The organism is Flavobacterium sp. 270 (assembly GCF_004368785.1).
Taxonomy (GTDB): Bacteria; Bacteroidota; Bacteroidia; order Flavobacteriales; family Flavobacteriaceae; genus Flavobacterium.
This window is the reverse complement of record NZ_SODM01000005.1, coordinates 114,984-455,452: the sequence shown is the minus strand read 5'-3', so window position 1 is coordinate 455,452 and position 340,469 is coordinate 114,984. Positions and strand designations below refer to the sequence as shown.

Genomic DNA, 340,469 nt, shown 5'->3' with positions numbered 1-340,469 from the left:
CTATTACTCTTATTCTTTTTGTCTCAATCTTTCGATTAAGACGGCTGTCAATTCAATATGTCTACGAACGTGTATTTCTTTTTGTTTTCGCTTGTGTTTCAAAGCGGGTGCAAAACTAAAACTTCTTTTTTAAATCTGCAAGAAAAATTTAAAGTTTTTTTTGAGAATATTTTCATCTCTTTTCACTTATCTTTCCTGCCAGTTTCTCAATGAACTTTCCGCGTTTTGCGGGGTGCAAATGTAACATCTGTTTTCAAATCCCACAAGCTTTTTTGAATCTTTTTTTGAAAATAATTTTTCGTTTTAATTCTTAAAGCTTTTCATGTTTTCTGTGAACGTCTGCGTTTCTGCGGGTGCAAAACTACAACCTTTATTTACATTTTAAAGCCTTTATTTTATATTTTTTCCATCTTTTTTTAATTCTTTCCTTAACACTCTGATAACAGCCCCTTTACAAAATTACTTTTTTTTATCCTTTCTGGGAATATAATGCAGTTTTCTTTGTTTTAGACCTGTTTTACTAGAGTTTCGTTGTAAGGTTAGAATAAAAAAGGGTTGTTTTCTTTGGATTATTTAGTCTCGCAAAGGCGCAGAGACGCAAAAGTTATTTTTGAAATGATGTTTCTTTTAAGTTTCATCTCTCTCCTTTCTTTAAATAAAAGACAAATGACTCTCTTGAAAACCTATGCCCTAGCCCTGATGGGAGGGAAAATCCTTTTGGGGCGGGGTTCGCCCCAAAAGATTTGGAAGGACAGCAGGATCAAGCTCCTTATCTTTCTTAAATTCCAATTGTTTAAATTACAAATTCCAATAATTTACTCTTTTATATATAAGGTCCTAAAAAAAATAAACCCGACAGGTTTGAACTGTCGGGTTGTAGATGAAATTACTGCTATATATAGGATGGTAAAATTACTCTTTTATTCACTAACCACATTCTTCTTTATTATTAAGTATAAACTTCTACATATATATTGTATGTATTTTAGTAATGCGCTATATTTGCATTCACAAAATTATAAACAATGATTAAGATTACTTTACCCGACGGGTCAATTAGAGAGTTTGCTTCTGGCGTAACTCCGATGGAGGTTGCTAAGAGCATTAGTGAAGGATTTGCAAGAAACGTGATTTCTGCTTCTTTTAATGGTACAACAATTGAAACCGAAACTCCATTGACGACCGACGGTAGTCTTATTTTATATACTTGGAATGATGCGGAAGGCAAAAAAGCTTTTTGGCATTCGACTTCGCACGTAATGGCGCAAGCTCTTGAGGAACTTTATCCTGGAATTAAACTGACTCTTGGGCCAGCGATTTCGAATGGTTTCTATTATGATGTTGATTTTGAAGATCAAAAAATTACTGACGCTGATTTTAAAAAGATCGAAGATCGTGTTCTTGAAATTTCGAGAGGTAAACATGAGTTTAAAATGCGTCCAGTTAGTAAAGCTGATGCTTTAGAGATGTATAAAGACAATGTATACAAGACTGAATTGATTTCGAATCTTGAAGACGGAACTATTACTTTTTGTGATCATGCTACTTTTACTGATTTGTGTCGTGGTGGACATATTCCGAATACTGGAATTATCAAGGCGTTTAAAATTATGAGTGTTGCCGGTGCTTACTGGCGTGGTGATGAAAAAAACAAACAGTTAACTCGTGTTTATGGAACTTCTTTTCCTAAACAAAAAGATTTAACTGAATATCTTGAATTGCTTGAAGAGGCTAAACGTCGTGACCATCGTAAGCTAGGTAAGGAACTTGAATTGTTTGCTTTCTCTCAGAAAGTTGGACAAGGTTTGCCTTTATGGTTACCAAAAGGTGCAGCACTTAGAGATCGTTTGGAGCAATTTTTAAAGAAGGCTCAGAAGAAAGCTGGTTACGAACAAGTAGTTACTCCACATATTGGACAGAAAGAACTTTATGTTACTTCTGGTCACTATGCAAAATATGGTGCCGATAGTTTTCAGCCAATTAATACTCCAGCTGAAGGTGAAGAGTTTTTATTGAAACCGATGAACTGTCCTCATCACTGTGAAATCTACAATGTAAGACCTTGGTCTTACAAAGATTTACCTAAGCGTTATGCTGAATTTGGTACTGTTTATAGATATGAGCAATCTGGTGAATTACATGGTTTAACTCGTGTAAGAGGTTTTACTCAGGATGACGCTCACATTTTCTGTACTCCGGAACAATTGGATGAGGAGTTTAAAAAAGTAATTGACTTGGTTCTTTATGTATTTGGTTCTTTAGGCTTTGAAAACTTTACTGCTCAGATTTCGTTGAGAGATCAGGAAAATAGAGAAAAATATATTGGTTCTGATGAAAATTGGGAGAAAGCTGAAAATGCCATCATCAACGCTGCTGCGGATAAAGGATTGAATACTGTTGTTGAATATGGAGAGGCTGCTTTTTATGGTCCGAAACTAGACTTTATGGTGAAGGATGCTTTAGGAAGACAATGGCAATTAGGAACTATTCAGGTAGATTACAATCTTCCTGAGCGTTTCGACTTAACTTACAAAGGTGCTGATAACGAATTACATAGACCTGTTATGATCCACAGAGCTCCTTTTGGATCTATGGAACGCTTTATTGCAATTTTATTAGAGCATACAGCAGGAAATTTCCCACTTTGGCTTATGCCTGAGCAAGCTATTATCTTGTCTTTGAGCGAGAAATATGAAATATATGCTAAAAAAGTTTTAGATTTGCTAGAAAATCACGAAATTCGCGCCCTAATTGATAACCGAAGCGAAACTATAGGTAAGAAAATTAGAGATGCAGAAATGCAGAAAATACCGTTTATGCTGATCGTTGGTGAGGAAGAAGAGAAGAACGGAACGATTTCTATTCGTCGTCATGGACAAGAAGGAAAAGGGAATATCACAGTTACAATTGAAGAATTTGTCAGAATTGTAAACGAAGAAATAAATAAAACATTAAAAGTTTTTACAGTTTAACTTAAATTATAAAGTCATAGCAATAAGAAGCAACAGAGGTTTTCAACCTCGAGTAGAAAAAAAAGATGCACACAGAATAAACAACAATATTCGTGGTGTACAAGAAGTGAGACTAGTGGGTGAAAACATCGAACCTGGTGTTTTTAAACTAGCAGAGGCTCTACGTTTAGCAGATCAATTTGAATTGGATCTGGTTGAAATTTCGCCAAACGCTGAACCGCCGGTTTGCAAAATCATGGATTACAAGAAGTTTGTTTACGAACAAAAGAAGCGTGATAAGGTATTAAAAGCTAAATCATCTCAGGTTGTCGTTAAAGAAATTAGATTTGGTCCTCAGACTGACGAGCATGATTATGAATTTAAAAGAAAGAATGCTGAGAAATTCCTAAAAGAGGGTTCTAAGTTAAAAGCTTTCGTTTTCTTTAAAGGACGTTCTATCATCTATAAAGATCAAGGACAAATTTTATTACTACGTCTTGCTACTGATTTAGAAGAACACGGAAAAGTTGAGGCAATGCCAGTTTTAGAAGGAAAGAGAATGATTATGTTCATTGCTCCGAAGAAGAAGAAATAGTTCGCAGTTGTAAGTTTCAATTTTAAACTTGAAACTTCAAAGCTGAAACTAAAGATATAAGTAAGTAAGAATAAATTAAAACACTAGGAAAAATGCCTAAAATGAAAACCAAATCTAGCGCCAAGAAACGTTTTAAAGTTACTGGTTCTGGAAAGATTAAAAGAAAGCATGCTTTTAAAAGTCACATCTTGACTAAGAAATCTAAAAAACGTAAATTAGCTTTGACACACTCAGCGCTAGTTCACCAAACAGATATGAAAAGCATTAAACAACAATTAAGAATTATCTAATAATTCTTTAGGTTAAAAATTATTTATATAACCTTGGAGTATGGCTTTTAAGTTCTCTTGATTTAATTCGGGACGCCTGCTACAAAAACACATTAAAATTATGCCAAGATCGGTAAATTCAGTTGCTAAAAGAGCAAGAAGAAAAAAAATAATGAAGCAAGCCAAAGGTTTCTTTGGTAGACGTAAAAACGTTTGGACAGTTGCTAAGAATGCGGTAGAGAAAGCGATGAGCTACGCTTACCGTGACAGAAAACAGAATAAAAGAAATTTCCGTGCTTTATGGATTCAACGTATCAACGCTGGAGCTAGATTAGAAGGAATGTCTTATTCTCAATTCATGGGGAAAGTTAAAGCTAACGGAATCGAATTGAACCGTAAAGTTCTTGCAGATTTAGCTATGAACCACCCTGAAGCTTTTAAAGCTATTCTTAATAAAGTAAAATAAACGTTTTATAAACTCAATTTAAGATTACTTACTTATCATAGAAAACCCAGTCATTGACTGGGTTTTTGTTTTTCTAAAGGTCCTTAAAATTCTATATTGAATAATTGAATTTTAAAAGTAAATTTGTATAAACCTAAATTATATGTATAGTGCGCTTTTTCAACATATAGAAAGATATATAAAATTAGATCCCTCAGATATTGATATTTTAGAATCTTGTCTGAGTCTTTCTACCATTAAAAGAAAAGAACATGTTCTTAAAGAAGGACAAGTCTGCAATACTATATATTTTATCGTTAAAGGCTGTATCCGTCAATATATCATAAATTCTAAAGGAACAGAACAAACATTGCAATTTGGAATTGAGAACTGGTGGATAACCGATTATTTGAGCTATCATAATCATATTCCATCTCACTTTTATATTCAGGCTGTAGAAACTTCTGATGTTATTGCGATAGACAAATCGACTCTTGAAACTTTATTAATAGAAATCCCAAAATTGGAACGTTACTTTAGGATTGTTTCGCAAAAGTCTTTTGGTGCAGCGCAAATGCGAATTAAGTTTTTATTTACGATGTCTGCAGAAGAGCGATATCATCATATTAATAATTTGTTTCCCGAATTTGTACAGCGTGTTCCTCAATATATGCTTGCCTCCTATTTAGATTTTTCTGCCGAATTTATGAGTAAGATTAGAGCGGGAAAAGTCTGATTTTGCATTTCTTGAAGTAGTTCAAGTTTTTTAAAGAAGCTATACATGACCTTTGTATCAAACTTTAAAAGATAAATAAAAATGAAACAAGAATCGTTATCCCGAAAGCAGCCCCAGAAGCTTATCAAGCAATGTTAGGTTTAGAAAAATACATCGCTTCTACATCTTTAGACCCAGTTCATAAAGAGCTGATAAAAATCAGAGCGTCACAAGTAAATGGCTGTGCGTATTGTATTAATATGCATACAGCAGATGCAAGAAAATTAGGTGTTACAGAACAACGTATTTATTTATTAAGTGCTTGGCGCGAATCTGATGTTTATACTGAAGAAGAAAAAGCAATTTTTGCTTTAACTGAAGAAATCACATTAATTAGTCAGCATGTTTCTGAAGAAACTTATGAGAATGCTGCTAAGTTTTTTGACGAAAAATATTTAGCCGAAATCATAATGATGATCATTACTATTAATGCATGGAACAGAATTGGAATTGCTACTGGTATGAGAGCTGTATAATAAAAAGAAATATTCTATTTTAACTTAAACCCTCTTTAATAGAGGGTTTCTTAATTTATAGTGGTAATTGAATTACACTAGCAACTTTTTAAAAATTAAACAAAAAACCATACGCAGACCGTTTTTTAAGAACTTAAAATCTTTATTTTTGGAGCATGATACCACACAGAATGCAAAGATTGCTCTTATTTATAACTTTCATGATTATATGCTCTTGTCAAAAGAGAACCCAATGTAATATTAAAGATCAAAATAATAAAGCTAAGTTCGACAAATTAATTGTTCAGGCCCATTTATACTCCAAAAAAACTATTAATTCCGACAGTGCTTTTTATTTTTTCAATGAGGCTAAACTGCTCTGTAATCCAAAAAGCGATACTGAAAACTATATTCGAATTTTAAATTCTATGGCTAGTTTACAACTTAGTCACGGTGATTATATCGGAAGTGAAACTACTCTGACTGAGGCTATGCCTTATTTGAAATATATAAAGAAACCATTACTTGTATGGGATACTTATATGACGTTAGGAAGTAATTACTTTAATACTTTTGATTTTAAAAATGCTCTTTTATATTATAATAAAGCTCTAAATCTAAAAATTAACGAATCAAAACAATTTAGCACTAAAACTAAAATCGGAAATGTTTTGGCAGAAGAAAAAAAATATCTTGAAGCTCTAAATGTTTTTTTATCTCTGGCCGATGAAATTGGTGTTCTTAAAACATCTGAGGAGTATGCTTATTTATTGAATAATATTGGATTTTGTTACTTTAAACTTGATAACCCTGAAGGCTTAACTTATATTAATGAAGCCTTAAAAATAAGGACGAATTTAAAAAACCATACGGGAATTGCTTTAAGCAATTTGACTCTTGCAAGGTATTATGACGAAAACAATAATTCGTCTGCTGCTAAAAAATTTGGATTAATTGCTTATAGCAATTTAAATGATCTTCAAAATATAGAGGATAAACAATCTGCATTGAAACTTTTAATTAAAAACAGTAATGAAGACGAATTAAAAAAATATTCCATGCAATATATTGATTTAATTGAACACCTTTTTCAAATAAGACAGGAGGCAAAAAATCAATTTGCAAGAATTAAATATAATTCAAAACGTGAAAAGGAAGAGAATTTAAAATTAAAAACGCACAAATCAGAAAATGATTTAAAATTGGAGAAACAAAAAAACAAAAATATTGTCTCTTACATCATCATTATTTTAAGTTTGTTCCTGGTTATAATCTTATATTTTTACTTGACTTCTAAAGCGAACAAAGAAAAAATAGAGGCAGCATACAATAGTGAAACCAGAATTTCTAAAAAACTTCACGATGAATTAGCCAACGATATTTACCATACAATGGCTTTTGCCGAAAATAAAAATCTTTCTTTAGAAGAGAATAAAGAGCAATTACTAAATAACCTTGATGTTATTTATTCTAGGACAAGAGATATTTCTAAAGAAAATTATGTAATTACAACAGATGAAAATTATATTTCTTCGCTTAAAGAAATGATTTATGGTTTAAGCACCTCAAACATTAGTATTATTTTGAATGGTTTGGATATCATTTCCTGGAATGAAATTAATAAAAACAAAAAAATCACAGTTTACCGGGTTATACAGGAATTATTGGTAAACATGAGAAAGTATAGTGATGCTTCTGTTGTTGGCATTGACTTTAAGATCGTTAACAAAAACCTTCACGTGAATTATACTGATAACGGAAAAGGGATAGATACCGATAAAATGGTCTTTAAAAACGGACTCTATAATGTTAAAAACCGAATTCAAAAAATAAAAGGACAGATCGAAATTTCTTCTGCTATTAATCAGGGATTTAAAGTTTTTTTTAAATTTCCGTTATAGTATGGGATTCATTGACTGTTACTGTTTTATTCAAAAAAAATCATTTGTACGCAATTACTTTGGTTTACTAGTTTTAGGGATTCTTTTTTTCTTTGCATCCTGCGAGAAAAAACATCAACCTATTGTAAAAAAAACATATCATACTGCCGAAGTTAAAAGACTAACTTTAATTGCTGATGATCAATTTGAAAAAACTGAATATGAAAGTGCTATTATCAATTACATCAAAATAGTACAATTGGCTGATGTAGTTAAAGATCGGGCTGACTATGCCGATGCACTAATTTCTCTAGGTTTTATCTACAATTATCAAAGTGATTATTTTAAAAGCGAAACCGTTATCACGCAAGTTTTGCCTTTGTTAAAATATATGAAAAAACCACGCTATGCGTGGAATACTTATACGATTCTTGGCACTAACTATTTACGAACTGGCGACCTTGAAAAAGCGCTTTTTTTCTATAAAAAAGCTCAAAACTTAAAAAATTCAGAGTTTAGAAAATTATGTTCTATAAATAACATTGGCCTAATTTATCTGAAAAAGAAAAAATACAATAAGGCACTCCAATTGTTTTTGCAGGTTGCAAATGATAAATATTATGCAGATACAAAAATCCCAGGAGATAAGGTTGATCTGGCAATAACCTTAAACAATGTTGGTTTATGCTATAATTATTTGAAAAACCAGAAAGCATTATATTATTATCAAAAAGCACTTACTGTAAGCTTAAAAGTAAAAAACAGGGAATGCTTGGCAAAAAGTTATGAAGGTCTTTCCTATTATTACTCCGAAAGAAATATCAAACTTTCTAAGCATTATGCACTTTTATGTTATAAAAATGCGTGCGAAATAAACTTTCCTACTTTAAAAATTAACGCTTTATATGCTTTAATTCATAGTAGTAAAGGAGAAGATCTAAAAAAATATTCAGAGCTGTCGGTTAATTTAAGTGACAGCATTAGCAAAGTTCGAAAGACAGCCAAAACTCAGTTTAGCCACATTAAATATGATTTCAAAATTGACAAACAACAAAATCATGAATTAAAATCTCAAAAATTACAAAGTGAAATTCTTCTTGAAAGACAAAAAAACAGAAATCTGATTTCTTATATTATTATCGCTTCTGTACTTTTAGTTATTACCTTTCTTACATTATATATGAGTCGCTTAAATAAAAAAGAAAAAAGGGAAACGATTTACCAAAGTGAAATCCGTATTTCAAACAAGCTTCAAAGAGAACTCTCCAATGTTGTATATAACATAATATCTTACTGTCAGAATACAAATCTAGAAGTTAAAGAGCGCAAAGAAGATTTATTACTGAAATTAGATAATATATACCAACAGACCCGAAATATTTCCAGAGATAACAGTTTTATTATAACTGATGAAAATTATATTTTTGAATTGGAAGAGATGATTGCACAATTTAAAACTCCAAAAAAAAATATATTTACATATGGGCTAGAAACTATTTCGTGGAATAAAATTGATAAAAATAAAAAAATAATAGTTTATCGCGTTATTCAGGAGTTATTCTCTAATATAAGAAAGGATAGTGAGGCCACTTTGGCAAGTATTACTTTTAAAGTTAGCAACAAAGAATTTGTTATTACTTATATTGATAATGGCAACCGAATAGAAGATAAGAACATTGTTTTTAGAAACGGACTGCAAAATATGGAGAATCGAGTAAATACGATTAAAGGAAAAATCGAAATTAAGTCTAATAAAAATGAAAGTTTCAAAGTTTTTATTAAATTCCCAATATGATGCTGAACAATTTTCATTCTAAAAACAAACAATTTCTAAAATATAGTTACTGCTTGTTTTTTGCAATCGCCGCAACAATTTTACTGCAATCATGTAATAAAAAGAAAGCAGAGAATCGCGAAAAACACAATAATAATAAAAAGCTTGAGCAACTCATCCAAAAGGGTGACAGTTTATATGATATATCAAACACTAAGGGCGCTATAGTTTATTTAAAAAAGGCAGTAGAATTATTTGACTCAAAAACAGATAAACCGGAGCACTATGTTAGAGCACTTACACTATTATCTAATATTCAGCAAAACTATGGGGATTATTATGGAAGCGAAGAAACTATAACTAAGACTTTTCCTTACCTAAAAAAAATAAAAGACACAAAATATCAATCTACTGTATATTCAATAATTGCATCTAATTATTATTTTAATTACGATTCCAAAAACTCATTATTGTATCACAAGAAAGCATTAAAGATTTCTAAAAGGCCTTTTAAAAAATATATGGTAAAATGTTCTCTTGCATTTCTTAAAATACAGGAAAACAAATATGAAGAAGCAGTAACAATTTTAATTCCTTTAGCTGCTAAAAAAATTAAACATGAAACAAATGCTTTATTAACTGAAGCCCAATACTCTATGGTATTAGGCAATCTTGGATATTGTTACATCCAGCTAAAAAATCCAAATGCATTAAAATATTTAGAAAGAAGTTTAGAAATTGATCTTAAACTAAAAGATGAGTATGCATTAATTTCTACTTATCTTTCATTTTCTTTATATTATGAGAAAATAAATCCTGAATTATCAAAAAAATATAAGTTAAAAGCCTACCATAGCGCATGTAAAGCCAACAATGCTTCTGCAAAATCAAATACTCTGGCCGAATTAATGAAAGTGAGTAAAGGAAAAGACTTAAGAAAATTTTCAGACGCTTATATTACGATTATAGATAGTATTATAGCTGGAAGAAAAAAAGCAAAAAACCAATCTTTTGCAATTAAATATAATTTTAACAATGATAAAGAAGAAAATCTGGACCTTAAATCACATCAAACACATAATAAACTTCTTTTAGAAAGGCAAAAAAACAGAAGTATTGTCTCGTACGTAATTATAACATTTACTGTATGTACCATTTTATTTCTTTCTTTTTATTTAACCTTAAAAGGAAAAAAAGAAAGGAATGAAGCTATTTATAAAAGTGAAGTAAGAATTTCGAAAAAACTAGATAACGAGTTAGCCAATGATGTTTACCATACTATACTTTTTACTAATAAAGCAGATCTTGAACAAGGTGAAAATAAAGAAAAACTATTAAACAATCTCGAAGCAATATATTCACGAACAAGGAATATTTCAAAAGAAAACAGCCATATCGTTACTGATAAAAATTATGTTTTTTATCTTAAAGAAATGATAGCAAGCTTTAAAACTCATGATGTTAATATTTTATCTAATGGCCTAGATAATATTGCCTGGAATAAAATTGACAGAAACAAAAAAATAATAGTTTATCGCGTTATTCAGGAGTTATTTTCTAACATGAAAAAGCACAGCAATGCAACATTGGCCAGTATAACTTTCAAAATAATTGAAAAAAATATTCTTGTTAATTACAGCGATAATGGGAACGGAATTGAAGATGGACGAATAATTTTAAAAAAAGGACTACAAAATGTGGAAAACCGTATTAAAACTATAAATGGAACTGTTAATTTTGACATCAATTCTGAGAAAGGTTTTAAAATAAGTTTCACCTTCCCTTTATAAACAAGTATTATGTTCAAAAAAGTATTAGTTGCCGAAGATTTAGACAGCATTAGTATTGCTGTTATTCAAGTATTAGAAGAACTGGAAGTTCCTACAATTCATCATGTAAAGTATTGTGATGATGGATTGTTAAAAATAAAAAAAGGATTAAATGACAACGAGCCTTATGACTTATTGATAAGTGATTTGTCTTTTAAATCAGATCATCGTAAAACAAATCTTAATAGTGGGGAAGAACTTATTGCTGCAGTAAATGAGGTGCAGACTGATTTGAAAAAGATTGTATTTTCTATTGAAGATAAATCATACCGAATTAAGACTCTTTTTAATGAATTGGGTATTAATGCCTATGTTTCTAAAGGACGTAATAGTATAAATGAGTTACGAAATGCTATTGAAGGAACCTTTAAAAATGAAGAAAAGATTCTTTCCTCAGATTTATCGTTTAGTTTTAATGATAAAAGTTTAATTGAAATTGAATCTTATGATATCTCGATCTTAAAACTTTTATCTCAAGGTCATATTTTAGAAAGTATTTCAAATGAATTTAAGACTTTGGATATAACTCCTAACGGAACAAGTAGTATTGAAAAACGTATTAATAAATTAAAGATTTATTTTAAAGCCAATAACAATGTGCATTTAATTGCTATCGCAAAAGATTTTGGCTTAGTTTAAATTAATTAAGCCTTTACGGTTTCCCGTAAGGAAATGTCTTTACATAAGTTTAAGTTTGTGTTAATTCTAGCAAATGATTGAATGAAAAAGAAAAACACATTTAATTTTATCTCAAAAATTAATACCACTAAAAACAAAATTATTATGAAGACAATGCTGCTTTGTTTGTTCCTTTCTGTAAGTTTTGCTTTTGTTTCTGATAGAACTGGGTGGCTGGAAATTGATTGGAAAATCATTTTTATTCCTGCATTACTTGTTTTACAAATCATAATTATTAGTACTGCTTTAAAAAACAGGTATAAAAAACATTAAACTTTCTTCAAATCCTTTTCATTAAAGCATAAATAAAGGCTTAATTAAGAAAAATTAGCCTTTCAATATTTTGCTTTTAATTTATTAAGCAACGAATTTAAAAATCAGCATAAAGAATAATCCCCAAATTCTGAAATGCTTATATTTGATTTTTTAAATACTGCATGAAAAATATCCTATATTTTGTTCTCTTCTTATTTACCATTCTATCTTTTTCTCAAACCAAGGTTGTGTCTTGGAATCTGGAAAATTTTGGAAAATCTAAATCTCAATCTGACTTAGATTTTATTGCTAAAACTATTGCTAATTACGACATTGTCACTATTCAGGAAGTTGTTGCCGGATATGGCGGTGCTCAAGCTATTGCTAAACTTGCAGCAATATTAAATGAAAAAGGATCTAAATGGGATTATAGAGTAAGTGATCCTACTTCTAGCAGTAGTTATAAAACAGAGCGCTATGCTTTTCTTTGGAAAACAAGCAAGGTGAAACTAATAGGAAATCCCTGGCTTGAAAAAAAATACCATCTGGAAATTGACCGCGAACCTTATTTTGCGACTTTTGAAATTGATAAAAAAACAATTACACTTTCAAGCTTTCACGCTATTACCAAAAACAAACAGCCTGAAACTGAAATTAAGTATTTTAAATTTTTGCCTGCAGAATATCCTAATTTGAATTTAGTTTTTATTGGAGACTTTAATTGCCCGGAAACTCATACAGTCTTTTTTCCATTAAAAAAAATGGGCTATTCTTCTATTTTAAAAAATGAAAAAACAACTTTAAAACAAAAATGCAAAGGAGATATCTGTCTCGCATCAGAATTTGATAATATGTTTTACAAAACAAGTGCTTTTAAACGCACCAATTCTGGAACAATTCATTTTTATCAGCAATTTAATTCTTTACAAGAAGCACGAAAAATATCCGATCATATTCCCGTTTGGTTCGAATTTTCTTTAAACTAAACTATGTTTTAAGCTTTTTCTTTTTTGCTGCAGGAAATAAAACGTTATTTAAAATCAAACGATAACCCGGAGAATTTGGATGTAAATCTAAAACCGTAGGCGGATCTCCTACCTGATGCTGAAAATCTTCTGGATCGTGGCCTGAATAAAAGGTAAACATTCCTTTTCCTTTTTCTCCATGAATATATCTTGATTCGCCGTTAAGCTCACAAGTTCCCATTATTAAAACATTCGATTTTATTAATGCAGTATCAAATGCAGTCGTTTGTCCCATAAAACCTTTTACTAATTGTGTATGATTTTGACACAACATACTCGGAATTGGGTCCCATTTTGCAGAAAATTCCATTAATGTAAAATAATCTTTTTCCATAGGCACTCTACGTTTTGTAGTCATATCAATATCTGAAAACTCATATACTTCTGGTTTTCTTTCTAAAGTAAAATTTTTAAAGGCAAATGAATTGCTATAATTTAATTTAGATTGATAATTGGATTCGCTTGGATCTCCATCAAACATGGTTTCGCAAATATCAACTCCATCTGCAGAAAGTGCAATATCAAAACTATCTGTTGCAGAACACATGGCAAACATAAAACCGCCACCAATAACAAAATCTCTAATTTTTTTTGCTACAGCGCCTTTTTCTTGTGAAACTTTATCATATCCAAGTTTTGCCGCCAAAGCTTCTGCATCTTTCTTTTGATCGATATACCAAGGTGTATTTTTGTAAGCTGCATAAAATTTACCATATTGCCCTGTAAAATCTTCGTGATGCAAATGCAGCCAATCGTAAAGCAATAATTGATCGCTTAGAACTTCTTCATCATAAATTGGCGTAAACGGAATTTCTGCGTATGTTAATACTAAAGTTACGGCATCATCCCAAGGCTGTTTCCCTTTTGGAGTGTAAACGGCAATTTTAGGCGCTTTTTCCAGAACAACAGATTCCATATTTTGCGAAGGGCTTGAAATTTCGTTTAAAATAGAAGCTTCTTCACTATCTGAAATTATTTCAAAACTTACGCCTCTAATTTTACATTCTTTACGAATTTCATCTGCATCGGGAAGCAGAAACGAACCTCCTCGATAATTAAGCAACCAGCTTGCTTTGTAATCTTTACTTAAACACCAATAGGTTATCCCGTAAGCTTTTAGATGGTTTTGCTGTGTTGTTTCGTCCATCGGAAGTAAGATAAACGAAGCTTTTGCGCTAAACGAAAGCAGTAAAATAAAAATACAAGCTAAACTCTTATTCATTAGAAAAATTATTTTAGTAAAGATATAAAGGAAGCTTCAAATAATACAATAGATAGCTGAGTTTTATAAGAAAGCAAAACGTTAAATAAAGTTTCAAAGCTCTAAATTACATTTACTTTAAAAAAACACGTAAAAACACGTGGACTGTGATTACATTTTCTAACTAAATTTGTTCTCCCAAGTTAAACTAATCAATGAAAAAAAATCAGCGACATGAAGTTTAATGACAGTAATAAGGAACCAAAGGGGTTAAATATGATAAAAAAAATAGGTTTATGCGTCTTAGTGCTCACAATAATTGTTTACTATGTATTGTCGATTCAGTTTTTAACAAGTTAAAATCTTAAATAGTCAATACTGCGATTTCGTTTTGAATTGCATATACTACTAAACCAGCAATATTCCTTGATTCTGTTTTAAGTAATAAATTATTACGATGACCTTCTACAGTTCTAGGGCTCAAATAAAGATGTTCTGCAATTTCTGAGGTGGTTTTTTGCAGACAAATGAGCTGTAGAATTTCAATCTCACGCGGTGAAAGAAAGCTAGTTTCTAAATTACCTTTTACGTTTTTAGACGAAACAATTGTATCCTGAATTGTTTTTAAAACATTTTCATTGTAATAAAACCCTTTTAGAAAAACTTCATTAATGGTTTTAATCAAATCTTTGGGAGTTGTATTTTTTATTAAATAAGCCACAGCACCAACTTGAATCATATTAGCTATGAAAGATTTTGAATCGTAACTTGTCAGGGCTATAATCTTAATGTCTGGAAATGATTTTCGGATAATTTTTGTAGCTTCAACACCATTTAAAATTGGCATTTTCAAATCCATAATAATAATATCCGGCTTTGTTTCATTTTCAGACAATTGAGAAATAAGTTCTTCTCCATTCGAAGCTTCAAAAAGAATTTCAATATTATCTTCTCTCTGCAGTAAAAAAGCTATTCCTTTCCGAAATAAAACTTCATCATCAACTAAAGCAATTTTAATAGTGGCACTCATTTTATTTGGTTTTTGGTCGTTAGTCTGCCGAAATTACAAAATAAGCATTAAAAAAAGCCAAACAACCTAGTTTTATTGAGTAAAAAGAGACATAATTTTGTGATTTTTATCTTAAAAAGTAAAAATCACTTCAATTCCTTTATTAATTTCTGAACTAATTTGAATTGTTCCATCCAAAAAAGAAATTCTACTGTCAATATTTTTCATTCCAAGTCCTTTTTGGTTTTCAGCATTTTTGCTATCAAAACCTGTCCCGTTATCTTCATAATTACAGACATTCACTCCGTTTTGATTATTAAAGGCGATCCAGATTTCAGTTGCTTTACCATGTCGAAGAGAATTATTCATTAATTCCTGCAAAATCCTAAAAACATGAAGATGACGATCCATTTCTTTATCATCAAAATCAATATGATTTTTGTAATACGTCTTTAAAGTTTTGCTGCTTTCAAATTCCTCACACAATTCTTCAACTGCGGCATTAAGTCCAAATTTTTCAAAAACAGGAGGTAATAAATTATGAGCGATTTTTCGGGAATTATCTAATGCTCTTGTGGTAAGGCTGATTATATTTTCGGTAATTTCCCTTGTTTCGTTTTCTGTAAGGTTTGGAGCAGTGAGCAGATGACTGTTTAAGGATACAATGTTAAGCTTAGAACTAATGTCGTCATGCAGATCCTGAGCAATCCTTTTGCGTTCTTCTTCCTGAGTAATAATTATAGCATGAAGCTGCTCTTTTTGATACTGTAGAACTAAATCTTTTTTTTCTAATTCCTTTTGAATAATTTTTTTTCTGGACAGATAAAAAAATAAGATTAAAAAAGCGGCAACAATCATGAAAAAACATGATGTATACAGAATTATGGCTACAATTTCTTTTTCGTAAGCAGGAACTGCAGTCATATATTAATTATTTTTAATTTCTTTTTTAGGATTAAAACTTTCCTTCCATTCAAATAAAATAAAAAGATAATAAATAAAAACCAAAAGAGCATTTAATCTCCAGCTTAAAAGCCCAAACTCCTGTGCCAATCCAATAGTTAAATTACCTACTAAAAACAAAACAGTGCTTGTTAATAGATAAAAAACTGCTCCAATTGTAAAATAATAATACTCTTTTTTTTCACTAAGCATATTATAAAGATGCAATAATCCGAAAATTACAACTATTAGAGACGTTAGAGTTATCTCGAATAAATTAAATTTGAGAAATTGAGTAGAGTCAAAAACATATTGAATTACCAGTGCTAATAAAGCAACAGAAAGACTCGATAACACAAATATTTTCTGGCTTTTGGATTTTAGAATAGCATGATAAAATAACCCTAATAAAACCATTTGACCAATAAAATAAACATTTGTTAGAAACAGATTATTTTTTCCTAAATGAAAAATCAACTCCATACTAAACTGCACTAAGACTAAAAATGCTAAGTAACACATAAAGAAAATATTAGCTTTTCTCTTTCGAGAAAAGCTAAATGAATATAAAACCAAGTTAAGTAATATTATTAAATATCCTGGGTATATTAAAAGATCATCCATTTATAGAGGACTTTCTGGATCACCATAAGGCGGGCATGGACGAGATGCATCATAAAGTACGGCACCATCACCTTCGCTGCCTCCTAAAGATGATGTCTTGAATACATCTTTATAGATACCCGTTTTAGGATCTAATTTAGTACCCACAAACATCAAAACCTGCTCTCCGGCATTATTGATACCTTTGTATGCTCTAACAGCATCAATGTCCTGATCTAGAACTAGTTTTAAAGTTTCTAAAGGAATTAGATAAGCGTTTATCTTCTTTTTACCGTCTTCGTCAAGACCTGGAGCCTTTTTGTATTTGTCTGCCCATACAATGCCTTCGGATAATGAAATCTCTACACTTCCAAAATTTTCTTTTTCTGCCATAATGTAATTTTGTTTTTGGTTATAAGTTAATGGGTGCAAATGTTCAAACAATTGCTTTGCTAAGCTATGAAATTTATTAGGAATTTTAACATTAAGGCATAAAAAAAAGCCTATGAAAAGGCTTTTTAAATTTTGTGTTAAAACGGGACGTCACTATCGTCATCGTCGTCATTTAGATTGCTGCCGAAAGCTTCATTGGCAGATGGTAGATTTTTTGTTATAAACGGATTATCATCATGATTCATTTTTGATGGTAAGTCATCATAATTACCTGAAAAATCATCAAGATTATCAAATTTTCCAAGGTGTCCGATAAATTTTAAACGAACGTTTTCAATACCACCATTACGGTGTTTGGCGATCATAATCTCAGCCTGTCCAGCAGTTGGCGAAGCTTCATCATCATCCCATTCGTCAATTTTATAATATTCTGGTCGGTATAAGAACGAAACAATATCAGCATCCTGCTCAATCGCTCCAGATTCACGAAGATCCGATAGTAAAGGTCGTTTACTTGATCCACGCGTTTCTACGGCACGCGATAACTGAGAAAGTGCAATTACCGGAACGTTAAGCTCTTTTGCTAAAGCTTTTAAGTTTCGGGAAATTGTCGAGATTTCCTGCTCACGATTTCCTCCTCCTTTAGAATTTCCTCCTGCAGTCATTAACTGCAAATAATCTACAATAATAATTTTGATCCCGTGCTGCGAAGCCAAACGACGACATTTTGCTCTTAAATCGAAAATTGAAAGTGATGGAGTATCATCAATAAATAATGGAGCTTTTTCTAAGTCCTTTACTTTGGTACTCAACATCGTCCATTCGTGAGGTTCTAGTTTACCGGTACGCAATTTTTCTGATGACAATCCTGTTTCAGAAGAAATTAACCTGGTAATTAACTGAACAGATGCCATCTCCAGAGAGAACAAAGCTACCGCGTGTCCGAATTGAATCGCGATATTTCTGGCCATAGAAAGTACAAACGCTGTTTTTCCCATCGCAGGTCTTGCCGCGATAATAATTAAATCACTTGGCTGCCATCCAGAAGTCAGTTTATCTAAATTAGTAAAACCGGTTTCTACACCACTTAAACCTTCTTTTTTAGAAATTTCTTCAATTTTCTTTTTAGCTTGTAAAACTAAACTTTGAGCAGTTTCAGAACTACGCTTGATATTTCCCTGTGTTACTTCGTATAGTTTAGATTCGGCTTGATCTAATAAATCAAAAACGTCTGTCGTTTCATCATAGGATGCTTCGATAATTTCAGATGAAATTCTAATTAAACTTCGTTGAATAAACTTTTGAAGAATAATACGCGAGTGAAATTCGATATGCGCCGAAGACGCAATTTTTTGTGTAAGCTGTATTAAATAAAAATCACCGCCAGCTAATTCTAATTTCCCATTCTTTTTTAACTGACTTGAAACGGTAAGTAAGTCAATTGGCTGCGTTTCTGTAAAAAGCTGAATAATGGCTTCAAAAATATGCTTATGTCCTTCTTTATAAAATGCATCTGGTTGTAAAATATCAATTACGTCATCAACCCCTTTTTTATCAATCATCATTGCACCAAGCACAGCTTCCTCTAAATCAAGAACTTGCGGAGGCAACTTTCCTTTTTCTAAGTTAATAATAGTGGTTTTATCAACCTTTATTGGGTTTACATTTTTGAAATTTTCCATATAGCGAAAGTAGCAAAATTTAAAAAAAACTATGCTATCGAATTATAACTAATAATTGTTTATAAATATGATCTCGTTGTTCATAACCAAAAAAAAATCCGAAACTATAAGGCTTCGGATTTTAATTCATTTTGTAAGAATTTACTCCTTGTACTCACCCATATTGCTGTATTTGTCCATTCTTTGAGCAATTAAGTCAGCTGTTGATAAGTCTTTCAATTCGTTATAACCTTTTGTAATGTATTCGGCTACTGTTTTAAAAGTAGTTTCGCGGTCGTAGTGCGCCCCGCCTAATGGTTCCGGAATTACATCATCTACTAATTTTTGTTTTTTCATGTCAGAAGAAGTCAATTTTAATGCATCTGCTGCACGCTCTTTGTACTCCCAGCTTTTCCATAAAATAGAAGAACATGATTCTGGCGAAATTACCGAGTACCAAGTGTTTTCTAACATATATACTTTATCTCCAACACCTATTCCTAAAGCTCCTCCAGAAGCGCCTTCACCCACAATAATGGTAATAATTGGCACTTTTAAACGAACCATTTCGAAAATGTTTCTGGCGATTGCCTCACCTTGACCTCTTTCTTCTGCTTCAAGCCCTGGATATGCACCCGGAGTATCTACAAGAGTTAAAACCGGAATTCCGAATTTCTCTGCCATTTTCATTAAACGCAAAGCTTTACGGTATCCTTCTGGATTTGCCATACCAAAATTACGGTACTGACGTGTTTTTGTATTAAAACCTTTTTGCTGACCTACGATCATAAACGACTGCCCGTTTACTTTTCCTAGTCCGCCAACCATCGCTTTATCATCTTTAAACCCTCTGTCTCCATGAAGTTCTAAAAAAGTATCGCCGCAAATTGCTCTGATATAATCTAAAGTGTAAGGCCTGTTTGGGTGTCTAGAAAGCTGTACTCTCTGCCAAGCCGTAAGGTTTTTATATATTTCTTTTTTAGTTTCTACTAATTTCTTGTTGATTTCTTTGCAAGTAGGTGTTACATCAACGTCAGATTCTTTTCCAATTATAACACACTTTTCTAACTGCTCTTCAAGTTCTTTTATTGGAAGCTCAAAATCTAAATATTCCATGGATTTTTGAATTTTGTTTTTAAATCGAACCGCAAATATAAAAATATTATATCATTGGTGTAAATAATTTATACTAAAGTACGAATATGAATTTTTTATATGAAGAAAAATATTACACTTCTTTTTTATTTTGATAGTGTTTAAAAACCCCGTTTAAAATCACTGTAATTACAATTATTACAGCTCCTATATAAAATTCTGTACTCATTTTTTCTTTTCCGCCTAATATAAAATAAGCCAGTATAATTCCGTAAACCGGCTCTAAATTAGTGGTTAACATTACGGTATAAGGCGTTAATCGCTGCATTACTTTTACAGAAGCAGTAAAGGCATAAGCCGTACATACTGATGCTAAAATTAAAAGTAAAATCCAGTTATTCATTGACAGGGTAAAAAAATCTGCATTGAATTTTCCTTGAAATAAAAAATAAATCGAGATAAAGAAAACGCCAGCACCAAATTCGTAAAAAGTGATAACCGATGGTTCGTGATCTGCAATTAATTTTCCGTTCATCAAGGTAAATAATACGCCTAAAATAATAGATGCCAACGCATAATAAACACCATGCAGGTATTTAATTTCTACTTGTAAAATCAATGCCAAACCTCCGATAATAATAAGTCCAAAGAATACTTCGTACCACAATACTTTTCGCCCAAAAAATATGGGTTCTAATAAGGAAGCAAAAAAAGCGCCAAGTGAAAATATCGAAAGTGTTATGGATACATTAGAAATATGAATGGCTTTAAAAAAGAAAATCCAATGTAAAGCAATCAGCAAACCAACAAAGATCAGTTTGAAAAATTCTTTTACAGGAACCTGAAAAGATTGTTTTTTAAAAGCAATAAAACTTCCTAGAAAAATGCCCGCAAAAAGCATTCTAAACCAAACCAAATTTTCGGCATCAATAGTTATTAAAGCGCCTAATATGGCAGTAAATCCCCAGATAAAAACAATTAGATGAAGATTTAAATAACTTTTTAAATTATCGTTTCGCATTACGTAATAGGTAAACTGCTAAAATCCCGAAAACAATATTCGGGAACCAAACAGCTAAAAAAGGTGAGAAAGTAGATTTTTCGGCAAGAGTACCAAATATTTTATCGAAAAACACAAAAGAGAAAGCAATTGCAATTCCTATCGCCAAATTTGTTCCCATACCACCGCGGCGTTTCATAGCAGAAACTGCAACAGCAATAATGGTAAGAATAAAAGCAGAAACGGGAACACTGTACTTTTTGTAAAGCACAACTAAATAAGTATTAATATTACCTGATCCTCTTTTTCTTTCTTTATCAATAAAATCAATTAATTTTCCTAACGGAAGTGTTTCTGCAATATACACTACAGGAGTTAAATCTGCCAATTCAAATTTGAACTTAATTTTTTTCTCCGGATCTTTTTCTATAACATCATTCAGATCTCCAACCGTTCTTTTGGTATAATCGTACAGAATGTAGGTTTTTGCTTTTGGATCCCATTTAATACGGCTTGCCGTAATTTTATAGGTTAGTTTTTCCTTTTCAAAATGTTCTAAAGAAAAATTAAAAGCCGTTTTAGATTCTTCATTAAAGCTGTTTACAAAAATAAAATCGTTATCATTTATCTGTCTGTAAACATTGGTATTTTCGCCCCGCATCAACTCTTTGCCGTTTCCTTTTAGATAGGTATATCTAAAATTATTGAAACCTTCGCTGGCGGCCGGAACAATAAAAAATCCCATTAATAATACAAAAACCGAAACTATACTTGCTCCGATAATATAAGGTCTTAAAAATCTTGTAAATGAAATTCCCGAACTTAAAATGGCAATAATCTCGGTATTGTTTGCCAGTTTTGAGGTAAACCAAATTACCGATAAAAACAAAAATATCGGAAACAATGAGTTCGCAAAATATATCGTAAAATTGTAATAATAGATGGCAATATCCAGAAACGGAATCTTGTTTTCCAGCATTTTATTTACTTTCTCAGAAACGTCAATTACAATTCCAATCGGAATAAATAAAAGTATCATAACCGAAAAAGTGGCCAAATAGCGTTTTAAAATATACTTATCAATTATTGTCAGCATACATTTTTTGTTTTTTTTGTTTCAGGTTTAAAGTTTCAGGTTCTCTACAGAACTTGAAACTTGAAACTTAAAACTTGAAACTTTTTTTTTAAAGTCTTTGACTCATGTTTTTAACCATCATTTCTTTCCAAGGTCTAAAATCTCCTGCTAAGATATGTTTTCTAGCTTCTCTAACCAACCACATATAGAAACCAAGGTTATGTATTGTCGCAATTTGTTTTCCTAAATATTCGTTTGCAGCAAACAAATGGCGTAAATAGGCTTTTGTGTATTCTGTATCAACGTAGGTAATTCCCATTTCGTCGATAGGAGAAAAATCAGCTTCCCATTTTTTATTTTTGATATTGATCGTTCCGTTTGCTGTAAACAACATTCCGTTTCTTGCATTACGCGTTGGCATAACACAGTCAAACATATCAATTCCTAAAGCAATATTTTCTAAAATATTAATCGGAGTACCTACTCCCATTAAATAACGAGGTTTATCTTCTGGAAGAATTTCGCAGACAACTTCCGTCATAGCGTACATTTCTTCTGCCGGCTCCCCTACTGATAAGCCGCCAATTGCGTTTCCTTGTTGCCCAGCGTTTGCAATATATTCTGCAGACTGCTGACGTAAATCTTTATATGTACTTCCCTGAACGATTGGAAAAAAAGTTTGTTCGTAACCGTATTTATAAGGAACTTTATCCAAATGATTGATACAACGGTCTAACCAACGGTGCGTCATGTGCATAGAACGCTGCGCATATCGGTAATCGCAAGGATAAGGCGTACATTCATCAAAAGCCATAATAATATCGGCCCCAATGGTACGCTGAATTTCCATTACATTTTCTGGCGTAAAAAAGTGATACGAACCGTCAATGTGCGATTTAAACTTTACTCCTTCTTCTTTAATTTTTCTATTATTAGAAAGCGAATACACCTGATATCCACCAGAATCGGTCAAAATATTACGATCCCAGTTCATAAATTTATGCAAACCTCCCGCTTTTTCAAGAATTTCGGTCTGCGGACGCAAATATAAATGGTAAGTGTTTCCTAGAATAATATCCGGATTAATATCTTCTTTTAGCTCTCTTTGGTGCACACCTTTTACAGATGCAACGGTACCAACAGGCATAAAAATAGGAGTTTCTATAACTCCGTGATCTGTAGTAATACTTCCCGCTCTTGCTTTAGACTGCGGATCTTTTTGTAATAAATCAAACTTCATATACGCGTTTTTCTCCCGATTGTTCGGGACGGCAAAGATAGGCTAATTTGAGGAAAAAATTAATTAGAAAATCAGGGCAATGTGAGAATTAGATAATTTTAAAAAATGATTAACATTTTTTGATCCGTAAACTTTGAAAATCACTATAAATAATGACTGCAAATTCTCTGATTTATTAGACTTTTGAAAATTTCAAAAACCTTAATTTACATTCGCGTAAAGCAAAAGAATATTCACAAAACCGAAATGAAAAATATCCGCCTATTGCTATTTGTTCTTTTGCTTTACGCGAATGTTCATTCACAAAACAAAAACATGAACCCTTATATTGAAGATTTAAAACTAAAAGGAAAAGCCAATGCCATAAAATTAGCCTATACTTTAATCGAAGAAAAACAACCGGCAATAATTATTAATCCTAAAGATTTTGAAATAAAGGTTTTAGCAAATTCCAAAGAAATCGTAGTACAATTTAGGAGAATTATACGGTATGTACCGCTAAGATTTCAAACCAAAAACCAAATAAAATATGACATTACCGTTAATCTAATTCAAAATATGATTTCTCCTTTTGATGATGTTTTAGACAGCACTTTCTACATTCCTACCGATAAAGATCTGGAAGCTATAGCATTTGTACAGAAAAATTTTGGTATTTTCAGTCCGGATTTTGAAACTACGGTTTACGAAGAAGACGATTATTATGCTATTCATATGGAAAATCAATATTCTTACGGACGGTATAAAATCAATAAAAAAACCGGCGAAGAAGAACCGTCAATTCAGGGTTCTTATTTGCCTATTCCCAAAACACTATTTTCACCAGAAGCCGATGTCTTATTAGAAATCAACCATTAAAAAATGAAAAATCATAAGCCTTACAAAGAAATCAAGCCCGTTTATTTTAATTTAAATGAATTTCTGGTTTTTCCGATTTTTGCCACTATTATTCCTTCTTTAATTTCTTATGGACTGCTTTTTATAGGAGGCGTTTCGTTTGTTGTTGTATTCAATTTAGTGATTTCATTTATCGGATATTTCTATTTTCATTATTATGGAAAAAGCTCTCAAAATATTTCTGCTGAATTTGTTTTCGGATGGATGCTTGTTTGCGGGTATTTTCTTTTTGTAGATTATGGTTTGTATCTCCTTTTTCAATATCAGCACACGAATTATTTCAACAAACTTCATTTTTATATTTGGGCTTTTATTGTATTCGGACTGCCTGTACTTTATTTTGTTTTTAATGATATTCGATACAATTTTATCCGATGGCGTTTAGCGGTAAATTATATCAAAACCCGAATTAGTATTTTTCATGATCCTGAACTTCTTATTTATATTGACAAAATAGAATTTGTAAATACGAATACTAATAGAATTTCTAACATTAAAATAGAAAGAGATCAATATCAGGCCTTAACAGCGCAAATTCCCGTAAATTCAAATTTATTTAGAGTTTCATGGTATTCTTTTATTGAAGATAAATATTATGATGCCGAATTAGAGTTTCCGTATGATAAACTCATTTTAACCGCTGTAAAATATCCAACAAATGAGCCGGCGGTCTTTCGAGGAATCGAAACAAAATCGCTTTATCTTCATATTTCCTTAAATGGCGAAATCGAACTGCTTAATAAGGAAACACATTTGCTAAAACCTTCAAATACCAAATCAATTATTATTACAGAAGAACAAAAAGAGAGCAGAATCAATAATTATATTTATACTTCTAGCGTACGGAATAAGGAAGAATTCAGCACTTTAATTGAAGAAATCAAGAAGTCGAAACGTCTTGAAGAAAAAATAGAGACACAGCAAAAACAATTTGTCTGGGATATTTCTTTTGAAGGTTTACACGAAGGAAATAAACTCGAAATCTACGATGCGTTACCGATTCATCACGAAATCGCGAGCGATATAAATATTTTAAATCTTAAATATCTTCCCAGAAAAATTGACATTTATTATCGACCTTACACGTGGGCAAATATTCAAATTGATATTATCAAACTTTGCAAACTTCTTGAAAGTGTTTTAGAACATAAAGACGCACCAATATCTTTCTTGCTTGTTTTTGAAAATAACGAAACGGAATTGAAATTTTTCATCAAAACCGGAGATCAGAAAATTGAATTTAAAGACTGGACTTTTGATATTAATGAATATCATAAAAAAAGTGTTGACGAAAAAATAAACGAATCCAAACAACATCAATTAAAAAATGATTTATATCAAAGTGCATGGCCTTTAATTTATGCTAAAGATTATCCTGCGGCGCAAAAAATATGCGATCAGTTAATCTCAGAAAATCCAGAATTTGGCATTGCTTATTTTCTTGAAGCGCGATTGCTTTGGTATACTCAGGGTTCACAGGCTTGCTACGACAAACTCGATTATTTTATAGAGAAAACAAAACATGATTCTTTTGCTTTGGCTCACATGTATAATAATTTTGGATGTCTTCTTGATCTGGATCATCGTCTTGAAGAAGCGTTAGAATATTTTAAAAAAGCAACTGCAATAAATCCGAACGAAGGAACGTATCAATGTAATATTGCCGAGATGTACTGCAAATTAAAAGAACCCGAAAAAGCAATGTTTTACGCATTGGAATCTCAGGAAAAAGGACATAAATCTGATATTCTCAATGAGATTTTAGAAAGCAAAGGCCATAAAGTTTTTTAACTATTGAATTTCTATCTGCGAAAACAAAATCATTAGAAATAGTGATGCAGGACAAAAACAGCACGGCTAATTTAGCACCATAATTTTATAAACCTTAAACAAATAAAAAAATGGGATTAGCAGAAAAACGTTTGGCAGAATCAATTAAAACAGAAAAACTTCCGGCTTTTGAAGAGAAATTAAAAGAACGTGCTGGTTATGATATTAAAGTAAATATTGACTGGAATACTTTTACGGCTTATGACGAATATCCGCTTTCGAGATTGGATATTGTTTTTGATGATCTTGAATCGTTTGTAAAAAAGATCTGTTCTGATGATATGGGAAAAGAAGCGCTTCAAGAAAGTATGACAACTATTGATATTACAAATACTGACGACAGCAGCGCTGTAAAAATGGAATTGAAGGATGAAACTTTGTTTTTAAATTTTCAACTTGCCGGCTCAACTTTCAGTTCTTACACCGATTCGCAGATTGCAAGTTATGTAGAAGGAAAATTGTAGATTTTAGATTGTAAATTTTAGATTTTTGGAATTTGGGATTTGGGATTTGATATTGATTTTTGATATTGATTTTAAAGTAGGTGTGAATACTGCAGCAACTTTTAAAAAAGATATAATATTCTAAAGAGCAGAAGTGGGTAATTTTACAAAGAATCAAAAAATTAGCTGCATCACACGAAATGCTGTTTTTAAAGATTCTTTAAAGTATCCTTAAATATAGATATTATGAAAAATTTTGAAGATGAAGCTAGTGAAGAGCAAATAGAAAAAAATCTAGAAGAATTAAATTATCCTGCTCAAGACGACATTTACAATCAAGAAGAAAAATTGAAAGACATTAATCCAGAAAACATCAATACAGAAAAAACTATTGATGAAAAAGAAGGAGAATGGAATGAAAATACCTTTAATATTGATAAAGAAGACTTAACAGGAGAAGATTTAGATGTTCCTGGTTCTGAACTTGATGATGCCCAGGAAAATATTGGCTCGGAAGATGAGGAAAATAACTATTACAGCGAAAGTGATAACTAACGCTGGCATATACGCCTTAAAAAATAATTGTATAGAAAAGTCCTGCTTGAGCAGGACTTTTTTATTTATAATAGTGTAACAATTTGTAACCTCAGCAAAAAAGTTACATTTTTATGTGCGAAATGAGCAGTAAAATTAGATCAAATGCCACCTAGAATTAATAATCACCAGAAAAATTGCTTATTTTTTTAATATATATAAAAACCCTACCAGAATTTAACAATTGTCATAAACTAAAGCAAAAAATCATTTGTCTCCCCGCAAAATAACCTTTACTTTTGCAACAGTTTAACTTTTACATATAAAATGAAGCCTAACACACAACAATTAAGCGATTTAACTATCCAAGTAAGAAGAGATATTCTTCGTATGGTACATGCAGTCAATTCAGGTCACCCAGGTGGTTCACTTGGTTGTACAGAATTTTTGGTGACTTTATACCAAAATATTATGGACCGTAAGGAAGGTTTTGACATGGACGGAATTGGTGAAGATATTTTCTTCCTTTCTAATGGACATATTTCTCCAGTTTTTTATAGCGTTTTAGCACGCAGCGGATATTTCCCTGTTTCAGAACTTGCAACTTTTAGATTATTAAATTCTCGTTTACAAGGACACCCTACAACTCACGAAGGTTTACCTGGAGTTCGTATTGCGTCTGGTTCGTTAGGACAAGGTTTATCTGTAGCTCTTGGTGCAGCGCAGGCTAAAAAATTAAACGGAGATAAACATTTAGTTTTTACTCTTCACGGAGATGGTGAATTACAAGAAGGTCAAAACTGGGAAGCTATCATGTATGCTTCTGCTAAAAAAGTAGACAACATTATTTCAACTATTGACCTTAACGGTAAACAAATTGACGGAACTACCGACGAAGTTTTACCAATGGGAAGTATTCGCGCTAAATTTGAAGCTTTTGACTGGGACGTTCTTGAAATTAAAGAAGGTAACAATATCGATGCTATTCTTGCTGGTCTGAATGATGCAAAATCAAGAACTGGAAAAGGAAAACCAGTTTGTATTTTATTACACACTGAAATGGGTAATGGAGTTGATTTTATGATGCACACTCACGCATGGCACGGTAAAGCGCCAAACAACGATCAGTTGGCAAGTGCTTTAGCTCAAAACATCTCAACAGAAGCAGATTATTAAAAAATAGCTTTAAGCTTTAAGCAGTACGCTTTATGCCTATTGCCCACAAGCCTATTGCGTATAGCAAAAAAACAAATGAAAAAATATACAAATACAGGAAGTAAAGATACTCGTTCAGGTTTTGGAGCGGGAATGACTGAATTAGGTCAAAAAAACGAAAATGTTGTTGCATTATGTGCAGATTTAATTGGTTCATTAAAATTTGATGAATTCAAAAAAAATCACCCAGAACGTTTTTTCCAAATTGGAATTGCAGAAGCTAACATGATTGGTATTGCTGCAGGTTTAACAATTGGAGGAAAAATTCCATTTACAGGAACATTCGCTAACTTTTCTACAGGAAGAGTTTACGATCAAATTCGTCAATCTGTTGCTTACTCTGATAAAAACGTAAAAATCTGTGCTTCTCACGCTGGTTTAACACTAGGAGAAGACGGAGCAACACACCAAATCCTAGAAGATATTGGTTTAATGAAAATGTTACCAGGAATGACTGTAATCAATACTTGTGATTACAATCAGACTAAAGCTGCAACGCTTGCATTAGCAGATCACCATGGTCCTGCTTATTTACGTTTCGGACGTCCGGTAGTAGCAAACTTCACTCCTGCTGATGAACCATTCGTAATTGGAAAAGCAATCATGTTAAACGAAGGAACTGATGTAACAATTATTGCAACAGGTCATTTAGTTTGGGAAGCTCTTATCGCAGCAGAAGCTTTAGAAGCAAAAGGAATATCTGCTGAAGTAATCAATATTCATACAATTAAGCCACTTGATGAAGAAGCTATTTTAAAATCTGTGGCTAAAACTAAATGTGTGGTTACAGCAGAAGAACACAACTACCTTGGAGGTCTTGGAGAAAGCGTATCAGGAGTATTAGCACTAAACCAACCTACTCCACAAGAATTTGTAGCAGTAAAAGATAGTTTTGGTGAATCTGGAACTCCAGAGCAATTAATGGAAAAATACAAACTAAACAATCAAGCAATTGTTGAAGCAGTAGAAAGAGTTATCAAAAGAAAATAATTTTTTATTTCTTACTTATAAAAAAACCTCGAAAGTGATTTCGAGGTTTTTGTTTTTCAGCATTATTGAATACCTTAAGATGATTTCAGGAATTAATATCATTTTACTTTACCAGAGATTCAAACAAAAAATGCTTTGATATATTTAATACAAAGCATAAAAAAACCTCGAAATCACTTTCGAGGTTTTCTTTATTTTCAACTAAAACTTAATTCTTTTGAAGAGGATAAGTTTTATCTAAATATATTCTTAATCTTGTTGGATCCGTATAATCTTCAGGAACATATTTTTTTGGATTTGTTACAGACTCTGGTTTCGTAGGATCTGTAAGTGCTCCTGTAGGTCTTCTAGGCACACCCCAAATTTCAGATTCATCATAATTTGGTGTATTAGGATTATCTAAGACAGGATTGTAAGGATAATATTTACTTAAACCAGAAAAAGGAGCATCTGTAGGTTTAGTAACTTCAAAAAGAGTCGAATAACCGTCTCCATCATCATCAAAATCAACAAAATCAGCAATACCATCTCCATCTGAATCATCGATTAAACTAGCTGGCGGGCTTGGGTATTTTGTTACATCTCTAAAATCATATAAGAAACCATCATGATTAATATCTTCTAAATAATCTGGAATACCATCTCCAACAAAAACTCTTTGTCCTGTTGTAGACGAAACTGTGTATTCATTATCTGCTCTCTGAAGATTAAATAATTTAAAACTAAACACTATAGGGCTGTAAGCTGGAATTGATCCTTGCGTCTGACTATAATAACCTAAACCAGATGGTAAAAACATAACACCTGCTCCGTAATCAGTATATGTAATAACACCGTCACCTGTCGGCGCAGAAGGAGTACCTGTTTTGAACATTGGGAAAATCTCAGACCAGCCTTGTATTACAGTCGAATCAGTAGCGTATGGAAACAAGTTATAAGTACCCGCAGTACCATATGAACTATCAAATTGAGTTCCGTTTAATAAAGTACCAGTGTAAGATGCGAAAATTTTATCTGTATTTGTCGGCGAAACACCAGATCCCTGTCTTAATGTTAAATAATAAACTTTATAAGTAATACCATCACTATAAACATCTCTAGATGCTAATTTATAAGTACTCTGATCCCAGATAGAAGTTTGAGCTCCTCCAGCAGGAATTTTAGATATCTTTATATCCAAATCAGCCGTTACACTTTCAATATAATTAGTCTTTAAATATTTTTCAATCGAATCATTATCTGCTTTATATTGTTCTGCATAATCCCTTAAAGGAACTATAACCGTATCATCATCATTACTTTTATTACAAGAAACGATCGCAATACCTGCAATTAGTAAAACAAAATAATATTTAAATTTATTCATTATTGTTAATTTTTTAGGTGCGCAAGATACAATATTGATTTATTTTTGTAAAGAATTTAACTTCGATTTTGGAAAAATTATGAGAATAGATAAATACTTATGGTGCGTACGCTATTACAAAACCAGAAACATGGTTACCGAGGCCTGTAAAAAGAACCATATTACTGTAAATGGACAAGTTGCAAAACCATCGAAAGAGGTTTTTCCTACCGATAGAATTACCTTTAGAAAAGACCAGATTACACAGATTATTACTGTTCTGGATATTCCTGAAAGTCGTGTGGGCGCTAAACTTGTAGATATATACCGAAAAAACGAAACGCCGGCAGAAGCCTATGCCCATTTAGAATTACTAAAACTTTCTAAAGAACATTATCGTAAAAGCGGTACCGGAAGACCAACCAAGAAAGACAGAAGGGATATTGATGAATATGGAAACGATATTATCGATGAAGAAGAAGAGAATTAAATTCCTTTTTTTTTAATTCCAAATTCCAATAATGAATAAAAAATCCCAATATTGAAATTCCAAATTCTAATTTAAGCCTTATCTTTTGGAATTTGGAATTTTTAAAATTGGAATTTAAAATTATGTATTTTAGCAAAAAAATAAATTATGAGCAAGAACATCATCTTAACGAATCAGGAAATTGAGCACAAAATAAAACGTATCGCATATCAAATTTACGAGACTTTTGTTGACGAAGAAGAAGTTGTGATTGCAGGAATCGCTTCAAACGGTTCTATTTTTGCTCAGAAAATTGCTTTAGCCTTAAATACGATCTCCACTCTTAAAGTTTCACTTTGTGAGGTTATAGTTGACAAACAAAATCCGCAGCTGCCAATACAAACGTCATTAAGTATAGCAGAATACGAAAACAAAGGTTTAGTTCTGGTAGACGATGTACTAAATTCGGGTACGACATTAATTTATGCAGTTCGTCATTTTTTAGATGTTCCGCTTAAAAAATTCAAGACAGCGGTGCTTGTAGATAGAAACCATAAAAAATACCCTGTAAAAGCAGATTTTAAGGGTATTTCTTTATCGACATCTCTATTAGAGCATGTTCAGGTAGTTTTTGATGCAGAAGGCGGCGATTACGCTTCTTTAAGCTAGAATCTTTAATATATCTTCAACCGTTTCTTCGACAGTTCTATTATCTACTACCACTTTATGCTGCGCATGGTTGTAGTAGAAACTTCTGTCGAATAAATGTTTTGCAATAAACTCTCTCATTTCCTCTTCTTCCATATTAGCGATTAACGGGCGTTTGCTTTTGTTGAACACTAATCTATCATATAAAGTATCAATCGAAGCTTTTAAATAAATCGAAGTAACGTCATCTTTTTGCAGTAATTCATGATTATTGGCATAACATGGCGTTCCTCCTCCCAAACCAATTATGTTGTTTTCTGTAGAATTTAATAATTCTACGAACATTTCATGCTCTAATTTTCTAAAATAAATCTCTCCATACTGCTCGAAAATCTCATTTATAGATAAATTTGATTTTTTTTCGATGCATTTATCTAAATCGAGAAACGGAATATTTGTAATTTTTGACAAATTTTGGGCAATTGTTGACTTTCCGCAACCCATATAACCTAATAACACTATTTTTTTCATATTAATAAAACCTTATAAACTAACACGTTGGAAATTTTTCGTAAAAAAAGACAAATTTATAATAAAAATGCTTGGAAACTTCGAAAAAAACTCCTTATATTTGCACCCGCATTCAAGGAAAGAATATGACTCGATAGCTCAGTCGGTAGAGCACATCACTTTTAATGATGGGGTCCTGGGTTCGAGCCCCAGTCGGGTCACAAATTTAGTGATCAACACATAATTTCCTTGATAGCATTGACTCGATAGCTCAGTCGGTAGAGCACATCACTTTTAATGATGGGGTCCTGGGTTCGAGCCCCAGTCGGGTCACAAAAGGTCGAGTAATTTATTTTACTTGACCTTTTTTCATTTACGGCCACGTGGAGAAACGGTAGACTTGCCATCTTGAGGGGGTGGTGCTCGTAAGGGCGTGTGGGTTCAAATCCCACCGTGGTCACTTAAAAAAGCAAAAAGCCTGAGAATTTAGATTCTCAGGCTTTTTTTATGGCTGAAAAATTTCTTTCCGATTTATTTCTCCGACTTGAAAAAAATTTTCCCATAGAATAAAACACCAAAATATATCAATATACACAAAAATATCCAAGACCTAAACCCAATACGGCATCCAGCAGCAAAACCTTGCACAGATACGAGCAAAACCAAATATCCTATAAATCCAATTCCAAATTTTAAAATTCGCTCGACAGCTCCTATTTTTTGCGTGAAATAAACAATACAAAACGGAATGAAAAAACTCAACAGAGATGCGCCAATTTTGCTATTTAAATTTGCTTCCGAAGGCAAAGTGAGATAACCAATCGTAAGCATTAAAAATAAATTTAAAAGAATTAAAAAAAATCCATCAATCATAAAAGATGTAATTGTTTTATTTTGAGACATTTTATTTAATTCATGCAAATCTTCTTTATTAATTTGAAGAACATCACAAACCAGACTCAACGTTTTTCCACGTGGTTCATTTTTGTTATTTTCTATTCTTTGAATTGTTCTTAAATTCACTTTTGACAACTCAGCAAGTTCTTCTTGAGTAAACCCTTTTAACTTTCTTGTTTCACTAATTTTTTCCCCTATAGAATTCATATCAATTATAATTTATTTTATTCCAAAATTATTTTAAATAGCGCAATCTATTAACGACTAAACCATGACATTTTTACGACATTTGGCGCAATTACAAATTAAAACTTGTATTAATTGTAAATAAGTCTATTAATCCAGCATTAGAAAAAATGAAGTGTTTTTTTTCCTCAAATAATGTCTATTAAAGATTCTTAATAATCTAGAAAATTAAAATAATTATTTTAACTATTTATAAAAAAGAACTTCCGCTGCAAAAGAATCTTTCTTAAATTCGTCTCCAATTAATTAACCTACTAATCCCAAATTAGTTTTATGAAACACTTATTATTGCTATCATTTATTATGATAACGTTCTCGGGTTTTGCACAATCTGCAACCGGATATTTTGACAAAGCCATGAAAAAAGCCGAAGCAGGAAACACAAAAGGTGCCATTGCAGATTACACCAAAGCGATCAGCATGAATTCAAAATTTGTCGAGGCTTACCAAAACCGAGGCGTAGCAAAACTCAAACTAAACGACCTAAAAGGAGCTTTGGCCGATTTTAGCAAAACAATCGAATTGGACAGCATGAATGCAGATGCTTTTACCGGAAGAGCAAATGTAAACTACAAATTATTAAACTATCAGGGAACTATAGAAGACTGTACTTCTTCTCTTGGTTTAAATCCTAAAGATTATATCGCTTACAATCTTAGAGGTTTGGCTTATAATAAAATTGGCGATAAAAAGAATTCCTGCAAAGACTTTTCTAAAGCTATAGAATTAGGAAGCCAGAGCGCCATAAAAAACAAAGCTACATTTTGTAGATAATATTCAAAAAATATTTTTCAATATCACACTAAGCAATCTGCAGAAATCCATGCTGCAGATTGCTTTTTCATTTTATAATCACGTTAATTTCATAAAAAGTTATCCTTACATTTGCTGCAAAACAAAGATAAATGTCAATTCTTAAAAGAGAATACAACAAAGCTAAAACAGATAAAAATTCTGGTTTCGGAACTAATGCAAACAGTTACGGCGGAAGGTTTGTAAACAAAGACGGAACTGCAAATGTAGAAAAAAGAGGTATGCATTTTCTGCACCGCATTAGCTGGTACCATACCATGATTAATATGCCAAACTGGAAATTTATGTTTATCCTGTTTGCTTTCTATATCATAATCAATTTTATTTTTGCCATTATCTACCACGCTATCGGAATAGAACATCTGGATGGAGTTGCCGCGACTGGCAGCGTTTTAAATCAATTTGGACAGGCTTATTTTTTCAGTGCGCAAACTTTTACTACTGTAGGATACGGACACATTAGTCCCACAGGTTTTTTAACAAGCGCTTTGTCTGCTGCAGAAGCTTTAATTGGTTTATTAAGTTTTGCTATTGCAACGGGTTTATTCTTTGGAAGATTTAGCAAACCGACTGCTTATATAAAATTTTCAGACAATGCATTAATTTCGCCTTATGGAGAAAACAAAGGTTTAATGATACGTCTTGTTCCTTTTAAAAATACCAATTTTACAGATGCAAATGCAAAAATAACTTTAGCAATGAGCATTGAAGAAGACGGAGAAATGACCAATAAATTTTATTCGTTAGAATTAGAATTAGATCATATCAATGCACTTTCGCTAAGCTGGACTTTAGTACATCCTATAACAGAAGAAAGTCCTTTTTATAATTTCACAGCAGAGGATTTCAAAAAAACACATGGAGAAATTTTAGTTTTCATTACCACTTTTGACGATATGTTTAGTAATACGGTAGCAGCGAGAACCTCTTATACTTTTAACGAAATTATTTACGGAGCAAAATTCGAAACCATGTACGAAAAAAGCAGGGATAACTCTAAAACAATCTTATATCTAGACAAACTAAATAAAATTAATCCTATAAACTTTAACTAATTTGTCATTTTAGAAAGGCTTTTTGGCAGTATCTCAGATTTTATTTTACATTTGTTTACTTAATCCCCTAAAATGGTAAACAACATAAAAACGGTTTTTAGCATAAAAGACCTTGAAAATTTATCCGGAATAAAAGCCCATACAATACGTATCTGGGAAAAGAGATACAACATTCTTGAACCAATGCGTACTGATACTAATATCAGGCTTTACAATCTTCAAAACCTGCAGAAACTTTTAAATATAACCTTGCTTCACGAATACGGTTATAAGATTTCTAAAATTGCTACCTATTCTGAAGAAAAAATTCCGCAGTTAGTACGCGAAATTATCTCCAGAAAAAATGCTCAGAATTATGCTATTACTTCCTTCAAAATGGCAATGATGAATTTTGACCAGGAATTGTTCTTCAATACTTTTGACTGGCTGATTTCTGAAAAAACATTTAAAGAAGTTTTTAAAGAGCACTTCCTGCCTCTTCTTAAAGAATTGGGATTATTATGGCAGTCTGAAACCATTACTCCTGCAAATGAACACTTTATGAGTCATTTGATCAAACAAAAAATATTAATTTATACCGAAAGTCTTCAAATTAAAAAGCCAACAATAACCGATAGGGTGTTTGTGCTTTCACTTCCGTTAAATGAGATTCACCAGATTGGATTGCTTTATCTGCAATATGAATTATTATCTAAAGGATACAAAACAATTTATTTAGGCGAAAGTATGCCTATCGAAAACCTGCAGGATTTAACCAAGCATTTTGAAAATATTACGTTTGTTTCTTTTATGACGATTCAGCCTGACAGAAGTGTAATTAATCAATACGTAAAATCGATGGCTAACAAACTGCTTCAAAAAAACAATGAAATCTGGCTTATGGGCAAAATGGTAGAACATATCGACAGACAAAACTTATCCGAAAGAGTAAAGATTTACGATTGCATGGAAGAAACAATCAACTGTATATAATTATTTTGTTTAAAGTTTTTGTACATTTGTTAAACAAATGAAAAAAACTATCGCAATAATCGGATCGGGCTTTTCTGCATTAGCCGCCGCCTGTTACCTGGCTCAACAAGGAAACAGCGTAACTGTTTATGAAAAAAACGAATCTATTGGCGGCAGGGCAAGACAGTTTAAAAAAGAAGGCTTTACATTTGATATGGGGCCAAGCTGGTACTGGATGCCCGATGTTTTTGAACGTTTTTTTAATGATTTCAACAAAAAAACATCCGATTATTATGAACTTATCAAACTAAATCCCGCTTACAGGGTTTATTTTGGTGTCGAAGATTTTATAAGTATCTGCGACAATTTAGAAGAAATAAAAACCACTTTTGAAAACATAGAAACGGGAAGTGGTCAAAAACTTCAAAAATTTATCGATGAAGCAAAAAGCAATTATGATATTGCCATCAAAGATTTGGTTTATCGACCGGGAATTTCTCCACTCGAATTAATCACAGTACAGACAACTTTAAAACTAAATCAGTTTTTCAGTACCGTAAGCCGGGATATCAGAAAAGTTTTCAAGGACGAAAGACTGATTCAGATTCTCGAATTTCCCGTTTTATTTCTGGGTGCAAAACCCGATAAAACACCATCGTTTTATAATTTTATGAATTATGCCGATTTTGGCTTAGGAACCTGGCATCCGAAAACAGGAATGTTTGATGTCATTAAAGGAATTGAAAAACTCGCTCTCGAATTGGGAGTTACTATAAAAACCAATTCCCCAATAGACAAAATAGTTGTCGAAAACAAAACCGCTGTCGGAATTACGATTAAGGATCAATTTATCAAAGCCGATATTATTTTAAGCGGTGCCGATTATCATCATACAGAAACTTTATTAAATAAAGAAGACCGAAAATACTCCGAAGAATATTGGAAAAGCAGGGTTTTTGCCCCTTCTTCACTCCTGTTTTTTATAGGTTTTAATAAAAAGATAGCCAATATCTCGCATCATGCTTTATTTTTTGATGCTGATTTTAAGGAGCACGCCGCTGCTATTTACGATAATCCAAAATGGCCGGAGTCACCATTATTCTATGCCAATTTTCCATCAAAAACAGATTTATCTGCCGCTCCGGAAGGTATGGAAAGTGGTTTTTTCTTAATTCCCCTTGCACCCGGAATCACAGATACAGCAGCACTTCGGGAAGAATATTTTGAAAAAATAATAACACGTTTTGAAAAACTTACACAGCAAGAAGTAAAACAAAACATTATCTTTAAGAAATCGTATTGCAAAAACGACTTTATAACAGATTACAATGCCTATAAAGGAAATGCGTACGGAATGGCAAATACACTGCTTCAGACCGCATTTTTAAGGCCAAAACTAAAAAGTCCTAAAGTTCGTAATTTATATTTTACGGGACAGCTGACCGTTCCTGGCCCGGGCGTTCCTCCCGCTTTAATTTCTGGAAAACTAGCCGCCGAGTTAATTCAAAAATCCATTAGATCGAAAAAAGATGAAATCACTATTTGACACCGTTTCTTTCAAGTGCAGTAAATTGATTACCAAAAACTACAGCACTTCGTTCTCGCTTGCCGTAAACATGCTTTCACCAAGCATTAGAGAAGGCATTTACAGCATCTACGGATTTGTTCGTTTTGCTGATGAAATTGTCGATTCTTTTCACGATTACGACAAAGAATACCTTATCAACGATTTCGAAAAAGAATATTACAAAGCAATGGAAATGGGAATCAGCCTAAATCCGATTTTAAATTCTTTCCAGCATACCGTAAAGCAATACAACATTACAGATGATCTCATTCAGGCTTTTCTAAAAAGCATGAAACTCGATCTTGTAAAATCAACTTACAATACACAAACCGAATACGAAGATTACATTTACGGCTCTGCAGATGTTGTCGGCTTAATGTGTCTTAAAGTATTTGTTGCCGGAAAAGACCACAAATACGAACAACTTAAAGAAGAAGCCATGCATTTAGGATCTGCTTTTCAGAAAGTAAATTTCTTAAGAGATTTAAAAGATGATAATTTGGTTTTAAACCGAAATTATTTTCCAGGCGTAGATTTAAAATCTTTCGATGAAAATGCAAAAAATACGATTATAAAAGAAATCGAAGAAGATTTTAGAATCGCGCTTCAAGGCATTATCAAATTACCGCTTGAAGCCAAATTTGGTGTTTACACCGCATATATCTATTATAAAAAACTGCTTCAAAAACTAAAAAACACACCATATCATGAAATCGGAAACTCAAGAATTCGGGTTTCTAATTATACCAAAGCCGGGCTTTTAGCGCAAAGTTTTGTTACTTATAAGCTGAAGTTGGTCTAATATTTTAAGCCATTCAGCCGAAATAATTTAAATTATACTTTTAATATATAAAACATAAAAATGATTTCTTTTTTAATCTTTCTCAGTGTTTTCCTCTTCATGGAATGTGTAACCTGGTTAACACATAAATACATTATGCATGGATTAATGTGGTATTTTCACGCAGATCATCACAAGCCAAAATACGAACATACTTTTGAGCGCAACGACATTTTCTTTGTCATATTTGCTACGCCAAGTATCATTCTTTTTTATTTTGGAGTACAAGGCGGATTCAATTATTTATTTTTTATCGCTTGTGGCGTTACACTTTATGGCATTTGCTATTTTTTAATTCATGATGTTTTAATTCACCAGCGTTTTAAATGGTTCAAAAACACCAAAAACAAATACCTCATCGGATTAAGAAAAGCGCATAAAATGCATCATAAACATCTTGGCAAAGAACACGGAGAATGTTTCGGAATGTTATTTGTCCCTTTTAAATACTATAAAATGTAAAATAAATTATGCCGTGTTTCCCGCAGATTTGATTGATTTAGCAGATTTAAATTAGTGTAATTGGTGCAATTCGTGGCAAAAAAGTTTCACGCAGATCTGGCAGATTGAGCAGATTTAAATTGGTGTAATTCGTGACAAGAAATTTTACACTGACAAACAAATTTTAGCAGATTTAAAAATGGTGTAATTTATGCAATTCGTGGCAAAAAAAGTTTCACGCAGATCTAGCAGATTGAGCAGATTTAAATTGATAAAATTCGTGACAAGAAATTTTACACTGACAAACAGATTTTAGCAGATTTAAAAATTGGTGTAATTCGTGCAATTCGTGGCAAAAAAGTTTCACGCAGATCTGGCAGATTGAGCAGATTTAAAAATTGGTGTAATCCGTGCAATTCGTGGCAAAAATACATTTGGAATTTGAAATTTAAATAATTGGAATTTAAATCATTATGAAAGTATATAAAATAGAAACCGTACAACACGTAAACACCAGCATCGAAGAATGTTGGGATTTTTTCTCCAGTCCGAAAAACCTTCAAACAATAACGTTAGACAATATGAGTTTTGAAATTCAGGATTTCGACGGAAAACGAATGTATCCCGGACAAATTATTACTTATACCCTAAAACCTCTTTTGGGAATTAAAGTTTCATGGGTAACCGAAATTACAGTTGCAAAAGAAAATGATTATTTTATCGATATTCAGCTTTTTGGTCCCTACAAATTATGGCACCACAAGCATTTTTTTGAAACTACAGAAACTGGTGTAAAAATGACTGATATTGTTCACTACGCTTTGCCTTTTGGTTTTTTAGGACGTATTATGAATAAATTAGTTGTCGAAAATAAACTGAAAGCAATCTTTGATTACCGACGCAACAAAATCGAAGAACTATTTAATAAAACTGTTTAAGTTTTTGCAACAGATTTGTTTGCCACAAATTACACGAATTGCACTAATTTATAAGTGTAAATTGATTCGTGAAATTAGTGTAATTCGTGGCAAAAAAAAAATCCTTTCAATCCTTGTAATCTGTGGCAAAAACATTAAGCAAACCTCTCAACAATGACAAAACAAAAGATTTCTTTTTTCTGGTTCAGACGCGATTTGCGTTTAGATGATAATTTCGGATTGTTTAATGCCCTGCAATCTGATTTCCCTATAATTCCGTTATTTATTTTTGATGACGATATTTTGGACAATCTTCCAAAAAATGACGCCAGAGTTACCTTTATATATGACTCACTCGAAAAAATAAATGCCGAATTAAACAAAAGCAACTCCTCCATTCTAATTAAAAAAGGAAAAACAAAAGAAGTCTGGAAATCACTTGTTGAAGAATTTGACGTTCAAAGCGTTTTCTTCAATAAAGATTACGAACCTTACGCCATAAAACGCGATCAGGAAATTTCGGCTTTATTAAAAGAAAATAATACCGAAGTTTCATTCTTTAAAGACCACGTAATTTTCGAAGAAAAAGAAATCACAAAAGCCGACGGACTTCCATATACCGTTTATACACCCTATAAAAACAAATGGCTCGAAAAATACCATCTTTCAGGACAAGCTCCGGAATACGACACAAAACCTTTGTTTTCTAATTTTACCAAAACCGAATTTCAGTTCCCGCAATTAGCTGCAATTGGTTTTGAGAGAAGTGCCATAAAAGTACTTCCCCACAATTTATCTCAAATTGCCAATTATAAAGACATACGTGATTTTCCAGCTATAGACGGTACTTCTTACCTTTCGCCGCATTTGCGTTTTGGAACCGTGAGCATAAGAAAATTAGTAAATTGGGCCAATCATAAAAACCAGACTTTTTTAAGCGAATTAATCTGGAGAGAATTTTTTATTCAGATTCTTTTTAGTTTCCCGAACTGTGTCAATCATAATTTTAAATCGGCTTATGATGGCATTCAATGGCGTAATAACGAAGACGATTTTAAACGCTGGTGTTCTGGAACAACCGGCTACCCAATGGTCGATGCCGGAATGCGTCAGCTTAATGAAACCGGTTATATGCACAATCGTGTGCGAATGGTTGTTGCAAGTTTTTTATGCAAACATTTACTCATAAACTGGCAATGGGGCGAAGCTTATTTTGCCGAAAAATTATTAGATTTTGAATTAGCATCCAACGTTGGCAACTGGCAGTGGGCTGCAGGAACAGGCTGCGATGCCGCGCCGTATTTTAGGGTTTTTAATCCCGAAATTCAGCAAAAGAAATTTGACGAAAAAGGAATCTACATTCGCAAATGGATTCCCGAATTTGATTTAGGTTATAATGAACCAATGGTAGATCATGCTTTTGCCAGAGATCGTGCGATTGCAACTTATAAAGCGGGGATTTTAAAGTAGATTTGGTATGATACTGCTTCTCAATTAACGGTTGAAGCCTGAAACGAATTATTGTTCCTGTCCTTTTTTATTTGCAGTAATTTTTTCTTCAAGATAAACAATCATTTTCTTTAAAGTATCAATTGTCTCTTTTCTTGCTTCAGCAAGATCTTTATAGTTTATTTCATTTTCTGAAAAATCTTGATTTAAATTATCTTCCACGATCATTGGTCCTTTACCTTTTACCAACCAATCGCAGCTATAACGGGGATAATTTTCAACCAATTTCAGCAGCCATTTAGACTGAATATCACTATTATTAACCAAAGCACGTGACAAAACACCCTTACTAGCACCAATTCTATGCTCGAGTCCGGTTATTGTTATCCCCTCATTTTCAGCCAATTGCTTAAACCTTTCTACTATATTATTCATCAATGTAGGAAATTATCTTCGAAATAATTTGTAAGTTGAAAATTATCTTCTACCTTTGTCCCAATTTTTAAAACCAACAGAACAATGGACAAAAGTAAAACAAAAATTTACAAATCCTATGATTCAAACATTTTAGAAGCTTTGTTTTTAAAGTATGGTGTTTCTAAATATTATCTCCGAAAATGCATTGCTGGCAACGTTCAGGGTATTAAGCCGGATAATATAAAAAAGGATTATGTAATAATGGAAAAAGCCAGTAAGGATATTGTCTCCATACTGCTTAAAAAAACGAACTAAGAAACCAACAATTATTTAAATGAAGAGGAAAAATGAAGAAAAAAATCAACTCGCTGTTTGAAAGATGTAATATCGCAACAGCGGAGACAAAAAAAATCAAAATCAGGCAGGTAAGAATATAAGCTGCGGCAATACCACAACAGCCGCCAAAAATCTGCAAACCATTTATACATCTATACAGAATACCCAACATTCATTTAGATCTATTTTATATGCCATTAAGACAAAAGTAAAATCCAAACTTTTGTAATCTTTCCAAAAACAGTTTTAAACAATTTGCATTTTATCTGGATCTTTCTCCAGATAACTATATGCACATAAAACAATATATGATTCGCAAAATTAACAAGTTTTTTACGACTAATTTATTTGTTTTTCCATCTTCCAATTGTATTGAACATTATGTGTATCGACTATAGTATAGTGACTGATTCACATTTAGTTGATAATACAAGACGGTTATTTTAATTGTAATAAAAATTTCAAATTTAAAACAACTTAATAATTAGATTATGAATAAAAATCTATTCTTAACGTGGCTCATGCTTCTTACCGTATTATTTTCGGTTAGCACGAATGCACAAATGACGATTGGAGGCAAAAAAGAGCCCGAAGCTTTTTCTGTTTTGGAACTGCTTAATAAAGGCGGACTTCGACTGCCTCAAATGACTACTGCAGAGCGTAATGCTTTTGCTGTACGAGGAAATACAAAAGGTGAAGGCCTTACAATCTACAATATCGATACCAAATGTGTGGAGTATTGGAATAAAACACGCTGGGTAAGTTTGTGTGAGGGTGATTCTCAAGCTGCAATCAGTCCGCAGCCTTGTATAGGTGTACCTGCTGACGGCAGCGGATGCAATAGTACATTTGCAATAACAGATCCGGATTGTCCTAATGGGCCATTTACAATCTCTATTTCAGCAGGAAGTGATTATGCACAATTAACAGATGTTGACAATGTAAACGGAACATTTAAACTTGCATTTAACACCAACGAAACGGTAAACATACATACTGTATTGGTACGTGTTACCAGCAGCTGTACCAGTTTATACAAAGAATTTTTATTCTCTCAAAATGGAGTAGATTGTACTTCAATGTCATACGCTGTACCAACTGTATCGCCTGCGTCACCATCGCTGACTTTGTGTACAGGCGGGGCAGTATATTTATCAGTTCCTGCCAATACAGCAAATCTTGATAAATTAATCTGGACGCGTAATGGAATTCAAGTAGCGCGCGGTGTATCTTATTATATTGCTTCGCAAAAAGGAAAATACAATGTTTCTATGGGTGCAGTAGGCTGTAATACCAATACAGCAAACGAGCGTACTGTAACAGAATCAGGTACAGTTGCGCCAACCAATATTACAATATTAGCTTCCAACAATGGTGTAATGTGCGGTACAAATGCTGTTACACTTACAGCATCTGGAACTACAGGAACAGTAGCCTGGTTTCATAATGGTGTAGAAGAAAAAACAGGAACAACGGTAAGTGTAAGCGGAGACAGTAATGTTGGCGAATGGTTTGCTGCCGTAAAAGACGGAAGCTGTTATTCTAAGCCTTCAAATACCGTGACCATTACAAAAAGCGCAGCGACAGGACAAGTAAATGTTCCAAATGCTGACGTTCTGGTAAATGGAGTTCCGTTAAATACTTTTACAACTTTTTGTGCTGGTGGAACTTTAAATTTAAGTGTTGCCAATAAGCAAAATGGTATTACTTATACCTGGTATAATGGTAATGATCTTATTACTGTAAATCCTTATATAGTACCTACAACACAGACCACAATGTCACTTCGTATGGTAGCGACAGACAACAGCGGCGTTCAGTGTCCTGCTGAAGCTGCAGTAATCGAAAAAAATGTAGTGAGCGGCAGTACACCTGAACAGCCGAATATTGTAGGTAACGCAACAATCTGTGACGGAAGTACCGATTTAACAATCGTTCCTGCGGTAGCGGGTACATATACCTATACCTGGTATAAAGATGGTGTAAAAATGGCCGATACTACGCCAGCTATTACAGTTAAAACACCAGATGTTACGTACAGTGCTACTGTAACTAATGCTACAGGATGTGCCAGTACATTGGCTGTGAAAAAAATAGCTGCAAATGTTTCTAGTTTACCTGTTCTTTCATGGGTTGCTAATCCTACTACTGCTAATTTTGCTGCAGTTGTTACTTTACAGACTGCCATTCAGTTTGGACCTGCAGATTCTTATACATGGACAGCAGACAAAGGTGCTACAGTTACAGGATCAGGAGCAAGTGTTACAATTAATCTTCCTGCAAGCGGAACTGATGGTACTGTGGTAAAAGTAACGGTAACAGCTCAAACAAGCTGTGGAAAATCAGTTGAGCTGGTTAATAATATTACTTTAAATAATGCCTGTCCTACACCAACACTTTCAGCACAGTCTGACTTGACTCAAAATGGAATAGCAGGAAAAGGAACAACAGTAAAAGTATCGATAGCAAACGGGGTAAGCCCTGCATACCAATGGTACTCTAATACAACAGCAAGTACAACAGGCGGTACAGCTATCAGCGGTGCAACAACAGCATCTTATGTATACACACCTGCTTCGGCTGGTACTTACTACTTATATTGTATCGCAACTAACGGATGTACAGGCAGTCCTACTGGAACTTCAGCTGTCTTTACAGTGACAGCGGCGGCTAATCCGGAAAATTTACAAGTTGGTACAGGCCAGTTTATAGGCAAAACCTGTTTCGATATAGCCAAGGGCAACGATAATGCCTACAGTTGTGGAACACTTTCAACACGTTTGTCACAAAGAACAGATTTTACACTAACAACATCTCAGGATCAGGCTGCCGGTACATCTGTAGCTGTTTATACAGGCACTCAGGTATATACCTTTATTGGTACCGGTTCTATCAGCAATGTACAGTTTATAAAAATAGATACGAATAATATTATCACCAGCCTTACCCCTGCTGCAAGTTATAGTGGTAGCTATCCAAGCGGTGGTACATTTAAAGCAACGGCGGTGTATGATAATACGCTGAACACAAGAGCAGCGGGCCTTACTACTGCCAATCCGCTTACAGCAGATATTTATGTAGTGTACAATAATGGTGCTGCTAATGTAGCGTTGAAACTGACAGCCAGCGTAAAAGACTGCGCTTGTTGCGGTGCGCCTACTACCACCGGTGGGTGGGTGAGCTTTATGTGCCACAACCTGGGTGCAGATGTGAGCGTAGATCCGTTCACTCCATCCCGTGCCCTTAACGGCACCTACTACCAGTGGGGTGCTAATGTGCCTATGAGTGGCCGAGCTTATACACCGCCTACTGCTTCGGCAGATGACAATGCGGGTGCAATTACCGGTTGGAATAGCAGTTGGACAGCGGCGGCTACAGCCTGGAACAGCAATACTGAAGCGACACCTAAAAAATCGGCTAATGATCCTTGCCCTACCGGCTGGAGAGTACCTACCCGTAATGAGTGGAAGAGCATTTATGTTACTGCCAATTGGGTGAATGTAGGACCGTTTACCTCAGGTTACAACAATTATAATAGCGGTAAAAAAGTTGGTCAGGGTTTATACCTGCCTGCGGCGGGCTTCCGCATCAACGGTAGTGGCGACTTGAGCAGTCGCGGCAACTACAGTATCTACTGGAGTAGTACGCAGAGCAATAGCTCCCTCGCCTACGACCTGACCTACGACAGTAGCACTGTGTACCCTGATCACCTCGACTACATAAGCTACGGCTGTAGTGTTCGTTGCGTGGCAGAATAATAAAAATAAAAAAATGAGATTTTTATCAAATTAATTGTATATCAATCCTTTCTCCCACAGGTCATTTGGTTGGTCTGTGGGAGTATTTTTAAAAGACTTATGTTTTAGGTACCTTTTACAATATGAAAAAAATGACATTGAAATATTACTGGGTTCTTTTAGCCTTATTTCTTCCTCTTAGCCTTTTGGCCGGTAAGCTGGAAGGTGATTATGGAGATTACACTGTGCGTAAATATTATATCGGCTTTTACCATGCCGGCAACTGGCAGTTGCTGGATAGCACGGAAGTAAATGTGTCGGGTCGTTTTTCCATCAGCCTGCCCGATAGTTTGCGTGGCAGCATCGTGGTGGTAGCCGCAGATGACCGAACGCCTAATAATGCTTTTAAAGACCTGCACGGTGACATTTCTGTTCAGTTTGTGTATGAGGGGCAGGATATCAGCTATACTACAAGCTGGCGCAACAATAGCGGTTATTTAAAATACGGCAAAGGCTGCGAGGCCACTACCGCATTAAAACAGCTGAATGAGACACTTGCCAAAGTGCAGGAGCGCATTTATTACATACAAAAGCTACAGGAGGGCATATCGCCCAAGGACGCTTTCTACACTGACCTGCACAATCAGTATGTAACAGAAGTAAAAAAGTTCAACAGCCTGTGTGATAGTGTGGCTGGTAATTTTCCCAAAGACAGTTATATGGCAATATATGCCGCCATGTTTAAGCAGGTATGCCCGCCAAAAGGCTTAACACTTGCCGACACGAACAAATGGATAAGCGAACATATGTTTGACTATACCAGTCTGCACAACCCGTTTACCGCGGATATTCCTTTGTTCAAAGGTATGCTGCAATATTATTTTTATATAAATCAGCCAGTGGGTGTTGTGCCGCAGGAAGAAATAGAGCAAAGCAAGGCAAACGCCAAAGAAAAGTTACTTGCCAAAAGCAGCGGTGCAGTGAGGGAAGTGGTGAATAGCCAATAGCTATCAAAGGTCAGAAACAGAAAAAGCGATGAGCAATAAGTCCTCAGCTATTGGCTTATAGAATGGATAAATCAAAACTATTAGCAGATCACAATAAACAGTAGTTGAGTAATGAATTGTAACAATAAGCTAATGACTAAAAATTAATTATGAAGACACGCCTTTTATTTTTTTGCTTTTTGTTTGCAGGAGCAGTACAGGCACAATCTGTAACCCTTCATTTTGCAGACCAGCCTAATGCGCCTGTGCATATAGACGCTCATATGGGATTGCAAACCGACATCCTGGTAAAAGCCACACTGGATGGCAGCGGCAGCTATACCTTTAAACCCGGTGCCCAATATGCGCCGGGCATGTGGGTAGTTTCCGTGGGCAAACAAGAAGGGGTAGAATTTATATGGAACGGCTCGGAAAACCTTACCATTGACGGCGACAGCAAAGGCATAAAAATCATTAACTCACCTGAAAATGACAACCTACGCACCTGGGGGCAACAACAGATGAAGCTTGCAGACAAGCTGCGTTTGTGCGAAACCGGTATGCAGGTGTATGCAGGTGAAAAAAGCAAACAACAATTTTTTATTACAGAAAATAAAATCCTGCAACAGCAGGCTGCCAAGTTCAACGGCACGCTGAGTAAATCCAAACTCTACGCCGCAAGCTTTATACGTTACATCGCAATGGAGCAATTTGGGCAGGCCATAGCAGCGCCGGTGCAGGACAAAAAATTGTGCGAACCGTTTTACAATTCTTTTAAAGACAGTACAGACCTGACAAAGCTCTACACAAGCGGCCACTGGTTCAACGTGATTAATACGGCTCTGGGTCTTTACCGCAAAGCGGGCAATGGCCTTGGGGAAGGCTTGCACCGCAAGGATTTTCCCATGGACATGATCTACATGCTGGCCAGTACCCGCAATGACGAAACCTTTAAAGTCTTTGGCAACGATATATTAATGATTTGTGAGCAGTTTGGCTGGGACGCTGAGCGCGACCATATACTGAATTATATAGTAGCATCCGAGCGTGTAAAACAACCCACGCCTTTTATGCAAAAGCTTTATGATGCCCAGGTGTACAAAATAGGATCGCCGGCGTCGGATATTGCGCTTAACGATGGCAGTTCTTTTTTTAGCCAGCCGGCCAGTCAATATTTGCTGCTATTTTTTAAGTCTGACTGCGATCATTGCCAACACGAAATAGCCGCATTAAAAGAACAGTACGAGACCCTAAAATCAAAAGGTGTGGCTGTACTGACAGTTTCCGCCGATACGGATGATATGGTAAATAAAACGTATTCCAATGCCTTTCCCTGGCAGCATGTATGCGACCTGAAAGGAATGTCGGGGCCTGACTTTGGCAACTATGGGGTAGTAGGCACTCCCACCATATTTATAATAGACAAGGATAAAAAAATAGCAGGCCGTTATGCAGGCATAGCAGAAATAATGGCAAAGCTGCAATAAACGGTATAAAGTTGTACGACGGTACAGAATGGGCATTTTGGAAATAACAAAAGCCATTATAAAACCAATCTAAAAAAAGAGCCCGATATATTATATCGGGCTCTTTTTTTAGATTAGTTTTATTCTATAACAGTGTTGCAAAATCTGAAATTTCCTTGAAATGTCCTCCTGAGCGAAGTCGGAGCAACGCATAGTTTTGCTTAATTCAGATTCTCTTTGCGTGGGCTTCGACTTCGCTCAGCCAGACAAAACAACTGTCCTCCTGAGCGAAGTCGAAGGAACGCATAGTTTTTCATCAATCAACTTATGCAATCTTGCCTAAAATTGGAATTTGGAATTTAAAAAGTTGAAAATTTCCTTCCTTAATATTTCAGATAATTATCAACCACGATTTTGGCTTTCAAATCAAACATTAAATTGTAAAGACCAAAGAAAGTTCGGTTCATATAAATAAAGTGCTTAGAACCGCGGTTTCCGTTCATTTTTCTAAGAGCGGTGTCGTTAGAGAAACGTTCTCCTAATTTAGCAATGCTCTCGAAGAAAGTTTCGTCTGAAAAATCGAAAGTTTCATGTTGAAAAGGTTTTGTAAAAAGCGACAATAAATCATGAAACATTTCGGTAAAATATTCGATTTCTGCCGGAGTATCGTCGTGGCGAAGAATTTCTAACTCAAACAATTTTTCATTGAAAAGCTTTTCATCCGTAATCACATTTTTATTGATTAACTCAAAATACGGAACATAAAAATCATTCGGAATTATTTTCATACATCCAAAATCAAGCGCGATTAACTGATTGTGTTCATCAACCAAAAAATTTCCCGGATGCGGATCTGCGTGTACTTTTTTCAAAACATGAATTTGGTACATATAAAAATCCCAAAGCGCCTGCCCTATTTTGTCGCCCACTTCCTGATCTTTATTGACTGCGGTAAATTCAGAAAGATGAATTCCCGTCATCCAGTCCATCGTGATGATTTTCTCTGAAGAAAACTCTGGGTAATAATTCGGAAAAGTTATGTTTTCTATTTTGTTGCAGGCCGCCACAACTTCTTTGCTTTGTTCTAGTTCTAATAAATAATTGGTTTCTTCGATCAGTTTATCTTCAACTTCTTTAAAATATTTATCAGAATCTTTTCCTTGCAGATTAAACATTCTGATCGCGATAGGTTTTACCAAAGCCAAATCTGACGAAATGCTATTGGCAACACCCGGATACTGAATTTTTACAGCCAGTTTTTTATTGTCTTTTACAGCCAAATGCACTTGACCAATACTGGCCGCGTTTACAGAATTGGCATTAAATTCATCAAAAATTTCGTAAGGTGTTTTTCCGAAATTGTTTTTAAACGTTTTTAAAACCAAAGGCGCTGATAATGGCGGAACAGAAAATTGCGACAAAGAAAATTTTTCTACATACGCCTGCGGCAGAAAATTCTTGTCCATACTCAACATTTGCGCTACTTTTAGCGCACTTCCTTTTAGGCTTTTAAGTCCGTCGTAAATATCTTCGGCGTTATTTTCGTTCAGTTTATCGCGCGTTAAATCCGGATTAACTATTTTTTCGGCATAATGCTTTACATAATTTACTCCGATTTTGGCGCCCGTCTGAACCAGTTTTCCGGCTCTTTCTATTTTTGAGGTAGGGATATAATCTATGGTTTTCATTGTTTGCTGTACATTTTTTCTTTAAAAAGAAATTTCCCCAAATCGATAAGATGATTCATGGGCGCCACATTCATTAATTCGAATGAAGCATTAACTGATTTTTCGATAAAAATATCGGTTTTCTCAAAAGCCGGAGAAGCATCTTCCATCCAGAATTTTATGGTTAGCATTAATTGTAACCAGGCAGATTCCTGAATTGTTTTTTCCTGAAATTTCTGCAATTTCTCTACTTCTAATCTGTAATCGTCGGTAAGGATTTCTGAAACGTATTCTTTAAAGCTTTCGCGAAGTGAAGTTAACTGTACCAGATTTTTAAGCGGATTTCTGTCCATTTTTAAAACTTCGATCACATAACTTCTGTTGGCTGTGAGTACTTCGAAGAAAGTAAAATAAAAGCTCAGCATTTTATTTTTCATGTCATATTGCTGATACTCTTCGTTTTTATGAAGAAGACTAACTGTGTTTTCAAAAAACAGTCTGAAAATTTCTTTTTCCAGACCTTCTAATGTTCCGAAAAAAGCATAAAATTCAGCTTCTGTAAAATCATTTTCTTTAGCAAAAAGATAAACCGATTTTGGTTTTTGTCCCTTTTCTAAAATGGTATTCATATATATTGAAACAATATCTTCTTTGCTGATACTCTTCTTTTTAGTTGTCATTTTGTAAAATTTTAAATTTGCCTTAAAGGTAAGCAATGTTTAATTATCTTTACTGATCCCTAAACAGAATCTATTGTTAAATAATATATAAACTATGATGACCAAAAACGTTTTATTAACGGGTGGAACCGGGTTTATTGGCAAACATTTAACCGACCTCCTACTTCACAACGGCTTTTCTGTATCTGTACTAAGCCGCTCAACACACACAAGCAACTCTCCTATTGATTACTACAAATGGGATTTGAAACACAATTACATTGACGAACAGGCAATCTTAAACGCAGATTATATTGTACATCTCGCAGGCGAAGGAATTGTGGAGAAAAGATGGACAAAAAGGCGAAAGAATGTAATAGTAGAAAGTCGTGTAAAACCTATTGAAATGATACATGCTGTTCTTGAAAAAAACCAAAAATCACTCAATGCCTTTGTCTCTGCTTCTGGTGTTGGCATTTATGGCGCCATAACCAATCATAAAATCTGTAACGAAAGTACGCATCCTGCAAATGATTTTTTGGGCAAAACCTGCCAAAAATGGGAAGGTGCCGCCGATCGTATTTCTGCATTAGGTATTAGAACTGTAAAAATCAGAACCGGAATTGTTTTTGGCAAAGACGAAGGCTTTCTAAAAAAAATGGCTCCTAGTTTTAAATCCGGATTTGGCACCATTTTAGGAACCGGAAGACAATACCTGCCCTGGATACATATTGATGATTTATGTCAAATCTATCTCAAAGCAATTGTCTCTGACGAATTAGCTGGTCCATACAATGCTTGTGTTACAGACACTACAACAAACTCAAGATTTGCTAAAACACTTGCCAGTATTTATGGTTATAGAATCTGGCTGCCTAAAGTACCTTCTTTTGTACTCAGAATTGTTTTGGGTGAAATGAGTAAAGCAGTACTAAAAGGACGCAGGGCTTCTTCTGAAAAAATCCAGAGAACGGGTTTCGAGTTTCAATTTACAGACTTAGAGCGCGCTTTGGTCAATTGCATCAAGTAAATTTATTTTAAAGTCAGATATACAAGCTCGTCACTGTAAACGGTACCTGTTAATTCTGTGTTTGCAGTTGTAGCAATTTTTGAAGCTATCGCCTTTGGAAATTGAATATTAAAGTCGGAAACCTTTATCGGAAAATCAGATAGGATCTGAATACCGTCAGCCACTTTTTTTATCAATGCCGTAACCGTAATTTCTCTTGATTTGCCGCGCAATACAAGTTTTCCTTTAATTTGATATTCCTTTTCGACTTCATTGATGTCTTTTAAATCAAATTTTTGAATTTTACCTTTAAAAACAGCTTTAGGATAACGACTGCTTTCCATATAATTTTCATTAAAATGCTGTTGCATCATATCGAGTTTAAAGCGAAAATCTTTGATGAGAACGGTGCAGATAAACATACTGCTTTTGGGTTCTAAAATTATGGCAACTTGTCGGTTGACAGCTTTTACTTCTTCAAAAAAAGGAACTGAAGCTTCAAAATTTATAGTGCCGGTTGTGGTAAAAAATTTTTCCTGGGCAATAACGGAAAAAGCAGTAAATAATAGTAATAAGGTAAATGTTTTCATAATCGTCTGCATTTAAACAATTATGTCATCCGGATTTTTTTAATTAATAATGAAGGCGAAAAAAAACTGAATGGCAGTACTCCGTGAAAAAAACAAGAATCTAGATCCTTGTACTTAAAGTTACGAAATTTTCTGCCTTTCAGCCTTGTATTTACTGCTAAATATTTGTGAAAAATTTTAACATTATAAAGCGCAGGATTTTTTGCTGCAAAGTACTTTTTTTATTGTTGAACTTCGGTGCAGATTTCTATTAAAAATCCGTCTAAATCCCTGATATAGGCAACAACTTGTCCCCACGGTTTTTCTTTTGGTTCTGATACCAGCACGGCGCCAAAAGTAGTTGCTTTTTGTACAATTCCCGGAACATCGTCTGTTATAAATCCTATTTCTATTGCAAAAGGTTTATCGGCCAGATTACTTTCTACAAAACCTTCTTTTAAATTTGAAGCTGCCAATTCTTTTGAAGCAAATGAGATCGTAGTTTCTCCGGTGCTTAATTCACCATACGTATTATCCGGCGTTATAAATTTTCTTGAAAATCCAAAAGCGTTTTCATAGAATTCAATTGAAGCTTCTACATTTTCTACATATAAAATTGTGTATCCAAATTTTACCATTTTTGTTTGTTTTTTGAATTTATAAATTGTTTGTATTTCACTTTCACAATCTTGTCATCCCGAGGAACGAGGGATCTCCGCTAGAAGCTCGACAAAGATTGGAGAATAGCTTTACGGAGCTTCTTGTGGAGATCCCTCGTTCCTCGGGATGACAAGATTATGTTAATCATGCAGACTCAATAATATTGCGTTAAAAAGAACACAAAAAATTATCCTATTTCCAGCAATACATTGTACTTATTTAAACTTGCCAAATCTTCAATAGAATTGATCGTCGTAATTTTAGAATGTTCTTCGAGTTCTTTTTTTCCTTCAATCTGTTTAATACATTTTCTAAAGCGACGCACTTCGTCTAAATTAGACAAAATAAGACCTGGAACAGAAACACTTTTTCCTTCTTTATCTTTGGCAACCATCGTAAAATAAGACGAATTACAATGCTTTACTACGCCTGTCTGAATATTTTCTGATTCAACACGAATCCCAACAATCATAGAACTTCTGCCCACATAGTTTACAGAGGCTTTCATGGTTACTAATTCACCAACTTCAATTGGTTTTAGGAAATTCACGGTATCAACAGAAGCGGTTACACAATAATTTCCTGAGAATTTGGATGCGCAGGCAAAAGCAATCTGATCTAATAATAGCAATATATAGCCTCCGTGAATTTTACCGCTAAAATTGGTATGCGAAGGCAGCATAAGTTCTGAAATACTTACTTTGGAAGAGGAAACGGGTTTAAAATCTGCAGTCATGTTTTTGGTTGTTTATTATGGTATTTAGTACTTAGTCATTTAGTCCTTAGTTTTTTAGTCTTTTAGTCATTAGTACTTAGTTAATAGTCTTTAATTCTGAATTCTTAGCTCTAAGGACTAAAAGACTAAAAAACTAAGGACTAATCTAATAATTCAGTCTCATCAGAAACCGAAGCTCTTGAGATAATATTTTCTGGAAGCGATTTCTTGGCCTTTGCTCCCATTTTCTTTAATTTTTCTACGCTTGTAATTAAGTTACCTTTACCGTCGACCAATTTGTTCATGGCGTTTTCGTATTCGGTTTTGGTATCTTTAATTTTATTTCCAATTCTAACTAAATCAGAAACAAAGCCTTCAAATTTATCATATAATGCTCCGGCTTGTCTGGCAATTTCAAAAGCGTTTTCCTGTTGTTTTTGGTTGGCCCACATACTGTCAATTGTACGTAAAGTTGCCAGAAGCGTACTTGGCGTAACAATTACAATATTACGTTCGAATGCTCTATTGTATAATGCGGCATCTTCGTTTAATGCAATAGCAAAAGCGGGCTCTATGGGAATAAAAAGCAATACAAAATCCGGACTTTCGATTTGATATAAATCGTGGTAATTTTTACTGCCAAGTTGTTCAACATGTCTTTTTATAGAACTAACATGTTCCTTTAGAAAATCAATTTTCAGGATTTCAGATTCTTCATTGATCCATTTTTCGTAGGCAACCAAAGACACTTTAGAATCTACAATCATTTTCTTTCCGTCCGGAAGATTAATCACAACATCCGGAAAAACACGATTTCCGTTAGTATTCGTAAAACTTTGCTGTACTTCGTATTCACGTCCTTTTTCTAAACCTGACTTTTCTAAAACGCGCTCCAAAACCAATTCACCCCAATTTCCCTGCATTTTGCTGTCGCCTTTTAATGCTTTGGTCAGGTTTAAGGTTTCTTTACTCATTTGAGCATTCATTTCGCTAAGCCCGACAATCTGCTGGCGCAGTGCGGCATGATAATCTATACTTTCTTTATGTGTTTGTTCTACTTTTTGTTCAAATCCCTGAATTTTATCTTGCAGCGGCAATAGAATATTTTTCATGTTTTCGCTGTTCTGCTCGGTAAATTTAGCCGACTTTTCTTCGAGGATTTTATTGGCTAAATTTTCAAATTCTTTGGTGAATTTTTCCTGCAGCTCGGTGATTTCGTTTTTTTGTTCTTTATGACGTTCCCACAAATTTTCAAAATCTACTTCTTTTTTAGAAAGCTGAATTGCCAGACTGTCCTTTTCGGTTCTAATGTTTTCTTTGTCTGCATTTGTAAACTGCAATTGCTTCTGAAAATTATTTCTTTCGGTTTCAAACTGCTCTTTCTGCAATTGCAATTGATTGGTATTGGCATTAAGTCTTTCTTCTAAGCTTACTTTTTCGGCCTGAAATCTTGCCGAAAACAACAATTTCCCTAAGTAAACACCTAAGATGAGGGCAATAACAAAAGTCAATAAAACCGGAAGAAAATCAACCATAACTTAATTTATTTTTAAGTAAAAGTACGCAATTATACGTAGTACGTAGTTTTTAAAATCAAAATTTCACGAATTAGTACTGATTCTAAATTAAATCAACATCACGAAAAAAAATAAAAAAAAAATAAAATCCATTACGCAACCATTTCAACAGAAGCACATCTACTAAATATAACCTATTAAAAATTTATCATGAAAAAATTAATGTTAAGCTTGTTTATAGCTTTAGGAATTAGCGGATGCTCACTGAATAATGACGATATGAATGTTGATTGCGGTGCATATACAGATTTAGCTTTTACGGGATTTCCTCTTCCATGCAATTACACTGTTAAAACTTTACCTACCAATCCTACTGCAATTGTTGTAGCTTCTCAGGAAAAACTGGATCAATATTTTGACAAACACAGTAACTCTTGTTCTGTTGCTGCAGATCCAACCATCGATTTTACAAAATACTATCTTGTGGGTATTTTTGCAGGAATTAAATCTACAGACGGATATGCTATAAAAATTACTACAGTTGTAGAAAATAAATGTCAGGTTGTAATTAATTTTTATGAGAAATCGCCTTTGTCAGGAGAAAATATCACTGCAGCTCCTTCTTATCCTTCAGATTATATTTTGATTCCAAAAACTACAAAACAAATCTTGTTTAATAAAACAACTGAGAGTTCTGACAATGCTGTAATAGGAACTTACGGTACTGCAAATACTTTTTATCAGATCAATGATTTCAACTACTTGAAATTTCTTAATGTAGTTACCGGAAAATTCAATTTTAATGAATACCAATATAATGTTACTCCTAAAAGAGGAGAATATACTGCATTCTTAAAAACAGTGCCAACAGAAATTTTAAACCTAAAAGGACAAACTAAAACATATGGTACGCCAGATCCTGCAAACGCTGGAAATGTATATTTTGAACTACGTCAGGGATCTTCTGTTACTAAAATTTATATTGATGCTAATGATACGCCAGATCAAAATACTGAAATAAAAATTTTCAAGAAAGCTATCAAAGATAAATTTTCAGCTGCAACTCCAAACTAATTAATATGAAAAAGTACTTATTGATTTTTGCAATTTGCCTGTTTTCATCGGCATACTCACTAGAAGCTACTCATGTAGATTCGGGATCGATTGTGAATACCTGGACTTGGGAAAAATCTTTGGGAGGAAGTGACAATCCTTATACCTCAACTCCAAAAACTATAGGGTTTTCTAAAAAAATAATTTTTACTTCAAACGGAAAAGTTATTACGTATAAAAATGATGTAGAAATTAGAAACAGTACTTATGTAGTAGAAAAAGGAACGGGTTATTTTGATCATGCAGAACATGACTTAGTTACTTTTGAAGGTAAAACTTATGTTATAGAAAAGCTTGACAATCAAAACCTAACACTTGTAAGCAACAATTCAGACGGAGCGCGTACTATTTACAAAAGATAGTTTTGTAAGCTTATATAAACTATTTTTGCAAAAATAAATTTGACCATTTTCTTGAAAGACGATTTAGAAAAATATATCAAACTGTGCATTAAAAATGACAGAGAGGGACAACTGAAAATTTATCAGTTGTTCTCTCCTGTTTTATATGGTATCTGTTTGAAATATATGAAAAATGAAGATGATGCCAAAGATGTATTTCAGGAAGCATTTGTTATTGTTTTTCAGAAAATAGGCCAATACAAATTTGAAGGAAGTTTTGAAGGATGGCTAAAGCGGATTTTTATTAATAAGCTCATCGAAACTTTAAACAAGAAGAAAAAAGAGAGTTTCTTTCTGGATGTTTTTGATCCCGATACCGATTTTGTCGAGGAAGAAGAATTAGACATCGTTCCCATAGAACAAGAAAAGTTACTAGAATACATTCGGGATTTACCCGATCAATACCGGACGGTTTTTAACTTGTATGTTTTTGAAAAAATGAAACACAAAGAAATCGCCGAATTATTGAAAATTTCAGAAGGAACATCAAAATCAAATTTAAACAGAGCCAAGCACATCTTGCAAAAAAAGATTTTGAGTATAAAAAATTTTAAAATAGCATGAAAAAGCAAAATATAGAAGATATTTTTTCATCAATGGAAGACTTTTCGAGTGTTCCGCCACCAGAACTATGGGGGCTTATTGAAGAAAAACTAGATAAACCTAAAAAGAAAAAAAGAGCCATTCTTTGGTGGTCTGCTGCTGCATGCTTATTGTTAGGCTTAGGGCTTACCTCTATTTTACATTTTAACTCAACTTCTGGAATCAACAATCTAAACAACGGCTCTCTCGATAATAATAAAGTAGTTTTTGAAAACAAAAAACAAGACACGAATAAAAATACAACTGTTTCACCTGAAAATACTATTGTTGAAAAATCTAATGCAGACAAAACTAATTCGCCAGTAAAAAATGAATTAGATCCTGCTCAAAAAAATCAAAACAAAGCAGTACAAACTGCAAATGCAACATTAAAAAATAAAAACAACAACAATAATTTAGATTTAAAATCTGATGTTCAGAGCGCAAATACAAATCAGGCGGTTGCAGAACAGCCATTGACTCCTGCGAAAGCAAACAATTTGAATGCTGTTTCAAAAAATCAGGTTTTAAATAATAAACAGAAAACCGCAAATCAAGCTGTAGTAGAGCAATCTTATGTTCCTGCTAAAGAAAATACGTTTAACAATGCTTCTAAGAATCAGACTTTAAACAATAAAGAGAAAACCGCAAATCAAGCTGTGGCTCAAAAGTCTGATGTTCCTGCTAAAGAAAACACGTTTAATAATGCTTCTAAAAATCAGATTTTAAACAATAAAGAGAAAACAACAAATCAAGCTGTGGCTCAAAAGTCTGATGTTCCTGCTAAAGAAAACACATTTAATAATGCTTCTAAAAATCAGATTTTAAACAATAAAGAGAAAACAACAAATCAAGCTGTGGCTCAAAAGTCTGATGTTCCTGCTAAACAAAATACGTTTAATAATGCTTCTAAAAATCAGATTTTAAACAATAAAGAGAAAACTGCAAATCAAGCTGTGGCTCAACAATCTTATATTCCTGCTAAAGAAAATACGTTTAATAATACTTCTAAAAATCAGATTTTAAACAATAAAGAGAAAACCGCAAATCAAGCTGTGGCTCAACAATCTTATGTTCCTGCCAAAGACAATGTGTTTAACAATGCTTCGAAAAATCAAATTGTAAGCAATAAAAAAAGAACAGCTAATCAAGGTATTGCGGAGCAAAAAGTTGTTTTTGGAAAAGAAAGCAAATTCAATTCTGTTCCAAAAAATCAAGTTTCAAATTCGATTTTTGAGGATAAATTAGTTGCTAAGAAAAGTAATAATATTGCTTTTAATCCAATTTCAAACGGAAATCAAAATACGGTTAACGAAAGTATCGCAAGACAGAAAAATCAAAATGCAGGTACTGAGAAAGCAGTTGCGAGTACTCAAAAAGAGAATTCAAAATTTATTGATGTTTTAAGCAAACAAGATTCTGTACAATTGGCAGAACTTCAGAATTTAGAAAAAGGAATTGTTACCCCAGAAGCGAAAAAAGAAAACAATAAGGAAACAAAATCTAAATTAAAAGGAGAAAAATGGGCAGTTTCTGTTTTTGCCGGTGTTGCTGCTTCTGAAAACTATAAAAATGAAAAAACTTTAGGCAACGCCAACGATTCTAAACAATCGAGTACTTATGGGGTAAAAACAAAATATAAAATCAACAACAAATGGGCTGTTGGTTCTGGTTTTAAAATCAACGAACTGGCGCAAAGTGTTGCCAACGTATCATATATGAGCGCAAAAAATAACGCCTTTTTTACTTCTGGAGATTATTATTTGGTACAAAATTCTGCTGCACCTCAAATTGCTAATAACAGCGATTATGTTCTTGTTCCTAATAACACCAAAGAAGTCGTAAAAAGTGACAATATACAAAGCGGTAATTTAGACCAAAGTTTACGATATATAGAAATGCCTTTGGAGGTTTCGTATTCAATATTTAATAAAAATAAAACAAGTATAAATTTGAATACGGGAGGTTTTGTAGGTAAATTAATTTCAAACCAAGTAGCTTTAGACGGCAATTCTATAGGTCAAAATGTGAATGCAAATAATTTTGTTTACGGCTCAACCTTAAGTAGTACCCTACAATACAGGGTTTACAAAAAAACAAATATTTTTGCAGAACCGGCGATAAATTACTACATTAACCCACTGAATAATCAATCATTTAATCAGTTCCAATGGGGATTGAATTTTGGATTGAATTTTACATTTTAAATAAGTATTAACCTTTAAACCCACATAAACCCCAAAAATAAACGTAACCCCCTAAAACCTACATAAATTTTGAAAACAAGTCTAAAAGACAATCTTCTCAAAATGATAATCAAAAACCACTGGTCGCACCAGAAGTCTTTCCCAAAGGGACTTATGTTTGCCAAAGAGGTTGTTTATGATTGTTATGATTTTGATTGTACGCAGCCTAAGGAAGAAGCAGAAAGTGCTGATTACAGCGCCTATCGTTTTTATCTTAATGAAAAACACATTTGTTACAGAGAAGCCAAAATTACCCCAACAAAAACTGGTCAGTTTGTAACTTTATGGAAACGCAATATCTTCGGTATTATTGAGCCTTTTGATGATTCAGATGATATTGACTTTGTCGTAATTGGCGTTACAAACGACTTTCAATACGGACAATTTATTTTTCCAAAATCTTGTTTATTAGAAAATGGTATCTTCTCTACAAAAAATAAAGAAGGTAAAAGAGCTATTCGTGTTTATCCGCCTTGGGATGAAACCACAAATGCACAAGCTCAAAAAACGCAGCAATGGCAGCTGGACTATTATTTTGAAATAGCTCCTGATGTAAATTTTGACAGATTTGAAGAATTATTTCTTCTATAATGGAATAAAAAAAATGGCTGCCAATAATCAAGACAGCCATTTTTGTTTGTATTAATTGGTATTAAACAGCAGTATAACCTCCATCTGCAATGATATAACTTCCGGTCGTAAAAGATGATTTTTCAGAACTTAGAAAAACTACCAATTCGGCAATTTCTTCTGCAGTTCCTAAACGGTTCATTGGTGCTTTTGCAGCAACTGCATCCATAGCATCTGTATTTAAATTATCTTTTAGCAAAGCCGTTTCAATATATCCTGGGCCAACAGCATTACAACGAATATTTTTTTGCGCATATTCTGCAGCAATATTTTTAGTCAATCCCACAACTCCATGTTTAGAAGCCGTGTATGCCGGACTATTGGGTGCAGCAACCTGTCCGTGAATCGAAGCAATATTTACAATACTTCCTCCTCCGTTTTTTTCCATTTGTTCCAGTTGATAACGGCAGGCGTAAAAAACACCGCTTAAATTTAAAGCAATTACGCGATCCCAAGCTTCTGGCTCGTACTCACCCGTCGGTTTTGCGGGCCCGCCCATACCAGCATTATTACAGGAAATATCAAGTCGTCCGTATTTAGAAACCGTTACCTCAACCATACGTTTATTATCCATTGCACTCGACGAATCTCCTTTTACAAAAAAAGCTTCTCCGCCTTTATCTTTAATCTTCTTTACAGTTTCTTCGCCATGTTCTACATTAATGTCTGAAAGTACTACTTTTGCTCCTTCTCGGGCATAAGCTTCTGCAACCGCGCGTCCAATTCCAGAACCGCCGCCAGATACAAAAGCCACTTTGTTTTCTAAAAGTGCCATATTCTTGTATTTTAAATTTGTACCTACAATTTACGAAGAACCCAAAAGACAAACCAGTTTCAAACGAAGTTTACAATAACATTAACGCGTTATGCTAATCAAATGTTATTTGGCTAAAATCTCATCTTAATAAACGGGAAATTTTGTATTATAATTAAAATCATTCTTCATCATCCAATTTCATATTACCGCGATCTTTATGATTATCCGGGTGAGAATTTGGATAACGATTTGCTGTAATATCAGAATTTCTGTCTTTATTCTCAACTGTTTTTTCCGCTTCTTCTTCTGTCGAAACACCTCGATTTGCGTTTGGATTTTGACTTTGGTTTTCTGTCACATTTTTTTCGATGTCCTCATTTTCGTTTCGTGCTCTTTTAACTGTTTCTTTATTTCCTTCAGTATCTGTTACAGTTTCGGTAGTTAATTTTGTTTCATGTAATTCTGAATCGTGAGAAACGTTTTTACCTTTAGACTCGTCTATATTTTTTTGTACTCCGTTTATCTTCTTTGTACCTAAATTATTATTTTCCATGATATTAGATTTTAATTAGTATTACCTAATTTACAAATTTTGAAAACAGAAAATAAGTTATTTAACATTGCTTTTGGTTTGTAAGATAATTTTTTGCGCATTAATTTCGTTTTAATTGAATCCAATAAATTCTAAATACATCATGAAAAAGACAATCTATTTTGCAGCAATTATGTGTTTACTATTATCCTGTAATTCTAAAAAAACAGATAATAATACATTGCCAGAAAATGAAAAACCTGTTTCTAAAACAAACAACGATTTTAGAAAAACAACAATCTACGAAGGTCTGTTGCCATGTGCTGATTGCACCGGCATTAATACAACTCTAAAAATCAATACCGATTATGGTGTAATGCAAAACAATAAATTTGAATTAATAAGTACTTATCAAGGAAAAGAACCCGGAAATACGTTTACCCAGAAAGGTAATTTTAATACCGAAAGAGGTTTAGAAAATGATCCTGACGGCACTATTTATGTCTTAAACTGGGATCAGCCATTAGAAAAACAAATTTACTACGGATATTACAGCGCTAATCCAGAAAAAATTTATCTGCTGGACAAAGACCGAAAAATTATTAAATCTAAATTGAATTATTTTTTACTGCTTAAAAAGTAATTCTTCTTTTACCGCTTGACAAACAAAGTTATCTTTGCGTCAAAAAACAAAATGCATCAACACTTCATTCTTTTTAAACCTTACGGCTATTTGAGCCAATTTATTTATGAATTAAAGAGAAAGAAAAAACTTTTGGGCGAATTGTATAATTTCCCCGAAGGCACTATGGCTATTGGTCGCCTCGATGAAGATTCTGAAGGCTTGCTTTTATTGACGACTGATGGAAAAGTAAGCGAACAAATAAGAAGCAAAAAGGTTGATAAAGAATATTATGTACAAGTTGACGGTGTAATTACGCCTGAAGCTATTGAACAATTGCAAAAAGGTGTTGAAATTGGTTTTGACGGCGGAAAATACAAAACTAAACCCTGCTCTGCTTTTATCGTTACCGAAATCCCTGATTTTGGACCAAGAGCCAAAAAAATTAGGGACGAACGTCACGGCCCGACTTCGTGGGCATCAATTACTGTAAATGAAGGCAAATTTCGCCAGGTTCGAAAAATGACCGCTGCAGTTGGTTTTCCAACCTTACGATTAGTCCGTGTTCGGATAGGAAATGTATATTTGCAAAACTTAAAAGCCGGAGAAGTTGTTGAGGTTTCCGATTTTAAATTAGATCATTAGACAATTAGAATAAATTAGATAATTAGATAATTTTCCAATAACTCCTAACTTATAACTCTTAACTTATAACTCTTAACTTATAACTCTTAACTTATAACTCCTAACTTATAACTTTTAACTCCTAACTTATAACTCCCAAAAAAATGCTGAATGTTGTTCTTGTAGAACCAGAAATCCCAAACAATACCGGAAATATCGGAAGATTATGTGTTGGCACCGAAAGTCGGTTACATTTAATTCATCCTTTTGGATTTGTAATTAATGATAAAAACCTAAAACGTTCCGGTCTTGATTATTGGGTTCATCTTGATGTTACCGAATATGCGACTATTGAGGAATGGATTAAACAAATTCCAGATCAGTCACGCGTATTTTTGATGAGTTCGCATGCAGAAAAATCATATTTAGAAACCGATTTTCAGGACGGAGACTGGTTAGTCTTCGGAAAAGAAAGTGTTGGTTTGAGTAAAGAAGTTTTAGCTTGTTTTGAGAATCATTTAACGATTCCGATGTCGAAATTAATTCGAAGCTTTAATATCGCGAATTCTGTTGCTTTTGTTGTTGGGGAAGCTAAGAGACAGATTGGTTTAAAAGTTTAAGTTTCCTGCAAGGTTTTCAAAACCTTGTTGGTCTAAATTTAAGCCATACGGATAATCATACCTACAAGGTTTTGGAAACCTTGCAGGACGGCTCAAAAGTTATTTAAGTAATCACAAACTTTCCCTTTTCTGTATCAAAAATAATATGCTCATCTTTGAACAAAGCGCCAAAACTTCCATTTAAAATTAAATTACAAGGCTCATTTTGTACTATACTTTCGGGCGTCATAATAATCATTTCGTCACTCAATTGTATTGCCAAATCAATATCGTGAGTCGAAAACAAAATACATTTTTGAGTTTCCTGCGTTAATTTTTTCAATAATTTGAAAAGAGAAACTTTGTGCAGTAAATCCAGATGCGTTGTAGGTTCGTCTAGAATTATAAGCGGTGTATCCTGCGCCAAAGCTCTGGCAATTAAAACTTTTTGCAATTGTCCGTCGCTAATTTCGAAATGCTTTTTGCGTGCCAGATGAATAATTTGAGTTAATTCTAAAGCTTCATTTACTTTCGTTATATCTTCCGGAGTTAAAGTTCCGATCCAATTCGTGTACGGCTGACGTCCTAACGCCACTAATTCGAAAACTGACAAATTACTCGGCGGTAATTTTTCGGTTAAAACAACGCTTAAATTTTGTGCTAAATCTAAAGGTTTAAAAGTTGTTATATCTCTATCACTCAAAAATACATTTCCCGATAAAGGTTTCTGGATTCCTGTAATCGTGCGCAGCAAAGTCGATTTCCCGATTCCGTTTGCGCCTATTAATGAAATGAGTTTTCCTGAAGCTAAATTCAAATTTAGATTTTCGGCAATAGTCACAGTTCCTTTCTTGGATTTATAGCCAACATTTAAGTTTGAAGTTGAGAGGATATTCATTTTTTTTAGGTGCTAAGTTACTAAGAGACTAAGGTTCTGAGTTTTTTACTGGCATTTTTTTCTTTTTGCACAAATTAAATGGATTAAAATGATTTAAAAAAATCCGTGAAAACCTATATAATTCGTATAATCTGTGGCCAAATAATTTACGTAAAATTTCTTTTTCTAACTAAAAGCCAAATCACAACCGGAGCTCCAATAATAGACGTAATGGCGTTTATAGGAAGTGTAACTTCAAATCCTGGCATTTCTGAAACAATATCGCAGAACAACATAATCGTTGCTCCAAAAAATAAAGTGCTCCAAAATAGAACCGTATGATTACTGGTTTGAAAAGTAAGTTTCGCAATATGAGGCACCGCCAAACCAATAAAAGCAATCGGACCTGCAAAAGCTGTAATACTTCCTGCCAAAATACTGGTTGCAAATATGATTATCAATCTGGCTTTCTTAAAATTTAATCCGACGCTTTTTGCATAATTTTCACCCAACAGCAAAGCGTTTAAAGGTTTAATACTGCTTGCGCTTAAAAGCAGACCAATACTCACACAAATAGTAAAAATTCCAATTGTAGACCAGGAAAGATTTCCTAAACTTCCCATAGACCAAAATGTAAATTTCTGTAATTGTTCTGCCGTACTAAAATACGTCAGCACGCTGACAATAGCCGTGGTGAAACTTCCGAACATTAATCCAACAATTAAAATCGCCATTGTATCGCGTAATTTCTGCGAAACCAATAAAACCAATAATAAAACCAATGAACTTCCTAAAGTTGAAGCGAGAACAATTCCGTAAGACGATAAAGCAATCGCACTTAAAAAAGAAGGTAGAAATCCTGCACCCAAAATTACAAAAGCAACGCCCAAACTGGCACCAGAACTTAATCCTAAAACATAAGGCCCCGCAAGCGGATTTCTAAATAACGTCTGCATTAACAAACCGCTTATAGATAATCCCGTTCCCACCAAAACAGCTGTAATTGCTTTTGGTAATCTATAATTAATGATGATATATTCCCAAGCCGATTTACTTGCATGACCGCCAGTCAAACTCGCATACACTTCTTTTAGCGGAATCGTAACAGAACCTAAACTCAGGCTCGCAAGAAACATAAATACTAAGCCTAAACCTAGTATCAAAAATAAAATAGTATTTCGTTTTTTATCTGCCAATTTAATTCAATTTAGACGCAAAAGTAAACTCGTAACTTGGCAGTAAATCCGGATGAAAAATTTTGATATAATCTTTTAAAACCAAATCAGGGCGGCTTGGAGATAATTCATAAAAAACAGTTCCGCCGGTTGCACCCAATTTACTTTCAAACGTATAAACATTTTTATTTTTAAAAGCATCAAATTCTGTATAATGCGGATTGTTTTTGCCAAGTTCCTCTAAGCTCTTAACAGAACCCGTTGCAATCCAAACGTTGGCTGCTTTAGCTTTAACCAATACTTTTTCAAAAGACAAACCTTCGCTTCCTGTCCCTTTTAAATTTGCCCATAAATAATCGGCCTGTGCATCTTTCATAAATTGCGCAACCCAGCTGTTTCCTTTGGCTACATACCAAACATCTTCATACATTGAACCGTATAAAACTGTTGAAGTTGCTTTTTGTTCCGATACTAATTTCTGTGCCTGAGTATAACTCAAAACAATTTTATCAAACAATTCTTTAGCCTTGTCTTCTTTACCAAACAAAGCACCGTAAAGTTTAATCCATTCTGCTTTTCCAAGTGGAGACTGCTCCATCCAATCGCCCTGAATAAAAACATTCAAACCGCTTTTCTTTAAATTATCCAACATCGGATTGTTATTATCCACTCCAAAAGTTACAATTAAATCCGGTGATAATTCAATTAACTGCTCGATGTTTAATTTTTCATTTTGTCCAATGTTTTTCACAGAACCTTTGTCAATTAAAGCTCTTGTTTTTTCAGAAGAAACATAATCGGTATGCGGAAAACCAACTAGTTTATTCTCTACTTCCAGCATTTCTAAAAACGGAATATTAGTTGTAGAAGTTACCACAACAGTTTCTAAAGGAACTTTAATGGTAGTATATTTTTGCAAACTGTCCGGAACTTTAGCTTCATTTTCTTTTAGCACATAAGTAAAATCCTTATTTGCATTAGGCCAAGGGTTTATAACTTTTACGACCGAATATCCTTCGTATTTTACGATTGAAAGCCCAGAAGCATATTCGATACTGTTTTTTGGGTTATCAGATTTTGTAACATCTTGTGTTTCATTCTTCTTACATCCTATTAGGAGAAAAAAAGAAAAAAGAAAGATCAATTTTGGGAATAATTGTTTCATATAGTAGATTATGTTGTTTCTGTTATTTAAGAATATGCGGTATTATTTTTGATTCTTTGAATTTTTACTATGTAATTATTTTTTTGAATAATGACAAAGGTAAACCAATTTCTAATTTTTTTGTTTAATTTTATTCTTACAAAAATCAACAAACAATATCATTTAAAAAATGAATACCACAAAAACCAAAATCTGCTCTGGCTGTGAATCGGCTTTTAGCTGCGGAGATATTTCTGTTGAAAATAAATGCTGGTGCAATGACTTCCCTCCTATATTTAATCTTTCTGAAGGCGGTGACTGCCTTTGCCCTATTTGCTTTAAAGAAGCCTGCGTGGATAAAATCGACGCTTATGTAGAAACGATGACTCCTATAAAAGCACTTCAGAATAAAGCCATATCTTTACCCAAAACTCCAAAATTAATTGAAGATATCGATTATTATCTTGATGACGGCAATTGTGTCTTTACAACCTGGTTTCATTTAAAACGAGGTAACTGTTGTGAAAATGACTGCAGACATTGTCCTTATTAGACATTATGAGTTATTAATTATGAGTTATAAACTTTACGGTAACTAATAATAATTCTTAACTTATAATCCATAACTTATAACTCATATAATTCATAATTCAAAAAAAAATGATTTACCTAATTACCGGAGGCGAACGATCTGGCAAAAGCAGTTACGCTCAAAATTTAGCATTACGTTTTTCTGATGCGCCAATCTATGTAGCTACAGCCAGAAAATGGGACGAAGATTTCCAGAATAGAATTGACAGACACCAAAGCGAACGTGACGAACGCTGGACCAATATTGAAAAAGAAAAACATCTAAGTGAAATTGATTTTACCGAAAAAGTAGCTTTGATTGATTGTGTTACGCTTTGGCTGACCAACTTTTTTATTGATACTAAGAATGATGTAGAATTGTCTTTGGAAGGAGCAAAAGCTGAATTCGAAAAAATAGCAAATCATCCAGACGCGACTTTAATAATTGTTACCAATGAAATTGGAATGGGCGTTCATGCCGAAACTCATATCGGCAGAAAATTCACCGAACTGCAAGGCTGGATGAATCAGTATTTGGCATCAAAAGCCGATGAAGTTATATTAATGGTATCCGGAATTCCGGTTAAAATAAAGGGATAGAAAAATTCAATGTCAATTTTTTTAAATTCCAAATTCCAAGATTGTAACCGTTTTGGAATTTGGAATTTATTTTTTGGAATTTCATTTCGAATTAAATATTGTAATTTTATCAAATGAGTTATTTAGATGATATTTTAAAATCACGCCGTGATACCCGACATTTTACAACAGATGAAGTTCCAGAAGACGTAATTCAGAAAGCTTTGCAGGCAGGTCATTGGGCACCATCGGTTGGGCTTACAGATGCTACTAAATATTACATCATTAAATCGGCAGAAGTTAAAAGTGCTATCAAAAATCTTTTTTTAGAGTATAACGATAAAGCTGCATCGCTGACCGATAATCCAGAACAAAAACAACATTATAAATCGCTAAAACTTGAAGCGATTGAAGAAGCACCAATTGGACTTATTATTGCTTACGATCGTTCTGTTTTAAATCAATTTACGATCGGGACTGTTGGCAGTAACGAAGCGGTAAAATTTAGCTCGGTTTGTGCGGCGCAGAATATTTGGCTTTCGCTTACTGAACAAGGTTACGGAATGGGCTGGGTTTCGATTTTAAATTATTATCAGTTTAAAAAAATAATTGATCTGCCAGAAAATATCGAACCTCTTGGTTATTTCTGCATCGGAAAACCTGCTACTAATTATGATAATCAGCCGATGTTGCAACAGTTAAACTGGAAACAAAAATCGGAATCTCCGGATTGTAAAGAAATCAAAAATATTATTGAAAGTGAAGTTTCTAATCTTCAGTTTAATTCTCAATCTGAAAAAGAAAACAAAAGCGATTTCAAAAAACTTTTACAAGAAAAAATTGATTCTAAAACTAAACCAATTGGTTCTTTAGGCATTTTAGAATCTTTAGCTTTTCAGATGGGAAGTGTTTTTGAAACTTTAAATCCAAAAATAAAAAATCCGAATATTGTTGTCTTTGCAGCAGATCACGGAATTGCCAATCATGGCGTGAGTGCTTATCCGCAAGATGTTACACGACAAATGGTCAATAATTTTCTTGAAGGCGGCGCCGCTATAAATATTTTCTGCAAGCAAAATGATATTGCATTATCAATTGTAGATGCTGGTGTAAATTATGATTTCCCAACAAATGCGAAATTAATTAATACCAAAATCGCCAAAGCAACGCAGTCTTTTTTACACTTGCCGGCAATGAGCGAAACAGAACTTCGATTGTGTTTTGATAAAGGAAAATCGATTGTAGAAAATATTGTAAAAACAGATTGTAACTGCATTGGTTTTGGCGAAATGGGAATTGGAAATACTTCTACAGCTTCTGTATTAATGAGTCTTTTAACCGGTTTTCCTATTGAAGAATGTGTCGGAAAAGGAACTGGTGTTGAAGATGAAAAATTAATTCAGAAACAAAACATACTAAAAAAAGCTATCGAAAATTATTCCGGTCAAGCCGAATTGACACAGCAACTGGCCTATTTTGGAGGTTTTGAAATTATGCAGATGGCTGGCGCAATGTTATCGGCTTACGAGCAAAAAATGCTGATTTTGGTTGATGGTTTTATTTGCAGTACTGCTTTTCTAATTGCTTCAAAAATAAATCCTGATATTAAGCAAAATGCTGTTTTTTGTCATGTTTCGGCTGAACAAGCGCATCAAAAATTATTAAATTATCTGGATGCAAAACCAATTTTAAATTTAGATTTGCGCTTGGGCGAAGGAACGGGCTGTGCTATTGCATTGCCTATTTTGAAATCAGCCACAGCTTTTTTGAATGAAATGGCAAGTTTTGAAAGTGCTGGGGTTAGCAGGAAGTAAACATTTACATTTTATTATTTATGCCTTTAATTAAAGTTTATATTCATTTTGTTTGGAGTACTAAAAATAGATTTCCTTATTTAGACACTCCAGAATTAAGAGAAAAAGTCTGGAATCATATAAGTCAAAATGCCAAAGAAAAAGGAATTTATGTTGATTTTATAAATGGATACTCAGATCATTGTCATTGCTTAATTTCTTTGGGTGTCAATCAAAGTATTCAAAAAATCATGCAGTTACTCAAAGGAGAATCTTCATTTTGGATTAATAAAAACCAATTAACTAAGCAAAAATTTGAATGGCAAGATGAATATTTTGCTGTTTCTGTTTCGGAATCTGTTGTTGATAAGGTGAGAGATTATATTAAAAATCAAGAATCTCATCATAAGAAAAAAACATTTCAAGAAGAATATGATGAAATTATCAGCAAATTTGGTTTCAAAAAAATAATCTATAATTAGAATTTGGCTAAAGCCCTTCTATTGGTCAATTTTGTGACCTCCAGATAAATCTGGAGGCAATTCAACAAAAACATTATTAATTTACCTGAATAATTTCATAAATAAGTAACAAAGCATTCTATATAAATTTCAAAAAATATACAAATTCTAAAGTTTGAATTGCCAACATCTTTAGATGTTGGTCAAAAACAGCCAATCAAACTTGGCTTTAGCCGAATTAACACACAGTATTAAAATGAAAAAAGAACTACATATTTTCTTCACTGCCTTAATGTTCTACACCAGAATACCTTGCCCTAAAAACATCACCCATCATCCCGATTATTTAAATAAAGCCACACGTTATTTCCCTTTAATTGGCTGGATTGTAGGAACCATTTCTTTTATCGCTTTTTATATTTTTTCACTTTTTCTATCGACAGAAAGTGCTGTGATTTTAGCCATTATAGCTTCAATTCTCACAACCGGAGCTTTTCATGAAGACGGTTTCGCAGATGTCTGCGATGGTTTTGGCGGAGGCTGGACTAAAGAAAAAATCCTGCTTATTATGAAAGACAGTGCAATTGGAGCTTATGGAGCCATCGGCTTGGTTTTGCTTTTTTTATTGAAATTCAAATTACTATCAGAATCTATTTTGCTTTTCACCGATAACAATTCTTATTTAAAAATCTTTCTGCTATTTGTTTCTGCTCATGCTTTAAGTCGTTTGGCAGCGATTTCAATTATTTTCACGCACGAATATTCGCGAGACGATGCTACAAGCAAAAGTAAACCAATTGCAAAAAGCAATACATGGAAAGAAATTTCAGGTGCTTTTTTCTTCGGATTAATTCCTTTGCTGGCACTTTCTTATTTTGAATATCAGTTTCTTTTGGCTTTAATTCCTGTTTTTATAACCCGATATTTTTTGGCTCGATATTTTCAAAAATGGATTGATGGTTATACGGGAGATTGTCTTGGAGCAACACAACAGGTTTGTGAAGTCATATATTATTTAAGCATTCTTTTTATATGGAAATTTATCTAGTCCGCCATACCGAAACCGTCTGCGAAAAAGGCATTTGTTACGGACAGTCTGATCTTGCAATAGCCGAACCTTTTGATGAAATTTTTGAAAATATAGTAAAACAATTGCCTTCAGAAGCACTTATATTTTCAAGTCCGTTACAGCGATGTGTTATTTTGGCAAAATACATTCAAAGCAAAATCAAAACAGTTTCTTATCAGGAAGATCCTAGATTAATGGAAATGAATTTTGGTGATTGGGAAATGAAAAAGTGGAACGATATTCCGCGCGAAGAAATTGATCCCTGGATGGAAGATTTTGTATCTATTGGCGTGCCAAACGGAGAATCTTTTGTTGAACTGCACGAAAGAACGGGTCAATTTTTATCGGAACAAATTTCAAAAAAAACAGATCAGCCCATCATTATTGTATGTCATGCAGGAGTCGTAAGAAGTTTTTTATGCCACCAGACTTCATTGCCTTTAAAACATGCTTTTCAGAATAAAGTCGATTTTGGACAGGTTATTAAAATTGAATTATAAATCGCTTTTGTTTACAATTTTATCCAAAAACTAAAACAAATTTGATAATTAGATAATTTTAACTTTATCTTTGCACAAAATTTAAGGTTGTGTTATGATTTACGTAACACATTAAAAGGGAATCAAGTAAAATCTTGAGCTGTACCCGCAACTGTAAGCTAAGTTCTAAAACGAATGCTTGTTGTTATCTACAAACCACTGCTCGCCCCGGCGGGTGGGAAGGCAAACAACAAGACGCAAGCCAGGAGACCTGCCTTTGTAACTAATATCGAGCTCTCGGGAAAAAGAGTGAAGAAATTATGACTTTAAAAAAACGTTTTGCATTTTGTTTTCTATTGTTGTGCCAGATTATTTCGGCGCAGCAGGATTCTATTACAAGTCTTAAAGAAGTTGTGGTTTCTGATGCCAATCTTAAAAAATTCTCCAATTCGCAGTCGGTTTTAAAACTTAATGATTCTGTCATTAATAAAAACGAAGCTTTACTTACGGATTTATTAAATTTTAATTCTACGCTTTATTTTAAGGAATACGGACGCGGTATGCTTTCTACGGTTTCTTTTAGAGGAACTACTTCGTCTCAGACCGCTGTAATTTGGAATGGTATTAATATCAATTCTCAAATGAACGGAAGTACCGATTTTAATACTATTGCGGGCTCTGACTATAACTCTGTGAGCATAAAAGCCGGTGGCGGTGGTATAATTTACGGAAGCGGTGCTATTGGAGGAACTGTCCATTTAAATACAGATTTGAGCTTTTATAAGCGATTTGAAAATACTTTGCAATTAGATTACGGAAGCTTTAATACGATCGGAATTAATTATAAAACCAATATTTCAAACGAAAAATGGAGCGCTCAAATTGGGTTTTCTAAAAACAGTTCGACCAATGATTATAAGTATTTAAACCGATATACCTGGCGCGGTGAACAGCGTTGGAACCAAAACGGGCAATACGATATTATAACGATGAGTGCTAATCTGGGTTATAAATTTGATGCTAAAAACAGTTTAAAATTATACAGTCAGACTTCTAATACTGATAGAAACACTTCTTTACTTACAGAAACTGAAACTAAAAGTAAATATGTAAACGGTTTTAACAGAAACTTGCTGGAATATGACGGTGATTTCGGAAAATTTAAAACCAATTTTAAAACCGCATTTATAACAGAAAACTATCAATATTTTGAAGATAATGCACTAGATACTTTTTCTTATGGAAAAACGGAAAGCTTAACTACAAAACTTGATTTAGGCTACACGCTTTTTAAATCTACACAAATAGATGGTATTGTAGATTATAATAGAACGAAAGGTTACGGAACAAGTTTTGGAGACCACGTTCGCGAAATTAGTTCGGCATCTTTACTTGTAAAACAAGATTTTAATGTCAATTGGAAAAATGAATTTGGCGTTAGAAAAGAATTTACAGACAATTACGATTCTCCAGTTTTATTCTCTTTTGGATCTTCTTATCAGGTTAGCAAATTGTACAATTTTAAATTGAATTTGTCACGAAATTTCAGAATTCCAACTTATAATGATTTGTATTGGGATCAGGGCGGTAATCCGGATTTAAAACCAGAAAGTTCTTATCAGGCGGAAATTGGAAACGTTTTTACATTCAAAAACATCTCCCTTACGCAGACATTTTATTACATCAAAATAAAAGATTTGCTACAGTGGGTTCCGGGTCAGGGCGGTATCTGGTCACCTCTAAATACAGATAAAGTAAACAGTTACGGAACTGAAACTTTATTGAGCTGGAAGAAACAATTTGGTAAAAATTATTTGACTGTAAATGCTTCTTATGCTTATACGGCTTCAAAAAATGAAGAAACTAAAAAACAGCTTTTTTATGTTCCTTACAACAAAGTTACGGGAGCTGTTTCGTATTCTAGAAATAGAATTTCTGCTTATTATCAGTTTTTATATAATGGTTTTGTTTACACCAGAGCCGATAATAATCCAGACGAAATTATTAATGATTATATGATTTCTAATCTTGGAATCGATTATGATTTTAAATTTTTAGACTCTTTCAAACTTGGTTTTAAAGTTCTGAATCTTTTGAATAAAGATTACGAAAGTCTGGAAGACAGACCTATGCCGGGTCGCAACTTTAATATGTATTTAACCTTAAAATTTTAATATTATGAAATTAACCAAACTGCTTCTTGTAGCAATTAGTGTTTCTTTTTTCGTTTCTTGTTCTAATGATGATGATAATGACCCAAAAGGGGTTTATGACAATGGTTTTTTTGTTTTGAATGAAGGAAGCAAAGCTAAAGGAACAGTTTCTTTTTCAAGTGATGATTTATCAACATTTACAAAAGATGCTTACGGAACGGCTAATAACAACGATTTGCCTGGTGGATATTTACAAAATATCTTTTTTGATGGCGACAATGCTTATATTATTTCTGGTGGTTCAAATGTTATTGATGTAGTAAACAGATATACTTTTAAATTAATTGCAAAAGTAGAAACTGGACTTGTAAACCCAAGATACGGTGTTGTAAAAGACGGAAAGGCTTATGTAACTAATGCAAATACTTTTGAAAGCAGTACAGATGATTATGTTGCTATAATTGACTTAAAAACGAACGCTTTTGAATCTAAAATTGACTTAAATGCAACAGCTAACCGAATAGTTCAACAAAACGGAAAATTATACATTACAGAACCTTTTAGTAATAGCAAATTATTGATTGTTGATATTGCTACGAAAAAATTAGACACCCCAATAGATATCGGTCCAAGTGCAGATGGTATAGAAGAAGCAAATGGTATTTTATATATTTTAAGAGCTCCTGGCAATGATAGAAGCGAAATTATAAAACTTAGATTATCAGATAAATTAATCTCTAAAATTGCATTTCCTGCTGCATTAGACGGAGCTGGATTTTTAGACATTTACAATGATAAAGCTTATTATACAGTAGGAAATTCAGTTTATTCAGTTGCTACTTCAGCGACAGCTGCATCAACTACTCCAATTTTAACTTCTACACTTCCTGGTTATGTTTATGGGTTTGCCGTAAATAATAATCGTATTTATCTTGCTGATGGAGGTGATTTTGGTACAGACAGTAAAGTTTTTCTATACAACTTAAGCGGAACATTAGAAAAAGAATTAGCAGTTGGTTTAGGACCAAACGGCTTTTACTTTAACGATTAATTTTTAGAATTAGAATTAGTTTTTGTTTTTTCAAAAAAGGCTTTCATTTCTGAAAGCCTTTTTTAATTCTATTATTTTAATGATCTCAAAAGTCCCTCGGGAGCTTTCTCAAGATACATCTGATTTTTTATACCGCTCATTGATTTGGCATCAATAAAAGTTTTTAATGCCTTACCTCTATCTTGCTGTACTTTTTTAGCAGTTGCACCTGTAATGGTAGAAATAGCTGTATTTAATAAAGGTTCATTAGCTTCTCCCAAAACACCTAAATTAGATACATACTCCAATTGTTCGTAAGTTGGTTTAAGACCGTCTGTATATTCACCAAAATCATTTGCGTTTACAATTTTAAGTACCAAAGGCTGCATTGCATATTTATGATTTGGATTTACTTTGTTTTTGGTAAAAGTTTCAGAATCGTACAATGTTACCGATCCAACATTTTTTCCTACTGTATAATCCCCTATTTGTACTACTGTAATATAAGGCGCCAAACCGTTAATAACCAATTCACTTGCAGAAGCTGTACCGTTAGTCGTTAAAATATATATTTTACTTAAACGCAAGCTGTTTAAAGGTGTTCCGCCAATATTATCTACAAATTTATTGTTTAGCGATTCCGGATCATCAATTTCAAAAGACTTATTAATCTTATCGTTCCATTTCTCTTTAGCAAAAATTTTATCTTTAAACTGCCCGGTAATCATACTTGCCAAACGTGTTGCCGTCTGGATAGATCCACCGCCGTTGTATCTTAAATCTAAAACAAAATCTGTAATTCCCTGCGCTGCCAATTGTCCAAAAGCAGTATTTAGCTGTGTATCATAATTAGCATAAAAACCGTTATACATCATATAACCAATTTTATGACTTCCAGAAACAATCACTTTATTAATTAAAATCGGATTCTCATCCAAAATTGTTTTAGTTAAGGCAACTGTCTTTCCGTTAGTATTAAAAGAAGTTCCGTCGTAACTAGCCATATTTAATGTATAACTATCTGAATTTATTAATAATGACTGATAATTAGACACTGTAAGTTGTGTTCCGTTTACACCCGTAAAAAGATCACCACGTTTTATATCTTTTGTCGAAGCATTAGAATTTGGAATAATATAACGTACAAAACCCACTAAATCTGTAGTACTTCCCGGTTTATAACTCAATCTAAAATCTACTCCGTCATTTTTTGAAGTTCCCTGAAGTTCTCCTTCTAAAACAGTATAGTCATCAACAATCCAGCTAAAACGATCTACAGCTTGTCCTTTTGGAAATTTGCTGATTGGTTTATTCAATAAATCCTGAAATAAATCTTCTGGAGTCGAATATCCTTTTAAGAAAGAATTTAATCCATCCTGATTTGTAAAGCGGTCGTCGGCCAGATTAGGAACATCTGCCTGCCATAAATAGTACTGATTTAACCCTTTCCAGATAAAATCATTTATCTGTAAATCTGCCGGAGAATCTACATCATCCTGATCTTCACAAGACTGCAAAGAAAAAGCGAGTAGAAATATAAGGAGTAAACTTCTTAATATTGTTTTCATAAAATGGTATCTATAAAAGTATTAACGTAAAAATACTACCTTTAGTTTTAACAATAAAAAGTTTCTTAGATTTATTTTAAATAAAAAAAAATAAAGTTGGCTGTAACAAAAATAATTGTGCCTCGTCTTGACTATATAAGCTAACGTATAATGTTTAGATTTATGCAATGAAGAGGATTAAAAATGAACTGTAAACATCAATAAAAAATATGTGAGTTATCTGATAACCAACCCAAAACCAAAAACAACCGCACATGAATCAGATTGTGTTTATAGAATTAATAAATCCTTTTAAAGACAAAGTTTTTCGTCTGGCAAAAAGATTGCTTACCAGTACCGAGGAAGCCGAAGACGCGACTCAGGAAGTAATGGTGAAATTATGGAACAAAAAAGAAAATTTAGAAACTTACGGCAGTGTTGAAGCATTGGCTATGACAATGACCAAAAATTATTGTCTGGATCAGTTAAAATCTAAAAGAGCAGGAAATCTACAAATTGTACACAACAATTTTACAGACCGCCAGCCTCAGTTAGATAAAAAACTGGAAGATGAAGACAGCTTAGAATGGGTCGAAAAAATAATCGGTCAATTGCCGGAACAATTACAAATACTAATTCAATTACGCGATGTTGAACAATATGAATTTGATGAAATTGCGAAAATTGTCAACATGAATGAAACAGCTATTAGAGTAGCACTTTCGAGAGCGAGAAAAAAAATACGAGAATCAATGCTTAATACACACGGTTATGGAATTAAATAAAATAGAAAATATATTGGAAAAATACTTTCAGGGAGAAACTACTATTGCTGAAGAAAAAGAATTAAGAGAATACTTTTCTTCATCAGATGTTGCGCAGCATTTGGAGCAGTACAAACCAATGTTTGGTTATTTCTCTCAGGTAAAAGAACAAAAATCGACGCAAGAAATTCCACTACAAACTAAAAAACGAAATGTGGCGTGGTTATCAATTGCAGCTTCTGTTGTTGTTTTACTAGGAATTGGAACCTATATGTATGTGAGCGAAGAAAAGACAGCCACGGTTGTAGCGCAATCAGAATTAGGAACCTACGACAATCCCGAAGAAGCCTTAGCGGCAACGCAAAAAGCTTTGGCACTATTGTCAAACAATGTTAATGTAGGTATTGAAAGTGTACAATACATTAACGAATATGAAAAATCAAAAAATAAAATCTTTAAACAATAAATTAAAATAAAAATGAAAAAATTCATCATAACAATAGTTTTAGCGTTCGTTACAAATGCTTTTTATGCACAAGGTGCTTTTGACAAATTTGATGGTCAGGACGATGTAACATCAGTAATTGTAAACAAAAAAATGTTCGATTTAATGAGCAAGGTAAAAGTTGATGCTTCTGATAAAGAAACACAGCAATATATTAACCTAATTAAAAAATTAGATTATTTAAAAGTGTTTACTACAAAAAACCCAAAAGTTGAAGCTGACATGAAAGCTGCCGCTGATAAATATGTAAAAACAGCCGGTTTAGAAGAATTAATGCGAGTAAATGATGGTGGTAAAAACATTAAAATCATGGTAAAATCTGGCGCTACAGATAGTCAGGTAAAAGAATTGCTTATGTTTATTGATGGTGCAAAAAACGACGATACCGTTTTATTATCACTTACAGGTAATTTTGATTTAAACGAAATTTCTGTACTTACAGACAAGATGCAGCTTCCTGGTGGTTCTGACTTAAAAAAGGCCTCTAAAGGCAAAAGATAATATGAAAGCCAGCGTCTTTACCACAGCACTTTTAGTTTTATTGACTTTAATAAGTTGTAATTCTGAACCTTCGTTGCAGAAATATTTTGTCGAGAATACAGACAATAAAAACTTCATTGCACTTGATGTTTCGCCAAACATATTAAACTTAGACAAAGCAAAATTATCTGCCGAACAAACGGAAGCCTTAAATTCTTTTGACAAAATGAATATTCTGGCTTTTAAAATCAATGACAAAAACAAAGCAGAGTTTGAAACAGAAAGAACAAAAGTCAATGCGATTTTAAAAAATCCAAAATACCAACAGTTAATGAAGTTTGGTTCTGGCAAAGAAGGCGCTTCGGTAAGTTTTGTTGGTACGGATGATAATATTGAAGAGTTTGTAATTTTTGCAAACAAAAAAGAAACCGGATTTGCTGTTGTTCGCGTTTTAGGTAAAAACATGAACCCGAATAATATAATTACTTTAATGTCTGTTCTACAGCAATCCAAAATAAACCTGGATCAATTAAAGCCTTTAGAACAGCTTCTTAAAAAATAATCTTACTTTAATTCAACAAAAAAAAGCTCCAAATTGGAGCTTTTTTTTATTCATACAGGAGTTGTTACTTTCGAGTATGAGTGATTATAACGACCTCTGGCATCTTCTATAGACATTAATATATCCCCAATTATAAAACTATTTATACTAGAATTATACATGATTTTTTTTATATCCATAGACATACTTGTGGAAAGAAAATCTCTCAGCATGATAACTTCATCGCTATATTTTTCTATTTCTATTTCTTCATTTCTTTTATTGTCATCAGCATTAAAAAAGACCGAAAAACACCCAGCAATCATTAATCTAATTTTTTTAATCATTTTTATAATTTCCAAATATTGATATTACAAATATTGTAATAAAAATCAATAAACGAAAATTTATTCTTACAAAAATCAATAAAATATTTTATTACACTTTTACAAGAAAATGAAATGAATTATTAGGATCTTCTAGATAAAATGCGAAATTATTAAACTTTTTTACTCTTACTTTTAAAAAGATTTTTCTTTATAATTTTTTTTGGCTAGAATTTTGAAATGAACTTTTATTATCTAAATTTGACAAAACAACTATGACAAAATTCAACTTGAAAAAAGCATTAAAAATTCTTTTAAAAATAATCTTAGCCTTTTTAGGATTTATTTTTTTCTATGTAATAATAGCATTTACACTTTCTAAAATCACAATTGAGAAAGAAGCAGACACAAAACCAGAAGTTGAAATTTTCATCCTTACAAATGGCGTTCACACTGATATTGTAATGCCTACAAAAAACGAACAGATCGACTGGAGTAAACAGATTTTATTTAAAAATACCAAAACCGCAGATTCAACTTACAAATACATAGCTATGGGCTGGGGCGATAAAGGTTTTTATTTAGAAACGCCAACTTGGGCCGATCTAAAAGCTTCTACTGCTCTTAGAGCTGCAAGCGGATTAAGTACAACCGCTATTCATGCTACATATTATAGACAAATGAGATTGGGCGACGACTGCAAATCGATAATGATTAGCAAAGAACAATACAATCGTTTAATTACTTATATTACAGACAGTTTTCAGAAAGATGCAACTGGAAATTTCATACACATACAAACAGATGCCAATTATGGCAAAACAGATGCTTTTTATGAAGCAAACGGAAGTTACAGCTTAATTCAAACCTGTAATTCCTGGGCAAATAAAGGCTTGAAAGCAAGCGGTCAGAAATGCTGTTTCTGGACGGCTACAGATTCTGGAATTTTTTCGAAATACAAATAAATTAATATAACCATGGTACAAAAAACATCGAATGCCTTTATCGCCGCATCTTGGGTAGCTCTTGGAGCAGGAACAGTAGGATTTATTGTTGGACTTGCAAGAGCAGAAATGTTACTAAACGAAAAAGGATATTATTTTACCGTTTTAATGTTTGGTCTTTTTGCGGTAGTTTCATTGCAAAAGAGTGTTAGAGACAGATTAGAAAAACTTCCGGTAACGGATATTTATTACGGAATCTGCTGGTTCGGAACGCTTTTATCAATTGTACTTTTAGTAGTTGGCCTTTGGAATGCTACAATTTTACCAAGCGAAAAAGGTTTTTATGCTTTTGCTTTTTTATTGGCTTTATTTGGCGCTATTTCTGTTCAGAAAAACACGAGAGACAATATGAATTTTAGTCAAAATGAATAAACTTTAGACACAATAAAAACTAAAAAAGCTCCAATTTTCATTGGAGCTTTTTTTATAATAGAATTTGAGAATTATTTACTCAAATACATTTTTCTTCTAGAATACAATTCGTAGAATTGATCGTCTTTTAAGTCATCAATAAACAAGATGCTTTCTCCAGTTGATTTCATTTCAGGTCCTAATGCTTTGTTTACATTGTGGAATTTACTGAAAGAGAATACTGGTTGTTTGATTGCAAATCCTTTTAATTGTGGGTTGAAATCAAAATCTGTTACTTTATTGTGTCCTAACATTACTTTTGTAGCGTAGTTTACATAAGGTTCTCCGTAAGCTTTTGCAATAAACGGCACCGTTCTCGAAGCTCTAGGATTTGCTTCGATAATGTAAACCGTATCATCTTTTATCGCAAACTGAATATTGATTAAACCAACCGTTTTTAAAGCTCTCGCAATTTTCTCTGTATGATCTTTAATTTGCTGCATTACAAATTCCCCTAAGTTGAAAGGAGGTAAAGTAGCGTTACTATCTCCAGAGTGAACACCGCAAGGTTCGATGTGCTCCATAATTCCGATGATATAAACATTTCCATCAGCGTCACAAATTGCATCTGCTTCTGCTTCGATTGCTCCGGCTAAATAGTGATCTAAAAGCAGTTTATTTCCTGGAATCGTTTTCAACAAGTTGATAACGTGCTCTTCTAATTCTTTTTTGTTGATTACAATTTTCATTCCCTGACCTCCTAATACATAAGAAGGACGAATTAATAATGGGAAATCTAAAGTATCTGCAAGCGCAGAAGCTTCGTCAGCTGTTTCAGCGATTCCGAATTGTGGGAAAGGAATATGCAATTCTCTCAATAAATCTGAGAAACGACCTCTGTCTTCCGCTAAATCAAGTGCATCAAAACTAGTTCCGATGATTTTCACTCCGTATTTAGATAATTTTTCAGCCAGTTTTAATGCTGTTTGTCCACCAAGCTGCACAATTACACCTTCTGGTTTTTCATGCTGAATAATATCGTAAATATGTTCCCAGAAAACTGGCTCAAAGTATAATTTATCCGCTGTATCAAAATCAGTCGAAACCGTTTCTGGGTTACAGTTGATCATGATCGTTTCGTAACCGCATTCTTTTGCTGCTAAAACTCCGTGTACACAAGAATAATCAAACTCAATTCCTTGTCCGATTCTGTTTGGTCCAGATCCTAAAACGATGATTTTCTTTTTCTCTGTTACAACACTTTCGTTATCTACAAAACGTTCTCCGTTTGCTTTTTCAATTTCAGCTTCAAAAGTTGAATAGTAATAAGGTGTTTTAGCTTTAAATTCGGCAGCACAAGTATCTACCAATTTAAACACACGGTTTACATTCATTTTCTCACGTAATGTATGAACTTCACTTTCCAGACAGTTCATCATGTGAGCAATTTGTCTGTCTGCAAAACCTTTTTGTTTCGCTTCCAGCAATAACTCTTTTGGTAAATCCGAAATTTTATAGTTAGAAATTTCTTTTTCTAAAGTATAAAGTTCTTCGTATTGTTTTAAGAACCACATATCAATTTTTGTGATTTCATGAATACGGCTCAATGGAATTCCCATTGCGATTGCATCATAAATTACAAAAACACGATCCCAACTTGCATTCGTTAGTTTCTCGATAATTTGTTCGTAGTTTTTATATCCTTTTCCGTCAGCACCAAGACCGTTGCGTTTTATTTCTAAAGATTGAGTTGCTTTGTGTAAAGCTTCCTGAAACGAGCGTCCGATTCCCATAACCTCACCAACAGATTTCATCTGAAGTCCAAGAGTTCTGTCTGCACCTTCAAACTTATCAAAGTTCCAACGTGGGATTTTTACGATTACATAATCTAAAGTTGGTTCAAAAAGAGCCGAAGTAGATTTTGTAATCTGGTTTTGCAATTCGTCTAAGTTGTATCCTAAAGCTAGTTTAGAAGCAATTTTTGCAATTGGGTAACCTGTTGCTTTTGAAGCTAATGCAGAAGAACGAGATACACGAGGATTGATTTCAATCGCTACGATATCTTCTTTTTCGTCTGGAGAAACTGCAAATTGTACGTTACAACCTCCAGCAAAATTTCCGATACTTCTCATCATTAAGATGGCATAGTCTCGTAATTTTTGGAATGTTGTATCAGATAAAGTCATTGCTGGCGCAACCGTGATAGAATCTCCAGTATGGATTCCCATTGGGTCCATATTTTCGATTGAACAAATGATTACTACGTTATCATTTTTATCTCTTAAAAGTTCTAATTCGTATTCTTTCCATCCCATTAAAGCTTTGTCAATCAAAACTTCGTGAATTGGAGACGCTTCTAAACCGCGAGTTAAAAGTTCATCAAAATCTTCTTTTTTGTAAACAATCGCCGCTCCTGTTCCTCCAAGGGTAAAAGATGGACGAATTACTAATGGAAAACCAAATTCTTGTGCAATTTCTTTTCCTTCTAAGTAAGAAGTAGCTGTCTTTGCAGGTGCAGTTGGTACATTTATTTTTTCTAAAAGTTGTTTAAACTGCTCTCTGTCTTCGGTAATATTAATTGCATTTACATCAACTCCAATTAATCTTACTCCGAAATCCTGCCAAATTCCTTTTTCTTCAGCTTCCAAACATAAATTTAAAGCTGTTTGCCCCCCCATTGTTGGTAAAACAGCGTCAATTTGTGGATGTTCTTTAAGAATTTCAATAATCGATTTTGTCGTTAATGGTTTCAAATATACATGATCGGCCATAGTTGGGTCGGTCATAATAGTCGCTGGATTTGAGTTTATCAGAATAACTTCAATTCCTTCTTCACGAATAGAACGTGCAGATTGAGATCCTGCATAATCAAATTCGCAAGCTTGACCAATAACAATAGGTCCTGAACCTATTATTAAAACTGATTTAATTGATGTGTCTTTAGGCATTTTTTTTGTATTGTGTAGTTATAAAAGTATTTTAAAAAACGGTTCTAGTGTACTAAAAACTAGAAAGTTGAGAAATTTATTACCGACAAGGTATAAAAAAAGGCGATACTAAAAAAGTAATCGCCTTATGTATGTTTATACAAACATTATTTTTTGTGTCTAGGTTCGCTAGAAACAGTTAATTTATGTCTTCCTTTTGCTCTTCTACGCGCTAGAACTTTTCTTCCATTCGCAGAAGCCATTCTGTCCATAAATCCGTGCTTATTTCTTCTTTTTCTTTTCGATGGTTGAAATGTTCTTTTGCTCATTGCTTTGTATCTTTAAAATGGTGTCTATTATCTGTTTTTCTATTTTTGAATATCGTTGCTCAAAAACCGAGTGCAAATATACAAAGACTTTTTTTTCTGGCAAGTACTTTAATAAAAATATTTTTAATTCATTTTACTATATTTGCAATCACAAATTTACAATAATTATGTTTCACAAAAATATTAAACTTATTTTGGCCGGACTTCTTGTAGTCGCTGGCGTTTGGCAATTTACAGAGAGTAATATAGGGAATGGTATTTTCCTTCTTTTACTTACTGCAATTCCGATTTTTCTTTACTTCAAAAACGAATTTATCCTTTTAGCTTTCCTTAAATTAAGAAAACAAGACTTTGAAGGCGCTAAAAAATGGCTTGCATACATCAAAAATCCTGAAGCTGCTTTGGTAAGAAAACAACAAGGCTACTTTAATTACCTTCACGGAATCATGTTATCTCAAACTAATATTAATCAAGCTGAGAAACATTTCAAAAAAGCTATCGAACTTGGACTATCAATGGATATGGATTTGGCTGTAGCTAAATTAAACCTTGCCGGAGTTGCAATGTCACGCAGAAGAAAACTTGAAGCTACCAATTTATTAAATGAAGCTAAGAAATTAGACAAACAAGGTATGTTGAAAGAGCAAATCACTATGATGAAAGAACAAATGAAAAAAATCTAAACGATTTTTTAAAATTTCAAAATATTTAAAATCCCAAATTCCAATTGTGAGTTTGGGATTTTTTTTATTTTAGATTTTAGAATGTAGATTTTAGATTTTCTGTCCTCCTGAGCGTAGTCGAAAGACACGCACAGTAAATCTCTTTATGGATTCAGCATGCGATCCTTCGACTTCGCTCAGGAGAACAAGCTTTACAGTTACTTTGCGCAATCTTTGTCAAAGTTTTAAACTTTGACAAAGATTAAACTTAACCCGAACTTTGGAATTTGGAATTTTAAAATATTGGAATTTCTAATCCAATATAATCGAAGGCAGATTCTCATTCAACCATTTGTATTTATTAAGAATCATAACGTGAGTACCACCTTTTACGATAATACAGCTATTGATATATTTTATAGGAAAAACATCGTCTTTGTCTCCGTGTATGTGCACAATATTTTCATCAACCTCACTTCTATCCCATAAAATAACTGACTCTACAGCCCATTGCAAATAATAAAGATCGCGAACGGAAAGAAATTTTTCATAGAGTTTGATACGCTTGTTTATTCTTTCTCCAAATGAAAATTTCGCCAGCTTTTCTACATTCAACAATAATTGCATCGGAATCAGCTTATAGGCTTTTGTAGTTTTCCCGATTTTCATTCTTCTCGGAAATTCAACATTACTTCTTACGCTGGAAATAATAATTACTTTTCGTGCCTTAATATGTTTTGACATTTCCTGAACCAAAATACCGCCAAACGAAACTCCGATTAAAACCGGATCAGCATGTTTTATATTTTTAGCAATGCGAAGTGCATAATCAGATAAAGATTCTTTTGGAAGCGGAATTTCCCATTCCAAAAGACACATTTCAAAAACAGATTCATCCAATTGAATTCTTTCAAAAATTGATGAACTTGCTGCCAAACCAGGCATAAAATAAACCGGAATTTTACTCATAATATTAAAAGAAATTACAATTACGACTCTTCATTAATGTTAAAGTTACATTTTTAAATATAGCTTAAGCAAATTTCAGACCGTAATATTACTGAGAAAATAAAAATCTGCCTAATAAAGTAATGGTCATTACAACCTCTTCTTTTAAAAATAATTCGATATTGAGAATCAATTGATTACCTTTGTATTTGAAATAAAACGTGATTAAAAAACTTATACAGAATTTTCTTTCATGCTTATTTCAGGCCCCAAAACCTATTTATTTAACACGACCTAAAAAAAAATTATTATGGAACAAACTATTGAAACTATGGAAATCAAAGACAATACTTTTGCAAGACAATTTGAGACCATAGTACGAGAAGGAAAAATTACTGTTGAATATTCATTTCAGGAAAAGAAAATTTTCTTAACCAAAATCAACACACCAGAAGGTTACGACAATCCTTCTGTAATCGATGCTGTACTTAAAAACATCATGGAAATTGTTACTGAAAAGAAATTTAGAATAATGCCTATCTCCCCAAAAATCGCATTGTTTATCAAGAAAAATCCAAAGTACAAAGAATTACTTCCTCCGGGAATCAGGATTTAATTTTACAAAACTATCATTACATTGCTGAGCAATGTCCAAAAAAAAAGCGCAAGAATCAACTTGCGCTTTTTGCTTATTATATAGTCAATCAAAAATTACTTTTCGATTTCTCTCATAGAATCCATTTTTTTATGCGCTAGGAAACCAGCAACATCTTCAAAATGTTCTTTTACTCGTTTGTTTCCAAATTCAAAAACTTTAGTTGCCAATCCGTCAAGGAAATCACGATCGTGAGAAACTAAGATTAAAGTACCATCAAAATCACGTAATGCATCTTTAATAATGTCTTTGGTTTTCATATCCAAGTGATTTGAAGGCTCATCCAAGATCAACAAGTTTACTGGCTCCAATAATAATTTAATCATTGCCAAACGTGTTTTTTCTCCACCAGAAAGCACTTTTACTTTTTTGGTAATATCATCACCCTGAAACATAAATGCTCCCAAAATATTTTTAATCTGCGTTCTAATATCTCCAACTGCAATACCGTCAATAGTTTCAAAAATAGTAGCATTTTCATCTAATAAAGAAGCCTGATTTTGAGCAAAATATCCAATTTGAGAATTATGACCAATATCTACACTTCCTTCATCAATACCAATTTCTTTCATTATGGCTTTGATCATGGTCGATTTTCCTTCACCATTTTTACCCACAAAAGCTACTTTCTGACCTCTTTCGATTACAATGTTGGCATCTTTAAAAACCACATGATCTCCGTAAGATTTAGACAAATCTTTTACCACAACCGGATATTGTCCAGAACGTGCTGCCGGCGGGAATTTTAAACGTAAAGCCGAAGTATCTACTTCATCAACCTGAACGATTTCTAATTTCTCCAGCATTTTCACACGAGACTGAACGGCATCTGTTTTAGAGAAAGTCCCTTTAAAACGATCAATAAAAGCTCTGTTATCGGCAATCATTTTTTGTTGCTCATCATACGCTTTCTGCTGGTGCACACGACGGTCTTTTCTTAATTCTAAGTAATGAGAATATTTAGCTTTGTAATCGTAAATTCTACCCATCGTAACTTCGATCGTACGATTGGTAATATTATCTACAAACGCTCTATCGTGCGAAATTACCACAACCGCTTTTGCCTGATTTAAAAGAAAATCTTCTAACCACTGAATACTTTCGATATCCATGTGGTTGGTTGGCTCATCTAAAAGAATTAAATCTGGTTTTCTCAATAAAATTTTAGCCAATTCTATACGCATTCTCCATCCTCCAGAAAATTCAGAAGTCTGACGTGTAAAATCTTCTCTTTCAAAACCTAAACCAACTAATATTTTTTCTACTTCAGCTTCGTAGTTTACTTCTTCAATTGCGTAGAATTTCTCGCTTAAATCAGAAACTCTTTCTATAAGCTTCATGTAAGCATCACTTTCGTAATCTGTACGAACCGTTAATTGTTCGTTGATTTCGTCGATTTCTGCTTTCATGCTAAAAATTTCACCAAAAGCTTTTGAAGCTTCTTCCATTACAGTTGCACCATCTTCAGCAAGCAAATGCTGTGGCAGATAAGCAATAACAGCTTCTTTTGGAGCTGAAATATTTCCGGTAGAAGGTTTGCTTTGTCCAGCAATAATTTTTAAAAGTGTCGATTTTCCCGCACCATTTTTACCCATAAGGGCGATTTTATCATTTTCATTGATAGCAAAAGAAACATCGCTAAAAAGTGTTGTTCCACCAAACTGAACCGAAATATCGTTAACTGTAATCATTTAGATTTTTAGATTTTTTAGACTGCTTTGATTTTTAGACTTCTCAGCAAGTATTTTTTGAAGCTGCAAAGATAGATTAATTAGAGAATTAGGCAATTAGATAATTGAGATAATTTGGCAATGTGTCAATTAGATAATTTTCCAAATCCTTAACAAAACAAAACCCGACAGGTTTGTAAAATCTGTCGGGTTGTAAAATATTATCTAATTATCAAATTGACTAATTATCTAATTTGAAGCTTAATCTTTTCTCCATTTTTTAGTTTCCTCAAAAACGTGTTCTAAAATTGCTTGTTCTGTTTCATCAAAATCGATATTTCGTCTTGATAAAACTAAACGCGCTGTTTCAAAAGCTTTTTTGGTTACGTAAGTTGTAAAACCTGATGCACCGCCCCAAGAAAAACTTGGCACAAAGTTGCGAGGAAAACCAGATCCAAAAATATTGGCACTTACACCAACAACAGTTCCGGTATTAAACATGGTATTGATACCACACTTACTATGATCTCCCATCATTAAACCACAAAACTGAAGTCCGGTTTTGGCGAATCCTTCTGTTTCATAACTCCATAATTTTACTTCTTCGTAATTATTTTTCAGGTTCGAATTATTAGAATCAGCGCCAATGTTGCACCATTCACCTAAAACAGAATCACCTAAAAATCCATCATGTCCTTTGTTTGAATTGGCAAAAAGAACAGAATTCTTTACCTCTCCTCCTATTCTGGAACCTACACCTACGGTTGTTGCTCCGTAAATTTTAGCATTTAGCTTTACTTGTGCATTTTCGCATAAAGCAAAAGGACCACGAATTACAGTTCCTTCCATAATCTCAGAATTCTTACCTATATATATAGGTCCGGTTGAAGCATTAAGAGTAACAAACTCCAGCTTTGCTCCTTCTTCGATAAAAACATTTTCTGGCGCAATTACATTAACACTTTTAGGAATTGGCTGTGATTTCCTGTCTTCTGTTAAGTATTTAAAATCCTCACGAATTGCGGCGTCATTTTTAGAAAAAATATCCCAAGTATGTTCAACTGTTAAACAGTCATCATTATATTGAATAATTTCATAAGAATCAAAATCTACTTCTTCTTGATTTTCTGATGCAAAAAAAGCAATTACATCATCGCCTTTAAAAATCGCCTGGTTTACTGTTAGATCAGAAATCAAATCAACAAGCTTATCATTTGGCAAATAAGCAGCATTGATCATGACATTTTCTTCTAACTCGACCATCGGAAATTTTTCCGATAAATACTCTTCTGTAATTGTTGTTATGGTTGAACCTAAACGTGCTTCCCATTTTTGACGAATGGTCATAATTCCGATTAAAATATCAGCAACAGGTCTGGTAAAAGTAAAAGGAAGTAGAGTATTCCGGACGGGGCCGTCAAAAAGAATGTAGTTCATAAATTAATTTAATATTTGTTAAAATTTTGAGTTGGTTACCTGGCTCAAAGTTACAAATATTTTATTTGTGTTATTTATGCTGTAGTAGATATCGCATATTTTTTTACTGCAAAACTTTACAGTAAAATCAGCCACAGATTTCACAGATTCAAAGGATTTCTTTTCACGCAGATTTTAAAAGATTAAAGCAGATTTAATATGATTTTATTTATTTTATCTTTACAAATCTGCTTTAATCTTTTAAAATCTGCGTGAAACATTTAGCTTCAATAAAAAAGAAATCTCTTAAATCATTTTAATCTTTGGCAAAAAAATTAGCATAAAAAAAGCCTTCCAAATCTGGAAGGCTTTCTGTATAAGTAAAAACAGCTATTATTTTTTAGCGTGTTTTGCATATTTAGTTTTGAATTTATCAATACGTCCTGCAGTATCGATAAGTTTAGATTTACCAGTATAAAAAGGGTGAGATGTTCTAGAAATCTCCATTTTTACAACAGGATACTCAACTCCGTCAACTTCAATTGTTTCTTTTGTATCTGCAGTAGATTTAGTGATAAAAACGTCATCATTTGACATGTCTTTAAATGCAACTAATCTGTAATTTTCTGGGTGGATTCCTTTTTTCATCTTTTCTTTTATTTATTGTTTGGAGTACTTTTATTCTGAAGCTTTTTCATGGTTAGAAAAAGGTGTAAACTACAGCACTCTTTTTTGTTTAAAAATTTAATTATTTTTGAGTGTGCAAATTTACATTTATTTTTCAATAAACAAATCTTTTAATCAATATTTTTAATAGCTGCTTCATTTGTGTCAATATTTTTAATATATATCTGACTTTTGTATATATGGTAATTGCTATATTTGTGGATTAATTTTAAACATCTAGAAAATATGATTAATGAAGTTATAAAGAAAAATGGTATAAATTACGGTGTAATTATCGGAATTACATCTGCATTTGTTACAGCTAGTATCTATGCAATCGATTTGAATTTATTCGTTTCATGGTGGGTTGGACTAGTTGGAATCGTTATAAACCTTACTATTGCCATTATTTTACTTTCTAAAACTAAGAAAGAATTACAAGGCGTTTTTAGTTTTAAAGATGCATTTACAACTTACTTTATAGCTGCCGTAATTGGCGTTCTTATTTCTACTTTATTTAATATTCTTTTATTTAACGTTATCGATCCGGCCGCTAAAGATACTGTAAGCGAATTGATGATTAGATATACTGCTGGAATAATGCAAAAAATGGGAGCTCCTGCTTCGGTTATTAATGAGAATATTGCTAAAATGAAATTAAACAATCCGTTTTCGACTATCGAATTGATTAAAGGCTGTGCTTTCTCTATTATTTTCTGCGCAATTTTTGGATTAATTTTGGCAGCGTTTTTCAAAAGCAAAACTACACAAGAATAAAAATATAAATGAATTTATCTATACTTATACCACTTCTAAACGAGGAGGAATCACTTAAAGAACTCTATGCGTGGATTATTAAAGTGATGCAATCTAACAATTACTCTTATGAAATCATTTTTGTAGATGATGGAAGTACAGATAATTCTTGGGAAATTATTGAAGGTTTTTCTAATGAAAATTCGAATGTAAAAGGTATTCGATTCATGAAGAATTTTGGAAAATCTCAGGCTTTACACGCTGGTTTTGCAAAAGCAAAAGGTGATGTAATCATTACTATGGATGCCGATTTGCAGGACAGTCCAGATGAGATTCCGGGATTGTACGAAATGATTACGGCTCAAAAATACGATTTGGTTTCGGGTTGGAAAAAGAAACGTTACGACTCTGTTGTAGCAAAAAATTTACCTTCAAAATTATTTAACTGGGCGGCCAGAAAAACTTCTGGCGTTGAGCTGAATGATTTTAACTGTGGACTTAAGGCGTACAAGAATGTTGTGGTGAAAAACATTGAAGTTTCGGGTGAAATGCACCGTTACATTCCTGTTTTGGCTAAAAACGCAGGTTTTGCAAAAATTGGAGAAAAGGTAGTTATTCACCAGGCGCGTAAATACGGTGAAACAAAATTTGGAATGGAGCGTTTTATAAACGGTTTTCTGGATTTGATCACAATTTGGTTTTTATCACGTTTCGGGAAAAGACCTATGCACCTTTTTGGCGCTATGGGTTCTATAATGTTTATTATTGGTTTTTTGTCTGCGGGATACATTGGAGTTTCAAAACTATATCATATGTATAATGGCATGAGATATAGTCTGGTTACTAACAACCCGTGGTTTTTTATTGCATTAACTACAATGATTTTAGGAACTCAATTGTTTTTAGCCGGATTTCTTGGTGAAATTATTTTGAGAACTAAAAATAATGAAGAACGTTATAAAGTTTCCCGAGAGGTTAATTTTTAACGTAAATGCCTAGCCCTGATAGGAGCGGCATTTTTTTGTGGTCTCGTTTGTAACGAGACGACAAAAGATATAGCGGACAGCAGGATCAGCTCCTGAAAAAATCTTATCTTTAATTACATATTAAAAAGAAATTTAAAAATGAATATAGCACCGAATATACTAAATGCTGTAAATGAATGGCTGACGCCTGCATTTGACAGCGAAACACAAGCAGCTGTTAAGGAATTAATGACAACTTCGCCAAAGGAACTTGAAGAAAGTTTTTATAAAAACTTAGAATTTGGAACTGGCGGAATGCGTGGCGTTATGGGTGTTGGTAATAATAGAATCAACAAATATACGCTTGGAAAAAACACTCAGGGTTTATCGGATTATTTGCATGAAGTTTTTCCTAACCAACCTATAAAAGTAGTTATTGCGTACGATTGTCGTCATAACAGTAATACTTTGGCAAAGGTTGTGGCTGATGTTTTCTCAGCAAATGGAATTCAGGTTTACTTGTTTTCTGATTTACGTCCTACTCCAGAATTATCTTTTGCGCTTAAATATTTAGGTTGCCAATGCGGTATTGTACTTACTGCTTCGCACAATCCACCAGAATATAATGGTTACAAAGTATATTGGGAAGACGGCGGACAAATTGTACCTCCACAAGATGCTGCGATTATTAATGTTATCGAAAATTTGAGCTACGATAAAATTAAATTTAATGCTAACGAAAGTTTGATTAAATATATTGACACTGAAATTGACAAAGCGTTTGTTCAATCGTCTATAGAAAATGCGAGTTTTAATACTCCGGCAGAAGCCAAAGATAATTTACATATTGTTTTTACTTCTTTGCACGGAACTTCTATAAAATCTGTTCCTGATACTTTGTCTCAGGCTGGTTATAACAATGTACATATTGTTCCAGAACAAGCTGTTCCAGACGGAAATTTCCCGACTGTAAAATCTCCAAACCCAGAAGAACCAGAAGCTTTGACTATGGCTTTGGCTTTGGCAGACAAAACAAATTCTGATATTGTTGTTGGAACTGATCCTGATTGTGACCGTTTAGGTGTTGCTGTTAGAAATAACGAAGGCAAAATGATTTTGCTAAACGGAAATCAGACGATGGTTTTAATGACTTCGTTTTTATTGAAACAATGGAAAAAAGCCGGAAAGATTAACGGAAAACAATTTGTTGGTTCTACTATTGTTTCAACTCCGATGATCATGGAATTGGCAACAAGTTATGGCGTAGAATGCAAAGTTGGTCTTACAGGTTTTAAATGGATTGCTAAAATGATCAAAGATTTTCCTGAACTGCAGTTTATTGGCGGTGGTGAAGAAAGTTTTGGTTTTATGGTTGGCGATGCAGTTAGAGATAAAGATGCGGTTGCGGCTACATTATTAATATGTGAAGTTGCAGCTCAGGCAAAAGCAGCCGGAAGTTCTGTTTATAAAGAACTTTTACAGCTTTATGTAGAAAATGGTTTTTACAAAGAATTTTTGGTTTCGCTGACTAAAAAAGGAATGGAAGGTTTGGAAGAAATCAACCAAATGATGATTAATTTACGTCAAAATCCTTTGAAAGAAATCAATGACGAAAGAGTAATTATGGTTGAAGATTATCAATCATCTATTGCTTTAAATTTATTGACAGGAGAAGAGTCTACAATGGATATTCCTAAATCTAATGTATTGATTTATTATACTGCGGATGGCTCTAAAATTTGCGCAAGACCAAGTGGTACTGAGCCAAAAATTAAATTCTATATCAGTGTAAATGCAGAATTAGAATCGGTTTCAGATTTTGATGCTGCCGAAAGTTTCTTAGATCAGAAAATAAAAAACATCATTGCAGATATGCAATTGAGTTAAATAGCTTACACAAATTTATATCCAAACCCGACAAGTTTTTTAAGCCTGTCGGGTTTTAATGGTAAAATAACAATCTAATAAATGAGTACTTTCAAAAAAATAGTTCCTTTTATCTATCCGTATAAAAAATACGCATTCTTAAACATCTTTTTTAATGTTTTGTATGCCCTTTTTAGTACGCTTTCTTTTGTGGCATTAATTCCAATGCTTCAGGTTTTGTTTGACCAGACAAAGGAAAATAAGATAAAACCTGTATATCACGGAATTTTAAATCTTCAGAAATATGGTGAAGATTATCTGAGCTATTATATTACTACAACGAAAGGCGATCATGATCCGGGTTACATTTTATCTGTAATGGTAGCGATCATAATTTCGATCTTTTTACTAAAAAACTTAGCCGATTATTTAGCTATGTTTTTTATTACTTTTTTACGAAATGGAGTTTTAAAAGACATGCGAAATGCGATGTACAAAAAAACACTAGATCTGCCTTTGGCTTTTTATTCTGAAAAAAGAAAAGGAGATGTTATCTCAAGAATTTCTGCAGATGTAAACGAGGTGCAAAACTCATTTCTTGCTATATTAGAACTTATTGTAAAAGAACCTTTAACGATAGTTTTTACCATAACGACTATGTTAATCATTAGTGCGAAGCTAACGTTATTTGTTTTCGTTTTTATTCCGATTTCCGGCTACATTATTTCATTAATCGGAAAACAACTTAAAAAACAATCTACAAAAGCACAAGAAGAACAAGGAACATTTTTATCTACTATAGAGGAAACTATTGGCGGATTAAAAGTAGTTAAGGGATATAATTCTGAAAATTATTTTAATACTGTTTTTAGAAATTCAACAGAACGTTTCTTTACATTATCTAACAGTATTGGTAATCGCCAGAACTTAGCTTCGCCTGCGAGTGAGTTTATGGGAATTACGGTAATCGCAATTTTGCTTTGGTACGGAGGTCAAATGGTTTTGATTGACAAAACGCTTGCCGGCGCTTCTTTTATCGCGTATATGGGATTGGCTTATAACATTCTTACGCCTGCAAAAGCGATCTCTAAAGCTTCTTACGGAGTAAAAAGAGGAAATGCCGCTGCAGAACGTGTTTTAGAAATTTTAGATCAAGAAAATCCAATTGTTTCTAAACCTGATGCAATAGAAAAAACATCCTTTGATAATAACATTACAGTTCAAAATATCAACTTTAAATACGAAGAAGAAACGGTTTTAAAAGACTTTTCTCTTACGATTAAAAAAGGACAAACTGTAGCTCTTGTTGGTCAGTCTGGAAGTGGAAAAAGTACGATTGCTAATTTACTGACTCGTTTTTATGATGTAAACGACGGAACTATTTCTATTGACGGAATTAACATCAAAGACATGAATCTGCAATCGCTTCGCAGCTTAATGGGATTGGTAACGCAAGACAGTATTTTATTTAATGATACAATTAAAGCAAATATTTCTTTAGGAAAATTAGACGCTACAGATGATGAAATTATCGAAGCGCTAAAAATTGCTAATGCTTACGAATTTGTAAAAGATCTTCCAGCAGGAATTTATACTAATATTGGTGACAGCGGAAATAAACTTTCTGGCGGACAAAAACAACGTTTATCTATTGCCCGCGCAGTTCTAAAAAATCCACCGATTATGATTTTGGATGAAGCTACATCTGCATTGGATACAGAAAGCGAGAAATTTGTTCAGGTTGCTTTAGAAAATATGATGCAGAACAGAACTTCGATCGTGATTGCGCATAGACTTTCTACAATTCAAAAAGCAGATACAATTGTCGTTATGCAAAAAGGAAAAATCGTTGAGCAAGGAACTCACGAAGAGTTAATTGCACAAAACGGAACTTATAATAAACTGGTAACAATGCAGTCTTTCGAATCTTAAGATTCAGCTTTATTACCAAATTAGATTTACACAGATTAAAGAATTATTAAAACTCATTTTAATTTTTTTAATCTGTGTTTATTTTTTTAACTTAGATACAGATAACGATTTATCGCTTAAATCACTGCCAATGTATCTTAACAATCCCAACATAAAACTGCCGGAAGATCCAGATACTGTTGTTTGGAAATACTTAGACTTATCTAAATTTCTTGATTTACTGCTTTCGCGAAAGTTATTTATGTCGCGTTCTGATAAATTTGAAGATCAGTACGAAGGCACTTTTAGCGAACCTACTTACGAGGAGATTAAAAAACTCGCAATCGATAATCCCGACTTTTTAAATTATTACAAAACACACCGAGAAAAAGTAGCTATAAGCAGCTGGCATATTAACGAATATGAATCTTTTGCAATGTGGCAGATTTTCACTCAAAACAGCGAAGGTTTAGCAATTCAGTCTACAATTGGAAGATTGCAAAAAGCATTAAAACCAGAAAATAATTTTGATCAGTATATTGGCGAGGTAAATTATATCGATTACAGAAAAGAATACATTCCGTTTGATGATTTGTTTTTTCCGTTTTTATTCAAAAGAAAAAGTTTTCAATACGAACGTGAAGTCCGTATTTTAACTGATACTTCCAAAAGTACCATAAAACTAAATGACGGATTGAAAATCAATGTTGATATCAACCAGTTAATTGAAAAAATATACATTCATCCTAAATCTGAAAACTGGTACAAAAAGCTAGTAATCGAATTGGTAGAAAGATTAGATTTTGGTTTTGAAATCGAAAAATCTGATTTAGAAAGTGATATATTAATCTAAGATACTAAGGTTCTAAGTTTCTGAGGTACTAAGATTTTTTAATTCCGCGGCATAAAAAAAACATTTGAAAAATTAAGACTTAATTTTTCAAATGTTTTTTTTAAAGTAATAATATAATCGTTTTGATCTATATAATTTGTGTCAAAAAAACTTAGTACCTCAGAAACTTAGAACCTTCGCATCTTAGATCGGCTTATAAGCCTTCACTTCCCATTTTTTAGAAGCTAAATCTATATAGTTATAATGTAATACATCGTTTTTATCAAACTGTCCGTTTTGGTTGGTATCTTCAATTGTTCTAAAATACAAACGGCTTTTAGAATCAATTAAACTCCAATCTACTAATTCCTGAAAATCTTCAGAAACCTTTGTGAAATTTTCTCCGCTGATATCACTTAAATACAATGTTTTAATATCACTTGTATCAATTTTTCCGTCTTTATTGGTATCTGCATCAGCCAGCGTATAAACTACAACTTGGTTTTTAGTTTTATCGGCAACGGGTTTTAAATAAGTAGCTGTTAAAATCAAAACAGGTTTATCTGTTAAAGCATGAATTGAATCTGAATCTACTTTTTGAAATTTTAGATTCTGCAAATAACCTGTAATTTCATATTCGCCTAAATTCGAAATTGTAAAACTTACATCATTTACACTCGAAGATCCGTAACGGGCTTTTGATCCTTTTTCGTACACTCTTAAATCTCCAACCGGATGAATTAAATAATTGGTTCCTTCCATCTGAATTGGCAAATCTGCCACTTCTATCTGTGTAGAATCAGTTTTAGGAAGTACACCAGCTTTACTGGCTGCATCATAAATTACTTTTGGCTTTTGAACTTCCTCACGACAACTTCCTAAAGTTCCGATGATTACTAAGGCTATATATTTTAAATAATTTTTCATCTGCATCAATTATATTCGGTTATCAAATATAGGGTTTTTGATTTTAATATTTATTTTTATTGAATTTTACTAGAGCAAAGATATTGAGAAGTACAATGCCGAAATAGCCAAGAAATAAAATCCAATAATTTTTATAGTTATCCTGAAGCTTTCTATATTCCTCCTCTCTTTGTCGCTTTCCCCAACTGTGATCAATATAGCAGATACAGGATTTCTGTGCTTTTTCTTTAATTGTTTCAACATCTTCACGTTTGGGACGTTCAAAAATCCAAATGTCATCATTATAAAGCATCCAAGTTGAAATATTTTCTGTATAAAGAATATCTACAACTTCAACAAAAACCTCGTAATCCATTTTTTTTCCAAAATGAACTCTAATTCCATTAATTGTATCATTATCCCTTCTTAGTTTTTTCAAAGAAAAGCGTAATTTATTTAAGCTGTCATTATTATATTTTATAGATCTTTCAAAAGCAAAAACTTTATACTTTCTTAAATCTTTAACCTTATTTGTTATAAAAGATTCATTATTTCTAAAGTTCACATCTAATCCCTTAATATCATGAAGATAATCAGTTTGATAAAAGTGAAGCAAAAACAATAACGGAATAAAAATCAAAGAAATCAATCCAGGAACATAAAAAATTCTCTTCCGTTTTTTTATCATAACCTCGCATTCAACTTAACGTTAAAAACTCTTGAAGTCATATAATTTGGAATTGCATATTGATTTTTGGAATACACATCGCGTACCCAGGTATTCGTAATAGCGTTTTGATTGTTGAAAATATTAAAAATTTCAAGACCAATAGATAATTCTTTAAAGTTTTTAAGCCAGCTTGTTTTAGTAAGCTGCGTACTGCTGTCAACAAAAACTTTAGCAAAACCAATATCGGCTCTTCGGTAATCATTAAGTCTGTTTTGATATAAATAGGGATCAGAATAAGAAGGCGATCCACCTGGCAGGCCAGTATTGTAAACTAGATTTAAATATACTTTTACACTCGGAATATTGGGCATATAATCCTGAAACAACATTGCAAATTTTAAACGCTGGTCTGTCGGACGCGCAATATATCCTTTGTCTTCGTAATTTTCTTCTGTTTTTAAATAACCAAAACTTATCCAGGATTCTGTTCCGGGAACAAATTCTCCATTCAGTCTAAAATCTAAACCTTGTGCATACGCTTTTGCATTATTATTGGCAACATAGCGAATTCTAACATTATCAATAGAATACGTATTTACATCCGAAAGTGATTTATAATACACTTCTGTAACCCATTTAAATGGACGATCCCACATTTTAAAATTATAATCGTTACTCAAAACAATGTGTACTGATTCTTGTGCTTTTACATTTGGATTTACAACTCCGTCTAAATCTCTTAATTCTCTATAAAAAGGAGGTTGATAATACAATCCGCCCGAAAGCCTGAAAATCATATCTATATCCCAATCTGGTTTTATGGCAAATTGAGCTCGCGGACTAAAAACGATTTGATTTTTTCCTTCAACAGCGGCGCCATCAACATTCCAACTTTGGAAACGAGCCCCAAGATTATACCAAACCTGATTGGAACCTAAATCTGCTTTTTGATTGAATTGTGCGTAACCCGAAAATCTATTTATGGTATTGAAATTCGTTGCGCGAACATCCTGATACGGCAATAAAGGCCCTGTATAAGGTTCGTAAGGCTGATTGTTTTCTGGTAGATTAACAATTGGCGGATTTATAGAAAACCCTGCCGAATCTATTACTTCCCACTCTACTACTCTATCACGAATAGATTCTCTAGTGTATTTTAAACCAAATTCTAATTGGCTGTCTCTCCATTCCTTAAAACCTTTAATTTCGATATTAGCGATTAAAGCGTCTAAATCATTTCGGGCATGATTCAATTGTGAACCAATACCACGAGTAAACTCAACATCATCAATTGTGGTCGCTTCATCTGAGTTTGCATTTCCTAATCGGTATTGTGCCAAAATATCAAAGTGCTCTTCTTCTGTAGTATGAAATAAAGAGCCTATTAATTTTAAAGTAAAATCGGGAGAAACTTTGTAAGTCGTTTTTAAAGCACCAAAATAAGTATCGTATTGGTCTCTTTCTTTTCCGTCATAATAAACCGCAAGCGCCATTGGCTGATCTATTGTTCCAAATTTCGTTTCGCGTGTTAAAGGCTCATATAAATATTTATTCTGCGAAATATTTCCTAAAAAGCTCATTTGCCATTTTTCTGAAATATCATAATTAATATTCGTCTGAACATCAACAAAAGTCGGCGTATAATTGGTTTCTGTATCCTGACTATTAACGAGCAGACTATTATTTCTATATCTAAATCCGGTCACGGCAGACCATTTTTTATTTTTAGAAACAAGATCAACAGAAGCACTTCCTCCCAATAAACTCGCTTCTAATGAAGCGCCAAATTCGGTTGGTTTTCTATAAGTAATATCTAAAACAGACGATAATTTATCACCAAATTTTGCCTGAAATCCACCCGCAGAAAAATCAACATTCTGCACCAAATCGGTATTGGTAAAACTTAAGCCTTCCTGCTGTCCTGAACGAATTAAAAACGGACGGTAAACTTCGACTTCATTTACATAAACTAAATTTTCGTCGTAATTACCACCGCGAACTGCGTATTGCGTACTCAATTCGTTATTTGAATTTACGCCGGGAAGTGTTTTTAAAATATTTTCGATTCCGGCATTGGCACCTGGAATTTTCTTTATAGTAGTTTGATCGATATTTACAATTCCCTGAACCCGTTTTTTGTTTTTCGAACTTACAAAAACTTCTCCCATTTGTTCTTGGGAATTGTTCATAACAGGATTAAAAATAAAAATTTCATTCGGTTTTAAACTAACCGTTAAACTCATCATTTTTAATGAAATATGAGTAAAAATTAAGGAAACTTTTTTGTTTGAAGGCACATCAATTTCGAAAACACCATTTGAATCCGATTGTACCGAAACTCCTAAAGAAGAAACATTTACATCAGCAACCGGATGATTTTCGACATCTAGAATAACTCCTTTTATATGTGCTTTTTGAGCAAAAGAAATATAACTTATGCATAAAAAAAGAATCCCGAATATTAACCGTTTATTATTCAAATGCCTGGGTTTTATTTTTGTTGACTTCTAAAAAAATGAGTTTCAAAGATAGTAGAATTACCTACATTATCAACCACTTCAATTTTTAAATCATTTGCTCCTTCTGCCAAAAGTGCATCATCAAAAACATGCGTGATCTTTCTGGTTTTATTTTCATATTCAAACAAAACCCAGTTCCCGTTTAAGTAACCGTTATAAGATTTTATTCCCGACAGTGAATCGCCAATAGTAAATTCAACTTTTTTAACATCACTAATCCATTTGTCCTGAATTGGTTTTGCAATTGTTATAACTGGCGGAATAGTATCTAACACCAAACCATATTGTCCTAAAACTTTTGCTTTAGCAGTATAAACATTTCCTTTTCTTATCGTTCCGTTATAACTTCTGCTGTTTCCGGAGATTTTGGCGATAAAAACTTTATCTTTCAAAGATTCAGCATAAGTGCTGTCTTTTATGGTAATGGTAAAATTTGAATGTACCGGAACAATATCTTCATGAATATAAATGCGATTGTTTTTTACATCAAAATCCATATTAAAATCGTCATAAAAAGTTCCTGTAGGAAAAAACACAGACATGTTATCTTTTTCAAAATTGGAATCTTTATTGTATCGAATGAAATATTTTGAAGTTATTGGCGCTTCTTCTACAACCGGCGCCGCGTTATCATATTCTATCGGAACATTCACAGTACTTAAATTTCCGAAATAATCAGAAACTTCAATTCTGTATGCTGAGGCTAAATTTGGTTCTGCCTTAACAATACCTCGCAGAGAATCTGTTTTTATAATGCTTAACGCAAAAGGTGTTTTCATGAAAAGTTTCTGCACACGCTGTCCTGATTTTTTATATCTCGGATAATCTATCAATGCATTTACATATCGCATTTCATCAAATGAATACGTATTAAACTGATAATTGAAATTTGGGTCACCATTCACGAAAGTGGTAACATTAAAAACGCCGTTTTTGTTGTGAGAAACATCGTCATTATCAACAGCATTAATTCCAAAACCAATTCTTCCGTTAGCTTTTACTTTTCCGGCCAAATAAGTTCCGTCTTTTTGAAGCGCCATATTTAATAATAAAGGCTGTTTCGATTGATTAACGGTTGAATTATAAAGCGGATAAACATACAAACTTGAGATTGTAGGCTTTTTGGTGTCTTTTAAATTTTGATCAAAACCAAAAAATATAGGATTAATTACGAATTCTGTTTTTGAATCGCGAATTTCAAAATGCAAATGCGGTCCTTCCGAAGAACCCGTATTTCCCGAAAGGGCAATTAATTGTCCTTTTGTAATAGGAAGTTCGTTTGGTTTAGGAAAAAACTCAATTTCATACGCTTTTGCGGCATAATGTTCTTTTTTTACATAATCCTGAATTGGTCCAACGGTAGTCTGCAAATGTCCGTACACAGAAGTATATCCGTTTGGATGCGTGATATAAATACATTTTCCGTTTCCGAAAGTAGAAATTTTTATTCTCGAAACGTAGCCGTCTGCGATTGCATAAACGTTCAATCCCTCGCGCTGGTTGGTTTTTAAGTCAAAACCAGCATGAAAATGATTGGGTCTTAATTCTCCAAAATTCCCGGAAAGCTGCATCGGTATATCTAGCGGCGGACGAAAATAATCTTTAGGATACTGCGTTTGGGCAAAAATAGAAGTATAAATCAGGAAGGTAAGTATAGATAATCTCATGAGCAACATTTTTGCTAAGATAAAAAATTAACAGGCAAAATCCGAAGATAAAACTCATAAAAACACAATTGATTGAATTTCATCTCATTGCTTATTTTTAATGCAAAAAAATCGATAAAAAATTGCATTAATAAAAAGGAATATTAACTTTGTAAGATTAAGTAATGAATAGGATTTATAATGAGTGTAATTGCAGAAATAATTGATACTCTTGAATATAAAGTCGAAAAGCTTTTTGAGAAATCTAAAGCTTTAGAGAAAAACAATCAGGTATTACGATTAGAATTGACCAAAGCTGCGCAAATTATCCAGAAACAATCTGAAGAAATGGAGGCTTTGAAGAAGCAATATGAAACACTTAAAATAGCCAATTCGTTGCTCGGCAGCGACAATAACAAGAGAGAGACAAAGCTTAAAATAAATTCATTAATTCGCGAAATTGATTACTGTATAGCACAACTATCAGACTAGAAAACATGGACGGAAAGCTTAGAATAAAAATATCAATTGCAGACAGAGTTTACCCGCTTACGGTTGAACCGTCTCAGGAAGAAGGGCTTAGAAGTGCTTCTAAAAAAATTGATGCTATGATCAAGCAATTCGAAGAAAGTTACGCAGTTCGCGACAAACAAGATGTACTGGCTATGTGTGCCCTGCAATTTGCATCACAGGTAGAACAAAAACAAATTGATAACGCTATCGATGGCGAAGAAACCATTGAAAGAATTAAAAGATTAAATTCGCTTTTAGATCAATATCTCGAAAATTAAACGTTCTTTACAGAAACTAAGATACTGCCTACATTAGTTCACAATTGGTAAACTCAACACTAACAATTTAGAATGAGCGAATCATCACTACTATAGCATGCCACGCTTTATTGCGAGGAAACTTGAACAGTGAGTTAGCTCAAAACTTGTCTTTACGAGTTTATTCAAGCAATTAATGTAGGCTTTTTTTATATATAAATTTTAACAAACATGGACATAACGATCATTATTTCAGGTATAATAGGGATTGCAGCAGGTTTTGCAATCGCTAAAATTATCGAAAAAAGCAATATTTCAAATCTCATCAAAAACGCTAAAAAAGAAGCTTCTTCAATTTTAAAAGACGCTAATTTAGAAGCTGAAAATATTAAAAAAGATAAAATCCTTCAGGCAAAAGAACGTTTTATCGAACTTAAATCAGAACACGAACAAGTTATTTTAGCCAGAGATAAAAAAGTAGCGGAAGTAGAAAAAAGAGTTCGCGATAAAGAATCTCAGGTTTCAAACGAATTATCTAAAGCTAAAAAAGTAAATGATGATTTTGAAGCTAAAACATTAGAATTTAGCACTAAAATTGAAGTTCTAGACAAAAAGCAAGCTGAAGTTGACAAATTACACAAAAGTCAATTGCAACAACTTGAAGTTATTTCTGGGCTTTCTGCCGAAGAAGCAAAAGAGCAATTAGTAGAAGGTTTAAAAGCTGAAGCTAAAAGTAAAGCGATGTCTCATATTCAGGATACTATTGAAGAGGCAAAACTTACTGCACAACAAGAAGCTAAAAAAATCATCATCAATACCATTCAAAGAGTTGGTACAGAAGAAGCGGTTGAAAATTGCGTTTCTGTTTTCAACATTGAATCTGATGACGTAAAAGGTAGAATTATTGGTCGTGAAGGTCGTAACATTAGAGCATTAGAAGCTGCAACAGGAGTTGAAATCATTGTTGATGATACGCCAGAAGCTATTATCCTTTCTTGTTTTGATCCTGTTCGTAGAGAAATTGCTCGTTTGTCTTTGCACAAATTGGTTACTGACGGACGTATTCACCCGGCGCGTATTGAAGAAGTGGTTGCTAAAACAGCAAAACAAATTGACGACGAAATTATCGAAGTTGGTAAACGTACCGTTATCGATTTAGGAATTCACGGTTTACACCCTGAATTGATAAAAGTGGTTGGTAGAATGAAATACCGTTCTTCTTACGGACAAAACTTATTACAGCACTCAAGAGAGGTTTCTAAACTTTGCGGTATTATGGCTGCTGAGTTAGGATTGAATGTGAAATTGGCTAAAAGAGCTGGTTTACTTCACGATATTGGTAAAGTGCCGGATACAGAAAGTGATTTACCACACGCATTGCTAGGTATGCAGTGGGCTGAAAAATATGGTGAAAAAGAAGAGGTTTGTAATGCAATTGGAGCTCACCACGACGAGATTGAAATGAAATCATTATTATCTCCAATTATTCAGGTTTGTGATGCTATTTCCGGAGCTAGACCAGGCGCTAGACGTCAGGTTCTGGATTCATACATTCAACGTTTGAAAGATCTTGAAGAAGTAGCTTACGGATTTAATGGTGTAAAAAATGCTTACGCTATTCAAGCAGGTAGAGAACTTCGTGTAATTGTAGAAAGTGAAAAAGTTTCTGATGATAATGCAGCAAACTTATCTTTTGAAATTTCACAAAAAATACAAACAGAAATGACTTATCCAGGTCAGGTTAAAGTAACTGTAATTAGAGAAACAAGAGCAGTTAATATTGCGAAGTAATTCTCATTTCTTATAAAAAATAATAAAGGCTGTCTCAAAAAGACAGCCTTTATTATTTTATTTATACTCAATATTGTCATTTCGACGAAGGAGAAATCTTCGCAAGCAGCTCGACTTTGTAATTCAATGTTTGTGGAGTTTCTCGCGGAGATTTCTCCTTCGTCGAAATGACAAGATTAATTCATTACACTTTGCCTAACCCAATAAAGTTATTTACATATCGTTAAAAACGATTTTAAAACAAGTCCCTACTCCAACTTCACTTTCTACAGAAATACTTCCTTTCATGGCTTCTATTTGATTTCTGGTGATATACAATCCAATTCCTCTTGCTTCCTCATGTTTGTGAAATGTTTTATACATCCCAAAAAGTAAATCTCCGTAAATGCTCAAATCAATACCTAAACCGTTGTCTGTAATTTTTAGCGATTTATAACCTTCGGGCTCTATCGAAAAATCAAACGTAATTATTGGGTCGCGATCCGGATGCGCATATTTTATAGCATTCGTGGTAAAATTCAGCAAAACACTTTCCAGATAAGCCGGATTAAAATTAATCGTCAGGTATTTTGGAACATTATTTACAATCGTAACTTTTGTCTGCTTGTCGTAGCCTTTTATGGTCGAAACTGTTTTGTCGATGTATTCACAAATCTTCAACGGCACAACAGCAATGTTTATGTTATTCTGCGTTTTTACGATCTGGGTTAAATTTGAAATGGTTTCATTTAAATCATTCGAAACCGTACGCAGATGTTCCAGCATTTCAGAAACAGTTTCTTTTTCTACATCGGCATCAATAAAATCTAAAATCGATTTTATGTTTCCTGCCTGCGTATTCAAATTGTGCGAAACGATATGAGAAAAATTCAGCAATCTACTGTTTTGATCGCTGTACAATTTCATTGTTTTGATTAGATCGAGTTCTTTTTCTTTTTGCAGAGAAACATCAGTATGAGTTCCAATAACGCGCATTGGTTTTCCATCTTCATCTCGCTTGATTACTTTTCCGCGATCTAAAATCCATTTGTAATTACCGCTCGAAGTCATTACACGATGGTAATTTTCGTAGTATGGAATCTTATTATCAAAATGTTCCTGAATATCTGAATAATATTTTGGAAGATCATCGGGATGCACAATTTTATCCCAGCGCTCTGGATCATCAAAAATATCTGTTGATTCTAATTCTAAAATTTTAAGCGAAAGTGAAGAATAAAAAACACTATTGGTCATCATATCCCAATCCCAAATACCAACTGTTGACGCATCAAGCGCAAACTGAAAGCGTTCTTCTGAAATTCGAAGTTTTTCTTCTTTATCTTTTAAATCGGTAATATCAGAAACGTGGCCAAAAAAGCTGACTTTTTCATCTGGTGATTGTTCTGATTTTGCTGAAATTTTAAACCATCTCAAACCTTTTACGGGCAGTACGGCTCTAAACTCAATTTCCCAGGGTTTTATTTCTTTTCGTGCTTTGACCAAAGATTGAAAAAACATTTCGCGATCCTGCGCAAAAATTCTATCGTAAATAATATAGATTATCTCGTTGGTAAACTTACTTACCGGAAGTTCAAAAATATCGTCAGCAGATTTGCTGACAAGGGGAAAAGAATAATTATTATTTTTGTCGATAACAAACTGAAAAAGCAAATCGGGCATTTCTGCAAACAATTTTTTGTAAAAATTATTCACCTCTATGCAATCTTCATTTCCATACAAATCAAAAACCATATATTACTATTTTAGGTAAATACTTACAATTTTTATTTCCAAAACGATAAAAACATAATTTAAACCGATAAAATTAAATTTGATTAATAATTTAACACAATATATTAATTATTCCTTTAGAAATAACGGCTTTCTGACAAAATTATTTCCTTGGATGAAAAGAATGCATCACTTCTTTTAAAAAACTTCGATCTAAATGCACATAAATTTCGGTAGTAGTAATCGATTCATGACCCAACATAAGCTGAATAGATCTTAGGTCTGCACCATTTTCCAACAAGTGGGTTGCAAAAGAATGACGCAAGGTATGCGGACTGATATTTTTCTTTAAACCGACCTTAAGTGCTAAACTTTTTATAATCGTAAATACCATGGCACGAGTGAGTTGTCCTCCTCTTCGGTTTAGGAATAAAGTATCTTCAAAACCTTTTTTTATGATCAGGTTTGAGCGAATTTCTTTTTGGTAGGTTTCTATATATCGCTGCGCAAATTTACCGATTGGAACAAAACGTTCTTTATTTCCTTTTCCGGTAATTTTTATAAAACTTTCTTCAAAAAAGAGGTCTGAAATTTTAAGTGAAATTAATTCTGAAACACGAAGTCCGCAACCGTATAAGGTTTCCAGCATGGCACGATTTCTCTCGCCTTCGTTTGAACTTAAATCTATAACAGCAATTAGTGAATCAATTTCTTCAACAGAAAGTGTATCTGGGAGTTTTCTTCCGGTTTTTGGACTTTCTATTAATTCAAGGGGATTATCGTTTCTGTAGTCTTCAAAAATTAAATAACTGAAAAAACTTTTTAAACCGGAGATTATTCTTGCCTGTGATCGCGGATTTACTTCTTTGGCTACTTCGTAAATAAACTGCTGTAAAGTTTCATCTGTAATTTTTAGAGGCGAAATATCAATATTATTTACTTCTAAAAAAAGACACAAACGCTCAATATCAAAGCTGTAGTTTTCGATTGTATTTTTAGACATTCCTCTTTCTATCCGCAAATACGATTGATAATCTTTTATATATCTATTCCAATTCATAACTACAAAGTAAAACATTTTAGGCATAAAAAAACCTTCCCGTTTAGAGAAGGTTTTAAATATATTTTAAATTCAAAAATTAGAATTTATAAGCTGCAGAAATTGCAAAAACACTGTTTTTTGGACTGTCATAATATTCATCAAAATCCTCTGCATTGTAATCTGCAACATTCGATAAACCTACTGTATAGCGAACACCTACAGAAAAATTGTCTGTAAAGTTATAACCACCACCAAAATTAAAACCAAAATCTGTAGATTTATAAAGATCTTTTACATCTTCACCTTCTTGTTTTGCAGATACTAAGAAACCTATTTGAGGACCTGCCTCTACTGTCCATTGTTTTGTAATAAAAAATTTGGCTAAAACCGGAACGTTAATATAATTTAATTTAGAATCGAAATCGCTGCTTCCAGGTCCTTCAAGTTTAGCACCTTGCGTAGAAAACAAAACCTCTGGCTGAATAGCCAATCTCTCAATAACTTTAATTTCTGCAAAACCTCCTACTTGAAAACCTATTAAAGATTTTGCATCCCAATAATTTCCTCCTGCAAAAGAAGCAACATTAAGACCTCCCTTTACTCCAAATCTTGTTTGCTGAGCATTTGCAAATCCAAATGCTAAAATCGCAACTAGTGATAAAACAATTTTTTTCATTTTTTTATTTCGTTAAAGTTTAGAAAACAAACCTAAAAAACGTATATTAAATTTCCTAATAAAACAAATTAAAAAACAATTACTTAAAGTTAAAATAAAAAATCATTATCAGCTGTATTACATTGATTTAAAATATATTAATCTTATATTTCTCACTAAAAAAAGCAAATCCATACATTTTTGCGGATTTTAAAATTAACAAGATTAATATTTCAATAACAAAAAAGCTTTCCCAAAATGAGAAAGCTTTTTAAAGATTTTTTATCGTCTAAAAGATTAAAAATGCAATGCAAATCCAACATTTAATTGAAATACATCTTTACCATAATCGTCATTTAACGAAATGTTGTAACGTAATCCTGGCTCAATTGAAATGTTTTTTCCAATAAATAAAGCATAACCACCTTGTAATCCTAAGTAAGATGGATTTTCATCAGCACCTTTTATACTTGCTCCAGTGTAAGAAGCTTCTAAAGGAAACTTGTTAAGCAAATAATACTTTGCACCCACTTTGTAAGCGATTGAATTTACACTATGACCTTGGTCATTATAACCTAAACCAGCTTTTACAGCTAAATTATCAGCAACGAAGTAACCTGCTTCAGCTCCAACTCCCCACTCAGTTTCTCCATCCTGCGAGCTTAAACGGAATCCTGTATTTCCTACGTTAGTAGCTCCGAAACCAGTATTAGTTTCAATTAACCATTTTCCTTTTGCTGTTTGCTCTTGAGCATTAGCAAATCCGAAAGTCAATACTGCCAAAGCAGCAAAAATCATTTTTTTCATATTGTATTTTTTTAATTACAACCTCAAAAGTAAAATTAGACTTACAAAAAAACATCCCCTAAAAGAAAATAAAGTATTAAAATAAGACAAACAGAATAAACACATCAAATCATTGATTAACAACAAAAAACACCAAAATACAGGATATTACAGAGGTTTAAAATCGACTTAGTGGGAATTTTATTAATTAAATAAACTAAAATATAAAACAATAATTTTCTGAATTTGTAGTTTTGACCAGTAAATAACATTTATAAATAATACCAAACTTTTAAAAAACACATTTATGAAAAAGATACTTTTAGCAGCTGTCCTGTTCCTTGCAACATCAGCTACAATACAAGCACAATTATTAAAAATTGGTGTAAAAGCAGGGGTTAACTTTGCAAGTCAAACTGGAGATGCATCACTTAATGGTGTTGCTTTTGATAAAGACGGAATTACTAGTTACCATGCAGGTTTAGTAGCTGAAGTTAAATTACTTGAAAAATTCTCGATTCAGCCAGAGCTTTTGTATTCAACACAAGGAGCAACTTACAAAAATGCTGTACAAGACTTTAAAAATGAATTAGGTTATATATCAATTCCTGTAATGGCTAAAATCTATATGACTAAATCATTAAGTTTAGAAGTTGGGCCACAAGCTTCATTTTTAGTAAGCGAGAAAAATAATTTTGACGTTAAAGATGCTGAAACTTTTGAGTTTGGTGTTAACGCTGGTTTAGGCTTAAAAATTACTGAAGGTATATTTGTTCAGGCTCGTTATGGTTTAGGATTAACAGAAGCTTCTAAAAATGCAGATGTTAAAAACTCAGTAGTACAATTATCAGCAGGATTTATGTTCTAAAAAATAATATCACATACTTTTATATAAACCGTTCTAATATTTGGAACGGTTTTTTTATTTTTACAAGATTCAATTCTAATACTAATAATTCAATTTAAAGCAAAGCATAAAAACATGAAAATCTGCATCATCAACGGACCCAATTTAAATCTTTTAGGAAAACGCGAACCAGAAGTTTACGGAAGTCAAACCTTTGAAGATTATTTTGAAATCCTGCAGACAAAATTTCCAAACGTTGAACTTTCCTATTATCAAAGCAATATTGAAGGAGAATTGATCGGGAAAATTCAGGAAGTTGGCTTTACTTTTGACGGAATTATTTTAAACGCCGGCGCATACACGCACACTTCAATTGGTTTGGGCGATGCTATGAAAGCGGTGACAACTCCAGTTATAGAAGTTCACATTTCTAATACATATGCCCGCGAAAGTTTTAGACATCAATCGTATTTATCCGGAAATGCAAAAGGTGTTATTTTAGGTTTTGGCTTAAAAATCTACGAATTAGCAATTCAATCATTCTTATAAGATTTCTTTTAACAAATTTTTAATAAGCAGCATTTTTTCATCTTGTATTTTTGATATAGAAAAATACTTTATGAGAAACTATATTTTATTTGCCTTTATACTTTTTTCAATTTCCAACTTTGCTCAAATCAAAGGAACAATTACAGATCAAAAAGGAAATCCACTGCCTTTTGTTTCCGTTTTTGAGGAAAACACCTATAGCGGTACAACTTCAAATGAACAGGGGAAATATCAGCTGAATGTCAAAGAAATTGGCAAAAATAAAATCACATTTCAATATTTAGGTTTTAAAACACAAAAGATTTCTGTCTCTCCAGATTCTAAAACAATTGTTTTGGATGTGCAGCTGCAGGAAGAAAGTTTTGCTTTAAACGAAGTTGTAATTGATCCTAAAAATAATCCTGCAAACGCGATTATAAAAAGTGCCATTGCCAATAAAAAAGAAAACTCCGAAAAAACTTCCCGATACACTGCTGATTTTTATTCTAAAGGAATGTTTAAAGTTAAAGATCTGCCTAAAAAAATATTAGGTAAAAAGATAGATCTTGGCCCAGATATGGCTTCTAATTTAGATTCTACAGGAACAGGTATTTTATATTTATCTGAAACCATTTCTAAGGTCAGTTTTGAGAAACCGAATAAACTCAAAGAAAATATTGTTGCTTCAAAAATCTCTGGAAACAATAGAGGTTACAGCTACAATACTGCTGCGTTATCTACTTATGATTTTTATGATAATACGCTGGATTTTGATGTAAAGTTAATATCTCCAATTGCCGATAACGCTTTCAATTATTATAAATACAAATTAGAAGGTACTTTTTTTGATTCCAACAATCAGGAAATCAACAAGATTAAAGTAACGCCAAAACGAGATAAAGAACCTGTTTTTGAAGGTTATATTTATATTGTTGACGACAGTTTTGCGATTTATGCGATAGATCTGGATATAAAAGGTTACCGAATGAAAAATGAATTCACTGAATTAATGACTTTAAAACAAAGCTTTAGTTATAATTCTAAAAATAAAATCTGGTCGAAAAACGCTCAGACTTTATCTTTTAATGCGGGAGTTTTTGGTATCAAATTTTCGGGACAATTTAATTATGTTTATTCTAATTATGAGTTTCCGGATGCTTTTCAAAAGAAGACTTTTGGTAACGAAATTGTTGCTTTTGAAGCCAATGCGAATAAGAAAGATGACGCCTTTTGGAATGAAATTCGACCAATTCCGCTGACAATTGAAGAAAGTGCTGATTACACCAAAAAAGACAGTTTGCAAACCATAAGAAAATCGCAGAAATACACTGATTCTGTTGATGCAAAAGGCAACAAGTTTAAAATTTTCGACATTTTAATGGGCTACGATTACAAGAATACTTTCAAAAAATATGCTTTTAAATATGACGGATTATTAAATATTGCTTCTTTAAGTTTTAATACGGTTCAGGGTTTTAATTTTGATTCTGGCTTTTCTTTTAGAAATTGGGATGACGAAAAAGGAAAAAGCACTTCTATCAAAACTACTTTTAATTATGGTTTTTCAGACGAGCGTTTTCGTGTTACCGGAGAATTTTATCATAAATTCAACAATATAAATTATGCTACAATAGGCGTTTCTGGCGGAACAAAAGTGGCTCAGTATAATAGTGCTGAACCTATAAGTAAAATTGTCAATTCGGTAAGTTCTTTATTTTTTAAAGACAACTACATGAAACTTTACAATTTAGAATTTGCTCAGATTAATTATGCGCAGGATGTGGCAAATGGAGTAAATTTGTTTGCTAAAGTAGCTTATGAACAGCGAAAACCTCTTTTTAATACAACAGATTATTCGTTCTTTAAAAGAGATGATATTTATTCTTCTAATAATCCGCTTGCGCCAAATGATTTTGAAACTCTTGCTTTTGATCCGCATCATTTATTCAAAGCGACATTGACTGCCAAAATTAATTTCGGAAACAAATATATTTCAAGGCCAGACGGAAGATATAATTTCAAAGACGACAAATACCCTACTGTATTTTTAACTTTTGAAAAAGCATTTGCAGCAAGCGAGAAAAATTATGAATTTGAACGAATTGGTGCTTCAGTACAATATGATTTATCGTTAGGAAATAAAGGTGTTTTGGGAATGAATTTTAGAGCCGGAAAATTCTTTAATGCCGAAAATATCTCTTTTATAGATTACAGACATTTTAACGGAAATCAAACGCATATCGGCACGAGCGATCGTTATTTAAATGTTTTTAATTTAATGCCGTACTATGCAAATAGTACAAACGACAGTTATCTTGAAAATCATTTAGAATACAATGACACTGGTTTTATTATGAATAAAATTCCGTTGTTGAATCTTTTAAAATCGACTATGAATTTAGGTTTTCATTCGCTCGCCATTCCCGATAGAAAACCATATACCGAGTTTACTGTTGGTTTGGACAATCTTGGTTTTGGAAAATTTAAATTCTTCAGAGTAGATTATGTGCATTCTTATCAAGGCGGAATACAACAAAATGGTGTTGTTTTTGGCTTGAAGATTTTGAATGTATTGAATTAAAAGGGGCAAAGGTTATGAGGTACAAAGGTACAAAGGTTTTTTCCCGCAGATTTAGCAGATTTTAGAGATTTTTCATATTAGGAGAATTCGCTGAATCCGCTAAATCTACGAGAAACTAAATTTTATTTTGAAACTTGATATGCTTTGCGTGGGCTTCGACTTCGTTCAGCCGGACAAATAGGAAATCTTAAAATCTCAGAAATTTAGCGCCTCAACATCTTTGCACCTTTGTAACCCTGAACATTTAAACCTCTCTCAATGATAATCATCCGGCTCAATATGTATCAAAACATTGCCTAATTGGGGAATTAATTCTTTAAGTGTATCTTGAAGTTTATGTGATAAATCATGTCCCTCTTTTACCGAAATTTTTGCTGAAACAATGGCATGCAGATCTACATGATATTTCATTCCGGCTTTGCGGATGAAACATTTTTCGGTTCCTAAAATGCCAGGAACTTTTAATGCTTTTACACGAATTTCTTCGACTAAATCATCGTTTAGGTTTTCATCCATGATTTCACCAAGCGCAGGTCTAAAAATTTTATAGCTGTTGTATAAAATAAAAAAAGCAGCAAAAAGTGCGGCCCAATCATCTGCAGACTCGTAACCTTTGCCCATAATTAAAGCAAAAGAAATTCCGATAAATGCGGCAACCGAAGTAATTGCATCACTACGGTGGTGCCATGCATCTGCTGCAAGAGACGAACTATTGGTTTGTTTACTGCGTTTCATTACCAAACGAAAAGAATATTCTTTCCAGATAATAATAGCTCCTAAAACATAAAGTGTCCATGATTTTGGTAAATCGTGCGAAGTCTGAATATTGGCAATACTTTCGTAACCAATAATAGTTGCCGAAGTAATCAAAAATCCAACAACCAAAAAAGTAATTAAAGGTTCGGCGCGCCCATGTCCGTATGGGTGATTTTCATCAGCCGGTTTATTAGAATACTTGATTCCGAATAAAACCAGACAAGACGAAAATATGTCCGTAGTTGATTCGATCGCATCAGCAATCAAGGCATAAGAATTGCCAAAAAAACCTGCCAATCCTTTTACAAGGGCCAAGCAGGTGTTTCCGACTATACTGAAGATAGTAGCTTTTATAGCTTTTTGTTCGTTTGTCATTTAACGACTATTTATTTTGCCACGAATTTCACTAATTACACAAATCTTCATTTTAAAAATTCGTGAAATTCGTGAAATTCGTGGCTAACTTTTTTACGCTCTAATAATTTTTGCGCCAATTGCTCTTAAACGCTCGTCGATACGCTCGTATCCACGGTCGATTTGTTCGATGTTCTGAATTGTACTTGTTCCTTTAGCAGATAATGCTGCAATCAATAATGAGATTCCTGCGCGAATATCAGGAGAAGACATTGTTGTTGCTTTCAATTGAGATTCAAAATTATGTCCCATAACCACCGCTCTGTGCGGATCGCATAACATGATTTTTGCTCCCATATCGATTAATTTATCAACGAAGAACAAACGGCTTTCAAACATTTTTTGATGAATTAAAACATCGCCTTTTGCTTGTGTTGCTACAACCAAAACAATACTTAATAAATCAGGCGTAAAACCTGGCCACGGTGCATCTGCAATTGTTAAAATAGAACCATCAATATCTGTTTTTACTTCGTACCCGTCTTTGTGAGCAGGAATGTAAATATCGTCGTTACGTTTTTCAATCGTAATTCCAAGTTTTCTAAAAGTATTCGGAATCAAACCTAAATTTTCCCAGCTTACATTTTTGATTGTGATTTCGCTTTTTGTCATAGCCGCAAGACCAATCCAAGAACCGATTTCGATCATATCAGGAAGAATTCTGTGCTCGCATCCGCCAAGGCTTTCAACTCCTTCAATTGTCAATAAGTTAGAACCAACTCCAGTGATTTTAGCTCCCATAGAGTTTAGCATTTTACACAATTGTTGCAAATAAGGCTCACATGCAGCGTTGTAAACTGTTGTTTGACCTTTTGCCAAAACTGCAGCCATTACGATATTTGCAGTTCCGGTAACAGAAGCTTCGTCAAGTAACATATCTGTTCCTTGTAATCCTTCTGCAGGAGATTCTACTCCGTAAAAGTGATCTTCTCTGTTATATCTAAATTTTGCTCCAAGATTAATAAAACCTTCAAAGTGCGTATCTAATCTACGACGGCCAATTTTATCTCCTCCCGGTTTTGGAATATATCCTTTTCCGAAACGAGCTAAAAGCGGTCCAACAATCATAATAGAACCACGAAGAGCTCCACCTTCTTTTTTGAAAGCTTCCGTTTCTAAATAACCAACATTTACCTCATCGGCTTGAAATGTAATAGAACCTGGTTCGTTTCTTTGAATTTTCACCCCTAAATTCCCCAGCAATGTGATTAATTTATTGATGTCAATAATGTCAGGAATATTATTAATTCTTACTTTATCTCCTGTAAGAAGTACGGCACATAAAATTTGTAATGCCTCGTTTTTTGCGCCTTGTGGCGTAATTTCTCCTTTTAATGATATTCCGCCTTCAATTTTAAATACTCCCATATTTTCTTTTTAAGTTGCTAAGGTTCTGAGATTCTGAGGTTCTGAGCTAAAAAAACTTAGCATCTTAGTCCCTTAGTATCTTAGTAACTTTATTAAACGTTCTTTTGATTATTATTTTAAGGTTCTGAGTTACTGAGGTTCTAAGGTTCTGAGCTAAAATCTTAGAAGCTTAGGCACTTAGCCTCTTTTTTATTTTTGATTATTATTTTTCTGAAAAGGTTTTGGTTTTCCGCCTTTATTATTGTTGTTATTCTTGTTGCTTTGAATTTTTGGCTGTCCGGCTGGCGAAATTTTATTCGACATACGCTTGTTGGTACGCATTAAATCTGTCGTGTTCAAAAGTTCTTCTGTACTTTGCAACAAGTTGATTTTTCCTCCAGACAATTCATATAAATGCTCAAAAATCACATCGTCTTTTACTGTGTCTTTGTTCCAGCTTAAATATGATTTTTTCATGTGATTAGCAATTACCAATACCAATGCATTTTTCATTTCGCCGTCTTCCCATTTATTGGCAACATCAATCATGTATTTGATATTGTTACCATAAAATCTATATTTCGGGAAGTTTTGCGGATAATGAAGTACATCTGGTTTCAATTGCAATACATCACGCGACGGAATTGGATACGGAGATTCTACATCTAATTTAAAATCAGACATAATAAACAACTGATCCCATAGTTTATGCTGAAAATCTGGCACATCACGCAAATGCGGATTCAGACTTCCCATAACTTGTATGATATATTTGGCTGCTTTGTTACGCGTTTCGGCGTCTTCAATAACAGTTGCCTGATCGATCAGTTTTTGCAAATGACGACCATATTCGGGAATAAGTAAACGCTGTCTTTCAGAATTATATTCTAAATTGAAAACAACATCATTCGCGATTTCTTTTTTATATTTTTCGTTCATAAGTTATAATGAAACTATACCTTCTATTGTAGATACTTCTTTGTATTTTGCGATTACATCATCGGCGCTGTGCATAGTTACATCTACAGAAACGCTGGTGAATTTACCTGTTTTAGATTTTGTGGTCTTAATTACTGCACCCATTCTGTCAAAAGCTTTTTCTACTCGCTCTACATTGTCAGCAACAGAAGGCACAATAAATTTATATAAATATTCTGCAGGCCAGGTATTTGAGTTATCCAACTCTACCTTTAATCTTTCGTAAAATTCGGCGGTGTTTTTTTCTTTATCGTTCTCCATTCGTAATTAAAAATAAACGCAAATATACGGTTTTGATTTCAGATTTTTGATTTTAGATTTTAGATTTTTTGCTCACGGAAATGTTCTTGTTTTTTGCCACGAATTTCACGAATTTCACTAATTAAATTTGATTTGAAATTTGTTACGTTTGGAATGCTTTTTCTAAATCCCTAAAAATTAAAATTCGCGAAAATTCGTGAAATTCGTGGCAAACTTTTATATTTGAGAAAACAACTAGCAGAAATTTGCTCGCAAAGTCGCGAAGTCGCAAAGTTTAAAAGGAAAACCTAAAAAACTTTGCGCCTCCGCGACTTTGCGAGATTAAAACATACACAAATGAAAAAAATCCTTTTACTACTTATCGCTTTAACTATAAATTCTATTCAGGCACAGGAAGTCAAAACAATGACTTACTTTCAGAATGACACACTCAAACTTGATTTAGATTTATACTTACCAAAAGTAAAAGCAGGAGAAAAAATTCCGTTGATTATGTTTGCTTTCGGTGGCGGATTCTCTGGCGGAGCACGCACAAGCGAGAAAGAATTCGGAATGTTTATGGCAAAAAACGGTTATGCGGTTGCCAGCATTTCGTACAGTTTGTATATGAAAGGAAAGGATTTTGGATGTAAAGGAACTTTAACCGAAAAGATAAAAGCGATTCAGATTGGCGTGAGCGACATGTGGCAGGCGACTTCTTATTTGATTGAAAATGCGAATAAATATAATATTGATGCTTCTAAAATCTTTATTTCCGGAATCAGCGCCGGTGCCGAAATTGGTTTTCAAGCTACGTATTGGGATTATAAACTGATGAATTTATACAAAAACAATCTTCCTGAAAACTTTAAATACAAAGGTTTTATTGGAAATTCGGGTGCTATTCAGGATATTAATTTGATTACGAAAGAAAATGTAATTCCGATGTTATTGGCACACGGAAATAATGACGATACGGTTCCTTACAATGCGGGTTCTCACCGCTCCTGCCCGACTAATGCTTCTGGCTGGCTGATTCTTTTTGGGTCTTATGCGGTTTACAATCATGTATTAGATTTACATAAAGATATTGAACTGATTACTTTCTGCGGTGGAGGACATGAATTCTCGGGTTATCTTTTTCATCAGGGACAGCAATATGTTTTAGATTTTACAAATGATGTTTTGAATGGTAAAAAGTTTGAATCGCATTTGATTATTCCTTCGGAGAAAAAAGGTAAGGATGCTGGGAAATATCCTTTTTGTGATTAAATTTTAAATGATGATAAGAAAGATATTCTATTTTCTTTTTACAATTTCAACTGTTATAATTTTATTAAACAGATACTCTGATTTAAGTATAAATAATGCATTCTTATATTGGATTTTAATCTTTATATCTTACGCCTCTTTTGTATTTATTTTGAATATAATTTTTAAAGAAAAATTCAAAAAAGCGTCTATAATTTTAATTATTTTCATTGCCTTTTCCACAATTACTTTATGTAAATTAACATATTTAAGCTTTTGGAAAACGCAATCAATTGAATATATAAACATTAAAAACAACAATCAGACAATTGACTTTCAAATGAGAGATTTAGGGGCATTGGGATTTAAAAGAAGGTTTATAAAAAAAACGAAACTCATTCCGGGAATTGATTGGTCAGAAGAAATTGATACTAATAAAGTTAATCGAGAAAAGTGGAAAAAAACCAATTTTAGCGTAAATGAATTACATCTTAAATATTAAATAATGAAAATACAAATCATAATATCATTAATATTTCTAGGATCATTTATCAATTGTAAAAATCAAAACATTGAAAAATCAAAAACTGAAAAAACCATAAAAATCTCAGCAGTAAATAATGATGATTATGGCGGAAGCATGAAATTTGAGTCTTATTCAGACAGCACTTATATTCTTACTATCACTAATAAAAGATATAATAATAAAACAGAAAAATTTAAAGGATCTTGCTATTTGAAGAATGATACTATTTATTTTAAACCAGTTAAGTTTAATTTTAATGAAAGTGAAAAAGCTGTAATTAAAAACAATTTCATTGAATTTGTAGACGGAAAATTTCCTTTAAAAATTGAAATTCAAAAGAATCTGTTTCAATCAAAAAGCAAATTAGATCTTAAAAAATATAGCGATTATACTTTTTTTACTTTTGATCCAAAATTCTACGGAATCTATTTTAATTATAAACCAAACAGTATAAAACAGTACGATTTAAATCAAAATGAGTTAGTTGAAGTTGATCGAATTTTAAGAAAATGTTTTTCTGAGAATAATTCCAGACTTAGAAGCGTAAATAAATATGTTAAACAATGTATTGTTATAATAAATGACAAACAAGAAAAAGAAATTTGGATTAGCTGTTATTGTAAAGATGATTTCAGCAATGAATATAAATACTCTTTAATTGACATGAGTGACGGCGGAAATTGCAATGTTCATGTAACTATCAATTTGACAAAACACAATTATTCAAATTTTACTACTGGAGGATTAGGTTAAGTAAGTATGAGTAATGTTACGTTTCCTGCAAGGTTTCCAAAACCTTGTAGGTTTATTTAAGCGTAATTACCATTTCTTTTGATTGAGAAAAATTATACCTACAAGGTTTTGGAAACCTTGCAGGAGGGCGAATCGCAAGAAATAAATCCAAAAACAAAACCATCTTTCCCGCTTTAACCCTGATTGAGGCGGTATCCTTTTTTGGACTCGTTTTTTGGGAACGAGACCAAAAAAGATATAGCCGAAAGCAGGAACGATGCTTCCAAAAATGCGAAATCATTCGTTTCTGATAAATATTCTTTTTAATTACGAATAAGTTTAGGTAAATTTGCGCTTTATTTTTCTAAAAGTGCAAAAAGAAATCATAGTTCTCATTGGTGGCCCGGGAACGGGAAAATCTACTCTAATTAACGAATTGGTGGCTCGTGGCTACTGCTGTTATCCTGAAATTTCACGTCAAGTTACGCTCGAAGCGCAAGAACGAGGCATCGATCAGTTATTTCTGGAAGAGCCTTTATTGTTTAGCGAAATGCTTTTGGAAGGACGCATTAAACAATATCACGATGCTCTTGAAGAACCTGACAATGTTGTTTTTATAGACCGAGGCATTCCTGATGTTGTGGCTTATATGGATTATATTGGTGACGAATATCCGGCGCATTTTACTAAAGCTTGTGAGGAAATTAAATATTCGAAGATTTTTATTTTACCGCCGTGGGAGGAAATTTACCAAAGCGACACGGAGCGCTATGAGAATTTTGAACAAGCAGTTACGATTCAGAAACACCTTGTTGAGACATATAAAAAATACGGTTACGATTTAATAGAAGTACCGAAAGATACTGTTGACAACAGAATTCTTTATATATTAGATAAAATTTAGCATTTGGTTTAAAGTTCTAAACTAGAAACTGATTTCTAAATTTTTAACTTTAAAACGAAAGCAATGCTTGAAGCGCAGGAAATTCTTTTAAAATACTGGAAACACGACAGCTTTAGACCGCTTCAGAAAGAAATTATTGATTCGGTTTTAGACGGTCAGGATACATTTGCGTTACTGCCAACCGGCGGTGGAAAATCGATTTGTTTTCAGGTTCCGGCGATGATGCAGGACGGAATTTGTCTGGTGATTTCGCCTTTGATCGCGCTGATGAAAGATCAGGTTGCAAATCTTCAAAAGAGGGATATTAAAGCTATTGCACTTACGGGTGGTATTCATACGGAAGAAATTATTGATCTTCTGGATAATTGCCAATACGGAAATTACAAGTTTTTATATCTTTCGCCAGAACGTTTACAATCAGATTGGATTCTGGAGCGCATTAAAAATCTTCCTATAAATTTAATTGCAATTGATGAAGCGCATTGTGTTTCGCAATGGGGACACGATTTTCGTCCGGCTTATTTGAAGATTTCTGAGCTTAAAAAATTCTTTCCTAAAATTCCTTTTTTGGCTTTGACGGCTACGGCAACGCCAAGAGTTATTGAAGATATTAAAACGGAATTGGAACTTAAAGATACCAAACTTTTTCAGCAGTCTTTTGCAAGAGAAAATATCGCGTATATGGTTTTTGAGGTCGAAGACAAATTATACCGTGTTGAACAAATTCTGAAGAAAAACCCACAGCCTTCTATTATATATGTCCGAAACAGAAAATCTTGTCTGAACATGTCAACGCAATTGCAGTCACTTGGTTTTAGGGCAACTTATTATCATGGCGGTCTTTCGGCAAAAGAAAAAGACAAAAATATGCAGTTGTGGATGTCGGAACAGGCGCAGGTTATCGTTGCCACGAATGCATTCGGAATGGGAATTGACAAGGACAATGTAAAAACGGTTATTCATACACAGCTTCCGGAAAACATTGAGAATTATTACCAGGAATCTGGACGTGCAGGAAGAAATGGCGGAAAATCTTTTGCTGTTTTATTAACCAGTCCATCCGACAGCGGACAAACGGAACAACAGTTTTTGAGTGTTTTGCCGGATAAAAAATTCCTAAAATCGGTTTATAATAAACTCTGTAACTATTTTCAGATTGCTTATGGCGAAGGTTTAGATGATTCTTTTTCTTTTAAAATGAATCATTTCTGCCAGAAATACGACTTCCCTACTCTTAAAACGTATAATGCTTTGCAGTTTTTGAATCAGCAGGGAATTATTACGATGTCTCAGGAATTTTCTGAAAATATTACGATGCAGTTTTTAATTGAATCGAAAGAAGTTATTCGATATATGAGCCTGAATCCCAATGACGAAGAAATTGTTTTGGCCATTTTGAGAACGTATCCAGGAATTTATGACATGAAGGTTCCTTTTAATTTACCTTTGATTGCCAAGAAATCGCATCATTCTGAAGCGCAAGTTTCTGCTGTTTTGGAAAAATTAAAGGAAAAAGAAATCATCGAATATAAATCTAAAAACAACGACGCTACTATATTATTTAATGAAGTTCGTGAAGACGATTTAACTATAAACAGGGTTGCGAAATATTTAGAAAAACAAAATCAGCTTAAGAAAGAACATTTAATGTCTGTTCTTCATTATATAAAAGAAAACAAAACCTGCAAGAATCGTTTGATTCTGGCTTATTTTGGCGAAGAAACAAATTCTAATTGTGGTGTTTGTTCGTATTGCATTACTCAAAAAGGAAAAATAACCGATGCCGATTCTATTGCAGATAAGATTTTATCTTTGCTAAAAAGCGCAGCATTAACTTCGAGAGAAATTCAGACCCAAATAAAAATGGATGCAAATGATATTATTCTAGTTCTTCAGGAATTATTAGAAAACAATCATATCATCATTCAATCAAATAATAAATACACTTTAAAATTATAATGGAAAAATTAAAAATCATATTTATGGGAACTCCAGAATTTGCTGTCGGCATTTTGGATACCATTATCAAAAACAATTATGATGTTGTCGGCGTTATTACGGCTGCAGATAAACCTGCGGGACGCGGACAAAAAATTAAATATTCGGCTGTAAAAGAATATGCTTTAGAAAATAACCTGACTTTATTACAACCAACAAATTTAAAAGATGAAGGTTTCCTGGCAGAATTAAAAGCGCTAAATGCTAATCTGCAAATTGTGGTAGCTTTTAGAATGTTACCAAAAGTAGTTTGGGAAATGCCAAGTTTAGGAACTTTTAATCTTCACGCTTCTTTACTGCCAAATTATCGCGGTGCGGCGCCAATAAACTGGGCTATTATTAATGGAGAAACCAAAACCGGTGTTACGACTTTCTTTATTGATGATAAAATTGATACCGGAGCAATGATCTTAAATTCGGAAATTGCGATTGAGCCAACCGAAAACGCAGGACAACTTCATGATCGATTAATGAATTTAGGAAGTGAAACCGTTATTGATACTTTAAAAGTTATTGAGAAAGGAAATGTTACAACAACAATTCAGGAAGACGATGCCGAAATAAAAACGGCTTACAAATTGAATAAGGAAAATTGCAAAATTGACTGGACAAAATCTGGCTACGAAATCAACAATTTGATTCGTGGTTTGAGTCCGTATCCTGCTTCCTGGTGCTTTTTGAAAGATAAAAATGAGGAACAAAGCATTAAAATATATGAGGCAAAATTGATTTTAGAGTCTCATTCTTATGAGATTGGAAACTTAATAAGCAGCAAAAAAGAAATCAAAATTGCTATTAAGAATGGTTTTATACAGCTGTTAAGTTTACAGCTTCCTGGGAAAAAACGCATGCAAACAGCAGAATTATTAAATGGAGTGAGTTTTTCTGAGGACGCAAAAGTCTATTAAGCTCAGTAAAACAGGGGTTTCTACTTGATTTTCATCGATGAACAACATCTGTTATGAACAAAAAAAGCAAGTTATCAACAATTTTTGCTAAAATTTCGGAAAAGACTTGCACGCAACGGATTTCCTACTAAATTTGTGTATTAACAATTTTTTTTAACCAACAATTAATAACTAATTATTATGAACAAATCAGAATTAATCGATGCTATCGCTGCTGATGCAGGAATTACAAAAGCTGCTGCGAAATTAGCTTTAGAGTCATTTTTAGGTAATGTAGGAACTACTTTGAAAAAAGGTGGAAGAGTTTCATTAGTAGGTTTTGGATCTTGGTCTGTTTCTGCTAGAGCTGCAAGAGACGGAAGAAACCCTCAAACAGGAAAAACTATCAAAATTGCTGCTAAAAATGTTGTAAAATTCAAAGCAGGAGCTGAATTAGAAGGTGCAGTGAACTAAGTAAGAAAGTTCTCTAAACTTATAATATAATTAAAACCTTCCTTATGGAAGGTTTTTTTATGCGGTTTAACGATTTTATTTGGGTTTTTAAAATTTTTATGATTAAATTTAATAAAAATTGTAGCCGTATGATTTCAGAAAAATTAAAAAAAGGACACCTGCTTATTGCCGAGCCTTCTATAATTGGAGATTTATCTTTTAATAGATCGGTAATTTTATTAGCAGATCATAACAAAGAAGGTTCTATAGGTTTTATCATTAATAAACCATTAAAATATACTATTAATGACTTAATACCTGAGATTCAAGCTTCTTTCAAAATATATAATGGAGGCCCTGTTGAACAAGACAACCTTTATTTCATTCACAATATTCCGGAGTTGATACCAAATAGTGTTGAGATTTCTAACGGAATTTATTGGGGTGGCGATTTTGAGTCTACCAAAGACTTAATAAACGACGGATCTATTGGCAAGAACAATATCCGTTTTTTCTTAGGGTATACGGGTTGGGACGAAAATCAGCTGGAGAATGAAATGCAGGGAAACTCCTGGATCATTGCTGATAATAATTACAAGAACAAAATTATCGGAAAATCGACAACTCATTTTTGGAAAGAGCAGATTATTGAGCTTGGAGGTGATTATCTCATTTGGTCAAATTCACCAGAGAATCCATATCTGAATTAATTTTCAGAAATGGATTCATTTAGTTTTTGAACTAACAAATGAGCAAGATTGCTTGTAAACTCTTTTTTCCGATATTTAGTTATCGGCTGTATTCCCATGATTATATTTGTTAGAAATAATTCGTCTGCTTTTTGAAGATCAAAAGGCGAAATTATTTCTTCTATCACTTCTATGCCTTCTACTTTTTTTGCCAATGCCAAAATTTGCTTGCGCATTACACCATTTACACAACCTTCTGAAACTGGCGGCGTAATTAGTTTTTTACCCACAACCATAAACAAATTTCCTTGTAATCCTTCTACAACATTTTTAGTGTCGTTTACTAATATACAGTTATTTAAGCCATTTTCGTGAGCAAAAATACTTCCTGTTACGTTTATTAATTTATTAGTGGTTTTAATAGACGATAATAATTGTTTGGTCACATAGAAATCTTTATACAAATCAACCTCGTATTGAGCCGTATTTATAGCGTAAGAGGTATTTTCTAATGGTGTAGCGTTAATTAAAAACGAAACTTCATTCGTTTTAGGCAGGTACAAACCTCCATCGTTTCTAAAAACAGTTATTCTTGCTCTTGCAGATGCTGTAATACTTTTTTCCTGAACTAGTTTTAAAACTTGTTCTTCGAAGTATTCCATTGTAAAGTTCATCGGAATTTCCATTCTAATGACGCGCATCGAAGCCATTAGTCTAAAATAATGATCTTCTAGAAATAAGATTTTATTATTGATAATCTTTAGTGTTTCAAAAACACCATCTCCGTACAGAAACGCACGATTTTGAGTTAATATATTATCGTCCTGCGCTGCTATGTTTCCGTTAAAATTAATCATAAAAAAAACCCTGAATTTTGTTCAGGGCAAATATAAGTTATAAAATAGACTTTTACTAAACAGAACCTATAAGATGTTTTAGGTCTGAGATTTGATTCTCCCACAATTGTTTAGCTTCACCTACTTCTTCTCTTTCTGCAAAATCGACTACCATTAATGATACATCTTTAGTCAACTCATCAACTAAAATATGAAGTTCAAAAAAGTATTCCGTATCCTTACTGCTTTCATCAACCCATTTAAACTTTACTTTTTCACCAGATTTTTTAGAAGCAAGACGTGCTTTTTCCTGCGAATCATTCCAAATAAATGTGAAGAATTCCCCTCTTGAATTTACATTGTCAGCAAACCATTCTGATAAACCTGACGGAGTTGATATATATTGATATAATAATTGCGGCGAAGAATTTATGGGAAACTCGATTTCGTAACGTATTTTTGGATCCATGTGCTACTTTTAATTTTTTCGAAATATAAGAATATATGTCCAAAAACAATGCGTTTTTAAAAATATTTTTTTTTCTTCATTTTATGCTTGTTCGCTTTAATATTATTTTTATATTTGCACCCGCAATCAGAGACAATTTGAGAGCAGTCTTGGCGAGGTAGCTCAGTTGGTTAGAGCGCAGGATTCATAACCCTGAGGTCACGGGTTCAACTCCCGTCCTCGCTACAAAAGGTAAACCCTTAAACAGTAAATGTTTAAGGGTTTTTTATTTGAAATAAATCATTAGTAGATACAGAATTAGCGTCGGAAATTCAAAATAAATAAAAGGCAATAATTAAAAACGTGTACCTTTAGCAAAGTCGAAGTAAATTGCATAGCATTGCTTTTTTTATTTTTTTACTTTTGCAAAATCAGTAATTTACATACAATATGGATATAGTAAAATTTAAAATCACATCAAAAACGATAAAAGTAGAAGTACGCAATTCGAATAATTATGTTTTTAATTTCAACACTGCATTAGAAATTGAAAAACAGGACAAAGATGTTTTATTAAAACTATACCATGCCTTAGACCTTCTTTTTAAGAAAGAAAATCCCATTGAGACAAAAAACTATATCGCGCCCAACCAAACTAATATATTAGATCAGATTTCTGCTGTTGACAATTTAGAAGAAGAGAAATAGATAAATTAATCTATTAAAAGTTAATCGGCAAGAATTATTGTTTTTCAAAATAAAGATAATTGGTGCTATTGCTTACATCGCGTAATCTTATTTGTGAGTTATTAAACTCAAACAATTTCCAATTATCATTTAGTTTGCTCAGTAATTCTGAACTGAAAGTTAATTTTAGTTCTCTTACGCCATTCTGTAATTTACTTTCCCATTGACCAGTTTCTGTTGTCGAGCCTTTTGTCGCAACTACCGAATAGTCATTTTTAAAAACAAACGAATAACCGCTATACGAACTAGTTTTTTCTGAACCAGAGAAAAAATAAGGTATTTTCCAGGAACCTTTTGTTATCGTGTTTACAAAATCTAATGTTACAATATTATTTTCCGGGCAATTATCAATAGCATATTTGATCGCATTTTCGAAATCTAAATTATTAGTTATTGATTTAGTTTGATAATTATAATCTGCAATTGAAATTGGATACTTTAAGGAAATGTATTCGGTGTCGCTCAGGTTTTTTATATAATTAAAAAATGCCTGATCGCTTATAATTGATTCTGAGCTTGCCATTTGGTTTGCTCTGTTGTAGCTGTTAATTGTAATAGGATAATTAATATTAAGTCCGTTGATTTTCGATAAAAGATCAGGATGCATATTCCAATAATCAATCAAAGTATTAAAATCTGCTTCGTCTGGAATATTTTTTTCGATGTAATTATAGTAAACCATTGTTACCGGAAAATCTATTTTTACTACATCATCATCGTTTGTATTTGCGTTGATATTATCTAATACTTTCTGATAATCGGCCGCCGTATTAATTGCAATGTTCGTATTATTAACTGTTACGGTGTACGGAAATTTTATGGTACAATAACTAGACCTGTCGATTACGTTATCCTGAACAGTTTTAACCATTGCAACTCTTTGCAAATAAGTCGTAAGAGGAGAAACATTGGTAACTGTTTCTTGTGTATTATAATCTTCTTCTCCCATTTCACTTTGACAAGAAAACAAGAATAAAAAAAGCACTATTGATAAATATTTTTTAAAAGGTAACATATTTATATTTTTACAAATGTAATAAAATTAAAGAAACTGTTTTTTAATAATTCGATACCAGGGGTTTCTGCTGTTTATTCTAATTCCCTAATTATCAGAAGAAAATAACACTTCTTACTTCTATAAAACAATCATCTCTACTTTTACCCTACTTAAACTAAAAACAAATACTTTTGCAACGTACAAACTGAAAAATCCAAATGTCAAATAAACCCCAGCCAGACACTTGTGATGAAATAATCTTTTCATCCTTTTTTAAAAGCCACATAAAAGCGCTTCGAAATTTTCTTTTTTACAAATATGGCAATATCAACCAGGCAGAAGATTTGGCACAAGACGCTTTTATAAAACTTTGGCAGAACTGCGCCTCTGTGCCGCTGGAAAAAGCGAAATCTTATATTTATACAATTGCCAATAATAGCAGTCTCAACGAAATTGCACATCAAAAAGTGGTTTTGAGATATGAAAAAGATTTCACGGGTTTAGATAAAACTAATGAAAATCCAGAATATATTTTGGAGGAAAAACAATTTCAGTCTAAACTTTTGAAAGCTATTGAAAATTTAAATGAAAAACAGCGCATCGCTTTTTTGATGCATCGCATTGACGGAAAAAAATACAGCGAAATTGCCACGGAATTAAATATCAGCGTAAAAGCCGTAGAAAAACGGATTCATTTGGCTTTATTAAGCTTACGTAAAGAAATTGATTTATAAAAGTAGGGTAAATTCACTTCCAATTGTTTTAATATATAATACAAGCACAATGAAAAAAGATCGCTTATTAGCAAAATGGCTCAACAATGATTTATCGGAAGATGAATTAGCTGCATTTAAAGCAAGTCCTGATTTCGAAAAATACCAAAAAATCAAAAGTTATACAGAACATTTGGAGGTAGGTGATTTGGATGAAAATGCGATGTTGTCGAATATTCTTAAGCAGAAAAAAGCGACGCCAAAGGTTGTTCCTTTACACAAAAAATGGATGTTTCAAGTGGCAGCTATTTTAGTTCTTGGTCTTGGAATTACTTTTGCTTTTAAGTATTTGATGCCTCAAACTCAGACAGCAGATTTTGGAGAAAAAACAACTTTTTCTTTGCCTGATAATTCTGAAGTGGTTTTAAATTCAGGTTCTGAAATAAATTATAAAAAATGGAACTGGGACAATAACAGACGTCTGGAATTAAAAGGTGAAGCTTATTTTAGAGTTGCCAAAGGCAGACGTTTTGAAGTGCAGACGAATCTTGGAAAAGTATCGGTTTTAGGAACTCAGTTTAATGTGAAGGCCAGAAAAAATAAATTTTATGTGGTGTGTTATGAAGGACGTGTGAAGGTAAATTATGCCAACACTCAAATTTTATTAACTCACGGACAAGGTGTTAGTTTTGAAAACGGAAAACAGGTTAAAATGACAATAAACGCATTACAACCAGAATGGATGGATAACCAGATAACTTTTGATAAAGAAAACATCAGAACTATTTTGGATGAAGTTGAAAGGCAGTACAATATTACAATCGAATTGAATGCAAAAGATACAGTCTCGTTATTTACAGGAAAATTGCCTGCTAAAGACCTGGATGTTGCCTTACATATTATTAGTACAACCTATCATTTAGAAACAAAAAAAGTCTCAAAAAACAAAATCATATTTGTCGAAAAATAAATGTTCGTCCCCAAACAATTTCATTTTTTGTTTTTTATATTTTTCTATGTCCTGAATCTTTTTGCTCAGGACAAGGGAAAACTTATGCCTTTTAGACAAATCATAATTGATATTGAGCAACAGCATCAGGTTAGTTTTAATTATACCGAAGATGCTATTTTTGAACTGCAATTATGTCCTCCAAAAAAATCACTTTCTTTAGATCAGAAACTGCAATATCTGGCAAAAAAAACCAATTTGTCTTTTGAAAATATAGGCAACAAATTCATTAATATTTATAAAATTGAGAATGAACCGAAAAAAATCTGCGCGTACATTATTTCTAGTACGGATAAAAAACCTATCGAAAACGCCAATATTAATCTGAGTAATAAAACGCAGCTTACAACAGATGCAAATGGTTATTTTGAATTTAAAAAAGAAGACTCCTCTCTATTTACAATTAGCCATGTTGGGTTTGTAACCAAAAGAATTACAGCAGGAAATACGGATTCTAAAAATTGTCTCGAAATAGTATTAGAACCCGAAATTACAGAACTTGAAGAAATTAAAACCAATGCAATTTTAGCTTCGGGTATTTCTAAAAACAACGATGGATCATTTCAAATTAAGCCTAAAAAATTTGGTATTCTTCCCGGGCTTATCGAACCCGATGCTTTACAGACCATGCAGCAAATTCCGGGTGTAAACAGTCTCGACGAAAGTGTATCGAGCATTAATGTTCGCGGAGGTACACATGATCAAAATTTATTTTTATGGAATGGAATTCGAATGTTTCAAACGGGACATTTTTTTGGTTTAATATCCGTCTTTAATCCTAATCTGGCACACACTATTTCTATTTATAAAAATGGAAGTTCTGCCTTTTTTGGAGAAAGTGTTTCCAGCGTTGTCGCTATTTCTTCTACTCCGGAAAAAGCAGAAAAGAACTCTTTTAGTGCCGGAATAAATATGATTAATGCCGATGTTTATGCGAAATACAATCTTTCTAAAAAGAGTTATATCGAAATTTCGGCACGTAAATCTATCACTGATTTTGTGGAAACTCCTACGTACAAAGAATATTTCAACAAAGTATTTCAAAATACCACAATAACTGATTTTTCATCCAAACATAATATTGATTATGAAAAAGATAAAAAATTCGGTTTCTATGATGCCACTCTTAAATATGCTCAAAAAATAGGAAGTAAAGATCAAATTGTACTCGATTTGATTACCATCAAAGACAATTTGGAAGTTTTTCAGAGTGCAACATTATATGATGTACATAAAACCGCAAATAATAATTTACGCCAGCAAAATTACGGTGGCAATTTGTCGTGGAGAAGAAACTGGAACAGCTTCAATACCACTAAAATTAATATTTATAATTCTTCTTACGAACTTTTGGCCAACCAAAAAACTTCTCTGGAAAATCAAATTGTAATTCAGGAAAATACGGTGAATAATAATGGAATTAATTTAGAGAATAATCATATTATAAGTCCAAAATTCAGCATTAATGATGGCTATCAATTTAATGAAATCGGAATTACAAATCTGGAGGATGTAACGAATCCTGATTTCTATAGTAAAACGAAAGATGTGCTGAGAACGCATGCTTTAATTTTTGAAGGAAAATATAACGATACGCTTTCCAGAATATATTTTAAGGCCGGAACCCGAATTAATTATATTGAAAAATTTAAAAAATACATTGTTGAGCCACGAATGCAATTTGGCTACGGCATTAGTAAAAGTCTAAATATAGAGCTGCTGGGAGAACTTAAAAGTCAAACCTCTCAACAAATTATTGATTTGCAAAAAGATTATTTTGGTATTGAAAAAAGACGCTGGATTATCTCTAATAATACCACAATTCCTATTCAGAAAAGCAGACAGATTTCTTTAAATTTATTTTACAAAAAAAATGACTGGTTGCTGGATATAGAAAACTTTTATAAAAAAGTAACCGGAATTACAACTTCCAGTCAAGGTTTTCAGAATCAATTAGAATTTGTTCGAACAACTGGCGGTTATGAAGTTTTGGGAACAGAATTTTTAATTCAGAAAAAAATAAATCAGTTTCTAACCTGGTTCAGTTATACTTATAATAACAACAATTACCATTTTTCTAACTATGAGTTTTCCCGTTTTCCAAATAATTTTGAGTTAACGCATACTTTGTCGTGGGCGGGAATTTATGAGAAAAATAATTTTAAAATTGCTTTGGGAGCAAAATGGTCTTCCGGCCGACCAAAAACTTCTCTGGCTGACTCTCAAATAGATCCTTCAGATCCTGTATTGGTTTTCAATAAACCTAATAATACCAATCTGCATATTTTTTCGCAGCTTAATCTTTCTACGACTTATAAATGGGAAAGTGAAAAGGGAATTCAATATAAATTAGGAGTATCTATTTTGAATATTCTGAACAGGAAAAATGAAATCAGCGAATATTATAGAATTAATTCTTTATCGAATTCTATTGAAGAAGTCGAAACTTTTGCACTGCAAAGAACTCCAAATGTGAGTTTTAGAGTTTCATTATAATTCTCTCTGTTTAAGGTTTTCAAAAAATCTTGTTCTTTTAATTTTTTTCACAAAAGAACATTTTTTTGGTAGGGTAATCTGCATCAAAGCTGTTTTAACATGATATAAACTAAAATTAAAAATCATGAAATTAAAACAAATTACTTTCGCTTTGGCTGCACTTGTAGCAACTACATTTTTTTCAAGCTGCAGTAGTGATAGTAGTGATAACACTACTCCTACTGTCCCAGAATTAAAAACAGAAGTTAATCTTTCTACAAGTGCTACATTGGGTTCTTATCTTTCTGATAAAACGGGAAGATCTTTGTATTTTTTTGCAACAGATGCTAATGGACAAACATCTTGTACGGGAGGATGCGAAGCTTTATGGCCTGCATTTTTAGTAGATAATTTAACTGCTGATAAATTAGGTGCAGGATTAACATTATCTGATTTTGCTACTATAACCAATACATCGGGTAAAAAACAATTGACCTATAAAGGCTGGCCATTGTATTATTATGCACCAGTTTCTGGAGGTGATGGATATGGCGGCGCAGGTACTAATACAATTGAAGCTCCGGGTAAAACAGCAGGAGATGGATTTGGCGGTGTTTGGTTTATCGCAAAACCAGATTATTCTATTATGATTGTAAGAAGCCAGCTTGTAGGTCATGACGGAAAAAACTACAAATCTGATTATACTGTTGGAGACGGTCAGACGACCTATTTTACAGATGCTAAAGGATTAACGCTTTACACTTTTAAGAACGATAATTTCCAAAAGAATAATTTTACAAAAGCAGATTTCTCAAACAATGCTGTTTGGCCAATTTACGAAACGGATAAAATTGTTGTTCCGTCTGTTCTTGATAAATCTAAATTTTCTGTTATTACTGTATTTGGCAAATCGCAATTGGTTTACAACGGCTGGCCTTTATACTATTTCGGACAAGATGCCGGCGTAAGAGGTGCAAATAAAGGAATTAGTTTTCCTAGCCCTGCAGTTTGGCCTGTACCGGTAAAAGATTCCCCACTTGCTATATAAATCAGGCAAATTTATTTGATCTGTTCTAAGTTTATTTCGAATTAGTTCAATGTCCTGTTGAACTAATTTGAAATAACTTTTTTCTTCAAAGCTTATTCACTAAGAAATAAGCACTTATCTCTCTTTCTCAACTTTTTTTACAAAACAGCAATTCTTTGGTAGGGTAATCTCTGTTAAAGCTGTTTTACTATTGAACCTATCAAAAGAAATATATGAAAAGAAAAAAAATAGTAATTGTAATTGCTGCTTTGTTGTTGGCGCTTTCAGGAGGCATTTATTTTTATTACGGAGTTGTCTTTAAGGAAGCTCGTAATATAGAATCTGAAATGCCTGATTTTAGTATAGACGCCACAACATTCCTTAACGATTATAATTCAGATCCAAAAAAAGCAGATGCATTATACCTCAATAAAACGGTTGAAATAACTGGAAAAGTAACGATAGAAACAGATTCTGTAATCCAGATAGAAAACAATATTTTTTGCCTGTTCACTCAAAAATTAAACAAGTCGTTTCTAAACAAGAAAGTAACCGTTAAAGGCAAATGTATTGGTTATGATGAGCTTTTTCAAGAGGTTAAATTAGATCAATGCACCATTATCAAACAAATTAATAATTAATTTATGAAGAAATTTTTAGTCCCAATCTGCCTTTTTCTGGCTGCGATGGCATATTCGCAAGATGATTTACTAAAGAGTCTTGATTCTACTCAGGTAGTAGATAATTATTCTACGGCAACTTTTAAAGCTTTACAGCTGGTAACCTTACAAACCACAAAAATGCCTGCCAAAAAAGAATTCTATTTTGTGGTTTCGCACCGTTTTGGAACTGTAAAAGATGGTTTTGACAGTTTTTTTGGTCTTGATAATGCTACTACAAAACTTGGCGGTATTTACGGTCTTACCGATTGGTTGTCTGTGAGTCTTTCCAGACATACTTTAAATAAAATGTATGAAACGGGAGTAAAATACCGAATGATGAGACAAGACGACAGTTTTCCTGTAGATATTGTTGGGTACAGTGTTGCAGATATTAATACTTTTTTAGAAAAAGATCAATATCCCGGTTTAGAATTTAAGCACCGCACCACCTTTGTACAACAATTGCTAATATCTAGAAAAATTAGTCAAAAATTATCTTTAGAAGTAGTACCGTCTTTTATACACAAAAACCTCTATAATCCTGATATCGAAAGAGACAATCAGTTTTCTTTTGGAGGTGGCGGTCGCTATAAAATCACCAAAAGATTGTCTGTTAATTTAGAATACATGCACAATTTTGACAAGCCTAACTTTTACCAAAATCCATTGTCTGTAGGTTTGGATGTTGAAACTGGAGGACACGTTTTTCAATTAATATTTACCAATTCACAAGCCATGAGCGAAAGTGGGTACCTCACGAATGCATCAGGAAAATGGGATAAAGGAGATTTCTTCTTCGGATTTAACTTGTACAGAGTATTTTAAAAAAACAATAAACCACAAACTATGAAAAAAGCAATAGCACTTATATTTTTACTCGCTACACTTACAAGCTGTAGTGATTCTGACACTTATCAAGACATTGAAACGCCTACAACAGGAACTGATCCGGGAAATGGCAATCCAGGAACGGGAACTCCGGGAACAGGAACCCCAGGTACAGATCCCGTAACGGCAATTACTTATACTCAAAATGTAAAATCAATTATTGATGCCAATTGTATAAGCTGTCATCAAGGAGGCAGATCGGCATCTTTTAGACCTTTAACTACTTATGCTGAGGTAAAAGCGGCAGTTCAAAATACTGATTTATTAAGCAGAATTCAGTTGCAAAGCGGTCAGCAAGGTATTATGCCTCAGGGAGGAAGAATGTCTCAGACTAATATTGATGTGATTGTAAAATGGAATACTGACGGTTTAAAAGAAAATTAAATATCATGAAAAAAACATTTATAAATTCCCTCGTATTGCTTTTGTTTATTGCCGTAAGTACAACTGGATTTGCGCAAAAACTAATTACAAAAACGGGCAGTATAAAATTTCAGGCTTCTATGCCTTCGTATGAAGAAGTTGCAGCCGAAAATAAAAGTGTATCTGCAGTTTTAGAACAATCCACCGGAGATTTTGCTTCTTTGGTTCTTATAAAAGGTTTCCGATTTAAGGTTGCTTTAATGGAAGAACATTTTAATGAAAATTACATGGATTCCGAAAAATTTTCTAAAGCAACTTTAAAAGGTAAAATTGAAGATTTTGATATTTCTAAAATCTCAAATACAGCCAAAAATTTTACTTTAAAAGGAGATCTTACCATTCACGGAAAAACAAAACCCATATCTGTAATAATAAAAATTTCTAAAGCTGCTAACGGAGTAATTGCTGTTGGCGCATTTGAAGTAAAACCAGAAGATTTTGATATACAAATACCAAGCTTGGTGAGAAACAAAATTGCTGATAAGATAAAAATCAATTACAATTTTTTATTGGTTCAATAATCATTTTGAATTGGAAATCATTATTAAACATGACTATTTTCTGAGGTCACTTTCGTGAAAAGCTGGCCTCTTTTTTTAACCTTAACTCAATATAAATGATCTGTAAAAATTATGTAGTTACCGGAGAAGATGTAGATAATGTTATGGTAATGGAAAGTGCGGCGTACATATCCTATACGCTTCGATTATGGTATCGTTTTTTGTTTGATAACGGATTTTCTAAAGAAAAACTCAATGCTTTACATTTAGGTTTTCTAGAAGGGAATCACGAATTGATTTGTTATAAAAATCTAATGTTTACCGAACAATTTCTTATTGAAATGAAACATTGCTACATTGATGATAAAATCAATATTAAAAGCTGTTTTTTCAATTCAAAAAACGAATGTTGTGCAGAAGTAACTAAAGAAGTAGAATGGTTTGACTCCATTCGCAGAGAAGTTATTGCCGCGCCAAAACAAATTCTGCAGCATTTTAATTCGAATGCAAAAGCATAAAATTTAGTTTTTAAGCCTCAATATTTTCTCAAAAGTCATCTGTTTTGATTTATTAGTGCAAAAACAATATGTTTGTAATAAACTATTGAAAAACTAAACCGATGACCGACAACACTACAAGCCTTAATCTTTTAAAAAGCAAACAACATTTCGAAATACTAGACGGCTTGAGAGGTTTGGCCGCTATTGCAGTAGTTATTTTTCATTTTATGGAAATTGCCATTTCCGATTATAATAAAAACTTTATTTCGCATGGTTTTTTGGCGGTAGATTTCTTTTTTTGTTTGTCGGGTTTTGTAATTACTTACGCTTACGATCATCGCATTGCAGATATGGGATTGCTGTCTTTTATTAAACTAAGATTAATTCGTCTGCAGCCTTTAGTCATTATTGGGTCAATTTTAGGTTTATTTACTTTGCTATTGGATCCTTACAGCAATTTATATGCTATATATGGATTTAAAGAAACGGCTTTATTTTTTATAACATCCATTTTATTAATTCCTTATCCAATGATGCCGGAGCGATTTTTTAATCTCTTTAGTTTAAATGCTCCCGTTTGGTCTTTATTTTGGGAATATGTAGCCAACATTGTGTACGCTGTTGTATTGTTTAAAGTGGCAAAGAAACTTCTAATGCTATTGGTTTTCTTAGCCGCAATTAGTATTTGTTATGTAGGCTGGCATTCTGGTAACGTTGGCGGTGGCTGGGGCGGCATGAATTTCTTTGATGGCTTGGCTCGTATTGCTTTTTCTTTTTTAATGGGAATGCTAATTTATCGCTCTAATTGGATCATTAAAAACAAATTAGGTTTATTAGGCATGAGTGTTTTATTATTAATCGCATTTTTGATTCCGTATAATGATCACTGGAACTGGCTGGTCGAACCAATTTTAATTATTTTTTATTTACCGTTATTAGTTTCATTAGGCGCGGGAGCGAGTTTAGCTGCTAGACATCAAAAAATAAATACAATTTCTGGTGATATTTCTTATCCGCTTTATATGACGCATTATCCTTTTATATGGATATTTTTAACCTATTTTGTTGCAGAAAAACCAAGCGCAGAACGTTTGTGGCTGGTAATTCCTGTTTCTGTAATTTTACTTATTGGTTTTGCTTATTTGGTATTCCAATTTTTAGATTTCCCGATAAGACGCTATTTTACCAATAAATTAAAAGCCAGTGCAAATCGTTAACTTTAACTTCTAATTATAAAAAACAAAACCCTTAAACATTGTGTTTAAGGGTTTGTCTTTTAAAATAATTTCTCTGCAAAAAAACTATGCTTTAAGCGATGCCATATCAATTACAAATCGATATCTCACATCACTTTTCAGCATTCTTTCGTAAGCTTCATTGATTTCCTGCATCTTGATAATTTCAATTTCAGAAACAATATTATGTTCGCCACAAAAATCAAGCATTTCCTGAGTTTCGGCTATACCGCCAATTACAGATCCTGCAACCGATTTTCTTCCCATAATCATCGGTACAGTTTGTAAAATTGGTTCTAAACCGCCTAAATATCCAACCAAAACCAAAGTTCCGTTGATATTTAAAGTCGTCACATACGGATTTACATGGTGTACATAAGGAACGGTATCAATAATTAGATCGAATTTTCCTTTTACTGATTTCATTTGATTATTATCTGTTGAAATAACTACAGCATCTGCTCCAAGTTCTAAAGCATCTTTTTCTTTATCGGGAGTTCTAGAGAATAAAGTAACATGCGCTCCTAAACCTTTTACCAATTTAATTGCCATATGTCCAAGTCCTCCTAAACCAATAACAGCCACTTTACTGTCTTTTCCAACCTTCCAATGTCTCAATGGCGACCAAGTTGTTATTCCTGCACAAAGTAAAGGCGCAACAGCCGCTAAATTTAAATTAGACGGAATCTTCAATACAAAATGTTCGTCTACTACAACTTTCTCAGAATAACCACCAAAAGTATGTCCGCCAATATGTTTATCAACACCATTGTACGTTCCTGTAAATCCTGTTAAACAATATTGTTCAAGGTCTTGTTTGCAGCTTTCACAAGTATGGCAGGAATCTACCATGCATCCTACTCCTGCTAAATCACCCACTTTCAGTTTGGTAACACCGCTTCCTACTTTAATTACTTTACCCACAATTTCGTGTCCGGGAACTGCCGGATATTTTGCTCCACCCCAATCATTTCTCACTGTGTGAAGATCAGAATGACATACACCGCAATATAAAATTTCTATTTCGACATCTTTGTCCGTCACTTCTCTACGCTGAATGTTCATCGCTATTAAATCTGCGTCTGACGCTTCGGCTCCGAATGCTTTTACTTGTGTTGTATTCATATTTTGTTTTTTAAGTTTTGTTTTTTTAGAATGCTTTTTTGATGGAGGGCTAATAAAGTTACTAAAATTCTATTTATCAATCATGTATAAAATAAAACTATAAACCTTTACAGCAAAACAAATTTCGTGACAGTATTCTGGACTATAGTTATACAAATTACTGTAATTGTTACCAATATTACTGATGCGATGTTTAAGGAACGATACTATAGAAATATTATTACATAAGCTTAGAATATTCTAATATGTAAAACATATTCGCTAGCGCGAGCGTCTCGCTGGTGTGCGCAAAGAAAGATTAGTTTTAAATAGCTCACTTTGTGGGCACGAGCGGGACGCTCGCGCTAGCTGATAAGATTAAAAAAACGTCAATTTATTTTCATCACATCTTAAAAAAGATATTTATATAAAAAATAGTACTTTAGCTTAGCTGTAAAAAATTATGGCATTTGTAAACTATTGGGTTTCACTTCAACTTTAACTAAAACAAAATGAAAAAAGTAACAGGTATTGGGGGCATCTTTTTCAAATGTAATGACCCTGCAAAAGTGAGAGAATGGTACAAAACACATCTTGGTTTTGATACTAACGATTATGGAGCAAGTTTTGGATGGAAAGAGACTCTTGATTCTAACAAAGATGGTTCAACACAATGGAGTCCGTTTCCTGAGAACACTAAATATTTTGAACCTTCTACGAAAGAATTTATGATCAATTACACGGTTGCAGATTTAGAAGCGCTTGTTGTAGAACTAAAAAAAGAAGGTGTTACAATTCTTGATGAAATCGAAACTTACGATTACGGAAAGTTTGTACATATTTTGGATATTGAAGGAAATAAAATTGAACTTTGGGAACCTATGGGTTAACAAATTAAGATTTAAAACTATGGAAAAACATCGAATTTTCACCACTTCCTTTGCGAGTGTTTATCCGCATTACATTACTAAAGCAGAGAAAAAAGGACGCACAAAAGAAGAATTAGATACTATAATTTTTTGGCTGACAGGATACAATCAACAGCAGTTACAACATATTATTGATAACAGAACAGATTTTGAAACTTTCTTTGAAGAAGCACCACAGCTAAATCCAAATGTTTCAAAAATTACCGGCGTTATTTGTGGCTGGCGCGTAGAAGAAATGGAAGATAAACTCATGCAGAAAATTCGTTATCTGGATAAATTGGTTGATGAATTGGCGAAAGGAAAAACTATGGAAAAGATTTTAAGAAGTTAATGTTAAATATAAAAAGTACAGAAATTGCAATAATCGAAACGATAATCGGGATTCAGTTTATACCAGCTGAATCTGGAGAAGGCCGCGTTTGTGCTGTAAGAGATTTTGATTTAAGACCTGAATTTCAGGATAGCTTTAGTACAAAACATCTTCTTGCTTATATTTTAGCTCATATCGATTTTGATAAAGATAATGAGGAGAAAATCTCAGAAATTATCGAAATTCCATATCCGAGTGATGCTGTTTATTTTTGGAAAAGTATTTCTAAAATAAACCTCAACGATTTAAATTCTTTTGATGAAAATGGTATTGAAGTGATTTTTATTAATTCTATAATTGAGATTTAAATATGAAATTTGAAATTAACAGAGATTTAGTTCAAAAAATAATCGACGTAGAAATCAGTCCAGATTTCATAATAGACAACATTTACGATACTCAGAAATATATTTTTATAGGTTACAAACATCGAAATTATGATGAAGATGATGAAAGAGGACATTTAGTAGGTATTGGCCCTATCGTTTACAATAAAGAAACTGGTGAATATAAATTGCTTGGCTCTGGTGAATACATGGCTGGTGATTATATAGATTATCTACGAGATACTAATGCAGAAAATGAAATTCCCGCTAAAAGTCTTGAGCAAATTATTTCCCGAATCAAACAACGCAAATATGTAAATGCAGATGATCATTTCTTTTTCATGGAAATAATTGAAAAAGAGCATCCTGAATTTACAAGCGTAATTACTCATGACAGAAACTTAAATCTTTCTGAACATTTTATTTTTAAAAGTGAAAATCTTATCATTCAAAATAAAATCATTGCATATTGGAAAATTTTTAATTTTCCTTATCAGATAAGAAATCAAAATGAGATTGTTCTATGGAGAACAGAAAAACATCTGCTGACAAGTAAAATCTAAACCAAAAACTATTTTGTAAAAGAAACGTAACTTGTTATAAATACAGTTGAAATTAAGAGAGACCTAAAAAATCTCTCTTTTTTATTTAAATATTATCATTATTAATTAAATCTAGTTTTTTTCCGCTCTATAAAACATTATAAAAAACACGTTAAAATCGAATTTCTATAACAGTTTTTATTACAGAAAAAATATATTTGTGAAAAAGAACAAAAGTGACTCTTTTATCATTTTTGAGAAACGAGAAAACAAAATTGCATGGATAGCGAAAAATTTATTTTCTGCCTAGAAGGCGTTCCAGATATTGACAATGATACCAAAACAAATGTTGTAAAATGCCTCGAGGAATTGGCAATAGACCAGGGAATTGCCAGCATTCATAAAACCTGCGATACGATCGAAGGTTTGGAGGAAAGCTTAAATGTGTTATTATATGAAGATCATAATTTTAAAGATTATGAAATCATATATCTTGCCATGCCGGGTCAGGAAAACAATATCTGTCTGCACGATTATTATTATAGTCTTGAAGAAATTGCAGAGCTTTTTGAAGGAAAGATGAAAGGAAAAATTATTCATTTTGCCAATCTAAAAATCTTAGACTTAACCAACGACGAAGCGCAATATTTTCTGGATGTTACTGGCGCACGTGCCATTTCCGGTTATGGCTCAACATATAATAAAATTGCCAGCTGCAGTACTATAGACAAAGCTTTTTTTAGTTTATACCAGGATAATGATGATCTAAAAGAAGTTGTAGAAGAATTATACCAAAAACATTATAATCTTTGTAAACTACTCGATTTTAGATTGTATTATTAATGAAAAACAAACCAGCAGAAAAAGTAAAAACCTACGAACCAAAGGGATTTCGCGAAAAATTTCTTGGAGAAGACAATCCAATTCATTTACTTTTTAAATCGAATTCGGATCATTTTTTTTGTTTGGAAATAGAAGAAATAATGCGCCTTCAGTATCCGGTTCCTCCTTCTAAACACAGTTGTCATACGATGATTTTTGTAACATCGGGTCAGCACATTATGAATTTGGGTTATGAAGAATTTATAACAACTGCTAATGAAGTTATAATAGTTCCGGCGGGTCAGATTTTTTCTGTCGAAGATATCAACATAACGCATAACGGCTATATCTGCCAATTTCATCCCGATATTTTAATTGGAAAATATGGCAGCCGTGAAATGTTGAATGATTTTGATTTTTTGAAAATCTCAGGAAATCCTAAAGTGAGTTTACAGGAAAAAGAAGCCAATTTTGTCGTTTCAATTTTAAACAGACTTAGGATTGAATATTCTGAAAATGATGCTGCCAATCTTAATATTGTGCAAGCTTACCTTATGGCTTTGTTTTGTGAGTTAAATAAAAATACCATTAAAACTTCTAAAAACATTTCGGCTGCTGCTTTTCTTACTTCTAAATTCAAAGAGCTTATTTACGAGCATATAAAAACCCAGCATTTGGTAAGCTATTATGCTTCTCTTCTCAACGTCAGTCCGAATCATTTAAACAAATCGGTAAAATCTGAAACTGGTAAACCTGCCACTAAATGGATTGAAGAAACCATTTTATTAGAAGCCAAATACCTGCTTTTTCAAACTACTCTTTCCGTGAGCGAAATTGCCATGCAGGTAGGACACGAGGATGTTTCTTACTTTAGTCGTTTCTTTAAAAAACACGAAGGCATTACGCCCGTTCAATATCGTAAATTGATTGATAAGTCCTAATTATTGATTGCGAAATCCTATCAAATGGATTACTATTTTCCTGAAATTTGCCCATCTAAAAAAAGCAAATTATGGTTTACGTTTTTAAAACATCAGTAGATACAAAATCAAAATTAGAGTCGGCTGTTATAGTACTTAATAATTTACTTCCGAGTATAAAGTGGAATTTTGACCTTGAAGATTGTGATAATATTTTACGAATCGAAAGTGAAATTGAAATAACCGATTTGATCCTTAACAACGGAATTTTTGATTGTATCGAACTAGAATAAAACTGTATTTACTGATTATCATTTCAACCTCAACTTATTAATATGGAAGCTGCATTGCATCAAAACAAAACTTTTGACACCATTGATTATTCTGATCAAAAACTAACGGATAACGAATTTATTAATTGTGAGTTCATCAACTGCAATTTTTCAAAAAGTGATTTCAGTTATATTGATTTTTTAGATTGTACTTTTAAAAACTGCAATCTTTCGCTGGCAATTCTTAAAAATACTGGACTAAAAAGCATCAAATTTATTGGCTGTAAACTTATGGGACTGGACTTTAGCTCAAGTAACAGCTTTTTGTTCTCGATGAATTTTCAGGATTGTATGGTAGATTATTCAACTTTTATTTATAAAAAACTTAAGAAAACCCAATTTATAGATTGCTCGCTAAAAGATGTTGATTTCTCGAATACCGATTTGTCTTTGGCGGTTTTTAAAAACTGCGACCTTTCTAATGCCACTTTCGTGGATTGTATTCTGGAAAAAACAGATTTTAGAACTTCTAAAAACTATGCTTTTGATCCATCCGAAAATAAAATTAAAGGAACCAAAGTTTCTCATATTGCTCTTGCAGGTTTATTAGAAAAATTTGATTTAGATATCGAATAGTTTATTTGGTTTATAGTTTATTGTTCGCTATCTAACAGGGACAAAAAACCATAAACTAAAAACTAAAAAAAAGAGGATACAAATAGTTGTATCCCCTTTTAGCACTAACGAACCATAATTATTTTATTTTATCCAACGTGGATCTCCTACTTTATTGTCTTTTAAAGTTTGGTTACCCAATGTAAAATCTCCTGTTGCAGCATTAGTAAACTGCGGGTTTAACGCAGCTCCAGTTGTGTCTGGTCTATTATTAGCAAGTGGAATAGGATTACCATTTAAATTTGGCGAATTGAAATAATTATTATTTGAAAACGTTGGGTTTGCAGTTACCGCTTCTCTTGTGTATGGAGCAGGTGTATTGGCAAACAATGTATTTTTAACTGTTATTTCATTAGTAACAAAACGTGTGTATAACAGTGAAAAAGCTGCCGTATTTAACATGTTTGGATTAGAAATAGTACAAGCATCAATTAATACATTTGTTTTTAATCCTGTAAGACCAGCATCCATACGAATAAAGGCTCTTGCTGTTGCACAATTATTAAACGTACTATTTTTAAGTGTTAACTGTCCTACCTGAGAACCTCTAACATCTATAAATTCTCCACCTGATGTTAATACATTTGTAACAATAGAATTATCTATGATAGCAGAAGCAATTTTAGCAGTAGTTAAATTGGCACTAATTAATGATACACCATAGTCATGTACATTACAAGCGCTTATTAAAAGTGCTCCATAAGTAACGGCGTTATCATTGTATTTAATCAGTGAAACTGCTGCTCCGGCTGCTCCTTTATCTCCTTTAAGATCTAAATCTATTAAACTAAGATTGGCAGCACCGGTAGCTAATACAAAGTTTACATGAAGTTTTGGTCTATCATAACTACGAAGACCTCTTAATGTAATTGACTTATTCAGGGTAATTGCTCCGATTTGATTATCAGCTGTATAATCTCCCGGCTCTAACACCAATATTGCTCCAGAAGCAGCATCTGCAATTTTTTGCATTAAATCATCAGTTGCTTTAACTAGAATACCAGTTCCGATGTCGATTGCAGTTGTAAAAGCAATTAAACCTCTTTTCTTAGTACCATTCATTAAATTAGCTGTATAAGCTGTTTCTCCTGTTAAACCTGTTACAATTGCTATACCTGCAGTTTTTTCTGCCGGAGTAATGGTGTGCGTAATATTACCAGGATTTACTACAATCTGAGTTGCAGAAGCATTTGGAGTCCATCTTAGTGTAACTTGTTTTGCTTCAATATCTCCATTTACAGAAGGAAGAAACAATTGCTCAGACAAAGTTGTTGCCGAAGTTACAGACCATTTAGAATCTTCTAAACCTGCTGCACTTACTGCTTTTATTCTAATAGCATAAGTGGTTTCTCCTTCTAACTGAACTGATAAAGGCAATTGTGAAGGTGAAACTTCTACTGTTTTATAAATGGTTTTAAACTCCGGATCGTCTGCACTAAATTGTACCACAAAATGTCCTGGTGCTTCCTGTGCTTTTACACTCCAGTTTAATTCAACCGTAGTTTGATTTCTAACTTTGGCTGTAAGACCAATAGGGGAAAACTCTGTTGTATTTCCTATACCGCTTAATAACTCTTCATTATAACTTTCACAGCTTGAAACTGCAATTGCAAGTAATAACGTGGTTATTAATCCTTTAAATATATATTTTGTTTTCATCATAATAACTTATAATTTATTATTAATTTTTTGAAAGATTTTAATAACCGTAATCGTTCTTTAATTGTCCGTTACTTCCATCGATAAACACTTGCCAGATTGGCCAGAATTGTCTGTTATCCGGATTAACTCCTACTTTATAGAGTGAGTTTATCTTAGTATCTGCTGTAGTTCCGGTCCATGTCCAGGCAACCTGTGTATATGCTGCTCCCGGATTTGTGTTTTCCCCTCTATTTAATCCGTAGATGTCAAGAGATACATTATCTGCTTTAAATTTATAGTACAAAGCTGCCGGCACATCAGCATATTCACCTGTGTGAGCCGCTAAATTTGCCATTTTTTGTTTTGCCTGATCTAATTTGACTTTAAGCAGATTCCAGCGAATAAGCGCTTGTTTACGCTCCATTTCTCCGGTAAACTCAAATTTATTTTCTTCAACAAGAGCATTTAACATCGCTGTTTTACTAGTTAAAGCATCTACGTACGCATCTACTTTAACAGCCTGAACTGCAGCAGGAAATGATCTTCTGCGAACTTCTTTTAAATATGGTGCTGCTGCGCCAGGACCTTCTAACTCGTTTGCCGTTTCAGCTGCAATAAGAAGCACCTCAGCATAACGCATGTACATTTTATTAACTCCGTCATCATTAGTAGAAGTTACATAACGTTTCATCCATTCGTAACGGTATTTACCAAAATACCACGTATCTAGTGTACCTAACTCTTGTTTAGCAATATTGTTAGTTGCAGCACCATATTTATAAGGTACACAAGTAACATCTCTACGGGTATCAACCTGGTCATAATCGTAGAAAACAAATGGTAATGGACCTGCTACACCACCACGGTTAGCGCCATTAGCTTGAAATTGATCAAGAGCTGCTGTGTGTTTTACAGCAAACGTAAATAGCATCCTACCACGTCCGTCAGCAAAAGGAATTTCCCAAAGAGATTCTCCTCCAGCAGTAGTATTTTCTTCATTGTATTTTCTCCATAATCCCTCAAAAGTAGATTCTAAATGAGCAGAACCACTTTGAATAACTTCACGAGATTCTTTTAATGCCAAAGCATACATAGCTGCAACTGAAAGTTCTGGATCATTACTTCTTCTTACTCCGTCAGGATACTGCTGAAATCCACTTGCCGCCATAGCTAAACGTGCTCTAAATCCTTTTACAAAAGCTTTATTTACATGTTCTACGGTACTTGTATAGGCCGTTTGATTAGGCCATGCTACCAATGTTGATGCTTCTCCTAAGTCTGCAATTAATTGTTTGTAAATAATATCTCTGCTTGATTTAGGCAAATACAAAGTTGCTGTTGTAATAGGTTCAAAACGAGCTGGAACATCACCCCATGACTTAACTAAATCAGCATAGTAAATAGCTCTTAGTGTTAATGCTTCTCCTAATAACTGACCCATTTCTGTTCCCGGTAGCGGATTCCCATATTGACGGATACCTTGTATACAAATATTGGCACGTTCAATACCTGAGTACATCATTGAATACGCATTATTTGTGGTATTCATTTCTGTATTACTTGGCTTTGCATCGTAAACACATAAATCTGCTTTATCTCCAGCGGTCTGCGAAGTATTATACCATTCTACATCTGTATTTAATCCATAATATGGCAAGAATCTTCCTCTATAAGAATTTGTTTCTCCAAATGGTACTTTTATTCCATCAACAGCTCCTTTTGCCAGTCCAGCTGTAGAGAAAATCAAAGCAGGATCTAATGTTGATTCTGCTTTAGTATCTAAATAGTCGTCTTCAAATTGCTGGCAAGAGCTAAATAAACTCGAAATTATCAATCCCGCTATTATTATTTTATGTTTCATTTTGTGATAATTTAAAATTAGAAATTAAGATTCATTCCAAAAACCATTTGTCTGCTTCTTGGATAAGGACTTGAATCAACCCCTGGTGTAAGCGGGTTTTTTCTTTTTGTAGAAACTTCGGGATCAGAACCCGAGTAGTTAGTCCAAACAAAAACATTGCTGGCTGTCAGGTAGAATCTCAATTTAGAAACCCCAAGTTTAGATGTAAACATTTCAGGTGCTGTATACCCTAATGTTAAAGTATTTAATCTTAAAAACGATGCGTCTTCTACTGCCCAATCCGTAAATATGGCACTTCTCATATAAGGAGACCACATTGTTGTGTTAGCATTAAGAGCTGTTAAAGCAGCAGGATCTGTTACTAATTGACCCGAAACAGGATCTAAATTTGTCCATCTCTGCCCGTCAGCCATAGTAGAATTTAAATTTTTATACTTTCCAGAAGCAGTAGCTGTCGAAAACTCAATTTTATCAGCATTGTATACATCATTACCAATACTCCAGTTAAAAGCTGCCATTAAATCAAATCCATAAGCATTTCCATTAATAACAAAACCACCTGTACTTTTAGGATTAACATTTCCAATAATTGTTTTGTCGCTTAGATCTACTTTACCATCTCCATTAACATCTTTCAATTTCATATCTCCAGGTTTAAGAGTACTTCCGTCTCCAACTAAAGTAGTAGCAGTACTAACTACGCCTGTTTTTAAAACATATTTCCCTCCTACATAATCAAAGTCCGCAACCTCATATCTTCCATCATTTTTATAACCGTACATGGCACCTAATGAAGAACCAACCTCTATTAGATAATCATCTCCAATTTGAGAAGAAGCCCAACCTGTAGCCTGTCCAAAATTGTTCATAACACCTAATGAGTTAATACGATTTTTGTTCATTCCCATATTGAATGAAAAATTCAATCCATATTTTTCTTTTTCAATTGCTACAACATTTATAGTAGCCTCAAAACCTGTGTTTTGGGTTTCTCCCATATTACGATATTGAAAATCGTATCCAGATCCTGAAACTGGAAAATTAATTAACAAATCACTTGTAATATTTTTATAGACATCAAAATTACCACTTAAGCGATTTTTAAAAAATCCAAAATCCAAACCAAAATTCTGAGTTACTGTGGTTTCCCATTTCAAATCAGGATTAGGCATTGTTTTAGAAGGTGCCCAAACACTTGTAACTCCATTAACCCATGTTGTGGCTGTAGATTGAAAAATTTGAACTTGCTGTCCTACAGGAATATTATTATTTCCTGCTTCACCATAACTAGCTCTTACTTTTAAAAGATTTAGCCATGTTTTATCTTTAAGAAAACTTTCTTCAGAAATTTTCCATCCGGCTGCAAATGCTGGAAAATACCCCCAACGATTTTGTTCTAAAAATTTACTTGAACCATCTGCACGAAATGTAGCTGATAATAGATAACGATTTTTATAGTCGTAATTGGCACGTCCGAAAAATGATAATAACCTATCATCGGGCATGTAATAATTATCTACTGATTGCGGTGTTCCTTGTGTTGTTAATGTTTTTGCTTTATTAAAATCAAAAAATGTAGGATATCCGTGAATAGTTGTAGTTACTGTATTAGAATTATAGTCAATACTTTCTTCTCCAATAAGAGCAGTTAAGTGATGATCTTCGCCCATTATTTTTTTGAAATCATAATTCAGCGTATTAGCATTTCTAAAACGTCTCTCTTTAGTATCTCCCATGATCATTGCGGGCATACCTTGTAACGTACTTACCGGCGCATTTGCTATATAATAAGTAGTTAATCCGTAAAAACGATAATCCTGAGTATTAAAATTATCCAGACCTAAATCAACTTTTAGTTTTAAATTGTCTACAATCTCCCATCCAAAACTTCCTAACATATTAAAGTTCTTACGAAACTGCTGACGATCATTATCAGAAATTGATTTTAATGGATTTATTAATACATCTGTTCCATCTCCATTTACATCTTCTGAAGTTAAACCTGAAACTGGAAGTGGAGCATAACCAACAATAGTACGCATACGCGAATCTGTAGAAGATTTCTCATTTTGTTCATTTACACCTCCGCCATCAATCTCTGTATCTGAATAACGCATAGTAAAACCAACATCAATCTTCTTACTTATTTTACTCTTCAAAGCCAATGAAAGGTTATTTCTTTTATAATCTGAACCTAGCATAATCGCTTTTTCATCATAATGCGCGTAATTGAAATTATAACTAAGCATATCGCTTCCGCCTCTAATTCCTAAATCACGACTTTGCACCTCACCCGTACGTCCAAAAATTTGCTTTTGCCAATCATCTCCTTTTAAACCTTTGTACATATCGTGATCTTGCCAATTTCCAAAATACTTAGTGTACGAAGATGGATCAGAAGCTACTTTTGTTCCCGTTTGCGAAAGCAAAGCATATTCGTATTGCCATTTAGTATAATCTTCTGGCGACAAAACATCAATTTGATTTGCCACCTTTTTCATACCATAAAACATATTGAAGCTTACCGCCATTTTGCCGTCTTTTCCACTTTTTGTAGTAATCAAAATTACCCCGTTTGCACCACGAGATCCGTAGATTGCGGTTGAAGCAGCATCTTTTAAAACCGTCATTGACTCAATATCTGATGAAGAAATATCATTCATACTGTTTATCGGAAATCCATCCACAATAATTAATGGCGATGAATCCTGAGTAAGAGAACCACCTCCACGAACTCTAATTTTTATATCAGCATCTGGAGAACCCTCTGACGCAGTTACCTGCACACCTGCAATTCTACCTGTTAAAGCTTCAGCAACATTTGCAACTGGAACTTTTTTCAAATCGCTGCCTGAAATTGTCGATACTGCACCTGTTAAATCCGATTTCTTAGATGTACCATATCCGATTACTACAACTTCATTCAAGCTATTAGAATCTTCAGATAAAGAAACATCTAGTTTAGTTTTTCCTGCTACAGAAAACTCTTTAGTCTTAAATCCTATAAATGAAAACGTTAATACCGCTTTCGGATTTGTGATCTTAATTTTGTATTGACCGTCAAAATCGGTAGAAGCACTATTCTTCGTGCCCTTCTCTACGATATTTACACCAGGCAATGTCAGTCCCGCAGCATCCTTAACCGTCCCCTGTATCGTTTCAGTCTGCGCACTTATTTGATTGCTCATCAGCAAGCACAATAAGAAAATAACTGCAGAGCAATAATTTGCTCCTTTGTTAAGTAAATCTTTAAAATTCATGGTTGATTGTTTAAGTTATTAAATGGTTTTCTTTTAATTAATGTGGTTTTTTGTGGTTTATATATGTGTCAAATTGTAATTTAATAAGAGTGCGTTTTCAAGAATTTTAACATACAATGGAAACGTCTTAATAGTATTCTAAAATCGATGGCTTTTTTTGAATAATAAAATGTTGTAATCGATTACACAAACATAAATATTTTTTTCAAATGAAAAATAAAAATTCATAAAAAATTCATAAAAAAAATTAGATATGGAAAATTATCCTTGATTTTTCTAGAAGATGTATAATTTATAACGCCTAAAAATATTATATATATTTTTATTAATTGTGTATTTGGTTAGATTATTGCAAAAAAAACAATCGATTACATGAGTATAAATTACAGAATTATTAGGTGTGTTTTTTACACTTAAAAGTAAAATAATGGCGACAAAAATTAAAAAAAATGAAAAAAATGAAATATATAATTTAAAATGTATTTTCTGACTTACGCCTAAAAATGGGACATTTTGAAAAAGTGCAGAACAAAAAAAAGCCCTTAAACAAAAGTTAAGGGCTTTCTAAAAAGAAGTAAAAATGTTATGCGTGCTGTAATTGTAAATTACTTTTATGCTTTTTTATTAAAACAATAGTTATGATCATTCCCACAACAGACATCACGACACCTATAAGATTTGGTGAAGCAAAACCATATCCTGCCGCCAAAGGTAGTCCGCCAAGAAAAGCTCCTAAAGCATTCCCGATATTAAAACTTCCCTGAAGCGCTGCAGAAGCGATCATTTCGGCATCTTTTGCTGTACGAATCATCAACATTTGAATTGGCGCAATAACAGAAAAAGAAATGGCACCAGTTAAAAAAGTAAAAAACAAGGAAGCATATTGATTGAAAGAGAAAAAGTAAACCAAAATCAAATCTACAGCCATTACAAATAATAATGCTAATGTAGTTGGTGCAGGCGAAAATTTATCGGCCAGTTTACCTCCTAAAAAGTTTCCTACCACCATTCCGAAACCAGCCAGAATCAAAATATACGAAACATCTTCTGGAGAAAACTTAGAAACGTTTGTCAGCAATGGCGCTATATAACTAATCCATGCAAATAGACCTCCAAAACCAACAGCCGTAATTCCTATAATAAGCCAGGCATCAATTTTCTTAAAAAACAACAATTGCGTTTTCATGTTTACGGTTTGGTTTTTCTCTAAGTTTGGCATCCATAAATAGATAAACAAAAAGGTAAGCAAACCCACAATTGCAATAAGTATAAAAGTATATCGCCAGATAAAATTATGTCCGATATACGTTCCGATAGGCACACCAATTAAGTTCGCCAATGTTAAACCTGAAAACATAATTGCAATTGCCTGCGCTTCTTTTCCTTTATCAGCCAAACGGCTCGCAACTACCGCACCTACTCCAAAAAAGGCACCGTGAGGTAATCCGGAAAGAAATCTGGAAGCAAATAGAAAATTATAATCCGGCGCAATGATAGACAAGGCGTTAAAAACCGTAAGCATCAAAGCTAAAATCAGTAACATTTTTTTTGGAGCAAAATTTCTACCTATAATAACCAATAAAGGCGCACCAATAACAACACCCAGTGCGTATGCGGAAATTAAATATCCTGCTACCGGAATCGTAACTTTCATGTCTGAAGCGATATCAGGCAGTAAACCCATCATAACAAATTCGGTAATTCCGATTGTTAGTCCCCCTAATGAGAGGGCAATAAGACTTTTTTTCATTTGAATAAAGAAGAAAGGAATAGACTTTCTATGATGCAAATTTACACCGGTTTTAACAAAATTTAGTTGTACATTTGTGATATAAACTTGTAAATTTAAGTTATGCCAAAATTAAATCAATTTAAAACACTTGCGATTGATGAATTTGAAGATGAAGAATTTCACCTTCCGCCGCATACACATACGTATTACGAAATCATTTATATCAAAAAAGGAAGCGGCATTCATCATTTAAACAACAATTTATTACCGTATAAAGCTGGTGATTTGTTTGTTATTTCGCCCGATGATGAACATTATTTTGATATTAAAAAGAGTACTCGTTTTTTCTACATTAAATTTACGGACAGCTATTTTAATTCGAAACAAAATCTTACTTGTGACGAATTTCTGGTACATACGCCAGAAAGTTTTATGCGCGACAAAACATTAAAGGAAACGGTTTTAAAATTAGACGATCCCTGCAAAACAATTTTAAGGAATACTATTGAAAATATTGCTGCTTACAATTGCAAAACAGACGTATCTAATTCGCCTATTGTATTTTATCAGATTCTTTCGATTTTTGGATTAATAAAAGAAACTATGCGCGGTATGAATCTTGTCGTAAAAGGAAATTCTATTGATAACGAGCAAATCACTTCTTATATACATCAAAATATTTATCAGCCAAAATTGGTTCAGATCAAAGTAATTGCAGATCATTTTAATATTGCTCAAACGTATTTTAGTGCTTATTTCAAAAGGACTTTTTCGATTAGTTACCGGGATTACATTCACAATTTACGAACGACTTTAATCGAAAAAAGAATTCATAATAATCAACTGCCAATTAAGCAGATTGCTTATGAATTTGGTTTTACTGATGAAAGCCATTTATCAAATTATTTCAAAAAAAGAAAGAAAATGAAGCCTACCGATTTTAAAAAGCTTTAGTTATTGAAATCTTAAAAAATCTCTGAACTGATTATTTTTCTCTAAATTTGTATCACAAAAACAAAATTTCCTTTGCCAAAAAAAGTCTACATATTATTCTTTTACCTTATGATTGGTTTCTTTTTGATTCCAAACTCTGGTTTTGCCTGCGGAAATAATGCTGATAAAACTTCGACTAAAAAAGAAATTACTTCAGACAAGAAAGAAAAAGACTGCTGTAAAAAGGATTGTTGCAAGAAAGATTCAAATTCTAAAAAAGAAAAACATGATTGTGGCGGAAAATGCAATCATACCAATTGTACAACTTCTTCTTTTCAATTGAACATTCCTGCATCAAATGACTTTGATCTTCAAAATAGCGCGTTTAATTACGCTATAGAAAAACCTATTTCTTATTATAATGAAACCAATGTTTCTGATGGTTTTACTTCTATTTGGTTACCTCCTAAAATAAAATAATTGTATTTGTGACAGCTATAAATGGGCTTTGCCTACTTCTAAAATTGCCACAAAGGCTCTAAGCCACTAAGTTTTTTCTTTAAGATCTTTATTCTTTTAAGAAACAACTACATTCAATTAAAATTAATATTCTTTTAAAATCATATAAAATGAAAAATTCAATAAAAGCTATTCTTATAGCAATGACAATTATAGTATCTGCAAATACAATTTCAGCAAAAGAAATAAAACCTCAACCAGTATCAGAAGATGTTTTAAATTCGAGTCAATTGCAATCTGTTTTTGATAATTATTTTGCTGTAAAAGATGCCCTTATCAAAAGTGATGCTAAAACTACTTCGGCGAAAGCTGCAACTTTATTGGCTTCAATAAGTGCTGTAAAAATGGATAAATTAAAAAGCAGCGAGCATACTGTTTGGATGAAAGTGGTAAAAAAATTAACTGCTGATGCAAAAGCAATTTCATCAAACCAGGATCTCAAAAAACAACGTGAGACTTTTAAATCATTATCTAAAGGTACTTACGAATTGATTAAAGTTTCTAATCCAGAACAGCCCATTTACAAACAATATTGCCCAATGGCAGATGCAGATTGGTTGAGCAAAGAAAAAGCGGTTAAAAATCCATATTACGGTTCTTCGATGCTTACTTGCGGCAATGTGGTAGAAACTATCAAATAATGACAAAGCTATACATCAAAAATATGGTGTGCAGCAGATGTATAATGGTTGTGAAGTCTGAGTTGGATAAACTCGGACTTCAGACTATTGCTGTTGAATTGGGTGAAGTCGAACTACAAAATGAAATTTCAGAAAATCACAAGAAAGCTTTACTTCAAAACCTAAATGCTATAGGTTTTGATTTGATGGATGATAAAAAATCAAAAACCATCGAAAAGATAAAAACACTGATTATAGATTTGGTGCATCATAAAAACAATGAACTTAAAATTAATCTGTCTGATTATTTGGTGCAAAACCTCAACCAGGATTACAGCACGCTGAGCAATTTATTTTCTGAAATTGAAAACACGACGATAGAAAAGTATTTTATCAGCCAGAAAATAGAAAAAGTAAAAGAGCTTTTGGTTTATAATGAACTTTCGTTGAGTGAAATTGGAGATATTTTAAACTATAGTAATGTTGCTCATTTGAGCAATCAGTTTAAAAAAATTACTGGTTTTACACCTACGCAGTTTAAGCAGTCAAAAGAAAAAAATCGTATTCAGATTGAGAATTTGTAATATGAGTTTATTGTATAAAAAAATGTGCTATTAATTAGCACGTTTTTTATTTATCTGAATAATGACCCATTGCAGAAATCACAACTACTGTAACTATTTCTTCTTCAACGGCATATATTAATCTGTCTTTTTTATTGATTTCTCTGGACCAAAATCCAGCAAGATTGTGTTTTAATGCTTCAGGTTTTCCAACTCCTTCAAATGGATGCTCTGTCAATTCTTCTAAGATTCGTTTAATCTTTTTTATACTGCTTTGATTTCCTGACTTTAAATGTTTTGCAATATCTAACTGCGCTTCCGGAATTATTTCAATCCTAAACTTCCCCATATATCATTAGGATCAATTAGTGTAGTTTTAGACTTCCCACTTTTATAATCAGCATATCTTTGCTTAATTTCAGCGACAAATTCAGGATTATAAGGACTTTCATCTTCCTCTATTTTAACACCTTTATTTGTTACAGCTAATAACTTTGCAAGTTCAAGCAATGTTTTACCTGCCTTGGTACGCTCGTTAATAGTTATTGTTGTCATAATATTATTTTTACAAATACAAAGATACAAAAATCATGCTGTTTTAATATTCAACAATATTAATAACAACAGAAGAATTTAAAATCGTTTTTTTACCGCAAAGACCGCAAGGATTTCACACAGTTCGCAAAGCTATTTACCCAAAGCTTTGCGAACTTTCTTTTTTATAAATATCGCATATCAAAAAAACCTTGTGGTCTTTGCGGTAAAAAAACGTAACTTTAATAAATCTTACAAATCATTCTCAAAATTATACAAACCGAAACCGGCTTTACTTCGGAAATTTGCATTGTAATACCTAAAAAATAAAACAATGACACATACTTATCAACTTACCGGAATGACTTGCACTAGCTGCGAAGACAAGGTAAAAAAAGCATTACAATTAGTAGATAATGTTACCGAAGTTGAAGTTTCTAAAAATGATAATACTGCAACTGTAACCATGAGCAAGCACGTTGCTTTAAATGATTTACAAAATGCTTTAGAAAATAAATATAAGATTTCAGCCGTTCATCATAATGAAATTGCAGAAGAAGCAAAATCCTGGGCAGAAACCTACAAGCCTATTTTACTCATTTTCTTTTATATAAGTTTAGTTACTCTATTAATACAACTTGCCAATCATCATTTTGATTTTATGCAGGCAATGCGTCATTTTATGGCGGGATTCTTTTTAGTCTTCTCCTTTTTTAAAATGCTGAATTTAAAAGGTTTCGCTGAAAGTTATATGATGTACGATGTTGTCGCTAAAAAAATTCCGGTTTGGGGTTATGTTTATGCTTTTCTGGAATTGGGCTTAGGAATTTCGTATCTAATAGATTTTAATCCAATAATAACAAATGCAGTAACTTTTATTGTCATGAGCGTGAGTATTATTGGCGTTTTACAATCTGTTCTCAATAAAAAGAAAATTCAATGCGCTTGTTTAGGAGCCGTTTTTAATCTGCCAATGAGCACAGTAACGATTATCGAAGACGGTTTAATGATTATTATGAGTTTAATAATGCTGCTAACAATTGTATAATGAACTTTACTAAAGCTATTATTTCGTCAATATTGTTTCTGATTTTCATACAAAATGTGCGTTCGCAAAAAGTGGTGCGTTATGACTTGCACGTACGCGATACGATTGTCCATTTTTCTGGAAAAGAAAAACGCGCAATTGCGGTAAACGGACAAATTCCGATGCCGACTTTGACTTTTACTGAAGGCGATATCGCAGAAATTTATGTGCATAACGAACTTAAAAATGAAGATACAGCTTTGCATTGGCACGGATTGTTTCTTCCAAATAAAGAAGATGGTGTTCCGTATCTGACTCAAATGCCTATTAAACCCGGAACGACACATAAATATTCTTTTCCAATTATTCAAAACGGAACGTATTGGTATCACAGCCATTCTGGTCTGCAGGAACAAATTGGTTTGTACGGACTTTTTATCATCAATAAGAAAAAAGATGATCCTACGATTAGAAAAGGAATTGATGATTTGCCTACAATTCCGGTTATTTTAAGTGAATGGTCGGATCTTAAACCAGAGAATATTCAGCGAATGCTTCATAATGCAAATGACTGGTTTGCCATAAAAAAAGGAACAACTCAAAGTTATGCGGAAAGCATTAAACAAAAACATTTCGCGACCAAAGTGACCAATGAATGGAAGCGTATGAATGCGATGGACGTGAGCGATGTTTATTATGAGAAGTTTCTATTGAATGGAAAAAACGAACAACAGCTTTCACAATTTAAACCCGGAGAAAAAGTCAGGTTACGAATTGCCAATGGAGGCGCATCGAGTTATTTCTGGCTGACTTATGGCGGCGGAAAGATTACGGTTGTAGCGAGCGACGGAAATGACGTTGAACCTGTAGAAGTTGATCGTTTAATTATTGCCGTTTCTGAAACTTATGATGTTGTCGTTACAATTCCAGAAGATAAAAAAGCTTTTGCATTTTTGGCTACAGCCGAAGACAGAACAGGATCTGCTTCTTTGTTTTTAGGTAAAGGTGAAAAACAGCCTATTCATCATCTTTCGAAATTAAAATATTTTGAAGGAATGAAAATGATGAACGACATGATGAAAATGAACGGCGAAATGAACGACATGGGAATGAATATGTCTCTGAATAAAATGGACATGAACGCTGTTATGTATCCTGAGATTTCTGGCGAAGATGAAAATGCTAAACCAATGGATCATTCGGCTCATAATATGGAAAGTATGCAAATGGCAAACTACAGCACAGAAACTCCGGAAATCGTTACGCTGAATTACGGAATGTTGAAATCGCCATTTAAAACCAATCTCCCAAAAAATGCACCTGTAAAAGAATTGCGTTTTGAATTGTCTGGAAATATGAATCGCTACGTTTGGAGTCTGGACAATAAAGTGATTTCTGAAACGGATAAAATCTTAATTAAAAAGGGAGAAAACGTCCGCATTGTTTTATACAACGGTTCAATGATGCGTCACCCGATGCATTTACACGGACATGATTTTAGGATTCTGAATGAACAAGGAGATTATTCACCTCTAAAAAATGTGATTGATATTATGCCGATGGAAACCGATACTATCGAATTTCAGGCAAATGCAGATGGCGACTGGTTTTTTCACTGCCATATTTTATATCACATGATGGCGGGAATGGGACGTATTTTTAGTTATGAAAATTCGGCACCAAATCCGTTGATTCATCATCCTGAAATGGCTTATAAAATGCTAAAAATGGACGATCGTATGTTTCATTTTATGGCTGAAAATGATTTTGCGTCTAACGGAAATGATGGGGAAGCAATGTACAGCAGTACGCGCTGGAGCATTGGTACAGAATGGAGATTGGGTTATAATGATCACGGTTACGAAACTGAAACACATATTGGCCGTTATATCGGAAAAAATCAATGGTTGATGCCTTTTATTGGTTTTGACTGGCGTTACCGAAAAATGGAAGACGGCGAAATGGAAAAAAACCTTTTTGGACAAACGAATACAAAAGACAGTCGCTCTTACTTTAGCGCCGGACTTGAATATACTTTACCAATGCTGGTAAAAGCGCAGCTTGAAGTTTATACGGATGGAAATGTGCGTTTACAATTTGAACGAAAAGATATTCCGCTTGCTAAACGTTTACGCATGAATTTAATGTGGAATACGGATAAGGAATATATGGCGGGTTTAAAATATATCGTGGCGAGAAATTTTGGAATCACAACGCATTATGATAGTGATATGGGGATTGGGTTTGGAGTTAATTTGAATTATTAGTTAATCGGATTTTTAAATTCTATAAGTTATTAAGGTTTAATAGAATTGCTTTTTTTTAATTAATACTGATTAAAGATTAAATCTTTTTCTTACCAAAAAAAGCGGATTGGCATCAATTTTGAAATTAAGAGATTGTAATAAAAATCTTTTTAATAAATTTATGTCTCAAATTATTTTCTGCCTATTAATTATCTTGCCATTAAGCTTTCAAATTTTATTTGGTATAGAATCAGTCGCTGACAGGATCAAATTAAGTTTCGCCAAAGTATCCCTAATTAGTATTTTCTCTCAATTCGTTTTTGCTTTTATAGACTATAAATTACTCTCCGATAAATTGAGAATGAGGTCAAATGGACAGATTCACTGCGGACTGCCTTTGGTTGGCTTGGTAACATTAGAACTTTTTCTGATAATCCTCATATTGGTGATTATTTTAATTCAATTTTCGGTTAAAAGGTTTCAAAGTCGTACTACTAAATTATAAATACAGATGAAATTTATTCCCCTATATAGTATCCTGTTATTTAGTACCCACTTATTTGCCCAATTTGCGATTGTAGCAGACAAAGAAGGATGTGTAAACATCAAAAATAAAGCACAACAAAATGATAATGACATTTCAGATCAATTAGATAACGGTTTTATCGTTTATGGTTTTAAACCCGAAAATGATTGGGTTCGCATACATTATACAAAAAACAATATTGATTTACAGGGTTATGCAACCAAAGGCGGTATCAAATATTTGTCTGAATTTGTAAAAATTCCTTTAATCAATGAACCTTCAACAAAAGCTCTGTTTCTCAAGGATAGTTTGAAAGTTTATTTTGAAAATAAAAAGTTTAATCCCAGAACATCAAAAATTACGTATTCAAAAGCAGACCCATCAAAAATTGAAAAAATTAATGGCAAGAAATATTGGGGCACTGATGGAAGTATGCCAAGACTAACATACCTGTCTATTAGAATTTTTAAAGGAAATAAATATATTGAACTTCCTAAAAACGCTTTTGACGATTTATTTGAACCCAACTTTCCGTATGTCCAGATATATTATGATCCAAAAACGGATATTTTATACATTGCTTCTAGTAATAGTCATGCCACGACAAGTTATGAAGTTCTATGGATTATTGAAAAGGGAAAATACAAAGAGCGAAAGATTGTTGATGGTTTTTAATCTTATACAATAGCTTTTTTTTTACAAAAATACAACACTGCATTTATTCTTATAATTAGTAAATCATGGTATATTTGGTTTAATATTATCAACCAAAATAATCAAATTATGGAATTAAACGATTTCAAAAAGAATTTTAACGATCAGATTACAAATGAACTGACTTTATTGTTTGAAATAAACGATGAACTTGGTTTCGAAAATTATTCTCAGGGTTTTGGTTTATTGAGAGATGAAAAATACGGAATCGCAAGCTGGTCTGAAGATGAAGCTTTTCTTGACAAATTAATGCCTTTTGCGCAAGCAAACGGTTCTGGTTCTATGTATGTTTTATGGAATAATGATTCTGGAAATTCTTTAAACGATCTGCCTGTAGTTGTTTTTGGAGATGAAGGCGGCTATCATGTTATTGCAAAAAATATTTTCGAGTTTATGCAGTTATTGACATTTGACACCGAAATTAGTGTTGATCATGAACAGGTTTACTTTTATAAAGACATAGAGGATTATGAAGAAAGTGAATGCCTGCAGGAATACATCGATTGGTTAAAAGAAAACTTTAATCTGGAACCTGTTCAGGAAACTGAATCTATCATCGAAAATGCACAAAAAGAATACAAAGAAGATTTTAATCAATGGGTTTCTCAATACTTTTCAGAAGACTAATTCTACTTTACAAAAACATTAACAAAACTGTAAGAATTAACCACAACAAATCCTATTATATTTGATCAACTAAAAATAAAAAAATGACAAAAATAATTACGATCTTAACCATTGCATTATTCTCTATCGGAATTCAGGCTCAGGAAACTAAACCGGTAAAAAAAGAAGCTGCTAAAAAAGAATCCTGCTGTTCTAAAAAAGCAGATTCGTCTAAAAAAATGACTGCAGCCGAAATCGATAAATGTAAAGCAAAATGCAAAGCAGAAGGAAAAACTTGTGAAGCAGGAAAAACCAAAAAAGACAAAAAATCTTGTTGTGCAAAAGCATAATCTAATTTTATTTTAAATACAAAAGCCTCAGTAAATTGAGGCTTTTTTTTATGTTTATTTTTCTTCAACAAATCATCTCCATTTTTGTCATTTCGACGAAGGAGAAATCCTTCGTCGAAATGACAAGCTTTATCTAAATCTTTGCACCTTTGAAACTCTGAACCTTAAATCACTTTACCGTTCCAACATTTCCTGTCCGTGTCAAAACGCCCCAACTTTGGCTCTCCCCTTTTATAGCTCTTCGTAAAGCTCTAAACAAAATCACATACATCAATTGTCGGTAGACAAATCGCTGCGGAATTAACCATATTAATTTCGTCAGTTTTTCTTTTTCAAAAATAAAAGCAATTACACTTACCAGCATATCCATCAGCATAAAAGCAATATAATAAATCAATATTTTATGAAGGCTGTCCGGATCGTTATGATTCCAGATTAAACTTAAAATTAAAACCAAATCGGCCAAAGGCGCGAAGATGGGCAGTATAATCTGAAAAATTAAAACATTTGGCAAAGCCACCATTCCCAAACCTTTATATCTTGGATTAAAACACGCGTCACGATTTTTCCAAAAAGCCTGCATAATTCCGTAACTCCAACGGAAACGCTGTTTCATAAATTCGTTCAGACTTTCCGGAGCTTCTGTAACGGCTACAGCTTCTATACAGTTTATAATGTGATAATCGTTTCTTAAAATTCGAATCGTTAAATCGCAGTCTTCAGCAAGTGTATCGGTTGTAAAACCTCCGGCTTTTTCAATTGCTTCTTTTTTAAATGCTCCAATAGCCCCCGGAACAACCGTTATTCCGTTGATTAAATCAAAAGCTCTACGGTCAAAATTTTGTGCGGTTGTATATTCAATACTCTGCCATTTGGTAAGCATGGTATTTTCGTTGCCCACTTTTACATTTCCGGCAATTGCGCCAATTTCCTGATTGTCTTTTAACTGCATGGTAAAACCTTTCATCAATTGCGAAATAGCATCGGTTTTCAGTTGTGTATCGGCATCAATACAAACCACATAATCATTTTGTGTGAGTTTAATTCCGTAATTTAATGCTGATGCCTTTCCTCCGTTTGGTTTCGTATTTACTTTTACTTTCGGATTGTCTTTAAAAGCTTCGCTTATCATGGCAAAAGTTTTGTCTTTTGATCCATCATCCACAAAAACAATATCAAAATCGGGGTAATCCTGACAGAGTAAATTTTCGATTGTTTTTACGGCGTTGATTTCTTCATTATAAGCCGGAACAATAATACTTACTTTAGGATTTTCTCCTGTATTTTTATAAACAGGCGGGTGTTTATGATCTTTCCATCGTTTTATAAATGCCATAATTGCCATTAGACCAATTCGTATAAAACCCAGAAAAATAGCAACCCAAAAAGCGACAGTAATAAAATTTCCGAACCAATATCCAAAATCAAAAATAACGTTATCTATCGTTACATAGGGCCCTTTTGCTTCGGGCATAATTTCTTCTTTTGTCTTACCAAGCAAATGAGAAACAGTTGTAAACTGAATATTTCTGTCTTTAAAATATTTAATAATCCGCGGTAAAGCTTCTACAGTTGATTGTCTGTTACCGCCTGCGTCGTGCAGTAAAATAATTCCCTTATCGGGATTGGCTTCGTATTGTTTTATCGTTCTAATATAAACACTATCGGCACTTACACCTTTTTCCCAATCGTTAGGATCAATACTTTCTCCAACTGTATAATAATTCTGCGCTTTACTTAAGGCAATTGGTTTAAGCTCGGCTTCTGTTGTGGGTTCTGCATCTGCATTGTAGGGCGCTCTAAAAAGCACTGTACTTCTTCCAGTAACGGCTTCTATCAATAATCGGGTTGTTTCCATTTCTGCCGAAGCTCTTTCCGGGCTTACCAAAGCAATATTTGGGTGCGTAAAAGTATGATTTCCTATTTCATGGCCTTCTTTATAAATTCTTTGAACCAGCGGAATATTATTTTCTCCCTGAATACCAATTACAAAAAACACAGCGGGTACTTTTTCTCTTTTTAAAATATCTAAAACTTGTGGCGTATAAGTTGGATCCGGCCCATCATCAAAAGTTAAAATAACTTGTTTGTGTACATTTCCAAATTTACTGATCACATATTTGGTTGGTAATTCCAGATATTTTTGTTCGGTAATAATATCTTCGTCATTATCGATTTCCATTTGTATTTTTCCCGGCGCAGGATCGGCAATAACATTTAGTATTTCGCCGTCGCCAATGTAGGCCGGACTTTCGATTCGGGTACTTACACGCTGCAGTGCTTTAAAATCGAAAGGTTTTTCATCAATGCTTTCGTTAGTTAAGCTTCGCTGATAATAACTCCACAAACGCTGATCTTCGCTTCCTAATCTCCATAAGGCAGTTCCTGCCAAACCATATTCGTCACTAAATCTTATGGTATTAAAATTGGTTGCTGCATCTGTAAAATTAACCTGATGCTTTTTTCCATTGCTGTCTGTATATTGATAAGAGTTATTATAACTGTTATCATTAAACTTAATCACAGCATTATGTTGTTTGGCGATTGCAATTGCCTGATCATAACTTACCGTTTCTCCCTGCTGTTTTTCCTGCCAATCGTAACCATATCCTGCAATACAAAGGATAATTTTATCAGACGGAATTTCTTTTGCTGTTTTATCTACAATTCTTTCTATCCATTTCTGACTGCTGATATCGCCTGGAATACTTTCTGCATAATGCTCATCATAAGCCATTAGAAATACATAATCGTTGTATTTTGCTAAAGCTTTTATATTAAAATCATCGTCTGAAGCCATTACATCTTGCGAAACAAGATAGCCAAGCGGATGTAGTTTTTCATATAATTCTTTTTGAAAAGCAATTATAGGTTCGTCGCTATTTTCTTTAAATTCCTCAAAATCAATATTAATTCCTTGTAATTTATATTTGTTTAATGCTTTTACAATATCATTAATCAATCTTTCTTTTTTGGTTTTATCATGAAGAATACGATGTATAAGATCGCCGTCAAACTCTCCTTCGCCTAAAGATTCATTGATGTTATTAATTAACGGAAGGATTTTGACCTTTCCTTTTCTCATCACTTTTAATGCTGCTGTATCAATTTCTATTCGCAGTAAATCGGTTTTTGGATCTATAAAAAACCATTCTGGAACTACCATATTGAGTTTATCAATATTTTTTTGAAGTGAAAACAAACTTTGCGGATCCCAGTCTACATAAAATCCTGCGCGAACTTCTGACGCTGTTTTTGGAGAAATCGGTTGATTTTTTAATTTGACGATCTTGGATTTAGCTCTTAAGAAATAATCAAATCCTTTGAACTTTTTAAGGTCTTTGGCGCTTAAATCTTTGGGACTTACAGGGTTTTGCAAATCACGACCGACTTTTGCACTATTGGCTAAAAGCGGTAATGCTGGTTTTAATCCTCTTTTTAAAGTAATTAAAAAAATCGGAATCATTAAAATAAGAATAAACAAAAGAAATCTGCTTGACCATTGAAAAGTCTTCCATCGTTTTTTGGTAGCGGTCTGAAATATTTGCTTTTTACCATCCATATATTCTCATCGTTTTAAAAGAATATTATAAAAGAAAATCAATCAAAAAAACTTAATTCTAAATCTTTCAGGCTTTCAATAACTTCAATAAAATTCTATTTCATTATTATTCGGTAAAGATATTAATTCATATAATTCTTACAAATAATGTTTTGTTCTGAATTAAAATTATAGCATCTAAATGAAGACAGCATGAATGTATTGAATTTGAAAGCGAAAATTGTAACAGTAAATTAGAACTAAAATTACAAAAGAAAAGTTCATAAAAAACAAAAGCCGTACATAAAGTTACTGAACATCAAATCATTATAAATAACCGATATGTATTTAAAAAAAATGACCCGCTACTGCAGGTCATTTATATAATATAATTTAATAGATGTTTATTTTAGTCGAACACTCCATTCAAAATCCATTTCAGAAACCTGAACACCTTTTTCGTCAGTTCCAATAGATTTCATCCAGAAGGTCTGTCCCTCACCTGTTGCGATTGTATTTTGAATTGCTTCGGCAATTAAATGTCCGTCGTTGCAGACAAACGTGATTCTGCCTGTTGCCTTTTTGGTAAAGTTTCCTTTGTTATTGGCAACCAGCATAGAGATTTTTTTACCGCTTTCCTGAATTTGTGAGATTACCAAAGCTCCGGTTGTTAACTCTGCTGCCATTGCCTGTACAGCAAAATACATGGAGTTAAAAGGATTCTGATTGATCCAGCGGTGTTTTACACTTACGATACAGCTGTCTTTATCTATTGCTTTTACGCGAACGCCGCAAATGAATGCTGATGGTAATTTGAACAATACAAATTTGTTGAGTTTGGAAACTGAAACTGCCATAAGTTTATTTTTTTATGTAAAAATACAAAAAAACTATGCACGCACAATAAATTCGCAATAGTTTACAAAAACCCTAATAAAATCAAGCCTTACGATTGATTTTCAGCATCTTTTAAACAGTATTTCAATTTCAAATTTGTTAAAATTTTGTTAATATTTGGTACTATGCAAAACAAGATACTGTCTTTTAGATATATATTTGCATAAGAAATTACTATATACTTTTAATCATGGAAACAACAACACCACTCATCATGGAAAAAACATCAGAAAAGAACACTGCAACGTTCACACACTTAAGTACTTTAAGTCAGTACATCATCCCGTTTGGAAATTATATTTTCCCGATTTTAATCTGGACGAGTTACAAAGACAAATCAGAATTTGTAAATCACCACGGAAAACAGACGTTAAATTTTCAATTGAGTTTATTGCTTTACACATTAGTTCTGGCTTTAATCGCAATTCCAATTTTCATCACAGTTGTATTGCAAAACATTCCAATGGAAGCTGTTTTTAACGACGAAAATTTCATCATCAGAAATTTTAACTTTCAAGGCAACATCGGATTAATAAGTGTTGGAGTTACGGCAGTATTGCTTTTTGGATTATTAAAAGTTGTTGAATTCTTTTTAGTGATCTATGCTTCAATAAAAGCGTCAAACGGAGAATATTACAAATACCCAATGACGATTCCTTTTATAAAGTAGCACTTTAAAGTTAAAAGTTATAGGTTAAGAGGGAAACCTCAAAAACAATCAATCATCAATCAATCATCATCAATCAAAAAACGAATTGTTCAATCTAAAAAAAACAAAATGAAATTATGAACATTGAAAACACAAAAGCACAGATGCGCAAAGGTGTTCTTGAGTTTTGCATCTTATCTGTATTAAAAGAACAAGATGCCTACACATCAGAAATATTAGACACTTTAAAAAACGCCAAATTACTAGTTGTTGAGGGAACAGTTTATCCGCTATTAACTAGGTTGAAAAACGACGGTCTCCTAAATTATCGCTGGGAAGAATCGACCTCTGGGCCCCCAAGAAAATATTATGGATTAACCGAAATAGGAAAAACATTTTTAAACGAACTTAACGGTACATGGACGGAATTGTCTGACGCTGTTAAACTAATCACCAATCAAAACCAATAGTCATGAACAAAACAGTAAATATTAACTTAGGAGGTATGTCTTTTCACATTGATGAAGATGCGTATTTAAAACTAACTCGTTATTTTGACGCCATAAAACGATCACTTAACAATTCGTCTGGACAAGATGAAATTATTAAAGATATCGAAATGCGTGTTTCTGAATTATTAACAGAAAAACAAAAAAGCGAGAAACATGTTGTGGGATTGAAAGACGTTGATGAGGTGATTGTTGTTATGGGTCAGCCAGAAGATTATATCCTTGAGGATGAAGAAAAACCAAATCAATCTTTTAATGATTATTCGAACAGAAAACATAAAAAACTGTATCGCGATAAAGAAAAAGGAATGATTGGCGGTGTGGCAACAGGTTTAGGTCATTATTTTGGAATTGACGCTGTCTGGATTAAAATTTTGTTCTTGATATTTGTTTTTGCAGGTTTCGGAACTGGAATCTTAGCGTATTTCGTTCTTTGGATTGTTACTCCAGAAGCAATTACAACTTCTGAGAAACTAGAAATGACGGGAGAGCCGGTAACTATTTCGAACATTGAAAAAAAGGTTCGTGAAGAAATTGAATCATTGTCTGATAAATTTAAAAATGCAGATTATGACGCAATGGGAAATCAGGTAAAGTCGGGAGCTGAGAGAATAAGTAGTTCATTTGGAGACTTTATTATGACGGTTTTTAAAGTTTTTGCTAAATTTTTAGGAGTAATTCTAATCATGTCAGGACTTAGCATTTTAGTGATGCTTTTAATCGGAGTTTTTACTTTAGGAACTAATATTTTTATTGATTTTCCTTGGCAGAACTTTGTTGAAGCCGGAAACTTTACAGAATATCCAATCTGGTCATTTGGTTTATTAATGTTGTTTGCTGTTGGAATTCCGTTTTTCTTCATGACACTTTTAGGATTCAAATTATTGTCTCCAAACTTAAAGTCAATCGGAAATATCACAAAATATACTTTGTTAGCCATCTGGATTATCGCTGTAGCCATAGCAATTAGCATTGGAATTAAACAAGCAACGGAGATTTCTTATGACAATAAAACGGTTGAGAAAAAAGCAATTAACATCAATGCAAAAGATACGCTTTACGTAAAATTCAGATACAACGATTATTACGCTAAAGATTTAAATCACCACAGCGATTTTGAATTTGTTCAGGATTCTGCCAACAACCAATTGATGTATTCTAATGATGTGCGCCTTCATGTTCTGCATACAGATCAAAGTGCTCCGTACATTCAAATCGAAAAAAGCGCAAGAGGAAATTCTTTTACAAGTGCTAAAAAGAGAGCTGAAAAAATTGATTACAAATTGCAGATCAACGGAAATCATTTAATTTTGGATAATTATTTTCTGACAGATGTAAAAAACAAATTTAGAGGACAAGAAGTTGATGTATATTTGTACTTACCAGAAGGACAATTGTTTAAACCAGACGGATCTGTTCAGGATTATGATGATTCTGAAAATGATTTCTTCAACTTACACTTTAGCGGTGACTACAATTATAAAGTAGAAGGTTCTAAAATTAAATGTTTAAACTGTCCTGCTGACGAAGATGATTACAATGATAATGATATGGACCAAGAAGAACACGTTATTCAAAATGATTCTGTAAACGAGGTTTCTATTAAAATAAATGGAAAAGAAGTTTTAAACGGCAAAAAAACCAAAGGAAAGCTAACCACTGACAAAAACGGAGTTATAATCAAAATTAACTAAAGCCATGATAAAAATAATCATTCATATTACAAAATTCATTATTGCGACTATTACCGCATTATTGTTTGCCTCTTGTAACTTTAACGTCAACTCTGTAGAGGGAAGTGGTCATGTTACTACAGAAAAAAGAATTGTACACGGTGACTTTCAAAAAGTTGCTGTTAGTAATGCGATCGATTTAGAAATTGAACAAGCTGATGCTACTGAAGTTATTGTTGAAGCCGACGATAATCTACAGAAAGAAATTATAACAAAAGTAGAAAACGGTACATTATATATTAGCTGTAAATTCAGTTCTTTTCATAATGTAACAATGAAAAAAGTTAAGGTCAAAATGCCTAAAATCACTAAGCTTGAAGCATCTAGCGCTTCTACCGTAAATGGTAGCAATACAATAACCGGAGAAGATATCACTCTGGAAACTTCCAGCGCTGCAACTATGAACCTTAACATTGAATCTGATAATATTTCTTGTGATTCCGGAAGCGGCAGTTCTATTAATCTGGAAGGAAAAGCATTAAAAATCAAAACTTCTGGTTCTAGCGGTTCTAGTATAAATGCTGAAAAATTATTTGCAAACGAGGTTCATGCCGAAGCTTCGAGCGGAGCAACAGTAAACGTACATCCTATTGTAAGCCTGAAAGCAGAAGCCAGCAGCGGCGGAAGCATTAATTACGATATTGAACCTAAAAGTATTGATAGACATTCTAGTTCTGGAGGAAGCATCAGCCACAGGTAATAACATTTAACTGTTAAATATAAAGAAAATCATTCATCAAAAGTGGATGATTTTTTTATATTTGTCAAAATCAAATCTAGAATTAATGAAAAAAAGTACAGCCCTGATCCTATTATTATTAGTGACTACATTAACCTTTGCTCAAAGAAGAGAAAAAATTAAAGGTTCTAAAGTAGTAACTACTTCGATAAAAGAAGTAGGAAGTTTTGATGCTCTTGAAGTCGATGATAACTTAGAAGTTTATTTGGAACAAGGAGAAAAAAACGAAATTAAAATTGAAGCCGATGACAATCTTCACGATATTATCGCAATGGATTTAAGAGAAAAAACACTTCGTTTATATACCTCTAAAGAATCTACTATATTCAAAAAATTAGTCGTTCGTGTTACTTATACTAAATCATTCAATAAAGTAATTGCCAAAAATGAAGCTGTTGTTTATGCAATTCAGGAACTTCAGTTAGACAATATTAGCTTTAACAGTTTTGATTATTCTAAATTATTTCTGAATGTAAATTCTAAAAAATTCAGTCTATATGCTGATGATAAATCTAAAACGGAACTGAATCTAAAAGGAGAAGAGGGAAATTTACAATTGAGTAAAAATTCGTCTATAAAAGCATTAGTTTCTAATGTAAAATTCAAATGTGATTTATATCAAAAAGGAGTTGCAACAATTGAAGGTATTGCAGAAAAAGCTACAATTCGTTTAGATAACAATTCTGTTTTTAACGGACCTAAATTCACTTTAAAAGATTCTAATGTTACAGCCGAAGCTTCTTCCGTAGGAACAATATTAGCTGAAACTACAATTTCGATTGCAGCAAGTGATAAATCAGAACTTACCCTTTTAGGAACTCCAGCAATACAACTTACACGTTTTTCTGAAGAAGCAAAATTGTTTAAGAAGATTAAGTAAGGTGCTAAGATGCTGAGGTGCTAAGGTTCTAAGGTTCTAAGCTACTGAGACGCTGAGTTTTTTAGTTTGTTTGTCATTTCGACGAAGGAGAAATCTCCGCAAGAAACTCTGCAAAGTTTATCAAAAGTTTAGCCACAGATTTTAAGGATTAAAATGATTTTTATGTCATTTCGACTGAAAGGAGAAATCGCACACGGGATTCTACAAAGGAAAGTCTCAATCTTTGTGGTTAAGCGTGCGATTTCTCCTTTCAGTCGAAATGACAAAACAATTCGTAAAAACTTTGCGACTCTGCGACTTTGCGAGATTAAAACAAAAAGTCCCGTTCAAACGAACGGGACTTTTTGTTTATATAAACTTCAGATTAACCTGAAACAAGAAAAACCTGAAACAAAAATTTACTCTTTAGAAGCTAAATATCTTTCAGCGTCCAAAGCAGCCATACATCCTGTACCTGCAGCAGTAATTGCCTGACGGTACACATGATCTGCTGCATCTCCTGCAACGAAAACGCCTGCTACATTTGTATTAGATGTTCCCGGAGTATTTACGATATAACCAGTTTCGTCTAGTGTAATATAATCTTTAAAGATATCTGTGTTTGGTTTATGACCAATTGCTACGAAAAATCCTGTTGCAGGAATTTCGATAGTTTCTCCAGTAGTTTTGTTTAATGCTTTAATAGCATGTACAACTTGGTTATCTCCAACAACTTCAAGAGTATCGTGATTCATTAAAATCTCGATATTTTCGGTTTTGCGAACGCGCTCTTCCATAATTTTTGAAGCTCTGAATTTTTCGCTTCTTACTAACATCGTAACTTTTTTACAAAGTTTAGACAAGTAATGTGCTTCTTCACAAGCAGAATCTCCTGCTCCAACAATTACAACTTCTTGGTTGCGGTAGAAAAATCCGTCGCAAACGGCACAAGCAGAAACGCCGCCTCCCATATTTAAATAATGCTGCTCTGATGGTAATCCTAAATATTTAGCAGATGCTCCTGTAGAAATAATAACAGTTTCAGCGTGTAACTCGATTGAATCGTTAATCCAAACTTTATGAATATCTCCAGAAAAATCAACTTTAGTTGCCCAGCCATCACGAATATCAGCACCAAAACGTTTTGCCTGGTCTTGTAACTGAATCATCATTTCTGGTCCGGTAACGCCATCAACATAACCAGGAAAATTTTCAACCTCATTTGTAGTAGTCAACTGACCACCTGGCTGCATTCCTTGGTATAATACTGGATTCATGTTAGCTCTGGCAGCATAAATAGCAGCAGTATAACCTGCAGGGCCAGAACCTATAATAAGGCATTTAATTTTTTCGATTGTATCTGACATAATATGTTTACATTAATAATTGATGGTGCAAAAGTAAGTTTTTATTGTTGGATTTAAGTCCACGAATAATCAGTTTTTGCTATTCTAAAATAGACAATTTCAAATATAGCAGAAATGAAAAATCCTTTCTGCAAATACATACAGAAAGGATTTTCGTCGGGGTGGCAGGATTCGAACCTGCGGCCTCCTGCTCCCAAAGCAGGCGCGATAACCGGGCTACGCTACACCCCGTAAGCGGGTGCAAATATATAACTATTTTTTGCTTATCCAAAACAATTTGAAAAATATGAACATTTTTATTTTTTAGAGTGAATTATTGAATACAGACCACACATCTATTGTTCTTATCCTCATTTCATATCCTATTATTTTCCTTAACACGAAAAAAGCTTAAAAAACTTCCATCATATTAAAATGTTATTATATTTACCATTCATTAACATCATACTTATTCCCTATGGAAGTATTCCTTATAGTTCTGTTATTTTGTTTTTTAATTTACATTATCAATACGATCAAAAGCCGTTTTGATATTCTGGAAAACGACATTCAAAAGCTTAGTAAAAAATTAGATAACCTAAAAACTACTGAGAAAGTTTCTGAAAAAGTTGTTGAAAAACCTACAGCACCTCCACCGGTTATACTTCCGAAAGAAGAAATTAAGGTTGAGAAACCTCAGGAAACTGTAAAAGTTCCTGTTCCACCAATAAAAGAAGAAATTCCAGAAGTAAAAACAGAAAGAACCGTTTTTGCTATGGATACCGATAAAGGTCCACAGCCTGTAACACCAAAAGTAGAATCAAAACCATACGTTGCTCCTGTTCCCGAAAAATCATTTTGGGAAAACTTCAAAGAACAAAATCCGGATTTAGAAAAATTCATTGGAGAAAATCTAATCAATAAAATTGGGGTTTTAATTCTGGTTTTAGGAATCAGCTATTTTGTAAAATATGCGATTGATAAAGACTGGATAAACGAACCTGCTCGTGTTGGAATCGGAGTTTTATGTGGCGCACTTGTTATGGGAATTGCACATAAACTGCGTAAAAGTTATGTCGCTTTTAGTTCTGTAATTGTCGCGGGCGCCATTGCCATTTTCTATTTCACAATCGGAATTGCATTTCATGATTATCACCTATTCAACCAAACTGTTGCTTTCAGCATCATGGTCGTTATTACAGCTTTTAGTGCTCTGATATCCTTATCTTACGACAGAATAGAATTGGCAGTACTTTCTTTAATCGGAGGATTTGCTGTTCCTTTTATGGTAAGCACCGGCGAAGGAAATTATGTTATTTTGTTTACTTATATCAGTATTCTGAATGTTGGGATTTTAGCTTTGGCTTATTATAAAAAATGGAATCTGGTTAACATTCTTTCTTATGTTTTTACCGTTTTATTGTACGGAGGCTGGCTTTCGCAGGAACTACAAAACGAAAAACCACATTATTTTGGAGCATTAATCTTCGGTTTTGTTTTCTATTTTATTTTTATTTTGATGAATATCATCAACAATATAAGAACAAAAGGAGAATTTTCTGTTGCACAATTAACCATTTTGGCCAGCAATACCTTTTTGTTTTATGCAGCGGGAATGGCAATTTTACATGATTATCATCCTGAATTGAGAGGATTATTTACCACTTCGATTGCATTGCTTAATTTAATTTACGCCTGGTTTTTATACAAAAAATTCGGTTTGGACAAAAGAGCGGTTTATCTGCTTATTGGTTTAACGCTGACTTTTGTTACGCTTGCCGTTCCAATTCAGTTTGAAGGCAATTACATTACTTTATTCTGGGCTGCAGAAGCTGTTTTATTATTATGGCTTTCGCAGAAATCAAAAATCAGCAGTTATCGTTTTGGATCTGTAATTGTGCATGGTTTAATGATAATCAGTCTTATAATGGATTGGAATAAATATTATAATGGCGATGCTGTTTTAAATATTATTCTAAATCCAATATTTACAACCGGATTATTTGCCGTAATATCTTTATTTGGTGTTTGGTATTTATTAAAGAACGAACACGAAATTGTCGTACTTTTTGGTTTAAGATTTAATCCTGAAAAATATAAAACCTTTATTTTAGAATTAGGGTTTGTAATTTTATATTTAGTCGGAATATTTGAAGTAACGTATCAATCTAATGTTACAATAGTAAATGCCAACTCGGCAGCTTCTCTACCAGTTTTATATCACTTAATATTCTTTGCTTTATTGGCAAGTTATTTAATAAAAAAGAAAACCGAAACCGGATATCAGGCAACAGTATTAATTTCAATTACCAATATAATTTTATTTGCATTTTGGTTTATTCGCTATCCATTTAAAGAAACCGAAGACATTTTAATTTTCGGTAAAGACGAGCCAATTGCATTTTATCTTCATTATATTCAATTACTGCTTATAATTTATTTTGCTTATTTGCTTTATAAAGTCAATTCAGGAAAAGCTGCTTTTTCTATGTTTTCTAAAAAAAGCTTTATCTGGATCGGGGCATTTATTGTTATATATATCGCCAGTGCAGAATTAATGCTTCACGGGGTTAAATTATTAAATTCACCAACAACCGTTGCCCAGATTCACGCAAGTGATATGTTTAAGCTTGAAAAACTGGATCCGGGTTACATTCGTCAGACTTTAGCATCTGATACTATGGAAGTAGCGAGAATCAAAATAATCAAAACTGGTTTTCCTGTTCTTTGGGGAATTTTAGCTTTTGTATTCTTGATTATCGGAATAAAAAAACAAACTAAAGCATTGCGAATTATTGCTTTGACTTTACTCGGATTAACGATTGCAAAATTATTTCTATACGATATCAGCAACATTTCTGAAACCGGAAAAATAATCTCTTTCATTCTTTTAGGAATCCTGATCCTGATTATTTCTTTCGTATACCAAAAAATTAAAGTCTTAGTTATAGACGAAAACAAGCCCGAAAAAACAAATGAAACTGAATAATTTTATACTATTACTATTACTGGCCAATATTTCTTTTGGTCAGTTTCAAACCACTGGAAAACTAAAAGGAGTTGCTCAGAATGGTTTTCATGAAATTAGATTATCACCAGAAATCAGGTCTTTTTCAAAACAGGATTTAAGTGATATTAGAATATTTAATTCTAAAGGAAACGAAATTCCGTATTTCATTCAAAACAGCACTACTATTTCTTCGGATAGTTTTACGGAATACCCAATAATTTCAAAAAAAGTTGAACCTAAAAAAAGTACTTCTATAATAATTGAAGTTCCATCGACTAAAAACAACAAACAGCTTTCGCTTTTTATTGCTAATTCTGATGCTGTAAAAAAATACTCGATTTCGGGAAGCGACGATCAAAAGGAATGGTTCGGAATTTCCGATTCGCAATCTTTATACGATTTAAATAGCGCTTCAGAAGCAAGTGTTGTAAAGACTATTTCCTATCCTTTAAGTACTTATAAATATTTAAAAATAGATTTTGACGACAAGAAAACACTTCCTATCAATATTTTGAAAGTTGGGAATTTCACCACAAGCATCCAAACACAAAGTCTTGATTTAATTGTTCCGAAAAAATCTGCAACAACAGAAATTCCATCAAAAAAAGAAACGCAGATTCATATTCTTTTTGATGCGCCGCAAATAATAAATCAGATTGTTTTTGAAGTTTCAAAACCAACTTATTACAATCGTCAAGTTGTTCTTTACAAGAAAACAACACGAGAAATAAAAAGAAAATCTCAAGTTTATGAGGAAGAAATTGCTTCTTTTGAATTGAACTCTAACGTAAAAAACAGCTTTACGATTCCGGAAATATTCGAGAAAGAAATTTTTATAAAAATTGAAAATCAGGACAATCTCCCATTGACGATTGCTGCTGTAAAATTCAATCAAAAACCAATTTCAATTATTGCCGATCTGGATGCTGGTGAAAGTTATACTTTAAAAACCGGCAATAAAAATTCAATACAGCCAGATTACGATCTTTCTAATTTCAAAAATAAGATCGGAACAGTTTTACCGCAAATCAATATTTATGATGTGCAGCACAAAACAGAAGTTAAAAGTAGCGTTGAAGGCAAATCGTTCTGGCAGCAATCCTGGTTTATGTGGGTTTGCATTATTGTTGGCGCCGTTACGATTTTATTCTTTACGGCAAGTTTGGTAAAAGATCTAAAAAAGCAAAACTAAATTCAATTTAACATTTAGTACACTTCTGAAAATTCAAATTTTGATTTTGATCATTTTTGATGCAAAAAAAGAAATAAATAGCGAGAAATTTCGTTACTGTTTTTCTTTATAACCCAAATCGAAATCTTTGAAACACGCACCAAACAACGAATAACCGTGGTTTATCAAATGTTAACAAAATAGATTTTCAGAAACCATAAATAATTGTATTTTTACGGTTCAAAATTCAGAAAATAAATGGGCAAAATCATTGCGATTGCTAATCAAAAAGGAGGCGTTGGAAAGACTACAACATCTGTAAATCTTGCAGCCTCATTAGGTGTTTTAGAAAAAAAAGTATTACTGATCGATGCTGATCCTCAGGCTAATGCTACATCTGGTCTTGGGATTGATGTGGAGTCTGTAGAAATTGGTACTTACCAGATACTTGAACACAGTCATACACCAAAGGAAACAATTATCAAATGTTCAGCTCCAAATGTTGATGTGATACCTGCACACATTGACCTTGTTGCCATTGAAATCGAATTGGTTGATAAAGAAAATCGTGAGTACATGCTTAAAAAAGCATTGGAAGAAGCAAAAGAAGAGTATGATTTTATCATCATCGACTGCGCACCTTCTTTAGGTTTGTTAACCTTAAATGCTTTAACTGCGGCGGATTCTGTAGTTATTCCTATTCAGTGTGAATATTTTGCACTTGAAGGATTAGGGAAATTATTGAACACGATAAAAAGTATTCAAAAAATACACAACCCGGATCTTGATATCGAAGGATTGTTACTTACTATGTATGATTCTAGATTACGTTTATCAAATCAGGTTGTAGAAGAGGTTCAAAAACACTTTAACGATATGGTTTTTGATACCGTAATTCAGCGAAATGTAAAATTGAGCGAAGCTCCAAGTTTTGGTGAAAGCATCATTAACTATGACGCAACTAGCAAAGGAGCAGTTAATTATATCAATTTAGCTCAAGAAATTATAAAGAAAAACAGTAAATAGTTTTTATGACAAAAGCAATTAAAAAACAAGCCTTAGGAAGAGGATTATCAGCATTATTAAAAGATCCGGAAAACGACATCACATCAGTAGAAGACAAAAATGCTGACAAGGTTGTTGGAAATATTATTGAGCTTGAAATAAGTGCTATCGAAATAAATCCGTTTCAGCCAAGAAGTAATTTTAATGAAGAATCGCTAAGAGAATTAGCAACTTCGATAAAAGAACTTGGTGTGATCCAGCCTATTACTGTTCGTAAATTAGAATTCAACAAATACCAATTAATTTCTGGAGAACGTCGTTTACGCGCTTCTACTTTAGTTGGATTAACGCACGTTCCTGCGTACATACGTATTGCCAATGATAACGAATCGTTGGTTATGGCTTTGGTTGAAAACATCCAGCGTCATGATTTAGATCCAATCGAGATCGCACTTTCGTATCAGCGTTTAATTGATGAAATTCAATTGACACAAGAACAAATGAGCGAACGAGTTGGAAAAAAACGTTCTACAATTGCCAATTATTTACGTCTTTTAAAACTGGATCCGATTATTCAAACGGGTATTCGTGACGGTTTTATCAGCATGGGACACGGAAGAGCGATTATCAATATTGAGGATTTAGATATCCAAACCGATATTTACCAAAAAATTGTAAGCCAGAATTTATCTGTACGTGAAACTGAAGCGTTGGTAAAAAATTATCACGAAGGTAACACAGCAAAAGCAGAAGGAAAACCTAAAGCAGATGCCGGATTTGTGGTTAGAGAAACACAAAAACATTCTTTCAATGATTATTTTGGTTCAAAAGTTGATATAAAAGTAGCAGGCAACGGAAAAGGAAAAATTACAATTCCTTTTAATTCTGAGGCTGACTTTAATAGAATTATAAAATTAATAAACGGATAGTGAATAAAATTGTCCCCATAAGTTTATTGTTCTTTCTTATAGGAACCGTTTCTATTTTTGCCCAGGCAAAAGAAGAGACGGTTTTGGTCGCTAAAGACACTACTAAGTTAGAAGAAATAGACCCGCTTACCCCTGCAAAGGCAGCTTTTTATTCTGCAATCCTGCCAGGTTTAGGTCAAGTTTACAATAAAAAATACTGGAAAGTTCCGTTGGTTTACGGAGCAATTGGTACCAGTTTGTATTTTTACCTTGATAATAATAAAAAATACCACGATTATCGCGATGCCTACAAACGTCGTTTAGAAGGTTATAATGACGATAAATATAATTTTTTGGATGAAAGCAGACTTATTGCCGGACAAAAATTTTATCAAAGAAACAGAGATTTATCTGCTTTGTTTGTTGTTGCTTTTTATGCCTTAAACATTATCGATGCTAACGTTGACGCTGCTTTAATTCAATTCAACGTAAACGAAAGATTATCGATGCGTCCAGAAATCTATCCCAACGATGTAACATTTAGACCAAACGTTGGACTAACTTTTAATTACAACTTTTAAATAGAGTTTACATTCTATTTATACTTCAAAAAAATATACAAAATGAAAATTGCGCTTTTAGGATACGGAAAAATGGGTAAAGTAATTGAACGAATTGCTTTGGAAAGAGGTCATGAAATTGTTTTAAGAAAAGATGAATTTAATACCTACGACGGACTTTCTGATGCAAATGTTGCGATCGATTTTAGTGTTCCTACTGCAGCAGTAAGCAATATTTCGGCTTGTTTTAACAACAATGTTCCTGTAGTTTCAGGTACAACTGGCTGGTTAGAGCATTTTGACGAAATGGTTGCATTTTGTAACGAGAAAAAAGGAGGTTTTATTTCGAGTTCAAATTTTAGTTTAGGTGTAAATATCTTCTTTGGATTGAATGAATATCTGGCTAAAATCATGGCTCCATTTAATTCTTATAATGTTACGATGGAAGAAATTCATCATACTCAAAAATTAGATGCTCCAAGCGGAACGGCAATTTCATTAGCAAAAGGTGTTATCGAAAATAGCAGTAATTATGCTAACTGGACAATGGATGAACCGAAAGGAAACGAAATACACATTGAAGCCAAAAGAATTGGAGAAGTACCGGGAACTCATACCGTAAACTATAACTCTGTTGTTGACAGTATCGAAATTAAACACACTGCTCACAACCGCGAAGGTTTTGCTCTTGGTGCCGTTATTGCTGCCGAATGGCTTGCTGGCAAACACGGAATCTACAGCATGAAAGACGTTTTAAACTTAAAATAATAAATTAATTTTGAGGTTTCCATCTGAAAAACCTTAAACCTGAACCTTTAAACAAAATATTATGACACTATATCTTTGGTTCGTATTTTTCTTAGCTGTACAAGTGATCCACTTTATCGGGACTTGGAAATTATATCAGGCAGCGGGAAGAAAAAGCTGGGAAGCTGCAATTCCGGTATACAATTCAATAATTTTAATGAAAATTATCAGCCGCCCTACCTGGTGGACTTTATTGCTTTTTATTCCGATTATTAACTTAATTATGTTTCCTGTTGTTTGGGTAGAAACTTTACGCACGTTTGGTAAAAAATCTACTTTAGATACGTTTTTAGGGATTTTTACTTTAGGGTTTTACATCTATTATGTAAACTATACGCAGAAATTAGAATACAATGCCGATAGAAAATTAACTCCGGAAAACAAAACGGCCGATACTGTAAGTTCTTTACTTTTTGCTATAATTGTTGCTACATTAGTGCATACTTATGTGGTACAGCCTTATACAATTCCAACTTCGTCTTTAGAAAAATCATTATTAATTGGTGACTTTCTATTTGTGAGCAAATTAAACTATGGTCCTCGCGTACCGATGACAACTGTTGCCTTGCCAATGGTTCACGATTCGATACCAATGACTAAGAAAAAATCGTATTTGAGCTGGCCTCAACTGCCTTATTTTAGATTACCTGCTTTCGAAAAAATAAACCGAACCGATATTGTTGTTTTCAACTGGCCTGCAGACACCGTTCATTACTTTTTTGAGCCAAAAGGAAGACCAGGAGTTATAAAACCTATCGACAAAAAATCAAATTACGTAAAAAGATGTGTGGGTATTCCTGGAGACAGTTTATCTATTAAAGATGGTTTTGTATTCATTAACGGGAAAAAATTAGTTTTACCAGAAAGAGCAAAACCGCAATATTCTTATTCTGTTGCTTTAGACGGTAAAACGCCTATTGATTTCGAAACTTTAATGAAAGAATTGGATATTACGGATCGTGCAGGTTTTAAAAGCGAAAAAAGAGATACACTTTATTTTTCAGCTTTAACAGAAGCCAGCGCAGAACGTATTAAAAATACTCCCGGAGTTACTGCGGTAAAAAGAGAAATTGAGAGAGGAAATGACAATGCTGTTTTCCCTCATATCAACAAATGGAATCAGGATAATTACGGCCCGATTTACATTCCGGAAGCTGGAAAAACAGTTGCGCTTACCAATGAATCTTTGCCTTTTTATAAAGAGATCATAACCAATTACGAAGGAAATACTTTGGAATTACAAGGTTCTAAATTTCTAATAAACGGAAAACCGACGACTACTTATACCTTCAAACAAAATTATTATTGGATGATGGGAGACAACCGTCATAATTCTGAAGACAGCCGTTATTGGGGTTACGTTCCTGAAAACCACATTGTAGGCAAACCGGTTTTTATCTGGCTTAGCTGGGATACAAACGGAAAAGGAATAAATAAGATTCGCTGGAGCAGAGTTTTCACTACAGTTGATGGTGAAGGACAACCACAATCTTATTTTAAATATTTCCTTATAATTCTTGCACTTTACTTTGTTGGAGAATTCTTCTGGAGAAAGAGAAAAGAAAACAAAGCATAAATAAAATAATAGTTACTTTTGTTTCAGGTTTCAAGTTTCAGGTTCGCATAGGACTTGAAACTTGAAACCTGAAACTTTTTAAACAAAAAACACATGAATTCCTTATTACTTCCAACCTATTTTCCGTCAATCAGCCACTTTGCAGTTATGGCTCAATCTGAAAATATTACTTTTGAGATGGAAGATAATTTTCAGAAACAGACCAATAGAAACCGAACTTATATCTATAGTCCAAACGGAATTCAGTTATTGAATATCCCCATTAAACATTCAAAATCTCCTCATCAAAAAACAAAAGATGTAATGATTGAGAATGAATTTGACTGGCAAAAACAACATTTTAAATCATTGGAAGCGGCTTACAGAAGTTCTCCTTTTTTTGAGTTTTTTGAAGATGATATTCAGCCTATCTTCGAAAAACAGCATACTTTTTTGATGGATCTAAATTTTGAAGTTTTTGATGTTGTAACTAAATGTCTTCGAATGAAAATAGAGTTTGGCAAAACGGAAGAATACTTTCGCCAACCAACTAATATGACTGATTTCAGGGATTTGGTTAATGGAAAGAAGGACGCTAATTCATTCGAAAAATACACGCAGGTTTTTGATGACAAACATGGCTTTATAAACAATCTTAGTATCTTGGATTTGCTTTTTAACGAAGGAAAATTTGCAATGGATTATCTAAAGTCGCAAAAATTAATATAATCCTTTTTGGAACTTGCAATTTTAAAAATTGGAATTTCTTATTACATTATTCTATCGAAAGTCTTGTCATTATTGGATAATGATCGGAATTTTCAAAATCAGAAAAGCTTTTAAATTCCTTTACTTTCATTTTGCTGTCAGCAAAGATATAATCGATTCTGGCTGGGTAATAACGAAATTTATAGGTAGCACCAAATCCTTCTCCGGCTTCTTCAAAAGTATCTTTGAGTTTTCCTTTTATACTTCTGTAAACATAAGAAAACGGACTATTATTCATATCACCGCAAATAATAATAGGACTTTTGCATTGTTTGATATTCTCTTTAAATATCTCTGCCTGCTCCTGTTGTTGTCTAAATCCTTTACTGATTCGGGTGTAAATAAGCTGTGATTTTCGTTGGTTTACATTGTCAATATCATCAGATATTTCATTTACGTCAGGAGAAATCTTGATAGACTGCAAATGCATATTGTACACACGAATAACATCTTTACCACGCTTTATATCGGCATAGATTACATTATTATCTGATTTCGGAAAAATAATATTCCCTTGATAGAGAATAGGAAATTTTGAAAAAATAGCCTGTCCGGTTTTAATCTGTTTTCCATCAATAAAAATATAACGGTGCGGGTATACTTTTAAGTCTATATGAGCAGAATTAGAATATTCCTGAATACATAGAATATCAGGATTTTGTTCGTCTATAAAAGTTTTTATGTTGGATGGAATATCGTCTCTGTCCAGCCATTTAAATACATTAAAAAGACGTACATTATAACTCATTACAGAGAAATCTTTTTCGTCTTGCACATATTCTTTTCCAGCGATTTTATAAAATTTACTGATAAAGGTAATTCCTGTAAGCAAAACCAAACCAGACAAAATAAGACGTTTTTTAAACTGAATTGCCCAATAGAGAAAGAACAGACCATTTAACACAAAAAATGCCGGCATAAACAACGTAAGCACCGATAAAAGTGGAAAGCTTTTAGGTGCGAGAAATGGTAAAATATAGATACTAAAGGTTAATACAGTAAGTACTATATTCAAAAAGAACATTATCTTATTAAACCACGAAAGGTTTTTCATGCTATTTTGCTAAAAGGATTATTTTCCAGCTTTAAATAAAAACTCTTTTTCTTCTTTTGTTAGACAGTCATAACCAGATTTACTGATTTTGTCTAAAATTTCATCAATCTGTTGCTGCGTTTTGTCTTTTGTAACAATTCTTGATGTTGTTTTTTGCGTAGGTTTTTGATAATTCTTATGAACTTTTGTGAATGGGGTCGTTGGGGATTTTTTGAATAAATTTACAAAGAAGTCAATTATTCTGGAAATTATTATACTCAAATCTGTTCCGTTAAGAAGCAATTTAATATAAACAAAACCAAAGAAAGCGCCTGCTAAATGCGAGATATGTCCGCCACTATTAGACAAACGAAACTGCATTAGGTCTAAAACCAAAATAACAGCCGTAATATGCCAAAGTTTTACATTGCCCAGAAACATTAAACGAACAGTCATTAAAGGCTGATAAGTCGTTGCAGCGACCAAAATAGCCATAATAGCTGCCGATGCACCAACAATTGGAGCAGAAATATTTAGAAAATAAAAACTTAGCGCAAAAATAACTCCTGCAAAAATGGCACTTAATATATAAAGTCCTAAAAATTGCTTCTGAGTGAAATAGGTTAAAAACAAAGTGCTGGCAAAATTTAAAACCATCATATTAAAAAACAAATGCAGAAATCCATCATGAAAAAATGCATAGGTTAAAAACGTCCACGGTTTAAATAAAAAAACCTGAGGATCTGATGATAAAGCCAGCCAGTCTGGAAAATTAAAATTTCCATCAGAAAAATTATAGAATACTAATGATATTAAAAAACAAGCAATGTTCCAGTAAATAACACGCATTGCAGTACCACCTAATTTATATTGCAGTTTTAAATCATCAAGAATATTCATAAAAGCTTTTTTTGTTTTATAATTTGATCTTAAAATTAAAAATTAATTCCAACGGTTGTTATTAAATTGATTTTTTTTCCAATATAACATCATTAAAAAACCTGTGATTGCACCGCCAATATGCGCGAAATGGGCGATACCAGTTCCGCCGCTTCCAAAAATTGAACCTCCTTTAAATCCTAAAAATAAATCAACTGCCAAAATTCCAGGAACGAAATACTTTGCTTTTATTGGAATTGGAATAAACATTAAAGCCAATTCTGCATTTGGAAACATAAATGCAAAAGCGGTTAATAAACCATAAATAGCGCCAGATGCACCAACTACTGTTCCTGTATAAGCATCTATAAAAGCATTAAATTTTGAAACTGTAACTAAATCCTGCCATCTTGTATCGATTCTTCCTTCTGCTAAAAGTTTTAAGATATCTGCTTTTTGAAAACCATTTGCTGTTAAAACATTCATTGTATCCTGAAAAGAATAATAGTTTACAGCCGTATGTAATAATGCCGATCCTAAACCACAGGAAATGTAAAAAAATAAAAACTTTTTACCTCCCCAAAAATGTTCTAAAGCAGAACCAAAGGAAACCATTGCAATCATATTAAAAGCGATGTGCATAATTCCTCCATGCATAAACATATGTGTTAGTGGCTGCCAAATTCCAAAATTTGAATTTTCTGGAAAAAACATAGCCAGGTAATCATAAGAAACCGGAACGAGCTGCGAACCAATAAAAAAGATGATATTAATAATCAGTAATTGTTTTACTACGGGAGTCATATTCATCATAAGGCAAACTTTTTATCTATATCTTCAACACGCATGGTGATGAAAGTAGGTTTTTGAAAAGGTGAAATATTTGGATCTTTACAAGCAAACAATCCGTTTACTAAATTGTCTTGTTCTTTTTCGGTTAAATAAGATCCTGTTTTAACCGCTAAACTTTTTGCCATCGATTTTGCAATGGTATCGTTCTGACTGTAACTGCTCGCTGGAATTCCGTCTTGCAGATCCGTCAATAATTGTTCTATTACAAGAGAAACTTCGCTTTCTGTGATATTAACCGGAATTCCGGAAATCACGATATGATCGGTCTGTGCTTCTTCAAAAACAAAACCTGTTGTTTCTAAAGATGCTTTCAGCTCTTCGATTAATTCCATTTCGCCTGACGAATAAAATAAATTCAGCGGAAATAACAATTGCTGACTCGAAGCCTGATTTACGGTCATATTCAGCAAAAATTGCTCGTACAGAATACGCTGGTGCGCACGCTGCTGATCTACGATTACCATTCCTGATTTTATAGGTGAAACAATATATTTTTTATGAATTTGATAGGTTTTCTGAATCGCTTGTTCTACCTCATCATCATTAAATAACGAAGATGTTACTTCTTCATTTTCAAAGGTAAAAGGAGAACTTTCGATAGTATCAGTTTCTAAACCAACATATAAACTTTCCCAAGTTGCTGTTGGTTCGACTCTTTTAGAATATCCAGAATACGAAGATGAACCCGATCCTGAACCAGAACTGCTTCCAGAACCAGAACTTGCTTTAGAATAATGCTGATTTGTTTTATCATCTGTAAATGGATTAAAAGTTCCATCAACTTGAATTGTAGGTGTTTCTGCTTCCAGATCTTTATAATGATATGGTGTGTCTAAATTGGCATCGCGGTCAAAATCTAAAACCGGTGCTACATTAAACTGACCTAAACTATGTTTTATAGAAGCTCTTAAAATGGCATACAAAGCTTGTTCATCATCAAACTTAATTTCTGTTTTCGTCGGATGAATGTTAATATCTATTGTATTTGGCGGTACTTGCAGGTACAGAAAATAACTCGGCTGACTGCCATCTTTAAGAAGTCCGTCGTATGCAGCCATAACAGCATGATGCAGATAACCGCTTTTTATGAAACGATCGTTTACAAAAAAGAACTGCTCTCCCCTGTTTTTCTTAGCAAATTCGGGTTTACAGACAAATCCCTGTACATTTATAATCTCGGTATCTTCGTTTACAGGAACCAATTTTTCATTGGTTTTACCAGACATAATTCCAACAATTCGCTGACGATATCCGGCTGCAGGCAAATTGTACATTTCACTGCCGTTATGATAAAATGTGAAATGAATATTTGGATGCGCCAAAGCCACTCGCTGAAACTCATCCATAACATGGCGAAATTCGACTGTATCAGATTTTAAAAAGTTACGACGGGCCGGAATATTAAAAAATAAGTTTTTGACTGCAAATGATGTTCCTTTTGGTAAAACAGCTACTTCTTGCGAAACAAACTTACTTCCTTCGATTATAATATGGGTGCCAAGTTCTTCCTGATCTTGTTTGGTTTTCATTTCCATGTGAGCAATCGCGGCAATAGATGCCAAAGCTTCTCCACGAAAACCTTTTGTATGCAGTGAAAACAAATCTTCTGCCTGACGAATTTTGGATGTTGCATGACGCTCAAAGCACAAACGCGCATCAGTCACACTCATTCCTAAACCATTATCAATTACTTGAACTAATGATTTTCCGGCATCTTTAATTATCAATTTAATATCGGTAGCTTTTGCATCCACGGCATTTTCCAACAATTCTTTTACAACTGAAGCAGGTCTTTGCACCACTTCTCCAGCAGCAATTTGGTTGGCAACGTGATCCGGAAGTAATTGAATAATACTCGACATTAAGAAAAAATAGTTTAAAGTTTAAGGTTTAAAGTTTTCAAACCAAGAAGCACAAATTTAGTAAATTTTGTCTGTCTTTTAGAGCAGGACCAATCATAAAAAAAACAAAAAACCTATACTATTTTTACACAGTATAGGTTTTAGTATTTTTAAAACGATTGTGTTTTATTCATTCTCAATTTTTATTGGAGTTTCTTCTATCTGAATCGCTCCTGAAGCTAATAAAGGCTGATTAAAAGGATGCGACATAGAAGCCTGCTGACGAATGTATGCCATTTTTATAGCTGCAATTGCTGCTTCAGTTCCTTTGTTTCCGTGAATACCGCCGCTTCTGTCTATAGACTGCTGCATATTATTATCTGTTAAAACACAAAAAATAACCGGAATATCAGTTTGAACATTTAAGTCTTTAATCCCCTGAGTTACTCCTTCGCATACAAAATCGAAATGCTTTGTCTGTCCCTGGATTACACATCCAATTACAATAACTGCATCTACATTTTGAGTCTGAAGCATTTTCTTTGCGCCATAAATAAGCTCAAAGCTTCCGGGAACATTCCAACGGATAATTTGCTGTACAGGAACATCACAATCAACTAAAGCTTCAAAAGCTCCATTGTAAAGTCCTTCAGTTATAGTTTCATTCCACTCAGAAACAACAATCCCAAATCGAAAGTCTTTCGCATTTGGGATCGTGTTTTTATCGTATTCTGATAAGTTTTTATTTTCAGTAGCCATCTGTAGTATTTTAGATTTATATTTAGTCCCGAAGTTTCGGGATAGATTCTTAATTACAAATCTACAATCTTAAATCTAAAGTCTAAAATTTTTATTGCGCTAATCCTATTAATACATCTACAGAAGCAGCTTCTGGAGTTGCATCAAAATTTTCTTTGATATCTGTTAAATATTTTAAAGCATCTTCTTTTTGCCCTAAAGCTAAAGCAGTTTTTCCAGCTTTTAATAAGAAACGAGGCGTAGTAAAATCGTTTTTGTTTGATTCAGCAGCTTTTACATAATACTCTAAAGCTTCTTTTTGTTGGTTCTTTTGAGAATAAGCATCTCCGATTGCACCTTTAGCAAGAGCGCTTAAGATCATATCTTCAGATTTAAAGTTACCTAAGTACTTAATAGCGTCATCAAATTTACCTGTATTTAAGTATGCGATACCAGCATAATAGTTTGCTAAGTTTCCAGCGTCTGTTCCAGAATATTCGTCAGCAATTTTTACAAATCCGAATTTACCTTCAGAACCGTTTAATGCTAATTTATATAATGAATCGCTTGCTACACCGTCTGTTGCTTTTTGAAAGTTTTGTTGTGCAACAAACATTTCGTTAGCAGCCTCATCTTGTTTAGGAGCTTCAATAAATTTTTGGTAAGCCAAATATCCAATTGTAGCAACTGCAATACCAGCAACTAAACCAATAATGATTTTTTGATTTTTAGCCACCCAGTCCTCAGTTCTTGAAGCAGTTTCGTCTAGTTTAGAAAAAACACCAGCAGTTGTACTGTCTTTTTCGTCAATAATTACCTGTTGTTCTTCATTAACTTCTTTAACTTCCTTCTCCTTTGGTGTCTTATATCCTCTTTTATTGTAAGTTGCCATTTAAAAATAATTTAGTGAACGGCAAAAATAAAATTTTTATTGAAATTGACACCAAAAAAATCAATTTTATCACTATTTTAAAAGAAATAATTTTCATTATCGTAACTTCTTCCCTTTCAGCTATAAAATAATTCATCTTCGAGCAGCTTAAAAGCCTTTTATATCAATATTTTTCAATAATTTGCACCCTCTAATTTTCACTGTTCAAAGACAGTAAATTTTATACTTACAGCTTCCTAAAAATGCATTTAAACAAAATTTCTTTATTCAATTATAAAAATTTCTCCGAAGCAAGTTTTGATTTTGATCTCAAGATCAATTGTTTTGTCGGCAAAAACGGAATTGGCAAGACTAATGTGCTCGATGCAATATATCATTTGGCATACGGAAAAAGCTATTTTAATCCGCTGGCGGTTCAAAATATTAAACACGGAGAAGAGTTTTTTGTTATTGATGCAGAATTAGAAAAAAACGACAGAACGGAACAGATTGTCTGCAGTTTAAAAAAAGGGCAGAAAAAAGTATTAAAAAGAAACGGCAAAGCGTACGATAAATTTTCTGATCACATCGGTTTTATTCCGCTTGTGATTATCTCGCCTGCCGACCGCGATTTAATTGTGGAAGGAAGCGAAACGCGTCGTAAATTTATGGACAGTGTGATTTCGCAGTTAGACAGTACTTATCTGCATCAGCTTATTCAATATCAAAAAATAATTGTGCAACGAAATGCGCTTCTTAAATATTTCGCCTTAAATCATACTTTTGATAATGACACCTTATCTATATATAATGAGCAGCTGAATGTAATTGGTCAATCGATTTTTGAGAAACGCAAAGAATTTCTAGAACAGTTTATACCTATATTTAATATCCATCATCAGGCCATAACGGGTTCTGAAGAAACGGTGCAATTGGTTTACGAAAGTCATTTGTTTGAAAAAGATTTATTGACACTTTTGCAGGAAAACATTAATAAGGATCGCGCGCTGCATTATACGAGTGTTGGCATTCATAAAGATGATTTGTCTTTTGAAATTGATTCGCATCCAATAAAGAAATTTGGTTCGCAAGGCCAGCAGAAATCTTTTCTGATTGCTTTGAAATTGGCTCAGTTTGAATTTCTAAAGAAACAAAGCGGTGTAAAACCATTATTACTTTTTGATGATATTTTTGATAAATTAGACGAAACGCGTGTTTCTAAAATTATCGAAATGGTAAACAGCGAAACTTTCGGTCAGCTTTTTATTTCTGACACGCATCCCGAACGAACTGAAGCGATCGTAAAATCTACACATCAGAGTTATAAGATATTTAATTTATAAGTTTTTACCACTGTGAAATTTGTGGCAAAAAATTAGCAACAAAAATTCAAAAATAATTAGCGGCAATTCGTGTAATTCGTGGCAAACATTAAAATCATTAAATTAGCCAAAACAAAAAATTAAAAATAACTGCAATATAAAAGATATGCTTACAAAAGAATCATTGCAATTTTTAGACGATTTAAAAGCCAACAATAATAGAGATTGGTTTCAGGATAATAAAAAACGATACGAGATTTTCAAAAAAGATTATCATCAATTGGTAAGTGATTTTCTGGATGCGATGAAACCACTTGACCCTTCATTAGAATTACTGGAAGTTAAAAACTGTACTTTTAGAATTAATCGTGATATTCGGTTTTCTAAAGATAAATCTCCTTATAAATCACATCTTGGTGTTTGGCTTTCGGCTGGTGCAAAAGGTGCAAATCGCGCTGGCTATTATGTACATATTGAAAAAGGTGCGAGTTTTATTGCTGGCGGATTTTGGGCGCCAGATGCAGATGAATTAAAAAAAGTACGTAAGGAAATTGCTTTTTTTCACGATGATCTGGAAAATATTCTGGCTGATAAAGACTTCAAAAAAGAATTTAAAAGTTTAGATGTAAACGAAACTAATTCGCTTAAAAATCCGCCAAGAGGTTATGAAAAAGATCATCCGGCAATTGAATTTTTAAAATTGAAAAGCTTTACTGTGAGTCAAAAATACGATATTAAAGAAGTGACGCAAAAAGATTTTGTTGCCAAAATAAGTCAGAAATTAATCACTTTAAAACCTCTGAACGAATTTATAAATCGCGCTTTAGAAACTGAAGAATTTTAATTTTATTTTTTTTTGCCACGAATTACACAAATTTTCACTAATTATTATGTGCAATTCTGGGTAAAACTTTTAAAATTAAGTCGTGAAAATTCGTGAAATTCGTGGCAAAAAATAATCCCCATAAATGAAAAGAAAAATACTTTTTCTTGGCGAGTCTTATCGCGCAGACGCTATTACCTGGATGAAAGGCCTTAAGGAATTTGGTGATTTTGAAATTATCACATGGGAACTTCAAACTCCAAACAGCCGTCGTTTTAAACGTATTAACGAATATCTTTTTTCTCCTATTGCCATTCGAAAAATCGTTCGACAAGAAAAACCGGATATGGTAATTGCCGAAAGAACGACGAGTTATGGTTTTCTAGCTGCATTATCTGGTGCTAAAACTATTGCGGTTGCACAACAAGGACGAACTGATTTATGGCCGGAAGGTTCTATACTATTACCATTTAAGAAATTCATTCAGAAATATGCTTTCAAAAAAGCGCATTTAATTCATGCTTGGGGACCGGTAATGACGATTTCGATGAAAGCAATCGGAGTTGATATGAACAAGGTTTTGGTTTTGCCGAAAGGTATTGATTTATCTCTTTTTACTTCTTCAACTTCAAATGCAACAAGAATTGAAGCTATTGTAACACGCTCTTTACAGCCGGAATATAGACATGATATTATTTTAAAAGCTTTTTCGATTTTACATCAAAAAGGAATAGATTTTTCATTGACAATTGTTGGCGATGGAACTCGTTTGAATTCTTTGAAAGATTTAGCTAAAGATTTACAAATCGAAGATAAAGTAATTTTTACCGGAAGAATCCCAAATACTGAACTTCCTAAATTATTACAACAATCTAATATTTACATCAGTATGCCTACAACCGAAGGAGTTTCGGCTTCTTTGTTTGAAGCGATGGCTTGCAATTGTTACCCAATTGTTTCTGATATTCCAGGAAATCAAAGCTGGATTAAGCACCGAGAAAATGGTCAATTAATAGAAGTTGATAATATCGAAATACTGGCAGAAGAATTAATTTGGTCTTTTGAAAATTTGGAATCTCGCAATCTGGCGATTATTGAGAATAGAAAATTTGTTGAAGAAAATGCTAATTATGATATTAATATGAAGGTTATTGCGGATAAGTATCATGAATTGCTTGATTTCAGGAACATTTAATTTCACGTTGCTTAACGAACCTCAATCAAAATATAGCCCAAAGTTTCAACCTTGGGGACACAATAATAAAGTGTTAAACGAATTCATCACAACACGCATCCCAAGATTGAAACCTTGGGCTATGTTTTCTAATTTTATTTCCTTCCCATTTTGTTGGATTATATAATTCTTTAACATGAGCTATAAAAAACTCAACTTCTATTTTTTGGGTAAGCCAAAGAAACCTTTTTATCATAAGGATTGTAAATAACATAGTGAAACTCTTCGTTTTTACGTAAAATATAAAATTCACCATCGCCTCTTCTTCTCGAAAAAACAACTTTACAATTAGACAAATCAACCTCTTTATTAAGATTGACACAATCATTTATAATTTCCTCTGGATTATTTCCATTTGAATTTTTCCATACATAATCATACTTTTTCCAGTCTTTGTAGAAGGTATCGACCATTTCTGTGTACAACATTTTATCTTTATCATCCTGCAAAACACCATTACTAGGAATTAACCGAATGGAATCTCCTTCTTTATAAATATAAAAAACGCCTAAGTCTTTAACATATTCTTCTTTATGTGATCTTTGCATTCCGCAATAAAAGCCAACAAAACGAACATCTTCTACAATGATACGTATATGATCATTGTCATCTAATGCGTATGTTCCCGAAGTAAAAACAGTACAGCCATTAGGACACTGAATTGGTTCATTACTTAAAAATGTACCATCTAATTTAAATGTTAAGCGACGTCCATAATTAGGTTCTTTTTCTTTTGACAAAGAATATTCTTTGACATTTGTATATCCAATTATATCTTTTGTTTTCCATTTTCCGACGATATCAGCCTGAGCAAAAGAAATTATCGAGAAAAAAATATTTAGAATTAAAAAAAAGACAGTTTTATAATTACTTACTGATTTTGACATAATTACACAATTAACTATTTCAAACATACAAAATTAATTATTAGATTTAATTGCCTAGTTCTCAAAGATTTTACGCAATGAACACAAAGCTTAGTGAACTTTGCGCAAACTTTGCATCTTTGCGGTTAAATCAAAAATTATAATCCTTACTTTTGAACTCATATTAAAAAGCCTTTTATTTATGGAAATTCAATCTAATTTCTCTTTAAAAAAATACAACACTTTTGGTATTGAAGCCAAAGCAAAACAATTTGTTGCCGTTCATTCTACAGTAGAATTAAAAACAGTTCTTCAAGAAAACAAAAACGAGAAAAAATTCATTTTGGGAGGCGGAAGCAATATGCTTTTAACACAAGATATTAACGCTTTGGTTATTCATATAGATTTAAAGGGCAAAAAAATCATTAAAGAAGACGAAAATTTTGTTTGGGTAGAAAGCCAAGCTGGAGAAACGTGGCACGACTTTGTTCTTTATACCATTGAAAATAATTTTGGCGGATTAGAAAATATGTCACTTATTCCGGGAAATGTCGGTACAACTCCCGTGCAGAATATTGGCGCTTACGGAACTGAGATTAAAGATACTTTTGTTTCTTGTGAAGCCATGAATATTGAATCTCAGGAAATGAGAACTTTCAATAACGTTCAATGTAATTTTGGTTACCGTGAAAGTATTTTTAAACACGAAGTAAAAGATCAATATATTATTACTTCGGTAGTTTTTAAACTTACCAAACGCAATCATAAAATAAACACTTCTTACGGAGATATTTTGGCTGAATTGGCAAAAAACAACGTTTCTGAGCCAAGTCTTAAAGATGTAAGTAATGCCGTAATTGCTATTAGACAAAGTAAATTGCCAGACCCAAAAGAACTTGGAAATAGTGGCAGTTTCTTTAAAAATCCGATTCTATTGAAATCTGATTTTGAAAAAATTCATCAGAAATTTCCAGAAATGAAGTTTTATGAAGTTTCTGAAACTGAAGTAAAAGTTCCTGCGGGATGGTTAATCGAACAAGCGGGTTTTAAAGGAAAACGTTTTGGCGACGCCGGAGTTCATAAAAATCAGGCTTTGGTTTTGGTGAATTATGGAAACGCAACCGGACAGGAAATTTTAGCAGTTTCGCGGGATGTGCAGAAAACTGTTTTCGAAAAATTCGGTATTCATATAGAAGCAGAAGTTAATGTGATTTAAAACACAAATTTCACGAATTAGCACAAATTTAATTCGGGTAAATTTGTGAAATTCGCATCAAAAGAACAAGAAAATGTACACTCCAGAAATATACAAAAATGAAGATCCGGAATCTATAAGAACTTTTCTAAAAGAAAATAGTTTCGGAATTTTGATTAATCAGACGAATGGAAAATTAACTGCAACTCATATTCCGATTGAGCTTGAAGTGAATGCAGACGGGAAAGAAATTTTGCAGGGACACATCTCAAAGCTGAATCCGCAGGCAGAAGGTTTTGCAGAAAACGATCAGGTTTTGGCTGTTTTTACAGGACCGCATGCTTACATTTCTTCGTCTTGGTACGATCATGAAAATGTTCCAACATGGAATTATATAGCCGTACATGTTTACGGACGTATCAAAATTGTTGATGAAACTGCTGCAATCGAACAGTTGAAAAAGCTCGTTGATAAATACGAAGCAGGTTCAGAAAATCCTGTTCGCGTAGAAAATTTATCAGCAAAAACAATGCGTGAAGCGAGAGGAATCTTTGGTTTTGAAATTGAAATTGACGAAATTCAGGCAACTAAAAAGCTTTCACAAAACAGGGATGCTCTTAATTATAAAAACATAATTACAGAATTGGAAAAAACCGAAAATGCTCAGTCTATTGCTGTTGCAAAAGAAATGTCTAAATGCCCAAAGTAAATGGTTTTTAAACATTGAAAATTAGGAATTCATAATTACATTTGCACTCGTGGATTAAGAGATTAATATTCATTAAATAAAACAGATGCTTATATATATATTTTACTCTTTTATTGTTGTCGTTGCTATACAACTTTTTTATTATCTGGGAATTTTTGGAAAATTTGCTTTTGGCAAGTCACAAAACATTGCATCAAAAAATCTTCCGGTTTCTGTAATTGTATGCGCTAAAAATGAAGAAGAGAATGTAAAAAAATACATTCCGCTTTTGGCACAACAAGATTATCCAGATTTTGAAATTGTATTAATTGATGATGCTTCAAGCGACGAAACTCTGGAAGTTTTTGAAGAATTTGAAAAAGAATATTCAAATATTCGTTTAGTAAAGGTAGAAAATAATGAAGCTTTCTGGGGCAATAAAAAATATGCTTTAACTCTAGGGATCAAAGCTTCAAAGAAAGAATATCTATTATTTACAGATGCAGATTGTTTTCCAAACTCAAAAGACTGGATAACAGCAATGACATCACAATTTACAAACGAGAAAACTATTGTTTTGGGTTACGGCGGTTACGAAAAAAGAGAACGTTCTTTTTTAAACAAGATTATTCGTTTTGAAACGATCCTAACAGCTGTTCAATATTTTTCATGGGCAAAATTAGGCGCTCCATATATGGGTGTCGGAAGAAATTTAGCCTATAAAAGAGACGAGTTTTTTAATGTAAACGGTTTTATTGATCATATTCAGGTTCGTTCCGGCGATGATGATTTATTTATAAATCAAGCCGCTACTAAAGAAAATACTACGATTGCGTATGCACCTGAAAGTTTTACCTATTCTAAGCCTAAAGAATCTTACAAAGCTTGGTTTACCCAAAAAAGAAGACATGTTTCTACGGCAGAATATTATAAGTTTTTTGATAAAATTCAATTAGCACTTTTCTTCTGTTCACAATTATTTTTCTTTTTATTAGTTATTATTTTACTGGCTTTTCAATTTCAATGGATTGCTGTATTGGCAATTTTAGCGACTCGCTATACCGTTGCCTGGACAGTAATAGGATGTTCTGCCGGAAAATTAAAAGAAAATGACCTTAAAGCTTGGTTTCCTTTTGTAGAAATCGCGCTTATATTCACACAAATTAATATCTTTATAACTAATATCTTTTCAAAACCTGTATATTGGAAATAAATTCTAAAATAGAAAAAGCAAAAAAAGGCGATCAGATCGCCTTTACTTTTTTATTAGATTATTACTGGAATGAAGTATACGGCTTCATGCTAAAACGTACTGAAAACGAAACTACTGCCGAAGATATCACAATCGAAACTTTCTCTAAAGCTTTCGACAAGATTACCTCTTACAATCCCGAATTTCAATTTAACACCTGGTTGATTTCTATTGCAAAAAATGTTTACATTGATTTATTGCGCAAGAAGAAAACAAATCTTTTTATAGAAATCACAGACTCCGAAGACCAACAGGCGTACAATATTGCCGACACTACTCCATCTGCAGAAGATGCATTAATTAAAGAGCAGAACCTCTCTCGTCTGCTTTTATGCATCAAAGAATTAAAGCCGCACTATCAGGAAGTAATTCAACTGCGCTACTTTCAGGAAATGACTTATCAGGAAATTGCACTCAAGATAAATGAGCCTTTAAGCAATGTAAAAGTAAAATTACTTCGAGCTAAAAAATTATTAGCAGAAATCATCGAACGTAATAGATAATTCACTATCTTTAGGTAAAGAATAAAATATTACAGCATTTATTCTTAAAAAACCGAATATTCCACACACTAAAACTGCAACTTTCACGTTGTTAGCTAAACCCAAAACCGTACCCGCTTATGATTTAAAGTTACTTAACCTTAAAACACCCAGAAATTATGTCTAAATTAAGCATTTACGAAACCAAGTGGACCGATCTTGTCTTCGAAAACAAAAACAAAGAGTACGGTGCGTATCAATTACGCCAGGAGAATTCAAAAACAACTGTTACAGCATTATTTCTAGGCTTGCTATTTTTTGCCTCTATAGGAAGTATATCTGTAATAATTAATCATTTTAGAACTCAAGAGATTATAGATCCTCAGCCTATTATCCCAGAAGTTCTTACTGTCACAAAAATACATCCTCAGGTAGTAAAACCAGAAGATCCTAAACCGATTGCTCCACCACAGCAAGCAGCTGCTACAGCACCTGTCTCTGCCCAATTGGTGCATCCTATTTTAGTATCTCCAGATCAAGCACTTCCAGAAGTTGCAACAAATGTGAATAACACTGTTCCTGTTGACAATACTTCTGCTGGAACTGGTACTGTTACAAATGTATTACCATCTAGTGGCGGTGGCGGTGAATCTGGCACTGCAGTTGCTCCTACTACTGTAGATCCTCTACCAGTTGGAGCATTAGATAAACTTCCTGAGTTTCCAGGAGGAATTGCGAAATTCTACACTTATGTAAGTAGAAATTTTGTTACTCCCGAAATGGATACAGAAAGAATATTTAAAGTATATGTTTCTTTTGTAGTAGAAAAAGACGGATCAATAACAGATATTATAGCTAGAAACGATCCTGGTTACGGAATCGGAAAAGAAGCTGTTAGAGTTTTAAAATCATTAAAAACAAAATGGGCTCCGGGAATGTTAGACGGTAAAGCAGTTAGAACTGCATACAATCTCCCGATTACAATAAAAACACAACCAGAATAAATAACAAGAAAGCAGCACTTAGGTGCTGCTTTTTTTTTGACTTTTTTTTGCCACGAATTCCACTAATTTCCGCTAATTTTTTATTCTTAAAAAAGTAAAATTAATTCGTGAAAATTAGTGGAATTCGTGGCAAAAAAATATCTCACTCAATACATTATTTGGAAATTCGGCTGAAGAAAAGTTAATAAAATCAACTACTTTTACATCATAATAAATACAAACAGTTTAATCAAATTTAAAATAATGGGAATATTTTCAGCTATTCTTGGTAACGCCGGTACAGTTAGTCAAGAAGATTTACTTAAAAAATACGGACAACTTTTAACTGACAATGAAGAAATTGAAATGGGTTTTAAATTAATCCGTGATACGTTTATCTTCACAAACAAAAGATTAATCTTAGTTGATGTTCAGGGAATAACAGGAAGCAAAACAGAATACAAATCTATTGCTTACAAAAGCATTACTCGTTTTAGTGTAGAAACAGCAGGAACTTTTGATCTTGATGCCGAATTGAAAATCTGGGTTTCAAGCGAATTACAGCCAAGTATCGTAAAACAATTTAACAAATCTGTAAATGTTTACGATGTACAAAAAGTTTTGGCACATCACGTTTTAGGTTAGTTTTAAAATAAAAAAAACCGACAAGTTTTTAAATTTGTCGGTTTTAATTTTTTATAGAAAACTATTTTTTCTTTTTAACTGTCGTTGCTTTTTTGGCAGGTGTCGCTTTCTTAACTACGGGTACAGTATTATCGATTTTTTGCTGCACATAAACTTTATACACTCCATCTTTTTCTGCTCTTGCTTTTGCATCATCTGCTCTTTTTTTAGAATCCGGATGCGAACTCATCATTTGATCAATAAATGAAGATTCTGTTCCTTCACTCATTTTTGCTAGTATTCTAAATGCAGATTCCTCGGCATTTATATTATATCCATTTTTCTTTAGGAAATTGTACGAATACAAATCAGCTTCAGATTCTTGTTTACGACTATGTTTACTATCGATCAAAGCACTTCCGATTTTACCTAACTGACTGTCTGTTACAGCTGTAATTTTTGCAGACTGCGAAGAAACACCGTCAATTAAAGCTTCTTTTTGATAAGCCGCGCGCATCGCATCTCTTGAATCATTATTTGCAACGTGTCCAATTTCATGCCCAATAACTGCCAATAACTCGTTATCGTCCATGATATCCATTAAACCAGAATACACACGCACACTTCCATCTGCAGTTGCAAACGCATTTACTTCTTTCAGTTTATAAACTTTAAAATTTAATGTAAATCCTTCTCCTGAAGTATGTTTTCCAAAAACTCGGTTTAATCTCAAGGTGTAACCATCGTTTGGACCTGCTACTACATTGGATGAATCTAATTTACGAACAGCTTCTTTTGATAAAGCTGCCGCGTCGGCATTACTTAGGGTAAAACCAGCAACTCCTTTTTGAAGAGCTCCCATCGCTTTATCTCCTAAATTGATTTGCGCATTCATTTTAGTAAAACTCAATGCAGCAAATAAGAGTCCTCCTATTATAATTTTCTTTTTCATATTTTTTATAATTACAATTTGACAACAAATGTAGCACAACAAAATGCCATTTCATTTAACATAAAGTTTGTTTTTTCAACAATTAAAGATATAAATTTTAAGCGAGTTTTATAACGGCCTGTAACTATTATTCTCACAAGACGAAAACAAAAAAACCAGCAAGTTCTGTAGAATTTGCCGGTTTAGGTTTTTTATGTAAAAATTACTTCTTTTTTGTTGCTGCCTTTTTAGTTGTTGTTTTTGCAGCTACAGGTGCAGTATTTACAATTTTTTGCTGTACATAAGCTTTATACAAGCCATCTTTTGTTGCTTTTTTCTTAGCTTCATCTGCTCTTTTTCCAGAATCTGGATGCGAACTCATCATCTTAGTCATAAAAGATGCCTCTGCTCCTTCGCTTAAATTTTGCAGAATTCTAAAAGCAGATTCTACTGCATTAACATCATAGCCATTTTTTTTCATAAAATTATACGAGAAAGAATCTGCCTCAGATTCTTGTTTTCTGCTGTGTTTACTATCGATCATTGCACTTCCTAATTGTCCTAATTGAGATTTTGAGATAGTCTCAATTTTTCCTGATTGTGATGACGCGGCATCTAATAAGGCTTCTTTTTTATAAGCAGCTTTGATTGCATCTCTTGTGTCATGATTAACAACGTGGCCGATTTCATGTCCGATAACAGCAAGCAATTCATTATCATCCATAATATCCATTAAACCAGCAAACACACGAACACTTCCGTCTGCGCATGCAAAAGCATTAATATCTTTTACCAGATAAACTTTATAATTTAAAGTAACTCCTTCACTAGAAGTGTGTTTACCAAACAAACGCTCTAACCGAATTGTATAACCGTCCTTTGGTCCGGCAACAGGATTATTGGCATCCAATTCATCAATTGATTGTTTAGCCAAAGCTGCGGCATCTGCATCACTAAAGGTAAATCCTGATACACCTTTTCCTAAAGCTCCCATAGCTTTATCTGAAAGTATTTGCGCATTCATTTTAGTAAAACCAAAAGTCGCAAGCAGAATTCCAAATACAATAAATCTCTTTTTCATGTTTAAACTAATTAATTAACAACAAAATTAGTACAGCATTAATTTTACATTCACTCAATGAGCCAAATTAGTAACAGATTAGGGTGAAATTTGAAATTTGAAAAAAGTAGATGAACGGTCAAAATCTTAGCCAAGAAGTCAAAAAGACAACTTTAAAAGCCGCTTAAAACCAAATTATTAACGTTTGAACCTCAGAATCTTAAATAACAGTAAAACTGACATATTAAACGAAAAGCAAATTAAGGCCTCTAAATAAACTACATTCCTTATCTTTGTACTTTGAATATTTATATATGGAAACAGTCGTTGAAAATATACCAGCTGGAAAACCTAAATGGTTAAAGGTTAAACTTCCAATTGGACAAAAATACACTGAACTTCGCGGTTTGGTAGACAAATACAGCTTAAATACTATTTGTACTTCTGGAAGCTGCCCTAATATGGGTGAATGCTGGGGAGAAGGAACAGCAACTTTTATGATTCTTGGTAACGTTTGTACGCGTTCTTGTGGTTTTTGCGGTGTAAAAACCGGAAGACCAGAAACGGTAGATTGGGATGAACCAGAAAAAGTGGCGCGTTCTATAAAAATCATGAACATTAAACATGCCGTAATTACGAGTGTTGACAGAGATGATTTAAAAGATGGCGGTTCTATCATTTGGATTGAAACTGTAAAAGCAATTCGAAGAATGAACCCAAATACTACTTTGGAAACATTAATTCCTGATTTTCAAGGAATCGAAAGAAATATAGATCGTATTGTTGAGGCAAATCCGGAAGTGGTTTCTCATAATGTTGAAACTGTTCGCCGTTTGACTCGTGAGGTTCGTATACAAGCTAAATACGATCGTAGTTTAGAAGTTTTGCGTTATTTAAAAGAAAAAGGAATCAACAGAACTAAATCTGGTATTATGTTAGGTTTAGGTGAAACTGAAGAAGAAGTTTTTCAAACTATGACCGACCTTCGCAATGCAAATGTTGATGTTGTAACTATTGGCCAGTACCTACAGCCAAGTAAAAAACATTTGCCGGTAAAGGAATTTATCACCCCAGATCAATTTGCCAAATATGAAAAATTTGGTTTAGAACTAGGATTCCGCCATGTAGAAAGCGGACCGTTAGTTCGTTCTTCATACAAAGCACAAAAACATATTTTATAAAAAGTTGAATCGTTTAATTGTACAACCGATTAAACGATTGAACGGTTAAACGCATAACCAGCATTGAAAACAAGAATTGCCATTAATGGTTTTGGAAGAATTGGAAGAAATTTATTTCGATTACTTTTAAACCATCCTGAAATCGAAGTCGTTGCAATAAACGATATTGCAGATAACCAAACCATGTCTCATTTAATAAAATATGACAGTATTCATGGTGTTTTGCCTTTTAAAGTAGGCTACGATGAAGAAGGGATTATTGTTGATGGAAAACATATTTTATTTTTTCATGAAAAAAGTATTTCCAATTTAGACTGGAAAAGTCATAATATAGATTTTGTTGTAGAATCAACAGGAAAATACAAAACACACGAAGAGTTAAATGCCCATATCGAAGCTGGAGCCAAAAAAGTAATACTTTCTGCTCCTTCTGAAGTTGATACGATAAAAACAGTAGTTTTAGGAGTAAATGAAAATATTCTGGACGGAACGGAAGATATTGTTTCTAATGCAAGTTGTACAACAAATAACGCTGCGCCGATGATCAAAATCATCGAAGATTTATGCGGAATTGAGCAAGCTTACATTACAACAATACATTCTTACACTACAGACCAAAGTCTTCACGACCACCCACATAAGGATTTACGCAGGGCGAGAGGCGCAAGTCAGTCAATTGTTCCAACAACTACAGGTGCAGCTAAGGCATTAACAAAAATTTTTCCTAAATTGCATAATAAAATTGGAGGATGCGGCATAAGAGTTCCGGTTCCTGATGGTTCATTGACAGATATTACCTTCAATGTAAAACGTGCAGTTAGTATTGAAGAAATTAATAAAGCATTTGAAGAAGCCTCAAAAACAAACCTAAAAGGAATATTAGATTATACCGAAGACCCGATTGTCTCGGTTGATATAATTGGTAACACGCACTCGTGTTTGTTTGATGCACAGCTAACTTCTGTTATCGATAAAATGGTAAAAGTAGTAGGCTGGTACGACAACGAAATTGGCTATTCATCAAGATTGATAGATTTAATTTTACTGATAAGGAAAAAATAAGGTTCATTGTAAAAACATTACATGAAATACTATCTTTTTATTGCCGTTTGTTTTTTTAATTCATTTTTGTACTCTCAAACCCAAAAGAGTACAGACAGTATTTCCTATTACAATAGACTGGCAAATAATAATCTCGATACAAAAAAGTACAACGAGGCTATTTTTTACACTAAAAAATCAATTCGTTTTTGCGAAACCAATCACAAATCCGAGAATCTGGCCAATCAGACATTTAAACTCGGGAAAATCTTTTATAATCAGCATAAATATGAAGAAGCACTAAAAAACTTTCACAAAAGTGTTTCTTTATTCGACAGTATACAACCAACCTGTACCACAGTCCTTGCATTACATTATATAGGCGTAACCAATACCGCAAAAGGCAACGACAAAACTGCTAATATTTATTACGACAAAGCCCAGAAGCTTCTTAAAAAACTCAACATTGTTGATCATGCAGCCGTCTTAGATTACCAAAAAGCAATGGCGGTAAAGGCAAATCAAAAATTACCTTTGGCTGCGACTTATTTCCGGAAAATAACCAAGAAACCTGACAATCCTTCTATTTTAAAAACCAAAACCGATTCTTATTATCAGCTTGGTTTAATAGAAACACAGCTTAAGCGAAACGACTCAGCAAAAATATATTTTGACAATGCCTTGGATTACAGTGATAAAATCAATAATCTGCCGCAAAAATCAAAAATCATTCTGGCCATTAGTCAATATTATAAGCAAAACAGAAACTTCGATCTTGCCTATTCTTATTTAGATGAACATTATCAAATTGAAAATTATCTTTTAAAATTAAAAAATGCAAAAGTTGATCTTAATGAATTTGAAAAATTCAAAAAAAATCAATCTATAAATAATACGCTTAAACGCGAAAGTGAACAAAAAATCCAATTAAAAACATATCGTTATTCTAAATTGGTAAGTATTTTGGCTATTGCTTTAATTTCTATTTTATCCCTTTTAAGTTTAGCTTTATATAAAAATAATATTATTCGAAATCAGAATAATTTACTTTTAAGAGAAAAAAATAAAGAACTTATTCTGGCTAAAAACAAAGCCGAAACAGCATCAAAAGCCAGATCAGAATTTTTATCGACTGTGAGCCATGAGCTCCGGACACCGCTAAATGCTATTAACGGAATTACGCATTTACTTCTCGAAGACAATCCTAAGAAAAAGCAATTAAAATATCTGGAGTCTTTAAAATTTTCTGGCAATTACCTCACTACTTTTATTAATGAAATTCTTGAAATTAATAAAATAGATTCGACTAAAGTTGAAGTAGAAAACATTAGTTTTAATCTTAAACAATTGCTATTCAACATCCAAAGTTCTCTCAAAGAATTGGCAACGGCAAACAAAAATTATTTCAATCTTGATATAGACAAAGCAATTCCAGATAATTTGATGGGAGATCCTACCAAATTATCTCAGATTATATTAAATCTAATTAATAACGCTCTAAAGTTTACGCAGAACGGAAATGTAAATGTTATTGCAAAATTGTATGCCGAAGAGGATGAAACTGCTACTATTTACTTTGAAATAATTGATACTGGAATTGGTATTCCCGAAGATAAACTTCAAACCGTTTTTGAAAGTTTTTCTCAGGGATCTATTGAAGTAAACAGAAAATATGGCGGCACAGGTTTAGGTTTGACTATTGTCAAGAAATTAATTGAACTTTTGGGCGGCGAAATAAAACTAAAAAGCGAAGTTGGTAAGGGTTCTACTTTTACCTTTAAATTAAATTTTAAAATTAACAAAGAACCATTGGAAATAGTTGAAGAGGTAAAACCATATAATGACAAGCAATTGAAACATAAATCGATTTTATTGATTGAAGACAACAAAATCAATCAAATGATTACTCGAAAAATGCTTGAAAACAAAGCTATTACCTGTGATATTTTGGACAATGGCGAGGACGCTGTCGACTTATTAAAAATCAAACGTTTTGATATGATTTTAATGGATGTTCATCTTCCGGGAATCAACGGGACAACAGCTACAAAACTAATTCGGGAATTTGATAAATCAACTCCAATTATTGCGCTTACTGCTATTTCGCTTGACGAAAACAGAGATATGCTGATCTCTTTCGGAATGGATGATGTAATAACTAAACCATTTGTTCCAGACGATTTCTACAGCACTATTGCTAAGTTTTTTGATTAACTAAGTTACTAAGGTTCTGAGAAGCAAAGGCTCTAAGACTTTTTTACGTATTCTAAAATGCTCACATCAAAATTTTGTTTGTTATTGATGAATGTGTTTTTTATTGGCAAATAATACAAATTTGAAAGCGTCTCAGAATTCATCAAACGAACATAATCTTTTTCTGTTGTGATGATTTTTCTGTTTTGAGCTTTATTTTGAATCGTTTCTAAATCTGTATTAGAAAAATGATGATGGTCTGGAAAAGTCAAACATTCGTCATTTTCATTTTTTAAATAATCAAAAAATGGAGTTGGTTTTGCAATTCCAGCCAAAAGCAATTTTGATTCTTCCTTTATTTCATTAACGGCAATTTTCTCTTCTTTGCCATAAACCGCATCATCATAATCTATAAAAGTAAAAAAGACTTGCTGCGCACATTTCACATTTAATTTTGCATAAATTTCTTCTTGCTTTTCAATCGATAAATCTTTCGGACATTTGGTAACAATTACAATATTTGCTCTGCTGGCTCCGCTCCTGCTTTCGCGAAGATTTCCGGTTGGAAGCATAAAATCATCTGCATACAAATCATCAAAAGCAGTTAGCAAAATATAAAAACCTGCTTTTACTTTTCGGTGCTGATACGCATCATCAAGCAAAATAATATCCGGTTTATTGGTTTGAGAAAGTAATTGTGTTATTCCGTTTGTACGATTTGCATCAACGGCTACCTGAATATTTGGGAATTTTTGAAAAAACTGAAATGGTTCATCTCCCAAAATCGCAGCATTGGCATTAGAATCAGCCAAAACAAAACCTTCTGATTGGCGTTTGTAACCACGGCTTAAAGTCGCAACTTTATATTTATCAGATAATAATCGAATTAAACATTCTATTTGTGGTGTTTTTCCTGTTCCTCCAACGCTTAGATTTCCGACAGCAATAACGGGAATATCAAATGAAGTTGATTTTAGAATTCCTTTATCAAAAAGAAAATTCCGGATTGAAGTAATAAGGCCGTATAAAATGGCGAATGGAAAAAGAATGTATCGGAGTAATTTCATAAAGTTTATTTATCAGAATAATGTCCCATTGCAGAAACGACATATACTGTTACGACATTTTCCAGATTTATGATGGCTTTTAAATCTTTACGTGCAGTATAATCAAATACTTGCCCATATATCTTCTGGATTTAATCTTGTAGTTTTACCTTCTTTAATATTTTTTTCTGCTTTTTTGACTTTTTCAATAAATTCAGGACTATAGGCAGTTCTTTCTTCATTAAACTGATTGTAATCATCTTCACCAATTTCAATACCTTCAACTCCTTTAAAAAAAGCTTCAAACATAGCCATAAATGCCTTTCCGGTTTTGGTACGTTCGTTAATTTTTATTGTAGTCACGACTTTTAATTTAGAATTACAAATATACAAAAATCATACTATTGATATGAACAATTCATATTGAGCACGGTTTTATTTCAGCTTAGATGACTTATTCAAATATAATATTTTTCGTTACTTTGTTTTATCAATTTGTTTCAGTGTGTCAAGAAAACTTGAAACCTGAAACTTGAAACAAACAAAATGAAAATAAAAGAAATAATTACGGTTCTCGAAGAAATGGCTCCTTTGGCTTACGCCGAAGATTTTGATAATGTTGGACTTTTAGTAGGCGATTCTAATGCTGAAAGCACCGGAGTTTTAGTTTGTCATGATGCTTTAGAAAACGTAATTGAAGAAGCGATTTCAAAAAAATGCAATTTGGTAGTTTGTTTTCATCCGATATTATTTTCAGGAATTAAAAAGATTACAGGCAAAAATTATGTAGAACGTGCAATCTTAAAAGCGATTAAAAATGACATTGCTATTTATGCTGTTCATACTGCGCTTGATAATCATTCGCAAGGCGTAAACAAAATTTTCTGTGATGCTTTGGGATTAACAAATACTAAAGTTTTGATTCCTAAAAACAACTTCATTAAAAAATTAATCACTTATACAGTTCCTGATAATGCCGACAAAGTTAGAAATGCTTTGTTTGAAGCCGGAGCTGGAACAATTGGCAATTATGACAACTGCAGTTTTAATTCTAACGGAATTGGAACTTATAAAGGAAATGAAAACAGCGATCCGGTAATTGGAAAACGTCATGAACTTACTGAAACCAATGAAATAAAAATCGAAGTTACGTTTGAAAAACATTTACAGTCTAAGATTTTAAAAGCGCTTTTTGCTAATCATATTTACGAAGAAGTAGCTTATGAGATTTACGATTTACAAAACGCACACCAAAATATTGGTTTGGGAATGATTGGTGAATTTGAAAATGAAATGGATGAAAAAGATTTTCTGCTTTTTGTAAGAGATAAAATGGTCGCCGACGGAATTCGATACTCTGATTTTCTTGGAAAAAAAATAAAGAAAGTTGCCGTTTTGGGAGGCTCTGGAAGTTTTGCTATAAAAAACGCAATTATGGCTGGAGCCGATGCTTTTTTGACTGCAGATTTGAAGTATCATCAGTTTTATGAGGCTGAAAACAAGCTGCTTTTGGCCGATATTGGTCATTTTGAGAGCGAACGCTATACAAAAAACTATATTGTTGATTATCTTCGAAAAAAAATCCTTAATTTTGCCATCATTTTATCAGAAGAAAATACAAATCCAGTTAAGTACTTATAGAATATGACGAATACGAAAGAATTAAGTGTTGAGGACAAGTTAAGAGCAATATACGATTTACAGCTTATTGACTCTAGAATTGACGAGATCAGAAACGTAAGAGGAGAACTTCCTTTAGAAGTGGAAGATTTAGAAGATGAAGTTGCAGGTTTGAGCACTCGTTCAGAGAAACTGAAAGGTGAACTTGAAGTGGTTGAGGAGCAAATCAAAGCAAAGAAAATTGCTATTGAGGAGCATAAAGAGGTTATCAAAAAATACACAAAACAACAAGAATCAGTTCGTAACAACAGAGAGTTTAATTCTTTGACTAAAGAAGTTGAATTTCAAGAATTAGAAATTCAATTGGCTGAAAAGCAAATCAAAGAAATGAAAGCTTCTATCGAACATAAAAAAGAAGTTATTTCTAATTTAAAAGAAAAACTTGACGCAAAAAGTTCTCATTTAAAACATAAAAAATCAGAATTGGATGCTATTATGGCAGAAACTCAAAAAGAAGAAATCTTCTTATCTGAGAAGTCTGCTGAATTTTCAGCTCAAATCGAAGATAGATTATTAGCTGCTTATACAAGAATCAGAACTAGTGTACGTAACGGTTTGGCTGTTGTATCTATTGAAAGAGGAGCTTCTGCTGGATCTTTCTTTACAATTCCGCCTCAAACTCAGGTTGAAATCGCTTCTAGAAAGAAAATCATCACTGATGAGCACTCTGGAAGAATTTTGGTTGACAGCGCATTAGCCGAAGAAGAAAAAGAAAAAATGGAACAATTGTTCTCAAAATTCTAAATATCAAATCCCGATTTAATCGGGATTTTTTTTTTGAAATATTTTTTTCCACGAATTACACGAACTTTCACGAATTTTTAATTTGTTTCTAATTAGAATAGTAATTAGTGGAAATTCGTGTAATTCGTGGCAAACTTTTTTAGCAAGTTTTTTACCTTTAGAAAAAATTCAAGTTTTGGGACTAAAAAAAGGAATTCGTTTTATTACATTAAAATCGGTTGGATCGTATATTAATTTTTTAAGTTATGTTCATCCGCAGAAAGCTATTGAACTTTCGTATTCACTTTTTAGTCAGCCCAGAATTGGAAGATTACAAAAAGAAAGCTTACCAGAAATTCTTCAAAATACAGAAACTGAAACTTTTCATCATAACGAACACCATTTTCAGACGTATGTCTGGAAAGGAAATGAAACTAAAATTTTACTTGTTCATGGTTGGGAAAGTAATGCTGCACGCTGGCAGAAAACATTACCTCATCTTCAAAAATCAGGAAGTACAATTATCGCTATAGATGCTCCGGCGCACGGACAGAGCAGCGGTAAAGAATTTAATGTACCTCTTTACGCAGAATTCATTAACAAAGCGGTAGAAAAATATCAGCCGACTATTATTATCGGACATTCTATTGGCGGTGCTGCCTGTGTTTATCATCAATATTTATTCCCGAATACGAGTATCAGTAAAATGGTGATTTTGGGCGCTCCTTCAGATTTAAAAACGCTTATTGATAATTATATCTCGATGCTGAGTTTAAACACCAAAATGTTTTCGCTTTTAGAAAGTAAATTTATAAAACGTTTTAATTTTAAACTTACTGATTTTTCCGGACAAAAATTTGCTTCAGAATTTAGTATTCCGGGATTAATTGCACACGATGTTTCTGATAATGTAGTAGCATTTGATGAAGGCAAAAAAATTGCAAGCAACTGGAAAAACAGTCAATTTATAGAAACTAAAGGTTTAGGTCACGGCATGCATGATGATGAATTGTATGAGAAAGTGATTGAGTTTCTTTTTTCTGAAGGTTCATAGCCACAAAGGCTCAAAGGCACAAAGTTTTTTTCTGATAATCTGAGAAAAAAATCTAAATTACAATTTTAAAATATCGAAAAAGTTCTTTTTCTCCTTTTCCGGTGATTTGTATTGCTCTTGAATCTTTTGTTTTTCTTAGCCAATCGTCTGCAATCATTTTATCTAGTAGCGATGCTCCAACTGAGCCTGCGATGTGATTTTTTCTTTCGCTCCAATCTAGGCATGGTTTTAAAAATAATCTTCTTTGTTTTTTTATTTCTTCGAGATTAATTCCGAAGTCAGAAAACCATTTTTCTCCTTCCCTGCTTACTTCAAATTTATGGTCAGCATCTAGGATTATGTTTTGTTCTAAAAGACTTTCGGCGACAGCCACACCAATTTTTCCGGCTAAATGATCATAACAGGTTCTACAGTGTTTTATTGGCGAATGTTTATCAGTATTCTTTTTCTGCGAAAGCGCCGGCGGAGCTAAACTTGCCATCGATTCGATAACATACGCAACTTCTTTAGTAGAAAATCTATAGTATTTATTACGGCCTTGTTTTTCTACGCAAAGTAATCCAGCTTCTAAAAGTTTAGCCAAATGCATGCTTATATTTTGTGGAGAAGTATTTACTGCGATAGAAAGTTCGGTTGCTGTAAATGCTTTTCCGTCGAGCAAAGTCCACATTATTGCGGCGCGCGTTGGATCGCCAATTAAGGACGCTATTTTTATAAATTGATTTTCCATTTATGTAATCATAGTTAAATCTAAACTGAAGTATGGCATTGTAAAGTTAAATAACTTTGCTCAAAACAATATATCATGTCGTGTTTATTTCTACAATCTGAAATTGAAAATCCTTATTCTTTTTATCAGAAGATGATCGAAGAAAATCCTGTTTATTGGGACGAAGCAAACCAAATCTGGGCTGTTTATTCGTATGAATATTGTACCGCAATATTAAAAAATGAAAACGCACATATTCCGTCACTTCCGCAAGACGATAATCTTAATCGATATGGTTTGGCAATTATTAGCAATTTGGTTCGATTATCAAATGGAGTCGAACATGAAATTGCCCGAGAAACTGCGGTTGTTCTTTTTTCATTTATGAAAACGGTTGGAATAGATTTAATTTTAAAAGAATTACTTCAAAAAGAATCTACTAAAAATCAAGTAAATTGGGTTGATGCTGTCTGTAAAAAATTACCAGTTCTGGTGGTTTTAAAAAGCTTTGATTTTAACTCTGAAGATTCTCAGTTTATTTCAGAAAAAATAGCATTGTTTGTAAAAATTATGCAACCTAATAAAACTGCAGAAGATGTCGAATTGATAAATATACTTTCGGAAGCATTTTATTTGATTGTAGCAAAACATATTACTTCGCTTCCTTTTTATGAAACTTTGATTGGTAAAACTTCTTCTTCTTATAGTATTTCTTCAGAAGAAACCATTTCGCTTTGCGTTAGTAATTTAATTGGTTTATTAATTCAAAGTTATGATGCCGGGCGAGGAATTTTGAGTAATGCAACATTACAGATTTTTTCTAAAGAAAATATTTCTAATAATAAAATGGATAAAATCTGGATACAGAAAATGGTTGTTGAAACTTTACGTTTTGATCCGCCAATACATAATACCAGAAGAATTGCTGTAGAAGATATTCAGCTAAATGAATTTACAATCAAAAAAAATGATCTGATTTTGGTTGTTCTCGCAGGAGCAAATTATGATTCGAAACAATTTAAAAATCCGATGGTTTTTGATATTGAAAGAAATAATAATCACGAACATCTCACTTTTGGAATTGGCGGACATATGTGCCTTGCAAAACATTTTTCTGTATCTCTCGCAACCGAAGCTTTGTTTTATTTATTGACTAATTTTAAAAATATTTCGATTTTAGAAAACGAAATAGAATATGAACCTTTAATAAATGCCAGATTACCGAAAGCAATTTGGATTTCTCTTTTATAATTTTAAAACATAAAAACATGATAGCAGTAATTTTTGAAGTCATTCCGAACGAAGGAAAAAAAGAAGAATATCTGGATATTGCAGCAAAATTAAGACCTGAATTAGACAAAATTGAAGGTTTTATTTCTATAGAAAGATTTCAAAGTTTTAATGATCCAGAGAAAGTTTTGTCTTTGTCTTTTTGGAAAGATGAAGAAAGTATTCAGCAATGGCGCAATCTCGAAATGCACCGATTTGCACAATCAAAAGGTAGAAATGAAGTTTTTAAAGAGTATCATTTACGAATTGCAAATGTTGTTCGAGATTATGGAATGTTTGATCGCAAGGAAGCTCCAAGCGACAGCGTAGATTTTCACAAATCTAAAATCTAAAATCTGAACTCTAAAATTTAAATTTTGCCTACTTTTGCAGTATGGAAGAGAATTTAAAACGTCTTAATAAATTTATTGGAGAAACAGGTTATTGTTCTCGTCGTGAAGCCGATAAACTTATCGAAGAAGGACGCGTAACGATAAATGGTGTTGTACCGGAAATGGGAACCAAAGTTTCACCAAATGACGAAGTGCGTATTGATGGAAAACTGATTGTTGAGAAAAATGAAAAATTGGTGTATTTGGCTTTCAACAAACCTGTTGGAATTGAGTGTACTACCAATTTAGAAGTTAGAGATAATATTGTTGATTATATTAATTACCCAAAACGTATTTTCCCGATTGGAAGATTGGATAAAGCAAGTGAGGGATTAATTTTTATGACGAATGATGGTGATATTGTAAATAAGATTTTACGCGCCAGAAACAATCACGAAAAAGAATATACGGTTACGGTAAACAGACCGATTACGGATCGATTTATTGAAAGAATGGGAAATGGCGTTCCAATTTTGGATACGGTTACCCGTAAATGTAAGGTAGAACAAATAAGCAAATACACGTTTAAAATTATTCTAACGCAAGGTTTAAACCGTCAGATTCGTAGAATGACGGAATATTTGGGTTATGATGTAACGGCTTTAAAACGTATCAGAATTATCAATATTTCATTGGATGTTCCGGTTGGTCGTTATCGCGATTTGACGGAGGCAGAGATTAAAGAATTAAATCAATTAATTGAACCATCGAGCAAAACGGAAGAAGCGAGTTTACCAAAAGTAGAATCGCCAAAAACAACAGCGCCAAAAGCGCCTACTCGCAGAACAGAATTTATTTCGCCGCATGATCCTCGCTTTAAGAAAAAAGGAGATTATTAATCTTAAAGCTCTTTAATAAAACTAGAAAAGCCCTGAATAATCAGGGCTTTCTTTTTTAACAATTTATTTTACCAAAATAATTAATTATGGACAATTGGGTGTTTTATTCCAGTTTCCGTTACCGTTCCAATCGTTTACAAGACTTCCTAATAAATCTATATTAGATTGTTCCTGAAAAGCGTAAACCATAACTCCTTCATAGCCGTTTGTTTTTAACCACGAAACATCATCTGCCGGTGATGGCGAAGGCTGTCCAGACCAAAATCCGCACACTAAAGTATCTGTCGCCATTCCCAATGTGGTATAATCTGGAAGTCTATATTTAGGTGCTCCGCCATAACTCATTTCCCAGCCGTAAGTAAGATTATCTGCCAGTGTTTGGTTATTATACTTAGGAGTAAAATATTGATAATCATCAAACAATGCTTTAGAAATAATAATGTCCGGCATAAGCTGTTTCATTATTGTAGTTACGGTCACTAAAGACGAAGGATTTGGATTTGGATTATCGCTGTATTCATCGTCAATATCAATTCCATCCAAACCTAATCTGTCTACCACTTCCTTTAGCTGCTGAGCAAAGTTTGTCGCTGTTGTGGCATCAGGAAATTCAGACCAGCCTGTTCCATCATGATTATTTAAAAAGGTAAGCAAAACCGTAATGCCTTTTTTTTGTAATTTCTGAACAGCTTCGACAGTAAGCGCAGAATAATCAGAAGATCCAACTGCATAAGGATATCCATCCGGCACCTGCGTATTTGGCGCCAATTCTATCATGCCTGCGGGAAGAGGTTTTTTATTAATATTAGCCGCAAAAATACAAACTACATCTACTGCGGCATCCCCATCTGCCATAGTATAACATCCTGTTGTTTGTATTTTATCGAGGCTAACATATGCTACAGACATTCCTGTTTTTTCATAAGAATCACATTGTGGTGCACTTCCGTACCAAGGTTCTCCGCTAAAAAATACGGCATCTCCCGGATTAAAAATTCCTTTGTCTCCCAATGTTTCAAGAACCATATATTCTCTGCAAAAGAAAAAGAAAGTAATTTTAGGATTTTTTATAGCGATACGTTTTGCCATTTCGGGCGTACAATTTGGAACTTTTTTTATCAAAGTATTCCAATTTGCACCTTTAAACATTGCTACATCTGTTTTTTTTATCCAAGCCATCTTAGTTATATTTTTAGATTAATCTTTGTTTAAAAGCAAAAAACTAGAAATACAAAAAGCATTTCTAGTTTATTTTTTTTATGAATCAATTGGGATTAAAAAGTATATTTAATCTCAATTACACTCATTTGTCCTTCTACGATTGTAGACCATTGTCCTGTAAATTCAGCTCCGTAAGAAGCAGCTATTACTGAACCTACTTTTTGAGCTTCGTCATTACTCCAAAGCGGACCAGCTAAAACATTAGTTTTATACTCGTTTTTTCCACCATTTTTTACGCTAAGTTCAAGCTCAACTACACTCATTTGGCTTTCAACAACAGTACTCCATTGTCCTGTCCATTTACCTTGGTGTGCAGCTGCTACTAGAGGAGCTTTTTCGTTTGCGTCTTGTTGGTTCCAAATTGGACCTGCTGGGATATTAACTTTAAATGTTGCCATGATTTTGTATGATTTAAATTATTGATTTGTTTGTCTTACTCTTAAGGCTTTTCAGGTGCTCCTCGTTTTTTTTAAGTGGTTTCTGAACTCCACTTCGTAACTATCATAATAATAGTCAGTAGGTTACAAGAATTAAAGTGCTAGCTTTTTTAATTTCCTTTGGTAAAACTAAAACAGAAATCAGCTTAGGGACATAAAAATGGTATAAAGCTGAAAATCATTGTTATAGAACACAATAAATCAAGACATGAACTTTATATAGGAAAATTACTCAATAAAAAAATCCTTCTCGAAGGAAGGATTTTTTTATATTCTATAAATTTATTGTAATGGTTATTTTAGTATGTGAAAGTTTTTCACGAAGTCTTTGTATTTATCACTTAAGGTTATTTTATGGTTTCCCTTTAAGATTACTAAATTGTCGTTTACAACCAATTCCTCTATTTTACTGCTGTTTACAATATAATTTCGATGGGTTTGAAAAAATTTTGACGAATCTAAAAGATGCATAATTTTCGTCAACGATATTAAGATTACAAACTTATCCGTTTCCGTTATAATGTTACAATATCGATCTTCAACTTCAATGTAAACAATATCTTCTATGCGGACTTTTTTTAAGGCTTTGTTCTTTTTTATAAAAAAAGAGTCGTTGCTTATTACTGTATTTTGATCTTCGCTGTGAAATATATTAGGCTGTTCATAAAATTTTTCTACAGCCATTTCAAGCGCATATAAAATCTCGAGTTCATTAAATGGCTTTAATAAAAAACTGAATGGTTTAGTAAGTTTTGCCCTTTCAAAAATCTGACGATCTTTAGAACTTGTTAGAAACACAAAAGGTTTTACACTGTTTGGAACAATGTTTATGGTTTCTGCAAACATTATCCCATCTGGTTTTCCGTCCAGGAAAACATCAATAACCACTATATCAATCGCGTTGTTGTAAAACAATGCCAGCGCTTCATTGTAAGTAGTTGCAATTCCGACAATATTGTAATTATTTTCGACAAGTACTTTTACCAGCGCATCGCTTTCAGAAGCAGTGTCCTCAATAATCAGTACGTTTATATTATCCATGATTTTTAAACTTTTGTAATGCAATAATTATTTTTGTTCCGATGTTTTCTTCGCTTTCTATATCCAGCCTGCCGCCGTTTTTATGAATCATACTTTTGCATAACTGCATTCCTAAACCGGTTCCTATTATATCATCGTTTTTCTTTTTAGAAAGTAAAATGGTTTCTTTTAATAATTCTTCTCTGGTCGATTTACTCATTCCTAATCCGGTGTCTTCGATAACCAAATAGCAGAAATCTTCAGACGATGGACGTGTATAAATAGAAATTGATCCGTTTTCTTTTGAAAATTTAATCGCATTATCTAAAAAATTCCGAATCACAATTTTAAGCGAATCCAAATCGGCAAATACATATTCAGATGCAGCTACATCATTTTTAAAAATGATGTTTTTATTTAGCATTAATGGCTTATAATTATATTCAACATGCTGTACAATCGAAGCTAGATGTAATGATTCCTGATAGAAATAAGCTTGTTTAGTTTGCAGCAGTGCCCAATTAAGCAGATTATCTAACAGATTATAAGCTCCGTTCGCAATCGTACTATTGTTATGAAGTAATGTATCGAGTTCTTCAAAATTTTTGTTTTCCAGATTTTCCAACAACTTGCCGTTACTTGTTTTTAAGGCATTTACAGAAGATCGTAAATCATGACTTACAATAGAAAACAACTTGTCTTTTGTCGCGTTGAGTTCGTCGAGTTCGTTTTTCTGTTTTAAAATTATTTTGCTGTTCCTAATTTTTTGTCTGTAGAAGTAAACTCCCGTACCAAACAAAATCAACAATAAAACCGATGCAACCAGAAAGCCATTTCTCTCTGCTTCTTTGAGTTTGTTTTCGGCTTCGAGTACATTAACTTCTTTTTGTTTTTGTTTTATGGCAAACTTCTTTTCGAGATCTGCAATTGCCCAAACTTTGTTTTGATCGTTTAAAGAATCTTTCCAGATTTCATACTCTTTTCTGTAGGTTAAAGCCAAGGGGAATTTTTTTCTGTTTTCCTCTACCACAGCCATATTTAAGGTTGCATTTTGCTTTAATTCAAACGATTTTACTTTTTTTGATAGAGTATATGCTTTTTCAAAATAAGGTATTGCTTCATTATCTTTATACTGCGTATAATATAAATTAGCGATATCCATATAAGAACTTATGAGCATTAAAGTATCTTTTTGAGCCTTTTGCAACTCTGCACTTTTAAATAAATATTCTTCTGCTTTATCAAATTTTTCCAGATGCAAATAACATAATCCTATATTATGTAATGCATTACTTTTTTTAAAATCATACAATTCTTCTGGAAGTTTTTCAAGAATAACAAAATACTGCAATGCAAGTTTGTAATCATTTTGTTCTAGTGCTATTTCTCCTAAGCTGATTTTAACTCTATAATAAAATTCAAACTTATCAGATATTTTATTGAGTTCTTTTTTGGCTTCAAGAAAAAGTTTTTTTTCTTTAAAACTTCTGCCTCTTAAATAATGACAATAGTCTTTAAGTTCAGATTTTTTTCCGACATCCAATTGTTTCATAGAATAAACCAATGTCGAATCCCAGTTTTTCTTTATAAAAAATGATTGTGCTTTATTGAAATTACTTTCTGTTTTAAACTTTTTTGCAATCATTTTAATTTCGGTATCAATTTCTTTTTTTACAACATTTTTTTTTTGAGAAAAAAGAAGAAAAGGAACAAAAACACCAATTAAAACAGCTACTAATTTGGGCATAGTCATAACAATCTATTAGTGAAATTTTAAAAACGACAATAAGTTTTGCAACTTTAAAGTTTGAATTACACTTTAATATTGTTGCAAAACTTATTTATAACTTCAGAATAATACTAAGCAGGCTGAACAGTTGTTACTGTTCCTCTTGATGTAACAGGATCTATATCCCAAAGGAAAGTTTGAATTGTGCTTATTTTAGACAATGACCCATATGGTATATCAATGGCATTAAAAGCAACTTCGTAAATTAAAAAATCAGTCTCTTTTGTTTCTACTAAATCGTAAGATATAAAAAATTGCAGTTGTGGATTTCCGTTAAGATCAATGTAACAATTTTGATAGATACCGAAATCTAAATCCTTAGTTTCTTTTCTAGCTATAAAAATTACAGCTCTCACAAGAAGTTGATTTTCTTTAGTGTGATATGCCTCAACAAGAGGAGATAAAAGCATTCTGTCTGTTCTTTCCGGAAACTTTATCTTCCCTACGCTATCAGGACTTAATTTTACAGGCAAAAGAGTTCCTGGTGGGTAAATTTTTTCAATAGGTGAATTCAGGGTAATGTTTTTCATGGTATTTGTTTTTGGGTTATGTTTTTATGTGCCTTTCTTAAGAAATACCCCCCTTCATAAAAGTATAAACGGAGGAAAAAAAGAGACAAATCAATAGCTCCAAATATAGTAAAGATTTTCTTAATAACTTTTAGATAATTACAATTACATCATAAATTAACAATCATTTATTTATAAGATGATATTAAAAAAAGCACTAATACCAATAAAAATAAGGCTTTATAAATACTGAATGGCAAAAAAAATCCCATTCAAATTATGAATGGGATTTAAAATATTTAAAGAATTAATCTTTAGATTTTCTTATTGAAAATTCTTAATTCATTTTCAAAAACGTAATAGATTGACTGCGTTGCAGGGTCAATTTCATAAATCGGACGCATGTTCTCGAAAAGAATTTTATCTAATTCTGTTCCGTCTTCTTTTTTCACTTTAACTAAAACTTTCTTTTTAGAAGTTTCATCTTTAGCAAAAATATAAGAGAACTCACGATTTTGTTTCATTGCATCAAAACGTTGTGAAAATCTACCAGCCATATTAGCTAATACTGCAGATCCTGCTGCTTGTTTTGCTGCTCTGTTTAGTTGCTTTTGGTTTTTTTGTTTGAAAACCCCAGCATCTCTTTCCTGTCCTGTTGCGGGATCAATAGTAACCATTCTCCACTCAGAACCTACTACTGCATTATAACTTGCAGAAACTCCAAGACCAATAGATCCTGCAGTACTTAATGCTTGTCCCCAAGCTCTACCGCCGTCACCTGGCTGTGTGTAAACTTTTTGGTATAAAACTTTACCATCTTTACTTACTCCCATAACTTCTGTTGGACCAGAAAGTGCAACTCCCCAAGAAAACAATTCGATAGAATTTAATTCTTTTTCTTTTTTGATGTTTACTTTAGCGAATGGATCTGGTTTGTCTGCTACAGTAGTATTAAATTTAAAAAGCTTCTCGTCGTTGTAAACTAAAAACTGATTTTCTTCTTCATCAAAAACGCTTAATAACGGACGGTCTTTATCAAATTTCAAGTTTCCTCTCCATAATTTTTTTCCAGATTTGTAATCTACCATGTTACCGTAAGTAGCTGTTAAGTATAAAACTTTATCATCTACTTTTCCTAAATATTCAATTGCATCTTCTTTATCGTCTGAAATTTCGATAAAGTTTTTCCACTTTTTCTGACCGTCTTTATCGATAAGCATCATTTCGTTTTCTGCCACATAAAGATAATCTCCATCAATAGCAATTACTCTTTTCAATCCGTCGCCGCGAGCGTCTTTTTTCCAAACTTTACTTCCGTCTTTTAGGTTAAAAAAGTTGAATCCGCTGTTGTGCGCAACTAAAATTTTATCTCCCCAGTCTTCTACATAAACAATCCATTTTGTTTTAATAGCATCTTCCCAGATTGGTTTTCCTGTTTCTGTATCTAAAACATTTAAATATTGTTTTGTAGACAACATTCCTTTGCTGTTTACTACAACTAAGTTTTTATTGTTTTGCGTTGGGAAAACTTTTGTGTACTCAATATCTCCAACCCATTTTAATGCTCCAGATTTTCTGTCTATAGCAGAAAGTTTTCCTAAATAAAGCGAATAAATTGTATTATCACTTACTTCTGCATCGTTAGAAAAGTTAGCTTTAAAAGTAAACATTGTTGCAAATGTACTTTTCGCTTCACCTTGATCTGTTTTCCAGATTACGTCTCCAGTATTTAAATCGATCAAAGATGCGATTACTCTTCCGTCTTCAATACCTTTTACTAAGTACTCATTTTGAGCATATAAAAACTGACTGTTAAAAACAGTATATTTATAATTAGCCGAGTTGTAAACTACTTTTCCATCTGCAGTATTGATTAATACTGTTTTGTAGTTTACCAAAGCTTCTACATAAGGAGTTCCTTCAATACTTTTTAAGATTCTTTTGCTGGCAAATAAGTTATCTGTATCAAATTTACTTATTGCTTCAAGCGCTGTAGCATTACCTACTTCTTTGTTAGCATCAAAATTCCAAATTTCTGCTTTCGTTTCAGGGCTGATTCCTTTTACTACGTTACCTTCTTTTATTACAAAGATTCCTGTAATTGAGTTTTGGGTTAAATCTTCAATTTTCGAATTCATTTTTATAACTTCATCTGCAACTCTCTGGGAAAAACCAGTATAGCCAACTAAAGTCAAAAAAAATACAAACATGATTTTTTTCATAGTTTCATGGGTTAAAATTTAATTTATTTCTTATTTATGGTGCGACAAATATCTCACATTAGCACTTAATAAACAAGATGATTCATAAAAAAAATCTGTCTAAATATAAGTTAGAAAAAACCTAAAATTTTACTATGAAAATATTAATTCTGATTCTATTTTTTATCGTTCAGACATTCGTAATACAAGGCTTTTGACAAGAATGAAGTATTTTGATAGTTTCTTATTTTTGTTTCTTTCTGGTTGATTAGCAATGGCTGATCTATATTATGAGATAAAAAATAGGCTCTTCGGGCATCGTCATTAAAATCTAAACGGGTTAAAAATCCCGGATCTAAACCTTTATTAACAGCGATGTTATAATTTGTAATTAAATTTCCCCAATTTACAAAACTACACAAAAGCAATGTTCCGTAGAAATACCAAATCATTTGATTAAAAAGATAGGCGTTTGTTTTTTGTTTTGTAATTTTTATAAAAGTATATACCAATCCAATTATGGCTAAAGTTAAGAAAGCATATACACCTAACCTTTTGTATGTTAAACCATAAAATGAAACATACTCTGAGTTCTTAATAAAGGTGCTCACGATTAAAATTCCATTTAGAACAATCCAGATTTTAGCTAATTTTTTAAGTGTCGCTGCTTTTTCATCAAAATTAAAGCTTCCTTTAAAATAAAACATGATCACTCCAACTGCCATAAGAATTGAGAAAATTACTGAATTTACTCTTTCATGAGTTGCTGCACTCAATTTTGACATTGCGATTGATGCGTCTTTTGCTTCAAAAAATTGTTCGTAATTATAGACTGCTATAAAAACTACTAGCAGGCAGTTTAAAAGCAATAAAGTAATCTGACCGCTTTTTCTTTCGAAGTCACGATCAAGAAACGAAAAGGTATTTTCTTCGCTGTTTTTTTCTAAGATATTAAAGTCATTATTTAATTTAGAATTATACTCATAAGAAAGATCCGGCACCCAGTAATTCCAGAAATTGAATGAAATGAAAAAACCAAAAATTACAATTCGAATTAATTCTAAGATATCGATGTCTAAAGTGTAATCTGTAAATAATGATGAGAAATGATCACTTCCAAAAGAATACACTATCACGAACAATCCCAAAAATATTGCCGGAATCATAAAGTAAGCGATTAATTTTTTGGCAAAATTATTTTCGACTTTTCTTTTAGGAAGCCATTGGCTGAACAAGAAAACGCGTCCTAATGAAGCAAATGGATTTATAAATGCTATTGGAAAAACCTGTATTAATTTAAGTTCGTTTTCTTGTGTTTTAAACTGTAAAAAAACAACAGATAGTGCAATTGCCGCAAAAGAAGCAAAATCACCATACCAAGCAAATGCAATACAAGACAACGCCGATGTAACGACTAAAATAAGATGCAGACGATCTGTAAACTTATCCTGAAAATAATAAGAAATCAGACCTGTTAAGATCAATCCGAAGACAGCGAAATTAATTCCTACTGATTCGTTGTAAAAAAGCAGTGCAAATACAATACTGCTGACTAAGATAAAATGTATTTTTTTCATGATTTAAAATTTTAAAAGTACTTTGTATTTCAAAGTTTTTAGATAAAAAAATTTAGTTGTTAGAATTTCATTAATTTTTCAAGACTATTTAAATGCTCTTTAAAAGCGGCGCGCCCAAGATCGGTAACTTTATAAGATGTTTTTGGTTTTTTGCCCACAAACTCTTTTTTAACTTCAATATATTGTGCTTTTTCAAGCGCAGAGGAATGACTTGCTAAATTACCGTCTGTAATATTCAAAAGCGTTTTCATTTCGGTAAAGTCAATCCACTCATTTACAATCAGAATAGACATTATACCTAATCTGACACGGCTTTCGAAATCTTTATTTAATTTATCAATAATCCCCATTGATTTTATTTATATTTTTTGAACATTATTAGTCCATACAAGATATGCAAAACACCAAAACCTATGATCCAAAAAATTAATCCATATCCAATAAAAAATAGAGAAATCGCTCCTAAAATAAGCTCGCTAAACCCTAAATATTTCACATCTGAAAAAGTATATTTCTCGGCATTTATAACTGCTAATCCGTAAAAAATTAAAGTTGTTGGCGCAATCAGACCATAAATTTGATGGTACAATAATGCCAGACAAAATATTGCTCCTACTGTAAGTGGAACGGCTAAATTAAAAAGCATTTTTTTTGTTGCAGAAGTCCAGATTGGTAAATCGTATTTTTTGCTTTTTCTGATTGTAAAGAAAATTCCAAATGTCAAGGCAAATACCAAAATTACGAATGCCGTTAAAAGCAAATCAGAAATCAAAGGAACTGAAAGTACCAGATTTTTATCATCAAAATATTCAATTCCGTTTAAGCGAAACAATTGATAAGCGTACAATCCGCCAATCAAAGCAGACAGACCTGCAAAAACTCCAGAGAGTCCGCTTAGTGATATAAATCTTGAAGAGCGTTCCATCATAGAACGAATGTGTGCTAAATCTTCTTGGTGCTTCTGATTCATAAATAAAGTACTTTGAAGTACAAAGTTATATTTTATTTTGAATTGACAAGTATAAAATTGAATTTATTTTTAAAGGATGCTTATTTATACCCACAAGGTTTTGGAAACCTTGCAGGAATGAAGAGGTGGTTTATTTTTGTCAGGCTGAGCGGAGTCGAAGCCCCGTTCCAATTGGCACGCCCTTCGACTCCGCTCAGGAGGACATAGCAATCGTATATTTTTTGTTTATTAATGCAACGTTTGCTTGCGTGAGGGATAGGAGCTGGCTACCGAAGTAGCGCGGATAGCCCGACCCTATTTGCGAAAGGCGCTTGTATGCGGCCAGATTGGAGCGCCTTTTGCAAATAGGGTCACGCCCAAAGTATATAAACGAAAAGCCTATTCGATTGAATAGGCTTTGTTTATATTAAATAGTTTTGTTTAAATTAAAACCATCTTCTGCGTTTGAATAACAACACGCCAAAAACTGATAAAATAATCGAAACGAGAAGCAAAATCCAGATTCCGTATTTGCTTTCTTCTAAACCGTTTGGTACGTTCATTCCGTACAAACTTGCAATAAGTGTTGGAATCATTAAGATTATTGAAATTGATGTCATCTGTTTCATAATATTGTTCATATTATTTGAAATTACAGAGGCATACGCGTCCATCATTCCTGTTAGAATGTTGCTGTAAATATTGGCTGTGTCTTGTGCCTGATTTAGCTCGATTTCTACGTCTTCTAATAATTCTGAATCGTAATTTGCTTTGTGCGCTTTGAGATTTTTTATTCTTTGAAATAAAACATCGTTTGCTTTTAGCGAAGTGATAAAGAATACGAGACATTTTTCTATTTGAAGTAATGCCTGAAGTTCTTCGTTTTTAATGGATTTTTCTAAATTGTCTTCGGCAAGTTTTATCTTTTGATTGACTTGTTTAAGGTACTTTAAATACCAAACACTTGATGAAAGTAATAATCTGAGAACTAAATTAAAATTGTCTTCTATTTCGATGTTTTTGCGCTGTGAATACTGTACAAAATCTGCAATTATTTCTGTTTTATAAAAACTGATGGTTACGCAGATATCTTCTTTAAAAATGATTCCGAGCGGTGCGGTTTGAAAAGGAAGTTTGATATCGCCGCTTTTAATGGGAATGCGCATGATGATCAAAGTCCATCCTTCTTCGACTTCGATACGTGGTCTTTCGTCAACGTCTTCGATGTCATTGTAAAATGCTTCGGGAATTTGAAGTTCTTCTAGTAAATATTTTTTTTCTGTTTCAGTTGGAGACTCGATGTGAATCCAGCAGTTAGAAGTCCATTTTGGGATTTCTGTCAATCCGTTGTTGTTTGTGTAAAAGGCTTTCATTTCTAAATACTACGTGTTTATTGCAGCATCTTGAAATTTCAATTGCTGCTTTTAATTAAATACTAACGAATAATAATCGTCCATTTGGAGAAGTGTTTTTTAAGTGGTGCAAAAGTATCTTATATTTTTTGAAACTAAAATTTTAAAGTATTAATTAAATATTAAAACAAAGCGGATCATTATTTTAAACACATAGATTCATAGATACACTAGTTGTATAAGGCATTTCATTTGCGTCAATTCACATAGCTATTTTTTGTATTCTTATTTAAGACAAATAAAATCTATGATGCTATGTGTTAGAAATATTAGCAAATAAAAAAGCCTGCTCAACAGAACAGGCTTTGTAAATATATTTTGAGCCACAATTATTTGTTTCTTGCGGTTCTCATTTTGCGTGCTAAAAGTGTATTTTTAAGTAACATTGCAATTGTCATTGGTCCTACTCCACCTGGAACTGGCGTAATAAATGATGCTTTTTTGCTTACTTCATCAAAATCAACATCTCCTTTTATTACATAACCTTTTGAGTTTGATGCATCGTCAACTCTTGTAATTCCAACGTCGATAATTACAACTCCGTCTTTTACCATATCTCCTTTTAAGAATTCTGGAACTCCTAAAGCAGTGATAATGATATCGGCATTTTTAGTAAATTCTGCTAAGTTTTTAGTACGGCTGTGCGTCAAGGTAACTGTAGAGTCACCTGGATTTCCTTTACGGCTCATTAAAATACTCATTGGACGTCCTACGATATGGCTTCTTCCGATTACAACGGTATGTTTTCCTGCAGTTTCTACTTTGTAACGCTCTAACAATTCCATAATTCCGAACGGTGTTGCTGGAATAAAGCTTTCCATTTCAAGTGCCATTCTTCCGAAATTTGTTGGATGAAAACCATCTACATCTTTCTCTGGATCGATTGCTAATAATATTTTTTGCTCGTCGATGTGTTTCGGTAAAGGTAACTGCACGATATATCCGTCTAGATTATCGTCTTCGTTTAATTCTTTAATTTTAGCAAGTAGTTCGTCTTCTGTAATAGTTTCCGGCAGACTTACCAAAGTTGAATCAAATCCGATTTCCTGACATGATTTTACTTTACTTCCTACGTAAGTTAAACTTGCTCCATTAGTACCTACCAAAACGGCTGCTAAATGAGGTACTTTTCCTCCTGCACCTTTTATGGATTGAACTTCGGCTGCAATTTCGTTTTTAATGTCGTTAGATGTTTTTTTACCGTCTAGTAGTTGCATTTTGTTGTTTCAGGTTTTATTTTGTTTCAAGTTTTTTTGTTTCAGGTTTCAGGTTTTACTTTGAAAACGAAACTATGTTATCGAAAAAAGTTTCAAATTTCAGTCTCATAACTTGAAACCTGAAACTTGAAACTTTTTAATTTATTTTATCTCGGCATTCCGCCTGGCATTCCTTTCATGCCTCCCATCATTTTCATCAGGTTTTTTCCGCCCGGACCTTGCATCATTTTCATCATCTTGCTCATTTGGTCAAACTGTTTCATTAACTGGTTTACCTGCTCGACTTTGGTTCCGGAACCTTTTGCGATTCTGGCTTTTCTTTTTACGTCGATTATAGATGGTTTACTTCTTTCTATTGGCGTCATCGAGTGGATGATTGCTTCGATATGTTTGAAAGCATCATCTTCGATTTCTACATCTTTCATCGCTTTTGAAGCTCCTGGTATCATTCCTACCAAGTCTTTCATATTACCCATTTTTTTCACTTGCTGAATCTGCGTAAGGAAATCATCAAAACCAAATTCGTTTTTAGCGATTTTCTTTTGAAGTTTTCTTGCTTCTTCTTCGTCAAATTGTTCTTGCGCTCTTTCTACAAGAGAAACAACGTCTCCCATACCAAGAATACGTTCGGCCATACGATCTGGATAGAAAACATCAATTGCTTCCATCTTCTCACCTGTACCTACAAATTTGATTGGTTTGTTTACAACCGATTTAATCGAGATTGCTGCTCCACCACGAGTATCACCATCTAATTTCGTTAAGATAACTCCATCAAAATTCAAGATATCGTTGAAAGCTTTTGCTGTGTTTACAGCATCTTGTCCTGTCATAGAGTCTACAACGAACAATGTTTCTTGTGGCTGAATTGCTTTGTGAACGCGTGCAATTTCGTCCATCATTTCCTGATCAACTGCTAAACGTCCGGCTGTATCGACAATAACTACGTTGAAATCGTTTGCTTTGGCATGTTTGATTGCGTTTTGAGCAATTTCTACAGGATTTTTGTTTTCTGGTTCTGAGTATACCTCAACACCTATTTGATCTCCAACTACATGCAACTGGTTTATCGCCGCAGGACGGTAGATATCACACGCTACAAGAAGTGGCTTTTTGTTTTTCTTTGTTTTTAGGAAATTAGCTAATTTTCCTGAGAAAGTAGTTTTACCAGAACCCTGAAGTCCTGACATTAAAATAATACTTGGATTTCCAGAAAGATTAACTCCTGCTACATCTCCACCCATTAATTCAGTAAGTTCGTCTTTTACTAACTTTACTAATAATTGTCCTGGCTGTAATGTTGTTAAAACGTCCTGTCCAATTGCTTTTTCTTTTACTTTGGTTGTAAAATCTTTGGCAATTTTAAAGTTAACATCGGCGTCTAATAAGGCACGACGAACTTCTTTTAAGGTATCGGCAACGTTTACTTCTGTAATTTTCCCGTGTCCTTTTAATATATGGAACGCTTTATCTAACTTATCACTTAAATTATCAAACATACTATTTTCTTTATTTGAGGAGCAAAGATAATCTAATTAGATATTTTAGGCAATTTATTTTTAAGGTTCATAGCCACAAAGTTGCAAAGGCACAGAGTTTTGTTTGCCACAAAGGCACTAAGACACAAATTTTCTCAATTACTAAATTACAAAGTTTCTTTCACGCAGATTTAATAGATTTAGGCAGATTATTTTTGGCTTTCAAATTAAAGATATGCTTTATCTGCTTTAATCTGCAAAATCTGCGTGAAACAAAAAAACTTTGTGCCTTAGCGCCTTCGCGGCTAAACAAAAAAAAGCGCAAAGAGAATAAACCTTTGCGCCTTTGTAACTATGAATCTTTGCAGCTTTGACTAAAATTGAAAGTATATAAAAGGTTGTGAACCGGCAACAGATGTTGCATAAACGATCCAGTAAACGAAGCCTAAGATTATTGCTTTTACTACTATTGGTGTTTTGTCAAAAATAGATTTCATTCCGTTTGTGAAAGTCTCCGGAAGGAAATGCCAAACATAACCAAACAACATTAATAAGAATACATTTTTATACCCAATTACAATTGTTTTCCAGTTTTCTGGTTCAAAGGTTAATTGTCCGATATTGTTGATTACTTGTAAGGCCGTTTCAAAATCTCTGGCGCGGAAAAAGATCCAGCAGAAAACTACAAAATGGAATGTTATTACAATTGAAATAAATCTCCAAAAATAATTTGGTCTTCCTTCTTTTTTGGAAGGGAAAAATTCTGTGAAGATTTTGTGTACTGCTAAAGCTAATCCGTGAAGTGCTCCCCAAACAATAAACTGCGCTCCTGCTCCATGCCATAATCCGCCAAGAAGCATTGTGGTAAACAAATTAAAATTGGTTACTGCTGTTTGTTTTCTTTTATTCGAAAGTAAAAATGACAAACAGAAAAGTGTGATTCCGGCAAATGCAATTATTAACGGAATTATACTCGTAGTATAACTTGCCATTCCCCAAAGTAATAATCCGAAGAAGAATAAACTTGGGAATAGAAATCCTGCGAATGATCCTTCGCGGTTTCCTCCTATCGAAATGTATAAAAAGTCTTTTAACCAAGTCGATAACGAAATGTGCCATCTTCTCCAGAAATCGGTAATCGAAGTTGATTTATAAGGTGTTCTAAAGTTGGTTGGCAATTTAAATCCTAATAATAAAGCGATCCCAATTGCCATATCTGAATATCCGGAGAAATCACAATAAATCTGAATAGCGTATCCGTAAGAAGCCATTAAGTTTTCAAACGAAGTGTAACTCATCGGCGTATCAAAAACACGATCTACGAAGTTTACGGAGATATAATTGGAGATTACAGTTTTTTTGATTAAACCTCCAATAATAAGAAACAACGCATTGTTTACATCTTGTCTGGTAAGGTTTAGTTTTTCGTAAATCTGCGGCAGGAAATCTTTTGCGCGCACAATTGGCCCGGCAACTAACTGCGGAAAAAAAGAAACGAAAAATAAATATTCGATATAGTTTTTTGTTGGCTTAATTTCTTCACGATAAATTTCAATAATATAACTCATCGATTGAAAAGTATAAAACGAAATTCCAACTGGAAGAAAAACATCATGAAGCTTAAAATTACCATGAAACATATCATTGTAGGTAAAAATCAGGAAGTTCATGTATTTGAAATATCCTAGTAATGCTAAGTTTAGAATAACACTTATTACAAGATATATTTTCTTGACATTGTCTTTCTTCTGTCTGTAAATAACCTGGCTTAAGCCATAATCTACAACAGATGAAAGTAACAACAACAAAAAGTAAATACCGCTTGACTTGTAGTAAAAGAAAAGCGAGAAAAGTATAACGTAGGTTAATCTTAAATAAAATGTTTTGCGTAAAAAAGCATACACAAAATAGAATACTAGAAATAACCCTAAAAATAAACCGGTATTAAATAATAATTTTTCGTCTGGATTATAAATAAACCAGCTTTTAACTTGTTCTAATGTAACTGTGCCAAAATTTTGAACAAACCAATTATTAATGCTATCAACTGTTATCAACTTATTTTTTTAATTTAAAATTATCGTATGCTTTTAAAAATGCCTCTGTAAACAAGTTCCCTTGTTTTTCGTATCCTTTTTTAGAATAATGAACAAAATCTGGCCCGATTATTCCTTGAGCTCTTAATTGTCGAACTCCTTCTGTACCTCCAAATTCATCGTATAAATCCCAAACTGCAAAACCATCTGTTTTGGCTGTTTCAATGATGTCTTTAGTATAATTGTGAATGTATGTATTCGGCTTTCTTCTAAGCAGAGATGGCGCTGGCGTCACAACAATTATCGGAACGTTTATTCCCTGAGCTTTTATATTACTTATAAACTCCCTTAAGTGTCTAATATAATTTTCTGATTCTAAATGCTCATAACTTTCATTTGTTCCCAAAGAAAAAACAAGAAGATCAGCATGTAACGCTTTTAGCTGCTCAAAAAACAAAGGATATTTATTGTAATCTGAGAATTTGGCTCCGTTTACTCCAATACTGCTGTAAATTAAACCCGGAGAATCTTTTTCTAAAACGAGTCCGTTAAGTTCGTAATTGGAAGCACTTTTATTCGGAATCAGAAAAATTCTATCTAATGCTTTGTCTGAATTATAATAATGAGAAAAAGAATCGGATTCTACATTTAAGGAAACAAATTCTGAAAGTGCAACGGTTCTTGCTCTTGTTTCGTTTGTTGTGATTTTCAGCGTTCTTCCTGCACGAATCGCATCTGATTTTAAACGATTGTCTCTTTTTATTTCTGAAACTGAAATGTTGTATTTGTCTGCAATGGTAGAAAGTGCTTCTCCTTTTTTTATTTTATGTTTTATAACTTTACGCTCTGTGGTCTGAATTTTATTGGTTTGAGATGAAGTTGCCAAACCAAACATATCCTGATTCTGAGGCGTTATAATTTTAATGGTATTAAATTTATAAGCCGGATCTTTTATATTCATTTCTAAAGCAAAACTGCCGCTTTCTCTCCATAGTGCAATTCCGCTTAAACCAACCGGGTTATTTCTGAATGGAAGAATGTTTCGATAATTTTCCCAAGTTTTATTAGAACGAAAACGTTCATTATAAGAACCATTTGTTTTAGCCAGCTGATACGGAAATACAAAACCACGGCCTCCATTTCCAAATTGCTGCTGCAATTTTTTTCTAATTTCATTGGTCATTAAATCTCCCTGAATATGAGAGTCTCCGATATGAACAATGTTTATTTTGTGATTGTTCTGGCTTTCGTTATTTTTTAATTTCTCAAAAAAGTTTTCTAATACTTTCGCATTATAAATCTGATCTTCAGAAAAAGAGTCAACTGCTACTGTATCGACTTTATGAACCATACTTTTTGTTATTGGATGTGAATCTTTCTGTTGGTTTTCATCATTTGCTGAGAAAAAAAAGCAACAAAAGAAAATAATAAGTTTATTCATTTACACTATCTTTTTGCACAGAGACGGAATCTGCATTAGTATTTCGCGACGCTCTTCGTCTATTCGAATCTGCATCTCTTTTCTGGCGGAGTTCTTTATATTGTTCGTATCCTTTATTCAACTGATCGTACAATAGTTTACCAATTGCTTTTGCACCACGCTGGTTAAAGTGTGTATAATCTTTATTGGCTCTGGCCGGAGATTCATCAACCCATTTTACCATAGATCCGTCGCCGCCCATTAAGGTATATAAATTTACAAATCCCGATTCCGTTTCCAATGCATATTTCTTCTGTGCTTTCATCAAAGGAACAACGGCAGAATCGGTTTTCATTTCCTGTTCGTATTTGGTTGATTTATCTGCTGTTGAAATAATCAAAATAGAAACTCCCGGAAACGATTCTTTTATTTTGTTTACCACTTTGGTCATTCCTTTTTCATACCAAAAATAATTCTTTGTTCCGTAATTCAATACGTTGGTTCCGTAATGCAGAATTACCAAATCATATTTTAAACTATTATTAAAAGCTTGCATTACGCTGGCATCAAACATAGAAATAGGAAGTCCTGAATTTCCTCTTTGTGAGAAGTTATCAACGTGTACACCGCTTCCGTTATCAAAATTAAATCCATAAATCGGAATTGAATCTGCCTGAACGAAGTTTGCTTTAAATGCTTTTAAACTTCCTGAACTTACTTTTAAAGTATTCACTAAATTATTCGGAGCAAGACTTTTTTTCAAAGTATCTTTTCCGATAATAAAATTGACTTTTCCTTTTTTGGATGATCTTCCGTAAAATAAAGTCGGATTATCTAATGCTGTAGAATATTTATTGGTTCCTGCTTCGTACTGAACCCAAGTCGAATTTGATTTATCATTAGCAAAAAACACGTGTCCGTTTACTCCAAAAGGACTTATAGGTCGTTTTACATTTAAATACGACTGCATTTTCCAGTTTTTAGAATATACCGATTTTACAGAACCTCTAGAAGCTGCAGATTCTGAAGTTATAGAAACAAATCCAACTCCGTTTCCTCCAAAACGTTCCTGATAATTGGTGCGGACATCCTGTACGATTAAATCTCCATCGGTCATAGAATCTCCGTAATAAGCGATTCTTACTTTTGACTCTGGATTTTTTTCGAGCTGATATAATTTTTCGTAAAACGAAATCAGATATTGATAGCCTTTATAATTATCAAAGGTTTCAGATGGAAATTCAATTCCTTCTGTGGCATCAAACGATATTTTCTCTTTTCCAAGTTGACGTTCAGCTTCTAAAAGGCTGTCGCTTTCTGTAGCTGCAGAATCTTTTGCAACCGACTCTAATAACAGGCTGTCTATTAATACATTTTTAGAATCTAATTTACTATCTGAAAATATTTTATCCGGAAGGATTTGTTTAAATCCAATGAAGGCTATAAATGCCAATGCAACAATTGCGAAAGACTGAAAGAAATAAGACTTTGTATTCACTTAATGATTATGATTTTTAAGAATGGAATTAACGAAAAATTAAAACATTTAAAATTCTTGTTAATTCCTTAACAGGAAATTTGTGCAAAGATAGAATTAAACATTTATTTCTAATTCATTTTAACAATAAACTAAAACAAAAAAAGAGGTTAGACAAATCTAACCTCTTTATCAAAAAAAAATAAAAAAAACAAAGCTAATGATTAACTAAAATTTTGAAGCCTGCCTGTGTATTACATTGGTCTTATGGCTCTTGATTTGAGACTAAAGTCATTACGATTCATTGAATCGTGACCTTTTCCCGAATCAAAAATTCTTATTATTTTTAAATGCTTTTGCCTGTTATTATTGCAGCATAGCATATTCTAAAGTAACATTTCCTCTAACTCCTGCATCATTTGACATAGCAAGGAATTTAACTTTATAGTAATTTCCAGCAACATCTTTAACTACATAAAAACGATCTGTTCTAATACTTGGCAATGAAGATGGTCCACCACCATTTCTCCAATTTGCACCAATGATTCTTTGATCAGCAGCCGAAGCTGTAAAATTAGCTTCTACTACTTTTGCTTTTGTAAAATCTGCATAAGTACCGTCTGCAACTAAAACCTGATATACTTTTGTTCCACCTTTCATGTTAGAAACAATAAAATCAGAATATCCGTAAGTTACTTCAGAACCTGCATTTAAGTAATTTGTAAATACAGTAAAGTTTAAATCCCATTTTGTTTTTTCCGGCTCAACAGTAACTGTATTTCCAGAAGTTAAACTAAAGAATGTAAAATTGTAAGCAGCATCTTTTGAAATTGTTTTTTCTGTAAAAGTTGCAGAAGTTAAATCAGCATATTGAATTTTATATCCAGCGCCGCTTCTTAAAATTCTAACTTTTTTCCATCCTCTAGCATCACCGTCAACAGCAACAGAACCTACAGTTGGAGTTGCAGTACCTACAGCAAATCCTAGATTTACTAAATATACTTTGTTTTCTGCATCTGTTGCAGAAACTTCAGCAATTGCAGTTCCGATTCCTGCTCCTGCTCCTGCTAAAACACCTGTTGGGTTATCTACATAACCATTAGAAGCTAAAGTTGTTCCAGCTCCAACAGTTACATCAGTATTAATTGCTTGAGTTAAAGTAATATCAGAAGTTTCTAATTTTTTTACTGCCATTTTTAGAGATCCGTTGATCACTACTCTAAAATCTGCACCAGTTGAAAATCCGAAATCCCAAGCTGCTCTATTGATAGATTTAGATTCTCCTGTACTTAAATCTAAATAAACTTGATTTGGCTGGTTTGCTCCTCCAACTGCTGGTGATAATGTAGCACCAACGATTGGCACTTCTGGAGTTGTATCGTCGTCACTTGAACATGATCCAAGAGTCAATAAGGCAAAAGATAAAAGTAAAAATGTTTTTTTCATGGTATTAATTATTATAGATTAAGATTATACGTGAGTTTTATAAAATACGAGCGTCCGTACGCCAGATTTAATTCAGAAGATCCTGCGTGTCCTGCAGATTGGTTTGTATTGGATTGATTAACATTGGTTACGTTACAAATATTCCTTGCACCAACTGTTGCTTCAAACTTGTTTTTGAAAAATGTTTTTCTAACAGAAGCATCAAGCCAGTTACTTGGATCAATATCTGAAATGATATATTCTGAAGATCCTTCTACAAATTGCTGTGATTTTCCGTTGTATTTATAGTATGCAGAGAAAGTTGTTCCCCATTTAGGAGCAAAATATGAAGCACTGCTGTTTAGATTAAAAGAATATAAATATCTATCGTCTGAGGCAAAAACCTGATTTTCAATTTTTCTGGAAACTCCAATTAACGCTGCACCAATATTAAAAGTGAAATTGCCTTTTTTAAATTGATTCATTGTAGAAAAATTCCACATTTTGTATTTACTAATATTGATATATTCATATTCAGGATTTCCAGTATCTGGATTAAATCTTACTAATGCCATATCAATTCTGTCGTTTACATCAAGAAAACTTCCTGCAAATGTGTTTGCAATTTGCAATCCAGAATCCAGCATTGTTGTTTTTTTAAGACTTGCTTCGTAAGAAGTACTGGTTTCTGGAATAAGATTTTCGTTTCCAGTAAAGAAATGTCCATCAAAGATTTGTTTTGAATACAATTCCTCAAAAGTTGGTGTTCTAAAAGAAGTTCCATAAGAACCGCGAAGTTCAATTCCTTTATCAAATAAATATCTTAAATTAAGTGAAGATGCATATTGATCTTTAAATTTGGACTGTGCAGAAAATCTTAATCCCGGACGAACAGAAAATCTTTCGGTTGCCATGATTTCTGCAGAAGCAAAGAAATCATAGTTTTCTAGTGTTTTACGAATTGGCGTCATGACATTATTTGCTTCCTGAACCAAAGAATATCCTTTATTGTTTACAAATTCGTAACCCGTCTGCAAATCCACTTTTTTACTCGAGAAGAAATTGCTTAAAGTTCCTGTAGAATAAAGAACTTCCATAGATTGATCTTTTACAGTAACATTACTTGTTTCATTTTTGGTTAACAGATAATATCTAAAATCTTCTACATTTCGTTCTTGCTTTTGATGAGAAAGAGAAACGTTATAATTTAATTGAGAAAAAAGTTTTCCTGAGGTATTAAGATTATGAAAATATCTGTTGCTTAAATATCTTTTATCGTTTGCATATCTATAAGACCCTAACTCGGTATTATAACCCGATTGTACTGTAGCATTATAATAATCGATATCCTCGTCTAAATATTCAAATTTATAGAAAACCCTAAAATCTCCTTTATGATATGCGATTAAAGCAGTTCCGTTTAATTGCTCTTTTGGAAGCCATCTGTAACCGCGAAGCTGATCATTTTCTGAATAATCTTTTCCTTTTTTATCATCTAAAAAACCTTGAAAATCATTTCTATTTGCTCCAATACTTACAAACCAATTATCATTAATGGTATGAGCAGCTCTTATCGATTGTATATGACGGCCTTTATCAAAAAGTGCAAACTCGTCTTTAACTGTTTCTTCCTGAACAGAAGCTGAAACACTCCATTTATATCTTGATGATTTTTTTGTAATAATATTCAAAACCCCGCTTACAGCATTCGCACCATAAATTACGCCCATTGAACCTTCAACAATTTCAATTTGCTCTACATCATTTAAGTTAATCTGAGACAAATCGGTATTATTCCCTAAACCAGCTTCGTTTACCAATGGCACATTATCTACCAGAATCTTAAAATATTGGGCATCCAATCCAAATAAAGATACTGTAGAACGTCCGCTGGTACCGCTTGGTCTAACTGAAATATTTAAATACTGATTTAACACATCTCCTAAATTATTTGCTGCTAAGTTTTGAATGTCTTTACTTGAAATGACACGAACATTAAAAACAGATTTTTTTATAGACTGCGGCTCAAACTGACCCGTAACAACAACTTCTGATAATTCTTCTTTTGCATTAATAGTATCTTTTTTCTTTTCCTGTGCAGAAAGATTTATACTAAATGCAATAACAATAAAAAGGGTAATTTTGATTTTCATTATTTTTATTAAGTCTTAATAACGGCGCAAATATATAATTATTTTTAATTATTCTAAATAAAATTTATATGTTTGCAAAAAATTTTTAAACAAAAAAAATAAGTTATGATTTCAAAAAGCCTCTATTTTTCGGCCGTAATGGCTTTTACATTTAGTCTTGGATTCAGTCAAGACGCCAAAAAACAACAAGACATTAAATCTATTAAGTCAATGTGTGGTTGTTATGAAGTAAAATTTAATTTTACTGAGACATTTCAATATCCTAAAGATTCTCTTACATACAAACCTTCTGAGACAAAACACGAATCTGGATTAGAGTGGGTACAACTTTTAGAAGACACTCCAAATAAGATTGTAATGCAGCACTTGTTAATTGTAAGTGATGATATGATTATCAAACACTGGAGACAAGATTGGTTGTATGAAAACACTGATTTATATTCTTTCGACAAAAACAGTTCTTGGAAATATAAAAAGCTAGACAAAAAAGCGGTAAAAGGTCAATGGACTCAAAAAGTATATCAAGTAGATGACAGTCCTAGATATGAAGGTTCTTCAACTTGGGTTCACGTAGACGGACAAGATTACTGGGCAAATGTTGCAGATGCACCACTTCCTAGAAGAGAGCAGACAAAACGTAATGATTATAATGTTCTTAAAAGAAGAAATATCCACGAAATTACTTCTACAGGATGGAATCATGAACAGGATAATGATAAGTTAGTTAGAGATGATGCCGGAAAAGATTACTTATTGGCACAAGAAAAAGGATTTGATGTTTACACTAAAGTTCCAGACATCAAATGCCAGGCTGCTCAAAAATGGTGGGTTGCAAACAACGCACTTTGGAAAAATGTTCGCGATAAATGGCAGACTCTTTTTGACAGACATCAGGATTTAAATTTAGAAGCTAAAGTAGACAGAAAAGCGCTTTATTCTTTATTGTTTGATTTGAAGCCTGATACTTCAAAAGCTGAAACAGATAAAATAATCGACAAGTTCGTAAAATAATAAATGTTTGTGTTAGTTGTAAAAAAGCCGGTAGCGTAAAAAACTACCGGCTTTTTTTATAAACGAAACTGCCTGAAAATTAATTCCGAATACTTATCCTTAATATTTTGTTTTCACTAAAAGGTTACTAATTCAAAATAGCTGAAACGATATAAGGAGTTTTTTAAAAATTATAGTGGCTTCTATATCTATAATTCGTTTTGTTCAATTAATGGATTTGCATTGATTTCTGCACGCGGAATCAACCATTGCCATCTTTTATCTGAAGAAGCTACATTCATAACTCCGTTTACAATTCCTGAGTCATGATTTGCACCAGTTCTGTCAAGTGGCGAATTTGTACGTTTTAAATCATAAAATCTAAAACCTTCACCCCATAATTCTATTCTTCTTTGAAGTAAAATTTCATCAACTAAAGCTTGTCCTGAATTTGTTGATAAAGTGTAAGAGGGATTTCTAGTTTTTTCAAAATCAAAAAGAATGTTTACAGCATCTGCATTTCCAAGTCTTGCTTTTGCTTCTGCTTCTATAAGATACATTTCGGCCACACGCATATAAGGAATATCACATCTGCTGTCACCAGTACTTACAGCTAAAAATTTCTGGCTCGTATAAGGAAATTTAGCAAAATTTGATGGAAGTCCCAATGCGGTATGCTGCCCCGTTTTATCAAATATTGCAGTACGTACATCGGTTGTTGGAATCAAATCATAAAGTTTGCTGTTGATTGCTTTTGGGCAAGAACGAATTACAGTAGAACTGTAATTTCTCGACATATAAGCACCAAAGTTTCCAAAGTAATCAGTTTGTACTTCGTTAACATGACTTCCCCACATCCATTCTTTATTATTATAATCATTAAAACCTGAAGTATATTCTGCCATTGACATCAGCGTTTTACCAGTTCGAGCTTTATTAGCATAATCTGCCGCAACTGACCAATTTCCTTGCGTTAAAGCAACTCTAGCTTTTAAACCCTGAGCAACTCTTAAATCTAAATGTGAATTATTAGGTTTTGTATATCCAACTAATAAAGTATTTGCTTCATCTAAATCTTTATTTATTTGATTATAAACTTCTTCAACTGTTGAACGAGGAAAATTATCATTACCAACTGTCAAAATAATTGGTACACCAAGCTGAGAATTTACATCACCATTAACATATCTTTTTCCAAATAATTGCACTAATTGATAATGGCAAAATGCTCTATAAAGCAATGCCTGTCCTTTTACGATTTTCTTATCAGCTTCGGAACCAATAGCCGCATCAGTTGCATTAATTATTGTATTCGCATTTCTAATGATTCTGTAATAAGTTCTAAATTGAAATCTCAAATCTTGAGAATTTTCATTTGAGAATGCCGACCAATTATAAACTTGCAAATACCAACCATTCGTTACTGGAAAAACAACATCTTCTCCTGCAATATCGATTTGCTGCATTAAACTTCCTAATCCGTTTTCGTTCTGATTGGATTCATATCTTATATACAAAGATCTGTGAATACCATTTAAAAGCGTCATTAGATTTTTTGTTGTTTTAGTCGCTCCTTCATAATCAACAAACTCTGTTGGTTTTTTATCTAAAAACTCTTCTGAGCAAGACCCGAAAATAGTTATTGCTATTACTGCGAATAATAATTTGATATAATTTGATTTCATGATGTTAAAAATTTAAGTTCATTCCTAACGATATTACTCTAGAAGGTATATACCTATTTTGAGTCGTTCCGTTGAAAGTTTGAGTCGGATCCATCCCTTGACGTTTTGTGAACAACATCAGATTTTCACCATTTATATAAACTGAAGCATTATCGATTTCGAATTTTGATATAAATTCAGAAGGCATTTTATAAGATAAATTAACTTGTCTCAATGATAAATAATCAGAACCTATTAACCATCTGTCTGAAGCTGCTGCTGCCGGAGTATTTCTATTAATGTCTAAGCGAGGTACATCAGTAACATCTCCCGGTTTTTGCCATCTTCTAAAAGCATCTGTACTTAATGCTGATCCGTAATTATTTCCTGTATGCATTAAAGCAGCATAATTAGTATCGTACATTTGACCACCTATTTGATAAGCGCAGATAACATTCAACTGAAGTTGTTTATATTTAAATGTATTTCCAAAACTTCCAAACAAATCTGGTATTGCCGAACCTGCATAATGATACAAAGCTTTATTTTGATCAGTAGTTACATTTATGCCATTTACAACTCGTATTGATGTGTCGCTGGGATTTACAAATTTTGGATCTGCTACAAATAGTGCATATCCATCAGCAGGATCTACCCCATACCAGTCCCTCAACCAATAATCATAGATTGAATGTCCTACTGAAAGTTTTTTAGTTCCATCAATGATTTCCCCTTGAGGCAATTTGGTTATTTTATTATTAATCGTCGAAGCATTTATATTGAAATTCCAAGAAAAGTTTTTTGTTCTAACAATTGCCCCATCTAAAGCAACTTCAAATCCTTTGTTAACCATAGAACCGATATTCTCTACTCTGTAATCTAAACCAGAAGACAATGGGTTTGGAACTGAAAAAATAAGCCCATCAGTATTTCTATTGTAATACTCGACACTTCCTTTTAATCTATTTTTAAACAAGCCAAATTCAACTGCAAGATCTTTTTGAGTATTAACTTCCCATTTCAAATCTGGCGCAGCTGCAGCATAAGTTATAATACCACCTTCACTTCCATTATCATAACCTAAGCTATAAGTAGGCTGACTTACATAATAATTCAAACCATTTATTTTTGAACCTGCATCATTTGTATCACTTATTGTATGAGAATCATTTCCAACTTGTCCAATAGAAGCTCTTAATTTTAATTCATTAATCCAAGAGTGGTTTTTAAGAAAATTTTCTTTAGAAATTACCCAAGCTCCACCTAAAGACCAGAAATTACCCCAACGATTGTTTTCAGCAAATTTTGAAGATCCATCTCTTCTTAATGATGCTGAAAAAATGTATTTACCCATATAATCATAACCTAATCTTGAAAAATATGATTCTGTAGCATAGTTTCTTGTATAAGAAGTTAAACCGGTCGTTGTTGCATAATTAACATATTCAATAATATCTGGTGCCACTTGACCCGTTTTGCTGCTACTCGTCCAATTTCTTTCATAATCAAAACTTTCATGACCTAATAATGCATTAAAAGAATGATCTCCTATTTTTTTAGAATAATTCAATAATTGATTATAAGTAATTCCAGTTAAAATTTTATCATCTTTACCCATCAATCCAGTTGGTGCTCCATCTCCAATTGCAGTATTATAAGAGTAGGTTCTGTTTGTATATGTTTTGTCAATAGAAGCGTTTGTCGTAAATTTTAAATCTTTAGTAAAAGAAATCTCAAAGAAAGTCCTTGCTGAAAGAGCCAAGCCTTTTACTACATCTGTATCATTTAAAGTTTCATACACAACATTTCGACCATTTGAAGCTCCAGATCCGCGAACAGTTGAGTACATGCGGTCACCATTAACATCTAATACATAATCTCCATTTGATGTATGATCAAAAACAGGGTATATTGGTCCCATTGTTCTGATTGTTCTAAAAGGGTTCTTAAATGAAGATGTATTTTCTACTCCATCTGTACCTAATTTAGAATTTGTTAAAGTTCCTGATATATTTACACCCGTTTTAAACCATTCTTTTAGGCTTGTATTTAAATTTAATCTTCCTGTTGTTCTCTGAAAACCTGATTTTTGTATATATCCTTCTTCATCTAAATAACCCAAAGAAGCAAAATAATTAGATTTTTCTGACTTACCTTGATAAGAGAAATCTACATTTTTACGAACTCCTGCTCTTTCTAATTGTTTAGCCCAATTAAGATCTTGCGGATATAATAATTTCGCATCAGGATTCAATTTTCCGTCTGTTCCAACTATACTTCCACCAGTAACATTAAAAGGATTTGTCACTAAAACAACTGGAACTCTAGCGGATGCATAAGTATTTGCAGCATCAATTTGTGCCTGATTATCCATAGGACGGCTATTTCGAATTGCTTCCCATTCTAAAGGATAGTAGTCCAAAGCATTTACTCGGCTATAATCTTTGATTGAACGTGAAGTCATACCCGTACTTAAGTTTAAAGAAAACTTATCTTTTGATGATTTTCCCGATTTTGTTGTAATGATAATTACTCCATTTGCAGCTTTTGAACCGTAAAGAGAGGTTGAAGAAGCGTCTTTTAGAACAGACAAACTTTCAATATCACTTGAATTTAAATTGCTGATATCTCCTGCATATGGAACACCATCTACAATATATAACGGTGTATTTGATCCATTAATTGAACTGAAACCACGAATTCTTACTTCTGGAGCGGCACCTGGCTGACCCGCTGAACTCTGAATTTGAACTCCCGATGTTGAACCTTCCAAAACCGAAAGTGCATTTGTCAAAGGTCTGCTTTCAAGTTGTTCGGATTTAATTTGTGAAGCTGATCCAACATAAGAAGTCTTTTTTGCTGTACCATATGCAACTACTACAACTTCATCCAACTCTTTTCCATCTTCTTGTAGTTTTACATTAATAACAGAAGCTGAACCAATAGTTACTGCATTATCTTTTAAACCTACATAAGAAAAAATCAAAACATCTCCAGTTTTTGCCTTAATTGTGTATTTACCATCAAAATCAGATTGTACACCATTATTTGTTCCTTTCACCATAACATTTGCGCCCGGAATTGGCCCTGAAATGTCCGATACAGTACCAGAAACTTTTCTTTCTTGTGCAAAAATCAATTGCATTCCTGCAATCAAGAAGAGCAACACAATTCTTACAATTTTTTGTTTCATTTTATTTTGTTTTTTAGTTAATCGAGCGCAAATCTATTTAAAACATATTTTTTTAACAAGAATTAAGCTTCTTTTAACACAATAAAACATAAGCTTTTTACTATATTTTTAAAGAAAAAATTTGTTGCAACTGATTATCAATTACTAAACAAAAAATAAAGCATAAAAAAAACCGATAGAAGAACTATCGGTTTTTAGTTTATAAGAATATTATTTTTTACATTCTCTCCGGAACTTCAATTCCTAATAAAGTAAATGCTGTTTTTATAACTTCGGCTACTTTTTGAGAAAGCTGCACTCTGAATATTTTTTTGGTTAAATCTACTTCCCCTAAAATATGTACAGACTGATAAAATGAATTATATTCTTTTACCAAATCATAAGTATAGTTTGCTATTAAAGCTGGACTGTGATTTTGAGCTGCATTTTGAATTACTTCCGGGAAAAGCTCGATTTGTTTTACCAATTCTTTTTCTTTTTCATGCAATTCTGTAGTATCAGTCACATCCGCAAAATCAAAATCGGCTTTACGAATAATGGATTGAATACGCGCGTAAGTATATTGAATAAACGGACCTGTGTTTCCGGCAAAATCTACAGATTCTTCTGGATTAAACAAAATACGTTTTTTAGGATCTACTTTTAAGATGTAATATTTAAGCGCTCCAAGTCCAATTGTTTTGTACAATTTTGCTTTTTCTTCGGCAGAATAACTTTCTAGTTTTCCTAAACCTTCAGAAATTTGTTTGGCTGTATCAGTCATATCCTGCATCAAATCATCAGCATCTACAACAGTTCCTTCACGACTTTTCATTTTTCCAGAAGGTAAATCAACCATTCCGTAAGATAAATGATAAAGACTTGAAGCCCAGTCAAAACCTAATTTTTTAAGGATTAAGAATAAAACTTTAAAGTGATAATCCTGTTCGTTACCAACCGTATAAACCATTCCGCCAACATCTGGCATATCTTTTACACGCTGAATTGCTGTACCAATATCTTGCGTCATATAAACTGCAGTTCCGTCTGAACGAAGTACAATTTTACGATCTAAACCTTCATCTGTCAAATCTATCCAAACAGAACCGTCTGGATCTTTTTCGAAAACACCTTTGTCAAGTCCAACTTGTACAACATCTTTTCCTAATAAATAAGTATTGCTTTCGTAGTAATATTTATCAAAATTAACTCCAAGATTAGTGTAAGTAGTAGCAAAGCCTTCATAAACCCATTCGTTCATCATTTTCCAAAGTGTAATAACTTTGTCGTCACCGGCTTCCCATTTCTTAAGCATATCTTGCGCCTCAATAATAATCGGAGCTTGCTTTTTCGCTTCTTCTTCGGTTTTGCCAGCATCCATCAATTGAGAAATTTCTGCTTTGTACGCTTTATCAAACTCAACATAATATTTACCAACTAATTTATCACCTTTTAAATGAGAACTTTCTGGAGTTTCTCCGTTTCCGAATTTCTCCCAAGCCAGCATCGATTTACAAATATGGATTCCACGATCGTTGATGATCTGTGTTTTGTATACTTTTTTACCAGAAGCTTTAATAATTTCTGCAACAGAATATCCTAACAAATTGTTACGAACGTGACCTAAATGCAAAGGTTTATTGGTATTTGGCGAAGAATATTCGACCATAATAGCTTTGTCTTCCGGGTTTGGTGTTACGTAACCAAATTTGGTATTGTCTTTTATTCCATTAAAGAAATTTAGATAATAACTGTCTGCAATTACAATATTTAAAAATCCTGAAACCACATTAAAACGCGCTACCTCAGAAACATTTTCTACAAGATAATTTCCGATTTTATTTCCTAATTCTACAGGATTGCTTTTAATCACTTTTAGCAAAGGAAAAATTACCATTGTAATATCGCCTTCAAACTCTTTTCTGGTAGTTTGAAATTCAATTTTATCAACAGTAACATCAAATAATGCTTGTATTGCTTTTTGTATAGAAGGAGTAAGAATTTGTGATAATGACATGTAAACTTATTTTTAAAGTGAGCAAAGATACTGCTTATTCATCAATTACAGAAAATCAAAAACATATAAAATTTAAGAAAACAGTTAGAATTTCACAAAAAGCAACAAAATTCAATTGTTAAAATTATCAAAAAATCAAAACCCTAAACTCTTATAAAACAGGGCTAGTAGAAAAGATCTCAAAAAATATTTTAATTTTTCTGTAACATAACTGCAGCAAAAGAGTCTTAATAAGAACTTCAAATAATTTTGAAGCCGAAAAAAAACAAAAAACTAATCAAAGCAATCATCATCAATCAAATCAAATCAATCAATTTTTACACTATGAAATTAAAATTCTTTCTGTTCGCGTTACTGGGTGTAATGGCAACAGCTAAAGCCCAGAATGCGGGAACAGTTTCCGGAAAAATTACAGAAAAATCGAACAATGCTCCAATTTCTTATGCTACAGTTTCTATCAAAGACAATGGCAAACAAGTTACGGGAGTAAACACAGATGATAATGGAGATTTTAGTATTAAAAATTTAGCTTTAAAAAACTATACAATTGAAATTCAATATATCGGATTTAGAAAATATATTGGAACTATTGTTTTAAGTGAAAACAAAAAAACATCAACAGTAAATGTTTCTCTTGAAGAAGAAGCTACGCAGCTAAAAGGTGTAAATATTGTTAACGAACGCTCGACTATCGAACAAAAAATTGACCGTAAAGTAATTACTGTTGGTAAAGATTTGACAACGGCGGGAGCTTCTGCATCAGACATTATGAACAATATTCCTTCTGTAAACGTAGATCAGGACGGGAAACTTTCTCTTCGTGGAAACGATAATGTTCGTGTTTTAATTGACGGAAGACCAAGTAATATTGATCCTGCTCAATTATTAAAACAAATTCCATCAACTTCTATCAAAAAAATTGAGTTGATTACGAATCCAAGTGCAAAATACAATCCAGAAGGAATGTCTGGAATTATCAATATCGTTTTACATAAAAATGCTAATACTGGTTTTAACGGAAGTTACAGCGGTGGTATTACTTTTGGTGAAACTGCAAAATACAATCAATCTTTGGATTTGAATTACAAAACCGGAAAAGTAAATTTCTTTGGTAACGTAGGACAAAACTTCGGAACATATCATAATAAAGGTCATATTCAAAGATTTGATCAGGATATTAATCAAAATTTAGACATTCTAAATGATAATGATTCTTATTTGTACAAAATTGGAATGGATTATTTAATCGATGATCACAACACTTTGTCTGTTTATACGAATCAAAATAAATCGAATGGAAAAGGTTTTGTAAACACGATTATTGATTACAACAATGTATCAGATTCTGATTTGGATAATGTTTTTCAAAAATCTAGATATTCTGGTCCGGATCAGGTTGGAACTTACAATTTAGCGTACAAACATATCTTTAAAAAAGAAGGTCACACTTTAGATTTTGAAGGAAACTACAGCGACAATAAAGAAACGCAATATGCTTCTTTTGATACTGAGTCTACAAAAACCGACAATACTGCAAGCAGCGTAATTTACGATGATTACATAAGAGGAACTCGTAAATTAAGTACTTTAAATGTGGATTACGTAAACCCATTAAACGACAAAACAACGCTTGAAGCTGGTGCCGAAGCAAGAATTACAAAAACAGACAATGATTATATAACAGGAAATCCGCTTGCTGCGCTTCCGGTTTCTAATTATACTTATGATACTAATATTTATTCTGCTTATGTAACATTTGGGCAGAAATTCAAAAAATTCAGTTATCAATTGGGAGCTCGTTTTGAAAGTTATAAAGTAGAGGCTAATTTAAATCACGGTTTAACTAAATTTGATGATGATTATATTACTTTATATCCTTCTGCTTATTTAACGTATAATCTTAACGAGAAAAATACTTTCCAATTAAGTTACAGCCGTCGTGTTGACCGTCCGAGTTTAGAGCAGACAAAACCTATTCGTGAGTTTTCTACTCCGTTGATAACTTCATTAGGAAATCCTGAATTAAGACCTCAGTTTACAAATTCTGTTGAAGTAAACTATACTAAAACGCTAGAAAAAGGAAGTTTTACGACTGGAGTTTTCGTTAGAAGTACCAACGATCAAATCAGTAGAGTTTTATTTCCAGACGATACAGATCCAACTGGAAACAAACAAATCTTGACTTATACGAATTATGATAATAGTACTTCTTATGGTTTTGAAGTTTCTTTTAATTATAAAATTACAAAATGGTGGGATATTTCACCATCTATAGATTTCTCAAGCATTAATCAGCAAGGAATTGTATTTCAATACGATCCTGTAACACAAACGAGTGCTGCTTTAGACAGAAAAATTACTGTGGCTGCTTTTAACGGTCGTATGAACTCAAACTTTAAAGCAAACAAACGTTTAAGCTTTTTATTATTTGGTTTTTACAGAGGTGCTGTTGACGGATTGCAAAATAATAGCCATGAAATGTACAAAATGGACATGGGAACGCGTTATACATTGTTAGACAACAAGATGAACATTAGTGTACGTTTTAATGATGTCTTTCATACAATGAAATATGCTTTTGATAGTAACTACCCTTATCCTGTTGCTGGACAGTTTTCTTGGGAAAGCCAAACGGTATATTTAGGGTTAACTTACAACTTTGGAGGTGCTAAAATCAAAAATTTACAGCGTAAACAAAGAGAGGACAATACTAATAAAGGTGGTGGCGGAATGTTCTAAACCTTCTTTATTATCAATTTTATTTTTTAGAATACCTTGTAGAAAAAGAAAAGCCTGGAGTTTGCCAACTCCAGGCTTTTCTTATTTTTATAAATAAGCTAAAATTGCTTTTATTTCTTCGGGATTGGCTGTATCAGAATGATCTGTTATGGCTGATGTATGAAAAAAAGTTTCTTCTTTTAGTTTTTCTTCTAATAGCTCAATATTTGTAGATCTCAAACCGCCTCCGGGCATTATGACAATTCTTTCATCGGCTAATTTTTGAACTTTTTGTAATATTGAAATTCCTTCTAAAACATTTATACCTTGACCAGATGTTAGAATAGTTTCGAAACCACATTCAATTACATCTTCCAAAGATTGCTCAACATTTATAACGACATCAAATGCGCGATGAAAAGTACAAGGCAGCGAACCTGCTAAATTAACTAATTCTTTATTTCGGATTTTGTCTACACTTCCGTCTTCATTTAAAATTCCGAAAACAAAACCATCAACCTGAAGTTTTTTAAACTGTTTTATATCTTGTTTCATTTCAACAAACTCTTCGTCGGTATAAACAAAATCGCCTCCGCGTGGCCGGATTATAACATGCATTTTTATAGAAAGTTGTTCTCTAACTTTTACTGCCAAAATATAGTTGGGCGTTGTACCGCCGAGCTGCATATTCTCGCATAATTCGATTCGATGCGCACCATTTTCCTGCGCAATCACAGCCGATTCAAAATTAAAACAGGCTATTTCGAGTTGATTTTTTTTCATTGGGGTTATTTAAAACTCAAAAATATTAATTATAACCGAAATATTTTATAATTAATAAATCCTTAACTTTTTAGTTAACATAAGTGATGCAATGTCAGTCTGAGCGAAGTCGAAGACCCGCAATCTGAATAAAATCCTGAAAAGCTTTAAACCTCCTCAATTTTAAAATTTTCAGAATTTGTCTCGTTCAAACATTGTGAAAGCTTCTTCAAATCATTCCAATTGTCATTAATTATAGCTTCTTTCTTTTTTCTACTCCAACCTTTTACTTGTTTTTCAAATGAAATAGCCTGATTAACATCATTAAACTCTGTGCAAAAAACCAGATTTAATGGTCTTCTATCATGCGTATAGCTTTCTTTATTTAAGCCATAATTGTGTTCGTTTAATCTTCTATTTATATCATTTGTCATTCCTGTGTAATAACTTTCATCGGAGCATTTTAATATGTAGACGTAATATTGTTTCATTTTCTTTTATTGTAGTTTTTTTGGATAAAAGTAAGAAAATTAATTCAAAACAAAATAATGCTCTATGTCCCGCTGAGCGGAGTCGAAGGGCGTGCCAATTGGAACGGGGCTTCGACTACGCTCAGCCTGACAAACTTTTACAGCTAACAAATTAAGTATAAAAAAAAACCTGCTTCGTTTGAAGCAGGTTTTACTATAATATTTTAAAATAAAAAATTACCATTTTATAATAGCACTTCCCCAAGTAAAACCACTTCCAAAAGCGGCTAAAACAACAGTATCGCCCGTTTTAATTTTTCCTTTTTCCCAAGCTTCTGTCAAAGCGATCGGAATAGACGCTGCAGTTGTATTTCCGTATTTTTGGATATTGTTATACACTTGGTCGTCTGATAATTTGAATTTGTTTTGAATGAATTGTGAAATTCTCAAATTGGCCTGATGCGGGATCAGCATATTAATATCTGAAACCTCTAGACCGTTTGCCTGCAATCCTTCGTTGATTACTTCTGCAAAACGAACTACTGCATTTTTAAATACAAATTGTCCGTTCATATACGGATAGTAACTTTCGTCGTTCGGATCGTTATCAGCCAAAATATCAGTTACCCAACGCGCTCCCATTCCTGGTGCCTGCAAAGCTAATTCTTCAGCATGCTGTCCTTCTGAATGTAAATGTGTAGATAAAATTCCTTTTGTTAAATCTTCTTCACGGCTTAAAACCGCTGCTCCTGCTCCATCTCCAAAAATCACCGAAACACCGCGTCCGCGAGTTGTCATGTCCAATCCTGTAGAATGCACTTCAGATCCGATAACCAAAATATTCTTGTACATTCCGGTTTTGATGTATTGGTCTGCAACCGAAATAGCATAAATAAAACCAGAACATTGATTTCTAACATCTAAAGCTCCAACGGTTCTTAAACCTAAATCACGCTGCACTAAAACCCCAGGTCCTGGAAAATAGTAATCTGGACTTAATGTAGCAAAAACTACAAAATCAATATCTTCTTTGGCTACGCCAGAACGTTCTATGGCAATTTTAGCTGCTTTTACTCCCATCGAAGTTGTGGTATCTTCTCCGCGAATAATATGTCTTCGCTCCTGAATTCCAGTTCGCTCCTGAATCCACTCGTCATTGGTATCAATAATCTTAGACAAATCATCGTTGGTCACAACATTTGAAGGAACATAATATCCTAAGCCCGCTATTTTTGAATGATACATACTCTTTGTTATTTTGTTAAAATTGGATTGCAAATTTAAGTATTGTTTAAAACATAAGTGTACAAATTACTATTTTTTTCGTAATTAACAATTTAATATACTTCAATAATACTTTACATAGACTGCTTTTAAATTCTGAAAAAGCAGTTAATTCATCAAAAACATAAAAAAAATTAAATTTGAGGCTAAAATGTAACAACTCTAAACTACTTTAGACAAACATTTATAAATACCATTTTTTCAAACCCTAAAATTCAAATTATGAAATTAAAAATTACCCTATTTTTATTTTTAAATTTTGGTTTTTTTGCTCTTGCGCAAGAAAATTTAACATACCAAAAACCCTCCAAATCTATCTTAGATCTAGCAGATTACGAGAGAGCTCCTACAGTATCTATGGATACTAAAAAAGAAAATATGCTTTTATTGTACCGCAACACTTATAAAACATTAGACGAATTAAATCAGGAAGAACTTCGTTTGGGAGGATTAAGAATTAATCCGGTTACAAACATTTCGAGCACAGTTACCTATAATACTAATCTTAAGTTAAGAAAAGTAAACAATATGGCCGAAATTCAGGTTTCTGGATTACCGGCTAATCCTAAAATCAGCAATATTCTTTGGTCGCCAAACGATCAAAAAATTTTGTTTTCGCACACTACAAATACAGGTGTAGAACTTTGGGTTATTGATGTAGCAACAGCAAGTGCAACAAAACTTACAGAAGCTACTGTAAATGCAAACTTTGGGAATCCGTTTAACTGGCTTTCAGACAACCAGACTATTTTGGTAAAAATGCTGCCAAAAAACAGACAGCCTTTGTTAGATTCTAAAAAAGATTTACCAACCGGGCCAATTATTTCTAATGCTTCTGGAGAAAAATCTCAAAACAGAACGTATCCTGATATGTTGAAAAACAAAAATGACGAGGCTAATTTTGAAAACATTATTACTTCTGAATTGTACAAAGTAAATTTAAACGGAAATGCTGTTTTATTTAAAGAAGGTGCAATGTTTATTGGAGAGAAAATTTCGCCAGACGGAAATTACATTATGCTGACTACGATTCAGAAACCATTTTCTTATGTGGTTCCGTTATACAGATTTCCATCTAAAACTATTGTTTATGACATTAGAGGAAAAGAAATTAAAACGGTTAACGAAGTGCCGTTAAACGAAATTATGCCAAAAGGTTTTATGGCGGTTAGAAAAGGAAAAAGAGAAATGGCTTGGAGAAATGACAAGCCAGCTGTTTTATCTTATGTTGTGGCACTAGACGAAGGTGATCCTGCAAACAAAGTTGCTTTGAGAGACGAAGTTTTTTTATGGAATGCGCCTTTTACTGATAATCCTGTTTCTTTGGTAAAATTACAACAGCGTTTTAGTGATATTACTTGGGGTAATGACAATATTGCAATTGTTTTCGACGAATGGTATGATACCCGAAACACAAAAACGTATTTAATAAATCCTTCAAACCCTGCTCAGCAAGCAAAAGTAATTACAGATCGAAATGCACAAGATGTGTATTCTGATCCGGGAATTTTTGAAACTAAAAAAAATGAGTTCAATAAATACGTTCTGGCACTCGAAAAAGATAACGGATATCGTATTGGTGAAGGATATACTAAAGACGGACAATTTCCTTTTATTGATGAATTCAACTTTAAAACTTTAAAAAAGAACCGTATTTATACTTCTCCTTATAAAGACAAAAAGGAAGATTTAATTGAAATTGAAGATATTAAATCCGGTAAAGTTTTGGTTCAGATTCAATCTAAGAGTGAATATCCAAATTATTATTTCAGAAATATCAAGAAGCAAAACAGTTTAACGGCGCTTACAGATTTCAAAAATCCGTTTGAAAGCATTAAAAACGTAAGCAAAGAAGTAATTAAGTACAAACGTAAAGATGGTGTAGAATTGTCTGGAACTTTGTATTTACCTGCTGGTTACGACAAAGTTAAAAAAGAGAAATTACCTTTATTAATCTGGGCTTATCCTGCTGAATATAAAGATAAAAACAGTGCCGGACAATCTACTCAGAATTCAAACGAATTTACATTTCCGAATTACGTATCATTTATATATTGGGTAACAAAAGGATATGTAGTTTTAGATGATGCAGCGTTTCCAATTATTGGTGAAGGAACTACAGAACCTAACGATAACTTTATTACGCAATTGGTAGATAATGCAGAAGCCGCAATTAATGCTGTTGATGCTTTAGGATATATCAATCGCAAAAAAGTGGCTGTTGGCGGACATTCTTATGGCGCGTTTATGACGGCTAATTTATTGACGCATTCTAATCTTTTTGCATGCGGAATTGCACGAAGCGGTGCGTATAACAGAACTTTAACTCCGTTTGGTTTCCAGACAGAACAACGTAATTACTGGGAAGTTCCAGAAGTTTACAATACGATGTCACCTTTTATGAATGCTGACAAAATGAAAACACCAATTTTATTGGTTCACGGTGAAGCAGACAATAATCCCGGAACTTTTACTTTGCAGACAGAACGTTATTTTCAAGCTTTAAAAGGTTTAGGAGCACCGGCAAGAATGGTAATTTTACCTAAAGAAGCGCACGGTTATGTGGCAAAAGAAAACATTCTACACTTGCTTTGGGAGCAAGATCAATTCTTAGAAAAGTATTTGAAAAACTAATTTTTAAGCAATTCTTCTATAAAAACAAACCCGACAGATTTTTAAAATTTGTCGGGTTTTCTATTTTTAATATTTTATAAATAATTCAAAGCTAAAAATACTTCTTGTTCTAATGGCAGATCGATTTCACTTTCAAAGAAAACCAATTGCCTTTTATAAACAGCTTCGATTAAATAATGATTTCCTCTAAAATAAGTTCTTCTGATTTTGACCAAAAGCTTAGATTCTGCAACCATTTTAAACTGATGCGGATATACTAATGTTTTATGCGATTCATCTTCATACGAAAGTAATAAGTGTGTTGCAATTTCGTTTACTTCACCAAATAGAGAAGCTACATATTTAGTTTCCGGATCTTCGTAAATTTTGGTCGGATTGTCCTTTACGATTACTTCTCCGTTTCGCATTACAATCGCTTCATCGGCAAAAGACAAAGCATCTGTACTGTCATGCGTGGCAATTATACAGGTAATTCCTTTTTGTTTTAAGTATCTGAATAAATTTCGGCGTAGAGCATTTTTTCGAAAAGCATCAATCTGGCTAAAAGGTTCGTCCAGCAAAATAACTTCTGGCTCAAGTGCCAAAACTCTTACCAAAGCAATACGCTGTTGCTGCCCGCCGCTCAAAAATTTAGCCTGCACATTAGCAAACTGATCCATTTCTACCATTTCTAATAATTCCTGAACACGTAGTTTTTTCATATTCGCAAAACCATTAGAAAGAAACTTTCCAACATTTTCGGCAACAGTTTCATAAGGTGCCAAGTCAAAATCCTGAGCCAGATATTTCATAAAAGGCATTCCGGGAATCAGATTGTATTTTGGACCTAAAACGGGAGTTTGATTATAAAAAATTTCTCCTTCATTCAAATCATACAAACCGTAAATGAGCTTAAGCAGTGTGCTTTTCCCGCAACCGCTCTCGCCGATAATAGCAATATTTTGGCCTTTTTCTATTGTAAAAGATATGTTATTTATAACAGGTTTGTCGGTATACGAAAAAGAGATATTTTGAATGTCAAGCATGTGATATAATTGAGAGTTCAAATTTACAATGTTTAATTTCTAAAGTCAAAAAAAAATGCTGTTCATTACGAACAGCATTTTCTTAATTATATTGTATAGAAAATTATTTTCCAGCTTCCGCTTTAGCATCATTTACCATTTTGTCGTTTGCAGTAATAGAAAATTCTACACGACGGTTTTGTGCTCTTCCTTCTGGAGTATCGTTTGTTGCAATTGGATCAACAATACCTAAACCTGAAGTTTTGAAACGGCTTGATTTTAATCCTTTAGAAGCTAAATAAGCTTGCACTGAAGCCGCTCTTTGTCCTGAAAGTGTTAAATTATATTCTGGTTTTCCAGTATTATCTGTATAACCAAAAATCTGAATATCAGTATCTCCGTACTCATTAAATACAGGAACTAATTTATCTAAATTTGCTTTTGCCTGAGCTGTCAGCGTAGATTTGTTAGTATCAAAACGAACAGCATTTTCGTTTAAAGTTAAGTGAATACCTTCACCTACTCTTTCAACAGATGCACCTGGTAAAGCCTGATCGATTTCACGAGCTTGTTTATCCATTTTGTTTCCAATAAGTGCACCAGTTCCACCACCAACGGCAGCACCAATAGCAGCACCCAAAGCAGCGTTTCCTCCGTGACCTAAATTATTACCTAAAACAGCTCCGATTACACCACCGGCTATAACACCAATTCCGGCTCCTTTTTGTGTATTATTTGCATTTTTTACTGAATCACAGCTTGTAAATAAACTAAATAATACAAGTAAACTACTTAGGCCTAATACTGTTATCTTTTTCATCTTTATATATTTTTAATATTAATTAGCTCTTTGAAATTGGTAAGTTACATCCTTAACTTGTCCACCAACATTAATGTTATCAATTAACTGAAACGAACTTTCAGTAACTCCCGAAACTCTAAGTAAATACCCGTCTCTTACTTTTTTTGCTTTTATTCCGGCATCAAGAATTTTTAGAATAAACATTCCCTGATTATTGATACTCCAAACAATTGGAGAAGAAAAAGCCGTACAACTTGGAGATGTAAGCGCCATTGTTCCTTTGTTATTATTTGAAATAAAACTCCAAGTACTGCCAATAAAGCATTTTGAATCTGCAAGATCAAATGAGTTTACTTTGATATAATCAGAACCTGCATAAGTTACATTGGTAAGTACCCAATTTCCTTTAAGAGCTACTTGAGTAGATTTGTCTAGTTTTTTTGATAAAGTCGTTCCTTCTGTTGAAGCTGTTGATGATGCTGATTTACACGCAAATAACATCGTGGCAATCATGCAAATGAAAATAATCTTCTTCATTTTATACATTTATTTAAGTTAATACTTACACATTTAACAATTATTGTACCACAAATATACGATTCATTGAGATATCATTCCTTTTAAAATCTAATTATTTTCTTTCAAAATTAACACTTACGCCATTTTGTCACCCAAAAAGAATTGGTATTCTATTTGACTAAATGATTATCATCACATTAAACTAAAAAATAAAAAAAGTATGACAACAGGTAAAATTAATGTTTCAGTAGAAAACATCTTCCCTTTAATCAAAAAGTTCTTGTACAGTGATCACGAAATCTTTTTACGTGAGCTGGTTTCAAACGGAACCGATGCTACTTTAAAATTAAAACACCTTATTAGCATTGGCGAAGCTAAAGTAGAATACGGAAATCCGGTTATTGAAATTAAGGTTGATAAAGAAGGAAAAAAAATCCACATTATTGATCAAGGTTTAGGAATGACGGCAGACGAGGTTGAAAAATACATCAATCAGGTTGCTTTTTCGGGAGCTGAAGAATTCTTAGACAAATACAAAGATTCTGCTAAAGATTCTGGAATTATTGGTCACTTTGGTCTTGGTTTTTATTCTGCATTTATGGTTGCAGAAAAAGTAGAAATCATTACAAAATCATACAAAGACGAACCTGCAGCGCACTGGACATGTGACGGCAGCCCTGAGTTTACTCTTGAGCCAGCTGACAAAACTTCACGCGGAACTGAAATTATCCTTCATGTTGCTGAAGATTCTTTAGAATTTTTAGAAGATTCTAAAATCAGTGGTTTATTAAACAAATACAACAAGTTTATGCCTATTCCGATTAAATTCGGAACTAGAACTGAAACACTTCCTAAACCAGAAGATGCTCCAGAAGATTACGTAAACGAAACTGTTGAAACAGATAACATCATCAACAATCCAAATCCAGCTTGGACAAAACAGCCTTCTGAATTGTCTGATGAAGATTATAAAAACTTCTACAGAGAATTGTATCCAATGCAATTTGAAGATCCGTTGTTCAATATTCACTTAAATGTAGATTACCCATTTAACTTAACTGGAATCCTGTATTTCCCAAAATTGGGTTCTGACATGCAGATTCAGAAAGATAAAATTCAATTGTACCAAAACCAAGTTTACGTTACAGATAACGTAGAAGGAATTGTACCTGAATTTTTGACAATGTTAAAAGGTGTTATTGATTCTCCGGATATTCCATTGAACGTTTCTCGTTCTGGTTTACAAGCAGATGGTGCTGTTAAGAAAATTTCAAATTATATCACTCGTAAAGTAGCTGATAAATTGAAAGCTTTATTTAATGAAAACCGTGCTGATTTTGAGGCAAAATGGAATGACATTAAAATTGTTTTAGAATACGGAATGCTTTCTGAAGATAAATTCTACGAAAAAGCGGGTGCGTTTGTATTATACCCAACAGTTGACGATACTTACTTTACGCTTGAAGAATTAAAAGAAAAACTAAAAGACAACCAAACGGATAAAGACGGAAAACTGGTTGTTCTTTACGCTGGAAATAAAGAAGCGCAACATTCTTATATCGAAACTGCAAAAGCAAAAGGATACGAAGTATTGTTGTTAGACTCTCCGATTATTTCGCACTTAATTCAAAAAATTGAAGGCGATAACAGCGATGTAACTTTTGTTCGTGTAGATTCTGATCATATTGATAATTTAATCAAGAAAGACGAAAACACGATTTCTAAATTATCTGATGAAGAAAAAGAAACTTTAAAAACTTCGCTAGAAGCTTATATTCCAAAAGCATACAGCGTACAATTAGAAGCTATGGACAGCCAAGCAGCTCCATTCATTATTACGCAACCAGAATTTATGCGTAGAATGAAAGAAATGAGTCAATCTGGCGGTGGCGGAATGTTCGGAATGGGAAATATGCCAGAAATGTACAATCTGGTAGTAAACACCAATTCTGATTTGGCTACTAATATCTTGAATACAGCAGATAAAACGCATCAGGAACATTTAGTAAAACAAGCTTTAGACTTAGCAAAATTATCGCAAAACCTTTTAAAAGGTGAAGCTTTAACTGCTTTTGTAAAAAGAAGTTTCGAGATGATTAAATAAGTTTTAAATCATACCTTATTAGTAAACCTGCAAGTTTAGACTTGCAGGTTTTTTTGTTTTATAAAATAATCAAACAAATTTATTATAAGTTAATTCTTTAAAAAGCAACAATTTATACACATTTGAACAAACATAATTATGTAATTTTATTCTTTCTAAAATCATGCAGATCATTTTGTTTTAAGCATTTAAAAATCATCCGTTTTTAATCCCAAAAATACCATGGAAACCTTTATTACAAGAGAAGCACAAGAATCAAAATTGTTTTTACAAGTCAACTTTGATTACAAATACTTATCCCGAACCTGGGTTGAAAAAGAAGAAATAGGAACCTGGAAAAAAACAACCATAAACGATTCTATGCCCGGAAATGGAAATATCGCTTTTTTTGAAGTAGGCAAATCCATAGAATATAAAGACCTGAACAGAATTGTAATTATCACTTATTTTGATCTTCAGAAAATAAAAGATAAAGAGGAATTTCTGAAGAAATTAAAAATCAATTACAATTTGGTAGAAGACGATGACAAGCCGGGGAATTTTCACGAAAGTAAAATCTATACTTGCAAAGAAGACGAATGGATTCTTTCTGATGATGAAACTATTTTATTGGTAACTAAAATAATTGAAATCAAATGAAAACTAAAGCCATCATAATTCTATTTCTGATTAGTTTAAAATTGTTTTCGCAAGAAACAAATAGTATTAAAATAACAGATTTAGAATTACCAAACGCGCCCGCTTTTACGATTCTCGATTATTCGCCAACCATTATCAATACGCCATCTACAACGCAGGCTTTTACCGTAAGTTTGATAAATAATATTAATTCGAGTAAAGGATTTCCAACCGATTATGCTTTAGAATTTACACCGTATTGGGTATTATCGCAGAAAAAAAGAAATCTAACAGATTATGTGATCAAGGAAAACCAAAAGGCGTATTCTAAACCTTATAAAAACTTATCCTTTTCTTTTGCGGCAATAAAAAAAGATACACTTCAAAATGTATCCGCCGGAATTAGAACCAATCTGCTGACTGTTAATAGAAAAGAAAGACAAGAATCTGTAACCAAATTGATTGAAAAATTAGAAAGATTTAAAGTTTTGACGGATGAAAATCTGCCTTTTGGAGAAAACCCACATGAATCGGGAACTCCGGAATACAACAAATGGAATCTGGACAAGATTAATAAACTTTCGCAATTGAAAGAATACAAAGCATTAACCGCCGAAATTTATTCTAAAATTGATTCTTTAGAATATTACAAACCGCTTTTTACTGCTGATTTCGGAACGGCTTACAATCACTTTTTTGATCGTAATGAATTTAAATCTGGAAAGTTTGGACGTTACGGCGCATGGCTTACCTTAAACACGAATTTAAAACTAAGCAAATCCAATAAAAACTATTTGAATATTTATCAATACACCAGATATTTAATCGATGAAATGAATTACGATACGACAGCATTAGCTTATGTAAAAGAAAAAAATCTGGATGTAGGCGCAAAAATTGAATTGCAGTTTAATGACTTTGCAATCGCCTACGAATACATCAACAGAACCAATCAAAAAGACAATTATAGATCTGTCGGAAATCTTAAATATAAAATAAATGATCAGTTTACAATAAACGGGGGCTTTGGAAAAAACTTTGAAAAAACAGATAATCTGGTTACTTTTTTAGGAATAAGCTGGGGAATAGCTACAAATAATGAGTTAGACATTGTAGAAAAAAATAAAACAAAATAAAATGCGTTAATATCCTGTAGATCAGTCCACAGGATATTTTTTATTGAAATCTATTTTTTTATTACATTTGAATGCCTTTTAATCTAACTAAAACAAATTTAACCATGAAAAAAACCATTTTTTTACTCGCAGCTATTTGCACAACAGCACTTTTTTACGTTTCATGTTCCAGCAATGACGACGGCGGTATAACCAATACTATTGATGTTTCTGCAATTGGAGCTTCTATTACAATTGACGCTACAAACGAAATGGATCTTAATACCGGATTATTAGTAGCAACCAGCAGTACAACAGCAAAAACTGCGGAAACTCCAGCAGGAATATGTGCAGCAATTACTGTTTCTGGTACTACTTATCCTAAAACAATTACTGTAGATTATGGAACTACTGGTTGTACAGACAATCAAATTACCAGAAAAGGAAAATTAAAAGTTACGCTTACCGGTCCTGTAACTACTACTGGAAGTAAAATGACGATTGAAAGAATAGATTATTTTATTAACAGCCTAAAACTTGACGGTACTATTGAATATACCAATACAACTACCGTTGCAACTGTACCGCAATGGAGCAGAAAAGTGAGTAACGGAAAGTTAACAGATCCTCTTGGAAATATTTTTACTAATTCTGGAATGTACACGACAAAACAGACTGCCGGAGTTGACACGCCTCTTGTTTTGGCTGATAATGTTTACGAAATAACAGAAGGAAGCCACATGGTAACGGCGCCAAACGGTGCCTCACTTACTTTGACTGTAAAGGAAACTTTAATAAAAAAATACTCTTGTACTTTTATTTCTAAAGGACAGCTAAAAGTAGAAGGTTCTATATTAAATGGTGTTATTGATTACGGAAACAATGATTGCGACAGTAAATATACCTTTACCACTGAAAGCGGCGCATCTTATAATTTAATAATGTAATTTGCTATTTGCATAAAATTTAGAAATCCCAATTTAGAAATAGATTGGGATTTATTTTTATTAAAAATAAAACATCAACTTCCTTAGATTTAAACTATTTTCTTTATTTTGCACCAAAATCTAAAAACCAATGAAAAAATCTATTATTGCCTTTGTTACTATTGCTTTACTAGCATCATGCAGCAAAAAAGAATCTACTGACGGTGTGCACATTACTGGAAATATAAAAGGATTAAAAAACGGAACTTTATATATACAAAGATTTGTAGACACAGCGCTTGTAGCTGTTGACAGCATCAAAATTGATGGAAATTCTGCTTTTGAAACTAATGTAAAATTAGATTCTCCAGAGATGTTGTATTTATTTCTTGATCGCGGTGTAACAAATTCGTTAGACAATAATATTATGTTTTTCGCTGAACCTGGAAATATTAATATTGATACTAATCTGGATAACTTTATTTCGAGCGCAAAAATCACTGGATCTAAAAATCAGGAATTATATGAGGAATTCAAAAAAGTAAATTCTCGTTTTATTGATGAAAACCTTTCTTTTGTAGAACCACGTTTTAAAGCAATTAAAAGACAAGATCAAAAAGCAATTGACAGCATTAATGCAAAACAAGAGAACACGATCAAAAGAAAATACTTGTACACTACAAACTTTGCTTTAAACAATAAAGATCACGAAATAGCACCTTATATTGCGTTAGCAGAGATTTATGACATTAACGTTAAATTCTTGGATACTATTCAAAAATCGATGACACCAAAAGTAGCACAGTCTTTCTACGGAAAAAAACTAACTAAATATGTTGCTGAAATTAAAAAGCAGCAAAAATAGTTTTCAAAAAAATTATATTTAAAAGAAAAACGTCCTGAAATTCAGGACGTTTTTTTTATAAATGAATATTTGCATTATCTCATTAATGCTCCTAAAAACATTAATACTATCATTAGAACATAGAATCCTAAAATGACAACTGTCATAATACCAATAAACTTATAATGCGATTTTAAATAACCCAAAGAATTAGTCAGTGCTTCTGAATCGTTATCTCTAAAGGCCGCTTTTGTATTAGAAGCAAATTTAAACAGATAATAAACAGGAAAAAAATAAAGCGCAGCGATTCCGAAATACAGAATTCCCATTACTAATCCAAAAGAGCCACCCATTCCGCCCATTCCCGGTACAATACTTCCCATTGAAGCAAGAAAAGTGCCGGCAAAAACTGCAATTATTACTAAAAACCCAATTAAAATAAAACCTAAAATAGATAAGAAATAAGCCCACTTAGCGGTTTCTTTTAAAAAATCCTTTGCAGTTTGGTTGAGCTGTAACTCAAAATTTTCAAAAACTGAATTGTCTTCCATTTGTTATTATGTTTTTTGGTTAAGTAACAAACATAAGAAAAATAAGGTTATAAAATTTTTAATATTCAAAATCAGAAATTCCAAATTCCAATTTTCAATTATAATATGTATTTCCACAATCTTGTCATTTCGACGAAGGAGAAATCACACTCGTAATCACAATGATGGAATATTAATTTGATTCCATTTTTTAAATGACAGAATTGAGGAATTGCTTTGATTGATCTTTGTCAAAGTTTAAATGTATTGTGGTTACGAGTGTGATTTCTCCTTCGTCGAAATGACAAACTACGAGACACTATTTGATTTAGGAGCAAAAAAAAAACCATCACAAAAAGTGATGGTTTTACGATGAGCCGGCGGAGGGACTCGAACCCACGACCTGCTGATTACAAATCAGCTGCTCTAGCCAACTGAGCTACGCTGGCGACGACTCATTTAAAGTGCAATTATTAGTAGATTTTGAGTTCTAAAAATAAGACTGCCCTCTATTATAACGGAAAAAACCATCACAGAAGTGATGGTTTCTTTTTGTTGAGCCGGCGGAGGGACTCGAACCCACGACCTGCTGATTACAAATCAGCTGCTCTAGCCAACTGAGCTACGCTGGCGACTCATTACGGGTGCAAATATAAGGCGGTTTTTCGTTTTTCCAAAATATATTTGCACTTTTTATAATTTTTTTTTGCTTACAATTCGTTGATTTTAGTAATCAATTGATTAGCTGTTTGTTCTAATTCAACATTGATTTGTTTGAAGTGCGCTTTTTTGTTTTCAACGTTCTTTGCGTTCACTTTTGTGATCAAAGTATCAAATGCAGCAATAGCTTCATCGATCAAAGCATTCGTTTCTGGAGTTGGATTTCCTGCTGTTGACATTTCAAACAAGTAAATTGCTTCAATAATATCTCCTAATACGAAATTGATGTCTTTCTTTAAATTCTTAACGTTTGCCATTTTATTTTTAATTTTAATTTGCGACTGCAAAAGTACACATTATCTTTATATTACGTGCTATGAAATGTAAATTTCTAAAATTGAAGCTTTTCCGCTCAAAATAAATGCATTTATCGCAGCCGGAACCAAAACGGTATCACCTTTTATGTAAGTATGTTTGAAACCATTATATTCAATTTCAAAACTTCCTTCGATACACATATATACGGTAAAAGTTTCTCCAGATTTAGAAATCTCCACCTTATCTTCTAACGGAAGAAAATTTGTTGTAAAATAAGGACAATCTACCACAACATTAGAAGTGTTTGCTTTTGTCTCGTATTTTTTCTGAGTTTCTACTTTATTATAGTTAATAGCGTCTAGCGCTAAATCTACATGAAGTTCTCTTGTGTTTCCCTGTGCGTCTTTACGATCAAAATCATACAAACGATACGTAATATCAGAAGTCTGCTGAATTTCTGCAACAACTAATCCTGCGCCAATAGCATGAACAGTTCCTGTTTCTAAAAAGAAAACGTCTCCAGGTTTCGCTTTTACGGTATCAAGAATAGAAACTAAAGTTTTATCGTTTAGATGTTTTAAATATTCTTCTTTACTTGAATTTTCTTTAAAACCAACAATAATTCTTGCATCAGCATCGGCTTGCGTTACGTACCACATTTCGGTTTTACCAAATGAGTTATGACGTTCTTTTGCCAATTTATCGTTTGGGTGAACTTGAATTGAAAGATCTTCTCTTGCATCCAAATATTTAAAAAGAAGCGGAAATTGTTTTCCAAAACGCTCATGTACTTTTGTTCCAAGGATTTCATTTGGAGTCTCATCGATAAGTTCTGTCAACGATTTTCCTTTCAAATCTCCGTTTGAAACAACACTTACATCACCTTCTACAGTAGATAATTCCCAGCTTTCGCCAGTAATTTTAGAAGTGATTGGTTTGTTAAGAATTGTTTTAAGTTTTTCTCCTCCCCAGATTCTTTCTTTTAAAATGGGCTCAAATTGTAAAGGGTATAAATTTTGGTTCATCTTTTTAAGGCTAATATCTTTATTAATTTAATACTTATCTAATACTATTTTTTGAATCTATAATACTAATTCCTTCATTATTTCTAATGCTTTCGGAATATGTTTGGAAGCATTCATACTATCAAAAATATAAATAACGACTCCATTTCTATCTATAACATAAGTTACTCTTCCCGGCAGAAGTCCAAATAAATTATTCCGCACACCAAAAAGATGTCTTAATTTCTTATCCCGATCAGATAATAGAATAAAAGGCAGTTTGTGCTTGTCTGCAAATTTATGATGCGATTTTACACTATCACTGCTAATGCCAATTACCTCGGCGCCCAAGTCTTTAAAATCTTCGTATTGATCTCTAAAACTACAGGCTTCTGTTGTACATCCCGGCGTATTATCTTTTGGGTAAAAATAAATTACCAGCGGCTTTCTTCCTAAAACACTTTTGCTTTCAAAAATTTCTCCGTGATTATCTTTTGCAATAAAATTCGGAACTATATCTCCTATTTTTAATGACATTTTATTATTCTCCTTTATAAGTTACAAAATTGCGGTCCGTTTCATAAAGCACGATTTCTAAATCAAAATCGGGCTGAATTCTTTTTTTAATTTTATTCCATATCACAACAGCGATATTTTCGGCAGTTGGATTTAAATCTTGAAATTCCGGTACATCCAGATTCAGATTTTTGTGATCAAACGGAATTTCTACTTCTTCAAGTATAATATCCGCTAATACTTTCACATCTAAAACAAAACCAGTTTCCGGGTCAATTTTTCCTGTAACACTTACTGTTAAACCATAATTGTGACCATGAAAATTGGGATTGTTGCATTTTCCAAAAACAGCATTGTTTTTTTCCTCTGTCCAATCTTTTCGATGCAGTCGATGTGCAGCATTAAAATGTGCTTTTCTTGATATGGTTACTCTCATTAGGTTTTTGGTTAGCTAGGTTAAATCTTATGATCTTCTAAATAATGGTAAAATTCATCAAAAATTATTTTAAACCAAACCGTATATATTTCGGGCTGTTTTTCAATATCTGTTTTAACATCTTCAATTTTCATCCACTTCCAATCTTCGACTTCTTCTGTATTTATGTATGGATTATCATTATAATATCCTATCATAACATGATCCAGTTCGTGTTCTGTAAGGCCATTATCAAAAGGAGCTTTATATATAAAATGAAAGAGTTCTTTCAATTCTGTTTTAAAACCCATTTCTTCAAACAATCTTCGGCTTCCGGCTTCAATATTGGTTTCGCCTTCTCGCTGATGACTACAACAAGTATTAGTCCAAAGTAAAGGCGAATGGTATTTTTGATGCGCACGCTGCTGCAGCATGATTTCATTTTTACTATTTAAAATAAAAACCGAAAAAGCGCGGTGTAAAACTGCTTTTTCATGTGCTTCTAATTTTGGCATTAAGCCAATCTGCTCATCATTTTGATTAACTAATATTACGTTTTCTTCTATCATAAGGCGTGTTGATTTAACAAAAATACGAAAAAAGAAATGGCTTGAAAATCCTAGAGAAGATTGTGAAAAGTTTAACTCACTTCTTAATTTTCAAAAAATTGATTAACAATGCTTTACATTTTGCTATAAATCCAAAAACCTTTAAAAACAAGAAACAAAAACTACAGCCTGTCGTTTTACGTAAATAATGAAAAGTTAAAACATACTTAAAATAATCTCAATTGTAATCTAGACGACATTTCAAGACCAACTCTCGACGTATCTTTGAATTACAAAATTAAAGCCTCATAACATGAAAACAAAAACTCATTTTTTCAGCCTTTGCCTTTTGATCCCGCTTTTTATTTTGCAGGCATGCGGACAAAATTCAAAAAAGCAGCAAACAAAATCTACAACTATGGAAAACGTGATCAAGAAACCCGGAAATCCTTATTATTCTAATACAGATACTACAAAACTTAATGTGAGTGATGCCGAATGGAAAAAAGTATTACCAGACGATGTATATGCTGTAATGCGCGAAGCCGATACAGAAAGACCTTTTACGGGAAAATATTGGAATACTGATGAAAAAGGAACCTATTATTGTGCTTCTTGCGGTAATAAACTTTTTAGATCGACCGCTAAATTCTCAAGCAGCTGCGGCTGGCCAAGTTTTTTTGAACAAGACAGCAAAAAAAGTGTCGTTTATAAAAACGATAATTCACTGGGAATGGAACGTATTGAAGCACTTTGCGGCAGATGCGGCGGACATTTAGGACATTTGTTTGATGACGGCCCTGCTCCTACCGGAAAACGTTACTGCATGAACTCAATTGCTCTAGATTTTATTCCTGATTCTAAATAATTAAACATGAAAAATATATTTTTATTCTGCCTTTTCGCATTATCCTTAAACGGTTTTGCACAAAATACCACGGCAAAAAAAGCTTCAAACCTAGAAACTATTACCCTTGGCGGTGGCTGTTATTGGTGTGTCGAAGCAGTTTATGAAAACCTCAACGGCGTAAAATCTGTAGTTTCTGGATTTTCTGGCGGAAATGTTGCCAACCCTTCTTACGAAGAAGTTTGTACAGGAGAAACCGGCCATGCCGAAGTGGTTCAGATTACGTACGATAAAAACGTAACCGATATTAATGAAATTTTTAAAGTTTTCTTTACCGTTCATGATCCAACAACACTAAACAGACAAGGCGCAGATGTTGGAACACAATATCGTTCTGTGATTTTTTATAAAAACGAAGAACAAAAGAAGGCGGCTCAAAGCATTATTGCCGAATTAAACAAAGCAAAAGTTTACAACAGTCCGATTGTTACAAAAGTAGAACCTTTTAAAGTTTTCTATAAAGCCGAAGATTATCATCAGAATTATTATGCAAACAACAAAAATCAGCCGTATTGCAAAATGGTAATTCAGCCGAAAATAGAAAAATTTGAAAAAGTTTTTAAAGACAAATTAAAAAAGAAATAAAGGTTACTAATTATTATTCACGAAAAGCCGTCCATTTTTATGGGTGGCTTTTTTGTTTTTCGCCACGAATTACACAAATTTCACAAATTACAATTAAGCTTTTCAAGAAAAAAATTAGTGAAATTCGTGTAATTCGTGGCAACCATTTTTTTTTGTAATTTGCAGGTATTAAACCACAATCAAAACCACAAAAAATGAAGCGTTTTCTTTTATCTCTTTTGCTTTCTATATTTATTATTCAGGTTTACGCACAGGAAAATCTTCCGACAGATTATCTTTCAAAAGAATTTCATAAAGGCCGAAGAGAAGCTTTTAGAGCATTAATGCCTGCAAATTCTGTTGCTGTCATATTTTCATATCCAGAAAGAATTTTCTCCAGAGATATCAATTACAATTTTCATCAAAATCCAGATTTGTATTACCTAACAGGTTACAAAGAGCCAGATGCTGTTTTATTGATTTTTAAAGAAGCGCAGGGAACTGGTGAAACCTACAATGAAGTCTTTTTTATTAGAGAAAGAAATGCCTCTAAAGAAACCTGGACCGGAAGACGTTTAGGTGTTGATGGAACAAAATCGAAATTAGGATTTTCGACTGTTTATAACGGTAAAGACTTTAAAGACTTTGCTGTCGATTTTAAAAAATTTGACAAAATAATTTATGATCAGATTCCGACAGATATAGAAAACAACAACAGCGGTTTTGATTTGTACGGTTTACTGCAAGAGTTTAAAACGAAAGCCGGAATTACTAAAGAAGATAAAGTTTCGGAAGTATTATTTGCAAAAATCACAAGTTCACTTCGGGAAATAAAAACTCCCGAAGAAATAGTATTGATGCGTAAAACCGTTAAACTTTCCTGCATCGCCCACAACGAAGTTATGAAAGCGGTTGGCCCAGATATGAGCGAAAATGAAGCGGACGGAATTCATGCTTATATTCACAAAAGATATGGTGCAGAAGGAGAAGGTTATCCGCCAATTGTTGGCGCCGGTGCAAACGGATGTATTTTGCATTACGGAGAAAACAACAGCACAAAAATCGACAATCAATTATTATTGATGGATGTTGGTTCTGAATATCACGGTTATTCTGCTGATGTTACGAGAACAATTCCGGCAAACGGAAAATTTACAGAAGAGCAAAAGGCAATTTATCAATTGGTTTATGATGCGCAGGAAGAGGTTTTTAAAATCTGCAAAGAAGGAACTTCTCTTTCTGATGTAAATAAAAAAGCAAAAGAGGTTTTGGCAGAAGGATTATTAAAACTTGGTATTATAAAAGATCTTAAAGAAGTTAATCTTTACTATCCGCACGGTTGTTCGCATTTCCTTGGTCTAGATGTTCACGACAAAGGAAATTACGGTTTGCTTAAAGAAAATATGATTATTACCGTTGAACCAGGAATTTATATTCCGGCAAATAGTAAGTGCGATAAAAAATGGTGGAATATTGGTGTTCGTATTGAAGATGATATTTTAATAAAAAAAGATTCTTACGAAAATCTTTCTGTTGAATCTCCAAGAAAATGGCAAGACGTAGAAAAACTTGCTGCACAAAAAAGTACTTTTAATGATATGAAGTTTCCTAAAATTTAAAGTTTATTTTTTGCCACAGATTAAAATAATCTGTAAAAATCCTTTTAATATGTGGCAAAAAAACAAAATCCCCGTTTATATATTTAAGCGGGGATTTTTAATTTTAAGAAAGACTTTTCTGTCTTTAACTGCAAATTTTCCGATCTTTGTATCCTTAAAATAATTTAAAATGAAAGCACTTACCTTTTCTTCTTTCGGGAATTCTGATGTTTTAGAATATATCGAAATTCCGAATCCGCAATTAAAAAACGCCGAGATTTTAGTCGAAATGAAAGCTATCGGATTAAATTTTGCCGATGTTTACAGACGAAAGGGAAATTATCATTTAAAAGGAAATCCGCCCTTTATTGCAGGTTACGAAGGTGCCGGAATTGTAGTGGATGCCAATAATAATCCTGAATTTAAAGTTGGAGATCGTGTCGCTTTCGCGGATGCGCCGTTTGCCAATGCAGAATTGGTTGCCGTTAATATAAATCACGTATTGCCGTTACCAGAAGCTATTTCCTTTGAAGTTGCAGCTTCTATATTATTACAAGGTTTAACTGCGCATTATTTAGCAACAGACAGTCATAAGACTCAAAAAGGCGAAACTGTTTTGATTCATGCCGTTGCTGGCGGTGTTGGTCAGTTTTTAACTCAAATCAGTAAACTTTTAGGCACTAAAGTTATTGGCTTGACTTCTTCTTCAGAAAAAGCAAAAGTAGCTTTAGAACAAGGCGCAGATCATGTTTTATTGTATAATGAAGATTGGAAATCGGAGCTTTTTAAAATAAATCCAAAAGGTGTTGATGTTGTTTATGACAGCATCGGAAATACTTTGGCAACAAGTTTTGAAGTTACCAAAGAATGCGGACAAGTTGTTTTCTTCGGAATGGCGGGCGGCGATCCAGAACCTGTAGATCCAAGAATGTTGATGGACGGTTCTAAAACTTTAACTGGCGGTGATTTGTGGAGTTATTTAAACTCAAAAGAAGAAAGAATAAAAAGAGCAAACCAATTGTTTGATTGGATTATCGAAGGGAAAATTACGCTTCTACCTCCAACAACTTTCAAATTATCAGAAGGAAAACTGGCGCACGATTATCTGGAAAGTAGAAAAAGCACTGGGAAAATTATATTGATTCCTTAGTTTTTTTGCCACGACCCGAGCGATAGCGAACTGGCGAAGCAATTTCACTAATCTCACTAATTTTTTGTTGTAAAACTTTAATAGTTTGTGGAATTAGTGTAATTCGTGGCAAACTAATCTTTACAACTGAACAACTTCAATCTTTGTTAATTCAGATAATTCTAAAATTCTGCCTACATCATTTTTATTCGCTACAAAAAACAAATAACTATCGCCATAAGTTTCGTAACTCAATAATTCGAGATCGTGTTTTTCTAATGCAGTTTGAATGTAGGGGAATAAATCGTGGCTATAAGTTTCTTCCGGATATGCAAAATTAAGATCTTCGCCAATCATTTCAGAAATAAAATATTCTGCATCTTCCGGATCAAATTTCCAATCGCTGTTCCATGCATTTACACTTTCAAAAAACTCATAATGACCTTCAACTTTATGATGGTATTCTTTTGTTTCTTTTTGAAAATTCTTGAATAGTTTCTTCGATTGTTTACTTATCAGTTTGTCATCAACATCTCCTCTTGAAACCAATTTTATAAACTCCTCAAAAGTTTCAGATGTAACTTCTTCCGCTTCTAGTAAATTTTCCAAAGAAGGAAGTTCAACACCTTCAGGAATTTGTAAATTCAAATATTGACAAATTCCCTGCAGCACAATTTTAAAATCTTTAATCCCAATTTCCTCTGTTTGATTTTTTGGATTATTAAAATCCAGATATTCTGTACCCAACAATCCTTTTGTGTAATCTGTAAAATGACTGCTTGAATATAAAATTCTAAAATTGTTTGTTTCCAGACTGTTTGTAGCACAAAAAAAGATGACAAAATTATTCAGCACGCGCTTAAAATATTTTTTCATTTCTGCACTCGGCGCAGAATAAAACTGAATATGGATAAAATCATATTCTAATCCTGCCTGCATATTTTCTTCAGAAATTGGCCCAATGTCAATCTTTTTATAAAGTTCGTTTAAAACTTCATAAGCGTTATTAAAACCGGCTTTTTTAATTTCTGCGTGTCCTTCTTCATGATCAAAAGAACCCGGAAAATAAAACAAATTAACGTTTACGTTTTCCTGAATTCCTTTTATTTTGAATTCAAGACTGCCGTTTTCGTTATATAAATAAGAATAAATTGGATCAATAACATCAAAAGAAATTATTGATTTTGGATCGTTGTTTCTATTAAATAAATTCGAAAAGAAATCTTTCATGGCGATTAATTAATATTGATATGTCGTATCTCTAAATTAATAAGAAATTCAGACATAAAATATTTTCCGCCGTAAAATTATTTCAAAGTTTCTGCAATCATTAACGCACATTTTTCACCATCGATGGCAGCAGAAATAATTCCGCCTGCATAACCTGCTCCTTCTCCACACGGATATAAACCTTTTATTTGCAAATGTTCGTAAGTAATCGGATCTCTCGGAATACGAACCGGAGATGATGTTCTGCTTTCTGGCGCATGCAAAATCGCTTCGTTGGTTAAATAACCGCGCATCGATTTTCCGAATTCTTTAAAACCTTCTCTTAAAATCTGGGATAAAAATCCCGGAAAAACCTGTCCCATTTCTACAGAAGTTGTTCCTGGAACATAAGACGTTTTCGGAATTTCTGACGAAACTTTATTTTGTGTAAAATCGATCATTCTTTGTGCAGGAACTTTTTGAGTTTCTCCGGCCAAATGCCACGCTTTTTGCTCGATACTTTTTTGAAATTCCATTCCGGCCAAAGCGCCGAATTTTGCAAAAGGTTTAAAATCTTCTAATTTTAATTCTATTACAATTCCAGAATTTGCTGTAACCTGATCACGTTTAGATGGCGACCAACCGTTTGTAACCACTTCGCCCGGACTTGTCGCACAAGGCGCAATTACACCGCCGGGACACATACAGAAAGAATACATTCCGCGACCGTTAACTTGTTTTACGATCGAATATGGCGCCGGCGGTAAATGTTCGCCACGATAATCACAACTGTATTGTATGCTGTCTATTAATTGCTGTGAATGTTCTGCACGAACTCCTAAAGCAAAAGGTTTTGCTTCTATAAATATTTTCTTTTTATCTAATAATTCAAAAATATCACGAGCGGAATGTCCGGTTGCTAAGATTAATTTATTAGCATTAATTGTATCTCCCTTTTGAGTCACAATTCCCTTAACCTCATTATTTTTAACTAAAATATCGGTAACTCTGGTATCAAACAAAACTTGTCCGCCAAATTCGATAATTTTATTTCGAATGTCTTCGATGATTTTCGGCAGTTTATTAGTTCCAATATGCGGATGTGCTTCTACCAAAATATCTTCTGAAGCTCCAAAAGCTACTAAAAGTTCTAAAATTCTGGTTACATCGCCACGCTTTTTAGAACGTGTATATAATTTTCCGTCAGAATAAGTTCCTGCTCCACCCTCACCAAAACAATAATTAGAATCTTCGTTTACCAAATGATCTACGTTGATTGCTTTTAAGTCACGACGGCGTCCTCGAACATCTTTTCCTCTTTCAATTACAATTGGTTTTAATCCTAATTCGATTAATTGCAAAGCTGCAAAAAGTCCGGCCGGCCCTGCTCCAACAACAATTACTTCTTGTGCTTTAGAAACGTCTTTATATATAGGTAATTCTATTTTGGTTTCCTGAAAAGGTTCACCTTTAAAATAAATTACAACTTTCAGGTTGATTTTGATGGCTTTTTGGCGCGCATCTATAGATCTTTTTAAAATGGTAACATGCTGAATTTCTGCTGGTGAAACTTTTATTTGTTTAGACAAATAGTCTTTTAGCAGTGATTCGTTTGCAGCTATTTCTGGCGTTACCTGAAGTAAAAGTTCTTTTGGCATTGTATTTTATTTTTCTATTAGCTTTTCTTTCTATGAAAAGAAGATGCAAAAGTACTATTTTGAAATGAGATTTTATCTTTACGGAAAAATTTGCACGCAGATTAACACAGATCAAAGCAGATTTTAGAATTAATCTCTCTTTCTAAAATCTTTACTATTTATTTTAGCCACAGATTATTTTGATTAAAATGATCTTAAAATTTCAACAAAACTAACACCTCAATTAGATGCACCGCAGTGCGTCTCTACAAAAAAACCTTAGAATCTCAGTATCTCAGAACCTCAGAACCTTTTTCAAATAGTCTTTGTACCTTTGCACCTAAGAACCTTTGCACCTCAAAAAAATGTCTAGACAAATAAAATTGATTTGGGATTTTCGTGGTCCGGCTTCAGCAAAAACCGCTGAACACCACGAAATTCATTTAAAAGAATATATCGTTATAGAAAAACTTCCGTTGAATATTACGGGTTTCAATATCATAAACGAAATGCACGCAACTGCTTTTATGGTTGTTGAAGAACAAAATATGATTGCTGTAAGAGATGCTTTGAAACCGCATCGCGGGGAAGTATATGAGGGTTAAAATTCCAATATTTTAAGTTCCAAATTCCAACTATTTTGATTCGATCTTAATCGCAATCTTGTCATTTCGACGAAGGAGAAATCGCACACGTAACCATAAAGAATGCCGACAATTTTTGCGGAATTTCTAGTGCGATTTCTCCTTCGTCGAAATGACAAAAAATGAGAAATTATTAAAAACAGAAATTCCAAATTCCAATTACTTTTCAGTTTTGGAATTTGGAATTTTATAGTATTAGAATTTGCGTAAGCTTTTAGTTCGCTACCTCGCTGATAAATTTAATTCTCATCAATCTTAATTCATCAATATCATAGTCGCCATCAAATTCTTTTAATGCGTCTTCGATTTTATCAGATTCAGATTCCATGAAATAATCGTGAATTTCTTCTTGTTGATCGTCGTCAAGCATATCATCAACCCAATATTTAATATTAAGTTTTGTTCCTGCATATACGATTTGCTCCATTTCTTTAATCAACGCATCCATCGTAAGTCCTTTCGCGGAAGCGATATCTTTTAATGATAATTTTCGGTCAATATTCTGAATGATATATAATTTATTAGCAGAGTTTACTCCGGTAGATTTTACTACTAAATCGTCTGGACGAATAATGTCATTGTCTTCTACATAACGGTTGATCAAGGTAATGAAATCACCGCCGTATTTTTTGGCTTTTCCTTCACCAACTCCGTGAATATTGTACAGTTCGGTTAAACTAATTGGATATTTTAAAGCCATATCTTCAAGAGAAGGATCCTGAAAAACAACAAACGGAGGAACTCCCAATTTTTTGGCTACTTTTTTACGAAGTTCTCTAAGCATTCCCATCAGAACTTCATCGGCAGTACCAGATGATTTTGAGCCTGTAACAATTGCTTCGTCTTCAGCTTCACTGTATTCGTGATCTTCGGACATCATAAATGAAACTGGATTTTTAATAAAGTCTAATCCTTGTTCGGTAATTTTAATAATTCCGTAGGTTTCAATATCTTTTGATAGATAACCTGTTACAAGAACTTGTCTCAGCAAAGCCATCCAATATTTTTCGTCGTGATCAGATCCTGAACCAAAGAACGACTGTGTATCAGTTTTATGTGCTTTTATTACTGCATTTATACGACCTATTAAGGTAAATACAATTTCTTTTGATTTGTAAATATGTTTGGTATCGCGTACGATTTCCAATAATTTAACGACTTGTTCTTTGGCTTCAATTTTATTTTTTGGATTACGAACATTGTCGTCCATATCTGCACCTTCGCCGGTTTCGCTGTCAAATTCTTCACCAAAATAATGCAATAAGAACTTTCTGCGTGACATTGAGGTTTCGGCGTAAGCCACAACTTCTTGTAAAAGTGCAAATCCAATTTCTTGTTCTGCCACTGGTTTTCCAGACATAAATTTTTCCAGCTTTTCTACATCTTTATAGGAGTAATAAGCAAGGCAATGTCCTTCTCCGCCGTCACGTCCAGCGCGTCCGGTTTCCTGATAATAACTTTCCAGAGATTTTGGAATATCATGGTGAATTACAAATCGAACGTCTGGTTTGTCAATTCCCATTCCGAATGCAATTGTTGCTACCACAACATCTACATCTTCCATCAAAAACATATCCTGATGTTTTGCTCTGGTTTTAGCATCTAAACCTGCGTGATACGGAACGGCACTAATACCGTTTACCTGCAAAACTTCGGCGATAGATTCTACTTTTTTACGGCTCAGGCAATAGATAATTCCAGATTTGCCTTTGTGCTGTTTGATGAATCGAATAATATCCGATTCTATATTTTTGGTTTTTGTACGTACTTCGTAATATAAATTGGGTCTGTTGAATGATGCCTTAAAAGTATTAGCATCAGACATATCCAGATTTTTAAGAATGTCTTCCTGAACTTTTGGCGTTGCAGTTGCCGTAAGACCTATAATAGGTACCTGACCTAATTGTTTAATAATATTCTTTAAGTTTCTGTATTCCGGCCTAAAATCATGACCCCATTCTGAAATACAGTGCGCTTCATCAATAGCTACAAAAGAAATAGGCACGCTTTGTAAAAACTGAACGTATTCTTCTTTTGTCAGCGATTCTGGTGCAACATACAAGAGTTTGGTCAAACCAGAAGTAATGTCTTTTTTGACTTGTGCAATTTCTGTTTTGGTTAGTGATGAATTTAATACATGGGCAATTCCGTTTTCTGAAGAAAGGCTTCGAATGGCATCGACCTGATTTTTCATCAATGCAATTAAAGGAGAAACAACTATCGCCGTTCCGTCCTGAATTAAAGCGGGTAATTGATAACAAAGAGACTTTCCGCCGCCTGTAGGCATAATCACGAAAGTATTCGTTTTACCTAAGATACTTGTAATGACTTGCTCTTGCAAGCCTTTAAATTGGCTAAAGCCGAAATACTTCTTTAATTCCTTGTGTATTTCAATTTCGTTTGAATTCATTCTTTATATTAATGGTAATTTGTATAAATTTGCAACACATAAAGATACAACTTTCTTTTATACATACAAATTTTAAACATTCTGTTTTGATCTCGAAAGAAAATATATTAGCGATAGCAAAAAAAACAATACTCTCTGAAAGTGAAGCAATTACAAAGCTAATTGATTTTCTAGATGAAAATTTCTACGAAGCAACTCAACTTATTTACAAATCTAAGGGCCGTCTGATCGTTACAGGGATAGGAAAAAGCGCAATCATTGCTCAAAAAATGGTGGCTACTTTTAACTCTACCGGCACTCCATCGATGTTCCTGCATGCTTCTGAGGCCATTCACGGTGATTTAGGAATGATACAAAATGAAGATATTGTAATCTGTATTTCAAAAAGCGGTAATAGTCCTGAAATAAAAGTGTTGATTCCGTTATTAAAACGCTTTGGAAACACTTTAATTGCAATTACAGGAAATATAACTTCATCTTTAGCAAAAGGTTCTGATTATGTGTTAAATACCACGGTTGACATGGAAGCTTGTCCGATAAATTTAGCACCAACAAACAGTACAACTGCACAGCTTGTTATTGGCGATGCTCTTGCCGTTTGTTTAATGGAAATGCGCGATTTTAAACCAGAAGATTTTGCCATTTATCATCCAGGTGGTGCTTTAGGCAAAAAACTACTGCTTCGCGTTAAGGATATGATCGAACATTCGTTAAAACCAATGGTTACGCCAGATACTTCGGTAAAAAAGGTTATTTTTGAGATATCAGAAAAAAGACTGGGTGTAACTGCTGTAATTGAAAATGATAAAATTATCGGAATTATTACTGACGGAGACATCCGAAGAATGTTAAATGACGTAGATACTATTGCTGACTTAACTGCAAAAGATATTATGAGCAAAAATCCTAAATTAATATCATCAGACACGATGGCTGTTGATGCTTTAAACATTATGGAGGATTTTGCAATTACACAATTAATTGTTTCTGATAACAACGAGTACAAAGGAGTATTACATTTACATGACATTTTAAAAGAAGGAATCGTATAATGGCAAAGAAAAACCTTGGCGAGATGTCATTTTTGGATCATCTTGAAGAATTAAGATGGTTATTGGTTAGGAGCACAATCGCAATTTTGATAATGGCATTTGTCACTTATTTTGTAAGTGATTATTTATTTGATCAAATTATTTTAGGTCCAATTAGACCAACATTTTTTACTTATGTTTGGTTTTGTGACTTATCGCACCAATTAGGATTTGCAGACAGCATCTGCATAACCGAGCTGAATTTTATTATTCAGAATACTGAAATGGAAGGTCAGGTAAACATCTTTGTATGGATGTGTATTTTGGCTGGTTTCATTTTAAGTTTCCCTTATATTTTATGGGAAGTCTGGAAATTTATCAGTCCGGCTTTATATGAGAAAGAGCGTAAAAATGCAAGAGTATTTATTTTTACTTCTTCAATGCTTTTCTTTTTAGGAGTTTTATTCGGATATTATATTGTAATACCGATGTCGGTAAACTTCGTTGCAACATTCTCTGTCAGCGACATTGTAAAAAACCAATTTACGCTTGAATCTTATATGGGAATGGTAAAAACGAGTATTCTTGGTAGTGCTCTGTTTTTTGAATTACCAATCGTTATTTATTTCTTAACCAAATTAGGATTAGTAACTCCTTCTTTCTTAAGAAAATATTGGAAATACGCCGTTGTAATTATTTTGATTATCGCTGCAATTGTTACACCACCAGATGTTGTGAGCCAGACAATTGTTGCTATACCAATGCTAATTATTTACGAAGTGAGTATCCTTATCTCAAGGATTGTTTATAAAAATAAAATGAAAGAAAATGTCTGATATGATTCAAGAATTTAACGACTATCGTTCTAAAATGAACGAAAAACTGCTTGCAGATAATAACAAAATTGTAAAGAGAATTTTTAATCTTGATACAAACGCTTATGCTCCGGGAGCTCTTGATGTAAAAACAAAAGAACTTTTAGGATTAGTGGCGTCCGCAGTTTTACGCTGCGATGACTGTGTAAAATACCATTTGGAAACCTCACATAAAGAAGGCGTTACTAAAGAAGAAATGATGGAAGCTATGGGAATCGCAACTTTGGTTGGAGGAACAATTGTAATCCCACATTTAAGAAGAGCTTACGAATTTTGGGAAGCTTTAGAAGAGCAGTCTGGGAATTAGATAATTTGATAATTAGCCCATTAGATAATTCTACATGTTATGTTAATTGATTTAATGGATTAATTTATTTTATCTTATTTTGCCTTTTCAAATCATTTTTAAAATTAAATTGAGCTAGTTTTTGAATTATCTCATTTTCTAATTTTCACATTTTCTAATTAAAAATAATGAAGCTAAGAGCCGATAATTTAATAAAAACATACAAAGGACGAAGTGTTGTAAAAGGAATTTCTGTTGAAGTTAATCAAGGTGAAATCGTTGGACTTTTAGGCCCAAATGGTGCCGGAAAAACAACCTCTTTTTATATGATCGTTGGATTGGTAAAACCAAATCAGGGAAATATCTACCTTGATGATTTGAATATTACCGATTACCCAATGTACAAACGTGCACAACAAGGAATTGGTTATTTGGCGCAAGAAGCTTCTGTTTTTAGAAAATTAAGTATTGAAGATAATATCTTGAGCGTTTTGCAATTGACTAAACTTTCTAAAGAAGCTCAAATTGCAAAAATGGAAAGTCTAATTGAAGAATTTAGTTTAGAACATATTCGTACGAACCGAGGTGATTTACTTTCTGGAGGAGAACGCCGTCGTACCGAAATCGCACGTGCATTGGCAACTGATCCAAAATTTATTTTATTGGATGAACCTTTTGCGGGAGTTGACCCGGTTGCGGTTGAGGATATTCAAAGAATTGTAGCACAGCTTAAGAATAAAAACATCGGAATTCTTATTACCGATCACAACGTTCAGGAAACTTTAGCGATTACCGACAAAACCTACTTAATGTTTGAAGGTGGAATCTTAAAAGCAGGAGTTCCAGAAGAATTGGTTGAAGATGAAATGGTTCGCCGTGTTTATCTTGGACAAAATTTTGAGCTTCGTAAAAAGAAGTTGGAATTTTAGAAAAAAAATCAATCACAGTTTCAGTATTCAATTTTAGATATTAATAACAAAAATGAATTCAGAAAAACCAACTCAGGAAGATTTTGATAATTGGCACAAAGATCCCAACAACTGGCATTTTGGATGCTTTTATTATAATCCGAAAGACAATCGATTACTACCTCCAAAAAGAATAAAAGAAATGGGTTGGACAGTTAATTTTGCCAACCCATATTCGGTTCTGATATTTATAGCAATCCTTGCATTAATTCCGCTAGCGCTATTATTAAAGCACTAATCGACAGTTATAAATTGTAATTGCTGTAAATCTCCGTTGTAAATATTTACATCTACTGTACGCTCGATTCCGGGCACGGTTGCTTTTTCTGTAAACTGCCAAAACAGCCAGTCGTCTTCGATTTTTTCCCTGTAGAAATTATAATTGGCTATCCAAAAAAGATATTCTCCAAATTCGTCTTTTAAAAAATCAGAATAATATCTTTCGCCAGTATAAATTATCGGACGAACTTTATAATGGTTTTCCACTTTAATAAGCCAACGTTTTAAACCTTTTTTCAGACTGTCTAACGATTGATTTTTTGGTAATCTTTCGATATCCAAAACCGGAGGCAAATCTCCTTTTTCTAGTTTTACGGTTTTTATAAAAAGATCGGCTTGTTCTATAGAATTTTCATTTGGGCGATAATAATGATAAGCGCCTCTAATCATTTTGTTTTTTTTAGCGCCAATCCAATTTTTTCCAAACTGATAATCAACACGATCCCTGCCGACAGTTGCTCTAATAAATACAAAATCCAGAGGATATTTTTGTTCTAATGTATCAACATAAGACCAGCTTATTTTTCCCTGATATTCAGACACATCCAAACCAATCGATTTTCCTTCGTGTTTGGCTAAGACCTGAAAATTACGAACATCTGAAAGTCGCTTGTCTTCGATTTCTTTCTCGGTAAGCTGATTTTTTTTAAAACCTAAATAATAAGCCAAACCTCTTCGGTAATGGTATATTACTGCAATAAAAAGTAATGCAAATACCGATAAAGAAACGAAACGCAGGATTCTGCCAAACAATGATCTGGCTGGTTTCCTTGATATGGTTTTTCGATAAGTTGTTTTTCTTGCCATCAATAATCAATAAAAAACTACTTTTTCAAAAACAGATTATTTACAACTGAAAGCAGTACATAGAAAGCGATAATTAAAGGAATCGCCATATATTGAAGCAAAAGAAGTATCACAAAAGAAATCAACAAAAATGACATTTGAAGTGCGTTGTCTTTAAAATTAAATTTCTTGATTTTTAATGAAAATAAAGGAATTTCTGCATTCAAAATATAAGCGCTCAATAAAGTTATAACTAATAAAATCCATTGATTGGTTAAGATTTCCAACATCATTAAAGAATCAGAATATTCAATAACCAAAGGAAGGCTTAAAATAAAAAGTGAGTTAGCTGGTGTTGGCAAACCAATAAAAGAATCGGTTTGACGTGTATCAATGTTGAAATTAGCCAAACGGTAACAAGAACCTAAAGTTACTATGAATCCTAAAAACGGAATAAAAGGATGTGTTCCTAATTCATGCGCGCTGTTAGCAAACAGACTATACATTACGTAACCCGGCGCGACACCGCTGGTTACCATATCTGCCAAAGAATCTAACTGTAAACCCAGCGGACTTGAAACTTTGAATAATCTGGCAAAAAAACCATCAAAAAAATCAAAGAAGATTCCTAAACAAACCATATAAAAAGCCATTAAATAATTGGCTTCTGAAATGTAAACTACTGCAATGCAGCCACAAAAAAGGTTAATTAATGTAATTAGGTTAGGAATGTGCTTTTTAATATTCATTTTTATAAATTTTGATAATGGTAACAACAAATTTAGCATAATAAGTGTATGTAAAATATGTTTTTAGAAGAGTTTTTTACTTCTGTCATTTAGTTTCGTAATATTTATAAAAAGAAACCAACTAGATCAGTAAAATATTATATTTTTGATAAAAATTAAAAACAGGCTTCGATCTGCAAAAAAATATACGTTGAAGAAAATCTTTGTGTTTTTATTATTTTGGAGTTATACTGCTCAGTATTCTCAAACTGCTCGAAAATATTCGAATGAATTTATGAATATTGGTGTTGACGCTGCTGCATTAGGAATGTCGAGTGCGGTGACCGCTTCTACAAGTGATGTAAATGCTGTATATTGGAATCCTGCCGGTTTAACTCACCTTGAAGATCATCAAATTTCTTTGATGCACGCCAATTACTTTGCCAATATTGCCCAATATGATTTTATTGGATATGCAAGTCCTATTGACGACAGAAGTGCCTGGGGAATCTCAATGATTCGTTTTGGTGTGGATGACATCATGGACACTACTCAATTAATAGACAGTCAGGGAAATATTGATTACAATCGTATTAGTTTGTTTTCTACTGCAGATTATGGCTTCACTTTTTCTTATGCAAGAAAACTGCCGGTTGAAGGATTTCAATATGGTCTAAATGCTAAAATAATCCGAAGAGTTATTGGTAAGTTTGCTAATTCGTGGGGTTTTGGTTTTGACTTTGGACTTCAATTTGAAAAAAACGACTGGAAATTCGGCTTGATGCTTCGCGATATTACGACCACGTATAATGTGTGGAATATTGATGAAGAGGAATATGCAAAAATTGCCAATGCTATTCCGGGAGAGAATAATGAATTACCAGAAAGTACTGAAATTACTTTACCAAAGGCACAATTGGGAGTTTCTAAAAGATTTGATTTTCATAACGATTATAGTCTTATGGTTGCTACCAATTTAAACATGCGTTTTGAACAGACTAATGATATTATTTCATCAAAAATAGTAAGTATTGATCCTGCAATTGGGTTTGAATTTGGTTATACTGATTTGGTGTTTTTAAGAGCAGGAGCAGGAAATTTTCAGAATGTAACGCAATTAGACAATTCAGAGAAAATAAATTTTCAGCCTAATATTGGTCTGGGTTTCAAATACAAAGGAATCGAAGTTGATTATGCTTTGACCGATCTAGGCAATCAAAGTACGGCTTTATACTCGAATATTTTTTCTTTAAAAGTAGATTTAGGTATCTTTAGATAATTTTTTATAACCCATTAAAACTTTTTAAAATTTTAAATCATGAAAAATGTCCTTTTCAAAAAAACACTTTTTATTTTACTATTCTTATTAAGCTTTATTGGATTTAGTCAAAATTTACCATTATCTAAAGACGCTAAAATAAGTGTAATTACCTGCGGATTAGGTAATGAAACTTATTCTTATTTTGGACATACTGCGATTAGAGTTGCTGATCCTGCAAACAATCTGGATATTGTTTACAATTATGGTGCTTTTGATTTTGGAACTCCAAATTTTGTTGCCAAATTTACAAAAGGTGATTTGCAATATTTTGTAGTTGCACATCCATTTGCAGATTTTATGAATGAATACAATTATGAAAAGAGAAGTGTTTACGAGCAGGAGCTTCTAATTTCTCAAGATCAAAAGCAAAAACTTTTTGACAACTTAAATACAACCTTACTTTCTGAAGATCGTTATTATACTTATAAATTTATTGATAAAAACTGTACCTCGATGGTTGTTGATATCATCAATAAATCTTTAAATCAAAAGGTAATAACTAAAATAGGCGATACAGACAAAACCTATCGATCTATATTATTCCCTTACTTTGACGGTCATTTTTACGAAAAATTAGGAACCAGTATTATTTTTGGAACAAAAGTAGATCAATTGGGAACGAAGATTTTTTTACCTTTTGAATTAAAAAACAGTTTAGAAAAAACTACTTTTCAAAATAAACGTTTTGTAAGTAATAGTAAAACTTTATTAAGTTTTGATAAAACAACTCCATTTTCATGGTGGAATAATATATTCTCTTACATTATGCTGCTTCTTGTTTTTGTTTTACCAAACAGCAGATTGTTAGACATTGTTTATCTTTTGTTTTTATCTTTAATGGGAATCTTTTTTCTTTCTGTTGGATTTTATTCGCTTCACCACGAACTGGCAATGAATTATAATGTTTTGTTATTTAGTCCGCTTTTATTAATTCTGATTGTTTTTACAGTATTAAAAAATAAAACTGCGACTTATAGACTTGCTGTATTGCACTTAATTTTCTTAGCTGTTTACTCTATTTTTATAATCAACAAGGCTCATTTCTTTATTGTTTTACCGATGATCATAGCAAGTGGGGTAATCTTAGTTAGAATTGCAATACGAAATAAAAAACGAATTCCTATTATTATTTAATTATTGTCCACGGTAAAATAAGACTGTTGTGATTGTTTTAAAAGTGATACTTAAATCAAGGAAAACACTTCGATGTTTTATGTAATATAAATCATACTGCAGTTTTATTAAACTTTCGTCTATGGTTTCTCCATAAGAATAATTGACCTGTGCCCAACCTGTAATACCGGGTTTGATAACATGACGGGTTTCATAAAACGGCATAATACTGGCGATTTCCTCTACAAAAAAAGGACGCTCGGGTCTTGGCCCAATAACTGCCATATCTCCTTTTAGAATATTGATAACCTGCGGAATTTCATCAATTCTGGACTTGCGCATAAATTTACCAAACGGAGTAATTCGCCTGTCGTTTGAAGTTGCAAAAACGGCTCCGTTTGTTTCTGAGTTTTCGACCATTGTTCTAAACTTATAGATCTTAAAAACTACTCCGTTTTTACCAACTCGTTCTTGTGTGTAGAACAAGCTTCCTTTGTTTGCTAAAAGATTTCCGATAAAAATTAAAGGAATAAAAACGACACAAATCAGCATACCTAAAACTGAGAACAAAACTTCGATAAATCGAATTAGTAACAAATATAATTTGTTATTATTACTTCTACTGAAAGGGAAAAATCTATAAAAATCTCTTGATATATAGTGAACCGGAATACGCTGTGTTTTACTTTCGTAAACTTGTGTATATTCCCGAATAATGTTTCCAGATTCTAACAGATGGAGCAACTGCTGATATAAATCGGCTGTGATACCGTCGGTTTTCTGAGAGGCAATTATAATTTCTGAAACGTATCTATTTTTTACAAAATCTTCTAGATTCTCTTTCTTAATTTCTTTTACATAATGAAAATTTGAATCTTCTGCTTCGACAGCATCTGAATTTACAAATCCAATAATTTTATAATGTGGATCCACGCTTTCAAGACCTGAAACCAATTCTTCAACCTGGCTTTGATCACATATCAAAATTACATTCTGCGTAAATCTATGTGATGCTAAAAAAAATGCATAAAAAAAACGCCAAGCCAATAATGCACCAAGTAATGTAAAATAAAAAATAAAGATTATTAAACGCTGTTTCGGAAGTTCTGGAGAAAGTATTGGAGTAAACAAATAGATCAGGGAACTTGTTGTAGCTGTTAAAACTACACTTCGAAGAACTTGAAATTGATTACTCGCAACTTGCAAGTTGTACATTTCGAAAATAGAACCAAATACAAAAATATAAAAGATAAGCAAAACTGGACTAAAATAATACATTCTCTCAAAAAGAAAATAATTATAATCAAATAGTATACTTAATAGATATAATGCCACTATAACAAAAAAGGCATCTAAAGCACTAAGTAATACCTTTCGTTCTGATATTTCGAAATGTATTTTATTTTTTGCGAACATGATTTGGGGGTTATTTAGTTCGAGGCAAATGTATTATAAAAAACAGAATTTAATCCAGAGTATCCTTTTCTTTTTCAGGAATTTTGACTACTACTGTAAGAAGTGATAAAGCATAGACAAAAGCAGGCGCTGCAATACGCATAGCGGCATGGTTTATTGTTAAAAGCCAAAAGACATAAAATGATAAAAAATATAGATGTTGTATATTATTGATATAAATGATAAAAGGTGTTAAGAAAAGAATTATTAATCCAAAAATACCAAACAAACCATGTTCTGATAACATTCTGGTTATCTCGTTATGCGAAGCAACCTCTATACCTAACGATTCTCTTCGTGCTTGTTTTCCCATCCCTGCGCCAACACCCATAACAGGATTATCTAAAAACACTTTTATGTCGGCATTTATTATCGCTTCCCTACCTCCCAAACGATCTTTCTTTACTCTTCCTCTTGCATCTTGATTAGCGTACCTCTTTTCAAGAAGCCCATGGGTCTGTAGAGAAGTATAGGTCCAAATCCCTGCAGCCATTAACCCAATTACAGTAAAAACAATGATGAATTTACTTTTTCCTTTGGCATTTGAAAAATAATACAATAAAAACAACAGGCAGATTATCATTCCTAGACTAGTAATAACACCTCCTCTAGAGAAAGTTACAACAGCTCTAAAGCTTATAAAAATTAAGAGAATTCCATTTAAAATACTTTCCCTTTTTGATTTTGAAAACAAAATTAATTGAGTAAAAAAAATAAACATTCCTAATCCTAAAATTGTAGAAACCTGATTAGGTCCAAATCCTCCTGAAGTTTCAAAATTAGATTGAGTTCCCGTAATTACATCTTTTACGTTTGGATTGTACAAAAACAAATAAATAGTAGTTGTTAATATAGGAAATCCCATAGCCAAAACAATATTTTGTAAGTTAGAAAATAAAATTTTTCTTTTGAACATATATATAGAGCATAGTGCTAAACAAATTGGTCCTGATAAATTAAACACTAATGTTTTCCTAATATCTGTATCAAAATTTGCTACAGTAGAGGTTATTACAATACTCGGAATTAGTAATAGGATAAAGAAGCCATACGCAAATGAATTTTTAGAAAAATTACTATAGATCATTCCCATCACCATAAAAAACGCAACAAGAAATTTTATATATTCATTATTAAAATTACCCCCTGTCATTCGTAAAAAAACTTCTGCACCAACCAAATAAGCACTTACATAAAGCACTTCATTGTTTTTATTTTTGTTTCGATGAACAATTAAAACTCCCACCACAGGAATTATAACTGCATAAATTTTAGATAAAAAAGGTGCTACAAAAATCACTAATGCAATTACTGCATGAACCAAAAGAAGGTAAACATATGACAATGAATTATTTTTCATCAATTTATTTTTCATAAGCTAAAATTAACTTCTCTATTACTTTCTCTTCTGAATAAGTTCTAACAACCGATTCTTTAAAATTATTTCCGATTTTTTTTCTGAACACCTCATCGTTAGTTATTTTTTTCAGCTGAAGCATTGCTTCTGAATCATTAAAAGGATCAAATAACAAACCATTTAATCCTTCTTGAATTATTTCAGAACAATATCCAACATTTGTAGAAATAACTGCTAATCCTTCTAAAGCATATTCTAATAAAGTAACAGGAAAACCTTCTTGTGTAGAAGAAAGAACTCCAATCGAAGCTTGTGACAAGATATATTTAATGTCATTCTTAGTCCCGTACAAATGTATATGGTTTTGTAAAGAATTTGTTTCTATAAATTCTTTTATAATTTGGGAATATGAATCGAAATAATCTTTACCTATCAAATGCAAACTCCATCCGGATTCATATAATTTTAATTCAAGAAAGGCTTTCAAGATTAGAATGTGATTTTTAGGATTTTTTAAGTTTGCTAAAAAAACAATACGCCTATCATCATTGCCTTTAAGATTTGTAATCTGTGAGATGTCCCGATTTTCTAAAATAAAATTAGGAACAAAATACACTTTTTTACAATTCATATTTCTTTCATTCCATTCTTTCAATTGGAAATTAACTACAAATATTGAAGTAAAAAAAACAGATAAAAAAACTAATATCTTATTTTCTTTTTTTAATTCTTTAGCTCTCGTACCATAATGATCATGCCAAATAATTTTAATTTTTGGCAATGTAAACTTCACTAAAACAGCAATAAAAAAGGAAGAACTATGAGCATGAACTATATCAATTTTATTTTTTCTTAAGTAATTTCTTAACTTAAAAACGCTCTTAAAATCAATGCTTTTGGTTTTTCTTAAAAATTCATAAGACACTTTTGAGCTTATCTGGTTTTTCAAAACTCCTTCTTTTCGAGTTGCAATTAGACCTGAAAACTCGACCTTTTTAACTAATGCATTAGCAAAATTAACCGCCATTCGTTCAGCTCCGCCAGAATCTAAAGAATCTATAATTTGTACAATTCTCATTTTAATAAAAGCTTTTTAATCTCAGCTTCAAAAAGATCTGTAGTATATTTCTGTGACCAACTCAATGCTAATTTACTTTTTGACAAATACTCTTTTTTATCCAAAATTAAATTTTGAATTTGATCTGTATCTTTTTCTAGATTCATTTCCAGAAGAAGTCCTCTATTCCCATAATCGAGCATAAAAGGAACACATGATACTGCAGTTGATACAGGAACGCATCCCCAAAACATACCTTCTGCAATCGCTTTTGGCCAGCCTTCGCTTTTAGAAGGCAGTATTACGAAATGACTTTCTTTGTAAGCCTGTTTTATGGTCTCCTGATTTTGATTTCCTTTTAAAACAACATATTTATTCAATTTATTATCTTGGATGTATTTTTCTAAAGAAATTCTTTCTATTCCTCCACCATATAAATCTAGCATAACATTATGTCCTTTTTCGGCTAATTTCTCCACGATTTTTATTGCATAAAGAGGCTCTTTGCCTGCAACTAAACTTCCTACAAAAATAAATTTTAAGCCTGAACTAAAATTAGCTTCCTGAATATTTTCTATTTGAGATTCTGAATATGTCGCCGTAAAAAAAGATTTGATATTTTTAGATTGATGAGGCCATTCTCCGTAGACTAAAACTTGCATATTTTTGGTCATGAAAGTATTGTTCAAAATGTATTTTTGCAATCTGTAAGACCATGGCTGTTTACTTTTTGGATCCCAATTTCCGGCATATTTAGCAGTTTTTATTTTACCTGGAAATAAAACCTGAACTAAACAAGCAATCAAACCTATATTTCCAGGACATCGTAAATGGATATGTTCCGCATTTTTCATTGCAGAAAACAAAACTATTACATTGTAAAAACTGTAAAAAACTGATCGTATTACTTGCTTGAAAGAATTTAAATTTGAATCTATTAATTTAAAATTATGATGAATCTCAAAAGGAAATTTGGAGATCAAAAGACCCCTGTCATTTTCCCAAACTGGACAGCAAAAATCAATTTTGTCACTAAATTTCTTTAATATAATTAATTCATTTACATAAGGTGCGTAAGCGTACGGAGATTTATCTTTAAATATTAATGGTGCGTTTGAAACTATTAATAACCTCATCAGATGTAATCTTTTGTTCCCTTTTGAGAAATTAAAACTGCTGGAACACCTATTAAAACTGAGTTATCTGGAAAAGAATCTTTTACCATTGAGCAAGCACCAATTAGTACATTATTGCCAATGATAATTTTACCGGCAATTACAGAATTGGCTCCCATGTAAACTTCATTACCTAAAACTGGTATTCCTCTATTTTCGTTTATTCCAGAAACGCCAATAGTTACACCCTGCGAAATATTACAATTGTTGCCAATAACTGCATTTGAATTGATAATTATACCCCCAAAATGACCGATATAAAAGGAATGACCAATTTTTGCTGTATACGGAATTGAAATTCCCGTAATAATTTCTATATTTTTCTGCCATATTAAAATGAAGAATAACAACGGAAATTTAACAATCTTCCATTTTACTTTTGTATAAATACAATGCGCGATTCTATACTGAAAGACAGCCCAAAAACCTTGAGTAAGAAAAACAATACCAAAAAAATGTCCTCCATATTTCTTGTGCTTTTTATAATCTGACGCTATTAATTGAAACAAATTCATAGGCTGGTTTTCTTCTTCATCAACATAGTTATATGCATACAGCTAAACAAAGCGGCGTCTGAATTTATAGAATTATTCCAATCTTGATTGTGCCATTGTTGACCAATTTTTATCTTTTTTTCAGCAGAAATAGGCAATAAATTAATAATTGCTATCCATTTTGATTTGCCCAAAAGTCCTCTTCTTTCAACAATATCAAAGGAGTTTTTAAACTGATAAAATGTTTTTTTAGTAAATGGCCATTCCCAAGCTGCATCAGATTGAAAAGGTCTGTATAAAGTTCTTACTATTTTTATCGGCAAACTAGTTTCCAGAGGATCGTAACTTATTATTTCTCCTTCTGGAGCTAATTTTTCATTTAGTCTGTCAATTAAAATAGTGGTATTTTCAAAATGGTGTAAAACTCCATAAGCATAAATTAAATCAAAATTATCTATTGAAAACTCATCCGAAAGAAAATCAATAGCTTCTGCTCTAGCGTTAGGGAGATGCTCAATTTTTTTTCTTAATTTTTCAATTGCAACATCACTTAAATCAATACCTAAATATTCTTTTGAATTTTCTGCCAAATATATTGACCAATAATTTCCTGAAAAGCAGCCAAGGTCTAATACTTTTTTTGAAGATAATTCCCCGAACCAATCTTTATGCAACTCATATGACTGATCTTGAACTCCAATGTTCTTTTTTATTTTATTTAAAACTCCATTTCTAATTTTTGACCAAACCTTTGTGGCAAAATTTTTCTTTTTAGTATTATAAAATTCTTTTTGTTTATTATTTGTTTCTAAAATTGTTTCTTTCGATTTCATTTTTCATTTAGTTTATTTAATATCAAACTTCAAAAACATTCAATTTTCAAAATAATCTATGGGTTTTAAGTTATTCCAAAATAAATTTCTAGAAGTACTGCTCAAAAAAAATACCTTTTGCCACAAAAACTCTGATAAATTTATTCGGGTATTATTTTTTATATAATTAATTAAAGTGGTTTAATGATTTCCATACTCATAGAAATCAATATTCTGACGGACAATATTTTTTAATCCATATTTTTTAATTACAAATTCTCTAGCGACTTTACCCATTTCTTCAGCTTTTTCATTGTTAGAAAAAACCCATATAATTTTTTCAGCAATGTCGTTTAGATTATAAGGATCACATAGTAAACCGGTTTTAAAATTTTCTATAGTTTCTGGTCCCGGCCCTAATTTTGTAAAAACAACGGATTTTCCCATGGCCATAGCTTCTGGTGCTACTAATCCTTGAGTTTCCATATGAGAGGGAAATACACATACTGAAGCTTCTGCATATGCTAAAGGAATATCCCGATAAGCAACAGCTCCATGAAAACGAATATCTTTTGCTACATCTCCTAATTGTGGCAACTCCTTCTCTTTTAGCATTTGTATATAGGAACTCTTATCTGGAAAAAACCAATCTCTACCATAAATTTCCAATGTTGCATTTGGATATTGTTTCTTTACGATTGGAAAAGCTTGTATTAATTGGCGTATTCCTTTTTTTTCACAAACCGTACCAGCAAAAACAATTTTCTGATCAACTATTATTTTTTCAGAGGGTTTAAAAAATTCAGTATTAATTGGATAATTAATATACTCGACTGGTTTTCCATTATAACTCAAAAATTTTTCAGTATGACTTTTGACATACTGAGAAACAGCGACAAAAGCATCACTTTTTTTAAAGGATTTTTTTTCTTGAAAACCTTTCCATTTATTGATTTTTCTATTTTCGCATTCGGCAAAAAAATGATGACCTCCATGAAGCCTGATAATATATTTAATATCTTTTATTTTTGAAATAAAAGCAAGACCAAGCTCCGAAGTTTCAACAACACTTATAGGATTATTCTTATGAATTTCTTTAATTTTTTTATTGATGGCTTTGAAATTAAAATACCAAGAAAAAAGACCTTTTATTTTACTTTTTCTTAATCTGTATATTTTAATACCATCCGCTATTTCAATTTCATCATTATGAGTATAGTTTATTCCAATAACTGATACTTCGATTCCTTTAATATTCAACTCTACAGCCAACGTTTTGACAAAACTACCTATTCCTCCATGTGGGAATCCTTCTTTTGGATATTCGTTTGTTAAGAAACAGATGTGCATTTAATTAATTTTAATTATTTCCTGTATTTTTTTTGAAGCTCTTTTATAATCATCTAGTACAATTTCTTTCCATTGATTCATTTCCAAGCTACAACTTTTTTTAATAATTACCTTTTCAATAATTTCCTCTTTGCTATTCAGCCAAACAACAGTATTATTATTTGGCATACTTCTAAAATGCTGGAATTGATAAATAGTTTTTACGGACCAATCTTTAACATTCTTATTTTCTTGGTCATAATTAATAAATATACATGGTTTATTAAACATTGCAAAATCAAAAGCCATTGTTGAACCTACATTAACAACTATATCAGAATAAAAAGCGGTACTAACCAATAATTTTACATCATCAAAATATGGATAAATAGCACTCCAATGTTTTGAAGAATTAAAGTGCCATAAAGGAGTGGCTTCTTTTATTAAATCTTTATATTCATTTACAACAGATTCAAATCTTCCCGAAAAATCTACTGGACATCTTCTTAATAAAATTTGATATTCATCCTGTAGATTCGCTTTTGTAATTTCTTGGGCAATATCTTTTAAGTAGCTTGGATCATCTGGAGATGTTAAAGTATCGTCACCCGAAAAACAAATAATTTTTTTATTTGGATCTAAATCATATTCCTTATAGAAAGTTTCCTTTTTAATTATATTGTTTTCATCTTCATAAAACTCAAATTGAGGACTACCCGTAATATGAATACATTTTCTCGAAACTTCAGGATAATACAGTTCCATTTCTTTTTTCATATATTCCGACCATACCAAATAATTGTCAGCCAGAAGAGCCATACGAGCTTTAGGTAAATTATCCCAGGAATAAATTACAGTTGTAGTTGTAATTCCTAAGTCTTTTGCAGCTGCAAAAATCGTTGCCGCTTTTAAAGAGCGTTGATGAGAACAAAAAACAATTCTTGGCTGAACTTTTTTCAAAATAACTTTTACCTCATCATAAAAAGGATTTTGGCGAATTAGTTTTTGATATTTTCTTTCTAATTTTAAGATTACAGCATAATTTTTTAAAAAAGGAGCTATTCTTTGAATTAAATTATAAAATATCTTTTTTGAAAATGTTTTTTGATTCCAATTCCAGTAAGCAAGTACAGCTTTATTATCAACTTTTTCCGCATTAGAATACAGCCGCGAAAGACAAATTAATTCTCTTAAAAATTTCTCCTTAATAGATTCATTATAGACAGGAATAGTAATTGTATCACCAATTGAAACATCTTCCTTAATTACCTTTATAGTTTCTGGATCAAAATTATGAAACAAAATCAAATTGTCTTTTATTTCTTTAAACACTTCTGAATAAAGATAATTTCTGACACCTACTCCATCTGGAAATAGTAATAAAATCTTGTTATTATTTTCCTCCATTACATTGTTACTTTTAATAATTTAATAAGATATTGATTAAAAAAAATCATTAATAATTTTTGCAGTAAATAATCTAGCACCTTCATCATTCATATGCCCACAAGACGAAAAATATTTATCTTCTATCACTGCATTTTCATAATTATGAATTTCAGGATAGGCCCTTTTTACTTTGTCAAAATAATTCATCCCTTTAACATTTTCACACATAGGGGTCATTATGGCAGTAAACTTAATATTGTTAGCTTTGCAGATATTTTTAATTTCTTCGTAATATTTATTGTGAGGCAAAGGATTTAGAGCAACAATATTGTTTTTCATATTACCTTTGTTTTTCTTTAATGGATAATATCCTTTGTTGTCCAAAATACTGGTTTTTTTATGAATTGCGGTAAAAAAAGTCTCCCTTAATCCAATTTTATTATCATATTTAATATATCTATAAAACGGAATATAATAAAGTGTGTAAAAATCATTCTGTAATTCAAAATGCTTTTTTATAATTTCCGAATTATGAATATAAGGTAAAAATAAAGCTGCTATTCCTTCTGCTTGTTTATCATTGGACAAATTTAGATCAGCTTCAAGAATTATATTTTTAATTTGATATTTTCTTTCAATCATCAGTTTCAATAGTAAAGAAGCTTCAAATAAATGGCCTCCACTCATTCCGTAATTAAAGGTTTTTAACCCTTTATCTTCAAACATTTGTGCAACAAAATGATTATTGGCACGTGATGAACCCAAAATGACAACATCATATTTTTTTGCTTTTGAGTTAAAAACAGTTTCTACTTTTCCTCTATTCTTAGAGTGTAAAAAAACACGGGTATAAAGTCCGTCTAAAACAGTTGCAATTAAAATCGTTAGGACTATAATTTTGGTTACAAAAATTAAAAAATGCTTCATTAAAATTGAAAATATATAAATTCCTTATAATCTGAATACGTTCCGAACGCCAATATCGACGTTATTGCCAAAGCTAATTTGAATATGCTTTTTTTACCCGAAAGCGGTTCAGTTCTATTTCTATTATTCCATTCGACTACAACAAACACAACAATCATAAGCAACAATTCATAATTGTAACGCTCATTAGCTAAAAATTGAAAAGAAAAATCTCTATTAGTAATAATAAGTTTTAAATATAGAATTGCATCAGTTATGGTTTTTGCCCTAAAAAATACCCAGGCAACACAGGTTAGCAAAAAAGTATATAAAATACTCAGTATTACTTTTACAGAATCGAAATTGAATTTCAGCTGAATGGTATCCATGTTATTTCGATTGCTGTTAGATAAAAGTAAAGGCAGAAAGTACAGGGCATTTATAAATCCCCAAACCACATAAGTCCAATTGGCTCCATGCCAAAAACCGCTGACTACAAAAATGATAAAGGTATTCCTGATTTTCATCCAAGTACCTCCTTTGCTTCCGCCTAAAGGAATATATAAATAATCACGAAACCAAGACGAAAGCGAAATATGCCAACGCCTCCAAAACTCAGCTATATCTCTTGAGAAATAAGGGTAATTAAAATTACGTAGTAGATCCAATCCAAACAATTTTGACATTCCTAAAGCCATATCTGAGTATCCTGAAAAATCGCCATAAATCTGAAATGCAAAATAAATTGCTCCTAAAATCAATGATAAAGAATTAACTGATGTGTAATTGTCGAAAATGGCATTAGCATACGTAGCACAAGTATCGGCAATAACAACCTTTTTTACCAAACCCCAAATAATCTGACAAACTCCTTCTTTAGCTTTCTCTAAATTAAATTCTCGTTTAACTTTTATTTCTGGCAATAAATGAGTAGCTCTCTCAATAGGACCCGCTACCAAAAGCGGAAAATAACTAACAAATAAAGAATAATCGACAAAGTTATATTCAGCCTTGATACGTTTGTAATAAATATCAATTACATACGACAATCCGTGAAAGGTGTAAAATGATATCCCAACTGGTAAGACTACATCTAGTAAGATGGGGCCTGCTTTAAAACCTATTGAACTAAACATTTGCGCAAATGAAGCGGAGAAAAAATTATAATATTTAAAAATGCCTAAAAATCCCAAATTGACAATAATACTCAGCCAAAACCAAAACTTTCGGCTTTTTTCATCACTGCTTTTTTCAATTCGAATACCAGTATAATAGTCTAAGAATGTAGAGAAAATCAATAAAAATAAAAAACGCCAATCCCAGCAAGAATAAAAATAATAACTTGCAGCAATTAACAAAGCATTTTGTGAGCTTTTGGTTTTATTAAAAACGAACCAATATAAGAAAAAAACGATTGGTAAAAAAACTGTAAAAGCGAAAGAATTAAAAAACATAAATATTTAAAATGGTTTTAATAAAATTTGGGTCTAATTTCATTGTCTTAGAAATTATTTTTGAGAATTAGAATGTCAAAATATCATTTTTATCATAATACTACACTATTTACCCATTGCCAAATATAAAAACTATTATCCTGTTTCCCCTTGCAATAGTCGGTCCAAATGACTTTGACTTGTTTACTATCTACAAAATCCATTTTTGAAAACTGTTCTATTTGTTCAGAAAAATAAGGTTTCAATTCATGCGAAATCCATTCTCTTTGGGGCGTTTGCAAAGCCCTTTTAGGAGCTAATGCAACAGTGTCCCCCAAATATCCTTTTACCAAATCTCTTAATAGCCATTTGGTTTGTCCATTATGTATTTTCATAGTATCATTTTGTGCAAAAGCCAGCTCTACCAATCTATAATCTAAAAATGGTTCGCGTAATTCCGTACTATGCATCATACTAATTCTGTCATTAAATCGTAATGCTCTCGGGATTTTTGTATAAAATAAATCCCGATATTGTAGATTCTGCAAATCACTATCAAAAGGTCGCTCGTATGATTCTTTTTCTGCCAAGTTTCCAAATTCTCTTAATAATACTTCTGGACGGACTGGGCTTGAAGTAACTCCCTGAATGACATTATTGCTTTTATTGTGATAGTAATCATATCCTGCCCAAGCTTCATCCATTCCTTGCCCATCAAGAATCACTTTAATTCCCTTTTGCCTAGCCAATTGAAATAATAAACTGTATGCCAAAGTAGGAAATCCACCAAAAGGTTCATCTTGATAATAACTTACTTTTTTAATTAATTCTGGAATTTCATTATACTCTAAAAGCACTTTATTGAGTTCATAAGGTGTTGATTTCATCAATTCATTTACCCATGGCAATTCATCATAATTTTCATTATTAGAATAAAATGTAAAGGCTTCAATATTTTTATGAGGAGGTAGATTTCGATGTACTAAATTAATTAAAGTTGAAGAATCCAAGCCACCACTAACATTCATCCCTAAAGAAACATCCGCTCTAAAACGAAGTCGAATAGCATCTTTTAACAATTGTTCATAATATATTTTTAATTCTTCTTTTGGCATCCGTTTGATTTTTGAAACACGCTTTGGAAAATCGTACCATAACTTAGGTTGAAGAGCTTTAAAATTTATATTTTCAGAAAATTTAATTTCTAAAAAATATCCCGCTTTTAATTGCTGAATATCCTCATAAAAAGTTTCATCTGGCAATCCATAGCTTCCAAAAGTAAAATAATTGGCCCAAACTTTTTGATTATGATTTTTAGTAATTCCAGCCTCAAAAAGTGCTTTTAACTCACTTGAAAAATAAAATTGGTTTTCGAAAAAAGCATAATAAAATGGTTTTACGCCAAATCTATCACGAGCAGCAAAAAAAGTATTGTTTTTTTTATTCCAAATAGCAAAACTGAACATTCCGTTGAGTTTGTCTAGCATTTTAGAATTCCATTGAATGTATGCCGCCAATAAAACCTCAGTATCAGAAGTCGTGGAAAAAGAATAAGATGTTAATTCTTTTTTGAGCTCTAGATAATTATAAATTTCACCATTAAAAACAATGATATAATTTCCGCAACTGCTAATTATGGGCTGATTTGCTTCGTCTGACAAATCTATTATACTCAATCGATTGTGACCTAAGACCACTTTTTCATCATTCCAAAATTGCGTAGCATCTGGTCCTCGATGTTTTTGTACTTCAAGCATCAATTGGATAGTTGAAACATTTTTAGGGTCTACGCCCAAAATCCCTGCTATTCCACACATTTCATGATTCTTATAAATTTTTCTACAATAAATTCCTCAGTTATTTGCATCGATTCATAACTAGCTCCAGCAATATGAGGTGTAATAATTATATTACTATTTTTTTTTGCTAACTTAATTAATGGATTGGTAAATATAGCCGTCTTGTCAAATTCATTTTGCAATACATCTGTTGCTACTCCTTTTATTTTCTTCTTTTCCAATAATTCAATAATGGCTTTTTCATCCCACACATTTCCTCGCGAGGTATTAATTAAAATTGCATTTGGGTTGCAACTTTGCAAGAGTTGCGCATCAATAAAATTATCGTTTTCAGAGTTATAAGGAATATGAATGCTGATAATATCAGACCAAGCAAACAATTCGATTGGAGATTTAAAACTTTTAAACTTAGATTTGACGGAATGAGTATCATAATAACCAACATTCAATTGAAAAACTTCGGCAAAATCTGCTACTTGTTTTCCTACTCTTCCCATTCCTAATATTCCAATATTTTTACCTTTAAAATTATTCCCTTTAAAATTATCTCTGTTCCAATTCCCTTTTTTTACATCATCAAATGCTGCGGGAATTTTTTTTAACATAGCCATTAATAATGCCCATGTGTGCTCCGCCGTTGAAGGAATTGTTCCTAAAAACTGTGTTTCCCCTTTGAGTGAAATTATTCTCCCTCCAATGCTTTCAAAATAATCAGCATCTATATGATCTAAACCTGTAGTTGCTGTTAATATGTATTTTAACTTCGGTGCTTTTTCGAGAATTTCTTTGGTTAGTTTAAATCGGAGTCTAACAAATAAAAAATCAAAATCAGCTATAATTTCTGTTAATTCTTCTATAAAATCGAGATTGAACTTTGTTACTTCAAAGTATTTTTGAAGTTCATTAATAGCATCTTGACTAAAATCTTCCGATTCAGTAATTAAAATTTTCATTTTTCCATTCTTCATAGATTATTGATGCTATTTTGAAATCTCTTGGAGTATCTATATTAATAAGCCATTCAGGATTCATGATGTACGCTTCCTTATTTTTTACCATAAATGATTTTTCTGCAAAAAATGATTGGCTCGTTACAGCATAAAAACATCCATTTCGATAATAAACAGGATTTAAATCTTGTCTTCGGCTTGATTCACCATTTTCTATAAATGAAACTAATTCATTATTTGTACCTAAATTATACATTCTTGCAGGATGTAAATCGTCAAAAGGGACAACACTAATTATACCATCAAGTTTAGTATTTCTTTCAAACATTGTTATTATGCTATCTAAATCTTTTCCCGTTCTTAATGGAGAAGTTGGCTGAAGTAAAACAATTATATCAAAATCTTCATTCAATGTTTTATAAACATGTTCAACTGTATGCACAACATTGCTTGTATCACTTGCCAGTTCATCGGGTCGCATTATAACTTCATAATTGTTTTCTTTTGCAATCGTTGCAATTTCTTCAGAATCAGTTGATATAATAATTTTGGTAACCTTTGATGATGCTTTTGCACAATTTATAGCATGTACAATTAAAGGTATTCCACCTAATAATTGGACATTTTTCCGAGGTACTCCTTTAGAGCCTCCTCTTGCTGGAATAATGGCTAAGACTTTCATTTTTAATTATATTTTCCTTTTTCAAATCTTCGAGAAATTTTTGCTAATTCCCAATAAAAATGAATTCTTTGAAACCATCTATCCCAAGCGATCTTAAGAATCCAAGGAATTGATTTAAAAAAAACACTTATGAAACGTGATGGTTTGAGCGGACTAATTCCGTCTACTTGATATTTAGAAATATGATCCCTTATATCAACAGTATATTTGTTTTTTCTATTATATAAAAAATAACATGGCACATTCGATCTTAAACTATATCCTTTTTCCATAACATCGAGTGCCCAAAGTTTTTCTTCATTTGATCTAATAGTTTCATTGAAAGGAATTTGAATGGCAACACTTTTCCGAATCGCCGAGCAATTTGCAACTATAAGATTTTGCCAATCCTTTTCGTGTACATAATTGTTTTTACTAATTATCAAATCATTTTTAATAGATTGTAAAATTTGATTTGTATTAAAAACTGGTGTACATCTAACTCCCACAATGGATGAGTCCTTAAAATAATCCATGAAATTTTCAAAAAAATCACTTGATAAAAGTATATTATGAGAACTCAACAATAGAACAATTTCATATTGACAATATTTTAGTCCAAAATTTAGTGCATATCCATAGGAAAATTTTTTATCTAATTTTACGACTTTACAACCAAATTCATTTGCTATTTCTCTGGAATTATCCGTAGAAGCATCATCAATGATAACTATTTCATAGGGCAGATTAAATTTTTGTTTTTTAATACTCAACAAAGCATTTACCAGAGAATTTGCTTCATTTTTATTTCTTATTAGTACTGAAATCATAGCTTATATTTAATACATTATTGTTTTATGAAACTGCAATGGCACTTTCACTAATAATTCAGCTATAGTTAAACCGGCGCTTCCTCCTCCATAAATAGATGAAATTTGGGGTTTCCCGTTTTTTATAATAGTATTAATCGCTTCAATTATTTCGTCTTTTGTGTAATCCACATCAATTACGTTATTACCCCGGTCACGTTTATTTTGTCTGGAACCTACATTAACAACTGGAACACCTAGATAAGCACATTCTCGGATTCCAACACTAGAATTTCCAATTAAAGCTTTGGCATTATTGAGTAAAATTAGAAAATCACTGCTTTCCATATTCTTAAAAAAGTGAACATTCGTCAATTTATTGTGTTCACGAAAAGCTCTAATTCCCGTAGAAGTACCATCTGCACCCGCATCAACATTAGGCCAAAACCATAAGGTAGGCATATTCATTTCGTTTACAGCTTTAAGAGTTTCTTCAATATGTTTTCTAGAATTTTGGTATTCAGTTGTCACGGGATGCTGCATAACAACTAGAAAACCATTAGCTAAATCAGGTTCTCCTCCAACACCGCCATATTTTTGATACGGGTTAAAATTCAATCCTTTTATACTATTAATTTTCGAAGCAATGTCGATAGAAGGACAGCCTGTGTTGAAAATAAAATCAGGATTTTCACCCAATTTTATTACTCTTTCTTTTGCACTTTCTGAAGCTACAAAATGATAGTCAGACAATTTGGTAATGGCATGACGGACTTTTTCGTCAATGTTTCCTGTAACTTCTCCTCCCTGAATATGTGCCAATGGAATATTCATATAAGAAGCAGCTATAGCGGTTGCCATCGTTTCAAAACGATCAGCAACAGTTACAACAATATCGGGTTTCAAATTGTCAAAAACAGTAGATAATTCCAGAATTCCGATGCCAGTCGTTTTAGCGGCAGCAGTCAGATTTTCTCCCTCCAAAACATTAAATACCTTTGCACTAATTATAAAACCATCTTTTTCTATATAATTCACTGCTGAACCATAACGATCCAACAATGCTGATGCAGCCACAATTAATTGCAGTTCTAAATCCGGATGTTGATCAATTGCAGATAAAACCGTTTTCACTCTGCTATAGGAGGGGCGTGCCGTAATCACTACGGCAATTTTTCTTTTACTCATTGTATGTCTTCGTCCTTTAAAAAATCCCATTGATTTTTGCCAAAAATAAGCTTTTTACCAATAACCTCCCTAAATTTCGAAGCATCTATTCCAAAACCTTTTGGTTTTTTCGCTTCTAAATCTTCAAAAGTCACAATATGGTTTTTGGGTAAATTTTTATTGATGGCTAATGATTTTTCGAAAATTTGTTTTAAGGAAGAAAAGCTCTCATTCGATTTTTTATCAATTGGAAAATCTAATGATTTCTTAATATTACGCACTGCAACAACTAAATCTCTGATTTCTGAAATTGTCAAAGAAGATTTTGAATCAGGTCCAAAAATTTGCCTATCAAAAACAACATGAAATTCCAATATTTCTGCACCTAAAACTGTAGCAGCAATACAAGTTTCTAATCGTGCCGAGTGATCCGAAAAGCCAATTGGCACATGATATTTTTTTTGTAATTCCTGAATCACATTCAAACCATATTGTTCGGGATGAGTTGGATAAGCCGTTGTACATTGCAGAATTGAAAAATCAACATTTCTTTCTTTTAAAAAGGCAACTGTTTGATCTAACTCATCATATGAACTCATTCCTGATGAAAGAATAACAGGCTTTTTTGTTTGAGAAATTTTTTCTAAAATCAAAAAATTATTAACTTCACCTGAACCTATTTTATATTGTTTCACTCCCAATTCTTCCAGCCAATCTACTGCCAGATTACTAAAAGGCGAACAAATAAAATCAAGCCCTAAATTTTCACAATATAGCTTAATTCCTTTCCATTGTTCCAACGTAAATCCCATACGTTTCCAATAGTCAAATCGTGTTTTGTCTTCTAATGAAAATTGTACACGGAAAGGTTCATGCTCACTGCTTTCTGCTTCCGCAATATGCATCTGGAATTTTACTGCATTCACACCTGTTGAAGCTAAGGCATCCATATATGAATATAAGATACCTAAACTGCCATCGTGGGCTTGGCCGATTTCTGCAATAATATATGGTTTATTCATAAATGCTATGTTTGTTTGAGAAATTTTTAAAAAAGAGTGGCTTTATATTTTCCAATTCAGATTTGGATAAATCCCACCATTGCAAAACTTCAATTTCTTTAATGATAGTGTCGGAAAAACGTTTTCTAACTGTTTTTGCCGGTACGCCAGCAACTATAGTATATGGTGGAACATCTTTTGTAACAACACATCCAGATGCTAATATAGCTCCATTTCCTACAACCACATTCCCTACAATAATTACACTATGACCAATCCAAACATCATTTCCTATGACAATCTCATTTTCCTCTTTTAATGTTTGAAGTTCACCTTCGAATAAATTTTTATTTACATAAGTCGTCATTGAAGAAATAGGATGATTAGTAGCATGTAAAGCTACGTCAGCTCCAATTTGACAATATTTCCCAATAATAATATTGCCTACAAGAAGATTATTATAACCTAAAGTTGTAGCGTAACCTATTTTTATAGTTCCCGAAAAATTGCAACGGTCAGGAACGGCATTTTTCCCTTCAAAATTTACATTTTGTAAACCTCTTGAAAACCCTGAAAAGATTACCTTATCTGTTTTTTCAATAGAATTTAAAAAATAGTACAGTATTTTTTTTATGAATTTTTGCATTTTAATATTGGTTAGCTTCTTCTTTAGATAATCCTTTGTATCTTAAAAATAATAACCAAATTTTTTTTTGACTTATTATTCTAAAAAAAAACCTTGCAAAAGGTCTTAAGTATGTATTAGGTTTATTGATTAAATTATTCGGAATTTTAATCTCGGCTTTGTTTTTTTCAATTTCAAAAAATATTTCTAACATCCAATCTTCAAATACATTTCCCATATGGTATGCGTAATTCCCTGGTGTTGACAATCTCCAATATCCTTTATCCTCAGCTGGTTTATCTAATAAAATTTTTTCACTGTCTCCTCCAAGACTAAAACATGAAAATCGATTCTTAATATCGTCAAAACACTTTCCTTTGTAAGTTGCTATAAAATGCCCTGCTCCAACGACAGCGCTCGCACCATTATTAGAAATAGTCAAATTTTTATTTAAATGAATATCCTTATAAAAATCTGTATTTCCTATACTTGTGGCAAACATCTTGAGGCTCTCCTTGTTTATTGTATTAGTAAATTTCAAACGGTTAGAAAAGAAATTATCTAAATAAATATTTTCTGTAAATTGTTTTAACATTTTTGAAGAAGGAACTGGACTAACTACACCTGCCTTTTTAAAATTCTCGAAAACAGTATACGTTTCTTTTTGCCAATTATTTAAAAATAATACATCGGCATCGCTAATAGTTATCAAATCAAAATTATGCCCTGCCAGCCCTTTTAAAACTGCATTTAATTTCCCTATAGCTGAGGTATGAATCTGTTCTTGGATTTTTCCCTCTCGATACAAATCACCTAAGTAATTTATCACCTCAATACAGCTTCCATTATTTACAACTGTTATGTAGGTTTTAGGATGACATGTTTTAAAAAGAGATTCCATACAATATTGCAGTATTTTAAAACTATCTTTGAAATAACCTTCATGATTAGGTATGTAAACGGGAACAACAACTTGATGAAAAAAATCATTTTTCTCCTGAAGTTTATCTTTATTAGGGTTAAAACCTACTCTCATTTTTTTTATTGATTTGAGAATGAAAAACATCAATTTTATCTAAAATCTCATCATTAATGCCGATATCAAATTTTCTTGCAAATAATTTAACAAACTCAAAGTTTGTTTTTTCTTTTAAATTAAAATCCAAAGTTTTAAAATTATCAATTAAAGTTAAATTCTGAAATAATACCAATTATAAACTATTAAATAACCCAATCTTTACTCCATCACCTTTGGAAACGATTAGATTGAGTATAAATAAAGCAGAATGTTTATATTGTTACAAAACAAAACCGTTACAGTTGCTTCAGCAATCTCATTGCAATAGTATCGTCAAAAATAGCGATTCAAAAAATAACGAGGTCGAAAATAAATATTTATTATGGAGATTGTTTTTTTTGTCTCAGGATATAAAGAATTATTCTTTTTAATAGCTTTTTTCAAAAGTTTTATTACTATAAAATGTAAAATAAATAGATTTTTAATTCCCATCTTTCTAAAATTCAAAAACATCTTTTTTTCTATACCAATATATTTTTCTCTTTGAATAGAAAGCCTATTAATGTTATGATATTCTCTGTAAAAAGCTAATGGTTCATCAATGTAAAAAACTTTATGCCGATAAAACATTCGTTGATAAAAGTCAACATCTTCACCTACTTTAATTGTTTCATCAAAAAGTAAATCCGGTTGAAAGACCTTTTTTCTAATTAAAGGAGTAGGCGACTTGACAACCCAAACTCCCAATGCGTTCCAGAACACATAACCAGATCTTTTGCAAATTTTATTTGGATTTGCCCCAATATATTTTCCAGTCAGACTTCCTTTTTCATCCACTACTGCAGCAGATGAATGTACACAATCAACAGATGGATTTTCAAGTAATATCTTTATTTGTTTTTCAATTTTTGAACTTTTCCAAAAATCATCATCATCCAAAAAAGCTATGTATTCACCTTTAGACAAATTAATTCCATAATTTCTTGCCGATGATAATCCGCCATTTTGTTTATAAAAATAGGTGCAATTTGGATATTTATTGCAAATTGTTTCAGCATAATTATTGTCGGAACCGTCATCAATTACCAATATTTCAATATTTCCATAGGATTGATTCACTACAGATTCGATAGCATTTTCGAGATATTCCTCTCGGTTAAATGTTGGTATAATGACTGTAATCAATGGAGTTATCATTTGTTCAAAAATTTAGAAACAAAAAATAGAATCAATTTATAAAAATATAGCACTTTTAATTTTTTATCCGATTGAATTTTTTGAATACTCGATGTATTTAAAAAATCTTTTTTATAATTCCAAATATAGTACTTTATATAATGATCTAAAAATTGATTATACTTATCTGTTTGCTCAAAATAATTCAAATACCTAGCTTTCTCATGATAAACACTTTCAAGTTTATTTTTTTGTAAATACGATGATGTTGACCCTTCATGCTTTCTAAAGAAATTTAAATTTTTATTTAGGAAAGCAAAAGAAGTATTTTGTAGTAAATATGACCAAAGAAAAATATCCGAACATAACCTATTATTGAACAATTCTAATGGAATTTCTAGTTTAGGTTTTCTAAAAACTACAGAACTTCCGTTCGTTATATAAGTATTGAAAGGCATTCGATAAAAAAAAACTTTACTATCAATAACTTTATATTTATTTATTTCAACATCTAAATCTTTCGTTCTTTTATTTGAATTGTAAATAATTTTGCCATTTTCAACGTAATTACTTCCCGAAAAAGCTAAAGAAATTTCTGAATTTGATTCTAAAATCGATACCAATTGTTCAAGAAAAATTAGTTCCGAATAATCATCTGTTTCAGCAATCCAAACATATTCTGTTTCGGCTAATTCAATTCCTCTTTGCCAGGATTTGTAGCCACTTCCAGAATTTTCAGAATTCACTATAAAATGTTTAATTTTAGATTTATTTTGACTTATAAATTCGGTCAAAATTTCTACACTATTGTCTGTTGAACAGTCATCTATGATAATAACTTCCCAATCTGTATACGTTTGATTCAAAATAGTATCAAGCCTATCCTTCAAAAACACAGCATGATTATAACTTGGTATTATTATAGACACTTTAGGCATTACTTTTGATGTAAATTAAATTATGAAGACTTAAGTCTCAAAATGAATTTAAAAACAAATCTAGATAGTCTTATTAAGCCTATTGTATATACTATTTTTCGAATCATGAGACCTGCCTGATAAATATTTGATTTTTTGACTACTTGTAAATTATTTCTAAACATCTTATTAGACTCACAAAATCTAGTTAATAGATGCACCGAGAATTGATAATACTCCTCATAATTGAGTATCTCTCTAAAACTATCTAATACTTTTATATTATTGTCATCGATGCCTTTAGTCATCATTCTGCTTGATGGATTAATTCTGTAATAAGCCAGCGGTAAATCTACAAAAATACATTTTGTACTCTTTAAAAGCTGAATCCAAACAACCCAATCTTCTTGAGCAGATAATTTTTCAGGAAATCTAATATTTTCAAAAAAAATGGTCTTAAAAAATCCACATTGAATCTGTACCGAAAAAGTAACATTCCACTTAAATAAAAAACTTTCCAACGTGAACAATTCAGCCTCAAGTTTACAAAAAGGAGGCAAAATTTCTTTTGAATCTGATGATAGCATGCAGAAATTTGATACCACCATACCTATCTCACCTGCCATATCTTCTTTCAATTTATCAACAGAAAACTGAATTTTCATTTTATCTAAGATATCATCAGAATCCAAAAATTGAATATACTCCCCTATAGCTTTTGAAATTCCAAAATTTCTTGTACTGCTTACTCCACTGTTATTTTTATAAAAATATTTAAATCGATTGTCCTTATTTACCCAATATTGCGCAACAGTTTCTGTATTATCAGTACTGCCATCATTCACAATGATACACTCCCAATCCGTATAAATTTGGTTATAGACAGATTCTAAAGCTTCATTCAAAAAAACACCTTGGTTGTAACAAGGAATAATAACAGATACCAATGTGACCATAAAACAATTAACTTTTAAGAACTACATTTTTATTAAACTTATTGATCATTTTGATTTTAAGCATTTCTCTTATCTTGCCTATAACAACAAAAAACATTTCATTAATAGGTAAATGAGCAAGAGCTTTCAAGCGCCATTTTTTATCTAAACCTATGGATGTCTTTTCAAAATATAATTCAAAAACCAATTTCCTCTTTATCATTCTAAGAACTTCTCTTAATTCTTTTTGAGAAAAAATTTTTAGTCTTCTATTATTATGATCTAGTTGTTTTATCCATTTAAAAAACAAAACTAAATCTTTCATCGCAATTTTTTGAGTTAACCAAATCATTCTTGTTATTAAATCATTCGGGAATTCTCCAGTATCATAATTTAACTTTTTAAACAAAAACAATTTAATATCGATGTCTCCTTTTCTCTGGATATCATAAAACACTTTTGTCACCTGTTTGTCATGCGATCTATAGTGATACAAAACTTCCTGAATATTATATAACTTGGAAGCCCAGGAAACACGAGACCAAAAATCATAATCCTCTACATGCTTTTTATTTTCGTCAAAATGGTAATTTTCTAACGCTTTTTTTTCAAACATTACAGCTCCTAAACTCATTGAGCAGTGCATCAAAAGCTCAGCAACGATTTCATCATGAAATTCTTTGTGCTTAATAATTTTACCATGATTCCCAAATCTTTGAAGCCAGCAACCGCAAACTTTTATTTCAGAATCGCTTAACAAAACATCTAATTGTTTTTGAAAACGGTTAGGAGTACTTATATCATCCCCATCCATACGGGCAATATATTTTCCTCTTGCAAGCTTAATTCCTAAATTTAAGCTGTCTATAAGTCCTAGATTTTTGTCTTTTTTAATTAGTCTTATTCTTGAATCTGATAATTCAAGAATCTTATTTACAGAATTATCAGTAGAACCATCATCAATAATCAACAATTCAAAATCAGAATAACTTTGATTTAAAACACTTTCTATAGATTCCTTTATAAAAGATTCTACATTATATACTGGCATAAGAACCGTGATCATTGGATTTTTTTTATCCATTTAAAAGAATATATTAAACGTTTTAGTTATCAAACCATTACCACTCACAAACATAATAGGGCGGTTTTTTATAGCAGGGAAATTTTTAAGTTTCAAATTATTTCGACCTTAAAGATTTTTTTATTGATGATCCTATTTTTCTAAAATAAACATATTTGAATTCTCTATTGTTAAAAATATACCATATCATTTTAAAAAAACCTTTAAGATATTCTCTATTTTCAAAATATTGAAACTCCGAATATTCAACCCACGAGGAACTCCATAAATGAACAGCAAAAGATGTATTGCTTATATATTTTTTATAATTATTCAAATCTTTTCTATCTTCATAGGGAAAAGGATAGAAATACAAAGGTGGGTATATTACAACTTCTTTTTCAGTGACTAATGTATCAAAATGATTCTTAAAATTATAGTGATCACGGAATTTTTGCGTTATTATTCGTGGAATTGTAATTTCTCCAAAATTTTGATTTTTTTCAAATTGTAGAAAATCATATTCTTCTCTACAGGATTTTACAAAACTATTTTGGGGCAAAGCTCCAAATAATGCAGCGTTAATAAAATTTTTATCCTCTGCGCCAAAAAAACAATCTTGTTCTAAAAAAACATCTAAATTTTTAATTATCATTACATCTGTATCCAAATAAATACCCCCGATTTGCTCAATTTTTTCCAAACGTATATAATCTGAAACAAAAGCCCATTTTTTTTTTTGATAGGCTTCTTTAACAAATGGATGCGAAAAATTGGTATTTTTTTCGTTCCATTCTATGATCTGATAATCTGGCAGATGTTTTTCCCAAGAGATTATACAATCTCTAACCATTTTGGGTTTTCTTTTTTTCCCAAACCAGCAATAATGTATGATTTTTGGAATCATTTTTTGAAGTAAAATCTTTTGGAAGACAAATATTTGTAAATTTTATAACTATTAATATTTAAAATAGTCAGAAAATTGAAACACAATATTATGTCCCAATTGCTAATATTTTTATATACTGATTTCGTAATGTGTTTATTAATGAATATTCTATTTTCCCTATGATTATTTTCATAAGATGTAAAGTATAATACCATTAGATGGTAATAAAAAAAATCTACCAAAACTTTATCCTTCAAGTTTATTCCACGTCTAAAATTAGCTATATAAGTGTACGCTTGTGATTCTTTATTTTTAAAAATATAGCTTTTGTTTTGCTGCGTTTTTGTAACATCGTGCTGTCTATACAAAAATAATGGTTCATCAATATATTTGTATGATTCTTTTGGCATTTTAAACAATAGTCTCGACAACAACTCGTTTTCTTGCCCTCTGGTGAGAAAATCCAGAAACAATACTTTATCTTGTAAAAAACTTCTTTTAAACAGAACTGAGTTTGTTATAACTTGAAAATTCCATAGAACATAATCTTTGTAAAGAAATTCTTTGATTTCTAGCTTAAGTAACTCTTCACCTTTCAAAAATTCATCAACAATATATCCTGAGCAAAAGATAATATTTATATTATTTCCTATTTGAAGTATTTTATTAGCAATAAAATTTTCCAACATAATATCGTCATCATCAAACCAATTTACATAGTCTCCTTTACTTAGTTCAAAACCATAATTTCTAGCAGCATTTCCTCCTTTTGGTTTATTGGCTGGACGATGATGAAATTGAAAACGTGAATCACTTTTAACATATTCGCTGATTACTTCTTCTGTATTATCATCAGATCCATCGTCTACAATAATACATTCCCAATTGGTATAGATTTGTGAGCTAATACTATTAAGCGTTTCTGCGATAAGATGTCCTCGATTATAAGTCGGAATTATTATAGAAACTAGAAAATTATCCATGAGTATTGTTAATTGCCTTTTTAATTAAATCATCAATAACATCTAAATGTTTTTTCAATGTAAAATTATTTTTTATGTGCTCTTTTCCATTATTACCAAATTGTTCCGCAAGATCCTTATTTTCTAAAAGTATTTTCATTTTTTCTGCCATTGCATCAACATCGTGTTCTTCTATTAAAAAACCTGTGTGATTATCTATTATTACATCAGGAATACCTGCATGCATTGTTGATATTACGGGCAGGCCAGCTGCACTTGCTTCTAATATAGCTACTGGAGTTCCTTCTTGATCACCGTTTATTGCTGTAATAGAATGCTGTACAAACGCTAAAGCTTTTTGAAGATAATTTAAAAATTGGTTTCTATCAATGATTCCGGGTAAAGAAACAGAATCTTCAAGCTTCAAATATCTAATTAAATTTACACATGGCTCATATAATTCTCCCGTACCTGCAATAATCAATTTCGAATCTGGAAATTGATCATGTACTTTTTTAAATGCAAGGATTGTATAGTAAGGAGCTTTTTTATTTACAAATCTTCCAATCCCTAAAAAAATTTGATTTGAAAACTGTGGTATTTGTTCTAGAAATAGTGTACTTGGTCCATAGGTATTGTATATCAATTTTTCTGAACTACATCCTAAATTTTGCAAATGCATTTCCATTTTTTTCGAAACGACTATTATGTATGAACTATAATTAAAAACCTCTTTGTATTGATTGCAATCTGCAATAACACTTTTGACAGATGCATCATAGCCATGAAAATGAGTTATAAGAGGAATATCAATATGTTTACATATTTTTACAATTCTATGGGCAGTCGTACCATATTGCGCCAAAACAACTTCAATTTTATTTTTTTTAAGAGAATGTATCAAAGCTGTTTCTGCAAATGAAAAAGTTTTTAGACCTAATTTCCGTTTCAACTTTATTGACCACGCTGTATAACGAGTTCCTAATTTTCCAAACCCTTCTAAATATTGAGGAATTTCTCCTCCAAAATAATAAAACACCCTGCCTTTTAGTCCATTTTTTTGCTCTTGAATAAAAGTTTCAGAGTATACATTTATAGAGGGCGATATCATCGCTATTCTACTTTTTTGCAGTTCCATATAATCCGGTTATCATTTGACCTTCTACAAAATCAATAGTTGCGTTTTTATCCATTTTAATTAAAAAAGCCATTACAGGTTTTAAGATATAGGATAAATATTTTCTTTTCCTTTTGGACATCGGGCTTCTTCTTACCCATAAACCTAACATTTGTGCCATTGATGCGTGCCATCCCCCCATAGCTTTGATTCTTATATTTTTAAACCCTGAATTGATGAGATGTCGCTCTAAAGAAAAAGGTGTATATCGATATTCATCATGTGGAACTTCATGTAAATTCCATAAAAATGGAACGGTAAAAAAGAAAATTCCATTTGGTTTTAAAACCCTGTTAATTTCATTCAGGATAATTTCAGGCTCGGGGCAATGTTCTAAAACTTCTGTCGCAAATGCACAATCAAAGATCTCTTTTTCAAAAGGCATAACTGTTCCTTTCCAAGTAAAATCTGGCTTTATCTCCTGGTCGTATATTAATGCATTTTCAATATCTAAGCCTACATAATCTTTTACTTCACTATTTTTTAAAATATGTTCTTTGTAAGGCATTTTACCACAACCTACATCCAGCAATTTCCCTGAAAAAAAAGGAATCACATTTATTATAGCGTTAAATATTGATGTTCTAATATAAAAACGATCTAAGTTATGTATGTTAAAAGGAATGTTTGTAAAATTATCAATCTGCATAAATGACGTCTAAAAGTGAAATATTTTTAGTAATAGAATGATGTTCTAAAACATAATCCTGCTGTTGTAATCCTAAATTTTTTAATTTATCTTTTGACGATAATAGATCTTTTGTGTAGGATACAAACTTTGTTAGATTTGTAAAACTTTTAAAAAAAGTATCAGTCTCCGTTTTATTGTCTAATTTATTAAAATCCCATAAAACTTGCGGTACACCACCAATTGCAATTTCTAAAGCTGCATATCCTGCCAATTGAGTATTTGATGCCTGAAACCATATTAGATCAAATTTTTCATCACATAAAGTATTTGTTATGGAGTCCGAATGGCCACAAAAAAACACTCGGTCTTTAATATACAAGTATTCTAATTGTCTAATAAACCCAAGGGCAACGGGATCTCCCGCGCCATAAATTTTTAATTCTACATCTACTCCTTCTTCCAATAATAACTTTAACGCGTAAAAATAAGGATCAAGAGGTTTCATAAAAGATAATCTTGTAAATACCCCTATTACTAATCTAGTTCTGCTTGGATCAAAGCCTGCTGTAAATGGCTTACATTCTAAACTTAGTGGCAAATATGTGTGCTTATACGTTTTAAACTCGTTTAATTCGTATTTTAAAATTTCTGGTTCAAAACCTGAAACAAAATTATAATGCAATTGTTTATTGAAACCTTTATAAATATCAATCCCTTGAAATTTAGCTGTCAAAATATGTACTATTCCGTTTGTAAAATATAATCCTTTATTTACGCAAACTGTATCATATACAGAAATACCCGAAAAATTTATGAATTTATATTCAGAAAATAAATCTTTCAAAATACTCTGTTCGTTTTGTATAGAATGGTCTTTAAAGATTGTTTTTAGCGTAACTCTTTTTAATATCTTATTAATATTTTTTTGAAAAGGTGTTAATTTCTTAATTGATTTATCATAAATATCTACCAAACTAAATATTCTACATCCTAAATCAATAGTAGGCTCATAATAATATTCATTTTTCCAATTTTTATCGTTATTAATAGCATTTACCTGAAGTAAATCAATCTGATATTTTTGCTTATCAAGCGCCTTACAGATTTCATATACATATCTTTGTCCACCTGCTTGTACAAAATCATAAACGACCCAAAGTATTTTAATTTTACTCATTTTTTACTGCATCTAGAATAAATTTAATATCATTTTCTGAAAGCTCATAATACATTGGTAATCTTAACAAAGTATCGGAATATAAATCAGACATTGGTAAATCATTACCCAGATATTTTAAAGTATAAAATGAGCTTTTATGTAAACTTAAATAATGAAAAACAGCATTTACCCCATTACTTTTTAAACGATCTAAACAGGCTGTTCTTTTTTCTAAGGAATCAAAAACTAAGTAAAACATATGTGCATTATTGGTAGCATATGCTGGAATTTCAGGCAATTTAAAATTATTTGACCGGTTTTTAAATCCATTATAATATTGATTCCAAATCTGTTTTCTTTTATTTTGAATTTCATCTAGACACTCTATTTGCGCCCATAAAAAAGCTGCAATAACCTCTGAAGGCAAAAATGAAGATCCTATATCTACCCATCCGTATTTATCTACTTCTCCTCTAAAAAATGCAGCTCGATTAGTTCCTTTTTCCCAAATAATTTCTGCTCTATCAGCAAACTGTAAATCATTTACAACTAACATTCCGCCTTCTCCAGAAATAATATTTTTGGTTTCATGAAACGAAAAAGCTGCTAAATGACCTATAGATCCTAATGCTTTTTTTTTTCCGTCTTTACCTGTATAAAAACTATCTACTGCTTGTGCAGCATCTTCAATTACAAATAAATTATAACGAGCAGCAATATCCATAATACTATCCATATCGCATGCAATACCTGCATAATGTACAGGTATTATAGCTTTTGTTCTAGAAGTAACTAAAGATTCAATTTTAGAAGTATCAATGTTTGGATTTCTTGGATTTGAATCTGCAAAAATAATTTTAGCTCCCCGCAGTACAAATGCATTAGCAGTAGATACAAAAGTATATGAAGGCATTATGACTTCATCATCAGGTTGAATATCAATTAATATTGCCGCCATTTCTAATGCATCTGTACAAGAAGTTGTTAAAAGACATTTTCCAAAACCATATTGATTTTTAAAAAAATTTTGACACATTTGGGTATACTTTCCATTGCCCGAAATTTTACCTGAAGCTACCGCGTCGGTAATATATTTTGTTTCATTCCCTGTTAAATAGGGCTTATTAAAACCTATCATTTTCTAAAATTGCGATTCCAAATCCATTTTTACCATAATTATTTCCATTGTATAGCATGTAACTAGAATTCTTATGCTGAAAAACAAAAGGGTAGCAAATCATTTCACTATCCCATCCAGAGTTAGAGACATCAATTCCTACTTTATTATGTTGTTGTTGCCAATTTATTCCGTCATCGCTATGCGAATAACCAATTCTATAAGCTGTTCCGTTTCCACTTCTATAAGAGTACCACATATGATAACCTCCATTATCTATAATCACGGATGGCTTAGAAAATGCTTGAGCTATGCCTATTTCATAAGGTATCGCCACTCCATGTTTTACCCAATTTTCACCATCAATAGATGTCGCATATTTTATAACATGGATCATTTCTCCATTTTCAGAAGTCCAATCTAGCGTAGAACCGTACCACATTTTGTAAACCCCATCATGAAAGGTAACCCACGGATATGATAAACTTATTGAATCTTCTTGGTCTATTACCATAAAAGCTTTTAACGGAACTAATTTTAATGTTTCTTTATTTAAAAGTTCTAATCTACCAACTTCTCCTTTCCAATGTTGGTTTTCTCTTATTTGCCAACCCATAAAAAGAATATAATTCTTCTCTTCATGAGTATAAAAATTACCGATGCTTACTCCATGTGAATAAAAGCTATTATCAGCCCCATAAGAAAAAACAACTTCATGCGGATTATTTACAATTTCTAATGTAAGAATATTTATATCTACATAAGACACTGAAGATTTGTTAAATGAATTTCTTGCACTAAAAAATATTCGATAAATATCATTTTTCAAATGAACAGCAACTGGGTTAGAAGCATGAGATACAATCTCTTCAAAACCCTTTGAAACTGTAAATATCTGGCCTCTTTTTTTCCATTTCATGATTTGCTACAATTTTACATCATTGCTTTTCTTAAAAAGCTTTATGGATTTAGCCGGAACATAAATACAATCTTCTTCTGTGTTTTTTGTTACTACACTTCCAGCTCCAAGCAGGGTTCCTTCTGCTATTGTTACCTGGTGTCCTATTGTTGCATTTACTCCTAAAAAACAATTTGATTCTATTGTACAATGTCCAGAAATAACTACATGTGAACTCACAAAATTATGGCTTTTTATAATCGAATGGTGTCCTATGTGATTACCGCTCCATAGGGTTACATTGTCTTCAATTTTTACGAAGGGCTGTATGGTATTATCTTCTAAAATAAAAGAATTTTCACCAGGAGAAAACTGAGAAAGATAACTGCATTTACTACTAACATAGGATGCAATTGTATACCCCATTGTTTTTGCGTCTAAAAACTTGACTTTTCTCAAATTATTCATTTGGGCATAACTAAGTGCAATAAACATTTCATAATTAGCCGGAGGATATTTAAGCATTACATCTCCAAAGGAAACTAATGGCAGATTTTCAAAAGTTGAAGTGGTACAATATTCACTGTCTACTGTAAAAGCTGCAACCTCGTACTCTGAATCGATATCAAAATAATATTTTGCTAATTGAGCAATATCTCCAGTGCCAAATATTATTAGTTTTTTTGGTTTCATTTTCTAACTAGGATTGTAAATTCATAAAGATTATAATCATGTAACAATGCTACATTTTTTGAAAAATGTTTTTTACTATAATCAAATAATAATAAAGGGTCTCCGTAAAATAAATAATCCTTCATATATTCTTTATCAGAATAAGAGGTTAAAATATTAAAAGCAAAACCTTTTTCCGAAACTTCATTTAATGTTTGTATGGTTTCTAAAATATATGACAGCCAATTTTCATCTGTATTTTCTAATTTAACATTAAAAATACCGCTGGCAATCACATAATCATATTTCTTATTGGGCAAAGATGCTGTCCAGACCGCATTTTTACTTTCTGTAAAAGTTATTACTGCTTCTTGTATCATTTCTTCCGCTATATCAAAGCCAGTATAATTGAAGTTTTCATACTTTTTACTGTAATACTCAAACATAGAACCAAATCCACATCCGAAATCTAAAACTGAAAAAACAGGTTCGTCAATTAATGTTGATAAAACGTCAAATCTTAATTCTTGCGATTCTTTGGAGTTCCAATCAACTCCTTGAGGTGTCGCTCCAAATTGTTTGATTTTTGCAGTATAATATTCTCTTACTTCTTCTATTAATTTTGACATTGATTATTTTTCTTTTAAAAAAGTTGCTGCTTTGTCTCCTTGATTAAAAATCAAATCTAAAATAGTTACTCCGTGCTCAAAGGGTGGATATAATTGTTCGTATTCAGAATATCCGGCATAATTAAAATAGTGAATATTTATACCCGAATCAGAAAAAATTTGTTCATTCATATAATCTTTCGCTGCAGGGCCTGAATAATAATCTGTTCCATTAAGGTCTAAACATATATCCAAAAGACGTTCGGTTCTTTCTTCTTTTAATACAAATTCACTAGAAAATTTAAATTGTTTATCAATCCCTAAATAATCGGATATTCCTTTTAAAAAATGCACATTAATTTCTGTTAAATACTCTGAATTAACAGTCATATACAATTCTTGAACAAAATCTTTTACTTCTTTAAAACACTTTGATTTTGAATACGTTTGATTCAAAATATTCCAATGCTCTTTATTCCAATTAACATCAGAAACTTTTGTTTCTCTTATCTTTTGAAAAAATTTACCTTTTACTATTATTGGAATTGTTAACCATTTTAATCCTTGTGCAGTTTTGATTAGATTTCTATTTCTCCAATCTCTGCGTGTATACTGCATATCATCATAAATCACAAACTCATCAGAAACATTAATAGCATCAAAATATCCTTTCCATGGAATATAATTAGATTGGGTAATAACTATTTTTTTCATTTATATTATTGTCCAATCAAGCTGCGGTCTTATAAACCCGCTTATTTTCCCTAAATAACCCGATTCTCTTTTAACGTCTTTTACCTCAAAAGTTAACAACTCTGTGTTTTGAAAGAGAGAAGTCATTGTATCTGAGTGAATATACAAATGTATTTGATAAACATCATTATTTAAAAAATTAGCTGGTATATGACATTTTAATTCGGTGATTGATTGTAAGGTACAATTAAATTTTCCTCCAGTTCCAAACACGACATCTCCTTTTATAGTTCTCAAATCGTAACCGATCGAAATGCGTTCTTGATTGGTTTGATTCACAATTTTCAAACAAATATCAACAGCAGAAGTAACGTCAATTACTTCCTCTTTATCTAATGTTGAGGCATTTTCGATTGCTGCAGAAAGTATCCGAACATGCTCATTACCTTCAGCTTCTTCAATAGTATCAAAACTAATTTTACGCTCTGAAAAAGAACTACTTTGTAAATAATCTGAGATTACTTTACTAGGCTCTCCGTTTCCAAAAATCTTTCCATTGCTCATACTTATAACACGTGTACAAAGAGTTTCTATTGCTGCCATATTGTGACTCACAAACAAAACAGTTCTTCCTTCGCCTCTAGAAATATCTTGCATTTTACCAATAGCTTTCTTTTGAAATTCTGAATCTCCAACAGCCAAAACCTCATCAATGACTAAAATCTCAGGTTCTAAAAAAGCTGCTACCGCAAATGCCAAACGAACTGTCATTCCAGAGCTATATCTTTTTACGGGTGTATCTATATAACGTTCACAACCTGAAAACTCAATGATCTCATCAAGTTTTAACGCGATTTCTTTTTTGGTCATTCCTAAAATTGCACCATTTAGATATATATTCTCACGACCTGTCATTTCTCCATGAAAGCCAGTTCCGACTTCTAATAAAGAAGCTATACGTCCTCGAGATTTAATCTTTCCAGTTGTGGGAGCGGTTACTTTTGAAAGTATTTTTAGTAAGGTCGATTTTCCTGCTCCATTTTTTCCAATGATACCAAGAACTTCTCCTCGCTCTACCTCAAAATTAATATCTTGTAAAGCCCAAACATATTCTGATGATCCTTTTGTAGAACGATCATTGATATCACCAATTTTTAAATATGGATTTTCTTTTCCTCTTATCTGATGCCACCATCTGTTTATATCATGGCTTAAAGTTCCAGTACCAACTTGTCCTAAACGATATTGTTTAGAAATATTCTCTGCTTTTAATATTATATCTTTTTCCAACTATAATTTATAAAATGGGGTGATAAGTTTACCTAAGACTCTTTTTTACAACAGTATAAATTAAACTGTATCTATAAAGCTCTTTTCTGTTTTATTGAAAATCAAAAGTCCAATAAAGAATACTGCAATTGTTAAAATCAAAGTATATGCTAATCCCGAAAGTGAAATCTCTCCTACGTCTAAAAGCATATAACGTGAGGTTTCTATAATATAGGCTAAAGGATTGTATTCTACTATCCAGCCATAGGCAGGTAATTTTTGTTTGATTAATTCCATTGGATACATTACTGCAGATAAATACATTAATAACTGTATTCCAAAACCAATTAAATAACTAAAATCTCGATATTTAGTAACCATCGAAGAAATCAACATTCCTAAACCTAAGCCTAAAATTCCCATTATCGAAATTAAAATTGGGAATGCCATCAATGAGATATTTAGACTCAACTCTGATCCTTTAAAATAATAGAAAATATAAAATGCTATAAAAATTAAAAACTGAATACCAAATTTAATTAAATTAGAAATCACAACAGAAAGAGGTGTTATAATCCTTGGGAAATATACCTTTCCAAATATTGCTGCATTAGATTTGAATGTATCTGAAGTTCCATTTAAACAAGCAGTAAAATAATTCCAAACAGTAATTCCTCCTAAATTAAACAAAAACGGAGGAACAGAACCTGTATTAATTCCTGCAACATTATTAAATATTATAGTAAAGGTTATAGAAGTAAATAAAGGTTGAATTAAATACCAAAGTGGCCCTAAAACTGTTTGTTTGTAAACTGTAATAACATCACGTTTTACAAAAAGAAATAGTAGATCTCGATACTGCCAAATTTCTTTAAGGTTAAGAGAAAAAAAATTATTCTTTGGTGTTATTTCAAACAACCATTCATTGTTAGAATTTATATTATTCATCTATTGTATACAATTGAATTGTAAAAAAAATATTAAACTGGATATTTATTTACCCTCTATAATTAACAAGATTTTTATTCTTTTATAAATTATTTAAAAAGTAAAAAGGCGTTTTAAAAAACACCTTTTTTGAAATTATATATCTAAATTAATTTTATGCGAAAAGAATTATTTGTCTAAAACCTCAAAAGTAGAATTCATACTTTTAAACTCTGGAACAATTTTTTTCATCTTTGCTACTATATCATCATTATCATAAAAATCAGCTATTCCGATAAGCTCATCAATATCAATATGAAGATTTTCATACTCATCTTGTATTTCCTGAGCAATCATAATTTTATTATGATAAGTTGGCAATGTTTTAGAAGTATCATTTAATAATTCTTCATAAAGCTTTTCACCAGGTCTTAAACCAACAATCTTAATCTTTATTTCCTTATCTGGAATAAAGCCTGCAAGCTTAATCATTTTTTTTGCTAAATCTATTATTCTAACAGGTTTACCCATATCAAAAATATAAATCTCACCTCCATTACCCATTGCACCAGCCTCTAAAACTAATTGGCAAGCTTCTGGAATTGTCATAAAATAACGAATGATATCCTGATGCGTTATTGTAACAGGACCTCCTTCGGCAATTTGTTTAGTGAATAAAGGCACAACGGATCCATTAGAGCCTAAAACATTACCAAAACGCGTTGTAATAAATTTTGTTTCACCCTCAATCTTTTCTCTTTGATTTTTCAGGAATAATGATTGTACATATTTTTCCGCTATTCGTTTGCTAGCTCCCATTACGTTACTAGGATTAACGGCTTTATCTGTAGAAACCATAACAAATTTCTTTACATGATATTTACAAGCTAAATCTGCTAAGTTTTTAGTCCCTTTAATATTAGTTAATATGGCTTGAGCAGGATTTTCTTCCATTAAAGGAACGTGCTTGTAGGCTGCAGCATGAAAAACAACATGCGGATTATAGTTTTTAAATGTTTTTTCTAATGCTTTTTTACTTCTTACGTCTGTAATTACTGCAACTATTTGAGTTGATGAGTTCATTGCCATCGTTTCTAAACATAAGTTATGAAGCGGTGTTTCTGCATGATCCAGCATTATGACTTTTTTCGGATTGAAACCCAAAACTTGTCTTACTATTTCACTTCCAATAGAGCCTGCCGCTCCAGTAATAAGTATTGTTTTATCTTTAAGCTGTTTAGAAATAGATTTACTATCTAAAACAATTGGTTTTCTTTCTAATAAATCTTCAATTTGGATATTTTTTACTTTTTGAGAAATTTCTTTTTGATTTTCCCAATCTGAAATTAAAGGAACGGTATAAACTCTATAATTGAATTCTAAGCATTGATCAACGATCAGTAATTGATCTTCTTTCGATAAACTTTTATCTGCTATAATCACTCCTTCTGCAGCAACAGAACGCATTAATGCAGGCAATTTTTTTCTCAAAATCAAAATAGGTAGATCCAGCATTCGTTTAGATGCATTTTGATTATTTTTATCTACAAAACCAACAATTTTAAATCGTGAAGGCGTTTCAAATTTTAAAGCATTGGCTACTGAAATTGCGTTGGCGTCTGTTCCATAAATTACTGTTCGAATTAATTTAGAATTGGCTTTTTCAGAAAAATACATTTCAAAAGTCTGTTTTACCACTACACGATATAAAAACAAACCACAAAATGACAATACTAGATTAATAAAAAGCGCTGTATTTAAAAAAGCTTTATGTCCGGTATAAAGTTCAAAAACTAGATTAAAAAACAGAAAAAACACTAAAACTGACATTTGCGAAAATAACAGTTTTATAGCATCTATATAAGAAGAGTGCCTAATAATACCCGAATAGGTTCTAAATAACCAAAAGAAAAAGACATTTACCAGAATTAAACCAGAAACGATATAAGAACGGTGTGATGTAATGATGTAGCCGATAGCTGTACCTTCAAACAGCATATATGTAAATGTAAAAGAAAAAACAAGAACCATTACATCTATAGCAACAATAACCCACCTAGGCAGATAACTAAGGTTATTAATATTAGCCCTTAGATTCCTAGGAGAGAAAGTGTTATATAATAAAGAGGCTGCCTTGGTTTGCTTGTCTGTATTCAATTTTAATTCAGTTTAAATCTGTAAGCTTTGTATGTTTTACAAAAATACAAATTAAAGGGTTTAAAAATTCATTTAAATAAAAAAACTAAGTTTTGTTTCATTTATGTATAACTTGATTATCTATAAAAATATTTTAAAAAACATTGAAATTTAATAATTCAGAGATTAAATGTGTTATAAACTATCTATAACGCTTTTAATTCTAAGCTTTTCATCATTACTAAGACTAGGGCTTGATGGAAGACATAAACCGTTTAGAAAAAGATCATCTGACACACCATTTCCATAATAAGGAAAATCGCAAAACAAAGGCTGTAAATGCATTGGTTTCCATAATGGTCTGGTTTCAATGTTTGCCTTTTCAAAAGCAGCTAACAAAATATCTCTACTTTTGTTTTTGCTTGACTGAATTAAAACAGTTGTTAACCAGTAATTTGAATTATAATCTTGATTTAAATTTTTAAAAACAGTAATTTCTTTTACATCTTTGAAAGCATCACAATAAAAATCATGAATCTCTTTTTTTGCATTTAAGTTGTCATCCAGAATTTTCATCTGGCCAAGTCCAATTCCTGCACACACATTACTCATTCTGTAATTATATCCAATTTCACTATGCTGATAGTGAATAGCTTTATCTTTTGATTGGGTAGCAAAAAAAATGGCTTTATCTTTTAGTTTTTTAGAATGTGTTATTAAGCTGCCTCCGCTAGAAGTAGTAATAATTTTATTTCCATTAAATGAAAAAATTCCAAAATCTCCAAAAGTCCCACATTTCTTTCCCTTATACATACTACCAAGAGCCTCTGCACTATCTTCAATTATAGGAATTCCATATTTAGTTGCTATTGCATGAACTTCATCTACTTTATAAGGCATTCCATATAAATGAACTGCAATTATTGCTTTTGGTTTTTTCCCTTTAGAAATTCTATCTTTAATTGCAATTTCAAGATATTCCGGACAAATATTCCAAGTTTCAACTTCGCTGTCTACAAAAACAGGGGTTGCGCTTTGATACAAAATTGGATTTGCTGATGCAGAAAATGTCATACTCTGACAAATAACCTCGTCTCCAGCCTTAACTCCAAGCAAAATTAGTGTTAAATGTATGGCTGAAGTTCCGGAATTTAAGGCTGTAACAAAAACATTTTTACTTAAATATTCTTCTAAATCTTTTTCAAATTCATTAACATTAGGGCCTCCTGAAGTTATCCAATTTTCATCTAATGCTTTTTGAACATACTTTTGCTCGTCTCCACCCAATTTAGGTAGTGATAAAAAAATTCTTTTATCACTCATTAATTTTCCAATAATCTGATTCATATCTGACATCATCTTCGCTCACATTCGATAATGGCAAAGTTGAAAATGAAATTAATTTCGAATCCTTTTCTAAAGACTCTACAGCATTTGCGTAACCTGCAGGGATATGAATAATTTTACTATCAGAGGCAGATGCTGAAACAGTTTCGACAAGTAAATCTTTTGATGGATTGTCCCAATTATCAATTTTTACAAAATGTATTTTAAAAGATCCACTTATGCAGTAAAAATTTTTAGCATCTAGTTTGTGTCCTTGCCAGGCTCGAATAGGGTTGGACTCAGAATTGCTTATGATATAAAAACGCTCAATACCTGCAAAACTAAAATCGTTTACATAAGATATGCTGCCTCTATGATCTGAAAAACTACCTCCCTGAATTATTTTAGGCTCCATTATATTATTTTTAAACTTGCTTTACGAATTATATAAAACTTCAAAGAATATATCAAAATCAATGGAAGCGTAATTAATATAAAAAGAATTGGTGCATCAAGTTTTTGATACAAAAAAATAGTTACTATAGAAACAAGACCCTGAACAACTGCATAAATTAGTGCGACAACACGATGTTGAATTTTATATTCATTACTTAATATCTGATAAAAATGTAACCTGTGAGCTTCAAAAATATTTTGTTTCAAATAAAGTCGATGTAAAATAGTACAAATAGCATCTACTCCATAAACAGCTAAAAATAAGAGCCAGATAATTGAGTTTGTAGCTAAGATTAATTTCAAGATTAAATAAATTATCCAAAAAGCAATTGCAATACTTCCTACATCACCAGCAAAACATTTTGCTTTTTTTCTATAATTAAAAAAAAGAAAAACCAGACTTGCTGTAATAGCATAAATTATTAGATCAGCATCGATAAAAAGCTGTATTTTTTTATTTACATACCACAAACTTCCCATAACTATTAATGTATATAAACCAGTAATACCGTTTATACCATCCATAAAATTATAGGCATTGATAATACCTATTGCAAATACATATGTTATAATAATCCATAATATATTTATGCTGGAAAAAACATTTAAATCATAAAAAATCAAGCTAATCGCAATAAAGTGAACCGATATTCTAATTTTATTAGATAAACTCTGAATGTCATCCCAGAAACTAACAAGACTCACTAATGTAATTCCAATAAAGAAAAAATAATTATACTTTAAATTTTGAAAGAAATAAAGCAATGCGGCAAACCAAAAAATTATACCACCCCCTCTTAATGTAATTTCCGTATGTGAACTTCGCAGATTAGGTTTGTCAATAATATTAAATCGATCTGCTATTTTGAAGTAAACGAGTTCAATTATGAATAATATAAGAAATAATATGACGTAAATCATAGCCTAAATTGGGGTTAAAAAATTATAATTTAGATTTTATATTTTAAAATATTTAAAAGATACTCTCCATAGCCAGACTTTTTAAGTGGTTGAGCTAAATCTTTTAATTGTTCAGAAGTTATAAAACCTTGTCTCCACGCAATTTCTTCAATACAGCCTACTTTTAATCCTTGCCTTTCTTCTAAAACTTGAACAAATTGTCCTGCTTGCATTAAACTATTAAATGTTCCAGTATCAAGCCAAGCAGTACCTCTGCTTAATATTCCAACTTTTAAATTTCCTTTTTCAAGATACACTTTATTTACATCTGTAATTTCGTATTCTCCTCTGGCACTAGGTTTAATATTCTTTGCAATTTCAACAACTGAATTATCATAAAAATACAATCCAGGAACTGCAAAATTGGATTTAGGCTCTAATGGTTTTTCTTCAATAGAAATTGCATTCCTATTATCATCAAATTCTACAACTCCATATCTTTCAGGATCAGAAACATGGTATGCAAAAACAACTCCGCCTTCTGGATTAGCATTTTCTTTTAATAACTGCTGCATGTGGGTTCCAAAAAAGATATTATCTCCTAAAACTAAGGCAACTTTATCATTTCCTATAAACTCTTCTCCAATTACGAAAGCCTGTGCTAATCCATTTGGATTTGGTTGTTCAGCATAACTAAATTTACATCCGATATTTTTTCCATCTCCTAACAATTTTTTAAAATGCGGTAAGTCATGAGGTGTAGAAATAATTAAAATTTCACTAATCCCTGCCATCATTAAAGTAGAAAGTGGATAATAAATCATTGGTTTATCATAAACAGGCATTAATTGTTTACTTACTGCTAAGGTTAGAGGGTGTAATCTTGTCCCTGAACCACCTGCTAATATAATTCCTTTCATGTTTTTATTTTTTTAATTATTTAAAATGAAAAAATTCATCATCTAATTATAAACTCATCATTTTTTTTAAACTTTGTTTATAATCTGGAACACTTACATTGTAAGTTTTTTTAATTTTTGACTTATCTAATAAAGAATATGCTGGACGTTTTGCAGGAGTTGGGTATGATGATGATGGAATCCCGCCTAATTCGCAGTTATATCCACCAATTTCTTTTATAGCTAAAGCAAATTCATACCAACTAATTTCTCCTTCATTAGAAAAATTATAAATTCCAGCCTTCCAATTTGAATTAGTAATTATCAACATAATACTTTGTGCCAAATCTGCAGCATAAGTTGGACTTCCTATTTGATCATTGACCACATTTAAACTATCTCTCTCTTGCATTAATCGTGACATCGTTTTTACAAAATTATTTCCGAAGCTTGAGTACACCCAAGATGTTCTAATAATTATTGCATTAGGATTTTGTTTCAAACAAACCTCTTCTCCTGCTAGTTTGGTTTTACCATACACATTAATAGGTTTTGTTAGCGCTTCTTCATTTAACGCAATAGATGAAGTTCCATCAAAGACATAATCAGTAGAAATGTGTATTAGATTAGCATTATTTTTTGAAGACCAATGTGCCAAAACCTCTACTGCTAAATGATTAATAATATCCGCTAATTCGGTTTCCGACTCTGCTTTATCTACAGCAGTATAGGCTGCACAATTAATAATTATATTTGGATTAACTGACTCTAATTGACTTTCTAAAATTGATAAGTTATCTAAAGCAACTTGGTTTCTATCAGCAAAAATCCATTCAAATTGGGAATAAATTTTAGACAATAAATTTAACTCTGAACCTAATTGTCCATTTGCACCTGTAACTAGTATTTTTTTCATTAAAACAAACTATTACAATTTTCAATAAAAGGAAGAATTTGATCTTTTTCAGAAACAATGGCTTGATCTAAATTCATCCCCCAATTAATGTTTAAAGATGGATCATCAAATTTAATTCCTCCTTCAGAAGCTTTATTATAAAATTGATCGCATTTGTACATAACAGATGCTGTTTCACTAATTACTGAAAAACCATGCGCAAAACCTTGAGGAACTAATAGTTGTTTTTTATTCTCCGCAGATAATAAAACACTAAATGCTTTACCATAAGTTGGAGAATCTTTTCTTAAATCTACAGCTACATCAATGATTTCTCCTTCCAAAACACGAACTAATTTAGTTTGTGCAAAGGGTGGATTTTGATAATGTAAACCTCTTAAAGTTCCTTTTTTAGAAAAAGACTGATTGTCCTGAACAAAGTCAATTTCTATCCCTAAATCCTCAAACTTAGTCTTACTGTAAGATTCAAAAAAATATCCTCTTTCATCTCCAAATACTATTGGCTCAACAATTACTAAATCCTTTATAAATGTTTTTTCTATTTTCATATTAATTTAATCTATTTTTATTAGTTAAAGAAATCAACAATTACTTGTTTAATTCTATTTTTATCTTCACTTGTGAGATTTGATCCCTATGGGAGACATAATCCTTTTTAAAATAAATTTTCGGCAATTTTATTTCCATAATATGGATATTTTTCAAAAATTGGCTGTAAATGCATGGGTTTCCAAAGAACGCGTTTCAATATTTTTCTCTTCAAAAGCTAGTCTTAAACTTTCCTTGATCCTGCTTTCAAAAATAGTCGCTTCAATCAAAATTATATTTAACCAATAATTCGAAAAATAATCTTCGTTTAAAACCTCGAACAGTTCAACTCCAACAATATTCTTGAAAATCTCTTTGTAAAAAAAGTGATTTTCTCTTCGCAATTTCACATTCTCATCCAAATTTTTCATTTGTCCAAGACCAACACCTGCGCAAATATTACTCATTCGATAATTATATCCAATTTCGGTATGCTGGTAATGCATTGCCTTGTTTTTAGATTGTGTCGCGTAAAATACAGCTTTTTCTTTTATTCCTTTTGAATTTGAAATTAATACTCCTCCACTTGAAGTTGTAATAATCTTATTCCCATTGAAAGATAAAGCCCAAAAGGTACCGAAAGCACCACATTTTTTACCTCTATAACTGCTTCCTAAAGCCTCAGCACTATCTTTTATAATTGGAATTTGATATCGGTCTGCAATTGCATGAATCTTATTTATTTTATAAGGATTATCATAAAGATGAACTGTTATTATTGCTTTAGTTTTTTTTCCTTTTTAATTCGATCTAAAATCGCCAATTCTAAAAATTCTGGACACATATTCCATGTATCCAACTCACTTTACAAAAACTAGAATTCCTCCCTGATATAAAATAGGATTGGCTGAAGCAGAAAAAGTCTTACTTTGACAAATAACTTCCTCTCCAGCTTTGACTTTTAATAAAATTAATGCTAAATGAATCGCTGAAGTTCCTGATTTTAATCCTATTGCCAATACATAAATTATAGCAACAGTCCACAGAGGAAATAAGCTAAAATCTCTAAATCATTAAAAACTAAAGCAATAGCTGAAAATGAATTGAGATTCTGATTTTGTTTGAGAGACTTTGTACATCATCCCAAAAACTTACTAAACTTACCATTGTTATTCCGGTAAAGAAAAGGTAATTTGTTTGAATATTTTGTGCAAAGTACAGCAAGGCAGAAAACCAAAAAATTATAGCACCTCCACGTAAAGTTATTTCTGTATGTACACTTCGGTGATTTGGTTTGTCTATAATATTGAATCGACCTCCTATCTTAAAGTAAAGCAACATTATAATCATTAAAAAAAATCCTAGTATTGTGTATTGCATTATTTATTAATGAAGCTATGGATAAAAATTAATTTAAGTTTTCTCTTTTTAAATAATTTAAGACTGGTTCTGGTTTCCAGTTCAATATTTTCTTTGCTTTTGAATCATCAAAAGTTAAATCTGATGTAATTTTATTTACTTTCAAAGAATTAATTGGAGATCTATCCCCAAATATATCTCCTAATCTACCAATTAATCTGGCTAAATTTAAAGGTAAGCTAAAACTTTTCTTTTTAGAAATTGCAAAACTTAGTTCGCTAAAACTTGGATTATTCCCATCCGTAAGATTATAAATTCCACCTATAGCGGCAACAACCGGAATCAACTTAGCAACATCGCTTACTAATACCATGCTTTTTTTTGCTTTGCCTCCGTCAATATTAAAATAATAACCCTTTTCTATAGCCCTAACCATAGCACCTAAATTACCTGGAGGATTCTTTCCTACTAATAATGGTAAACGTAAAATTGTACAAATTACATTGTTGGCTTTGCACCAATTCCAAATTAAATTTTCTGCCTCAATTTTACTTAATCCATATGCATCTTTAGCATTAAGTCCCGATTCTTCAGCTATTGCAATTCCAAATTCTTGCCCGTAAACGGAAACGGAACTAATAAATATAAACATTTTAGGTATTGCTGTCTTTTCTAATCCTTTTAAGAGATTTTGAGCACCGACAACATTTACATTATGAAATTGCAACCTCTCTTCATTTGTCTTTGGAACAGTGTGTGCTTTTCCTGCGGCATGAATTATTAAATCAAATTTTTCATTAAATTCAGGTATTTTTTCTTCTAATAAAATATTATAGTCAGATTTAGTTCGTGATAAAGTAATAATATTATCAACTTTTAAAAATTCATTTTTTATAATAGAACCCAAGAATCCATTTGATCCTGTCAAGAGTATATTTTTCAATTTTATTTTTAATTATTTACAATTAGCTGTTCGTCTAACCATATGAACGATTGATTACCAAAAAACAATTCTTCCAGCCAACCCGAGATAGACATTTTATGATATAAATTTTCATTTATATTAATAAAAGGTAAATCAAAAAAATGATGATCTAACTTAATATTATGTCTATCTATCACATATATATTGTTTTCATTATAAAAGGGATATCGTTTAATATCAATATTTGTAGTAATAAGTTTTTTACCGCTGCCGAGAGCTTCAAATACTCGCATGGTTAATCCTCTTTGGTTGGGATGATTTATATCCAAAACAACTTTTGACTGCTTATATAATTCAATTATTTGCTCATGCTTTAAACTAAAGAATGAAATTTTTCTATATTTAAATTTTTTAAAAGATGAATCAAATAATTTAAAAAACAGAAAAACCAATCTACTTGGCGAATAATAAAATGCGAAATTTTTAAGATTATTTTTCACGCACCACGTACCAACTTGCTCACTAATAACATATCTATCTGAATGCGCTGTTCCAATAAAAAGCAAATCATATTTTGTTTTATTTTCAGTAACTAATGAATGATAATCATCTGAAAAAAATAAAGGTCTGAAGCTCAGATTATATTTTTGAGAATCTTTAGAATCAAAAGTATATTTCTTTGTAAAGTTTTTTAGAATTTTGATGCCATTAGGATTATTTTCAAAAGAGTCAAACGTATAATATAGTAAAGTAATGCCGGGGTTCATCTGTACTATCTTATCTATAAAGAATTGAGGCACTACTTCCCCTTTAATTAAAAAAAAGTAATTATATCTCTTTTTTTTAATAATTTTCAAAATATTTTCATAGTAATTAGATATTCGAGTATTGTAAAGATCTCTTTTTAATCTAATTATTCCTTTTGTAAATATTGAGTTACTTGGTCTTTCATCATAATAATCAACCTCTGCTCCTAATGATCTTAATTTATCCGCAATTATATTTTCATAATTGAATAATTTGACAGAAAAAAAAAGTATTTTTTTATTTTGAAAATTTTTATTATCCATTATTTCAACAAACCTTTCTTTTTCATTTCCTCTAAAGATTTACTTAGCTTATCTTCTTGAATTTCTTGTTTAAGAACCCACGCAGAAAACTGTTCAATACCCTCTTTAAAAAACACTTTTGGTTCAAAACCTAAATTCTCCTTAATTTTACTTAAATCAGCATAATTATGACGAATATCCCCTAGTCTAAATCTACCTGTTACAGTTACCGGAACGTCAATATTATATGCTTTAATTAACGCATTAGCCACTTCAAGAACATCAGTAGCAACACCTGTTCCTACATTAAAAACATGTCCGTCTGCCTCCTTTTTTTCAATACCAAGAATTGTAGCTTCTACAACATCATCTATAAAAACAAAGTCTCTGGTTTCATTTCCGTCTTCAAAAATTTGAATTGGATTATTATTTCGAATTTGAGTAGAAAAAATAGACAAAATGCCAGTGTAAGGATTTGATAGTGACTGACCAGGACCATAAACATTTTGATATCTAAACCCTACAGGAGCAATACCAATAGTTGGACAAACGGTCATAATCATTTGTTCCTGATTTTGTTTTGTAATACCGTAAACAGATGAGGGATGAATTTTAGAATTTTCATCTGTAGCTAACAATTCTAAAACTTCATTGTCTGAATAAGTTAGCTCAAAGTTCCCAGCAAGCATGTCATTTTCTTTTCTGTGCGAAGGATAAACAATTCCAAGTTTTGGATGTTTATATTTTCCTTCTCCATAAATGGAACGTGAAGATGCTATTACTATCTTTTCAACTGCGTTTTCATTATTTGCTAATATATCAAGCATTATTGCTGTGCCTTGGATATTAACTTCAACATATTTTTCTATGCAATACATAGATTGTCCTGTTCCAGTTTCAGCCGCAAAATGAACAACGACATTTTGATTTTCTAACGCTTTTTCCCAATCTTCTCTCGAAGTTACTGTTCCTTTTATAAATGTAACTTTATCTTTTACACTTTTATATAATGGTGAAGTAATTTCAGGATTTTCTCCATGTATTTGTTTGGAGAGATTGTCCAAAACTGTGATTTTATGTCCTTTTTCTATAAGTTTCAATGCAAGGTTACTTCCTATAAATCCAGCGCCTCCAGTTATTAGTATATTTTTCATTATATATTATTTGTTTTTTCCCACCTTTTAGTTTCAAAATTGTATTTTTTTATTGGCTTAGCAGGAGATCCTACCGCAATTACATAACTAGGAAGGCTTTTAGAAACCACTGAATTGGCCCCTACAATTGTTCCTTTCCCTATTGTAGTTCCTGGTAAAACAGAAACAAACTCTCCCAGCCAAACATTGTCTTCTATAATTACAGCTTTTGAGTGCAGAGGTCTCTCTATAGGCAAACTATAAGGACTACTGTCATTACTGTCTCCAGAATAACTACCATGTGAACAATCAGATATATAAATTTTACTCGCCATAAGTACATTATCTCCAATAAATACGTGTTCCATAGCCGTAATATGAACATAATCATTGATTTGAACATTTTTACCCATAAATAAAACCTTATTATTGTTCTTTGGATAAGCCTCTAATCTACATCCCACTCCTGTGGTAAATCCCTTTGATATTGACATGTATTTTTTTCCTCTTAAATCAAAAGGAAATCTAATTATTCTAGCATTTTTCCAAATTAATTTAGTTCGGATTACCCAAATTATTAATTTAATAATCGTCAATAAGCTATATCTACTTCTCAAAATATAATTCCCTGTAAAATTCGGTTGTTTGTTGATATGTTCTTTCCCAGCTATAGTTTTTAGACTTAAAAAGTCCTCTCTCAATTGTTTCTTTTCTCAAATTACTATCAATTGATATTTCTTTTATCTTATGAAAAATTTTCTCCGCTGTAGGATCTTGCAGCATCAAATATTCATTTCCTATTACCTCAGGTATTGACGAAGAGTGTGTTGCAACAACAGGACATCCTGCACGTTGGGCTTCTATAACTGGTATTCCAAAACCTTCATATAAAGAAGGATAAAGAAGACAATATGCTCTATTGTAATAGTAATTTAAATCTTCAAGGCTTACCCCTAAAAGGATAAAATAATTTTCAGTTCCAAGTTTTACGTTTAGTTTATACAACTCTTCTTGCGTTAATGCACCGCCTCCAATTATCAAAAGCGGAATTTGAGCCAATCTACAAGCATCCACTGCCATATCAAAATTTTTGTAAGCAGTTCTTCGATCTCCAATATATAAAGCATAGCTATAATCTTCAAATAAATGCTTTTTTTCTATAATCACATTATCGTTTAATAATTTAAAATGCTCGTCGACACCATTGTAGATAACTCTAATTTTATTTTCATTGATGTGAGGCAAAAACCGCAGTAAATCTTTCTTTGTACTCTCCGATACGCAAATAATTCCTTTAGAATTATTAATCGCTGTATTTTTTTGCCAAGAATGAATCTTTTTCCTGAAGCCACTTATAAAATATTCATAAGTAAAATCATGAACTGTTGTTACATTAATTATGTTTTTGCCCTTTTCAATACGATAATGAGAAGAGTGAAAAAGATGTTTACTTTTTTGCTGAGAATTCAAATTTAAATAACGTTCTATGAATAAGTATTTAGAGCTTCTCTGATTTAATAAATCTTGATTAATCTTTAGTTGTTTTCTAAAAAAATTTAACTCAGCATTATTGTACTCCAAGCAAAAGGGTTGAAATTGATTATCTTTTAATAGTCTCTCCAAATGTTGCTGCCACACAACAGAAGCTCCTCCAGCTTTTTGCAACGAGAAAATTATATTATCTAGCTGTATATCCATTAACAATTTTTATTATTCTAAAAAATATTTTAATTCTTATCTCCCTCCTGTTACAATGCTAAAAAAATTAGATGCATTTTTTTTAAACCAAAATCCCAATAGTATAAAAATTGGTATTATTAGTAAAGGGATTGTGAAATATACTATTAATTTTAAAAATTGACTAGATCCAAATATTTTATAAGATACAATTTTTAAAATTTCTAACAAGGGTTCATGACATACATATATAAAGAAAGAAGTTTGCGTCAATGAAATAAGTATCGAATTTATAATCTTAGTTTTAAGAAGTAAAAAATCATAAAAGGACCAAATAGCGACAATGCCAACTAATATGCCAGATTTATGAATTGAATTTAAAATATTCTTATTTAATATTCCTTTATATACTAAAATTGTTTCGGAAAGAATAATAAAAACCCACAAAAACAACAATAAGATACTGATTTTCGAAAACATTTGAATATTTAAATCTAGCTTTTTGACTGCGAATGTACCGCCTAAAGTAAAAAACAAAATTGCCTCATTTGAAAAAATAATAAAATCAAATTGAAACCACCAAGTAATTAGAAGTATCAATAATAAAAGATTTTTAGCATACTTTATAAAAATATAAAATAAAGGAGAAAAGACAATTAAAATAAATAAATCCCTAACAAACCAAAGCTGAAACGGTATAGGGTATATAAAAATTGCTTGTAAAACTTCAGTAAAAGTATAATTAACAATATGCTTTTGTTTAAAAAATGTTGCAGTTTGAGGTAAACTTTGAAGCAAAAAAAACACAACAAATAATAAGCAAGACCAAAATAAATATGGGATAACTAAAGATTTTAATCGTTTTTTTAAAATTAAAAAATATTCATTAGACGTATAATTTTTATTTAAAAAAAGTAAGTATCCTGAAATAATAAAAAAAATAGGAACCGCAATTCTAGCAAGCCCTTGACTTATAAAAAACTGAACCAAAAAATTATATCCTTTTGTTATATTGGGATCTTGTAATATATTTTCTTCTAAATTATATGAATGGAGGAACACAACCATAATCATCGAAAAAAAAGAAATTACCTTCAGTTTATCACTTAAATATCTATCAACCATTATTCAAATATATCTCATATTTTTAATACCTTTGAGTGAGTATTTCATTGTCAATTAAAGAAATCCATTTTTCCATTATCTTTTTTTCGGAAAATTTACCTGAATTCCTCTTTGCATTTCTACCTAAACTATCACGTAACGTTTTGCTTTCAATCAGTGCTTCTACTTTTTGAGAAAACTCATCTATATTACCATTTTCAACTAAAAATCCATTATGACCATCTCTTATAATCTCTGACGGACCTTCAGGACAATTAAACGCAACTATTGGTAAACCAAAACTTTGTGCTTCTAATAAAACCATAGGAAAAGCTTCAAAATGAGATGTCATTATATAAATTGAGCTATCTAGATAATACTTTTCAACATCTTTTGTTGCTCCTTTTAAAACTAAAAAATCATTTAGATCGGTTTCGTTTATTGATTTTTCAATCTTAATCATTTCTGGTCCGTCTCCTAAAACAACAATTTTCCAATCTGGAAACTTTTTTTTTAAATCGATTGCGATGGAAACTAATCTTTCCAGTCCCTTTTCTGGACTTAACCTTCCAACCATCAAAATCTGTTTCCTAATAAGTTGAGATTCTTTTTTTGTCTTGAAAGGAATTGCGTTAGGAATTACTACAACTTCACTGTATTTGTGAAAACTTACTTTTGCAGACTCAGATAAAACTACGATTTTATCCAGAAATCGATAAGTTAGCCTCATGAATATTCTCGAGATTTTTGGAATACTAGAATAAACGATATGCTCGCAAGCAATAATTTTCATCTTTTTATTTAATCTCATAAAAGGCAACAACCAATTATTATTGTGGCCAGTTGAAATTATAAGATTCGTTTTATTTTTTTTTAAATAATTTCTTAATGATAAAACTGTATTGATACTCCATCTTATTTTGCCTGATAATTTTAGAGGTAAAGGTTCATTATCTAAAAACGATAATTTTACCCTATTGTCGATTGCATAATAACTTCCTTTATTTTGTGTTCGTGTTAAGCTTACAATAGTCACACTTTTATATTTCTCAGACAAGATATTTGCTAATGTAACAACAGCCCTTTCAGTACCTCCAGTTTTTGAAATATCAGATATTATTATAGAAACATTCATTCTTCTTGTAATTTTCTTTTTTTACTATTGTTAAATATTTCAAAACAAAAAAAGATTAATAATGCCCACAATAAATCTCTTCCTGAATAAAAAAATTCTGACCTTACAATATACACAGAATAAGAAATCATAACTGTGTAAGCGATAAGAGCATAAATATTCTTTTTTGAAAAATACAGAATTTTAGCAATAAATCTTCCTAAGAAAAACATAAAAACAATCACGCCTATCATCCCAAAAGACATGTAAAGATCTGCTATTATATTTGTACCAAGACCAAGCTCGCTTTCGCCTCCTAATGATATTTTTGTAATCAATGAAGCCGAGGAAGCATCCCACGCATTAATATTGAAGATTGAAAATATAATAGTTTGCATAAAAGGAAAGGGAGCAAGTAAAACTGACAACATTGATTTTCCTAGAGTGACTCCATACACATCTACATAATCAACAGCCACATAAGTGTTTCTATTATTAATTATCAAATCCATAACGATATCTGCTAATCCAGACAATTCACCACCACCTCGCAGAATATTAATAATAAACATACCAATGACACCAATAAATACTAAAGGAACAAATCTTACAAAACTTATCGAACGGTAAAACATAGTATATAGTGCACCACAAATCAATAATAGTTGCAGTGTATTTGCTCGACTACCAGACATTAACATGAGCGCAATAAAAGCCAATGTATATATTACTAAAATTTTATTTAGCTTTTTTATATAAAACTTATCTGTACTCAGTTTGTAAAGATTATTAAATTGCAACGCAAGTGCACAATATAAAAACGGGGGTGTAAATGCTCTAAAATAAGATCCCAAACCAGATGCTTGTACTGATTCCCCAGAATAAGCACCTTTTAGACTAGAATAGCCTCCTGAAGCGATAAACAAGATAAATGAAAGTGCAGAAATTATAGCAAGACCAGTTATATAATTATAAGATTTTACATTGAAGCTATCATTTTTCTCTTTTTCTTTAAATGATATACTTCCAAAAAAATAGGATTGCATTCCTAAGAGTGAAAGAGCAGTAGACCTAGAAATTACATTTTCATTAAATTCATATTTAAATGCAAAATATTTAAGAGGGTCGCTCTGAAACATAAACACAGGGTAAAAAAACATTACAAAAAAGAACGAAAACATAAAAATCATATCAAAATCAAAATAATTCTCTTTCTTTTTTGCTTTCAAAAAAAGAAAAGAACTAAAAAGATATTGAATCATGCAAAATAAATTGAACTCATAATTGTAATAATGAGGGGCTAGCAAAAAAAGCAATATAGATTCTATGAAAAGAATCGCAAAAACTAAAGTCCATTTTGTGAATTTTATATTTTCCATTTGAATTAATAATCCAACCCTATTTCAAGTATTTCAAAATTATAAAACAAAATAATTTAACTAATTTATTTATTTTTGATGAAGATACAGGAATATCTTTTGCATTAAATTCTTTGCTGTTTTCTGAAATTCTTTTATCATTTATTATTTCCAAAAACTCCAAGTATTTACTTTTTGACGATTTATTATAGGATAAAGTATTTAAACAAAAAGCAAAAGTTATTTCAAACAAATTTTTTTTAAATCTTAATTCAACTTCCTCTGAAAGGATTTCATTTTTTAATAAAACACTTTTAATCTCATTATGCATTTCAAAATATCTATCCTTAAAATTACTGCGATAAGAATTCATTGTGCTTCCATATCGAACCATGTAATGATAAAAGGTCTTTCTTAAAAAGTAAAAATTTGGATTAGAGGCTAAAAATGTTATATTAAATAGTTTGTCTTCATATAATACTACTCTTTCGCTTTTAAATCTTAAATTAATTTTTTCAATATATGCTCTTTTATATATTTTATTGCAAGGAGAATTGGGCGAGAATAATTTTACAGAAGGTGCAATACCCTCAATAATCATAAACTCTTGAGTCATCATTTCCTCAGGTGGCATTATAGGTGCCTCTGATATACCATTTGGGAAATCGTAAACTAAATTGCAGCAAACAAGATCGTATTTATTATCAATAGTTTTTGAATAAAGTGATTGATACATTTCATATTCAATCCAGTCATCACTATCAACAAAGGCTATATATTCACCTACGGCCACTTCTATACCTCTATTGCGAGTTAAACCTTGCCCTATATTATTAGTGTTTTTAAAGATTTTTATTCTATTATCTTTCTTTGCATACTCTTCAATAATTAAATAAGAATTATCTGTTGAACAGTCATCAATACAAATAAGCTCTATATCCTCCAAAGTTTGTGATAACACACTATCCAGACATCTATGGAGGTAATCTTCAGCATTGAAAACAGGAATAATAACCGAAACTTTCATATCAAATATATCTATTTATAAATTTGACGTTTCAATGCTTCCAAAAATTTCTTGCCCCATTTTAAATCTGGCTCCATATAATTGCCTTCAGCCCATTCATTCCAAGATTTAATAAAGATAATTCTATTCTCAGGGTCTTTATCAATGACTATATTTATTGCATTCTCTACATGGTTTTCAAATAACTCTGGAGTTGATTCCGTCATAACTAAACCTTCGCGACCGCTTCTTGGTGTATGATCCCATCCGGGAATAATACTAGGATATATATTTTTAATTTTATCTTCTTCTTCTACTAAAAAATATTTCGACATAACACTATATTTAATAGCGTATGCTGACGCGTTGCCGAAAAAAACACTTTTTGTCTTACTAATAATCTTCTCAAAAATTGATCTATGATTGATTATATAGTTATTTAATCGAGTTATGTTTACGGCATCAACTTCTGTCGAAATAATATCTTTTAAATTATTACGAAGGTCATTATGATGCCCTACAAAATAAATTCCAGGCAAATTATTTTCTACAGCAAGCTTTCTCCATGTTTTCATAAAAACCTTAATTTCCTCTGAAGCGAGAGGCTTGTATATCATAAAAAGAGGCTTACCATTAACAGTAATATATCTTTTGTCTTTAAGAGCCGGCAAAATCTCATAAAAATGGGCTGTATAATCTTCAACTCCAGGATACAGTTGCTCAATCAGCACATTCCTATTTTTTAGTCCATGATCAAATCCTTTCCATGTTTCGTTTGCCCAAGCCAGACAGAAAGGAAAATCAGGTTCACCAGATGAAATTACTTCATTAAATGGCCGCTCAATTAATCTTTTACCATTACCAAACCAATAATGCCAATAACAAAATCCTTCCACTCCGTACTCTCTTGCCATATCAGCTTGAGCCTTTCTAGTTTCTGAAACTCTTAAATCGTAATAACCTAAATCTGCAGGTACTCTTGGTTGATAATGACCTTTAAAAAGTGCCTTCGCTTTGCCAACATTTGTCCATTCTGTAAATCCTTTACCCCACCATTCGTCATTTTCAGGTATTGGATGATATTGAGGTAAATAAAATGCTATAATACGTGCTTTTTTTTCCATTCTTAATCTTTAATTCAATCTAATAAGCTCATTGTAAAACTACTAACCACTAACTTTGCTTTCAAAATAATATATTTTCAAATACCCTTATTAAATTCTTATACATTAAAGTTTAATAAACTTTGATCTCAAATCACAAATCACTGATGACACAATTTCCTCTTTAATAAGATATAGAAACAAATAAAAAGTCAAAAAACCCGATGCTGAGGAAATTACTAAGTTAATAAAGGGTGATAGTCCCAGATAACTTATTAACGAAATTATCAGGAACATCAATGTACTAGATATTATATAATAAAGTAAACTAATATTTAATAATTTCAATTTTGATAATTCTTTATAATAAAATATTATCATTATAATTATACCAAGCAACTCAGATAAAACCGCTACAATTGCCGCCCCGATATGCCCCATTATTGGTATTAAAAAAAAATTAGCAACAACACTTAAAACAGCACTCAGGATAACTGCAATAGTATATATATTTTCTTTGCCTTGGGGGTATAGTACTAAATAACCAATAAAATAGGCAATACTAACAATAACAATAATTGGAGATAAAATTTTCATTGTAAGAATGGAAGGAGCAAATGATATACCACCCATTAGTAATGTAAAGTCTTTTGCTAAAGTAAAAAAGAGAATTGAAAAAGGAAATGCTATAATTAAAAAGTAATTGAGTGATTTCTTAATATAAATTAAATATTGATCTTTATCGTTATTAATTAAATACGAAAGTCTAGGAAGAAGAACTGTCCCTAAAGTAGTTATTAGAATTACTACGAAGCGTACTAATTTATTTGCCATTGCATAATATCCTACTGCTTGATTGCCTTTTAAAGACCCTAGCAAAAGAATATCTAATTGAACATATATGCTTACAGATATGCTGGCTATAAAAATCGTTAGAACTGGCTTAAAATGTTTTTTTAAATTTAAATCCTTAAATTTTATCCCTTTAAGATCTAAATGTTTTCTGAGATAGAGTATATTAAATATATTTCCCCCGACTGTTGAAAGCACAACAATAATTCCGTAATTGATATAATCATTTGGGCTTTTAACAAATAAAAACAACAAGATTAAACTAACTATTCTAACTACAAAAAATCTTATTGTGATATATTTTTGATCCTCAATTCCCTGATAAAACCATTCAATTCCAATATTCGAAAAAAAGATACTGGAGCTCATTATCACAATTAACAACTTTAGATGTTGTAATGAATCGATATTTATTACATATAGAAATAATACAACATAAGAAATAATAGAAGTAATTAGTAAAATACAAAGTAATTCTAAAACTAATTTAGTGCGAGCCGCTATGTCCTTTCCCTTATTTGCTGTTTCCCTTATTCCATACATTGGAATTCCAAGTGCAGAAAATAATACAAAATAAGCAATTATTGAGTTTACATATTCAATTTTACCTAAACTTTCAACTCCTATGGCTCTATTAACATAGGGCATTGTAAATAAACCAACCAAAATTCCAAATCCAATTCTAGACACATTTAGAAAATAATTGTATCTAATGCTTTTATCATTCATGTATTGTAAATGCAGTTTTCATATTACTTGGAAACTCTATATCTTTTAAAAATATGCAACCTTTAGAGACTCACTAAAATTATAACTTGACAAATTATCTTTTACAGATAATGAAAATAAACTATTCTAAAAGGTTATTTAACAATCGCCTTAGCATAATAAAAATAATGGTTAAAAATGTCAATAAACCTCCTCCGATAATAGCACCTTTTACTTTTCCAAAACTCTCTTTTGGCAAAGGTAGTATTGGTCTGTCAATAACCTGAATTAGAGGTGTCTCTTTACGCAAAGTAACTTTAGCGAGTTCTGCTTGTTTAACTAATTCAGTAAGTATGGCAGTATTTGCTTGAACATCAACTTGCCTTCTCGCAGAAGGAGTGCGACGGACATTTAGAGCAGGATTTAGATTAAAAGTATTATCATTAGCTACTGCTACACCAGTAATTGCACCATTCAACTCTCCTCGAATAGAATCGACTTGACGCTCTAAAATAGCCATATTCATTCTTGCTTTTTTACTTTTTGTTTCAACATAAAATGATCCCACTTCTTTAACTAAAGCCTCACAAAAATATTTTGAAAATAATTCATTTTTAGAAGAAACATCAATATTAATTACTGCAATTTTTTTATCCTTTTGTCCAACAAATAGGCTTGTTTTTGATAAATTTTCGTATATTTTACCTAAAACACTGTCTTGCACTCGTGTAAAATTTTTTCTATTAGAATTTGGTAAAAATTCAATATTTGTTAATTTAGTATTTTTATTCCACTTTTCCCTAAATTTATTATTTTGAATGTACATTTCTGCTAAAGAAATAACTTTTCCATTTATTGTAACTGGAGAAAGTAACGTTTTTTCCACCATTGATCTTGATTTAAACAACTCTGTCAAATTACTGCCGGTAAAAATACCGCCTGCGCTACCTCCTAAATCCAAACCGAATGAACTCGCTAGTCCTAGCGCACTTCCTAATCCACCTCCAGAAGATTTATCATCTTCTAACGCAAATGATAAAGTCGCAGTATAAACAGGTTTTTTTATAAAAGAATAAGTTAAACCAATTAGTGCCCCCACAATTACAGCTAAGACAATAATTTTCCATTTAGAAAGCAAATAGACATACAGTTCATTTATTTTTTTTATTAGATCTTTTAACGATATTTCATCGTTCTGAACAGGCATATTATTCATCAAAAAACTATTTAAAAGCTGTTACAATTAATAAAGCCAAACTCGAAATTACACTTCCAATACCAACCCATTCTCCTGCCGTCATTTTCTTTTTATCTGGTTTTTCTGGAACAACTATTTGAGAGTCTGGTTCAACCTTTGGATATGATCTAAAAAACAAGAAAGAACCTGTTACTGCAGCTTTACCATTGGGGTAAATAATGTAGGCTTTTTTCTTCCAGCCTTTATTATCAACTCCTCCAACTGAGTTTAAGTAGTATTTAAATCCTTTTCCGCTTCTATAAGGAATTTCAGAAGTTAATAATACATTACCTGTAACTTTTACACCTTCATTATATACTGCAACTTCTATTTCGTCACCTTCGAATAAAGTAACATTTGAATAATGATTTTTATCTTTTACTATTTTTTCCCAATTCACAGGAATAGTAGCATATTTTAACTCATCTCTAAGTTTTTTTGATAAGTTACTTTTCAACGTATCTTTTGTTTTTGAATTTAATTCTTCCTCTGAATTTTGTTTTTTATCTAAATTAAGATTTATACTTTCTAATTGTTCTAATTGCTCTTCTTTGATTGGTCTTTTAATTTTCATACCATCTAAATTAGCAATAGAAGTCAATCCTCCTGCACGCATTACAACATTATAAACAGTTTCTTTTTTATTAGCTAAAACATATTTACCAGGATAAGTAACTGCTCCACTAACTTTAACCATTAAAGGTTTTTCATAAACTGCCATTCTGCGAATATTAATAACGTCGAACGGTTTTAATACAAAATTTTTAATTTGTTCGTTATTATTCGCAGTAATTTCTAATTCGACTAATTCAATTCGTTTTGGATCAGCATCGTCAATGACATCTGATTTAACCATTCTTGCGATTTCAACTCTTTTTGAGGCTGAACCTGTTAAACCCCCAACTTGTACTACTAAATCGTTTAAAGTTAAATTATCCACATATTCATATTCTCCAGGATTCTTAACCTCTCCATCAATTGTTATTTTATATTCTTCTCTAAAATCAAGGATAGAATAAACGGTAACTATATCTTCTCGCTTTAGTTCAATATCAGCATTTAAATCTCCCGATAATGCAGCTGATAAATCTACATTTACAATTTCTGTCGTTAAATCAGTCTTTAAACGAATAATTCTTGCTCGTTTACTATAAGCATCCTCTTTAAGTCCCTCTGCTCTTGTAATAAGATCTGAAATTCTCATTCCTTCATTAAATGAATAATAATCTGGTCTAAAAACGGCTCCTTCAATTTTGATACGATTAGCAAATCGATTTAATATTTTTGACACTTTAACTACATCTCCTGACTGTGGTTGATAAACTCCAAACTCACTTTCATTAACATCATGAATTTTAAATTCTTTTCCTGTTTTTTGCATAACATTTACAGAAGCAGTATAAGCAAACTCATTAAATCCGGATGCAAAATTTAATAAGTCTGAAAAAGTCTCCCCTTTTTTCATCTCAAAAATACCTGGACGCTTTACCTCTCCTTCTACAATAACTCTCTGACTGTATGCTGGAATTCTGATAACATCATTTTCTTTTAAACTAACATTATCAGATTGATCCCCTTTTATTAAAAATCTATAAATGTCGATGTTTTTATAAATTTTGTTATTTCTAATTAATTCAATGTTTCTATAACTTCCATTTTTACCTGGTCCACCCGCTAAATGCAAAGCATTGTAAACTGTAGCTAAAGATGAAATGGAATAATTACCAGGCTGTTTTCCTCCTACAATAGTTATTTTTATGGTTCGTATTTGGTTTAAACTTACGCTGACCTGAGATTGACCAGAACGAACAGTACTGTACACTCTTGCAATTGCAGCTTTAATTTTTTGCGTTGCAGCTTCAATTGACATTCCTGAAACTGCAATTTGTCCTACATAATCTATTGTTATCTTTCCTTCAACACTAACTGGAATACTCGCATTAAATTCTTGAACTCCATAGACACTAACTTGTAATTCATCACCTGGTCCTAAAACATAATTCATTGGAGTAGCTAATTTCAAATCAGGTTCAAAATTTAATGTGGGATTATCAAATAATTCGGAACCAAAAATTAAGGCATTAACTGAATCCTTTACTTTTTCATTCTTAATCTTTTCTTGTTTCCTTCCGAATTCTGAATCTTTATCAGTTGTTTTTAATCTACTATCTTTATTGTCTTTAGAATCGCCTTTGATATTTTTTTTCTCATAATCTGCAAGTTTAATTTTTAATTTATTAAACTCTGTTTGACTCATTCCTTTTGACAAAGCCATTGATTCGACTCCCTCAATAGTTGCATTATTACTTTTTAATTGAGCACTAATTTTAGCCAAATCATCATCAGACAAATAATCAACTTTAACTGTACTCAAGTCTTTAGACCTAAGTATATCTTGAGCATTTGCACTAAAAGATATTGATAAAATAAAAAAGAGAGTAAGAACGTATGTTATTTTTTTCATATAGAATGATAACTTTAAAAGTTGAAAAAAATTAAGCTTATGAATATTGTTTTTGATAGTATGCCTTATAAGCTCCAGAGGTTACATTTTGTAACCACTCTTCATTATCAAGATACCAATTTATAGTTTTTTCTAGACCTTCCTCAAAAGTAACAGACGGTTTCCATCCTAGTTCTTTATTGATTTTTGAAGCATCAATTGCGTATCGCAGATCATGTCCAGGCCTGTCTTTTACATAAGTTATTAGTTCTTGACTAGTTCCTTCAGTTCTGCTTAACTTTTGATCCATAATTTGGCATAAAAGCTTAACCAAATCAATATTTTTCCATTCATTGAAACCACCAATATTGTAAGTTTCATGATTTTTTCCTTCATGAAAAACCAAATCAATAGCAATAGCATGATCTTCAACAAATAACCAATCTCTCGTATAATTACCATCTCCATAAACAGGTAAGGGTTTCTTATTGATGATATTGTTTATAAAAAGTGGAATCAATTTTTCTGGAAAATGGTATGATCCATAATTATTAGAACAATTAGTTAATACATAAGGCAGTCCATAAGTTTCTCCATATGCTCTTACAAAATGATCTGAACTTGCTTTTGATGCAGAATAAGGAGAATTTGGATCATACGGAGTAGTTTCTGTAAAAAGTCCTTCAGACCCAAGCGATCCATAAACTTCATCAGTACTTATATGATAAAAACGTTTGCCTTCAAAGTTACTTTTCCATTGATTTTTTGCTGCATTTAGCAAATTCATTGTCCCAATTACATTCGTTTTTACAAAAGCCAAAGGATCTTCAATAGAACGATCAACATGAGATTCTGCAGCTAAATGTAAAACACCGTCAAAATTGTGAGTCGAAAAAAGTTCATTTATAAAAACTTCATCCACAATATCTCCTTTTACAAAAGTATAGTTAGGCTGATTTTCAATATCTTTAATATTTTCTAAATTACCAGCATAAGTCAATGCATCCAAATTAAAAATTTGATATTCTGGATATTTATTTACAAAACGGCGCACTACATGTGAACCTATAAAACCTGCACCTCCTGTTATAAGAATTTTTTTCATTGTCTCTTCTTAATTTAATAAATCTGAATTTATTTTTTCTAACGCACTATAAATATCTTTCACATCTTGTGAGTTTTCCTTTTGTAGAATTAAATTTGCCGTATCTGTGTAAACAAAAATAGTATTTTTAACCCCTAGAAAAGTAGTATGTTTATCACTGCCAATAACCATATTACCATTGTTATCTACTGGATGTCCTTTTGAAACTAAATAGTCATAAACCGATTCAAAAGAACCTAAATCTGACCATGAAAAAGAAGCCGGTACTACTTTAATTTTTTTACTTCGTTCCATTACAGCATAATCAATACTTATTGATGGAATTTCCAAAGATGAATTTAAATCCAATAAACCATTTTCACTAGATTCCCATACGGCTTTAGATTTCTCATAAACATCAGGTTGAAATTGTTTTAATTCTTCTAAAAGAACATTTGCTTTAAAACAAAACATACCGCTGTTCCATAAAAAATTTCCTCTTGCAATAAACTCCTTCGCTGTAGTTTCATTTGGCTTCTCACGAAACGAAATTACTTTATCGCCTTTTGCTTCGATATAACCATAACCTGTTTCTGGTTTTGTAGGTATAACTCCGAAAGTAACAATAAAACCATCTTCAGCTTTTGAAACGGCTTCACTTATTGCCTTGTTATAATTTTCCATTTGATCAATAATATGATCCGAAGGTGTAATAATTAATATGTCATCTGGATTTGATGCAAATGCAGCGAAAGCAATTGCTGCTGCTGTATTTCGTGGTGTAGTTTCAATTACATTTAAATATTCTGTATTTGATTTGTCCATCACTTTTCCACTCAAATGATGATTATCTATATTTCCGATCACCATTACTTTATCTACTAAATGACTATTACGATCAACAGTCATCTCAAATAATGATTTGCCATCAAAAATTTCCAAATATTGTTTTGGCTGGCTCTTACGTGAAAGCGGCCATAATCGGCTTCCAACTCCACCAGTTAAAATTACATGTGTTATCGACTTATTTTTTTCCATTTTGTTCTAAATAAAAAAGATATTCTAATTACTACAATCTATTATCAGATATAGCACCCAAAACTCCTTTTACATCATATAATAAACTATTTGTTTTTTGCAATTCTGAAAAATCTAATTCTAAAAATTCAGCATGAGCAACTCCTAAAACTACTGCGTCAAATTTTTCTTTTGGAACAGAATTTACAGTCGTTAATTTATATTCTTTTTTCACCTCTTCTATATTTGCAAGCGGATCGAAAATAGTTACTGATATTCCATATTCTTTTAATGCTTTCACAACATCAACAATTTTTGTATTCCGAACATCAGGGCAGTTTTCTTTAAAAGTAATTCCTAGCATTAAAAGATTAGCTCCATTAACCGAAATTCCTTTTTTTATCATTAACTTAACAATTTGTGAAGCTACATATTCTCCCATGCTATCATTTAAACGTCTACCGGCCAGAATTATTTCAGGATGATATCCAAATTCTTGTGCTCTTTGTGCAAGATAATAAGGATCTACTCCAATACAATGACCTCCAACCAAGCCTGGTTTAAATGGTAAAAAATTCCATTTTGTAGCCGCAGCTTTTAATACTTCTTGAGTATCAATATTCATTAAATTGAATATTTTAGCTAATTCATTTACAAAAGCAATATTAATATCTCTTTGTGAATTTTCTATAACTTTTGCTGCTTCAGCTACTTTTATTGTTGGAGCTAGATATGTTCCTGCAACAATAACTGATTTATAAAGCTCATCTACTTTAATACCTATTTCAGGTGTAGAACCAGAAGTTACTTTCAAAATCTTTTCAACTGTATGCTCTTTATCACCTGGATTTATTCTTTCAGGAGAATATCCCACAAAGAAATCCTCATTAAATTTTAATCCAGAAACTCTTTCTAAAACTGGAACGCATTGTTCTTCTGTAACACCTGGATAAACCGTTGATTCGTAAATTACAATATCTCCTTTTTTCAACACTTTACCAACTGACTCACTTGATTTATATAAAGGAGTTAAATCCGGACGATTATTTTTGTCTACAGGAGTTGGAACCGTTATTATAAAATAATTACAATTTTCAAGATTATTTAGAGAATTAGTACAGTATAATCCTGTTTTAGCATTAGTATTATCAACTATGACTTTTTTCAAAACATCCTCGTCAACTTCCAAAGTAGAATCGATGCCCTGATTTAAATTTTTAATCCTTGACTGATTTATATCAAAACCAATAACTGAATATTTTGTCGCAAACAGTCTAGCCAAAGGGAGTCCGACATACCCTAATCCTATAATTCCTATTTTTATATTTTCTTTCATTTATATCTTACTTTAATCACAACAGCACACGGCTTCGCCATTCCAAGTCCCATTTTGCGCCTCGGTTATTAAAAAGTATAATCTCGGCAAATATAGCACATTAAGTCAATTTATTCAATACGGTTTCATGTAAACCTTTAAAAACTTAATCCAAAAGCGCAACAACAGCATCAAACCCCTATCTATCAGTATATAACAATTTATCTTACAAAAAAAACAGTGTATAAAATTCAAAATAATTGAATTTTATACACTGTTTATATTTTAAAGCGGTACAGTTTTAACTAAATTGAATTATATCTAATCTTTAAGACGCATCCTAATGATTCTAAAACTAAAATACAATATGTATTAGACATTTCTTTTACAATTGCACTTTGATTACTAAAAACTCCAGATTCTAATTTGATTTTATCTCCTACTTTTATTGAAGTTATAGATACATCACTAATGTTATCTGCCTTTAAACTTGTCTTAATAATATCAATTTCTTGATCGCGAACTATAGCAGGTTTCCCCAGCCAAAACAAATATCTCACTACACCAGCAGCTTCAAAGACAGAATTCCTATCTGATTCTTCTAATTGAACAAAAACATACGAATTAAAAAGAGGCACTTCTACCTTTTTTTTTCGATCAGACCATTGTTTAACTTGGGTAATTATTGGACAATAACATTCAATACCTATTTGACTAAGTTTCTCGGCAACTTTTTTTTCCCACTTAGGTTTCGTATATACTACATACCAATTCATAATTTTTTTATTTATATTGAAATAACACCGTAACCAACCACATCTATATTCAATCTCATTAATTTTATTTCAAGAATAGAATTAATTAAGAACCGATTCCTTTATAAATAAATCCAATCTTCTCTAATTCTTTTGCATTTAAGATATTCCTACCATCAAAAAGGAATGCAGGCTTACGCATCGAGTCATAAATTTTTTGCCAGTCATAAGTTATGAATTCATCCCATTCAGTTAAAACTGCAATTGCATGAGCCCCTTTGCAAGATTCATATGGATTTTCAAATATTGTTAAAGCATTACTATTTTCTTCTTTAGTACGAGTTTCTAAATAATCTAAATCGCTCAACATTTTATGTCTTTGCACTTTCGGATCGTATACAGAAATTTTTGCCTGTTCATTAATTAAATCATCAGCTACATAGATTGCCGCAGATTCTCTCGTATCATTTGTATCTTTTTTAAATGCCCAGCCAAGAAATGTAATTTTCTTGTCTGCTACTGTATTGTATAATGTTTGGACAATTTTATTAGAAAATCTTCTTTTTTGGTGATCATTCATTATAATAACTTGCTCCCAATAATCAGCTACTTCATTTAGTCCATATGATTTTGCAATGTAAACTAAATTTAAAATATCTTTTTGAAAACAAGAGCCTCCAAAACCAACAGATGCTTTTAGAAATTTTGCCCCAATCCTACTATCCATTCCAATTGCCTTTGCTACCTCACTAACATCTGCTCCAGTTTTTTCACATAATTCAGACATAGCATTTATAGATGAAATACGTTGTGCTAAAAAAGCATTTGCTGTAAGTTTAGACAACTCTGATGACCAAACATTAGTTGTTAGAATTTTATCTTTTTCTACCCAATTTGCATAAACATTAACTAAAGCATTAATAGCCTCCTGACCTTCAGTTGTTGTATCACCACCTATTAAAATTCTATCTGGATTTAATAAATCAGTTACAGCCGTTCCTTCGGCTAAAAATTCAGGATTTGATAGAATCTGAAACTGAACTCCATTTCCTGTATTATCTAAAATACTTTTTATTGCTTCAGCTGTTCGTACAGGTAAAGTTGATTTCTCTACCACAATTTTATTCTGTTTTGCAACTTTTGCAATCTGCCTAGCACATAACTCAATATATTTTAAATCAGCAGCCATACCTTTACCCTTACCATAAGTTTTAGTTGGCGTATTGACCGAAATAAAAATTACTTGCGCTTCATCGATTGCTTTTTCAACTTCTGTAGAAAAGAAAAGATTTCTTCCTCTGGCTTCAGCTACAATTTCAGAAAGACCCGGCTCATAAATCGGGATGTTATCTGTATTTGGATCATTCCAATCTTTAATTCTTTGCTCATTCAAGTCAACAACAGTCACCTTTATATTTGGGCATTTTTGAGCTATAACGGCCATTGTTGGACCTCCTACATAACCTGCACCAATGCAACAAATTTTTGTAATTTCCATTTTTTACTATTATCTCGATTCTTATTTTATTTTAAATTATTCCAATACCAGCTTACCGC

323 protein-coding genes, 7 tRNA genes, 1 pseudogene and 1 riboswitch (1 of these 332 only partly in view) are annotated in these 340,469 nt (G+C 32.4%); of the genes and pseudogenes, 159 read left to right on the top strand and 172 right to left on the bottom strand.

Features of this window, described 5'->3' with window-relative positions; all coding sequences use genetic code 11:
- The first annotated feature begins 1,025 nt into the window (after positions 1-1,025).
- From thrS to EV144_RS19365, 12 genes are all read left to right on the top strand, one after another.
- On the top strand, positions 1,026-2,972 hold the full coding sequence (thrS, locus tag EV144_RS19415; protein WP_134150800.1) for a threonine--tRNA ligase: 1,947 nt from the start codon (positions 1,026-1,028) through the stop codon (positions 2,970-2,972).
- Positions 2,973-2,994: 22 nt separating this feature from the next.
- Positions 2,995-3,546, top strand: a complete 552-nt coding sequence (infC, locus tag EV144_RS19410) for a translation initiation factor IF-3 (protein ID WP_134150799.1) — start codon at positions 2,995-2,997, stop codon at positions 3,544-3,546.
- A 92-nt stretch (positions 3,547-3,638) separates the two neighbouring features.
- Positions 3,639-3,836 carry a 50S ribosomal protein L35 gene (gene rpmI / locus EV144_RS19405; RefSeq protein WP_026727505.1) on the top strand — a complete coding sequence of 66 codons (198 nt, stop codon included), beginning with the start codon at positions 3,639-3,641 and terminating at the stop codon, positions 3,834-3,836.
- 100 nt (positions 3,837-3,936) lie between these two features.
- Entirely contained in the window at positions 3,937-4,281 is a 345-nt protein-coding gene (gene rplT, locus EV144_RS19400) for a 50S ribosomal protein L20 (protein WP_017498429.1), read from the top strand.
- 142 nt (positions 4,282-4,423) lie between these two features.
- Positions 4,424-4,996 (top strand): Crp/Fnr family transcriptional regulator, encoded by a 573-nt coding sequence (locus tag EV144_RS19395; RefSeq protein ID WP_134150798.1) that lies wholly within the window; start codon positions 4,424-4,426, stop codon positions 4,994-4,996.
- 71 nt (positions 4,997-5,067) lie between these two features.
- On the top strand, positions 5,068-5,511 hold the full coding sequence (locus tag EV144_RS19390) for a carboxymuconolactone decarboxylase family protein (protein ID WP_208326868.1): 444 nt from the start codon (positions 5,068-5,070) through the stop codon (positions 5,509-5,511).
- 407 nt (positions 5,512-5,918) lie between these two features.
- Complete coding sequence (locus EV144_RS19385; RefSeq protein ID WP_243854714.1) at positions 5,919-7,391, top strand: tetratricopeptide repeat-containing sensor histidine kinase; 1,473 nt, start codon at positions 5,919-5,921, stop codon at positions 7,389-7,391.
- A gap of 1 nt (position 7,392) precedes the next feature.
- Complete coding sequence (locus EV144_RS19380; protein ID WP_134150796.1) at positions 7,393-9,165, top strand: ATP-binding protein; 1,773 nt, start codon at positions 7,393-7,395, stop codon at positions 9,163-9,165.
- Positions 9,162-10,934: an ATP-binding protein gene (locus EV144_RS19375; protein ID WP_134150795.1), complete on the top strand. Its 1,773-nt coding sequence runs from the start codon at positions 9,162-9,164 to the stop codon at positions 10,932-10,934. The genes EV144_RS19380 and EV144_RS19375 overlap by 4 nt, the downstream gene beginning before the upstream one ends.
- Before the next feature lie 9 nt (positions 10,935-10,943).
- Positions 10,944-11,612 (top strand): response regulator transcription factor, encoded by a 669-nt coding sequence (locus EV144_RS19370; RefSeq protein ID WP_134150794.1) that lies wholly within the window; start codon positions 10,944-10,946, stop codon positions 11,610-11,612.
- 144 nt (positions 11,613-11,756) lie between these two features.
- Positions 11,757-11,924 carry a hypothetical protein gene (locus tag EV144_RS24230; protein WP_166670604.1) on the top strand — a complete coding sequence of 56 codons (168 nt, stop codon included), beginning with the start codon at positions 11,757-11,759 and terminating at the stop codon, positions 11,922-11,924.
- 164 nt (positions 11,925-12,088) lie between these two features.
- Entirely contained in the window at positions 12,089-12,892 is an 804-nt protein-coding gene (locus EV144_RS19365; protein WP_134150793.1) for an endonuclease/exonuclease/phosphatase family protein, read from the top strand.
- A 1-nt stretch (position 12,893) separates the two neighbouring features.
- Here EV144_RS19365 and EV144_RS19360 read toward each other — a convergent pair whose 3' ends face one another.
- The 10 genes from EV144_RS19360 to tgt form a co-directional block, all read right to left on the bottom strand.
- Positions 12,894-14,153, bottom strand: a complete 1,260-nt coding sequence (locus EV144_RS19360; RefSeq protein WP_134150792.1) for an asparagine synthetase B — start codon at positions 14,151-14,153, stop codon at positions 12,894-12,896.
- Positions 14,154-14,496: 343 nt separating this feature from the next.
- Positions 14,497-15,162, bottom strand: a complete 666-nt coding sequence (locus tag EV144_RS19355; protein ID WP_134150791.1) for a response regulator transcription factor — start codon at positions 15,160-15,162, stop codon at positions 14,497-14,499.
- Between the two features lie 111 nt (positions 15,163-15,273).
- Positions 15,274-16,065 (bottom strand): sensor histidine kinase, encoded by a 792-nt coding sequence (locus EV144_RS19350; RefSeq protein ID WP_134150790.1) that lies wholly within the window; start codon positions 16,063-16,065, stop codon positions 15,274-15,276.
- A 3-nt stretch (positions 16,066-16,068) separates the two neighbouring features.
- The gene (locus EV144_RS19345) at positions 16,069-16,707 is read right to left on the bottom strand and encodes a hypothetical protein (protein WP_134150789.1); all 639 of its coding nucleotides are present in this window, start codon (positions 16,705-16,707) and stop codon (positions 16,069-16,071) included.
- Entirely contained in the window at positions 16,708-17,079 is a 372-nt protein-coding gene (locus tag EV144_RS19340) for a hypothetical protein (protein ID WP_134150788.1), read from the bottom strand.
- A 137-nt stretch (positions 17,080-17,216) separates the two neighbouring features.
- Positions 17,217-18,761, bottom strand: coding sequence for a replicative DNA helicase (gene dnaB, locus EV144_RS19335; RefSeq protein ID WP_134150787.1), 1,545 nt, complete (start codon positions 18,759-18,761; stop codon positions 17,217-17,219).
- Positions 18,762-18,902: 141 nt separating this feature from the next.
- Positions 18,903-19,856 (bottom strand): acetyl-CoA carboxylase carboxyltransferase subunit alpha, encoded by a 954-nt coding sequence (locus tag EV144_RS19330; RefSeq protein WP_134150786.1) that lies wholly within the window; start codon positions 19,854-19,856, stop codon positions 18,903-18,905.
- 112 nt (positions 19,857-19,968) lie between these two features.
- A complete protein-coding gene (locus tag EV144_RS19325) occupies positions 19,969-20,856 on the bottom strand; it encodes a DMT family transporter (protein WP_134150785.1) in 888 nt (295 codons plus the stop codon).
- Entirely contained in the window at positions 20,843-21,931 is a 1,089-nt protein-coding gene (locus EV144_RS19320) for an LptF/LptG family permease (protein ID WP_134150784.1), read from the bottom strand. Before EV144_RS19320 ends, EV144_RS19325 begins: the two co-directional genes overlap by 14 nt.
- Before the next feature lie 88 nt (positions 21,932-22,019).
- Positions 22,020-23,150 (bottom strand): tRNA guanosine(34) transglycosylase Tgt, encoded by a 1,131-nt coding sequence (gene tgt / locus EV144_RS19315; protein WP_134150783.1) that lies wholly within the window; start codon positions 23,148-23,150, stop codon positions 22,020-22,022.
- Positions 23,151-23,396: 246 nt separating this feature from the next.
- Here tgt and EV144_RS19310 point away from each other — a divergent pair, with 246 nt between their 5' ends.
- The 6 genes from EV144_RS19310 to EV144_RS19285 all read left to right on the top strand — a co-directional run bounded on the left by EV144_RS19310 (position 23,397) and on the right by EV144_RS19285 (position 29,059).
- Complete coding sequence (locus tag EV144_RS19310) at positions 23,397-24,008, top strand: hypothetical protein (RefSeq protein WP_134150782.1); 612 nt, start codon at positions 23,397-23,399, stop codon at positions 24,006-24,008.
- A 3-nt stretch (positions 24,009-24,011) separates the two neighbouring features.
- Positions 24,012-25,838, top strand: a complete 1,827-nt coding sequence (locus EV144_RS19305; RefSeq protein ID WP_134150781.1) for a tetratricopeptide repeat protein — start codon at positions 24,012-24,014, stop codon at positions 25,836-25,838.
- A gap of 110 nt (positions 25,839-25,948) precedes the next feature.
- Positions 25,949-26,341, top strand: coding sequence for a hypothetical protein (locus tag EV144_RS19300; RefSeq protein ID WP_134150780.1), 393 nt, complete (start codon positions 25,949-25,951; stop codon positions 26,339-26,341).
- Positions 26,342-26,566: 225 nt separating this feature from the next.
- On the top strand, positions 26,567-26,875 hold the full coding sequence (locus EV144_RS19295; protein WP_134150779.1) for a hypothetical protein: 309 nt from the start codon (positions 26,567-26,569) through the stop codon (positions 26,873-26,875).
- Positions 26,876-27,181: 306 nt separating this feature from the next.
- A complete protein-coding gene (locus tag EV144_RS19290; protein WP_134150778.1) occupies positions 27,182-28,030 on the top strand; it encodes a transketolase in 849 nt (282 codons plus the stop codon).
- Between the two features lie 75 nt (positions 28,031-28,105).
- The gene (locus EV144_RS19285) at positions 28,106-29,059 is read left to right on the top strand and encodes a transketolase family protein (RefSeq protein ID WP_134150777.1); all 954 of its coding nucleotides are present in this window, start codon (positions 28,106-28,108) and stop codon (positions 29,057-29,059) included.
- A gap of 208 nt (positions 29,060-29,267) precedes the next feature.
- On the opposite strand, the gene EV144_RS19280 is transcribed toward EV144_RS19285, so the two are convergent.
- Complete coding sequence (locus EV144_RS19280) at positions 29,268-30,425, bottom strand: FKBP-type peptidyl-prolyl cis-trans isomerase (protein WP_134150776.1); 1,158 nt, start codon at positions 30,423-30,425, stop codon at positions 29,268-29,270.
- A gap of 79 nt (positions 30,426-30,504) precedes the next feature.
- Here EV144_RS19280 and EV144_RS19275 point away from each other — a divergent pair, with 79 nt between their 5' ends.
- A complete protein-coding gene (locus EV144_RS19275; protein WP_134150775.1) occupies positions 30,505-30,894 on the top strand; it encodes an RNA-binding S4 domain-containing protein in 390 nt (129 codons plus the stop codon).
- A 147-nt stretch (positions 30,895-31,041) separates the two neighbouring features.
- Positions 31,042-31,542: a phosphoribosyltransferase domain-containing protein gene (locus EV144_RS19270; protein ID WP_134150774.1), complete on the top strand. Its 501-nt coding sequence runs from the start codon at positions 31,042-31,044 to the stop codon at positions 31,540-31,542.
- Here the strand turns inward: EV144_RS19270 and EV144_RS19265 are convergent.
- The gene (locus EV144_RS19265) at positions 31,534-32,052 is read right to left on the bottom strand and encodes a shikimate kinase (RefSeq protein WP_134150773.1); all 519 of its coding nucleotides are present in this window, start codon (positions 32,050-32,052) and stop codon (positions 31,534-31,536) included. The two genes, EV144_RS19270 and EV144_RS19265, sit on opposite strands and share 9 nt — an antisense overlap.
- A 127-nt stretch (positions 32,053-32,179) precedes the next feature.
- Between EV144_RS19265 and EV144_RS19260 the strand changes: the two genes are divergently transcribed.
- The 3 genes from EV144_RS19260 to EV144_RS19250 all read left to right on the top strand — a co-directional run bounded on the left by EV144_RS19260 (position 32,180) and on the right by EV144_RS19250 (position 32,491).
- A tRNA-Lys gene (locus tag EV144_RS19260) sits at positions 32,180-32,252 on the top strand.
- Between the two features lie 39 nt (positions 32,253-32,291).
- Positions 32,292-32,364: transfer RNA gene (locus EV144_RS19255), tRNA-Lys, on the top strand.
- Positions 32,365-32,408: 44 nt separating this feature from the next.
- Positions 32,409-32,491: transfer RNA gene (locus EV144_RS19250), tRNA-Leu, on the top strand.
- A gap of 71 nt (positions 32,492-32,562) precedes the next feature.
- Here the strand turns inward: EV144_RS19250 and EV144_RS19245 are convergent.
- A complete protein-coding gene (locus EV144_RS19245) occupies positions 32,563-33,135 on the bottom strand; it encodes a helix-turn-helix domain-containing protein (RefSeq protein ID WP_134150772.1) in 573 nt (190 codons plus the stop codon).
- A 312-nt stretch (positions 33,136-33,447) separates the two neighbouring features.
- Here EV144_RS19245 and EV144_RS19240 point away from each other — a divergent pair, with 312 nt between their 5' ends.
- The 8 genes from EV144_RS19240 to EV144_RS19205 all read left to right on the top strand — a co-directional run bounded on the left by EV144_RS19240 (position 33,448) and on the right by EV144_RS19205 (position 41,229).
- Complete coding sequence (locus EV144_RS19240; protein WP_243854713.1) at positions 33,448-33,948, top strand: tetratricopeptide repeat protein; 501 nt, start codon at positions 33,448-33,450, stop codon at positions 33,946-33,948.
- A gap of 131 nt (positions 33,949-34,079) precedes the next feature.
- On the top strand, positions 34,080-35,042 hold the full coding sequence (locus tag EV144_RS19235) for an ion channel (protein ID WP_134150771.1): 963 nt from the start codon (positions 34,080-34,082) through the stop codon (positions 35,040-35,042).
- A gap of 72 nt (positions 35,043-35,114) precedes the next feature.
- A complete protein-coding gene (locus tag EV144_RS19230) occupies positions 35,115-36,014 on the top strand; it encodes a MerR family transcriptional regulator (RefSeq protein ID WP_134150770.1) in 900 nt (299 codons plus the stop codon).
- Positions 36,015-36,051: 37 nt separating this feature from the next.
- Positions 36,052-37,539 (top strand): phytoene desaturase family protein, encoded by a 1,488-nt coding sequence (locus EV144_RS19225; RefSeq protein WP_134150769.1) that lies wholly within the window; start codon positions 36,052-36,054, stop codon positions 37,537-37,539.
- Positions 37,523-38,362 (top strand): phytoene/squalene synthase family protein, encoded by an 840-nt coding sequence (locus tag EV144_RS19220; protein ID WP_134150768.1) that lies wholly within the window; start codon positions 37,523-37,525, stop codon positions 38,360-38,362. The genes EV144_RS19225 and EV144_RS19220 overlap by 17 nt, the downstream gene beginning before the upstream one ends.
- A gap of 60 nt (positions 38,363-38,422) precedes the next feature.
- Positions 38,423-38,863: a sterol desaturase family protein gene (locus tag EV144_RS19215; RefSeq protein ID WP_134150767.1), complete on the top strand. Its 441-nt coding sequence runs from the start codon at positions 38,423-38,425 to the stop codon at positions 38,861-38,863.
- A 452-nt stretch (positions 38,864-39,315) separates the two neighbouring features.
- Positions 39,316-39,780, top strand: a complete 465-nt coding sequence (locus EV144_RS19210) for an SRPBCC family protein (RefSeq protein ID WP_134150766.1) — start codon at positions 39,316-39,318, stop codon at positions 39,778-39,780.
- Positions 39,781-39,933: 153 nt separating this feature from the next.
- Positions 39,934-41,229: a cryptochrome/photolyase family protein gene (locus EV144_RS19205; RefSeq protein ID WP_134150765.1), complete on the top strand. Its 1,296-nt coding sequence runs from the start codon at positions 39,934-39,936 to the stop codon at positions 41,227-41,229.
- Positions 41,230-41,277: 48 nt separating this feature from the next.
- Here the strand turns inward: EV144_RS19205 and EV144_RS19200 are convergent, their stop codons facing one another.
- Positions 41,278-41,643, bottom strand: a complete 366-nt coding sequence (locus EV144_RS19200) for a hypothetical protein (RefSeq protein ID WP_134150764.1) — start codon at positions 41,641-41,643, stop codon at positions 41,278-41,280.
- A gap of 84 nt (positions 41,644-41,727) precedes the next feature.
- Between EV144_RS19200 and EV144_RS19195 the strand changes: the two genes are divergently transcribed.
- The 4 genes from EV144_RS19195 (at position 41,728) to EV144_RS19180 (ending at position 48,171) form a co-directional block, all read left to right on the top strand.
- Positions 41,728-41,940 (top strand): hypothetical protein, encoded by a 213-nt coding sequence (locus tag EV144_RS19195; protein WP_134150763.1) that lies wholly within the window; start codon positions 41,728-41,730, stop codon positions 41,938-41,940.
- Positions 41,941-42,452: 512 nt separating this feature from the next.
- Positions 42,453-45,719 (top strand): FISUMP domain-containing protein, encoded by a 3,267-nt coding sequence (locus EV144_RS19190; RefSeq protein WP_134150762.1) that lies wholly within the window; start codon positions 42,453-42,455, stop codon positions 45,717-45,719.
- A gap of 122 nt (positions 45,720-45,841) precedes the next feature.
- Positions 45,842-46,705, top strand: coding sequence for a hypothetical protein (locus EV144_RS19185; protein WP_134150761.1), 864 nt, complete (start codon positions 45,842-45,844; stop codon positions 46,703-46,705).
- A gap of 149 nt (positions 46,706-46,854) precedes the next feature.
- Positions 46,855-48,171, top strand: a complete 1,317-nt coding sequence (locus EV144_RS19180) for a peroxiredoxin family protein (RefSeq protein ID WP_134150760.1) — start codon at positions 46,855-46,857, stop codon at positions 48,169-48,171.
- Positions 48,172-48,533: 362 nt separating this feature from the next.
- On the opposite strand, the gene EV144_RS19175 is transcribed toward EV144_RS19180, so the two are convergent.
- Together EV144_RS19175 and EV144_RS19170 are read right to left on the bottom strand one after the other, a co-directional pair.
- Positions 48,534-49,838, bottom strand: a complete 1,305-nt coding sequence (locus EV144_RS19175) for an ABC1 kinase family protein (protein WP_134150759.1) — start codon at positions 49,836-49,838, stop codon at positions 48,534-48,536.
- Positions 49,835-50,497: a TetR family transcriptional regulator C-terminal domain-containing protein gene (locus EV144_RS19170; RefSeq protein ID WP_134150758.1), complete on the bottom strand. Its 663-nt coding sequence runs from the start codon at positions 50,495-50,497 to the stop codon at positions 49,835-49,837. Before EV144_RS19170 ends, EV144_RS19175 begins: the two co-directional genes overlap by 4 nt.
- 94 nt (positions 50,498-50,591) lie before the next feature.
- On the opposite strand from EV144_RS19170, the gene EV144_RS19165 reads away from it, so the two are divergent.
- Positions 50,592-51,506: a TIGR01777 family oxidoreductase gene (locus EV144_RS19165; protein ID WP_243854712.1), complete on the top strand. Its 915-nt coding sequence runs from the start codon at positions 50,592-50,594 to the stop codon at positions 51,504-51,506.
- Between the two features lie 2 nt (positions 51,507-51,508).
- Here EV144_RS19165 and EV144_RS19160 read toward each other — a convergent pair whose 3' ends face one another.
- From EV144_RS19160 to rmuC, 4 genes are all read right to left on the bottom strand, one after another.
- Entirely contained in the window at positions 51,509-52,075 is a 567-nt protein-coding gene (locus EV144_RS19160) for a YceI family protein (RefSeq protein WP_134150757.1), read from the bottom strand.
- Positions 52,076-52,296: 221 nt separating this feature from the next.
- Complete coding sequence (locus EV144_RS19155; protein ID WP_134150756.1) at positions 52,297-52,692, bottom strand: VOC family protein; 396 nt, start codon at positions 52,690-52,692, stop codon at positions 52,297-52,299.
- 209 nt (positions 52,693-52,901) lie between these two features.
- Positions 52,902-53,450 (bottom strand): acyl-CoA thioesterase, encoded by a 549-nt coding sequence (locus EV144_RS19150; protein WP_134150755.1) that lies wholly within the window; start codon positions 53,448-53,450, stop codon positions 52,902-52,904.
- A gap of 140 nt (positions 53,451-53,590) precedes the next feature.
- On the bottom strand, positions 53,591-54,964 hold the full coding sequence (gene rmuC, locus EV144_RS19145; RefSeq protein ID WP_134150754.1) for a DNA recombination protein RmuC: 1,374 nt from the start codon (positions 54,962-54,964) through the stop codon (positions 53,591-53,593).
- A gap of 192 nt (positions 54,965-55,156) precedes the next feature.
- Here rmuC and EV144_RS19140 point away from each other — a divergent pair, with 192 nt between their 5' ends.
- The 5 genes from EV144_RS19140 to EV144_RS19120 all read left to right on the top strand — a co-directional run bounded on the left by EV144_RS19140 (position 55,157) and on the right by EV144_RS19120 (position 59,879).
- A complete protein-coding gene (locus tag EV144_RS19140; protein ID WP_134150753.1) occupies positions 55,157-56,020 on the top strand; it encodes a protease complex subunit PrcB family protein in 864 nt (287 codons plus the stop codon).
- A 5-nt stretch (positions 56,021-56,025) separates the two neighbouring features.
- Positions 56,026-56,421: a hypothetical protein gene (locus EV144_RS19135; protein ID WP_134150752.1), complete on the top strand. Its 396-nt coding sequence runs from the start codon at positions 56,026-56,028 to the stop codon at positions 56,419-56,421.
- 39 nt (positions 56,422-56,460) lie between these two features.
- Positions 56,461-57,024, top strand: a complete 564-nt coding sequence (locus tag EV144_RS19130) for an RNA polymerase sigma factor (RefSeq protein WP_317129087.1) — start codon at positions 56,461-56,463, stop codon at positions 57,022-57,024.
- Complete coding sequence (locus EV144_RS19125; RefSeq protein WP_134150750.1) at positions 57,021-59,249, top strand: hypothetical protein; 2,229 nt, start codon at positions 57,021-57,023, stop codon at positions 59,247-59,249. The genes EV144_RS19130 and EV144_RS19125 overlap by 4 nt, the downstream gene beginning before the upstream one ends.
- Before the next feature lie 102 nt (positions 59,250-59,351).
- Positions 59,352-59,879, top strand: coding sequence for a MepB family protein (locus EV144_RS19120; RefSeq protein WP_134150749.1), 528 nt, complete (start codon positions 59,352-59,354; stop codon positions 59,877-59,879).
- Positions 59,880-59,940: 61 nt separating this feature from the next.
- On the opposite strand, the gene EV144_RS19115 is transcribed toward EV144_RS19120, so the two are convergent.
- Complete coding sequence (locus tag EV144_RS19115) at positions 59,941-60,693, bottom strand: SDR family NAD(P)-dependent oxidoreductase (protein ID WP_134150748.1); 753 nt, start codon at positions 60,691-60,693, stop codon at positions 59,941-59,943.
- A gap of 160 nt (positions 60,694-60,853) precedes the next feature.
- Positions 60,854-61,228: a hypothetical protein gene (locus tag EV144_RS19110; RefSeq protein ID WP_134150747.1), complete on the bottom strand. Its 375-nt coding sequence runs from the start codon at positions 61,226-61,228 to the stop codon at positions 60,854-60,856.
- Positions 61,229-61,370: 142 nt separating this feature from the next.
- Here EV144_RS19110 and EV144_RS19105 point away from each other — a divergent pair, with 142 nt between their 5' ends.
- The 3 genes from EV144_RS19105 to EV144_RS19095 all read left to right on the top strand — a co-directional run bounded on the left by EV144_RS19105 (position 61,371) and on the right by EV144_RS19095 (position 63,073).
- Positions 61,371-61,850, top strand: a complete 480-nt coding sequence (locus EV144_RS19105; protein ID WP_134150746.1) for a copper resistance protein NlpE — start codon at positions 61,371-61,373, stop codon at positions 61,848-61,850.
- Positions 61,851-61,901: 51 nt separating this feature from the next.
- A complete protein-coding gene (locus EV144_RS19100; protein ID WP_134150745.1) occupies positions 61,902-62,474 on the top strand; it encodes a pseudouridine synthase in 573 nt (190 codons plus the stop codon).
- A gap of 143 nt (positions 62,475-62,617) precedes the next feature.
- A complete protein-coding gene (locus tag EV144_RS19095) occupies positions 62,618-63,073 on the top strand; it encodes a tRNA (cytidine(34)-2'-O)-methyltransferase (protein WP_134150744.1) in 456 nt (151 codons plus the stop codon).
- 103 nt (positions 63,074-63,176) lie between these two features.
- On the opposite strand, the gene EV144_RS19090 is transcribed toward EV144_RS19095, so the two are convergent.
- From EV144_RS19090 to EV144_RS19080, 3 genes are all read right to left on the bottom strand, one after another.
- Complete coding sequence (locus tag EV144_RS19090) at positions 63,177-63,950, bottom strand: ABC transporter ATP-binding protein (protein ID WP_134150743.1); 774 nt, start codon at positions 63,948-63,950, stop codon at positions 63,177-63,179.
- A 146-nt stretch (positions 63,951-64,096) separates the two neighbouring features.
- Positions 64,097-65,125, bottom strand: a complete 1,029-nt coding sequence (locus EV144_RS19085; RefSeq protein ID WP_134150742.1) for an iron ABC transporter permease — start codon at positions 65,123-65,125, stop codon at positions 64,097-64,099.
- Position 65,126: 1 nt separating this feature from the next.
- Positions 65,127-66,269, bottom strand: a complete 1,143-nt coding sequence (locus tag EV144_RS19080) for an ABC transporter substrate-binding protein (RefSeq protein ID WP_134150741.1) — start codon at positions 66,267-66,269, stop codon at positions 65,127-65,129.
- A gap of 169 nt (positions 66,270-66,438) precedes the next feature.
- Here EV144_RS19080 and EV144_RS19075 point away from each other — a divergent pair, with 169 nt between their 5' ends.
- From EV144_RS19075 to EV144_RS19040, 8 genes are all read left to right on the top strand, one after another.
- On the top strand, positions 66,439-66,801 hold the full coding sequence (locus EV144_RS19075) for a DUF5522 domain-containing protein (protein WP_134150740.1): 363 nt from the start codon (positions 66,439-66,441) through the stop codon (positions 66,799-66,801).
- Positions 66,802-66,908: 107 nt separating this feature from the next.
- Entirely contained in the window at positions 66,909-67,418 is a 510-nt protein-coding gene (gene cobU / locus EV144_RS19070) for a bifunctional adenosylcobinamide kinase/adenosylcobinamide-phosphate guanylyltransferase (protein ID WP_134150739.1), read from the top strand.
- 113 nt (positions 67,419-67,531) lie between these two features.
- Positions 67,532-69,211, top strand: coding sequence for a nicotinate-nucleotide--dimethylbenzimidazole phosphoribosyltransferase (gene cobT / locus EV144_RS19065; RefSeq protein WP_134150738.1), 1,680 nt, complete (start codon positions 67,532-67,534; stop codon positions 69,209-69,211).
- Positions 69,212-69,231: 20 nt separating this feature from the next.
- Positions 69,232-69,672, top strand: a complete 441-nt coding sequence (gene tnpA, locus EV144_RS19060) for an IS200/IS605 family transposase (protein WP_134150737.1) — start codon at positions 69,232-69,234, stop codon at positions 69,670-69,672.
- 235 nt (positions 69,673-69,907) lie between these two features.
- Positions 69,908-70,699, top strand: coding sequence for an adenosylcobinamide-GDP ribazoletransferase (locus EV144_RS19055; protein WP_134150736.1), 792 nt, complete (start codon positions 69,908-69,910; stop codon positions 70,697-70,699).
- The gene (gene cobC, locus EV144_RS19050) at positions 70,684-71,220 is read left to right on the top strand and encodes an alpha-ribazole phosphatase (protein WP_134150735.1); all 537 of its coding nucleotides are present in this window, start codon (positions 70,684-70,686) and stop codon (positions 71,218-71,220) included. The genes EV144_RS19055 and cobC overlap by 16 nt, the downstream gene beginning before the upstream one ends.
- A 67-nt stretch (positions 71,221-71,287) precedes the next feature.
- Positions 71,288-71,493, top strand: a riboswitch (cobalamin riboswitch).
- Positions 71,494-71,519: 26 nt separating this feature from the next.
- Complete coding sequence (locus EV144_RS19045) at positions 71,520-73,373, top strand: TonB-dependent receptor plug domain-containing protein (RefSeq protein ID WP_134150734.1); 1,854 nt, start codon at positions 71,520-71,522, stop codon at positions 73,371-73,373.
- A 4-nt stretch (positions 73,374-73,377) separates the two neighbouring features.
- On the top strand, positions 73,378-74,403 hold the full coding sequence (locus tag EV144_RS19040) for a YncE family protein (RefSeq protein ID WP_134150733.1): 1,026 nt from the start codon (positions 73,378-73,380) through the stop codon (positions 74,401-74,403).
- A gap of 71 nt (positions 74,404-74,474) precedes the next feature.
- Here EV144_RS19040 and EV144_RS19035 read toward each other — a convergent pair whose 3' ends face one another.
- A complete protein-coding gene (locus EV144_RS19035; RefSeq protein ID WP_134150732.1) occupies positions 74,475-75,950 on the bottom strand; it encodes a S41 family peptidase in 1,476 nt (491 codons plus the stop codon).
- A gap of 254 nt (positions 75,951-76,204) precedes the next feature.
- Between EV144_RS19035 and EV144_RS19030 the strand changes: the two genes are divergently transcribed.
- From EV144_RS19030 to EV144_RS19015, 4 genes are read left to right on the top strand one after another with little or no spacing between them, the layout of a single operon-like run.
- Entirely contained in the window at positions 76,205-76,714 is a 510-nt protein-coding gene (locus tag EV144_RS19030; protein WP_134150731.1) for an RNA polymerase sigma factor, read from the top strand.
- Positions 76,701-77,159, top strand: a complete 459-nt coding sequence (locus EV144_RS19025) for a hypothetical protein (protein WP_134150730.1) — start codon at positions 76,701-76,703, stop codon at positions 77,157-77,159. The genes EV144_RS19030 and EV144_RS19025 overlap by 14 nt, the downstream gene beginning before the upstream one ends.
- A 12-nt stretch (positions 77,160-77,171) precedes the next feature.
- Positions 77,172-77,699, top strand: coding sequence for a DUF4252 domain-containing protein (locus tag EV144_RS19020; protein ID WP_134150729.1), 528 nt, complete (start codon positions 77,172-77,174; stop codon positions 77,697-77,699).
- Position 77,700: 1 nt separating this feature from the next.
- Positions 77,701-78,240 carry a DUF4252 domain-containing protein gene (locus tag EV144_RS19015; protein ID WP_134150728.1) on the top strand — a complete coding sequence of 180 codons (540 nt, stop codon included), beginning with the start codon at positions 77,701-77,703 and terminating at the stop codon, positions 78,238-78,240.
- A 50-nt stretch (positions 78,241-78,290) separates the two neighbouring features.
- On the opposite strand, the gene EV144_RS19010 is transcribed toward EV144_RS19015, so the two are convergent.
- Positions 78,291-78,566: a hypothetical protein gene (locus EV144_RS19010; RefSeq protein ID WP_134150727.1), complete on the bottom strand. Its 276-nt coding sequence runs from the start codon at positions 78,564-78,566 to the stop codon at positions 78,291-78,293.
- A gap of 254 nt (positions 78,567-78,820) precedes the next feature.
- Here EV144_RS19010 and EV144_RS19005 point away from each other — a divergent pair, with 254 nt between their 5' ends.
- Both EV144_RS19005 and yiaA read left to right on the top strand, forming a co-directional pair.
- Entirely contained in the window at positions 78,821-79,510 is a 690-nt protein-coding gene (locus EV144_RS19005) for a TIGR02117 family protein (protein ID WP_243854710.1), read from the top strand.
- 12 nt (positions 79,511-79,522) lie between these two features.
- On the top strand, positions 79,523-79,921 hold the full coding sequence (gene yiaA / locus EV144_RS19000) for an inner membrane protein YiaA (protein ID WP_134150726.1): 399 nt from the start codon (positions 79,523-79,525) through the stop codon (positions 79,919-79,921).
- Positions 79,922-79,992: 71 nt separating this feature from the next.
- On the opposite strand, the gene carB is transcribed toward yiaA, so the two are convergent.
- A complete protein-coding gene (gene carB, locus EV144_RS18995; RefSeq protein ID WP_134150725.1) occupies positions 79,993-82,848 on the bottom strand; it encodes a carbamoyl-phosphate synthase large subunit in 2,856 nt (951 codons plus the stop codon).
- A gap of 146 nt (positions 82,849-82,994) precedes the next feature.
- Positions 82,995-83,156, bottom strand: coding sequence for a 50S ribosomal protein L34 (rpmH, locus tag EV144_RS18990; RefSeq protein ID WP_008464848.1), 162 nt, complete (start codon positions 83,154-83,156; stop codon positions 82,995-82,997).
- Positions 83,157-83,323: 167 nt separating this feature from the next.
- On the opposite strand from rpmH, the gene EV144_RS18985 reads away from it, so the two are divergent.
- A complete protein-coding gene (locus EV144_RS18985; RefSeq protein WP_099709309.1) occupies positions 83,324-83,839 on the top strand; it encodes a hypothetical protein in 516 nt (171 codons plus the stop codon).
- 291 nt (positions 83,840-84,130) lie between these two features.
- On the opposite strand, the gene EV144_RS18980 is transcribed toward EV144_RS18985, so the two are convergent.
- A complete protein-coding gene (locus tag EV144_RS18980; protein ID WP_134150724.1) occupies positions 84,131-84,787 on the bottom strand; it encodes an alpha/beta hydrolase in 657 nt (218 codons plus the stop codon).
- A 310-nt stretch (positions 84,788-85,097) separates the two neighbouring features.
- On the opposite strand from EV144_RS18980, the gene EV144_RS18975 reads away from it, so the two are divergent.
- Positions 85,098-85,382, top strand: coding sequence for an N-acetyltransferase (locus tag EV144_RS18975; RefSeq protein WP_134150813.1), 285 nt, complete (start codon positions 85,098-85,100; stop codon positions 85,380-85,382).
- 95 nt (positions 85,383-85,477) lie between these two features.
- On the opposite strand, the gene EV144_RS18970 is transcribed toward EV144_RS18975, so the two are convergent.
- The 3 genes from EV144_RS18970 to EV144_RS18960 all read right to left on the bottom strand — a co-directional run bounded on the left by EV144_RS18970 (position 85,478) and on the right by EV144_RS18960 (position 89,155).
- On the bottom strand, positions 85,478-87,112 hold the full coding sequence (locus EV144_RS18970; protein ID WP_134150723.1) for an ABC-F family ATP-binding cassette domain-containing protein: 1,635 nt from the start codon (positions 87,110-87,112) through the stop codon (positions 85,478-85,480).
- Positions 87,113-87,352: 240 nt separating this feature from the next.
- Positions 87,353-88,528, bottom strand: a complete 1,176-nt coding sequence (locus EV144_RS18965; RefSeq protein WP_134150722.1) for a GlmU family protein — start codon at positions 88,526-88,528, stop codon at positions 87,353-87,355.
- A 372-nt stretch (positions 88,529-88,900) separates the two neighbouring features.
- Positions 88,901-89,155 carry a type B 50S ribosomal protein L31 gene (locus tag EV144_RS18960; RefSeq protein ID WP_011921626.1) on the bottom strand — a complete coding sequence of 85 codons (255 nt, stop codon included), beginning with the start codon at positions 89,153-89,155 and terminating at the stop codon, positions 88,901-88,903.
- Positions 89,156-89,419: 264 nt separating this feature from the next.
- On the opposite strand from EV144_RS18960, the gene EV144_RS18955 reads away from it, so the two are divergent.
- The 5 genes from EV144_RS18955 to EV144_RS18935 all read left to right on the top strand — a co-directional run bounded on the left by EV144_RS18955 (position 89,420) and on the right by EV144_RS18935 (position 95,524).
- Positions 89,420-89,950, top strand: coding sequence for a DUF4199 domain-containing protein (locus EV144_RS18955; RefSeq protein WP_134150721.1), 531 nt, complete (start codon positions 89,420-89,422; stop codon positions 89,948-89,950).
- Positions 89,951-89,958: 8 nt separating this feature from the next.
- Positions 89,959-90,915 carry a glycosyltransferase family 2 protein gene (locus EV144_RS18950; protein ID WP_134150720.1) on the top strand — a complete coding sequence of 319 codons (957 nt, stop codon included), beginning with the start codon at positions 89,959-89,961 and terminating at the stop codon, positions 90,913-90,915.
- Between the two features lie 138 nt (positions 90,916-91,053).
- Positions 91,054-92,781 carry a phospho-sugar mutase gene (locus EV144_RS18945; protein ID WP_134150719.1) on the top strand — a complete coding sequence of 576 codons (1,728 nt, stop codon included), beginning with the start codon at positions 91,054-91,056 and terminating at the stop codon, positions 92,779-92,781.
- An 81-nt stretch (positions 92,782-92,862) separates the two neighbouring features.
- A complete protein-coding gene (locus tag EV144_RS18940) occupies positions 92,863-94,692 on the top strand; it encodes an ABC transporter ATP-binding protein (RefSeq protein ID WP_134150718.1) in 1,830 nt (609 codons plus the stop codon).
- A gap of 130 nt (positions 94,693-94,822) precedes the next feature.
- Complete coding sequence (locus EV144_RS18935; RefSeq protein ID WP_134150717.1) at positions 94,823-95,524, top strand: DUF2971 domain-containing protein; 702 nt, start codon at positions 94,823-94,825, stop codon at positions 95,522-95,524.
- 183 nt (positions 95,525-95,707) lie between these two features.
- Here the strand turns inward: EV144_RS18935 and EV144_RS18930 are convergent, their stop codons facing one another.
- Genes EV144_RS18930 through EV144_RS18915 form a run of 4 tightly spaced genes read right to left on the bottom strand, consistent with a single transcriptional unit; the run spans position 95,708 to position 101,265 of the window.
- Positions 95,708-96,430 carry a hypothetical protein gene (locus EV144_RS18930; RefSeq protein WP_134150716.1) on the bottom strand — a complete coding sequence of 241 codons (723 nt, stop codon included), beginning with the start codon at positions 96,428-96,430 and terminating at the stop codon, positions 95,708-95,710.
- Positions 96,431-96,473: 43 nt separating this feature from the next.
- A complete protein-coding gene (locus EV144_RS18925; RefSeq protein ID WP_134150715.1) occupies positions 96,474-97,097 on the bottom strand; it encodes a hypothetical protein in 624 nt (207 codons plus the stop codon).
- Complete coding sequence (locus EV144_RS18920; protein WP_134150714.1) at positions 97,094-99,559, bottom strand: carboxypeptidase-like regulatory domain-containing protein; 2,466 nt, start codon at positions 99,557-99,559, stop codon at positions 97,094-97,096. Before EV144_RS18920 ends, EV144_RS18925 begins: the two co-directional genes overlap by 4 nt.
- An 11-nt stretch (positions 99,560-99,570) precedes the next feature.
- Positions 99,571-101,265, bottom strand: a complete 1,695-nt coding sequence (locus tag EV144_RS18915) for a M23 family metallopeptidase (RefSeq protein WP_243854708.1) — start codon at positions 101,263-101,265, stop codon at positions 99,571-99,573.
- Between the two features lie 180 nt (positions 101,266-101,445).
- Between EV144_RS18915 and EV144_RS18910 the strand changes: the two genes are divergently transcribed.
- The 3 genes from EV144_RS18910 to rny all read left to right on the top strand — a co-directional run bounded on the left by EV144_RS18910 (position 101,446) and on the right by rny (position 103,805).
- Positions 101,446-101,736 carry a hypothetical protein gene (locus EV144_RS18910; protein ID WP_134150712.1) on the top strand — a complete coding sequence of 97 codons (291 nt, stop codon included), beginning with the start codon at positions 101,446-101,448 and terminating at the stop codon, positions 101,734-101,736.
- 5 nt (positions 101,737-101,741) lie between these two features.
- A complete protein-coding gene (locus tag EV144_RS18905; protein WP_056246511.1) occupies positions 101,742-102,035 on the top strand; it encodes a cell division protein ZapA in 294 nt (97 codons plus the stop codon).
- Between the two features lie 210 nt (positions 102,036-102,245).
- Positions 102,246-103,805 carry a ribonuclease Y gene (rny, locus tag EV144_RS18900; protein WP_134150711.1) on the top strand — a complete coding sequence of 520 codons (1,560 nt, stop codon included), beginning with the start codon at positions 102,246-102,248 and terminating at the stop codon, positions 103,803-103,805.
- 213 nt (positions 103,806-104,018) lie between these two features.
- Here rny and EV144_RS18895 read toward each other — a convergent pair whose 3' ends face one another.
- The 4 genes from EV144_RS18895 to EV144_RS18880 form a co-directional block, all read right to left on the bottom strand.
- Positions 104,019-105,539, bottom strand: a complete 1,521-nt coding sequence (locus EV144_RS18895; RefSeq protein ID WP_134150710.1) for a sensor histidine kinase — start codon at positions 105,537-105,539, stop codon at positions 104,019-104,021.
- Between the two features lie 142 nt (positions 105,540-105,681).
- The gene (gene xerD / locus EV144_RS18890) at positions 105,682-106,578 is read right to left on the bottom strand and encodes a site-specific tyrosine recombinase XerD (protein WP_134150709.1); all 897 of its coding nucleotides are present in this window, start codon (positions 106,576-106,578) and stop codon (positions 105,682-105,684) included.
- Positions 106,579-106,657: 79 nt separating this feature from the next.
- Complete coding sequence (locus tag EV144_RS18885) at positions 106,658-107,236, bottom strand: porin family protein (RefSeq protein ID WP_134150708.1); 579 nt, start codon at positions 107,234-107,236, stop codon at positions 106,658-106,660.
- Between the two features lie 276 nt (positions 107,237-107,512).
- Positions 107,513-108,022 (bottom strand): hypothetical protein, encoded by a 510-nt coding sequence (locus tag EV144_RS18880; RefSeq protein ID WP_134150707.1) that lies wholly within the window; start codon positions 108,020-108,022, stop codon positions 107,513-107,515.
- Positions 108,023-108,308: 286 nt separating this feature from the next.
- Between EV144_RS18880 and EV144_RS18875 the strand changes: the two genes are divergently transcribed.
- The 3 genes from EV144_RS18875 to EV144_RS18865 all read left to right on the top strand — a co-directional run bounded on the left by EV144_RS18875 (position 108,309) and on the right by EV144_RS18865 (position 111,957).
- The gene (locus EV144_RS18875) at positions 108,309-108,869 is read left to right on the top strand and encodes a porin family protein (protein ID WP_134150706.1); all 561 of its coding nucleotides are present in this window, start codon (positions 108,309-108,311) and stop codon (positions 108,867-108,869) included.
- Between the two features lie 114 nt (positions 108,870-108,983).
- On the top strand, positions 108,984-109,397 hold the full coding sequence (aroQ, locus tag EV144_RS18870; protein WP_134150705.1) for a type II 3-dehydroquinate dehydratase: 414 nt from the start codon (positions 108,984-108,986) through the stop codon (positions 109,395-109,397).
- A 70-nt stretch (positions 109,398-109,467) separates the two neighbouring features.
- Positions 109,468-111,957: a DUF5686 and carboxypeptidase regulatory-like domain-containing protein gene (locus EV144_RS18865; protein ID WP_134150704.1), complete on the top strand. Its 2,490-nt coding sequence runs from the start codon at positions 109,468-109,470 to the stop codon at positions 111,955-111,957.
- Between the two features lie 255 nt (positions 111,958-112,212).
- On the opposite strand, the gene EV144_RS18860 is transcribed toward EV144_RS18865, so the two are convergent.
- The 4 genes from EV144_RS18860 to EV144_RS18845 all read right to left on the bottom strand — a co-directional run bounded on the left by EV144_RS18860 (position 112,213) and on the right by EV144_RS18845 (position 115,713).
- On the bottom strand, positions 112,213-113,088 hold the full coding sequence (locus EV144_RS18860) for a cation diffusion facilitator family transporter (protein ID WP_134150703.1): 876 nt from the start codon (positions 113,086-113,088) through the stop codon (positions 112,213-112,215).
- Positions 113,089-113,181: 93 nt separating this feature from the next.
- Positions 113,182-114,495, bottom strand: coding sequence for a UDP-N-acetylglucosamine 1-carboxyvinyltransferase (gene murA / locus EV144_RS18855; protein ID WP_134150702.1), 1,314 nt, complete (start codon positions 114,493-114,495; stop codon positions 113,182-113,184).
- A 189-nt stretch (positions 114,496-114,684) separates the two neighbouring features.
- Positions 114,685-115,413, bottom strand: a complete 729-nt coding sequence (locus EV144_RS18850; protein WP_134150701.1) for a DUF4290 domain-containing protein — start codon at positions 115,411-115,413, stop codon at positions 114,685-114,687.
- Between the two features lie 3 nt (positions 115,414-115,416).
- Entirely contained in the window at positions 115,417-115,713 is a 297-nt protein-coding gene (locus EV144_RS18845; protein WP_134150700.1) for a DUF493 family protein, read from the bottom strand.
- A 336-nt stretch (positions 115,714-116,049) separates the two neighbouring features.
- Here EV144_RS18845 and EV144_RS18840 point away from each other — a divergent pair, with 336 nt between their 5' ends.
- The 8 genes from EV144_RS18840 (at position 116,050) to EV144_RS18805 (ending at position 123,153) form a co-directional block, all read left to right on the top strand.
- Positions 116,050-116,964 carry an alpha/beta hydrolase fold domain-containing protein gene (locus EV144_RS18840; RefSeq protein ID WP_134150699.1) on the top strand — a complete coding sequence of 305 codons (915 nt, stop codon included), beginning with the start codon at positions 116,050-116,052 and terminating at the stop codon, positions 116,962-116,964.
- Positions 116,965-116,971: 7 nt separating this feature from the next.
- Positions 116,972-117,445, top strand: a complete 474-nt coding sequence (locus EV144_RS18835) for a hypothetical protein (RefSeq protein ID WP_134150698.1) — start codon at positions 116,972-116,974, stop codon at positions 117,443-117,445.
- Between the two features lie 3 nt (positions 117,446-117,448).
- The gene (locus EV144_RS18830; protein ID WP_134150697.1) at positions 117,449-118,222 is read left to right on the top strand and encodes a hypothetical protein; all 774 of its coding nucleotides are present in this window, start codon (positions 117,449-117,451) and stop codon (positions 118,220-118,222) included.
- A 349-nt stretch (positions 118,223-118,571) separates the two neighbouring features.
- The gene (locus EV144_RS18825; RefSeq protein ID WP_134150696.1) at positions 118,572-119,105 is read left to right on the top strand and encodes an AAA family ATPase; all 534 of its coding nucleotides are present in this window, start codon (positions 118,572-118,574) and stop codon (positions 119,103-119,105) included.
- Positions 119,106-119,168: 63 nt separating this feature from the next.
- The gene (locus EV144_RS18820; RefSeq protein WP_134150695.1) at positions 119,169-121,064 is read left to right on the top strand and encodes an ATP-dependent DNA helicase RecQ; all 1,896 of its coding nucleotides are present in this window, start codon (positions 119,169-119,171) and stop codon (positions 121,062-121,064) included.
- Positions 121,064-122,011 carry a methionyl-tRNA formyltransferase gene (gene fmt, locus EV144_RS18815; protein ID WP_134150694.1) on the top strand — a complete coding sequence of 316 codons (948 nt, stop codon included), beginning with the start codon at positions 121,064-121,066 and terminating at the stop codon, positions 122,009-122,011. The genes EV144_RS18820 and fmt overlap by 1 nt, the downstream gene beginning before the upstream one ends.
- A gap of 180 nt (positions 122,012-122,191) precedes the next feature.
- On the top strand, positions 122,192-122,464 hold the full coding sequence (locus EV144_RS18810; protein WP_095952182.1) for an HU family DNA-binding protein: 273 nt from the start codon (positions 122,192-122,194) through the stop codon (positions 122,462-122,464).
- A 128-nt stretch (positions 122,465-122,592) separates the two neighbouring features.
- Entirely contained in the window at positions 122,593-123,153 is a 561-nt protein-coding gene (locus EV144_RS18805) for a YqgE/AlgH family protein (RefSeq protein WP_134150693.1), read from the top strand.
- On the opposite strand, the gene EV144_RS18800 is transcribed toward EV144_RS18805, so the two are convergent.
- Together EV144_RS18800 and EV144_RS18795 are read right to left on the bottom strand one after the other, a co-directional pair.
- Positions 123,150-123,989: an aminotransferase class IV gene (locus tag EV144_RS18800; RefSeq protein WP_134150692.1), complete on the bottom strand. Its 840-nt coding sequence runs from the start codon at positions 123,987-123,989 to the stop codon at positions 123,150-123,152. The genes EV144_RS18805 and EV144_RS18800 overlap by 4 nt on opposite strands.
- 55 nt (positions 123,990-124,044) lie before the next feature.
- On the bottom strand, positions 124,045-124,437 hold the full coding sequence (locus tag EV144_RS18795; protein WP_134150691.1) for an START-like domain-containing protein: 393 nt from the start codon (positions 124,435-124,437) through the stop codon (positions 124,045-124,047).
- A 151-nt stretch (positions 124,438-124,588) separates the two neighbouring features.
- On the opposite strand from EV144_RS18795, the gene EV144_RS18790 reads away from it, so the two are divergent.
- Both EV144_RS18790 and EV144_RS18785 read left to right on the top strand, forming a co-directional pair.
- Positions 124,589-124,662: transfer RNA gene (locus EV144_RS18790), tRNA-Met, on the top strand.
- Between the two features lie 204 nt (positions 124,663-124,866).
- A complete protein-coding gene (locus EV144_RS18785; protein ID WP_134150690.1) occupies positions 124,867-125,124 on the top strand; it encodes a hypothetical protein in 258 nt (85 codons plus the stop codon).
- A 34-nt stretch (positions 125,125-125,158) separates the two neighbouring features.
- Here EV144_RS18785 and EV144_RS18780 read toward each other — a convergent pair whose 3' ends face one another.
- The gene (locus EV144_RS18780) at positions 125,159-126,178 is read right to left on the bottom strand and encodes a hypothetical protein (RefSeq protein ID WP_134150689.1); all 1,020 of its coding nucleotides are present in this window, start codon (positions 126,176-126,178) and stop codon (positions 125,159-125,161) included.
- A 200-nt stretch (positions 126,179-126,378) separates the two neighbouring features.
- Between EV144_RS18780 and EV144_RS18775 the strand changes: the two genes are divergently transcribed.
- The 10 genes from EV144_RS18775 to EV144_RS18730 all read left to right on the top strand — a co-directional run bounded on the left by EV144_RS18775 (position 126,379) and on the right by EV144_RS18730 (position 135,574).
- Positions 126,379-126,894, top strand: a complete 516-nt coding sequence (locus EV144_RS18775) for an RNA polymerase sigma factor (RefSeq protein ID WP_134150688.1) — start codon at positions 126,379-126,381, stop codon at positions 126,892-126,894.
- Positions 126,895-126,943: 49 nt separating this feature from the next.
- Positions 126,944-127,843, top strand: coding sequence for a FecR family protein (locus EV144_RS18770; protein ID WP_134150687.1), 900 nt, complete (start codon positions 126,944-126,946; stop codon positions 127,841-127,843).
- An 84-nt stretch (positions 127,844-127,927) separates the two neighbouring features.
- The gene (locus EV144_RS18765; protein ID WP_243854707.1) at positions 127,928-130,378 is read left to right on the top strand and encodes a carboxypeptidase-like regulatory domain-containing protein; all 2,451 of its coding nucleotides are present in this window, start codon (positions 127,928-127,930) and stop codon (positions 130,376-130,378) included.
- 124 nt (positions 130,379-130,502) lie between these two features.
- The gene (locus EV144_RS18760) at positions 130,503-131,405 is read left to right on the top strand and encodes a hypothetical protein (protein WP_134150685.1); all 903 of its coding nucleotides are present in this window, start codon (positions 130,503-130,505) and stop codon (positions 131,403-131,405) included.
- Between the two features lie 212 nt (positions 131,406-131,617).
- Positions 131,618-132,025 carry an OB-fold protein gene (locus tag EV144_RS18755; RefSeq protein ID WP_134150684.1) on the top strand — a complete coding sequence of 136 codons (408 nt, stop codon included), beginning with the start codon at positions 131,618-131,620 and terminating at the stop codon, positions 132,023-132,025.
- Positions 132,026-132,028: 3 nt separating this feature from the next.
- Positions 132,029-132,871, top strand: coding sequence for a DUF5777 family beta-barrel protein (locus tag EV144_RS18750; protein ID WP_134150683.1), 843 nt, complete (start codon positions 132,029-132,031; stop codon positions 132,869-132,871).
- Positions 132,872-132,892: 21 nt separating this feature from the next.
- Positions 132,893-133,318, top strand: coding sequence for a c-type cytochrome (locus tag EV144_RS18745; protein ID WP_134150682.1), 426 nt, complete (start codon positions 132,893-132,895; stop codon positions 133,316-133,318).
- A gap of 5 nt (positions 133,319-133,323) precedes the next feature.
- Complete coding sequence (locus tag EV144_RS18740; RefSeq protein WP_134150681.1) at positions 133,324-133,878, top strand: YceI family protein; 555 nt, start codon at positions 133,324-133,326, stop codon at positions 133,876-133,878.
- 95 nt (positions 133,879-133,973) lie between these two features.
- A complete protein-coding gene (locus EV144_RS18735) occupies positions 133,974-134,375 on the top strand; it encodes a hypothetical protein (RefSeq protein WP_134150680.1) in 402 nt (133 codons plus the stop codon).
- Positions 134,376-134,476: 101 nt separating this feature from the next.
- The gene (locus EV144_RS18730) at positions 134,477-135,574 is read left to right on the top strand and encodes an acyltransferase family protein (RefSeq protein ID WP_134150679.1); all 1,098 of its coding nucleotides are present in this window, start codon (positions 134,477-134,479) and stop codon (positions 135,572-135,574) included.
- Positions 135,575-135,658: 84 nt separating this feature from the next.
- On the opposite strand, the gene EV144_RS18725 is transcribed toward EV144_RS18730, so the two are convergent.
- A complete protein-coding gene (locus EV144_RS18725) occupies positions 135,659-136,717 on the bottom strand; it encodes an NAD(P)-dependent alcohol dehydrogenase (RefSeq protein ID WP_134150678.1) in 1,059 nt (352 codons plus the stop codon).
- Positions 136,718-137,208: 491 nt separating this feature from the next.
- Between EV144_RS18725 and EV144_RS18720 the strand changes: the two genes are divergently transcribed.
- From EV144_RS18720 to EV144_RS18685, 8 genes are all read left to right on the top strand, one after another.
- Positions 137,209-137,586 carry a VOC family protein gene (locus tag EV144_RS18720; RefSeq protein ID WP_134150677.1) on the top strand — a complete coding sequence of 126 codons (378 nt, stop codon included), beginning with the start codon at positions 137,209-137,211 and terminating at the stop codon, positions 137,584-137,586.
- Positions 137,587-137,605: 19 nt separating this feature from the next.
- Positions 137,606-137,956 (top strand): DUF2200 domain-containing protein, encoded by a 351-nt coding sequence (locus EV144_RS18715; RefSeq protein ID WP_134150676.1) that lies wholly within the window; start codon positions 137,606-137,608, stop codon positions 137,954-137,956.
- Positions 137,956-138,303 carry a hypothetical protein gene (locus tag EV144_RS18710; RefSeq protein ID WP_134150675.1) on the top strand — a complete coding sequence of 116 codons (348 nt, stop codon included), beginning with the start codon at positions 137,956-137,958 and terminating at the stop codon, positions 138,301-138,303. The genes EV144_RS18715 and EV144_RS18710 overlap by 1 nt, the downstream gene beginning before the upstream one ends.
- A gap of 2 nt (positions 138,304-138,305) precedes the next feature.
- Entirely contained in the window at positions 138,306-138,884 is a 579-nt protein-coding gene (locus tag EV144_RS18705; protein ID WP_134150674.1) for a hypothetical protein, read from the top strand.
- Positions 138,885-139,142: 258 nt separating this feature from the next.
- Positions 139,143-139,706 carry a DUF6642 family protein gene (locus EV144_RS18700; protein WP_134150673.1) on the top strand — a complete coding sequence of 188 codons (564 nt, stop codon included), beginning with the start codon at positions 139,143-139,145 and terminating at the stop codon, positions 139,704-139,706.
- Entirely contained in the window at positions 139,706-140,626 is a 921-nt protein-coding gene (locus EV144_RS18695) for a helix-turn-helix domain-containing protein (protein WP_134150672.1), read from the top strand. Before EV144_RS18700 ends, EV144_RS18695 begins: the two co-directional genes overlap by 1 nt.
- Before the next feature lie 71 nt (positions 140,627-140,697).
- Positions 140,698-140,898: a hypothetical protein gene (locus tag EV144_RS18690; protein WP_134150671.1), complete on the top strand. Its 201-nt coding sequence runs from the start codon at positions 140,698-140,700 to the stop codon at positions 140,896-140,898.
- 42 nt (positions 140,899-140,940) lie between these two features.
- Positions 140,941-141,513, top strand: a complete 573-nt coding sequence (locus tag EV144_RS18685) for a pentapeptide repeat-containing protein (protein ID WP_134150670.1) — start codon at positions 140,941-140,943, stop codon at positions 141,511-141,513.
- A 123-nt stretch (positions 141,514-141,636) separates the two neighbouring features.
- On the opposite strand, the gene EV144_RS18680 is transcribed toward EV144_RS18685, so the two are convergent.
- From EV144_RS18680 to EV144_RS18665, 4 genes are all read right to left on the bottom strand, one after another.
- The gene (locus EV144_RS18680) at positions 141,637-143,214 is read right to left on the bottom strand and encodes a DUF4957 domain-containing protein (RefSeq protein ID WP_134150669.1); all 1,578 of its coding nucleotides are present in this window, start codon (positions 143,212-143,214) and stop codon (positions 141,637-141,639) included.
- A gap of 37 nt (positions 143,215-143,251) precedes the next feature.
- Positions 143,252-145,054 carry a RagB/SusD family nutrient uptake outer membrane protein gene (locus tag EV144_RS18675; RefSeq protein ID WP_134150668.1) on the bottom strand — a complete coding sequence of 601 codons (1,803 nt, stop codon included), beginning with the start codon at positions 145,052-145,054 and terminating at the stop codon, positions 143,252-143,254.
- Between the two features lie 17 nt (positions 145,055-145,071).
- On the bottom strand, positions 145,072-148,314 hold the full coding sequence (locus EV144_RS18670) for a SusC/RagA family TonB-linked outer membrane protein (protein WP_134150667.1): 3,243 nt from the start codon (positions 148,312-148,314) through the stop codon (positions 145,072-145,074).
- A gap of 583 nt (positions 148,315-148,897) precedes the next feature.
- Positions 148,898-150,064, bottom strand: a complete 1,167-nt coding sequence (locus EV144_RS18665; protein ID WP_134150666.1) for an MFS transporter — start codon at positions 150,062-150,064, stop codon at positions 148,898-148,900.
- Positions 150,065-150,166: 102 nt separating this feature from the next.
- Between EV144_RS18665 and EV144_RS18660 the strand changes: the two genes are divergently transcribed.
- The 4 genes from EV144_RS18660 (at position 150,167) to EV144_RS18645 (ending at position 152,702) form a co-directional block, all read left to right on the top strand.
- Complete coding sequence (locus EV144_RS18660; protein ID WP_134150665.1) at positions 150,167-151,000, top strand: AraC family transcriptional regulator; 834 nt, start codon at positions 150,167-150,169, stop codon at positions 150,998-151,000.
- Positions 151,001-151,072: 72 nt separating this feature from the next.
- Positions 151,073-151,459, top strand: coding sequence for a hypothetical protein (locus EV144_RS18655; RefSeq protein ID WP_134150664.1), 387 nt, complete (start codon positions 151,073-151,075; stop codon positions 151,457-151,459).
- Between the two features lie 149 nt (positions 151,460-151,608).
- Positions 151,609-152,139, top strand: coding sequence for a DUF3347 domain-containing protein (locus EV144_RS18650; protein WP_134150663.1), 531 nt, complete (start codon positions 151,609-151,611; stop codon positions 152,137-152,139).
- Positions 152,139-152,702 carry a helix-turn-helix domain-containing protein gene (locus EV144_RS18645; RefSeq protein WP_134150662.1) on the top strand — a complete coding sequence of 188 codons (564 nt, stop codon included), beginning with the start codon at positions 152,139-152,141 and terminating at the stop codon, positions 152,700-152,702. The genes EV144_RS18650 and EV144_RS18645 overlap by 1 nt, the downstream gene beginning before the upstream one ends.
- A 46-nt stretch (positions 152,703-152,748) precedes the next feature.
- Here the strand turns inward: EV144_RS18645 and EV144_RS18640 are convergent, their stop codons facing one another.
- A complete protein-coding gene (locus EV144_RS18640; RefSeq protein ID WP_134150661.1) occupies positions 152,749-153,030 on the bottom strand; it encodes a Txe/YoeB family addiction module toxin in 282 nt (93 codons plus the stop codon).
- Positions 153,006-153,236 (bottom strand): DUF2683 family protein, encoded by a 231-nt coding sequence (locus EV144_RS18635; protein WP_134150660.1) that lies wholly within the window; start codon positions 153,234-153,236, stop codon positions 153,006-153,008. Before EV144_RS18635 ends, EV144_RS18640 begins: the two co-directional genes overlap by 25 nt.
- A gap of 313 nt (positions 153,237-153,549) precedes the next feature.
- On the opposite strand from EV144_RS18635, the gene EV144_RS18630 reads away from it, so the two are divergent.
- The 5 genes from EV144_RS18630 to EV144_RS18610 all read left to right on the top strand — a co-directional run bounded on the left by EV144_RS18630 (position 153,550) and on the right by EV144_RS18610 (position 158,684).
- Entirely contained in the window at positions 153,550-154,263 is a 714-nt protein-coding gene (locus EV144_RS18630) for a heavy-metal-associated domain-containing protein (protein WP_134150659.1), read from the top strand.
- Positions 154,263-156,509, top strand: coding sequence for a multicopper oxidase domain-containing protein (locus EV144_RS18625; protein ID WP_134150658.1), 2,247 nt, complete (start codon positions 154,263-154,265; stop codon positions 156,507-156,509). The genes EV144_RS18630 and EV144_RS18625 overlap by 1 nt, the downstream gene beginning before the upstream one ends.
- A 490-nt stretch (positions 156,510-156,999) precedes the next feature.
- A complete protein-coding gene (locus EV144_RS18620) occupies positions 157,000-157,689 on the top strand; it encodes a hypothetical protein (protein WP_134150657.1) in 690 nt (229 codons plus the stop codon).
- Between the two features lie 108 nt (positions 157,690-157,797).
- Positions 157,798-158,355 carry a hypothetical protein gene (locus EV144_RS18615; protein ID WP_134150656.1) on the top strand — a complete coding sequence of 186 codons (558 nt, stop codon included), beginning with the start codon at positions 157,798-157,800 and terminating at the stop codon, positions 158,353-158,355.
- Between the two features lie 83 nt (positions 158,356-158,438).
- Complete coding sequence (locus tag EV144_RS18610) at positions 158,439-158,684, top strand: hypothetical protein (protein WP_134150655.1); 246 nt, start codon at positions 158,439-158,441, stop codon at positions 158,682-158,684.
- A gap of 169 nt (positions 158,685-158,853) precedes the next feature.
- Here EV144_RS18610 and EV144_RS18605 read toward each other — a convergent pair whose 3' ends face one another.
- A complete protein-coding gene (locus EV144_RS18605) occupies positions 158,854-162,246 on the bottom strand; it encodes a polysaccharide deacetylase family protein (RefSeq protein WP_134150654.1) in 3,393 nt (1,130 codons plus the stop codon).
- A 383-nt stretch (positions 162,247-162,629) separates the two neighbouring features.
- Positions 162,630-163,082 carry a DUF4442 domain-containing protein gene (locus EV144_RS18600; RefSeq protein WP_134150653.1) on the bottom strand — a complete coding sequence of 151 codons (453 nt, stop codon included), beginning with the start codon at positions 163,080-163,082 and terminating at the stop codon, positions 162,630-162,632.
- Between the two features lie 230 nt (positions 163,083-163,312).
- On the opposite strand from EV144_RS18600, the gene EV144_RS18595 reads away from it, so the two are divergent.
- From EV144_RS18595 to EV144_RS18575, 5 genes are all read left to right on the top strand, one after another.
- Positions 163,313-163,792: a DUF4870 domain-containing protein gene (locus EV144_RS18595; protein WP_243854706.1), complete on the top strand. Its 480-nt coding sequence runs from the start codon at positions 163,313-163,315 to the stop codon at positions 163,790-163,792.
- Between the two features lie 116 nt (positions 163,793-163,908).
- A complete protein-coding gene (locus EV144_RS18590; protein WP_134150652.1) occupies positions 163,909-164,241 on the top strand; it encodes a PadR family transcriptional regulator in 333 nt (110 codons plus the stop codon).
- A gap of 2 nt (positions 164,242-164,243) precedes the next feature.
- The gene (locus tag EV144_RS18585) at positions 164,244-165,974 is read left to right on the top strand and encodes a PspC domain-containing protein (protein WP_134150651.1); all 1,731 of its coding nucleotides are present in this window, start codon (positions 164,244-164,246) and stop codon (positions 165,972-165,974) included.
- Positions 165,975-165,978: 4 nt separating this feature from the next.
- A complete protein-coding gene (locus tag EV144_RS18580) occupies positions 165,979-166,713 on the top strand; it encodes a head GIN domain-containing protein (RefSeq protein WP_134150650.1) in 735 nt (244 codons plus the stop codon).
- An 85-nt stretch (positions 166,714-166,798) separates the two neighbouring features.
- Positions 166,799-167,632, top strand: coding sequence for a GIN domain-containing protein (locus EV144_RS18575; protein WP_243854705.1), 834 nt, complete (start codon positions 166,799-166,801; stop codon positions 167,630-167,632).
- Positions 167,633-168,030: 398 nt separating this feature from the next.
- On the opposite strand, the gene trxB is transcribed toward EV144_RS18575, so the two are convergent.
- Together trxB and EV144_RS18565 are read right to left on the bottom strand one after the other, a co-directional pair.
- On the bottom strand, positions 168,031-168,978 hold the full coding sequence (trxB, locus tag EV144_RS18570) for a thioredoxin-disulfide reductase (RefSeq protein ID WP_134150648.1): 948 nt from the start codon (positions 168,976-168,978) through the stop codon (positions 168,031-168,033).
- 156 nt (positions 168,979-169,134) lie between these two features.
- Positions 169,135-169,209: transfer RNA gene (locus EV144_RS18565), tRNA-Pro, on the bottom strand.
- Between the two features lie 226 nt (positions 169,210-169,435).
- Between EV144_RS18565 and EV144_RS18560 the strand changes: the two genes are divergently transcribed.
- The 8 genes from EV144_RS18560 (at position 169,436) to EV144_RS18525 (ending at position 178,702) form a co-directional block, all read left to right on the top strand.
- Entirely contained in the window at positions 169,436-171,946 is a 2,511-nt protein-coding gene (locus EV144_RS18560) for a DUF2339 domain-containing protein (protein ID WP_134150647.1), read from the top strand.
- Positions 171,933-173,159, top strand: a complete 1,227-nt coding sequence (locus EV144_RS18555; protein ID WP_134150646.1) for a hypothetical protein — start codon at positions 171,933-171,935, stop codon at positions 173,157-173,159. The genes EV144_RS18560 and EV144_RS18555 overlap by 14 nt, the downstream gene beginning before the upstream one ends.
- Before the next feature lie 237 nt (positions 173,160-173,396).
- Positions 173,397-174,164: a ParA family protein gene (locus tag EV144_RS18550; RefSeq protein WP_134150645.1), complete on the top strand. Its 768-nt coding sequence runs from the start codon at positions 173,397-173,399 to the stop codon at positions 174,162-174,164.
- 5 nt (positions 174,165-174,169) lie between these two features.
- Positions 174,170-175,072, top strand: a complete 903-nt coding sequence (locus EV144_RS18545; protein ID WP_134150644.1) for a ParB/RepB/Spo0J family partition protein — start codon at positions 174,170-174,172, stop codon at positions 175,070-175,072.
- Positions 175,072-175,632, top strand: a complete 561-nt coding sequence (locus tag EV144_RS18540) for a DUF5683 domain-containing protein (RefSeq protein WP_134150643.1) — start codon at positions 175,072-175,074, stop codon at positions 175,630-175,632. The genes EV144_RS18545 and EV144_RS18540 overlap by 1 nt, the downstream gene beginning before the upstream one ends.
- Before the next feature lie 42 nt (positions 175,633-175,674).
- On the top strand, positions 175,675-176,379 hold the full coding sequence (gene dapB, locus EV144_RS18535; protein ID WP_134150642.1) for a 4-hydroxy-tetrahydrodipicolinate reductase: 705 nt from the start codon (positions 175,675-175,677) through the stop codon (positions 176,377-176,379).
- A gap of 61 nt (positions 176,380-176,440) precedes the next feature.
- Positions 176,441-177,994 carry a signal peptidase I gene (gene lepB, locus EV144_RS18530; protein ID WP_134150641.1) on the top strand — a complete coding sequence of 518 codons (1,554 nt, stop codon included), beginning with the start codon at positions 176,441-176,443 and terminating at the stop codon, positions 177,992-177,994.
- Positions 177,995-178,087: 93 nt separating this feature from the next.
- Entirely contained in the window at positions 178,088-178,702 is a 615-nt protein-coding gene (locus tag EV144_RS18525) for a WbqC family protein (RefSeq protein ID WP_134150640.1), read from the top strand.
- Between the two features lie 46 nt (positions 178,703-178,748).
- Here EV144_RS18525 and EV144_RS18520 read toward each other — a convergent pair whose 3' ends face one another.
- The 6 genes from EV144_RS18520 to EV144_RS18495 form a co-directional block, all read right to left on the bottom strand.
- Positions 178,749-179,795 (bottom strand): endonuclease/exonuclease/phosphatase family protein, encoded by a 1,047-nt coding sequence (locus EV144_RS18520; RefSeq protein ID WP_166670603.1) that lies wholly within the window; start codon positions 179,793-179,795, stop codon positions 178,749-178,751.
- 18 nt (positions 179,796-179,813) lie between these two features.
- On the bottom strand, positions 179,814-180,674 hold the full coding sequence (locus EV144_RS18515) for a rhomboid family protein (protein ID WP_134150639.1): 861 nt from the start codon (positions 180,672-180,674) through the stop codon (positions 179,814-179,816).
- 42 nt (positions 180,675-180,716) lie between these two features.
- Positions 180,717-181,466, bottom strand: a complete 750-nt coding sequence (locus EV144_RS18510) for a rhomboid family intramembrane serine protease (protein WP_134150638.1) — start codon at positions 181,464-181,466, stop codon at positions 180,717-180,719.
- Entirely contained in the window at positions 181,463-183,367 is a 1,905-nt protein-coding gene (gene mutL / locus EV144_RS18505; protein ID WP_134150637.1) for a DNA mismatch repair endonuclease MutL, read from the bottom strand. Before mutL ends, EV144_RS18510 begins: the two co-directional genes overlap by 4 nt.
- Positions 183,368-183,532: 165 nt before the next feature.
- The gene (gene ribH, locus EV144_RS18500; RefSeq protein ID WP_134150636.1) at positions 183,533-184,105 is read right to left on the bottom strand and encodes a 6,7-dimethyl-8-ribityllumazine synthase; all 573 of its coding nucleotides are present in this window, start codon (positions 184,103-184,105) and stop codon (positions 183,533-183,535) included.
- Between the two features lie 91 nt (positions 184,106-184,196).
- Positions 184,197-184,976, bottom strand: a complete 780-nt coding sequence (locus EV144_RS18495; RefSeq protein WP_134150635.1) for a tetratricopeptide repeat protein — start codon at positions 184,974-184,976, stop codon at positions 184,197-184,199.
- A 242-nt stretch (positions 184,977-185,218) separates the two neighbouring features.
- Between EV144_RS18495 and recF the strand changes: the two genes are divergently transcribed.
- The 3 genes from recF (at position 185,219) to EV144_RS18480 (ending at position 188,295) form a co-directional block, all read left to right on the top strand.
- Positions 185,219-186,298 (top strand): DNA replication/repair protein RecF, encoded by a 1,080-nt coding sequence (gene recF / locus EV144_RS18490; protein ID WP_134150634.1) that lies wholly within the window; start codon positions 185,219-185,221, stop codon positions 186,296-186,298.
- Between the two features lie 145 nt (positions 186,299-186,443).
- Positions 186,444-187,121 (top strand): DUF2461 domain-containing protein, encoded by a 678-nt coding sequence (locus EV144_RS18485; protein ID WP_134150633.1) that lies wholly within the window; start codon positions 186,444-186,446, stop codon positions 187,119-187,121.
- A 124-nt stretch (positions 187,122-187,245) separates the two neighbouring features.
- The gene (locus EV144_RS18480; RefSeq protein WP_134150632.1) at positions 187,246-188,295 is read left to right on the top strand and encodes a glycosyltransferase; all 1,050 of its coding nucleotides are present in this window, start codon (positions 187,246-187,248) and stop codon (positions 188,293-188,295) included.
- Positions 188,296-188,486: 191 nt separating this feature from the next.
- Here EV144_RS18480 and EV144_RS18475 read toward each other — a convergent pair whose 3' ends face one another.
- Positions 188,487-189,221 (bottom strand): hypothetical protein, encoded by a 735-nt coding sequence (locus EV144_RS18475; RefSeq protein ID WP_134150631.1) that lies wholly within the window; start codon positions 189,219-189,221, stop codon positions 188,487-188,489.
- Positions 189,222-189,402: 181 nt separating this feature from the next.
- Between EV144_RS18475 and murB the strand changes: the two genes are divergently transcribed.
- From murB to EV144_RS18445, 6 genes are all read left to right on the top strand, one after another.
- Positions 189,403-190,416 carry a UDP-N-acetylmuramate dehydrogenase gene (murB, locus tag EV144_RS18470; protein WP_134150630.1) on the top strand — a complete coding sequence of 338 codons (1,014 nt, stop codon included), beginning with the start codon at positions 189,403-189,405 and terminating at the stop codon, positions 190,414-190,416.
- A gap of 73 nt (positions 190,417-190,489) precedes the next feature.
- Positions 190,490-191,104 carry an FMN-binding negative transcriptional regulator gene (locus EV144_RS18465; protein ID WP_134150629.1) on the top strand — a complete coding sequence of 205 codons (615 nt, stop codon included), beginning with the start codon at positions 190,490-190,492 and terminating at the stop codon, positions 191,102-191,104.
- Between the two features lie 85 nt (positions 191,105-191,189).
- Entirely contained in the window at positions 191,190-192,296 is a 1,107-nt protein-coding gene (locus EV144_RS18460; RefSeq protein WP_134150628.1) for a glycosyltransferase, read from the top strand.
- Positions 192,287-192,838, top strand: a complete 552-nt coding sequence (locus tag EV144_RS18455; protein ID WP_134150627.1) for an RNA polymerase sigma factor — start codon at positions 192,287-192,289, stop codon at positions 192,836-192,838. Before EV144_RS18460 ends, EV144_RS18455 begins: the two co-directional genes overlap by 10 nt.
- A 158-nt stretch (positions 192,839-192,996) precedes the next feature.
- The gene (locus EV144_RS18450; RefSeq protein ID WP_134150626.1) at positions 192,997-193,821 is read left to right on the top strand and encodes an energy transducer TonB; all 825 of its coding nucleotides are present in this window, start codon (positions 192,997-192,999) and stop codon (positions 193,819-193,821) included.
- A gap of 243 nt (positions 193,822-194,064) precedes the next feature.
- Entirely contained in the window at positions 194,065-194,445 is a 381-nt protein-coding gene (locus tag EV144_RS18445) for a PH domain-containing protein (protein ID WP_134150625.1), read from the top strand.
- A 61-nt stretch (positions 194,446-194,506) separates the two neighbouring features.
- Here the strand turns inward: EV144_RS18445 and EV144_RS18440 are convergent, their stop codons facing one another.
- Entirely contained in the window at positions 194,507-195,376 is an 870-nt protein-coding gene (locus EV144_RS18440) for a M48 family metalloprotease (protein WP_134150624.1), read from the bottom strand.
- Positions 195,377-195,578: 202 nt separating this feature from the next.
- Entirely contained in the window at positions 195,579-196,436 is an 858-nt protein-coding gene (locus tag EV144_RS18435) for a M48 family metalloprotease (RefSeq protein WP_134150623.1), read from the bottom strand.
- Between the two features lie 293 nt (positions 196,437-196,729).
- On the opposite strand from EV144_RS18435, the gene lipA reads away from it, so the two are divergent.
- The 3 genes from lipA to EV144_RS18420 all read left to right on the top strand — a co-directional run bounded on the left by lipA (position 196,730) and on the right by EV144_RS18420 (position 200,851).
- Complete coding sequence (gene lipA, locus EV144_RS18430; protein ID WP_134150622.1) at positions 196,730-197,596, top strand: lipoyl synthase; 867 nt, start codon at positions 196,730-196,732, stop codon at positions 197,594-197,596.
- A gap of 63 nt (positions 197,597-197,659) precedes the next feature.
- Complete coding sequence (gene gap / locus EV144_RS18425) at positions 197,660-198,658, top strand: type I glyceraldehyde-3-phosphate dehydrogenase (RefSeq protein ID WP_134150621.1); 999 nt, start codon at positions 197,660-197,662, stop codon at positions 198,656-198,658.
- Between the two features lie 21 nt (positions 198,659-198,679).
- Positions 198,680-200,851, top strand: a complete 2,172-nt coding sequence (locus EV144_RS18420) for an ATP-binding protein (protein WP_134150620.1) — start codon at positions 198,680-198,682, stop codon at positions 200,849-200,851.
- Between the two features lie 32 nt (positions 200,852-200,883).
- Here the strand turns inward: EV144_RS18420 and lpxK are convergent, their stop codons facing one another.
- Positions 200,884-201,897: a tetraacyldisaccharide 4'-kinase gene (gene lpxK / locus EV144_RS18415; protein WP_134150619.1), complete on the bottom strand. Its 1,014-nt coding sequence runs from the start codon at positions 201,895-201,897 to the stop codon at positions 200,884-200,886.
- Positions 201,898-201,999: 102 nt separating this feature from the next.
- A complete protein-coding gene (locus EV144_RS18410; RefSeq protein ID WP_134150618.1) occupies positions 202,000-202,239 on the bottom strand; it encodes a DUF2683 family protein in 240 nt (79 codons plus the stop codon).
- A 183-nt stretch (positions 202,240-202,422) separates the two neighbouring features.
- Between EV144_RS18410 and EV144_RS18405 the strand changes: the two genes are divergently transcribed.
- The 3 genes from EV144_RS18405 (at position 202,423) to EV144_RS18395 (ending at position 205,333) form a co-directional block, all read left to right on the top strand.
- On the top strand, positions 202,423-203,517 hold the full coding sequence (locus EV144_RS18405; protein WP_134150617.1) for a Nif3-like dinuclear metal center hexameric protein: 1,095 nt from the start codon (positions 202,423-202,425) through the stop codon (positions 203,515-203,517).
- 3 nt (positions 203,518-203,520) lie between these two features.
- Entirely contained in the window at positions 203,521-204,300 is a 780-nt protein-coding gene (locus EV144_RS18400) for a zinc ribbon domain-containing protein (RefSeq protein ID WP_134150616.1), read from the top strand.
- 175 nt (positions 204,301-204,475) lie between these two features.
- Positions 204,476-205,333: an alpha/beta fold hydrolase gene (locus tag EV144_RS18395; protein WP_134150615.1), complete on the top strand. Its 858-nt coding sequence runs from the start codon at positions 204,476-204,478 to the stop codon at positions 205,331-205,333.
- A 52-nt stretch (positions 205,334-205,385) separates the two neighbouring features.
- Here EV144_RS18395 and EV144_RS18390 read toward each other — a convergent pair whose 3' ends face one another.
- Positions 205,386-206,063, bottom strand: a complete 678-nt coding sequence (locus EV144_RS18390) for an ArsR/SmtB family transcription factor (RefSeq protein ID WP_134150614.1) — start codon at positions 206,061-206,063, stop codon at positions 205,386-205,388.
- Between the two features lie 75 nt (positions 206,064-206,138).
- On the opposite strand from EV144_RS18390, the gene EV144_RS18385 reads away from it, so the two are divergent.
- Genes EV144_RS18385 through rluF form a run of 3 tightly spaced genes read left to right on the top strand, consistent with a single transcriptional unit; the run spans position 206,139 to position 208,542 of the window.
- Positions 206,139-207,293 (top strand): cytochrome P450, encoded by a 1,155-nt coding sequence (locus tag EV144_RS18385; RefSeq protein ID WP_134150613.1) that lies wholly within the window; start codon positions 206,139-206,141, stop codon positions 207,291-207,293.
- A gap of 17 nt (positions 207,294-207,310) precedes the next feature.
- Positions 207,311-207,664, top strand: coding sequence for an antibiotic biosynthesis monooxygenase family protein (locus tag EV144_RS18380; protein ID WP_134150612.1), 354 nt, complete (start codon positions 207,311-207,313; stop codon positions 207,662-207,664).
- A 41-nt stretch (positions 207,665-207,705) separates the two neighbouring features.
- The gene (rluF, locus tag EV144_RS18375; protein WP_134150611.1) at positions 207,706-208,542 is read left to right on the top strand and encodes a 23S rRNA pseudouridine(2604) synthase RluF; all 837 of its coding nucleotides are present in this window, start codon (positions 207,706-207,708) and stop codon (positions 208,540-208,542) included.
- An 84-nt stretch (positions 208,543-208,626) separates the two neighbouring features.
- Here the strand turns inward: rluF and EV144_RS18370 are convergent, their stop codons facing one another.
- From EV144_RS18370 to EV144_RS18290, 17 genes are all read right to left on the bottom strand, one after another.
- The gene (locus tag EV144_RS18370) at positions 208,627-209,721 is read right to left on the bottom strand and encodes a glycosyl hydrolase family 18 protein (RefSeq protein WP_134150610.1); all 1,095 of its coding nucleotides are present in this window, start codon (positions 209,719-209,721) and stop codon (positions 208,627-208,629) included.
- A 95-nt stretch (positions 209,722-209,816) separates the two neighbouring features.
- On the bottom strand, positions 209,817-210,161 hold the full coding sequence (locus EV144_RS18365) for a mannan-binding lectin (RefSeq protein WP_134150609.1): 345 nt from the start codon (positions 210,159-210,161) through the stop codon (positions 209,817-209,819).
- A gap of 333 nt (positions 210,162-210,494) precedes the next feature.
- Positions 210,495-211,241, bottom strand: coding sequence for a LytR/AlgR family response regulator transcription factor (locus EV144_RS18360; protein ID WP_134150608.1), 747 nt, complete (start codon positions 211,239-211,241; stop codon positions 210,495-210,497).
- Positions 211,234-212,967 carry a tetratricopeptide repeat-containing sensor histidine kinase gene (locus EV144_RS18355; RefSeq protein WP_243854704.1) on the bottom strand — a complete coding sequence of 578 codons (1,734 nt, stop codon included), beginning with the start codon at positions 212,965-212,967 and terminating at the stop codon, positions 211,234-211,236. The genes EV144_RS18360 and EV144_RS18355 overlap by 8 nt, the downstream gene beginning before the upstream one ends.
- A gap of 113 nt (positions 212,968-213,080) precedes the next feature.
- Entirely contained in the window at positions 213,081-213,539 is a 459-nt protein-coding gene (locus EV144_RS18350) for a hypothetical protein (RefSeq protein ID WP_134150606.1), read from the bottom strand.
- A gap of 293 nt (positions 213,540-213,832) precedes the next feature.
- On the bottom strand, positions 213,833-215,740 hold the full coding sequence (locus EV144_RS18345) for a PQQ-binding-like beta-propeller repeat protein (protein WP_134150605.1): 1,908 nt from the start codon (positions 215,738-215,740) through the stop codon (positions 213,833-213,835).
- A 155-nt stretch (positions 215,741-215,895) separates the two neighbouring features.
- A complete protein-coding gene (locus tag EV144_RS18340; RefSeq protein WP_134150604.1) occupies positions 215,896-217,296 on the bottom strand; it encodes a DUF4173 domain-containing protein in 1,401 nt (466 codons plus the stop codon).
- A 59-nt stretch (positions 217,297-217,355) separates the two neighbouring features.
- Positions 217,356-217,646 carry a winged helix-turn-helix domain-containing protein gene (locus EV144_RS18335; protein ID WP_134150603.1) on the bottom strand — a complete coding sequence of 97 codons (291 nt, stop codon included), beginning with the start codon at positions 217,644-217,646 and terminating at the stop codon, positions 217,356-217,358.
- A gap of 5 nt (positions 217,647-217,651) precedes the next feature.
- Positions 217,652-218,266: a hypothetical protein gene (locus tag EV144_RS18330; RefSeq protein ID WP_134150602.1), complete on the bottom strand. Its 615-nt coding sequence runs from the start codon at positions 218,264-218,266 to the stop codon at positions 217,652-217,654.
- A gap of 425 nt (positions 218,267-218,691) precedes the next feature.
- Positions 218,692-219,618 carry a magnesium transporter CorA family protein gene (locus tag EV144_RS18325; RefSeq protein ID WP_134150601.1) on the bottom strand — a complete coding sequence of 309 codons (927 nt, stop codon included), beginning with the start codon at positions 219,616-219,618 and terminating at the stop codon, positions 218,692-218,694.
- A 368-nt stretch (positions 219,619-219,986) separates the two neighbouring features.
- On the bottom strand, positions 219,987-220,874 hold the full coding sequence (locus EV144_RS18320) for a bifunctional 5,10-methylenetetrahydrofolate dehydrogenase/5,10-methenyltetrahydrofolate cyclohydrolase (protein WP_134150600.1): 888 nt from the start codon (positions 220,872-220,874) through the stop codon (positions 219,987-219,989).
- Between the two features lie 146 nt (positions 220,875-221,020).
- Positions 221,021-222,373 (bottom strand): signal recognition particle protein, encoded by a 1,353-nt coding sequence (gene ffh / locus EV144_RS18315; RefSeq protein ID WP_134150599.1) that lies wholly within the window; start codon positions 222,371-222,373, stop codon positions 221,021-221,023.
- A gap of 353 nt (positions 222,374-222,726) precedes the next feature.
- On the bottom strand, positions 222,727-224,409 hold the full coding sequence (locus EV144_RS18310) for an MBOAT family O-acyltransferase (protein ID WP_134150598.1): 1,683 nt from the start codon (positions 224,407-224,409) through the stop codon (positions 222,727-222,729).
- Between the two features lies 1 nt (position 224,410).
- On the bottom strand, positions 224,411-225,829 hold the full coding sequence (locus EV144_RS18305; protein ID WP_134150597.1) for a LysM peptidoglycan-binding domain-containing protein: 1,419 nt from the start codon (positions 225,827-225,829) through the stop codon (positions 224,411-224,413).
- Positions 225,822-227,306 (bottom strand): SGNH/GDSL hydrolase family protein, encoded by a 1,485-nt coding sequence (locus EV144_RS18300; protein WP_134150596.1) that lies wholly within the window; start codon positions 227,304-227,306, stop codon positions 225,822-225,824. Before EV144_RS18300 ends, EV144_RS18305 begins: the two co-directional genes overlap by 8 nt.
- A 345-nt stretch (positions 227,307-227,651) precedes the next feature.
- The gene (locus EV144_RS18295; RefSeq protein WP_134150595.1) at positions 227,652-228,731 is read right to left on the bottom strand and encodes an HmuY family protein; all 1,080 of its coding nucleotides are present in this window, start codon (positions 228,729-228,731) and stop codon (positions 227,652-227,654) included.
- Between the two features lie 11 nt (positions 228,732-228,742).
- Positions 228,743-230,863 (bottom strand): TonB-dependent receptor plug domain-containing protein, encoded by a 2,121-nt coding sequence (locus EV144_RS18290; protein WP_134150594.1) that lies wholly within the window; start codon positions 230,861-230,863, stop codon positions 228,743-228,745.
- A 105-nt stretch (positions 230,864-230,968) separates the two neighbouring features.
- On the opposite strand from EV144_RS18290, the gene EV144_RS18285 reads away from it, so the two are divergent.
- Positions 230,969-231,874: a DUF6607 family protein gene (locus EV144_RS18285; RefSeq protein ID WP_134150593.1), complete on the top strand. Its 906-nt coding sequence runs from the start codon at positions 230,969-230,971 to the stop codon at positions 231,872-231,874.
- Positions 231,875-232,062: 188 nt separating this feature from the next.
- Here EV144_RS18285 and EV144_RS18280 read toward each other — a convergent pair whose 3' ends face one another.
- From EV144_RS18280 to argS, 3 genes are all read right to left on the bottom strand, one after another.
- Positions 232,063-233,538, bottom strand: a complete 1,476-nt coding sequence (locus EV144_RS18280) for a RagB/SusD family nutrient uptake outer membrane protein (RefSeq protein WP_134150592.1) — start codon at positions 233,536-233,538, stop codon at positions 232,063-232,065.
- Between the two features lie 4 nt (positions 233,539-233,542).
- Positions 233,543-236,710: a SusC/RagA family TonB-linked outer membrane protein gene (locus EV144_RS18275; RefSeq protein ID WP_134150591.1), complete on the bottom strand. Its 3,168-nt coding sequence runs from the start codon at positions 236,708-236,710 to the stop codon at positions 233,543-233,545.
- 217 nt (positions 236,711-236,927) lie between these two features.
- Complete coding sequence (gene argS / locus EV144_RS18270; RefSeq protein ID WP_134150590.1) at positions 236,928-238,706, bottom strand: arginine--tRNA ligase; 1,779 nt, start codon at positions 238,704-238,706, stop codon at positions 236,928-236,930.
- Positions 238,707-239,030: 324 nt separating this feature from the next.
- Here argS and EV144_RS18265 point away from each other — a divergent pair, with 324 nt between their 5' ends.
- A complete protein-coding gene (locus tag EV144_RS18265) occupies positions 239,031-241,445 on the top strand; it encodes a TonB-dependent receptor domain-containing protein (protein ID WP_134150589.1) in 2,415 nt (804 codons plus the stop codon).
- Positions 241,446-241,532: 87 nt separating this feature from the next.
- On the opposite strand, the gene EV144_RS18260 is transcribed toward EV144_RS18265, so the two are convergent.
- The 3 genes from EV144_RS18260 to EV144_RS18250 form a co-directional block, all read right to left on the bottom strand.
- A complete protein-coding gene (locus EV144_RS18260; RefSeq protein ID WP_134150588.1) occupies positions 241,533-242,207 on the bottom strand; it encodes a copper homeostasis protein CutC in 675 nt (224 codons plus the stop codon).
- Positions 242,208-242,353: 146 nt separating this feature from the next.
- Entirely contained in the window at positions 242,354-242,677 is a 324-nt protein-coding gene (locus EV144_RS18255; RefSeq protein WP_134150587.1) for a GIY-YIG nuclease family protein, read from the bottom strand.
- A 216-nt stretch (positions 242,678-242,893) separates the two neighbouring features.
- Positions 242,894-243,901 carry a 3-oxoacyl-ACP synthase III family protein gene (locus EV144_RS18250; protein WP_134150586.1) on the bottom strand — a complete coding sequence of 336 codons (1,008 nt, stop codon included), beginning with the start codon at positions 243,899-243,901 and terminating at the stop codon, positions 242,894-242,896.
- Between the two features lie 261 nt (positions 243,902-244,162).
- Here EV144_RS18250 and EV144_RS18245 point away from each other — a divergent pair, with 261 nt between their 5' ends.
- On the top strand, positions 244,163-246,574 hold the full coding sequence (locus tag EV144_RS18245) for a prolyl oligopeptidase family serine peptidase (protein WP_134150585.1): 2,412 nt from the start codon (positions 244,163-244,165) through the stop codon (positions 246,572-246,574).
- A gap of 74 nt (positions 246,575-246,648) precedes the next feature.
- Here the strand turns inward: EV144_RS18245 and EV144_RS18240 are convergent, their stop codons facing one another.
- From EV144_RS18240 to EV144_RS18230, 3 genes are all read right to left on the bottom strand, one after another.
- A complete protein-coding gene (locus tag EV144_RS18240; RefSeq protein WP_134150584.1) occupies positions 246,649-247,599 on the bottom strand; it encodes an ABC transporter ATP-binding protein in 951 nt (316 codons plus the stop codon).
- Between the two features lie 103 nt (positions 247,600-247,702).
- On the bottom strand, positions 247,703-248,398 hold the full coding sequence (locus EV144_RS18235) for an OmpA family protein (protein WP_134150583.1): 696 nt from the start codon (positions 248,396-248,398) through the stop codon (positions 247,703-247,705).
- Between the two features lie 18 nt (positions 248,399-248,416).
- Entirely contained in the window at positions 248,417-248,917 is a 501-nt protein-coding gene (locus EV144_RS18230) for a lipocalin family protein (RefSeq protein WP_134150582.1), read from the bottom strand.
- 202 nt (positions 248,918-249,119) lie between these two features.
- On the opposite strand from EV144_RS18230, the gene htpG reads away from it, so the two are divergent.
- From htpG to EV144_RS18205, 5 genes are all read left to right on the top strand, one after another.
- Positions 249,120-251,003 carry a molecular chaperone HtpG gene (gene htpG, locus EV144_RS18225; protein WP_134150581.1) on the top strand — a complete coding sequence of 628 codons (1,884 nt, stop codon included), beginning with the start codon at positions 249,120-249,122 and terminating at the stop codon, positions 251,001-251,003.
- A gap of 222 nt (positions 251,004-251,225) precedes the next feature.
- Positions 251,226-251,642, top strand: coding sequence for a hypothetical protein (locus EV144_RS18220; protein WP_134150580.1), 417 nt, complete (start codon positions 251,226-251,228; stop codon positions 251,640-251,642).
- The gene (locus EV144_RS18215) at positions 251,639-252,757 is read left to right on the top strand and encodes a hypothetical protein (protein WP_134150579.1); all 1,119 of its coding nucleotides are present in this window, start codon (positions 251,639-251,641) and stop codon (positions 252,755-252,757) included. The genes EV144_RS18220 and EV144_RS18215 overlap by 4 nt, the downstream gene beginning before the upstream one ends.
- Positions 252,758-252,861: 104 nt before the next feature.
- Positions 252,862-253,683: a hypothetical protein gene (locus EV144_RS18210; protein WP_134150578.1), complete on the top strand. Its 822-nt coding sequence runs from the start codon at positions 252,862-252,864 to the stop codon at positions 253,681-253,683.
- Between the two features lie 130 nt (positions 253,684-253,813).
- Positions 253,814-254,527: a DUF4369 domain-containing protein gene (locus tag EV144_RS18205; RefSeq protein WP_134150577.1), complete on the top strand. Its 714-nt coding sequence runs from the start codon at positions 253,814-253,816 to the stop codon at positions 254,525-254,527.
- 74 nt (positions 254,528-254,601) lie between these two features.
- On the opposite strand, the gene EV144_RS18200 is transcribed toward EV144_RS18205, so the two are convergent.
- The 8 genes from EV144_RS18200 to idi form a co-directional block, all read right to left on the bottom strand.
- Positions 254,602-255,057 (bottom strand): DUF5362 family protein, encoded by a 456-nt coding sequence (locus EV144_RS18200; RefSeq protein WP_134150576.1) that lies wholly within the window; start codon positions 255,055-255,057, stop codon positions 254,602-254,604.
- Between the two features lie 354 nt (positions 255,058-255,411).
- Positions 255,412-255,485, bottom strand: a tRNA-Thr gene (locus EV144_RS18195).
- A 109-nt stretch (positions 255,486-255,594) separates the two neighbouring features.
- Positions 255,595-255,668 (bottom strand) — tRNA-Thr (locus EV144_RS18190).
- Positions 255,669-255,746: 78 nt separating this feature from the next.
- Complete coding sequence (locus tag EV144_RS18185; RefSeq protein ID WP_134150575.1) at positions 255,747-256,013, bottom strand: hypothetical protein; 267 nt, start codon at positions 256,011-256,013, stop codon at positions 255,747-255,749.
- Positions 256,014-256,070: 57 nt separating this feature from the next.
- Positions 256,071-257,039, bottom strand: a complete 969-nt coding sequence (locus EV144_RS18180; RefSeq protein WP_134150574.1) for a type I phosphomannose isomerase catalytic subunit — start codon at positions 257,037-257,039, stop codon at positions 256,071-256,073.
- Between the two features lie 57 nt (positions 257,040-257,096).
- The gene (locus EV144_RS18175) at positions 257,097-257,555 is read right to left on the bottom strand and encodes a peroxiredoxin (protein ID WP_134150573.1); all 459 of its coding nucleotides are present in this window, start codon (positions 257,553-257,555) and stop codon (positions 257,097-257,099) included.
- Positions 257,556-257,559: 4 nt separating this feature from the next.
- Positions 257,560-257,970 carry a 6-carboxytetrahydropterin synthase gene (locus EV144_RS18170; protein WP_134150572.1) on the bottom strand — a complete coding sequence of 137 codons (411 nt, stop codon included), beginning with the start codon at positions 257,968-257,970 and terminating at the stop codon, positions 257,560-257,562.
- Between the two features lie 20 nt (positions 257,971-257,990).
- Positions 257,991-258,518 carry an isopentenyl-diphosphate Delta-isomerase gene (gene idi, locus EV144_RS18165; RefSeq protein WP_134150571.1) on the bottom strand — a complete coding sequence of 176 codons (528 nt, stop codon included), beginning with the start codon at positions 258,516-258,518 and terminating at the stop codon, positions 257,991-257,993.
- Positions 258,519-258,810: 292 nt separating this feature from the next.
- On the opposite strand from idi, the gene msrB reads away from it, so the two are divergent.
- The 4 genes from msrB to EV144_RS18145 all read left to right on the top strand — a co-directional run bounded on the left by msrB (position 258,811) and on the right by EV144_RS18145 (position 262,716).
- The gene (gene msrB / locus EV144_RS18160; protein WP_134150570.1) at positions 258,811-259,365 is read left to right on the top strand and encodes a peptide-methionine (R)-S-oxide reductase MsrB; all 555 of its coding nucleotides are present in this window, start codon (positions 258,811-258,813) and stop codon (positions 259,363-259,365) included.
- 6 nt (positions 259,366-259,371) lie between these two features.
- A complete protein-coding gene (msrA, locus tag EV144_RS18155) occupies positions 259,372-259,989 on the top strand; it encodes a peptide-methionine (S)-S-oxide reductase MsrA (protein WP_134150569.1) in 618 nt (205 codons plus the stop codon).
- Positions 259,990-260,183: 194 nt separating this feature from the next.
- The gene (locus EV144_RS18150) at positions 260,184-261,587 is read left to right on the top strand and encodes an aminopeptidase P N-terminal domain-containing protein (RefSeq protein ID WP_134150568.1); all 1,404 of its coding nucleotides are present in this window, start codon (positions 260,184-260,186) and stop codon (positions 261,585-261,587) included.
- Between the two features lie 169 nt (positions 261,588-261,756).
- Positions 261,757-262,716, top strand: coding sequence for a quinone oxidoreductase family protein (locus EV144_RS18145; protein WP_134150567.1), 960 nt, complete (start codon positions 261,757-261,759; stop codon positions 262,714-262,716).
- Positions 262,717-262,836: 120 nt separating this feature from the next.
- Here EV144_RS18145 and EV144_RS18140 read toward each other — a convergent pair whose 3' ends face one another.
- Positions 262,837-263,925 (bottom strand): hypothetical protein, encoded by a 1,089-nt coding sequence (locus EV144_RS18140; RefSeq protein WP_134150566.1) that lies wholly within the window; start codon positions 263,923-263,925, stop codon positions 262,837-262,839.
- A 77-nt stretch (positions 263,926-264,002) separates the two neighbouring features.
- Positions 264,003-265,562 (bottom strand): NAD(P)/FAD-dependent oxidoreductase, encoded by a 1,560-nt coding sequence (locus EV144_RS18135; RefSeq protein ID WP_134150565.1) that lies wholly within the window; start codon positions 265,560-265,562, stop codon positions 264,003-264,005.
- A gap of 344 nt (positions 265,563-265,906) precedes the next feature.
- On the opposite strand from EV144_RS18135, the gene EV144_RS18130 reads away from it, so the two are divergent.
- The gene (locus EV144_RS18130; protein WP_134150564.1) at positions 265,907-266,146 is read left to right on the top strand and encodes a hypothetical protein; all 240 of its coding nucleotides are present in this window, start codon (positions 265,907-265,909) and stop codon (positions 266,144-266,146) included.
- A 253-nt stretch (positions 266,147-266,399) separates the two neighbouring features.
- Here EV144_RS18130 and recQ read toward each other — a convergent pair whose 3' ends face one another.
- Complete coding sequence (gene recQ, locus EV144_RS18125) at positions 266,400-268,595, bottom strand: DNA helicase RecQ (protein ID WP_134150563.1); 2,196 nt, start codon at positions 268,593-268,595, stop codon at positions 266,400-266,402.
- Positions 268,596-268,681: 86 nt separating this feature from the next.
- Here recQ and EV144_RS18120 point away from each other — a divergent pair, with 86 nt between their 5' ends.
- The 5 genes from EV144_RS18120 (at position 268,682) to EV144_RS18100 (ending at position 271,993) form a co-directional block, all read left to right on the top strand.
- Complete coding sequence (locus tag EV144_RS18120; protein WP_166670602.1) at positions 268,682-269,647, top strand: SIS domain-containing protein; 966 nt, start codon at positions 268,682-268,684, stop codon at positions 269,645-269,647.
- Positions 269,647-270,462, top strand: coding sequence for a twin-arginine translocase subunit TatC (gene tatC / locus EV144_RS18115; protein WP_134150562.1), 816 nt, complete (start codon positions 269,647-269,649; stop codon positions 270,460-270,462). The genes EV144_RS18120 and tatC overlap by 1 nt, the downstream gene beginning before the upstream one ends.
- Complete coding sequence (locus tag EV144_RS18110; RefSeq protein ID WP_134150561.1) at positions 270,455-270,808, top strand: carboxymuconolactone decarboxylase family protein; 354 nt, start codon at positions 270,455-270,457, stop codon at positions 270,806-270,808. The genes tatC and EV144_RS18110 overlap by 8 nt, the downstream gene beginning before the upstream one ends.
- 167 nt (positions 270,809-270,975) lie before the next feature.
- Positions 270,976-271,716: an LPS export ABC transporter ATP-binding protein gene (gene lptB / locus EV144_RS18105; RefSeq protein ID WP_012022391.1), complete on the top strand. Its 741-nt coding sequence runs from the start codon at positions 270,976-270,978 to the stop codon at positions 271,714-271,716.
- 52 nt (positions 271,717-271,768) lie between these two features.
- Positions 271,769-271,993 (top strand): DUF5808 domain-containing protein, encoded by a 225-nt coding sequence (locus tag EV144_RS18100; RefSeq protein ID WP_134150560.1) that lies wholly within the window; start codon positions 271,769-271,771, stop codon positions 271,991-271,993.
- Here the strand turns inward: EV144_RS18100 and EV144_RS18095 are convergent.
- Together EV144_RS18095 and EV144_RS18090 are read right to left on the bottom strand one after the other, a co-directional pair.
- Positions 271,990-272,841 carry a glycoside hydrolase family 25 protein gene (locus tag EV144_RS18095; protein WP_134150559.1) on the bottom strand — a complete coding sequence of 284 codons (852 nt, stop codon included), beginning with the start codon at positions 272,839-272,841 and terminating at the stop codon, positions 271,990-271,992. The genes EV144_RS18100 and EV144_RS18095 overlap by 4 nt on opposite strands.
- 17 nt (positions 272,842-272,858) lie before the next feature.
- Entirely contained in the window at positions 272,859-273,569 is a 711-nt protein-coding gene (locus tag EV144_RS18090) for a CDP-alcohol phosphatidyltransferase family protein (protein ID WP_134150558.1), read from the bottom strand.
- 274 nt (positions 273,570-273,843) lie between these two features.
- On the opposite strand from EV144_RS18090, the gene EV144_RS18085 reads away from it, so the two are divergent.
- Both EV144_RS18085 and EV144_RS18080 read left to right on the top strand, forming a co-directional pair.
- Positions 273,844-274,827 (top strand): PorV/PorQ family protein, encoded by a 984-nt coding sequence (locus EV144_RS18085; protein WP_134150809.1) that lies wholly within the window; start codon positions 273,844-273,846, stop codon positions 274,825-274,827.
- 39 nt (positions 274,828-274,866) lie between these two features.
- Positions 274,867-276,003: a DUF4105 domain-containing protein gene (locus tag EV144_RS18080; protein WP_134150557.1), complete on the top strand. Its 1,137-nt coding sequence runs from the start codon at positions 274,867-274,869 to the stop codon at positions 276,001-276,003.
- On the opposite strand, the gene EV144_RS18075 is transcribed toward EV144_RS18080, so the two are convergent.
- The 62 genes and pseudogenes from EV144_RS18075 to EV144_RS17770 all read right to left on the bottom strand — a co-directional run.
- Complete coding sequence (locus EV144_RS18075) at positions 276,004-277,398, bottom strand: exopolysaccharide biosynthesis polyprenyl glycosylphosphotransferase (RefSeq protein ID WP_134150556.1); 1,395 nt, start codon at positions 277,396-277,398, stop codon at positions 276,004-276,006.
- A gap of 49 nt (positions 277,399-277,447) precedes the next feature.
- Positions 277,448-278,797 carry an O-antigen ligase family protein gene (locus EV144_RS18070; RefSeq protein WP_134150808.1) on the bottom strand — a complete coding sequence of 450 codons (1,350 nt, stop codon included), beginning with the start codon at positions 278,795-278,797 and terminating at the stop codon, positions 277,448-277,450.
- 4 nt (positions 278,798-278,801) lie between these two features.
- Positions 278,802-279,872: a glycosyltransferase gene (locus EV144_RS18065; RefSeq protein WP_134150555.1), complete on the bottom strand. Its 1,071-nt coding sequence runs from the start codon at positions 279,870-279,872 to the stop codon at positions 278,802-278,804.
- Positions 279,869-280,987, bottom strand: a complete 1,119-nt coding sequence (locus EV144_RS18060; protein ID WP_134150554.1) for a glycosyltransferase — start codon at positions 280,985-280,987, stop codon at positions 279,869-279,871. Before EV144_RS18060 ends, EV144_RS18065 begins: the two co-directional genes overlap by 4 nt.
- Positions 280,987-281,541 (bottom strand): serine O-acetyltransferase, encoded by a 555-nt coding sequence (locus EV144_RS18055; RefSeq protein WP_134150553.1) that lies wholly within the window; start codon positions 281,539-281,541, stop codon positions 280,987-280,989. The genes EV144_RS18060 and EV144_RS18055 overlap by 1 nt, the downstream gene beginning before the upstream one ends.
- The gene (locus EV144_RS18050) at positions 281,538-282,353 is read right to left on the bottom strand and encodes a class I SAM-dependent methyltransferase (RefSeq protein WP_134150552.1); all 816 of its coding nucleotides are present in this window, start codon (positions 282,351-282,353) and stop codon (positions 281,538-281,540) included. The genes EV144_RS18055 and EV144_RS18050 overlap by 4 nt, the downstream gene beginning before the upstream one ends.
- A 180-nt stretch (positions 282,354-282,533) precedes the next feature.
- Positions 282,534-283,682 (bottom strand): glycosyltransferase family 4 protein, encoded by a 1,149-nt coding sequence (locus EV144_RS18045; RefSeq protein WP_134150551.1) that lies wholly within the window; start codon positions 283,680-283,682, stop codon positions 282,534-282,536.
- Complete coding sequence (locus tag EV144_RS18040; RefSeq protein WP_134150550.1) at positions 283,683-285,068, bottom strand: CDP-glycerol glycerophosphotransferase family protein; 1,386 nt, start codon at positions 285,066-285,068, stop codon at positions 283,683-283,685.
- 36 nt (positions 285,069-285,104) lie between these two features.
- Complete coding sequence (locus tag EV144_RS18035; RefSeq protein ID WP_134150549.1) at positions 285,105-285,977, bottom strand: hypothetical protein; 873 nt, start codon at positions 285,975-285,977, stop codon at positions 285,105-285,107.
- Positions 285,977-287,410 (bottom strand): MBOAT family O-acyltransferase, encoded by a 1,434-nt coding sequence (locus EV144_RS18030; protein ID WP_134150548.1) that lies wholly within the window; start codon positions 287,408-287,410, stop codon positions 285,977-285,979. Before EV144_RS18030 ends, EV144_RS18035 begins: the two co-directional genes overlap by 1 nt.
- Before the next feature lie 92 nt (positions 287,411-287,502).
- The gene (gene asnB / locus EV144_RS18025; RefSeq protein ID WP_134150547.1) at positions 287,503-289,206 is read right to left on the bottom strand and encodes an asparagine synthase (glutamine-hydrolyzing); all 1,704 of its coding nucleotides are present in this window, start codon (positions 289,204-289,206) and stop codon (positions 287,503-287,505) included.
- Positions 289,194-290,156 carry an NAD(P)-dependent oxidoreductase gene (locus EV144_RS18020; protein WP_134150546.1) on the bottom strand — a complete coding sequence of 321 codons (963 nt, stop codon included), beginning with the start codon at positions 290,154-290,156 and terminating at the stop codon, positions 289,194-289,196. The genes asnB and EV144_RS18020 overlap by 13 nt, the downstream gene beginning before the upstream one ends.
- Positions 290,122-290,820 carry a cytidylyltransferase domain-containing protein gene (locus EV144_RS18015; RefSeq protein WP_134150545.1) on the bottom strand — a complete coding sequence of 233 codons (699 nt, stop codon included), beginning with the start codon at positions 290,818-290,820 and terminating at the stop codon, positions 290,122-290,124. The genes EV144_RS18020 and EV144_RS18015 overlap by 35 nt, the downstream gene beginning before the upstream one ends.
- A 2-nt stretch (positions 290,821-290,822) precedes the next feature.
- On the bottom strand, positions 290,823-291,629 hold the full coding sequence (locus EV144_RS18010; RefSeq protein ID WP_134150544.1) for a glycosyltransferase family 2 protein: 807 nt from the start codon (positions 291,627-291,629) through the stop codon (positions 290,823-290,825).
- 9 nt (positions 291,630-291,638) lie between these two features.
- The gene (gene neuC, locus EV144_RS18005; RefSeq protein ID WP_134150543.1) at positions 291,639-292,796 is read right to left on the bottom strand and encodes a UDP-N-acetylglucosamine 2-epimerase; all 1,158 of its coding nucleotides are present in this window, start codon (positions 292,794-292,796) and stop codon (positions 291,639-291,641) included.
- Entirely contained in the window at positions 292,793-293,797 is a 1,005-nt protein-coding gene (locus EV144_RS18000) for an N-acetylneuraminate synthase family protein (protein WP_134150542.1), read from the bottom strand. Before EV144_RS18000 ends, neuC begins: the two co-directional genes overlap by 4 nt.
- Entirely contained in the window at positions 293,790-294,422 is a 633-nt protein-coding gene (locus EV144_RS24285) for a CatB-related O-acetyltransferase (RefSeq protein WP_134150541.1), read from the bottom strand. The genes EV144_RS18000 and EV144_RS24285 overlap by 8 nt, the downstream gene beginning before the upstream one ends.
- 1 nt (position 294,423) lies before the next feature.
- Positions 294,424-295,437: a glycosyltransferase family A protein gene (locus EV144_RS17990; protein WP_134150540.1), complete on the bottom strand. Its 1,014-nt coding sequence runs from the start codon at positions 295,435-295,437 to the stop codon at positions 294,424-294,426.
- A complete protein-coding gene (locus tag EV144_RS17985) occupies positions 295,421-295,612 on the bottom strand; it encodes a hypothetical protein (protein ID WP_134150539.1) in 192 nt (63 codons plus the stop codon). The genes EV144_RS17990 and EV144_RS17985 overlap by 17 nt, the downstream gene beginning before the upstream one ends.
- A gap of 140 nt (positions 295,613-295,752) precedes the next feature.
- On the bottom strand, positions 295,753-296,616 hold the full coding sequence (locus EV144_RS17980) for a glycosyltransferase family 2 protein (RefSeq protein WP_134150538.1): 864 nt from the start codon (positions 296,614-296,616) through the stop codon (positions 295,753-295,755).
- A complete protein-coding gene (locus EV144_RS17975; RefSeq protein WP_134150537.1) occupies positions 296,613-297,533 on the bottom strand; it encodes a glycosyltransferase family 2 protein in 921 nt (306 codons plus the stop codon). The genes EV144_RS17980 and EV144_RS17975 overlap by 4 nt, the downstream gene beginning before the upstream one ends.
- 20 nt (positions 297,534-297,553) lie before the next feature.
- Positions 297,554-298,468, bottom strand: a complete 915-nt coding sequence (locus EV144_RS17970) for a glycosyltransferase family 2 protein (RefSeq protein ID WP_134150536.1) — start codon at positions 298,466-298,468, stop codon at positions 297,554-297,556.
- 7 nt (positions 298,469-298,475) lie between these two features.
- Positions 298,476-299,531, bottom strand: a complete 1,056-nt coding sequence (locus tag EV144_RS17965; RefSeq protein WP_166670601.1) for a glycosyltransferase family 2 protein — start codon at positions 299,529-299,531, stop codon at positions 298,476-298,478.
- A gap of 97 nt (positions 299,532-299,628) precedes the next feature.
- Entirely contained in the window at positions 299,629-300,417 is a 789-nt protein-coding gene (locus EV144_RS17960; RefSeq protein WP_134150535.1) for a glycosyltransferase, read from the bottom strand.
- Positions 300,414-301,382: a glycosyltransferase family 2 protein gene (locus EV144_RS17955; protein WP_134150534.1), complete on the bottom strand. Its 969-nt coding sequence runs from the start codon at positions 301,380-301,382 to the stop codon at positions 300,414-300,416. The genes EV144_RS17960 and EV144_RS17955 overlap by 4 nt, the downstream gene beginning before the upstream one ends.
- Positions 301,375-302,499 (bottom strand): glycosyltransferase, encoded by a 1,125-nt coding sequence (locus tag EV144_RS17950; RefSeq protein ID WP_134150533.1) that lies wholly within the window; start codon positions 302,497-302,499, stop codon positions 301,375-301,377. Before EV144_RS17950 ends, EV144_RS17955 begins: the two co-directional genes overlap by 8 nt.
- On the bottom strand, positions 302,480-303,187 hold the full coding sequence (locus EV144_RS17945; protein ID WP_243854703.1) for a class I SAM-dependent methyltransferase: 708 nt from the start codon (positions 303,185-303,187) through the stop codon (positions 302,480-302,482). The genes EV144_RS17950 and EV144_RS17945 overlap by 20 nt, the downstream gene beginning before the upstream one ends.
- Positions 303,177-304,346, bottom strand: a complete 1,170-nt coding sequence (locus EV144_RS17940) for a glycosyltransferase (protein WP_134150532.1) — start codon at positions 304,344-304,346, stop codon at positions 303,177-303,179. Before EV144_RS17940 ends, EV144_RS17945 begins: the two co-directional genes overlap by 11 nt.
- Positions 304,339-305,466 carry a dTDP-4-amino-4,6-dideoxygalactose transaminase gene (gene rffA / locus EV144_RS17935; RefSeq protein WP_134150531.1) on the bottom strand — a complete coding sequence of 376 codons (1,128 nt, stop codon included), beginning with the start codon at positions 305,464-305,466 and terminating at the stop codon, positions 304,339-304,341. The genes EV144_RS17940 and rffA overlap by 8 nt, the downstream gene beginning before the upstream one ends.
- Positions 305,453-306,364, bottom strand: coding sequence for a hypothetical protein (locus EV144_RS24220; protein ID WP_166670600.1), 912 nt, complete (start codon positions 306,362-306,364; stop codon positions 305,453-305,455). Before EV144_RS24220 ends, rffA begins: the two co-directional genes overlap by 14 nt.
- 6 nt (positions 306,365-306,370) lie before the next feature.
- Positions 306,371-307,036 (bottom strand): acetyltransferase, encoded by a 666-nt coding sequence (locus tag EV144_RS17925; protein WP_134150530.1) that lies wholly within the window; start codon positions 307,034-307,036, stop codon positions 306,371-306,373.
- Positions 307,033-307,644 (bottom strand): class I SAM-dependent methyltransferase, encoded by a 612-nt coding sequence (locus EV144_RS17920; protein WP_134150529.1) that lies wholly within the window; start codon positions 307,642-307,644, stop codon positions 307,033-307,035. The genes EV144_RS17925 and EV144_RS17920 overlap by 4 nt, the downstream gene beginning before the upstream one ends.
- A 3-nt stretch (positions 307,645-307,647) precedes the next feature.
- Complete coding sequence (locus EV144_RS17915) at positions 307,648-308,337, bottom strand: WbqC family protein (protein WP_134150528.1); 690 nt, start codon at positions 308,335-308,337, stop codon at positions 307,648-307,650.
- Positions 308,338-309,606, bottom strand: coding sequence for an ABC transporter ATP-binding protein (locus tag EV144_RS17910; RefSeq protein WP_134150527.1), 1,269 nt, complete (start codon positions 309,604-309,606; stop codon positions 308,338-308,340).
- A 60-nt stretch (positions 309,607-309,666) separates the two neighbouring features.
- Positions 309,667-310,533, bottom strand: a complete 867-nt coding sequence (locus tag EV144_RS17905) for an ABC transporter permease (RefSeq protein ID WP_134150526.1) — start codon at positions 310,531-310,533, stop codon at positions 309,667-309,669.
- Between the two features lie 168 nt (positions 310,534-310,701).
- Positions 310,702-312,669: a polysaccharide biosynthesis protein gene (locus tag EV144_RS17900; RefSeq protein ID WP_134150525.1), complete on the bottom strand. Its 1,968-nt coding sequence runs from the start codon at positions 312,667-312,669 to the stop codon at positions 310,702-310,704.
- A gap of 174 nt (positions 312,670-312,843) precedes the next feature.
- The gene (locus EV144_RS17895; RefSeq protein ID WP_134150804.1) at positions 312,844-313,971 is read right to left on the bottom strand and encodes a DegT/DnrJ/EryC1/StrS family aminotransferase; all 1,128 of its coding nucleotides are present in this window, start codon (positions 313,969-313,971) and stop codon (positions 312,844-312,846) included.
- Entirely contained in the window at positions 313,964-314,389 is a 426-nt protein-coding gene (locus tag EV144_RS17890; RefSeq protein ID WP_134150524.1) for a WxcM-like domain-containing protein, read from the bottom strand. The genes EV144_RS17895 and EV144_RS17890 overlap by 8 nt, the downstream gene beginning before the upstream one ends.
- Complete coding sequence (locus EV144_RS17885; RefSeq protein ID WP_134150523.1) at positions 314,389-315,351, bottom strand: MraY family glycosyltransferase; 963 nt, start codon at positions 315,349-315,351, stop codon at positions 314,389-314,391. Before EV144_RS17885 ends, EV144_RS17890 begins: the two co-directional genes overlap by 1 nt.
- Positions 315,352-315,380: 29 nt before the next feature.
- Positions 315,381-316,250, bottom strand: a complete 870-nt coding sequence (gene rfbA, locus EV144_RS17880; protein WP_134150522.1) for a glucose-1-phosphate thymidylyltransferase RfbA — start codon at positions 316,248-316,250, stop codon at positions 315,381-315,383.
- 46 nt (positions 316,251-316,296) lie between these two features.
- Positions 316,297-317,145: a dTDP-4-dehydrorhamnose reductase gene (rfbD, locus tag EV144_RS17875; RefSeq protein ID WP_134150521.1), complete on the bottom strand. Its 849-nt coding sequence runs from the start codon at positions 317,143-317,145 to the stop codon at positions 316,297-316,299.
- The gene (gene rfbC / locus EV144_RS17870; protein WP_134150520.1) at positions 317,145-317,693 is read right to left on the bottom strand and encodes a dTDP-4-dehydrorhamnose 3,5-epimerase; all 549 of its coding nucleotides are present in this window, start codon (positions 317,691-317,693) and stop codon (positions 317,145-317,147) included. Before rfbC ends, rfbD begins: the two co-directional genes overlap by 1 nt.
- A gap of 153 nt (positions 317,694-317,846) precedes the next feature.
- Positions 317,847-318,692, bottom strand: a pseudogene (locus EV144_RS17865) (DegT/DnrJ/EryC1/StrS family aminotransferase).
- A gap of 389 nt (positions 318,693-319,081) precedes the next feature.
- Complete coding sequence (locus tag EV144_RS17860; protein ID WP_134150519.1) at positions 319,082-319,975, bottom strand: NAD-dependent epimerase/dehydratase family protein; 894 nt, start codon at positions 319,973-319,975, stop codon at positions 319,082-319,084.
- A gap of 8 nt (positions 319,976-319,983) precedes the next feature.
- The gene (locus EV144_RS17855) at positions 319,984-321,027 is read right to left on the bottom strand and encodes a lipopolysaccharide biosynthesis protein (protein ID WP_134150518.1); all 1,044 of its coding nucleotides are present in this window, start codon (positions 321,025-321,027) and stop codon (positions 319,984-319,986) included.
- Entirely contained in the window at positions 321,027-322,160 is a 1,134-nt protein-coding gene (locus tag EV144_RS17850) for an SDR family NAD(P)-dependent oxidoreductase (protein ID WP_134150517.1), read from the bottom strand. The genes EV144_RS17855 and EV144_RS17850 overlap by 1 nt, the downstream gene beginning before the upstream one ends.
- Positions 322,160-322,552 (bottom strand): DapH/DapD/GlmU-related protein, encoded by a 393-nt coding sequence (locus tag EV144_RS17845; RefSeq protein ID WP_243854702.1) that lies wholly within the window; start codon positions 322,550-322,552, stop codon positions 322,160-322,162. The genes EV144_RS17850 and EV144_RS17845 overlap by 1 nt, the downstream gene beginning before the upstream one ends.
- A gap of 193 nt (positions 322,553-322,745) precedes the next feature.
- Positions 322,746-323,837 carry a glycosyltransferase family 4 protein gene (locus EV144_RS17840; RefSeq protein WP_134150515.1) on the bottom strand — a complete coding sequence of 364 codons (1,092 nt, stop codon included), beginning with the start codon at positions 323,835-323,837 and terminating at the stop codon, positions 322,746-322,748.
- A gap of 36 nt (positions 323,838-323,873) precedes the next feature.
- A complete protein-coding gene (locus EV144_RS17835) occupies positions 323,874-324,941 on the bottom strand; it encodes an acyltransferase family protein (RefSeq protein ID WP_134150514.1) in 1,068 nt (355 codons plus the stop codon).
- A gap of 22 nt (positions 324,942-324,963) precedes the next feature.
- Entirely contained in the window at positions 324,964-326,055 is a 1,092-nt protein-coding gene (locus EV144_RS17830) for a glycosyltransferase family 4 protein (protein WP_134150513.1), read from the bottom strand.
- A complete protein-coding gene (locus EV144_RS17825; RefSeq protein ID WP_134150512.1) occupies positions 326,052-327,413 on the bottom strand; it encodes an O-antigen polymerase in 1,362 nt (453 codons plus the stop codon). The genes EV144_RS17830 and EV144_RS17825 overlap by 4 nt, the downstream gene beginning before the upstream one ends.
- Positions 327,414-327,432: 19 nt before the next feature.
- The gene (locus EV144_RS17820) at positions 327,433-328,419 is read right to left on the bottom strand and encodes a glycosyltransferase family 2 protein (RefSeq protein ID WP_134150511.1); all 987 of its coding nucleotides are present in this window, start codon (positions 328,417-328,419) and stop codon (positions 327,433-327,435) included.
- A gap of 11 nt (positions 328,420-328,430) precedes the next feature.
- Positions 328,431-329,522, bottom strand: coding sequence for a glycoside hydrolase family 99-like domain-containing protein (locus tag EV144_RS17815; RefSeq protein ID WP_134150510.1), 1,092 nt, complete (start codon positions 329,520-329,522; stop codon positions 328,431-328,433).
- Positions 329,523-329,627: 105 nt separating this feature from the next.
- The gene (locus tag EV144_RS17810; RefSeq protein WP_134150509.1) at positions 329,628-331,082 is read right to left on the bottom strand and encodes a flippase; all 1,455 of its coding nucleotides are present in this window, start codon (positions 331,080-331,082) and stop codon (positions 329,628-329,630) included.
- Between the two features lie 121 nt (positions 331,083-331,203).
- Positions 331,204-332,277, bottom strand: a complete 1,074-nt coding sequence (locus EV144_RS17805) for a Wzz/FepE/Etk N-terminal domain-containing protein (protein ID WP_134150508.1) — start codon at positions 332,275-332,277, stop codon at positions 331,204-331,206.
- Between the two features lie 7 nt (positions 332,278-332,284).
- Positions 332,285-334,762 (bottom strand): SLBB domain-containing protein, encoded by a 2,478-nt coding sequence (locus tag EV144_RS17800; protein ID WP_134150507.1) that lies wholly within the window; start codon positions 334,760-334,762, stop codon positions 332,285-332,287.
- A 37-nt stretch (positions 334,763-334,799) separates the two neighbouring features.
- Positions 334,800-335,846, bottom strand: a complete 1,047-nt coding sequence (gene rfbB, locus EV144_RS17795) for a dTDP-glucose 4,6-dehydratase (protein ID WP_134150506.1) — start codon at positions 335,844-335,846, stop codon at positions 334,800-334,802.
- A 9-nt stretch (positions 335,847-335,855) separates the two neighbouring features.
- On the bottom strand, positions 335,856-336,863 hold the full coding sequence (locus EV144_RS17790) for a mannose-1-phosphate guanylyltransferase (protein ID WP_134150505.1): 1,008 nt from the start codon (positions 336,861-336,863) through the stop codon (positions 335,856-335,858).
- 31 nt (positions 336,864-336,894) lie between these two features.
- Positions 336,895-338,178, bottom strand: coding sequence for a nucleotide sugar dehydrogenase (locus tag EV144_RS17785; protein WP_134150504.1), 1,284 nt, complete (start codon positions 338,176-338,178; stop codon positions 336,895-336,897).
- A gap of 284 nt (positions 338,179-338,462) precedes the next feature.
- Positions 338,463-338,933: a UpxY family transcription antiterminator gene (locus EV144_RS17780; RefSeq protein WP_134150503.1), complete on the bottom strand. Its 471-nt coding sequence runs from the start codon at positions 338,931-338,933 to the stop codon at positions 338,463-338,465.
- 85 nt (positions 338,934-339,018) lie between these two features.
- Positions 339,019-340,410, bottom strand: coding sequence for a UDP-glucose 6-dehydrogenase (locus EV144_RS17775; protein ID WP_134150502.1), 1,392 nt, complete (start codon positions 340,408-340,410; stop codon positions 339,019-339,021).
- A gap of 26 nt (positions 340,411-340,436) precedes the next feature.
- Positions 340,437-340,469, bottom strand: partial view of an SDR family oxidoreductase gene (locus EV144_RS17770; RefSeq protein ID WP_134150501.1) — the end only. 951 nt of this gene lie beyond the right edge of the window; 33 of the gene's 984 nt are visible here — the last part of the coding sequence; the start codon falls outside the window, past its right edge; the stop codon is at positions 340,437-340,439.

Coding starts and splice junctions, on each gene's coding strand:
- thrS (WP_134150800.1), top strand. CDS start 1,026: ATGATTAAGATTACTTTACCCGACGGGTCAATTAGAGAGTTTGCTTCT.
- rpmI (WP_026727505.1), top strand. CDS start 3,639: ATGCCTAAAATGAAAACCAAATCTAGCGCCAAGAAACGTTTTAAAGTT.
- rplT (WP_017498429.1), top strand. CDS start 3,937: ATGCCAAGATCGGTAAATTCAGTTGCTAAAAGAGCAAGAAGAAAAAAA.
- EV144_RS19395 (WP_134150798.1), top strand. CDS start 4,424: ATGTATAGTGCGCTTTTTCAACATATAGAAAGATATATAAAATTAGAT.
- EV144_RS19385 (WP_243854714.1), top strand. CDS start 5,919: ATGGCTAGTTTACAACTTAGTCACGGTGATTATATCGGAAGTGAAACT.
- EV144_RS19380 (WP_134150796.1), top strand. CDS start 7,393: ATGGGATTCATTGACTGTTACTGTTTTATTCAAAAAAAATCATTTGTA.
- EV144_RS19375 (WP_134150795.1), top strand. CDS start 9,162: ATGATGCTGAACAATTTTCATTCTAAAAACAAACAATTTCTAAAATAT.
- EV144_RS19370 (WP_134150794.1), top strand. CDS start 10,944: ATGTTCAAAAAAGTATTAGTTGCCGAAGATTTAGACAGCATTAGTATT.
- EV144_RS24230 (WP_166670604.1), top strand. CDS start 11,757: ATGAAGACAATGCTGCTTTGTTTGTTCCTTTCTGTAAGTTTTGCTTTT.
- EV144_RS19365 (WP_134150793.1), top strand. CDS start 12,089: ATGAAAAATATCCTATATTTTGTTCTCTTCTTATTTACCATTCTATCT.
- EV144_RS19360 (WP_134150792.1), bottom strand. CDS start 14,153: ATGAATAAGAGTTTAGCTTGTATTTTTATTTTACTGCTTTCGTTTAGC.
- EV144_RS19355 (WP_134150791.1), bottom strand. CDS start 15,162: ATGAGTGCCACTATTAAAATTGCTTTAGTTGATGATGAAGTTTTATTT.
- EV144_RS19350 (WP_134150790.1), bottom strand. CDS start 16,065: ATGACTGCAGTTCCTGCTTACGAAAAAGAAATTGTAGCCATAATTCTG.
- EV144_RS19345 (WP_134150789.1), bottom strand. CDS start 16,707: ATGGATGATCTTTTAATATACCCAGGATATTTAATAATATTACTTAAC.
- EV144_RS19340 (WP_134150788.1), bottom strand. CDS start 17,079: ATGGCAGAAAAAGAAAATTTTGGAAGTGTAGAGATTTCATTATCCGAA.
- dnaB (WP_134150787.1), bottom strand. CDS start 18,761: ATGGAAAATTTCAAAAATGTAAACCCAATAAAGGTTGATAAAACCACT.
- EV144_RS19330 (WP_134150786.1), bottom strand. CDS start 19,856: ATGGAATATTTAGATTTTGAGCTTCCAATAAAAGAACTTGAAGAGCAG.
- EV144_RS19325 (WP_134150785.1), bottom strand. CDS start 20,856: ATGCGAAACGATAATTTAAAAAGTTATTTAAATCTTCATCTAATTGTT.
- EV144_RS19320 (WP_134150784.1), bottom strand. CDS start 21,931: ATGCTGACAATAATTGATAAGTATATTTTAAAACGCTATTTGGCCACT.
- tgt (WP_134150783.1), bottom strand. CDS start 23,150: ATGAAGTTTGATTTATTACAAAAAGATCCGCAGTCTAAAGCAAGAGCG.
- EV144_RS19310 (WP_134150782.1), top strand. CDS start 23,397: ATGAAAAATATCCGCCTATTGCTATTTGTTCTTTTGCTTTACGCGAAT.
- EV144_RS19305 (WP_134150781.1), top strand. CDS start 24,012: ATGAAAAATCATAAGCCTTACAAAGAAATCAAGCCCGTTTATTTTAAT.
- EV144_RS19300 (WP_134150780.1), top strand. CDS start 25,949: ATGGGATTAGCAGAAAAACGTTTGGCAGAATCAATTAAAACAGAAAAA.
- EV144_RS19295 (WP_134150779.1), top strand. CDS start 26,567: ATGAAAAATTTTGAAGATGAAGCTAGTGAAGAGCAAATAGAAAAAAAT.
- EV144_RS19290 (WP_134150778.1), top strand. CDS start 27,182: ATGAAGCCTAACACACAACAATTAAGCGATTTAACTATCCAAGTAAGA.
- EV144_RS19285 (WP_134150777.1), top strand. CDS start 28,106: ATGAAAAAATATACAAATACAGGAAGTAAAGATACTCGTTCAGGTTTT.
- EV144_RS19280 (WP_134150776.1), bottom strand. CDS start 30,425: ATGAATAAATTTAAATATTATTTTGTTTTACTAATTGCAGGTATTGCG.
- EV144_RS19275 (WP_134150775.1), top strand. CDS start 30,505: ATGAGAATAGATAAATACTTATGGTGCGTACGCTATTACAAAACCAGA.
- EV144_RS19270 (WP_134150774.1), top strand. CDS start 31,042: ATGAGCAAGAACATCATCTTAACGAATCAGGAAATTGAGCACAAAATA.
- EV144_RS19265 (WP_134150773.1), bottom strand. CDS start 32,052: ATGAAAAAAATAGTGTTATTAGGTTATATGGGTTGCGGAAAGTCAACA.
- EV144_RS19245 (WP_134150772.1), bottom strand. CDS start 33,135: ATGAATTCTATAGGGGAAAAAATTAGTGAAACAAGAAAGTTAAAAGGG.
- EV144_RS19240 (WP_243854713.1), top strand. CDS start 33,448: ATGAAACACTTATTATTGCTATCATTTATTATGATAACGTTCTCGGGT.
- EV144_RS19235 (WP_134150771.1), top strand. CDS start 34,080: ATGTCAATTCTTAAAAGAGAATACAACAAAGCTAAAACAGATAAAAAT.
- EV144_RS19230 (WP_134150770.1), top strand. CDS start 35,115: ATGGTAAACAACATAAAAACGGTTTTTAGCATAAAAGACCTTGAAAAT.
- EV144_RS19225 (WP_134150769.1), top strand. CDS start 36,052: ATGAAAAAAACTATCGCAATAATCGGATCGGGCTTTTCTGCATTAGCC.
- EV144_RS19220 (WP_134150768.1), top strand. CDS start 37,523: ATGAAATCACTATTTGACACCGTTTCTTTCAAGTGCAGTAAATTGATT.
- EV144_RS19215 (WP_134150767.1), top strand. CDS start 38,423: ATGATTTCTTTTTTAATCTTTCTCAGTGTTTTCCTCTTCATGGAATGT.
- EV144_RS19210 (WP_134150766.1), top strand. CDS start 39,316: ATGAAAGTATATAAAATAGAAACCGTACAACACGTAAACACCAGCATC.
- EV144_RS19205 (WP_134150765.1), top strand. CDS start 39,934: ATGACAAAACAAAAGATTTCTTTTTTCTGGTTCAGACGCGATTTGCGT.
- EV144_RS19200 (WP_134150764.1), bottom strand. CDS start 41,643: ATGAATAATATAGTAGAAAGGTTTAAGCAATTGGCTGAAAATGAGGGG.
- EV144_RS19195 (WP_134150763.1), top strand. CDS start 41,728: ATGGACAAAAGTAAAACAAAAATTTACAAATCCTATGATTCAAACATT.
- EV144_RS19190 (WP_134150762.1), top strand. CDS start 42,453: ATGAATAAAAATCTATTCTTAACGTGGCTCATGCTTCTTACCGTATTA.
- EV144_RS19185 (WP_134150761.1), top strand. CDS start 45,842: ATGAAAAAAATGACATTGAAATATTACTGGGTTCTTTTAGCCTTATTT.
- EV144_RS19180 (WP_134150760.1), top strand. CDS start 46,855: ATGAAGACACGCCTTTTATTTTTTTGCTTTTTGTTTGCAGGAGCAGTA.
- EV144_RS19175 (WP_134150759.1), bottom strand. CDS start 49,838: ATGAAAACCATAGATTATATCCCTACCTCAAAAATAGAAAGAGCCGGA.
- EV144_RS19170 (WP_134150758.1), bottom strand. CDS start 50,497: ATGACAACTAAAAAGAAGAGTATCAGCAAAGAAGATATTGTTTCAATA.
- EV144_RS19165 (WP_243854712.1), top strand. CDS start 50,592: ATGATGACCAAAAACGTTTTATTAACGGGTGGAACCGGGTTTATTGGC.
- EV144_RS19160 (WP_134150757.1), bottom strand. CDS start 52,075: ATGAAAACATTTACCTTATTACTATTATTTACTGCTTTTTCCGTTATT.
- EV144_RS19155 (WP_134150756.1), bottom strand. CDS start 52,692: ATGGTAAAATTTGGATACACAATTTTATATGTAGAAAATGTAGAAGCT.
- EV144_RS19150 (WP_134150755.1), bottom strand. CDS start 53,450: ATGACTGCAGATTTTAAACCCGTTTCCTCTTCCAAAGTAAGTATTTCA.
- rmuC (WP_134150754.1), bottom strand. CDS start 54,964: ATGGTTGATTTTCTTCCGGTTTTATTGACTTTTGTTATTGCCCTCATC.
- EV144_RS19140 (WP_134150753.1), top strand. CDS start 55,157: ATGAAAAAATTAATGTTAAGCTTGTTTATAGCTTTAGGAATTAGCGGA.
- EV144_RS19135 (WP_134150752.1), top strand. CDS start 56,026: ATGAAAAAGTACTTATTGATTTTTGCAATTTGCCTGTTTTCATCGGCA.
- EV144_RS19125 (WP_134150750.1), top strand. CDS start 57,021: ATGAAAAAGCAAAATATAGAAGATATTTTTTCATCAATGGAAGACTTT.
- EV144_RS19120 (WP_134150749.1), top strand. CDS start 59,352: ATGATAATCAAAAACCACTGGTCGCACCAGAAGTCTTTCCCAAAGGGA.
- EV144_RS19115 (WP_134150748.1), bottom strand. CDS start 60,693: ATGGCACTTTTAGAAAACAAAGTGGCTTTTGTATCTGGCGGCGGTTCT.
- EV144_RS19110 (WP_134150747.1), bottom strand. CDS start 61,228: ATGGAAAATAATAATTTAGGTACAAAGAAGATAAACGGAGTACAAAAA.
- EV144_RS19105 (WP_134150746.1), top strand. CDS start 61,371: ATGAAAAAGACAATCTATTTTGCAGCAATTATGTGTTTACTATTATCC.
- EV144_RS19100 (WP_134150745.1), top strand. CDS start 61,902: ATGCATCAACACTTCATTCTTTTTAAACCTTACGGCTATTTGAGCCAA.
- EV144_RS19095 (WP_134150744.1), top strand. CDS start 62,618: ATGCTGAATGTTGTTCTTGTAGAACCAGAAATCCCAAACAATACCGGA.
- EV144_RS19090 (WP_134150743.1), bottom strand. CDS start 63,950: ATGAATATCCTCTCAACTTCAAACTTAAATGTTGGCTATAAATCCAAG.
- EV144_RS19080 (WP_134150741.1), bottom strand. CDS start 66,269: ATGAAACAATTATTCCCAAAATTGATCTTTCTTTTTTCTTTTTTTCTC.
- EV144_RS19075 (WP_134150740.1), top strand. CDS start 66,439: ATGAATACCACAAAAACCAAAATCTGCTCTGGCTGTGAATCGGCTTTT.
- cobU (WP_134150739.1), top strand. CDS start 66,909: ATGATTTACCTAATTACCGGAGGCGAACGATCTGGCAAAAGCAGTTAC.
- cobT (WP_134150738.1), top strand. CDS start 67,532: ATGAGTTATTTAGATGATATTTTAAAATCACGCCGTGATACCCGACAT.
- tnpA (WP_134150737.1), top strand. CDS start 69,232: ATGCCTTTAATTAAAGTTTATATTCATTTTGTTTGGAGTACTAAAAAT.
- EV144_RS19055 (WP_134150736.1), top strand. CDS start 69,908: ATGAAAAAAGAACTACATATTTTCTTCACTGCCTTAATGTTCTACACC.
- cobC (WP_134150735.1), top strand. CDS start 70,684: ATGGAAATTTATCTAGTCCGCCATACCGAAACCGTCTGCGAAAAAGGC.
- EV144_RS19045 (WP_134150734.1), top strand. CDS start 71,520: ATGACTTTAAAAAAACGTTTTGCATTTTGTTTTCTATTGTTGTGCCAG.
- EV144_RS19040 (WP_134150733.1), top strand. CDS start 73,378: ATGAAATTAACCAAACTGCTTCTTGTAGCAATTAGTGTTTCTTTTTTC.
- EV144_RS19035 (WP_134150732.1), bottom strand. CDS start 75,950: ATGAAAACAATATTAAGAAGTTTACTCCTTATATTTCTACTCGCTTTT.
- EV144_RS19030 (WP_134150731.1), top strand. CDS start 76,205: ATGAATCAGATTGTGTTTATAGAATTAATAAATCCTTTTAAAGACAAA.
- EV144_RS19025 (WP_134150730.1), top strand. CDS start 76,701: ATGGAATTAAATAAAATAGAAAATATATTGGAAAAATACTTTCAGGGA.
- EV144_RS19020 (WP_134150729.1), top strand. CDS start 77,172: ATGAAAAAATTCATCATAACAATAGTTTTAGCGTTCGTTACAAATGCT.
- EV144_RS19015 (WP_134150728.1), top strand. CDS start 77,701: ATGAAAGCCAGCGTCTTTACCACAGCACTTTTAGTTTTATTGACTTTA.
- EV144_RS19010 (WP_134150727.1), bottom strand. CDS start 78,566: ATGATTAAAAAAATTAGATTAATGATTGCTGGGTGTTTTTCGGTCTTT.
- EV144_RS19005 (WP_243854710.1), top strand. CDS start 78,821: ATGACAAAATTCAACTTGAAAAAAGCATTAAAAATTCTTTTAAAAATA.
- yiaA (WP_134150726.1), top strand. CDS start 79,523: ATGGTACAAAAAACATCGAATGCCTTTATCGCCGCATCTTGGGTAGCT.
- carB (WP_134150725.1), bottom strand. CDS start 82,848: ATGCCTAAAGACACATCAATTAAATCAGTTTTAATAATAGGTTCAGGA.
- rpmH (WP_008464848.1), bottom strand. CDS start 83,156: ATGAGCAAAAGAACATTTCAACCATCGAAAAGAAAAAGAAGAAATAAG.
- EV144_RS18985 (WP_099709309.1), top strand. CDS start 83,324: ATGTTTCACAAAAATATTAAACTTATTTTGGCCGGACTTCTTGTAGTC.
- EV144_RS18980 (WP_134150724.1), bottom strand. CDS start 84,787: ATGAGTAAAATTCCGGTTTATTTTATGCCTGGTTTGGCAGCAAGTTCA.
- EV144_RS18975 (WP_134150813.1), top strand. CDS start 85,098: ATGGAAATCAAAGACAATACTTTTGCAAGACAATTTGAGACCATAGTA.
- EV144_RS18970 (WP_134150723.1), bottom strand. CDS start 87,112: ATGATTACAGTTAACGATATTTCGGTTCAGTTTGGTGGAACAACACTT.
- EV144_RS18965 (WP_134150722.1), bottom strand. CDS start 88,528: ATGAACTACATTCTTTTTGACGGCCCCGTCCGGAATACTCTACTTCCT.
- EV144_RS18960 (WP_011921626.1), bottom strand. CDS start 89,155: ATGAAAAAAGGAATCCACCCAGAAAATTACAGATTAGTTGCATTTAAA.
- EV144_RS18955 (WP_134150721.1), top strand. CDS start 89,420: ATGATTAATGAAGTTATAAAGAAAAATGGTATAAATTACGGTGTAATT.
- EV144_RS18950 (WP_134150720.1), top strand. CDS start 89,959: ATGAATTTATCTATACTTATACCACTTCTAAACGAGGAGGAATCACTT.
- EV144_RS18945 (WP_134150719.1), top strand. CDS start 91,054: ATGAATATAGCACCGAATATACTAAATGCTGTAAATGAATGGCTGACG.
- EV144_RS18940 (WP_134150718.1), top strand. CDS start 92,863: ATGAGTACTTTCAAAAAAATAGTTCCTTTTATCTATCCGTATAAAAAA.
- EV144_RS18935 (WP_134150717.1), top strand. CDS start 94,823: ATGTATCTTAACAATCCCAACATAAAACTGCCGGAAGATCCAGATACT.
- EV144_RS18930 (WP_134150716.1), bottom strand. CDS start 96,430: ATGAAAAATTATTTAAAATATATAGCCTTAGTAATCATCGGAACTTTA.
- EV144_RS18925 (WP_134150715.1), bottom strand. CDS start 97,097: ATGATAAAAAAACGGAAGAGAATTTTTTATGTTCCTGGATTGATTTCT.
- EV144_RS18915 (WP_243854708.1), bottom strand. CDS start 101,265: ATGAGATTATCTATACTTACCTTCCTGATTTATACTTCTATTTTTGCC.
- EV144_RS18910 (WP_134150712.1), top strand. CDS start 101,446: ATGAGTGTAATTGCAGAAATAATTGATACTCTTGAATATAAAGTCGAA.
- EV144_RS18905 (WP_056246511.1), top strand. CDS start 101,742: ATGGACGGAAAGCTTAGAATAAAAATATCAATTGCAGACAGAGTTTAC.
- rny (WP_134150711.1), top strand. CDS start 102,246: ATGGACATAACGATCATTATTTCAGGTATAATAGGGATTGCAGCAGGT.
- EV144_RS18895 (WP_134150710.1), bottom strand. CDS start 105,539: ATGGTTTTTGATTTGTATGGAAATGAAGATTGCATAGAGGTGAATAAT.
- xerD (WP_134150709.1), bottom strand. CDS start 106,578: ATGAATTGGAATAGATATATAAAAGATTATCAATCGTATTTGCGGATA.
- EV144_RS18885 (WP_134150708.1), bottom strand. CDS start 107,236: ATGAAAAAAATTGTTTTATCACTAGTTGCGATTTTAGCATTTGGATTT.
- EV144_RS18880 (WP_134150707.1), bottom strand. CDS start 108,022: ATGAAAAAAATGATTTTTGCTGCTTTGGCAGTATTGACTTTCGGATTT.
- EV144_RS18875 (WP_134150706.1), top strand. CDS start 108,309: ATGAAAAAGATACTTTTAGCAGCTGTCCTGTTCCTTGCAACATCAGCT.
- aroQ (WP_134150705.1), top strand. CDS start 108,984: ATGAAAATCTGCATCATCAACGGACCCAATTTAAATCTTTTAGGAAAA.
- EV144_RS18865 (WP_134150704.1), top strand. CDS start 109,468: ATGAGAAACTATATTTTATTTGCCTTTATACTTTTTTCAATTTCCAAC.
- EV144_RS18860 (WP_134150703.1), bottom strand. CDS start 113,088: ATGACAAACGAACAAAAAGCTATAAAAGCTACTATCTTCAGTATAGTC.
- murA (WP_134150702.1), bottom strand. CDS start 114,495: ATGGGAGTATTTAAAATTGAAGGCGGAATATCATTAAAAGGAGAAATT.
- EV144_RS18850 (WP_134150701.1), bottom strand. CDS start 115,413: ATGAACGAAAAATATAAAAAAGAAATCGCGAATGATGTTGTTTTCAAT.
- EV144_RS18845 (WP_134150700.1), bottom strand. CDS start 115,713: ATGGAGAACGATAAAGAAAAAAACACCGCCGAATTTTACGAAAGATTA.
- EV144_RS18840 (WP_134150699.1), top strand. CDS start 116,050: ATGAAAAAAATCCTTTTACTACTTATCGCTTTAACTATAAATTCTATT.
- EV144_RS18835 (WP_134150698.1), top strand. CDS start 116,972: ATGATGATAAGAAAGATATTCTATTTTCTTTTTACAATTTCAACTGTT.
- EV144_RS18830 (WP_134150697.1), top strand. CDS start 117,449: ATGAAAATACAAATCATAATATCATTAATATTTCTAGGATCATTTATC.
- EV144_RS18820 (WP_134150695.1), top strand. CDS start 119,169: ATGCTTGAAGCGCAGGAAATTCTTTTAAAATACTGGAAACACGACAGC.
- fmt (WP_134150694.1), top strand. CDS start 121,064: ATGGAAAAATTAAAAATCATATTTATGGGAACTCCAGAATTTGCTGTC.
- EV144_RS18810 (WP_095952182.1), top strand. CDS start 122,192: ATGAACAAATCAGAATTAATCGATGCTATCGCTGCTGATGCAGGAATT.
- EV144_RS18805 (WP_134150693.1), top strand. CDS start 122,593: ATGATTTCAGAAAAATTAAAAAAAGGACACCTGCTTATTGCCGAGCCT.
- EV144_RS18800 (WP_134150692.1), bottom strand. CDS start 123,989: ATGATTAATTTTAACGGAAACATAGCAGCGCAGGACGATAATATATTA.
- EV144_RS18795 (WP_134150691.1), bottom strand. CDS start 124,437: ATGGATCCAAAAATACGTTACGAAATCGAGTTTCCCATAAATTCTTCG.
- EV144_RS18785 (WP_134150690.1), top strand. CDS start 124,867: ATGGATATAGTAAAATTTAAAATCACATCAAAAACGATAAAAGTAGAA.
- EV144_RS18780 (WP_134150689.1), bottom strand. CDS start 126,178: ATGTTACCTTTTAAAAAATATTTATCAATAGTGCTTTTTTTATTCTTG.
- EV144_RS18775 (WP_134150688.1), top strand. CDS start 126,379: ATGTCAAATAAACCCCAGCCAGACACTTGTGATGAAATAATCTTTTCA.
- EV144_RS18770 (WP_134150687.1), top strand. CDS start 126,944: ATGAAAAAAGATCGCTTATTAGCAAAATGGCTCAACAATGATTTATCG.
- EV144_RS18765 (WP_243854707.1), top strand. CDS start 127,928: ATGCCTTTTAGACAAATCATAATTGATATTGAGCAACAGCATCAGGTT.
- EV144_RS18760 (WP_134150685.1), top strand. CDS start 130,503: ATGAAATTAAAACAAATTACTTTCGCTTTGGCTGCACTTGTAGCAACT.
- EV144_RS18755 (WP_134150684.1), top strand. CDS start 131,618: ATGAAAAGAAAAAAAATAGTAATTGTAATTGCTGCTTTGTTGTTGGCG.
- EV144_RS18750 (WP_134150683.1), top strand. CDS start 132,029: ATGAAGAAATTTTTAGTCCCAATCTGCCTTTTTCTGGCTGCGATGGCA.
- EV144_RS18745 (WP_134150682.1), top strand. CDS start 132,893: ATGAAAAAAGCAATAGCACTTATATTTTTACTCGCTACACTTACAAGC.
- EV144_RS18740 (WP_134150681.1), top strand. CDS start 133,324: ATGAAAAAAACATTTATAAATTCCCTCGTATTGCTTTTGTTTATTGCC.
- EV144_RS18735 (WP_134150680.1), top strand. CDS start 133,974: ATGATCTGTAAAAATTATGTAGTTACCGGAGAAGATGTAGATAATGTT.
- EV144_RS18730 (WP_134150679.1), top strand. CDS start 134,477: ATGACCGACAACACTACAAGCCTTAATCTTTTAAAAAGCAAACAACAT.
- EV144_RS18725 (WP_134150678.1), bottom strand. CDS start 136,717: ATGAATACAACACAAGTAAAAGCATTCGGAGCCGAAGCGTCAGACGCA.
- EV144_RS18720 (WP_134150677.1), top strand. CDS start 137,209: ATGAAAAAAGTAACAGGTATTGGGGGCATCTTTTTCAAATGTAATGAC.
- EV144_RS18715 (WP_134150676.1), top strand. CDS start 137,606: ATGGAAAAACATCGAATTTTCACCACTTCCTTTGCGAGTGTTTATCCG.
- EV144_RS18710 (WP_134150675.1), top strand. CDS start 137,956: ATGTTAAATATAAAAAGTACAGAAATTGCAATAATCGAAACGATAATC.
- EV144_RS18705 (WP_134150674.1), top strand. CDS start 138,306: ATGAAATTTGAAATTAACAGAGATTTAGTTCAAAAAATAATCGACGTA.
- EV144_RS18700 (WP_134150673.1), top strand. CDS start 139,143: ATGGATAGCGAAAAATTTATTTTCTGCCTAGAAGGCGTTCCAGATATT.
- EV144_RS18695 (WP_134150672.1), top strand. CDS start 139,706: ATGAAAAACAAACCAGCAGAAAAAGTAAAAACCTACGAACCAAAGGGA.
- EV144_RS18690 (WP_134150671.1), top strand. CDS start 140,698: ATGGTTTACGTTTTTAAAACATCAGTAGATACAAAATCAAAATTAGAG.
- EV144_RS18685 (WP_134150670.1), top strand. CDS start 140,941: ATGGAAGCTGCATTGCATCAAAACAAAACTTTTGACACCATTGATTAT.
- EV144_RS18680 (WP_134150669.1), bottom strand. CDS start 143,214: ATGATGAAAACAAAATATATATTTAAAGGATTAATAACCACGTTATTA.
- EV144_RS18675 (WP_134150668.1), bottom strand. CDS start 145,054: ATGAAACATAAAATAATAATAGCGGGATTGATAATTTCGAGTTTATTT.
- EV144_RS18670 (WP_134150667.1), bottom strand. CDS start 148,314: ATGAATTTTAAAGATTTACTTAACAAAGGAGCAAATTATTGCTCTGCA.
- EV144_RS18665 (WP_134150666.1), bottom strand. CDS start 150,064: ATGAAAAAAAGTCTTATTGCCCTCTCATTAGGGGGACTAACAATCGGA.
- EV144_RS18660 (WP_134150665.1), top strand. CDS start 150,167: ATGCCAAAATTAAATCAATTTAAAACACTTGCGATTGATGAATTTGAA.
- EV144_RS18650 (WP_134150663.1), top strand. CDS start 151,609: ATGAAAAATTCAATAAAAGCTATTCTTATAGCAATGACAATTATAGTA.
- EV144_RS18645 (WP_134150662.1), top strand. CDS start 152,139: ATGACAAAGCTATACATCAAAAATATGGTGTGCAGCAGATGTATAATG.
- EV144_RS18640 (WP_134150661.1), bottom strand. CDS start 153,030: ATGGGGAAGTTTAGGATTGAAATAATTCCGGAAGCGCAGTTAGATATT.
- EV144_RS18635 (WP_134150660.1), bottom strand. CDS start 153,236: ATGACAACAATAACTATTAACGAGCGTACCAAGGCAGGTAAAACATTG.
- EV144_RS18630 (WP_134150659.1), top strand. CDS start 153,550: ATGACACATACTTATCAACTTACCGGAATGACTTGCACTAGCTGCGAA.
- EV144_RS18625 (WP_134150658.1), top strand. CDS start 154,263: ATGAACTTTACTAAAGCTATTATTTCGTCAATATTGTTTCTGATTTTC.
- EV144_RS18620 (WP_134150657.1), top strand. CDS start 157,000: ATGAAATTTATTCCCCTATATAGTATCCTGTTATTTAGTACCCACTTA.
- EV144_RS18615 (WP_134150656.1), top strand. CDS start 157,798: ATGGAATTAAACGATTTCAAAAAGAATTTTAACGATCAGATTACAAAT.
- EV144_RS18610 (WP_134150655.1), top strand. CDS start 158,439: ATGACAAAAATAATTACGATCTTAACCATTGCATTATTCTCTATCGGA.
- EV144_RS18605 (WP_134150654.1), bottom strand. CDS start 162,246: ATGGATGGTAAAAAGCAAATATTTCAGACCGCTACCAAAAAACGATGG.
- EV144_RS18600 (WP_134150653.1), bottom strand. CDS start 163,082: ATGGCAGTTTCAGTTTCCAAACTCAACAAATTTGTATTGTTCAAATTA.
- EV144_RS18595 (WP_243854706.1), top strand. CDS start 163,313: ATGGAAACAACAACACCACTCATCATGGAAAAAACATCAGAAAAGAAC.
- EV144_RS18590 (WP_134150652.1), top strand. CDS start 163,909: ATGAACATTGAAAACACAAAAGCACAGATGCGCAAAGGTGTTCTTGAG.
- EV144_RS18585 (WP_134150651.1), top strand. CDS start 164,244: ATGAACAAAACAGTAAATATTAACTTAGGAGGTATGTCTTTTCACATT.
- EV144_RS18580 (WP_134150650.1), top strand. CDS start 165,979: ATGATAAAAATAATCATTCATATTACAAAATTCATTATTGCGACTATT.
- EV144_RS18575 (WP_243854705.1), top strand. CDS start 166,799: ATGAAAAAAAGTACAGCCCTGATCCTATTATTATTAGTGACTACATTA.
- trxB (WP_134150648.1), bottom strand. CDS start 168,978: ATGTCAGATACAATCGAAAAAATTAAATGCCTTATTATAGGTTCTGGC.
- EV144_RS18560 (WP_134150647.1), top strand. CDS start 169,436: ATGGAAGTATTCCTTATAGTTCTGTTATTTTGTTTTTTAATTTACATT.
- EV144_RS18555 (WP_134150646.1), top strand. CDS start 171,933: ATGAAACTGAATAATTTTATACTATTACTATTACTGGCCAATATTTCT.
- EV144_RS18550 (WP_134150645.1), top strand. CDS start 173,397: ATGGGCAAAATCATTGCGATTGCTAATCAAAAAGGAGGCGTTGGAAAG.
- EV144_RS18545 (WP_134150644.1), top strand. CDS start 174,170: ATGACAAAAGCAATTAAAAAACAAGCCTTAGGAAGAGGATTATCAGCA.
- dapB (WP_134150642.1), top strand. CDS start 175,675: ATGAAAATTGCGCTTTTAGGATACGGAAAAATGGGTAAAGTAATTGAA.
- lepB (WP_134150641.1), top strand. CDS start 176,441: ATGACACTATATCTTTGGTTCGTATTTTTCTTAGCTGTACAAGTGATC.
- EV144_RS18525 (WP_134150640.1), top strand. CDS start 178,088: ATGAATTCCTTATTACTTCCAACCTATTTTCCGTCAATCAGCCACTTT.
- EV144_RS18520 (WP_166670603.1), bottom strand. CDS start 179,795: ATGAAAAACCTTTCGTGGTTTAATAAGATAATGTTCTTTTTGAATATA.
- EV144_RS18515 (WP_134150639.1), bottom strand. CDS start 180,674: ATGAATATTCTTGATGATTTAAAACTGCAATATAAATTAGGTGGTACT.
- EV144_RS18510 (WP_134150638.1), bottom strand. CDS start 181,466: ATGATGAATATGACTCCCGTAGTAAAACAATTACTGATTATTAATATC.
- mutL (WP_134150637.1), bottom strand. CDS start 183,367: ATGTCGAGTATTATTCAATTACTTCCGGATCACGTTGCCAACCAAATT.
- ribH (WP_134150636.1), bottom strand. CDS start 184,105: ATGGCTACTGAAAATAAAAACTTATCAGAATACGATAAAAACACGATC.
- EV144_RS18495 (WP_134150635.1), bottom strand. CDS start 184,976: ATGGCAACTTACAATAAAAGAGGATATAAGACACCAAAGGAGAAGGAA.
- recF (WP_134150634.1), top strand. CDS start 185,219: ATGCATTTAAACAAAATTTCTTTATTCAATTATAAAAATTTCTCCGAA.
- EV144_RS18485 (WP_134150633.1), top strand. CDS start 186,444: ATGCTTACAAAAGAATCATTGCAATTTTTAGACGATTTAAAAGCCAAC.
- EV144_RS18480 (WP_134150632.1), top strand. CDS start 187,246: ATGAAAAGAAAAATACTTTTTCTTGGCGAGTCTTATCGCGCAGACGCT.
- EV144_RS18475 (WP_134150631.1), bottom strand. CDS start 189,221: ATGTCAAAATCAGTAAGTAATTATAAAACTGTCTTTTTTTTAATTCTA.
- murB (WP_134150630.1), top strand. CDS start 189,403: ATGGAAATTCAATCTAATTTCTCTTTAAAAAAATACAACACTTTTGGT.
- EV144_RS18465 (WP_134150629.1), top strand. CDS start 190,490: ATGTACACTCCAGAAATATACAAAAATGAAGATCCGGAATCTATAAGA.
- EV144_RS18460 (WP_134150628.1), top strand. CDS start 191,190: ATGCTTATATATATATTTTACTCTTTTATTGTTGTCGTTGCTATACAA.
- EV144_RS18450 (WP_134150626.1), top strand. CDS start 192,997: ATGTCTAAATTAAGCATTTACGAAACCAAGTGGACCGATCTTGTCTTC.
- EV144_RS18445 (WP_134150625.1), top strand. CDS start 194,065: ATGGGAATATTTTCAGCTATTCTTGGTAACGCCGGTACAGTTAGTCAA.
- EV144_RS18440 (WP_134150624.1), bottom strand. CDS start 195,376: ATGAAAAAGAAAATTATAATAGGAGGACTCTTATTTGCTGCATTGAGT.
- EV144_RS18435 (WP_134150623.1), bottom strand. CDS start 196,436: ATGAAAAAGAGATTTATTGTATTTGGAATTCTGCTTGCGACTTTTGGT.
- lipA (WP_134150622.1), top strand. CDS start 196,730: ATGGAAACAGTCGTTGAAAATATACCAGCTGGAAAACCTAAATGGTTA.
- EV144_RS18420 (WP_134150620.1), top strand. CDS start 198,680: ATGAAATACTATCTTTTTATTGCCGTTTGTTTTTTTAATTCATTTTTG.
- lpxK (WP_134150619.1), bottom strand. CDS start 201,897: ATGAAATTACTCCGATACATTCTTTTTCCATTCGCCATTTTATACGGC.
- EV144_RS18405 (WP_134150617.1), top strand. CDS start 202,423: ATGAAAATAAAAGAAATAATTACGGTTCTCGAAGAAATGGCTCCTTTG.
- EV144_RS18400 (WP_134150616.1), top strand. CDS start 203,521: ATGACGAATACGAAAGAATTAAGTGTTGAGGACAAGTTAAGAGCAATA.
- EV144_RS18390 (WP_134150614.1), bottom strand. CDS start 206,063: ATGGAAAATCAATTTATAAAAATAGCGTCCTTAATTGGCGATCCAACG.
- EV144_RS18385 (WP_134150613.1), top strand. CDS start 206,139: ATGTCGTGTTTATTTCTACAATCTGAAATTGAAAATCCTTATTCTTTT.
- EV144_RS18380 (WP_134150612.1), top strand. CDS start 207,311: ATGATAGCAGTAATTTTTGAAGTCATTCCGAACGAAGGAAAAAAAGAA.
- rluF (WP_134150611.1), top strand. CDS start 207,706: ATGGAAGAGAATTTAAAACGTCTTAATAAATTTATTGGAGAAACAGGT.
- EV144_RS18370 (WP_134150610.1), bottom strand. CDS start 209,721: ATGGCTTGGATAAAAAAAACAGATGTAGCAATGTTTAAAGGTGCAAAT.
- EV144_RS18365 (WP_134150609.1), bottom strand. CDS start 210,161: ATGGCAACATTTAAAGTTAATATCCCAGCAGGTCCAATTTGGAACCAA.
- EV144_RS18360 (WP_134150608.1), bottom strand. CDS start 211,241: ATGGATAATATAAACGTACTGATTATTGAGGACACTGCTTCTGAAAGC.
- EV144_RS18355 (WP_243854704.1), bottom strand. CDS start 212,967: ATGCCCAAATTAGTAGCTGTTTTAATTGGTGTTTTTGTTCCTTTTCTT.
- EV144_RS18350 (WP_134150606.1), bottom strand. CDS start 213,539: ATGAAAAACATTACCCTGAATTCACCTATTGAAAAAATTTACCCACCA.
- EV144_RS18345 (WP_134150605.1), bottom strand. CDS start 215,740: ATGAAAAAAATCATGTTTGTATTTTTTTTGACTTTAGTTGGCTATACT.
- EV144_RS18340 (WP_134150604.1), bottom strand. CDS start 217,296: ATGAAAAAAATACATTTTATCTTAGTCAGCAGTATTGTATTTGCACTG.
- EV144_RS18335 (WP_134150603.1), bottom strand. CDS start 217,646: ATGGGGATTATTGATAAATTAAATAAAGATTTCGAAAGCCGTGTCAGA.
- EV144_RS18330 (WP_134150602.1), bottom strand. CDS start 218,266: ATGAATCAGAAGCACCAAGAAGATTTAGCACACATTCGTTCTATGATG.
- EV144_RS18325 (WP_134150601.1), bottom strand. CDS start 219,618: ATGAAAGCCTTTTACACAAACAACAACGGATTGACAGAAATCCCAAAA.
- EV144_RS18320 (WP_134150600.1), bottom strand. CDS start 220,874: ATGCAACTACTAGACGGTAAAAAAACATCTAACGACATTAAAAACGAA.
- ffh (WP_134150599.1), bottom strand. CDS start 222,373: ATGTTTGATAATTTAAGTGATAAGTTAGATAAAGCGTTCCATATATTA.
- EV144_RS18305 (WP_134150597.1), bottom strand. CDS start 225,829: ATGAATAAACTTATTATTTTCTTTTGTTGCTTTTTTTTCTCAGCAAAT.
- EV144_RS18295 (WP_134150595.1), bottom strand. CDS start 228,731: ATGAAAAAAACATTTTTACTTTTATCTTTTGCCTTATTGACTCTTGGA.
- EV144_RS18290 (WP_134150594.1), bottom strand. CDS start 230,863: ATGAAAATCAAAATTACCCTTTTTATTGTTATTGCATTTAGTATAAAT.
- EV144_RS18285 (WP_134150593.1), top strand. CDS start 230,969: ATGATTTCAAAAAGCCTCTATTTTTCGGCCGTAATGGCTTTTACATTT.
- EV144_RS18280 (WP_134150592.1), bottom strand. CDS start 233,538: ATGAAATCAAATTATATCAAATTATTATTCGCAGTAATAGCAATAACT.
- EV144_RS18275 (WP_134150591.1), bottom strand. CDS start 236,710: ATGAAACAAAAAATTGTAAGAATTGTGTTGCTCTTCTTGATTGCAGGA.
- argS (WP_134150590.1), bottom strand. CDS start 238,706: ATGTCATTATCACAAATTCTTACTCCTTCTATACAAAAAGCAATACAA.
- EV144_RS18265 (WP_134150589.1), top strand. CDS start 239,031: ATGAAATTAAAATTCTTTCTGTTCGCGTTACTGGGTGTAATGGCAACA.
- EV144_RS18260 (WP_134150588.1), bottom strand. CDS start 242,207: ATGAAAAAAAATCAACTCGAAATAGCCTGTTTTAATTTTGAATCGGCT.
- EV144_RS18255 (WP_134150587.1), bottom strand. CDS start 242,677: ATGAAACAATATTACGTCTACATATTAAAATGCTCCGATGAAAGTTAT.
- EV144_RS18250 (WP_134150586.1), bottom strand. CDS start 243,901: ATGTATCATTCAAAAATAGCGGGCTTAGGATATTATGTTCCTTCAAAT.
- EV144_RS18245 (WP_134150585.1), top strand. CDS start 244,163: ATGAAATTAAAAATTACCCTATTTTTATTTTTAAATTTTGGTTTTTTT.
- EV144_RS18240 (WP_134150584.1), bottom strand. CDS start 247,599: ATGCTTGACATTCAAAATATCTCTTTTTCGTATACCGACAAACCTGTT.
- EV144_RS18235 (WP_134150583.1), bottom strand. CDS start 248,398: ATGAAAAAGATAACAGTATTAGGCCTAAGTAGTTTACTTGTATTATTT.
- EV144_RS18230 (WP_134150582.1), bottom strand. CDS start 248,917: ATGAAGAAGATTATTTTCATTTGCATGATTGCCACGATGTTATTTGCG.
- htpG (WP_134150581.1), top strand. CDS start 249,120: ATGACAACAGGTAAAATTAATGTTTCAGTAGAAAACATCTTCCCTTTA.
- EV144_RS18220 (WP_134150580.1), top strand. CDS start 251,226: ATGGAAACCTTTATTACAAGAGAAGCACAAGAATCAAAATTGTTTTTA.
- EV144_RS18215 (WP_134150579.1), top strand. CDS start 251,639: ATGAAAACTAAAGCCATCATAATTCTATTTCTGATTAGTTTAAAATTG.
- EV144_RS18210 (WP_134150578.1), top strand. CDS start 252,862: ATGAAAAAAACCATTTTTTTACTCGCAGCTATTTGCACAACAGCACTT.
- EV144_RS18205 (WP_134150577.1), top strand. CDS start 253,814: ATGAAAAAATCTATTATTGCCTTTGTTACTATTGCTTTACTAGCATCA.
- EV144_RS18200 (WP_134150576.1), bottom strand. CDS start 255,057: ATGGAAGACAATTCAGTTTTTGAAAATTTTGAGTTACAGCTCAACCAA.
- EV144_RS18185 (WP_134150575.1), bottom strand. CDS start 256,013: ATGGCAAACGTTAAGAATTTAAAGAAAGACATCAATTTCGTATTAGGA.
- EV144_RS18180 (WP_134150574.1), bottom strand. CDS start 257,039: ATGAACCAAAATTTATACCCTTTACAATTTGAGCCCATTTTAAAAGAA.
- EV144_RS18175 (WP_134150573.1), bottom strand. CDS start 257,555: ATGTCATTAAAAATAGGAGATATAGTTCCGAATTTTATTGCAAAAGAT.
- EV144_RS18170 (WP_134150572.1), bottom strand. CDS start 257,970: ATGAGAGTAACCATATCAAGAAAAGCACATTTTAATGCTGCACATCGA.
- idi (WP_134150571.1), bottom strand. CDS start 258,518: ATGATAGAAGAAAACGTAATATTAGTTAATCAAAATGATGAGCAGATT.
- msrB (WP_134150570.1), top strand. CDS start 258,811: ATGAAAACAAAAACTCATTTTTTCAGCCTTTGCCTTTTGATCCCGCTT.
- msrA (WP_134150569.1), top strand. CDS start 259,372: ATGAAAAATATATTTTTATTCTGCCTTTTCGCATTATCCTTAAACGGT.
- EV144_RS18150 (WP_134150568.1), top strand. CDS start 260,184: ATGAAGCGTTTTCTTTTATCTCTTTTGCTTTCTATATTTATTATTCAG.
- EV144_RS18145 (WP_134150567.1), top strand. CDS start 261,757: ATGAAAGCACTTACCTTTTCTTCTTTCGGGAATTCTGATGTTTTAGAA.
- EV144_RS18140 (WP_134150566.1), bottom strand. CDS start 263,925: ATGAAAGATTTCTTTTCGAATTTATTTAATAGAAACAACGATCCAAAA.
- EV144_RS18135 (WP_134150565.1), bottom strand. CDS start 265,562: ATGCCAAAAGAACTTTTACTTCAGGTAACGCCAGAAATAGCTGCAAAC.
- EV144_RS18130 (WP_134150564.1), top strand. CDS start 265,907: ATGTCTAGACAAATAAAATTGATTTGGGATTTTCGTGGTCCGGCTTCA.
- recQ (WP_134150563.1), bottom strand. CDS start 268,595: ATGAATTCAAACGAAATTGAAATACACAAGGAATTAAAGAAGTATTTC.
- tatC (WP_134150562.1), top strand. CDS start 269,647: ATGGCAAAGAAAAACCTTGGCGAGATGTCATTTTTGGATCATCTTGAA.
- EV144_RS18110 (WP_134150561.1), top strand. CDS start 270,455: ATGTCTGATATGATTCAAGAATTTAACGACTATCGTTCTAAAATGAAC.
- lptB (WP_012022391.1), top strand. CDS start 270,976: ATGAAGCTAAGAGCCGATAATTTAATAAAAACATACAAAGGACGAAGT.
- EV144_RS18100 (WP_134150560.1), top strand. CDS start 271,769: ATGAATTCAGAAAAACCAACTCAGGAAGATTTTGATAATTGGCACAAA.
- EV144_RS18095 (WP_134150559.1), bottom strand. CDS start 272,841: ATGGCAAGAAAAACAACTTATCGAAAAACCATATCAAGGAAACCAGCC.
- EV144_RS18090 (WP_134150558.1), bottom strand. CDS start 273,569: ATGAATATTAAAAAGCACATTCCTAACCTAATTACATTAATTAACCTT.
- EV144_RS18085 (WP_134150809.1), top strand. CDS start 273,844: ATGAATATTGGTGTTGACGCTGCTGCATTAGGAATGTCGAGTGCGGTG.
- EV144_RS18080 (WP_134150557.1), top strand. CDS start 274,867: ATGAAAAATGTCCTTTTCAAAAAAACACTTTTTATTTTACTATTCTTA.
- EV144_RS18075 (WP_134150556.1), bottom strand. CDS start 277,398: ATGTTCGCAAAAAATAAAATACATTTCGAAATATCAGAACGAAAGGTA.
- EV144_RS18070 (WP_134150808.1), bottom strand. CDS start 278,797: ATGAAAAATAATTCATTGTCATATGTTTACCTTCTTTTGGTTCATGCA.
- EV144_RS18065 (WP_134150555.1), bottom strand. CDS start 279,872: ATGAGAATTGTACAAATTATAGATTCTTTAGATTCTGGCGGAGCTGAA.
- EV144_RS18060 (WP_134150554.1), bottom strand. CDS start 280,987: ATGAGGTTATTAATAGTTTCAAACGCACCATTAATATTTAAAGATAAA.
- EV144_RS18055 (WP_134150553.1), bottom strand. CDS start 281,541: ATGAATTTGTTTCAATTAATAGCGTCAGATTATAAAAAGCACAAGAAA.
- EV144_RS18050 (WP_134150552.1), bottom strand. CDS start 282,353: ATGAAATCGAAAGAAACAATTTTAGAAACAAATAATAAACAAAAAGAA.
- EV144_RS18045 (WP_134150551.1), bottom strand. CDS start 283,682: ATGCACATCTGTTTCTTAACAAACGAATATCCAAAAGAAGGATTCCCA.
- EV144_RS18040 (WP_134150550.1), bottom strand. CDS start 285,068: ATGGAGGAAAATAATAACAAGATTTTATTACTATTTCCAGATGGAGTA.
- EV144_RS18035 (WP_134150549.1), bottom strand. CDS start 285,977: ATGAAGCATTTTTTAATTTTTGTAACCAAAATTATAGTCCTAACGATT.
- EV144_RS18030 (WP_134150548.1), bottom strand. CDS start 287,410: ATGTTTTTTAATTCTTTCGCTTTTACAGTTTTTTTACCAATCGTTTTT.
- asnB (WP_134150547.1), bottom strand. CDS start 289,206: ATGTGTGGAATAGCAGGGATTTTGGGCGTAGACCCTAAAAATGTTTCA.
- EV144_RS18020 (WP_134150546.1), bottom strand. CDS start 290,156: ATGAAGAATGGAAAAATGAAAATTTTAATTACTGAATCGGAAGATTTT.
- EV144_RS18015 (WP_134150545.1), bottom strand. CDS start 290,820: ATGAAAGTCTTAGCCATTATTCCAGCAAGAGGAGGCTCTAAAGGAGTA.
- EV144_RS18010 (WP_134150544.1), bottom strand. CDS start 291,629: ATGATTTCAGTACTAATAAGAAATAAAAATGAAGCAAATTCTCTGGTA.
- neuC (WP_134150543.1), bottom strand. CDS start 292,796: ATGAGTAAAAGAAAAATTGCCGTAGTGATTACGGCACGCCCCTCCTAT.
- EV144_RS18000 (WP_134150542.1), bottom strand. CDS start 293,797: ATGAATAAACCATATATTATTGCAGAAATCGGCCAAGCCCACGATGGC.
- EV144_RS24285 (WP_134150541.1), bottom strand. CDS start 294,422: ATGCAAAAATTCATAAAAAAAATACTGTACTATTTTTTAAATTCTATT.
- EV144_RS17990 (WP_134150540.1), bottom strand. CDS start 295,437: ATGAGAGTAGGTTTTAACCCTAATAAAGATAAACTTCAGGAGAAAAAT.
- EV144_RS17980 (WP_134150538.1), bottom strand. CDS start 296,616: ATGATAACTCCATTGATTACAGTCATTATACCAACATTTAACCGAGAG.
- EV144_RS17975 (WP_134150537.1), bottom strand. CDS start 297,533: ATGCCTAAAGTGTCTATAATAATACCAAGTTATAATCATGCTGTGTTT.
- EV144_RS17970 (WP_134150536.1), bottom strand. CDS start 298,468: ATGGTCACATTGGTATCTGTTATTATTCCTTGTTACAACCAAGGTGTT.
- EV144_RS17965 (WP_166670601.1), bottom strand. CDS start 299,531: ATGGATAAAAAAAATCCAATGATCACGGTTCTTATGCCAGTATATAAT.
- EV144_RS17960 (WP_134150535.1), bottom strand. CDS start 300,417: ATGATTCCAAAAATCATACATTATTGCTGGTTTGGGAAAAAAAGAAAA.
- EV144_RS17955 (WP_134150534.1), bottom strand. CDS start 301,382: ATGGATAATTTTCTAGTTTCTATAATAATTCCGACTTATAATCGAGGA.
- EV144_RS17950 (WP_134150533.1), bottom strand. CDS start 302,499: ATGGAACTGCAAAAAAGTAGAATAGCGATGATATCGCCCTCTATAAAT.
- EV144_RS17945 (WP_243854703.1), bottom strand. CDS start 303,187: ATGCAGATTGATAATTTTACAAACATTCCTTTTAACATACATAACTTA.
- EV144_RS17940 (WP_134150532.1), bottom strand. CDS start 304,346: ATGAGTAAAATTAAAATACTTTGGGTCGTTTATGATTTTGTACAAGCA.
- rffA (WP_134150531.1), bottom strand. CDS start 305,466: ATGATAGGTTTTAATAAGCCCTATTTAACAGGGAATGAAACAAAATAT.
- EV144_RS24220 (WP_166670600.1), bottom strand. CDS start 306,364: ATGAAATGGAAAAAAAGAGGCCAGATATTTACAGTTTCAAAGGGTTTT.
- EV144_RS17925 (WP_134150530.1), bottom strand. CDS start 307,036: ATGAAACCAAAAAAACTAATAATATTTGGCACTGGAGATATTGCTCAA.
- EV144_RS17920 (WP_134150529.1), bottom strand. CDS start 307,644: ATGTCAAAATTAATAGAAGAAGTAAGAGAATATTATACTGCAAAAATC.
- EV144_RS17915 (WP_134150528.1), bottom strand. CDS start 308,337: ATGAAAAAAATAGTTATTACCCAATCTAATTATATTCCATGGAAAGGA.
- EV144_RS17905 (WP_134150526.1), bottom strand. CDS start 310,533: ATGAATAATATAAATTCTAACAATGAATGGTTGTTTGAAATAACACCA.
- EV144_RS17895 (WP_134150804.1), bottom strand. CDS start 313,971: ATGAGTGATAAAAGAATTTTTTTATCACTACCTAAATTGGGTGGAGAC.
- EV144_RS17890 (WP_134150524.1), bottom strand. CDS start 314,389: ATGGAGCCTAAAATAATTCAGGGAGGTAGTTTTTCAGATCATAGAGGC.
- EV144_RS17885 (WP_134150523.1), bottom strand. CDS start 315,351: ATGATTTACGTCATATTATTTCTTATATTATTCATAATTGAACTCGTT.
- rfbA (WP_134150522.1), bottom strand. CDS start 316,250: ATGAAAGGAATTATATTAGCAGGTGGTTCAGGGACAAGATTACACCCT.
- rfbD (WP_134150521.1), bottom strand. CDS start 317,145: ATGAAAAAAATACTAGTTACAGGTGCAAATGGACAATTAGGTTCAGAG.
- rfbC (WP_134150520.1), bottom strand. CDS start 317,693: ATGAAAATAGAAAAAACATTTATAAAGGATTTAGTAATTGTTGAGCCA.
- EV144_RS17855 (WP_134150518.1), bottom strand. CDS start 321,027: ATGGATAATAAAAATTTTCAAAATAAAAAAATACTTTTTTTTTCTGTC.
- EV144_RS17850 (WP_134150517.1), bottom strand. CDS start 322,160: ATGAAAAATATACTAATAACTGGAGGCGCTGGATTTATAGGAAGTAAC.
- EV144_RS17845 (WP_243854702.1), bottom strand. CDS start 322,552: ATGGGTAAAAATGTTCAAATCAATGATTATGTTCATATTACGGCTATG.
- EV144_RS17840 (WP_134150515.1), bottom strand. CDS start 323,837: ATGGATATACAGCTAGATAATATAATTTTCTCGTTGCAAAAAGCTGGA.
- EV144_RS17835 (WP_134150514.1), bottom strand. CDS start 324,941: ATGGTTGATAGATATTTAAGTGATAAACTGAAGGTAATTTCTTTTTTT.
- EV144_RS17830 (WP_134150513.1), bottom strand. CDS start 326,055: ATGAATGTTTCTATAATAATATCTGATATTTCAAAAACTGGAGGTACT.
- EV144_RS17825 (WP_134150512.1), bottom strand. CDS start 327,413: ATGGAAAATATAAAATTCACAAAATGGACTTTAGTTTTTGCGATTCTT.
- EV144_RS17820 (WP_134150511.1), bottom strand. CDS start 328,419: ATGAAAGTTTCGGTTATTATTCCTGTTTTCAATGCTGAAGATTACCTC.
- EV144_RS17815 (WP_134150510.1), bottom strand. CDS start 329,522: ATGGAAAAAAAAGCACGTATTATAGCATTTTATTTACCTCAATATCAT.
- EV144_RS17810 (WP_134150509.1), bottom strand. CDS start 331,082: ATGAATGATAAAAGCATTAGATACAATTATTTTCTAAATGTGTCTAGA.
- EV144_RS17805 (WP_134150508.1), bottom strand. CDS start 332,277: ATGAATAATATGCCTGTTCAGAACGATGAAATATCGTTAAAAGATCTA.
- EV144_RS17800 (WP_134150507.1), bottom strand. CDS start 334,762: ATGAAAAAAATAACATACGTTCTTACTCTCTTTTTTATTTTATCAATA.
- rfbB (WP_134150506.1), bottom strand. CDS start 335,846: ATGAAAAAAATTCTTATAACAGGAGGTGCAGGTTTTATAGGTTCACAT.
- EV144_RS17790 (WP_134150505.1), bottom strand. CDS start 336,863: ATGGAAAAAAATAAGTCGATAACACATGTAATTTTAACTGGTGGAGTT.
- EV144_RS17785 (WP_134150504.1), bottom strand. CDS start 338,178: ATGAAAGAAAATATAAAAATAGGAATTATAGGATTAGGGTATGTCGGA.
- EV144_RS17780 (WP_134150503.1), bottom strand. CDS start 338,933: ATGAATTGGTATGTAGTATATACGAAACCTAAGTGGGAAAAAAAAGTT.
- EV144_RS17775 (WP_134150502.1), bottom strand. CDS start 340,410: ATGGAAATTACAAAAATTTGTTGCATTGGTGCAGGTTATGTAGGAGGT.